The 461,373-nt window shown below is 64.9% G+C and carries 403 protein-coding genes, 5 tRNA genes, 3 rRNA genes, 1 other RNA gene, 8 pseudogenes and 1 riboswitch (2 of these 421 running past the window's edge); of the genes and pseudogenes, 270 read left to right on the forward strand and 150 right to left on the reverse strand.

The genetic code is table 11. From position 1 onward, the window contains the following. Together AABD04_RS09390 and AABD04_RS09395 are read left to right on the forward strand one after the other, a co-directional pair. On the forward strand, positions 1-224 hold the 3' portion of the coding sequence (locus AABD04_RS09390; RefSeq protein ID WP_341440997.1) for a shikimate dehydrogenase. It extends 664 nt beyond the left edge of the window; only the last 224 of its 888 coding nucleotides appear in the window; its start codon lies off the left edge, out of view; its stop codon occupies positions 222-224. Then, positions 221-2,110: a sugar phosphate isomerase/epimerase and 4-hydroxyphenylpyruvate domain-containing protein gene (locus AABD04_RS09395; RefSeq protein ID WP_341440998.1), complete on the forward strand. Its 1,890-nt coding sequence runs from the start codon at positions 221-223 to the stop codon at positions 2,108-2,110. Before AABD04_RS09390 ends, AABD04_RS09395 begins: the two co-directional genes overlap by 4 nt. 7 nt (positions 2,111-2,117) lie before the next feature. Here the strand turns inward: AABD04_RS09395 and AABD04_RS09400 are convergent, their stop codons facing one another. Genes AABD04_RS09400 through pcaH form a run of 6 tightly spaced genes read right to left on the reverse strand, consistent with a single transcriptional unit; the run spans position 2,118 to position 8,038 of the window. Continuing rightward, positions 2,118-3,329: an acetyl-CoA C-acetyltransferase gene (locus AABD04_RS09400; protein WP_341440999.1), complete on the reverse strand. Its 1,212-nt coding sequence runs from the start codon at positions 3,327-3,329 to the stop codon at positions 2,118-2,120. After that, positions 3,322-4,143: an IclR family transcriptional regulator gene (locus AABD04_RS09405; protein WP_341441000.1), complete on the reverse strand. Its 822-nt coding sequence runs from the start codon at positions 4,141-4,143 to the stop codon at positions 3,322-3,324. Before AABD04_RS09405 ends, AABD04_RS09400 begins: the two co-directional genes overlap by 8 nt. Further along, positions 4,140-5,321 carry a bifunctional 3-oxoadipate enol-lactonase/4-carboxymuconolactone decarboxylase PcaDC gene (pcaDC, locus tag AABD04_RS09410; protein ID WP_341441001.1) on the reverse strand — a complete coding sequence of 394 codons (1,182 nt, stop codon included), beginning with the start codon at positions 5,319-5,321 and terminating at the stop codon, positions 4,140-4,142. Before pcaDC ends, AABD04_RS09405 begins: the two co-directional genes overlap by 4 nt. Then, the gene (gene pcaB / locus AABD04_RS09415) at positions 5,318-6,667 is read right to left on the reverse strand and encodes a 3-carboxy-cis,cis-muconate cycloisomerase (RefSeq protein WP_341441002.1); all 1,350 of its coding nucleotides are present in this window, start codon (positions 6,665-6,667) and stop codon (positions 5,318-5,320) included. The genes pcaDC and pcaB overlap by 4 nt, the downstream gene beginning before the upstream one ends. Before the next feature lie 23 nt (positions 6,668-6,690). Next, on the reverse strand, positions 6,691-7,329 hold the full coding sequence (pcaG, locus tag AABD04_RS09420) for a protocatechuate 3,4-dioxygenase subunit alpha (protein WP_341441003.1): 639 nt from the start codon (positions 7,327-7,329) through the stop codon (positions 6,691-6,693). Next, positions 7,322-8,038: a protocatechuate 3,4-dioxygenase subunit beta gene (pcaH, locus tag AABD04_RS09425; protein ID WP_341441004.1), complete on the reverse strand. Its 717-nt coding sequence runs from the start codon at positions 8,036-8,038 to the stop codon at positions 7,322-7,324. Before pcaH ends, pcaG begins: the two co-directional genes overlap by 8 nt. A gap of 108 nt (positions 8,039-8,146) precedes the next feature. Between pcaH and AABD04_RS09430 the strand changes: the two genes are divergently transcribed. Continuing rightward, positions 8,147-8,896, forward strand: coding sequence for a CoA transferase subunit A (locus AABD04_RS09430; RefSeq protein ID WP_335741800.1), 750 nt, complete (start codon positions 8,147-8,149; stop codon positions 8,894-8,896). Next, the gene (locus AABD04_RS09435) at positions 8,893-9,540 is read left to right on the forward strand and encodes a CoA transferase subunit B (protein WP_341441005.1); all 648 of its coding nucleotides are present in this window, start codon (positions 8,893-8,895) and stop codon (positions 9,538-9,540) included. The genes AABD04_RS09430 and AABD04_RS09435 overlap by 4 nt, the downstream gene beginning before the upstream one ends. Here AABD04_RS09435 and fdhD read toward each other — a convergent pair. After that, complete coding sequence (fdhD, locus tag AABD04_RS09440; protein WP_341441006.1) at positions 9,517-10,362, reverse strand: formate dehydrogenase accessory sulfurtransferase FdhD; 846 nt, start codon at positions 10,360-10,362, stop codon at positions 9,517-9,519. The genes AABD04_RS09435 and fdhD overlap by 24 nt on opposite strands. 25 nt (positions 10,363-10,387) lie before the next feature. Next, complete coding sequence (gene malQ / locus AABD04_RS09445; protein ID WP_341442993.1) at positions 10,388-12,595, reverse strand: 4-alpha-glucanotransferase; 2,208 nt, start codon at positions 12,593-12,595, stop codon at positions 10,388-10,390. 149 nt (positions 12,596-12,744) lie between these two features. Here malQ and AABD04_RS09450 point away from each other — a divergent pair, with 149 nt between their 5' ends. From AABD04_RS09450 to proB, 12 genes are all read left to right on the forward strand, one after another. After that, complete coding sequence (locus tag AABD04_RS09450; protein WP_243594060.1) at positions 12,745-13,176, forward strand: ATP-binding protein; 432 nt, start codon at positions 12,745-12,747, stop codon at positions 13,174-13,176. Next, entirely contained in the window at positions 13,176-13,961 is a 786-nt protein-coding gene (locus AABD04_RS09455; protein WP_037193137.1) for a SigB/SigF/SigG family RNA polymerase sigma factor, read from the forward strand. The genes AABD04_RS09450 and AABD04_RS09455 overlap by 1 nt, the downstream gene beginning before the upstream one ends. Before the next feature lie 28 nt (positions 13,962-13,989). Next, positions 13,990-15,981 (forward strand): alpha/beta fold hydrolase, encoded by a 1,992-nt coding sequence (locus tag AABD04_RS09460; protein ID WP_341441007.1) that lies wholly within the window; start codon positions 13,990-13,992, stop codon positions 15,979-15,981. A gap of 9 nt (positions 15,982-15,990) precedes the next feature. Continuing rightward, complete coding sequence (locus tag AABD04_RS09465; protein ID WP_243594058.1) at positions 15,991-18,666, forward strand: valine--tRNA ligase; 2,676 nt, start codon at positions 15,991-15,993, stop codon at positions 18,664-18,666. Continuing rightward, positions 18,667-20,097, forward strand: a complete 1,431-nt coding sequence (folC, locus tag AABD04_RS09470; RefSeq protein WP_341441008.1) for a bifunctional tetrahydrofolate synthase/dihydrofolate synthase — start codon at positions 18,667-18,669, stop codon at positions 20,095-20,097. After that, positions 20,094-20,483, forward strand: a complete 390-nt coding sequence (locus AABD04_RS09475) for a DUF4233 domain-containing protein (RefSeq protein ID WP_243594056.1) — start codon at positions 20,094-20,096, stop codon at positions 20,481-20,483. The genes folC and AABD04_RS09475 overlap by 4 nt, the downstream gene beginning before the upstream one ends. 68 nt (positions 20,484-20,551) lie before the next feature. Then, complete coding sequence (ndk, locus tag AABD04_RS09480; protein ID WP_032379203.1) at positions 20,552-20,965, forward strand: nucleoside-diphosphate kinase; 414 nt, start codon at positions 20,552-20,554, stop codon at positions 20,963-20,965. 500 nt (positions 20,966-21,465) lie between these two features. Then, positions 21,466-24,918, forward strand: a complete 3,453-nt coding sequence (locus AABD04_RS09485; protein WP_341441009.1) for a translation initiation factor IF-2 N-terminal domain-containing protein — start codon at positions 21,466-21,468, stop codon at positions 24,916-24,918. A gap of 235 nt (positions 24,919-25,153) precedes the next feature. Beyond that, positions 25,154-25,465: a 50S ribosomal protein L21 gene (rplU, locus tag AABD04_RS09490; protein WP_032394581.1), complete on the forward strand. Its 312-nt coding sequence runs from the start codon at positions 25,154-25,156 to the stop codon at positions 25,463-25,465. Positions 25,466-25,524: 59 nt separating this feature from the next. Then, positions 25,525-25,788 carry a 50S ribosomal protein L27 gene (gene rpmA, locus AABD04_RS09495; protein ID WP_032379202.1) on the forward strand — a complete coding sequence of 88 codons (264 nt, stop codon included), beginning with the start codon at positions 25,525-25,527 and terminating at the stop codon, positions 25,786-25,788. A 170-nt stretch (positions 25,789-25,958) separates the two neighbouring features. Further along, a complete protein-coding gene (obgE, locus tag AABD04_RS09500; RefSeq protein ID WP_243594053.1) occupies positions 25,959-27,410 on the forward strand; it encodes a GTPase ObgE in 1,452 nt (483 codons plus the stop codon). A gap of 62 nt (positions 27,411-27,472) precedes the next feature. Continuing rightward, complete coding sequence (gene proB, locus AABD04_RS09505) at positions 27,473-28,552, forward strand: glutamate 5-kinase (RefSeq protein ID WP_423228221.1); 1,080 nt, start codon at positions 27,473-27,475, stop codon at positions 28,550-28,552. Here the strand turns inward: proB and AABD04_RS09510 are convergent. The 6 genes and pseudogenes from AABD04_RS09510 to AABD04_RS09535 form a co-directional block, all read right to left on the reverse strand. Further along, positions 28,525-29,391, reverse strand: coding sequence for a Sir2 family NAD-dependent protein deacetylase (locus AABD04_RS09510; RefSeq protein ID WP_423228127.1), 867 nt, complete (start codon positions 29,389-29,391; stop codon positions 28,525-28,527). The genes proB and AABD04_RS09510 overlap by 28 nt on opposite strands. Before the next feature lie 104 nt (positions 29,392-29,495). Next, positions 29,496-29,894 (reverse strand): ectoine synthase, encoded by a 399-nt coding sequence (locus AABD04_RS09515; protein ID WP_243594051.1) that lies wholly within the window; start codon positions 29,892-29,894, stop codon positions 29,496-29,498. A gap of 40 nt (positions 29,895-29,934) precedes the next feature. Beyond that, positions 29,935-31,212 carry a diaminobutyrate--2-oxoglutarate transaminase gene (gene ectB / locus AABD04_RS09520; RefSeq protein ID WP_341442995.1) on the reverse strand — a complete coding sequence of 426 codons (1,278 nt, stop codon included), beginning with the start codon at positions 31,210-31,212 and terminating at the stop codon, positions 29,935-29,937. A 48-nt stretch (positions 31,213-31,260) separates the two neighbouring features. Beyond that, positions 31,261-31,902: pseudogene (gene ectA / locus AABD04_RS09525) on the reverse strand (diaminobutyrate acetyltransferase); the annotation flags it as partial. Between the two features lie 35 nt (positions 31,903-31,937). Continuing rightward, the gene (locus AABD04_RS09530; protein ID WP_341441011.1) at positions 31,938-34,055 is read right to left on the reverse strand and encodes a RecQ family ATP-dependent DNA helicase; all 2,118 of its coding nucleotides are present in this window, start codon (positions 34,053-34,055) and stop codon (positions 31,938-31,940) included. A 207-nt stretch (positions 34,056-34,262) separates the two neighbouring features. Beyond that, positions 34,263-35,138: a ribokinase gene (locus AABD04_RS09535; RefSeq protein WP_341441012.1), complete on the reverse strand. Its 876-nt coding sequence runs from the start codon at positions 35,136-35,138 to the stop codon at positions 34,263-34,265. A gap of 93 nt (positions 35,139-35,231) precedes the next feature. Between AABD04_RS09535 and AABD04_RS09540 the strand changes: the two genes are divergently transcribed. The 9 genes from AABD04_RS09540 (at position 35,232) to AABD04_RS09580 (ending at position 48,100) form a co-directional block, all read left to right on the forward strand. Beyond that, entirely contained in the window at positions 35,232-36,497 is a 1,266-nt protein-coding gene (locus AABD04_RS09540) for an aspartate aminotransferase family protein (protein ID WP_341441013.1), read from the forward strand. After that, positions 36,494-39,406, forward strand: coding sequence for an FAD-binding and (Fe-S)-binding domain-containing protein (locus AABD04_RS09545; RefSeq protein ID WP_341441014.1), 2,913 nt, complete (start codon positions 36,494-36,496; stop codon positions 39,404-39,406). The genes AABD04_RS09540 and AABD04_RS09545 overlap by 4 nt, the downstream gene beginning before the upstream one ends. Then, positions 39,403-40,878, forward strand: a complete 1,476-nt coding sequence (locus AABD04_RS09550) for an NAD-dependent succinate-semialdehyde dehydrogenase (RefSeq protein WP_341441015.1) — start codon at positions 39,403-39,405, stop codon at positions 40,876-40,878. Before AABD04_RS09545 ends, AABD04_RS09550 begins: the two co-directional genes overlap by 4 nt. A 15-nt stretch (positions 40,879-40,893) precedes the next feature. Beyond that, positions 40,894-41,607: a GntR family transcriptional regulator gene (locus AABD04_RS09555; RefSeq protein ID WP_341441016.1), complete on the forward strand. Its 714-nt coding sequence runs from the start codon at positions 40,894-40,896 to the stop codon at positions 41,605-41,607. Positions 41,608-41,830: 223 nt separating this feature from the next. Next, entirely contained in the window at positions 41,831-43,009 is a 1,179-nt protein-coding gene (locus AABD04_RS09560; RefSeq protein ID WP_423228222.1) for a M24 family metallopeptidase, read from the forward strand. Between the two features lie 2 nt (positions 43,010-43,011). Further along, positions 43,012-44,337: an aminotransferase-like domain-containing protein gene (locus AABD04_RS09565; RefSeq protein ID WP_423228128.1), complete on the forward strand. Its 1,326-nt coding sequence runs from the start codon at positions 43,012-43,014 to the stop codon at positions 44,335-44,337. Continuing rightward, complete coding sequence (locus tag AABD04_RS09570; protein WP_341441018.1) at positions 44,334-45,596, forward strand: M20 family metallopeptidase; 1,263 nt, start codon at positions 44,334-44,336, stop codon at positions 45,594-45,596. Before AABD04_RS09565 ends, AABD04_RS09570 begins: the two co-directional genes overlap by 4 nt. A gap of 114 nt (positions 45,597-45,710) precedes the next feature. Then, positions 45,711-47,141, forward strand: coding sequence for an MFS transporter (locus tag AABD04_RS09575; RefSeq protein WP_341441019.1), 1,431 nt, complete (start codon positions 45,711-45,713; stop codon positions 47,139-47,141). A gap of 2 nt (positions 47,142-47,143) precedes the next feature. Continuing rightward, entirely contained in the window at positions 47,144-48,100 is a 957-nt protein-coding gene (locus tag AABD04_RS09580; RefSeq protein ID WP_341441020.1) for a D-2-hydroxyacid dehydrogenase, read from the forward strand. Positions 48,101-48,104: 4 nt separating this feature from the next. On the opposite strand, the gene AABD04_RS09585 is transcribed toward AABD04_RS09580, so the two are convergent. Further along, positions 48,105-49,232 (reverse strand): NADH:flavin oxidoreductase/NADH oxidase, encoded by a 1,128-nt coding sequence (locus AABD04_RS09585; protein WP_341442997.1) that lies wholly within the window; start codon positions 49,230-49,232, stop codon positions 48,105-48,107. Between the two features lie 113 nt (positions 49,233-49,345). On the opposite strand from AABD04_RS09585, the gene AABD04_RS09590 reads away from it, so the two are divergent. The 11 genes from AABD04_RS09590 (at position 49,346) to holA (ending at position 60,016) form a co-directional block, all read left to right on the forward strand. Continuing rightward, positions 49,346-50,623 carry a glutamate-5-semialdehyde dehydrogenase gene (locus AABD04_RS09590; RefSeq protein WP_341441021.1) on the forward strand — a complete coding sequence of 426 codons (1,278 nt, stop codon included), beginning with the start codon at positions 49,346-49,348 and terminating at the stop codon, positions 50,621-50,623. Between the two features lie 45 nt (positions 50,624-50,668). Continuing rightward, positions 50,669-51,550 (forward strand): AAA family ATPase, encoded by an 882-nt coding sequence (locus AABD04_RS09595; protein ID WP_037193103.1) that lies wholly within the window; start codon positions 50,669-50,671, stop codon positions 51,548-51,550. 1 nt (position 51,551) lies between these two features. Then, positions 51,552-52,967 (forward strand): vWA domain-containing protein, encoded by a 1,416-nt coding sequence (locus tag AABD04_RS09600; protein ID WP_341441022.1) that lies wholly within the window; start codon positions 51,552-51,554, stop codon positions 52,965-52,967. A 107-nt stretch (positions 52,968-53,074) separates the two neighbouring features. After that, positions 53,075-53,788: a nicotinate-nucleotide adenylyltransferase gene (gene nadD / locus AABD04_RS09605; protein ID WP_243594201.1), complete on the forward strand. Its 714-nt coding sequence runs from the start codon at positions 53,075-53,077 to the stop codon at positions 53,786-53,788. Next, positions 53,785-54,174 carry a ribosome silencing factor gene (gene rsfS / locus AABD04_RS09610; RefSeq protein WP_008715432.1) on the forward strand — a complete coding sequence of 130 codons (390 nt, stop codon included), beginning with the start codon at positions 53,785-53,787 and terminating at the stop codon, positions 54,172-54,174. The genes nadD and rsfS overlap by 4 nt, the downstream gene beginning before the upstream one ends. Next, complete coding sequence (locus AABD04_RS09615; RefSeq protein WP_341441023.1) at positions 54,171-54,824, forward strand: histidine phosphatase family protein; 654 nt, start codon at positions 54,171-54,173, stop codon at positions 54,822-54,824. The genes rsfS and AABD04_RS09615 overlap by 4 nt, the downstream gene beginning before the upstream one ends. Then, positions 54,811-55,563, forward strand: coding sequence for a diglucosylglycerate octanoyltransferase (gene octT, locus AABD04_RS09620; protein WP_341441024.1), 753 nt, complete (start codon positions 54,811-54,813; stop codon positions 55,561-55,563). The genes AABD04_RS09615 and octT overlap by 14 nt, the downstream gene beginning before the upstream one ends. Beyond that, complete coding sequence (locus AABD04_RS09625) at positions 55,560-56,408, forward strand: DegV family protein (RefSeq protein ID WP_341441025.1); 849 nt, start codon at positions 55,560-55,562, stop codon at positions 56,406-56,408. The genes octT and AABD04_RS09625 overlap by 4 nt, the downstream gene beginning before the upstream one ends. Positions 56,409-56,489: 81 nt before the next feature. Then, the gene (locus AABD04_RS09630; protein ID WP_341441026.1) at positions 56,490-57,401 is read left to right on the forward strand and encodes a ComEA family DNA-binding protein; all 912 of its coding nucleotides are present in this window, start codon (positions 56,490-56,492) and stop codon (positions 57,399-57,401) included. Next, positions 57,398-58,990, forward strand: coding sequence for a ComEC/Rec2 family competence protein (locus AABD04_RS09635; protein ID WP_341441027.1), 1,593 nt, complete (start codon positions 57,398-57,400; stop codon positions 58,988-58,990). Before AABD04_RS09630 ends, AABD04_RS09635 begins: the two co-directional genes overlap by 4 nt. A 57-nt stretch (positions 58,991-59,047) precedes the next feature. Next, complete coding sequence (holA, locus tag AABD04_RS09640; protein ID WP_423228129.1) at positions 59,048-60,016, forward strand: DNA polymerase III subunit delta; 969 nt, start codon at positions 59,048-59,050, stop codon at positions 60,014-60,016. Between the two features lie 81 nt (positions 60,017-60,097). Here holA and rpsT read toward each other — a convergent pair whose 3' ends face one another. Further along, the gene (rpsT, locus tag AABD04_RS09645; protein WP_027497522.1) at positions 60,098-60,358 is read right to left on the reverse strand and encodes a 30S ribosomal protein S20; all 261 of its coding nucleotides are present in this window, start codon (positions 60,356-60,358) and stop codon (positions 60,098-60,100) included. A 213-nt stretch (positions 60,359-60,571) separates the two neighbouring features. On the opposite strand from rpsT, the gene AABD04_RS09650 reads away from it, so the two are divergent. The 3 genes from AABD04_RS09650 to AABD04_RS09660 are packed head-to-tail and all read left to right on the forward strand — an operon-like array spanning position 60,572 to position 64,083. Continuing rightward, positions 60,572-62,269, forward strand: a complete 1,698-nt coding sequence (locus tag AABD04_RS09650; protein ID WP_374639538.1) for a circularly permuted type 2 ATP-grasp protein — start codon at positions 60,572-60,574, stop codon at positions 62,267-62,269. Then, the gene (locus AABD04_RS09655) at positions 62,270-63,244 is read left to right on the forward strand and encodes an alpha-E domain-containing protein (protein ID WP_032394562.1); all 975 of its coding nucleotides are present in this window, start codon (positions 62,270-62,272) and stop codon (positions 63,242-63,244) included. A gap of 8 nt (positions 63,245-63,252) precedes the next feature. Then, positions 63,253-64,083, forward strand: coding sequence for a transglutaminase family protein (locus AABD04_RS09660; protein ID WP_094635545.1), 831 nt, complete (start codon positions 63,253-63,255; stop codon positions 64,081-64,083). A 47-nt stretch (positions 64,084-64,130) separates the two neighbouring features. On the opposite strand, the gene AABD04_RS09665 is transcribed toward AABD04_RS09660, so the two are convergent. Continuing rightward, complete coding sequence (locus AABD04_RS09665) at positions 64,131-64,700, reverse strand: type II toxin-antitoxin system PemK/MazF family toxin (protein ID WP_341441029.1); 570 nt, start codon at positions 64,698-64,700, stop codon at positions 64,131-64,133. Positions 64,701-64,849: 149 nt separating this feature from the next. Between AABD04_RS09665 and lepA the strand changes: the two genes are divergently transcribed. Then, entirely contained in the window at positions 64,850-66,697 is a 1,848-nt protein-coding gene (gene lepA / locus AABD04_RS09670; protein ID WP_371829190.1) for a translation elongation factor 4, read from the forward strand. A 121-nt stretch (positions 66,698-66,818) separates the two neighbouring features. Next, positions 66,819-67,826 (forward strand): nitronate monooxygenase, encoded by a 1,008-nt coding sequence (locus AABD04_RS09675; RefSeq protein ID WP_341441030.1) that lies wholly within the window; start codon positions 66,819-66,821, stop codon positions 67,824-67,826. Between the two features lie 10 nt (positions 67,827-67,836). Here AABD04_RS09675 and AABD04_RS09680 read toward each other — a convergent pair whose 3' ends face one another. Next, positions 67,837-69,882 carry a glycoside hydrolase family 15 protein gene (locus AABD04_RS09680; protein ID WP_341441031.1) on the reverse strand — a complete coding sequence of 682 codons (2,046 nt, stop codon included), beginning with the start codon at positions 69,880-69,882 and terminating at the stop codon, positions 67,837-67,839. Positions 69,883-69,975: 93 nt separating this feature from the next. On the opposite strand from AABD04_RS09680, the gene AABD04_RS09685 reads away from it, so the two are divergent. The 6 genes from AABD04_RS09685 (at position 69,976) to AABD04_RS09710 (ending at position 74,385) form a co-directional block, all read left to right on the forward strand. Then, the gene (locus tag AABD04_RS09685) at positions 69,976-70,209 is read left to right on the forward strand and encodes a hypothetical protein (RefSeq protein ID WP_243609687.1); all 234 of its coding nucleotides are present in this window, start codon (positions 69,976-69,978) and stop codon (positions 70,207-70,209) included. Between the two features lie 118 nt (positions 70,210-70,327). After that, the gene (locus AABD04_RS09690) at positions 70,328-70,417 is read left to right on the forward strand and encodes an Ms4533A family Cys-rich leader peptide (protein ID WP_335741815.1); all 90 of its coding nucleotides are present in this window, start codon (positions 70,328-70,330) and stop codon (positions 70,415-70,417) included. A gap of 197 nt (positions 70,418-70,614) precedes the next feature. Continuing rightward, positions 70,615-71,637 carry a sulfate ABC transporter substrate-binding protein gene (locus AABD04_RS09695; RefSeq protein WP_341441032.1) on the forward strand — a complete coding sequence of 341 codons (1,023 nt, stop codon included), beginning with the start codon at positions 70,615-70,617 and terminating at the stop codon, positions 71,635-71,637. A 2-nt stretch (positions 71,638-71,639) separates the two neighbouring features. Next, positions 71,640-72,533 carry a sulfate ABC transporter permease subunit CysT gene (gene cysT, locus AABD04_RS09700; RefSeq protein ID WP_341441033.1) on the forward strand — a complete coding sequence of 298 codons (894 nt, stop codon included), beginning with the start codon at positions 71,640-71,642 and terminating at the stop codon, positions 72,531-72,533. After that, a complete protein-coding gene (cysW, locus tag AABD04_RS09705) occupies positions 72,530-73,330 on the forward strand; it encodes a sulfate ABC transporter permease subunit CysW (RefSeq protein WP_341441034.1) in 801 nt (266 codons plus the stop codon). The genes cysT and cysW overlap by 4 nt, the downstream gene beginning before the upstream one ends. Continuing rightward, on the forward strand, positions 73,330-74,385 hold the full coding sequence (locus tag AABD04_RS09710; protein WP_243594026.1) for a sulfate/molybdate ABC transporter ATP-binding protein: 1,056 nt from the start codon (positions 73,330-73,332) through the stop codon (positions 74,383-74,385). The genes cysW and AABD04_RS09710 overlap by 1 nt, the downstream gene beginning before the upstream one ends. On the opposite strand, the gene AABD04_RS09715 is transcribed toward AABD04_RS09710, so the two are convergent. From AABD04_RS09715 to AABD04_RS09735, 5 genes are read right to left on the reverse strand one after another with little or no spacing between them, the layout of a single operon-like run. Next, on the reverse strand, positions 74,345-75,181 hold the full coding sequence (locus AABD04_RS09715) for a sirohydrochlorin chelatase (RefSeq protein WP_341441035.1): 837 nt from the start codon (positions 75,179-75,181) through the stop codon (positions 74,345-74,347). The genes AABD04_RS09710 and AABD04_RS09715 overlap by 41 nt on opposite strands. After that, positions 75,178-76,482, reverse strand: coding sequence for a sulfate adenylyltransferase subunit 1 (locus tag AABD04_RS09720; RefSeq protein WP_243594024.1), 1,305 nt, complete (start codon positions 76,480-76,482; stop codon positions 75,178-75,180). Before AABD04_RS09720 ends, AABD04_RS09715 begins: the two co-directional genes overlap by 4 nt. Further along, positions 76,482-77,426 carry a sulfate adenylyltransferase subunit CysD gene (gene cysD, locus AABD04_RS09725; RefSeq protein ID WP_037193075.1) on the reverse strand — a complete coding sequence of 315 codons (945 nt, stop codon included), beginning with the start codon at positions 77,424-77,426 and terminating at the stop codon, positions 76,482-76,484. Before cysD ends, AABD04_RS09720 begins: the two co-directional genes overlap by 1 nt. Then, the gene (locus tag AABD04_RS09730) at positions 77,423-78,133 is read right to left on the reverse strand and encodes a phosphoadenylyl-sulfate reductase (protein ID WP_037193073.1); all 711 of its coding nucleotides are present in this window, start codon (positions 78,131-78,133) and stop codon (positions 77,423-77,425) included. The genes cysD and AABD04_RS09730 overlap by 4 nt, the downstream gene beginning before the upstream one ends. Beyond that, entirely contained in the window at positions 78,130-79,848 is a 1,719-nt protein-coding gene (locus AABD04_RS09735; RefSeq protein ID WP_341441036.1) for a nitrite/sulfite reductase, read from the reverse strand. Before AABD04_RS09735 ends, AABD04_RS09730 begins: the two co-directional genes overlap by 4 nt. Before the next feature lie 335 nt (positions 79,849-80,183). Here AABD04_RS09735 and hemW point away from each other — a divergent pair, with 335 nt between their 5' ends. Continuing rightward, positions 80,184-81,395: a radical SAM family heme chaperone HemW gene (hemW, locus tag AABD04_RS09740; RefSeq protein WP_341441037.1), complete on the forward strand. Its 1,212-nt coding sequence runs from the start codon at positions 80,184-80,186 to the stop codon at positions 81,393-81,395. Positions 81,396-81,438: 43 nt separating this feature from the next. On the opposite strand, the gene AABD04_RS09745 is transcribed toward hemW, so the two are convergent. Continuing rightward, the gene (locus tag AABD04_RS09745; protein ID WP_243594021.1) at positions 81,439-81,744 is read right to left on the reverse strand and encodes a type II toxin-antitoxin system VapB family antitoxin; all 306 of its coding nucleotides are present in this window, start codon (positions 81,742-81,744) and stop codon (positions 81,439-81,441) included. A 133-nt stretch (positions 81,745-81,877) separates the two neighbouring features. On the opposite strand from AABD04_RS09745, the gene hrcA reads away from it, so the two are divergent. The 8 genes from hrcA to era all read left to right on the forward strand — a co-directional run bounded on the left by hrcA (position 81,878) and on the right by era (position 89,731). Then, positions 81,878-82,921 carry a heat-inducible transcriptional repressor HrcA gene (gene hrcA / locus AABD04_RS09750; protein WP_243594020.1) on the forward strand — a complete coding sequence of 348 codons (1,044 nt, stop codon included), beginning with the start codon at positions 81,878-81,880 and terminating at the stop codon, positions 82,919-82,921. A 97-nt stretch (positions 82,922-83,018) separates the two neighbouring features. Further along, a complete protein-coding gene (gene dnaJ, locus AABD04_RS09755; protein ID WP_341441038.1) occupies positions 83,019-84,176 on the forward strand; it encodes a molecular chaperone DnaJ in 1,158 nt (385 codons plus the stop codon). Positions 84,177-84,179: 3 nt separating this feature from the next. Next, entirely contained in the window at positions 84,180-84,953 is a 774-nt protein-coding gene (locus tag AABD04_RS09760) for a 16S rRNA (uracil(1498)-N(3))-methyltransferase (protein WP_341441039.1), read from the forward strand. Then, positions 84,950-85,705, forward strand: coding sequence for an alpha/beta hydrolase family protein (locus AABD04_RS09765; protein WP_341441040.1), 756 nt, complete (start codon positions 84,950-84,952; stop codon positions 85,703-85,705). The genes AABD04_RS09760 and AABD04_RS09765 overlap by 4 nt, the downstream gene beginning before the upstream one ends. A 93-nt stretch (positions 85,706-85,798) precedes the next feature. After that, positions 85,799-86,842, forward strand: coding sequence for a PhoH family protein (locus AABD04_RS09770; RefSeq protein WP_317532762.1), 1,044 nt, complete (start codon positions 85,799-85,801; stop codon positions 86,840-86,842). Between the two features lie 53 nt (positions 86,843-86,895). After that, entirely contained in the window at positions 86,896-87,438 is a 543-nt protein-coding gene (ybeY, locus tag AABD04_RS09775; protein WP_341441041.1) for an rRNA maturation RNase YbeY, read from the forward strand. 40 nt (positions 87,439-87,478) lie between these two features. Beyond that, positions 87,479-88,801, forward strand: coding sequence for a hemolysin family protein (locus AABD04_RS09780; protein WP_341441042.1), 1,323 nt, complete (start codon positions 87,479-87,481; stop codon positions 88,799-88,801). A 15-nt stretch (positions 88,802-88,816) separates the two neighbouring features. After that, positions 88,817-89,731: a GTPase Era gene (gene era, locus AABD04_RS09785; RefSeq protein WP_317532761.1), complete on the forward strand. Its 915-nt coding sequence runs from the start codon at positions 88,817-88,819 to the stop codon at positions 89,729-89,731. A 42-nt stretch (positions 89,732-89,773) separates the two neighbouring features. Here the strand turns inward: era and AABD04_RS09790 are convergent, their stop codons facing one another. After that, on the reverse strand, positions 89,774-91,195 hold the full coding sequence (locus AABD04_RS09790) for an amidase (protein WP_341441043.1): 1,422 nt from the start codon (positions 91,193-91,195) through the stop codon (positions 89,774-89,776). Positions 91,196-91,267: 72 nt separating this feature from the next. Between AABD04_RS09790 and recO the strand changes: the two genes are divergently transcribed. Genes recO through AABD04_RS09810 form a run of 4 tightly spaced genes read left to right on the forward strand, consistent with a single transcriptional unit; the run spans position 91,268 to position 94,330 of the window. After that, positions 91,268-92,101: a DNA repair protein RecO gene (gene recO, locus AABD04_RS09795; RefSeq protein WP_341441044.1), complete on the forward strand. Its 834-nt coding sequence runs from the start codon at positions 91,268-91,270 to the stop codon at positions 92,099-92,101. Continuing rightward, positions 92,058-92,876, forward strand: a complete 819-nt coding sequence (locus tag AABD04_RS09800; protein ID WP_094635534.1) for an isoprenyl transferase — start codon at positions 92,058-92,060, stop codon at positions 92,874-92,876. Before recO ends, AABD04_RS09800 begins: the two co-directional genes overlap by 44 nt. Further along, entirely contained in the window at positions 92,869-93,288 is a 420-nt protein-coding gene (locus tag AABD04_RS09805; RefSeq protein WP_317802997.1) for a hypothetical protein, read from the forward strand. Before AABD04_RS09800 ends, AABD04_RS09805 begins: the two co-directional genes overlap by 8 nt. A 49-nt stretch (positions 93,289-93,337) precedes the next feature. After that, positions 93,338-94,330: an iron-siderophore ABC transporter substrate-binding protein gene (locus AABD04_RS09810; RefSeq protein WP_341441045.1), complete on the forward strand. Its 993-nt coding sequence runs from the start codon at positions 93,338-93,340 to the stop codon at positions 94,328-94,330. 6 nt (positions 94,331-94,336) lie between these two features. On the opposite strand, the gene AABD04_RS09815 is transcribed toward AABD04_RS09810, so the two are convergent. Together AABD04_RS09815 and AABD04_RS09820 are read right to left on the reverse strand one after the other, a co-directional pair. Continuing rightward, the gene (locus tag AABD04_RS09815; protein ID WP_341441046.1) at positions 94,337-94,777 is read right to left on the reverse strand and encodes a Fur family transcriptional regulator; all 441 of its coding nucleotides are present in this window, start codon (positions 94,775-94,777) and stop codon (positions 94,337-94,339) included. After that, a complete protein-coding gene (locus tag AABD04_RS09820; protein WP_243594008.1) occupies positions 94,774-95,235 on the reverse strand; it encodes an ArsR/SmtB family transcription factor in 462 nt (153 codons plus the stop codon). Before AABD04_RS09820 ends, AABD04_RS09815 begins: the two co-directional genes overlap by 4 nt. Before the next feature lie 185 nt (positions 95,236-95,420). On the opposite strand from AABD04_RS09820, the gene AABD04_RS09825 reads away from it, so the two are divergent. Continuing rightward, complete coding sequence (locus tag AABD04_RS09825; RefSeq protein ID WP_121869514.1) at positions 95,421-96,806, forward strand: glycine--tRNA ligase; 1,386 nt, start codon at positions 95,421-95,423, stop codon at positions 96,804-96,806. A gap of 70 nt (positions 96,807-96,876) precedes the next feature. Here AABD04_RS09825 and AABD04_RS09830 read toward each other — a convergent pair whose 3' ends face one another. Beyond that, entirely contained in the window at positions 96,877-98,910 is a 2,034-nt protein-coding gene (locus tag AABD04_RS09830; RefSeq protein WP_341441047.1) for a TPM domain-containing protein, read from the reverse strand. 128 nt (positions 98,911-99,038) lie between these two features. On the opposite strand from AABD04_RS09830, the gene AABD04_RS09835 reads away from it, so the two are divergent. Genes AABD04_RS09835 through dnaG form a run of 7 tightly spaced genes read left to right on the forward strand, consistent with a single transcriptional unit; the run spans position 99,039 to position 106,527 of the window. After that, complete coding sequence (locus AABD04_RS09835) at positions 99,039-99,953, forward strand: ABC transporter ATP-binding protein (RefSeq protein ID WP_341441048.1); 915 nt, start codon at positions 99,039-99,041, stop codon at positions 99,951-99,953. After that, the gene (locus AABD04_RS09840) at positions 99,950-100,753 is read left to right on the forward strand and encodes an ABC transporter permease (protein ID WP_341441049.1); all 804 of its coding nucleotides are present in this window, start codon (positions 99,950-99,952) and stop codon (positions 100,751-100,753) included. The genes AABD04_RS09835 and AABD04_RS09840 overlap by 4 nt, the downstream gene beginning before the upstream one ends. A gap of 46 nt (positions 100,754-100,799) precedes the next feature. Beyond that, positions 100,800-101,915: a sensor histidine kinase gene (locus tag AABD04_RS09845; RefSeq protein WP_341441050.1), complete on the forward strand. Its 1,116-nt coding sequence runs from the start codon at positions 100,800-100,802 to the stop codon at positions 101,913-101,915. Beyond that, on the forward strand, positions 101,912-102,520 hold the full coding sequence (locus AABD04_RS09850; RefSeq protein ID WP_317532753.1) for a response regulator transcription factor: 609 nt from the start codon (positions 101,912-101,914) through the stop codon (positions 102,518-102,520). The genes AABD04_RS09845 and AABD04_RS09850 overlap by 4 nt, the downstream gene beginning before the upstream one ends. Positions 102,521-102,576: 56 nt before the next feature. Beyond that, a complete protein-coding gene (locus tag AABD04_RS09855) occupies positions 102,577-103,293 on the forward strand; it encodes a YdcF family protein (protein ID WP_341441052.1) in 717 nt (238 codons plus the stop codon). Beyond that, positions 103,294-104,568, forward strand: coding sequence for a deoxyguanosinetriphosphate triphosphohydrolase (locus AABD04_RS09860; protein WP_341441053.1), 1,275 nt, complete (start codon positions 103,294-103,296; stop codon positions 104,566-104,568). A 42-nt stretch (positions 104,569-104,610) separates the two neighbouring features. Next, positions 104,611-106,527 carry a DNA primase gene (gene dnaG, locus AABD04_RS09865; RefSeq protein WP_243594001.1) on the forward strand — a complete coding sequence of 639 codons (1,917 nt, stop codon included), beginning with the start codon at positions 104,611-104,613 and terminating at the stop codon, positions 106,525-106,527. Here the strand turns inward: dnaG and AABD04_RS09870 are convergent. Beyond that, positions 106,524-106,769: a hypothetical protein gene (locus AABD04_RS09870; protein ID WP_341441054.1), complete on the reverse strand. Its 246-nt coding sequence runs from the start codon at positions 106,767-106,769 to the stop codon at positions 106,524-106,526. The genes dnaG and AABD04_RS09870 overlap by 4 nt on opposite strands. Before the next feature lie 138 nt (positions 106,770-106,907). Between AABD04_RS09870 and AABD04_RS09875 the strand changes: the two genes are divergently transcribed. Further along, positions 106,908-106,980 (forward strand) — tRNA-Asn (locus AABD04_RS09875). 268 nt (positions 106,981-107,248) lie between these two features. After that, a complete protein-coding gene (locus AABD04_RS09880; RefSeq protein WP_341441055.1) occupies positions 107,249-108,163 on the forward strand; it encodes an AfsA-related hotdog domain-containing protein in 915 nt (304 codons plus the stop codon). Here the strand turns inward: AABD04_RS09880 and AABD04_RS09885 are convergent. Continuing rightward, the gene (locus tag AABD04_RS09885; RefSeq protein ID WP_341441056.1) at positions 108,141-108,782 is read right to left on the reverse strand and encodes a ScbR family autoregulator-binding transcription factor; all 642 of its coding nucleotides are present in this window, start codon (positions 108,780-108,782) and stop codon (positions 108,141-108,143) included. The two genes, AABD04_RS09880 and AABD04_RS09885, sit on opposite strands and share 23 nt — an antisense overlap. 83 nt (positions 108,783-108,865) lie before the next feature. Between AABD04_RS09885 and AABD04_RS09890 the strand changes: the two genes are divergently transcribed. From AABD04_RS09890 to AABD04_RS09900, 3 genes are all read left to right on the forward strand, one after another. Beyond that, positions 108,866-109,333 carry an NUDIX domain-containing protein gene (locus AABD04_RS09890; protein WP_341441057.1) on the forward strand — a complete coding sequence of 156 codons (468 nt, stop codon included), beginning with the start codon at positions 108,866-108,868 and terminating at the stop codon, positions 109,331-109,333. Positions 109,334-109,407: 74 nt separating this feature from the next. Next, complete coding sequence (locus AABD04_RS09895) at positions 109,408-109,572, forward strand: hypothetical protein (protein WP_341441058.1); 165 nt, start codon at positions 109,408-109,410, stop codon at positions 109,570-109,572. Between the two features lie 55 nt (positions 109,573-109,627). Then, positions 109,628-111,082 carry a DHA2 family efflux MFS transporter permease subunit gene (locus tag AABD04_RS09900; RefSeq protein ID WP_341441059.1) on the forward strand — a complete coding sequence of 485 codons (1,455 nt, stop codon included), beginning with the start codon at positions 109,628-109,630 and terminating at the stop codon, positions 111,080-111,082. 12 nt (positions 111,083-111,094) lie between these two features. Here AABD04_RS09900 and AABD04_RS09905 read toward each other — a convergent pair whose 3' ends face one another. After that, complete coding sequence (locus AABD04_RS09905; RefSeq protein WP_341441060.1) at positions 111,095-111,817, reverse strand: GAF and ANTAR domain-containing protein; 723 nt, start codon at positions 111,815-111,817, stop codon at positions 111,095-111,097. Positions 111,818-111,930: 113 nt separating this feature from the next. Here AABD04_RS09905 and AABD04_RS09910 point away from each other — a divergent pair, with 113 nt between their 5' ends. From AABD04_RS09910 to AABD04_RS09925, 4 genes are all read left to right on the forward strand, one after another. Beyond that, complete coding sequence (locus AABD04_RS09910; protein ID WP_243593994.1) at positions 111,931-112,398, forward strand: universal stress protein; 468 nt, start codon at positions 111,931-111,933, stop codon at positions 112,396-112,398. 61 nt (positions 112,399-112,459) lie between these two features. After that, positions 112,460-114,295, forward strand: a complete 1,836-nt coding sequence (locus AABD04_RS09915) for a TIGR03767 family metallophosphoesterase (RefSeq protein WP_341441061.1) — start codon at positions 112,460-112,462, stop codon at positions 114,293-114,295. Continuing rightward, complete coding sequence (locus tag AABD04_RS09920) at positions 114,292-114,642, forward strand: hypothetical protein (protein WP_341441062.1); 351 nt, start codon at positions 114,292-114,294, stop codon at positions 114,640-114,642. The genes AABD04_RS09915 and AABD04_RS09920 overlap by 4 nt, the downstream gene beginning before the upstream one ends. Further along, positions 114,639-115,223, forward strand: a complete 585-nt coding sequence (locus AABD04_RS09925) for an EI24 domain-containing protein (protein ID WP_341441063.1) — start codon at positions 114,639-114,641, stop codon at positions 115,221-115,223. Before AABD04_RS09920 ends, AABD04_RS09925 begins: the two co-directional genes overlap by 4 nt. A gap of 15 nt (positions 115,224-115,238) precedes the next feature. On the opposite strand, the gene AABD04_RS09930 is transcribed toward AABD04_RS09925, so the two are convergent. The 3 genes from AABD04_RS09930 to AABD04_RS09940 all read right to left on the reverse strand — a co-directional run bounded on the left by AABD04_RS09930 (position 115,239) and on the right by AABD04_RS09940 (position 118,278). Beyond that, positions 115,239-115,859 carry a YdeI/OmpD-associated family protein gene (locus AABD04_RS09930; protein WP_341441064.1) on the reverse strand — a complete coding sequence of 207 codons (621 nt, stop codon included), beginning with the start codon at positions 115,857-115,859 and terminating at the stop codon, positions 115,239-115,241. A 120-nt stretch (positions 115,860-115,979) separates the two neighbouring features. After that, positions 115,980-116,056: transfer RNA gene (locus AABD04_RS09935), tRNA-Ile, on the reverse strand. A 68-nt stretch (positions 116,057-116,124) separates the two neighbouring features. Then, positions 116,125-118,278 carry a molybdopterin-dependent oxidoreductase gene (locus AABD04_RS09940; RefSeq protein WP_341441065.1) on the reverse strand — a complete coding sequence of 718 codons (2,154 nt, stop codon included), beginning with the start codon at positions 118,276-118,278 and terminating at the stop codon, positions 116,125-116,127. Positions 118,279-118,345: 67 nt separating this feature from the next. On the opposite strand from AABD04_RS09940, the gene AABD04_RS09945 reads away from it, so the two are divergent. The 3 genes from AABD04_RS09945 to AABD04_RS09955 all read left to right on the forward strand — a co-directional run bounded on the left by AABD04_RS09945 (position 118,346) and on the right by AABD04_RS09955 (position 120,344). After that, positions 118,346-119,149 carry a serine hydrolase domain-containing protein gene (locus tag AABD04_RS09945; protein ID WP_341441066.1) on the forward strand — a complete coding sequence of 268 codons (804 nt, stop codon included), beginning with the start codon at positions 118,346-118,348 and terminating at the stop codon, positions 119,147-119,149. A gap of 144 nt (positions 119,150-119,293) precedes the next feature. After that, complete coding sequence (locus AABD04_RS09950; protein WP_341441067.1) at positions 119,294-119,806, forward strand: DUF3145 domain-containing protein; 513 nt, start codon at positions 119,294-119,296, stop codon at positions 119,804-119,806. A gap of 91 nt (positions 119,807-119,897) precedes the next feature. Next, the gene (locus AABD04_RS09955) at positions 119,898-120,344 is read left to right on the forward strand and encodes a cold-shock protein (protein WP_341442998.1); all 447 of its coding nucleotides are present in this window, start codon (positions 119,898-119,900) and stop codon (positions 120,342-120,344) included. Positions 120,345-120,589: 245 nt separating this feature from the next. Here the strand turns inward: AABD04_RS09955 and AABD04_RS09960 are convergent, their stop codons facing one another. The 6 genes from AABD04_RS09960 to aceE all read right to left on the reverse strand — a co-directional run bounded on the left by AABD04_RS09960 (position 120,590) and on the right by aceE (position 129,167). Further along, complete coding sequence (locus AABD04_RS09960) at positions 120,590-122,023, reverse strand: acyl-CoA carboxylase subunit beta (RefSeq protein WP_341441068.1); 1,434 nt, start codon at positions 122,021-122,023, stop codon at positions 120,590-120,592. Between the two features lie 128 nt (positions 122,024-122,151). Beyond that, positions 122,152-123,402, reverse strand: a complete 1,251-nt coding sequence (locus AABD04_RS09965; protein ID WP_341441069.1) for a KasA/KasB family beta-ketoacyl-ACP synthase — start codon at positions 123,400-123,402, stop codon at positions 122,152-122,154. Between the two features lie 8 nt (positions 123,403-123,410). Then, entirely contained in the window at positions 123,411-123,755 is a 345-nt protein-coding gene (acpM, locus tag AABD04_RS09970) for a meromycolate extension acyl carrier protein AcpM (RefSeq protein WP_045199610.1), read from the reverse strand. Positions 123,756-123,843: 88 nt separating this feature from the next. Next, complete coding sequence (locus AABD04_RS09975) at positions 123,844-124,752, reverse strand: ACP S-malonyltransferase (RefSeq protein ID WP_341441070.1); 909 nt, start codon at positions 124,750-124,752, stop codon at positions 123,844-123,846. A gap of 128 nt (positions 124,753-124,880) precedes the next feature. Then, positions 124,881-126,260, reverse strand: coding sequence for a PucR family transcriptional regulator (locus AABD04_RS09980; RefSeq protein WP_243593984.1), 1,380 nt, complete (start codon positions 126,258-126,260; stop codon positions 124,881-124,883). An 87-nt stretch (positions 126,261-126,347) separates the two neighbouring features. Next, the gene (gene aceE, locus AABD04_RS09985; RefSeq protein ID WP_243593983.1) at positions 126,348-129,167 is read right to left on the reverse strand and encodes a pyruvate dehydrogenase (acetyl-transferring), homodimeric type; all 2,820 of its coding nucleotides are present in this window, start codon (positions 129,165-129,167) and stop codon (positions 126,348-126,350) included. A 258-nt stretch (positions 129,168-129,425) separates the two neighbouring features. Between aceE and AABD04_RS09990 the strand changes: the two genes are divergently transcribed. From AABD04_RS09990 to AABD04_RS10000, 3 genes are all read left to right on the forward strand, one after another. After that, positions 129,426-129,848, forward strand: coding sequence for a DUF3052 domain-containing protein (locus AABD04_RS09990; protein WP_032379129.1), 423 nt, complete (start codon positions 129,426-129,428; stop codon positions 129,846-129,848). A 31-nt stretch (positions 129,849-129,879) separates the two neighbouring features. Then, positions 129,880-130,341 carry a peroxiredoxin gene (locus AABD04_RS09995; RefSeq protein WP_243593982.1) on the forward strand — a complete coding sequence of 154 codons (462 nt, stop codon included), beginning with the start codon at positions 129,880-129,882 and terminating at the stop codon, positions 130,339-130,341. An 87-nt stretch (positions 130,342-130,428) separates the two neighbouring features. Further along, positions 130,429-130,500: transfer RNA gene (locus AABD04_RS10000), tRNA-Val, on the forward strand. Positions 130,501-130,553: 53 nt separating this feature from the next. On the opposite strand, the gene AABD04_RS10005 is transcribed toward AABD04_RS10000, so the two are convergent. Beyond that, entirely contained in the window at positions 130,554-131,513 is a 960-nt protein-coding gene (locus tag AABD04_RS10005; protein WP_341441071.1) for a hypothetical protein, read from the reverse strand. 591 nt (positions 131,514-132,104) lie between these two features. Here AABD04_RS10005 and AABD04_RS10010 point away from each other — a divergent pair. Next, a complete protein-coding gene (locus tag AABD04_RS10010; RefSeq protein WP_341441072.1) occupies positions 132,105-132,377 on the forward strand; it encodes a hypothetical protein in 273 nt (90 codons plus the stop codon). A gap of 1,324 nt (positions 132,378-133,701) precedes the next feature. Here the strand turns inward: AABD04_RS10010 and AABD04_RS10015 are convergent. Further along, positions 133,702-134,082, reverse strand: coding sequence for a hypothetical protein (locus AABD04_RS10015; protein ID WP_341441073.1), 381 nt, complete (start codon positions 134,080-134,082; stop codon positions 133,702-133,704). Between the two features lie 61 nt (positions 134,083-134,143). Here AABD04_RS10015 and AABD04_RS10020 point away from each other — a divergent pair, with 61 nt between their 5' ends. From AABD04_RS10020 to AABD04_RS10040, 5 genes and pseudogenes are all read left to right on the forward strand, one after another. Next, entirely contained in the window at positions 134,144-135,328 is a 1,185-nt protein-coding gene (locus tag AABD04_RS10020) for a hypothetical protein (RefSeq protein WP_341441074.1), read from the forward strand. A gap of 47 nt (positions 135,329-135,375) precedes the next feature. Beyond that, positions 135,376-135,534 carry a hypothetical protein gene (locus tag AABD04_RS10025; RefSeq protein WP_341441075.1) on the forward strand — a complete coding sequence of 53 codons (159 nt, stop codon included), beginning with the start codon at positions 135,376-135,378 and terminating at the stop codon, positions 135,532-135,534. Between the two features lie 83 nt (positions 135,535-135,617). Then, a pseudogene (locus AABD04_RS10030) lies at positions 135,618-136,223 on the forward strand (methionine ABC transporter permease). 25 nt (positions 136,224-136,248) lie between these two features. Next, a pseudogene (locus tag AABD04_RS10035) lies at positions 136,249-137,138 on the forward strand (MetQ/NlpA family ABC transporter substrate-binding protein). A 98-nt stretch (positions 137,139-137,236) separates the two neighbouring features. Then, positions 137,237-137,911, forward strand: coding sequence for a nitroreductase (locus AABD04_RS10040; RefSeq protein WP_341441076.1), 675 nt, complete (start codon positions 137,237-137,239; stop codon positions 137,909-137,911). Here the strand turns inward: AABD04_RS10040 and AABD04_RS10045 are convergent. Together AABD04_RS10045 and AABD04_RS10050 are read right to left on the reverse strand one after the other, a co-directional pair. Next, positions 137,908-138,336 carry a hypothetical protein gene (locus AABD04_RS10045; RefSeq protein WP_341441077.1) on the reverse strand — a complete coding sequence of 143 codons (429 nt, stop codon included), beginning with the start codon at positions 138,334-138,336 and terminating at the stop codon, positions 137,908-137,910. The genes AABD04_RS10040 and AABD04_RS10045 overlap by 4 nt on opposite strands. A gap of 44 nt (positions 138,337-138,380) precedes the next feature. Further along, on the reverse strand, positions 138,381-139,322 hold the full coding sequence (locus AABD04_RS10050) for an NAD(P)/FAD-dependent oxidoreductase (protein WP_341441078.1): 942 nt from the start codon (positions 139,320-139,322) through the stop codon (positions 138,381-138,383). A gap of 246 nt (positions 139,323-139,568) precedes the next feature. Here AABD04_RS10050 and AABD04_RS10055 point away from each other — a divergent pair, with 246 nt between their 5' ends. After that, complete coding sequence (locus AABD04_RS10055) at positions 139,569-140,969, forward strand: amino acid permease (protein ID WP_243609667.1); 1,401 nt, start codon at positions 139,569-139,571, stop codon at positions 140,967-140,969. Between the two features lie 6 nt (positions 140,970-140,975). On the opposite strand, the gene AABD04_RS10060 is transcribed toward AABD04_RS10055, so the two are convergent. Beyond that, positions 140,976-142,142, reverse strand: a complete 1,167-nt coding sequence (locus AABD04_RS10060; RefSeq protein ID WP_341441079.1) for an iron-containing alcohol dehydrogenase — start codon at positions 142,140-142,142, stop codon at positions 140,976-140,978. Positions 142,143-142,250: 108 nt separating this feature from the next. Beyond that, positions 142,251-143,744: a CoA-acylating methylmalonate-semialdehyde dehydrogenase gene (locus AABD04_RS10065; RefSeq protein WP_341441080.1), complete on the reverse strand. Its 1,494-nt coding sequence runs from the start codon at positions 143,742-143,744 to the stop codon at positions 142,251-142,253. 112 nt (positions 143,745-143,856) lie between these two features. On the opposite strand from AABD04_RS10065, the gene AABD04_RS10070 reads away from it, so the two are divergent. Together AABD04_RS10070 and AABD04_RS10075 are read left to right on the forward strand one after the other, a co-directional pair. Continuing rightward, positions 143,857-144,753, forward strand: coding sequence for a LysR family transcriptional regulator (locus AABD04_RS10070; protein ID WP_341441081.1), 897 nt, complete (start codon positions 143,857-143,859; stop codon positions 144,751-144,753). 362 nt (positions 144,754-145,115) lie between these two features. Continuing rightward, entirely contained in the window at positions 145,116-146,084 is a 969-nt protein-coding gene (locus AABD04_RS10075; RefSeq protein WP_341441082.1) for a cobalamin biosynthesis protein, read from the forward strand. On the opposite strand, the gene AABD04_RS10080 is transcribed toward AABD04_RS10075, so the two are convergent. The 3 genes from AABD04_RS10080 to AABD04_RS10090 are packed head-to-tail and all read right to left on the reverse strand — an operon-like array spanning position 146,025 to position 148,123. After that, positions 146,025-146,942, reverse strand: a complete 918-nt coding sequence (locus tag AABD04_RS10080) for an SURF1 family cytochrome oxidase biogenesis protein (RefSeq protein WP_341441083.1) — start codon at positions 146,940-146,942, stop codon at positions 146,025-146,027. The genes AABD04_RS10075 and AABD04_RS10080 overlap by 60 nt on opposite strands. Positions 146,943-146,960: 18 nt before the next feature. Further along, positions 146,961-147,434 carry a low molecular weight protein-tyrosine-phosphatase gene (locus AABD04_RS10085; protein WP_341441084.1) on the reverse strand — a complete coding sequence of 158 codons (474 nt, stop codon included), beginning with the start codon at positions 147,432-147,434 and terminating at the stop codon, positions 146,961-146,963. Next, a complete protein-coding gene (locus AABD04_RS10090) occupies positions 147,431-148,123 on the reverse strand; it encodes an HAD-IA family hydrolase (protein WP_341441085.1) in 693 nt (230 codons plus the stop codon). Before AABD04_RS10090 ends, AABD04_RS10085 begins: the two co-directional genes overlap by 4 nt. A 56-nt stretch (positions 148,124-148,179) precedes the next feature. Between AABD04_RS10090 and cobC the strand changes: the two genes are divergently transcribed. The 5 genes from cobC (at position 148,180) to AABD04_RS10115 (ending at position 152,936) form a co-directional block, all read left to right on the forward strand. Then, positions 148,180-149,217 carry an Rv2231c family pyridoxal phosphate-dependent protein CobC gene (cobC, locus tag AABD04_RS10095; protein WP_341441086.1) on the forward strand — a complete coding sequence of 346 codons (1,038 nt, stop codon included), beginning with the start codon at positions 148,180-148,182 and terminating at the stop codon, positions 149,215-149,217. Positions 149,218-149,231: 14 nt separating this feature from the next. Next, the gene (locus tag AABD04_RS10100; protein ID WP_341441087.1) at positions 149,232-150,353 is read left to right on the forward strand and encodes a Nif3-like dinuclear metal center hexameric protein; all 1,122 of its coding nucleotides are present in this window, start codon (positions 149,232-149,234) and stop codon (positions 150,351-150,353) included. 105 nt (positions 150,354-150,458) lie between these two features. Then, complete coding sequence (locus AABD04_RS10105) at positions 150,459-151,196, forward strand: zinc ribbon domain-containing protein (RefSeq protein WP_032394446.1); 738 nt, start codon at positions 150,459-150,461, stop codon at positions 151,194-151,196. After that, on the forward strand, positions 151,154-152,311 hold the full coding sequence (locus tag AABD04_RS10110) for a bifunctional RNase H/acid phosphatase (RefSeq protein ID WP_341441088.1): 1,158 nt from the start codon (positions 151,154-151,156) through the stop codon (positions 152,309-152,311). The genes AABD04_RS10105 and AABD04_RS10110 overlap by 43 nt, the downstream gene beginning before the upstream one ends. 34 nt (positions 152,312-152,345) lie before the next feature. Next, positions 152,346-152,936: a hypothetical protein gene (locus tag AABD04_RS10115; protein WP_341441089.1), complete on the forward strand. Its 591-nt coding sequence runs from the start codon at positions 152,346-152,348 to the stop codon at positions 152,934-152,936. A 91-nt stretch (positions 152,937-153,027) separates the two neighbouring features. On the opposite strand, the gene AABD04_RS10120 is transcribed toward AABD04_RS10115, so the two are convergent. Both AABD04_RS10120 and AABD04_RS10125 read right to left on the reverse strand, forming a co-directional pair. After that, entirely contained in the window at positions 153,028-154,278 is a 1,251-nt protein-coding gene (locus tag AABD04_RS10120; RefSeq protein ID WP_341441090.1) for an SLC13 family permease, read from the reverse strand. Continuing rightward, a complete protein-coding gene (locus AABD04_RS10125) occupies positions 154,275-154,799 on the reverse strand; it encodes a DUF1697 domain-containing protein (RefSeq protein ID WP_341441091.1) in 525 nt (174 codons plus the stop codon). The genes AABD04_RS10120 and AABD04_RS10125 overlap by 4 nt, the downstream gene beginning before the upstream one ends. Before the next feature lie 70 nt (positions 154,800-154,869). Between AABD04_RS10125 and AABD04_RS10130 the strand changes: the two genes are divergently transcribed. From AABD04_RS10130 to AABD04_RS10150, 5 genes are all read left to right on the forward strand, one after another. Further along, positions 154,870-155,448, forward strand: coding sequence for a TetR/AcrR family transcriptional regulator (locus AABD04_RS10130; protein ID WP_341441092.1), 579 nt, complete (start codon positions 154,870-154,872; stop codon positions 155,446-155,448). Further along, positions 155,445-156,857, forward strand: coding sequence for an MFS transporter (locus AABD04_RS10135; RefSeq protein ID WP_341441093.1), 1,413 nt, complete (start codon positions 155,445-155,447; stop codon positions 156,855-156,857). The genes AABD04_RS10130 and AABD04_RS10135 overlap by 4 nt, the downstream gene beginning before the upstream one ends. A gap of 16 nt (positions 156,858-156,873) precedes the next feature. Beyond that, an RNA gene (gene rnpB / locus AABD04_RS10140) (RNase P RNA component class A) lies at positions 156,874-157,314 on the forward strand. 60 nt (positions 157,315-157,374) lie between these two features. Then, the gene (locus AABD04_RS10145; RefSeq protein ID WP_045194843.1) at positions 157,375-157,557 is read left to right on the forward strand and encodes a hypothetical protein; all 183 of its coding nucleotides are present in this window, start codon (positions 157,375-157,377) and stop codon (positions 157,555-157,557) included. Positions 157,558-157,559: 2 nt separating this feature from the next. After that, positions 157,560-158,990, forward strand: a complete 1,431-nt coding sequence (locus tag AABD04_RS10150; protein WP_341441094.1) for an RNB domain-containing ribonuclease — start codon at positions 157,560-157,562, stop codon at positions 158,988-158,990. On the opposite strand, the gene pip is transcribed toward AABD04_RS10150, so the two are convergent. The 4 genes from pip to AABD04_RS10170 form a co-directional block, all read right to left on the reverse strand. Continuing rightward, entirely contained in the window at positions 158,980-159,936 is a 957-nt protein-coding gene (gene pip, locus AABD04_RS10155) for a prolyl aminopeptidase (protein ID WP_341441095.1), read from the reverse strand. The genes AABD04_RS10150 and pip overlap by 11 nt on opposite strands. A 1-nt stretch (position 159,937) precedes the next feature. Beyond that, complete coding sequence (locus AABD04_RS10160) at positions 159,938-160,384, reverse strand: hypothetical protein (RefSeq protein ID WP_243595056.1); 447 nt, start codon at positions 160,382-160,384, stop codon at positions 159,938-159,940. Positions 160,385-160,426: 42 nt separating this feature from the next. After that, positions 160,427-161,278 (reverse strand): 3-methyl-2-oxobutanoate hydroxymethyltransferase, encoded by an 852-nt coding sequence (gene panB / locus AABD04_RS10165; protein WP_243595055.1) that lies wholly within the window; start codon positions 161,276-161,278, stop codon positions 160,427-160,429. Between the two features lie 118 nt (positions 161,279-161,396). Continuing rightward, positions 161,397-163,127 (reverse strand): NAD+ synthase, encoded by a 1,731-nt coding sequence (locus AABD04_RS10170; protein ID WP_341441096.1) that lies wholly within the window; start codon positions 163,125-163,127, stop codon positions 161,397-161,399. An 82-nt stretch (positions 163,128-163,209) separates the two neighbouring features. On the opposite strand from AABD04_RS10170, the gene AABD04_RS10175 reads away from it, so the two are divergent. The 3 genes from AABD04_RS10175 (at position 163,210) to AABD04_RS10185 (ending at position 169,389) form a co-directional block, all read left to right on the forward strand. Then, positions 163,210-164,769 carry an alpha/beta hydrolase gene (locus AABD04_RS10175; protein ID WP_341441097.1) on the forward strand — a complete coding sequence of 520 codons (1,560 nt, stop codon included), beginning with the start codon at positions 163,210-163,212 and terminating at the stop codon, positions 164,767-164,769. Positions 164,770-164,871: 102 nt separating this feature from the next. Further along, on the forward strand, positions 164,872-166,212 hold the full coding sequence (gene glnA, locus AABD04_RS10180; protein ID WP_243595052.1) for a type I glutamate--ammonia ligase: 1,341 nt from the start codon (positions 164,872-164,874) through the stop codon (positions 166,210-166,212). A 129-nt stretch (positions 166,213-166,341) separates the two neighbouring features. Then, positions 166,342-169,389 (forward strand): bifunctional [glutamine synthetase] adenylyltransferase/[glutamine synthetase]-adenylyl-L-tyrosine phosphorylase, encoded by a 3,048-nt coding sequence (locus AABD04_RS10185; protein WP_243609931.1) that lies wholly within the window; start codon positions 166,342-166,344, stop codon positions 169,387-169,389. Here the strand turns inward: AABD04_RS10185 and AABD04_RS10190 are convergent. From AABD04_RS10190 to glnA (AABD04_RS10215), 6 genes are all read right to left on the reverse strand, one after another. Continuing rightward, positions 169,386-170,369 (reverse strand): glycine betaine ABC transporter substrate-binding protein, encoded by a 984-nt coding sequence (locus AABD04_RS10190; RefSeq protein WP_341441098.1) that lies wholly within the window; start codon positions 170,367-170,369, stop codon positions 169,386-169,388. The genes AABD04_RS10185 and AABD04_RS10190 overlap by 4 nt on opposite strands. Positions 170,370-170,403: 34 nt before the next feature. Continuing rightward, positions 170,404-171,387: a glycine betaine ABC transporter substrate-binding protein gene (locus tag AABD04_RS10195; protein ID WP_341441099.1), complete on the reverse strand. Its 984-nt coding sequence runs from the start codon at positions 171,385-171,387 to the stop codon at positions 170,404-170,406. Beyond that, positions 171,387-172,196, reverse strand: coding sequence for an ABC transporter permease (locus tag AABD04_RS10200; protein WP_423228130.1), 810 nt, complete (start codon positions 172,194-172,196; stop codon positions 171,387-171,389). Before AABD04_RS10200 ends, AABD04_RS10195 begins: the two co-directional genes overlap by 1 nt. Further along, positions 172,193-173,416, reverse strand: a complete 1,224-nt coding sequence (locus AABD04_RS10205) for an ABC transporter ATP-binding protein (RefSeq protein ID WP_243595048.1) — start codon at positions 173,414-173,416, stop codon at positions 172,193-172,195. Before AABD04_RS10205 ends, AABD04_RS10200 begins: the two co-directional genes overlap by 4 nt. Further along, positions 173,409-174,059, reverse strand: coding sequence for an ABC transporter permease (locus tag AABD04_RS10210; RefSeq protein ID WP_243595047.1), 651 nt, complete (start codon positions 174,057-174,059; stop codon positions 173,409-173,411). The genes AABD04_RS10205 and AABD04_RS10210 overlap by 8 nt, the downstream gene beginning before the upstream one ends. A 188-nt stretch (positions 174,060-174,247) precedes the next feature. After that, complete coding sequence (gene glnA / locus AABD04_RS10215; protein WP_032368128.1) at positions 174,248-175,684, reverse strand: type I glutamate--ammonia ligase; 1,437 nt, start codon at positions 175,682-175,684, stop codon at positions 174,248-174,250. Between the two features lie 167 nt (positions 175,685-175,851). Here glnA (AABD04_RS10215) and AABD04_RS10220 point away from each other — a divergent pair, with 167 nt between their 5' ends. Continuing rightward, entirely contained in the window at positions 175,852-176,316 is a 465-nt protein-coding gene (locus AABD04_RS10220; protein WP_341441100.1) for an RDD family protein, read from the forward strand. A 40-nt stretch (positions 176,317-176,356) separates the two neighbouring features. On the opposite strand, the gene AABD04_RS10225 is transcribed toward AABD04_RS10220, so the two are convergent. From AABD04_RS10225 to sucB, 5 genes are all read right to left on the reverse strand, one after another. Beyond that, positions 176,357-177,112 (reverse strand): DUF4191 domain-containing protein, encoded by a 756-nt coding sequence (locus AABD04_RS10225; RefSeq protein WP_341441101.1) that lies wholly within the window; start codon positions 177,110-177,112, stop codon positions 176,357-176,359. 62 nt (positions 177,113-177,174) lie between these two features. Then, a complete protein-coding gene (gene lipA / locus AABD04_RS10230) occupies positions 177,175-178,188 on the reverse strand; it encodes a lipoyl synthase (protein ID WP_176459221.1) in 1,014 nt (337 codons plus the stop codon). A 10-nt stretch (positions 178,189-178,198) separates the two neighbouring features. Then, positions 178,199-178,978: a lipoyl(octanoyl) transferase LipB gene (lipB, locus tag AABD04_RS10235; RefSeq protein ID WP_341441102.1), complete on the reverse strand. Its 780-nt coding sequence runs from the start codon at positions 178,976-178,978 to the stop codon at positions 178,199-178,201. Between the two features lie 21 nt (positions 178,979-178,999). Next, positions 179,000-179,890 (reverse strand): TIGR01777 family oxidoreductase, encoded by an 891-nt coding sequence (locus AABD04_RS10240; protein WP_243595043.1) that lies wholly within the window; start codon positions 179,888-179,890, stop codon positions 179,000-179,002. A 149-nt stretch (positions 179,891-180,039) separates the two neighbouring features. Continuing rightward, positions 180,040-181,839, reverse strand: coding sequence for a 2-oxoglutarate dehydrogenase, E2 component, dihydrolipoamide succinyltransferase (gene sucB, locus AABD04_RS10245; RefSeq protein WP_341441103.1), 1,800 nt, complete (start codon positions 181,837-181,839; stop codon positions 180,040-180,042). Between the two features lie 378 nt (positions 181,840-182,217). On the opposite strand from sucB, the gene AABD04_RS10250 reads away from it, so the two are divergent. Further along, the gene (locus AABD04_RS10250; protein ID WP_243609938.1) at positions 182,218-182,559 is read left to right on the forward strand and encodes an oxidoreductase; all 342 of its coding nucleotides are present in this window, start codon (positions 182,218-182,220) and stop codon (positions 182,557-182,559) included. Between the two features lie 49 nt (positions 182,560-182,608). Here the strand turns inward: AABD04_RS10250 and AABD04_RS10255 are convergent, their stop codons facing one another. Next, positions 182,609-184,132 (reverse strand): leucyl aminopeptidase, encoded by a 1,524-nt coding sequence (locus AABD04_RS10255; RefSeq protein ID WP_341441104.1) that lies wholly within the window; start codon positions 184,130-184,132, stop codon positions 182,609-182,611. A 117-nt stretch (positions 184,133-184,249) separates the two neighbouring features. Here AABD04_RS10255 and gcvT point away from each other — a divergent pair, with 117 nt between their 5' ends. After that, a complete protein-coding gene (gene gcvT / locus AABD04_RS10260) occupies positions 184,250-185,350 on the forward strand; it encodes a glycine cleavage system aminomethyltransferase GcvT (protein WP_341441105.1) in 1,101 nt (366 codons plus the stop codon). A 41-nt stretch (positions 185,351-185,391) separates the two neighbouring features. Next, a complete protein-coding gene (locus tag AABD04_RS10265) occupies positions 185,392-186,495 on the forward strand; it encodes a branched-chain amino acid aminotransferase (protein ID WP_341441106.1) in 1,104 nt (367 codons plus the stop codon). Here AABD04_RS10265 and AABD04_RS10270 read toward each other — a convergent pair. From AABD04_RS10270 to AABD04_RS10285, 4 genes are read right to left on the reverse strand one after another with little or no spacing between them, the layout of a single operon-like run. Next, positions 186,492-187,253, reverse strand: a complete 762-nt coding sequence (locus tag AABD04_RS10270) for an adenosylcobinamide-GDP ribazoletransferase (protein WP_341441107.1) — start codon at positions 187,251-187,253, stop codon at positions 186,492-186,494. The two genes, AABD04_RS10265 and AABD04_RS10270, sit on opposite strands and share 4 nt — an antisense overlap. 2 nt (positions 187,254-187,255) lie before the next feature. Beyond that, entirely contained in the window at positions 187,256-188,356 is a 1,101-nt protein-coding gene (gene cobT / locus AABD04_RS10275) for a nicotinate-nucleotide--dimethylbenzimidazole phosphoribosyltransferase (RefSeq protein ID WP_341441108.1), read from the reverse strand. Next, entirely contained in the window at positions 188,353-188,922 is a 570-nt protein-coding gene (gene cobU / locus AABD04_RS10280) for a bifunctional adenosylcobinamide kinase/adenosylcobinamide-phosphate guanylyltransferase (protein ID WP_341441109.1), read from the reverse strand. Before cobU ends, cobT begins: the two co-directional genes overlap by 4 nt. Positions 188,923-188,927: 5 nt before the next feature. Then, positions 188,928-189,587 carry a DUF3043 domain-containing protein gene (locus AABD04_RS10285; protein WP_341441110.1) on the reverse strand — a complete coding sequence of 220 codons (660 nt, stop codon included), beginning with the start codon at positions 189,585-189,587 and terminating at the stop codon, positions 188,928-188,930. A gap of 101 nt (positions 189,588-189,688) precedes the next feature. Here AABD04_RS10285 and AABD04_RS10290 point away from each other — a divergent pair, with 101 nt between their 5' ends. The 3 genes from AABD04_RS10290 (at position 189,689) to AABD04_RS10300 (ending at position 192,270) form a co-directional block, all read left to right on the forward strand. Beyond that, positions 189,689-190,768, forward strand: coding sequence for a glycerate kinase family protein (locus tag AABD04_RS10290; protein WP_341441111.1), 1,080 nt, complete (start codon positions 189,689-189,691; stop codon positions 190,766-190,768). A 57-nt stretch (positions 190,769-190,825) separates the two neighbouring features. Continuing rightward, entirely contained in the window at positions 190,826-191,191 is a 366-nt protein-coding gene (locus AABD04_RS10295; RefSeq protein ID WP_068052114.1) for a HesB/IscA family protein, read from the forward strand. Between the two features lie 104 nt (positions 191,192-191,295). Next, on the forward strand, positions 191,296-192,270 hold the full coding sequence (locus tag AABD04_RS10300; protein WP_243609946.1) for a carbohydrate kinase family protein: 975 nt from the start codon (positions 191,296-191,298) through the stop codon (positions 192,268-192,270). Between the two features lie 43 nt (positions 192,271-192,313). Here AABD04_RS10300 and asnB read toward each other — a convergent pair whose 3' ends face one another. Further along, positions 192,314-194,242 carry an asparagine synthase (glutamine-hydrolyzing) gene (gene asnB, locus AABD04_RS10305; protein WP_341441112.1) on the reverse strand — a complete coding sequence of 643 codons (1,929 nt, stop codon included), beginning with the start codon at positions 194,240-194,242 and terminating at the stop codon, positions 192,314-192,316. 221 nt (positions 194,243-194,463) lie between these two features. Between asnB and ctaC the strand changes: the two genes are divergently transcribed. Together ctaC and AABD04_RS10315 are read left to right on the forward strand one after the other, a co-directional pair. Next, complete coding sequence (gene ctaC / locus AABD04_RS10310) at positions 194,464-195,546, forward strand: aa3-type cytochrome oxidase subunit II (protein ID WP_243595109.1); 1,083 nt, start codon at positions 194,464-194,466, stop codon at positions 195,544-195,546. Between the two features lie 18 nt (positions 195,547-195,564). After that, on the forward strand, positions 195,565-195,981 hold the full coding sequence (locus tag AABD04_RS10315) for a cytochrome c oxidase subunit 4 (protein ID WP_243595031.1): 417 nt from the start codon (positions 195,565-195,567) through the stop codon (positions 195,979-195,981). A 120-nt stretch (positions 195,982-196,101) separates the two neighbouring features. Here the strand turns inward: AABD04_RS10315 and AABD04_RS10320 are convergent, their stop codons facing one another. The 5 genes from AABD04_RS10320 to ctaE form a co-directional block, all read right to left on the reverse strand. Further along, positions 196,102-196,377 (reverse strand): helix-turn-helix domain-containing protein, encoded by a 276-nt coding sequence (locus tag AABD04_RS10320; protein WP_243595030.1) that lies wholly within the window; start codon positions 196,375-196,377, stop codon positions 196,102-196,104. Positions 196,378-196,590: 213 nt separating this feature from the next. Next, entirely contained in the window at positions 196,591-198,384 is a 1,794-nt protein-coding gene (gene qcrB, locus AABD04_RS10325) for a cytochrome bc1 complex cytochrome b subunit (protein ID WP_341441113.1), read from the reverse strand. Beyond that, on the reverse strand, positions 198,381-199,592 hold the full coding sequence (gene qcrA, locus AABD04_RS10330; RefSeq protein ID WP_341441114.1) for a cytochrome bc1 complex Rieske iron-sulfur subunit: 1,212 nt from the start codon (positions 199,590-199,592) through the stop codon (positions 198,381-198,383). Before qcrA ends, qcrB begins: the two co-directional genes overlap by 4 nt. Continuing rightward, entirely contained in the window at positions 199,589-200,437 is an 849-nt protein-coding gene (qcrC, locus tag AABD04_RS10335) for a cytochrome bc1 complex diheme cytochrome c subunit (RefSeq protein WP_341441115.1), read from the reverse strand. Before qcrC ends, qcrA begins: the two co-directional genes overlap by 4 nt. An 83-nt stretch (positions 200,438-200,520) precedes the next feature. Next, positions 200,521-201,132: an aa3-type cytochrome oxidase subunit III gene (ctaE, locus tag AABD04_RS10340; RefSeq protein WP_341441116.1), complete on the reverse strand. Its 612-nt coding sequence runs from the start codon at positions 201,130-201,132 to the stop codon at positions 200,521-200,523. A 151-nt stretch (positions 201,133-201,283) separates the two neighbouring features. Here ctaE and AABD04_RS10345 point away from each other — a divergent pair, with 151 nt between their 5' ends. Further along, on the forward strand, positions 201,284-201,760 hold the full coding sequence (locus tag AABD04_RS10345; RefSeq protein WP_341441117.1) for a hypothetical protein: 477 nt from the start codon (positions 201,284-201,286) through the stop codon (positions 201,758-201,760). Positions 201,761-201,809: 49 nt separating this feature from the next. Further along, a complete protein-coding gene (trpD, locus tag AABD04_RS10350; RefSeq protein WP_341441118.1) occupies positions 201,810-202,871 on the forward strand; it encodes an anthranilate phosphoribosyltransferase in 1,062 nt (353 codons plus the stop codon). Between the two features lie 13 nt (positions 202,872-202,884). On the opposite strand, the gene AABD04_RS10355 is transcribed toward trpD, so the two are convergent. Continuing rightward, on the reverse strand, positions 202,885-203,160 hold the full coding sequence (locus tag AABD04_RS10355; RefSeq protein ID WP_027497377.1) for an Lrp/AsnC family transcriptional regulator: 276 nt from the start codon (positions 203,158-203,160) through the stop codon (positions 202,885-202,887). A gap of 101 nt (positions 203,161-203,261) precedes the next feature. After that, positions 203,262-205,013 carry a DEDD exonuclease domain-containing protein gene (locus tag AABD04_RS10360; RefSeq protein ID WP_341441119.1) on the reverse strand — a complete coding sequence of 584 codons (1,752 nt, stop codon included), beginning with the start codon at positions 205,011-205,013 and terminating at the stop codon, positions 203,262-203,264. Positions 205,014-205,216: 203 nt separating this feature from the next. Here AABD04_RS10360 and AABD04_RS10365 point away from each other — a divergent pair, with 203 nt between their 5' ends. The 5 genes from AABD04_RS10365 (at position 205,217) to AABD04_RS10385 (ending at position 210,211) form a co-directional block, all read left to right on the forward strand. Beyond that, positions 205,217-205,441, forward strand: a complete 225-nt coding sequence (locus AABD04_RS10365) for a hypothetical protein (protein ID WP_374639748.1) — start codon at positions 205,217-205,219, stop codon at positions 205,439-205,441. A gap of 115 nt (positions 205,442-205,556) precedes the next feature. Beyond that, positions 205,557-205,720, forward strand: a riboswitch (cyclic di-AMP (ydaO/yuaA leader). Positions 205,721-205,736: 16 nt separating this feature from the next. Then, positions 205,737-206,291, forward strand: coding sequence for a C40 family peptidase (locus AABD04_RS10370; RefSeq protein ID WP_243595022.1), 555 nt, complete (start codon positions 205,737-205,739; stop codon positions 206,289-206,291). A gap of 281 nt (positions 206,292-206,572) precedes the next feature. Then, on the forward strand, positions 206,573-207,661 hold the full coding sequence (locus tag AABD04_RS10375; RefSeq protein ID WP_423228131.1) for an NlpC/P60 family protein: 1,089 nt from the start codon (positions 206,573-206,575) through the stop codon (positions 207,659-207,661). A 31-nt stretch (positions 207,662-207,692) separates the two neighbouring features. Further along, positions 207,693-209,063: a hypothetical protein gene (locus AABD04_RS10380; RefSeq protein WP_341441121.1), complete on the forward strand. Its 1,371-nt coding sequence runs from the start codon at positions 207,693-207,695 to the stop codon at positions 209,061-209,063. A 23-nt stretch (positions 209,064-209,086) separates the two neighbouring features. After that, positions 209,087-210,211, forward strand: a complete 1,125-nt coding sequence (locus tag AABD04_RS10385) for a glycosyltransferase family 4 protein (RefSeq protein WP_341441122.1) — start codon at positions 209,087-209,089, stop codon at positions 210,209-210,211. 25 nt (positions 210,212-210,236) lie between these two features. Here AABD04_RS10385 and AABD04_RS10390 read toward each other — a convergent pair whose 3' ends face one another. Further along, on the reverse strand, positions 210,237-212,042 hold the full coding sequence (locus AABD04_RS10390) for an AMP-dependent synthetase/ligase (protein WP_341441123.1): 1,806 nt from the start codon (positions 212,040-212,042) through the stop codon (positions 210,237-210,239). A 135-nt stretch (positions 212,043-212,177) separates the two neighbouring features. On the opposite strand from AABD04_RS10390, the gene AABD04_RS10395 reads away from it, so the two are divergent. The 6 genes from AABD04_RS10395 (at position 212,178) to AABD04_RS10420 (ending at position 216,832) form a co-directional block, all read left to right on the forward strand. After that, on the forward strand, positions 212,178-212,570 hold the full coding sequence (locus AABD04_RS10395) for a polyketide cyclase / dehydrase and lipid transport (protein ID WP_243595018.1): 393 nt from the start codon (positions 212,178-212,180) through the stop codon (positions 212,568-212,570). A 135-nt stretch (positions 212,571-212,705) separates the two neighbouring features. Continuing rightward, positions 212,706-213,140 carry an SRPBCC family protein gene (locus tag AABD04_RS10400; RefSeq protein ID WP_243595017.1) on the forward strand — a complete coding sequence of 145 codons (435 nt, stop codon included), beginning with the start codon at positions 212,706-212,708 and terminating at the stop codon, positions 213,138-213,140. A 29-nt stretch (positions 213,141-213,169) separates the two neighbouring features. Beyond that, complete coding sequence (locus AABD04_RS10405) at positions 213,170-214,396, forward strand: ArsA family ATPase (RefSeq protein WP_341441124.1); 1,227 nt, start codon at positions 213,170-213,172, stop codon at positions 214,394-214,396. Between the two features lie 31 nt (positions 214,397-214,427). Then, positions 214,428-214,892, forward strand: a complete 465-nt coding sequence (locus AABD04_RS10410; protein ID WP_341441125.1) for a hypothetical protein — start codon at positions 214,428-214,430, stop codon at positions 214,890-214,892. A 58-nt stretch (positions 214,893-214,950) separates the two neighbouring features. After that, positions 214,951-215,925 (forward strand): ROK family protein, encoded by a 975-nt coding sequence (locus AABD04_RS10415; protein WP_243595014.1) that lies wholly within the window; start codon positions 214,951-214,953, stop codon positions 215,923-215,925. A gap of 178 nt (positions 215,926-216,103) precedes the next feature. Then, positions 216,104-216,832: a lysophospholipid acyltransferase family protein gene (locus AABD04_RS10420; protein WP_341442999.1), complete on the forward strand. Its 729-nt coding sequence runs from the start codon at positions 216,104-216,106 to the stop codon at positions 216,830-216,832. Positions 216,833-216,851: 19 nt separating this feature from the next. Here the strand turns inward: AABD04_RS10420 and AABD04_RS10425 are convergent, their stop codons facing one another. Continuing rightward, positions 216,852-218,144 carry a glycosyltransferase 87 family protein gene (locus tag AABD04_RS10425; RefSeq protein WP_423228132.1) on the reverse strand — a complete coding sequence of 431 codons (1,293 nt, stop codon included), beginning with the start codon at positions 218,142-218,144 and terminating at the stop codon, positions 216,852-216,854. Between the two features lie 80 nt (positions 218,145-218,224). Here AABD04_RS10425 and AABD04_RS10430 point away from each other — a divergent pair, with 80 nt between their 5' ends. Together AABD04_RS10430 and AABD04_RS10435 are read left to right on the forward strand one after the other, a co-directional pair. After that, positions 218,225-218,716: a polyadenylate-specific 3'-exoribonuclease AS gene (locus AABD04_RS10430; RefSeq protein ID WP_027497365.1), complete on the forward strand. Its 492-nt coding sequence runs from the start codon at positions 218,225-218,227 to the stop codon at positions 218,714-218,716. A 45-nt stretch (positions 218,717-218,761) separates the two neighbouring features. Next, positions 218,762-220,147 carry a class II 3-deoxy-7-phosphoheptulonate synthase gene (locus AABD04_RS10435; RefSeq protein ID WP_094679112.1) on the forward strand — a complete coding sequence of 462 codons (1,386 nt, stop codon included), beginning with the start codon at positions 218,762-218,764 and terminating at the stop codon, positions 220,145-220,147. Here the strand turns inward: AABD04_RS10435 and pknB are convergent, their stop codons facing one another. Next, positions 220,148-222,127: a Stk1 family PASTA domain-containing Ser/Thr kinase gene (gene pknB, locus AABD04_RS10440; RefSeq protein ID WP_341443002.1), complete on the reverse strand. Its 1,980-nt coding sequence runs from the start codon at positions 222,125-222,127 to the stop codon at positions 220,148-220,150. It abuts the gene before it with no gap. Between the two features lie 186 nt (positions 222,128-222,313). On the opposite strand from pknB, the gene AABD04_RS10445 reads away from it, so the two are divergent. Further along, a complete protein-coding gene (locus AABD04_RS10445; protein WP_243595012.1) occupies positions 222,314-222,685 on the forward strand; it encodes an Rv2175c family DNA-binding protein in 372 nt (123 codons plus the stop codon). On the opposite strand, the gene AABD04_RS10450 is transcribed toward AABD04_RS10445, so the two are convergent. From AABD04_RS10450 to AABD04_RS10465, 4 genes are all read right to left on the reverse strand, one after another. Beyond that, on the reverse strand, positions 222,682-223,647 hold the full coding sequence (locus tag AABD04_RS10450) for a phytoene/squalene synthase family protein (protein WP_341441126.1): 966 nt from the start codon (positions 223,645-223,647) through the stop codon (positions 222,682-222,684). The two genes, AABD04_RS10445 and AABD04_RS10450, sit on opposite strands and share 4 nt — an antisense overlap. A gap of 11 nt (positions 223,648-223,658) precedes the next feature. Next, positions 223,659-225,302: an alpha-(1->6)-mannopyranosyltransferase A gene (locus AABD04_RS10455; protein ID WP_341441127.1), complete on the reverse strand. Its 1,644-nt coding sequence runs from the start codon at positions 225,300-225,302 to the stop codon at positions 223,659-223,661. A gap of 158 nt (positions 225,303-225,460) precedes the next feature. Further along, positions 225,461-227,044: a phytoene desaturase family protein gene (gene crtI, locus AABD04_RS10460; RefSeq protein ID WP_341441128.1), complete on the reverse strand. Its 1,584-nt coding sequence runs from the start codon at positions 227,042-227,044 to the stop codon at positions 225,461-225,463. An 11-nt stretch (positions 227,045-227,055) separates the two neighbouring features. Beyond that, a complete protein-coding gene (locus AABD04_RS10465) occupies positions 227,056-228,165 on the reverse strand; it encodes a polyprenyl synthetase family protein (protein ID WP_423228133.1) in 1,110 nt (369 codons plus the stop codon). 198 nt (positions 228,166-228,363) lie between these two features. Between AABD04_RS10465 and AABD04_RS10470 the strand changes: the two genes are divergently transcribed. Further along, complete coding sequence (locus AABD04_RS10470; protein ID WP_341443004.1) at positions 228,364-229,290, forward strand: methylenetetrahydrofolate reductase; 927 nt, start codon at positions 228,364-228,366, stop codon at positions 229,288-229,290. A gap of 6 nt (positions 229,291-229,296) precedes the next feature. Here AABD04_RS10470 and AABD04_RS10475 read toward each other — a convergent pair whose 3' ends face one another. The 5 genes from AABD04_RS10475 to AABD04_RS10495 are packed head-to-tail and all read right to left on the reverse strand — an operon-like array spanning position 229,297 to position 234,314. Beyond that, positions 229,297-230,466 carry a glycosyltransferase family 2 protein gene (locus tag AABD04_RS10475; protein WP_341441129.1) on the reverse strand — a complete coding sequence of 390 codons (1,170 nt, stop codon included), beginning with the start codon at positions 230,464-230,466 and terminating at the stop codon, positions 229,297-229,299. Continuing rightward, complete coding sequence (locus AABD04_RS10480) at positions 230,463-231,218, reverse strand: LppM family (lipo)protein (RefSeq protein WP_341441130.1); 756 nt, start codon at positions 231,216-231,218, stop codon at positions 230,463-230,465. The genes AABD04_RS10475 and AABD04_RS10480 overlap by 4 nt, the downstream gene beginning before the upstream one ends. A gap of 27 nt (positions 231,219-231,245) precedes the next feature. Then, entirely contained in the window at positions 231,246-232,088 is an 843-nt protein-coding gene (locus AABD04_RS10485) for a carotenoid biosynthesis protein (RefSeq protein WP_341441131.1), read from the reverse strand. After that, positions 232,085-233,692, reverse strand: coding sequence for a phytoene desaturase family protein (locus AABD04_RS10490; RefSeq protein ID WP_341441132.1), 1,608 nt, complete (start codon positions 233,690-233,692; stop codon positions 232,085-232,087). The genes AABD04_RS10485 and AABD04_RS10490 overlap by 4 nt, the downstream gene beginning before the upstream one ends. A gap of 4 nt (positions 233,693-233,696) precedes the next feature. Continuing rightward, a complete protein-coding gene (locus tag AABD04_RS10495; RefSeq protein WP_341441133.1) occupies positions 233,697-234,314 on the reverse strand; it encodes a GNAT family N-acetyltransferase in 618 nt (205 codons plus the stop codon). Positions 234,315-234,509: 195 nt separating this feature from the next. Between AABD04_RS10495 and AABD04_RS10500 the strand changes: the two genes are divergently transcribed. The 25 genes from AABD04_RS10500 to AABD04_RS10620 all read left to right on the forward strand — a co-directional run bounded on the left by AABD04_RS10500 (position 234,510) and on the right by AABD04_RS10620 (position 262,889). Further along, entirely contained in the window at positions 234,510-234,965 is a 456-nt protein-coding gene (locus tag AABD04_RS10500; RefSeq protein ID WP_243595003.1) for an SAV_6107 family HEPN domain-containing protein, read from the forward strand. A 227-nt stretch (positions 234,966-235,192) separates the two neighbouring features. Further along, on the forward strand, positions 235,193-235,630 hold the full coding sequence (locus AABD04_RS10505) for a DUF3040 domain-containing protein (RefSeq protein ID WP_341441134.1): 438 nt from the start codon (positions 235,193-235,195) through the stop codon (positions 235,628-235,630). A 535-nt stretch (positions 235,631-236,165) separates the two neighbouring features. Beyond that, positions 236,166-236,597, forward strand: a complete 432-nt coding sequence (mraZ, locus tag AABD04_RS10510; protein WP_094679124.1) for a division/cell wall cluster transcriptional repressor MraZ — start codon at positions 236,166-236,168, stop codon at positions 236,595-236,597. A gap of 219 nt (positions 236,598-236,816) precedes the next feature. Then, complete coding sequence (gene rsmH, locus AABD04_RS10515; protein ID WP_341441135.1) at positions 236,817-237,848, forward strand: 16S rRNA (cytosine(1402)-N(4))-methyltransferase RsmH; 1,032 nt, start codon at positions 236,817-236,819, stop codon at positions 237,846-237,848. Beyond that, positions 237,845-238,639 (forward strand): hypothetical protein, encoded by a 795-nt coding sequence (locus AABD04_RS10520; RefSeq protein ID WP_423228134.1) that lies wholly within the window; start codon positions 237,845-237,847, stop codon positions 238,637-238,639. The genes rsmH and AABD04_RS10520 overlap by 4 nt, the downstream gene beginning before the upstream one ends. Then, complete coding sequence (locus AABD04_RS10525) at positions 238,636-240,492, forward strand: peptidoglycan D,D-transpeptidase FtsI family protein (protein ID WP_341441136.1); 1,857 nt, start codon at positions 238,636-238,638, stop codon at positions 240,490-240,492. Before AABD04_RS10520 ends, AABD04_RS10525 begins: the two co-directional genes overlap by 4 nt. A gap of 158 nt (positions 240,493-240,650) precedes the next feature. Beyond that, complete coding sequence (locus AABD04_RS10530) at positions 240,651-242,252, forward strand: UDP-N-acetylmuramoyl-L-alanyl-D-glutamate--2,6-diaminopimelate ligase (protein WP_341441137.1); 1,602 nt, start codon at positions 240,651-240,653, stop codon at positions 242,250-242,252. Beyond that, the gene (locus tag AABD04_RS10535; protein WP_335741552.1) at positions 242,249-243,757 is read left to right on the forward strand and encodes a UDP-N-acetylmuramoyl-tripeptide--D-alanyl-D-alanine ligase; all 1,509 of its coding nucleotides are present in this window, start codon (positions 242,249-242,251) and stop codon (positions 243,755-243,757) included. The genes AABD04_RS10530 and AABD04_RS10535 overlap by 4 nt, the downstream gene beginning before the upstream one ends. Further along, positions 243,754-244,839, forward strand: a complete 1,086-nt coding sequence (gene mraY, locus AABD04_RS10540) for a phospho-N-acetylmuramoyl-pentapeptide-transferase (RefSeq protein WP_341441138.1) — start codon at positions 243,754-243,756, stop codon at positions 244,837-244,839. Before AABD04_RS10535 ends, mraY begins: the two co-directional genes overlap by 4 nt. A gap of 3 nt (positions 244,840-244,842) precedes the next feature. Continuing rightward, complete coding sequence (gene murD / locus AABD04_RS10545) at positions 244,843-246,303, forward strand: UDP-N-acetylmuramoyl-L-alanine--D-glutamate ligase (RefSeq protein ID WP_341441139.1); 1,461 nt, start codon at positions 244,843-244,845, stop codon at positions 246,301-246,303. Continuing rightward, on the forward strand, positions 246,300-247,937 hold the full coding sequence (gene ftsW, locus AABD04_RS10550; RefSeq protein WP_341441140.1) for a putative lipid II flippase FtsW: 1,638 nt from the start codon (positions 246,300-246,302) through the stop codon (positions 247,935-247,937). Before murD ends, ftsW begins: the two co-directional genes overlap by 4 nt. Next, positions 247,934-249,076, forward strand: coding sequence for an undecaprenyldiphospho-muramoylpentapeptide beta-N-acetylglucosaminyltransferase (gene murG / locus AABD04_RS10555; protein ID WP_341441141.1), 1,143 nt, complete (start codon positions 247,934-247,936; stop codon positions 249,074-249,076). Before ftsW ends, murG begins: the two co-directional genes overlap by 4 nt. Positions 249,077-249,139: 63 nt before the next feature. Then, positions 249,140-250,630 (forward strand): UDP-N-acetylmuramate--L-alanine ligase, encoded by a 1,491-nt coding sequence (gene murC / locus AABD04_RS10560; protein WP_341443006.1) that lies wholly within the window; start codon positions 249,140-249,142, stop codon positions 250,628-250,630. Beyond that, a complete protein-coding gene (locus tag AABD04_RS10565; protein ID WP_341441142.1) occupies positions 250,627-251,421 on the forward strand; it encodes a cell division protein FtsQ/DivIB in 795 nt (264 codons plus the stop codon). The genes murC and AABD04_RS10565 overlap by 4 nt, the downstream gene beginning before the upstream one ends. 167 nt (positions 251,422-251,588) lie before the next feature. After that, the gene (ftsZ, locus tag AABD04_RS10570; RefSeq protein ID WP_341441143.1) at positions 251,589-252,857 is read left to right on the forward strand and encodes a cell division protein FtsZ; all 1,269 of its coding nucleotides are present in this window, start codon (positions 251,589-251,591) and stop codon (positions 252,855-252,857) included. Beyond that, positions 252,854-253,621: a peptidoglycan editing factor PgeF gene (pgeF, locus tag AABD04_RS10575; protein WP_341441144.1), complete on the forward strand. Its 768-nt coding sequence runs from the start codon at positions 252,854-252,856 to the stop codon at positions 253,619-253,621. Before ftsZ ends, pgeF begins: the two co-directional genes overlap by 4 nt. Positions 253,622-253,640: 19 nt before the next feature. Beyond that, positions 253,641-254,396: a YggS family pyridoxal phosphate-dependent enzyme gene (locus tag AABD04_RS10580; RefSeq protein ID WP_341441145.1), complete on the forward strand. Its 756-nt coding sequence runs from the start codon at positions 253,641-253,643 to the stop codon at positions 254,394-254,396. 83 nt (positions 254,397-254,479) lie between these two features. Then, complete coding sequence (locus AABD04_RS10585; protein WP_341441146.1) at positions 254,480-255,127, forward strand: cell division protein SepF; 648 nt, start codon at positions 254,480-254,482, stop codon at positions 255,125-255,127. A gap of 82 nt (positions 255,128-255,209) precedes the next feature. Beyond that, on the forward strand, positions 255,210-255,497 hold the full coding sequence (locus tag AABD04_RS10590; RefSeq protein ID WP_243594988.1) for a YggT family protein: 288 nt from the start codon (positions 255,210-255,212) through the stop codon (positions 255,495-255,497). A 158-nt stretch (positions 255,498-255,655) separates the two neighbouring features. Beyond that, positions 255,656-256,507 (forward strand): DivIVA-like cell division protein Wag31, encoded by an 852-nt coding sequence (gene wag31, locus AABD04_RS10595; RefSeq protein WP_243594987.1) that lies wholly within the window; start codon positions 255,656-255,658, stop codon positions 256,505-256,507. A 78-nt stretch (positions 256,508-256,585) separates the two neighbouring features. Continuing rightward, on the forward strand, positions 256,586-256,762 hold the full coding sequence (locus tag AABD04_RS10600; RefSeq protein ID WP_243594986.1) for a hypothetical protein: 177 nt from the start codon (positions 256,586-256,588) through the stop codon (positions 256,760-256,762). 293 nt (positions 256,763-257,055) lie between these two features. After that, entirely contained in the window at positions 257,056-260,187 is a 3,132-nt protein-coding gene (gene ileS / locus AABD04_RS10605) for an isoleucine--tRNA ligase (protein WP_341441147.1), read from the forward strand. Further along, positions 260,184-260,834: a peptide deformylase gene (locus AABD04_RS10610; protein ID WP_341441148.1), complete on the forward strand. Its 651-nt coding sequence runs from the start codon at positions 260,184-260,186 to the stop codon at positions 260,832-260,834. The genes ileS and AABD04_RS10610 overlap by 4 nt, the downstream gene beginning before the upstream one ends. 62 nt (positions 260,835-260,896) lie before the next feature. Next, entirely contained in the window at positions 260,897-262,204 is a 1,308-nt protein-coding gene (locus AABD04_RS10615) for a DNA polymerase IV (protein ID WP_459112823.1), read from the forward strand. Between the two features lie 199 nt (positions 262,205-262,403). After that, entirely contained in the window at positions 262,404-262,889 is a 486-nt protein-coding gene (locus tag AABD04_RS10620) for a hypothetical protein (RefSeq protein WP_423228224.1), read from the forward strand. A gap of 96 nt (positions 262,890-262,985) precedes the next feature. On the opposite strand, the gene AABD04_RS10625 is transcribed toward AABD04_RS10620, so the two are convergent. After that, positions 262,986-263,729 (reverse strand): hypothetical protein, encoded by a 744-nt coding sequence (locus AABD04_RS10625; RefSeq protein ID WP_341441150.1) that lies wholly within the window; start codon positions 263,727-263,729, stop codon positions 262,986-262,988. Continuing rightward, positions 263,726-264,703, reverse strand: coding sequence for a hypothetical protein (locus tag AABD04_RS10630; RefSeq protein WP_341441151.1), 978 nt, complete (start codon positions 264,701-264,703; stop codon positions 263,726-263,728). Before AABD04_RS10630 ends, AABD04_RS10625 begins: the two co-directional genes overlap by 4 nt. Positions 264,704-264,793: 90 nt before the next feature. Here AABD04_RS10630 and lspA point away from each other — a divergent pair, with 90 nt between their 5' ends. From lspA to dnaE, 4 genes are all read left to right on the forward strand, one after another. Continuing rightward, positions 264,794-265,426, forward strand: coding sequence for a signal peptidase II (gene lspA, locus AABD04_RS10635; protein WP_341441152.1), 633 nt, complete (start codon positions 264,794-264,796; stop codon positions 265,424-265,426). Then, positions 265,423-266,349, forward strand: a complete 927-nt coding sequence (locus AABD04_RS10640) for an RluA family pseudouridine synthase (protein WP_032394372.1) — start codon at positions 265,423-265,425, stop codon at positions 266,347-266,349. Before lspA ends, AABD04_RS10640 begins: the two co-directional genes overlap by 4 nt. Next, positions 266,349-267,014: a hypothetical protein gene (locus tag AABD04_RS10645; protein ID WP_341443008.1), complete on the forward strand. Its 666-nt coding sequence runs from the start codon at positions 266,349-266,351 to the stop codon at positions 267,012-267,014. The genes AABD04_RS10640 and AABD04_RS10645 overlap by 1 nt, the downstream gene beginning before the upstream one ends. Positions 267,015-267,156: 142 nt before the next feature. Then, positions 267,157-270,693 carry a DNA polymerase III subunit alpha gene (gene dnaE, locus AABD04_RS10650; RefSeq protein WP_335741559.1) on the forward strand — a complete coding sequence of 1,179 codons (3,537 nt, stop codon included), beginning with the start codon at positions 267,157-267,159 and terminating at the stop codon, positions 270,691-270,693. Here dnaE and AABD04_RS10655 read toward each other — a convergent pair. Continuing rightward, positions 270,664-270,933, reverse strand: a complete 270-nt coding sequence (locus AABD04_RS10655) for a hypothetical protein (RefSeq protein WP_243594978.1) — start codon at positions 270,931-270,933, stop codon at positions 270,664-270,666. The genes dnaE and AABD04_RS10655 overlap by 30 nt on opposite strands. 159 nt (positions 270,934-271,092) lie before the next feature. Here AABD04_RS10655 and AABD04_RS10660 point away from each other — a divergent pair, with 159 nt between their 5' ends. Together AABD04_RS10660 and ilvA are read left to right on the forward strand one after the other, a co-directional pair. Continuing rightward, entirely contained in the window at positions 271,093-271,527 is a 435-nt protein-coding gene (locus tag AABD04_RS10660; RefSeq protein ID WP_243594977.1) for a nitroreductase family deazaflavin-dependent oxidoreductase, read from the forward strand. Positions 271,528-271,633: 106 nt separating this feature from the next. Then, positions 271,634-272,989: a threonine ammonia-lyase IlvA gene (ilvA, locus tag AABD04_RS10665; RefSeq protein ID WP_341441153.1), complete on the forward strand. Its 1,356-nt coding sequence runs from the start codon at positions 271,634-271,636 to the stop codon at positions 272,987-272,989. A gap of 15 nt (positions 272,990-273,004) precedes the next feature. Here ilvA and AABD04_RS10670 read toward each other — a convergent pair whose 3' ends face one another. Next, positions 273,005-273,529, reverse strand: a complete 525-nt coding sequence (locus tag AABD04_RS10670) for a TetR/AcrR family transcriptional regulator (protein WP_243594975.1) — start codon at positions 273,527-273,529, stop codon at positions 273,005-273,007. A gap of 119 nt (positions 273,530-273,648) precedes the next feature. Between AABD04_RS10670 and AABD04_RS10675 the strand changes: the two genes are divergently transcribed. Beyond that, positions 273,649-275,211 carry an MFS transporter gene (locus tag AABD04_RS10675; RefSeq protein ID WP_341443009.1) on the forward strand — a complete coding sequence of 521 codons (1,563 nt, stop codon included), beginning with the start codon at positions 273,649-273,651 and terminating at the stop codon, positions 275,209-275,211. On the opposite strand, the gene treZ is transcribed toward AABD04_RS10675, so the two are convergent. The 6 genes from treZ to AABD04_RS10705 all read right to left on the reverse strand — a co-directional run bounded on the left by treZ (position 275,184) and on the right by AABD04_RS10705 (position 285,463). Beyond that, positions 275,184-276,932 carry a malto-oligosyltrehalose trehalohydrolase gene (treZ, locus tag AABD04_RS10680; RefSeq protein ID WP_341441154.1) on the reverse strand — a complete coding sequence of 583 codons (1,749 nt, stop codon included), beginning with the start codon at positions 276,930-276,932 and terminating at the stop codon, positions 275,184-275,186. The genes AABD04_RS10675 and treZ overlap by 28 nt on opposite strands. Continuing rightward, entirely contained in the window at positions 276,929-279,304 is a 2,376-nt protein-coding gene (treY, locus tag AABD04_RS10685) for a malto-oligosyltrehalose synthase (RefSeq protein WP_341441155.1), read from the reverse strand. The genes treZ and treY overlap by 4 nt, the downstream gene beginning before the upstream one ends. Positions 279,305-279,307: 3 nt before the next feature. Next, positions 279,308-281,605, reverse strand: a complete 2,298-nt coding sequence (gene glgX / locus AABD04_RS10690) for a glycogen debranching protein GlgX (protein WP_341441156.1) — start codon at positions 281,603-281,605, stop codon at positions 279,308-279,310. 56 nt (positions 281,606-281,661) lie between these two features. Further along, positions 281,662-283,809 carry an acyltransferase family protein gene (locus AABD04_RS10695; protein ID WP_341441157.1) on the reverse strand — a complete coding sequence of 716 codons (2,148 nt, stop codon included), beginning with the start codon at positions 283,807-283,809 and terminating at the stop codon, positions 281,662-281,664. A gap of 209 nt (positions 283,810-284,018) precedes the next feature. Further along, positions 284,019-284,675: a hypothetical protein gene (locus tag AABD04_RS10700; protein WP_341441158.1), complete on the reverse strand. Its 657-nt coding sequence runs from the start codon at positions 284,673-284,675 to the stop codon at positions 284,019-284,021. After that, positions 284,672-285,463: a helix-turn-helix domain-containing protein gene (locus tag AABD04_RS10705; protein WP_341441159.1), complete on the reverse strand. Its 792-nt coding sequence runs from the start codon at positions 285,461-285,463 to the stop codon at positions 284,672-284,674. Before AABD04_RS10705 ends, AABD04_RS10700 begins: the two co-directional genes overlap by 4 nt. Positions 285,464-285,609: 146 nt before the next feature. Here AABD04_RS10705 and AABD04_RS10710 point away from each other — a divergent pair, with 146 nt between their 5' ends. Beyond that, positions 285,610-286,479 carry a sensor domain-containing diguanylate cyclase gene (locus AABD04_RS10710; protein ID WP_341441160.1) on the forward strand — a complete coding sequence of 290 codons (870 nt, stop codon included), beginning with the start codon at positions 285,610-285,612 and terminating at the stop codon, positions 286,477-286,479. 2 nt (positions 286,480-286,481) lie between these two features. Here the strand turns inward: AABD04_RS10710 and AABD04_RS10715 are convergent, their stop codons facing one another. Beyond that, on the reverse strand, positions 286,482-287,078 hold the full coding sequence (locus AABD04_RS10715; RefSeq protein ID WP_341441161.1) for a CHAP domain-containing protein: 597 nt from the start codon (positions 287,076-287,078) through the stop codon (positions 286,482-286,484). A 47-nt stretch (positions 287,079-287,125) separates the two neighbouring features. On the opposite strand from AABD04_RS10715, the gene AABD04_RS10720 reads away from it, so the two are divergent. Further along, on the forward strand, positions 287,126-287,902 hold the full coding sequence (locus tag AABD04_RS10720) for an SIR2 family NAD-dependent protein deacylase (RefSeq protein ID WP_423228135.1): 777 nt from the start codon (positions 287,126-287,128) through the stop codon (positions 287,900-287,902). A gap of 43 nt (positions 287,903-287,945) precedes the next feature. On the opposite strand, the gene AABD04_RS10725 is transcribed toward AABD04_RS10720, so the two are convergent. Genes AABD04_RS10725 through AABD04_RS10735 form a run of 3 tightly spaced genes read right to left on the reverse strand, consistent with a single transcriptional unit; the run spans position 287,946 to position 290,262 of the window. Continuing rightward, positions 287,946-289,007, reverse strand: coding sequence for an ABC transporter permease (locus AABD04_RS10725; protein ID WP_341441162.1), 1,062 nt, complete (start codon positions 289,005-289,007; stop codon positions 287,946-287,948). Then, a complete protein-coding gene (locus tag AABD04_RS10730) occupies positions 289,004-289,864 on the reverse strand; it encodes an ABC transporter ATP-binding protein (protein WP_341441163.1) in 861 nt (286 codons plus the stop codon). Before AABD04_RS10730 ends, AABD04_RS10725 begins: the two co-directional genes overlap by 4 nt. Further along, complete coding sequence (locus tag AABD04_RS10735; protein ID WP_341443011.1) at positions 289,861-290,262, reverse strand: GntR family transcriptional regulator; 402 nt, start codon at positions 290,260-290,262, stop codon at positions 289,861-289,863. The genes AABD04_RS10730 and AABD04_RS10735 overlap by 4 nt, the downstream gene beginning before the upstream one ends. 195 nt (positions 290,263-290,457) lie before the next feature. Here AABD04_RS10735 and AABD04_RS10740 point away from each other — a divergent pair, with 195 nt between their 5' ends. The 3 genes from AABD04_RS10740 to AABD04_RS10750 all read left to right on the forward strand — a co-directional run bounded on the left by AABD04_RS10740 (position 290,458) and on the right by AABD04_RS10750 (position 293,618). Next, positions 290,458-290,847, forward strand: coding sequence for a hypothetical protein (locus tag AABD04_RS10740; protein ID WP_335741571.1), 390 nt, complete (start codon positions 290,458-290,460; stop codon positions 290,845-290,847). A 67-nt stretch (positions 290,848-290,914) separates the two neighbouring features. Continuing rightward, the gene (secA2, locus tag AABD04_RS10745) at positions 290,915-293,218 is read left to right on the forward strand and encodes an accessory Sec system translocase SecA2 (RefSeq protein ID WP_341441164.1); all 2,304 of its coding nucleotides are present in this window, start codon (positions 290,915-290,917) and stop codon (positions 293,216-293,218) included. After that, positions 293,211-293,618 (forward strand): META domain-containing protein, encoded by a 408-nt coding sequence (locus AABD04_RS10750; RefSeq protein WP_341441165.1) that lies wholly within the window; start codon positions 293,211-293,213, stop codon positions 293,616-293,618. The genes secA2 and AABD04_RS10750 overlap by 8 nt, the downstream gene beginning before the upstream one ends. A 4-nt stretch (positions 293,619-293,622) precedes the next feature. Here the strand turns inward: AABD04_RS10750 and AABD04_RS10755 are convergent, their stop codons facing one another. Next, entirely contained in the window at positions 293,623-294,210 is a 588-nt protein-coding gene (locus AABD04_RS10755) for a TetR/AcrR family transcriptional regulator C-terminal domain-containing protein (RefSeq protein WP_341441166.1), read from the reverse strand. 96 nt (positions 294,211-294,306) lie between these two features. Here AABD04_RS10755 and bioB point away from each other — a divergent pair, with 96 nt between their 5' ends. From bioB to AABD04_RS10770, 3 genes are read left to right on the forward strand one after another with little or no spacing between them, the layout of a single operon-like run. Next, on the forward strand, positions 294,307-295,326 hold the full coding sequence (bioB, locus tag AABD04_RS10760; protein ID WP_341443012.1) for a biotin synthase BioB: 1,020 nt from the start codon (positions 294,307-294,309) through the stop codon (positions 295,324-295,326). Positions 295,327-295,348: 22 nt separating this feature from the next. Further along, positions 295,349-295,573 (forward strand): biotin synthase auxiliary protein BsaP, encoded by a 225-nt coding sequence (bsaP, locus tag AABD04_RS10765; RefSeq protein ID WP_335741575.1) that lies wholly within the window; start codon positions 295,349-295,351, stop codon positions 295,571-295,573. A 6-nt stretch (positions 295,574-295,579) separates the two neighbouring features. Continuing rightward, positions 295,580-296,176 carry a DUF2567 domain-containing protein gene (locus AABD04_RS10770; RefSeq protein ID WP_341441167.1) on the forward strand — a complete coding sequence of 199 codons (597 nt, stop codon included), beginning with the start codon at positions 295,580-295,582 and terminating at the stop codon, positions 296,174-296,176. Between the two features lie 10 nt (positions 296,177-296,186). On the opposite strand, the gene AABD04_RS10775 is transcribed toward AABD04_RS10770, so the two are convergent. After that, the gene (locus tag AABD04_RS10775) at positions 296,187-296,885 is read right to left on the reverse strand and encodes an NUDIX hydrolase (protein ID WP_279393350.1); all 699 of its coding nucleotides are present in this window, start codon (positions 296,883-296,885) and stop codon (positions 296,187-296,189) included. Between the two features lie 79 nt (positions 296,886-296,964). Between AABD04_RS10775 and nadA the strand changes: the two genes are divergently transcribed. The 5 genes from nadA (at position 296,965) to AABD04_RS10800 (ending at position 301,122) form a co-directional block, all read left to right on the forward strand. Further along, a complete protein-coding gene (nadA, locus tag AABD04_RS10780; RefSeq protein ID WP_341441168.1) occupies positions 296,965-298,023 on the forward strand; it encodes a quinolinate synthase NadA in 1,059 nt (352 codons plus the stop codon). Continuing rightward, entirely contained in the window at positions 298,020-299,588 is a 1,569-nt protein-coding gene (locus AABD04_RS10785) for an L-aspartate oxidase (RefSeq protein WP_341441169.1), read from the forward strand. The genes nadA and AABD04_RS10785 overlap by 4 nt, the downstream gene beginning before the upstream one ends. 1 nt (position 299,589) lies before the next feature. Then, on the forward strand, positions 299,590-300,465 hold the full coding sequence (gene nadC / locus AABD04_RS10790) for a carboxylating nicotinate-nucleotide diphosphorylase (RefSeq protein WP_341441170.1): 876 nt from the start codon (positions 299,590-299,592) through the stop codon (positions 300,463-300,465). A 34-nt stretch (positions 300,466-300,499) separates the two neighbouring features. After that, positions 300,500-300,874, forward strand: coding sequence for an RNA-binding S4 domain-containing protein (locus tag AABD04_RS10795; protein ID WP_243594956.1), 375 nt, complete (start codon positions 300,500-300,502; stop codon positions 300,872-300,874). Between the two features lie 65 nt (positions 300,875-300,939). Next, complete coding sequence (locus tag AABD04_RS10800) at positions 300,940-301,122, forward strand: hypothetical protein (RefSeq protein WP_341441171.1); 183 nt, start codon at positions 300,940-300,942, stop codon at positions 301,120-301,122. A 53-nt stretch (positions 301,123-301,175) separates the two neighbouring features. Here the strand turns inward: AABD04_RS10800 and AABD04_RS10805 are convergent, their stop codons facing one another. The 3 genes from AABD04_RS10805 to AABD04_RS10815 all read right to left on the reverse strand — a co-directional run bounded on the left by AABD04_RS10805 (position 301,176) and on the right by AABD04_RS10815 (position 304,145). Further along, complete coding sequence (locus AABD04_RS10805; RefSeq protein ID WP_423228136.1) at positions 301,176-302,384, reverse strand: HNH endonuclease signature motif containing protein; 1,209 nt, start codon at positions 302,382-302,384, stop codon at positions 301,176-301,178. An 81-nt stretch (positions 302,385-302,465) separates the two neighbouring features. Continuing rightward, positions 302,466-303,083: a DUF222 domain-containing protein gene (locus AABD04_RS10810; protein WP_341441172.1), complete on the reverse strand. Its 618-nt coding sequence runs from the start codon at positions 303,081-303,083 to the stop codon at positions 302,466-302,468. A 78-nt stretch (positions 303,084-303,161) separates the two neighbouring features. Then, positions 303,162-304,145, reverse strand: a complete 984-nt coding sequence (locus AABD04_RS10815; protein ID WP_341441173.1) for a LysR family transcriptional regulator — start codon at positions 304,143-304,145, stop codon at positions 303,162-303,164. Positions 304,146-304,223: 78 nt separating this feature from the next. Between AABD04_RS10815 and AABD04_RS10820 the strand changes: the two genes are divergently transcribed. Beyond that, on the forward strand, positions 304,224-304,640 hold the full coding sequence (locus tag AABD04_RS10820) for a DUF5997 family protein (protein ID WP_423228137.1): 417 nt from the start codon (positions 304,224-304,226) through the stop codon (positions 304,638-304,640). Here the strand turns inward: AABD04_RS10820 and AABD04_RS10825 are convergent. From AABD04_RS10825 to rhtB, 3 genes are read right to left on the reverse strand one after another with little or no spacing between them, the layout of a single operon-like run. Then, a complete protein-coding gene (locus AABD04_RS10825; RefSeq protein ID WP_243594952.1) occupies positions 304,637-305,020 on the reverse strand; it encodes a YchJ family protein in 384 nt (127 codons plus the stop codon). The two genes, AABD04_RS10820 and AABD04_RS10825, sit on opposite strands and share 4 nt — an antisense overlap. Beyond that, a complete protein-coding gene (locus AABD04_RS10830) occupies positions 305,017-305,166 on the reverse strand; it encodes a hypothetical protein (RefSeq protein WP_155289322.1) in 150 nt (49 codons plus the stop codon). Before AABD04_RS10830 ends, AABD04_RS10825 begins: the two co-directional genes overlap by 4 nt. Positions 305,167-305,177: 11 nt before the next feature. Then, positions 305,178-305,804 (reverse strand): homoserine/homoserine lactone efflux protein, encoded by a 627-nt coding sequence (rhtB, locus tag AABD04_RS10835; protein WP_341441174.1) that lies wholly within the window; start codon positions 305,802-305,804, stop codon positions 305,178-305,180. An 82-nt stretch (positions 305,805-305,886) separates the two neighbouring features. Between rhtB and AABD04_RS10840 the strand changes: the two genes are divergently transcribed. The 12 genes from AABD04_RS10840 (at position 305,887) to hisI (ending at position 315,017) form a co-directional block, all read left to right on the forward strand. After that, positions 305,887-306,354 (forward strand): SRPBCC family protein, encoded by a 468-nt coding sequence (locus tag AABD04_RS10840; RefSeq protein ID WP_243594950.1) that lies wholly within the window; start codon positions 305,887-305,889, stop codon positions 306,352-306,354. Positions 306,355-306,467: 113 nt separating this feature from the next. Beyond that, complete coding sequence (locus tag AABD04_RS10845; RefSeq protein ID WP_341441175.1) at positions 306,468-306,986, forward strand: DinB family protein; 519 nt, start codon at positions 306,468-306,470, stop codon at positions 306,984-306,986. Between the two features lie 89 nt (positions 306,987-307,075). Further along, positions 307,076-308,428 carry a histidinol dehydrogenase gene (gene hisD / locus AABD04_RS10850; RefSeq protein ID WP_341441176.1) on the forward strand — a complete coding sequence of 451 codons (1,353 nt, stop codon included), beginning with the start codon at positions 307,076-307,078 and terminating at the stop codon, positions 308,426-308,428. Continuing rightward, positions 308,425-309,555 carry a histidinol-phosphate transaminase gene (locus tag AABD04_RS10855; protein ID WP_341441177.1) on the forward strand — a complete coding sequence of 377 codons (1,131 nt, stop codon included), beginning with the start codon at positions 308,425-308,427 and terminating at the stop codon, positions 309,553-309,555. The genes hisD and AABD04_RS10855 overlap by 4 nt, the downstream gene beginning before the upstream one ends. Beyond that, entirely contained in the window at positions 309,552-310,175 is a 624-nt protein-coding gene (gene hisB, locus AABD04_RS10860; protein WP_341441178.1) for an imidazoleglycerol-phosphate dehydratase HisB, read from the forward strand. The genes AABD04_RS10855 and hisB overlap by 4 nt, the downstream gene beginning before the upstream one ends. A 61-nt stretch (positions 310,176-310,236) precedes the next feature. Beyond that, positions 310,237-311,355, forward strand: a complete 1,119-nt coding sequence (locus AABD04_RS10865) for an MFS transporter (RefSeq protein WP_243595092.1) — start codon at positions 310,237-310,239, stop codon at positions 311,353-311,355. Continuing rightward, positions 311,352-311,981, forward strand: coding sequence for an imidazole glycerol phosphate synthase subunit HisH (hisH, locus tag AABD04_RS10870; RefSeq protein ID WP_037192708.1), 630 nt, complete (start codon positions 311,352-311,354; stop codon positions 311,979-311,981). The genes AABD04_RS10865 and hisH overlap by 4 nt, the downstream gene beginning before the upstream one ends. Then, a complete protein-coding gene (locus AABD04_RS10875) occupies positions 311,978-312,193 on the forward strand; it encodes a hypothetical protein (protein WP_341441179.1) in 216 nt (71 codons plus the stop codon). Before hisH ends, AABD04_RS10875 begins: the two co-directional genes overlap by 4 nt. Before the next feature lie 112 nt (positions 312,194-312,305). Further along, positions 312,306-313,040: a bifunctional 1-(5-phosphoribosyl)-5-((5-phosphoribosylamino)methylideneamino)imidazole-4-carboxamide isomerase/phosphoribosylanthranilate isomerase PriA gene (gene priA, locus AABD04_RS10880; RefSeq protein ID WP_008715867.1), complete on the forward strand. Its 735-nt coding sequence runs from the start codon at positions 312,306-312,308 to the stop codon at positions 313,038-313,040. 7 nt (positions 313,041-313,047) lie between these two features. Next, positions 313,048-313,878 carry an inositol monophosphatase family protein gene (locus AABD04_RS10885; RefSeq protein WP_341441180.1) on the forward strand — a complete coding sequence of 277 codons (831 nt, stop codon included), beginning with the start codon at positions 313,048-313,050 and terminating at the stop codon, positions 313,876-313,878. Then, positions 313,875-314,648 carry an imidazole glycerol phosphate synthase subunit HisF gene (hisF, locus tag AABD04_RS10890; protein WP_243594942.1) on the forward strand — a complete coding sequence of 258 codons (774 nt, stop codon included), beginning with the start codon at positions 313,875-313,877 and terminating at the stop codon, positions 314,646-314,648. The genes AABD04_RS10885 and hisF overlap by 4 nt, the downstream gene beginning before the upstream one ends. A 15-nt stretch (positions 314,649-314,663) precedes the next feature. Further along, positions 314,664-315,017, forward strand: a complete 354-nt coding sequence (gene hisI / locus AABD04_RS10895) for a phosphoribosyl-AMP cyclohydrolase (RefSeq protein WP_243594941.1) — start codon at positions 314,664-314,666, stop codon at positions 315,015-315,017. Here the strand turns inward: hisI and AABD04_RS10900 are convergent. Both AABD04_RS10900 and AABD04_RS10905 read right to left on the reverse strand, forming a co-directional pair. After that, on the reverse strand, positions 315,008-315,514 hold the full coding sequence (locus AABD04_RS10900; protein ID WP_341441181.1) for a MarR family winged helix-turn-helix transcriptional regulator: 507 nt from the start codon (positions 315,512-315,514) through the stop codon (positions 315,008-315,010). The genes hisI and AABD04_RS10900 overlap by 10 nt on opposite strands. A gap of 89 nt (positions 315,515-315,603) precedes the next feature. Beyond that, on the reverse strand, positions 315,604-316,065 hold the full coding sequence (locus AABD04_RS10905; RefSeq protein ID WP_243610006.1) for a peroxiredoxin: 462 nt from the start codon (positions 316,063-316,065) through the stop codon (positions 315,604-315,606). 88 nt (positions 316,066-316,153) lie between these two features. Between AABD04_RS10905 and AABD04_RS10910 the strand changes: the two genes are divergently transcribed. The 12 genes and pseudogenes from AABD04_RS10910 (at position 316,154) to AABD04_RS10965 (ending at position 332,838) form a co-directional block, all read left to right on the forward strand. Continuing rightward, on the forward strand, positions 316,154-317,722 hold the full coding sequence (locus AABD04_RS10910; protein ID WP_243610007.1) for an anthranilate synthase component I: 1,569 nt from the start codon (positions 316,154-316,156) through the stop codon (positions 317,720-317,722). Further along, positions 317,719-318,384: a TIGR02234 family membrane protein gene (locus AABD04_RS10915; protein WP_341441182.1), complete on the forward strand. Its 666-nt coding sequence runs from the start codon at positions 317,719-317,721 to the stop codon at positions 318,382-318,384. Before AABD04_RS10910 ends, AABD04_RS10915 begins: the two co-directional genes overlap by 4 nt. 79 nt (positions 318,385-318,463) lie before the next feature. Beyond that, positions 318,464-319,273: an indole-3-glycerol phosphate synthase TrpC gene (gene trpC, locus AABD04_RS10920; protein ID WP_341441183.1), complete on the forward strand. Its 810-nt coding sequence runs from the start codon at positions 318,464-318,466 to the stop codon at positions 319,271-319,273. A 120-nt stretch (positions 319,274-319,393) separates the two neighbouring features. Then, positions 319,394-320,665, forward strand: coding sequence for a tryptophan synthase subunit beta (gene trpB, locus AABD04_RS10925; RefSeq protein WP_279395849.1), 1,272 nt, complete (start codon positions 319,394-319,396; stop codon positions 320,663-320,665). Continuing rightward, a complete protein-coding gene (gene trpA / locus AABD04_RS10930; RefSeq protein WP_243594934.1) occupies positions 320,662-321,465 on the forward strand; it encodes a tryptophan synthase subunit alpha in 804 nt (267 codons plus the stop codon). The genes trpB and trpA overlap by 4 nt, the downstream gene beginning before the upstream one ends. Continuing rightward, positions 321,462-322,484 (forward strand): prolipoprotein diacylglyceryl transferase, encoded by a 1,023-nt coding sequence (gene lgt / locus AABD04_RS10935; protein WP_341441184.1) that lies wholly within the window; start codon positions 321,462-321,464, stop codon positions 322,482-322,484. Before trpA ends, lgt begins: the two co-directional genes overlap by 4 nt. Further along, a complete protein-coding gene (locus AABD04_RS10940; protein WP_341441185.1) occupies positions 322,477-323,385 on the forward strand; it encodes a TM2 domain-containing protein in 909 nt (302 codons plus the stop codon). Before lgt ends, AABD04_RS10940 begins: the two co-directional genes overlap by 8 nt. 43 nt (positions 323,386-323,428) lie before the next feature. Further along, positions 323,429-324,019, forward strand: a pseudogene (locus tag AABD04_RS25160) (TM2 domain-containing protein); the annotation flags it as partial. A gap of 266 nt (positions 324,020-324,285) precedes the next feature. Continuing rightward, the gene (gene gltB, locus AABD04_RS10950; protein WP_341443013.1) at positions 324,286-328,869 is read left to right on the forward strand and encodes a glutamate synthase large subunit; all 4,584 of its coding nucleotides are present in this window, start codon (positions 324,286-324,288) and stop codon (positions 328,867-328,869) included. Further along, a complete protein-coding gene (locus AABD04_RS10955; protein WP_341441186.1) occupies positions 328,862-330,367 on the forward strand; it encodes a glutamate synthase subunit beta in 1,506 nt (501 codons plus the stop codon). Before gltB ends, AABD04_RS10955 begins: the two co-directional genes overlap by 8 nt. A gap of 122 nt (positions 330,368-330,489) precedes the next feature. Next, positions 330,490-331,908: a pyruvate kinase gene (gene pyk / locus AABD04_RS10960; protein WP_243594930.1), complete on the forward strand. Its 1,419-nt coding sequence runs from the start codon at positions 330,490-330,492 to the stop codon at positions 331,906-331,908. Between the two features lie 105 nt (positions 331,909-332,013). Beyond that, positions 332,014-332,838 carry an acyl-CoA thioesterase gene (locus tag AABD04_RS10965; RefSeq protein ID WP_243595090.1) on the forward strand — a complete coding sequence of 275 codons (825 nt, stop codon included), beginning with the start codon at positions 332,014-332,016 and terminating at the stop codon, positions 332,836-332,838. Here the strand turns inward: AABD04_RS10965 and AABD04_RS10970 are convergent. Beyond that, the gene (locus AABD04_RS10970; protein WP_341443014.1) at positions 332,804-333,322 is read right to left on the reverse strand and encodes a DNA-deoxyinosine glycosylase; all 519 of its coding nucleotides are present in this window, start codon (positions 333,320-333,322) and stop codon (positions 332,804-332,806) included. The two genes, AABD04_RS10965 and AABD04_RS10970, sit on opposite strands and share 35 nt — an antisense overlap. A 58-nt stretch (positions 333,323-333,380) precedes the next feature. Between AABD04_RS10970 and AABD04_RS10975 the strand changes: the two genes are divergently transcribed. Beyond that, positions 333,381-333,584 carry a hypothetical protein gene (locus tag AABD04_RS10975; RefSeq protein ID WP_243594928.1) on the forward strand — a complete coding sequence of 68 codons (204 nt, stop codon included), beginning with the start codon at positions 333,381-333,383 and terminating at the stop codon, positions 333,582-333,584. Here AABD04_RS10975 and AABD04_RS10980 read toward each other — a convergent pair. Beyond that, complete coding sequence (locus tag AABD04_RS10980) at positions 333,560-334,048, reverse strand: anthrone oxygenase family protein (protein ID WP_341441187.1); 489 nt, start codon at positions 334,046-334,048, stop codon at positions 333,560-333,562. The genes AABD04_RS10975 and AABD04_RS10980 overlap by 25 nt on opposite strands. Before the next feature lie 122 nt (positions 334,049-334,170). Between AABD04_RS10980 and AABD04_RS10985 the strand changes: the two genes are divergently transcribed. After that, positions 334,171-335,160, forward strand: a complete 990-nt coding sequence (locus tag AABD04_RS10985; RefSeq protein WP_341441188.1) for an AraC family transcriptional regulator — start codon at positions 334,171-334,173, stop codon at positions 335,158-335,160. On the opposite strand, the gene AABD04_RS10990 is transcribed toward AABD04_RS10985, so the two are convergent. From AABD04_RS10990 to AABD04_RS11000, 3 genes are all read right to left on the reverse strand, one after another. Next, positions 335,145-335,876, reverse strand: coding sequence for an AAA family ATPase (locus AABD04_RS10990; RefSeq protein WP_341441189.1), 732 nt, complete (start codon positions 335,874-335,876; stop codon positions 335,145-335,147). The genes AABD04_RS10985 and AABD04_RS10990 overlap by 16 nt on opposite strands. 3 nt (positions 335,877-335,879) lie before the next feature. Next, positions 335,880-336,056: a hypothetical protein gene (locus tag AABD04_RS10995; RefSeq protein ID WP_170945993.1), complete on the reverse strand. Its 177-nt coding sequence runs from the start codon at positions 336,054-336,056 to the stop codon at positions 335,880-335,882. 64 nt (positions 336,057-336,120) lie between these two features. Further along, positions 336,121-336,197, reverse strand: a tRNA-Leu gene (locus AABD04_RS11000). A gap of 120 nt (positions 336,198-336,317) precedes the next feature. Here AABD04_RS11000 and AABD04_RS11005 point away from each other — a divergent pair. Both AABD04_RS11005 and AABD04_RS11010 read left to right on the forward strand, forming a co-directional pair. Continuing rightward, positions 336,318-336,950 (forward strand): ANTAR domain-containing response regulator, encoded by a 633-nt coding sequence (locus AABD04_RS11005; RefSeq protein ID WP_243610016.1) that lies wholly within the window; start codon positions 336,318-336,320, stop codon positions 336,948-336,950. A gap of 173 nt (positions 336,951-337,123) precedes the next feature. Further along, complete coding sequence (locus AABD04_RS11010; protein WP_341441190.1) at positions 337,124-338,458, forward strand: ABC transporter substrate-binding protein; 1,335 nt, start codon at positions 337,124-337,126, stop codon at positions 338,456-338,458. A gap of 139 nt (positions 338,459-338,597) precedes the next feature. Here AABD04_RS11010 and AABD04_RS11015 read toward each other — a convergent pair whose 3' ends face one another. Genes AABD04_RS11015 through AABD04_RS11030 form a run of 4 tightly spaced genes read right to left on the reverse strand, consistent with a single transcriptional unit; the run spans position 338,598 to position 342,807 of the window. Continuing rightward, positions 338,598-339,413 carry an ABC transporter ATP-binding protein gene (locus tag AABD04_RS11015; RefSeq protein WP_121869703.1) on the reverse strand — a complete coding sequence of 272 codons (816 nt, stop codon included), beginning with the start codon at positions 339,411-339,413 and terminating at the stop codon, positions 338,598-338,600. Next, the gene (locus AABD04_RS11020) at positions 339,413-340,480 is read right to left on the reverse strand and encodes an ABC transporter ATP-binding protein (RefSeq protein ID WP_341441191.1); all 1,068 of its coding nucleotides are present in this window, start codon (positions 340,478-340,480) and stop codon (positions 339,413-339,415) included. Before AABD04_RS11020 ends, AABD04_RS11015 begins: the two co-directional genes overlap by 1 nt. Then, the gene (locus AABD04_RS11025; RefSeq protein ID WP_121869704.1) at positions 340,473-341,462 is read right to left on the reverse strand and encodes a branched-chain amino acid ABC transporter permease; all 990 of its coding nucleotides are present in this window, start codon (positions 341,460-341,462) and stop codon (positions 340,473-340,475) included. The genes AABD04_RS11020 and AABD04_RS11025 overlap by 8 nt, the downstream gene beginning before the upstream one ends. A gap of 4 nt (positions 341,463-341,466) precedes the next feature. Next, the gene (locus AABD04_RS11030) at positions 341,467-342,807 is read right to left on the reverse strand and encodes a branched-chain amino acid ABC transporter permease (protein ID WP_341441192.1); all 1,341 of its coding nucleotides are present in this window, start codon (positions 342,805-342,807) and stop codon (positions 341,467-341,469) included. A gap of 261 nt (positions 342,808-343,068) precedes the next feature. Between AABD04_RS11030 and polA the strand changes: the two genes are divergently transcribed. Then, positions 343,069-345,810 (forward strand): DNA polymerase I, encoded by a 2,742-nt coding sequence (gene polA / locus AABD04_RS11035; protein WP_341441193.1) that lies wholly within the window; start codon positions 343,069-343,071, stop codon positions 345,808-345,810. Positions 345,811-345,895: 85 nt separating this feature from the next. Here polA and trxA read toward each other — a convergent pair whose 3' ends face one another. From trxA to AABD04_RS11050, 3 genes are all read right to left on the reverse strand, one after another. Beyond that, the gene (trxA, locus tag AABD04_RS11040; RefSeq protein WP_032394311.1) at positions 345,896-346,267 is read right to left on the reverse strand and encodes a thioredoxin; all 372 of its coding nucleotides are present in this window, start codon (positions 346,265-346,267) and stop codon (positions 345,896-345,898) included. An 87-nt stretch (positions 346,268-346,354) separates the two neighbouring features. Then, on the reverse strand, positions 346,355-347,353 hold the full coding sequence (locus AABD04_RS11045; RefSeq protein ID WP_341441194.1) for a helix-turn-helix domain-containing protein: 999 nt from the start codon (positions 347,351-347,353) through the stop codon (positions 346,355-346,357). A 210-nt stretch (positions 347,354-347,563) separates the two neighbouring features. Next, entirely contained in the window at positions 347,564-348,070 is a 507-nt protein-coding gene (locus tag AABD04_RS11050) for a 2'-5' RNA ligase family protein (RefSeq protein WP_341441195.1), read from the reverse strand. A 10-nt stretch (positions 348,071-348,080) separates the two neighbouring features. Between AABD04_RS11050 and AABD04_RS11055 the strand changes: the two genes are divergently transcribed. Next, positions 348,081-349,178: an isocitrate/isopropylmalate dehydrogenase family protein gene (locus AABD04_RS11055; protein WP_335741615.1), complete on the forward strand. Its 1,098-nt coding sequence runs from the start codon at positions 348,081-348,083 to the stop codon at positions 349,176-349,178. A 15-nt stretch (positions 349,179-349,193) separates the two neighbouring features. Here the strand turns inward: AABD04_RS11055 and AABD04_RS11060 are convergent, their stop codons facing one another. Next, complete coding sequence (locus AABD04_RS11060; protein WP_341441196.1) at positions 349,194-350,018, reverse strand: class I SAM-dependent methyltransferase; 825 nt, start codon at positions 350,016-350,018, stop codon at positions 349,194-349,196. A 214-nt stretch (positions 350,019-350,232) separates the two neighbouring features. Here AABD04_RS11060 and rpsA point away from each other — a divergent pair, with 214 nt between their 5' ends. Continuing rightward, positions 350,233-351,711, forward strand: a complete 1,479-nt coding sequence (rpsA, locus tag AABD04_RS11065; RefSeq protein ID WP_027497255.1) for a 30S ribosomal protein S1 — start codon at positions 350,233-350,235, stop codon at positions 351,709-351,711. A gap of 156 nt (positions 351,712-351,867) precedes the next feature. On the opposite strand, the gene AABD04_RS11070 is transcribed toward rpsA, so the two are convergent. After that, a complete protein-coding gene (locus AABD04_RS11070) occupies positions 351,868-352,077 on the reverse strand; it encodes a hypothetical protein (protein ID WP_121869710.1) in 210 nt (69 codons plus the stop codon). A gap of 129 nt (positions 352,078-352,206) precedes the next feature. Between AABD04_RS11070 and coaE the strand changes: the two genes are divergently transcribed. Both coaE and AABD04_RS11080 read left to right on the forward strand, forming a co-directional pair. Further along, on the forward strand, positions 352,207-353,424 hold the full coding sequence (coaE, locus tag AABD04_RS11075; RefSeq protein ID WP_341441197.1) for a dephospho-CoA kinase: 1,218 nt from the start codon (positions 352,207-352,209) through the stop codon (positions 353,422-353,424). Positions 353,425-353,521: 97 nt separating this feature from the next. Beyond that, entirely contained in the window at positions 353,522-354,952 is a 1,431-nt protein-coding gene (locus tag AABD04_RS11080; protein ID WP_341441198.1) for a DUF2252 domain-containing protein, read from the forward strand. Positions 354,953-354,959: 7 nt separating this feature from the next. On the opposite strand, the gene AABD04_RS11085 is transcribed toward AABD04_RS11080, so the two are convergent. Continuing rightward, entirely contained in the window at positions 354,960-355,505 is a 546-nt protein-coding gene (locus tag AABD04_RS11085) for a ribonuclease FAU-1 family protein (protein WP_341441199.1), read from the reverse strand. Between the two features lie 78 nt (positions 355,506-355,583). Here AABD04_RS11085 and uvrB point away from each other — a divergent pair, with 78 nt between their 5' ends. Together uvrB and AABD04_RS11095 are read left to right on the forward strand one after the other, a co-directional pair. Next, positions 355,584-357,746 carry an excinuclease ABC subunit UvrB gene (gene uvrB / locus AABD04_RS11090; protein WP_341441200.1) on the forward strand — a complete coding sequence of 721 codons (2,163 nt, stop codon included), beginning with the start codon at positions 355,584-355,586 and terminating at the stop codon, positions 357,744-357,746. Between the two features lie 30 nt (positions 357,747-357,776). Continuing rightward, a complete protein-coding gene (locus tag AABD04_RS11095) occupies positions 357,777-358,643 on the forward strand; it encodes an SCO6745 family protein (RefSeq protein WP_341441201.1) in 867 nt (288 codons plus the stop codon). A gap of 6 nt (positions 358,644-358,649) precedes the next feature. Here AABD04_RS11095 and AABD04_RS11100 read toward each other — a convergent pair whose 3' ends face one another. Together AABD04_RS11100 and AABD04_RS11105 are read right to left on the reverse strand one after the other, a co-directional pair. Further along, positions 358,650-359,507 (reverse strand): ABC transporter permease, encoded by an 858-nt coding sequence (locus AABD04_RS11100; RefSeq protein WP_243594912.1) that lies wholly within the window; start codon positions 359,505-359,507, stop codon positions 358,650-358,652. Continuing rightward, entirely contained in the window at positions 359,504-362,359 is a 2,856-nt protein-coding gene (locus tag AABD04_RS11105; RefSeq protein ID WP_341441202.1) for an alpha/beta fold hydrolase, read from the reverse strand. Before AABD04_RS11105 ends, AABD04_RS11100 begins: the two co-directional genes overlap by 4 nt. Positions 362,360-362,541: 182 nt before the next feature. Between AABD04_RS11105 and AABD04_RS11110 the strand changes: the two genes are divergently transcribed. Next, positions 362,542-362,994, forward strand: coding sequence for a universal stress protein (locus tag AABD04_RS11110; protein WP_243594910.1), 453 nt, complete (start codon positions 362,542-362,544; stop codon positions 362,992-362,994). 69 nt (positions 362,995-363,063) lie between these two features. On the opposite strand, the gene AABD04_RS11115 is transcribed toward AABD04_RS11110, so the two are convergent. From AABD04_RS11115 to AABD04_RS11125, 3 genes are all read right to left on the reverse strand, one after another. Further along, entirely contained in the window at positions 363,064-365,385 is a 2,322-nt protein-coding gene (locus AABD04_RS11115) for a HelD family protein (protein WP_341441203.1), read from the reverse strand. A gap of 139 nt (positions 365,386-365,524) precedes the next feature. Beyond that, positions 365,525-366,715, reverse strand: a complete 1,191-nt coding sequence (locus AABD04_RS11120) for a DoxX family protein (protein ID WP_341441204.1) — start codon at positions 366,713-366,715, stop codon at positions 365,525-365,527. Between the two features lie 136 nt (positions 366,716-366,851). Further along, the gene (locus AABD04_RS11125) at positions 366,852-367,541 is read right to left on the reverse strand and encodes an MBL fold metallo-hydrolase (protein ID WP_341443015.1); all 690 of its coding nucleotides are present in this window, start codon (positions 367,539-367,541) and stop codon (positions 366,852-366,854) included. A gap of 260 nt (positions 367,542-367,801) precedes the next feature. Here AABD04_RS11125 and uvrA point away from each other — a divergent pair, with 260 nt between their 5' ends. Continuing rightward, on the forward strand, positions 367,802-370,729 hold the full coding sequence (gene uvrA / locus AABD04_RS11130) for an excinuclease ABC subunit UvrA (protein WP_243595085.1): 2,928 nt from the start codon (positions 367,802-367,804) through the stop codon (positions 370,727-370,729). Between the two features lie 87 nt (positions 370,730-370,816). On the opposite strand, the gene AABD04_RS11135 is transcribed toward uvrA, so the two are convergent. After that, positions 370,817-371,197, reverse strand: a complete 381-nt coding sequence (locus AABD04_RS11135) for a DUF1844 domain-containing protein (protein ID WP_243594907.1) — start codon at positions 371,195-371,197, stop codon at positions 370,817-370,819. A 381-nt stretch (positions 371,198-371,578) separates the two neighbouring features. Between AABD04_RS11135 and infC the strand changes: the two genes are divergently transcribed. The 17 genes from infC (at position 371,579) to AABD04_RS11220 (ending at position 390,366) form a co-directional block, all read left to right on the forward strand. Beyond that, complete coding sequence (infC, locus tag AABD04_RS11140) at positions 371,579-372,319, forward strand: translation initiation factor IF-3 (RefSeq protein WP_279393398.1); 741 nt, start codon at positions 371,579-371,581, stop codon at positions 372,317-372,319. A gap of 116 nt (positions 372,320-372,435) precedes the next feature. Then, positions 372,436-372,630 (forward strand): 50S ribosomal protein L35, encoded by a 195-nt coding sequence (rpmI, locus tag AABD04_RS11145; protein ID WP_032394297.1) that lies wholly within the window; start codon positions 372,436-372,438, stop codon positions 372,628-372,630. An 87-nt stretch (positions 372,631-372,717) separates the two neighbouring features. Continuing rightward, positions 372,718-373,107 (forward strand): 50S ribosomal protein L20, encoded by a 390-nt coding sequence (gene rplT / locus AABD04_RS11150; protein WP_032378959.1) that lies wholly within the window; start codon positions 372,718-372,720, stop codon positions 373,105-373,107. A 38-nt stretch (positions 373,108-373,145) separates the two neighbouring features. Next, positions 373,146-373,952 carry a TrmH family RNA methyltransferase gene (locus AABD04_RS11155; protein ID WP_341441205.1) on the forward strand — a complete coding sequence of 269 codons (807 nt, stop codon included), beginning with the start codon at positions 373,146-373,148 and terminating at the stop codon, positions 373,950-373,952. A gap of 139 nt (positions 373,953-374,091) precedes the next feature. Further along, complete coding sequence (pheS, locus tag AABD04_RS11160) at positions 374,092-375,159, forward strand: phenylalanine--tRNA ligase subunit alpha (protein WP_243594905.1); 1,068 nt, start codon at positions 374,092-374,094, stop codon at positions 375,157-375,159. A gap of 55 nt (positions 375,160-375,214) precedes the next feature. Continuing rightward, the gene (gene pheT / locus AABD04_RS11165; RefSeq protein WP_341441206.1) at positions 375,215-377,701 is read left to right on the forward strand and encodes a phenylalanine--tRNA ligase subunit beta; all 2,487 of its coding nucleotides are present in this window, start codon (positions 375,215-375,217) and stop codon (positions 377,699-377,701) included. 92 nt (positions 377,702-377,793) lie between these two features. Continuing rightward, complete coding sequence (locus AABD04_RS11170) at positions 377,794-378,351, forward strand: hypothetical protein (RefSeq protein WP_341441207.1); 558 nt, start codon at positions 377,794-377,796, stop codon at positions 378,349-378,351. A 52-nt stretch (positions 378,352-378,403) separates the two neighbouring features. After that, positions 378,404-379,459, forward strand: coding sequence for an N-acetyl-gamma-glutamyl-phosphate reductase (gene argC / locus AABD04_RS11175; RefSeq protein WP_341441208.1), 1,056 nt, complete (start codon positions 378,404-378,406; stop codon positions 379,457-379,459). 32 nt (positions 379,460-379,491) lie between these two features. Continuing rightward, positions 379,492-380,694, forward strand: coding sequence for a bifunctional glutamate N-acetyltransferase/amino-acid acetyltransferase ArgJ (gene argJ / locus AABD04_RS11180; RefSeq protein ID WP_341443016.1), 1,203 nt, complete (start codon positions 379,492-379,494; stop codon positions 380,692-380,694). Further along, positions 380,691-381,605 (forward strand): acetylglutamate kinase, encoded by a 915-nt coding sequence (argB, locus tag AABD04_RS11185; RefSeq protein WP_243610029.1) that lies wholly within the window; start codon positions 380,691-380,693, stop codon positions 381,603-381,605. Before argJ ends, argB begins: the two co-directional genes overlap by 4 nt. Continuing rightward, entirely contained in the window at positions 381,602-382,807 is a 1,206-nt protein-coding gene (locus AABD04_RS11190; protein ID WP_243594900.1) for an acetylornithine transaminase, read from the forward strand. Before argB ends, AABD04_RS11190 begins: the two co-directional genes overlap by 4 nt. Next, positions 382,804-383,739, forward strand: a complete 936-nt coding sequence (gene argF / locus AABD04_RS11195; RefSeq protein ID WP_243594899.1) for an ornithine carbamoyltransferase — start codon at positions 382,804-382,806, stop codon at positions 383,737-383,739. Before AABD04_RS11190 ends, argF begins: the two co-directional genes overlap by 4 nt. After that, entirely contained in the window at positions 383,736-384,251 is a 516-nt protein-coding gene (locus AABD04_RS11200) for an arginine repressor (RefSeq protein ID WP_037192611.1), read from the forward strand. The genes argF and AABD04_RS11200 overlap by 4 nt, the downstream gene beginning before the upstream one ends. 51 nt (positions 384,252-384,302) lie before the next feature. Next, positions 384,303-385,502, forward strand: coding sequence for an argininosuccinate synthase (locus AABD04_RS11205; protein ID WP_094612580.1), 1,200 nt, complete (start codon positions 384,303-384,305; stop codon positions 385,500-385,502). Further along, positions 385,499-386,947 carry an argininosuccinate lyase gene (gene argH / locus AABD04_RS11210; protein WP_341441209.1) on the forward strand — a complete coding sequence of 483 codons (1,449 nt, stop codon included), beginning with the start codon at positions 385,499-385,501 and terminating at the stop codon, positions 386,945-386,947. Before AABD04_RS11205 ends, argH begins: the two co-directional genes overlap by 4 nt. Positions 386,948-387,055: 108 nt before the next feature. Further along, positions 387,056-390,073 carry an AMP-binding protein gene (locus tag AABD04_RS11215; RefSeq protein WP_341441210.1) on the forward strand — a complete coding sequence of 1,006 codons (3,018 nt, stop codon included), beginning with the start codon at positions 387,056-387,058 and terminating at the stop codon, positions 390,071-390,073. Between the two features lie 86 nt (positions 390,074-390,159). Continuing rightward, positions 390,160-390,366 carry a Trm112 family protein gene (locus tag AABD04_RS11220; RefSeq protein WP_243594896.1) on the forward strand — a complete coding sequence of 69 codons (207 nt, stop codon included), beginning with the start codon at positions 390,160-390,162 and terminating at the stop codon, positions 390,364-390,366. A gap of 5 nt (positions 390,367-390,371) precedes the next feature. Here the strand turns inward: AABD04_RS11220 and AABD04_RS11225 are convergent, their stop codons facing one another. After that, positions 390,372-391,127, reverse strand: a complete 756-nt coding sequence (locus tag AABD04_RS11225; protein WP_341441211.1) for an ABC transporter permease — start codon at positions 391,125-391,127, stop codon at positions 390,372-390,374. Continuing rightward, positions 391,124-391,854: pseudogene (locus AABD04_RS11230) on the reverse strand (ABC transporter ATP-binding protein). The gene AABD04_RS11225 and the pseudogene AABD04_RS11230 overlap by 4 nt, the downstream one beginning before the upstream one ends. Positions 391,855-391,934: 80 nt before the next feature. Between AABD04_RS11230 and AABD04_RS11235 the strand changes: the two are divergent. The 23 genes from AABD04_RS11235 (at position 391,935) to AABD04_RS11345 (ending at position 417,279) form a co-directional block, all read left to right on the forward strand. Continuing rightward, positions 391,935-392,579 carry a DNA-3-methyladenine glycosylase gene (locus AABD04_RS11235; protein ID WP_341441212.1) on the forward strand — a complete coding sequence of 215 codons (645 nt, stop codon included), beginning with the start codon at positions 391,935-391,937 and terminating at the stop codon, positions 392,577-392,579. Between the two features lie 38 nt (positions 392,580-392,617). Next, on the forward strand, positions 392,618-393,892 hold the full coding sequence (gene tyrS, locus AABD04_RS11240; protein WP_341441213.1) for a tyrosine--tRNA ligase: 1,275 nt from the start codon (positions 392,618-392,620) through the stop codon (positions 393,890-393,892). Positions 393,893-394,458: 566 nt separating this feature from the next. Further along, positions 394,459-395,976: ribosomal RNA gene (locus tag AABD04_RS11245) — 16S ribosomal RNA — on the forward strand. A gap of 353 nt (positions 395,977-396,329) precedes the next feature. Then, positions 396,330-399,485 (forward strand): 23S ribosomal RNA (locus AABD04_RS11250). 132 nt (positions 399,486-399,617) lie between these two features. After that, positions 399,618-399,734: ribosomal RNA gene (gene rrf / locus AABD04_RS11255) — 5S ribosomal RNA — on the forward strand. Together the 16S, 23S and 5S rRNA genes form the textbook arrangement of a ribosomal RNA operon. A gap of 72 nt (positions 399,735-399,806) precedes the next feature. Further along, positions 399,807-400,688, forward strand: a complete 882-nt coding sequence (locus tag AABD04_RS11260) for a hypothetical protein (protein WP_243610214.1) — start codon at positions 399,807-399,809, stop codon at positions 400,686-400,688. Next, complete coding sequence (locus AABD04_RS11265) at positions 400,685-401,674, forward strand: HAD-IIA family hydrolase (RefSeq protein WP_341441214.1); 990 nt, start codon at positions 400,685-400,687, stop codon at positions 401,672-401,674. Before AABD04_RS11260 ends, AABD04_RS11265 begins: the two co-directional genes overlap by 4 nt. Before the next feature lie 77 nt (positions 401,675-401,751). Continuing rightward, on the forward strand, positions 401,752-401,994 hold the full coding sequence (locus tag AABD04_RS11270) for a hypothetical protein (protein ID WP_341441215.1): 243 nt from the start codon (positions 401,752-401,754) through the stop codon (positions 401,992-401,994). Between the two features lies 1 nt (position 401,995). Then, on the forward strand, positions 401,996-402,817 hold the full coding sequence (locus AABD04_RS11275) for a TlyA family RNA methyltransferase (RefSeq protein WP_341441216.1): 822 nt from the start codon (positions 401,996-401,998) through the stop codon (positions 402,815-402,817). Then, complete coding sequence (locus AABD04_RS11280; protein WP_243596089.1) at positions 402,814-403,779, forward strand: NAD kinase; 966 nt, start codon at positions 402,814-402,816, stop codon at positions 403,777-403,779. Before AABD04_RS11275 ends, AABD04_RS11280 begins: the two co-directional genes overlap by 4 nt. Before the next feature lie 2 nt (positions 403,780-403,781). Then, on the forward strand, positions 403,782-405,551 hold the full coding sequence (recN, locus tag AABD04_RS11285; protein WP_341441217.1) for a DNA repair protein RecN: 1,770 nt from the start codon (positions 403,782-403,784) through the stop codon (positions 405,549-405,551). A gap of 84 nt (positions 405,552-405,635) precedes the next feature. Then, a complete protein-coding gene (gene steA / locus AABD04_RS11290) occupies positions 405,636-406,820 on the forward strand; it encodes a putative cytokinetic ring protein SteA (protein WP_121872378.1) in 1,185 nt (394 codons plus the stop codon). Continuing rightward, the gene (locus AABD04_RS11295; protein WP_341441218.1) at positions 406,817-407,764 is read left to right on the forward strand and encodes a copper transporter; all 948 of its coding nucleotides are present in this window, start codon (positions 406,817-406,819) and stop codon (positions 407,762-407,764) included. The genes steA and AABD04_RS11295 overlap by 4 nt, the downstream gene beginning before the upstream one ends. Before the next feature lie 150 nt (positions 407,765-407,914). Further along, on the forward strand, positions 407,915-409,648 hold the full coding sequence (locus AABD04_RS11300) for a CTP synthase (protein ID WP_243596093.1): 1,734 nt from the start codon (positions 407,915-407,917) through the stop codon (positions 409,646-409,648). After that, a complete protein-coding gene (locus AABD04_RS11305; protein WP_341441220.1) occupies positions 409,645-410,277 on the forward strand; it encodes an NUDIX hydrolase in 633 nt (210 codons plus the stop codon). Before AABD04_RS11300 ends, AABD04_RS11305 begins: the two co-directional genes overlap by 4 nt. Before the next feature lie 5 nt (positions 410,278-410,282). Continuing rightward, on the forward strand, positions 410,283-411,197 hold the full coding sequence (gene xerD / locus AABD04_RS11310; RefSeq protein ID WP_341441221.1) for a site-specific tyrosine recombinase XerD: 915 nt from the start codon (positions 410,283-410,285) through the stop codon (positions 411,195-411,197). Between the two features lie 146 nt (positions 411,198-411,343). Continuing rightward, positions 411,344-412,270, forward strand: a complete 927-nt coding sequence (locus AABD04_RS11315; protein ID WP_279393439.1) for a ParA family protein — start codon at positions 411,344-411,346, stop codon at positions 412,268-412,270. Further along, positions 412,267-413,103, forward strand: coding sequence for a segregation and condensation protein A (locus AABD04_RS11320; RefSeq protein WP_243610223.1), 837 nt, complete (start codon positions 412,267-412,269; stop codon positions 413,101-413,103). Before AABD04_RS11315 ends, AABD04_RS11320 begins: the two co-directional genes overlap by 4 nt. After that, entirely contained in the window at positions 413,100-413,783 is a 684-nt protein-coding gene (gene scpB, locus AABD04_RS11325) for an SMC-Scp complex subunit ScpB (protein ID WP_243596097.1), read from the forward strand. Before AABD04_RS11320 ends, scpB begins: the two co-directional genes overlap by 4 nt. 12 nt (positions 413,784-413,795) lie before the next feature. Then, positions 413,796-414,992 carry a pseudouridine synthase gene (locus AABD04_RS11330; protein WP_243596098.1) on the forward strand — a complete coding sequence of 399 codons (1,197 nt, stop codon included), beginning with the start codon at positions 413,796-413,798 and terminating at the stop codon, positions 414,990-414,992. Then, a complete protein-coding gene (cmk, locus tag AABD04_RS11335) occupies positions 414,992-415,675 on the forward strand; it encodes a (d)CMP kinase (protein WP_341441222.1) in 684 nt (227 codons plus the stop codon). The genes AABD04_RS11330 and cmk overlap by 1 nt, the downstream gene beginning before the upstream one ends. Then, on the forward strand, positions 415,672-417,120 hold the full coding sequence (gene der / locus AABD04_RS11340) for a ribosome biogenesis GTPase Der (protein ID WP_243596100.1): 1,449 nt from the start codon (positions 415,672-415,674) through the stop codon (positions 417,118-417,120). The genes cmk and der overlap by 4 nt, the downstream gene beginning before the upstream one ends. Before the next feature lie 85 nt (positions 417,121-417,205). After that, positions 417,206-417,279 (forward strand) — tRNA-Pro (locus AABD04_RS11345). 708 nt (positions 417,280-417,987) lie between these two features. On the opposite strand, the gene AABD04_RS11350 is transcribed toward AABD04_RS11345, so the two are convergent. Continuing rightward, positions 417,988-418,578 (reverse strand): acyl-CoA-like ligand-binding transcription factor, encoded by a 591-nt coding sequence (locus AABD04_RS11350; RefSeq protein WP_243596101.1) that lies wholly within the window; start codon positions 418,576-418,578, stop codon positions 417,988-417,990. Between the two features lie 91 nt (positions 418,579-418,669). Here AABD04_RS11350 and AABD04_RS11355 point away from each other — a divergent pair, with 91 nt between their 5' ends. The 7 genes and pseudogenes from AABD04_RS11355 to AABD04_RS11385 form a co-directional block, all read left to right on the forward strand. Next, positions 418,670-419,497: a mycofactocin-coupled SDR family oxidoreductase gene (locus tag AABD04_RS11355; RefSeq protein WP_341441223.1), complete on the forward strand. Its 828-nt coding sequence runs from the start codon at positions 418,670-418,672 to the stop codon at positions 419,495-419,497. Continuing rightward, positions 419,497-420,350, forward strand: a pseudogene (locus AABD04_RS11360) (mycofactocin-coupled SDR family oxidoreductase). Before AABD04_RS11355 ends, AABD04_RS11360 begins: the two are co-directional and overlap by 1 nt. Before the next feature lie 199 nt (positions 420,351-420,549). Next, positions 420,550-421,371 (forward strand): mycofactocin-coupled SDR family oxidoreductase, encoded by an 822-nt coding sequence (locus tag AABD04_RS11365; RefSeq protein ID WP_243596104.1) that lies wholly within the window; start codon positions 420,550-420,552, stop codon positions 421,369-421,371. A gap of 11 nt (positions 421,372-421,382) precedes the next feature. Beyond that, positions 421,383-422,216, forward strand: coding sequence for a mycofactocin-coupled SDR family oxidoreductase (locus AABD04_RS11370; protein WP_423228138.1), 834 nt, complete (start codon positions 421,383-421,385; stop codon positions 422,214-422,216). Further along, positions 422,213-423,148: an AAA family ATPase gene (locus AABD04_RS11375; protein WP_341441224.1), complete on the forward strand. Its 936-nt coding sequence runs from the start codon at positions 422,213-422,215 to the stop codon at positions 423,146-423,148. The genes AABD04_RS11370 and AABD04_RS11375 overlap by 4 nt, the downstream gene beginning before the upstream one ends. 69 nt (positions 423,149-423,217) lie before the next feature. Further along, positions 423,218-424,147, forward strand: a complete 930-nt coding sequence (locus AABD04_RS11380) for a vWA domain-containing protein (RefSeq protein WP_341441225.1) — start codon at positions 423,218-423,220, stop codon at positions 424,145-424,147. A 419-nt stretch (positions 424,148-424,566) separates the two neighbouring features. Continuing rightward, a pseudogene (locus tag AABD04_RS11385) lies at positions 424,567-424,867 on the forward strand (TIM barrel protein); the annotation flags it as partial. Between the two features lie 357 nt (positions 424,868-425,224). Here the strand turns inward: AABD04_RS11385 and catC are convergent. Genes catC through AABD04_RS11405 form a run of 4 tightly spaced genes read right to left on the reverse strand, consistent with a single transcriptional unit; the run spans position 425,225 to position 428,454 of the window. After that, the gene (gene catC / locus AABD04_RS11390) at positions 425,225-425,509 is read right to left on the reverse strand and encodes a muconolactone Delta-isomerase (RefSeq protein ID WP_243610230.1); all 285 of its coding nucleotides are present in this window, start codon (positions 425,507-425,509) and stop codon (positions 425,225-425,227) included. Positions 425,510-425,514: 5 nt separating this feature from the next. Further along, positions 425,515-426,381 (reverse strand): catechol 1,2-dioxygenase, encoded by an 867-nt coding sequence (catA, locus tag AABD04_RS11395; RefSeq protein WP_341441226.1) that lies wholly within the window; start codon positions 426,379-426,381, stop codon positions 425,515-425,517. Between the two features lie 43 nt (positions 426,382-426,424). Then, entirely contained in the window at positions 426,425-427,528 is a 1,104-nt protein-coding gene (locus AABD04_RS11400; RefSeq protein WP_341441227.1) for a mandelate racemase/muconate lactonizing enzyme family protein, read from the reverse strand. Beyond that, entirely contained in the window at positions 427,525-428,454 is a 930-nt protein-coding gene (locus AABD04_RS11405; RefSeq protein ID WP_341441228.1) for a LysR family transcriptional regulator, read from the reverse strand. The genes AABD04_RS11400 and AABD04_RS11405 overlap by 4 nt, the downstream gene beginning before the upstream one ends. 207 nt (positions 428,455-428,661) lie before the next feature. Between AABD04_RS11405 and benA the strand changes: the two genes are divergently transcribed. From benA to AABD04_RS11435, 6 genes are all read left to right on the forward strand, one after another. Then, complete coding sequence (gene benA / locus AABD04_RS11410) at positions 428,662-430,047, forward strand: benzoate 1,2-dioxygenase large subunit (RefSeq protein WP_243610234.1); 1,386 nt, start codon at positions 428,662-428,664, stop codon at positions 430,045-430,047. Between the two features lies 1 nt (position 430,048). Next, the gene (gene benB / locus AABD04_RS11415; RefSeq protein WP_341441229.1) at positions 430,049-430,588 is read left to right on the forward strand and encodes a benzoate 1,2-dioxygenase small subunit; all 540 of its coding nucleotides are present in this window, start codon (positions 430,049-430,051) and stop codon (positions 430,586-430,588) included. Between the two features lie 31 nt (positions 430,589-430,619). Further along, complete coding sequence (benC, locus tag AABD04_RS11420) at positions 430,620-433,334, forward strand: benzoate 1,2-dioxygenase electron transfer component BenC (RefSeq protein WP_341441230.1); 2,715 nt, start codon at positions 430,620-430,622, stop codon at positions 433,332-433,334. 60 nt (positions 433,335-433,394) lie between these two features. Beyond that, positions 433,395-436,097 (forward strand): helix-turn-helix transcriptional regulator, encoded by a 2,703-nt coding sequence (locus AABD04_RS11425; RefSeq protein ID WP_341441231.1) that lies wholly within the window; start codon positions 433,395-433,397, stop codon positions 436,095-436,097. A 152-nt stretch (positions 436,098-436,249) separates the two neighbouring features. Continuing rightward, a complete protein-coding gene (locus AABD04_RS11430) occupies positions 436,250-437,599 on the forward strand; it encodes an MFS transporter (protein ID WP_341441232.1) in 1,350 nt (449 codons plus the stop codon). Then, positions 437,596-438,843: a benzoate/H(+) symporter BenE family transporter gene (locus AABD04_RS11435; protein WP_341441233.1), complete on the forward strand. Its 1,248-nt coding sequence runs from the start codon at positions 437,596-437,598 to the stop codon at positions 438,841-438,843. Before AABD04_RS11430 ends, AABD04_RS11435 begins: the two co-directional genes overlap by 4 nt. Positions 438,844-439,145: 302 nt before the next feature. Here the strand turns inward: AABD04_RS11435 and AABD04_RS11440 are convergent, their stop codons facing one another. Beyond that, positions 439,146-439,394, reverse strand: a complete 249-nt coding sequence (locus tag AABD04_RS11440; RefSeq protein ID WP_335740314.1) for a hypothetical protein — start codon at positions 439,392-439,394, stop codon at positions 439,146-439,148. Between the two features lie 161 nt (positions 439,395-439,555). Between AABD04_RS11440 and AABD04_RS11445 the strand changes: the two genes are divergently transcribed. After that, positions 439,556-440,338, forward strand: coding sequence for a class II aldolase/adducin family protein (locus tag AABD04_RS11445; protein ID WP_243596117.1), 783 nt, complete (start codon positions 439,556-439,558; stop codon positions 440,336-440,338). 101 nt (positions 440,339-440,439) lie between these two features. On the opposite strand, the gene AABD04_RS11450 is transcribed toward AABD04_RS11445, so the two are convergent. Next, a complete protein-coding gene (locus AABD04_RS11450; RefSeq protein WP_341441234.1) occupies positions 440,440-441,192 on the reverse strand; it encodes a potassium channel family protein in 753 nt (250 codons plus the stop codon). A 183-nt stretch (positions 441,193-441,375) separates the two neighbouring features. Between AABD04_RS11450 and AABD04_RS11455 the strand changes: the two genes are divergently transcribed. Both AABD04_RS11455 and AABD04_RS11460 read left to right on the forward strand, forming a co-directional pair. After that, complete coding sequence (locus AABD04_RS11455; RefSeq protein ID WP_341441235.1) at positions 441,376-443,367, forward strand: TerD family protein; 1,992 nt, start codon at positions 441,376-441,378, stop codon at positions 443,365-443,367. Between the two features lie 123 nt (positions 443,368-443,490). After that, positions 443,491-444,510: an ABC transporter substrate-binding protein gene (locus tag AABD04_RS11460; protein ID WP_341441236.1), complete on the forward strand. Its 1,020-nt coding sequence runs from the start codon at positions 443,491-443,493 to the stop codon at positions 444,508-444,510. A 131-nt stretch (positions 444,511-444,641) separates the two neighbouring features. On the opposite strand, the pseudogene AABD04_RS11465 reads toward AABD04_RS11460, so the two are convergent. The 5 genes and pseudogenes from AABD04_RS11465 to AABD04_RS11485 all read right to left on the reverse strand — a co-directional run. Beyond that, a pseudogene (locus tag AABD04_RS11465) lies at positions 444,642-450,935 on the reverse strand (amino acid adenylation domain-containing protein); the annotation flags it as partial. Between the two features lie 35 nt (positions 450,936-450,970). After that, positions 450,971-457,789 (reverse strand): amino acid adenylation domain-containing protein, encoded by a 6,819-nt coding sequence (locus AABD04_RS11470; protein WP_341441238.1) that lies wholly within the window; start codon positions 457,787-457,789, stop codon positions 450,971-450,973. Positions 457,790-457,814: 25 nt separating this feature from the next. Beyond that, entirely contained in the window at positions 457,815-459,575 is a 1,761-nt protein-coding gene (locus tag AABD04_RS11475) for an ABC transporter ATP-binding protein (RefSeq protein ID WP_341441239.1), read from the reverse strand. After that, entirely contained in the window at positions 459,572-461,272 is a 1,701-nt protein-coding gene (locus AABD04_RS11480; protein ID WP_341441240.1) for an ABC transporter ATP-binding protein, read from the reverse strand. Before AABD04_RS11480 ends, AABD04_RS11475 begins: the two co-directional genes overlap by 4 nt. 20 nt (positions 461,273-461,292) lie before the next feature. Next, positions 461,293-461,373 carry the end of a methionyl-tRNA formyltransferase gene (locus AABD04_RS11485; RefSeq protein WP_341441241.1) on the reverse strand. The gene runs 864 nt beyond the window's last position, so 81 of the gene's 945 nt are visible here — the last part of the coding sequence; its start codon lies off the right edge, out of view; its stop codon occupies positions 461,293-461,295.

The raw sequence follows: 461,373 nt of genomic DNA on the forward strand, positions 1-461,373 counted from the left end.
TGTGGGTTGCCGAGGTGGTCTATCGACCGGCCGAGACCGAATTGCTCGCCGCCGCATCCCGCGCGGGGTGCCGAACACTCAGTGGAACCGGAATGGCAGTGTTCCAGGCCGCCGACGCCTTCGAGATCTTCACCGGACGCACCGCCGACGCCGATCGAATGATCGCGCACATGAGCTCGTTGATCGCGCAGGAGGATCGCGTCACCGCAGGTGCACTCGCATGAGCATCATTGCCACGTCGGTGGCCACCGTCTCTCTCAGTGGGTCTCTCGACGAGAAGATGCGCGCCATCGCAGACGCCGGGTTCGACGGTTTCGAGGTGTTCGAGCCGGACTTGATCAGCTCACCGGATCTTCCCGAGGACATCGCGAAGAAGGCAGCGGATCTCGGTTTGACCCTCGACCTCTATCAGCCCTTCCGCGATGCCGACTCGGCGGACCCGGAACAGTTCGCCCGCAATCTCGTTCGCGCCGAACGCAAATTCGACGTGATGGAACAGTTGGGGTGCGATCTGCTCTTGGTTTGCTCCTCGCCACTGGCCGGTGCCGTGCGTGAGGACGACCTGCTGGTCGAACAGATGGCGACGCTCGCCGAGCACGCGCATCGGCGCGGTATGCGATTGGCGTATGAGGCGTTGGCCTGGGGCTCCCACGTGAACACCTACCGCCACGCCTGGGACATCGTCCGACAGGTCGATCATCCAGCCCTCGGCACGTGCCTGGACAGCTTCCACATCCTCTCCCGCGGAGACGATTCCGCAGGCATTCGCGAGATCCCGGGCGAGAAGATCTTCTTCCTGCAGTTGGCGGATGCCCCACATCTGGTCATGGACGTGCTGCAGTGGAGCAGGCACCACCGATGCTTCCCCGGGCAGGGCAGCTTCGATTTGGCCCGCTTCGGAGCCGACGTCGTGGCCTCCGGGTACTCCGGCCCGTGGTCGCTCGAGATCTTCAACGACGTCTTCCGACACTCCGACACCGGCCGCACGGCATCCGATGCACATCGGTCGCTGCTGTACCTGCAGGAACAAGTTCGCGGCGTCGAGACGGCCTCTGTCGGTACCGATCTGTTCTCGCCGCCCACGCCCGGTCCGATCGAGAACGTCGTCTCGCTCCGGATCGCTGCGGGACCGGCGAGGGCGGCGCAGCTGGGCACAACACTGCGGCACCTGGGCTTCGATCTGACCGCGGCGCACAGCGAGCACGGACTCAGCTTGTTCACCCAGGGTCCGCTGGCCGTTGCCGTCGACACCACGGTGGACACGCTGTGGACCGCGCCCGGCGTCCCGGCACACCTACCCGCGCTGGCCCAGATCGGGATTCGGAGCGAGCGCCCGGATCTGTGGCTGACCAGGGCACGCGCGCTGGGAGTCACCGCGTCCACCGTCTCCATGCCCGGTGTCGCCGACGCGACCGACGCAGTGGTGCGCCTCGCCGTGACCGGCGCGACGTCGCTGGACCTACGCACCCGCGACAGCGCAGGTGCCTGGCAATCGGCATTCGATCTGGTGCCCCGAACGCCGGAACAGAACCGGCCATGCGTCTCCCACGTGGATCACATCGCACTCGCCGTGCCTGCCGAGAGCTGGGATTCGGTGATGCTGCTGCTGCGATCGGTGTTCGGCATGGTGCCACACGAGGGCCAGGATGTCGTCGACGCCATCGGCCTGGTTCGTAGCCGAGCCCTCACCCTCGCCACCGCCAACGGCACGATTCGACTCTCGCTCAACATGGTGCCCGGCCGCCCGTCCGATTCGGACCCACTGCCCGCCGCCCGGCGCGGAGGCGTCGGACATGTGGCGTTCGGGTGCGAAGACATCTACGCCGCTGCGAGAGCAACGACCGAACGCGGCCTCACCCCGCTGCGGATCTCGCCCAACTACTATCACGATCTCGACGCGCGATTCGGACTCGGCTCCGAGACCCTGGACGCGATGCAGCGTCTGGGGATCCTGTACGACGCGGACGCGACCGGCGGTGAGTTCTTCCACTTCTTCACCGAAACCGTGGGCGACGACCTGTTCTTCGAGGTGGTCCAGCGAGTGGGTGGCTACGAGGGTTATGGAGAGACCAATTCGGCTGTGCGACTGGCGGCGCAGCTGCAGTACTGACGTCTGATCAGCCGATTCGTTCGAACACCGCAGCAAGTCCCTGTCCGCCGCCGATGCACATCGTCTCGAGTCCGTAGCGGACCTCTCGGCGGTCCATTTCGCGCAACAGCGTTGCGAGAATGCGGGCTCCGGTGGCTCCGACCGGGTGGCCGAGCGAGATGCCGGAGCCGTGTGGGTTGAGGCGCGGATCCTCGGGGTCGATGCCCCAGGATCGGGTCACGGCGAGAGCCTGTGCGGCGAACGCTTCGTTGAGTTCGATGACGCCCATGTCGTCGAGACTCAGGCCCAGCCGTCCGAGCGCCTTCTCGCTCGCGGGGACCGGCCCGATCCCCATCGTGCGTGGGGCAACGCCTGCCACGCCCCAGCCGGCCAATCGCGCCAGAGGCCGAAGGCCGAGCGCGGCAGCCTTGTCCGGGGTGGTGACGATCGCGATCGCGGCACCGTCGTTCTGTCCGCTGGCGTTTCCTGCAGTGACGGTCGACTCGGGGTCGAGTGACGCACGGATGGCTTTCAGCTTCGCCAATGACTCCACGGTGGTGTCCGCCCGCGGATGCTCGTCGGTGGTGACGAGCAGCGGGTCCGATTTACGTTGGGGGACCGACACTCCCACGATCTCCTCGGCGAACACACCGCTGTTCTGCGCGGCGACTGCCCGCTGGTGGGACTGGACGGCGAGTGCGTCCTGATCGGAGCGGCTGATGGAAAATTCCGCGCGCAGGTTCTCTGCGGTTTCGATCATGCCGCCGGGCACCGGAAAGTTCTTGCCGCCCGCGGTCACTCGCGCCCGGGCGAGTCGGTCGGACAGCGCCACGGCCTCGGCCTTGACGCCCCAGCGCATGCCGGTGGCGTAGAACTCGGTCTGGCTCATGCTCTCGACTCCGCCGGCGAGAACCAGATCGTTGCCTCCGGACTGGACCTGCATGCACGCCTGCAGTACCGCTTGCAGACCGGAGCCGCAGCGACGATCGACCTGCATACCGGGGACGTCGATACCCAGATCCGCATCGAGCGCCGCAATGCGCCCGATGGCCGGTGCATCGCCGTTCGGGGACGCCTGACCGAGGATCACATCGTCGATGTCGGCACCGGAAATGCCTGTCCGAGCAACGAGTTCGGCAATCACCGTGGCGGCAAGAGCCTGGGCGGAAATATCTCGGAACTGGCCGCCGAAGCGTCCGACCGGGGTCCGAAGTGGTTCGCAGATCACGGCATCAGGCATGGGTGGTTCCTCGCTTGTCGTTGGGTCCGGTGCTGACCCGGAGCAGGTCGATCTCGATGGCGCGGGTGGCGTCGAGCAGCGCCGGCAGCAGTTCGGTGCGCACCGCATCGGCGGAGTGCCGAGCGGCCTGGGTCGAGACGTTCGCTGCCGCGACCACTGCTCCGTGTCCGTCGTGGATGGGAGCCGCTATGGAGCGCAACCCCTCTTCGAGTTCCTGATCCACCAGGCAGAAGCCGTCGGAGCGGACCCGGTCGAGTTCGCGGCCGAGCGCATCGGGTGTGGTGATCGTCTTCCCCGTCAGGGGAGTCAAGCGCACGCGGTCGAGGTAGGCCGCGAGTTCGTCGGCAGGCAGTCCGGCCAGCAGCACGCGGCCCATCGATGTGGCGAACGCGGGGAACCGAGTGCCGATGTTGATGCCGACGGTCATGATGCGGCTGACCGGAACTCGGGCGACATACACCACGTCGTCACCGTCGAGAATCGAAACCGAGGACGACTCGCGCACCCGTTCGGCGAGAGCCTCCAGATGGGGCCCCGAGACTTCCGGGAGCGACAGACTCGACAGATAGCTGTAGCCCAGCTCGAGCACCCGCGGAGTGAGCCAGAACATCGAGCCGTCGGTACGGACGTAGCCGAGTTCGACAAGGGTGAGCAGAAACCGCCGGGCGGTGGCTCGGGTGAGTTCGGTCGCTCGGGCGACATCGGAGAGTGTTCGACGCGGATGCTCGGCGTCGAAGGCCCGGATCACCGCAAGACCACGGCCGAGGGACTGGACGTAGTCCGAGGACGGCGGTGGCGATTCCGCAGAGTTCACGAGGTACCCGATTCGGTCTCGGCCGATGTTTCGGCGATGGCCGCGTTCGCGAGACCGAATGCGCTGTTGCTGTTCGGAACTCCCGCGTACACCGCGGTGTGCAGGAACACCTCGGCCAGGATGTCCGGGTCGGTGCCCGCTCGCAGCGCTGCTCGGATGTGCATGTCGAGTTCGTGCTGATTGCCCACGGCCGTCAGGATCGCCAGCGTCAGCAATCTGCGGGTGTGGTGATCGAGTCCCGGCCGATTCCAGATATCGCCCCATGCGGTGCGGGTGATGAAATCCTGGAACGGTGCGGTGAAGTCGGTGCGTGCGGCGATGCTGCGGTCGACGTGCGCATCGCCGAGGACGCTGCGCCGCACCGCCATACCGGCAGCGTGGGCCGCTGCGCGTCCGACGGCATACGCATCCGATCCGATGTGTGCGGCGATCGCCGCGGTGACGGGCCCGGCTTGCTCGACGTTGGCCAGGTGCGCGGCCGGGTCCAGAACTCGGAACGTCGATCCGGAGACGCCGTCGGCGATGATCCTCAGGTCCTCGGGGGTGGTCGAGGGATCCTGCCGGCCGGCGATCACCAGGGTCGGAGCGGTGATTCGGTGTAGGTCCGAGCGAGAATCCCAGTCGGACAACGCCTCACAGCATGCTGCGTAGCCCTCGTCCGAGGTATCGACGATCATCCGGCGATGCCGATCGACGAGATCGGCGTCGCGTGCCGACAGTTCGGGGGTGAACCATCGCTGGAGTACGGCGTCGGCCAGCGACGCGGTTCCCGCCGATCGGACCGCTGCGGCCCGGTCGAGCCAGTGCGCCGGCTCACCGAACTTGGCCGAGGTGCACAGCAATGTCAGAGTCCGCACTCGCTCCGGGCGATGGATGGCGATCCACTGCGAGACTGCGCCGCCGAGTGAGAGACCAACGAGGTGAACACGCCGAAGGTCGAGGGAATCGAGCAGTGCCAGAACATCTTCGGCCAGCTCCGCGACGGAGTACGGGCCCGATGGCACCGGTGATGCCCCGTGCCCACGAAGATCGACGGCGACCACATGGGCGGAACCGGAGAGTGGTCCGATCTGCGGGTTCCACATCGATCGATCGGAGCCGAGCGAACCGATCAGCACGACGGTCTCCGCGTCGGCGCGGGGTCCTTCGGTGCGTTCGTGGGCAAGTGCGACGGTCATCGTGAATCCTTCGATTCTGTGGTGTGTTCAATGTCGAGGGTGTGCTCGGCGAGGATCGCGTCGACCAGCTCGGGTGCGTGGCCGAGATACGCGGCCGGGTCGAGTAGTTCACGCACCGTCGACGGTGGGAGGAATGCCGTGATGGCAGGGTCGCTGTCAAGCGGGGCTCCCGCCGCGCATCGTGCAGCGACGATCTCGCGGGCCTGCTCGGTGTGCGCGGCCAATGCCGCGGTGACACGTTCGGCGAGCAGAGCTCCGCCCGTCACGTCGAGATTGCGGGCCATCTCGTCGGGATGAACATGCAACCCGCTCAGGCTCTGCGAGAGTCGATGGGCGGCACCACCGGTGAGGCGCAACAGATCGGTGATCGTCTCCCACTCGGCATGCCACGCTCCCGCGGCGCGCTGATGTTCGTGATCCATGTTCGACAGCACCGTGGCCACAGCACCGGGGACCCGCCGGGCGGCAGCGCGAGCCGTGACGGCGGCAACGGGATTGCGTTTGTGCGGCATCGCCGATGATCCACCCGGCGCGTCCTCCGAGACCTCGCCCAGTTCGGTGGCGGACATCGACACGATGTCCTGGGCGATCTTGCCGATCGTTCCTGCCGCGATGCCCAAGGAGCACGCGATATCGGCGATCGCGGTGCGGTCGGTGTGCCAGGGCGCGTCCTGTCGAACCAAGCGCAGTTCGTCGGCGAGTGCCGCGGCGATGGCCGGTCCGTGTGGATACACGGCGGCGAGAGTGCCTGCCGCTCCGCCGTACTGGACGGTGCATGCGCGTCGAATGTCGGCGACTCTTGTCCGCGCGCGGCGCAACCCCGAGAACCAGTTCGCAGCCACCAGGCCGAAGGTGGTGGGCAATGCCTGCTGGCCGAGAGTGCGGGCCGCCATCGGGGTGGTCCGGTGGGTCATGGCGAGACCTCGCGCGGCCTCGCCGGCAGCGTCGAGCGAGCCCTCGATCACACCGAGCGCATCGCGGGTGACGAGCATCAGCGCAGTGTCCATGATGTCCTGGCTGGTGGCCCCGGGATGCACTGCCGCGGCAGGAACCTCGGCCTCGGCCACTTCGTTCCGAAGGATCTTCACCAGTGGGATCACCGGATTGCCCCCGGCCGCCGCGTCCACTCCGAGCCTTGCGATGTCCAGGTGCGCTCCGAGTTCGGTCGCAGCAGCGGCAACGACCTCGGCGTGACCGGCCTCCACGAGACCGACCGAAGCCGCGGCCCGGGAGAGCGCCGCCTCGACGGCGAACATCGCTGTCACCCAGGCTCGGTCGCCCACGAGCGGCGCAATCTCGTCGCTACCGAACGTCGGATCGAACAGTGCCCCTCGTTCGGATTCCATCGTCCCCTCTCGCCAGTCGAGTGTCACAGCGCGAAGAACGGAGTCTCGTCGCCGTCCGGATCGGTGTTCTGCAGCACGATGTCGAGGTGATATCCACCGGGCACCGGTGCTGCGACGAGTCTGGCACGCTTGTGTTCCGGCAGGGCGGACAACACCGGATCGACGGCGTTGGCCTCGGTTTCGTCGGGAAAATACACCCGCGTCACGGCTCGGTCGAGCATCCCGCGAGCAAAGACACTGACGTCGATGTGCGGAGCCTCGATGGCGTTGTTCTCGGCTGGTAACGGTCCCGGCTTGATCGTGGTGATCGACATCGTTCCGGTCTCGTCCGCGAACGCTCGTCCGAACCCGCGAAAGCCGGTGGTGCGTGACGGCGCTGCGCCGCGCGGATCCTCGGGGTGATCGAACCGGCCGTCGGCATCGGCCTGCCAGGTCTCGATCATGGCGTCGGACATGGGGTTTCGGGCTCCGTCGATGACCGTGAACGAGACGGTGATCGCACCGTCGGTGCCCTGCGGTACCACGCTCTCACCGTCGGGCCACAGTAGTCCGATGTGGACGTAGGGGCCGACGGTCTGGGACGGGGTCTGTCCGAACGGTGCGGTGGTGAAGTCGGCACCGGCGGCCACCGGGTAGCGCGGGGCGAACTCTGATTCAGTCATCGTGATCGTCCTCCTCGAAGGGGGTGGCGTTCCGGCCGCGCAGCACGATGTCGAATCGAAATCCGAGGGCCCAGTTGTCCTGTGTCGCTTCGTAATCGAATGTGCTGATCATCCGAGCGCGCGAGTCCTCGGGGGCGGCGTTGAAGATCGGATCCTGGAAGAACATGGGATCGTCGGGAAAGTACATCTGGGTCACCAGCCGTTGGGTGAACGCCTGGCCGAACAAGGAGAAGTGAATATGGGCAGGTCGCCACGCGTTGTGGTGGTTGCCCCAGGGATATGCGCCCGGCTTGACCGTGGTGAAGCGATACCTGCCCTCGGTATCGGTGAGTACGCGACCGGTGCCGTTGAAGTGCGGGTCCAGCGGTGCGGGCCACCGGTCGCGGGTGTGCCGGTAGCGACCTCCCGCGTTGGCCTGCCACACCTCGACGAGGGTGTTCGGAATCGCCTTGCCGTCACTGTCGAGCACGCGTCCGTGTACGACGATCCGCTGCCCCTGTGCCTCACCGTTGTTGGCCAGCGTCAGATCGGCGTCGGCTGCGGTGACACGTCCCTCGCCCAGTACCGGTCCGGTGATCTCGGTGAGTCGCTGGGGGAGCAGGGTCAGCGGCTGCGCAGGATGACGAAGGGCAGTGGTCCGGTATTCGGGAAAGTCGAGCGGGGCATGGACCCCCGACTGATCCCGGTACTCGGGTGGGAGACGAAGCATCGACGGTTCCTCACGATTGTGGTGATCTACGCAATAGTCACAGTAGCGAAGCGTTCGTATGGTGGCAACCTGTTCACATAACGCACAGAATGGGGTAGCGTGCGTCTCATGTTGGACAAAGTCGTGGCCAGCGCCACCGAAGCCGTAGCGGACATGCCCGATGGTTCGTCGATCGCCGTCGGGGGATTCGGGTTGGTCGGAGTGCCGGAGATTCTGATCGATGCCGTACTCGCGCAGGGTGCGACCGATCTGGAAACCATCAGCAACAACTGTGGAACGGACGGCTTCGGCTTGGGAGTGCTGCTGGCGCAGCACCGCATTCGCCGGACCATCAGCTCGTACGTCGGCTCGAACAAGGAGTTCGCGCGGCAGTACCTCGCCGGCGAACTCGAAGTCGAACTCACCCCGCAGGGCACCCTCGCCGAGCGGCTACGAGCCGGCGGTGCCGGAATACCGGCCTTCTTCACGCCCGCAGGCGTCGGAACCCAGGTCGCGGACGGCGGATTGCCGTTGCGATACGACGGCAGCGGTGGCATCGCTCTGGCCAGTCCGCCGAAGGAGACCCGCGAGTTCGACGGTGTCACCTACGTGATGGAACGCGGGATCGTCGCCGACTACGCGCTCGTGCACGCCTGGAAGGGCGATCGCCACGGCAACCTGGTGTTCCACGCCAGCGCGCGAAACTTCAACCCGCCGGCCGCCGCCTCGGGGCGCATCACCGTCGCGCAGGTCGAGCACCTCGTCGAGCCGGGCGAGATCGGACCGGACGAGGTGCACACCCCGGGTATTCACGTGCAGCGGGTGGTCCACGTCGGACCGGTCGAGGTCGGCATCGAGCAGAGGACGGTACGAGCATGAGCGAGAAGATGACCCGCGAACAGATGGCGGCCCGGGTAGCGCAGGAACTCGGCGATGGCCAGTACGTCAATCTCGGCATCGGCATGCCGACCCTCGTTCCCAACTACATCCCCACCGACGTCTCGGTGATCCTGCACTCGGAGAACGGAGTGCTCGGCGTCGGACCGTATCCCACCGAGGACGAACTCGACGCCGAGATCATCAACGCGGGCAAGGAAACCATCACCGTCCTTCCCGGTGCCTCCTACTTCGACTCCGCGCAGTCGTTCGGAATGATCCGTGGCGGCCAGGTCGACGTCGCCGTGCTGGGTGCGATGCAGGTCAGTGCCACCGGTGATCTGGCGAACTGGATGATCCCCGGGCACATGGTCAAGGGCATGGGCGGCGCGATGGATCTGGTGCACGGAGCCCGACGCGTCATCGTGATGATGGAGCACGTCTCGCGCACGGGTGAGCCGAAGATCGTCGAGCGCTGCACCCTGCCGTTGACCGGCAAGGGGTGCGTGCACAGGATCATTTCCGACATGGCCGTGCTCGACGTCACCGCGAACGGCCTTCGTCTCGTCGAGACCGCGCCCGGTGTGTCGGTGGACGAGGTCAGGAACGCGACCGCAGCCGAACTACTGGTCGACGCTGCCGTCTGAGACGAGAACGCGGTTGGCGTGGGAGTAAAGGTTCATCGATCGACCGCGGAGAAACCCGATGACCGTCAGACCGGATTCGGTCGCGAGGTCGACCGCCAGCGACGACGGGGCCGAGACCGCCGCGAGAATCGGTATCCCGGACATCACCGCCTTCTGGGCCAACTCGAACGAGGCGCGCCCGCTGACCATCAGCACCGTCCCCTGCAAGGGAATTCGATCGTTGGTCACCGCCCAGCCGACGACCTTGTCGACGGCGTTGTGGCGTCCGACATCCTCACGCAGAACGAGCATCTCGCCGTCTGCGGTGAACAGGGCTGCGGCATGCAGGCCGCCGGTGGCATCGAAAACCTTCTGCGCAGCCCGCAACGTATCGGGTAGCCCGGAGAGAGTGTCCGACGTCACGACGACGGAATCGGCCACGGGGGAATGCTTGGTGCGCAATCGAATTGCGTCCAACGATCCCTTGCCGCACACCCCGCACGAGGACGTCGTGTAGAAGTTCCGTTCGACGCCGGTCTCCGGCGGGGCGACACCCTCGGCCAGGGTGACGTCGAGGACGTTGTAGGTGTTCGCGCCCTCGTCGTCGACCCCGTCGCAGTAGCGAGCCGCCGCGATGTCGGCTCCCGAGGCGATCACACCTTCGGTCAGCAGGAAGCCGTGTGCGAGCTCGACGTCGTGGCCGGGAGTTCGCATGGTGACGGCAAGTGCTGAGCCGTTCACCCGCAACTCGAGCGGCTCCTCCACCACGAGGGTGTCCGGGCGCTCGACGCGGTGCTCGCCCCGGAGTCGGACGACGGGTCTGCGGGTGGTGATGCGGCCCATCAGTATCGGCTGAATTCGCGGTGGCTCATTCTTCGATTGTGGACCCCGGCGTTCTCGGGCTCTCGACTCGGTCGGCCATTGCGCTGACCAACGAGACCATCCGGGGGTGATCGACGAGATCGTCGACGAGTACTCGCTTGCCTTTCGCGTCGGCCAACGGGATCTTCCAGTTCTCGTACTGGGTTTCGTCGGTACCGGGCTGGTTCTGAATGCGGTGTTCTCCGACGGCGTCGACCAGAGCGACACCGATCAGCAGGGATGGACTGCGCTGGACGAGGCGATGCAGAGCTTCCACCGTGTTGTGGTTGTCGGCGTCGGCGTCGAGCAATCCGCGTTCCCGTGCCATGTCGAGAACGGCCTCGCGTGCGCGTGCGTCGACCTCCTTCTCGGAGTCGATATCGCGTTCGAGCAGGCCGAGACGTGACCGCAGGTCGATGTGTTCGCCGTCGAGGTAACCGGCCGTCGGCGGCAGATCGTGGGTGGTCACCGACGTCAGGCAGAGGCTGCGGTAGTTCTCGGGCGGGATCGGCCCCGATTCGTCGGCCTCGAACCACAGGATCGAGGTGCCGAAGATGCCGCGTTCGGTGAGGTACTCCTGCACCATCGGCTCGAAGACGCCGAGATCCTCGCCGACCACCACCGCGCCTGCGCGCTCGGCCTCGAGGGCCAGGATGCCGATCAGGGCCTCGTGGTCGTACTCGACATACGTTCCGCCGCCGGCGTTCTCGGCCTCCTGCGGAATCCACCACAGACGGAACAGGCCCAGAATGTGGTCGACGCGGATACCGCCGGCATGACGCAGGATCGTGCGCAGCATGTCGCGGTAGGGGACGTACGCCAGTTCGCGGAGTCGGTCGGGATCCCACGGGGGTTGGTTCCAGTTCTGGCCCTGCTGGTTGAAGTTGTCCGGCGGCGCGCCCACCGTGACTCCCGACGCCAACACGTCACCGAGAGCCCAGGCGTCGGCTCCACCGCGTGCCACGCCAACGGCGAGGTCGTGCATGATTCCGATGTCCATCCCCGCGTCGAGTGCAGCGCGTTGCGCGGCGGCCAGCTGCTCGTCGCAGATCCACTGCAACCACATGTGGAAATCGATGCGTTGGGCCAGCTTTGCGCGTTGTTCGAGCACGAAGTCGGTACGCGGGTGTGCGGCTCTGTCGGTCCACGCCGAATTCCCCGGTCCGAATTTCTCCGCCAGGGCGCTCCACACCGCGAAATCGCGCAGTCCGGAACCCTCGCGTTCGACGAATGCACGGAATGCGGACTCGCGGGCCGGGCTCCGTTCCACCTTGTGAACACGTTCCAGGGCGCGCAGTTTCGCCGTGAAGGTCGAGTCGCGATCGAGCTTCCTGGTGCGCTTGTTGGCCTTGTCGAACCGTTTCGCTGCTTTCTGGACCTTGCCGAACTGTTCCGGCGACAGCAACGCGGTTTCGCGAATGTTCTCCACTCGGATGTAGAGCGAATTGAAGAAGCGCCGCGTGGTCGGCAAATACGGCGACGCTTCGACCGGTGTGGTGGGTCGGTCGGCGTGCAGCGGATTGACGAGGAGGTAGTCGAACCCGTGCTCACGGCCGGCGATGTCGGCCATGTCCTCCAGGTCGCCGAGATCGCCGATTCCCCACGATCGCTTCGAGCGCACCGAATACAGCTGGGTGAGCAGACCCGTCCGTTGCCGATCTGTCAGTTCTGCGTTGGGCGACAACGTCTTCGGGGTGACCACCACGACGGTGTCCGACGTTCGGACCGTATTGTCCTCGCTGATGGTCGTCGCGGTCAGGCTGTGCCAACCGAGCGGTGCACTGCCCGGAACGACGAACGTGGCGCGACCGATGAGGCGGCCGTCGACCTCGCGGGGATCGACCCAGACGTCGGCCTGGGTCACGTCGATGGTCTCGCCGTCCTCGGACACCATCGACACCTCGACCGGATTGCCGTGTGGCACATGCACCCACACCACGGCATCGGTGCCCTGGGTGGCCACCACGACCGGTGGCAGCAGGCGCCGCCACGGTGCGTTCTCGATGTCGGCCAGAGCGCGCTCGACGTCCTCGGTCGATTCGGTTGCGTAGCCGCGAGCGGCAAGCACCTGACGCAGGGTGTCGTCGCTCACGTCGTGTTCGGTGTCGTCCCAGCCTCGATACGAGGTCGAAGTGCCGAGGCGTCGGGCCAGAGAGCGAAGTGCCTGCGAGTAGTCCACATCGATGATCGTGCCAGTTCGCTGCGCCCGCGTCATGCCGGCCGGGCCATCGTTCACCTGCCATCGGTTCGAATCGAACGATCGGCGGACCCGGTTACCCGACCGCCAGGATTGAAACGCGCGTCGCTGGGTAGTCTGGCTCGGCGAACGGTAAGACGACTGCTCGGCGACGATGGGAAGTGCGGATGGCTGGGGTCAGCAAGGTCGAAGAACTGGAGCGCGGTTCCGGTGCACCGGTCGAGCTGAGAGTGCGGGCCGAGGCCGACCAACTTCCTGTGGTTCGCGCCGTCGCCGAAACTCTCGCGGTGCTGAGCGACTTCACGCTCGACGACATCGCCGATGTGAAGTTGGTCGTCGACGAGGTCTGCTCGCAGCTGATCAAGGGTTCGGTCACCGATGCAGAGCTGTCGTGCACGTTCTCGGTGAGCGACTCCGGAATCCGAATCGTCGTCACCTCCACGTTGGCACCGACATCGGTACCGAAGAAGGACAGCTTCGGCTGGCACGTGCTGCAGACGCTGACCGACACCATCGAGCTGCGCGCCGACGACGCGGTCGAGGGCGCGGCCGGTCGCGCGGTCGCGATCGACGTGGTCAAGCGGAGGAGCACGGTCTAGTGCCTGTGCCGCACGAACGAAGCACACGGCGAGAGTCCGACGATTACAGCGACGTTGTCGCGCTGATCCAGCAGATGCAGGCGCTCGACGAGAATTCACCGCAGCGTCGAGTGCTGCGCGATCGCATCATCACCCGCTGCCTCCCTCTCGCAGAACACATCGCACGACGCTTCGGCGGTCGCGGTGAAGCACACGAGGACCTCCTGCAGGTCTCCCGGCTCGGCCTGGTGAACGCCGTCGACAGGTTCGACATCGAACGCGGCTCCGACTTCGTGTCGTTCGCCGTGCCCACGATCATGGGCGAGGCCCGCCGCTACTTCCGCGACGCCGGATGGTCGGTGCGGGTGCCGCGTCGCATGAAAGAACTGAACTCGATGATCTCTCAGGCGGTGGGATCGTTGTCGCAGAAGCTCGGTCGAGCTCCGACCGCCAGCGAGATCGCCGCCGAGCTCGGCATCGACGTCAAAGAAGCCTCGCAGGCGCTGCTCGCTCGCAGTGCGTACCAGACCGTGTCCGTCGACTCGGTGGTCAGCGAGGATCGGTTGCCGCTGATGGACACCCTCGGTGCCGACGATCCGGAGCTCGAGAAGATGGAAAGCTACCTCGCCGTGCGCCCCGCACTCGAGAAGCTGCCGGAGCGGGAGCGTCGAATCGTCGTCCTTCGATTCTTCGGGTCGATGACTCAGACTCAGATCGCCGAGAAAGTGGGGATTTCGCAGATGCACGTCTCGCGAATTCTGGCTCGCACGCTCGCTCAGTTGCGTGAGGACCTCGGCGAGGACTGAAGGCGACCGATAAAGCTAGGCTCGGTGGATGAGCATGTACGACGATGTCGACGAGTACATCGGAGCCCGCCGAGTCACCGGCCTGGCGGCCACGCACGATTTCTCTCGCGCGGTGATCGTGATTGCCGCACTGGACGATTCACGGACCGAGTATCGAACGTCGTTGTGGGAGATCGACGTCGACGGTGGTTCGCCCGCCCGACGCCTCACCCACGGTGAACTGGGGGAGAGCGCTCCGGTGTTCACCCCGGCGGGCGATCTGTTGTTCTTCCGCCGATCGAGCAAGGACGATCCGGCCCGGCTGTGGATCCTGCCTGCCTCGGGCGGCGAGGCGCGAGTGCTCGAGACGCGGTCCGCCGGTCTGAGCGAGATCCGCAACGCCCGTTCCGGTCACGGTCTCGTCGGGTTCTCGCCGGTGTTCGGATCGTCGAGCACCGACGAGGAAGACGACGCTTTGCGCACAGAACGCAAGGCAAACAAGGTGGACGCGATTCTGCACACCGGTGTTCCGGTGCGGTTCTGGGATCACGATCTCGGTCCCGCCACCCCACATCTGTTCGCCGGATCGACCGACGGCACGACGGGGTTGCGTGATGTCACCCCGGATGCGGCCGGAGCCCTGCACGAGGCGTCGTTCGACGTCAGCGGGGACGGCTCGTTCGTCGTGTCCACCTGGGCCGTTCCCGGTGCACTCGCGACCGTGCGGACGGTGCTGGTACGCATCGACACCGAGACGGGGGAGCGTGCCACGATCGTCGACGACGTCGACGCCGACCTGGGTGCGCCGGCGATCTCGCCCGACGGCGCGTCCGTGATGTTCGTGCGAGAGTCGCTCTCCACTCCCGAGGATGCGCCTCGAATGACGCTGCAGCGCTTCGATTTCGGGACTTCTTCGGTGATCGATGTGGCGCCGGGCTGGGATCGCTGGCCGATCGATCCGGTGTGGCTGTCGGACGGGTCCGGGGTGCTGGTCACCGCGGACGACGACGGCCGGTCTCCCATCTTCGTTGTCCGCGAGGGCGCGGAACCGCGTCGACTGACGAACACGAACGATGCGTACACCCACGTTCACGTGTCCTCGGACGGAACCAGGGTGCTGGCACTCGCCGCGTCCTATCTGGCCGCCCCGCATCCGGTATCGATCGACCTGTCCGACGGCACCGTCGTCGACCTCGACACCGCCATCGAACACTGCCCGTTGCCCGGCACTCTCACCGAGATCGACACCGTCGTCGACGACGGCTCGCGCATACGCGGCTGGCTGGCACTACCCGATGCTTCCCCCGACGCGGCACCCGCGCCGCTGCTGCTGTGGGTGCACGGTGGTCCGCTCGGCTCGTGGAACACCTGGTCCTGGCGGTGGAATCCGTGGCTGATGGTCGCCCGCGGGTACGCGGTGCTGCTGCCCGATCCGGCTCTGTCCACCGGCTACGGCCAAGAGTTCGTGCAGCGCGGTTGGGGAGCGTGGGGTAAGGCACCGTTCACCGATCTGATGGCGTTGACCGATGTCGCGGCCGCGCGAGAGGACATCGACCAGACCCGCACTGCGGCGATGGGCGGATCCTTCGGCGGCTACATGGCCAACTGGATCGCCGGTCACACCGACCGGTTCGACGCCATCGTCACCCATGCGAGCCTGTGGGCGCTCGACCAGTTCGGACCGACAACCGATGCGCCGTATTACTGGGCTCGCGAGATGTCCCCGGAAATGGCGGTGGAGAACTCCCCGCACCTGTTCGTCGCGGACATCGCGACGCCGATGCTGGTCATCCACGGCGACAAGGACTATCGCGTACCGATCGGCGAGGGCCTACGGCTGTGGTACGAACTGCTCAGTGAGTCCGGCCTGCCCGCCGACGACGAGGGCAACACCGAGCATCGTTTCCTCTACTTCCCGGCGGAGAACCACTGGATTCTGAGTCCTCAGCACGCCAAGGTCTGGTACGAGGTGGTGCTGGCATTCCTGGCGGAGCACGTGCTGGGCGAGAGGGTGTCGATGCCACGAATCCTCGGCCACTAGAATCGACCGGTGACCAGTTCAGCGCCAGAGCACTCAGAGAACCCCGCCGATTCGATCGACCTGCCCAAGAGCTGGGATCCCAGTGCGGTCGAGGCGGAGCTGTACCGGTCCTGGGTCGACGCCGGATACTTCGAAGCCGACGCCACCAGCGGCAAGCCGCCGTACTCCATCGTGCTGCCACCGCCCAACGTCACGGGCAGCCTGCACATGGGCCATGCTCTCGATCACACGTTGATGGATGCGCTGAGCCGGCGCAAGCGGATGCTCGGGTACGAGGTGCTGTGGTTGCCGGGTATGGACCATGCCGGTATCGCCACGCAGACCGTCGTGGAGAAGCAGCTCGCCGCCGACGGCAAGACCAAGGAAGAGTTCGGCCGCGAGCTGTTCATCGACAAGGTCTGGGACTGGAAGCGTGAATCCGGTGGCACCATCGGTGGCCAGATGCGACGCATCGGCGACGGTGTCGACTGGAGCCGCGAGCGTTTCACCATGGACGACGGCTTGTCCGAGGCGGTGCAGACCATGTTCAAGCGGATGTTCGACGACGGTTTGATCTACCGCGCCGAGCGACTCGTCAACTGGTCGCCGGTACTGCAGACCGCCATCTCCGACATCGAGGTCAAGTTCGAGGACGTCGAGGGCGAACTCGTGTCCTTGCGCTACGGGTCGCTCGACGATTCCGAGCCACACGTCATCGTTGCCACCACTCGAGTCGAAACGATGCTCGGCGACACCGCGGTTGCCGTTCACCCCGACGACGAGCGGTACAAGGCGCTCGTCGGTACCACCCTCGAGCACCCGTTCACCGGACGACGGATCCCGATCATCGCCGACGACTACGTCGACCCCGAATTCGGTACCGGCGCAGTGAAGATCACCCCGGCTCACGATCCCAACGACTTCGAGATGGGCGTGCGGCACTCGTTGCCGATGCCCTCGATCATGGACAAGGCCGGGCGGATCGCCGATACCGGAACGCAATTCGACGGGATGGACCGTTTCGAGGCGCGCGTGAAGGTGCGTGAAGCACTGGCCGAGCAGGGCCGCGTCGTTGCCGAAAAGCGCCCCTACCTGCACAGTGTCGGCCACTCCGAGCGCAGCGGTGAGCCGATCGAGCCGCGCCTGTCGCTGCAGTGGTGGGTCAAGGTCGACACGCTGGCGAAGGCGGCCGGCGACGCAGTCCGCAACGGCGACACAGTGATTCACCCCAAGAGTCAGGAACCGCGTTGGTTCGCCTGGGTGGACAACATGCACGACTGGTGCATCTCGCGCCAGCTGTGGTGGGGCCATCGGATTCCGATCTGGTACGGGCCCGACGGCGAGACCGTCTGCCTCGGACCGGGGGAGACCGCACCCGAGGGCTGGGAGCAGGACCCCGACGTCCTCGACACCTGGTTCTCGTCCGGGCTGTGGCCCTTCTCGACGATGGGGTGGCCCGACGCCACCGCCGATCTCGAGAAGTTCTATCCCACCGGCGTTCTCGTCACCGGATACGACATCCTCTTCTTCTGGGTCGCACGGATGATGATGTTCGGCACCTACGTCGGAGCCGACGACGCGATCACCGCAGGCAAGCAGGGGCCGCAGGTTCCGTTCCGTGATGTGTTCCTGCACGGCCTGATTCGCGACCAGTTCGGCAAGAAGATGTCGAAGTCGCGGGGCAACGGAATCGATCCTCTCGACTGGGTCGATCGGTTCGGTGCCGATGCGCTGCGCTTCACGCTCGCGCGCGGTGCCAATCCGGGTGCCGACATGTCCGTCGGCGAGGATCACGCGCAGTCCTCGCGCAACTTCGCCAACAAATTGTTCAACGCCACCAAATTCGCTCTGATGAACGGAGCGGCACCGGCAGATCTGCCCTCGCGCGTCGAGCTGACCGACGCCGACCGTTGGATCCTCGACCGGCTCGACCAGGTTCGGGCAGAGGTGGACGCAGCGTTCGATCGTTACGAGTTCAGCAAAGCGTGCGAGGCGCTCTACCACTTCGCCTGGGACGAGGTCTGCGACTGGTACCTCGAGATCGCCAAGGTGCAGTTCGCCGACGACGCCGTCGCCGCCACCACGCGCGGAGTTCTCGGTAACGTCCTCGACGCCCTGCTTCGCCTGCTGCACCCGGTGATTCCGTTCGTCACCGAAACGCTGTGGAAGGTACTCACCGGTGGCGAGTCCCTGGTGATCGCGGAGTGGCCAACCCCTGCCTCGGAGTCTTCGGATCCTGTTGCGGCGCAACGTATCGAGGACATGCAGCGGCTCATCACCGAGGTTCGCCGGTTCCGCAGCGATCAAGGACTCAAGCCTTCCCAGAAGGTGGCGGCCCGCATCGTGGGAGTCTCCGAAGCCGATCTGGACGGGCAGATCTCAGCGGTGACCTCGCTTGCTCGACTGACCGAGCCCGCCGAGGACTTCGCTGCCACCGCCTCGGTGGAGGTACGCCTGAGCAAGGCCACCGTGGTCGTCGAACTCGACACCTCGGGCACCGTCGACCTCGTCGCCGAACGGGCACGACTGGTGAAGGATCTCGCCGCTGCGGAGAAAGAACTGGCGCAGACCAACGGCAAGCTCGGCAACGAAGCGTTTCTCGCGAAGGCACCGGATGCAGTGGTGGACAAGATCAGAACACGCCGGACGATCGCGACCGAAGAGATCGCACGCATCTCGGCGCGGCTCGAATCGATGGGAACCTAAGTGACAGAACCGGACGCCGCCCTGCCGGTACCGCCGCCGAGTCCGGTCGATCTGGCCGAGCTCGCACTCGTGGAGGCCGAGCTCGACAAGCGTTGGCCCGAAACGAAGATCGAGCCGTCGACGGCTCGGATCTCGGCGCTGATGGATCTGCTCGGCTCGCCGCAGAAGGCGTACCCGTCGATTCATGTCGCCGGCACCAACGGCAAGACCTCGGTGACCCGCATGATCGACGCACTCCTCACCGCTTTCCATCGCCGCACGGGCCGCACCACCAGCCCACACCTGCAGATGGCGACCGAGCGGATCAGCATCGACGGGCACCCCGTCTCGCCGCGGCTCTACGTCGACACCTACAACGAGATCGCACCGTTCGTGGACATGATCGACGCGCAGTCCGAGGCTGCCGGCGGACCCCGAATGAGCAAGTTCGAGGTGGTCACGGCCATGGCGTTCGCCGCGTTCGCCGAGGCCCCGGTCGAGGTTGCCGTCATCGAGGTCGGACTCGGCGGGCGTTGGGACGCCACCAACGTCGTCGACGGCGAGGTTGCCGTCATCACCCCGATCGGCCTCGATCACGTCGAGTTCCTCGGCGACGATCTCGCCGGAATCGCCGGGGAGAAGGCCGGGATCATCAAGAAGGCACCGGAATCGCTCGTGCCACGCGACACCGTCGCGATTCTGGCCGAGCAGAAGCCCGAGGTGTCGGAGGTACTGCTACGGGCAGCAGTACAGGCGGATGCTGCTGTGGCGCGGGCCGGATCGGAATTCGCCGTGCTCGGCAGGCAGATCGCCGTTGGCGGTCAGCAACTGGAGCTGCAGGGGCTCGGTGGGGTCTACACCGACGTCTTCCTTCCGCTGCACGGCGAGCATCAGGCGCGCAACGCCTCGCTCGCATTGGCGGCGGTCGAGGCGTTCTTCGGCGCCGGGCCGGATCGCCAACTCGATCAGGACACCGTGCGCGGTGCATTCGCCACGATCGTCAACCCCGGTCGGCTCGAGCGGGTCCGCAACGCTCCCACCGTGTTCCTCGATGCCGCGCACAACCCGCACGGGGCAGCGGCGCTTGCGGCCGCACTCACCGATGAGTTCGACTTCCGCAAACTCGTCGGCGTCGTCAGCGTCATGGCCGACAAGGACGTCGGAGCCATCCTCGACGCACTGGAACCGGTGTTCGACGACATCGTCGTCACCCACAACGGGTCGTCTCGGGCGATGGACGTGGACGCGTTGGCCGACATCGCGGTGGCCAAGTTCGGCGACGAACGCGTCGTCGTGGCGTCGACGCTGCCCGATGCACTGGAGACGGCGATCGGGTTGGCCGAGGAAGTCGCCGAGCCGGGCGAGGCCGTGTCCGGTGCCGGAGTCGTGGTCACCGGATCCGTGGTGACCGTCGGCGCGGCGCGCACCTTGTTCGGAAAGGATCCCGCGTGAGCGAGACAGAGTTCAGACCTCCGACCAACGATCCGTGGAAGGGGTTCCGCGGTGTCTGTGCAGGAACGTTGGTGCTCGAAGCCATCGTGGTTCTGCTCTCGCTGCCTGTGGTCGCCGTCGTGGGCGGCGGGGCAACGTGGTTTTCCACCATCTACATCGTCCTGCTCGCGGTTGCGATGATCGCAGGCGCGGGCAAGCAGGGTGAGCCCTGGGCGATGAAGTTCAATCTGATTCTGCAGGTGTTCGTTCTGCTCGGAACGGTGTTCCATCTGTCCATCGGCATCGTCGGCTTGATCTTCATTGCGGTCTGGCTGTATCTGCTGTACCTGCGGCGTGACATCACCGAACGGATCCGACGCGGAATGCTGCCGGGGCAGCGCGACTGACAGGACAACCTGTCGGTTTCGGAGATGCGGCGCGCGCCGCTGCGTGTTGTTCCATTACTGTCGTCGACGTGACCGACCGCACCCTTGTACTGATCAAGCCCGACGGAGTTGCCCGGCGATACGTAGGAGAGATCCTCGGCCGCGTGGAGAAGAAAGGTCTGAGCATCGTCGCACTCGAACTCAAGACCGTCTCCCGTGAATTGGCCTCGGCTCACTACGCAGAGCACGAGAGCAAGCCGTTCTTCCCCGATCTCCTCGAGTTCATCACCTCCGGACCGGTGGTGGCCGCAGTACTGGAAGGCCCCCGCGCCATCGCGGCCTTCCGCCAGATCGCCGGCGGCACCGACCCCGTGGCCAAGGCGGTTCCCGGAACCATTCGCGGTGACCTCGCCCTCGACGGTCAGCAGAACCTGGTGCACGGATCGGATTCCGTGGAATCGGCCGAGCGCGAGATCGCACTCTGGTTTCCCGGCCTGGCCTGACTGCTCCGCCTCAGACACGAAACAAATGTTCGCGCAGCCACGCCGCACCCGCTCGGAACCCGATCGGTGCGGCGTGGCGAGTACGCACCACAGCGTGTGGGATACTCGACGGAGATCGACTCCACTGCACCAGTAGGTAACAGTTCACGCTCCACCCGAAGCCCAGGCTTCACCGAAGTTCGCTAGGCCGGTGTCGTGGATTCGATCGGATGACTGTCGTCTATCCGCTGCCCGTCATCGCAGATGCTCGAACGAGAGACAGGCTCGTTCGGGTTCTTGCTTGATGATCAGGCGCTCGGATCGCCGGTACACCACCATCCAGCCAGGCACTGCACACGTTGTCGTCGACCACCGAAAACTACGAAACGGTCGTCGACTCGGGTGCGGAGCGAGACCGAACAGCTGACGTCCAACCCGACGTGAGTACACAAGGATTGCCCTCGCGTGGCCGCGTCACACCCGAAGTCGGATGGACGCGCCCGGGGGCCCGAGGAGACTACGTGGCCGATCAAAGCCCGCCCGAAGATGTACAGAACGCGAACGCAGGAGGTCCGGAGCCCGACGGCACCGTGTCGTCCGCGGACACGGACTCGGTGTCGTCGGCGCAACCCGACACCATCGAACTGCCGACCAGGCTGCGCGTGCATGCGCTGGCCAAAATTCTCGGCGTCACCAGCAAACAGTTGCTCGTCACCCTCGGTGAACTCGGCATCGAAGCGCGCAGTGCGCAGTCGAGCCTGAGCCGCGACGTCGCGGAGTCCGTGCGCGATTCGGTCAACGCGCCCGCGGCACCGACGGTCGATCCGTCGACTGCCGAGCAGCCGGAGCCGACCGCCACCCCGTCTGCAGAGGTGCCGCCGGTCGAGGCCCCGTGGTCCGAGCCGCAGCTGTTCACCAGCGCGTCCGCACCGGAGTCGGAGGTCGCTCCACCAGCGGCAACGACCGACCAGCCCACGGCGACCACGTTCGCCACCCCGCTCTTTCTCCAGCCCGCCGCAGCCGAAGCCCCCGCACCCGAGGCTGCGGAGTCACCGACCGAGCCCCCCGCTCGCCGCCGCCGTAGCCGGAAGGCAGCGCCCAAGGACGAGGTCGCGAACACCGACAGCACCACCGATACCGACACCGGTGAATCGACGTCCGCGCCTGCAGAGTCCGGTACGTCCGAGATCGCTGCCGTCCCCGTCGTCGAGTCCGCGCCGTCGGAGTCCGACGAGTCGGCTGCTTCCGAGAGCTCGGGCGACGGCGACGACGACCAGTCTCAGCCTCGGCGTCGTCGGCGTGGCCGTCGTGGTCGCGGTCGTGGTCGCGGCGAGCAGTCCTCGGACGAGAATTCGAACGACGAGAACTCCGACGACGACGGCGATACGGACACCGCAGGGTCGGCCGACGCGGAATCGACCGACGCGGACGCGAACGACAGCTCGGACGCCGACTCGGACGAGTCCTCGGCGGGCGACGAGCAGCAGTCGAACTCGGGACGACGCTCGCGTCGATCACGTACTCGCAGCCGTACCTCGGACCGGCAGAACTCCGACTCGGCAGATTCCTCCGACGACACCCGCACCGCTGACTCCTCGGCCGAGGACGGCGACGACGAGTCCGATTCGGGTGCCCAGGACAACTACGACGACTCCGACAACGGCGGTTCGGACGGGGACGGCTCCAGCCGTCGTCGTCGCCGCCGTCGTCGTCGCAAGACCGGAGCCGAGGCTGCTGCCGAGGGCGCGTCGTCCGAGGACGATCCGCCCAACACGGTCGTGCACGAGCGGGAGCCGCGCAACAAGAATCGGGCACCCCGGGACGAGGTTCAGGGAATCACCGGCTCCACGCGTCTCGAGGCCAAGCGTCAGCGCCGCCGCGACGGGCGCGACGCCGGCCGTCGTCGTCCGCCGATCCTCACCGAGTCCGAGTTCCTGGCGCGCCGCGAATCCGTCGACCGCGTCATGGTCGTCCGTGAGAAGGCGACACCGGACCATCCACTGACCACACAGGTTGCAGTGCTCGAAGACGGTGTGCTCGTCGAGCACTTCGTCACCAGCAGTGCCACCGCGTCGATGGTCGGCAACGTCTACCTGGGCCGCGTACAGAACGTGCTGCCCAGCATGGAAGCAGCGTTCATCGACATCGGCCGTGGCCGTAACGGTGTGCTGTACGCGGGCGAGGTCAACTGGGACGCTGCAGGGTTGGGCGGAAACTCGCGCAAGATCGAGCAGGCTCTCAAGCCCGGCGACCAAGTTCTCGTCCAGGTCAGCAAGGACCCGGTGGGGCACAAGGGTGCTCGCCTGACGACGCAACTGTCGCTCGCGGGCCGCTTCCTCGTCTACGTCCCCGGTGGCAGTTCCACCGGCATCAGCCGCAAGCTGCCCGATACCGAGCGCAAGCGGCTCAAGGAAATTCTCCGCGACATCGTGCCTGCCGAGGCGGGCGTCATCATCCGCACCGCGGCCGAGGGCGTCAGCGAGGAGGAACTCGCTCGCGACGTCACTCGCCTGCAGGCGCAGTGGGCCAGCATCGAGGAACGCTCGGCCAACGCCGAAACCGGCAAGGGCGTGCAACCACAAACGCTGTACGAAGAGCCCGACATGCTCGTCAAGGTCATCCGTGACCTCTTCAACGAGGATTTCTCCAAGCTCGTCATCGAGGGGGACAAGGCCTGGACGACGACGTCCACTTACGTCGAAACGGTCGCCCCGGACATGATGGAGCGACTGCACCGCTACGAGGCCGACGGCAGCTCGGTCGACGTCTTCGCCGCGCACCGCATCGACGAGCAGTTGGCCAAGGCCCTCGATCGCAAGGTCTGGTTGCCCTCCGGTGGAACGCTGGTGATCGATCGCACCGAGGCGATGACCGTCGTGGACGTCAACACCGGGAAGTTCACCGGCTCCGGCGGCAACCTGGAAGAGACTGTCACCCGCAACAACATCGAGGCGGCCGAGGAAGTCGTTCGCCAGATGCGTCTGCGAGACATCGGCGGCATGATCGTCGTCGACTTCATCGACATGGTGCTCGAGTCCAACCGCGATCTGGTCCTGCGGCGACTCACCGAGTCGCTCGGACGCGACCGGACACGCCACCAGGTCTCCGAGGTGACCTCGCTCGGACTGGTGCAGATGACCCGCAAGAAGCTCGGCACCGGGCTTGTCGAGGCGTTCTCCACCACGTGTGAGCACTGCCAGGGTCGCGGCATCATGGTGCATCCGTTCCCCATCGACGCCAAGCCGGACAACGACGGCGGTCGCTCCAACTCGTCACGTTCGGAGTCGAGCAACTCGGGAACGAGCAGCAGGCGTCGACGCGGCAAGGACAACAAGTCCGACGGCAACGATCGGCCCGACGGCAACGATCGGGCGGCGTCGCATTCTCAGGGCGGTACCTCGGACGGTCCCGAGCACCCCGTGGTCGATCCCTCCGTCAAGCGGGCGCATCCGGTGGCTCTGGCCATGGCGGCGCATCATGACGATGTGGTGGCCGACGTCAGCCCCGCCGATGTCGAGACATCGGCACCGACGGACGCTGCCGACGGCGATGCGGCGGTGACCGTGGTCTCCGCCGACGACGTGAACGTGGCGGCTGCCGCGGTAGCGGACGCAGAGACGAACGTCACGGCAGCCGACGAGGCCAGTGGGACGCAGGCCGACGAGGCTTCTGCCGAGTCGCCCGTCGCGGAACCGGTGGCACCGAAGGCCCGACGGGGACGGCGGGTGGCTCGCAAGGCTGCCGCACCGACCGGCTCGGCACCCGACGCGGGCATGGTCATCGTGGTTCCTGCCACGGAAGACACGGCGGACACCGCACCCGACCAGCCGGGGACGGCCTCCGACGAAGCGGCAGCACCGATCACCGCGGCGGCCGAGCAGCCTGTGGAGCCGGTGGAGGTGCCTGCGGCACGTCCTCGCAGACGGCGCGCAGCAGCGCGGCCTGCAGGTCCTCCGGTGGACATCGATGTGTAGCAGAACAGGGCAGTTTGACCCTGGCCGTCTCCCTGCCGTAACCTTGATAAGTCGCTCCCGGTGACACCGTTCTGCTGTGCCGTAGTGGCCCTGTAGGAAACAACGGTTCTCGAGCGGGCCGAGATGATTGACATCCCGGCCGGCCGATAGGGAGCAAGCAAACACGTTTTACCAGACCAGTCGTGTTGCCATGCGCAACGCGAGCAAGTTCGAAGAAGCAAGGGGTAGCCCTCCGATGGCAACGTACGCGATCGTCAAGACCGGCGGAAAGCAGTACAAGGTCGCTGTTGGTGACCTCGTCAAGGTCGAGAAGATCGAGGGAGCGCCCGGCACTGCTGTCTCGCTTGCTCCGGTCCTCGTCGTAGACGGATCCGACCTGACCACAGATGCAGACAAGCTGGCGAAGATCTCCGTCGCCGGTGAGATCGTCGAGCACACCAAGGGCCCGAAGATCCGCATCCACAAGTTCAAGAACAAGACCGGATACCACAAGCGTCAGGGACACAGGCAGAAGCTCACTGTCCTCAAGGTCACCGGAATCAAGTAACCAGGTCTCACCGGACCTGCGTTCTATCGAGCTGATTCACCCCGAGGAGGGTATGCAACATGGCACACAAGAAGGGCGCATCGAGCTCCCGTAACGGTCGCGACTCGAATGCTCAGCGCCTCGGCGTCAAGCGTTTCGGCGGCCAGACCGTAGGCGCAGGCGAGATCCTGGTTCGTCAGCGTGGCACGCACTTCCACCCCGGCGTCAACGTCGGCCGTGGCGGCGACGACACCCTGTTCGCACTGGCCCCGGGCGCAGTCGAATTCGGTGCCAAGCGCGGACGCAAGACCGTGAACATCGTTCCGGTCGCTGTAGAGGCCTAGTCCTTCTGCAGCTCGCGCTCACGATGGTCGGTACGGCAGACATCTGCTCGAGCCCACCATCGACTGCGTATGTTCATAGCTCCCGATAGGGGCGGACCAGGGTCACGAGACCGGTCCGCCCCTATCGCGTTTTTCTCCCGCTTTTTCTCCAGAAAGGATCGAAGACAGCTATGTCACGATTCATCGACCGCGTGGTGCTGCACGTCAGCGCCGGCAAAGGTGGCAACGGCTGCTCTTCGGTTCACCGCGAAAAGTTCAAGCCTCTCGGTGGCCCGGACGGTGGTAACGGCGGACAGGGCGGCGGAGTCGTCTTCGTCGTCGACAGCAACGTCCACACCCTGCTCGACTTCCACTTCTCCAGCCACGCCAAGGCAGGCAACGGAACGCAGGGCATGGGTGGCAACCGGGAGGGTGCCAACGGCGAGGACCTGATTCTCAAGGTTCCCGACGGTACCGTCGTGCTCGACAAGAAGGGCAACGTGCTCGCCGACATGATCGGCGAGGGAACACGTTTCGACGCCGCTCCCGGCGGCCGCGGTGGCCTCGGCAACGCAGCTCTCGCATCGAAGGCTCGGCGTGCGCCCGGATTCGCGCTGCTCGGCGAAGAGGGCATCGAACGCGAACTCGTCCTCGAGCTCAAGTCCGTCGCCGATGTGGGTCTCGTCGGTTTTCCGTCGGCCGGTAAGTCGTCGCTGGTCTCGGTGCTGTCCGCAGCGAAGCCGAAGATCGCCGATTACCCCTTCACGACACTGGTGCCCAACCTCGGAGTGGTCTCGAGCGGCGACACCACCTTCACCGTCGCCGACGTTCCCGGGTTGATCCCAGGAGCGAGTCAGGGCCGAGGTCTCGGTCTCGACTTCCTGCGTCACCTCGAACGGTGTGCCGTTCTCGCGCACGTCGTCGACTGCGCCACACTGGATCCCGGCCGTGATCCGATCTCCGACGTCGACGCCCTCGAAGCAGAACTGGCCGCATACAAGCCCGCACTGTCCGGTGATGCTAGCCTCGGCGATCTCGCCGACCGCCCCCGCATCGTGGTGTTGAACAAGGCCGACATTCCCGAGGGTGCCGAACTCGCCGAGATGGTCACCGCCGAATTCGAGTCGCGTGGCTGGCCCGTGTTCACCATCTCCGCGGTGACGCGCGCCGGTCTCAAGCCCTTGACGTTCGCACTCGCGAAGCTCGTCGAGGACTACCGCACTGCGCACCCGGCCCCCGAGCCGCGGCGTCAGGTGCTGCGTCCGGTTGCCAAGAACGACGACAGCTTCAAGGTCGTGAAGGATCCGGATATCCCGGACGGCTTCATCGTTCGCGGTACCCGACCGGAGCGGTGGGTACGCCAGACGCAGTTCACCAACGACGAGGCCGTTGGTTACCTCGCCGACCGTCTCGCGCGGCTCGGTGTCGAGGACGCACTCATCAAGGCCGGCGCTCAGCCCGGTGCTTCGGTCACCATCGGCGACGTGTCGTTCGATTGGGAGCCGCAGACTCCGGCCGGTGTCGAGATCACGATGACAGGACGTGGCACCGATGCTCGACTCGATCAGGTCGAGCGCATCGGTGCATCCGAACGCAAGCATGCCCGCCAGGTACGTCGCGGGCTCGATTCCGAACAGGAGTAGACGAGGTGTCGGTGCGTGAATCCGATTCGCCCGCAAAGGCTCTCACCGATACCCGTCGTACGATCGCCGATGCCAAGCGCATCGTGGTCAAGATCGGATCCTCGGCGCTCACCAGCCTCGACACCGGTCTGGATCTGGGTCGACTCGAGCTGCTCGCTGACGCCATCGAGACTCGGATGCGCAGCGGAACCGACGTGGTGGTCGTGTCGTCCGGTGCGATCGGTGCCGGAATGGCACCGCTCGGCCTGACCAAGCGCCCACGAGACCTGGCGACCAAGCAGGCCGCCGCGAGCGTCGGTCAACTCGCCCTCGTTCATGCGTGGAGTTCGTCGTTCGACCGGTACGGGCGCACTGTGGGGCAGGTACTGCTGACCGCCGAGGACATCGCACGCCGAACCAACCATCGCAACGCCCAACGCACGTTGGACCGTTTGCGCTCGCTCGGTGCGGTCGCCATCGTCAACGAGAACGACACCGTCGCCACCGCGGAGATCCGGTTCGGCGACAACGATCGCCTGGCTGCTCTGGTCGCCCACCTCGTCGGCGCGGACGCACTGTTCCTGCTCTCGGACGTGGACGGGCTGTACGACGGTGATCCCCGCAAGGGCAAGGCGACACTGATCCCGGAGGTGACCAGCCCCGAGGATCTCGACGGCGTCGTCGCGGGATCCGGGGGAGCGCTCGGCACCGGCGGAATGGCCTCCAAGCTGTCCGCTGCACGTCTCGCGGCGGATGCCGGCGTTCCCGTGCTGCTGGCTGCGGCATCCGATGCCGAACACGCACTGACGACCTCCGAGGTGGGCACTGCTTTCGCCGCGCGCCCGACGCGATTGTCGGCTCGCAAGTTCTGGGTTCGTCACGCTGCCGACGCTGCGGGGGAGCTGCACCTCGACGCGGGGGCCGTGCGTGCGGTGGTGGAGCGGCGCCGGTCGTTGTTGTCCGCTGGTATCACGTCGGTGACGGGGTCATTCCACGGTGGCGACGTCGTCTCGCTCGTGGACCACGTCGGCGCGCTGGTCGCCCGCGGGGTTGTCGCGTACGACTCGGGTGAGCTGGCCGGGATGCTCGGGCGGTCGACGGGGGAGTTGGCCGCGGAGCTACAGCGCCCGGTGGTTCACGCGGACGATCTGGTTCCTGCCTGATCGACGTCGTCGGCCAGTGCGGTTGCCACCTCCGAGCAGCCGGCATGCATTGTGAGAGAAGCGAATTCGTCACCGCGGGTGGTACCGCGATTGACGATGGCGATGGGCTTGGAAGTCTTGGACGCGTGCCTGACAAACCGTAGGCCCGACATCACGGTCAGCGAGGATCCGAGCACCAGTAGCGCGTCGCTTCGGTCGACGAGATCGTAGGCCTCGGCGACACGCGGCTTGGGAACGCTCTCACCGAAGTAGACGATGTCGGGTTTCAGTATGCCCGAACAGTGTTCGCAGTCGACCATCCGGAAATGCGCGGTCGACGAGATGATCGCGTCCGCGTCGGGCGCGATCTCGACGCCTTCCGCTGGTGCGACCGACTCGAGGAAACCGGGGTTGACGCTGTCGAGCCGTCGGGCAAGCTCGAAGCGCGAGATCAGTCGCTCGCAGTTCAGGCAGCGAACTCGGGCGTAGACGCCGTGCAGGTCGATGACGTTCCGGCTGCCCGCCTTGGTGTGCAGCATGTCGACGTTCTGGGTGATGATGCCGGTGACGACGCCTGCCCGTTCGAGTCGGGCGAGTGCTCGGTGGCCGTCGTTGGGCACCGCTGCGTCCATGTGTCGCCAGCCGACGTGATTTCTGGCCCAGTAGTGCCGACGAAATTCGGCGTCACCGACGAACTGTTGGAACGTCATCGGGTTCCGCGGTGGTGATTGTGGCCCGCGGTAATCGGGGATCCCCGAATCGGTGGACATCCCCGCACCGCTGATGACGGTGACCGTTCTGCCGTCGAGCACAGACGTCAGTTGCTCGTACAGGGCCGCGGACACAGTGGATGTATTCACTTCGTCCAGGATAGCGATCGAACACGGAACGAGCACCGTATCGACGACTCACGGCCCGTACCGACGCGGAGGCATCGGTACGGGCCGTGAGGGAAGTGCAACTGTTACGCGGGTACCTCTACGAGGGGGTACACGCCGTTCTCGTCGTGTGTCTCGTTGCCGACGACGGGAGGGTTGAACACGCAGAGCATACGCATTTTGGTACGCGGCTCGACGGTGTGGCGCTCGTGTCCGTTGAGCAGGTACATCGATCCCGCACCGAGCTCGTAGGTCTCTCCGGTCTCGCGGTCGGTGAGCGTTCCTTCGCCTTCGATCAGCCAGACGGCCTCGACGTGGTTGGCGTAGTGGAAGTTGTTCACCGTGCCGGCCTGGATCGTCGTCTCGTGGAACGAGAAGCCGACCTTGTCGCCGCCGAGAATGATTCTCTTGCTGCGCCAGTTACCGTCTTCGCTCTCGATGTCGCGATCGGTACCGGTGATCTCCTGTGTGGTGCGAACGATCATACGATGTCCTCCTTCGATGTCGGTTGGTGCGGACGGGCCGTCAGGAAAGCACCTTGGCGACGGCGCTCTCGATGACATTCAGACCGCGGTCGAGCTCGTCCATCGTCGTGGTCAACGGTGGGAGCAGCTTGACGACCTCGTCCTTCGGTCCTGCGGTCTCGACGAGCAGACGCTCGTCGTAGCACAGCTGAGACACCTTGCCTGCCAGCTCGGCGTCGTCGAACACCAGGGCCTGGACCATGCCGCGACCGCGGGTCGAGATGCCGTCGAACTTGGCGCAGAGCTTGATGAACCGGTCCTGGATGTGCTCGCCCTTGGCGAGAATTTCCTTCTCGAAGGCATCGTCGGACCAGTAGTGGTCGATGGCTGCCTTGGCCGTAACGAACGACGGGTTGAACCCGCGGAAGGTGCCGTTGTGCTCACCGGGCGACCAGACGTCGAGCTCGGGCTTGAACAGTGTCAGCGCGAACGGCATGCCGTAGCCACCGATGGACTTGGACAGCGTGACGATGTCCGGGGTGATGCCGGCTTCCTCGAACGAGAAGAACTGCCCGGTACGGCCGCAGCCCATCTGGACGTCGTCGACGATCAGCAGGATCTCGCGTCGCGAGCAGAGCTCGGCCAGCGCGCGCAGCCACTCGGGGCGCGCGACGTTGATGCCGCCCTCGCCCTGGATGGTCTCCACGATCACTGCAGCCGGGCGGTTGAAGCCGCTGCCGGAGTCGTCGAGAACTCGCTCGAACCACTGGAAATCCTCGGTGACGCCGCCGAAGTAGTTGTCGTACGGCATCGGGGTGGTGTGCACCAACGGGATTCCGGCGCCAGCTCGCTTCATCGAGTTGCCGGTGACCGACAGCGCGCCGAGTGTCATGCCATGGAATGCATTGGTGAAGTTGATGATTGCCTCGCGGCCGGTGACCTTGCGGGCCAACTTCAGTGCGGCCTCGACGGTGTTGGTGCCCGTCGGTCCCGGGAACTGAACCTTGTAGTCCAAGCCACGGGGGTCGAGGATGTTCTTCTTGAACGACTCGAGGAAATCACGCTTGGCAACGGTCGACATGTCGAGACCGTGCGTGATGCCGTCGCTGGTGATGTAGTCCACCAACGCGCTCTTGATCATGTCGTTGTTGTGGCCGTAGTTGAGTGCGCCTGCGCCACCGAAGAAGTCGAGGTAGTCGTTGCCGTCCTCGTCGGTGATCACCGAGTTCTTCGCGGTGGAGAACACGGCGGGCCACTGGCGGCTGTAGCTGCGTACGCCGGACTCGACGGTCTCGAATACATCGGGCTTCTCTGTTGTCACGGTGTTCTTTTCGGTCATGTTCTGCTTGTTCCTTTCGTAATTCCGCGACGCGTCGGGGCCTACTGTGTAGAGCTCCTCGGCTTCGTGGCTATCAGGGAAATCGTTGGGCGCGAACAAATCCGACCTGACGATGTCGGTGCCTCGCTTGCGAGCGAGGCTCGTGAAGGTTGCGATGGACGCTTCGTTGTCCGGGCTGATCGTCGTCTCCAGATGCGTGATGCCCTGTGGCTCGAGGCGGTCGAGCAGCTCCATCAGCATGCGACCGGCAAGTCCCTTGCCACGCTGGTCCGCATCCACGGCGACCTGCCACACGAACAATGTGCGGGGGGCGTCCTGGCGGATGTATCCGGTGACGAAACCGACTGCGCGGCCGTCTATGTCGGATACGACGGTGGTGGCCGCGAAATCGCGGCACCACAACACGTACGAGTAGCTGGAGTTGAGGTCCAGAACTCGCGAATCTCTTGCGATCTCCCAGAGCCGGACTCCGTCGGAGATCTGTGGCTTACGAAATTTCACTGCGTCCGGCGCAGTGACTGGGGTACTTCTCAGCAATGCGGGCTTCATGGGAAATACAAACGTAACAAGGTCGTCGTGGCATATCGAGCGTGCTCGGAAATCGACCTCCGAATCGGACATGCTTCCCCAGGTTAACCGCCAAATGTGATGCTGGTCACATTGTTGTTGCCCGGCTGGCTGTACCCGCATTCATGAAATTCAAACCACGTGCTTCTGGCGAGCCGCTATTTCGGTGACGCCAGGGCGAACGGCAGCACCGCCTGTGCACCGGCAGATCGCAGAGCCGAGTTGGCGCACGTGAACGTCCATCCCGTATCGGTGACCAGATCTATCAACAGAATCGGCCCTGTCACGGACGATACGTCCGGAACGTCCCAGGAATCCACCAGCCCGGCGACGCGAAACGCCGAATTCGCAGCCGAGACCGGCGGATGACCCGCCCTGACCTGCATCACACCGAGATTGCTCAATTTTCCGACCGACGCCAACCGCTCGGCGATCGACCGCACCAGCACAGGATGGGTGGGGGAGTCGAGAGCGAGAACGGCGGTGGGCCGTTCCTTCCAATCCCAGTTGGCAAGCACGGTGATGCACGCCTTCTCCAATGCCTCGGTGGCCGGAGCATCGGGAGCGTCGAGCAGGGCGCGCAGCCGGCTGCCCCAACCCAGGTCGGTGAGTCGGCCCAGCACGCGCCCGGGTTCGTGAGGGTCGGCGATCTTGCCCGAGAGTGAGACGCCGAGCTTCTTCATACCGCTGGGCCACTGCTTTCTCGGCTGCAGGTCGATGCCGGGCCGATCCAGTCGTGCCTTTGCCGAGTCGACGGAGGCCGCATTCACCGATGCGGACAAATGCTCACCCGTGCAGTTGTCGCACCGTCCGCACCGGTCGGACTCGCTGCCGGGTGCGCCCAGATCCGGGTCGTCGAGTTGCCTTCGCAAGAACTCCATCCGGCAGCCGTCGGTGCCCTGGTAGTCGATCATTGCCTGCTGTTCGCGGTCCCTGGCCTCTTCGAGACGCTCGTAGCGGGCCGCGTCGTACGTCCACTGCTCGCCGGTCGCCATCCAACCGCCACGAACGCGTCTGACAGCGCCGTCGACGTCGAGAACCTTCAGCACCATCTCGAGCCTGCTGCGACCCAGCTCGACGAGAGGTTCCAGCGCCTGGGTCGACTGGGCCTTGTCGGTGTTCAAAGCATCGATGACCTGCCGCACCAGATGTTCGCGAGGGAATGCGACGGAGGCGAAGTAGCTCCAGATCTGCCTGTCCTCGTGGCCGGGAAGCAGCACCACGTCGGCGCGTTCCGTCGCGCGCCCGGCACGGCCGACCTGCTGGTAGTACGAAATCGGAGACGATGGTGCTCCCATGTGCACCACGAATCCGAGATCGGGCTTGTCGAAGCCCATGCCCAGTGCGGAGGTGGCGACCAGGGCCTTGACCCGGTTGGCGAGCAGATCGCCCTCCAGCGACTCGCGTTCGGTCGGGTCCGTCTGACCGGTGTACGACGCCACGACGTGGCCTTGATCGGTCAGCAGCGCTGCGAGGTCCTTGGCTGCCGATACCGTCAGTGTGTAGATGATGCCCGACCCCGGCAGCGTCTTCAGATGGTCGCCGAGCCACGCCGCCCGTTCGGTGGCGTTGTCGATCTTCACCACAGCCATGCGCAGAGAGTCTCGTGCGAGCCCGCCGCGCAGGACCAGCGTGTCGCCGCCGCCGACGCCCAATTGTGCGGCGACGTCGTTCACCACGCGGTCGTTTGCCGTCGCAGTGGTCGCGAGCACGGGGATACCCTCACGCAACTCGGCGATCAGTGTTCGTATGCGTCGATAGTCGGGCCGGAAGTCGTGGCCCCAGTCCGAGACGCAATGTGCTTCGTCGACCACGACGAGACCCGCATCCCCGGCAAGGGACGGCAGCATTTGATCGCGAAAATCCGGATTGTTCAGCCGTTCGGGGCTGACCAGCAGGACATCGAGGTCGCCCGACGCGACCTGCTGATGGATGTCGTCCCATTCGGTCATGTTGCCGGAGTTGATGGTGGCCGCCCGGACGCCTGCCCGCTCGGCGGACGCAACCTGGTTGCGCATCAACGCCAACAGTGGGGACACGATCACCGTCGGACCCAGGCCCTGTGCGCGCAACAGCTTCGCTGCGATGAAGTAGACGGCCGATTTGCCCCAACCGGTCCGCTGCACCACCAGCGCTCGCCGCCGGTGCACGACGAGGGCCTCGATGGCCGTCCACTGGTCTTCCCGCAGCACAGCGTCGGGGCCGGCGAGTTCGCGCAGCAATTCCTCGGCGCTCTCGCGCAAGTTCCCGGTCGTAGGCTCCGTGGTCGTTGTCATGGGCTCCATCGTGCAGTAAGCGTCCGACATGGAACGCGGGCCGGTGGGAAACGGTCGTACTCTGCAGCCCGAGCGGATCGGCGAGAGTCGATCCGGATTCCGAATCGATGCCGGCCGACACGGGACCCGTGCACCCTGCACCTCGATTCCGAGGCCATCACGGTAGAAGCGTCCGTCTCGGGAATCGGGGTTCGTCGACGTTCGGGCCTATCGTCGGGCGGCCGCGTCCCGCACTGCGTCGATCTCGTCGCGAGTGCCCGAGGATGCGCTCGCGCCCGGTCTGGTCGTAGCGAAAGAGCCCGCGACGCAGGCCCATTCGACCGATGCGCGCGGTCCGGTGAACCAGGACGCGGCCAGGGCCCCGGCGAATGCGTCGCCGGCACCGGTGGTGTCGACGGCGTCGACGCGTGGCGCGGAGACCTCGAACGATTCCGTGCCGCGGTATCGGGCACCCCGTGCACCGAGTGTGGTGATCACATGGGGCACCTCGTTCACCCGGTGTCCGAGCCGAGCTTCCTCGGCTTCGTTGACCACCAGTACCTCGGTGGCTGCCACCAGTGCGTCGGGCAGATCCTGCACCGGCGACGGGTTCAGCATCGTCACCACGCCGCGAGAGCGTGCGTACTCGAATGCGGCGACCACGGTATCCAGGGGGATCTCCAACTGACACAGGAGGATATCGGCCTCGGCGATGACCGCGAGGTCGTCTTCGGTGAGGTCGCGCACGTGGTGGTTGGCCCCGGGAACGACGACGATGCTGTTCTCGGCCTGATCGTCGACGGTGATGGCGGCGATGCCGCTCGAACCCGCTGCCGTACGTAGTGCGCGGTCGTCGACGCCCGCGCTCGAGAGGGTGTGTCGCAGTGTCGCTCCGAATTCGTCGTCCCCGACCGCTCCGATGAACGCCACCGAAACGCCTGCCTTCGCGGCGGCGATGGCCTGGTTGGAGCCTTTGCCGCCGGGCGACGTGGTGAACGATGTGCCGAGCACGGTTTCGCCGGGATCGGGCAGGGACGGCGTCCGGGTGATCAGATCCATGTTGACGCTGCCGAGCACGACGATGCGGGGGTTCGAGGCGGGCATCGCCGAACTGTAGCGCTCCGCTGGTTGCTCCGATCCACAGCTGCCAATTGCAGATTGTTGACAATCCGATTCTGTTCGGTGACGATGGCAGACATGACAGCGTCGACTCGCACCCACCTCAGCCCGGCACTCAAGCAGGCGACTCCGATCGTCGTCGATCACGGAAAGGGCAGCTGGATCATCGGTACGGACGGGCGCAAGTACCTCGACTTCACCACCGGGATCGGCGTCACCAGTACCGGTCACTGCCACCCGCGCGTGGTCGAGGCTGCCCGAGAGCAGGTGGGCAAGATCATCCACGCGCAGTACACGACCGTCATGCACCAACCACTGCTCGCGTTGACCGACAAGCTGGGCGAGGTGTTGCCCGCCGGGCTGGACAGTGTCTTCTATGCGAACTCCGGCTCAGAGGCCGTCGAGGCATCGATTCGGTTGGCGCGCATGGCGACCGGACGGCCCAACATCATTGCGTTCCACGGGGGATTCCACGGACGCACGGTGGCGGCGGCGTCGCTGACCACCGCGGGCACCAAGTTCCGTTCCGGATTCTCGCCGATCATGGGCGGCGTACACATCGCGCCGTTCCCGTACGCCTTCCGGTACGGCTGGGACATGGACACCGCAGTCGCTTTCGCGCTGAAGGAACTCGACTACCTGCTCATGACGATGTCCAGTCCCGCCGATACCGCTGCGTTCATCATCGAACCGGTGCTCGGCGACGGCGGCTACCTGCCCACGCCTCCCGAATTTCTCGAGGGACTCCGCGAACGCGCGGACACCCATGGCATCGTCCTCATCGTCGACGAGGTGCAAGCAGGAGTCGGCCGCACCGGCAAGTTCTGGGGGCACCAGCATTCGACGATCACACCCGACATCGTCATCACCGCAAAAGGCCTGGCCAGCGGATTCCCCATCTCCGCTATCGCGGCATCGACCGAGTTGATGGGCAAGGCGTGGCCCGGATCGCAGGGCGGAACGTACGGCGGCAACGCCGTCGCCGCTGCGGCGGGTGTCGCGACGCTCGATGTCGTGCGCGAGGAGGGGTTGGTCGCCAACGCGGCAGCGCAGGGCGAAGTTCTGCTCGACGGCCTGCTCGCACTGAAGTCGGAGCACGCTGCCATCGGCGATGCACGTGGACTCGGCTTGATGCAGGCACTCGAATTCGTCGACGGCGCAGGAAATCCGGACGCTGCGGCCGCCCTGCGCGTACAACAGGGTGCGATCGACGAGGGGCTGTTGTTGCTCACCTGTGGTGCGCTCGGCAACGTGGTCCGGATCATCCCGGCGCTGATCGTGAGCGACGACGAGATGCGGCAGGGCCTCGACGCTTTGTCGCGCACGCTGAAGAACGTGCTGTGACGTCTGCTTCCGTTCGGTCTCCAGTTCCGGCACTCGTGCAGCGCGTGCTGGAGTTGGGCATCGAGATCGACGACTCGTCGCGGCGGCTCGCCGAGTACTCCTACGACGCGTCGAACTACCGAATTCCTCCTGCGGCTGTGGTCTTCCCACGCAGCGCCGAGGACGTCGTCGCAGTGATGGCGCTGTGCGGGGCCGCGGGAGTCGCCGTCATCGGCCGCGGCGGCGGAACGTCCATGGCAGGCAACGCGATCGGCCGCGGAATCGTGCTCGACTTCTCCCGCCACATGAATCGCGTGATCTCTGTCGACACCGACTCGCGGACGGCGGTGGTGGAACCGGGAATGGTGATCTCGGAGTTGCAGCGGGAGCTGGTTGCGCGTACGTCGGGGTCGTTCACGTTCGCGCCCGACCCGTCCAGCAAGACCAGGGCGACGGTCGGCGGAGCAGTCGGCAACGACGCATGCGGCAATCACTCGGTGCGCTACGGCCGGACGGCCGACCACACGGTGGCCATGGAGGTGGTCACCGCGGACGGGCACCTGCTTCGCGTGACCCGCAGCGGTGTGACGGCCGTGCAGTCGGCGGATCCTGCAGCAACCGGAGCGGCCGAACGTATTTCGCGCGAGCTGCACGAGCTGGCGGCGGACAACCTCGCTCTCTTCAGGGTGGAGTTGGGCCGCATACCGCGACAGGTCTCCGGATTTCATCTGTCGCATCTACTGCCCGAGAACGGCTTCGACGTCGCCCGTGCGCTCGTCGGCAGCGAGGGCACGTGCGCGGTCATCGTCTCGGTCACCGTCACCGTCGTACCCGTGCCTCCGGCCGCGCTGTTGCTCTGCCTCGGATACGACGATGTCGTGGCTGCTGCAGCCGACGTGACGGCCATTCTCGAGTTCTCGCCTGCCGCGGTGGAGGGTATCGACGACAACATCGCGCAGACGATGGAGTACCGGCGCGGACCGGATTCCATCCGCGGTCTGCCAGCGGGAAACGCCTGGCTCTACGTCGATCTCGACGGGGCCGACACCGCCGAGGTGGAGGACAAGGCCGCTCGACTGCTCGAGGAGCTCGGCCGGCTGGGACGGTTGAAGGAAGGCCGCATCGTCGCCGACCCGGCCGATCGAACAGCGCTGTGGCGGGTACGCGAGGACGGTGCCGGTTTGGCGACCCGCCTGTCCAGTGGGGTCGAGTCCTGGGGTGGCTGGGAGGACGCGGCCGTCGCACCCGAGAACCTGTCCGCTTATCTCGCCGATCTCAATTCGCTTCTGGCCGAGCATGATCTGACGGGCGTGATGTACGGACACTTCGGTGCCGGCTGCATGCACGTGCGCATCACGTTCGATCAGCGCACCGACGCCGGGCGTCGAGTGATGTACGACTTCCTGCGCGCCGCCGCGCGGGTGGTCGTCAAGCACGGCGGCAGCCTGTCCGGTGAGCACGGTGACGGCCGGGCCCGCTCGGAGCTGTTGCCGGTGATGTATTCCCCCCGCATGCTCGACGCGTTCGCGCGGTTCAAGCGCATCTGGGATCCACACGGGATTCTCAACCCGGGATCGATCACCGACCCCGAACCGATGATGGACAACCTCATGCTGCAGGGCATCCCGAAGCGGGAATGGAAGACGACCTTCGATCTGCACCAGATCGGCACGCGAGAGGATCTGGATCCCTTCGTTCACGCAACTCAGTCGTGTGTCGGTGTCGGTAAGTGCCGCACCACCTCCGGAGGCGTGATGTGCCCGAGCTTCCGCGCGACGGGCGACGAGAAGGATTCCACTCGCGGCCGCGCCCGAGTGCTGCAGGAGATGGTGCGCAGCTCGCCGACCGTCGCCGACGGGTGGGCCTCGAAGGACGTGGCAGAGTCGTTGGACCTGTGCCTGTCCTGCAAGGCCTGTTCCTCGGACTGCCCGGTCGGAGTCGACATGGCGACGTACAAATCGGAGTTTCTCGATCATCACTACGCGGGTCGATTGCGACCGCTCTCGCACTATTCGCTGGGCTGGTTGCCTCGCTGGCTGAAGGTGACGCAGCGAACGGCACCCCTGCTCAACCGTCTGCTCACCCCGCGCATCGCAGCGTTGGCCGCTCGACTCGGTGGGCTCACCACCGAGCGGCCGCTGCCCCGATTCGCGTCGGCGAAGGAACTGGCTCGCGAGGTCCGTATAGGAGGAGGCCGCGACGCCGATGTCGTGCTGATCGTCGACACGTTCACCCAGGGTTTTCGACCCGAGGTCGCGGGCGCGGCGCAGCGCGTGCTCGAGGATTCGGGTCGCAGCACCGACTGCCGGACCGACGTGTGCTGTGGGCTGACCTGGATTTCGATGGGTCAGCTGAAGGCCGCCCGCAAGCACCTCACGAAAGCCGTTGCCGCACTGGACGACGGCACCGACCGACCCATCGTCGTCACCGAACCGAGCTGTGCGGCGGCGTTCCGCAAGGACATGCCGGAGCTGGTTCCCACTGCGGCCGCGAGACGGGTCGCGGCGCGGGTGCAGAGTTTCGCGGGAGCGGTGATCGATCAGGCCGAGACCGGGTGGGCACCGTCGGGTGAGGTTCCCGCCTCGGTCACCGTGCAGACCCACTGCCACGAATACGCGGTGTTCGGCAACGCCACCCAGCGCTCGGCGTTGGCGGCCGTCGGTATCGAGGCGGTACGGGAAGCCACCGGGTGCTGCGGCGTGGCAGGCAATTTCGGCTTCGAGAAGCGTCACTACGAGCTCAGCATGGAGGTTGCCGAACAGGCCCTCGCGCCGGCACTGCGCGATGCCGAGCCGGACACGCCGATTCTGACCGACGGATTCAGCTGCCACATGCAGGTGCGTCAACTCACCGGTGATCCGACGAGCGATGCGTCCGTACACCTGGCGCAGATACTCGACCCACGCTCGACGAAAGGACCGCGGCCATGACCGCCAGTTCGACCTCCAGCCTCACTCGCCCCACCATCACTGCTCCGACCGAACTGTTCATCGGAGGCGAATGGACGGCCGCAGCATCGGATGCTCGGTTCGACGTGATCGACCCCGCCAGTGGTGAGGTCATCGCCAGCGTCGCCGACGGCAGCATCGACGATGCCGAGAAGGCCATGGCTGCGGCCGTCGCCGCAGCCTCCGACTGGGCCGCGACGCCGCCGCGGGCACGCAGCGAAATCCTCCGTACCGCATACGAATTGATCATGGCGCGGCAAGAGGAGCTCGCCGCCATTATCACGGCAGAAATGGGTAAGCCGCTGGCCGACGCCCGCGGTGAGGTGGCGTACGGTGCAGAGTTCTTCCGCTGGTTCTCCGAGGAAGGGGTGCGCATCTCGGGCGATCACACCCTCACCGGTGATGGCAAGAACCGCATCGTGGTCACCCGCGCACCGGTGGGGCCGTGCATCCTCGTCACTCCGTGGAACTTCCCTCTGGCCATGGGAACTCGCAAGATCGGCCCGGCCTTGGCGGCCGGCTGCACCGTCGTGTTCAAACCCGCCGAACAGACGCCGCTGACAGCGCTGGCGCTCGCCCGGATACTCGAGGATGCGGGTGTTCCGACAGGAGTGGTCAACGTCGTGACCACCACCGACGCGTCGGGCGTGGTGGGCTCGTGGATGAGGGGCGGTGCAGCCCGCAAGATCAGCTTCACCGGATCGACTGCCGTGGGCAAGATCCTGCTCGAGCAAGCTGCGTCGACGGTGATGCGCACGTCGATGGAGCTCGGCGGCAACGCACCCTTCATCGTCATGGACGACGCGGACGTCGGACGCGCTGTCGACGGTGCCATGGTCGCCAAGATGCGCAACATGGGGGAGGCATGCACCGCGGCCAACCGGTTCTTCGTACACCGCAGTGTCACAGCGCAGTTCGCGGAGCAGCTGGCCGAGCGCATGGGTGCGCTGACGGTGGGGGCCGGTAGTGCGCACGGTACCGAGGTGGGTCCGTTGATCGACGACGCGGGCCGCACCAAGGTTCAGACACTCGTCGACGACGCCCTCGGGCGTGGCGCGCGTGCCGTCGTCGGGGGAGCGGCTCCGGACGGACCGGGCTACTTCTATCCGCCGACGGTCCTCACCGACGTCGACGCGGCATCGGATCTGATGTCGCAGGAAATCTTCGGACCGGTGGCCGCCATCGTCCCGTTCGACACCGAGGACGAGGTGATCGCCCTGGCGAACGACACCGAGTGGGGACTCGTCGGGTATGTGTTCACCCAGGACATCGACCGAGCTCTACGGATGGGGGAGCGTCTGGAGGTGGGCATGGTCGGTCTCAACACCGGGTTGGTCTCGAATCCGGCTGCGCCGTTCGGTGGCGTCAAACAGTCCGGACTCGGCCGCGAGGGCGGAAAAGTCGGAATAGACGAGTTTCTGGAGTACAAATATTTCGCCATTCCCCGAGGCTGAGAGAGGTTTTCGATCATGCCCAGTTCGAGACGATTGACGCCCATCGACGCACGCAACACGTCGATGGTCATTGCCGACCAGATTCGCGACCGCATCATCGACGGGTCCTACGCTCCGGGGGAGCAGATCAACGAGGCCAACGTCGCCGCGGAACTCGAGATCTCGCGGGGACCGGTGCGGGAGGCGCTGCAACGCCTCAATCAGGAGGGGCTGCTCATCAGCTACCGGAATCGAGGCGTGTTCGTCGTCGAGCTGAGCAGTGAGGATGTCACCGAGATCTACGAATCCCGCGCGGCGATCGAGGTCGGTGCCGCATGGACTCTGGTGCACGGGAATCGCGCCCACTTGGTGTCGGTGGCCGACGAGCTCTCGGCCATCGTGATGCAGATGCAGCCGTTCATCGATCGCGCAGATTGGCGAGGTCTTGCCGAACGAGATCTGGCGTTTCACACCGCCCTGGTCGGTGCGACGCGTAACAGCCGGATGTCGCGAATGTACGCCACGCTCGCTGCGGAGGCGCGAATCTGCATGGCCAACCTCGAAACCGCGTACTACCGGCCCGAGGCGTTGGTGGAGGAACACCAGCTGATCGTCGACCTGTTGCTCGGTTCGGATTGGGACGCATTGGAAAAGGGCGTGCACGAGCACATGGACACCGCTATCCACGACCTGACCCGTGCCATGGTCGAGGAGCAGGCCGAACACTCGGCTTTGGCCACGCCGGGATAGTCACCGGCCCCGCAACACAGCATTTACATCCGGAGTCTTGCGCACCCCTCACATCAGCGCTTAGCCTGATTGTCAACAATCTACTAAATCGACCCCATCGAAGGGGGTGCCCGTGAACGACTCACCCGACGCCGCCTACGTCACCGCACTCGGACCCGACGAGACCACAGGACGGGCCGCTCCCGGCCTGGCTCGGTACCCCGATGTTCCGAACAGCACGCCGATCACGTTCACCGACGAGGAGTACGCCGCCCGGCTCGCTGCCGTCCGAGAGCGGATGGCAGCGCAGCACCTCACGGCGCTGATCGTCACCGATCCCGCCAATCTCTACTACCTGCTGGGGTACAACGCGCTCTCGTTCTACACCCCGCAGATGCTGTACGTGCCTCTCGACGGCGAGATGTACTTCTTCGCCCGTGAGATGGACGCCAACGGAGCGTTTCGCACGTCGTGGCTGCCGCAGGATCGGACGTTCGGCTACCCCGAAACGTTCGTGCAGCGCAAGGACACTCACCCGTTCGTCTGGGTAGCCGCGAAGCTGCGTGAACTGGGACTGGTGAACAACTTCGAGCACGGCCAGGTGGGTCTGGAGATGGACTCGTACTACTTCAGTCCCAAGGCATTCGAGGCCTTGGTGAAGTCGCTGCCCGAATACCGCTTCACCGACTCCTACGAGCTCATCAACTGGGTACGTGTGGTCAAGTCGCCCGCGGAGATCGCCCTGATGCGCGGTGCCGCGACGGTGTGCGAAGCAGCGATGTCGGTTGCGTACCAGTCGATCTCGGTCGGTGAACGGCAGTGCGACGCGGCCGCCGCCATCATGAACGCACAGGTCCGCGGTACCGCGGAGTTCGGCGGCGACCATCCGGCCATCGTGCCGATGCTGCCCACCGGAGCCGGAGCCGACACTCCGCATCTGACCTGGTCGCACCAACCGTTCGTGCGGGGCGAGACCACAGTCGTCGAACTGGCCGGGGTGTTCCGGCGCTATCACATCCCGATGGCGCGCACGATAGTTCTCGGAAAGCCAAGCCCACGTTTGGATTACCTCGCCAAGTCCACCGGAGAAGCATTGAACGACGTGCTCGCGACCGTGCGGGCCGGCGTTACCGCCACCGACCTGGCGCAGGTATGGAACACGAGCTTGGCCAAGCACGGACTGCACAAGCCGTCGCGCATCGGCTACTCGATCGGCATCGCCTACGCACCCGACTGGGGTGAGCGCACCGTGAGCCTGCGAACCGACGACGACACGGTACTCGCCGAGAACATGACCTTCCACATCATCGGCGGAATGTGGATGGACGACTACGGATACGAGGTATCCGAGGCCGTTCGCGTCACCGAGAACGGCCTCGAAACCTTCACCGCGTACCCCCGAGAACTACTGACGAAGGAGTGAGCATGACCGCATCAACGAAGGGTCGTTCCGCAGGCTCCACTCCTGCCCCGACCGGGCGTTCCGCAGGCTCCACTCCTGCCACCCAAGGTCGTTCCGCAGGCTCCACTCCTGCCATTCCCTGGGCCCTCCGAACCGACAAGCTGGTCGGGTCCGTGATCGACTCGTCGACATCGCTCCTCGCCGCACAGAAACACGACATCGTTCGATTCGCAATGGGATCGCCTGCGGCCGAGACGGTTCCGGCTGCGGCGTTCACCGAGATCGCCGGCACTGTGCTCACCGCGGACGCGTTCGACTACGGTGCCACCGAAGGCGACCCCGGCCTGCTCGATGCGTTGCTCTCCTATCTCGATTCGGTGGGCGAACCCACGTCCGAGGAGCGTGTGGTGATCACCTCCGGCGGAATGCAGGGGCTCGACATCGCATGCAAGTTGTTCATCGATCCGGGTGATCTGGTGATCGTCGAAAGTCCCACGTACACCAACGGAACCGCCACCGTGCTCAGCTACGGAGGCGACATTCTCGAAGCCCCGATGGACAGTGACGGCCTCATCGTCGAGGCGTTGCCCGAGCTCGTCGAGCGCGCAGGTCGACTACCGAAGATGATCTACGTCATCCCCAACTTCCAGAACCCGTCCGGGGTCACCCTGTCGCTCGAACGTCGACGGCTGCTCATCGAGCTTGCACACCAGTGGGGTTCGGTGATTCTGGACGACGATCCGTACGGCCTGCTCCGATTCTCGGGTGATCCGATTCCCAGTTTCGGCGCGCTCAGTCCGAACGATCCGTTGATCTTCTCGGTACGGACCTTTTCCAAGATGATCGCTCCTGGCCTGCGAGTGGGCTGGGTGGACGCCGCCCCCGAGGCTCGGCACATGATCATCAACGCCAAACAGGCCATGGACACGTGCACCAATCTGCCCGGTCAGCGAATGGTGGCCGAGTACATCCGGCGCGGCCTGCTCGACGAGCATCTTCGATCGTTGGCGTCGGTGTACCTGCCCCGCAAGGTCGCGATGCAGAACAGCATCGCCACGCACTTCGGCGAGTCGATGTCGACGACGGACCCCGAGGGAGGGTTCTTTCTCTGGGCGACGTTGCGCGGCAACGATGTCGACTTCTCGACGCAGGACCTGTTCGAGACGGCGCTGGCCGAGGGAGTGGCCTATATTCCCGGACCGGCGCTGTCGGTGGGCGGAAAGTTCCATGATTCGCTGCGGCTGTGCTTCGCCTCGTCCACTCCCGAACGCATCGACGAGGGAATCAGAAGGCTCGCTGCGGCGGTGGAGAAGTCCAAGCACCTGCTTGCCTCCGACCCCACTCGATGACGGTCACGAGTTCCGAACGGACCCTGCTCGATTCGATAGACGCGCAAGAAATCGTTTCTCTGACTACGTCATTGATCGACGCGGGCGGTGAGAATCCGGGTGACACGGAAGAGGCGACGGCGAAAGTTCTTGCCGAGCACTGTCGGGCACTGGGATTCGACGTTCGGACTGTCGAGGTAGCTCCAGGCAGGCCCAACGTCTTCGTGTCGATCGGATCGGCCGAGCGACCAGGTGTGCTGTTCGTCGGTCATTCCGATGTGGTTCCCGCAGGAACGGGCTGGACCACCGACCCCTTCTCTGCGGTGGTCAGGGATGGTCGCATCGTCGGTCGCGGGGCCTGCGATATGAAGGGCGGCCTGGCCGCGGTGGTGGCGGCGATGGCCGCAGTGCATCGTGCAGGGCTTGCGGACGAGCATCCGATGACTCTGGCCTGTCTGGTCGACGAGGAGGACACCGGCCTCGGTATCCGAGCATTCGTCGCCGAGTCGGAACAACGGAACTACACCTGCTGTGTGGTGGCAGAGCCGACGGACCTGGTCACGATCGTCGGGTGCCGAGGTGCGGCGAATATCGAGGTCGAAGTTCGGGGTCGTTCGGCACACGCGGGTCAGCCACGCAACGGAGCCAACGCCATCTCGGCCGCAGCGCGGATCATCGGGATCATCGAGGGCTCGCAGGCGGAGTTGGATGCCAACCCCGACCCCGATCTTGGCCCGGCCACCTGGAATGTGGGGACGATTGCGGGAGGCACGGGCACCTCGATGGTTGCCGACCGGTGCGTGCTCGCTGTCGATCGCCGGCTCCTGCCGGGTGAGAGCGCTGCCGGTGTGGTCGGCGACCTGCGGTCGCGCATCGAATCGGCGGAACTGACCGGCTCCGGAATCGATGTCGACATCACGATCTCGATGGAAATGCCGGGGTTTCTGACCAGCGTGAACCACGGATTGGTCACCACCGCAGTGCAATCGGTCATCGACGCCCGATTTATACCGAATGGTCGTTCCGCGGGCTCCACTCCTGCCCCGAATGGTCGTTTCGCGGGCTCCACTCCTGCCGAATTCACTGACATTTGGACCGCATCGTGCGATGGTGGTTTCGTGGCACAGCAGATGGGTATCGACACCGTCGTGCTCGGTCCGGGGGAGATCGAAAACCAGGCACATCGGCCGGACGAGTCGTTGGCCGTGCAGCAATTGACCGACAGCGCAAGGGCGTACGCGTTGATCGCCACCAGAATTGCTGCCCTACCAGGGCTTTAGCGTTGCCGGAGGGGGTTGGCCGAAAGACATGTTCCCTACCGTCGTAATGTCGAACGCTGCGAAGTACCACACCGACGCTCCACTTTGTCCACAAAAGCGAGAGGTATTTCGACCGTGACCGAAAAATCAGGGTCGGCAACATCGCCGACCGGATATCCCCCGAGCACCGACACTCTGAGCCCGGATGAGACCAAGATCCTGCACCGCGCCATCGGCGGATCCGCGCTCGGCAATGCCGTCGAGTGGTTCGACTACGCGGTGTACGGCTACCTGGCCGTTTACATCGCCGCCAACTTCTTCCCCTCCGACGACGGGGGAGCGAACCTGCTCTCCACGTTCGCCGTGTTGGCTGCATCGTTCATCATTCGGCCCATCGGCGGCATCGTGCTCGGCCCGCTCGGCGACCGCATCGGTCGTCAGAAGGTCCTCGTACTGACCGTCTCGATGATGACGCTGGCTACGGCGGCGATCGGTGTGCTGCCGACGTTCGACACCATCGGCATCGCCGCACCGTTGTTGCTGCTTGTTTGCCGATTGGTGCAGGGCTTCTCCACCGGTGGTGAGTACGGCGGCGCAGCAGTGTTCATGGCCGAATATGCGCCCGACAAGCGCCGCGGGTTCTTCGGGTCGTTCCTCGAATTCGGAACCCTCGCAGGCACGGTGGGCGGTGCCACCCTGTGCACCCTGCTCAACGTCGGGCTCGGTGACGAGACCATGGAGGCCTGGGGCTGGCGAATCCCGTTCCTGGTGACTCTCCCGTTGGGCATCGTTGCGCTGTGGCTGCGGACCAGGCTGGAGGATTCTCCGGTGTTCGCCGAAGCGAAGGAAGACGGCGGGACGGTGGAAGAGGGTGCAGGTGGAGCCGTCACCTCGCTCAAGGCCACCATGACGTACTGGCAGCGGATCCTGATCCTGATGGGATTCGTCCTGCTACTGAACATCGCCTACTACACGGTGCTGACGTTCTTGCCCTCGTACCTCAGCGACACATTGGGACACAGCACGACTCAGTCCAACTTCACCCTCGTGGCCATCATGATCATCATGATGGCGATCATCAACCCGATCGGCGCTCTGTCCGACCGGGTGGGCCGAAAGCCGTTGCTGCTGGTGGCCTGCGTCGGGTACTTCGTGTTCAGCGTTCCGCTGTTCCTGCTGATCATCAACACCGGACTGATCGGCCAGAGTATCGGCCTGCTCGGTCTCGGAGTGTTGTTGGTCATCATGTGCTCCTGTGTGTCGTCGACCCTGCCCGCGCTGTTCCCCACTCAGGTGCGCTACGGAGCGTTCGCCATCGGATACAACGTCTCGACGGCGCTCTTCGGCGGTACGGCTCCACTGATTCTGACGTTCCTGATCGACCGAACCGGGTCCAATCTGATTCCGGGTTGGTACATGATGATCGCGGCTGCCATCGCCTTCGTGCCGATTCTGTTGATGCCGGAAACCGCAGGCCGCTCGCTTCGCGGAACCCAGTGCCCCGGTGACAACGACGACGAGGTGGCCGCGTCGGGCGTCGAGCTCGTCGGATACAAAAAGAAGTAGCAGTGGCACCGGTCCTCGTCGTGCTGCACGCCGGCGACCTTCCTGACGGACTCGACTCCGTCGCGGAGGTCGCCGACATCCGGTACGCCACCGCCGAGACCCTCGATGACGCTGTCGACGGTGCCGATGCGTTGCTGCTGTGGGACTTCTTTTCTCCCGCAGTCCGATCAGCGTGGCCGCGCTGCGGCTCGTTGAAATGGATTCACATCGCGGCGGCAGGCGTCGACTCGTTGATGTTCGACGAGCTGGTCGATTCCGATGTGATCGTGACCAATTCGCGGGGAGTGTTCGACAGGCCGATCGCGGAGTTCGTGCTGGCGCAGATTCTGGCGTTCGCCAAGGACTCCGAACGTTCGCGCGCACTGCAGCAATCGAAGGTCTGGCAGCACCGCGAGACCGAGCGTATCGACGGTTCCCACGCCATGATCGTGGGCACCGGAGCGATCGGGCGCGCCATCGCGAGCTTGCTGACAGCGGTGGGAATGTCGGTCTCGGGACTGGGCCGCACGGCACGAGAGGGCGACCGAGATTTCGGCACCGTCCATGCCAGTGCCGATCTGGTGTCGGAGGTAGCTCGGGCCGACTACCTGGTGCTGGTCGCCCCGCTGACCGATCGGACGAGGGGAATGGTCGACGATTCGGTACTGGCTGCGATGAAGCCCGGCTCGCGCATAGTGAACGTGGGCCGCGGGGAGTTGCTCGACACCGACGCATTGCTGGCACACCTGGACAGCGGGCACATCGCAGGTGCCGCGCTCGATGTGTTCGAGACCGAGCCGCTCTCGGCCGACCATCCGCTGTGGACGGCCGAGAACGTGATCGTGACCCCGCACATGAGCGGCGATGCCTCCGGGTGGAAGCAGCGACTCGCAGAAGTGTTCGCCGACAACGCGCGTCGGTACTCGCGGGGAGAACCGTTGCTCAACGTCGTGGACAAGAAGCTCGGGTTCGTGGTCTGAACTCTCAGTAGGCCCGCTCGTACTGCGGCGCAACGGCCGGGAGTATCTCGACGCCGAGTTCACGCGCGGCGCGTCGCGGCCAGTACGGGTCACGAAGCAATTCGCGTGCCAATAGAACAGCCGTTGCCTCACCGAGCGAGACGATGTCCTCGGCCTGCTTCGGTTCGGTGATCATGCCGACCGCGGCGGCGGGCATCGTCGTCTCGTTCTGGATGCGCCGCGCGAACGTAACCTGATAGCCGGGACCGACCGGAATTTTGGCGTGTACGTTGCCGCCGGTGGAGGTATCGACCAGATCGACTCCGTGTTCGGTGAGGATCTGCGACAACGCCACCGTCTGATCCGACGTCCAGCTCGGGGCCTCCAATTCGGCTGTGTACCCGGCGTTCTCAGTGTTCTCGGGCTCGTCGAGCCAATCGGTTGCCGACAGGCGAACGAACACCGGAAGATTCTCCGGCCATACCTCACGCACCGCGTCGACCACCTCGAGCAGCAGCCGTGTGCGGCCTGCGAAATCGCCGCCGTACGAGTCGGTGCGGGTGTTGCTGGCAGGAGACAGGAACTGGTGCAGCAGGTAGCCGTGCGCACCGTGAATCTCGGCTACCTGGAATCCTGCCTTCAGTGCGCGCTGCGCGGCGGTTCGGAAGTCCTCAACGATTTTCGCGATGTCCTCGGCCGTCGCCTCCCGTGGGGTCGAGTAGTCACCGAATGCCACTGCGGACGGGCCGACGGTCTCCCAGCTCCGTGGATCCTCGGCCGGCAGAGATTTGCCCCCCAACCAGGGTGCCGCGGTCGAGGCCTTGCGGCCCGCGTGTGCCAGCTGGATGCCGGGAACGGTACCGAAAGACGAGATCTCGGCGACGATCTTCGCCAGTGCATCGGCCTGACGGTCGTTCCAGATGCCCAGGTCCGACGGGCTGATGCGGCCCTCGGGGCTGACCGCAGTCGCTTCGGTGATGATCAGGCCTGCACCGCCGATCGCCCGGCTCACCAGGTGGGTGCGATGCCAGTCGCCTGCGACACCGACATCGTCGCCCGCGTCGTCGGCCGAGTACTGGCACATCGGTGCCATCCACACCCGGTTGGGAAAGGTGACGTCGCGCAATGTCAGTGGCTCGAACAGGGCACTCACAGGTGGTTCCTCCGGTCTGTCGGTATCGACGTCGGCGACGTCGGCGATCTCCACGCTGTGCTGCAACGACGCGGCGATGCGGCTCATTCCCGGCCCCCATTAGTGTGTAGTTCATGACTGCTTCCGTCTCGGCCGCATCGGTGACCACGACCGTCGACGAGCGTGAGAACGTGCACTCGGCCGCTCGTCGGGCGCGGACCGCCTCGCGTACGTTGGCGCTGCTGACTACCGCGCAGAAGGACTCCCTGCTGCACGCCGCTGCCGATGCAGTGGTAGCCGCAGCCGAGTCCGTCCTGGCCGCGAATGCGGCCGACATCGAGATCGCACGGGCAGCGGGGACCGACGAGGGGCTGCTGGACCGGCTACGACTGACGGCATCGCGGATCGACGGCATCGCGGCGGGACTGCGACAGGTGGCCGGGCTACCCGATCCGATCGGCGAGATCATCCGCGGTTCGACGCTCCCCAACGGGCTGGAGATCCGGCAGATGCGGGTCCCACTGGGCGTGGTGGGCATGGTCTACGAGGCACGCCCCAATGTCACCGTCGACGCGTTCGGTCTCGCGTTCAAGTCCGGTAACGCGGTGCTGCTGCGGGGTTCGTCGTCGGCCGCACAGTCCAACACCGCGCTCGTCGATGCCCTGCAGGGTGCGTTGCGCAGTCATGACTTGCCCGAGGCCGCGGTGCAGTTGCTCGGCAGTGCAGACCGCGCAACAGTCACCCACCTGATCCAGGCACGCGGGTTGGTCGATGTCGTGATTCCCCGGGGTGGCGCAGGATTGATCGCCGCGGTGGTGCGCGATGCCACGGTCCCGACCATCGAGACCGGCGTCGGAAACTGCCACGTGTACATCCACTCCTCTGCCGACCCGGACACGGCCGAGAAGATCGTGCTCAACGCCAAGACTCGTCGAGTCAGTGTCTGCAACGCGGCCGAAACCGTGCTGGTCGACGCCGCGATCGCCGAGACCCTGGTGCCGCGGCTGCTGCAGGCATTCCAGATGCACAGCGTCACGGTGCACGGGGACCTGCCCGGGCTCGTTCCCGCAAATGACGAGGACTGGTCGCAGGAGTACCTCTCGCTCGACATCGCGCTGAAGGTCGTGAGCGGCATCGACGAGGCGATCGAGCACATCGACCGGTACGGCACCGGCCACACCGAGGCGATCGTTGCCACCGATATCGGTGCCGCGCGCGAGTTCAGTCAGCGGGTGGACGCGGCCGCGGTGATGGTCAACGCCTCCACCGCGTTCACCGACGGAGAGCAGTTCGGTTTCGGAGCCGAGATCGGTATCTCGACTCAGAAGCTGCACGCGCGCGGACCCATGGGATTGCCCGAATTGACCTCGACGAAATGGACCGTGTGGGGCGACGGGCACGTCCGAGACTGACGCCCATCGCCGCATCGCCCAGACCCGATCACCAGGAGCTGTGACATGGATCGTGCCCTACCGACGACACCCCCGCTGTTCGCCAGCGTGGACGACGTCCAGAGGCGTCTCGCCGAGACGGGCTATCTGGCCGACAAGGCCACCGCCACGTCGGTATTTCTCGCCGATCGCCTCGGCAAGCCGCTGCTGATCGAAGGTCCGGCGGGGGTGGGCAAGACCGAACTGGCCCGGGCCGTGGCACAGACGACCGGTGCAGAACTGGTGCGGCTGCAGTGCTACGAGGGTGTCGACGAGGCCCGTGCGCTGTACGAGTGGAATCACGCCAAGCAGATCCTGCGCATCCAGTCCGGTACCGCTGCCGATTGGGATTCGACCAAGCTGGATGTCTTCTCCGAGGAGTTCTTGCTGGCGCGGCCGCTACTGCAGGCGATTCGCCGTACCGATCCCACGGTTCTGCTCATCGACGAGACCGACAAGGCCGACGTCGAGATCGAAGGACTGCTGCTCGAGGTACTCAGCGACTTCGCGATCACCATTCCCGAGCTCGGCACGATCGTGGCCGAGCGGACGCCGTTCGTGGTGCTCACCTCCAACGCCACTCGTGAACTGTCCGAGGCCCTCAAGCGTCGCTGCCTGTTCCTGCACCTCGATTTTCCCGACGCCGACCTCGAGCGCCGGATCCTCGCCAGCCGGGTTCCCGAACTGCCCGAGGCCATCGCCGAGCAGATGATCAAGACCGTGCGGGTACTGCGAGCGATGCAGCTCAAGAAGTTGCCCTCGGTGGCCGAGACGATCGACTGGGGGCGCACCCTGTTGGCTCTCGGTATGGACACCCTCGACGACGACGCGGTTCGTTCCACCCTCGGTGTGGTCCTCAAGCATCAGTCGGACCAGGTGCGCGCGGCAGCCGAACTCCGGCTCAACTGACATGCAGGCCCCGCACGGAATTCCCGGTCACCTCGTCGGTTTCGTCGAGGCGCTGCGTCGGCGTGGAATTTCGGTGGGGCCGTCGGAGACGGTCGATGCCGGACGCGTCCTGTCGGTCCTCGACCTGCTCGATCGGGAGGCCGTGCGCGAGGGTCTGGCCTGCGCACTGCTGCGCCGTCCGACGCATCGCGGAGTGTTCGACGCCCTGTTCGACCTGTGGTTTCCGGTGGCATCGGGCACCAGGGACTCGGGCCAGATCGACACTGCGCTGCCCCGCACCGATGCGGGCGATGTGGACATCGATGCGCTTCGCGAGTTGTTGGTGGAACTGCTCTCGGACGATTCGGCCGAGGCCGCGGAGCTGACCCAGATGCTGGCGGCGCAGATGGTCGAGGAACTCGGGCAGTACAAGTCCTCCAACGGGCCCTCGTTCTCGGCATACCAGGCCTTGCGCGACGTCGCGCCCGACACGTTGCTGCGCAAGATTCTCGACGGCCTGCTCGGCCGTAGTGACGATGCACCCGATCGTCCCACCGACGACTACGAATCGGAAGTGGCCAAACGGACTGCAGCGCAACGTATCGCAGACCTTCGCACGATGGTCGAGAGCGAGACGAGGCGACGGTCGGCAGAAAAGCTGGGCCGGGAGCGGGTAGCGAGCTACGGGGTTCCCAAGCTCGCGGAGGAGGTCGATTTCCTGCGAGCCTCGGACATGGAGATGGCAGCGCTGCGACGCAACGTCACACCGCTGGCCCGGCTGTTGGCATCGCGACTTGCAGTGCGGCGCAGTCGAAGCAGGCACGGCTCCATCGATCTGCGTCGCACGCTGCGCAAGTCGATGTCCACCGGCGGCATCCCGATCGACCTGGTCGAGCGCAAGCCGCGTCGAGCCCGCCCCGAATTGGTTGTGCTGTGCGACGTCTCGGGCTCGGTGGCAGGTTTCAGCAACTTCACGCTGCTGTTGGTGCACGCGCTGCGAGAGCAGTTCTCGCGCGTGCGGATCTTCGCGTTCGTCGACTCCACCGACGAGGTGACGCGGTTCTTCGATTCCGGGTCCGATCTCGGTGCCGCGATGAGCCGCATCGTCCGCGAGTCCGATCTCGTGACGTACGACGGGCACTCGGACTACGGCCATGCCCTCACGACGTTCGACGAGAAGTACGCGCACGCGGTCACCAGTCGTAGTTCGGTGCTGATTCTCGGCGACGCACGCACCAACTACCGCGATCCGAAGCTGCCTGCGTTGGCGCACATCGTGTCGGTGGCCAAGCATGCGTACTGGCTCAATCCCGAACCGAAATCGCAGTGGGGTTCCGGCGATTCGGCCGCCAAGGTGTACGCCGACGTGATCGCCATGCACGAGTGCCGATCCGCTCAGCAACTCGCCACCGTGGTCTCGCGTCTGCTGCCGGTGTGAGGCGTGTGACGCCCGGTGGTGCCCCGGACGTAGAATCGGCGGTTGTGCAGCGTGAATCCGATCCCGGCGAGACCACCGGTGCGCAGTCCGTTCGTCGTTTGGGCGTGATGGGCGGCACCTTCGACCCGATTCACCACGGGCACCTCGTCGCAGCGAGCGAAGTGGCGAACGAATTCGGTCTGGACGAGGTCATCTTCGTCCCCACCGGAAACCCCTGGCAGAAGGAAGGGAAAACGGTCAGCCCGGCCGAGGACCGTTACCTGATGACCGTGATCGCGACGGCGTCGAATCCCCGATTCTCGGTGAGCCGAGTGGACGTCGACCGGGAGAAGTCGACCTATACCGTCGACACCCTGCGCGATCTGCGATCGCAGCATCCCAATGCCGAGCTGTACTTCATCACCGGCGCGGACGCGCTCGAATCGATCCTCACGTGGCAGAACTGGGAGGAGTTGTTCGAGCTCGCCAAGTTCGTCGGTGTCTCGCGTCCGGGGTTCGAGCTCGGCGTCGAACATCTCGCCAAGCACCTTCGGTCGCTGCCCGCGGACACTCTCACATTGATGGAAATACCTGCACTCGCGATATCGTCGACGGACTGTCGACGTCGAGCCGGTGAGAATCGGCCGGTCTGGTACCTCGTACCGGACGGCGTCGTGCAATACATCTCGAAGAGAAATCTCTACAGACCACGAGGCGCTCAGCGTCTCGACGGATCCGTCACCATGTCGGAACCAGCGCCCCAGAAGAAGCAACCGGCAGGGTCGGTCACCAGCGCAATGACCGCAAACCCGAGCCATACGAGTGGGAGTACACCGAAGTGACTGCAACAGCCGAAGCCGCCGAGATGGCGCGGATCGCCGCGCTCGCAGCCGACGACAAACTGGCGAGCGACGTGGTGATTCTCGACGTCTCCGATCAGCTCTACATCACCGATTGCTTCGTGATCGCCTCCGCGCCCAACGAGCGTCAGGTCAACTCGATCGTCGAGAACATCGAGGATCAGCTGCGTGAGGCCGGACACAAGCCGGTCCGTCGCGAGGGCACAAGGGAAGGCCGTTGGGCGCTGCTGGACTACTCCGACATCGTCGTGCACGTCCAGCACAACGAGGAGCGCAACTTCTACGCACTCGAGCGCCTGTGGAAGGACTGCCCGACCATCGAGGTTCCCGGTCTCGGACAGCACCCGGCTCCGGAATCGGAGCAATGATCCGACGCCTCATCCTGCTTCGGCACGGTCAGACGGAGTACAACGCCACCGACCGCATGCAGGGGCAGCTCGACACCGACCTGTCCGAGCTCGGCCGCAGCCAGGCGAAGACGGCCGCTGCCGAGCTGGCGACGCGTGAGCCGATCAAGATCGTCTCGTCGGATCTGCGGCGCGCCCTCGACACCGCAACGGCCCTCGGAGACGCGTCGGGTGTTGCAGTGTCGGTGGACGAGCGCCTACGCGAAACCCATCTCGGTCAGTGGCAGGGCTTGACCCACACCGAGGTCGACGACATCGCGCCCGGTGCACGGCCGGCCTGGCGCGCCGACGCCACCATTGCCCCACCCGGTGGGGAGAGCCGCATCGACGTCGCCCGACGCAGCGTGCCGCTGGTTCGTGAACTCGCGGCCGGCGTTCCCGAGTGGGGGGCCGACGGCAACCAGCGACCACTCGTCCTCGTCGCACACGGTGGTCTGATCGCGGCCCTGACTGCCGCGCTGCTCGATCTGCCCACCGAACGCTGGCCGGTGCTCGGTGGCCTCGCCAACACCAGCTGGGTGCAGCTCGGTGCGCACGGACCCGGCGAGAATCCGTCCTGGCGACTCGATGTGTGGAACGCCTCGGCGCAGGTGGCCAGTGACGTCCTCTGACGAGACGGCGGCGCGCCCCGCGCTGCTCGTGCTCGCGGACTCGTTGAGCTACTACGGACCCGAGGGTGGGCTACCGGTCGACGACCCGCGGTTGTGGCCCAATCTCGTTGCAGCGGAGCTGGGTTGGACGGTCGAGTTGGTCGCGCGCATCGGCTGGACGAGTCGCGACGCATGGTGGGCACTGACCCAGGATCCGCGAGTGTGGGCAGCGATTCCCCGTGCCGGTGCCGTCGTGCTCGGAATCGGCGGCATGGATTCACTCCCGTCTCCGTTGCCCACCGCCCTACGGGAGCAGATCCGGTACATCAGACCGCCTGCCCTGCGGCGCGTGGTTCGCGCGGGATATCAAGTGGTGCAACCTGTTCTGTCTCATCTCGGTTGGCCGGTGGCCCTGCCGCCGCGGCTGAGCGTCGAGTATCTCGAACAGACCCGCGCCGCACTGGCCTACGTGCGTCCGGAGCTCCCCGTCATCGGTACCTACCCGTCGGTGCACCGCTGCGACGCCTACGGCAGGGTGCACTCTGGTCGCGAACCCGCTGTGCGAGCGCTCCGCGCGTGGAGCGCCGAGACGAACGTTCCCATGGTCGATCTGGCCGACGCGGTACGGCCGAACATCGAATCCGAGAACGCGAATCCCGACGGTATCCATTGGGGTTGGGACGCCCATGTCGCGGTAGCGGAGGCGATGCTGACGGTGCTGCGACCCGTCGCCGCGGAGGCGGTCACTCGAACGCCATGACCGTCACCGTCGTCACCGACTCCTCGTCCTGCTTACCCGCCGCCCTCGCCGCCGAACGAGGCATCGCGGTGGTGCCACTGCACGTGTTGGTGGACGGAATCGACCACCGCGAGGGCGTCGACGAGATTCCCGATCAGTCCGCCTCGGGCAAGCAGGTGACCACTGCGGGGGCCTCTCCAGGGGAACTCACCGAGGTCTACGCCGCAGCTCTCGAACGTAGTCGAGGCGCGGGCGTGGTGGCCCTGCACATCTCTCGTGGTCTCTCGAGTACCTGGGAGGCAGCGCGCCAGGCCGCCGTGCAGGTGGGCTCCGCCGTCAGAGTCGTCGATTCCGCATCGGCAGGCATGGGGCTGGGCTTCGCGGTGCTGGCTGCCGCCGCCACGGCCGCCGGGGGAGCGGAACTGAACGAGGTCTATGACGACGCCGTCGCCGCGTCGACCACCTCGAGATGCTTCATCGTCGTGGATCGACTCGACCACCTACGACGCGGAGGTCGAATCGGTACTGCCGCCGCGCTGCTCGGGACGGCTCTGGCCATGAAGCCGGTCTTGCACATCAGCGACGGCACGCTCGTGTTGCGGGAGAAGACGCGGACCTCGTCCAAAGCGCTGAACAAGCTGGTCGACGCGGCAGTTGCGGCCGCCACCGAGGTCGGTGACGATTCGGGGGTTGTGCTCGCGGTGCACCACATGCTGTGCCCGGACCGCGCGGAGGACGTCGCCGCGATGCTGGCCTCCCGAATTCCGCAGTCGACCAGCATCGACGTGTATCCCTTCGGTGCCGTCCTCGGTGCCCACGTGGGTCCGGGCGCGGTCGGTGTCGTCGTGGCTCCTGGACGCCGATAGCCGCGTCTATCGCACGGTTCATCCACAGCATCCGGGTTGTGCACAGGGCAATTCCTGGCCTGCGTCCTTCCCGATCGGGCCATGTCGCGCGCAGTAGCGTCCTTCGGCATGGGCGGCAACGACGATCGGGCGCACACGGTGGCGCGATTGAACTCCGTGCGCAGGCAACATGATTCCGACCCCGCTCGCGTCGTGCCCGAGGACCGACGACCCGACGTCGGGTCCACGGAACCGGAGTGGCTGTTGCCGGAAGCACAGCGATCCAGCACCCCGTGGTCGTCCTTGCTGCCACAGCGGTGGAGAGCTGCCCGCGTCGACCCAGGGAAACCGGGGGCACTCGCACTCGCGGCGGCCGGGGTCTTCGTCGTGCTCGTCGCGGCATTCGCGGTGTTTCGAGATGCACCGACACCGGCACCTGCACCGCCGCTCGCCGTGGTCGCGACCGACACGGTGGGTACCGATGGCACGGTAGATCCGGGGGACGCGCTCGATCCTGTGCCGATCGCCGAGACCGAACTCGTGGTGAGCGTCGTCGGGCTCGTGACGCGTCCCGGATTGGTTCGGCTGCAACCGGGTTCGCGCGTCGCCGATGCGGTGGCGGCGGCAGGCGGCGCAGTCGAGGGTGCCGATCTGTTGGCGCTGAACATGGCTGCGCGGGTAGCCGACGGTGATCAGATCGTCGTCGGCGTCGTTCCGCCGGAGGCAGCTCCACCGGTCAGCAGTACGACGTCCGGGATCGGAACACCGATAGCCGGTAGCGGCGGTGCACCGGCCGGTGTCGGAGGTGCCACGCCGGGCGGGACGGTGGACCTCAACGCCGCAACCGTCGCAGAACTGGACGCATTGCCCGGAGTAGGTCCGGTGACCGCGACCTCGATCGTGAGTTGGCGAGAGACCAACGGCCGCTTCGCGTCTGTGGAACAGCTGTCCGAGGTGGACGGAATCGGGCCCGGCAGACTGGCCAGGATCCGCGACCTGGTGCACGTCGGATGACCGCCGCTGCCGCATCCACCGGTGCGGCGCAGACCGAGGATCGTCTGCCGTTCGACGTGCGGCTGGTTCCGGCCGCCGCCGTGTGCTGGTCGATCACCGCGATCGGAATTCTCGGTGGGCCCGGTGCTGCCCTGGCTGCTACCGCGTCCGCGGTTGCGGTGGTGCTGCTCGTCGGAGTTGCACTGCACCGGTTGTCGATTCGGCTCGCCTGGTCGGGGTCGAGTCGGTCCGGTGCGGCCGCGGTGATCGTGCTGGCATTGTGCTTCGGTGGAGCGATCTGGCTTCAGATGCGGTCGTTGGCCGATCATCCCGTGGCTGTCGCTGCCGAGAACCGAGCGTGGATCACCGCCTCGGTGCGATTGGAGGAGGACCCGCGAAAATTGTCGGCTCCCGGTCCGTCGATGGTGATGCTGAAGGCCGAGACGACGCGAGTCGACGTGGGCGGCGAGGCACTGTACGTCGGCGGCCGGGTGTCGATCGTGGCACCGGAGGCACAGTGGTCGGCATTGCTACCGGGCCAGGAGATCACCGTGCGGGGCAGGCTCGGTACGCCGATCCGGCCGGACATGAGCGTCGCTGTGATCCGTACTTCGGGTCCGCCCGTCACCGTGGACGAGCCAGGGGCGATCTCTGCTGCAGCCGGCACCTTCCGGTCGAACCTGGCTGCGGTGGCGCAGAATTCGATGCCACCGGATCGCGCAGGTCTGCTACCCGGTCTCGTGGTCGGGGACGTGTCGCGGTTGGACGAGACGGTCGCCGAGAACTTTCGGGCGGCCGGACTGACGCATCTGACGGCTGTATCGGGTGCGAATTTTTCCATCGTGATCGGCGCGGTTCTGTTGGTGTTGCGGGGTATCGGACTCGGCCCCCGCGCGACGGTCGTGGTGGCGTTCGTCGTACTCGTGGCGTTCGTGATCGTGGCCCGGCCGTCGCCGAGTGTGGTGCGGGCGGCGGTGATGGGGTCGATCGGATTGCTGGCGTTGGTCACCGGCCGACGCAGACAGGCGGTTCCGGCGCTGTGCGGCGCGGTGTTGGGTCTGCTCGCATGGTGGCCGAGGCTGGCGGTGGATGTGGGATTCGTGCTGTCGGTGTTCGCCACCGCCGGACTCGTGCTCGTCGCTCCGATCTGGGTCGACTGGCTTCGAGCCCGTGGCTGGCCGAGGGCGGCCGCGGAGGTGGTGGCGGTCGCCGCGGCGGCTCACGCGGTGACGGCTCCGGTGGTCGCGGCCATGGCCGGAACGCTCAGCGTGGTGGGCATCGCAGCGAACGTGCTGGTGGCACCGGTCGTCGCACCGATCACGGTGGTGGGCATCGTCACGGCGGTGATCGCCTGCTTCAGCGGTCCACTCGCGGAATGGGCGGCACAGCTGGCGTCCGCGCCGCTGTGGTGGTTGATCGCCGTGGCAGAGGAGGCTGCGTCGGTGCCGGTAGCGGGCGTCGTCGTCCCCGACGGCATCGGGGGTGCCGCACTGGCAGCATTCGGAACGGCCGCGCTGTTGGCGGCGTTACGTTTCACCGTGTTCAGGTGGCTGGCCGCGGCGGTGGCGATAGCGGCACTCGCGTCGTGGACGGCACACGTGCTGTGGTGATCGCTCGGCACGAAGCGGATGCCGGCAGTGTCGGCCGCTCATGGCACGATCATGGTCGTGACTTCGAGTGTGGCTCCACTGCATCTGGTTCTCGGCGACGAGGAACTTCTGATGGATCGCGCGGTTGCGGCGATCGTGGCTCAGGTCCGCGCGAACGCCGCGATTCCGGGGGAGGACCTACCGGTCACGCGGTTGCGCACCGGTGACGCCAGCGCCCCGGAACTCGCCGAACTACTCAGCCCGTCGCTGTTCGCCGAGGACCGAGTCGTGGTGCTCGAGGCCGCCGCAGAGGCGGGCAAGGATGCCTCGGCACTGGTGCTCGACGCTGCTACCGATCCGCCCGAGGGAGCGGTCGTGGTGGTCATGCACTCCGGCGGCGGTCGGGCCAAGGCGATGGTCGGTGCGCTGCAGAAGTGTGGCGCGCAGGTGCACGAGTGCGCCAAGCTGACCAAGCCTGCCGAGCGCATCGACTTCGTACGCGGTGAGTTCCGTGCGGCCGACGTGCGGGTCAGCGCCGAGGTGATCGAGGCGGTGGTCGAGTCCGTCGGCAACGAGCTCCGTGAACTGGCCTCGGCCTGCTCACAATTGGTATCCGATACCGGCGGCAAGGTCGACCTCCCGGCCGTGCGTCGGTACTACTCGGGCAAGGCCGAGGTCTCCGGGTTCGACGTCGCAGACAAAGCGGTGATCGGTGACCGGGCCGGCGCTCTCGAGGCCCTGCGCTGGGCGATGCACCGGGGCGTGGCGCACGTGCTGCTCGCCGATGCGTTGGCCGATGCCGTCCGGACCATTGCGCTCGTGGGTTCGGCCGGTCGCGGCGACCCGTTCCGGATGGCGGGGGAGCTGGGTATGCCGCCATGGAAGATCAAGAAGGCGCAGGGTCAGGCGCGTGGATGGAACGGTCGATCCATCGCACAGGCGCTGCGGGTGGTGGCGCAACTGAACGCCGACGTCAAAGGCCAAGCGGCGGACGCCGACTACGCGGTGGAAAAGGCGGTGGCGGCGGTCGCGTCACTCGGCAAGTAGCGTCGCCGGAGTGCACAGCGCACGAAAAAGCCCGCTGCATCGTTGTCGGATGCAGCGGGCTCGATCGAGCTCAGTGGTGTATCAGAGCTTGTTGACTGCGAGAGCCAGTGCCGACTTCTTGTTGGCTGCCTGGTTCTTGTGGATGACGCCCTTGCTGGCGGCCTTGTCGAGCTTGCGGCCTGCATCGAGAAGAATCTCGGAAGCCTTGTCCTTGTCGCCCGCAGCCTGTGCCTCGCGGAACGAGCGGATGACGGTACGAAGGGAGGACTTCACCGACTGGTTGCGCAGGCGTGCACGCTCGTTGGTGAGAATCCGCTTCTTCTGGGACTTGATATTGGCCACGCGTAAAATCCTTCTTGTCTTCGTCGGTATTCCGGTCAGGGCGATCCATGCTGGAATGCCCGAAGTCTGCTGCAGAGCATGGAGCCCTGCGCCGAAGATCGAGAATACCAGTACGGTCGGCCAGAACCCAATCCGGAGTGGGGCGACGATGCGTTTCAAGAAATTAACGCTTCTACCGCGCCTAACTCCTGTCTCTGTAGCAACATGGCCAGAATGAGTCCGCGATCGGCAACGCCTGCCAACACCAAGGCCAAAGCGACCAAGACCAAATCCGCGGATCGTGTCGAACCCGAAGTCGACGGAGTGTTCGGAGGATATTCCGACGTCGGAAAGTACAGTCTCGCCTTCGACGAGATGTTCGACGCGGACGGGCGCACCCGAAGTCCGTACAAGGGCATTCACACTGCGCTCGCCCCGGCGAACGCAGTGGACCTGGACGCGAGATCCGATGCGCTGGGACGAGCCTTCATCGACCAGGGCATCACGTTCTCCCTGTCCGGTCAGGAACGCCCGTTCCCGCTCGACCAGGTTCCCCGCGTCATCGCGGCAGGCGAATGGTCACGGCTCGAGCGCGGCATCAAGCAGCGAGTCAAGGCCCTCGAGATGTTCCTCGCCGACATCTACGGCGATCAGGAGATCCTGCGCGACGGTGTGGTACCCAAGCGGCTGGTGACCTCCTGCGAGCATTTCCATCGCGAAGCGGTCGGCATCACACCGCCCAACGGTGTGCGCATCCACGTCGCCGGCATCGACCTCGTCCGTGACGCCCAGGGCACCTTCCGAGTGCTGGAGGACAACCTGCGCTCGCCATCGGGCGTGTCCTACGTGATGGAGAACCGGCGCACCATGGCCCGGGTGTTCCCCGACCTCTTCGCGAGCCACCGCGTCCGCGCCGTCGGCGATTACGCCTCGCACCTACTGCGGGCACTGCGCGCATCGGCAGCCCTGAACGAGGCCGACCCGACTGTGGTGGTTCTCACTCCTGGTGTGGCCAACTCGGCGTACTTCGAGCATTCGTTGCTCGCACGACTGATGGGCGTCGAGCTGGTCGAAGGACGAGACCTGTTCTGCCGAGACAACATCGTCTACATGCGCACCACCGAGGGCGAGCGTCAGGTCGACGTCATCTACCGACGCATCGACGACGACTATCTCGACCCCATGCAGTTCCGCCCCGACTCGGTGCTGGGAGTGGCAGGTCTGGTCAACGCCGCCCGCGCAGGCAACGTCGTCATCTCGAGTGCCGTCGGAAACGGCGTCGGCGACGACAAGCTCGTCTACACCTACGTACCGACGATCATCGACTACTACATGGGCGAGAAGCCGTTGCTGGCCAACGTCGACACGTTCCGCTGCTGGCTGGAGGACGAGTGCGAGGAGGTGCTCGACCGCATCGACGAGCTGGTCATCAAGCCGGTGGAAGGCTCGGGCGGCTACGGCATCGTGTTCGGCCCCGACGCGTCGCCGAAGGAACTCGCGACCATCAGCAAGAAGGTCCGCGCAGATCCGCGCGGCTGGATCGCGCAACCCGTCGTGCAGCTCTCGACGGTGCCCACGAAGATCGGCGACCGATTGGTACCCCGCCACGTCGACCTGCGGCCGTTCGCCGTCAACGACGGTGACGACGTCTGGGTGTTGCCCGGCGGCCTGACCCGGGTGGCGCTGCCGGAGGGATCCCTGGTGGTCAACTCGAGCCAGGGCGGCGGCAGCAAGGACACCTGGGTGCTGGCCACCCGAACCTCTCAGGAGGAGCAGGAACTCGCGGGTGAGGAGATCGTCAGCGTTCCGCCGGAGTCGCCCATGGCCGAACAGGGCCCGGAGCTGACGATGGACCAGCAGATGAATCAGCAGCAGCAACAGCAACAACAGCAGCAGGCAACGAACTCGGACTCGAACGGCGGTGGACAGTAAATGCTCGCGCGCAACGCAGAGTCGCTCTACTGGATCGGGCGGTACGTCGAGAGGGCGGACGACACGGCCCGCATTCTCGACGTCACCGTCCACCAGCTTCTCGAAGACGCCACGGTCGATCCCGACCACACTTCGCGAGTGTTGTTGCGAGTGCTCGGGTTCAAGCACGAACCGGACGTCTCGCTCGACGTGTGGTCGCTCACCGAGGTCGTCGCCTTCAGCCGCGACGGATTGGGTTCGATCGTGGACTCACTGTCGAGTGCCCGTGAGAACGCCCGCGGTGCGCGTGAAGTCACGTCCAGTGAGATGTGGGAGTGCTTGAACACCACGTACAACGGGCTGAACGAACGCATCAGGGCGTCCAAGCGCACCGGCCCGGCCGAGTTCTTCAGCTACATCGAGGAGCGGGCCGCGATGTTCGCCGGTCTCGCGGACTCCACCCTCAGTCACGACGACGGCTATCGCTTCCTCCTGCTCGGTCGCTCGGTCGAGCGCATCGACATGATCGTTCGGTTGTTGCTCTCGCGAGCCGGTGACCGGCCGTCGTCGCCGGCGTGGGTCACCGTGCTTCGCTCCGCCGGTGCTCACGACACCTACCTGCGCACCTACCGCGGCGCGCTCGATGCACAGCGAGTACTGGAATTCATGTTGTTGGACAGGCTCTTTCCGCGATCGGTGTTCTACGCGCTCAACGAGGCGGAGCGTTCGCTGGATCAGCTCGACCATCAGCCCAACAGTCGAGTCGGTGCGCGCGCAGAGGCGCAGCGTCTACTCGGTCGCGCTCGCAGCGAACTCGAATTCCTCCGTCCCGGTGAAATTCTCGACGATCTGCAGGAGCGCCTGCTCTCCCTGCAGGAAACCTGCCGTGAGCTCGGTGATGCAATCTCCAAGCAGTATTTCCACGCCGCTCCGTGGGTGGCGTGGACCGACGCCGGTTCCGGAACATTCGAAGATCAATTGGAAGGTGAACTGTGAGCTGGCGTATGCGTGTCGTGCACACCACGGGCTATCAGTACGACGCACCGGTGACGTCGTCGTACAACGAGGCTCGGTTGACGCCGCGAAGTGACAATCGGCAGAACGTGATTCTGAACCGAGTCGAGACCAACCCGGTGACGCGTTCCTACCGCTACACCGACTACTGGGGCACCGCAGTGACGGCGTTCGATCTGCACGCACCGCACACCGAGCTCGAGGTCACCGGATCGTCGGTGGTCGAGACCGATCCCTTCGTCTACCCGGACGAGAACGCCTCCTGGGAGGAACTCGCGAGCGATCCGGTCATCGACCGCTTCAACGAGGTCCTCGACAATACCGAGTACGTGCCGAAGAACAGGCAACTCGCGTCGGTGGCGAAGAAGCTGTCCAAAGGCCTACCGCCGCAGGAATCGGTGGTGGAGATCGCCAACTGGGTCAACCAGGAGATGTCCTACGTGCCGGGAACCACCGGCGTGCACACCTCGGCCGTCGAAGCATGGTCCGAGAAGAAGGGCGTCTGCCAGGACTACGCCCACCTGACGTTGCTGATGCTGCGCAGCGTCGGCATCCCCAGCCGGTACGTCTCGGGCTACCTGCACCCGAAGAAGCAAGCGGCGATCGGTGCGACGGTGGAGGGTCAGAGCCACGCGTGGATCGAGGCCTGGACCGGTGCCTGGTGGGGCTACGACCCGACCAACGCCATCGCCGTCAACGAGCAGCACGTATCGGTCGGACTCGGCCGCGACTACGCCGACGTGCCACCGCTCAAGGGCATCTTCTCCGGCGGCGGTTCCACGGCTCTCGACGTGGTCGTGGAGATCACCCGCCTCGCCTGATGCCGTACGCGTTGTGCGTAGCTGTGGCTACGCACAACGCGCACGACTCAGTTCCAGCCGAAGTCTCGGCGCAATCTGTCTGCGACGGAATCGAATTGGGGCTTGCTCAGAATTGCGCCCTCGCGGCGAATGCCGTCCTCGGGCACGTCGAGAACTCGATCCAGGCGAATCCAGCTCGGTCGACCCTCGGCGTCCCAGGATCCGGACCCGATCGACTGCCAGTCCCGGTCTCCGTCGCGGCTGCTCTGGCTCGAGAGCATCAGGCCGAGCAGATCGTTGCCCTCGCGCCCGATGACCAACACCGGGCGATCCTTGCCCTGGCTGGCGTCTTCCTCGTAGGTCACCCAGGTCCAGACGATTTCGCCGGGATCGGCTTTGCCGTCCAGGTTGGGGGAGTACTCGATGGTGCGGGCGCGCTGGGCCGTCGGCCTTGTCCGTGACGCCACCGGACGGCCGGGACGAGGAGCCGGAGCGGACGTGCGAGTGGCCGTTCCGCTGATCGCGTCCTTGCCCTTCTGCAGGGCACCGGACTTCTGTAGCTGACGCAGCAGCCGAGGACCTTCGCGCATCGCGATCTTGCCCAGTTCCTTGCCGAATCTGCTCCAGTTGCCAGCCATGCGGCGAGTGTAGCGATCCGGACGCTGCTGCTCATCGCCCGAACCGCGGCGACATGAAGCCCGAGTCGGACAGCCGGGGACGGCGCACCGTTCTCGGCGTGGGACGATAGGGAGACCCGTTCGCTCATTTCGAACACGCCAGCCGAAGGATACGAGTGCCCAGCTTCGCCGACACGACGTTCACCGATCCGTCCAGGATCAGGAACTTCTGCATCATCGCCCACATCGACCACGGTAAGTCGACGCTGGCCGACCGGATGTTGCAGCTCACGGGCGTCGTCGACGACCGGTCGATGCGCGCTCAGTACCTGGACCGGATGGACATCGAGCGCGAACGCGGCATCACCATCAAGGCACAGAACGTGCGGCTCCCATGGGTCGTCGACGGTGAAGAATTCGTCCTGCACCTCATCGACACGCCCGGCCACGTCGACTTCACCTACGAGGTATCGCGTGCCCTCGAGGCCTGCGAGGGAGCGGTACTGCTCGTCGACGCCGCGCAAGGCATCGAGGCGCAGACCCTCGCGAACCTGTACCTCGCTCTCGACAAAGAGCTCACCATCATTCCGGTGCTCAACAAGATCGACCTGCCCGCCGCCGACCCGGATCGCTACGCCGCCGAGATCGCCCACATCATCGGCTGCGAGGCCGACGACGTGTTGCGCGTGTCCGGTAAGACCGGAGTGGGCGTCGAGGAATTGCTCAACGAGGTCGTCAAGCTGGTGCCTGCCCCGGTCGGCAACCCGGACGGCCCGGCCCGCGCGATGATCTTCGACTCGGTCTACGACACCTACCGCGGCGTCGTCACCTACGTCCGAGTCGTCGACGGTGCGCTGAATCCGCGCGAGAAGGTCACGATGATGTCGACCGGCTCGACGCACGAGCTACTCGAGGTCGGCATCGTCTCACCCGATCCGAAGGCGACCAAGGGTCTCGGCGTCGGCGAGGTGGGATACCTGATCACCGGGGTGAAGGACGTCCGCCAGTCCAAGGTCGGCGATACCGTCACCACCTTCCGGAAGGGCGCGACCGAGCCGCTGACCGGCTACCGCGAACCCCGTCCGATGGTGTACTCGGGCCTCTACCCGCTCGACGGTTCGGACTACCCCGACCTGCGCGACGCTCTCGAGAAGCTACAGCTCAACGATGCGGCACTGACCTACGAGCCGGAGACCTCGGTGGCGCTCGGCTTCGGCTTCCGCTGCGGCTTCCTCGGGCTGCTGCACATGGAGATCACCCGCGAGCGGCTCGAGCGAGAGTTCAACCTGGACCTGATCTCGACCTCGCCCAACGTTGTCTACCGCGTCGAGATGGAAGACGGTGCCGAGCACATCGTCACCAACCCGTCGTACTGGCCCGAGGGCAAAGCGCGGGAAGTGTTCGAGCCGATGGTCAAGTGCACCATCATCTCGCCCAGCGAGTTCATCGGTTCCATCATGGAACTGTGCCAGGGACGACGTGGCGAACTCGGCGGCATGGACTACCTGTCCGAGACCCGCGTGGAACTGCGCTACACGATCCCGATGGCCGAGATCATCTTCGACTTCTTCGACATCCTGAAGTCCCGGACGCGTGGCTACGCCAGCCTCGATTATGAGGAGATCGGCGAGCAGGCAGGTGCGCTGGTCAAAGTCGACATCTTGCTCCAAGGTGAGGCCGTCGATGCGTTCTCGGCGATCGTGCACAAGGACAATGCCGCGGCCTACGGCAACAAGATGACGACCAAGCTGAAGGAATTGATTCCGCGCCAGCAGTTCGAGGTGCCGATTCAGGCCGCCATCGGATCTCGCATCATCGCCCGCGAGAACATCCGCGCCATCCGCAAGGACGTGCTGGCCAAGTGCTACGGCGGAGACATCAGCCGTAAGCGCAAGCTGCTCGAGAAGCAGAAGGAAGGCAAGAAGCGGATGAAGACGATCGGTCGCGTCGAGGTGCCACAAGAAGCCTTCGTCGCTGCGTTGTCGTCGGAATCTTCGTCGGACAAGCCCAAGAAGTAACCTCACACCCTTTCTGTCGACCGCGCCCCCGCTCGCATCGGAACAGGGGCGCGCAGTTGTCAGGGGCGCGCGGTCCCCACCGGAACCTGTCGCACATGGCGGGCGAGTACATTTCGAAGCTGTGACGACGCCGATTCTGAAGCAGCTGCGTGTTCCCGTTGTCGGTGCGCCGATGGCAGGTGGCCCGAGTACTCCCGAACTCGCCCGCGCAGTGTCGGAGGCAGGTGGGCTCGGCATGATCGCCGGTGCGCTGTCGACTCCCGAAGCCTTTGCGACGCAGATCGATTCGGTGCGCGGTCTGCTGTTCGGCGTCAATCTCTTCCTGCCCGAGGAACCATCGGGGGCTGACGTGAAGGCCTATGCCGAGCACCTGGCGTCCTGGTTCGAGCGTTTCGACGCGGAGCCGGGAGAGTTGGTGCGACGGGACGACTTCTACGCCGAGAAGTTCGCCTGGCTGCTCGCGCACCCGGTACCGCTGGTGTCGAGTACTTTCGCGACGTTCGATGCGGACGAGGTCGTCCAGTTGCACGCAGTGGGAACCGAGGTGTGGGCCACCGTCGCCACTGCGTCGGACGCATCGGTGGCCACCGCCAACGGTGTGGACGCGCTCGTGGTGCAGGGCCCCGAAGCGGGCGGGCATCGAGGCACCTTCGACGGGTCGGCCCCCGACGAGCCGCTGACCGAACTGCTGATCGCAGTGCGAGAGGTTTCCGATCTACCCCGAATCGCCGCGGGCGGACTGATGGACGGACGCGACATTGCACCACTGCTGGATTCGGGTCTCGCGCATGCGGCGCAGCTCGGAACAGCGTTCCTGAACACTCCCGAGGCCGGTACCAAGCCCGTGCACCGGGAGCAACTGGGCATCGCTTCCGACACTGCGGTGACCAAAGCCTTCTCCGGCCGTCCGGCGCGTGGGCTGGTGAACGAATTCATGCGCGAGAACTCCGAAGCGGCACCGCTGGCGTATCCCGATCTGCACTACTTGACCGCGCCGATGCGCGCGAAGGCCGCGGCGGCAGGAGACCCCTCGGGACTGTCGATGTGGGCCGGCACCGGCTATCGCCGCGTGCAGGCGAAGCCTGCGGCCGAGCTGATCGCCGCATGGGCGAGGCAACTCGGCCGCTGAACCTGCCCTCTCAGGGGTTGGCGTGCGCAGGCTGGAAGTGCCCCGACACCTGAGCTTCCTCGGCGCGAATGACGTGCACCACGGCGTTGATGAGTGCGAGGTGGGTGAACGCCTGCGGGAAGTTGCCGAGGTGACGGCCGGTGCGGTGGTCGATCTCCTCCGCGTAGAGCTTGAGGGGGCTCGCATAGCCGAGAAGTCGTTCGCACAGGTGCTTGGCCCGCGGGAGTTCGCCGATCTCCACCAGCGCCGAGACGAGCCAGAACGAGCAGATCGTGAACGTTCCCTCCTCGCCTGCCAAACCGTCGTCCGTGGTGTCGGTTCGGTAGCGCAGAACCAATCCGTCCTCGGTCAACTCGTCGGCAATGGCGAGCACCGTCGCCCGGATGCGTTCGTCGTCGGCAGGCAGGAACCGCAGGAGAGGTGCCAGTAGCAGCGATGCGTCGAGCGACGGGTCACCGTAGCGCTGGGTGAGCACTCCGCGTTCGTCGGTGCCGTTCTCGAGGATGTCCGCCTTGATCTCGTCCGCGATCTTGTTCCACTTGATCGAGTACTCGTGCTCGCCGTGGATGTCGGCGAGCTTGGCACCGCGATCGAGCGCAACCCAACACATGAGCTTCGAGGACGTGAAGTGCTGCGGTTCGCCGCGCACCTCCCAGATGCCGCGGTCCGGTTTGCGCCAGTTGGCGATCGCTTCCTCGACCTGACGCTTGAGCAGCGGCCACAGAAATTCCGGAACATGCTCCCGCGACTTGACGTGCAGGTACACCGAGTCGAGCATCGTGCCCCAGATGTCGTGCTGTTCTTGGTCGTACGCGCCGTTGCCGATGCGAACGGGTTGCGCGCCGTCGTAGCCGGACAGGTGCGGCAGCTCGCTTTCGTCGAGGGTCTTCTCGCCGCCGATTCCGTACATCACCTGCAGCGGATTGACTTCACCGTTCGCCGTCGTCGCCACATCGGACATGAATGCGAAGAAGTCGTTGGCCTCACGGTCGAGTCCGAGTGTGTAGAGGCCCCACAGTGCGAACGTCGAATCACGTACCCACGTGTAGCGGTAGTCCCAGTTTCGTTCTCCGCCCGGCGTTTCCGGAAGGGAGGTGGTCGACGCCGCCAGTAGGGCTCCGGTGGGCGCGTAGGTCAGGCCTTTGAGGGTCAGGGCGCTGCGCTGCAGGTAGCCCCGCCACGGGTGATCGGGGAACCGGCCGATCGTGATCCACTGCCGCCAGCATTCGGACGTCCGCCACATCTTGTCCGCAGCCTCGTCGAACGTCTGCGGCGCAGGAAGGTCCGACCACGAGAGCGCGACGAACACGTTGTCGCCCTCTGTCATTCGGGTACGTGCACGGGCTTCGCGTCCCTCGATGCCGATCCGGAGGTTGGTGGTCAGCTTCAGGGTGGGCTGATCGCCGCCCGCACTCGCCTCACAGGTGGCGGTGGTTTCCTCGTAGACCTTGCCGGTGTACTCCCATTTCGCCGGTGCGCGGTGGTAGTCGAAGGCGGGCTCGCAGCTCATCTCCAGTTCGACTGTGCCGCTGACACACTTGATGGTGCGCAGCAGGATGTGCTCGGCGTCCCAGTCGCTTGGTGCGCGCTTGTGGGTGCGGGAGCGTTGATCGGTGTTGTGCCACGGCCCCATGACGAGTGCGTCGCGCACGATCAGCCAGCCGGTTTCGGTCTGCCAGGTCGTCTCGACGATCAGGCCGCCGGGCAGATAGCGCCGCGCGGCGGGCACGGATTGACCGTACGGGCCGACGCGAAAGTGCCCTGCGCTTCGGTCGAGAATCGCTCCGAAGATGCTCGGGGAGTCCGGCCGGGGCACGCACATCCACTCGACCGATCCGTTCCGGGCGATCAGGCAGGTCGTTTCGCAGTCCGAGAGGAACGCGTAGTCGTCGATCGGCGGAAAGGCGCTGCGGTAGGACGTCAGGGTGGACACCGGGGCGTCGGTGCTGCCCAACGCTCCCTGAACCTCGACCCCGCCCAAACCTGGGTGTCCCGACCCCATGGCGGGCTCGTCGGCCACCGGGGGCACTGGCGAAACATCTTCGTATGCCGTCATGGCGTAATCATCGACCGATCGATGGCACTCGTCCACTGCTGGTCCTCGCTCGGCGTGGCGTGAGGTCGTCACGGGCTGGTTTAAGCTGCGAGAGTGGATGCGATTGCACGCTGGTGGGACGGCGTCGAACTGTGGGTGACGGGTTTGCCGTTCGTGCCGCAGTCGGTTGTCGTGCTGCTCGTCCTCGTGCCGTCCGCATTCCTGCTGGCACGGGTGTTCGATCGCGTGCTCGCGGTGGTTCTGCACCTGCTCGGGCGCGATGCCCGTGCTGCTCGTGAGACGGAGCTCTCCGATGCGGCCACCACTACGACGAAGGATGGACAGTAATGCCACGGTCTCGGGTCACGTTGGCGCTCATCGCGCTGCTGGTGCTGGTTGTCATCGCCTGGTTGCTCACTCGATAGCCGATTAGAGTCGGTCCGGAACCTCTGCTAGATTTCTGACCGTGTCTTCTGCCGCCGAGTACTGCGTCCGCCACCAGTTGGCGTTGATTGCTGTCGGCATGCTGGCAGTCGCCGACATCGACTGTTGTTGATTCTTTCCTTCGTCGAATCGGTTCGTCGATCGTGGCCGTCGCGCACAACCGCGCTGCGACAGTTCACGACGTTCTTCTTGCCGCGCACGATGGTCCCGCGATGACGCGCGGCCACGGCAGTGGCCCGGTTCGACTCGGGAGTCTCGACTCTGCCCGGCTCGTACACAGTGCATACCGTCATGAAAGGCCTTCTCTCGATGAGGCACAGCTCTCGCTCCCTGCTGACCACGTTCGCGGCTGTGGGAGCCCTTGTCCTCACTGCTTGCAATGGTGGATCCAGTGACGTCGTCGGCGGTGAGCCGGACACCGCGAGCGGGCCCGCCCTGACCCTCGTGAGCTACGCGGTCCCGAAGAACGGTTGGGACGCAATCGGTTCGGCCTTCGCGGCAACCGAGGACGGCGATGGAACGGCGATCAACGCCGACTACGGCCCATCCGGCAACCAGTCGCGCAAGGTGGTCGACGGTGCACCCGCAGACATCGTCAACTTCTCGGTCGAACCGGATATCACGAGACTGGTCACCGCAGGCAAGGTCGACGAGGACTGGAACCGGAATGCCTACGGCGGAGTGCCGTTCGGCTCCGTCGTGACCATCGTCGTGCGCGAGGGCAATCCCAAGAACATTCGCACCTGGGACGACTTGCTCGCGCCGGGCGTACAGGTGATCAGCCCCAGCCCGCTCAGCTCCGGTTCGGCCAAATGGAATCTGCTCGCGCCCTACGCGGCGAAGAGCAACGGCGGGCAGGACAAGCAGGCAGGTCTCGACTTCGTTCGCGCACTCGTCGCCGATCACTTCCCGGTTCAGCCCGAATCCGGCCGCGCTGCAACCGAAGCCTTCCTGCAGGGGCAGGGTGACGCGTTGCTCAGCTACGAGAACGAAGCGCTCCTGATCGAGGAACAAGGACAGGATGTGGAGCACGTCGACGTTCCTGTCACGTTCCGCATCGACAATCCGGTGGCAGTGATCAACGACAGCGCCAATCTCGATCGCGCCAATGCTCTCAACGATTTCCTCTACTCCGACGAGGGGCAGAGGATCTGGGCCGAGTCCGGCTTCCGGCCGACGAACCCGGATATCGCGTCGGAGTACTCCGACACGTTCTTCACCCCCGAAAAGCTGTACACGATCGACGATCTCGGCGGTTGGACCCAGGTGGACGCGGACCTGTTCGGAGACAACGGTGCCATTGCCACGATCTACCAAGAGAGCACTCGGTAGAGATGTCCGTATCGAACAGTGAACCGGCACCGGCGCAGACGGGTGCCCTGCCCAGCACGACGCCTCGGTTTCGTGCTGGGCGGGAAGGCCGGAAGTTTCGCGGCCCGGGATCGGTGGGTCCGCTCGGCCTGGGTGTCGCCGTGTTGTGGCTCAGTGTCATCGTGCTGCTTCCCTTGGCCGCGTTGACGGTTCAGTCCTTCGACGACGGTTTCGTCGGCTTCTGGAACGCGGTCACCGATGAACGCGCCGTGGCCACGTTCAAGGTGACACTGCAGGTGTCGATCGCCGCAGCGGTGGTCAACCTGTTTCTCGGCACGCTGATCGCATGGGTCCTGGTGCGTGACGAGTTTCCGGGCAAGCGTTTCGTCAATGCGTTGATCGATCTACCGTTCGCATTGCCCACCATCGTGGCCAGCCTGGTGCTGCTGTCGCTCTACGGTCCGGCGAGTCCGATCGGGTTGGTGTTCAACGCAACCAAGCCTGCGGTGATAGTCGCATTGCTGTTCGTCACGCTGCCGTTCGTGGTGCGCGCGGTGCAGCCGGTGCTGATCGAACTCGACAAGGACGTCGAGGAGGCCGCGGCTTCGCTCGGCGCGAACAACTGGACCATCTTTCGTCGCATTGTCCTGCCCGTGCTGCTGCCGGCGATTCTCAGCGGTGGCGGCCTCGCCTTCGCTCGGGCCATCGGCGAATTCGGATCGGTGGTGCTCATCGGCGGCAACATCCCCAACGACACGCAGGTCGCGTCGCAGTACATCCGTGAGCTCATCGAATACGACCGAACCACCGATGCCGCGGCGATCTCCGTGGTGCTGCTCGCGATCGCGTTCGCGATGCTGTTCGTGCTTCGCGTGGCGGGCAATCGACTGGCCCGACGTGAGGAGCAGATCTCGTGAAAATCGGACTGCCGATCAAACTGACACTGCGTACCGTCGCTCTGCTGTACCTCGCCGTTCTGGTGCTCTTTCCGCTCGGCACCATCCTGTTCCGCACGTTCGAGGACGGGATCGTCACGTTCTGGGAACAGATCACCACCCCGGCCGCGCAGTCGGCACTGCAGCTGTCGTTGTTGATCGTCGCGATCGTGGTTCCGATCAACATCGTGTTCGGTGTGGTCACCGCCCTCGCGCTCGTGCGCGGACGGTTCCGTGGCAAGGGTGTGCTCGAAGCCATCGTGGATCTGCCCTTCGCGGTGTCGCCCATCATCACCGGCGTCGCGCTGATCCTTCTGTGGGGAGCCAACGGATGGTTCGGCGGGGTCGAAAGCCTCGGTTTCACGGTCATCTTCGCGCTCCCCGGTATGGTCATCGCGACGATTTTCGTCACCCTGCCGTTCGTCGTACGCGAGGTCGAACCCGTGCTGTACGAAATCGGAGAAGAGCAGGAAGAGGCCGCCTCGACGCTCGGTGCGTCGTCGTGGCAGACCTTCTGGCGCATCACCCTCCCGGCGATCCGATGGGGTCTGACCTACGGGGTGGTACTGACCGTCGCGCGATCGCTCGGCGAGTTCGGTGCCGTGATCATGGTCTCGACCAACCTGCCCGGCATCTCCCAGACACTCACGCTGCTGGTCAACACACGGTACGAGGACTTCAATCAACAGGGCGCGTACGCCGCGTCCACACTGCTGATGGGGATCGCCATCATCGTGCTGCTGTTGATGACTGCCCTCGACAAGAAGAGGACGAAGTAATGACCGAGACACCCCCCGAGATCGAGATCTCCGTCGTCGGTGCCAACAAGCACTACGGCGACTTCGCCGCCCTCGACGATGTCAGCATCGACATTCCCAAAGGATCGTTGACGGCGCTGTTGGGACCGAGTGGCTCGGGCAAGTCGACACTGCTGCGCTCCATCGCCGGGCTCGAGCAACTCGATTCCGGACGTGTGGTGCTCGCCGGCCAGGACGTGACGTGGGTCAGCCCGCAGCGCCGTGAGATCGGGTTCGTCTTCCAGCACTACGCTGCGTTCAAACACCTGACGGTGCGCGACAACGTCGCTTTCGGCCTGCAGATTCGGAAGCGTCCCAAGGCGGAGATCGCCAAGAAGGTCGACGAGTTGCTCGAGATCGTCGGGCTGGCCGGATTTCAGGGCCGCTACCCGGCGCAGCTGTCCGGTGGACAGCGTCAGCGCATGGCTTTGGCCCGTGCCCTCGCCGTCGACCCGCAGGTGCTGCTGCTCGACGAGCCCTTCGGTGCGCTCGACGCCAAGGTGCGTGCCGATCTGCGGACGTGGCTCCGCCGACTGCACGACGAGGTGCACGTCACGACCGTGCTGGTGACCCACGATCAGGAGGAAGCGCTCGACGTCGCGGACAGGATTGCGGTCCTCAACAAGGGCCGTATCGAGCAGGTCGGCAGCCCGGAAGATCTCTACGATCGCCCGGCCAACAACTTCGTGATGTCGTTCCTGGGCCAGGTTGCGAAACTGAACGGACTTCTCGTGCGCCCGCACGACATTCGCGTCGGACGCGACCCGTCGTTGGCGCAGGCTCAGGCCAGCGGGACGGCCGAATCGGCCGGGGTCACGCGTGCCGTCGTCGAGCGAGTGGTGCACCTCGGCTTCGAGGTGAAGGTCGAATTGAAGAACGCGGCCACCGGTGAATTGTTCGCGGCGCAGATCACCCGCGGTGACAGTGAGGCACTCGGTCTTCGCGAGGGCGAGACGGTCTACGTGCGAGCGACTCGAGTGCCGAAAATTGCAGACGCTAGCGATCCCGATGCGATTGCTGCCGCACCGGTTCGTTGAACCGGTGCGGCAGCGCGTTCGGCTCCTGCGTCGCCACGGCTCGTGCCGCAGGAGTGGAGCCTGCGGAACGACCCATTGAGACTGCGGACTCGTAGCGCCGCGACACCAGATCGGCCAGCGCCGGATGTGCTCCGATGACCTCCGCATGCACCACATTCGGTAGGCCTGCCACCGACGCCTCGATCCTGTCGGTGAGCAATCCCGGGGCCAAGAACCAAGGTGCAACGACGATGCGGTCGGCTCCCATCGAGCGCAGCTGTGCCACGGCATCGGTGGGGGATGGGGAGACCGATGTCGCAAAGCAGGTGACCGCCCCGGCCCAGCCTGTTCCGGCCTGTAACTTCTCCGCGATCACACGAGTGCGCTGGTTGGCCGGTGCCACCGAGGAGCCCACCGCCGCAAGAGCGATTCCGACCGTCGGATCGTTCAGCGCTGCACCGGTATCGGTGATGCGGTCGCGGACTGCGTCGATGAGGAGAGTGTCGTCTCCGAGGACGTCGGCCTGCACGATCGATACCCGTGGGTGCCTCGTTCGGGCTGAGTCCAGCAGCGCGGGCAGATCGACCTTCGCGTGAAAAGCTTTGCCCAGCAACATCGGGACTGCGACGACGCGTTCATGGCCGGCGGCGGTCAATTGTTCGACGACCTGCTCGACGCCCGGTTCGGTGAGATCCAGAAATGCGACGCGCACCTCCAGATCCGGACGCCGTCGACGCAGGACGTCGACGGCGCGGTGGATCATCGCACCCGAGCGCGGGTCACGGCTGCCGTGAGCAACCGCGATCAGTGCGCTCACGCCGGAACTGCCGACCCCAGTTCGACGGCAGCCAGGGCGTTGCCCACGAGCCCGGCAGCCAGCGTGTTGCCGCCGGCCGGATCGATCAGCAGGAAGCTGCCCGTGTGCCGGTTGACGGCGTAGTCGTCTGCCACGATGGGTTCTGCCACACGCACGGAGATTCGACCGATCTCGTTGAGCTCCAACGATTCCGGCCCTTCCTGTGCAGTGAGCTCCTGCTCGTCGAACCGCTCGATCAGTGTCCCGACGATGGCCTGGGTGGTTCGCGTGCCGTGCTTGAGCAGTAGGCGAGCGCCGGGACGAAGCGGCTTCTCGGCGAGCCAGCACACCGTGGCCTCGAAGTCGCCGATCGGTTCGGGTGCGTCCTGCGGCGAGGCGATGGTGTCGCCGCGCGAGACGTCGACGTCGTCGGCCAGCACGAGGGTGACGCTGCGTCCGGCATGGGCCGTGCGCAGTTCGCCGTCGGCGGTGTCGATGCGCTCGACGGTGGTCCGAGTGCCGGAAGGCAGGATGACGACCTCGTCGCCGACGTCGACGGTGCCTGCTGCTACCTGGCCGGCGTATCCGCGATAGTCCGGGAAGTCTGCTGTGCGCGGACGGATCACGTACTGCACGGGGAATCGAAGACCGACCCGATGCGGTTCGGCGTCCACCGGGACCGACTCGAGGTGCTCGATGAGGGTGGGGCCGTCGTAGTACGGAGTCTTGTCGGACTTCACCGCGACGTTGTCGCCGTGCAGTGCGGACACCGGGATTTCGATGACGTCCTCGCTGGACCAGCCGAGTGAGGTGGTCAGCGAGTTGAACTCGGCCGAGATCTCGGCGAACACCGTAGCGGGGTCCTCGACCAGATCGATCTTGTTGACCGCGAGCACCAGGCGTGGAACACCGAGCAGGGCGAGAACGGCTGCGTGCCTTCGAGTTTGGGTGATGACACCCTTGCGGGCATCGACCAGCAGGATGACGAGCTGAGCCGTCGACGCTCCGGAGACGGTGTTGCGGGTGTACTGCACGTGGCCGGGAGTATCGGCCAGCACGAACGAGCGGTGCGGCGTCGCGAAGTAGCGGTAGGCCACGTCGATGGTGATGCCCTGTTCACGCTCGGCGCGCAGGCCGTCGACCAGAAGCGACAGGTCCGGTGTGGCCAGTCCCTTGTCCACCGACGCGCGAGTGACTGCGTCGATCTGATCTGCCAGAACCGATTTGGTGTCGTACAACAGTCGTCCGACGAGGGTGGACTTACCGTCGTCGACGCTACCTGCGGTGGCGAGGCGGAGGAGTTGAGTTCCCGTGCTGCTCATCAGAAGTATCCTTCTCGTTTGCGATCTTCCATGGCAGCCTCGGAGACGCGGTCGTCGCCGCGGGTGGCTCCGCGTTCGGTCAGCCGTGACGCGGCCACCTCGGCAAGGATCGCCTGGTTGTCAGCGGCCTCGGACAGGACTGCGCCGGTGGTGGATCCGTCGCCGACGGTGCGGTAGCGCACCGACAAGGTCTGCAGCTCCTCGTTCTCGGCCGGTCCGCCCCACACTCCCGGCGTCATCCACATGCCGTCACGCTGGTAGACGGGACGCTGGTGTGCGTAGTAGATGCTCGCCAGTTCCACGTCGTCACGGGCGATGTAACGCCAGATGTCGAGTTCGGTGAAGTTGCTGAGCGGGAACACCCGCACCTGCTCACCGGGGGAATGCTTGCCGTTGTACAGGTTCCACAGCTCGGGGCGCTGCTTCTTGGGCTCCCACTGACCGAAGGCGTTGCGCAGCGAGAAGATCCGCTCCTTGGCGCGGGCGCGTTCCTCGTCGCGTCGGGCACCGCCGAAGACGGCGTCGAACCGATTCTCGGAGATCGCGTCGAGAAGCGGCACGGTCTGCAGCGGGTTGCGGATGCCGTCGGGGCGCTCGGTGAGGCGTCCGTCGGCGAGGTACTCCTCGACGCTGGCCACGTGCAGGCGCAGGTTGTACTTGGCGACCACGTGATCGCGGAAGTCCAGCACCTCCTGCAGGTTGTGGCCGGTGTCGACGTGGAGCAGCGCGAACGGCAGGGGAGCGGGCCAGAAGGCCTTGATCGCCAGGTGCAGCAGGACGGTCGAGTCCTTGCCGCCGGAGAACAGGATGACGGGGCGCTCGAACTCGCCCGCCACCTCGCGGAAGATGTGGATGGCCTCGGATTCGAGTGCGTCGAGGGTGTCGAACCGATCTGCGTCGAGATGGGTTCGACCGACGGTGGCCGAGGTGAGGTCGAGTGTCATGAGGCGTGCAACCCACATTCGGTCTTGGCCTTACCGGCCCAACGACCGCTACGCGGGTCGGCTCCGGGGGCAGGTTTGACGGTGCACGGTGCGCACCCGATGGACGGATAGCCCTCGTCGACGAGGGGATTGACCAGAATCGAATGTTCGTCGATGTAGGCCTGCATCTCCTCGTCCGACCACGGTGCGATCGGGTTGATCTTGACCAGGCCGAAGGCGTCGTCGAACGAGATGAGCGGGGCGTTGGCACGCGTGGGTGCTTCGACCCGCCGGATGCCGGTGACCCAGGCGCTGTAGTTCGCCAGTTCCTTCTTCAGAGGGGCGACCTTGCGCATCGCGCAGCACCGGTTGGGCTCGCGGGCGAACAGGTCCTTGCCCTCGATCGAATCCTGTTCCGCCACAGTCTTCTCGGCGCGGGCGTTGACCACGTGCACGCCGTAGACCGCCTCGACGGCGTCGCGCGTTCCGATGGTCTCGGCGAAGTGGTAGCCGGTGTCGAGGAACAACACGTCCACGCCGGGATGGACCTGTGCAGCGAGGTGAACGAGAACCCCGTCCTGCATGTTGGAGGCAACGATGAAGTCGTTACCGAAGTTGTCCTCGGTCCACTGCAACAGCTCCAGTGGGCTCGCCCCGTCGAGTTCGCGGGCACCGCGCTCGGCGATGTCCTTCAATTCCTCCACCGTCAAATTCAGCCTGGTACTCATCGCAAATCCGCCTCGTCTGCTCGCACGGCCCATTGAGCGAACCGTTCGCCGTCCTCGCGGTGCTTGTCGAAATTGCGCACCACTCTGTCGATGTAATCTCCCAGCTCGGAGCTGTTGACCTTGTGCTGGCGCAACTTTCGGCCGAAGGCACTGTCGAGTCCGAGGCTGCCTCCGAGATGAACCTGGAAACCCTCGATCTGATTCCCGGCCCCGTCGTCGACCAGCAGACCCTTGAACCCGATGTCGGCGATCTGCGACCGTGCGCACGAGTTGGGGCAGCCGTTGATGTTGATCGTGATCGGAACGTCGAGTCGACTGTTGATGTCGGACAGGCGCTCTTCGAGCTCCGGTACGAGAACCTGTGAACGCTTGCGGGTTTCGGCGAACGAGAGCTTGCAGAACTCGATGCCGCTGCATGCCATCAGGTTCTTGCGCCAGTGCGAGGGCCGGGCCGGTAGGCCCAGCGCATCGAGGTCGGAGATCAACTGCTCGAGCGTCTCGTCCGGAACGTCGAGGACGATCAGCTTCTGGTACGGCGTGAACCGCACGCGATCCGACCCGGCCTTCTCGGCGGCGTCGGCGACGGCGGCGAGGATGGTGCCGGAGACGCGACCCGCGATGGGAGCGACACCGACGGCGTTGAGCCCGTTCTTGAGCTTCTGGATCCCGACGTGATCGCGGGGCCGAGCGGGCTTCTCGGGAGCCGGGCCGTCGATGAGCTTGCGGTGCAGGTACTCGTCCTCGAGGACCTGGCGGAACTTCTCGATGCCCCAGTCCTTGATGAGGAACTTCAGGCGCGCCTTGGTGCGAAGCCGACGGTAGCCGTAGTCACGGAAGATCGAGACGACGCCTTCCCACACGTCCGGCACCTCGTCGAGCGGGATCCAGACACCGACCCGCTGCGCCAGCATGGGGTTGGTGGACAGTCCGCCGCCGACCCAGAGGTCGAGCCCCGGTCCGTGTTCGGGATGGTTCACACCGATGAATGCGCAATCGTTGACCTCGTGCACCACGTCCTGCAGGCCCGAGATGGCCGTCTTGAACTTGCGCGGCAGATTGGAGTACTCGGGCTTGCCGATGTAGCGCTCGACGATCTCGTCGATGGCGGAGGTGGGGTCGAGAATCTCGTCGACGGCCTCGCCTGCGAGCGGGGACCCGAGCACCACGCGGGGGCAATCGCCGCACGCCTCGGTGGTCTTCAGGCCGACCGCTTCGATACGACGCCAGATCTCGGGGACGTTCTCCACCTCGATCCAGTGGAACTGGACGTTCTCCCGATCGGAGAGGTCGGCGGTGTCGCGGCCGAAGTCCTGGGAAATGCCGGCGAGGACGCGCAGCTGCTTGAGGTTCAGTGCGCCCGCGTCGCAGCGGATGCGCATCATGAAGTACTTGGCTTCGAGCAGGTCGATGTTGTCGTCACCGGTGAAGGTGCCGTCGTAACCCTCTTCGCGCTGGGTGTAGAGCCCCCACCACCGGAAGCGGCCACGGAGGTCGCCCTTGTCGATGCTGTCGAACCCCTGCTTGGAGTAGATGTTCTCGATGCGGGCACGCACGTTGAGCGGGTTGTCGTCCTTCTTGGACTGCTCGTTGGCGTTCAGTGGCTCCCGGTATCCCAGTGCCCACTGTCCCTCGGCTCGACGCTTGGTCGGCCGTGGCGTGCGCTCCCGTGGTGTAACGGGGGCAGCATCGGTGGTCGCGTCGCTGGTCGACGACATGCATTGCTCCTGCATCTGTGTGCTGGCCGGCACCCGGGACGACAGCGCAGGCGATTGCGCTCTCGAGACAGTGGGGAACCGGTGGATCGAATGGACGTGCTCGAAGGAGGGCTGGTCAGCAGCCGGTCGTGTGTCGACACGACGCACTGCAGACACGGCCGAGATCGACATGGCGGCGCGCCACGAGTCGAATTCCTGAGTCGGTCACGGGAGCCATTGTGCCACGTCATCGGGGCGACAGACGACCGCGGCGGCTATTTACCCCGATTTTGCGGTGAATAGGCTGGCAGGGCGAGTGGGATCGGGCGGACCTGGACTCTGGGAGACTGGAGATCGTGAATACCGTCGTGCCCGTCCCGTCCACCTTCGAGCTGCCGGTCGAGGCATTCGACGGGGTGGGGGATCGGGCGTTCGGGATCTACGTGCACGTTCCGTTCTGCGCCACTCGGTGCGGGTACTGCGACTTCAACACCTACACGGCGGGTGAATTGGGAACGTCGGCGTCTCCGCAATCCTGGTTGGAGGGCCTGCGACGCGAACTCGACACCGCGGCGGGGCTGATCCAGGCCGGCACGGGTCGCGTGCCGACGGCGGACACCGTCTTCGTCGGCGGCGGCACACCGTCGCTGCTCGGGGGCGACGGTCTGGCCGACGTCCTGGGTGCGGTCCGGTCCAGTTTCGGTGTGACCGACGGCGGCGAGGTGACCACCGAATCCAACCCGGAATCGACGTCGCCGGAATTCTTCGACCGGCTCCGAGACTCGGGCTTCACTCGAATTTCGCTCGGAATGCAGTCCGCTGCACCACATGTGCTCGCCGTGCTCGATCGCACCCACACACCGGGTCGCGCGGTCGCTGCGGCCAAGGAGGCTCGCGCGGCCGGGTTCGAGCACGTCAACCTCGACCTCATCTACGGCACCCCGGGCGAGCGAGACAGCGACCTCGATCAGTCTCTCGCCGCGGTGCTCGAGGCAGGCGTCGACCACGTCTCGGCCTACGCACTGATCGTCGAGGACGGCACGGCCATGGCACGCAAGGTTCGACGCGGTGAGCTGCCGGCACCCGACGACGACGTACTGGCGACCCGATACGAACGCATCGACACGGCGTTGAACGCCGCGGGCCTGTCCTGGTACGAGGTATCGAACTGGGCCACCGACGCCGCGGCGCAGTGCCGTCACAACATCGGTTACTGGGACGGCGGCGACTGGTGGGGCGCGGGACCCGGTGCACACAGCCATATCGGTGGCACCCGGTTCTGGAACGTCAAGCACCCGGCCGCGTACGCCGATCGGCTCGCCGCAGGTCACCTACCGGTGCTGGGCAGCGAACTGCTCAGCGCCGAGGACAGACACCTCGAGGAGTTGATGCTGACCGTGCGACTCCGCTCGGGAGTACCGGTGGCTCTGCTGGGGCCGGCCGAGCGCGCTGCCGCCGAGCAGAGTGTGACGGACGGATTGATGGTGCGTCGCGGGGAACGGCTCGTGCTCACCGATCGCGGCCGATTGCTGGCCGACGCGGTGGTGCGCAGCATCGCAGCCGCCTGACCGATCTGTCCGGTACCGCAGTGTTCTCGCGGCCTTCGTACCCTCAGGCGCCGAGGGCGTCGTAGTCGAACACCCTGGCGTGCAAGACCGTTCGATTACGCAGAGCCGCACGCACTGCGCGGTGCAAGCCGTCCTCCAGATAGACGACACCACGGAACTGCACCGCGTGAGGGAACAGATCGCCGTAGAAGGTGGAGTCCTCGGACAGTAACCTGTCGAGCTCGAGCACCTTGGTGGTGGTGACGATCTCGTCCAGACGCAGCTGCCGTGGCGGGATTCTCGACCAGTCTCTGATGGACAGACCGTGCTCGGGGTACGGCTTTCCGTCACGCACACCTTTGAAGATCATCGCGAGCCCGTGGCCGCTGGGTCGAATCGAAAGACAGTTTCCACTCGGACCACAGTAAGGCCTTGCACGGGCATGCGTTCGCCGGCTACTAGACTCGAGCGACGATTGGAAACGAGAACGGAGGTGGGCACCGATGTCGAGCACCGACGACAGGCGGTTCGAGGTTCTACGAGCGATCGTGGCGGACTACGTGTCCACCCAGGAACCGGTCGGTTCGCGTGCCCTGGTCGAGCGTCACAGCCTGGGAGTGTCCAGTGCAACAGTGCGCAACGACATGGCCGTACTCGAGGCCGAGGGGTACATCGCCCAGCCGCACACCAGTTCCGGCCGGGTGCCGACCGACAAGGGCTACCGGCAGTTCGTCGATCGGATAGCCGACGTCAAGCCGCTCTCCGCGGCCGAGCGTCGCGCCATCCTGGAGTTTCTCGAGAACGGCGTCGACCTGGACGACGTGTTGCGACGCGGCGTCCGGTTGCTGGCTCAGTTGACCCGTCAGGTCGCCGTGGTCCAGTACCCCACGCTGTCGGCGTCATCGGTGCGTCACCTGGAAGTGGTGGCGCTCACCCCGGCTCGGCTGCTGCTGGTGCTGATCACCGACTCGGGTCGCGTCGATCAGCGCATCGTCGAACTCGGTGATGTGATCGACGACGAGAATCTGGCGCAGCTGCGGCGTCTGCTCGGCGGCGCGCTCGAGGGCAAGCGGCTGGCGGCAGCATCGGCCGCAGTGGCCGAACTCGCCGAGAACGCGCCACCCGCGCTACGAGACGCCATGATTCGCTCGGCAACGGTGCTGGTGGAATCGCTCGTCGAGCATCCCGAAGAACGTCTGGTTCTCGGCGGTACGGCGAACCTGACGCGCAACGCGGCGGACTTCGCCGGCGACGCGGGGTTTCCCGGATCGCTCAGGGCGGTACTCGAGGCGCTGGAAGAGCAAGTGGTCGTGCTCAAACTGCTCGCCGTGACGCAGGACACCCGCACCGTGACAGTGCGGATCGGCGAGGAAACGCAGGTCGAGGAAATGCGTGGGACGTCGGTGATTTCCACCGGATACGGGTCGGCTGGCATGGTCCTCGGAGGAATGGGTGTTCTCGGGCCGACCCGAATGGACTACCCAGGAACAATTGCGTCGGTCGCTGCGGTTGCCAGGTACATCGGCGAGGTCCTGGCCGAACGCTGAGACGAGCGAGAACCGAATCGATCGACGGCCGCGGGGCATGGGCGGCCGCACACAGCAGCAACGAACGAGATTCATCTTCTAGGACGAAAGAGACGACGTGGCACGGGATTATTACGGGAGTTTGGGCGTCGGCCAGCAGGCGACGGACCAGGAGATCAAGCGCGCCTACCGCAAACTGGCGCGAGAACTGCACCCGGACGTCAACCCGGACGAGGCCGCGCAGGCCCGGTTCAAGGAGATCTCCACCGCGTACGAGGTGCTGTCCGATCCGGAGAAGCGTCGTATCGTCGACCTGGGCGGCGACCCGCTGCAGCAGGGCGGCGGAGGCGGCGGCGGTGGATTCGGTGGAGCCGGATTCGGCGGCGGCCTGGGAGATGTGTTCGAGGCGTTCTTCGGCGGCGGCGCGGGCGGCTCCCAGCGCGGGCCGAAGGGCCGAGTACAGCCGGGAGCGGATTCACTGCTGCGGACCAAGCTCACCCTCGACGAGTGCGCCACCGGCGTGACCAAGCACATCACCGTCGACACCGCGATCCTGTGCGACCTGTGCACCGGCTCGGGTACCAACGGCGACTCCAAGCCGGTTCGCTGCGACACCTGCGGCGGTGCCGGAGAAGTGCAGTCGGTGCAGCGCTCGTTCCTCGGCCAGGTCATGACCAGCCGTCCTTGCCCCACCTGCCGCGGTGCAGGCGAGACCATCCCCGACCCCTGCCGCAAGTGCGGCGGCGACGGTCGCGTCCGGTCGCGTCGCGACATCTCGGTCAAGGTGCCGGTCGGCGTGAGCAACGGCATGCGGATCCGACTGGCATCGCAGGGCGAAGTCGGTCCCGGCGGCGGACCCGCGGGAGACCTGTACGTGGAGATCGTCGAACAGCAGCACGAGGTGTTCGTACGCGACGGTGACGATCTGCACTGCACCGTCCGCGTCCCGATGGTCGACGCCGCCCTCGGCACCTCGGTCAGCATCGATGCGATCATCGACGGACCCACCGAGATCTCGGTCGAACAAGGCACGCAACCGAATTCGACGACGGTACTGCGTGGTCACGGAATGCCCAAGCTGCGGTCGGGCATTCGCGGCGATCTGCACGCGCACCTCGAGGTCATCGTGCCGACCAAGCTCGACAGCAAGCAGACCCATCTGCTCGAACAGCTCAGGTCGATGCGCGACCGCGACTCGGCGGAGGTCGTCACCACCGGTTCCGCGCACAGCGGCGGCCTGTTCTCGCGGTTGCGGGAAGCATTCAGCGGTCGCTGATCGATGGCCCCCACGGTCTTCTACCTCTCGCCCCTGCCGAACGTCGGCGAGTTGGCGGTGCTCGACGGCAAGGAAGGGCACCATGCCGCGACCGTGCGACGCATCCGCGTCGGTGAGCGGGTGTTGCTCGGTGACGGAGCAGGTGGCTTGGCCGACGCGGTCGTCGTCGCCGCGGAGAAGAATCGACTGGAACTGACCGTGCACTCGCGCAGCGAGATGCCGCGTCCCACTCCGGCCGTGACCCTCGTGCAGGCATTGCCGAAGGCGGATCGGTCGGAGTTGGCGGTCGAGCTGGCCACCGAGGCGGGCGTCGATGCCGTCGTGCCCTGGCAGTCGGCTCGCTGCGTCGCACGGTGGGAGGGCCCGAAGGCAGCCAAGGGCGTCGCGAAGTGGCGCAGTACTGCGTCGGAGGCGGCCAAGCAATCGCGTCGGGCCTACATCCCCGAGGTCTCCGAGCTGCAGGATTCGCGAGAGATCTACGCCCTCGTGCGCGGCGTCGTGGAGCGCGGCGGAATCGTCGCCGTGCTGCACGAGGCGGCCACCACGTCGTTTCGGGACCTGCCGTTCGCCTCGGTGCCCGAGGTCGCGATCGTCGTCGGACCCGAAGGCGGGCTCGACGACAGGGAGGTCACCGCTCTGACCGAGGCGGGTGCAACCCCGGTGGTTCTCGGTCCGACGGTGCTGCGGACCTCGACGGCGGGAGCCGTGGCCCTCGGCGCGCTGGGCGTCCTGACCTCGCGGTGGACGCAACTTCCGCCGGACTTCGAGAACGCATGAGCGCGCGAATCAAGATCGCCTACGGCGATCACCCGGAGCAGTTCGGGCACCTCTACCTGCCGGCCGAGCCGATGAAGGACACGACACCGGTGGTCGTGGTGGTGCACGGCGGGTTCTGGAGCGGTCAGTACGGATCCAATCTGGGCACCCAGTTCGCCCGCGCCGTCGCGGGAGCCGGCGCGGTGGCGTGGAACATCGAGTATCGACGCGTCGGCGCAGGCGGGCACTGGCCGGAGATGCAGTCCGATGTGACCGCGGCACTCGACGTGGTCGCCGGGGAACTGCAGCAGCACGCCCCGGTCGGTGTCGACGACGTGCGCGTCATCGGGCACTCCGCAGGAGGCCACCTGGCAGTGTGGCTCGGCGGTGAGACCGGCACGAAGGTCCGCCCGTCGCGCATCGTCTCGCAGGCCGGCGTTCTCGATCTCGAACCGCGCGGTGCGTCGGGACGCACCAACCCGGCTGTCGAGGCGCTGTTGCAGGCCCGGTACGAGGACGATCCCGACCTGTACCGATCGGCCTCGCCGGCCGCGCGTGTACCCATCGGCATCCGGACGATCGCCCTGCACGGATCCGAGGACATCCAGGTTCCGGCGGCGCAGAGCGAACGGTACGTTGCGCTGGCGCGCGCCGCCGGGGACGACGCGGAGCTGGCGATCGTTCCGGGCGAGGACCACTTCGCCTTCCTCGATCCCGATTCCCGGTGTTGGGCGCTCTCGCTCGACGCCGTGCTCGGTGCCACCAGCAAGTAATGGGAATGCACATCGTCCCTGCGGCGTTAAACTCGATCCGTACCGAGTGCACGTCCGCGAAGCCGACACCAGAGAGCAGGCCATAGCCACCACGTGAGTGAACACAGCGATTTTCCCGCCGAGCGTGACGTTCGGTCCACTTTGGAACTCGCCCCCGAAGCAGTGATGCCACTGCTGGGACAGTCCGACGAGAACCTGCGGGCGCTCGAGCAGATGCTGACGGCAGATATCCACGTACGAGGAAACGCCGTGACGCTCACCGGAAAAGTGGCGGATGTGGCGCTGGCCGAACGGGTGATCTCCGAGTTGGCCGCGCTGGCCAAGCGCGCCCAGCCACTGACTCCCGATGCGGTGCGCCGATCGATCGCCATGCTCACCGAGGGCGTTGCCGATTCTCCGGCCGAGGTGCTGAGCCTGGACATCCTCTCGCGTCGCGGTAAGACGATTCGGCCGAAGACTCTGAATCAGAAGCGATATGTGGATGCGATCGACGCCAACACCATCGTGTTCGGTATCGGGCCCGCGGGTACCGGAAAGACGTACCTCGCGATGGCGAAGGCCGTCCAGGCATTGCAGACCAAACAGGTCAGTCGCATCATTCTGACGCGTCCGGCCGTGGAAGCGGGGGAGCGGCTCGGCTTCCTCCCCGGAACCCTGCACGAGAAGATCGACCCCTACCTGCGCCCCCTGCACGATGCGCTGCACGACATGATGGACGACGAAGCGATCCCGAAGCTGATGCAGGCCGGGGTCATCGAGGTCGCGCCCCTCGCGTACATGCGTGGTCGCACACTCAACGACGCGTTCATCATCCTCGACGAAGCGCAGAACACCACCGCCGAGCAGATGAAGATGTTCCTGACTCGACTCGGATTCGGATCGAAGATCGTCGTCACGGGTGACGTGACCCAGGTCGACCTTCCGGGAGGTGCGCGATCCGGACTGCGAGCGGCGTCCGAGATCCTGACCGACGTCGACGACATCCACTTCGCGCAGCTCACCAGCAGCGACGTGGTGCGGCACCGCTTGGTCTCGGAGATCGTCGACGCGTACGAGCGGTTCGAGTCGACGTCGGAAGGCGTCATTCCCAACCGCGCGCAACGCCGCACCGGTGGACCGCGTTCGGCGAGAAGATGATTCAGGCAGACGGACCGACAGATGCAGGCAACGAGAGCGTGGGTAGTGGCTAGATGAGTATCGAAGTGTCCAACGAGTCGGGGATGGACATCTCCGAACCCGAGCTGGTCTCGGTCGCACGGTTCGCGATCGCCGGCATGGACGTGCATCCCGCCGCGGAACTGTCGATGGTGCTGGTGGATTCGGCCACGATGGCCGATCTGCACATGCGGTGGATGGATCTGCCCGGCCCCACCGACGTGATGTCGTTTCCGATGGACGAGCTGGAGCCGGGCGGTCGTCCCGACGCCCCCGAGCCCGGACCGGCGATGCTCGGCGACATCGTGCTGTGCCCGTCGTTCGCCGCGGATCAGGCTGCTGAGGCAGGACATTCGCTCGAGCACGAGCTGGCGTTGTTGACCGTGCACGGTGTGCTGCACCTGCTGGGTTACGACCATGCCGAGCCGGACGAAGAGAAGGAAATGTTCGAGCTGCAGAACCGTCTGCTCGCCGAGTGGTACGAGGATGCCAGGCGAGCGGAGCAGGCCGCCGAACAGGCCGCCCGCGATGCCCGGCTCCTCGGCAAGGCCGGTTTCGTCGACGGACACGATCGATGATCTGCGTCGTCGAGCAGCTGGAAGTACGGGGTCGTAGCGCGTGAGCAGTGCTGTTGCGCTCATCGTCTTCGCCGTCCTTCTCGTCCCTCTCGGAGGCCTGTTCGCTGCGGTCGATTCTGCGCTGAACACGGTCTCGCGGGCGCGCATCGAGGACATGGTCAAGGACGAGCGGCCCGGTGCCACCGGCCTCGTCGTCGTGGTCGGCGACCGCCCGCGCTACGTCAATCTGATGGTGCTGCTGCGCATCCTGTGCGAGATCGGCGGCACTGTGTTGCTCGCGGGTGGTCTGACACAGCTGATCGACTCCACCACGGCCTTGCTGATCAGTGCGGTGGCCATGGTGCTGGTCAGTTACGTCGTGATCGGTGTCGGTCCGCGAACCCTCGGGCGGCAGAACGCGTACTCGATCGCGTTGGCGGCCGCGTTGCCGCTACGCGCGCTCGGGTGGCTCCTCGGCCCGATCAGCAGACTGCTCATCCTCATCGGTAACGCGATCACCCCAGGTAAGGGATTTCGCAACGGCCCCTTCGCCTCCGAGATCGAACTCCGAGAACTGGTGGACATGGCTCGCGAACGCGGCGTCGTGGCCGACGACGAACGGCGGATGATCCAGTCGGTGTTCGAGCTCGGTGACACCTCCGCCCGTGAGGTCATGGTCCCGCGCCCCGAGATGGTGTGGATCGAGTCGGACAAGTCGGCGGGCCAGGCCACGTCGTTGGCCGTGCGCAGCGGACACTCCCGCATCCCGGTGATCGGGGAGAACGTGGACGATGTGGTCGGCGTCGTGTATCTCAAAGACCTTGTGCAGCAGACGTACTACTCCACCGACGGTGGCCGCGGAGTGCAGGTGTCCGAGTTGATGCGTCCGGCCGTCTTCGTTCCCGATTCCAAGGCGCTGGACAGTCTGCTCGCCGAGATGCAGCGCGATCGCAACCACATGGCTCTGCTCGTCGACGAGTACGGAGGCATTGCGGGCCTGGTGACCATCGAGGACGTCATCGAGGAGATCGTCGGCGAGATCGCGGACGAATACGACTCCGACGAGGTTGCCCCCATCGAGGAACTCGACGACGGACGCTATCGATTGTCCTCCCGGGTGCCACTCGAGGACCTCGGCGAGATCTTCGGCATCGAGATCGAATCCGAGGAAGTCGACACCGTCGGCGGACTCCTCGGCTACGAACTCGGCCGAGTACCGTTGCCCGGATCGCAGGTGATCACCCACGGACTGCTGCTGCGCGGCGAAGGCGGAGCCGACCCCAAGGGGCGCGTCCGCATCACCACGGTGCTGGTCGAAAAGATCGAACCCGACGAAGAATCCACCGAGGACGACGACTCGTCCGACGCCACTCGTCAACACTGAAATCTGGAGGTGCTCTTGTCCGAGCAGAACAACGGTGAGTTCCGATCCGGATTCGTCTGTTTCGTAGGCCGACCCAACACCGGCAAGTCCACACTGACCAATGCACTGGTGGGATCGAAGATCGCCATCACGTCCTCGCGTCCCCAGACGACGCGGCACACCATTCGCGGCATCGTGCACCGCGAGCACGCCCAGCTGATCCTGGTCGACACCCCGGGCCTGCACCGACCGAGAACGCTGCTGGGGCAACGCCTCAACGATCTGGTGCAGGACACCTACTCCGAGGTCGACGTCATCGGACTCTGTATCCCCGCGGACGAGAAGATCGGGCCCGGCGACCGGTGGATTCTCGAACAGGTGCGGCACATCGCGCCCAAGACCACGCTCATCGGGATCGTGACCAAGATCGACAAGGTAAAGAAGGAACGCGTCGTCCAGCAGCTGATGTCGCTGTCGAAGCTGCTCGGCGAGAATTCGCACGTCATTCCGGTGTCGGCCGAATCGGGCGAGCAGATCGAGAAGCTCGTCGACCTGCTGGCCTCCGAACTCCCACCGGGACCGGCGTTCTACCCCGACGGTGAGCTGACGGACGAGCCCGAGGAGATCCTCATGGCCGAGCTCATCCGTGAAGCCGCGCTCGAAGGCGTCCGAGACGAGCTGCCCCACTCGTTGGCCGTCGTCATCGAGGAGGTCGTGCCCCGCGAGGGCCACGACAACATGCTCGACGTGCACGCGATCCTCTACGTCGAGCGATCGAGCCAGAAGGCGATCATCATCGGCAAGGGCGGCTCGCGGCTCAAGGAGGTCGGCACGGCCTCGCGACTGCAGATCGAGAAGCTGCTCGGCACCAGGATCTACCTGGACCTGCACGTCAAGATCGCGAAGGACTGGCAGACCGACCCCAAGCAGATGGGCAAGCTCGGCTTCTGACCGGAGCGGCTTCGCCGCACGTGCACGGCAATTCGTAGCAGACTACGAAGTTTCGCTCACGTCGGTCCACCAGGGATCGGGGCGCTTGCGGTGCCACTGCAGCACGTTCTCGAGTTGAGCAGCCACCGACACCAGTAGCGGCTCCGAGGATTCGTGCCCCATCAACTGCAGACCGATGGGTAGGCCGCCGGTGGTGAATCCCGCGGGCACGTTGACGCTCGGCCAGCCCAGAACGTTCCACGGCCAGGTGTACGGGCAGTGCTCGGTGATGACCCGATCGGTGTCTGCGTTGGAGATGCCGTCGATGGCCTCGATCCGCGGCGGCGGGGTAGCCGTGGTGGGTGCGAGCACGATGTCGTACTCGTCGAAGAACCGGCCGATCCGACGCCCGATGCGCGGTTCGGCGGCGCGTGCTGCTCGCAGCGGCGCTCCGGCGAGAGCCCGGCCGCTCCTGGCGTTGGCTCGGGTCCTCGGGTCGGCGAGAGATGGATCGGGGAGTCGATCGAGCCAGGTCGCCACGCCCGCCAGTGAGCGGGGTAGGAAATTGAGCCCCAACAGCATTCCGTAGGCGGGGTCGTCGACGACCACTCGGTGCCCGAGCAATCGCAGCACCGCGGCCATCTCGTACGCCGCCGCTGCGATCTCCGGATCCAGCGGTGCCGGCGTCGGGATGAAGGGCTTACGAAGGCTGAGCGCGATGCGCAGGGAGCCGGGGTTGCGTCCGACAGCATCGGAGACGGTCACCGGTGCCGGACGATGCAGATCTCCGTCATGGCCACCCGAGACCACATCGAGGAGCAGCGCCGCGTCGGCCACCGTACGGGCGAGCGGGCCGATGACGGTGATGCCGTTGAACGCCTCGGCGTCCGGCCACGTGGAGATCCTTCCTCGTTGCGGCTTGATCCCGACGAGATTCGTCCACGATGCCGGGATGCGCACCGAACCGGCACCGTCGGAACCCAGAGCGGCAGAGACCAATTCGGCAGCCACTGCTGCAGAGCTACCGCCGGATGAGCCGCCCGGCGTGCGCTCGCGGTGCCACGGATTGCGGGTGTGCCCGAAGGTGCCGCCGGTGAACGGCCACTGACCGAGTTCGGGACTGTTCGTCTTTCCCACGATGACGGCTCCGGCAGCACGCAATCTGCGCACCACCTCCGAGTCCGCAGTGGCCGGCGGAAAGTCACCCGCGCAGCCGAAGGCGGTCGGCTCTCCGGTGATGTCGACGTCGTCCTTGACGGCGATCGGAACGCCGAGCAGGGGAGCGGTGTGGCCGGTGGAACGCAGCCGATCCGCCTCGGCTGCCTCGGCGAGGGCGGCGCTGCGGCGCACGATGCGGAACGCGTTGAGCGCGGGCTGGCTCTTCTCGATCCGATCGAGCGACGCGGTTACCGCCTGCACCGACGTAATGCGGCCCGACACGAGATCGGCAGCCTGAGCAACGAGGGTCGACCGATGGAAATCCACGCCTGAACAGTATCGAGTACTCGTCAGCGCGGGAACGATCACCGCCGCTGCGCGCGTGGGACACTGGAGTACGTGAGGCCATACCGTGACAACGCAGTCGTCCTGCGCCAGCACAAGCTGGGTGAGGCCGATCGCATCGTCACGTTGTTGACCAGGGAAAACGGAATCGTGCGGGCCGTCGCCAAAGGGGTTCGTCGCACCAAATCCAAGTTCGGTGCGCGGCTCGAGCCGTTCGCGCACATCGACGTTCTGCTCTATCCGGGACGCAACCTCGACATCGTCACCCAGGTGCATACGGTCGACGCGTTCGGCGGAGACATCGTGGCCGACTACGGTCGCTACACCACCGGTTGCGCGGTTCTCGAAACTGCCGAACGGCTGGCAGGTGAGGAGCATGCGCCCGCGCAGCGGCTGCATCAGTTGACCGTCGGTGCCCTGCGCGCCCTCGCACAGCACATCCGGCCTCCCGAACTGGTGCTCGACGCGTACCTGCTGCGCGCGATGGGTTTCGCCGGATGGGCTCCCGCACTGACCGACTGCGCGCGGTGCGCAGCGGTGGGGCCGCACCGTGCGTTTCACGTCGCGGCCGGTGGGGCCGTGTGTGTGCATTGCCGGCCGCCGGGATCGGCGACGCCGTCGACCGGGGTTCTCGATCTGATGGTTGCGCTCGAGCGGGGAGAGTGGGACTACACCGTCACCACCTCCGAGGCCGTCCGCAAGCAGGCCAGTGGACTGGTGGCGGCGCATCTGCAATGGCATCTGGAACGACAGCTGCGCACGCTTCCGCTCATCGAACGCTCGCACCCGCATCAGGTGCCGCTGGCACAACCTGACTCCGTGTTCGCCGACACCGTCGGGCAGGATGGGGACCGTGATTCGACGACGAGAGCCGCAACCCCGGCCTGACGAACAGTCGGCAGTGCGCCCTCCCGATCCGCATCCGTCGGGCGCTCGGCCGCCGATCCTGCAGCCCGAATTGATTCCTCGCCATGTCGCGCTGGTGATGGACGGCAACGGCCGGTGGGCCCAGGATCGAGGATTGCCGCGGACCGCTGGGCACGAGCAGGGTGAAGCGGTGCTCATGGACACCGTGTGCGGATGCATCGAGATCGGGGTTCAGTGGTTGTCGGCGTACGCCTTCTCGACGGAGAACTGGAAGCGCAGTCCCGACGAGGTCAAGTTTCTGATGGGCTTCAATCGCGACGTCATCCGTCGTCGACGCGACGAAATGAACGAGATGGGCGTTCGGGTTCGCTGGGCCGGCCGTCGACCGAGGTTGTGGGGCAGTGTCATCAAAGAACTGGAAGTGGCCGAGGAGCTGACGAAGCACAACACCGTGATGACGCTGACGATGTGCGTCAACTACGGTGGCCGTGCCGAGATTGCCGATGCTACAAGGGAAATCGCTCGCCAGGTGGCCGCGGGCAAGCTGAACCCCGAGAAGATCACCGAGGCGACCGTCGCCAAGTACCTCGACGAATCGGACATGCCCGACGTTGATCTGTTTCTGCGTCCGTCGGGGGAGCAGCGAACGTCGAACTTCCTGCTCTGGCAATCCGCCTACGCGGAGTTCGTGTTCCAGAAGAAGCTCTTCCCGGACTTCGACCGTCGGGATCTGTGGGAGGCGTGTATCGAATACGCCTCGCGAGACCGACGATTCGGTGGAGTCAAGTATGAGTGACAACGCGAACGGGACTCCTGACGAGGGGCTTTCGTTGCAGGCCCGGGCCCAGTTGGCGCTCTCGCAGTTCGCGACGGTCACACTCGGCGACGAGGGGTCGCTCGGTTTCGACTACGCCGGCGCACTCTGCTCGTTGCGCGCCGTTCGACTCTCACCCGAACTCGAGGTGCTCTCGCTCACTGCGGTGTTGGCCTGGGATCGTCCGCTCAAGGCAGCTCTGCACAAGAAGGTCGCCGACCGCAATGCCGACTCGCAGTTCGGCGCGATCTCGGTCAACACCCATGACAAGCTCGCAGATGTGTTGCTGCGCTACACCTTTCCGGCGAACGGGCTGGACGACGAGGCCATGCTGACGATGCTGATCCTGGTGCTCGCCGGAGTCGAGAAAGCCCGCGAGGGTCTACTGCCCTGAGCTGTCCGCTAAGGTTTGCCTGTACTAACTTCCAGTAGAGGCGGATGCGATGACTGTGCGGTGGACCCGGATGCTGACGGCAACGGTGGCGGTGATCGTTCTCGGTGTGTCTCTGACGGCCTGTTCGACAGAGAGCTCGGAGGACTCGGCGGCACCATCTTCCGACGGTGCATTCCCGGTCGTCATCGATCACATCTACGGCAGCACGACCATCGCGGAGAAGCCGACCCGAATCGTCACGCTCGGGGTGTCCGACGCCGATGCCGTCATCGCGCTCGGCACCGTTCCCGTCGGCAACACCGGGTACACGTTCTACGAGACCGGACTGGGTCCATGGACCGACGAGTTGGTCGGTGACGCGCCGTTGACGCTGCTGGGGTCGGAGTCCGAGCCGAACTTCGAGCTGATCGCCTCTCTGGCGCCGGATCTCATCACCGGACTCAATGCGGGTTTCGACGAGGCGACGTACGCACAACTCAGTGACATCGCGCCGACGGTGGCCCGACCGGCCGGATCGGCTGCCTATGCCGTCGATCGTGAGGTGGCCACCGACACCATTGCTCGTGCCATGGGTGAACGCGACCGCGGCGAGGAGTTGAACACGCAGACCACCGCGGCGCTCGAGCAGGTTCGAAACGAACATCCCGAGTTCGCGGGTAAGACAGCAGCAGTGGTGCTTCCGTACGACGGCCAGTTCGGCGCTTATCTGCCCGGTGATGCGCGGGGGACGTTCGTCACCTCGCTGGGCTTCGAGGTCCCGGAATCGATCCGCGCCCAGGACGACGGCACCAACTTCTTCGTTCCGGTCTCGACCGAGAACATCTCGATGCTCGACGCGGATCTGGTGCTCTATCTCGGTACCGGTGAGGACATCGACGTGGTGGCGGAGAACCCGATCTTCGGAACGCTCGATGCCGCACGGGGCGACGCGATCGTTCCGTTGTCCACCGATCAGCGTGGCGCGATCACGTACAACTCGGTGCTGTCGATTCCGTTCGCCATCGACGCGGTGGTACCTCGCGTGGCAGAGGCCGTCGCCTGAGCCGATTCACCGAGCGGCAGCGCTGCACTGACTGCAGGTGCCGAAGATCTCGATCGTGTGGCTCACGTCGCTGAAGCCGTTGGACTCGGCGACACTCTGCGACCACTTCTCGACGGTGGGGCCTTCGACCTCGACGGTGAAACCACACGAACGGCACACCAGGTGATGGTGATGACCGGAGGAGCAGCGTCGGTAGACGGACTCCCCGTTGTCGGTGCGGAGCACGTCGACAGTGCCGGCATCGGCGAGGGTCTGGAGAGTGCGATACACGGTGGTGAGGCCGATGCCCTCACCGCGCTTGCGCAATTCGTCGTGCAGATCCTGTGCGGACTTGAACTCCTCGATGGTGTCGAGCAGATCCGAGATGGCACTGCGCTGCTTGGTGGCTCGCACTCCGACGACGACGGGTCGTCTGGGTGCGGCGGTATCGGTGGACTTGTCGGTCACGGGTGTCGGCCTTCCTCGGCGTGGGCCACGGCGTCGACGACGATGTGGGAGAGGTGATCGTCGACCAATCGGTACAGGACCTCGCGTCCGTTGCGTTCTCCGCGCACGACACCCGCTGCCTTGAGTACCCGCAGGTGCTGGCTGATCAACGGTTGCGTGACACCGAGGGCGACGACGAGTTCGTGAACGCACCGCTCGGACTCGCGCAACTGCAGCACGATGGCGATGCGTACCGGCGCCGCGAGGGCCCGCAGGATGTCGCCCGCCGCAGTCAGAGTCTCCTTCGGCGGGATGTGAGCCGGGGGAGCGACCGCGAACGGATCGCCCGAGTGCAACGGATGCTCGGGATCCTGCCTGTGGCTCGAACTTGCTTCCACTGTCGAGTCCGTGGACACGGTTGCGGCTCCTTCGGTAGCCGGTTCGTTGCCGGCGGACTCTCCCTGCACGATCGACGTCATGACTTCAGGTTAGTGCAGTTGTTGTTATTGCAAATCGTATTCATTGTGATATGCACAGGTGCGCATGTCAACTCCCGCACTCGACCGCTGTTCGGTTTCGCCCGCCGAGCCAGATAGTCTGATCAGGGCGAAAACCGCCCACGTCACCTCTTACACGATGTAACCGAAGATGGAGAGCTCCGCCAGTGGCACCCAAGTCCAAAGTCGAAACCGTCGCCAACCTCGCCAAGCGCAGAGGCCTCGTCTACCCGTGCGGCGAGATCTACGGCGGTACCAGGTCGGCCTGGGATTACGGTCCGTTGGGCGTCGAGCTCAAGGAGAACATCAAGAAGCAGTGGTGGCGCAACATGATCACCAGCCGCGACGACACCGTCGGGCTGGATTCCTCGGTGATTCTGCCTCGCGAGGTGTGGGAGGCGTCGGGCCACGTCGAGACGTTCTCCGACCCGCTGGTCGAGTCGCTGCACACGCACAAGCGGTACCGTGCGGATCACCTCATCGAAGCCTACGAGGAGAAGCACGGCCACCCGCCGGAGAACGGCCTGGCCGACATCCGCGATCCCGAGACCGGTGAGCCAGGTTCGTGGACCGAGCCGCGTGCGTTCTCGGGCCTGCTCAAGACATTCCTCGGCCCGGTCGACAACGAAGAGGGCCTGCACTACCTGCGTCCCGAGACCGCGCAGGGCATCTTCGTCAACTTCGCCAACGTGCTGACCACCTCGCGTAAGAAGCCGCCGTTCGGCATCGGCCAGATCGGCAAGAGCTTCCGCAACGAGATCACTCCCGGAAACTTCATCTTCCGTACCCGCGAGTTCGAGCAGATGGAGATGGAGTTCTTCGTCAAGCCGGGCGAGGACGACGAGTGGCATCAGTACTGGATCGATTACCGCATGAAGTGGTACACCGATCTCGGTATCGACCCTGAGAACCTGCGGCTCTACGAGCATGCCAAGGAGAAGCTGTCGCACTACTCCAAGCGCACCGTGGACATCGAGTACAAGTTCGGTTTCCAGGGCAGTGCGTGGGGTGAGCTCGAGGGCGTCGCGAACCGAACCGACTACGACCTCTCGGTGCACTCGAAGGCGTCGGGCCAGGACCTGAGCTACTACGAGCAGGCCACCGACACCCGGTACACCCCGTACGTCATCGAGCCGGCCGCAGGCCTGACGCGTTCGCTGATGGCGTTCCTCGTCGACGCGTACACCGAGGACGAAGCTCCCAACGCCAAGGGCGGCGTCGACAAGCGTGTCGTGCTCAAGCTGGACCGTCGTCTCGCCCCGGTGAAGGTTGCAGTGCTTCCGCTCTCGCGTAACGCCGACCTGACGCCCAAGGCGAAAGATCTTGCGCAGCAACTGCGTCAGTACTGGAACGTCGAATTCGACGACGCCGGAGCCATCGGTCGCCGCTACCGTCGTCAGGACGAGATCGGCACCCCGTTCTGCATCACCGTCGACTTCGACACCCTCGACGATCATGCCGTCACCATCCGTGAACGCGACACGATGGCACAGGAGCGCGTTGCTCTCGACCAGGTCGAGGGTTACATCGCCTCTCGACTGATCGGTGCGTAAGAGCCTCACATAACCGACAGGGCCCGATCTCTTCGTGAGATCGGGCCCTGTCGTACGTATGTCGAGAAGACTAGAAGCGGCCGCCGCCACCGCCGAATCCGCCGCCCCCACCACCTCCACCGAAGCCCCCGCCACCACCGAAGCCACCGCCGAATCCTCCGCCGCCACCGCCGCCGCGAAGGACGCTGTTGATCAGGATGCCGCCGAGCACTGCGCCGGCGATGTTGCCGCCGCTACTGCCACCGCGCGGACCGTGACGGTTCTCCCAGTTCTGTACATCGGACTGGGCGATCTGCGATGCGCGCGAGGCCAATTGGCTGGCGGCATGCGCATGCTTGAGGGCTTCGTCGGGGTTCTCCGGTTCGAGCTGCCGGGCCGCGCCGAGGTGGCGTTCGGCCTCGGACAGGCGAGTTCTGGCGTCGGCCCCGACGCCGCCACGACGGGTCGAGATGTAGTCCGCGGCTGCGGTGATCTGTGCCTGAGCGGCCGCGATATCGCGTTCGAGACGCGCACGCAGCTGGTCTTCGGCAGCCTTCTCTGCCGATGCCTCGTCCACGATCTTCTCGAGTTCGGCATCGGCTTCGGCGAGGGCGGTATAGCTACCCAGAGGATCCGAGGATTGGGCCTTCTCCGCGTTCTGCAACGCCGTCTGCGCCGCAGTCACCGCCGAGTGCAACTCGGCACCACCGTGTTCGGTCAATGTGCCGGCCTGCTCGATGTCGCGGCGGACGTCCGCGATGGCGTCGGGCAGGGTGGCGATGGCGTGCCGGATGTCGTCGCGGGCGTGGTCGACGCCGTCGAGCAGTGTCTTGGCCTGATCGACGGCTCGTTCGGCCGTCCGAATCGCAGTGACGGCCGGACCCTGCTTGCCGGGCGGCAGTGCTGCCGCCTTGCGGCCGGCCTCGATGTTGTCCTCGGCCAGCGCGAGTCGGTCCTTGGCCATCGTGACGTTGTCCGCTATCGATTTCAGTGCAGTCTCGGAGAAGTCCGAATGCAGTTGAGCGAGCAGGGTTTCGGATTGCGGAATCCGCACCGTCAACCCGATGATCGCCTGGGTGAGCTCGTCGAGATGCGACTCGGCATTCATCACCAGGTCGCGAAATCCGTCGAATTCCTCCACCCGCGAATCGAGTTCGCGATCGGCTTGCCCGCACGAGGAGATGATCTCGACGAGCATCGCGCGTCGTTGGTCGGGAGTTTCGGGTATGGCGTCGTCGAGGCGTTGACGTATTTCGAAGGCAGAGGCCAACGCTTTCTTGGCGTTGTCGTGGGCGGCGATGAACGGTGCAGCCGCGGAATCGCCGAATTCGCCTCGCGCGAGGTTCAATTCCTCTTCGCTGGCGCGCACGGCATTGTCGGTCTCGATCAGAATTTCCTTGGCGCGGGTATCGAGGACGTCGATCGGGAAGGCGGCCAGCGCGGCCGGGTCGCTCGGGTCGATGTTCGCCACGGCCTCGACCTCGGCGGCGACGCGGGCCTTCTTGCGACGCGAGGAGTAGACGACGGCTCCGCCGCCCGCCACCGCCAGCACGCCGACACCGATCAGCAACGGTGCCGACGATCCGCCGCTGCCGCTCGAGGCATACGCGTCGCCGAGTGCACCGGCTGCCGCAATAGCGGCACCGGACCAATCCTCCTCGCGCAGTGCGGGTTCCACGTCGTTGACACGGATGTCGTCTTGTTCGGACGAGGTGATCTGAGACAGTCCGGTATTCACGCCCAGGTAGTACGAACGGTCCACGGTCGCCACCGCGAGGAGGACGTCACGCTGCCCGAGGTCGCTTCTCGACGCGGTCTGCTCGGCCCAGTCGGCGGCCGACAGGTTGTCGAAATCCGCAACGTAGGTGACCCACAACCGAAGCTGGCTGCTGCCGTAGAGGTCGTCGACCGAGGTCTGCACCTCGGCCAGCGAATCAGGGTCCAGAGCCTGGACGTTGTCGGTGATCTGGGTGGCCAGCCGCGAGGGAGCCTCGGCGGATGCAACCCCCGGCGCGAGCAGAACCGCCGCGAACAGGGTCAGAGCACCCGTAGCGGCGAGACGACGAAATCGATGGACCGACCTGGGGACTGTGGCGCTGCTGTGCCGCCGGTGCTGGACTGCCATGGCCTGAAATCTACCGGCTGGGCGGTGCAGAGATCGAGCAGGTCGATGTGGATGCATGACAGTTGTCACCTCGCAATCGTGACGCTCGAACGAGGTCGAAGCCGCCCGGCCGCAGCAGAGTGAGTCCCATGACCACAACAACGGCAGTCGAACTACGAGACGTCACCAAGACCTACGGCTCGGTCCGGGCGGTCGACGGGCTCAGCCTGTCCATCGAACCGGGCGAGGTCGTCGCATTTCTCGGACCCAACGGAGCGGGAAAGACGACCACCATCGACATGATGCTCGGGCTGGCAACACCCACCACCGGGTCGGTGTCGGTGTTCGGGGGCACGCCCGCCGACGCCATCGCCCAGGGCCGCATCTCGGCCGTCATGCAGACCGGCGGTCTGCTCCGCGACCTGACCGTCCGCGAAACCGTCGAGCTGACCTCGGTGCTGTTCGCCCGAACCCGGTCGGTGCAGGAGGTTCTCACCCGGGCCGGTATCGCCGAGATCGGCGATCGCCGAGTGGCCAAATGCTCCGGCGGGCAGCAGCAGCGATTGCGGTTCGCGCTCGCATTGCTGCCCGACCCGGATCTGCTGGTGCTGGACGAGCCGACCACCGGCATGGACGTCGAGGGGCGTCGCGACTTCTGGAACGCCATTCGCCAGGACGCCAGTACCGGCCGAACGGTGCTGTTCGCTACGCACTATCTCGACGAAGCCGACGCCTATGCGGACCGCATCGTGCTGGTGCGACACGGCAAGATCGTCGCCGACGGCAGCGCCGCCGAGGTGAAGAACCTGGCTGCAGGACGCACCGTCACCGCCACGCTGCCCGGCGTCGACCAGTCGGTGTTGCTGGCTCTGCCGGGGGTGGACCGCGTCGAGACTCGCGGCGATCGGGTGATCGTGCACGGCCGCGACTCCGACTGCGTTGCCCGCTATCTGCTCAACGAAGCGCACGCGACCGATCTGGAAATCGTCTCGCGCAACCTCGAGGACGCCTTCCTCGCCCTGACCACCGATTCTGAAAACGACACAGCCGGGAGCATCCGATGACCACGACCACACCGTCCACGACCACCCGCACCTCTGCCAGAGCTGTTGCCTGGGGCGGCTTCTCGCCGACCTTTCTCGGACTCGAGATTCGCAGGCTCTTCCGAAACAAGCGAACTCTCATCTTCACCTTGGTGATGCCGCCGGTGTTCTTCGTCATCTTCGGCACGCAGTCCGACTACCGGACCAACTACCCTTTCGCGCACGGCAACGTCACCGGCTACATCGCCATCAGCATGGCCGTCTACGGAGCGATGCTCGCCACCACCAGTGGGGGAGCGATGGTCTCGGTCGAGCGGGCGCAAGGGTGGAGCCGACAGTTGCGGTTGACCCCGCTGAAGCCGGTCGCCTACATCGTCACCAAGGTCCTTGTGGCCATGACGATGGGTGCAGCCTCGATCGTCGTGGTGTTCGGCGTCGCGAAGTTCTTCGGGGCGGACATGCCGATCTGGGTGTGGATCGTCAGCGGTCTGATCGGCTGGATCGGCTCGGCGGTGTTCGCCGCGTTCGGATTGTTCATGGGCTACCTGCTGCCGTCGGAGAACGTGATGCAGATTCTCGGACCCGTGCTGGCTTTCCTGGCGTTGGCGGGCGGACTCTTCGTTCCCCTCGGTGACAGCGGCTGGTTTCCGATGCTGGCCCAGTTCACCCCGCTCTACGGGCTGGCTACCGTGTCCAGGGCCGCGTTCGCCGGGACCGAAACCGGAACGTTGCTGATCGCCGTGATCAATCTGGCGGTGTGGGCGACGGTGTTCGTCTCGGGAGCTGCGTTGCTGTTCCGAAGAGACACCACGCGTGCCTGAGACCGAAACCACTGATCATGTCGCCCACAGAGATACCGTGGGCGGCATGACCACGCTCACCGCCGACCTTCCCGAGGGACGGATCTGGCGGTTCGGCTGGATGTTCGGAGCCATCTGGCTGGTGTATCTGATCTATCCGTTGAACGACATCCTCGCTCTGGAACACATGCCGGCGAAGGTTGCCGGGGTCATGACGATCGTTGCCTTCGGAGTGGTGTTCACGTCCACCTTCTGGCGCTTCCGCACCGGACTCCGCCGAGGAAAGCCACTGCCTACCTCGCAGGCGTGGATCGCGCTCGGGGTCATGATCACCCTGACCGTGTTCATGAGCCTGTCGATCGACACCACTGCCTTCGGTGCCACCGTCTATATCGCAGTGCTGGCCATGATGACCCTGCCGGTCAGGCAAGCGTGGGCGTTGGTGGTGGTGATGGTCGCACTCGTCGAGGCGGTGCCACGCTTGGTCTCGTCCTGGGAGCCCGACACCTTCTTCGCGTTTCAGCTGCTGATCAGCGCGGCCGCGGCCTGGGGCATCACCCAGGTGTTCCAACGCAATCACGAATTGGCCGTGGCCAGGCAGCAATTGGCAGACCTGGCCATCGTGGCCGAGCGCGAGCGCATGAGCCGAGACGTGCACGATATCCTCGGCCATTCCCTGACCGTCATCACCGTCAAGAGCGAACTGGCCGGCAGGCTCATCGAGATCGACCCCGCCCGCGCGGCCGTGGAGATCGCCGAGCTGGAAACGCTTGCCCGGCAAGCGCTTGCGGACGTTCGCAGCACCGTCGGCGGAATGCGGCAGATCGATATAGGCACCGAACTGCCCAGTGCCCGTACGGCTTTGAACGCTGCGGGAATCGAGGCCGACCTTCCCGGCGATGCCGACGTGGTGCCGCTGCGACACCGAGAACTGTTCGGTTGGGTACTTCGGGAAGCGGTGACCAACGTGGTTCGACACTCGAGCGCACGGCACTGCCGGGTAACGCTGACGGCGTCCAGCATCTCGATCGTCGACGACGGAGTCGGACCTGCCGAGGGCGGCAGCGACAACGGGGGCAACGGCCTTCGCGGTCTCGGTGAACGAGTGAAGGCATCGGGTGGTTCACTGACGATTGCTCGGGTGTCGACCGGTGGGTTCGGAGTGGAGGTTTCGGCGGAATGAGCATCAGACTGCTGTTGGCCGACGATCAGGCGCTGGTGCGGGGCGCGCTCGCAGCACTGCTGGGTCTCGAGCACGATCTGGACGTTGTCGCCGAGGTGGGACGCGGGGACGAAGTGGTCGCTGCCGTGCTGGAACATCGACCCGACGTCGTGCTGCTCGACGTCGAGATGCCCGGCAAGAACGGTATCGATGTCGCCGCCGAACTGGCACTGGTCGCTCCCGAGTCGAGGGTGCTGATTGTCACCACGTTCGGCAGACCGGGTTACCTGCGCCGCGCGATCGATGCGGGTGCGTCGGGTTTCGTGGTCAAGGACACTCCAGCCAAGCAGCTGGCCGACGCTGTTCGGCGGGTGCACATGGGGCTCCGGGTCGTCGATCCGACGTTGGCGACCGAGACTCTGACGGACGGCATTTCTCCGCTCACGGCTCGTGAGCAGGAAGTTCTCCGCGCCGCAGCGCAGGGAGGGACGGCCGGCTCCATCGCTGCCACGGTGCACCTGTCGGAGGGGACGGTGCGCAATCATCTGTCGTCGGCGATCGGAAAGACCGGTACCAGCACCCGGGCCGAGGCGGTCCGCGTGGCCGAGGATCGAGGGTGGCTGTAGCTCGTTCGAGGCGCGCCGTGACCGCCGAAGCAGCGCGGGCCTGGCAAACTCGAGGGGTGAACTCAACTCTCGACCGAGATTCGTACGGCGATCCGTACGACGATCGGTATGCCCCGGACCCCGGTCCCGAGCGCCTCGGCTTCTTCGGAACGCTCGGACGCTGGACCGGTCGGCTGGTCGCGGGAGTGGTGCTGATGGCGTTGGTGCTGGTCGCCGGAACAGCGGTGCGGGTATGGCAGGTGGCGCGCATCGACGACTACTCCCAGGCGGACGCCATCGTGGTACTGGGTGCGGCGCAGTACAGCGGCACACCCTCGACCGTGTTCGAGGCCCGTCTGTCCCAGGCCGCGTCACTGTACGAGCAGGGAATCGCCCCCGAGATCGTCACCGTCGGTGGCAAGCAGGAGGGCGACCTGTTCACCGAGGCGGCGTCGGGCCGAAACTATCTGATCGAGCAGGGAGTGCCCGCCGACGCCATCACCGCCGTCGAGACGGGCTCGGACACCCTCCGGAGTATCGAGGCCGTGAGCAACACACTGCAAGAACAGGGCAAGTCGTCGGTGGTGCTGGTCAGCGACCCGTGGCATTCACTGCGCACCAGAACCATGGCGCGTGACGCAGGCCTCGACGCCTGGACCTCGCCCACCCGCACCGGTCCGGCCGTCTACACCAGAGAATCGCAGGCACACGGAATCGCCAGGGAGACAGGCGCTCTGCTCTGGTATCAGTTGACCCACTTCACGGCAGACTTCTCCTACACGGCGGGCCAGTAGATGACCGGCACCTACTCGGCGCACGACGTCGAACGATTCGTCACCGAAGCCCCGAAGACCGCGGGCTTGCGGGCCGGGGCGGACAACGCCTCGCATCGAAGCGCCTTTGCTCGCGATCGTGCGCGCGTGTTGCACTGCGCGGCTTTGCGCAGGCTCGCGGACAAGACGCAGGTCACCGGACCTCGAGACGGAGACACCCCGCGTACGCGGCTGACGCACTCGCTCGAAGTGGCGCAGATCGGCCGCAGCATCGCCGAAGGCCTGGGTAGCGACCCCGATCTGGTCGACCTCGCCGGTCTGGCGCACGACATCGGCCACCCGCCCTACGGTCACAACGGTGAACGCGCCCTCGACGAAGTGGCCCAGGACTGCGGCGGCTTCGAGGGCAACGCGCAGAACCTGCGCATTCTGACCGGTCTGGAGCCGAAGATCCTCGACGCGGACGGCCGCAGTGTGGGGCTCAACCTGACCCGAGCCTCGCTGGACGCCGCGACCAAGTACCCATGGATCAGGCCCGCACCCGGAGCGAAATTCGGTGCCTACGACGACGACTCGGCCCTTCTGGGCTGGGTGCGCGACGGCGCGCCCGAGAAGCACAAGTGCCTCGAAGCGCAGAGCATGGACTGGTCCGACGACGTGGCGTACTCGGTGCACGACGTCGAGGACGGTGTGATCGACGCCCGAATCGACTTGCGTGCGCTGTCCGATCCGATCGAGCAACGCGCCCTGGCCGAACTCGGCGTCTCGGAGTTTCGCGGTCTCGACGTCGACGAACTGATCGAGGCCGCGAACCGACTGTCGAGGATGCCCGTCGTCATCGCCGTCGGACGCTACGACGGCACGCTCGCCGCATCCGTCGCGCTCAAGCACATGACCAGTGAGCTCGTCGGCCGCTTCGCCACCGCCGCCATCGAGGGCACCCACGAGAAGTACGGCACCGCGCCACTGAGCCGATACGACGCCGATCTGGTGGTGCCGTCGATCGTCGGGTCGGAGGTGGCATTGCTCAAGACCATGGCACTGCGGTACGTGATGTCCGACGCCGGCCACAAGATCCGCCAGGAGCGTCAACGCGACCGAATCCACCGCGTCGCCGAGTGGCTGATGCGCTCGGCTCCGGGCGAACTGGACCCCATCCTGGTGCCGGCATGGCAACGGGCCGACAGCGACGCGGAACGGACCCGAGTGGTCGTCGACCAGATCGCGTCGTACACCGAGAGCAGGCTCGAACTGATCGACAAGCGGTCACTCGGTGCTCAGGCCAGCTGGGGTTGATCGATTCGAAACCCGTCTCGGATCGGGACTAGACTGCCCTTCGTGGCCGGCCGAATTCCTGAACGCGACATCGCCGCCATTCGCGAACGCACACGGATCGAAGACATCGTGGGTGACTACGTCTCGCTCAAGCGCGCGGGCGGCGACTCCATGAAGGGGTTGTGTCCCTTCCACGACGAGAAATCACCGTCGTTCCACGTTCGCCCCAACCACGGTCACTATCACTGCTTCGGCTGCGGGGAGGGCGGTGACGCCTACTCCTTCCTCCAGAAGATCGAGCACATCTCGTTCGTCGAGGCCGTCGAGCAACTGGCCGACCGGCTGAACTACTCGATCTCCTACGAGGGCGGCGGGCCATCGGTTCAACGTGATCGTGGCACCCGAGCGCGCTTGATCGCCGCCAACGCGGCAGCGCAGGAGTTCTACGCGGGCAGGCTCAGTGGTCCCGACGCCCAGGCTGCGCGGGACTACCTGACCGAACGCAACTTCGACGGCCATGCCGCGCTCGCCTACGGCTGCGGTTTCGCACCAGACGGCTGGGACACCCTCACCAAGCACCTGCTGGGCAAGGGCTTCGAAGCCAAGGAGATCGTCGACGCGGGGTTGGCGACACCCGGGAAACGCGGTACGCCGATCGACCGCTTCCGGCGCCGATTGGTGTGGCCCATCCGCAGTCAGAGCGGAGACGTCATCGGCTTCGGCGCACGCAAGCTGTTCGACGACGACACGATGCCGGGCAAGTACATCAACACCCCGGAAACCATGCTGTACAAGAAGTCTCAGGTGTTGTTCGGGCTGGATCTCGCGCGCAAGGAGATCGCGAAGTCACATCAGGCCGTCATCGTCGAGGGGTACACCGACGTGATGGCGATGCACCTGGCCGGCGTCAAGACAGCGGTCGCATCGTGCGGTACCGCATTCGGCGAGGACCACCTGGCGATGCTGCGCCGACTGATGATGGACGACAGCTACTTCCGCGGAGAGGTGATCTACACCTTCGACGGAGACGACGCAGGCCAGGCCGCAGCGATGAAGGCATTCGAGGGTGATCAGAAGATCGCCGGTCAGACGTTCGTGGCCGTCGCCCCCGACGGTATGGACCCGTGCGACCTGCGCCTGAAGTCCGGCGACAACGCCGTTCGCGATCTCGTCGCCAGACGTACTCCGATGTTTGCCTTCGTGGTCAAATCGCTTCTGCGAGAACATGATCTGGACACACCCGAGGGGCGCGTCGAAGCGTTGAAGCGAACGGTCCCCGTCGTTGCTCGCATCAAGGATGCGTCGCTTCGGGACGAGTACGCCCGGCAGCTCGCCGGGTGGACCGGCTGGGACGACACGGCGATGGTGCTCGCCCGCGTGCGCGACGAGGCGAAGAAAGGTGCCCGGGGCGACACCAGCGGTAAACGTGTCCCGTTCGAGAAGCGGCAGGCAGCTCCCGTGGAGGCTCCCACGGGACCCCCGCGTCCCAACCCAACCGATCCGTCGCTGTGGCCGCAGCGGGAGGCTCTCAAAGCTGTGCTGCAGATGCCCGCGATGGCCGGTACGGTGTTCGATTCACTGCCGCCGGAGAGCTTCCACCACCCGGCGTACTCGGCTGTGCGCGACGCAGTGGCCGCTGCCGGCGGTACGGCTGCAGGCTTGGGCGGAGGGGAGTGGGTCGACGCCGTGGCCAAACAGGCCAAGGACGCCGTAGTCGTGTCGTTGGTGACGGAGTTGGCCGTCGACCCGATGCGCGTGGCCGACGACGCTCTCACCCGCTACATCTCGGGCGTGCTCGCACGACTCCAGGAAGTGTGGGTCGGTCAGCAGGTGGCCGAACTCAAATCGAAACTGCAGCGCATGTCACCGGTGGAGAAGCCCGACGACTACAACGCGTTGTTCGGCGACCTCATCGCCCTCGAGCAGTATCGCCGCAGCCTGCTCGAGCTCGCTGTCGGAAGTGTGGCCGAGGTCGGTTAACGCCGCAGCTGATCGCGCGGAACGAAGACCTGGGTCTCGTCGTCGATCGGCTTCATCGGCTCCAGTCGAGGCTGAGTGTTCAGGGAATCGGACAGCTTCTGACGGCCGACCTCGATCGCCTTCTTGGTGGCCGGACTCGACGCGACGGCGTTCGCAGTCTTGCGAATCTGCTCGTACCGGCCACGTCCCGCCTTGGCGCCGAGCACATACGCAGCTCCAGCCGCCAGTACCAAACGAATCATCAGTAGGTCCTTCCATAGAACGTGCGGCTGTTCTTCCATCTTGCCCGACGAACCTCGAGCAGGGCGATTTGGTACTCGGCAGGGGGTGTGCGCTATTGTTTCCAACGGCTCGCACGAGAGTGTGACGCCGCGAAGTAATCCCCCATAGCTCAATTGGCAGAGCATTCGACTGTTAATCGAAGGGTTCCTGGTTCGAGTCCAGGTGGGGGAGCGCAATCCCCGTCCGGTTCCATCGGGCGGGGATTTTTTGCGTCCGGCTGCACCGACCGGAGCCACCCTCCGATCCGACGAAGCACCGAATATGTGGTACTGCGAGTTCGGATCGGTTATCAGATCGTGACGGCTACCGCTGTATACCGAATGAATGAATCCCTGTGACGGATGCGAGGTATGTCGGCGAGCCGCGACATACTGAACAGGCGATCCGGGCGGCTCGAGAGTGCTATAAAAAAACCGGGTCGGTCGGGTTAAGGGGCTTCATGAGTTTGAGTTACGCAGCGACCGTTCCGCGGCACCTCGTGCATCGGCGGTCACCGGGCGACGTTCTGTTGACCGACTACGAGACCGTCGACGGTACCCATCGGGCGGCGGTGCAGTTCCCTACGTCGCACCGCATGTTCGCGCCGGTACGTCGGACCCACGACTCCTTGATGGTGGCGGAGGCGCTACGCCAGGCGATCAGCCTCTTCTGTCACGTCAATCATGGCGTGCCTCTCGATCATGTGGTGTTCATCGAGCACTCCCGCTTCGAGATCCTCGATCCGCTGTCGGTCGACGACATCGACGATTCGCTCGTCGCCGAGTCGATCGCGACCGACGTCAGGTTCGACGACGAGTCGATGGACAGCATGAAGCTGTCGGCGCGGCTCCTGAACGGCACCCACCTCGTGGCCTCGGGGACGGCGTCCGTCCGGACCATCGGGCCTGAGGTGTACTCACAGCATCGCAAGTCGACCATGGCCGACCCACATTTCCGTTACCTGCCGGCCGGAACCGAGGTGGTCTCGCCCTCCGCCGTGGGACGCCTCGACCCGTCCGACGTGGTGCTGGCACGCCACACATCCGACGGCAGCATCGTCGTCGCCCCTGATCCCCGCAACTTGGCCATGTTCGACCATTCGGTCGAGTACCTGCCGGGAGTCACGATGCTCGAAGCGGCCCGGCAGGCTCTGCGTATGGCAACCGGAATCCCGACGCTGGACTTCACCACGTGCGAGGTGAGGTTCATGGGCTTTGCGGAGTGGAGCAATCCGTGTTCGGTGATCGTCGACACCGATCCCACCGACGGCGTCCATCGCATCCAATTCGAGAACGACGGAGAGGTGCTCTCGGCGATGTCCGTCACGGCGACATCCGAACCGTGGTTGGCCGCTATCGATCGCTCCAGTCGATAACGGGAGCCTCGGCCAGCGCAACCAGCCGAGGAAGGCGTCGACGCGGGACCATGCCGGGTAGCAGTATCTGCCACATTTCGGTCATCCGCTGCTGGAGATCGTCCCGTCCGGTGAGCATTTCCGAGACCGTGTGCACGCCGGTGAACAACGAGACGATGTACCGTCCCGCGGCCGTTGCGTCGACGCTGTCGACGACGTCGCCCTCCGTCTGGGCCCGCGCGACCAGACCACCGATCTTGGCAATCCACTCGCCGAACGCCCCCGCGTGGGGACCGTCGGCGATGGCCGACTCCAGCGTCAATCTCATGCCGCCTCGCGATATCGACTCGGTCTGCAGCTGACGGCCCAGCTCTTTTGTCACCAGAATCAACGCATCGAGCGCTTTCGGCGTCCGATCGACGATGACGGCGGTGGCAGTCGCAGCCATCGTGAGCTGCGCGTCGATGACAGCCTGGGCCAGCTCCTCCTTGGAGGAGAAATGAAAGTACATCGCGCCTTTGCTGACCCCGGCATACGCGATGATAGTGCTCAAACTGGCTGTGCCGTAACCGAATTTCTCGAAACTGGTCGCGGCACCTTCGAGTACGGCCTGCCTGGTGGACGCTGCACGCTCTTGCATCGGTCGACAATAACTGCTAGCCGGGTTCGAGGCACGGCGGCGCGGAGGACGTCAGCGCTGCACATTGGTGGCACGCTGAGGCCATGGTCGAAACGAGCGCAGGAATTCTGTTGTATCGCGTCGGTGTCGACGGCCCGGAGGTGTTGATCGCTCACCCGGGCGGACCTTTCTGGGCCCGCAAGGACGACGGAGCCTGGTCGATCGTCAAAGGGCTGATCACCGATGGTGAAGATCCCTGGACGGCAGCCCAGCGGGAATTTCGGGAGGAGGTCGGGGTCGAGGTTCCGGCCGGCGAGCCCGTCGACCTCGGCACCGTCAGACAACGCGGCGGGAAGATCGTCACTGCATTCGGCGTCGAGGCCGATCTCGATGTCTCGAATGCGGTGAGCAACACATTCGAGATCGAATGGCCGCCGAAATCCGGCGTCATGAAGTCGTTTCCCGAGGTCGACCGCGTCGAATGGTTTCCGCTGGCGCAGGCGAGAGCAAAGCTGCTCGCCTCTCAACACCCCTTTCTCGACGCCCTGGAGGTGGTTGTTGCCGCGAACTAGTTTCGGCATGGGTTCCCAGGGTATCCACCGGCCGGAAATGACCAGGGTCGCGGATGCAGGGTGGGAAGTGGATCATGACGCCGACGAATACGGCAGGTGCGAAAGCGCCCTCGGAGACGGCTCTGGCGGAGACTTCTCTCGTGGAGACGCAGTGGGGTGGCCGAATCGTCGCCTCGGCGTTCGTGGTCCTGGCCACAGGACTCTCGTGGGTGTTCGCCGCCACGGCAATGATCGGCTGACAACCCGACAGCGGCTGGTCGGCACTGCTCAGCGACTACGACGAAGGGCAGCACAGTGACCGACGGCATTGCCTCTGCAACTCCACCAGCGACAGAGGTACCCACACGTGCCTGGAAAGCGCTCGTGGTTCTGCTGCTGGGCATGTTCATGGCACTGCTGGACACCACCATCGTCAACGTGGCACTACCGACGATCAGCACCACGTTGGAGGCGTCGGAATCGGTTCTGTCGTGGATCATCTCGGGGTACGCACTCGCCTTCGGATTGGCACTCATACCGGCGGGCAAGGTGGGCGACCGGATCGGCCACAAATGGGTGTTCTTCACCGGCCTCGCTCTCTTCACCGTCGCGAGCTTCGCCTGCGGGCTGGCGCAGGACGATCTGCAACTGGTCGTTGCGCGAGTCGTTCAGGGCCTGGCAGGCGGAATGTTCGTGCCGGCAGTCACCGCCTTCATCCAGCTGTTGTTCCCGGGGCCGGTGCGCGGTAAGGCATTTGCCATCATGGGGGCGGTCATCGGAGTGTCGACCGCACTCGGACCCATCGTCGGCGGCCTGATCATCCAGGCCTTCGGTGAGGAGAACGGCTGGCGGCTCGTCTTCTGGGTCAACCTGCCGATCGGAATCGTCGGTCTCGTTGCGGCTGCAGTGCTGCTCCCGAGCAAGACCGATGCCGAGCCGGCGGCCCGCCCCGGAATCGACTGGCTCGGACTGGTACTCATCTCAGCAGGTCTCATCGCACTTCTCGTTCCGCTGATCGAGGGCCAGGAATTGGGCTGGCCCATGTGGACCTACCTGACGATCGCCGCAGGACTCGGCCTCATCGCGCTGTTCGGCTGGTGGGAAGTGATTCGGACCGGCCGCGGGCAGAATCCGTTGGTGCCACCTCGATTGTTCACCCGTCCGGCGTTCACCGGAGGTGTGATCCTCGCGCTGGTCTATTTCGCCGCCTTCACCAGTATTTTCTTCACCATCTCGCTGCTGTGGCAGACCGGGCTCGGTAACACGGCACTGGCGTCGGGACTGGTGTCGATACCGTTCGCGATCGGCAGCATCATCGCGGCCTCGCAGAGCAACAGGCTGACGATCCGACTCGGTCGCACCGTTCTGATACTCGGCGCGTCTCTCGTCTCGATCGGGCTGATCTGGCTGTGGATCATCCTCGCGACCAGCTCTGCCGACACGATCTCGCACTGGACGCTGTTGGTTCCACTGTTCATCGCAGGTCTCGGCAACGGAGCATTCATCGCACCCAACGCCCAGTTCATCGTCGCGACCGTCGATCGCGACGACGCGGGAGCCGCCAGCGGAGTCATCTCCACCATGCAGCGTGTCGGTTCGGCGATCGGTATCGCCGTCATCGGCAGCGTGCTGTTCGGATCTCTGAACATCACCGGTCCCGACACTGTCGGTTCCGGCTTTCTGCACGGCGCGGCGATGGCCATGGCCGTCAGTGCTGCGTTCAGTGTGGTGGCGCTGGCACTGGTGTTCGCGCTACCGAAGAAGGTGTAGGCAGCGCACCGATCAGGTGTTCAAGCCCTTGCTGTGCCGATCGACGACAGTTGCTGCGAGGTCGGAAATCTTGACGTTCAGGTCCTGAGAGGATTTACGCAGCAGAGCGAACGCCTCGTCGCCGGACACATCGTGCAGAGCCATGATCAGGCCGATCGCCTTGCCGATCTCCCGGTTGCTCTCGAGTCCGTCACGCAGGGTCGACGCTTCCTGCCCGTTCATGACCGCTGCGACAGTCACTGCGGTGAACGCCGTCAGAATGATCGCCTGGCTCGCGCTGTCCGCATCGAACACACCTGGCCTGTCGGTGAACAGGTTGAGCGCGCCCACCTTCTGATCGTCCACCTTGAGTCGAAATCCCATGGCACCGCGCACCGGCGTGCGATTCAACACACCGCGAGCCATGGCGGGCCACTGGGTGGGAGTTCGGAAGTCGGCCTCGAGCTGGGCTGCCTCGCTGGTGATCGCGTCCAGGCACGGGCCTTCGCCGGTGGCGCGCTCGATATCGTCGACGACACGAGCGATGTCGTCCGAGGCCGCGACGGTGACGGGCTTCCCGTGGCGCATCAGCATCAGGCTCGCGTGATCACAGTGCGGAACGATGAGTACGGCGGCATTGCAGATCGCGGTGTAGATCTCTTCGGCACTGCTGCCTCGGTACACGATGTCTGCCAGAGCGGCGAACACTGTAGCCGGATCCGTCGACGGGCCGTCGTGCTGCGAGACGTCGTTCACTTGCTACTCCCGTCCAATAAGTATGTTCGAGCGACCAGCACTCGAAGTGAACCAACCGTACCGCCACGGTATGGGGTGTTCGAATCGGCGGGTACCGGCAGTAGCCTCAGGTCGTGAGCGATGCGCAGGAGTCCACCGGGTTCGAGTACGGCCACGACGGACCGAAATCGATCGTGGTCGGCGTCGACGGGTCCGATTCGTCCTGGCGCGCCGCCGCCTACGCGGCAGGGCTCGCTCGTCGGCAGAGGTCACTGTTGGTGCTGGTGTACGTGCAGCCCATTGCGACCGCTTCCTGGGGCCAGGCCGGCATCTCACTCGTCGAAACCGGTCAGCAGATCGCCGACGAGCTTCTCGACTACGTTCGGACCTCTGCTGCTCGATTCGGGGACCGGGAGCACGTGCGGTGGGAGTTCCGCACCGCGCAGGGTGACCCGTACAACGGGCTGATCGCCGTGGCAGAACAACTGCGCACCGACGCCGTCGTGGTGGGCGCATCCGAGAATGCGGGCCACCGAATTGCCGGTTCGGTGGCGGTGCGGTTGGTCAAAGCCGGCCGCTGGCCGGTCACAGTGGTGCCCTGAACGATCCGAAATCGAGCCTGTCGGCCGTCTGCCCTGTAAAAATAGGCAGTCACCTCGTCGAATGCGAGGCGCACGTGGTGCCGTTCTCGAGGATCCGGGGAGTTCCATGGCTGGGCTGTCGCGTCGACAATTCATCGCTCGAGTAGGGGCCCTCGCCGCGGCGTGGGGAATCGCGCCCCACGTGCTGGGTCAGGCGCTCGTTGCGCACGCCCAGCCTGTGGAAGCGGGCGGGACCGGAACGCTGGCGCAGACGATTCTGCGAACCGCGAACGGGCCGGGGCAGTACCGGGTGCTCGCTGCCGGGCCGGGGGAGCCGTACGTCGCGCGCCTCGACGTTCTCGGACGAGCGCCCGATGCGTCGCGGGTGCAGTCACGGCGCTCGTTGCTCTACCTCGGCCACCTGTCGGACATGCATGTCATCGACGCACAATCGCCCGGCCGGATCGAGCCCATGATCGTCTCCGACCACGCCGCGTGGGGCTCGGCATTCCATCCGCAGGATCCGCTGACCGTGCACGTCACCGCGGCGATGGTGAAGGCATTCGCCGACGCGCGGATCAGCCCGGTCACCGGCGCGCCGATGGGAGCAGCGGTAGTCACCGGAGACAGTGCCGACATGCATTCTCATCTCGAACTGCGCTGGTACATCGATGTTCTCGACGGTGTTCCGGTTCGGCCGACGAGCGGCTCCGCGGACGTCTTCGAGGGTGTTCAGGCCTGGCCGGAGGCGCAGTGGGCCTATCGGCCGGGTGATCCGTCGGGAGGGTCGTTCGGCGACTACGGATTCCCGACGCTTCCCGACCTCCTCGACCAGGCGATGTCGGGCACCGTGGAATCTGTGGGGCTGCCGGTGCCGTGGTACTCGGTCTACGGCAATCACGACACCCTGTTGCTCGGCACGTTCGACCTGTCCTCGCAACTGCATGCGCTGGCCGTCGGGGGTCGCAAGGCGTACACGCTCGAAGCGACAGCCACCTCCGCTCTGGCCGGCTATGCGTCGACTGCCAGTCCGCTACAGCGAATGGCCGACGCGTTGGGCGTAGGAGCCGGTGCGCGACCGGGGTTTCGGGCGGTGTCGGCCGATCCGTCGCGCTACCTGTTCGAACAACGCGAGTTCATGCAGGAGCACTTCGAGACCACTCCGACGCCGGGTCCGATCGGTCACGGCTTCACCCAGCACAATCTCGACTCCGGCGAGACGTGGTGGGTGGCAGACCCCACCCCGAACATCCGCACGTTCGGTCTCGATACCTGCAACGCTGTCGCCGGGCCCGACGGTGCGGTGCCGGAGAATCAATTCGATTGGCTCATTGGGCAATTGGAGCGGGCGCAGGCCGAGAACAAGTTGGTGCTGATCTACACGCACCACAACAGCCTGACGTTGGAGAACCGAGCCCAGCGCCCCGGGCAATCGGTGAAGCTGTACGGCGCGGACGAGTTCATCGATCTGCTGTTGAAGTATCCGGTGGTGATCGGCTGGCTGAACGGCCACACGCATCAGAACCAGATCTTGGCGCACTCGCGAGACGGACGCGGATTCTGGGAGATCACGACTGCGTCGTGCATCGACTTTCCTCAACAGCAGCAGGTGGTCGAGATCGTCGACAACCGGGACGGAACCCTGTCGCTGTTCACCACGGTGCTCGATCATGCATCTCCGGTCACTCCCGGAAACAGCGGAGGGTACCTGGATCTGGCGTCGCGCAGCCGTGAACTGGCGGCCAACGACTGGGCCGAGAATCCACTGATGCGTCGAGGGTCGCGCCTGGACCGCAACACCGAATTGCTCCTTCCGGCACCGTTCGATCTGAGCAGCATCACCGACGCCGCCCTCGAACAACAACACCTGGACGAGCATGCGCGACTGATCGCCTACGAGACGAGGCAGGGCCGATGAACGGATTGCGCAGAAAGATTCTCGCCGTATTCGCGGTGATGGTCTGCGCGGGATGCTCGCAGACTGCAGCGCTCGCCCCGGTCGGCGGTGCCGAGCTCGGAAATCTGCGCTATGCCGTCAACGACGTGCTGTTGGAGAAGGGAATCGAGATACTGGTCGCGCCGGTGTGCTCGGGTACCGGAGCCGACATCGAATGTGCCGGGGAGACAACCGACAACGAGGCGATCACCGGTTCGGCGACGTCGGATGACGCGAGCACCGTCGAGGTGAAGGTCGGCACGGACGTTCTCTATTCGGGATCCGTACAGGACGTGCTCGACCGCAATTCGACGGTCGGTGCGCCGTGAGGGGGAGTGCGGTTCTGGCTCTCGTGGTGGTCGTGTCCGCTCTGATTCAGGCGCTGACTGTGGTGGGGGATCCCGTACCCACGTCCTCCCTGGGATTCGCGGGGTTGGTTGCGGCCTCCGCCGCGGCACTGGTACTCGCCCTGTGGATCACCGCATCGACGGCACTCGACGTGGTGGACGGGAACGCATCCGGCGCGCTGAGCCGGGCACGGCGACGGCCGCGCGTCTTGGTGTGGTGCGTGGTGCTGACCGGGGTGGCCGTTGCGCTGGCAGTAATTTTCCCGCTGCTTCCGGCCATCGTGATTCTGGTTGCGCTGCTGATACTTCCGGCTGCGGCCGACGGGCAACGACATCCGTTCCGCGCAGCGTCGGCTACGGTCCGGCAGTCCCCGGGGCGGTGCGCAGTGGCGGCTGTCGTCACGATTCTGGTCTATGTCCTCGCCTGGGTCGTGGCATTGGTACTGGGTTTCTTCGTCACCGGTGTCCTGGCGGCATTCGTGACGTGGCTGTGGTTCGGGGCGAATGCTGCTGTCCTGCTGGTGTATTGGTCGCGGCTGTACCGAAGGGCAGCGCTGACCTGACCGCTGTAGCCGCCCTCAGCCGCGGGCTCGTCGACCGGCGGCGGCCTCGGCGACGATGTGTGCAATTCGAGCTGCGCGAGTGTCGTCTCGCACGGCGCTGACGACCCACCACAGCATCTGCTTGCGGGCACTGGGCGGAAAGCCGTCCCAGGTGCTCCGAGCGTTCGGATCTCTGTCCAGCGCCGTTGTCAGCTCGAGTGGTTCCTGGAGGTCCTCGACCTGATCGGCAATCGTCCACCAGCCGTTGGATTTCGCGGCAGCGATGGCACTGCGACCTGCGTCGGTCATGAGGCCGCGGTCCTCCATATCGGCGGCGCGTTTCCGGTTCAGACGGGTCCACTGGCTCTTGGGCCTGCGCGGCGTGAAGAGTTGCAGGCTGCGCTCGTCGTCGAAGACGGTGTTCGTGGAGTCGATCCAACCGAAGCAGATGGCTTCCTCGACGGCTTCGGGGTAGGGGCAGCGTGGTCGATCGGTGGTGGTGCGCCACGAACACAGCCACACGCCTCGGGTCGAGGTGTGATTGTCCGCGAGCCAGGTTCGCCACTGTGCCCGAGTTTCGGCGTGCGTGATCGGGTAGTCGAACTTCCAGGTCGCTGGGTGGTCGGATGCCGACGAGGAAGACTTCTCGGCAGTCACTTGTGCGCTCCATCCACTCGTCGTGGTGTCGCACTCGAATATCGCATGCGGTCAGTCTGCCCACAATCGAGGACATCCCATGTCCGCAATGCGTCGTGCAATCTCGTAAGAACTACCGCGTGGTGGGGCGGGCGGGGCTCGAACCCGCGACCAATGGATTATGAGTCCACGGCTCTAACCGACTGAGCTACCGCCCCATGCCCGTACCAGGTACGAGCCTGCAGAATCGTACAGAATCCCGTCGCCTCGACGGTGCATCGGGGCGCTATTTCGCTCGGACCTGGACCGGAACCCCGTTGAGGATCGCATTGGCCGAGACAGCGTCGACGCGGTTGGGGTCGGTGATGTCGTTGACACTGGGACCCGTCACCGTCGTGGCAACCGACAACTCCACGCCGGGGCGCTGATGCCCGAAGCCGTGCGGCATGCTCACCACACCCGGCATCATCTTCTCCGACGCCGCCACCTCGATGTCCACGGTTCCGGCGGCAGAAGTCACCGACACCATCGCCCCGTCCTCGATGCCGCGATGCGCAAGATCGTCCGGGTGGGCCAGAAGGTGGTGTCGCGCTTTGCCTTTGGTGAGCCGGGCGGTGTTGTGCATCCACGAGTTGTTGCTGCGTAGGTGTCGTCGACCGATCATCAACAGTTCGTCGCCGCTCGGTACTGCACTGGAGCGCATCAGATCCACCAGCGCGGGAAGTTCGGTGACAACGATGTCCTGTATCAGCTGCACGCGCTTGTCCCGCGTCTTCAGCTTCTGCGGGAAGCCGGGGCGCAACGGTCCGAGATCGACACCATGTGGGTTGGCTCGAAGCTTTCTGAGCGACAACCCTTTTCGTTGACTGCGGAGCAGGATGTCCAGGGTGCGAGCGGGGGACAGTCGCAGGCGCGCTTCGCTGATCACGCTCTTCGGAGTCAATCGTGACTTCAGTCGACCGACCGTCGAGCCGGCCATCCGGCTCTTGTAGCGGAGCGACAGATCTCGGAAGATCTCCCAATCATGCTTCGCTCCAGCCTGCTTGGGCAGGATCGCCGGCATGTACTTGGCGGTGTTGTGGACCGCGAAGGAGTTGAAGATCAGATCGTAGTGGTCACGTTCGAGAGACATCGTCGGCGGCAGAATCACGTGTGCGTGACGCGAGGTCTCGTTGATGTAGAAGTCGAACGACACCATGAAGTCGAGACCGGCGAACGCGTCGTTCAGGGTGGTGCCGCCGGGCATCGACAACACCGGGTTACCGGACAGAACCGCCATCGCGCGGATCTGGTCCTTGCCCTCGGTGGTGATCTCGTCGACCAGCGTCGAACAGGGGTATTCGCCCGCGAACTCGGGCAGGTCGCGAACGCGACTGCGCCACTTGTCGAAATGGCCGCGGCCGACGATGCCCTGCTTGATCAGATCGATCGCGGGATCGGTCACCATGGCACCGCCGGGGCGGTCGAGATTGCCCGTGATGATGTTCAGTACCTGAATCGCCCACTGGCACACGGTGCCGAACTGCTGAGTCGAGACCCCCATTCGGCCGTATGCCACCGCGGACTTCGCCGAGGCGAAATCACGTGTCAGGGCGTAGATCTCTTCCGCAGCAATCCCGACGACCGGAGCGACGGATTCCGGTGTGAATTCGGCGACGAGATCGGCGAGCCGATCGGCACCGTCGATGTAGTCGGCCACGCGCACGGTGCCGTCGGCGACGATGATGTGGATCATCGCGAGCAGCAGCAGTGCGTCGGTGCCGGGGCGGACGAAGAAGTGTGTGTCCGCGATATCCGCGGTCTCGGTCTTTCGTGGATCGACCACGACCAGCCGTCCGCCCCGTTTGCGCAATGCCCGCGCTCTCTTGGCGAAATCGGGGACGGTCATCATGCTGCCGTTCGACGCCATCGGATTGCCGCCGAGGACCAGGAAGAAGTCGGTTCGGTCGATGTCCGGGATCGGCAGCAGCAATTGATGCCCGTACAGCAGGTGATCGACGAGCTGATGCGGGAGTTGATCCAGCGAGGTGGCGGAGTATCGATTGCGCGTCCGGAGCAGCGAAGTGAAGGGAATGCCGTGGGTCATCGCACCCATCGAATGCACGTTGGGGTTGCCCTGATAGATGCCGACGGCATTGCGGCCGTACTTCTCACGCGTCGAGATCAGACCGTCGATCACGAGGTCGTATGCCTCGTCCCAGCCGATCTTCTCCCACTTCTCACCCACACGTTTGACCGGCATGGTGAGTCGATCGGTATCGGCGTGCAGATCGATCAGCGACAGAGCCTTCGGGCAGATGTGGCCGCGCGAGAGAGGATCCTTCTCGTCACCGCGGATGGACGTCACCGCGTCGTTCTCCACCGTGAACTCGAGACCGCAGATCGCTTCGCACAAATTGCACGATCCATGCACAACCGACATCGCATTCCTCCCACTCATGTGCTGCGAGCGTAGCCCGACGGGGGACCGGGGCACCGTCATCGACCGACAATTAGGCTCGTGAATCGTGACCACCCTCGATCTCACGTCCTCCTGGCCCGTCGACCATGTCAGTGCCGCAGTCGTCACCGACTCCGGGGTTCGTGAGGAGGTCGGCGACACCGATCGCGTCTACGAGCTCGCCTCGGTCACCAAACTGCTCAGTGCATACGCGGTTCTCGTCGCCGTCGAGGAAGGTGCGGTCGAGCTCGATCAACCCGCAGGGCCGGAAGGGTCGACGGTTCGGCATCTGCTGGCGCACGCGTCGGGGTTGGCGTTCGGGGAACGCACAGTTCAGGCACCGGCCGGCACCAAGCGGATCTATTCGAGCGCCGGGTTCGAGGTGCTGGCCGAACTGATCGAAACCGAGGCGGGCATCGCCTTCCCCGACTACCTCGACGAGGCCGTGTGCCGACCATTGCAGATGACGAACACCGCGCTACCGGGATCGGCAGGCCACGGTGCCAGCTCCACCTTGGCGGACCTGAAGACATTTGCGGCGGAGCTGTTGCAGCCCACGCTCCTGGCGTCGCAGACACTGTCGTCCGCGATAGATGTGCAGTTTCCCGGTCTGAACGGGATCGTGCCCGGGTACGGATCGCACAAGCCCTGCGACTGGGGGCTCGGGTTCGAGCTGCGCGGTGAAAAGACCCCGCATTGGACCGGAAGCACCAACTCGTCGGCCACGTTCGGTCACTTCGGTCAGGCCGGAACGTTCCTGTGGGTGGACCCGGCCGTGCGGACCGCGTGCGTGGTGTTGACCGACCGGGCCTTCGGAGACTGGGCGAAACCCCTGTGGCCCGAACTGTCCGACGCCGTCCTGGCAGGCTGAATATCGACCGTTCACAGATTGCACTGGCGCAACAGGGGTAACTCGGGGCACACTAGTACACATACGTGTTGATTCACTGCAGCCAGCCGAAGCATGTCGAGGTCGTTGGGGAAGACGTCCCTCGTCGAAGCTGGAGGTAGTGCAATGCGTGGATCGAATCAATTCGCAGAAGCGACATCGGGTGTCGTGTACATCCACTCGTCGCCCGCTGCGTTGTGCCCGCATGTCGAATGGGCGTTGTCCGACGCCCTCGATTGCCGTGCGAATTTGAAGTGGTCTGCGCAGCCGGCCTCCGACGGGCAGCTGCGCGCTACCACCGATTGGATCGGCCCGGTCGGTACCGGGGCGACCCTCGCCGGCATCCTGCGCTCGTGGCAGATGCTTCGTTTCGAGGTGACCGAGGATCCCAGCGAGGGCGTCGACGGCGAACGGTTCTCGCACGTTCCAGGTCTGGGACTGTGGCGCGGATCGACGAGCGCGAACGGTGATGTGGTCCTCGGCGAAATGCGACTGCGCGCTCTCATGGAGAACAACCAGGGAAACTTCACCGCCGCCGTGGAGCACGCTCTCGGATCGGACTGGGACGCCGCTCTCGAGCCGTTCCGCACCGGTGGTGCCGGAGCCGAAGTGACGTGGTTGAGCCGCAACGTCGGCTAGATACGAGAGTTGCTGGGGATCCGCTGTCGCGGTAGTTTCGCGAACGTGCCTGGGGTAGGCATGTGGGAACGACCGTGGAGTGGTGAGTTCGATGTTGTCGACCGGAAAAGTTATTCGATTCGACGAGTTCAAGGGGTACGGATTCGTAGCGCCGGACGAGGGCGGCGAGGACGTGTTCATCCACGTCAACGATCTGGACTTCGACAAGCGACTGCTGGCACCGGGGGTTCGCGTCGAATACGTTGCCGTCGACGGTGATCGTGGCCTCAAGGCCACTCAGGTGCAGATCATCGACGGTCCGGCATCGACCGCCCTGGTCACCCGACGCAAGCCCGATGTGCCTTTCCACGACGTTCCGGCCAGCGAACACCAGCCACTCGAGGACGTCATCTGCGACGTGCTGTCCGAGGCGGACTTCACTGCCGAAGTGACCGAGGCACTCCTGACGGCCAACGGAACCGTGACGGCAGCGCAGATTCTCGACATCCGATCAGCGATGCTGCGACTGGCTCACGATCACAAGTGGATCGAGAACTGACCGACGCGTAGCCGCTTCATCCCGCCTTGGAGCCCGCTCGGCTCCGGATGAATGTGGCTTGTTGTCCACTCAGAGCGCCTGAAGGCCGCATTGAGCCACCGTGAATGGACCACTACATGCGTCTGGGCGCTGCAAGGGTCCATTCACGCGGCCGGGGGAGGACGGGGGAGGCCGGGGGAGGACGGGGGAGGCCGGGGGAGGACGGGGCTGGGTGCTGAGTCAGGGCCGCAAGCGAAGCCGGTTGATCAGAGCGGAATGTTCTTGTGGTTGCCGCGCGCAGCGGGGGCAGCGGCGAGTGCCTTGGCGACCGTGCTGCGAGTCTTGCTCGGCTCGATGACCTCGTCGACGACGCCGATGGCCACGGCACGCTCGACGCCACCGGCGATGCTCTCGTGCTCGACGGTGAGGCGATCGTGCAGTGCCTCACGCTCCTCCTCGGGAGCGGCGGCGAGTGCCTTCTTGTGCAGGATGCCCACGGCGGCTTTGGCACCCATCACGGCGACCTCGGAGCCGGGCCAGGCGTAGACCGCGGTGGCACCGAGTGCGCGTGCGTTCATCGCGATGTATGCGCCGCCGTAGATCTTGCGCGTCACCAGCGTGACGCGGGGGACCGTGGCTTCGGCGAAGGCGTGCAACAGCTTTGCTCCGCGGCGGACGACGCCTTCCCATTCCATGCTGACGCCGGGCAGGTATCCGGGAACGTCGACGACCACGATGAGCGGGATGCCGAAGGCGTCGCACAGGCGCACGAAACGGGCTGCCTTCTCGGCACTTTCGGAGTTGAGGCAACCGCCGAGGCGAATGGGGTTGTTGGCGATGACGCCGACGGTACGGCCGCTGACGCGTCCGAGGCCAATGACGATGCTGCGGGCCCAGCCGCCCTGGAACTCCTCGAAGGTCGATTCGCCTTCGACGTTGTCCAGCAGTTCGTGAATGATCGGGTGGACGTCGTATGCGCGACGGTTGGATTCGGGCATCAGCGCCCGAAGGTCGGTGTCGCCGTGCTCGGCGGCGGCGATGTCGAATTCGCCCTGCTCGCAGAACATGGACACCAGACGGCGGGCGCGGGTGAAGGCGTCCATCTCGCTGTCGGCGACGATGTGGCATACGCCGGACTTCTTGTGGTGTGTGTCGGGGCCGCCGAGCGAGGCCATGTCGACCTGCTCACCGGTGACGCTGCGGACGACGTCGGGTCCGGTGACGAACACGCGTCCCTCGGGAGCCATGATGACGACGTCGGTCAACGCAGGACCGTAGGCGGCGCCGCCGGCTGCGAAGCCGAGGACGACGGAAACTTGGGGGACGAGGCCGGACGCTCGGACCATGGCCTCGAAGACGAGACCGACGGCGTGGAGAGCTTCGACGCCCTCGGCGAGGCGAGCGCCTCCGGAGTGCCAGACGCCGACGATCGGAGCGCGCTGCTCGATGGCCGTGTCGATGGCGGCGACGATGTGCTTGCACCCGTCGACTCCCATGGCACCGCCCATGACGGTGGCGTCGGAGCAATAAGCGATGGTGTGGACGCCGTCGATCTCGCCGGACGCTGCGAGGATGCCGGATTTGTCTCGATTATGCAGCGGCACAGTGGTTCCGGCGTCGAACAGATTCTCGAGGCGGGCGAGTGGATCGCGGGGATCGGTGGAGGTACCGGATCGTGTGACAGGGGCCAGAATAGTCATCGCTTGTCCTTCTTCAGGGCCCCTGAGGGGGCGAGGCCCGAACCGGAACCGTTCCCTGGGAACGGCCCCGGTCCGGATCATGCACTGCGAGAGCGAGATTCGCTGAGTCGAGGAGACGACTCAGTGCATCACGCCTTTCCGAAGGCGAGCGCTACGTTGTGCCCACCGAATCCGAACGAGTTGTTGATCGCGTAGTCGATCTGTCCGACGCGGGGCTCGCCCTTGACGACGTCGAGATCGATTTCGGGATCCTGATTCTCCAAATTCAGTGTGGGAGGGATGATTCCCTCACGCACTGCCAGCACCGTCAGAACCGACTCGAGGGCGCCGACGGCACCGATCGAGTGGCCGAGAGCGGATTTCGGTGCGTACACCGCTGCGTGATTTCCGACGGCCTTGTTGATCGCCAGCGCTTCGGCGGTGTCTCCGATGGGAGTTGCCGTTGCGTGTGCGTTCACGTGGGTGATGTCGGACTTCTGCAGGCCTGCGGTCTCGATTGCGCGCTGCATCGCACGCGCGGCACCCGTGCCCTCCGGGTCGGGGGCCACGAGGTGGAACCCGTCGGAGGTGATTCCGGCACCGAGCAGGCGGGCGTGGATCGTTGCACCGCGTGCCTTGGCGTGCTCCTCGGTCTCGATGACCATGAGCGCACCCGCTTCACCGAAGACGAAGCCGTCACGATCCTTGTCGAACGGCCGTGACGCACCCTTCGGATTGTCGTTGTTGGTGCTCATCGCCCGCATCATGGAGAAGCTGGCGATCGGAACCGCATCGATGTATCCCTCGACGCCGCCGGTGACGACCATGTCCGCGTCACCCATCACGATCATCCGCCACGCGTGAGCGATGGCTTCCGATCCCGAGGAGCAGGCGGAGACGGGTGTGATGACACCGGCCTGTGCTTTGAGCTCGAGGCCGACGACCGCTGCGGGGCCGTTGGGCATGACCATCTGAACTGCGAGCGGAGACACCTTGCGGTAGCCGCCGGCCTTCATCTTGTCGTTGGCGTCGATCAGAGAATCGCCGCCACCGAGGCCGGTGCCGATCGACACGCCGAGGCGAAGGGGATCGACGTCGGGGGAGCCGGCGTTCTTCCAGACCTCACGACCGAGCACCGTGGACAACTGCTCCACGTAGCTCAGGCGACGGATCTCGACCCGCGAGAGCAGACTCTGCGGGTTCACCGCGAGGTGTCCGCCGATCCGCACGGGCAGGTCGTACTCGGCGACGAAATCGTCTTCCAGAATGCCGATTCCGCTGTCGCCGTTCAGCAGACCCTTCCACGTGGCATCGACGTCACCCGCGAGTGACGTGGTCGCAGCGAGGCTGGTGACGACGACACTGGGGAAGCGTCCGTTGGCGGTGGATGGGTTGGTCATGGGCCGTGTCACTCGCTCGCGGAGTCGTCGAGCTTGGCCTTGATAGCTTCTGCGGCTTCGGGGTTCTCCGCTTCGAGCTTCTGGATGTAGTTGACGGCGTCGCCGACGGTACGCAGACCTGCGAGGTCCTCGTCGGGGATCTTCACGCCGTACTTGTCCTCGGTCTGCACTGCGATCTCGACCATGGAGAGCGAGTCGATGTCGAGGTCGTCCACGAAGGACTTCTCGATGGTCACCTCGGACGGTTCGATGCCCGTGACCTCCTCGATGATCTCTGCAAGTCCGGCGATGAGGTCTTCCTGGCTGGCCACTGTTGTGGCTCCCTTCTCTTCTGTGTAGAACGCCGAAGTCATGTGCTTCGAGACGCGATTGTGCATTTCTGCCACTCGGGGAGTGGAAGTGCGATCCGCAGTGTCGTGACTGCGGAGTGTGTGGGCCGAGCTAACCGAGCTCGGCCATTGCGGAAATGTCCGCCGGTGTCTTCAGGCCGAGATTGGCAACGCCGCGCAGTTCGCGTTTGGCGATGCCGACCAGTGCGCCTGCCGGGGGCAGTTCCACAAGTCCGGTGACCTGCGCGGTACGCAGGTAGGCATTGCAGAGATCCCATCGCACGGGGCGAGTGACCTGAGCAGCAAGCTTGTTCAGTGCGTCGGCACCCGAGGCGACCGGCTGACCGTCCGAATTGGACAGCAGGGTCCGCGTCGGCTCCGACGGGGTGATGGCGGCAGCAGCAGCGGCAACGGTGTCGCCCGCCGACGCCATGTACTTGGTGTGAAATGCGCCCGCGACCGGCAGTGCACGAACCCTAGCCTTCTCGGGCGCGCTCTCCGCCAACTCGGCCAGCTTGGTGAGCAGTCCGGCTGCGACGATCTGACCTGCAGCATTGACGTTGGCCGGAGCGAGGTCCAGCTCGTCCAGGCGAGCCAGTACGGCAGCTTCGTCGCCGCCGAGCACGGCGGACATGCCGGTCGGTTCGAGTGCGCATGCCTTGGCCATTGCTGCGCCGCGGACCGCTGCGAGCGAGACTGCGTCGTCGGAGGAGATGACGCCTGCGATGGCGGCCGCAGCGAGTTCGCCCACCGAGTGTCCGGCGATGATGGTGTCTTCGGGGAACAGGCCGCGCGATGCGATCTCTTCGAATGCGAGCAAGGCGGACGCCACGACCAGGGGCTGGGTCACCGCGGTATCGGTGATCTCCTCGGCGGTGGCAGTGGTACCGAGACGGACGAGATCGAGACCGGAGGCCTTCGACCACAACGCGAGTCGGTCTGCTGCACCCGGCAATTCGAGCCAAGGCAACAGCATGCCGGGAGTCTGGGAGCCCTGACCGGGCGCAAGCAACGCAATCACAGGGTTAAGAGAACACCGTCTGGTGCCGAATGGGTGATGTCGCGCTCGATGAACTCTCGACAAGCAATTTGTGGGAACCCTACAAATTGCCTCGTGGGGAACCGCTATCGCCGGAGGGTGGTTCGGCGTTACGTGACTACTTCACCGAATGTGACCTGTGTGACATATGGGGCAGGATGTGCCGGTTCGTGATGCGTTCGAGCCAACCTACCTACCGTTGCCGCAACCCTGAGGACGTACGCATCCCGCGGGTGGGTGGGGTCGCGACCGGTGACCTCGGCGATGCGCTTGAGCCGATACCGGACGGTATTTGGATGAACAAACAGCTGCCGTGCGCAGGTTTCGACGGCTCCGCCACAGTCGAGATACGCATCGAGGGTGTCGGCCAATCCCGAACCTGCCGCCGCCAACGGGACGACCACGTGATCGTTCAGCGCCGATATCGCCGCGCCGTCGTTGAGCAGTGCGCGTTCGGGCAACAGCTCGCCGGCGTGCACCGGACGCGGCGCGCCCCGCCAGCCCGCCACGGCCTGCATCCCGGCGAATGCTTCCACCGCGCTCGAGTGCGCCGCGCCGAGGGTGCGGGTGGTCGGGCCGATGACGACCGGTCCGTCCGAGAAGTTCTGCAGCATGTCGTCGATGAACGTGCGGTGCGTGGCAGTGTCGTCGAGTTGACCGCTGACCACCATCACCAGCCGGGTCCCCTGCACGACGGCCAGTGCGGCGCGGCCGTGTTTCTGCGCCACGGCATGCACGGTTCCGACCACCGAGACGCCCCGATCGTCCGGGGGAGTGCCGACCAACACCGTCGCGGGCGCGGTGGCGTCCCAGTTCAACGTGGCGGCACGCGAGAGCATGTCCGAGCCGGTGTCTCCGCGAACCACGGCGTCGACCACGAGGGCTTCGAGGCGGGTGTCCCACGCTCCGCGTGATTCGGCGGCGCTGGCGTAGACCGACGCCGCAGCGAAACCGAGCTCGCGCCCGTATCGCAGCACGGCCTCGGTCAGGGCCACCAACTGCTGATCGTTGCGGGCCAGCGCCGGGAGCCACTGCTCGAAGAACTCCATCGCGACCCGCACCATGTCGACGGTCTGGCGCAGCGTGAGGCGTCGGGCAAGGTCCTGCGGAATGACCTGGAAGGCATCGAGCGAGAAGCGAATATCGCTGTTGGGGTTCTTCAGCCACTCGAGGAAGTTGTCGACGGCTGTCTGAATCAACAACTGCACGCTCGCGCGTTGGGCTGCGTCGAGATCACCGAAGAACGGCAGTTGGCCCTGCATCGTCGTCACGGCCTCGGTCGAGAGTCGGCCGGAGAACTGCTTGACGCGACGCAACAGGGCATCGGGCAGGGGATCGCGCTTCTGGCGCGAGGGTGCCAATGAGGCGACCGGAAGGTGCACTTCGTTGTCCGAGGTCAACGATTCACGCAACGCCTCACGGTAGGCGTCGCGTCGGGACACATCGCGTGCGGACGCACCGTCCGGTGAACCGGGCTTCGCATCGGACATAAGGAGAACCTACGCCCGACCCCCGCCCCTATCGCGATGGACGTACTTCGCGACTTGGGACGGGGGTCGGGCGATCAAGGCTGGAACCTACGCGGAACCGGTATCGGCGAACGATGTCGGAGCCGCGGTGACGTCGTCGATCTTGTACTTCTCCGCGGCCTCGACGGCCTTGGACTTGTCGATCTCACCGGATGCCGCAAGCGCGGACAACGTGGCGACGACGATCGACTCGGCGTCGACGTTGAACACCCGACGCGCGGCCGGACGGGTATCGGAGAACCCGAAGCCGTCGGTGCCGAGGGTGACGTAATCACCCGGAACCCACTGACGGATCTGGTCCGGAACCGCACGCATCCAATCCGAGGATGCGATGACGGGACCGTTGGCGTCGGCCAGGGCCGAGGTGACGAACGGAACGCGCTTGTCCGCACCGGGATTGCGCAGCGACTCCTTCTCGGCGTCGACGCCGTCACGGCGCAGTTCGCCCCACGAGGTGACGGACCAGACGGCCGAACGCACGCCCCACTCCTCGAACAGCAGCTCACGAGCCTTGCGGGCCGAGACCATGCCGACGCCCGACGCCAACAGCTGCGCCTCGGGTCCGTCGCCCTCCTGCGGCTCTGCGAACCGGTAGATGCCCTTGAGCAGACCCTCGACGTCGAGGTTCTCCGGCTCGGCCGGCTGCACGTACGGCTCGTTGTAGAGGGTGATGTAGTAGAAGATGTTCTCGCCGCCGAAGCCCTCGACACCTTCGGTGCCGCCGTACATCCGTCGCAGACCGTCCTTGACGATGTGCGCGATCTCGTACGAGAACGCCGGGTCGTAGGCCACAGCCGCCGGGTTGGTCGACGCCAAGAGCAGCGAATGACCGTCTGCGTGCTGCAGACCCTCACCGGTGAGGGTGGTACGACCCGCGGTCGCTCCGAGCACGAAGCCGCGAGCCATCTGGTCGGCCGCTGCCCAGAGACCGTCGCCGGTGCGCTGGAATCCGAACATCGAGTAGAAGATGTACAGCGGGATCATGACCTCGCCGTGCGTGGCGTACGAGGTGCCGACCGCGGTGAACGACGACGTCGAACCGGCCTCGTTGATGCCCTCGTGCAGGATCTGGCCGACCGAGCTCTCCTTGTAGGCGAGCATCAGCTCCGAGTCCACCGAGGTGTACAGCTGGCCGTTGCGGTTGTAGATCTTCAGCGACGGGAACCACGAGTCCATGCCGAACGTACGGGCCTCGTCGGGAATGATCGGCACGATTCGGTGGCCGATCTCCTTGTCTCGCAACAGCTCTTTCATGACGCGCACGAGCGCCATCGTGGTGGCGACTTCCTGCTTGCCGGAGCCCTTGCGCAGCGTCTTGTACGTGTCGTCGCCGGGCTGCGGCAGAGGCTTGACGTCGACGCGGCGCTCGGGAACGAATCCGCCGAGCTTGCTGCGACGATCGAGCATGTACTGGATCTCGGGAGCATCCGGGCCGGGGTGGTAGTACGGCGGCATGTACGGATCCTTCTCGAGCTCTTCGTCCGAGATCGGGATGTGCTGGAGATCGCGGAACGTCTTGAGATCGTCGAGCGTCAGCTTCTTCATCTGGTGCGTGGCGTTACGGCCCTCGAAGTGCTTGCCGAGGGTGTAGCCCTTGATGGTGTGCGCCAGGATGACCGTCGGCTGGCCCTTGTGCGACATCGCGGCGGCGTAGGCAGCGTGCACCTTGCGGTAGTCGTGGCCACCGCGCTTGAGGTTCCAGATCTCGTCGTCGGACAGATCCTTCACGAGCTCCTTGGTGCGCGGATCGCGGCCGAAGAAGTGATCGCGGACGTAGCTGCCGTCGTTGGCCTTGTAGGTCTGGAAGTCGCCGTCGGGCGTGGTGTTCATGAGGTTCACCAATGCGCCGTCGCGGTCCTTGTGCAGCAGCGAGTCCCACTCGCGGCCCCAGACGACCTTGATGACGTTCCAGCCGGCACCGCGGAAGAACGACTCCAGTTCCTGGATGATCTTGCCGTTGCCGCGGACCGGGCCGTCGAGGCGCTGCAGGTTGCAGTTCACGACGAACGTGAGGTTGTCGAGGCCCTCGGTGGCGGCCACGTGCGCGAGTCCACGCGATTCCGGCTCGTCCATCTCGCCGTCGCCGAGGTAGGCCCACACGTGCTGATCGGTGGTGTCCTTGATGCCGCGGTCGTTGAGGTAGTGATTGAAGCGGGCCTGGTAGATGGCGTTCATTGGGCCGAGACCCATCGACACCGTCGGGAACTCCCAGAAATCCTGCATGAGGCGTGGGTGCGGGTACGACGGCAGTCCGCCGCCCTCGTTCACGTGGCTGGCCTCCTGACGGAAGCCGTCCATGCGCTCGGCCGGAATGCGGCCTTCGAGGAATGCGCGGGCGTAGATGCCGGGGGAGGCGTGACCCTGGATGAAGATGTGGTCGCCGCCGCCCGGATGGTCCTTGCCGCGGAAGAAGTGGTTGAAGCCCACCTCGTAGAGCGCTGCGGAGGACGCGTAGGTCGAGATGTGTCCACCGACTCCGACGCCCGGACGCTGTGCGCGGTGCACCATGATCGCGGCGTTCCAGCGGATCCAGGCGCGGTAGCGGCGTTCCATCGACTCGTCGCCGGGGAACCACGGCTCGTTCTCGGTGGGAATGGTGTTGACGTAATCCGTCGACGTCAGCGACGGCAGCGCTACGCGGCGCTCACCGGCGCGCTCGAGCAACCTGAGCATCAGGTAGCGAGCGCGGTTGGGGCCGGACCTCTCCAACAAGCCGTCGAACGATTCGATCCATTCGTTCGTCTCGTCGTTGTCGATATCGGGCAGGTACGACGCGACACCCTCGCGGATGACGCGGACCCGGCCGTCCGAGCCCTTTTTTCCTGCAGACGATGTGTTCTGCCGTTCGCCGCTGTTCACTTCGGACAACGTGTGCACTCCTCAATGTGGCGGACGCTCGGTGTGGCGCCCGGTCCCGGTAGTCCCGCCCCTGTGACGGCGGTCTACTTTCCTCGTTCTCGTGATTCCTCCCCAATCCTGCCGCATCTTGCCGGTTCTGGTAGTACAGAGGTCCGATACCCACCAGTAGAAATTTATGTACGCAATTTCGGCGCGGTCAGCTTGCGCGAACGGCTTCAACACTGTTCGCTTTGACTACTGCACCCACAATTCAAGGAGGTCACCACCGTGGTCGCCGCGGCGGACGCTCAGAACTACGCTCAGAAACTTGGCATCACTCGCGACATGGTCGTACAGGAGCTGGGCTGGGACGAGGACACCGACGATGATCTACGCGCCGACGTAGAAGATGCGATCGGTGGCGAGACCCTCGACGAGGATTCCGACGAGGTGATCGACGTTGTACTGCTGTGGTGGCGCGACGGAGACGGTGACCTGGTCGACGCACTCATGGATGCGATCGGTCCGCTCTCGGACGATGGCATCGTGTGGGTCCTCAGCCCCAAGACCGGCATGTCCGGTCATGTCGAACCCAGTGAGATTGCCGAGTCCGCCCCGACCGCAGGATTGACGCAGACCTCTGCGGCAAACCTCGGTGACTGGATCGGAAGTCGATTGGTTCAGCCCAAGACCCCTGCCACCAAGCGGTAGGCCGATGCTCGACACAGGAAGACGGTTCTAGATGCCGATCGAGGTTGGCGCGGTTGCGCCCGACTTCACCCTCAAAGACCAGAACAACCAACTGGTCACGTTGTCGTCGTACAGGGACGTGAAAAACGTTCTGCTCGTGTTCTATCCACTGGCCTTCACCGGCACGTGCCAGGGCGAGCTGTGCAAAGTACGCGACGAGCTACCGACCTTCGAGAACGACGACACCGCGGTGTTGGCGATCTCGGTGGGTCCACCTCCGACCCATAAGATCTGGGCTGCAGAACAGGGTTACACCTTTCCGCTGCTGTCGGACTTCTGGCCGCACGGTGAGGTTGCTCAGGCCTACGGAGTCTTCAACGACGCAGCAGGATTCGCCAATCGTGGAACCTTCGTGGTCGACAAATCCGGAATCATCAGGTTCGCCGAAATGAACGGACCCGGCGAGGCTCGCGACAGTTCTTCGTGGGCCGAGGCACTCGCTCAGGTGAGCTGACCTGCGGAATTGTAGTTAGACAGCAGACACGATAAATTTCTCCAAGCGTTCCGGTGGCCCGGGGTTGTCCCCAGGCCGCCGGTACTCGGGCGTATAGCTCAGCGGTAGAGCTCTGGTTTTACACACCAGCGGTCGGGGGTTCGAACCCCTCTGCGCCCACAAGATTTTCCTGCGGCAAAGTTGTTCATCTGTGGTTAACTGGATGCGGAAAACTAAGCCTGTTCATCCTCGTCATCCTCGTCGTCTTGCTCATCAGCCTCGGGCAGAGGTGCGACCTTATCGGCAACCCCGCGTGAGATTGTGTCGAGGTTGACCTTCTTCAGGGTGTTAGGTGCCATGCCCATCGCACCGACTATGGCGGTCCCAAACACTGGATTGATCACCAATAAACCGAAGAAGCTGCCGATCATCGAAAGCAAGACCAACACACGAACGATGTGATGCGACTGCTCGCGAGTCAGTCCGTAGTAGACCTCGAAAACTGACTCAATCGTCTCGACTGCCGCTAGGCGTTCAGGGTTAGCCTCAATCGTCTCCTCAACGGCCTGGAGTTGTTCATCGTCTACATCTACGTCTGCAAGCGCTGTCAGACCTTCTTCATCCGGAATCTCATCGGTTTCCCAGCCGAGTCGGTCCAGCGCGTCTACCAAATCTGTACCGCGAGCGCGTGTCTGAGTCCAGTCGACGAGGCCAATCCCAGAGTTCTGAATAAGGGAGCTCATCGCGCTTGTCTGTCCGGCTGCCATGAGCTCACCGAACGTGCCCATGGCACTCACTTGGGAGATCGCTTCTGACAGTGCCGTCGACGCGGGTGATGTGATTGCCCCTGCTGCAATGGCGTCAACCAAACTGAGTCCCGCAGTGGATTTATACTGCCGTCCAAGACGTGAAGCAATCCCTTGAAGTTCACCACCGACCTTATTTGACCACAGTGCCTGGTAGTGCTCGGCAATGCCGATTGCGGGTCCACCCGCCCTGTGGGCCGCACCGACTGCTCCAAGAGAATTCGTGCCAGCTCCGAATGACGACAGCGCAGACATCATCGCAGGATTGTTTGCAGAGAACAGCGAGTTCACCGCACTAGCGCCCGCCACTGACTGGCTCCCGGCGATGATCCCTGCGATCGCACCGAGATCCATCGGATCAGACTTCTTTTTCCTTGACTTGGCCATGTCCCACCCCTCAGATACTCGTTGTCAAACAGAGTACGGAGCAACACCGACATGGGGCCGATACGCAAAATCTATGTCGGTTATTTGGTTTCCTCGGGCTGCCATGGGTCGGTTGGCTTCTTCACCCACACCTGCGACCGGTCATCAATCGGCCCATAAACCTGACGTGCTGCGCAGTGCTCAGTCAGAGCCTCGATACGGGCTCGCTTCTGTCGTTGGCAGCTAGCTTCATTTCGTAACCCAGCTCGTCGAAGAACTGCTCTCCTATGACCGCACCGGTCGTAACGAAGGTACGGATGCCCGGTGAGCCAGGGGAGTCGATCTGCGCTGCAGATGGTTCGTGCGGTTCCCGCGTCCAGACCCAACTCTTCGGCGGTTGTTTGTTCTAGCTGGCAATCGATCGAGTCTGTGTCACTCCATTTTTCATGTGCGTTGGTCCTTTTTCCATTTAGTGCGCGTCTCTTATTACTCTCTGCAATCATTTACGCAGAGTGGTACTGGTGTATCAATAATTAGATAAAAGCTGTTGTGGTCGGACGTAAGGCCTAGTATGGCGACACCATCCACTTTTCAAGTAGTCAGGGGAGTCAAATGAGCGTTGCCGAAGCTGTGGTGCTTACATTAGGGGCGGTCCTGGTGGTTGCCGGTCTATGGATGGTCCTCAAAAACGCGACATCTTCCGTAGTTGTCCACACAAACGGAACGACTACTAACGGCATGGCCAGTGACATATTTGAAATAATAAAAGAGCTTATAAAGAATGGGTTTGGATCAGGAAGTATTCGCGACAAAAATGTCGCGGTAGGACTTATTCTTATTCTCGTGGGTGTGCTCTTAGTCGCCGTTGTCTACCCAATCGTCTAGCGCATTCACCCCGGCACGAACGACGGGAAGCCAGTGCCGGGGTGAATGCGCTGATCTAGGACCAGCGGATGTGTACAAGTAGGAGGTAGGCGAGCGCTGCGGTAATGACCACGAAGATGACACCCAGGCTATGGCCTTGCCAAAGGTCATCAGCGCGTCGAGCAGGTACAACCAGTGACTACGGCGCTTAATTTTCATGCTCTACCTCGAACACTTCGACGAGCTCTATATCGTGGCCGGCGTTCTAGAGAGCTCGGTAGGCAAGTAGGAGGAACTGACGTACACGGGCTGAGTCCTGGACGTAATTTCCGGATTCACGGATGACAGCTTCGCGGAAGTTGACGGGCACGCGTTCACTCACGATTCATCCCTGCGCTGCTGCTCTGCCGTAATTTCCTCGCTCAACGTCGTAGGTGTGGCCATCATGGCGTCGGTCGAAGACAACGAGCTACGAGAGCGGCTCCGATCAGTGGTCGGCGTTGCAAGATATAATTTTAAGTGCTGGGATGCATTGATGCTTCGGAAATAACTTTGGGCGGTAGTACCCAAGCAAGCAGGCAGCTAAAGATCTGGACTCGATAATAGATACGCAGGTTATGCCGTTAGTAGACGCCCATACCGATCAAAAAAGACGGAGGTAGGGCTTGGTGGCAAACGTGCTGCACTTGATGCAGTTCCTTACCTAAGCTTCTCCAACCCCAACGTAAACTAATTGATCGAGAACTATCGTAATTCGGTAGTTGTAGAGCTAGAACAAAAGCTAAAAGAGTCATCACAAGAGGAGCCGCACTCGGCGGCTCTTTTAGGTCCACCTGAAGTATAGGTACGTCACACATACGCCCGTGATGAGTCCGAAGATCCCAACGAACCAAGCTGAAACCTTCATGGCATCACGCTTAGATACCTTCGTTGCGGATGTGGCGCTGAACTCGCTGAGCAGCTGGTAGAGAGCCACGAGGACCGTCATTCCTGCGAGGATTGCGCCGAAGAACGCAATGAATGTCACGAAACCCATTCGCAGACCATAGCGGTTGTAGTGACAGGGTTGAGAGCTTCCCGGCTGGGACTTGCATCCCGTCGACCTTGCCGAGGTCCACGGCATCAGCCTGATTCGTGCATACGTTCGATTGCGGTCAGGGAATGGCCGGTAGTGAGCAGTTCAGACCCCTCAAGCGTGTTGACCCGCCTGAACGTGCGCTCATCGACCTACTTGCTCTGTATCCAGCACTAGCGCATCACAAGGCGGACTTTATCAGTGGCGGTATCAAGGTGAACACGGTTGTCGAGGGGAGGGACTGCCCCGGCTTTGGATGCTCCATTGGTGTCAAGCGGTTTCCGTGAGTTGTCCCGTCGACCAGTCGTGGTAGCGCGCGGCGAATTCGTGGTTCGGTTTGATCGCTCGTTCCGTGCGCGAGATCGTGGTGAGAGAGACGGCGAAGTGGTCGGCGCGGCACTGCGTGGACATGCCGGCTCGGTGGCGGAGCGGCCCAAGGTCGTCGGTCCCTTGGACGGGTTTCGGGTCGGTCAGAAGCGAGTAGATCTCTTGGGCGATGTGCCGTTTGAGGCAACGCCGAACCTCCCTCGGCGATTTCCCCTCGACGGTTCTGCGCGCGACGTAGGCGCGGGTGCGTTCGTCGTTGGTTGAATCACCGCTATCGAGTTTAAGACAATCAACCAGACCGCACACGCGGCCTGAACCACTCAACCCCGACAGTCAACTGAACTCGGGGCAGTCCCCTGTCCTGACCGGGTGACATCATCACTCCATGATCAAGCAGACGCGAGCGTCCCGATGGTTGCAGGTTGTTGAAACAGCACACGCTTTATTGAACCTTACGCTGATGAGCGTCGCTGTCTACAGGGCCGCTGGTCGCGCTATTCCAGTCCATGGTCAAGTCTTGCTGATTGCTGCGGGGTGCGATCCGATCAAGCTGATGACTGAGTCGGACCCTCCTATCGCTGGGACGGATCTAGCCGGCAAGCTAAACAACATAATCTCCCAGGCACTCGCACTCACACCAGGCGAACAGTTTGATGCGGGTCTTACCAACCTGATTGCCGCGTTCAAGGACGTGATCCCGAAGCTAAAGGGCACCGCAGAGGATGAGGTCGAGTCTGCCAATGATCTAGTTGAAGAACTGGAGCGTGGATTTATGCTCTCGCTGATTATGTCGATGTCAGCACACGATGCAGTTGTTAGACGTGTAGGAGAGTGGGAGGAGCAGCACGGAAGGTTCGTGCAGGGATATGCACATAAAGATGTTGGTCATTACTTTTCTATGCACGCTACCAATGCCGATGAGATCCGATCGCAAAGTGAGCACGACTTCCCGGTGGAGTCTTCGTTCTATTCGAATAAGCCTGGGTCGGGCAAGATTCACATGCAACACATGATTCTTGCGATTAACTCGGGTGCCGACATTATGGTTGCCGGTGGAGGGGGCGCGAGCACGACCTACTACCCAGAAGTGCAAGGGATCGAGTACGCCCAGTGGTTCACCTACATGCACGCTCTGTGGGATGAGCAGTTCAGGCCGCGTCTCGCAGAGTTCCACAGCCGTGGCAAGGACGCGGAAGACCAGGTTCAGAAGAACGACATCAAGTCTGAGTACTTCAACGACATCAGGAAAATTCGGACAGACTTCGTTCACCACCAAGGCATAGTGGAGGACGCCGCAAACTTGGTGTTTTTTGACTGGCAGTTTGAAGTCGGATCGCGCCTAGAGATCAGCATGGAGCAGATGATCGAGGCGATGGACAAGTTTCCTCGTGAGCAGCTGTTGGAGGTGCCAACTCCACACAAGCAGAAGCGTCGGTCATTGCATGGATCGTTCGACGTCAATCTGCTAGATAAGTACATGAAGCATGTCAAGGCGTCACCAACGCTAGGAATCAATCAAGCCAACGACGAAATGATGCGCGACTGGCTGATAAAGAAAGGTCTTCTCTGATCTGACTAATCCAGCTGGGCCAGGATCTGGGCGCACCGGTCGCGCTGTTGGGGGCGTCCGTGCAGGTGGTGGCCGGAGCGACGGTCGGCAGCGCGTCGATCGGCATCGGTGGCCATCTGAGTACGCGAGTCCCCGGCGCACTGGAAGCGCTGGGCTTGTCCGGATCTGCGAACACCGAGCAGCCGATCCTGGAGGTCGCGTCGTGATCGCGGTACTCGCGGCAGGCAACAAGGTTCCGGTCGACGAACTGCTGGCTCTGCTGTTGCCCGCTTTGTGGGACACCCTCACCATGGTCGGGATCGTGGTGCTCGTCGGTGTGCCGCTCGGTGCGGTGCTGTTCAACCTCGGCCCGGGCGGACTGTTCGAGAACCCGGTGCTCCACACGCCGATCAGCTGGCTCGTCAGCATCGGCCGATCGCTGCCGTTCCTGATTCTGATGGCCGCGCTGGTTCCGGTGACCCGATGGATCACCGGAACCAACATCGGCATCGCAGCGGCAGTGGTACCGATGTCGTTGGCGGGCATCGCATTCTTCACCCGGATAGTCGAGAACTCTCTGCGCTCGGTTCCGACGTCGGTGGTCGACGTTGCCCGGGCGTCGGGTGGTTCCACACCGTAGGTCACTACCACGCAGCTGTCCGAGGCGGTTCCGTCGATCATCGGTGGATTGACCATCAACGTCATCGCCATGATCGAATACTCGGCCATCGCCGGAACGATCGGTGCAGGCGGAATCGGTTATGTCGCAGTCACATACGGATACCAAAGATTCGATCACACCGTCATGATCGCGACGATCGTCATCCTGATTCTCACCGTCGCCGCCGTCCAGCTCGTCGGCGATGCGCTCGTTCGCTACACCACACCTCATCAACGCGCTGTGCGCACTGTCTGAACCACATTCGAAAGGTCCATCCACCATGAGAACCTCCACCGAAGCACACGGCTTCGAGCTGAAGAACCGTCGAAAAGCGCCCTGGATCATCGCGGCCGTCGTACTGCTGATCGCCCTCGCCGTCGTTGTCCGCATCGCGTTCTTCGGCGGCACGGCCTCGGCAAACGAGACCGAGGGCGCAAACCTTGTTGTCGCCACGGCAGAGGGCAATGCATCCGAGCAGGCCCTGGTCGAATTCGTCGCTGACCAGGTTGCCCCCCAAGTACGGCATCACGGTTGCATTCCGCGGACTCGCAGACAGCAACACCATCAAACCGCGCCGTCAGCGAAGGTGAGGTAGCCGCTACCGTCTACCAGCACAAGCTGTGGCTCGGTCAGGTCCTCGAATCCAACCCGGACTTCCAGGAGGAAGCCGCAACCCCGGCGTTCCGATGGGGATTCGGCTTGTGGTCCGACAGGTACTCGGACCCAGCTCAATTGCCGGACGGCGCAACGGTATCGCTCTACTCCGACCCGGCCAACGAGGCCCAAGGCCTGTGGGTGCTCGAGCGAGCCGGTCTGATCACGCTCGATCCCGCCGTCGACAAATCGACGCCCACGCAGAAGGACATCGTCGATAACCCGAAGAACCTGAAGTTCACGCTGCTGGACTTCGCTGCGCAATCGAGAGCACTGCCGGATCTCGATGCAGCCGTGGGCTATACCGAGTACTACCTCGCGGCCGGCATCCCCGTCGAAAAGCAGATCTTCGCCCCGCCGGCACCGGACGAGTTCGCCGGGCAGCTGACCATCGGTAGCCGGTGGGCAGATACGGACAACATCAAGAATCTCGTCACCGCGTTCGAGGACCCCGCGGTCCAGGAATTCCTGGGCACCGACCCGCGAGTGAAAGACATCCTGCTACCTCTGCAGTAGCGGCATTCTGCACTCGACGGTCCAGCACCCGACCGTCGGTCGCGGCCGTGGTGTTACGTTCGACCCGCACCCGATGACACCGACACGAGGCGGACGATGTGACCCGGTACGAAGCACTGACAGAACTGCTCGACGAGAGGTATTCGTGCCGACAGTTTCTGCCGAAGCAGGTCTCGCGTGAGGTACTCGAACAGCTACTGTCAGCCGCCCGGAGGACGCCTTCCTGGTCCAACACCCAGTCGTGGCAGATCATCGTGACCGAGGGCGATGCTACCCGTAAGTTCTCCGAGGCACTCGTGGAGCATGTGGCGTCTGGTGTGCCGCAGCCGGACTTCCCGTTTCCGGCCAACTACAACGCCCTGCACCGAGCGCGCAGACGCGAATGCGGTGGTGCCCTGTACGAGAGCATCGGTGTGGTGAAGTCCGACACCGAGGCGACGACGCGTCAGTTCATTCGCAATTACGAGCTGTTCGACGCCCCGCACGCAGCCATCATCACCACCGACGCCGATCTCGGTGTGTACGGCGCTGTCGACTGTGGGTTGTATCTGCAGACTTTTCTGCTGGCCGCCCAGAGTCTCGGTCTTGCAGCGATCGCGCAAGCAGCCCTGGCCGCGTACTCACCGTTTCTACACGAATGGTTCGACATCCCCGACACTCGAAAAGTGGTGGCCGGCATCTCCTTCGGTTATCCCGACGAGACTCACCCGATCAACGGATTCCGTACCAGCCGAGCACCTCTGGACGAGACGGTGCGGTTCGTCAGCGATTAGGGAGCGAGCTGCGGCCCGAACTTGGCCTCGATCTCGGCGAAGTACGCGTCGGCCAATGCGACGAACTGCTTCTCGTCGAGTGCGATGGTGTCGCCGACGGCGTATCCGAGAATGCTCTTCTTCGGGTCGAGGTCGATCGTCGGATCGCTGGTCATCACGTCGTCTGCTGCTGTCATCGACGCGGCCAGTACCCGGACCTCGTTCAGCGGATTGCCGTTCTTCTTCTCTTGCCCACGCATCCGGTGCAGGAAGTACACCTCGAGCGTCAGCACGAGATTGTTGAAGAAAGCGACGTCGAATGCCTCGTCCACGCCGGTGGTCGTCGTTCGATTCGACGCGACCGCACGGTAGGCGGCCAGCTGAGAATCGAGGCGCGCACGGCAGGCGTCGATGTATTCGCGTGGGTACGACTTCACGGACAGCACGCGGGCGATCTTAATCCGGCTCGTGGGCTGACGCTGGGCAAACGTCAGTGCGAGAGGCGTCGAACCAGTTCTCGGCCCACATCGGTCCCCGAACGCCAGGCGCTCTCCACTCTGGGCACTCCGGCTTCGCACCACTGATCGCCCGCCAAACCGACGAAGCGTCCGTCCTGCTGGTCAAGCTCGAAGTTCGAATCGTGTTGCGCCGCAGGCTTGGCAAAGGTCCATCGGTGAGCGTGAGTCCATGCGGGCGGCGCCGAGACGACGGACAATTCGCGCAGGGCGTCGAGAACCGGGGCGATCGCGCCGTCGGGGTTCTCGAGGTGCTGCTGCGCCCGCTCGGACGTGGTGTGCACGACGAGAACCGGAGCGCTGTCACCCCGCCGGGCACCGTCGTCGACGACGAACGCGATATCGGGATGATCGTTGACGAAGGCCGCGTCGCGGAACGGCACATCCAACCCGTCGAATCCGCATGCCACCGCGATCACCGGTTCGTAATCGACCGCGTCGGGGACTGCGGTCAGTCGCGTTGCCTGCGGATCTGGCATGGCGACCACTACGTGGCCGTCGGGCAATTCGGTCAACTCGGTGGAATGTTCGATGTCGAAGCCGTCGAGCATGTTTCGTACCAACGATCGCAGCCCGCCCGGGGTGGCCCAGCGAACCGGTCCGGTCGTGGTGCACGGTGCCGTCTCGGGTTTGAGGATGCTGAACGTGTTGGCCCACTGCCGCGCCAACCCGGCCGACTCCCAGTCCGCGACCACCGTCGAAAATTCCTGATCACGAACGGTGAAGTATCCCGCTCCCAGATCGACGCGACGGCCGTGCATCTCAGGCGACGACATCCGCCCACCTGGGGCTCGGCCTCGGTCGATGATGCGGAACGGCACGTCTGCGTCGCGAAGAACCCGCGCACAGGCCGCGCCGGCTATGCCCGCACCGACGATGGTGACCGGATCGGTGATGGTGCCCGCTTCGGAGTTCATCGGTCCAGTATGCCGGGATCAGTCGGTCGCGTCGGTGAGCCTGAGGAATGCGGTGCCGTGGGACGAGGTCGGGTAGCCGGTCCGGCCTGTTCGCAAGGTCCGCGACGGTGAACATCACGAGCCCGCTTTGACGAATCGAGAGGTATCGATTGTGCTGCGATGTGTGTGGAAATGCCTGCCCCACAGACATTCTGGACATATCGGTCACTCTCTGCGTCGGCGTTCATTTTATGTTCAACTTCAGGGATGTCCATCACGGAGAAGCCGGACACCGGCGAGCAAGGACTCGGTACCAGCCTGAAACCACGGCACGTGACGATGATTTCGATAGCCGGGGTCATCGGCGCGGGATTGTTCGTGGGTTCGGCCAACGCCATCGCGACGGCAGGCCCGGCGGTGCTGCTGGCGTACCTGTTCGCGGGAACACTCGTGATCCTGGTGATGCGCATGCTGGGGGAGATGGCGACGGCCAATCCCGACACCGGCTCGTTCTCCACGTATGCCACTCGCGCGCTCGGTCACTGGGCCGGCTTCTCGGTCGGTTGGCTCTACTGGTGGTTCTGGGTGTTGGTGATCCCGGTCGAAGCCACCGCGGCTGCATCCATTCTCACCAACTGGCTCGGCGGAGCCCAATGGATGTGGGCACTGCTCATCGTCATTGCCCTCACCGCGACCAACCTGATCAGCGTCGGCAACTACGGCGAATTCGAGTTCTGGTTCGCGCTGGTCAAGGTCGTGGCGATCATCGCGTTCATCGGCCTCGGGATCGCGGCCATTCTGGGATGGCTACCCGATTCGGAAGTCAGTGGTGTGGACCAACTCTGGGCCTCGGGTGGATTCATGCCTCTCGGGTTCGGCGCGGTGATCGCGGCCATGCTGACGACGATGTTCTCGTTCATGGGCTCGGAAATTGTCACCATCGCCGCGGCCGAATCCAAGGACCCGGCAAAGGGAATCACCCGCGCCACCAACTCGGTCATCTGGCGAATTTCGATCTTCTACTTCGGTTCCATCTTCGTCATCGTCGCGCTGGTGCCCTGGAACGAACTGGACCCGAACACGGGCTCGTACCAGTACGTACTGTCCAAGATGGGAATCCCGCATGCCGACACCATCATGGACATCGTCATTCTGACCGCTGTTGCGTCGTGCCTGAATTCGGCGCTCTACACCGCGTCGCGCATGCTGTATTCGCTCGGCGATCGAGGCGACGCACCGAGGGCGGTCAAGAAGATCACCACGAACGGGGTGCCGTGGATTGCGGTGATCGCCTCGATGGTGCTGGGGTTCCTCGCCGTGGTCGGAAACTACATCCTGCCCGAGAAACTCTTCACCTACCTGCTGGCGACCACGGGTGCTGTCGCGCTCTTCGTCTACCTCGCCATCGCCAGCAGCCAGCTGGTGCTACGGCGTCACCTCGACCGCGACGGCGAACGCCCTGCCGTTCGGATGTGGCTGTATCCGTGGCTGACCTACCTGGCCATCGGATTCATCGTGTTCGTCCTGGTGATGATGGTGGTACGGCCGGAGCAGCGGTCGTCGATCCTGCTCTCGGCCGTCCTGGCCGCAGTGACCGTGATCGGGGGAATTGTGGTGCAACGCCGAAATGCGCGGCGCGACAGTGTCGCCGCCCGCGCATCGGAGTGAGTGCGATTAGATTCCCGCGTACACCTGGCGGTACAGATCGACGATCTGCTCCGCCGTCGGAACGACCGGATTGTTGCCCGGACTACCCGAGGCGAGAGCCTGCTCGGCCATGAGCGGCAATAGCTCGTCCCACTTCGCCCTGTCGATACCGAAGGTCTGCGGCGTTGGAACCTCCACCTCACGGCACAGTGTGACGATCGCATCCTGCAACTTGCCACCGGCGACCTGATCGGAGTCGCCTTCCGATGCCGCACCGAGCGCACGAGCGCAGTCGGCGTAACGCGCCTGCGCCCCGTCGATGGAGAATGCCGTGACGGCAGGCAACAGCATCGCGTTGGAAAGCCCATGTGCCACATGGAAATGCGCGCCGATCGGTCGACTCATACCGTGCACCAGACAGACACTCGAATTGGAGAACGCCATGCCCGCCTGCGTCGAGGCATGCATCATCGCCTCGCGCGCCTGCCGGTCTTCGCCGTCCCGATACGCCCGCAGCAACGACGTCCCGATCGTGCGAATCGCGCTGAGCGCCAAACCGTCGGAGATGGGGTTGGCCTTCTTGCTGACGTACGCCTCGATGGCGTGGGTCAGGGCATCGACCCCGGTGTCTGCGGTGAGGCGGGCCGGCATCGACATGGTCAACTCGAAGTCGATAATCGAGGCGATCGGGAGGAACGACAGCCCGGGGCACAACATCTTCTCGTCCGAGGCCACGTCGGTGATGATGGTGAACTGAGTTGCCTCCGAACCACTTCCGGCCGTGGTGGGAATGGCGATGATCGGAAGGGCCGGTCCGGTCGACAGCACCGGAGCCTTGAAGTCCCGCATCGTGCCACCCTGCACCGCGAGAATGGCCAACGCCTTGGCAGTGTCCATCGGACTGCCACCGCCGAACCCGATGATCGAATCGGCCGAATGTTGCTGCACCGCTTCGAGTCCCGCGACCAACGAATCCGTGGTCGGATCCGGAACGGTGCCCGAGAACAGTGCCGGTTTCTTCCCGGCCTCGGTCATGATCGTCATCAAACGATCCGCCGAGCCGTTTCCGGCCATGAACGCATCGGTGACGAGCAACGGCCGAGACACGTCGAGGTCGGTCAGAACCGTCCCAAGCTCGTCGACGGCACCCCCGCCCAGCTTGAGGAACCGAGGAAACGAAATATTGGCAACCATGGTGTGCTCCTTAGCGCTGTGGACCCATGTGCGCGGAAATTCGTAGTCTGCTACGAATTTCCGCGCACATGCGTCAGCTCTTTTTCGGGGGTCAGCTGTTCTCGGGGCTCAGCTGTTTTCAGGGAAGCCGAGGTTGATGCCGCCGTGGCTGGGGTCGAGCCAGCGACTGGTGACTGCTTTGCCACGGGTGAAGAAGTGGACGCCCTCGGTGCCGTGGGCGTGGCTGTCGCCGAAGAGGGAGTTCTTCCACCCACCGAAGCTGTAGTACGCCATGGGAACCGGGATGGGGACGTTGATGCCGACCATGCCGACTTCGACCTCGTTCTGGAAGCGTCGGGCGGCCCCACCGTCGTTGGTGAAGATGGCGGTGCCGTTGCCGTACGGGTTCTCGTTGATCAGCCGCAGGGCATCGTCATAGGTGTCGACGCGCACGACCGAGAGGACGGGGCCGAAGATCTCGTCGGTGTAGATGCTCATGTCGGGAGTCACGTTGTCGATGAGGGTGGGACCGAGCCAGAATCCGTCGGTCCCACCGTCGGGCCGGACGGTGCGGCCGTCGACGACGAGGGTGGCTCCGGCCGCTTCGCCTGCGTCGACGTACGAGGCGACCTTGTCACGGTGCGCCTTGGTGACCAGCGGTCCCATGTCTGCGCCGCGGGTTCCGTCGCCGGTGACCAGAGGCGTGGTGCGTTCGGCGATCTTGGCGACGAGTTCGTCGGCGATGTTCCCGACGGCGACGAGGGCCGAGATGGCCATGCACCGTTCGCCTGCGGATCCGAAGCCGGCGTTGACCATGGCGTCGGCGGCGAGGTCGAGATCCGCATCAGGGAGGACGACGGCGTGGTTCTTGGCCCCGCCGAGGGCTTGGACGCGCTTTCCGTTGGCGGTGCCGGTTGAGTAGACGTACTGGGCGATGGGGGTGGAGCCGACGAAGGATATCGACTTGATCTTCTTGTTCTCGAGGAGTTCGTCGACGGCCACCTTGTCGCCCTGCAGGACGTTGAACACGCCGTTGGGCAGGCCCGCCTCGGCCCAGAGCCGGGCGAGCCAGATGCTCGCGCTCGGGTCCTTTTCGGAGGGCTTGAGTACGACCGTGTTGCCGGCGGCGATGGCGATCGGGAAGAACCACATCGGGACCATGGCGGGAAAGTTGAAGGGAGAGATGATGCCGACCGGTCCGAGCGGCTGACGGATGGAGTAGACGTCGACCCCGGTCGACGCATTCTCGGTGTATCCGCCCTTGAGTAGATGTGCCATGCCGCAAGCGAATTCGACGACTTCCTGGCCACGTGAGATCTCACCGAGTGCATCGGAGAGGACCTTCCCGTGTTCGGCGGTGATGATCTCGGCGAGCTCGTTCTTCCTCGCGTTCAACAGCTCTCGGAACGAGAACAGGATGGAGGTTCGCTTGGCGAGGGAGGTATCGCGCCACGCCGGGAATGCGGCCGCGGCGGCGTCGATGACCGCGCGGGCGTCGCCGGTGTCGGCCAACGCGAGTGTGCCGGTGACCTCGCCGGTCGCGGGGTTGGTGACGGGGGAAGTCCGGTCGGAGGTGCCGGAGTAGGTCTTGCCATCGATCCAGTGCGCAATGACGTCGGTCAACGTTCGATCCTTCCATCGGTGTGTCCCGAGTCTCACTGGTACGGATGCACATGTCAAAGGCCAAAACCGCAGATCGCTGTGCAGAAATGCACACCGCAGATAGTCTCGGTGGGTGTTCAACGCAGACCATCTCCGATACTTCCTCGAAGTGTCGAGGACCGGGCGTCTGACCGACGCCTCGCACACTCTCGGCGTGGACCACACCACAGTCGGTCGGCGCATCACGGCGCTCGAGAAATCGGCCGGGCAGCGCCTGTTCGACAGAACCCCGTCGGGTTGGCGACTCACCGAGGCGGGTCGACGTCTCTTGGGATATGCAGAGACCGTCGAATCGACACTCATCGCCGCCTTCGAGGATCAGACCTCCGACACCGGCTCCCTACGGGGGACCGTGCGCATCGCGGCCCCGGACGGTTTCGGAGCGTTCGTCCTGACACCGAAGCTCGGTGTACTGCGAGACAAACATCCGGATCTCGACATCGAATTGGTCACCGCCACCGAGCACAACTCGTTGGCCACCAGGGAGTTCGACATCGCAATCACGTTGGAGCGGCCGTCCCCGAGATTCGTGGAGACTCGCAGGCTGGCGACGTACTCACTCGAGCTCTACGCCACCGAAACGTATCTCGCCACAGGGTCGCCGATCCGTACCGTTGACGACCTACAAGAGCACACGCTGATCTCGTACGTCGATGCGCTGCTCGATGTCGCACCGCTGCGAATTCTGGACTCGATCCTGCCCGAGGGCCGAGCGCAGATACAGACCAACAACATCACCGGGCAATGGATCGCGGCGAGGTCCGGGGTGGGAATTGCTCCTTTGCCCAGCTACATCGGCGAGCCGGACGAGGCCCTCGTGTCCGTGTTGCCCGGCGTCGTCTCGGTCGAGCGGACGTATTGGACGGTGGTGCCGCGAGAGCTGACCGGTCTGGCGCGGGTGAAGGCCGTGGACGAGTTTCTCCGGTCGGTTGTGATCGACGAGCAGCATCTCTTTCCTGTGCCGCAGTAACTACGGGAGAAGCGCACAGCCCGAGAGTGTCAGTGGCCGTTGATATTTGGACGTTCCGATGAGACGCGCGTCTCGTGATGACGGACACACGTGACGCCGACCTCAAAGAGGTGGAAACCACGAACTTAGGGGTAACAATCTGTTACAGACACATCCGCACAGCGGATCCACACGAGATTCTGGGGGAATCATGACAATGTTCGTAATGGCAGCCGTCGGCTTCGTGGGAATGGCAATTGCACTGCTCAACGACGGAAGCGACATCGACTTCCGTGGTCGCCAGTTGGCGGGCGCGTACCGCCAGCGCTGAGTCGGGCATACCGAATTCCTGCGCCCGGTGCGCAGTTGGCAAGATTCGTGGGATGTGGACACACCCGCGAGCGATCGGCCTACTGGTCGGCTACGGCCTCGATCGAGTGTTCGCAGATCCACGACGCTGGCACCCGGTTGCAGGATTCGGCACCACGGCATTGCGCGTCGAACACATCCTCTACCGCGACAACCGCGCCGTCGGCGTCGTCCATTCGGTCGCGCTGATCGGCTCGGCGACTGCGCTCGGCGTTGGGTCGAGTCGAGTGGCCGGCCGCCTGGGTGCACCTGCTGAGGCCGCACTGATCGCGGTTGCTACCTGGGCCGCCCTGGGTGGCACGTCCCTGTCCAGGGTCGGCCGACGGATGGCGGATCACCTCGACAACGACGACCTGGACAGTGCGCGCGCACTGCTGCCGTCGCTGTGTGGACGCGATCCGGATCTGCTCGACTCCGACGGCCTGGCACGCGCCGCGCTCGAATCCATCGCGGAGAACACGTCCGACGCGACGGTCGGTGTGTTGGTGTGGGGGGCTCTGGCCGGTGCTCCGGGGATCTTGGCCTACCGCGCAAGCAACACGCTCGACGCCATGATCGGCTACCGGTCTCCGAAGTATCTGCGCTTCGGTTGGGCCGCAGCGCGAATCGACGACGTTCTGAACTTGCTTCCGGCCCGCGTCACCGGCGTCGCGACGGTAGCGGCAGCGCACTCGGTGCATGGTTCGCCCGCCCGAGCCCTGAAGATGTGGCGACGCGACGCGGCGAAGCACCCCAGCCCCAACGCAGGTGTCGCGGAGGCATCGGCTGCCGGTGCCCTGGGGCTGCAGCTCGGCGGCAGAACGCAGTATCGACACGGCGTCGAGAACAGACCGACCCTCGGTGACGGACCGTCGCCGACAGCACCGGATCTTCGTCGGGCGGTCGCACTGTCGACCCGAGTGCAGGAACTGTCGGCGGTCGCGTCAGCGATTCTTGCCGTAGCGATCGGCCAAGCGAGGATCCGACGGCGTCGTCGGGCGTGACGCCGCGCGCGCTCTGGCTCGCTTCTCGCGGCGGGTGGGCAGCGTGAATTCTTCTTCCTCGTCGGGACCGGCATCGTCTTCGGGATCGGCGTCCGGCTCGCCGGACATCGCGTCCGCGAGTTCGGCCCGTGAATCGCGGCGTTCCCGTATCTCCGCCCGAGCGAAATACGCCAGGCCCAGCGGTGCCATGATGCCGAACGCCAACCACTGCAGACCGTAGGAGAGGTAGGGGCCTGCGTCGGTCTGCGGCAGTTCGATCAAGCCGAGACCGCCTGGCTGAGCGTCGTCGAGCTGGAGATATCCGTCGATGGCGTCGACTCCGACCGCCGCGCCGATCTGTTCGGGGTTGATGTTGTAGACCTGCAGTCGTCCGTCGTCCTCGATGGGCTCGCGAGAGGTGCCCTCGGCTTGGCGCACCCGTGCGTTCAATGTCACCTCACCGGCAGGTGCCGCCTCGAATTCGGGTGCTCTGGTTCCTTCTACCGGCAACACGTACCCGCGATTGACGAGCACGGTGGGCCCGCCGTCGATCACGAACGGGGTGATGACCTCGTAGGCGGGCTGATCACGGATGCTGCGCAGCCGCACCAGCACATCGGAATCGGCGACGTAGGACCCAGTGGCGATGACCCGACGCCACTCGTCCTCGGCCGGGAAACCGTCCGCGGTGAGAATGTCGGAGATCGGCACCGGATCCGCATCGACGGATCGGGTGATCAGATCGTTGCGCTCGGACGTCGAGGTGTTCTTTCCCAACTGCCACGGAGCGAGCACGCTGAAGCACAGGAACGCGAAGGCCAGCACCACCGCAGCCAGTACCAACCATTTGGGTCGCAGCAAGAACGCTAACTTTCGCACTCCACCACGGTAGCCGGGTCAGCGAGAGAGCCGAGACCGTGCCCAGTCCAGCATGCCGGGAACGGCGCTTTCGATCTGCTGACGCACCTCGGCGAACGCCGAATCGGACGAGTAGTACGGATCGGCCACCGAGGAGTCGTCGGCGTCGGGATCGAACGACCGCAGCAACGCGACACGATTTGCCGGTGCACCGAGCTGCAGCAGGGCGCGCGCGTGGCCGGTATCGAGCGCGACGATCAGATCCGCCGCCAGATGATCCGGCCCGACCTGCGCCGCCGCATGCTCGCTGTCGTATCCGTGGGCATCGAGCTCGGCGACGGTTCGCGGATCTGCGCCGTCGCCCACGTGCCAACCACCGGTCCCGGCGCTCGAGACACGTACCGCCTCGCCCAGACCGGCGTCGCGCAGATGCCCCGCGAAGACCTTCTCTGCCATCGGGGACCGGCAGATGTTGCCGGTGCACACGAATGTCACATGCAGCGGCTCGTTCATCGCACGCTCGCTGTGTTCTGCTCCAGCACGGTGGCCAGTTCGTCCATGCTCGATGCGGTGAACGCGGCGTCGTCGCTCTCGCCGTCGATGCCGTAGCCCCACTCCACGTACACCGTGGGGATGCCGAACCGAGCGGCACCGTGCACGTCGTGGTCGCGATCACCGATCATGATCACCCCGGCGGTGCCGCCGTCCGCGGACTCCACCGGGTCGATGCCGAGGTTGGTCAGCGAGTGCGCGATCACATCGGACTTCGCCCGTCGGGTGCCGTCGTTGCTGGCACCGCCGATGAACTCGAAGTACCGCGACAGACCGAAGTGGTCCAGAATCCGAACGGCGAATCGCTCCGACTTCGACGTCGCAACGCCGAGGCGGACGCCGCGATCCTGCAAACGCGTCAACACCGTCTCGATGCCGTCGAACGCGGTGTTCTCGGCCCAGCCCCGCTCGTCGTAGCGCTGGAAGTACGCCGCCAATGCACGCTGCGCCGCATCCTCGTCCAGGCCGAGCCCGCGCAACGTGTCGATCAGGGGTGGTCCGACGACCAGCGACAGCTGTTCCTCGGTCGGTTCGGGAGCCTGCACCGACGCCAATGCATGACGAAAACCGGCGTGAATTCCCGGTGCGGAATCGGTCAAGGTCCCATCGAGATCGAACAGGACAACGGACGCGGGTACATCGACAGACATGCGTCGAAGCCTATCGGTGCGGGCTGTTCGGTGACGGCGCGGCTACGCTCGTCGCGATGTCCGACTCAGCTGCCGATCCCGATGCGTTACTCCGTCACCACGGAGACGTGGAGGTCGATTCCGGATTCGTCGACTTCGCCGTCAACGTGCGGGGCGACGGTCCGCCGGCCTGGCTTCGCGAGCGGCTTTCTGCGGCACTGAGTTCGTTGGGTTCGTACCCGAGCGTGGCCGCGGACAGGGCCGCACGAGAGCAGGTGGCCGCACACCACGGCCGCTCAACGGACGAGGTACTGCTGCTCAGCGGTGGGGCCGAAGGTTTCTCGATGCTGCCGCGGCTGAGGCCCCAGCTCGTTGCGACGATCCACCCGTCGTTCACCGAGCCCGACTGGGTACTGGAGCAGGCTCGTGTCCCGGTCCACCGAGTGATCCTGCCGTCGCCTTTCGAACTCGATCCGACGCTCGTGCCCGACGCCGCCGACATGGTGATCATCGGCAACCCGACCAACCCCACGTCGGTCCTGCATCCCCGTCAGGCGGTCCTGAGTCTGCGTGAGTCGGGACGCACGCTGGTGGTCGACGAGGCCTTCGCCGACGCCGTTCTCGGGGCGGGGGAGTCCCTGGCGTCACAAAGCCTGGACGACGTGCTGGTTCTGCGCAGCCTGACGAAGACCTGGGCGCTCGCGGGGTTGCGATGCGGATACGCATTGGGCCACCCCGACGTCCTCGCGAGGCTGCAGTACGGCCGCGCCCACTGGCCACTGGGGAGTCTGCAGCTCGAAGCGATCCGCGCCTGCACCGAACCGTTCGCCGTCGAACAGGCACGCGCCGAGTCCGAGCGCATCGACCGCGAACGCACCGCGATGATTCCGCGACTCGAAGCTCTTGGTCTCGACATCACCGGCCCGGCCCGCGCGCCGTTTCTGCTGATGCGCGTCGACGGTGCCGATCTCGTTCGAGAACGACTGCGCACGATGGGTATCGCGGTGCGACGGGCAGATACGTTCCCAGGGCTCGACCGTCACCACCTGCGCGTCGCGGTACGGGACTCGAAGCAGGTCGACATACTGGTGGACGCGTTGAACACCGTTCTGTGAGGAGAGCAGCGAACATGGCAGTGACACTGGCGGACGTCATCGAGGTACTCGACGCCGCGTACCCACCGCGTCTGGCGGAGAGTTGGGACTCGGTGGGCCTGGTGTGCGGAGATCCCGAAGCTGTTGTGCAGCAGGTTGTCTACACGGTCGACGTCACCGATGCAGTGGTCGACGACGCCATCGCCCGGGGTGCTGATCTCATCGTGGCCCACCATCCCTTACTGCTCAAAGGGGTCGACACCGTCGCGGCCGACACCCCGAAGGGCTCGGTGATCCACCGCCTGATCAAGGCCGACTGCGCGCTGTTCACCGCCCACACCAACGCCGACTCCGCCGATCCCGGGGTGTCGGATGCACTCGCGTCCGCGCTCGGGGTGATCGACACCCGGCCACTCGATCCCATTCCTTCTCCCTCGCACGACAAGTGGGTGGTCTTCGTGCCGACCTCCGATTCGGCCGCGGTGCGACAGGCCATGTTCGACGCCGGAGCCGGGCAGATCGGCGATTACAGCGAAGCGAGCTGGCAGAGTGCGGGTCTCGGCCAATTCCGTCCGGGACCGAACGCGCACCCGACGCTCGGTGTTCTGGGAGAGGTGCACACCGAGGCGGAGGATCGCATCGAAGTTGTTGCCCCCAAAGGGGCACGTGCTCAATTGCTTTCGGCGATGCGTCGGGCACACCCGTACGAGGAGCCCGCGTTCGATGTGTTCGAGTCCGCGGCCTTACCGTCGTGTACCGGCCTGGGCCGCATCGGAAAGCTACCGAGTCCGATGACCCTCGCGGAGTTCACCGACGTCGTCCGCGACGCGTTACCTGCCACGACGTGGGGAGTACGCGCCGCCGGAAATCCGGAGGCCACGGTCTCTGTGGTTGCGATGTGCGGGGGAGCGGGTGACTCGTTCCTTTCCGCGGTGGCGGGTACCGATGCCGATGTGTACGTCACCTCGGATCTGCGGCACCACCCCGTCGACGAGCACCTGCGGGCGGGTGGCCCCGCGGTGATCGACACCGCGCACTGGGCCTCGGAATTCCCGTGGTGCGAACAGGCGCGGGGCATCGTCGACGCCGCATTCGGTGACACCGACGGGTGGAGCAGCCGGGTCTCCGACGTGCGTACGGACCCTTGGACGCTGTGACCGGTGAACCCGCGACAGGCGGTCGGAGCCGATCCGGCTTTCTCGGTTTCGAGCAGCCGGTAGGGTGATCGGAACCAACTTCCATAGTCGCAGGAGTCATCAAGCGTGAACGTCGATCCCAAAGTCCAGGCCTCGCTGCTCGAATTGGCCGGTGTGGATACCGAACTCTCGCAGATCGCCCACCGCCGCAAAAGCCTCCCCGAGCAGCAGGAGGTGGACAAGCTCGAGACCGAGCGCACCACCCGCAAGGACGCCGCGGTGACGGTGCAGATCTCGATGGACGACCTAGATCGGGACATTCGCAAACTGGAGGGCGAGGTCGACGCCGTTCGTCAGCGCGAGGCCCGCGACAAGAAAATGCTCGAGAGTGGCACCATCGCTCCGAAGCAGATGACCGAACTCCAGCATGAACTCGGCAGCCTCGAACGGCGCCAGGGGATCCTCGAAGAGGAACTGCTCGAGGTCATGGAACAGCGTGAGGCCAGTGAGCGGGACTACGAGCACGCCGGTGCGCAGCTGACGCAGATCGAAGACGAATTGGTCGACGCGGGCCGTCGCCGCGACGACGCCGTCGCGGACCTCGATGTCGCGGAGAAGCGCAGCGCCGAGCGCCGCGAGTCGTTGGCCTCGGGATTGCCCGCGGATCTGCTTGCGCTCTACGAGAAGCAGCGAGCGCTCACCGGCCGTGGTGCGGCACTGCTGCAGGCTCGCCGCTGTGGAGCGTGCCGAATCGAACTCGATCGCAACGAGATCGCGAGCATCGCCAACAAGCCCGCGGATGCTTTGATTCGTTGCTCCGAATGCAACGCAATTCTGGTGCGCACCAAGGAATCCGGAATTTGAGCCCGGTATCGAGGGTCGTCGCCGAGGCCGACGGAGGGTCGCGCGGTAACCCCGGCCCGGCAGGGTACGGCGCTGTGGTGTTCAGCGCCGATCGCTCGCAGGTGCTCGCCGAGCGTCGGGCATCGCTCGGCGTGGCCACCAACAACGTCGCCGAGTACAACGGACTGATCGCGGCATTGACTGCGGCTCGTGATGTCGGAGCTCGTGAGGTTGCCGTCCGTATGGACTCCAAGCTCGTCGTCGAACAGATGTCCGGACGCTGGAAAGTGAAGCACCCGGACATGATCCCGTTGCAGCGAACAGCGGCCGAACTGGCTCGCCACTTCGACTCCGTCACCTACGAGTGGATTCCGCGCTCGCAGAATTCACACGCCGATGCGCTGGCCAACGAGGCGATGGACGCAGCTGCCGAAGGTGTGGACCTGTCGGAATTGCCCGACGCCGAGCCGGTTGCGAAGAAGACCGAGTCGCCCGGGTGGACCGGCGCGATGGGGGAGCCGACTCGCCTGCTGTTGCTGCGTCACGGCCAGACCCCCATGTCGGTCGACCGGCGATACTCCGGTCGCGGAAATCCGGATCTGACCGAGCTGGGTCGACGTCAAGCCGATTCTGCGGCAACGGTTCTCGGTTCACGTACCGATATCGACGCCATCGTTGCCTCGCCGCTCGCACGCGCCCAGCAGACCGCCGCAGCGACGGCCGACCGCCTCGGATTGCCCGTGACCACCGTCGACGGTCTCATCGAGACCGATTTCGGCGACTGGGAGGGCTTGACGTTCGGCGAGGCGAAAGAGCGATACCCGGAGCAGCATCAGGACTGGCTCGGTAAGACGTCCGCAGCACCGCCGAATGGGGAGAGCTTCGACGCGGTGCGCACGCGCATCGAAGCAACCCGCGATCAGTTGCTCGCCGAGTACGCCGGAAAAACCCTTCTGGTGGTCACCCATGTCACCCCGATCAAGATGCTGCTGCAGCTTGCACTCGACGTCGGCCCGTCGCTGCTGTATCGACTGCACCTCGACCTCGCGTCGCTGAGCATCGCCGAGTTCTACCCCGACGGGGGGGCCTCGGTGCGATTGGTCAACGACACCTCGCACCTGACTCGACTGGCCTGATCCTTTCGGAGCATCGAAGGAGAACGCGGTTCGTATGTCCGAGAACGGTATCCGCGAGCCCGTGGCGGCCCACTGGATTGTCTTGGCATCGTTCGCATCGGCCGTTGCCGGTCTGGCAGTCGCGTTCGGGTGGCGGTACGGGGTGACGCGGAGTTGGCTCGATGCGGATGCGCCACCGCCTGTGAATCCGAGTGACACCGGGTACTTTCGCGTGTACGACTACGTGCAGTACGTGTCGGGACCGACATGGTGGCCGATCACGTGGGTCGCTCCGGTTGCCGCTCTTGTGGTCGGTGCTCTCGTGTCGATCGCTCTCGGTCGGTTTCTTCGCAGTCCCTTGCAGCTCATCGCGGCCACCCTGGTGTCGGGAGGCAGCGTCGGCGCGGGGGCAGCATGGTGGGCTCGGAGCGAACCTCCCGAGATCCGCGTCAGGATGGTCGCGGATCCCTATTTCGGCGACCTCGGGCCGACCGGCGCTGCGCGTCTGGACATCTACGGCGGTCCGCCGTTGTTCGACACCGTGCATGCGGGGCTGCTGTTGCCGGTGCTGGGAGCGGTGATCGGTGCCGCGGTGTTCGGTGTGGGGCTGGCGGTCTCGACACTCCGCACACGACGCTTGATCTGACTCCGCGCCGATTTTCGAGCAGGTTTGCCGACGGCCTTACCCGGCAGCTGTCGGGACTCGCCTGTTCGGTTCACGAGCCGTGTATCGAGGGTCAAATCTGCAGCGCGAGCCATAAGCCCGCCACGGCACCGACGATGGTCAGCGGTGTGGTGATGACGCCCAGCACGGTGAAGGTTCGCAGATCTGCCGGCTCGTCGTTGGCCGATGCGACGCGTCGCCACAGCATGATTGCCAGCGAGCCGACGTAGGTCAGGTTGGGGCCGAGGTTCACCCCGATCACCATGGCCAACAACAGCGCCGGGGGAGCGTCGGCCCCGAAGGCGGCCAGTAACAGCAGCGTCGCGGGCAGGTTGTTGACGATGTTCGACGCCACCGCCGCAATGGCCGCCGCGGCCAAGAGCGACATGAAGGTGGTGTCGGACGGCAGGATTCGCGCCAGCCAGTCACCGATCGGTCCCGTGGTGACGCCGAGCACGACGATGCCGAGCAAGAAGACGAAGCCGCAGAACGGCAGATCGGCACCGCGCAGAATGGCGCGAGGCGTGGTGCGCCGACCTCGAAGTGCCGGGATCGCGAGTGCCACCGACCCCACTGCCGCCACCCAGAACGGTTCGATGTCGAACAGGCCTGCCACTGCGAAGCCGATGAGTGTCGCGGCGAGGATGACGAGAGTGATCCGCGGTGCGGGTACGTCGTCGGCGCTCTGCTGGGTCAAGTTCTCTGGCGGTGTGGCGGTGCGGCTCAGATCCTTGCGGAAGAAGATCAGGAACACAGCCAACTCGATGACCACCGCGAATATCCAGGGCAGGACCATCAGAGCGGTGAAGTGCAGGAAGGTCAAACCGGTCGCTGCGAAGGCGAGCAGGTTGGTCAAGTTCGACACGGGCAGCAGCGTCGACGCCGAATTGGACAGGTGCGCAGTGGCGTAACTGTGGGGGCGAGCAGACATTCCGAGTAATCGAGCAGCGCCGATGATGGCCGGCGTCAGCAGAACCACGGTGGCGTCGAGACTGAGGACTGCCGTGGTCGATGCGGCTGCTGCAAACACCAGGGTCAGCAGTCTGCGTGGGCTGCCCTTCGCGCCTCGTCGTAGCTTCGCCGCGATCCAGGTGAATGCGCCGAGCGCGTCCGAGAGATGGGCCAGGATCAGGATGAACGCCAGGAACACGACGGTGGGAGCGAGTTCGAGTACTTGCTCGCGCGCAGCGTCGAGGCTGACGAGGCCGACGAGCAGAACGACCGCCGCGGCGGGCAGCGCGGCGACGATCTCGGGGAGACCGCGCGGGCGAACGATGGCGAACGCGAGCACAGCAGCGACCAATGCCGCGGCAAGAACGGTCACGCGAGAATCTTCACGAGCGTGCGCACGTTTCGCGTCGTGGTCGTGGCCTTGTACTTCGCTTTGGCCGTGGCTTTCCCGAACGTGCTGTCGGTGGTGTTGCCCTTGCGCACCTCCCAGTAGAGCACGCTGTTCCCCTCGTCGATCCTTTCGAGCTCGGGGTCGAGTTCGTCTGCAAGAGCGGACAATTCGGTCACATGGCTATCATCGCTACCGAACACGACATAAGGATGCCAGCCATCCCGTTCGGCGTCGAACGGGTAGGAATCCACTATTGCCCGAAGTGTCGGCACGTCCAGCACGACAACCCAGGCCTGGTAGCCGAACGTCTGGGCCAGCGCGCTCTCCACCTGTGCCTTCACCTCGGCGGCGGTCAGCGGGGAGCACAGCAGGACATTTCCGGTCGCCAGAACGGTCCGGACATCGGTGAAGCCGGCCGATGTCAGGGCGGCGCGGAGATCGGCCATCTTGATATTGATGCCGCCGACGTTGATGCCGCGCAGCAACACGACCCATTCGTTCATGGGAGGAACTGTAGTGAAGCGCTCGACAAAGACCTTGGGTAAGTAGTTAGTAACCAGTAACTTAGTGCTCATGGCACAGCGGGAACGGATGACCGGACCCGACCGTCGCGAGCAGATCCTGCGGATCGCAGCGGAAGAGTTCGCGACGGCCGGACTCCACGGCGGTTCGACCGAGGCGATCGCCCGCACAGCCGGGATCACCCAGGCCTACATCTTTCGGATATTCGGAACCAAGAAAGCGCTGTTCTCCGAATTGGTCGTCGCGTCCTTCGATCGGTTGGCGGACGGAATGCGCGAAGCGGCGGGTACGGACACCGGGCAACGGGCGTTGGCGTCGATGGGGGAGCGCTACTACACCATGCTCGAGGATCGAACCTCACTGTTGCTGCAACTACAAGGGATCGCAGCATGTGGCGACCCCGAGGTCCGGGACGCGGTGCGGGTGGGCTTCGGCCGGATGTGGAACACCGTTGCGGAGATCACCGGGCTCGATGCCGTGACCGTGAAAGCATTTCTCGCGTTCGGCATGCTGCTCAACAGTGGTGCGGCCCTGCAGATCGACGACGTCGACGCACCATGGGCGAACGGAGTGGGCACTCGCATCCAGGCCGGATTGTTCGACCACATCACGAGCGACACGAACCGATGACCGCCGAGGCCGAGTGCCACGACTCGCGACTGCTCGTGCGTTCGCTGGTGTTCGTCGGGGTCGTGGTGGCCGCCGTCGGCAGTCTCGGTGCTCCGTTGATCACCAGTGTTGCAACCACATTCGATGTATCGCTGTCGAGCGCGCAGTGGACGTTGACGGTGGCGCTGTTGACGGGTGCCGTCACGACACCGATTCTGGGCCGTCTCGGATCGGGCCCGCATCGAAGGGCAGCGATTCTCGGGACACTCGGCGTGGTGTCGGTCGGAGGAGTTCTGACCGCACTCCCACTGTCCTTCACCTGGTTGCTCCTCGGCCGAGCAGCACAGGGAGTGGGGCTCGCTCTGACCTCGATGCTGATGGGGGTTGCCCGAGATCATCTGTCCGACAGACGCTCTGGATCGACCATTGCGTTGTTGTCGGTTGCATCGACGGCGGGCGTCGGCGTGGGGTACCCGTTGTCGGGGCTGTTGACCGAGCACGGTGGAATCCGCGCCGCCTACGGATTCGGTGCTGTGATCACCGTCCTTGCGCTGCTTGTTGCGCTGAGAGTCATTCCTGTAGCTGCGCAGAAAGACTCGCTGCGGATCGACGTCCCCGGTGCACTGCTGCTCGCGCTCGCCCTCTCCCCGGTGCTGATTCTCGTCAGTGAGACTGCGCTGTGGACGAGCCACCCATGGGCGGTGGGGACACTGGCCACAGTCGCGGTCGTCAGTGCGGGCATGTGGGTCCGCGTCGAACTCAGGAGCTCGGCACCGCTCGTCGATCTCCGGTTGCTCCGCCATCGGGCCGTGGTCGGGGCGAACGGAGCGATGTTCCTGGGCGGCATAGGCATGTATCTCCTGCTCACCATAGTGACGCGATACGCGCAGACGCCGTCCGGTGCTGGATACGGCTTCGGGCTCGACGTCTTCACGGCAGGACTGGTCCTGGTTCCGTTCTCCGTGTTCGGGTTTCTCGCGGGCAAATTGGTGCCAAGTGCACTACGTCGGGTGGGGCCCGCCCACGCTCTGACGGTCAGCGCACTCGTCGTTCTAGGGGCCCTCGCGCTGTTCGCCGGAACCCGAACCAGCGTCCTGGAACTCTGCCTCGCGATGTCGATCCTGGGCTTCGGTGTCGGGAGTTTTTCGGCGGCGATGCCTGCCGTCGTTCTTTCGGTGGTTCCGTCGGGGGAGACCTCGAGCGCCATGAGCGTCAACCAGGTGGTGCGCAGTGTCGGGTTCGCGTTCGGTAGCGCGCTCGGTGGTCTCGTCCTGGCCGCTGGAACGAGCGCCGGTTCCACCTTTCCGATGGAAGGGTCGTACACGTCGGCTGCCTTGGTCGGCGCGGCCGTCACCGCTGCTGCGGTCGTCACGAGTGCGACCGTTCTTCGTGGTCGGGCAGGCACCGGGCCCCTCGAGCGAGCCGAGTAGAGTACGCAACTGCGAACGAGTTGGCCGGACGGCTGCGGCTCGGAGGACCGGCGACCGAGTGTCGTCGCGCTTCGAGCCGAGGAAAGTCCGGACTCCACAGAGCAGGGCGGTTGTTAACGGCAACCCGAGGTGACTCGCGGGACAGTGCCACAGAAAACAGACCGCCTGCGGGACGGTTCTTCGGAATCGAACTGCAGGTCAGGGTGAAACGGTGCGGTAAGAGCGCACCAGCATCCCAGGTGACTGGGATGGCTAGGTAAACCCCGCCCGGAGCAAGGTCGAAGGCTGCACCCCGAAAGTGGTGCAGCTGCGCAGGTGCTCGAGGGCTGCTCGCCCGAGCCTGCGGGTGGACTGCTCGAGGTACCCGGCAACGGTGTGCCCAGATGGATGGTCGTCCAGCCGAACCTGCGAAAGCAGGAACGGCAGACAGGATCCGGCTTACAGGCCGACTCGTTCGCACCCACTATTTCTCCCGCAGTTCTCCTGCGGCGTCGCTGCATGGGGCACACTGGAAGTCATGACCGACGACGACACCTCCTGGTACTACGACATCAGCACCAAGCAGGTCGTGCAGGGCAAGCAGACCAACGCCCTCGACCGCATGGGCCCGTATCCGGACAAGGCCACCGCTGAACAGGCGTTGAAGATCGCCGCGGCTCGCAACAAGGCTGCCGATTCCGACGACGACTGGAACAACTGACGGTGCTGCTCACCCGGCTGAGGGCCCCGGGCTTCGACTTCGAGGCCATCAGATCCGAGTTCGCACTCACCGAAGCATTCGACGCAGACGCGATGCGCGAGGCGGTCGACGCCCGAGACCTGCACGCCGACAGCAGAATCGACCGCACCGACATCCCGTTCGTGACCATCGACCCACCCGGCTCGAAGGACCTCGACCAAGCCGTACATATCGAGAAGACGTCCAACGGTTTGGTGGTGCACTATGCGATCGCCGACGTGGGCGCACTGGTGACGCCCGGGGGAGCGCTCGACACCGAGACCCGTCGACGCGGCCAGACGTTCTACCTTCCCGACGGGTCCGTGCCGCTGCATCCGCGAGAGCTGTCGGAGGGTTCGGGCAGTTTGCTGGAGGGGCGGACTCGCTGCGCCGCGCTGTGGACCATCGAACTCGACGACGTCGGCGAGGCTGCCGCGTGGACGGTCACCCGCGCGCTCGTTCGGTCGACCGCCCGGCTCGACTACGCCGCAGTGCAAGCCGATGTCGACGCGGGGGCACCGCATCCGTCCATCGCAGCGCTGGCCGAGTTCGGGGCCCAGCGCGCAGCTGCAGCCAGACGGCGCGGAGCCGTCGACATCACGCTTCCCGAACAGGAAGTGGTTCCCGACGGGCGGGGTTGGCGCACCGTCCTGCAGCCACGCACTGCAGTGGACGGGTGGAACGCCGAGGTGTCGCTGCTGACGGGAATGTGCGCCGCCAGAATCATGCTCGACGCCGGAATCGGCATCGTGCGCACCCTGCCGCCCGCCTCGTCCGAATCCGTGGACGCACTGAAGAATACCGCCGAAGCGCTCGGAATCGACTGGCCTGCAGGCGCATCCGCCGGTGCCGTACTGGCAGGCCTGCCCACCGACGAGCCGTCGACGCTGGCGATGATGACTCGGGCGACGGGATTGCTGCGAGGTGCGGACTATCTCGCGTTCGACCGTACGACCGACCCCGTCGACGGCGATGCGTCGGTGGAACATGCGGGGATCGGCGCGCCCTATGCCCATGTGACGGCACCGCTGCGGAGGCTGTCCGACCGCTTCGCCACCGAGGTGTGCCTGGCCGTGGTCGCCGGCGCATCGGTGCCGGACTGGGCGGCGCAGGCTCTGCCGGAGCTGCCCACGATCATGCGCGGATCGGATTCTGCGGCATCGAAAGTGGACCGCGCCTGCATCGATCTCACCGAAGCACACGTGCTGAAGAATCGAGTGGGCGACAATTTCTCGGCTGTCGTTCTGCGCGGTGCCGAGGGCAAACGTGACGCCGAGGTGTTGGTGTCGGAACCCATCGTCCTCGGAAAATGCGACGGCGAACCACCTGCGGGGGAGTCGGTGACGGTCCGGTTGGCCCGGGCCGACACCGACTCACGCACAGTTGCCTTCGATTACGTACCCGTCACGGCCTGAGACGGTCTGTGGCCTCCACGAGGTGATGCACGATGCCCGGTTCGGCGGCAGAGTGCCCTGCGTCGTCGACGATCACGAGATCCGCTGAGGGCCAAGCCTTGTGCAGTGCCCAGGCACTCGTTGTCGGGCACACGACGTCGTAACGGCCCTGCACGATGACTCCGGGAATGCCGTCGAGCAGGTGGGCGTCGCGGAGCAGTTGGTTCTCTTCGAGAAAGCAGTTGTTGCGGAAGTAGTGGTTCTCGATACCGGCGAATGCCAGGGCGAACCGTGGATCCGAGTTGTCCTGCACTGCATCCGATTTCGGCAGGAGGTAACTCGTCGCCGCCTCCCAGGTGGACCACGCCACCGCAGCGCGAGTTGCGGCTTCGCGGTCCTCGGACATCAACTGCCGGTGATACGCCTCGACGAGATCGCCGTCGCGTTCGTCCTGCGGAATCGGTTCGAGAAACTTCTCCCACAGATCGGGGAAGAGGTGGCCTGCCCCGCCGCCGTAGTACCAGTCGATCTCGGACGGCCGTACCAGAAATATCCCTCGCAGTACCAGCCCTCGCACGCGATCTCGGTGCGACTGTGCGTAGGCCAGCGACAACGTCGATCCCCATGATCCGCCGAACACCAACCACGTGTCGATGCTCAAGTGCTCCCGGAGCTTCTCCATGTCCGAGATCAACCGGTCGGTGGTGTTGACCGACAGATCGGCACCGTCGGCGATGTGGGGTGTCGACTGCCCGCAACCACGCTGATCGAACAACACGATTCGATAGGCCTGCGGGTCGAAGTACCGGCGCTGCAACGGATTGGTGGCACCGCCCGGACCGCCGTGCACGAACACCACCGGCGCACCGTCGGGGTTGCCCGAGACTTCCCAGTAGATCTGTTGGCCGTCACCCACATCGAGGTGTCCGGTCTCGAGAGGGGCGATCTCGGGGTAGAGGGTGCGCATACTAGAAGCCCACCAAACCGGAGGCGAGGTCCGGAATGTCGAGGGATCGGATGGCCTCGTCCCGCACCTCCGAGCACGTCTCCGTCGTGATCTCGTCGACGATCGCTCGGTTCTGCACCACCTGCAGGTTGATGACACCGCTCTGCGCCGCCCAGGTCTGCACCAGGATGTTCAGCCCGCCGCGGCCCAGAGTGGGCCCCTGGACACGCCAATTGGACAGCTGCGCCTCGAGATCGGTGCACAGCTGTTGCTTCTGCGCATCGGTGATCACTGCGTCCGCAGGCGGTGCCGTGACCGTGGTGGTCGGTGCGACCGTCGTGGTCGACGACGAACCGGTGTTGGTGGTGTCGGTGCTGCATGCAGTCGCTACGACGAGAAGCGCAGCCGCGCCTGCCACTGCGACTGCGCCTCTTCCTGCGATGGACGTCGTACCCCGTCTGAGTTTCATGGCACCGAGTGTGCCACCCGAACATGGACGAGGCGAGGACGATCAGTAGCTGTGTTCGGGCCCGGGGAAGACTCCCGATCGCACCTCGGACAGGTACGTGGTGGCAGCGGTGCGCAGTGAATCGCCGACATCGGCGAACTTCTTCACGAACTTCGCGGTCTTGCCGTTGGTGTAGCCGGCCATGTCCTGCCACACCAGAACCTGCGCGTCGCATTCGTTGCCCGCGCCGATACCGACCGTCGGAATGGTCAGCTTGCGGGTGACCTGACCGGCGATGTCGGCGGGAACCATCTCCATGACGACCGCGAACGCACCGGCCTCCTGGACTGCGATGGCGTCGGCGACAAGCTGCTCGGACGCGTCACCGCGTCCTTGGACGCGGAATCCGCCCAAGGTGTTGACGCTCTGCGGGGTGAAGCCGACGTGGGCCATCACGGGGATGCCCGCGGCAGTGATCGCGGCGATCTGAGCGGCCACGCGCTCGCCGCCTTCGAGTTTGACCGCGCCCGCGAGCCCTTCCTTCATGAACCGGACTGCGGTTTCGAGAGCCTGCTGCGGCGAGGCCTCGTAGGTGCCGAAGGGCAGATCTGCGACGACGAGAGCATGCGGTGCGCCGCGGACGACTCCACGGACCAGCGGAAGAAGTTCGTCGACGGTGATCGGCACGGTGGTGTCGTAGCCGTAGACGACGTTTGCCGCCGAGTCGCCGACGAGGAGAACAGGAACTCCGGCCTCTTCGAAGATGCGGGCGCTGGAGTAGTCGTATGCGGTGAGCATTCCCCAGCGCTCGCCGTCCGCCTTCATCTGGAGAAGGTGGTGCGTGCGGGTCTTACGGGTCAGTGCGGTGGAGGGTGCTTCCTGAGCAGATCCGCCGTACACAGCAGTGTCGGACATCTTTGTCCCTTTCTGGTCCTCGAGGCCCGCTCGGCGGGTCCCCGGGATGGGGTGTGATGACGTGCACGAGTCTGCCACTGCACGCGACCTGCCGGAGCGCTACCGGCAGTGCAATTCGTCACACCTCGTCGAGGGCCGCGTAGTCGCGCCAACCGTTGGTGATCGGCATGCGGCGGTCGCGCCCGAACGCACGAGAGGTGACCTTGGTACCGATCGGATACTGACGCCGCTTGTACTCGGACGCGTCGACCTTGCGCAGGATGTCCGCGACCACCGCCGCGTCGAAACCGGCCGCCACGATGTCCACGAAGCCTTGGTCGTGGTCCACGTACCGAAACAGTATGGCGTCGAGTTCGTCGTAATCGGGCAACGAGTCGGTGTCGAGTTGTCCGGGACGGAGCTCGGCGGACGGTGGTTTGTCGATGCTCGACTCGGGAATCGGTGGGATGTCCCCACGGTCGGCAGCGGACTTGTTCCGCCAGCGCGCCAGATCCCATACGAGCGACTTCGGTACATCCTTGATCGGTGCGAAGCCGCCGACGGCATCACCGTAGATCGTCGAATAGCCAACGGCCAGTTCGGATTTGTTTCCGGTCGCCAGCACCAGATGGCCGGAGGTGTTCGACAGTGCCATCAACACCATGCCCCGGCACCGTGCCTGAATGTTCTCCTCGGCCAGGCCGGTCAGGTGCAGCTGGTCGACGTAGCAGGCGACCATGTCTGCAATCGGCTCGACGCGGAAATGGATGCCGGTGCGCGACGCGAATTCCTCTGCGTCGGTGCGGGAGTGATCCGACGAGTAGGTAGAGGGCATCGACACTGCGTGTACCGCATCGCTACCGAGTGCGTCGACGGCGATGGCCGCGACCACCGCCGAGTCGATGCCGCCGGACAGTCCGAGGGCGACCGACCGAAAGCCGTTCTTGTGCACGTAGTCTCGTAGACCGGTGACCAGCGCGCCCCATACCTGTTCCTCGGTGCTCGCGATCTCTGCGAGATACGGTTCGGCTCGCTGCCAGCCGGTGACGGCCGCGTCGGGGAGCGTCACCCGGTCGATGGTCCAGCCGGGTACCTCGGCCGCGTCGGGATGTGGTGCAGCCGGGGCGTCGACGTCGACGATCAGGAGATGCTCGACGAATTGGGGGGAGCGGCCCCAGGTGGAACCGTCCGGCCCGACGACGAAGCTCGCCCCGTCGAACACCAGCTCGTCCTGTCCGCCGACGACGTTGACGTAGGCGATCGGCGCTCCGATCTCGGTGGCCCGGCGCCGGGCGATGGAGCGCCGCACCTCGTCCTTGCCCTGTTCGAAGGGACTGGCATTGAGGCAGAGCAGCATGTCCACCCCGGCTGTAGCATAGGCAGGCACGGAGCCGCCCGGTTGCCAGATGTCTTCGCAGACAACAACACCCAGTCTCACTCCGTTGACTGCGACGATGCTCAAGCACGATCCGGGAGCGAAGTAGCGGGCCTCGTCGAACACTCGGTAGGTGGGGAGCGAATGTTTGTCGTATCGAGTCGTCACCCGCCCGTCGACGATCACCGCCGCGCTGTTCCGCGAGCCCTCGGCGTCGCGATCGAGGTAGCCGACCACCACGATGCGGTCGCCGCATCCGGCCTTGTCCAGGGCTGTCGCCAACTCGGTGAGGGCACGAACCGATGCGGCGGCGAACGACGGTCGCAGTGCCAGATCCTCGACGGGGTATCCCGTGAGCGCCATTTCGGGAAACACCACCACGTTGGCCCCGTCGTGGGCCGCGCGGACCGTCCACTCGACGATCGCCGCGGAGTTCGCGGCGAGATCACCGACGACGGAATTGATCTGGGCGAGGGCGAGTCGAAGTGCCTGCACGGCGTCCACGCTAGTGCTCCGACGGCGTCCTCGCCGGGCAGCGAGGACGAGGCGCGCTCGCAGGACCTGGCACGATCGTGGCATGAGAACGCGCACCAGGAGCACGGTCGTGGCGCTGTCCGCCGTCGCCGTGGTGCTCGCGGGCTGCTCCGGCCCCGAGCCCACAGCCACACCGGAGAACTCCGAGGCGTCGTCGCCGGCATCCGTCGCCGGTCCCATCCCTGCGGGGCTCGAGAGTTTCTACACCCAGACCCTGCAGTGGGAATCCTGCGACCGGTACAACACCGACGGCAGCGAACTGGGCGGCTCCGTCGAGTGCGCGATGGTGACCGTGCCGCTCGACTACGCCGATCCCACCGGCACGACCATCGAGGTCGCCATCTCGCGGACGAAGGCGACGGGCGAGAAGATCGGTTCGATATTGATGAACCCGGGTGGGCCCGGCTCCTCGGGGCTCTACCTGGCCGAGCAGGCCGCGGGCACCGCCGTGGCCGATCGCTTCGACCGGATCGGCTTCGACCCACGCGGGATCGGCGCATCCGAGCCGGAAGTGCGGTGCCTGACGTCCGAGGAGGTCGACCAGGAACGTCGCGAACCGGATGTGGATGTCAGCCCCGAAGGCATCGCAGCGACCGAGGCCGAACACCGCGACTACGCCGAGAACTGCGTCAATCGGACCGGGGCGGAGGTGCTCGAGCACGTCGGTACCCGGGAAGTGGTGCGCGACATGGACGTCATTCGCGCGGTTCTGGGCGACGAGAAGCTGACCTACATCGGCTACTCCTACGGCACCCGGATCGGGACCGCGTACGCCGAGGAGTTCCCGTCGAACGTGCGCGCGATGGTGCTCGACGGCGCGCTCGATCCCGACCAGTCACCCGTCGACGAGGCCGTCGCCCAGGGTGCGGCGTTCCAGACCGCGTTCGACGAGTTCGCCACGGACTGCGCACAGACCGAGACCTGCCCGCTCGGCACCGACCCGGCGCAGGCAGTCGAGCAGTTCCGATCGCTGGTGGATCCCCTGATCGACCGGCCGGCCGAGACGACCGATCCCCGCGGGCTGAGCTACGACGATGCGATCACCGGTGTTCAGCAGGCGCTGTACTCGCAGCAGCTGTGGCGTCTGCTGCGGGCCGGCTTGAACGAATTGGGCGACGGCCGGGGCGACACCCTGCTCCGACTCGCCGACACCTACTCCGGACGGCTGGAGGACGGCAGCTACACCAACATCGACGACGCGTTCAACGCCGTTCGATGCGTCGACGGCCCGCCGACCACCGACCGCGCAGAGGCCGACGAGGCGGACGCCAGGTTCCGTGCGGCCGCGCCGTATCTGGACGACGGTCGGGCGACGGGCAACGCGCCGCTCGATCTGTGTGCCTTCTGGCCGGTGCCGAACACGAGTGATCCGCATGTCGTCGACGTGGAGGGACTGCCGACGCTGGTGGTCGTTTCGACGACCAACGATCCGGCCACGCCTTATCAGGCGGGGGTGGAGTTGGCTGCGCAGCTGCGCGCAGATCTGGTGACCTACGAGGGCACCCAGCACACGGTCGCCTTCTCGGGCGTCGAGTGCGTCGACGATCCGTTGGTGAACTATCTCGTCGATCTGGTTCCGCCGGAGGACGGATTACGGTGCTGACGTGCTACCTCACGCCGTGAAAAGTAGGCAGGGAGTTTCACGAAGTGAGACCGAATTCACGATGTAACACAGATTTAACTCCGTTTGCTTACTCTCGCGTTCATGGATCGTCAAAAGGAATTCGTGCTCCGGACCCTCGAAGAGCGCGACATTCGTTTCGTCCGCCTCTGGTTCACCGACGTTCTCGGGTACCTCAAGTCGGTGGCCATCGCCCCCGCCGAGCTCGAAGGGGCATTCGACGAGGGAATCGGTTTCGACGGTAGCGCCATCGAAGGATTCGCCCGTGTCTCCGAGGCCGACACCGTGGCCAAGCCCGATCCGTCGACGTTCCAGATTCTGCCCTGGTCCACCAGCAAGGGACACCAGCACTCCGCGCGGATGTTCTGCGACATCGCCATGCCCGACGGCTCGCCGTCCTGGGCCGACTCGCGCCACGTGCTGCGGCGCCAGTTGAGCAAGGCCGCAGACCTCGGGTTCAGCTGCTACGTGCACCCCGAGATCGAATTCTTCCTGCTCAAGGATGTCCCGCAGGACGGCTCACCGCCGACCCCCGCAGACAACGGCGGCTACTTCGATCAGGCCGTGCACGACTCGGCCCCGAACTTCCGCAGGCACGCCATCGACGCGCTGGAGTCGATGGGAATCTCGGTCGAGTTCAGCCACCACGAGGCCGCACCTGGCCAGCAGGAGATCGATCTCCGCTACGCCGATGCACTGTCGATGGCCGACAACATCATGACCTTCCGCTACGTGGTCAAGGAAGTTGCCATCGAGGAGGGTGTGCGCGCGACGTTCATGCCCAAGCCGTTCAGCGACCAGGCCGGCTCGGCGATGCACACCCACATGAGCCTGTTCGAGGGCGACGCCAACGCCTTCCACAACCCGGACGATCCGATGCAGCTGTCCGAGACCGGCAAGTCCTTCATCGCCGGCATCCTCGAGCACGCCAACGAGATCAGCGCCGTGACCAACCAGTGGGTCAACTCCTACAAGCGGCTGGTGCGCGGCGGCGAGGCACCGACCGCCGCGTCGTGGGGACCGGCGAATCGCTCGGCCCTGATCCGCGTGCCGATGTACACCCCGAACAAGGCGTCGTCGCGTCGCGTCGAGATCCGGAGCCCCGACTCCGCCTGCAACCCGTACCTGGCGTTCGCGGTGCTGCTCGCGGCCGGCCTTCGCGGAATCGAGAAGGGCTACACCCTTCCGCCCGAGGCCGAGGAAGACGTCTGGGCGTTGACCTCCGCCGAGCGTCGCGCCATGGGCTACAAGGAGCTGCCGGGCAACCTCGATCAGGCACTGAACGCGATGGAAGGCTCCGAACTGGTCGCCGAAGCATTGGGCGAGCACGTCTTCGACTTCTTCCTGCGCAACAAGCGTCGCGAGTGGGAGGAATACCGCAGCCACGTCACGCCGTACGAGCTGAAGGCCTACCTGGGTCTTTAACGGCACGGCGTCGTCATGGGCTACGTTCTAGTCGATCCTTCAATGGTAGTTCCGATGCCGACGCGAGCGCCTTCGCGTCGCTGTGCACTGACGACGAGGTAAACCTGTGGCACCCCGAGGTGGATTCTGATGGTGCGTCCTCCGACCTCCAGATCCGTCGTTCCCGGACCGGGCCGTCTCGGCCTCGTCGAAGAAACTGCGCCGTCCGACCTGCGCACCCTCGGCTGGACGGGGGAAGAAAGCCTCGAGCTGCTGTGGTCGCTCTCGCGCGCGCCCAACGCGGACCTCGCTCTACGCACCCTGGTGCGGATGTACGAGTTGCTCGGTGCCGCGTGGACGGAATTCGATACTGCACTGCGCACCGACAAGGGATTCCGTGGCCGCATCCTCGGTCTCGTCGGCGCTTCGAGTGCGCTCGCCGATCATCTCGTGGCCGACGACAGCACCTGGCGTCTGCTGTTGACCAAGGAAGGTCAGAGCAGCGGGGTGTCGGCGAAGATCGAGCTCCCCACCAAGGCCACCCTGGTCGCGGAACTGCTCGAGGCAGTGGGGGCCGAGCCCGAGACCGGGCCCAATGCCGCACCGGACCTGTACCGCGCGTCGCTCACCGGACCGCCCGCCGTGATCGCGCTGCGCAAGAAGTACCGCGACCAGATCATGGTGTTGGCCGCCTACGACCTCGCCGCGACGGTAGAGAACGAGCCCGTCCTGCCGTACACGGTGGTCGGGTCGCAGCTGTCCGATATGGCCGACGCCGCGCTCACCGCAGCACTGGCAGTCGCCGTGGCCACCGTGTGCCCGGACGCCCCGTGTCCGACGCGTCTGGCCGTTGTCGCGATGGGCAAATGCGGTGCGCGCGAACTCAATTACGTCTCCGACGTCGATGTCGTGTTCGTCGCCGAGCCCGCCGACGCGCAGGCCAGTCGCATCGCCGGTGAGATGATGCGCATCGGATCCTCGGCGTTCTTCGAAGTGGACGCGGCACTGCGTCCCGAGGGCAAGCGCGGCGAACTGGTCCGCACCCTGGATTCGCACGTCGCGTACTACAAGCGCTGGGCCAAGACCTGGGAGTTCCAGGCATTGCTCAAGGCCCGTCCCATGACGGGCGACATCGCGCTGGGCGACGACTACGTCGCTGCGGTCAACCCGATGGTGTGGTTGGCCAGCCAGCGCGAGGACTTCGTGCCCGAAGTGCGAGCGATGCGGCGTCGCGTCGAGGAGATGGTGCCGCCCGAACTCCGCGAGCGCGAGATCAAACTCGGACGCGGCAGCCTGCGGGACGTGGAATTCGCCGTTCAGCTCCTGCAATTGGTGCACGGTCGAACCGACGAGTCGCTGCGCGTTCTCGGCACCGTCGATGCGTTGTCGGCACTGACCGACGGTGGTTACATCGGCCGCGACGACGCTGCGAATCTGACGGCGTCCTACGAGTTTCTTCGGCTGATCGAGCACCGGTTGCAGATGCAGCGAATGCGTCGCACACACACCCTCCCTCCGCAGGACGACGAGGAAGCGCTGCGGTGGCTGGCTCGTTCGGCGCACATGCGACCGGACGGCAACCGCGATGCGCTCGGTGTGCTGAACGCCGAGATCAAGCGGAACGCGCAACGCATCAGACGGTTGCACGCGAAGCTCTTCTACCGGCCTCTGCTGGATTCGGTGGTCAAGTTCGACTCGGAGACAGTGCGATTGACTCCGGATGCCGCGACGCGTCAGCTCGCCGCACTCGGCTACGCGACCCCGCAGAACGCGTTGGGCCACCTTCGTGCGCTCGTCGGCTCGGGCACCCGTCGCGGTCAGATTCAAGCCGTGTTGCTTCCGACGCTGCTGGAATGGCTCGCCGACACACCCGATCCCGACGCCGGGCTGCTCAACTACCGCCGATTGTCGGAATCGGCGGGGGAGCAGACGTGGTTCCTGCGAGTGCTGCGCGACGAAGGAGCTGTGGCCCAGCGACTGATGATCGTGCTCGGCTCCTCGGCCTACGTACCGGACCTGCTGATCAAGGCCCCCGAGGTCATTCGGTTGTTCGCCGACGGCCCCACCGGCCCGCGTCTGCTCGACGTCGAGCCGGAAGAGACCTACCGCGCAATCCTGTCGTCCTCGGCCCGCTACGAGGATCCGGTACGAGCGATCAATGCTGCCAGGGCGCTGCGGCGTCACGAACTGGCACGGGTGGCCTCGGCGGACATCCTCGGCATGCTGGACGTACCTCAGGTGTGCCGTGCGTTGTCCTCGGTGTGGGCAGCGGTCATCAACGCCGCGCTTGCGGCTGCCGTCCGCGCCAGCGAGAAGGAGCGCGGTGAACCTGCTCCCGCAACTCTCGCCGTCATCGGCATGGGTCGCCTCGGCGGCGGGGAGCTCGGCTACGGCAGCGACGCGGACGTGCTGTTCGTCTGCGAACCGGTCGACGGCGTCGACGAGACCGTTGCGGTCAAGTGGGCCAACACCATTGCCGACCGCATCCGGAAGTTGCTCGGCGCGCCCAGCACCGACCCACCCCTCGAGGTCGACACCGGCCTTCGGCCCGAAGGCCGCAACGGGCCGGTGGTGCGCACCCTCGCGTCGTACGCCGCGTACTACGCGCAGTGGGCGCAGGCCTGGGAAGTCCAGGCCCTCCTGCGGGCACACCAGGTGGCCGGCGACCAGGATCTCGGCATCCGGTTCTTGCTGATGGCCGACAAGGTGCGATACCCCGAAGGCGGAGTGTCTTCCGACGCGGTTCGCGAAATCAGACGCATCAAGGCGCGCATCGATTCCGAACGGCTGCCCAAGGGAGCCGACCCCGCCACCCACACCAAGCTGGGACGCGGGGGACTGGCCGATATCGAGTGGACCGTCCAGCTCATTCAGCTCAGGTACGCACACAAGGTTCTGACGCTGCACAACACGTCGACCCTGCAGTCACTCGACGCCATCGGCGCAGCCGAGCTCATGAGCGAAACCGACGTCGAATTGCTCAGGGAAGCATGGATTCTCGCGACGAAGGCACGCAACGCGCTGGTGCTGGTGCGCGGCAAGCCCACCGATCAGCTGCCGCGGCCGGGAGCTGTGCTCTCCGCAGTCGCGCAGGTGGCGGGCTGGGAGAACGGCGACGCCGGAGCGTTCCTCGACAACTACCTGCGCGTGACACGTCGGGCAAAGGCAGTGGTGGAGAGGACCTTCGGCGGGAACTAGTCGCTTCCGACGGTGACGAACCCCTGCTGGACCATCCAGTCGCGTGCGACGTTTGCCGGCTCGCGGCCATCGATGTCCACCTGCCGATTGAGCCCGGTGATCTCGGCGTTGGTCAACGCCGCGGAGATCGGAGCGGTGACCTCGGCGATCTCCGGGTACTGCTCGGCAATCGGCGTGCGCAGCACGACCGTGGCGTTGTAGCGGGGAAAGAAGCTCTTGTCGTCTTCGATCACGACCAGATCGAGACCTTTGATCCGGCCGTCGGTGGTGAACACCTCACCGAATGTGCACTGCGAGCCGTCGGCGGTCGCTTGATAGATGATGCCGCCCTGCAACACCTGCCGCGGAACGACATCGGGGTCGAAGCCGTAGGCAGCGGCCATGCCCGGAAACCCGTCCTGTCGTGAATTGAACTCCGTCTCCACGCAGATCTGTGCCACGGAGGGATCGGTCTCGGCGAGCGCGGCGTAGTCCGAGAGCGTCTCGACGCCGGTCGCGTCCGCCGTTGCTCGATTCATCGCGAGCGCGTACGTGTTGTCCATCGGCGCGGGGTTGACCCAGGTGAGGCCGTTGGCCGCGTCCTGGTCGCGCAAGGCCTCGAACTGCCCGGTGGCATCCGGGATGGCGGTCTCGTTCCCCAAGAAGTTGATCCACGCTGTACCCGTGTATTCGTAGGTGACGTCCACCTGGCCGGAGACCATGGCTTGGCGGGTGCTGTTGGACCCCGAAATGTTGGTGAGGTCTCGGACGTCGGCTCCGGCCGCCACCAGCCCGAATTCGAGTATGTAACCCAGAATCACCTGCTCGGTGAATTCCTTCGAGCCGACTATCAATTGTGCGCCTTCGAGCCCCGGCAAGGGTTGGATACTGCCGGGTTCGACGGGCAGCGGCACTGCACTGCCCGACTGCAGACCGCAACTCGCCAGTACCGTCATCACGACGACGCACAGTGGAAGCAGCCATCGTGTCTTCGGCCGCATCAGCTGAATCCTTACGGTTCGATGCAAAAGTCAGCTAGTCCGCGCCGACGGTGACGAAGCCCTTGTCGACCATCCAGTCACGCGCGACGTCGGCAGGTTCGCGGCCGTCGACGTCGACCTGCTTGTTCAGTTCGGTTATCTCGGCGTTGGTCAGCTCGGCCGAGATCGGTGCGGTGATCTCGGCGATTTGCGGGTACTGCTCGGCGATCGACGAGCGGATCACGACGGTGGCGTTGTACCGCGGGAAGAAGCTCTTGTCGTCCTCGAGGACAACAAGATTCAAGCCTTTTATGCGGCCGTCGGTGGTGAATACTTCACCGAACTTGCACTGCGACCCCTCGGCAGTCGCCTGGTAGATGATTCCGGTCTGCAGAATCTGGCGGGGAACGGCATTGGGGTCGAAACCGTACGTTGCTGCGAGGCCGGGGAATCCGTCCTGTCGGGAGTTGAACTCCGTCTCCACGCACAACGCTGACGCGGCCGGATCGCGCGCCACGAGTGCGGCGTAATCCGAGAGTGTCCTCACACCGGTCTGTTCGGCGGTCGTCTGATTCATCGCCAGAGCGTAGGTATTGTCCATCGGCGCGGGATTGACCCACGTCAATCCGTTCGCGACGTCGGCGTCGCGTACCGCTTCGAACTGCTCGGTGGCGTCCGTGATGGGACTTTCGTTGCCCAGATAGTTGATCCATCCGGTGCCGGTGTACTCGTAGGTGACGTCGACCTGCCCGGCGACCATGGCTTGGCGGGTGCTGTTCGAGCCCGAGATGTTCGTGAGGTCGCGAACATCGGCACCGGCAGCGGAGAGCGCGAATTCGAGGATGTAGCCCAATACGATCTGCTCGGTGAAGTCCTTCGAGCCGACGGTCAGTTCGGCACCCTCGAGACCCGGCATGACTTCGATGCTCCCGGGTTCGACGGACAGTGGCACAGCACTACCCGACTGCAGACCACAGCCCGTCAGAGCGATCGTGGTGATCGCGCAGAGTGCAACGAATTGTCTCGTAGATCGCCGCATCAGCGGAGTCCTTTCGGTCCGAGATAGGCCTCCGCGAGTGCTCCGAGCCAGTCGACGAACAACGCGAGGGCGACGGCAAGAACGCCTCCCACGACGAGGATCAGCGGCTGATAGAGCTTGTATCCGGTATCGATCAGAACTCCGAGACCGCCCGCTCCCACGAGAAAGCTCAGTGTGGCCGTACCGACCGCGAGCACCAGCGACGTGCGTAGACCGGCCAACATGTACGGCACGGCCAGTGGAAACTCGATACGCCACAGGATGCCGCTACTCGACATGCCCTGTCCGCGTGCAGCATCGATGTAGCTCGGGTCGACCTGCTGGAAGCCCAACATCGTGTTTCGGAGAACGGGAAGCAGCGAGTAGAACGCGATGGGCAGTACGCCGATCCAGAAACCGGTTTTACCCGTTGCGAGGAAGAGCAACACCAACAGGCCGACCGCCGGGGCAGCTTGACCGATGTTGGCGATACCGATGAATACCGGTGCCAGTCTTCGGTAGCCGTTACGGGTCAACAGTATTCCCAGAGGAACAGCGATCGCGAGCACGAGCGCGGTGACGACGATCGTGATGACGACGTGCTCGGACAGCCGCTGGAAGAGGGTGCTCGCGTTCAGCGTCTCCTTCTGCGTGGCACTCAAGTCGCGGGTGAACGTGTAGGCAAGAAGAACGACGACGACCAACACGATGATCGCGGGTTGCACCAGCAAGCGAATACGCTCCGCGCGCTTGGCCGCCTGCTGTGCCGTTCGCGCGTTACCGTCGTCCGCTGACGCGTCGGCTGCGGAGGTCTCCGCGGCGGAAGTCACGACGCGCTTCCCGTGGCCACGTCGTCGCGAACAACGTTCGAGTCATGACCTTCAGCACTGTCGTCGTCATGGTCGTGAGCATGCTGCGAACGAATGGTTTTGATGGTGTCGATCAGTTGCTCGATGGTGATGGTTCCGGCGTACTCGCCACGTTTACCGGTGACCGTGGCGGTCGCGTTGCCCTCCGCGAGCAGCGCTTCCAGAGCATCTTGCAGAGTCGACTGAGTGGAGACCATTTCGCCCATCGGCACGCCGACGTCGCGCAAGCTCTTCGCGTCGGTGAGGTGGCGACGATCGGTCCACCTAATCGGTCGCCGACGAGCGTCGAGAATGATTCCCCACGCTTCTGGGTCTCTTCCGAGCGCCGTGTTCATCGACTCGACCGACTCGTCCTCGCCCATGACCGGTACATCCGACAATTCGATGTCTCGTACACGCATCAGCGTCAACTGCTTCAACGCTGCACCTGAGCCGACGAATCCGGCGACGGTCTCGTCGGCCGGATTTGCCAGAACTGCTTCGGGTGTATCGAATTGCAGAATCCGAGATTGGTTGCCCAGCACGGCAATCCGATCACCGAGCTTGACGGCTTCGTCGAAGTCGTGCGTGACGAATACGATCGTCTTGCCCAATTCGGCTTGTAGGCGCATCAATTCGTCCTGGAGCAAACCGCGGGTGATCGGATCGACGGCACCGAAAGGCTCGTCCATGAGCAGTACCGGGGGGTCGGCAGCGAGCGCGCGTGCGACACCGACGCGTTGCTGCTGGCCACCGGACAGCTGGCGCGGATAGCGCTCGCGGTACAACGATGGATCGAGACCGACGAGGTCCAGCATTTCGTCGATGCGATCCGATATCCTCGGCTTCTTCCAGCCGATCAGACCCGGAACCATGCCGACGTTCTCGGCAATTGTCATGTGTGGGAACAGACCTGCCTGCTGGATCGAGTAGCCGATGGTGCGGCGCAGCTCGTTCGGGTTGATCGACAGTGCATCCTCACCGCCGATGGTGATGCGGCCCGACGTCGGCTCTATCAGCCGGTTGATCATGCGCATGGTTGTCGTTTTGCCGCAACCTGAAGGCCCTACCAGCACGACGACTTCGCCCGCGGGGATGGTCATGGACACGTTGTCCACGGCGGCGTCCTTTTGGCCCGGGTAGCTCTTGGTCACGTTCTCCAAGACGATTTCTACGCCGGATACGGTGGTTTTCTCACTCACGGATACCCCTCGAGGTGGTCAGTTTGCCGATCACGACGTAGATCCCATCGAGGATCAACGCCAGCAGGACGATGAGGATGGTGCCGGTCAGTGCCTGTGGGACGGCGGTCGGGCTGCCCACTCGGGCCAGCCCGGAGAACAGCAGGTTGCCCAGGCCAGGGCCTTTGGCGTACGCAGCGATGGCCAGGATGCCCATGGCCAATTGCGTGCTGACGCGCATCCCGGTCAGAATCGAGGGCCATGCGAGAGGAATCTCGATGCGCCGCAACACAAGAATGCGGCTCATCCCGATTCCGCGGGCGGCATCGGTGACCGCCGGATTCACGGCATCGAGGCCGACCACCGTGTTTCGGATGATCGGGAGCAGTGAGTACAGGACCAGGGCGGTCACCGTCGGTCGAACGCCCAGTCCCAGTATGGGAATGAGCAGACCCAACAGAGCGAACGACGGAATCGTCAGCACGGTACTCGCCAGGGCTGTCGCGACGGCAGATCCGGCGGGACTGCGGTAGACGAGGATTCCGATGGCGACGCCGATAACGGTCGCGATGATCACGCATTGCACGACGGCCGAGACATGTAGATAAGAGTCGATCGCCAACTGCCTTCGTCGTCCGACGATGAATTCCCACAGTGCGTCCATGAAGTTCGTTGTCCTCTGTTCGCCCTCAGCAGATACAGGTCTTTACCCCACGTACCGACTATCAAACGCCGACCGGGTCGAATTCTGTTGCAATTTGCCGGAATCGGCACGGAACAGAAACAATCCAGAACACGAAAACGCCCGGCCGAAAGAATCGGCCGGGCGTTCTCAGTGTGAAGTCAGGTCGATCACACGTCGTAGTACAGGGAGAACTCGTACGGGTGCGGACGCAGGTTGACGGGAGCGATTTCCTGCTCACGCTTGAGCGAGATCCAGGTCTCGATCAGGTCGGTCGTGAACACGCCACCCTCGGTGAGGTAGTCGTGGTCGGCCTCGAGCCGGTCGATGACCGCGTTCAGCGAGGTCGGTGCCTGAGGAATGTTCTTGGCCTCCTCGGGCGGCAACTCGTAGAGATCCTTGTCGACCGGAGCCATCGGCTCGATCTTGTTCTTGATTCCGTCCAGACCGGCCATCATCTGAGCAGCGAAGTTCAGGTACGGGTTACCCGAGGAGTCCGGCGCACGGAACTCGAGGCGCTTTGCCTTCGGGTTGTTGCCGGTGATCGGGATACGGACCGCAGCGGAGCGGTTGCGCTGGCTGTAGACCAGGTTGATGGGGGCTTCGTAGCCCGGCACCAGACGGTGGTACGAGTTGATCGTGGGGTTGGTGAATGCCAACAGCGACGGCGCATGGTGCAGGATGCCGCCGATGTAGTGACGGGCGAGATCCGACAGCCCGGCGTATCCGGCCTCGTCGTGGAAGAGGGGCTTGCCGTCCTTCCACAGTGACTGGTGCACGTGCATGCCCGAGCCGTTGTCTCCGAACAGCGGCTTCGGCATGAATGTCGCCGACTTGCCGTTCTGCCATGCGGTGTTCTTGACGATGTACTTGAACAGCTGCAGATCGTCTGCCGCGCGGAGCAGCGTGTTGAACTTGTAGTTGATCTCCTGCTGTCCACCGGTGCCGACCTCGTGGTGCGCACGCTCGAGCTCGAAGCCTGCGTTCTGCAGGTTCGTCGAGATCTGGTCGCGCAGGTCCACGTAGTGGTCGTACGGAGCGACGGGGAAGTAGCCACCCTTGAAGCGAACCTTGTAACCGAGGTTCGGGCTGCCGTCGGCCTCGGTCTCGGCCCCGGTGTTCCACCAACCCGAGGACGAATCGACCTCGTAGAAAGCGCCGTTCGCCTGCGAATCGAAGCGCACGGAATCGAAGATGTAGAACTCGGCCTCGGCACCGAAGTACGCGGTGTCGGCGATGCCGGTGCTGGCCAAGTACTCCTCGGCCTTGCGTGCGACGTTGCGCGGGTCGCGGCTGTAGGCCTCACGCGTGAACGGATCGTGGACGAAGAAGTCGATGTTCAGCGTCTTCGCGTTGCGGAAGGGATCGACCTGAGCGGTGGCGTAGTCCGGAAGCAGAATCATGTCGGACTCGTGGATGGACTGGAAGCCGCGGACGGACGAACCGTCGAACGCGAGGCCGTCTTCCAGGGTGTCCGCCGTGAACGCCTTCGCGGCGATCGAAAAGTGCTGCTGTGCGCCCGGCAGATCCGTGAACCGGATGTCGACGTATTCGATTCCTTCATCCGCGATGAACTTGATGACCTCTTGGGCCGTGGAAAACGCCACGCTTTTGCTCCTTTGTTGAGTCCGTCAACCTGACGTTATGGACATGGTGTTGCCCGCCCGTCAAGCTCGTGTTTCGCCCGTGTTACGCGTCCTGGTTCACGAGTGGCACGAACAACAGTACGTCCGTGTGTTTTCCCGTGTACCCGACCGCGCCTATCCTGGAAATCATGGCACGAATGACAGGGTCCTGGTTGTCCGGACCGGCGGCTGCGAACCCGCGAGAACCCCAGAACTTCCGTGGTGAGGAGTTGGGCCTACCGAAGCAGGGGGTCGGCGCTCTGGCCGGTACCGGACGCCGAGTTCTCGCGCTGGTGCTGGACTGGACGATGGCAACCGGCGTTGCGTCGTTGATTCTCGGTGGCTACACCACGAGCGGACTGATCTCGACGATCGTGCTGGCCGTGTGGTTCGGCGTCGGTCTGGTGACCGTCTCGCTGTTCTCGTTCACCCCGGGGCAGTTCATCGTCGGTATTCAGGTGGGCCGCATCGACGCACACGCGCGAGTCGGCTTCGTCCGTGCACTGGTGCGGCAGTTGATCCTGCTGTTCGTCGTCCCGGCGATCGTCACCGACATGGACGGTCGCGGAATGCACGACCGGGCAACGGGAACAGCCCTGCTGCGGACCCGCTGAGGGGTCTGCGCACCAGGGCTGTCGGAGTGGTCGTGAGTGGCTAGCGGCGCTTCATGGTCCGCTGAACGCCCTTCATCTTGGCTCCGCCGGGAACGGGGCCCTTCGGCATCGCCGGCCCACCCTTGGTGCCTAGCGCGGAAAGCCGCGATTCGATGGTGTCCATACGCTTGCCGTCGATGTTCTTCGGCAACTTCGACAGGTACTTCTGCAGTCCCGAGAGCGGAATCTGGTTTTCTTCGTTTCCGACGATGATGTCGTAGATCGGTGTATCGCCCACCAGGCGGGCGGTCTTCTTCTTCTCCTGGGCCAGCAGTGTCTTCACGCGATGAGGTGCACCCTCGGCCACGAGAATGACACCCGGCTTACCGATGACGCGATGCACGGCGTCGAGATGGGTGGTTCCGGCGATCGCATTGGTCACCCGCCACGAGCCCTGCAGATTGTCGAGCGCCCAGGCGGCTGCGCCGGCCTGGCCGTCGGCCTTCTTGTACACGGATTTCTGTACCCGGCGGCCGAAGATGATGAAGGCGACGAGCACACCGAGAAGCAAGCCGATGGGGAGCAGGAACCACTGGAATCCGAACGCGAGACCGATCAGAAATCCGACGAGTCCCAGCCCGACGACCGCTCCGATCATCAGCGGAAGGAGAACCTTGTCGTCCTTGCGCTGCATCTGAAACGCCTGCCAGAGTTGCTTGCGTCGTTCCCTCGATGCCTGCTTGCGCGCCGCCTTGGCAGCTGCTTTTACTTCCTTGCTGGGCTTCGCTGCTTTGCCAGCCTTACTGCCGTTCGCCATGCTTCACAGGATACGTCCTGTGCCGGCGCTCACGTGCACCGCGCCGGGTTGGCCGACGACGATCAGCGAGCCGCCAGACGTGCCATCAGCGAACTGGCCTCCTGAGAAGCTTCGCCACCGTCGGTGAGGTGACTCATGCTCTCGGGCAGCTCTCGTCCGTGATGGGCCATGGCCTGTGCGTACAGGCGACCCGCGCGGTACGAGGAGCGGACCAACGGCCCGGCCAGCACACCGGCGAACCCGATCTCGGTGGCGTAATCGGAGTGCTCGACGAACTCCTCCGGCTTGACCCAACGCTCCACCGGGTGGTGGCGCGGTGACGGACGCAGATACTGGGTGATGGTCAGAATGTCGCACCCGGCCTCGTGCAGGTCGCGAATGGCTTCCTGAACTTCTTCGGGGGTTTCACCCATGCCGAGGATCAGATTGGACTTGGTGACCAGGCCGTCGTCGCGGGCCGCGGTGATGACGTCCATCGACCGCTGGTACCGGAAGGCCGGACGGATGCGCTTGAAGATCCGCGGCACCGTCTCGACGTTGTGAGCCAGCACCTCGGGGCGCGACGAGAAGACCTCGGCCAATTGATCGGGCTTGGCGTTGAAGTCGGGGATGAGCAGCTCGACGCCGGTGTTCGGATTCAGCTTCTTGATGTACCGAACCGTCTCGGCATACAGCCACGCGCCGCCGTCCTCCAGATCGTCCCGAGCGACGCCGGTGATCGTGGAGTAGCGCAGACCCATGGCCTGCACGGACTCCGCCACCCGGCGCGGCTCGTCCCGATCCAGATCCTCCGGCTTGCCGGTGTCGATCTGGCAGAAATCGCAACGGCGGGTGCATTGCTCACCGCCGATGAGGAAGGTCGCTTCGCGATCTTCCCAGCATTCGTAGATATTGGGGCAGCCGGCTTCCTCGCACACCGTGTGCAGACCTTCGCGCTTCACAAGACCTTTGAGCTCGGTGTACTCCGGGCCCATCTTCGCTTTGGTCTTGATCCAGTTGGGTTTGCGTTCGATGGGGGTCTCCGCGTTTCGGATCTCGAGGCGGAGCAGCTTGCGTCCTTCTGGGGCCACAGTCACAGGATCGATGCTACGCGCCGAAGCGGACCGTCGTGAACCGCGGGTTGATCGACGCCTCCGCGACCGGCGGATGCTCGATCTCGTGGTCCTGCACGGGCATCGACCCGTCCAAGGCGGCCAGCACAGCGCGGGTGACCGCCGGGGTGACGTCGTCGATCGAGACGTCTCGGCCCAGCTCCAGCGACAGCGACGTCACACCGGCATCGGCGATGCCACACGGCACGATGGCGTCGAACCCCGTCATGGCCGCATTGCAGTTCAGAGAGAAACCGTGCAGCGTCACTCCGCGCTGAACGCGGACCCCGATCGCAGCGATCTTGCGTTCGGGCAGCCACACGCCGTCTCGCATCTGCGCCGCGAGCCACACCCCGGATCTCCCGTCGACGCGCCCGCAGCCGATGCCGTAGGCGGACACGACCGAGATCAGCGCTTCTTCGATACGGCGCACGTACCTGACGACGTCGATGGGGTGCGCGAGTTCGACGATGGGGTAGCCCACCAATTGACCCGGACCGTGCCAGGTGATCTTGCCGCCACGATCGACCTCGACGACGGGGGTACCGTCCCGCGGCATGTCCTCCTCGGAGGTACGTCGGCCAGCGGTGTAGACGGACGGATGCTCGAGCAGCAGCAGCGTGTCGGAGCCGACGCCGTCCGCCCGGGCACCGGCGATCTCGCGCTGTAGTGCCCAGGCCTCGGTGTACTCGACGGTGCCCAACTCTCGCACCACGACCGGCTCGGAGCTCGCACGTGCCGACACTGCGACCGACGGAGAGTTCGCATCACTCATGAGTCGGAACGGTACGCCGCGTCATGAGCCGACGGCCACCCGCAGTGCTTCCCCGATCGTGTTGTGCTCGAAGGTGTAACCCGCGTCTTCGAGAGCCTTCGGAATTGCCCGTGGCCCGGTCAGGATGGCCTCCTCGGCGAACTCGCCGATCACGGCTTTCAATGCGAAGCCGGGCACCACCCACGGGGCAGGCCGATGTACCGCCCGCGACATCGCACTGTTGAACTGCGCATTGGTCACCGGAGTCGGGCCCACCATGTTCACCGGCCCGCGCAGTGAGTCGTTCTCGATGCCGTGCACGATGGCACCGATCTCGTCCTCCAGAGAGATCCACGGGAAGTACTGACGGCCGCTGCCCAACCGTCCGCCGAGTGCGAACAGGTACAGCGGACGGAGCTTGCCCAGCATGCCGCCGCGTTGCGACAACACCACACCGCTGCGCAGAAGTATCGTTCGGACACCGGCTTCCGACGCCCTCGAGGTGGCGTTCTCCCAGTCTCGACAGACCTCGGCCAGAAATCCCTCACCGACGGGGGCACTCTCGTCGACCACTCGGTCGCCGGTGTCGCCGTAGAAGTTGACGCCGCTGGCATTGATCAAGGTGGGTACTCCAGCGTCGGCGGCAGCCGCCGCGAGCACCTCGGTCGGCGCGATGCGACTGTCTCGTACCAACTGCTTGTAGGCCCCGGACCATCTCTTGTCGCCGATACCGACGCCGCAGAGGTTGACGATGGCGTCGGCACCGTCGAGCGTGGCGGTGTCGATGCTCCCGCGCGACGGATCCCACTGGGATTCGTCCGGTCCCGCCGGCGCGCGCCGAACGAGACGGGTGACGTCGTGGCTCCGGCCCCGCAGTGCTGCGACCAGAGCTGTGCCGATCAAACCTGATGAACCTGCAATGACTACGCGCATGTGAACGAAAGCCTCCTTGACGCAAACGGGGCATCATTCGCGAACGAATGATGCCCCGGATGCACGGTTCGTGCCCCTCTTTTCGAGACTCCGATGCGAATGTTTCGCGCTCTCACGAGAATACGTGAGAGACGCGATTCGCCGGTTGCCTACAGGCCGAGATCGGCCTCGAACGACGCTACTTCGAGACGCTGCTTGATCGTCGTGAGGAAGCGTCCCGCGTCGGCTCCGTCCACCAGGCGGTGGTCGTAGGTCAGCGGTAGGTAGCACATCGAGCGAACACCGATCGACTCGTTGCCCGAGTCGTCCTTGACGACGACCGGACGCTTGACGATCGCACCCGTGCCGAGCATGGCCGCCTGCGGCGGAACCAGGATCGGGGTGTCGAACAGCGCGCCCTGGCTGCCGATGTTGGTGATCGTGAACGTGCCACCGGACAGCTCGTCGGGCTTGAGTCCGCCCGAGCGTGCACGGGTGGCGATGTCGTTGATCGCCCGAGCGATTCCGGCGAGCGACAGATCGCCTGCATTGTGGATGACGGGGGAGAGCAGACCCTGCTCGGTGTCCACGGCGATACCGAGGTGGACATCGGCGTGGTACGTGATCTCCTTGGCGTCCTCGTTGATGCTCGCGTTGACGTTGGGGTGCGCCTTGAGAGCCTCGACGACGGCCTTCGCGAAGAACGGCAGGTACGTCAGGTTGACGCCCTCGCTCTCGGCGAACTTCGCCTTCGCCTTGGTGCGCAGGCCCGCGATCTTGGTGACGTCGACCTCGAAGGTCTGCGTGAGCTGTGCAGAGGTCTGCAGCGACTCACGCGTCTTCTTCGCGGTGATCTGTCGAATCCGGTTGATCTTCTGCGTGGTTCCGCGAAGGTGCGCGAGCTCCGGGCGAACACCAGCGGTGGCCGGGGCAGCGGGCTTCGATGCGGCGGCAGGCGCAGCATCGGCAGCCGGAGCGGCCGGAGCCTTCTTGGCCTCGGCTGCGGCGAGCACATCCTGCTTGCGGATGCGTCCACCGACTCCGGTGCCCTTCACCGTCGACAGGTCGACGTCGTTGTCCGACGCCAGCTTGCGCACCAGGGGAGTGACGTACGGGCTGGAATCACCCGACGGTGCCGATTCCTTGGCGGGAGCGGCCTTGGGAGCCTCCTGCTTGGGCTCGGGCTTCGGCTCGGCCTTGGGGGCTTCCTGCTTCGGAGCCTCCTGCTTCGGAGCCTCCTGCTTCGGCTCTTCCTTCTTCGGCTCTTCGGCCTTCGGGGCCTCGGGTTCCGGCGTGGCCTCGGGCTCGGGAGCCTTCTCGGCCGGCGATCCCGATCCGATGACGGCGAGCTGGCCTCCGACGGCGACCGTGTCGTCTTCCTCGGCGGAGATCTCGAGCAGAGTTCCGGCGACCGGAGACGGGATCTCGGTGTCGACCTTGTCGGTGGACACTTCGAGCAGCGGCTCGTCGACAGCGACCTCGTCGCCGACGGCCTTGAGCCACCGGGTCACTGTGCCTTCGGTGACGGACTCACCCAGCTCGGGCATCGTGACCGGCGTGCCGGATCCGGACGAGCTGGACGAGTCGGACGATGCACTCGCTGCGGGTGCCTCCTCCTCGGCCTGCGGCTCGGGCTCGGCTGCGGGAGTGGGCTCCTCGGCAGCCTCCTCGGGTGCCGACTCCTCGGCGGGCGCGGCGTCCTCGGACGGTGCGTCGGACGAGGATTCCTCGCCCGCGTCACCGATCTGGGCGAGCTCACCACCGATCTCGACGGTGTCGTCTTCCTGAGCGACGATCTTGGTGAGAACACCGGCAGCAGGCGACGGGATCTCGGTATCGACCTTGTCCGTGGAGACTTCGAGCAATGGCTCGTCGACTTCGACGGTGTCGCCTTCTTGTTTGAGCCACCTCGTGACAGTTCCCTCGGTGACGCTCTCACCAAGAGCTGGCATCTGGACGGAGAAGGCCATGTCTGTTGACTCCTCGACAGTTGTATGCGGGTGATGTAGTTCTTACGACTTGTGGTCGCAGACCATTGTGCTGGCGGAACAGGGTTCATGGACGAGAGTTGCGTGATTCGATTCGACGGAGGCACCGGTGCACACGGCACCGATCGAGCAGGTTCCGCTCGATACAGCGCCCACGTCGACACTCCCTCTCGGCAATTCACTTACTCACTTCACGAGCCTTGGTTCACTATCAAGAGAGCTGAACCCTCTAATGTCATCCTTCCATTGTTATCGCCTCGCCGTTCCCCTAGGGCGTGCAACACGCCTGGCAAACTGGCGGGTAACAACATTCCGGCACCAGAACCGGTGATCCATCGGCCGTACGAAAAGGATGTTCTCGTGGGATTGTTCGATCGACTCAAGCGAAGCGGCGGGGGCGCGAAACGAGCCCCGGAGGGGTCGGTCGCCCAGTACCTGGCCGATTGGAGCGCCGCGCGAATCGGTGTCGAGGCCTACGTCGAGCCGAAGACGACGGTCACCCCGCTGACCGTCGTGCTGATCGCGAACGACGGCGAATGGACTCGTCGGCCGTTGGATGAAAAATATGCACGAAAGATCGGACCCGACCTGAAGATCCCGGTGTACGACGTCCGCAAGACCGGCTATCCCCAGCGCATGCGCGACCACGACGCTCGCCAGAAGGTCATCAAGAGGCGCGAACAGCAGCAGCGCGACCTGTGACCGAAGTCCGTGCGTGCGGACACCGATCCGCACGCACGGACTTTCGCGATCAGCCGTTCTCTGCGATGTCCTCGAGTACGGCGAACATCGTCCGGACGGGTACCCCGGTGCCACCCTTGCCGGTGTACCCGAACGGTCCGCCGGTGTTGTACGCCGGACCCGCCACGTCGATGTGAGCCCATTCGACGCCGTCCGCGACGAATTCCTTCAAGAACAGAGCGGCAGCGAGCATTCCACCGGCCCGGCCGTTGGTGACGTTCGCCAGATCGGCCACCTTGGAGTCGAGTTCGCGCCGAATCTCTTTCGGCAGCGGCATCGCCCAGGCGTTCTCGCCGATGGCCTGAGAGATCTCGGCGACGCGGTCGCGGAAGTTCTCGGTACCCATGACCCCCGGCGTTCGATTGCCGAGCGCAACCACCTGAGCTCCGGTCAGTGTCGCGGTGTCGATGAGGTAATCCGGATCGTCCTCGCAGGCACGCACGATCGCGTCGGCCAACACCAAGCGGCCCTCGGCGTCGGTGTTGATGACCTCGACGGTGATGCCGCCGTACTGGGTCAGCACATCGCCCGGACGCTGCGCGGTGCCCGACGGCATGTTCTCGGCCATCGGCACCGTCGCGACGACATCGAGAGGCAGACCGACCTTCGCGGCCAGGATCACCGTCGCGATGACGGCAGCCGCACCGCCCATGTCCGAGGTCATGTTCTCCATGCCCGCAGCGGGTTTGATGGAGATGCCGCCGGTGTCGAACGTGATTCCCTTGCCGACCAGGGCGACCTTCTTCGCGCCCCGCTTACCGCCCGAGTGCGTCAGGCGAACCAGTCGCGGCAACCGCGAAGAACCCTTGCCGACGCCGTGGATGCCGCCGTAGCCGTCCTTCTCCAGAGTCTTGTCGTCGAGGATCTCGACCTTCAATCCGGCCGCGGTACCTAGAGCCTTGGCCTGCGCGGCGAACTCCTCCGGGTAGAGGTGGCTCGGCGGGGTGTTGACGAAATCGCGTGCCACAGCCACGGATTCGGCGATGGCGACCGATCGTGCCAGCTCGTTCTTGGCTTCCTTGGAGCGAGTGTCGGGAACGAGCAACTCGACGCGGGCGAGGGGAAGACCGTCGGCCTTCGGTGCCGACAGTGCGGACTTGAACTCGGTGAACTGATACGCGCCGAGGAAGAACCCCTCCGCGGCCGCGCCGAGGTCGAGTGCCGACAACGTCGTCGCGGCCGTATCCACGCCCTTCAGTGCGCGAGCCGCAGTTCCGGCCGACTGGCGGATGCGCTCGCTGTCGATGTCGGCTGCGCTGCCGAGGCCGACGGCCAACACGCTGTCCACGGACAGGCCCGACGGTGCGGGAATGCGTACCAGCTCGTCGGCCTTGCCGGTGGCTCCGACGGACTCGAAAGCGTCGAGTAGCGCTGCTGCGATGGCGTCGTCGGAAATGTCGTCGGTGATGGCGAGTTCGAGGCCGTCGTCACTCGTACTCAGCGCGACGACGAGAACGTCGACTTTCTTACCGAGCTTGCCCGCCAGGACCAGGTCGGGTCCGAGAGTGCGGAAAGGCGTCGAAGGGGAAGGCACGTGGCTGCTCCTGTAGGGGTTGACGTGTACGTACCTCGATCCTAGTGACGGACGATCGGCGAACGCAGTCGGTCTGCCGGGCCCGTGACCGCCACGAAGTGAGCTAGCGTGACCGCCATGACGGACACCGAGCTGATCGAGGGACCACTTCACGCCGCGCACACCGAATTGGGCGCGACATTCGCACCTTTCGGCGGCTGGACCATGCCGGTGTCCTATGCCGGGGTCGTTCTCGAGCACGCGGCGGTACGAGAGACCGTGGGACTCTTCGACGTCGGACACCTCGGTAAAGCGTCGGTCACCGGACCCGGAGCGGCCGCGTTCGTGAACTCCGTACTGACCAACGATCTGAACCGAATCGAACCCGGCAAGGCGCAGTACACCCTGTGCTGCACGGAAACGGGCGGTGTCGTCGACGACCTGATCGCGTATTACGTCTCCGACGACGATGTCTTTCTGGTGCCGAACGCAGCCAATACCGCCGCCGTCGTCGCGGCGATGGCCGAGCAGGCACCCGAGGGTGTGTCGGTGGTGAACCAGCACCGCGAGTTCGGAGTGCTGGCGGTGCAGGGGCCGCAATCGGCAGGGGTGCTGCAGGAACTGGGACTGCCGACCGACATGGACTACATGGCGTTCGAGGACGCCACGTGGAATTCGAGAGAGGTGCGCGTGTGCCGAACCGGATACACCGGCGAACACGGGTACGAGCTCGTTCCCGCGGCAGCAGATGTGGAACCTCTCTTCCGTGCCCTCCTGGCTGCGGTGAGAGCGCGCGGAGGGCAGGTGTGCGGGCTCGGCGCGCGTGACACGCTGCGCACCGAAATGGGGTACCCGCTGCACGGACACGAACTGGCACTGGATATTTCGCCCCTCGAGGCCCGTTGCGGCTGGGCGATCGGGTGGAAGAAGGACGCGTTCTGGGGCAAGGAGGCCCTGACCGCCGAGAAGGCGAGCGGACCGACACGAGTGCTGCGCGGACTGAAGGCACTCGATCGTGGTGTCCTTCGTCCCGGCCTGGCCGTTCGGGCATCCGGACAGCAGATCGGCACGACGACGTCCGGCACGTTCTCGCCGTCGCTCAAGATCGGAATCGCCCTCGCCCTGCTCGACGCGGGAGCCGCTCCGGAGGTGGGCACCGAGGTCGAGGTCGACGTTCGTGGCCGAGCGTTGCGCTGCGAAGTTGTCGCGCCGCCGTTCGTCGCAGCGAAGACCAGGTGACCGCGCGAGAGCGCAACGGCCTTGACGATAGGATCTCCGGCATGACAGGTGTTTCCGAGTTCGCGTACGTGCAGCATCCCTCTCCCGCCACTCCCGTGGAGCGCGCCGCTGTACTCGCTGCACCCGGTTTCGGAAAGCACTTCACCGATCACATGGTGTACATCGACTACACCCGTGACGGCGGATGGCACGATGCGACGATCGCGCCCTACGGGCCGATCGAACTCGACCCGGCCGCGATGGTGCTGCACTACGGCCAGGCCATCTTCGAAGGCCTCAAGATCTACCGTCAGCCGAACGGCGACCTCTCGACCTTCCGGGTGCACTCCAATGCCGAGCGTTTCCGCTCCTCGGCCCGCCGTCTGGCGATGCCGGAGTTGCCGGACGAGCTGTTCATCGGATCGATCGAGAAGCTTCTCGAACTCGACCACGACTGGGTCCCCGCAGCAGGCGGCGAAGACGCTCTGTACGTCCGGCCGTACATGTTCTCCACCGAGGCCGGGCTCGGTGTGCGCCCCGCCGACTCGTACCGCTACATGCTGATCGCCTCGCCCGCGGGCGCGTACTTCCCCCGAGGCGTCAAGCCGGTGAGCGTCTGGCTGTCCACCGAATACGTCCGGGCGGCACCGGGCGGCACGGGTGCCGCGAAGTTCGCGGGCAACTACGCTGCATCGCTGCTGGCGCAGGCGCAGGCCAGCGACGAGGGATGCGACCAGGTGGTGTGGCTCGACGCCACCGAGCGCCGTTACGTCGAGGAAATGGGCGGGATGAACCTGTTCTTCGTCTTCGGCTCGGGCTCCGATGCCCGCCTGGTGACGCCGTCGCTGTCCGGATCACTTCTCCCCGGTATCACCCGCGACTCGCTGCTGGCCCTGGCGACGGACGCAGGCATCCCCGTCGAAGAGCGGCGGATCTCCACCGAGGAATGGCGCAAGGGTGCGGACTCCGGCGAAATCACCGAGGTGTTCGCCTGTGGCACAGCAGCCGTCATCACTCCGGTGGGCAGCGTCAAGTCCACCGAGGGAACGTTCGAGATCGCGGGCGGGGAGCCGGGCGAGATCACGCTCGCACTGCGTGACACGCTCACCGGCATTCAGCGCGGCACGTTCGCCGACACCCACGGTTGGATGACCACGCTCCGCTAACTTCCGAGAAGCAGGCCGATCGCGGCCAGGGCAGTGGTGGTCTCGATTCCTGCTCCGAGCACGTCCCCGGAGAGTCCACCGAAGCGTCGGACACAGTGCCGAGTGGCCGCTGTTCCGATCGCCAGGACGGCAAGGACCACCAGCGGTCCCTGCCACGGGTGATCGCCCCGTGCGAACACGGAGATCGCCACTGTGACAACCACCCACAGCACCGGAGTCACGTTCGACTGCGTGCCAGCGACGAGCGCACCGAAACCGTTCGGCGACGACGCGTCGGTTCCGCGGCGGCACGCGAGCACCACCGACACTCGGCCGATCACCGGCAGGGCAGCGATGGCCCACCACAGCTGCTGCTCCGCGAGCTGGCCGACACTCGCGGCCTGAATCGCCAGGATCAGGGCGATGGCCGCCACCCCGAAGGGCCCAGCACTGCCGGACTTCATGACTTCTCGCGCTCGTTCGGGTGGGCCGTAACAGCCCAATCCGTCTGCGGTGTCGGCCAAGCCGTCGAGATGCATGCCCCGAGTCAGCAATGCCGCGGCAGCAACGGTGAGCAGGCCGCCGAGCAGTGGCGACAGTCCCGCCGTGACCGACACCCACAGGACTGCCGCCCAGATGCCGCCGAGGGCAAGACCGACGAGCGGAGCCAACGCTATCGCTCGGCCGGCGGAGTGCCTGTCGACCTCGTCCGGGCCGCGCACAGGCAACACCGTCAACCAGGAGAACGCGAGCACCAGTGCATCGGCTCGCCTGCACACCGTCAGTGGTCTTCGATACTGCTGTGGGCCTCGCTGTCGCCGGAACTGACACCGGAGTCGGCAAAGGTGGCCATCGAATTCAACGTACCGACGCCCGCACGAACCAGAGGCAGTGCTGCCAGTGCACCCGAACCTTCTCCGAGACGCATCTCCAACTCCACGATCGGTTCGAGACGCAAGTGCCGCAACGCAAGCGAATGGGCAGGCTCGGCCGATCGATGCCCGGCAACCCACCAGTCCCGTGCTCCGGCTGCCGCGTCCTCGGCCACCACCGCGGCCGCTGTCACCACGAGGCCGTCGAGGATCACCGGTGTTCGCCGATGCGCGGCCTGGGCGAGAAAGCCGGCGAGGGCCGCGATGTCGGCACCGCCCGCGACCCGCAGCAGGTCGGTGGGGTTCTTGGCGACCGGCCGTGCTCTGCGCATGGCATCCCGGATGGCTGCGGTCTTCCTGATCCACCCGGCATCGTCGATTCCAGTGCCGCGACCGACGGCGGCAACCGGTTCGGTGTCGGTCAGGGTGGCGATCAATACCGTTGCAGGAGTGGTGTTTCCGATGCCCATGTCGCCTGCGATGAGAAGATCCGCGCCGGCGTCCACTTCTTCGTCGGCGATGGCGGCTCCGGCAGCAATCGCGGCCCGAACCTCGTCCTCGGTGAGTGCATCCTCGCGGTCGATGGACCCGCTGGACCGTCGAATCTTGAACGCGGACACCGACGTATCGGTATCGGCGTCGACCGCGACATCGACAACCCGCACCGTGGCATCGGCGATGTGCGCGAGCACGTTGACCGCTGCGCCGCCGGCCCGGATGTTCTCGACCATCTGCGCCGTCACCTCGGGAGGATAGGCCGAGACCCCGTGCGCAGCGACGCCGTGATCGCCCGCGAAGACGACCACCCGCACTCGCTCGAAAGACCGCGGCGGGCAGGCGTCCTGGCAGGACGCGATCCACTCACCGAGCGCCTCGAGGCGGCCGAGGCTTCCGGCCGGTTTGGTCAATTCCCGTTGCCTGTCCGCGGCGGCCGATCGAGCCGAGTGGGACGGAGCGGATACCGGTCGAAACGGCGACGACGCCGATTCTTCTTCCGAAGGAGTTGTCACACTGTGCCTTTCGCGGTGATGAAGTCCGCCGGTGGTTCCTTGAGGGGCAGCGCGAGCCCAGCGACGACCAGCAGAACCCTGTCACATACTGCTGCGAGCCGAGAATTGAGCAGCCCCAGCTCGTCGCGAAAGAGGCGACCGGAACGGGATTCGGGCACCACGGACAGACCTACTTCGGGGCTGACGAGTACAAGGGAAGAGGTGGACTCGGCGACAGCATCGACCAGAGCGTCGACGGCCGGTGCGATGGTGCCACGGGGTAGCTCCCATGCCTCCGCGTCGTCGAGCATTCCCGTCAACCACGTTCCGAGATCGTCGACGAGGGTGGTGCCGTTCCACGGCTGCGAGACGACACCCGACAGGGATGCGACGGTTTCGACGGTGGACCACTGTTTCGGTCTCGACGCGCGATGCCGCTCGATACGGCACTGCCAATCGTCGTCGGTGGCATCGCGCCTGCCGGTGGCGACGTACCGAACCGGCTCGAGCACGGCAAGCGATTCAGCGTGCCCGGACTTGCCGGATCTGGCTCCACCGAGCACGAGGGTTCGAGTCGGTGCGTCCACAGACGTCAGACGGCCTCGCCGGCGCTGACTCGCGGCTTGGGAGCGCGCATCTTGCGGATCTGGGACGCGCGAACGAAGGCGTACCACCCGATCTTGAAACCGCCGTCGGTGGTCTCGGGGAACCGCACCCGGATCTTGTTGTTGATCATCTTGCCGAGGTAGATGCCTTCACCGACCATGAAGAGCATCATCACGAACATGCCGAGCGTGACGTACTGCTGCACCTGAGGCTGCAGGAACAACGCGAAGATCAGGATCAACGCGAGCGGCATGAACAGGCCCACGAGATTGCGACGCGCGTCGACGATGTCGCGCACGTATGCGCGAACCGGACCCTTGTCGCGGGGGAGCAGGTACTTGTCGTCGCCCGCGAGCATGCGTGCGCGTCGCTCGGCTGCGGCGGCGCGTCGCTCGTTGGAGGCGGCCTTGCGATCTTCCTTGCTGCCCTTGTTCGCCTTGCGACGCTCGCGTGCCTCTTTGCTCGTCAGGGGAGCAGGCGCAACCGGCCCACGACGCCGCGACTCGGCGTCACGGCGCTTGGGGGTCGGCCGGCCCTTGCCGAGAGACACCGAAGGGGTCGCGTCGCTCCCGGCCGTCGTCGACTCGGATTCGTTCGAGTCGTTTCCGTCCGAATTGTCAGAGTTTCCACGGCGTAGCAGCTTCACGCACTCAGAGTATGGGATGGCTCCTCGGTATCGAACACCGGCCAGGTCAGCGGGGAAACAGCGGATGGAAGTCCCGGCGCTGCAGCCCTAGACTTCCGACGATGCGAGTGATGATTGCGCCGGATTCGTTCGGAGACACCTTGACTGCTGCGGCCGCGGCCGACGCCATCGCCAAGGGATGGGCCTCGGTTCGTGAGACCGACGAACTCGAGCTCGCGCCCCAATCCGACGGCGGCCCGGGCTTCGTCGAGGTCTTGGCCTCGCGTATCGGGACCGTGCAGTTCGCAGACGTGGACGGGCCCCTCGGCAACCCGGTCCGGGCCTGCTGGCTGCTCGACGGTACGGCGGCGTACATCGAATCGGCTCAGGCGTGTGGACTGCATTTGCTCGACGGCCCGCCCACCGCGCTCTCTGCGCTGAAGGCGAGCAGCTACGGCGTCGGTCAGCTACTCGACGCCGCCCTGGACGCCGGGGCTCGAACGGTGTTCGTCGGACTCGGCGGAAGCAGCTGCACCGACGGCGGGCGCGCGATGATCCGTGCGCTGGGCGGTCTCGGATCGGCAGTCGCGAGGTTGTCGGACATCGACCTCGTTGCCGCCTCGGACGTGGAGAACCCGCTGCTGGGCGACGCCGGTGCAGCACGAGTGTTCGGCCCCCAGAAAGGTGCCGACGCAGACACCGTCGCTCGGCTGGAGGAGTTGAACACCGATTGGGCCGCAGTGCTCGCCGCCGCCGGCCACGAGGTGGCAGGACTGTCCGGTGCCGGAGCGGCGGGTGGTCTCGGTGCGGCTCTGTTCGCTCTCGGTGGCAGGCAACTCCCCGGTGCCGTCGTGGTAGCCGAACGAACCGGGCAGCAGGAACTGCTGAACTCCGTCGACCTGGTGCTGACCGGCGAGGGAAAATTCGACTCGCAGTCGCTGCGGGGGAAGCTGGTGACCAGAATTGCTGCCGCGGGAGGGGTAACGGGCATCGAGACGATCGTTCTGGCAGGCCAGGTCACGTTGTCCGCTGACGAGTTGGACTCGGCGGGTATCTCGGCAGCGCACTCCGTCACCGAGTTCGCGGGATCGGTGGAGCTGGCGATGTCCGACGCGGCGAACCAGCTCGAACAGCTGGCCGCGCGAGTCGCGGCCGACGTTGCCGAAACTGCGGTCGACCGAGGCGGCGAGCGTGAGGAATAGAGCTACCGGGAGTACGGTTGAGTAATTCACGGGTTGTACGACTGATAGGGAGAACCCATGACCGTTTCGAATGAGACCGCAACGACCGAAACCACGGCGCACAAGGTCACCATGACGGAGACCGCATCGACCAAGGCCAAGGCGTTGCTGGATCAAGAAGGCCGCGACGACCTCGCTCTGCGTATCGCCGTCCAGCCGGGTGGTTGCGCAGGACTGCGCTACCAGCTCTTCTTCGACGACCGAAGCCTCGACGGCGACCTCGCGGTCGACTTCAACGGCGTCACCCTCGCAGTGGACCGGATGAGCGCTCCGTACGTGGAGGGTGCATCCATCGACTTCGTGGACACGATCGAGAAGCAGGGCTTCACGATCGATAACCCGAACGCCACGGGATCGTGCGCGTGCGGCGACTCGTTCAACTGAGCTGACTCGTATTCGACTGTGACCGATACACGTAAGCGTGTATCGGTCACAGTTGTGTCTGCCTGTCACTTCCCCAGCATTTACGAACCGAAAGGCCCTCCTTCGTGACTCTCGCGGTATCCGGCTCGATAGCGACCGACCATTTGATGCGATTCTCCGGACGGTTCGCCGAGCAGATCGTTGCCGATCAGCTCTCGAACATATCGCTGAGCTTTCTGGTGGACGATCTGGTCATCCGCAAGGGCGGCGTCGGCGGAAACATTGCATACGCACTGGGAGTTCTCGGCGGTGCGCCACTGCTCGTCGGAGCTGTGGGACCGGACTTCGCCGAATATCGAACCTGGCTCGAAGAGCACGGAGTGGACTGCAGTGGCGTGAGCGTCTCCGCCACCGCGCACACCGCCCGCTTCGTCTGCACCACGGACGAGGACATGGCGCAGATCGCGTCGTTCTACCCCGGGGCGATGAGCGAGGCCCGTGATATTTCCATCGAGGCACTGGCGGCGGAGAACAAGATGGACCTGGTTCTCATCGGTGCCAACGACCCCGACGCCATGACCGCGCACACGGCACAGTGTCGTGCTGCCGGCATCCCGTTCGCGGCCGACCCGTCACAGCAGCTCGCCCGGCTCGACGCCGCGCAGGCAACCGACTTGATCGACGGTGCCGCGTACCTGTTCACCAACGAGTACGAGTGGGCGCTCCTCAAGCAGAAGACGGGCATGTCCGACGCAGACATCGCCGCGAAGGTGGATCTGCGTGTCACGACGCTGGGTAAGCGCGGCGTCGACATCGTCGCCAAAGGCGGCGAACACACTCACATCGGTGTCGTACCCGAGACGAGCAAGGTCGACCCGACCGGTGTCGGCGACGGCTTCCGGGCCGGTTTCCTCACCGCGCACATGGGCGGAGCCAGCATCGAACGTGCAGCGCAACTCGGTTCGCTGGTGGCCGTGCTGGTGCTCGAGACCACCGGCACTCAGGAATGGGAACTCAACCGCGACGACGCGATCAAGCGTCTGACCGCGGCGTACGGTGCCGAGGCGGGCGAGGAGATCGGCGCACTGCTTCCGGCGTGATGATGGTCGGTCTTCCCGCCCGGTGCGGGCGGGAAGACCGCGATCAGATGTTGACCGGGTACTCCGGTTCGGCGATCTGCGGCACGATGCGCTTCTCCACGAAGATGCCGTGCCACACCATGAAGATGAGCAGTGTCCACAGCCGACGGCTGTGATCGGACTTGCCGGCGCGGTGATCGTCGAGCATCGCGACGATGGCGGTCTTGTTCAGCAGATGGTCGGTCTGCGATTCGGCGATCTGCTGATGCGCCCAGTCGAAGAGTTCCGGGCCGCGCAGCCAATGGCGCAGCGGCACCGGGAATCCCAACTTGGCGCGATGCAGCACATGACCTGGAACGATTCCCTCGAGCGCCTGCCGCAGTGCGTACTTGGTGGTGGTCTTGGTGATCTTCTGCTCGAGCGGCAGCTTCTCGGCGACCTTGTAGACCTCGGAGTCGAGGAACGGAACTCGGAGCTCGAGCGAGTTCGCCATGGTGATCTTGTCGGCCTTGACCAGAATGTCGCCGCGTAGCCACGTGAACAGATCCAGGTGTTGCATGCGAGCCACCGGATCCCAGCCCTGCGATTGCGCGTAGATCGGAGCGGTCACGTCCTGGTGCGTCCACTCGGATCTGAATTCGCGCAACACCGATCGCAACTGCGCATCGTTGAAACTGCGAGCGTTGCCGTAGTACCGCTCTTCGAGGGTCATGGAGCCTCGGTTGAGCAGGCTCTTTCCGCGAGTGCCTTCCGGGATCCGCTCGCTCAGCGAACCCGCTGCGCGGCGCAGGAAGGCAGGAAGCGACTCGAACGGCTTCAACGACAGTGGTTCGCGGTAGATGGTGTAGCCGCCGAACAACTCGTCTGCACCTTCACCGGAGAGCACGACCTTCACATGCTTGCGGGCTTCCTTGGCGACGAAGTACAACGGTACGAGCGCTGGGTCGGCGACCGGGTCGTCGAGGTACCAGACGATTTCGGGAATGGACGCCGCGAACTCCTCCGGTCCGACGACCTTCACGATGTGGCGCGCACCGATGGCGGCCGCCGACTCCGCTGCGACATCGACCTCGGAGTAGCCATCGCGCTCGAATCCTGTGGTGAACGTGATCAGGTCGGGATTGTGGCGGATTGCCAGGGCCGCGATCGCCGTCGAATCGATGCCGCCCGACAGGAACGAGCCGACGGTGACGTCGGCGCGCATGTGCTTGGCCACCGAGTCCTCCAGGGCCTCGGCGATCTCCTGGTAGCGAGCCTTCTCGCTGCCGGGTGCGAAGGGCTGCACCGGAAACTTCGGCGTGAAGTAGCGAGTGACCTTCGGCGGCGTACCGGGGGAGAGGGTGGCGTAGCAGCCCGATTCGAGCCGCCGAACGCCGGCGTGCAGGGTCTCGGGCTCGGGGACGTACTGCAGCACGGTGTAGTGCTCGATGGCGCGCGGATCGAGATCGGTGTCGACGCCGACCGTGTCCAACAGTTCGAGCACACTCTTCTTCTCGCTGCCGAAGGCGGTGCCTCCCGGCCCGGTGGCGAGAAACAGCGGTTTGATGCCGAACGGATCCCGGGCGATGAACATCTCGCGGGTCTCGGTGTCCCAGACGGCGAACGCGAACATGCCCCTCAGCCGCTGCACTGCGGCGGCACCCCAGTAGTGGAACGCTGCGACGATCGATTCGCTGTCACCCTCGGTGACGAATTCCGCACCGTGGTCGCGGGCCAGTTCGGCCCGCAGTTCCAGGTAGTTGTAGATCTCTCCGTTGAACACGAGTGCGTACCGGTTCGGCGACTCGGGCGGTCCCCACCGCATCGGTTGATGGGAGTGCTCGATGTCGATGAAGGACAACCTGTTGAACCCGTAGACGACATCGTCGTCGTGCCAGGTGCCACCGGGCTCGTCCGGCCCGCGGTGTCGCATGCAATGGGTCGCCGAACTCACCAGTTCGACGCCTGCGGCGGTCGTTCCGTGAGATGTCAGTACTCCGAGCAGTCCACACACAGCGTCTGCTACCTCTTCTCGCAGTTGGGGACAATGCAGGGATGGGTCTCCGCGAGGTCGTCAGCGGGACCGTGGATCAGGATCCGAGTATGCCGCAGACACGCTGGGTCGTCGGTAACGACCCGAGAGTGGTTCGCCGCCGGCTTTGGTCTACGCTGCGTAGTACTCGGGCATCTGCATGTGGAAGCCCTTATTCTTCAGTGGTGGGCAATCAGGAAGGCGTGAACGTGGCGCAGAGTCGGATCCTTCGTCGAGCGGGGCTGACAGCATTTCTCGGTGTAGCCGCGTTGATGCTGTCGGGCTGTTCCATCAGCAGCGACAACGTACTCAATTTCGGTTTCGCCTCGGGCGTCACCCCTCAGGGGCGACGCATCGGCGATCTGTGGACGTGGTCGGTCATTGCTGCCCTGGTCATGGGCATCATCGTGTGGGTTCTGATCTTCTGGGTGGTGTTGTTCCACCGTAAGAAGAAGAGCTCACCGGAGTTCCCCCGCCAGACGGCATACAACGTTCCATTGGAGCTGTTCTACACAGCGGTCCCGTTCGTGATCATCGCCGTTCTCTTCTACTTCACCGTGGTGGTTCAGAACTACGTGGACGAGAAGCAGGCCGATCCGGACGTTCAGGTCGATGTCACGGCGTACCAGTGGAACTGGAAGTTCGGATACCGGACCATCGACCTCAAGGACGGTGCCGCCAAGTACGAGGGCACCGACGAGGAAGAGCAGGCTGCCGCCGAGGCTGCCGCAACGCCGGGCGAAGGTGCCGAGGGCAGCGAGGACGGCGAGTTCGTTCCAGGGCCGATCAACGGAGCATCCACTCAGGATCTGTCATACCTGCACTACAACAAGATCGAAACGGTCGGGTCCAGCGACGAGATCCCGGTGCTGGTTCTGCCGACCGGCAAGCGCATCGAATTCGTACTCGCGTCTTCGGACGTCATTCACGGATTCTGGGTTCCGGAGTTCCTGTTCAAGCGTGACGTTCTCCCGAACCCCGAGGAGAACCACTCCGACAACGTCTTCCAGATCAGCGAGATCGAACGCGAGGGCTCTTTCGTCGGGCGGTGCACCGAAATGTGCGGCACCTTCCACTCGATGATGAACTTCGAGGTTCGCGCTGTCTCTCCGGAGCGGTTCGAGCAGTACATCGAACTGCGCAAGCCCACGTCCGAGGGCGGAGAAGCGCTGACCAACGCACAGGCGCTCGAGGCCATCGGCGAAAGCCCCATCGCAACGAGCACCTCGCCGTTCGAGACCGACCGCACCGTCCGTACCGCCGCCACTGTCGCCGAAGGCAACTGACCAAGGAAGCATGCTGATATGAAAATCGAAGCCAAGATCTTCGAGATCCTCACGGTCTTCTTTCTGCTGGTCGGCATCGTGTACGCGTTGTTCACGGGCCTGAGCCGTACCGGTGTGGAGTGGGCCGGAGTCACCGCCATCTTCCTGTCGGTGGGTCTGACGCTCATCGTCGGTACCTACTTCCGTTTCGTCGCGCGCCGCCTCGATACCCGTCCCGAGGACTTCGACGATGCCGAGGTGAGCGACGGTGCAGGCGATCTGGGCTTCTTCAGCCCCGGGAGCTTCTGGCCGATCGTGCTCGCAGGTGCTGCATCCATCACCGCTCTCGGTTTCGCGTTCTTCCAGCCGTGGTTGATCGCTCTCGGCGTCGTCTGCGTCATCGCGTCTGCTGCAGGCCTGGTCTTCGAGTACCACGTGGGTGCCGAGAAGCACTGACGTCACCAGCTTCACCCGAAAAGGGCCCTGGTCGTTCTCACGAACGACCAGGGCCCTTTTCCGATGTATCTGTATGGGCACGAGGGTAGAGCCGAAATACGCCACCCTCAAGGGGATGTGTCAGGAGGCGTCGGCCTCGGTACGTGGGCGGACGGGAGTGCAGGTCGAGTCGGCAAGCGAGTCGAGCGAGACGTTCAGCGCACCACACAGAGCAGCAACGGTGAAGAACGCCGGAGTCGGGATGCGGCCGGTCTCGATCTTCCGCAGGGTCTCCACCGAGATGCCGGCTGCACCGGCCACGTCGGTCATGGTTCGGCCGCCACGGGCCTGACGGAGAGCGGTGCCGAGCCTGGCGCCGCGGGCGAGTTCGCCGGGGCTGAGGGGAATGCGGACCATGCACCGATAGTAATACCGGTGGCGTGAACGCCGGAGCTGCCGGGGACGTCACGGGTCGGTGACGTCCCGGGTGCGGGTCCGGGTGCGGGGGAGGGGAGTGGTCCGTTCGTATCGACCGAAAATACGTCCGGTCCGAGCGCGGGTGAGCGTTCTCGGACAAAGCAAAGAGGGCGACACCGTTGCCGGTGCCGCCCTCTTCAGCTTTCTCGTGTGTCAGCGCTCGCTGTCGGTGTCCTGTCGACCCGAGGAGATAGCAGGGTCCTCGTTCGAGTGGAGGCCGTTTCCGTTGCCGTTCGAGTGACCGTTGCCGTTCGAGTGACCATTGCCGTTGGCGTGGCCGTTCGAGTGACCGTGGCCGTTGGCGTGGCCGTTGCCGTTCGAGTGACCATTGCTGTGAATGCCCGCCTGGTAATTGCGGAGCATCGTGAGCTGCTCGTGTTCACCCTTGTGCAGCGCGTCTTCGAGAGCCTTGCTCTGGGCCACCGGATCAGGACTGAACAGCGATCCCGAGCCGGGCTTTCCAGCCGAGCCGAGCTTGTTCATCTTCTTGGGTACGGCTGCGCCCTGGTAATCGAGCGGAATCGGATGTCCGTGATCGTCCACCGGTCCGAGTGGCTGGTGGATTTCCACGTACTGACCGTGCGGCAGGCGCTTGATGATTCCCGTTTCGATGCCGTGCTCGAGCACTGCCCGGTCGCTGCGCTGTAGGCCGATGCAGAAGCGGTAGGCGACGAAGTACGCGATGGGCGGGAGAATCAGAACGCCGATGCGTCCGATCCACGTCATCGCATTGAGCGAGATGTCGAACTTGTATGCGATCAGGTCGTTGACGCACGAGAGTGTCAGAACGACGTAGAACGCGATGGACATCGCACCGATTGCGGTCCGGACCGGCACGTCGCGGGGACGCTGCAACAAGTTGTGGTGAGCAGTGTCGCCGGTCAGTCGCTTCTCGATCCACGGGTAGGCAATCATGACCGTGAACACCAGACCCATGATCACTGCCACCCAGAACACGGCCGGAATGGTGTAGCGACCGGCGATGTAGATGTCCCACGCAGGCCAGAGTCGGGCCAGGCCGTCTGTCCACATCATGTAGAAGTCGGGCTGCGAGCCAGCCGACACCTGGGACGGGTTGTACGGGCCCAGGTTCCAGATCGGGTTGATCTGCAGTAATCCGCCCATCGCGGCGAGCACACCGAAGGTCACGGCGAAGAAGGCACCGGACTTGACCGCGAACACCGGGAGGATGCGAACGCCGACGACGTTCTTCTCCGTGCGGCCGGGTCCGGGGAACTGCGTGTGCTTCTGGTACCAGACCAAGGCCAGGTGAGCTGCGATCAGAGCCAAAATGATGGCCGGTAGAAGTAGGACGTGAGCGACGTACAGGCGCGGAATGATGATGGTGCCCGGGAAGTCCCCGTCGAAGATCAGCCAGTGCATCCAGGTTCCGACGATCGGGATACTCATCGTGATGCCTGAGAAGGCCGCCCTCAGGCCCGTGCCCGACAGGAGGTCGTCGGGAAGCGAGTAGCCGAAGAAGCCCTCGAACATGGCGAGGATCAGCAGGAGGCAACCGATGACCCAGTTGGCCTCACGCGGGCGACGGAACGCACCGGTGAAGAAGATGCGCGCCATGTGCACGATGATCGACGCCGCGAACATCAATGCTGCCCAGTGGTGGATCTGCCGCATGAACAGACCACCGCGTACCTCGAACGAGATATCGAGGGCAGTGGCGTATGCACGCGACATCGTCACGCCGTTGAGTGGGGTGTACGCGCCGTCGTACACGACCTCGCTGAGTGATGGATCGAAGAACAGGGTGAGGAACACGCCCGAGATCAGCAGGATGACGAAGCTGTAGAGCGCGATTTCGCCGAGCAAGAACGACCAATGGGTAGGGAACACCTTGTTGATCTGACGGCGCAGCCCCGGTGCCAAGTGATACCGGCTGTCCACGTCGTCGGCCTGCTTGGCGGCGAGGGTTTGCAATGAAGGACTCATGAATCACGCTCCGGTCTACGTTCCCAGAAGGCGGGACCCAGTGCTTCGTTGAAATCTCCGCGTGCCACTAGGTATCCCTCCTCGTTGACTGTGATGGGAAGCTGAGGCAGCGCGCGCGCGGCCGGTCCGAAAACCGGCTTGGCGTACTCGAGCGCGTCGAACTGCGACTGATGGCAAGGGCAAAGAATGCGATTTGTCTGCTGCTCGTACAACGATGTCGGGCAACCCAGGTGCGTGCAGATCTTGGAGTAGGCGAAGTAATCGCCGTAGTTGAAGCTCTCTTGGCCCTTGCGCTTGACAACAGAGTTGGCGGCGTCGGGGCGCAGGCGAATGAGCATGACCGAGTTGCGAATTCCACGCAACGACACGAGCAGGTCGTGCTCGCTTTCGCGGTCCGCTTCGCGGAACGGGAAGACGGTCTCCATAGCACCAGCGTCCAAGTCCTCGGGCCGAACGAGAACGACATCTTCCGGTCGCCCGGTGTCTCGTCGGAGGTAGATGGTCTCTCCATCGTAGCGAGGAGTCCACCCGGATACCCACAACGGAGAATCTTCGCCCTTGGCCCACGGATTCTTGATCAGGCCACCGAGGGGTAGTAGTGCCATCACGCCGAGTGCCCCACCGCCGAAGAGCAGCGACCTCTTGATCACTTTGCGGCGACCGATCGTGGAAGTGTCGAGCGAGTCACCCAGTTCGGCCACCAAGGTCTTGCGGTCCGTCTCGGACGAACTGCCGTCGTGGCGGTCCTGGATGGAGACCTCTTCGGGGATGAACTTCTTGGTGAACTGAACCGCTCCGACGCCGACGGCAAGGATCGCCAGACCCATCGTGCCGCCGATCAGGGGCGTGTAGAGAGAGTAGAGGTTGTAGTTCTCGTCACCGATTCCGGCGTACTGCCACGGCCAGAAGAGGTAGATGCCGATGAAGGCGACTGCAGACAGACCGGCGATCGCGAACCAGATCGCCACGCTGCGCTCGGCTCGCTTCTCCGCACGAGTACCTTCCACAGCCCAACGGTTGCGGCGGAAGGCGACGTCGACACCGTCGAGGTTGGTGCCGAGTGCGACAAGTTCGTCGCGGCTCATCGCAGCAAGTTCTTCGTCGGTGTACTTCTTGTTCGCGTTCACGCCTTCGGCACCGGATGCATCCTTGCGTCCGGTTTCGTCGTCGTTGTTCGCGTCCTTACGGCCGGAATCGCCGTCGGTCATGATCTAGCTCCGATCCACAAAGTTGCGCCGACGACTGCGGCGATGCCGACAACCCACAGGGCGACCATCTCGGTACCCGGGCCGAAGCCTGCGAGGCCCCAACCGCCGGCGGCCTTGGTTTCCTGAGCCGACTTGACGTAAGCGATGATGTCCGACTTCTCCTCGATCGTCAGCTGACGATCGGAGAACTTCGGCATATTTTGCGGTCCGGTGACCATGGCGGTGTAGATCTGCTGCTCGTTGGCGGGCCCCAGATCCGGCGCGAACTTGCCCGAGGACAGCGCGCCGCCCTGACCGGTGAAGTTGTGGCAGGACGCGCAGTTCAACCGAAACAGCTCACTACCGCGTGCGATGTCGTCGCCGCGGAGAGACTCCTGGGCGATCTCGCCGTTGTCGTCGAGGATGACCGTGGGTCCGCCGCCGTTGGCCTGAACGTAGGCACCGAGGGCATCGATCTGCTTGTCGTTGAACTTCGGCGGCTTGCGTAGAGCCTGTGCCTCGTTGCGAACGGCGGGCATCCGGCCACTCGACACCTGGAAGTAGACAGCTGCTTCGCCGACACCGATGAGGCTCGGTCCGCGATCTTGAACGCCCTGCAGATTGACGCCGTGGCACGTGACGCAGGACGTGTCGTACAGCTGCTTGCCTTCACGGATCAGCGCTGCCGAATCGGTGTCGGCGGTGGCAACCTGCGGGGCAGGCGTCAACGCCGAAGCGAGGAATCCCGCGCTCAGAAGGCCCATCATCAGGACGAGGGCACCGGTGATACGTCGACGCGTCTTACGCTGCCGTCTCGTCTTGGAGGCGGCTTTGTCGACGGGTGCTGCTGGGGGAGATGTACTCATCTTCTATCCCTTGTCGTGTCGGGACTGACCGAACGTCGGGGGCTGAATCCGTTCGCTCGCTATCTTTGGCCTGCTGAACATCACTAGCGGATGAAGTAGATCGTTGCGAAGAGGGCAATCCAGACGATGTCGACGAAGTGCCAGTAGTAAGAAACGACGATTGCGGCGGTGGCCTGCGCGGGCGTGAACTTACTGACCAACGTTCTGGTGATCAGGAAGACGAAGGCGATGAGCCCGCCGATGACGTGCAGACCGTGAAAGCCGGTCGTGATGTAGAAGACCGAGCCGTACACGCTGCTCGACAGCGTCGTGCCCTCGTGCACCAGGTGGTAGTACTCGTACGCTTGGCCGGCCACGAAGAACGCGCCCATGGCCAAGGTGACGATGTACCACCTGCGGAGGCCGAAGACGTCTCCACGTTCAGCGGCGAAAACGCCCAGCTGACACGTGAACGACGATGCGATCAGCACAGCCGTCACCGGCACCGCGAGACCGAGGTTGAGTTCGGTCGGCTCCGGTGGCCAAATTCCGTTCGCCTGAGCGCGTGCGACGAAATACATCGCAAACAGCCCGGCGAAGAACATGAGTTCACTCGACAGCCACACGATCGTGCCGACGCTGACCATATTGGGACGGTTCAGCGAGTGCACGCGTTGGGTGATTGCCGATCCTTGAGTCCCTACAGCGCTCGTCACAAAGAGAAGTATGACCCGTCGTAGTACGGAAGGCATATCCGGGTCCACTCTTGGCGCGTCGCGTGTCAACGAATCCAATCGGGTCCTTGTTCCCGTGCAGGTCAAGGACCCAGTACGGGCCGGTAGGGTCCAGTCGTGCAAGGCTGGCCTCATGGCAAAGAGCACCGGCGGTGGATGGCTTCGGAGACTGTTCTCGCGATCGACGGCAGAACGTCTGGACCCCACTCGACACGATCTGGTGATAGTGGCGAGCTGCTTCGACGACGCACAGGCGTGTTCGGCGGTACTCGACGACGCGGCGCGAACCCGGCCGGAGTGGACGGACTCGGCGGACGTGGTGCTTCGGCATCACCTACTGCTGCCGTCCCAACACGTCGAGGACGCCGCAGCGGTTGCAGCTCAGGACGGCTACGAAGTGGGGCCCAGCGCCGACTTACCGGATACCGCCGGTTATCGCCCACAGGTCGACGACGGTGTCGCTCTGGTTCTGCAACGTGTGCAGGTGCTCGACGCCTTGCACTGCTCGCAGGAACGCTCCCGGATGGCGGGCCTCGCTCAGCGGCGCGGGGGAGTCGTGCTCGGCTGGGACGCGCTGCAGCCCGCGCAGTCCGACGCAGCGACTGGCTAAGCTTCCACGGCACCACGTCCGCCGCCATGGATCGACGAACGGAACAGTCTTGAACGCACCGACCACTGACGAGCAGCCGCGAACGTGGCGTCGAATCCTCGGCGCGTTGACGACGAACATCGACCTGTCCAGTGCCGACACCGCCTGGGCTATGGACGAGATCATGGCCGACAACGCCACGGCCGCGCAGATCGCTGCGTTCGGAGTTGCCCTGAGGATGAAGGGGCCCACTCCGGCGGAAGTGAGCGGACTCGCCGAATCGATGCTGGCACACGCCGTGCTCGTCGATACGGATCCCGATGCCGTCGACGTCGTGGGCACCGGAGGTGACGGGGCCGACACCGTCAACATCTCGACCATGGCCGCGATCGTCGTTGCCGCCAGCGGCACGAGAGTGGTCAAGCACGGCAACCGCGCAGCGTCGTCCAAGAGCGGCACCACCGACGTGCTCGAGGCGCTGGGGGTCCGCGTGACACTGGGAGCCGACGCGGTCGCGTCCAGTGTCGAGCAGGTCGGCATCGGGTTCTGCTTCGCGCCGATACACCACCCGGCACTGCGCTTCGCTGCCGCACCGCGCAAGGAAATCGGAATCCCGACGGTCTTCAATGTTCTTGGGCCACTGACGAATCCGGGGCGTCCGCGCGCCGGCCTGATCGGCTGCGCCTTCGAGAATCTCGCTCCGGTGGTCGCCGACGTGTTCGCCGCCCGTGGCAGCTCGGTGCTCGTCGTACGCGGCGACGACGGACTGGACGAGATCACCCTGTCCACCACCACCACCGTGCACGTGGTGTCCGGGGGCTCGGTCACGGTCGAGTCGATCGATCCGCTCGCCTACGGCATAGCCCGGGCACCGATCGAAGCACTCAGAGGCGGTGACGCAGAATTCAATGCGGCAGTGGCCCATCGCGTGTTCGCCGGCGAGCGCGGACCGATCCGCGACGCCGTCCTGCTCAATGCGGCCGCAGCATTGGCGGCGCACCATGGAGTGTCCGGCGACCTCCCCGCCCGCATCGAGGCCGGATTGGCCGCAGCCGCAGCCACTGTCGATTCCGGCGCAGCAGCGCGGCTCCTCGCCGACTGGGCTCGGTGCACCACAGAGCTCGCAGACTGACGTCGATCGGCGACTACTCGCCGATCGAGAACCCCGCATCCACGTCGGCGCTCGAATACGACTGGAACGCAATGTGAGTGGTGGTGCTGCGCACACCTCGCACGCGATTGATGTGCTTGGTGATGACCTCTGCGATCGAGGCATGATCGCGAACCTTGACGATGGCGATCAAATCGACATCTCCGGCACACGAGTAGACCTCCGACACACCGTCGACATCGGCAACGGCCTGCGCCGCCTCCGGAATCAAGTCGGCCTCGGCGTCGATCAAGACGATGGCATTGATCATCTGCGCTCCTCAAGAATCTCGAGCCCAACACATCGCGAGCTTCGAGCAAACCCTAGTTGCTGACGGTCCTCACCGGTCGTTCCGCGGGCTCCACTCGTGCTTCATAAGTCGTTCCGCGGGCTCCACTCCTGCCTCACCGATCGTTCCGCGGGCTCCATTCCTGCCTGCCTCGCTGCTTCTTTGGCCGTCCGACACCACGACTCCCACGAACCTGCCGACCTCGCGGGGCTGCAGTAGCCACTGCTCGTCCGCACGATCCGAACCCCGTCGGTGCGCAGCCAGGACGCGATCAGGGCCACTTCCTCCGGTGGTGCGCCTCTCAGGGGCGTCGTATCGGGAATCACGGTCTCGGCCGACGCGGCGATGGCATCGACCACCGGCATCGGGTGCACTCCGCGCGGCGCGACGGCAGCGCCGGCGAGGCGTCCGAATCGCACCACGATCAACTCCCACCCACCGTCGGGAGTGCGGCGCGCCGCAACGAGTTCGGCAATGGCGGCCACAGCTGCCGACCGATGCATCCTGCGTAGTGCGTCCACGGTGATCGCGATGCGGTCGCGCAGCCGAGCAGCCGTCTCGTACAGCTCCTTGTCCGCGAGGTCGTCGACGCGGCGCCGCATGGAATACAGAACGGCGTCGTCCTGACCGCACACGAGCGCGAGAAACTGCGTCGGAGCCTCCGAGTACTCGTCGGCCGTCAGCGGTCCGGACAGCGCCGCAGGGCAGCCGCCCACGTCGGTTGCCGGGCAGTTGTCACCGTGACGGACCGAGCGAGACAGACGGCGAGTGCACGTTCGTAGACGACAGAACTCCGCGACGAGGGCGGCGGCCTCCGCGGCATCACCGCGAACCGAGAACGGTCCGAGACCGTTCGGTGCCGGTGCGCGAACGATCGACAAGCGAGGGAAGGCCTCGTCGGTCAGGGTGATCCACCACCCCTTCTTGGGGAACTTCGAACGACGGTTGTACGGCGGGATGTGCGCCGAGAGCAGACGCAGTTCCCGGACTCCTGCTTCGAGGGCGTGCGCGCACTCGACGTGGTCGACGCGAGTGGCCAGCGCGACCATCTCCTTCATCCGGCCTCTCGTCTCCGAGCCGGTGAAGTAGTTGCGCACGCGCCGCTTGAGGTTGTTCGACGTACCGACGTACAGCACCTCGTCGGACGGGCCGCGGAACAGATAGACACCGGGCGTGCCGGGAAGATGGGCGGCCAGCCCGCGTTTGGCTCGTTGGCCGGCCGACACCGCTGGTAGGTAGTCGACCAACTCGGCGTAGCTGTGGACCCCCTGATTGCCCACACGCTCGATGAGGCCGTGCAGAACGTCGACTGTCGCTCGGGCGTCGTCGAGCGCGCGGTGCGTCGGTCGGGTGCCGGATCTGAACAGAGTCGACAGCGCAGACAGCTTCACCGACGGTGCCTCGTCGCGCGTGAGAACTCGACGAGCAAGTTTGACGGTGCAGAGCACCTGGAACCGAGGCCATGCGATGTCGAGGCGACTGGCGGCTGCTTTGAGGAATCCGGTGTCGAACCCGGCGTTGTGAGCAACGAGCACCGAACCCCGCGCGAATTCGAGGAAACCGGGCAGTACCCGCTCGATCCGAGGCGCACCGATGAGCATCGCCGACGTGATGCCGGTCAACTCCACGATGTACGGCGGGATCGACCTGCCAGGATCGATGAGGGTGGCGAACTCGCCGAGGATCTCGCCCCCGCGAACCTTCACAGCTCCGATTTCGGTGATGGCTTCGGTGTCAGCGCTGCCGCCGGTGGTCTCGAGGTCGACGACGACGAACGTGGTCTCGTGCAGCGGAGTGTCGAGTTCGTCGAACGTCAGCTGGATGGGCAGGCTCACCGGGACGAGATTAGGTCCGACCTCCGACAGGAATGCCCACCGTGTCGTCGAACGCAGTCGTGTCACGAAACCTGTCGGTGGCCGGCGCTATCTTTCGTTCGATCGGCTGATTCGACCGCCGGAAACCGAAAAGAGACAAGGATCACATGATCATCGACTGCAGTGACTGCCTGGTCCGTGACATCGCGTGTGCGGATTGCGTCGTGACGGTCCTTCTCGGGGCACCCGGGATGCCGGCGAGATCGGATGGGCGGTGGGTCGGACCACCCTCTCGTATCACCCTCGAGCAGGAGGAATTGGGCGCTATGGGGGTGCTTGCCGATGTCGGTCTGGTACCCACGCTCAAGCTCGTAGTGGACGACGACGACACTTCCGAGATTCCGTTGTTATCGACTCGTGACACACCGGGCGACCAACGCGCTGGATAGCTGGTTTCGGGCCGATTTCACTCGCTTCGGCGAGTTGGGGTCGACACGGAGGTATGCCATTTCGTAACCTTCCTGAGACCTTGCGGAGTCTCGCCAGTCCAAACCGGAGTGGCGTCGCAAGTCACCGCCTAATCGTTCACTCGCGAGAGTGTTCGTACCGGGAACCCGATATCTACTGGGGTGAATCCCGCTGAGCCACTGCACAGTGGCCGGTGGGTAGGGCTGCTCTTCCCAGCCCGAACCCGTCAGCTAACTCGGTCGGCGGACGATAGGAAGAAACGGAGCACCATCTTTCGTGGCGTCACAACTTTCCAACCGATCATTGCGGCGAGTCCTCGTAGCCGGAGCGCTCACGGCAGGCGTGGTCATCCTTCCCGCCGCACCCGCAATGGCGGCCCCCCTCACCATTCCCGGCGTCGGAACCTTCGAGATTCCTGACATCCCGGGCCTTCCTCCTCTCAACGTTCCGGGTATGCCTGCACCGGGAGCTCCGTTGGCTCCCCAGGTCACTCCTGCAGCGAAGGCCGTTCAGGCCGCAGAGTCCAAGATCGGCGCACCCTACGTGTACGGCGCTTCGGGTCCGGACTCGTTCGACTGCTCGGGCCTCGTCCAGTGGGCGTACAAGCAGGCCGGCGTCAGCCTGCCCCGCACGAGCTACGACCAGGCAGCCGCAGGCACTCCGGTGTCGCGAGACAGCCTGGCCCCCGGCGACGTCGTTTCGTTCTACGACGGCTCGCACTCGGGCATCTACGTCGGCAACGGCAATGTGGTGCACGCATCCACGTCCGGCGTGCCGGTCAAGGTTGCTCCGCTTGCCTCGATGCCGTTCGACGGCGCTCGCCGTTACTGATTCGAGCGAGCGACGTTCGTTGTGAACGACCGACAGGGTCGAACCGACTACCGGTTCGGCCCTGTTGTCGTATCCCGGGCGGGACGCCCGCGACACGCCGGTCCGGTGGACAGCGGGACGTCCAGTTCGTAATCTGATCGAGACCTGGTCGACGTTTACTTTGTGACCTGTCACCTGAAACCCCCATCGATTTCGGACCGTGATCGCGTCCGCGCCCGTAAGAGCATGGGTAGGGTTCGTTTTCGGTCTATTTTTCCAACCGTTGTCTCGATCGAGACAACATGTGTGAGGACGGAGAGTCGCTTTCCGTGGCGATATCGAGATCTACCCGAGTGGTGCGGCTGGTCCGTAACTCGGTGATTGCTGTCGCGTTGGCCGCGAGCATCACCGTGGTGCCGACAACAACGGCGATCGCACAGCCGGGATTCGACTCGGCGTCCGACGCACAGACCGAACTTGCCGAGCTGTCTCGCGAATCCGAGCAGACCACCGAATCCCTGCACAACGCTCAGATCGATCTCGATGCCAAGAATCAGCAGCAACTCGACGCGCAGGCCGTCGTCGAACAGAGCCGTGCTGCCGTCGACGCAGCGCAGGCACAATTGGCGCAGCTCAAGCCGGCCATGGACAAGGTTGCCAACGTCAACTACCAGGGTGCGCGGACCAATCGACTGTTCGCCGTCATGGTCAGCGACTCGCCACAGCAGTTGCTCGATCAGATGTCGGCACTCGATGTGATCTCGGCGGAGACCGCCGATCAGGTCGCGCGCTTCAAGCAGGCGAGTTCGGACGCCGTGACCGCCGAGCAGGCCGCGAATGCGGCTGCGGATCAGGCACGCGTTGCGGCCGAACAGGCCAAGGTCGTCAGCGACGACCTCCAGGCCAAGCAGAGCGAGTTGCAAGGTCAGATCGCCGAGGTGATGGCCGCCTACAGTGCTCTCACGTCCTCCGAGCAGCTGGCTCTCGCCGGATCGGCACTGCCCGACGGCTTCGATCCCGCAACGATTCTGCAGGGCCTGACGCCCGGATCCGGTGCGAGCGCGCTGCAGGCCGGGCTGACGCAGATCGGCAAGCCCTACGTCTGGGGCGGAACCGGCCCAGATGGCTTCGACTGTTCGGGGTTGGTCGTGTGGGCTTACAAGCAGGTGGGCAAGACGCTGCCGCGGTCGAGTCAGGCGCAGGCAGCAGGCGGAACCCCGGTGGATCAGAAAGATCTGCAGCCGGGAGATGTGGTGCTGTTCTATCCGGACATCTCACACGTGGGTATCTACGCCGGAAACGGCAACGTGCTCCATGCCTCCACCTTCGGTGTTCCCGTGAAGGTGCAGTCGATGGCATCGTTCCCGTACTACGGGGCGCGTCGATACTGACAGTGTGCCTCGACGATCGCCGAACGCCTGCATGAGTGGCTCCAGCGGGCACTCCGGAGTGCATGCTCTCGTGCGATCGGCACGGTTGCGCTGGTTGGCGGTCGTCCTCGTTGCGGCGGTGGCGGTCTCGGCCTTCCTGATTCATCGAGCCGGCACCTCCGACGGCATATCCGACACATCCTCGGCCGTCACCGATCCCCAGGCCTCACCGACCTACGATCAACAGCGCCGCGCCGACGTGACCGTTCTCCTGGATCGGTGGGCTCGCGCGGTTCGTTCCGGCGATGTCGATGCGCTGCGGGAGCTGATGGATCCGCGGGCCGATCCGGGTTTCGTGGAAGCGGAGGTGCGTCGGGCAGCAGTGGTGTCGGCCGTCCCGTTCGCCGATTTCGGCTACGACCTGGGACATGAGCCGGAGACCCCGGTTCCGCCGTCGATCGCAGAGGCGCTCGATGCCACCGACGTCTGGGCGCCCTCGGTGTATCTGCGATACGCGGTCACCGGACCGGACGCATCGCCGACGCGTCGGCCGGTCTCACTCGTCGTGGCCGAGCGAGACGGTCGGTGGCGGTTGGTCGACGACGCGGACCTGTCCGAGTATCGACGCCAGACCTGGCGCGGGCCATGGGATTTCGGACCACTGACCGTGCGTTCGGTGCCCACTGCAGCCGGGACCTCGGTGGTCGTGGGGCATCCGGATCGCGAGCAGTTCGTCGACAGCCTTGCCGCCGAACTCCCATCGGCAACGGCGGCGGTCACCGATTTCTGGGGAGACGACTGGGCGCGCGACGGGCTGGTTTTCGTTGCCTCCTCCGCGGAGGAGTTCGCCGAACTGACGGGGTCCGATCCGTCCACCGATGTGGCCGCGGTGACGGTGTCCGACGCGGTGGCGGGCGACGGCTCCCGTCCGACGGGTCAGCGGGTGGTGTTCGGCCCTGATGCCGCGTCGCGGTTGACGCCGTTCACCCTTCGCTCGGTTCTGCGACACGAATTGACCCATGTGGCAGCGCGTGCGCGGACGACGGACGGTACTCCGCTGTGGGTGTCCGAGGGGTTCGCCGACTATTCCGGGTATCGCAATTCCGGTGCCGACTTCGCGCAATTGGCTCCCACTCTGGCCGCCATCGTGGCGGCAGGGGGGCCGCCGACGGTCTTGCCGAAGAACGAGGATTTCGGTGCCGGTGGCACCCGGTCGAGCGTGGCATACGAGTCGGCGTGGTCGGTGTTCGCGTTCGTAGCCGATCGGTTCGGCGAGTCCACGCTGCGCAGACTGTACGAGGAGCTGGCGTCCGAACCAACGAACGAGGGCCCTGCCGATGCTCCTTTCGAGTCGGTACTGCGGTTGAACCGTGCCCAGTTCGTTGCTTCCTGGGGCGACTGGGTGGCTGCTCGGTCACGCTGAGCCGGGGCGCTACGGTTGTCGCCATGCGTCGTACTCTGCTCGTGACGAACGACTTTCCACCTCGCCCCGGTGGTATCCAGTCCTATCTGCACAGCTTTGCCACGCAGCTACCCGCGGACGAGCTCGTGGTCTACGCACCCCGGTGGCGCGGCGACTCGCACGAGAAGTTCGATGCCCAGCAGCCGTTCGAGGTGATCAGACATCCGACGACGCTGATGTTGCCGACTCCGCTCGTCGCCCGGCGCGCGGCTCGAATTCTGAAGTCGCGAGGGTGCGATTCGGTATGGTTCGGTGCGTCGGCTCCGTTGGCTGTGATGTCGTCGCATCTGCGCAAAGCCGGAGCGGATCGCATCGTGGCGAGTACTCACGGCCACGAGGTCGGCTGGTCGATGGTGCCCGGTGGCCGTGCAACGTTGCGCACGATCGGTGAGAACACCGACGTGGTGACCTATGTCAGCAAGTACACCAGGGGCCGCGTGAGCTCGGCCTTCGGCAGGACCGCCGCGCTCGAGCATCTACCGCCCGGTGTCGATACCGATCGTTTCGTGCCCGACGCCGCCGCGCGCGCGGAACTGCGCTCGCGGTACGGCCTCGGAGATCGCCCCACCGTTCTGTGCCTGTCTCGGCTCGTTCCGCGTAAGGGGCAGGATTTCCTGATCCGAGCGCTTCCCGGAATCCGTCGGGCCGTCGACGGAGCGGTTCTGGTGATCGTCGGCGGCGGGCCCTACGAGAAGACGCTGCGCGAGCTCGTTCGATCCACCGGCATGGAGGAACACGTGGTGTTCACCGGTACCGTGCCGTCCGCGGAGCTTGCCGCCCACCACACCATCGCGGACGTGTTCGCGATGCCGAGCCGCACCCGGGGTGCCGGTCTCGATGTCGAAGGACTCGGAATCGTCTATCTCGAGGCGTCTTCCTGTGGCGTCCCCGTCGTCGCCGGTATGTCCGGAGGTGCACCGGAAGCAGTGCAGCACAACAAGACCGGGCTCGTTGTCGACGGTACGTCGGTCTCGGGCATCACCGACGCGATCGTGCGAATCCTGTCCGATCGAACGCTTGCCACGCAGATGGGCAACGCCGGCCGCGCATGGGTGGACGAGGAATGGCGCTGGGACGTTCTGACCGAGAAGCTCCGGTCACTGATCTGATGCTCGTTGCCGCGAGTCGATGCGGCTACCGCGCGTAGATCGACTCGATGTCGTCGGCGTACGTCGACGTGATGACGTTGCGCTTGAGCTTCATCGTGGGCGTCAACTCGCCGTTCTCCTCCGAGAAGTCATGGGGGAGCAGTCGATACTTCTTGATGGATTCCGCATGCGAGACGGACCTGTTGGCGTCGGCTACGGCAGCGTCTATCTCCGCGATGAGATCGGGGTCGGTCCGTAGATCCGCGGCAGTGGCTTCGGAGTCCTTGCCGTGGGCGGACTTCCAGCGATCGAACGCCTCCGGGTCGAGGGTGATGAGTGCGCCGATGAAGGGCTTCTGATCGCCCACGACGACTGCTTGACTGATCAGTGCACCCGCCCGAAGCTGGTCTTCGAGGCCGGCCGGGGATACGTTCTTGCCTCCTGCGGTGACGATCAGTTCCTTCTTGCGACCGGAGATCGTGATGTAGCCGTCGTCGTCGACGGAACCGAGATCGCCGGTGCGGAACCAACCGTCGTCGAGCGACTCTGCCGTCGCGGACTCGTTGCGCCAGTAGCCGTCGAACACCACCGGTCCGCGGAGTTGGATCTCACCGTCCTCGGCAATGCGCACGGTGTTGCCGGGCAGTGGACGTCCGACGCTGCCGACTCGTTGGAATCCGATCGTGTTGACCGCGAAAGCCGCGGTGGTTTCGGTCAGCCCGTAGCCCTCGTAGATCGTCACGCCGATACCCCGATAGAAGTGGCCGAGACGGGCACCGAGCGGGGCTCCGCCGGAGATCGCCAGCTCGCACTTGCCACCGAGCGCTGCCCGAAGCTTGCCGTACACCAACTTGTCGAACACGGTGTGCTTGGCGCGCAACACGATTCCCGGTCCACCGGTGTCCTGGGCTTCACTCCACGCCACCGCACATTCGGTGGCGAGGTCGAAGATCTTGCCCTTACCGTCGGCGTGCGCCTTCTGCTTGGCGGTGTTGAAGACCTTCTCGAACACTCGCGGCACCGAAAGGATGAAGTCCGGTTGGAACGTGCCGAACGTCGCGACGAGATTCGGAATATCGTTGGTGTGGCCAAGGGTGACTCCCGCATCGAACGACGCGATGGACACCGCGCGTGCCAGGACGTGTGCGAGGGGTAGGAACATCAGGGTGCTTCGGCCCTGTGTCATCAGCGATTTCAGTGACGTTTCGCGAATGCCGAGCGATTCGGCGAGCAGATTGGCATGGGTCAGTTGAACGCCCTTGGGGCGACCGGTGGTGCCGGAGGTGTAGATCAACGTGGCCGGGTCCGACGAGCGGAGTGCCGAAACCCGCTGGTGCACGACCTCTTCGGAGATCGAGGCAGCGCCGTCGGTCAAAGCCTGGACAGCGTCGGCACCGGCGGAGTTCTCGATCACGAACGTCTGTCGTACCGACGGCGCAGCTGCCACAACGGATGTGGTCTCCTGCACGTGTGCGTCGTTCTCGAGTATGAGCAGCACCGGCTCGGCGTCCTCGAGGATCCACTCCACCTGCCCGGCCGAGGACGTCTCGTAGATCGGGACCGTCACGCCGCCCGCCGCCCAGATCGCGTAGTCGATCACCGACCACTCGAATCGCGTCGAGGACATCAGTGCCACCCGATCGCCTTGCTCGATGCCTGCGGCGATCAGCCCCTGGGCCACTCCGACCACCAGTCGCTCGAACTCGTTGGCAGTGACATCGACCCACTGCCGGTCGACCGAGCGGCGGAACACCACCGCGTCCGGTGCGGTGCGGGCACGATCGAACACGGTATCGACAGCCGAGTCGGTGTCCGCGATGGCGTACTTTGCGGCGGCGGTGAACTCGCGCACGGAAATTACCTCCGGATAGAACGGGGAGAACGAAAGTCGATAGCTCGGCTTCACAGATACTGTAGACCCGGCTTCGGGGCGCTCGAATACACCTCGACCCGCACAGCGTCGGACTCGATATGTGAAGCTCTGACGATGAGCAGTATTCAAGTTGCGGATCAGACATTCGTGGCCGCCCCAGGGGAGCAGGTGGCGCTGGCATTCGCCTCGCCCGAGCGGTGGCGTCGGTGGTGGCCGGATCTGAACCTGACCGTCACCGAGGACCGCGGTGCGAAAGGAATTCGCTGGGCGGTGCGCGGCGGCGTCGTCGGAACCATGGAGCTGTGGCTCGAGCCCGCACTCGACGGTGTGATCGTGCATTACTTCCTACATGCCGAGTCGACGGGAGACATCGAGTCGGCGGTGCTGCAGCACCGCCGTCGGGTTGCCGGCCGTGCGATGACGTTCGAGCTCAAGGGAGAGCTGGAGGCCGGCCGGTCTGCAGGTGAGGCCCCCCAACACACAGTGTCGAGTTCAGCTGGCGATTGAACCGCGCGGTACGGTCGGCGGGTTCGCATTGTGCGTCGGCTGATCGATCGTGTGAGATGGATCTGCCGCGAGTTCCAACGGCACCGAAGCGAACGAAGCGGATCGAAATACCCGAGAGGAAGCGGACGAGTAGTCATGGCGGAGAAAACCCAGAGGTCGATCGTCGTCGAAGCCCCACCGAGCCGGGTCATGGACGTCATCGCCGACTTCGACGCGTACCCCACGTGGGTGTCGGCCGCGAAATCCGTCGAGGTCCTCGAAGTGGGCAAGGACGGCCGCGGCAAGCGTGTCAAGTTCGTGCTGGACGCGGGCATGGTGAAGGACACCTACGAACTCGAATACGACTGGGCAGCCGACGGAACTGCGGTCTCGTGGAACCTCGTGTCGGGTGAAATGCAGAAGTCCCAGAACGGCTCGTACACGTTACGCGAGACCGGCAGCGGCACCGACGTCACGTACGAGCTCACCGTCGACCTGAACATTCCGATGATCGGTCTGTTCAAGCGCAAAGCAGAGAAGGTCATCACCGATACTGCACTCAAGGAATTGAAGAAGCGGGTCGAAGGCTGAGCGACGCTCGCACCGAGCCCCGCACCACGGTGTTGCTGTTTCTCGGCAAAGGTGGTGCGGGCAAGACGACGTTGGCGGCAGCGTCGGGGCTTCGCCTCGCGCAGGCCGGTGAACGGGTGCTGATCGCCTCCATCGATCAGGCGCACTCGCTGGTCGACGTCTTCGCGGGGGACGCGGGTACCGAAGATCCGTCCGGGATTCGTTCGATCGCACCCGGCCTCGACATTGTCGAGATCGACACACTGGCTCTGCTCGAGGCGCGATACCGCGGACTGGGAGCGTTGATGGCCGTGGCGTCCACGGGCCACGAGCACGGGGTTAGCTTCGGGGCTATCGAGCCGGAGGAGCTGCTCGGCCTGGCCGGAGTCGAAGAGTTGTTGGGGATGCACGAGATTCGCCGTCTGGCCGACGAGAATCGCTGGGACACAGTAATAGTCGATCTTCCTGCATCGGCGGATGCCCTACGCACGCTGCACTTGCCCGACACCGTTGCCGCGTATGTCGAGCGAATCTGGCCGCTGCACGCTCGGATGGTCGCAGGCACCGGTTCCGATGTGCGCCTCACCCTCGTGGTGGCGATGATCGAGCGGATCCTCGCTGAGGTCGATTCCGTCCGGTCCCTGATCACCGACTTCGATCGCACCGGGGCGACCGTGGTCGTCACCGCCGAACAGCTCTCGGTCGCCGATGCGGAAAGAACGCTGTCGGCCGCCGCTCTGCTCGGAATCGGAGTCGACCGCGTGCTGATCAACAAAGTGCTGCCGAGGCTCAACTCGACGTCGATCGGTCTGGTGGGCGCGCATCCGGCTGTGTTCTGGTTCGAGCGGTGGCGAGCCGCCCAGCTGGACGCGGTCGGCGAACTGCGCCGACGCATCGGAACGGTGCCCATCGTGGAGGTGGAGCACGCCGCCGGTGAACCGGTAGGGTTGCAGTCCTTGCAGGATGTGGCCGATCGCCTCGAACCGGACTCCCTCGAACGGCACGCGCCGGGCCGGGGTGAGCAGCCTTCGGTGGTGCTCGAGTCGGGTCGCGGACTCGAATCCGTCTATGCGATGAGAATGCTGCTGCCGGTTGCGGATTCGACGACCTTGGGCTTGGGGCGAGTGGAGGACGACTTGATAGTGAGTGCCGACGGGAGGCGACGGCGCATCAAATTGGCGTCGGTGCTGCGTCGGTGCGTCGCGGACTCCGCCGAACTCGACGGACCGTGCCTGGTGGTGCGTTTTCGTCCGAACCCCGACGTGTGGCCGCTGTGACCCGTCCTGCCCTGACAGTCGGGGGGTCTCGATGACCTCGGACCATTCCGAGCTGGGGGCGGACCTGCTGGCCCTGGCCGACACCGTACTGACCCGGCTCGAACCCATCCTCCGTCGCGTCGCCGAGACACAGCAGGATCGTGACCAACAGGGATGCAGTTGGTGCCCGGTCTGCGCACTCGCGGCGATGTTGCGTGGGGAGCGCCACGATCTCGTCGAGCTCGTGGCCTCGGAAGGGGCCGTGGTGATTGCGCTCCTGCGTCAACTGCTCGCCGATCACACCACCTCCGGGACGACGAACTCGGGAGCACACACTCCTCCCACCCCGCCGTCGACGGAGCCCGAGCCCGGCGCTCCCGGTACCACCGCCACCGATCCCGCCGAGGTCGCAGACGTGTCGATCGACACGAAATTGCAGGATGACCGCCAGGCCTCGTTCGTTCCGATTACCGTTCGAGTGAACAATTCGCGCTCGGACGAACAGGACCGTCCGTGATCGGCGCAGCGACTCGGGTGCAGGCCGCGTGAGGGACGGCCGAGGAAGGCATGAACGAATGAAGCGGCACCACCAGCGGCTGACGGTCGGTATCGACGTGGGCGGGACGAGCCTGCGCGCGTCTGTCGTCGACGAGGACGGCCAAGTGCTCGACTCGACGGCCGCACCCACGCCGCACACGGCTCGCGCGCTCGAACGCGGTCTCGACCGGGCCGTGCAGGAGCTGGCCGGGCGACACGACATCACGGCCGTCGGGCTCGCCGTCGCGGGGTTCATCGACTCCGACCGCACGACGGTTCTCTTCGCACCGCATCTGCCGTGGGTGAACACCCCGGTGGCGACCGAGATGAGCATGCGCATCGGTCTGCCGGTGTTGCTCGAGCACGACGCCAATTCTGCTGCCTGGGCCGAGTATCGCTTCGGTGCCGCATCCGGGGGCCGCAACGTGGTGATGGTGGCCATCGGCACCGGAATCGGTGCGGCGCTGTTGATCGACGGCAGGATCTATCGGGGTAGCCATGGCGTGGCACCGGAACTCGGTCACATCCAGGTCGTGCCGGACGGCCGGGCATGCCCCTGCGGCAAGCGCGGTTGTTGGGAGCGTTATTGCAGCGGCACCGCGCTGGTGGACACCGCAGTCGAGTTGCTCGCAGCGGACCCGTCGTCCTCGACGACTTTGGCACGTGAGGTGTTCCTCGATCCGGGTTCTCTGACCGGCCGCCGAATTGCCAGTGCAGCGCACGACGGTGACGAGATAGCCCGCCGCACCATGGAGGACTTCGCGCAGTGGCTCGGTGTCGGGCTCTCGATGGTCAGCGACGTGTACGACCCCGATCTGATCGTGTTGGCCGGTGGAGTGGCGACGTCGTCGAGCCAGTTCCTGGCCCGAGCGACCGACAAGTACGCGGAGTTGGTGACCGGTGCGGGGCATCGACCGCTGGCTCGTATTCGCAGCACTCAACTCGGCGAGGCAGCGGGCATGATCGGGGCCGCGGAGTTGGCCCGAGCGCAGTTCGTCACCGGGGTTCGCTGACTGCTCGGACGTGCTACCAGTGACGTCTGTCCCGGAGTCGGCGATGATGTGGCTGGTGTCATAAACCGTGGGTACAGTTCACTACGCGGCACGGTTCGAGGATGCACGGCCGCAGTCGATTCGCTGAGGAGCGACGCGGCACCAAACGATTTCCCGACCATCATCAGGGAGCATGTCAATGTGGTACTGGCTGGTTAAGTACATTTTCGTCGGCCCCCTTCTCATCGCCCTGGGTCGGCCGACGATCGAGGGTGCGGAGAACATCCCGACGGAGGGTCCGGTCATTCTGGCCAGCAACCACAAGGCCGTTCTCGATTCCTTCTACCTTCCGCTCAAGACGCCTCGACGCATCACCTTCCTCGCCAAGAGCGAGTACTTCACCGGATCGGGGCTCAAGGGCGCGTTCCAGAAGTGGTTCTTCACCGCCGTCGGGCAGGTGCCGATCGATCGCACCGGAGCCGACGCGGCGCAGGATGCGCTCAACGCAGGCGTGCGGGTGATCGAAGCGGGCAAGGTTCTCGGTATCTACCCCGAGGGCACGCGATCACCCGATGCGCGGCTGTACAAGGGCAAGACCGGGATGGCGCGTCTGGCACTGCAGACCGGCGTCCAGGTGATTCCGGTAGCGATGATGGGTACCGAGAAGATGAACCCGATCGGTTCGCGAGTCTGGCGTCCGGCAAAGGTCACCATCCGGATCGGGAAGCCCATCGATTTCTCGCGCTTCGAGGGCATGGCCGGAAACCGTTTCGTCGAGCGTGCCGTCACCGACGAGGTGATGTACGACCTGATGTTGCTTTCCGGTCAGGAGTACGTGGACGTGTATGCCGCATCGCTGAAGAAGGCTGCACCGAAAGAGGAGTCCGCTCCGGCCGCGCGGCGTATCCCGGATTCCAAGGCCAGCTAGCCCCGCAGGATAAGCGCGATCAGCGGGTGGCGTTCTCGCCGACGATCGCAGTGGCTCGATCGGACCAGCTGATCGAGGCGAGTGCGACGATCGAGGCCAGGGCCCACCACACGTAGCCCGATGCGGCGAACTGATCGAGCAGAGGCCAACCGAGCCCGCTCCATCGGCCCTCGCCGAGCTTCCAGTGCGGCGGGTAGAGCATCAACGCCAGCCCGACGGCCACGAGAGTGCCCAGCAGCGCACTGCGGCGGCGGTAGCCGAGGACGGCGAGCACCACGGTGAACGGAATGGCCCACACCCAGTGGTGTGACCAGGAGACCGGCGACACCAGCAGGCCGAACATTGCGTTGATCGTCAGCGCGAGCGCAGTCTCGCCTGCGGCGAACGCCTTGCGCATCGCCACCGCCGCGATGGCGAGCACCACCACCGACAACGCTATCCACAGGATCGAACGGGGCACTTCGTCCAACCCGAGCCGCGCGAGCACTCCGGTGATCGACTGGTTGGGCGGGTAGGCCGGGCCGCCGATCCGGTCGGAATCGATGATCGTCTCGGTCCAGTACTTCACCGAGTCCGACCACGTCAGTGCGAAACCTATGGCGGTGAACACCGCAAAACTCAGCACCGACACCACCGCAGCTCGAAAGTCCTTGCGCAGCAGGAAGTACAGCACGAACACCGCGGGCGTGAGTTTGATCGCGGCCACGAGACCGATCAGCAAGCCTCGGGGCCACGGCGTCTTCTTCGGTAGGCAGTCGAGTGCGACGAACGCCATCAACACGATGTTGATCTGCCCGTAGTTCAACGTCGAGGTGACCGGTTCGAGGAGCAGCACGGCCCCGGCGAACACCGCTCCGGCGGACCACCACACGAGCGTGCGGGGACGAACCCCGAGCGAGGTGAGGGTCACCACGACGGTCATCAGCAGCAAGAGCAGGGACAGCGTGGTCACCACGATCGAGGCGGCGTGCAGCGACACCGTCGACAGCGGGCTGAAAATCGCCGCGGAGATCGGGGGATAGGTGAAGGGCAGCGTCGTACCGGTCGCGATCGGTGGCAGTTGACCGTAGAGATCCCCACCCTCGGCGAACACCTGACCGCCGAGCCGATACACGTCCAGATCGAGTCGGTAGTGCTCACCGATCGTGCGCAGCCCCGGAAAGCCATTGAGGTGGAATGCAACGCCGACGGCAGCGGCGATCAGGACGAGGAGCCTGCTCGACGCGACCGCCCAACTCGGCCACCGGCGTCGCGTCGGCCCAGCCGGTTCCGAGGCCTCGGCGACCGGACGGTTGGTGTCGGGCGAAGTCACTGGCTTTCCCTTTCAGGGCTGTTCGGATCGGGGCTACCGGTACGTGGGGGACGTGTCGGGGACGCGCTAGGGTGAGCCGCGTGCGCTACTTCTACGACACAGAGTTCATCGAGGATGGTCGCACAATCGAGTTGGTCTCGATCGGTGTGGTGTCGGAGGACGGTCGCGAGTTCTATGCGGTGTCCTCCGAGTTCGACCCCGAGCGAGCGGGCCGATGGGTTCGACGCAACGTACTACCCAAGCTGCCACCGTACTCGTCGCCGCTGTGGATGAGCCGGTCCAGAATCCGAGACGAGCTGCTCGAATTCCTGGTCCCGCATTACGGTGCCGAGGTCGAACTGTGGGCGTGGGTGGCGGCGTACGACCACGTGGCGCTCTGTCAGCTGTGGGGCTCGATGACCGAGTTGCCGCGCTCGTTGCCGCGGTTCACCCGTGAGCTGCGCCAGCACTGGGAGGATCGCGGCAGTCCCGAGTTGCCGTCGGTGCCTGACGACGCTCACGACGCGCTGGCCGACGCGCGGCACAATCTGGCGAAGTTCCAGGCGATCGAGGAGTACTCGTACCGCGGGTGAACACCCGTTGTCCTGCGGCGTCGGCGGTACGAATATCCTGTAGAGGTGAACTGGACTGTCGACGTACCCATCGATCGCTTGCCCGACCTGCCGCCGTTGTCACCGACGCTGCGCACTCGATTGGACGATGCGTTGGCCAAGCCGGCTGCGCAGCAACCTCAGTGGGATCCGGAGCACGCTGCCGACATGCGCAAGGTGCTCGAGAGCGTTCCTCCGATCACCGTCGCCGGTGAGGTGGAGGCGTTGTCGGACAAGCTCGCTGCTGTCGCACGCGGCGAAGCGTTCCTGCTCCAGGGCGGCGACTGCGCAGAGACGTTCGTCGACAACACCGAACCGCACATCAAAGGCAACATCCGTACGTTGCTGCAGATGGCCGTGGTGCTCACCTACGGCGCGAGCATGCCGGTGGTCAAGGTCGCCCGTATCGCCGGGCAGTACGCCAAGCCGCGTTCGTCGAACATCGACGCGCTCGGTCTGCAGTCCTACCGCGGTGACATGATCAACTCGCTCGTCGCCGACGAGAGCGTTCGCGGCCACGATCCGTCGCGACTGGTGCGCGCCTACGCCAATGCAAGCGCAGCGATGAATCTGGTCCGTGCACTGACCGGTGCCGGCATGGCGGATCTGCACAAGGTGCACGACTGGAACCGCGAGTTCGTCGCCCAGTCGCCCGCCGGTGCCCGCTACGAGGCGCTCGCGGGGGAGATCGATCGCGGACTGCGCTTCATGGATGCCTGCGGCGTCTCGGACCCCAACCTGCACACCGCGCAGATCTTCGCCAGCCACGAAGCACTCGTCCTCGACTACGAGCGTGCGATGCTGCGGCTGGACAACACCGACGATCACCCCAAGCTGTACGACCTGTCCGCGCACTTCCTGTGGATCGGCGACCGCACCCGCCAGCTCGACGGGGCGCACATCGCGCTGGCCGAGCTGATCTCCAACCCGATCGGCCTCAAGATCGGGCCCACGACCACGCCCGAGATGGCCGTCGAGTACGTCGAGCGGCTCGACCCGACCAACAAGCCGGGACGTCTGACCCTGATCTCACGCATGGGCAACGGCAAGGTGCGCGACATCCTGCCCGCCATCATCGAGAAGGTGCAGGCCACCGGCCACCAGGTCATCTGGCAGTGCGATCCGATGCACGGCAACACCCACGAGGCCTCGACCGGCTACAAGACGCGGCACTTCGACCGCATCGTGGACGAGGTGCAGGGCTTCTTCGAGGTGCACAACGGCCTCGGAACGCATCCGGGCGGAATTCACGTCGAACTGACCGGCGACGACGTCACCGAGTGCCTCGGCGGCGCCCAGGACATCTCGGATCTCGACCTCGCCGGTCGCTACGAGACCGCCTGCGACCCGCGTCTGAACACACAGCAGAGCATCGAACTGGCGTTCCTCGTCGCCGAGATGCTCCGCGACTGATCAGGGCAGCGAGACGACCATGACCTCGGAGCCCGGTTCCACCCGAGAACCGGCTCCGGGGCTCTGGGTGATGACAAGAGACCCGTCGGTGTCCACCACCTGACGGACGTCGATGGTCAGACCCAACGCCGCGAGCGTGGTCCGGGCCGAGCCGACCGACCGACCCAGTAGCGAGGGCACGGTGACGGCGTTGGACACCTCCAGCACCGCGGTGGACCCGGATCGCACCGTCTGACCGGCTTCCGGCGTGGTTGCGATCGCCTTGCCGCCATCGGTGTCCTCGTCGAACGTCTCCTGCACCTCGCCGACGGTGATGCCCACCGACTCCAGCGTCGTTCGGGCCTGGTCGACGCTTTGGCCGCGTACGTCGGGCACCTCGACCGGCGGCGCTCCCTTGCTGCGCAGCACCGTGACCGCGGTTCCGGTGGACAGCACGGTGCCGGGCGGTGGGTCCAGTGCTGCGACCCCGCCGATCGGAGCGGACGTGCTGAAGGCCTCGCCGCCGTCGACGGGTGTGAACGTTCGGTCTCTCAGTTGCTGTTCCATGTCTGCGACGGATGCGTCCGCGTCGATGGAAGGAACGGTGGGGCGACCCAGAGACACCAGCAGATACACCGTGTCGCCCTTGGCGATTCGTGATCCGCCGGTGGGATCGGTGCCGATGAGAAGGTCGGTGTCCACCGAGTCGGAATAGGTTCCGCGCACCGCGGCCTCGAGTCCGGCGGCCTCGACGGCGCTGGTGGCACCGGTGGTGTCGAGCCCGTCGACCAACGGGACGGCGGTGTAACGACCGGACCCCATCCACCATCCGCCGAGCCCGACGAGTACCGCAAGCAGTGCGACGACGAGCAACCAGACGACGATCGCCCGGCGCGAGCGTCGGCGATCGGCGTCGAAGTCGGGGAACTCGTACTGCCGTCTGCCGGTCGGGGGAGGCCCGGCGGGCGGCGCATCGAAGTTGTCCGAGCCGTGGTCGACGTCTCGGGATGTGGGCGAGGTGACGACACGGGTGTGCTGCACCCCGTGTTGTGGGGGCGGCGGGGAATCCTGGGCCACTGGGGTGTGTGCGGTCGGCGGACGGTTGCCTGCGACCGTCGTCGGCGCTCCGGCCGCTGCCGAGCTGAGGTGTTCGGCAGAGCGCTTGGGCGCGGGCACTCGGTACTCGGGTAGCGCGAGCGCCGATGCGGCGGCGCGGACTGCACGGGCCATGTCGTCGGCGTTGCGGTATCGGTGTTCGGGGGCGCGGACGGTGGCGCGCTGGACCACCTCGTCGAACTGTGGGGGAACGCCGGCGATGAGGGTGGAGGGGAGCGGTACGTCGTTGTCGATGCGCTGGTAGGCGATGGACAGTGAGGTGTCGCCGGTGAACGGTGTGCGTCCGGTCAGCAGCTCGAACAACACGACGCCGACGCCGTAGACGTCGCTGCTCGCGGACGCGGAGCCGGTGGTGACCTGCTCGGGAGACAGGTACGCGGCGGTGCCCAGAATCACACTGCTCGACGTCACGGTGGAGGCCGCGATGGCTCGGACGAGTCCGAAGTCGGCGATCTTCACGTCGCCGTCGTCGCTGATCAGGATGTTCTCAGGCTTGATGTCGCGGTGCACCAGACCGGCTCGGTGGGCGACTGCGAGCGCGTCGAGAACCGGCCGGATGACGGCCGCTGCGGCGTGCGGCGGCATCGGTCCCCGCTCGCGCAGCAGCTCACGCAGAGTTCCGCCCTCGACGAGTTCCATGACCAGGAAGGCGTGTTCGCCGTCGCGGCCGTGATCGTGGACGGCGACGAGGCCGGGGTGGCTGAGTCTGGCCACGGCCCGAGCCTCGAACTCGAAGCGCTGGACGAACTGCGGGTCCTCGGCGAACTTCGGGTCCATGATCTTCACTGCAACGGGGCGGTCGAGCCTGGTGTCGAGTCCGCGGTAGACCGTCGACATACCACCGCGCGCGATCGGTGCGTCTATTCGGTATCGACGATCGAGCATCGAACCCGGTATCACCGAACCTCCCCTCGTCGTCCACTCGTGTTCCGGCTTTCGGTGCCGGATGCTGAAGTCGATCGTATCGGTGCCGGGGATGCCGACCGACGATCGTGGCTCGTGTCCACGGTCCTGCCAAGCCGGACGTGACGTTTTTGAAGTCTGGACGCCGGACCCGTTAACGTTACCTGCGTGAGTGCCATTCCCTACGCCGACGACGTGCTCGATCCGTCGGTGTCTTTGCTGCAGTTCGCCGATGTCGCGAAGATCCTCGACGTTCCCAAGACCCGCGTCGAACAGCTCATACGCGACCGCCAGTTGCTCGCTCTCAAGCGTTCGCGCGTGCCCGGTGTGCCGGAGCAGTTCCTCGACACGACCAAGGGCACCATCGTCAAGGGTCTGCCCGGTCTGCTGGCCGTGCTGCACGACGGCGGGTACGAGGACGAGGAAATCCTGCGGTGGCTGTTCACCGAGGACGAGAGCCTGCCCGGTGCGCCCGTCGCCGCTCTGCACGGTGACCTGATGCGCGAAGTGATCAGGCGCGCACAGGCGATGGCCTTCTAGCGAACCGTCGCGCGCTTGAAGCCGGTGACGGCGAACTGCGGAAGCGCGACGCGCGCTCGGGTCCACTGCGGCACCGTCGCACGTTGGGAGAGCACGCGGTAGCCCTGCGACTCGACCTCGGTGAGTATGCGGCCGTACAGGATCGACGCGGTGCGCATCGACGGTCGCACGCGCGGATCCAGCATCTCGATACCCGCGTCGGACGTCCGATAGATCGAGCGGGTGACGGCGATCAGGTGCGCGAGCGCTCTGGTGACCCTGGCGTCGACATTCCCGGTGGTGCGGCACCACCGCAGGAGATCTTCGTCGACGCCGAACGCCGCCAGTTCGTCGGTGGGGAGGTATATGCGGTCGCGATCGAGGTCCTCGCCCATGTCGCGGATGAAGTTGGTCAGCTGGAACGCCTCGCCCAACGCTGCGGCGGGGGGCTCGGCCTCCGCCCGCTCGACGACGGTTCCCAGGATCGGCAACATCTGCAGCCCGATGACCGCAGCGGAGCCGTACATGTATTCGCGCAACTGCTCCATCGTGCGGTAACGCGAGACGAACATCGGACTACCAGGAATGTCCATGCGCATCGAGTGCATGAACGCGAAGAAGTAGTCGTGTGGAATGTCGTAGCGCTTCACGGTGTCGCACAGTGCGCTCAATACCTGATCGGAGACGCTGTTGGACAACGGCTTTCCGGCCAAGGCGTCGCGCACCCGGGATTCGATCACGTCGAGTTCGACGATGCGACGGGCATTGAGTTCGTCGGAGCCCACCGCGATGTCGGTGCCCTCGAGGTCGACGATGTCGTCGACCATCCTGGCGAACCCGTAGAGCGCGTGGACGCCCGCGCGCTTGTCGGTAGGGAGCAGACGAGTGGCGAGGAAGTACGTCTTGCCGTGTTGGGCGTTGAGTTCGCGACAGACTCGATACGCCTCGTGCAGCGTCGGGTCTATACCGTCCAGTTCTCTCATCACGCGGGCCCTCATGACGTGGATTCGTCTCCGGTCGGTTCCGTAGCGGGTGTCTTGGGAGCGTTCGGCACGGCTCGGTGTTCCCTGGACCGGTCCGATCGTAAACGCAGCGGATCCACCCGTGTCAGTGCGAGCGCGGCCACGACTGCCGCGAAGACCGCCAGTGCGACGTGTCCGAATGTGTAGAGGCCGATCGAACCGTCGGGTTGAAAGACGAGCATGAGCCACGTCGACAGACCCGTCAGGATCATCAGGGTCGTGCGCGAGAGCGCAAATCCGGCAGCGATCGCGAGCGGCCACGAGTAATACCAGGGCAGGGCCGCGGGAGACAGGACGACGGTGGCGACCAGAGCGATGAGGATGCCCTTGACGGCATCGCGTTCGGACCTGCGGCCCAACCACCAGGCCGCGGCGAGAATGACCACCAGGGCGATGGCGCACAGCAGGCGGGTGACATCGAGAACCGGTCCGAGGCGCAGGTCGAGGAACCACGATGTGCTCACGGTCACCAGGTGCGCCAGAATCGTGGGAAGAGACAGCCAGTTGATGATCTTGGCCGAACCGGAAAGGGCGGTCAGCCAACCGATCCCGACCCCGGCGATGACCGATGCGACAGCGAACACAGCGACGAAGACGGCGGCTCCGATTCCCGCGGTCTTGGTGAACGCCAGGATCGGCGACATCGGTGTTCGGTTCTCCGCCCGCGCCTTCTCGCGCAGATGGAGCATCCAGATCCACACCAGGAAGGGCAGAGCCAGGCCTGCGGTGGCCTTGATCGCAACCGCGATCGCCACCAGTGCGATGCCGCCTACGTGGTGACGTTCGAGCGTCAGCACGATGCCCGCAGTCATCAGGCCCACCATGAGTAACTCGTTGTGCACGCCGCCGATCAGGTGAATCAACACCAGGGGGTTGAGGACGGCGAGCCAGACCGCGGTGGTTGCGCGACCGCCGAGGTGCTTCGCGAGTCGTGGGACCGCCCACATCATCAGCGCGAGACCGGGCAGCATGGTCAGGCGCAGCAACATCGTTCCGGCAATGACGTTGTCGTCGGTCAGGCTGGTGATGCCGCGAGCGAGCAACAGGAACAGCGGGCCGTACGGCGCTGTCGTGGTGGTCCACACGTTACTGACGTTGTCGAGCAGAACCCCCGGATTGGCAACGGGGCCAACTGCGTACGGATCGAATCCGTCCCGGAGCAGCGCGCCCTGCGCCAGGTAGGAGTAGGCATCGCGGCTGAACATCGGCACCGACAGCAGCAGCGGCGCGGTCCATGCCGGAACGATCCAGCGCAGTTCTCCGACGGTGGTGCGACCGTACAGAGTCGCTCGCCCCAACCGGACCCAGGCGGTGATCATGAGCAGTACGCCGACCCAGACGATGATGGTCGAGAGCACGAATCCGTGACCGAATCGCAGCCACGACAGGTGCATGTCCTCGAGGAGCGGATCGCGTCGGCGCACGCTGCCCGCACCGAAACCGCCGAACACGATGCAGACGGCCCCGACGACACCGAGAAGTGCCGCTTTGCCTTCGGGGCTGCGCAGGAAGTTTCCTGTTGCGGTCAGTCTCGACAGTCTCCGCGGAGGCGAGGATGCACTGCCGCCGTCCGACGATCGATCCTCGGAGGTGGAGTGCGACGAGATCGAAGGCATTGCCGCCTGCTCCTCCTCTGCAACGAGTTGTGGTTCGAGATGTACGCGCCGGCCGATGCGTTCTCGCCGGTCACCGAACGATCATGGTCGCAGCAATGAGCGCGACCGGCAAACGGTCGCGCTCAGCTTAGTTGGTCGACGCAGTGAATCGAGCGAACCTACCGCCCGCGGTGTCCCGTAACCCGCTCGGCGGCGAGTTTTCCCGACACCAGAACCGTGGGAACGCCCACACCCGGCGTCGTGCCCGAGCCGGCGAGCACCACGTTGTCGAGCCCGGCGACCATGTTTTTGCGTCGGAACGGCCCGGTCTGCCGAAACACGTGCGCCGACGAGAACGGCGAACCCGAGATCATGCCCTTCTGCGCCCATGTCTCGGGAGTGTCGATGTGGTCGAGCGTGAATCCGTCGAGGAGGCCCTTGTACCCCCGGCCTTCCATGGTCGTCAGGATCTCGCGGAGGTACGGCTGAGCCAACTCGCCCCATTTCAGCGGCGCGCTGTCGAGGTTGGGGCACGGTGCGAGGATCGACACCGGCTCGCAGCGGACGCCGTCGCGCTCCACCTCGAGATTCGGATCGCTCACCGACGGCCGGGTGACGAGCAGGGACGGATCGGCCATCAAGGATCCCTTGCCCGATCGTGCGGTGATCCGACGGAAGGTCTCCGCCCATTCGTCGCCGAAGTCGATGGTGTGGTGCGCGCGGGCGGGCCAGGTGGCCGTCTGCTCGACGGGAACGGTTCCGTGCGCGACGACCGCCGACGGCGATACCACGCCGTACCCGTTCCGTCGGCCCTTCTTCGACACCGAGGCCCGATCCAGGAGCCGATCGACCACGGGCAGGTCGGCGGTGAGGACGAGTGCGTCGCAGGCGATTCGCTTGCCTGCAGCGGTCACCACCGAGTCGGCCCGGCCCCGGTCGACAGTGATGTCGACGATCTCGGTACCGAGTTCGAGCGTTCCGCCTGCGGTGACGAACGCGTCGGCCATGGCCCGTGCGATGGTTGCCATGCCGCCTTCGGGAAAGAACACGCCGAGTGAAGTGTCCATGTGTGCGATGGCCCCGTAGACCGCCAGAGCTTTCTGCGGTGCCATGCCCGCATAGAGCGCCTGGAACGTGAACACGCGTCGCAGACGGGTGTCCTTCAGAAACTTGTCGACTCGTGGGCCGAGGCGGCCGAAGCCGCCCAGCTTCGTCAGCGTGGCCGTGTCGGAGATCGCGGCTTTCGATCCCACGAGATCGAGCGGCGAATCGAAGTTCGAGTCGATGAACCGATCGAACTCGGCGTCGAAGATATCGGCGAGCCAGCGCCGCAGATCGCGGTACCCCTGCGCCTCGGCGGGCCCGCAGGTGCGTTCGACCTCGGCTGCCATCGCCTCGGGATCGGCGTAGACGTCGATCGACGTGCCGTCGGCGTACCGCGTGTGGTACGACGGCGACAGTGGGGACAGCCGAATCGGCGGCGTCGTCGACTCGAAGTCGGCCCCGACGGCAGCCAAGGCCTCGAGTACCAGATTCGGCATCGTCAACACGCTCGCGCCGTTGTCGATGTCGTACAGGTGCGATCCGTCGCTGTCCGATACCGGGTATACCCCGACGCGGCCGCCCACGGTCTCGTCCCGCTCGACGATGGTGACTTTCTTTCCTGCGCCCAGCAGATGCAGGCCGGCTGCCAGGCCGGCCAATCCGGAGCCCACCACGACGACGATGTCGGTGGGGCCTGAGACCGTGCGAATGGATGACATGGCGCTCTCTTTCAGTACTGCCGCTGGATGGCGGCGGTTGCCATGGCGCGCAGATGCGCGGCCGCGACCGGTTCGATCGAACTGTTGTCGAGGGCCGCGACGGCCCGGGTGCCGAGCTCTTCTATCTGCTTCTCGACCGCCTCCACAGCGCCGAGTTCGACGAGAATCGAACGGATGTCGGCGACTTCGTCCGAGTCGAGCTCGGTACCGAGGCTGGCTCTGATCGTGGCCGCACGGTCGGGTCGAATCTCGTCGGCCTTCTGCAGCGCCAGCGCGATGAGCACGGTGCGCTTGCCCTCGGTGATGTCGTCGCCGGACGGTTTACCGGTCACCTCGGGATCGCCGAACACCCCGAGCAGGTCGTCGCGTAGCTGGAACGCGATACCGATATCTGCACCGAAGCTGCGGTAGGCAGCGATGAGCTTTTCGTCGGCGTCCGCGAGAGCTGCCCCGAGGTGCAGTGGTCGCTCTACGGTGTACGCGGCCGTCTTGTAGCGGTTGACGCGCATCGCCGCTGCCACACTCTCGTCGGTGCCTGCTTCGGCCTCGATATCGAGAAGCTGGCCGCCGAGCACCTCTGTGCGCATCGCCGACCACACCGGCTGGACTCGCCGAGCCGCGTCCGCGTCGACGCCCGACTCGCGCAGCAGATCGTCGGCCCAGCACAGGGCGAGATCGCCGACCAGTATCGCGGCCGATTCGCCGAAGTGGTTCGAGGAGCCGGACCAGCCGGCATCGCGGTGTCGCCGGGCGAAGTCGACGTGCACGGTCGGGAACCCGCGCCTCGTGCTGGACGAGTCGATGATGTCGTCGTGGATCAGGGCGCAGGCCTGGATCAGTTCGAGGGCCGAACATGCCCGCAGTACCGCGTCCGCGCGTGGACCGGTGCTGTCGCCACCGGCACCGAGCCACGCGGTCCACGCGAATGCAGGGCGCATGCGTTTTCCGCCGCGCAGGACGAACGCCTCGAGATCGGCCACCGCAGCGGGGTAACCACCGCCGACAGCGTCGACGACGGGTCGGCGAGTGGCGAAGAACTCGGCGAGCGTCGCGTCGACGGCCGTGCGCAGTCCTTTCGGATCCGTCGCGGCGGCGGGGGTGTCGACGGTGGGCGAGGACAAGTCTCCGGACAGGACGATCCTCCAAGGTTTGCTGTGGGTTACGTCGGTATCGATCCCCACAGTAATGGGCCTCGAAACCCGGCACCGATGTCCGGCGTGAGATCGACGTCGGGGAGGCCCGACGGGGCTGCGGCGGCGGCCACCTATGATCTTCGGGTGAGCGAAGAATCCGTCAGGGGGCGGTCGAGTCGAGGATTCGTGACGAGAACGCCGTCCATCGTCGATCGACTGCGAACGGAACCCGACGCCAGGATCCCGTTCTCGGTGGAGTTCTCGCCGCCGCGCGATGCCGACGCCGAGGCCAGATTGTGGCGAGCGGTTCGCGAGTTCGAACAACTCCAGCCCGCATTCGTGTCGATGACCTACGGCGCAGGTGGTTCCACTCGCGATCGGACGGTGCGAGTCACCGGTCAGATAGCCGAGGAGACCACTCTGCTTCCTGTGGCGCATCTCACTGCGGTGTCGCACAGTATCGACGAGCTGCGGTCGATGGTCGGGTCCTATGCGGACCGTGGCATCACCAACATCCTCGTCCTGCGCGGAGACCCGCCGGGAGACCCGCTCGGCGACTGGGAGAAGCATCCCCACGGAGTCGAGTACGCGGAGGAGCTCGTCCGGATGGTGCGCGATCTCGGCGACTTCCACGTCGGGGTCGCGTCGTTCCCCGAAGGACACCACCGCGCCGACGACCTGGAGCAGGACACCCGGTGCCTGGTCGGCAAGCTACGGGCGGGTGCGGAGTACTCCATCACGCAGATGTTCTTCGATGTGGACGACTATCTGCGACTGCGCGACCGAGTGTGTGCGTACGACGCCGAGCAGGGTGCCAAGCCGATCATTCCCGAGATCATGCCCATCACCTCGCTTCGGTCGGTTCGCCGGATGCTCGAGCTCTCGGGGACGACGCTGCCGACGTACCTGGACGAGAAGTTCACCCGCGCAGCCGGATCCGGCCCGGAGGAGGACCGTGCCGCCGTTCGTGAGGTGGGCATCGAACTCGCCACGAACATCGGTGAGCGCCTGATCTCCGAGGGTGCGCCCGGACTGCACTTCATCACGCTGAACTTCGCGCGCGCGACGCGCGAGGTGTTGAGCAACCTGGGGCTTGCGGCCGCCCGAGTCTGAGACGGGTCAGGGTTGTCGTGGGGGCATCGGGCGCGACTTCCACGTGAGGGAGCCGCGACGCCTGCGCACGTGGGATTCCGCGACGAGTCCGACGAACGCCAGGATCGAGACCGGATGCACCGCAGCGTCGAGTGCGTCGCCGACCCCGAATCGCGATCCCACCTCCCGACGCCGCGCGGCCATCCGAGACACAGCGCCCGCGAGGTAGCCGGCCGAACCGAGTCGACGCGCCGAACCCGAGGCGGTGATCGCCGCGATCGGCGGCAGCACGTACACGACGGACAGCGCCAGAGCCGCCGCAGTCGAACCCACCGGTCCACCGAACTCGTTCCACAACCACCTGCTGTAGCCGGACCGCAACTCCGCACCCGAGCGATACATCCGACACCGAACGAATTCCGCGCCCGACGCCACGGCCGTCGAGAAACCTCGCCGACGAAGAGCCCGTGCCAGGTCCAGGTCCTCGGTTGCGCTGGCCGCGACGCAACCGTGGCCTCCGATGGAGCGATACGCGGCGGCGTCGAAGGCCATGAACTGGCCGCAGGCTACCGCCATCGACGGGGCGAGCGTGGCATTGCTCAGTAGCACGGGAAGTGTGGACATCCACGACCATGCGAGCAGAGGCTGGACGAGCCGCTCGGCCGCGCTCTCTGCGAGCTGCTCGGGCCATGGGCACAGCAGGGCGGCACCGCGCCGCCGTAGCAGCCTGGTGGAGGCGGCGACGGCCTCGGGCTCCAGTCGAACATCGGCGTCGACGAACACGATCATCGACGCCAGCGGGTGGTCCTCGGCAGCCAGTCGCGCAAGCTCGGCGCACGCTGCAGCCTTGCCGGTCCAGCCGTTCGGGGGAGCTGCCGTCGAGGTCACGATGCGAACCCGTGGATCACCGTTCGCGGCCGCGCGAGCAGCGGATGCCGTTCCGTCGGTCGAGTCGTCGTCGAGGACGATGATCCGCAGATCGGTGCACGATCGTTGACGCGTGAGGTCGCCTATCAACGCAGGCAGAGTCTCGACTTCGTTGCGGGCGGGAATGCAGACGACGACGCGTTCGGTGACACGGTGATGCGGGGCGCGCAGACTCGGCATCGACCACGAGTTGAGCAGCGACAGCGCAGCCGACGCCGTGGCGAGCACGGTTGCGGTCGCCGTGGTTCGTGCGAGCAGGCGTTCTTTCACACAGACGTTCTGTCGGTCGAGTTCCCGGATTCGGTGCGCCGCGTTGCGCGGTTACGGAGCGGCGGGTTGCGAGACACCCACGCCATGGCACCGACGATGGCTGCAACGCCGACGGTGACTCCGCCCACGATACCGGCCCAACCGGCGAAGCTCCGAGTGTTGGGGTCGGGGTAGTTGACCTCGGCACGCATCGACGTGACCTCACCTGCCGGCAACTTCCACGAGATCGAATTGTCGCTCTCGCGGGTGCCGTTGGTGGTGCCGATTCGAGCAGGAAAGGCAATGGTGAACTGTACGTCCGAACCCTGCACCGGAACAGAGGAAAGATCGGCGTTGCCCGCCAGGGTGACTGTGTCACCCGAACGCTGCAGCGTCAGCTCGAACGATCCGGCCGCGTTCTGGAATATCGAGCCGAGCGTCTGCACATCGCCGAACGAGAGATCGTCGAACATGGCCTGTGATCCGACATACCCGTCCTGGTTGTACGGCTCGACGCGCACCTTGTCCTCGAGCGAGGAGGGAACCACCAGCTCCGGTCCGGTGTCGGAGTCCGACGTCGGCACGGCGGCCGCCACGATCTGACCTGCCACCCGGTCGTTCGCGGACACACCCATCGTGACCTGCACCCGCAGGCAACCGGCCAGCATCGGCGCGACGAGCAGCGCCAAGGCGACCACCGAGAGAACTCGGCGGCGGTGGGTTCGATGAGAGGTTCGCGATGTCGACTGCACAGCGACATCGTGCCAGGGCATCGAGTCGATGTCAGTCGGCAGGGGTTGTCAGTGAGGCGTGTCGGTACCGGAGTGATCGACGGCTGCGTTCGATCGGGGCGCACGCCATCTGTCACGACGGGCCATCCAGATCAACGGAATGCCGACGACGCCCATGACGACGAACCCGTACACCGCGGAGAATCGAAGTTCCGGACCGTCGAGGAACACTGCGTGCGCGAGTGCCGACCCCAGCCAGGTCCACAGGAACAGCCCGATGGGCACCGTGTCGTCGGACGACCGAGGGCGGCCGACGACACGGTCGATCAATTCCATGACGGCAGCCATCAGCGTGGCCACCACCAGCCAGCCGAGGTAGTTGGTCAGCGGAATCGACGGCACTCCTGGCAGCCCCACGGAACCGGCGGTCCAGGTCCACTGTCCGTCGGTGACCATCTGTGGATCGAGGTAGAGGTCCCAGCCGACCATCCCCACGGCCACCGCCACGATCCGTAGCGCCGTAGCGCGCGCGTGCGTCGTGTCGAGTCGGCGAACGACGAAGGTCACTGCGCACCAGATCGGGTAGAACCCGGCCGTCCAGGCCAGCGGAACGACGACGGGAACATCGAACAGACTCGGGCCGAGGCGATTCTGCGCGTAGTAGTACTCGCCGAACGGGATCCCGGTAGCCGTGCCGACGAGTTCGGACGCGAATCCCGTTCCGGCGGTCACGACGACGAGCAGGGCGGCCCACAGAGCACCGCGATGAAGTGCGGCGTGCGCGATCGAGGCGAGGGCGAGACACGCGACCACTGCCACGGTCACGGCGTCGCGCGTCGACCCGGACACCAGCGGGTAGACGATCTGAGCTCCGACCGCAACGACTGCGAAGACGACTGGAACTGTCCTCATTCCTGCCTCCTCCCGAAGAATGCACGACGGCGTCGTGCGCGCGCGTCGGCGACTGCGATTCTGGCCGCGGACCGACCGCTGGCCGCTGTGACACCGCCGCCCGGATGAGTCGATGCGCCGGTGAGATACAGCCCGTCGGCACCGGGGACCCGGTGACCGGCCAGTTGAGGGTGTGGGCGCCACATCATCATCTGGTCCAGCGACATGTCCAGGTGCATGATGTTGCCGCCGATCAGACCGAGCTCACGCTCGATGTCCGGCGGCGACTGAACATACCGATCCAACACCGATCCGGCGAAACCAGGTGCGTAGCGGTCCATCTCGGCCACGATTCGATCTGCTTCGTATTCGGCCAATGAACGCTCGCCCGGCACGTCCGATCGCCATCGTCGGCCGTCGGCGAGTGTGTGGGGATGCCATTGCGACCACAGGGAGATCTGGTGCTGGCCGGGCGGCGCGATGGTGGGGTCCAGGGCGCTGAACGACATGCCGAGGACAGCAGGTGTGGGCGGTAGGTCACCGGCAAGGGCGTGACCGTGGGCCAGACGTAATTGTGCGCGGTCGCGGACGAGCAGGGCGAGACCGTGGGTACCGTCCTCGATGCAGTCGGCGCTCGGATACTCCGGCAGCGCGTCCGTGGCCAACCGAACCGCTGTACCGATCCCCGGACCCACTCGTATCGTGCTGCGCCATCGAGCGATCTGTGCCGAGTCGTGTCCGCCTGCTGCGAGCAGGTCGAGGGTGGTCACGATGTGGCAGCCGGCCACGACGATGCGACTGTCGATCTCCCGTCCCGACGCGGTCCTGGTGGTCCAGCCGTGCGGGCGACGCACGAGGGTCGTGACGGCGTCTCCGAGTGTCAGTGCAGCACCGTCGCGCTGAAGGCGAGCGATCATCGCCTCGGTCAGTGCGCCGCTTCCGCCGACGGCGCGGCCGGGCGGAAGGGTGTGCATGAGAGCAGCGAAGCCGACCATCGGTGCAGTACCCGGCTCGGACATCGGCGGACCCGACTGCGCGCCGAACCACGCGAGCGCGGCCTTGAGTCGCTCGCTCGAGAACATCTCGTCCAGCAGGGAATCGCCGGTGGCGAGAAACTCACGCGAGAGCATGCTGCCGCCGTCGGGCGCGCCGAGGCCCCAGAAGGATCGGACCAGTTTCGGGCCGGTGGGTGGCCCACCGAACGCACGCATCGTGCGTTCGCTGCGGGGACCCCAGACGGAGACGAAGGTGCGGTAGGCGCGCGCGTCGGCTGCGCCGCAGGCAGCGGCGATCGAGTCGCAGGTTCGGTCGAGGTCGCGGTGGAAGACGATGCCGCGTTCGTCGGAGCCCACGGCTCCCGGCGCGAACGCCCAGGGATCGCAGTCGAGGTAGCGCAGTCCGAACTCGGCGAGTCCGAGCTCCTCGACGATGCCGGTGTGACGAATCATGATGTGCGCCGACGAACCACGGTCGACACGGTGGCCGGGAAAGCGTTCCACCGTCGACACCGCGCCACCCGCGACGGAGTCGCGCTCGAGAACCTCGACCGACATGCCGGCATCGGTCAGGTAACAGGCAGAGGTCAGGGCATTGTGGCCGGAACCCACCACCACAGCATCGATCACATCTTCAGGCTACTGGCCCGTCGAGCGGCAACCGGCGGCCCAGGACTGCGAAGGGGCGCCGGTCTCCGGCGAACGTGAAGTCCCGCAGCACGTCCTGGAAGCCGAGCCGCCGGTACAGCCGCCAGGCCCGGTTGTCCTCCTGCGCGACTTCCGGTGTGGACAACATCACGTTGGCGGCGGAGACGCCGTCGAGCAGTCGAGTGCACAGTCGGCCACCGAGGCCGTGTCCCTGAGCGCTCGGAAGGACGTGCAATTCGGTGAGCTCGAAGTAGTCCTCAAGGGTGGCCTCGACGCTGCGGGGAGAGTGCCCCGTGCGCCGCAATCCGTCGCGTACCTGCTGATGCCACCACTGATGCGCCGCGCCGTGGTAGCCGTATGCGACGGCGACCAGCGAATCCGGCTGCATCGGGTCGGCGTTCGGGAGCAATGCACCTACTGCACGCCAACCCGGCCGATGCAGATGTTCGCTCCACATCGGGGCCCTGCTCTGCTCGGTTCCACGTGGATAGCCCATGGCCTCGACGTAGATGGACAGTGCCTCGAACAGCCGCTGGCGGAATTCCGGGGGCGTCAGATCGACCAGGTACGGCGTTGTCTGCGCGTCGGTGGCGACTGTTCTCAACCTTTCTTCGGAAACTTGTCGGTGGGCACAGCTATATTGAATGTGTCGAACGGGTGTTCGATGATCGGGGCCGAGTGCGCCGGTGGCTTCGGCTCGATCGTCGAGTCGGATTCTCCGGAGTTCGACTGTAAGGCTTCGTCACGGTTCCGGCCGCGTCAGGTACGCGTCGGAGATTCGAACTGGAGGTGTTCGAGTATGACGATCACGAAGGCATTCGATGCCGAAGTGCGGTCGCCGGTGTCGCGTCAGGCGCGAGTCCTGCTCGGTCGAGCCGATGCACTGCTGTCCGAGTCCATCGGGGAGAGCGACGCCGGAGATCGGTTTCTGGGGAGCTATGCCGCGGCGCTGAAGGGTGCGGCAGCTGTGCTGGCGTCGCTGCCCAACTCGATCGGAGCGCGTCCGCGCTCGCGCAGCGCATGGGTGCTGATGGCAAAGGCGGCACCGGATCTCGCCGTCTGGGCCGATTATTTCGCGTCCTTCTCTGCCACCCGCGCTGCCGTGGAGGCCGGTGCGTCGAGCACGATCGCCGAGCTCGATGCCGATGATTTCTATCGACACGTCAGTCGTTTTCTGAACTCGGTCGAGGATCGACTCGGCGGGCAGCCGCGATTCGCGTCCGTCGACCCGATGACGGCACCCTTGTCTGCATAGCTGAAGAAGCAGGTCTTCGGTCGACAAATGCCACGTCATGGGGTGTTCACCCGAAGTTTTCGGGACGTGCGTCTCGAAAACTTCGGTGTTTCTCAGGAACACATCGACCGACTAGGTGGTAAGCGGCCGATTCAGCTCGTATCATCGACAGCAGGTAGCCGCCAAGGTCAGCTTCCCGTCGTTTCGCAACCGAAATGACCTTCAATATCTGTGCAGGGGGAGGTACCGTGCCACTCTCCGAGCACGAGCAGCGCATGCTCGATCAGATCGAGAGCGCTCTCTACGCCGAGGATCCCAAATTTGCCTCTCATGTGAGGGGCGGTCGCGTTCGCGCGGCGTCGAGCAGGAGGCGCTTTCAGGCTGCCGCACTGTTCGCTGTGGGACTCGTGTTGCTCGTCGCCGGTGTTGCATTGTCGACGAACAGTCTGGCTTTTCTCGTCGTCAGCCTCATCGGCTTTTTGTTCATGTTCGGTGCCGGGGCACTGTTCCTGTTCGGCGGCTCCAACAAGGGAGCCGCAGCGTCGCAGGACGAAGGCAGCTCGGTCAACGATGCTGCCGAAACGTCCGGGCGTAGTTCCGGGCAGAAGTCGAAGGGTGGCCGTAAAGGCGGCAGCTTCAGCTCTCGGATGGAAGATCGGTTCCGCAAGAGGTTCGAGCAGGACTGAGTCGACCAGGTTCCAGGCAACCGGCCTGTGCCGGCTCGTCTGCGTAGCTTCCCGCGCTCACCAAGAACAGCACCTCACCTTCGGGTGAGGTGCTGTTGTCGTTTCTGCCCTCCCATGGACTCCGTGGATCCGGCCCACTGCTGAACCGCCCGCGCTGTTCGACGTCGCGTGGAGCGCTGTTCGGGTAGCTCTGCGCGCCGGTGGCGCGGGCTGCCTCCCCATCGCTCCCCACTGTCGGCCACCCTCCCCACTTCTCCCCACCCGTGTGCCCTTTTGTGGTGCTGATTCGTCTTCGTTCACCACCGTCAGCGCTGAATGCCTGGTCGGACCGTCATTGTGCTGAAATTCTGCGCCATCACTCTCGTGCATTCGCACTCCTCTTCGGCCGGCGTAACACTGTCGCCACCATCGATCTTGTGCACATCGACCTGCGGATTTGCGTATGTTGCCAAAGTTTTCCGGCGGTGAATGGTTCGAAGTGGGGGAGAGTGGGGTAAAGTGGTCCGCAGCGGAGAGTCGAGGCTGGAGGTGGCGAGTGTTTCTCGGTACCTACACGCCGAAGCTCGACGACAAAGGTCGACTCACGTTGCCGGCCAAGTTTCGGGACGCGCTTGCAGGAGGTGTCATGGTGAGCAAGGGGCAGGATTTCAGCCTTGCTGTCTACACCGCGGCAGACTTCGCAGAGCGCTCACGGAAGTTGACGGCAGCTTCGCGTGCCAACCCCAAAGCCCGTGCCTACGTTCGCCAGTTCTTCTCTGGAACCGACGAACAGCGGCCGGACGGACAGGGTCGGATCACCATCAGTGCCGAGCATCGCCGTTACGCGGGGCTCGAACGCAACTGTGTGGTGATCGGTTCGATGGATTTCATCGAGATCTGGAACGACGAAGCGTGGGCCCGCTACTCCGCTGAGAACGAGCAGGATTTCTCCGACGCTTTCGACGAGTCCCTCGGAGGGATCTTGTAGCCCGCCCAGGTCGCCTGCGAGTGCAGCGAGGCCTCTGCCCGATCAGAACCCTGACGTTCTTCCCCAACGCCAGGTTTCGCAGATCAGGACCCTGACGTTCTTCCCCAACGCCAGGTTCCCTATCGGACAGGGACCTCGATGCATTCGCATCGGCTTCCGTGGGCGACCCGCACGGCCCGGACCCGGGCGAGAAGTACGTACGCACGACCGGGAGGAACCATGACGGAGGGCGCCGGACCGAACGAGAGCGAATCGTCCGCAGACCGAACCCACCGTCGATCCGCAGGCCCGGTTCACGTTCCGGTTCGTCTCGAGCGAGCCGACGAATTGCTCGGACCCGCACTCGATTCCGCCGACGGTCGACGCGTCATGATCGATGCCACCCTCGGACTCGGCGGTCATGCCGAGCACTTTCTTCGGACCTATCCGCACCTGCACCTCATCGGACTCGACCGGGATCCCGAAGCCCTGACGCTCGCAGGCACCCGGTTGGCTCCCTTTCGCGACCGAATCACGTTGGTGCACACCACCTACGACGGAATCGCAAACGCACTCGACGAGGCGGGCCTGTCGCCGGTCGACTCCGTTCACGCCATTCTCTTCGATCTCGGCGTGTCGTCCATGCAGTTGGACGAGTCCGAGCGCGGATTCGCGTACTCCGTCGATGCCCCACTGGACATGCGAATGAATCCGACGGTGGGAATCACTGCCGCCGACGTCCTCAACACGTACTCGCACGGTGAGATAGCCCGGGTACTCAGCACGTACGGCGAGGAACGATTCGCCGGCAAGATCGCCTCCGCTGTGCTGCGTCGACGTGAGCACACACCCTTCACCACGAGCGGCCCGCTCGTCGAATTGCTCTATGCCGCAATACCGGCTGCGACGCGACGTACCGGTGGACACCCGGCCAAGCGCACCTTTCAGGCCCTGCGCATCGAGGTCAACGGTGAACTGGACTCCCTGAAGGCAGCAGTACCTGCCGGGCTCGACGCCTTGGCGGTCGGCGGTCGGGTGGTCTTCATGTCGTATCAATCGCTGGAAGACCGAGTTGTCAAGCAAGAGTTGGCACCTCGGATCAAGTCGCGCAGTCCCGAGGGGCTGCCGGTCGAGCTTCCCGGAATGGGTCCGGAGTTCCGACTCCTGACCAGAGGTGCCGAGCGTGCCTCGGATGCAGAAATCGACGTCAACCCACGTTCGGCTCCGGTGAGATTGCGCGCCGCCGAACGGATTGCAAGGAGAGCGGAATGACGGTTCCAGGCACAACCGTTGGAACACAACGCAATCGGGTTCCGGTGCCGCGGCACGAACGTACCAGCAAGGGCGGTGGACGGTCCGGTGCCGCACTACGCGCGTACGAGCGCAGGCAACAGCGCGTGTCGGTCCACACCTCGGATTCTGCGCGTGGGTCCGGAACCGGTGCGCGGCCGACGCTGAACGGGAGCGCTATCGCTGCGCGAATTCCGTTCGTCGCCTTGATCATCGGTCTGCTCGCCATCGGTCTCGGTCTGACATTGCTGCTGACCACTCGGTCGGCGGGCGACTCCTACGATCTCAGCGCCGCCAAGGCCGTCAACACCGAACTGGCTCAGCAGCGGGCGTCGCTGCAGAAGGACGTCGAATTGGCAGAATCCGCCCCCGAGTTGGCGCGCAAGGCCGCCGAGCTCGGAATGGTCCCGGCGAAGAACCCCGCGCGTCTGATCGTCGCGCCGGACGGCGGCGTCCAGGTCGTCGGTACGCCGGCTCCGGCCGACGGTACACCGGTGGCACCGCTGGATCCGGTGTCGTCCGCAGCCGCAGGCGAGGGCACCGTCGCGAATCCGAGCACGCAGTCACCGCAGCAGCAGACGCCGAGAAGCGCATCGCAGCCCAATCGGACGTCGGGGACGATCGACACCCGCGCCGCCACGCCGAACTCGAGCAATGGAGCTGGAAACACCGCGCTTGCTGAACAATTGGTTCCCATGAGCATCCCCTCGCTCGAAACACCTGCGGTAGAGGCACCCGAGTCCACCGGCGAAGCATCGGGTGACGGGCAGTGACCAGGCCTACGCCTGCTCCACGCCGTCGGCCACCGAGCCGAAAGCGTCTCGACTCGTCCACCTTTCGGTTCCGTCACGGCACCGGCCGCGTTCTGATGTACCTGGCGCTCGCCGTCGCGGCGGCCCAGTTGCTGTGGATTCAGGGATTCGATGCTCCGAGGTTGTCGGCCGAGTCGGCGTCCCAACGCACCACCACGCTCGTGGATCCGGCGATGCGTGGATCCATCCTGGACCGGAACGGCAATCCGATCGCCTTCACGATGGAGGCCAAAGCGCTGACGTTCCAACCGGTTCGGGTTCGCAAGGAACTCGACGAGGCCCGGGCGAAGGACCCGACCGAGCCGGAGACGGAGCAGTACCTCGAGGACATCGCCGAACGTATCCACAACGACCTCGGTGATGTGATCAGCAAGAAGGATCTGCTCGCGAAGTTGAAGAGCAACGACGAGTTCACCTATCTCGCCCGCGGGGTGGACGCCACTGTGGCGTCGAAGATCAGCAAGGATTTCAAGCAGGTCGGACTCGAACGTCAGGACATCCGTGAGTACCCGGGTGGATCGCTGGCCGCCAACATCGTGGGTGCCACTGGATGGGACGGACACGGTCTGCTCGGTCTGGAGGATTCGCTCGACGCGACGTTGGCCGGAACCGACGGTTCGCAGACCTACGACCGCGGTTCCGACGGTGCCGTCATTCCCGGTAGTTGGCGAGACAAGCAGCCGGCCGTCAACGGTTCCAACGTCGAACTGACCATCGATGCAGATCTGCAGTACTACGTGCAGCAGCAGGTGCAGTTGGCGAAGGATCTGTCGGGAGCGAAGAACGCCTCGGCGTACGTGCAGGATTCGCACACCGGCGAGGTGCTCGCCATGTCGAACGACAACACCTTCAACCCCGGTATCGGAGTCGGCAACAACGAGCGCACCAAGGAAATGGGCAATCTGCCCGTCACCACGCCGTTCGAGCCCGGCTCGGTGAACAAGATCATCACCGCGGCCGCAGCCATCGAGTACGGACTCACCACACCCGACGAGGTGCTGCAGGTGCCGGGCAGCATCTTCATGTCCGGCGTGTCGGTCAAGGATGCGTGGGACCACGGAGTCGCGCCGTACACGACGACCGGCGTGTTCGGTAAGTCCTCCAACGTCGGCACCCTCATGCTGGCGCAGCGGGTCGGTGAGGATCGCTACGCGGACATGCTCACCAGGTTCGGTCTCGGCCAACGCAGCGACGTCGGTCTGCCCGGCGAGAGTGCGGGAAATGTGCCGAGCCGCGATCAGTGGTCGGGCGGTACGTTCGCCAACCTCCCCATCGGTCAGGGACTGTCCATGACGCTGCTGCAGATGACCGGGATGTACCAGGCCATCGCCAACGACGGGATCCGTATCCCGCCGCGAATCGTCGAAGCGACGGTGGACGCCAACGGGCAGCGAACCGAGACCCAGCAGCCCGACGGGGTGTACGTGGTCAGTCCCGATACTGCGAAGACCGTCCGGAACATGTTCCGATCCGTCACCCAGGACGACACCGGAAACCAGCGCGGTACCGGAGTTGCCGCGGGGGTCGAGGGTTACCAGATCAGTGGCAAGACAGGGACGGCTCAGCAGGTCGACCCCGAGTGCAAGTGCTACTCGAACTCGAACTACTGGATCACGTTCGCCGGTATCGCGCCCGCGGACGATCCCCGCTACGTGATCGGGATCATGCTCGACGCCCCGACTCGCAGCGCCGACGGTTCGGGCGGCCAGTCGGCAGCGCCGCTGTTCCACAACATCGCCAGCTGGATGCTTCAACGGGACAGCGTGCCGATGTCTGCCGACCCCGGACCCAAGCTGGTTCTGCAGGCGGACTGAGACCGGCGACCCGCCGGTCGAGAGTCGGGGTGGCGACACCACCATCCCGGACGCCGGTAATCTGACACATCGGCTCGGACGCGTTCGTTCGGCTGTCGCCGCGGCGTGATCGATCTGCGGCAGGCGCGCGGCCGGCAGTAGAGAGGAAGGGAGCAGGAGTGACTGTGTCATCGGATTCACACCCGGCTCCGGGTTCACGTCCGGCGCATCCACCACACACCGAGGTTCGGGAGGTGGCGTCCGCGGTCGGTGCAACGATCGGCGAGGGCGACCCCGCCGGTGTGAGTGTGACCGGTATCGATCTGAGAGCACAGTCCGTTGTTCCCGGCGATCTCTTCGCAGCGCTGCCCGGATCTTCTCGACACGGTGCCGAGTTCGTCGCCGACGCGGTCGAGCGTGGTGCGGTGGCGGTGCTCACCGACCCGGCCGGGCTGGAGATCGTGCGGGGAGCGCTCGTCGGCACGGATCGACAGGTTCCGGTACTCGTCCACGATCATCCGCGCCAGGTACTGGGGGCGGTCTCCGCGCTGGTGTACGGCAACCCGTCGACGAAGATGACCGTCATCGGTATCACCGGTACGTCGGGAAAGACGACGACGTCCTATCTACTCGAAGCCGGCCTGACCGCGGCCGGTCGTAGGTGCGGTCTGATCGGCACCATCGAGACACGTGTTCTGGGCCGGCATGTACCGAGCGCGCTCACCACGCCCGAGGCTCCGCAACTGCATGCTCTCTTCGCCGTCATGGTCGAGGAGGGTGTCGACACGGTGGTCATGGAAGTGTCCTCGCACGCATTGTCGCTCGGCCGGGTCGACGGCACCCGCTTCGCGATCGGTGCATTCACCAATCTTTCGCAGGATCACCTCGATTTTCACAATTCTCTCGAGGACTACTTCTCGGCCAAGAGTCGATTGTTCGCGGCCGACTCGGCGGTTCGTGCCGACACCGCCGTGGTCTGTGTCGACGACGCGTGGGGCGTTCGGATGGCAGACATCGCTCGGTCGGCCGGGTCGACCGTGGTGACCGCGTCGACCGGTGGCGATTCGCAGTGGACGGTGTCGGACTGGGCCAAGCACGACGACGGCACACAGTCGTTCACCGTCGCCGATCCGCAGGGTGCGTCGCTGCCGGTCTCGGTCCGGCTGCCGGGGCGCTACAACGTCGCCAACACCGTCCTCGCGTTGGCGACCTGCGCGACGGCCGGGGCCGATGTGCGCAGCGCCGTGGCCGGGGTCGCGACGGTCGACGTGCCCGGTCGCGTTCAGCGGATCGATCGTGGACAGAACTTCCTGGCGGTGGTCGACTACGCGCACAAGCCCGCTGCCGTCGAGGCCGTGTTGGCGACGCTGCGCGAATCCTCGCGCGGACGGATCGCGGTGGTGCTCGGAGCAGGTGGCGAGCGCGACACCGCGAAGCGTCCGCTGATGGGTGCCGCCGGAACGCGCGGTGCCGAGCTGCTGGTGGTGACCGACGACAACCCGCGCAGCGAGGACCCTGCCGCCATCCGGCAGGCCGTCGAGGACGGTGCGCTGTCGGTGCCCGAAGAGGCCCGCGGTGAAGTACGGAACGTGGCAGGCCGCGCAGCGGCGATCGAGCAGGCCGTGGCGTGGGCACGCGAAGGGGATGTTGTGTTGATCGCAGGTAAAGGGCACGAGACCGGCCAAGAGGTAGCGGGCGTGAAGCATCCGTTCGACGATCGAGTGGTCCTGGCCTCCGCCATCGATGCGCGTCGGGTCGGCACGAGCGCGGGCGCACGGTGATCCCACTCTCGATCGACCGCATCGCCGAGATCGTCGGAGGCACGGTGCACGACGTGCCGGATCCGACGGTCGTTGTGCCGGGGCCGGTGGAGTTCGACTCCCGCAAGGTGACCCCCGGCAGTGTTTTCCTCGCCCTTCCCGGCGCGAAGGTGGACGGTCACGACCACGCCGCCGACGCGGTGGCCGCAGGTGCGGCACTGGTGCTGGCCGCGCGTCCGGTGGGCGTACCGGCCGTGGTAGTCCGTCCGGTTCCGCACGACAGTCGCGCGATGGCGCTCGAGAACGACCCGGACGGCTCCGGTTCGGCGGTGTTGACTGCACTCGGCGCTCTGGCCCGGGCCTCGGTGCTCGAGTTGACCGCCGAGCACGGCCTGACCGTCGTCGGCGTGACAGGATCCTCGGGGAAGACCTCCACCAAGGATCTGATCTCTGCGGTTCTCGAGCCCCTGGGCTCGGTGGTGGCACCGCCCGGATCGTTCAACAACGAACTGGGACATCCGTGGACGGCGCTGCGGGCCGATGCCGAGACCGATTTCCTGTGTCTGGAGTTGTCCGCCCGAGGAATCGGCCACATCGCCGAACTCGCCACGCTCGCACCGCCCCGGATCGGGGTGGTCCTCAACGTCGGAACCGCGCACCTGGGCGAGTTCGGCTCGCGCGCAGCCATCGCACTGGCGAAAGGCGAACTGGTCGAAGCTCTGCCGAGTGCTGCCGACGGGGGAGTGGCGATTCTCAACATCGATGACCGTCTCGTCGCCGAGATGGCCACGCGCACAACGGCATCCGTCGTCACGGTGGGACGCAACGCAGATGCCGACATCAGAGCGACCGACGTGCAGGTCGACACCGACGCCCGGGCGTCGTTCACGCTCGAATGCGCAGCGGGCACGGCAGCGATCACCCTGGCGGTGCACGGTGAGCATCAGGTCGGCAACGCTCTCGCAGCAGCGGCCGTCGCACTCGAGTGCGGGGCAACGCTGGCGCAGGTCGCCGAGGCGCTCGGGGCAGCCGCGCCGACATCGATCAGGCGGATGGATGTGCGCACCCGTGCGGACGGCGTCACTGTCGTCAACGATTCGTACAACGCCAACCCCGATTCGATGCGCGCTGCGCTCAAGGCACTGGTGTCGATGTCGCGTCGCGACGACGGACCGAAACGCCGCAGCTGGGCGGTGCTGGGGGAGATGGGCGAACTGGGTGCCGACTCGGTGGTCGAGCACGACGCGATCGGTCGCCTCGCGGTGCGCCTGGACGTCGACCGTCTGATCATCGTCGACAGCGGTCGTCCCACTCGGGCGCTGCACCAGGGTGCCGTCATGGAGGGTTCGTGGGGCGAGGAGTCGATGCTGGTCCCCGATCGTGAGTCGGCGATCGAGGTACTGCTCGACGAGGTGCGTCCCGGCGACATCGTGCTGGTGAAGGCCTCTCAGTCCGGTGCCATGTGGACCGTCGCAGACGCTCTGTTGGCCGACGCATCGAGCGCCGCTGCGGAGGGTGAGCAGTGAGGCAGATCCTGTTCGCCGGCGGCATCGCGCTCGCGGTCGCGATTCTGCTGACCCCGGTGCTGATCAAGGCGTTCTCGAAACAGGGTTTCGGCCAGGAGATTCGCGTCGAAGGCCCGGCGAGTCACATGTCCAAGCGCGGCACTCCCACGATGGGCGGCGTCGCGATTCTGGTCGGTATCTGGGCAGGTTACTGGGGCTCGCATTTGATCGGCATCGGGTACGACGCCGACGGTCCGTCGGCCTCGGCCCTGCTGGTTCTCGGCCTGACCACGGTGCTCGGCCTGGTCGGCTTTCTCGACGACTTCATCAAGATCCGCAAGCAGCGCAACCTGGGTCTGAACGCGACCGGGAAGTACGTCGGTCAGATTACGGCTGCCGTGCTGTTCGCAATCCTGGTGTTGCAGTTTCGCAGCGACAGTGGTCTCACCCCGGGCAGCACCCAACTGTCGTACGTTCGCGACATCGCCACCTGGTCGATGTCCGCGGTCGTCTTCGTGTTCTTCGTCTGTCTGCTCGTGATCGCGTGGTCCAACTCGGTCAACCTCACCGACGGACTCGACGGCCTCGCCGCCGGGTCGATGACGCTCGTGCTCGGCGCATACACCGTCATCACCTTCTGGCAGTACCGCCAGGCGTGCGCAGGCCCCTCCGGGCCCGCCCCCGGTTGCTACGACGTTCGAGATCCCCTCGACCTGGCCCTGGTCTGTGCGTCCGCTGCCGGTGCGTGCATCGGCTTCCTGTGGTGGAACGCCGCGCCGGCGAAGATCTTCATGGGCGACACCGGCTCTCTTGCCCTCGGCGGTCTGATCGCCGGTCTGTCGGTGGTGACGAAGACCGAGCTGATCATGGTGGTCATCGGTGCGCTGTTCGTCGCGGAGGCCGCGTCGGTCGTCATCCAGGTCGCGGTGTTCCGATCCAGTCGCCGACGCGTGTTCCGGATGGCCCCGTTCCATCATCACTTCGAGCTGGCCGGTTGGGCCGAGACAACGGTGATCATTCGATTCTGGCTGCTGGCCGCCATTGCGTCGGCCGTCGGACTCGCTCTGTTCTACAGCGAATATCTCGCTGCTGTCGGCGGATAGCGCATGGACGACTCCTCGACCGACCTGACCTGGTTGCGCGGCAGTTCGGTGCTGGTGACCGGTGCCCGTGTCTCCGGACTCGCCGTCGTCCGACCGTTGCTCGATCTCGGTGCCGTCGTCACGGTTGCCGATTCGAGTCGTGCCGCGCTGGACGATGCGTCGAAACTGGGTGCGGCGGTGGTGCTGCAGGACGACCTGCTGGGCGATCCTGCGGCGCTCGCTGCGTTTTCGCTGGTCGTCACCAGCCCCGGCTTCCGGCCCGATTCGCCGGTGCTGGCGGCCGCCACGGACCGAGGCATTCCGGTGTGGGGCGATGTCGAGTTGTCCTGGCACGTGGACCGGGCGGAGCTGTACGGCCCCAGAACTCGCTGGCTGGTTGTCACCGGAACCAACGGAAAGACGACCACCACCTCGATGCTCGCCTCGATCCTCGACGCCGCCGGTATCGAGTCGGTGGCCTGCGGCAACATCGGACTCCCCATCGCCGACGCGTTGCGCGGTACCCCGCATCCGCGCGTGCTCGCCGTCGAGTTGTCGTCGTTCCAGTTGTTCTGGGCCCCGTCGGTGCGTCCGGCGGCGGGGGTGGTGCTCAACATCGCCGAGGATCATCTGGATTGGCACGGCGGGATGGACGGATACGTGCAGGCCAAGGCTCGTGCGTTGACCGGCGATGTGGCGGTGGTCGGTCTCGACGACTCGCGGGCGGCGAGTTTGTCGATCGGGTCTCCGGCGTCGACCGTTGTCGGTTTCCGGTTGGGTGAGCCGGCCTCGGGTGAGCTGGGGGTTCGGGCAGGGATGCTCGTGGACAACGCCTTCGCCGAGAACGTCGATCTCCTCCCCGCCGACGAAGTCGAGCCGAGCGGACCGTCCGGCATTCTCGATGCGCTTGCGGCAGGCGCTCTGGCACGTTCGATCGGAGTCGAGCCCGGCGCTGTTCGGGTGGGATTGCAGACCTACCGGGTCGGGCCGCATCGGGCGGCGGTGGTGCGCGAGGTCGGCGGGGTGACGTTCATCGACGATTCGAAGGCGACGAATCCGCATGCTGCTCGCTCGTCGATAGCCGCGCACGATCGTGTCGTGTGGATCGCGGGCGGGTTGCTCAAGGGTGCGGTGATCGACGATCTGGTGGTCGACATCGCCGATCGACTGGTTGCCGCGGTCGTCCTCGGGCGCGATGGGATGCAGATCGCAGAGGCTTTGGCGCGACACGCGCCCGATGTTCCGGTCGTCAGGCTCCCGTCGGGAGACGATGCTGGTGTGACTCATGGTGCTGAAGATGCTGATGCGGTGATGCGGGCCGTCGTGGCCCACGCGGCCGAACTCGCCGTGCCGGGGGATACGGTCCTACTGGCCCCGGCCGCCGCGTCGCTGGACATGTTCGCCGACTACGGCCACCGCGGCCGCAGCTTCGCCGATTCGGTCCAGCGCCTCGAGGTCGCCGACATCGGATCGCCGCGCTCGTGACCGCCGCCGGTCAGCAGCGTTCACCTCGTCCTACCGCCGCTCCGCGCACCCGAATCGGCCTGTGGTTCGGCAGGCCGCTCGCGTCCTTCCATCTGATCGTCACGATTGCAGTACTGCTCACGATCCTGGGCCTGGTGATGGTGCTGTCGGCGTCGTCCGCCGAGTCCTTCGCAGCCGACGAGTCCGGTTACGCGCTCTTCACCCAGCAGTTGATCGGTGTCGCGCTGGGATCCGTCGCGTTCTACGTCGCTCTCCGGCTGCCGGTTCGGTACCTCAGAAAGCTGTCGTTCCCGCTGTTCCTGGTCTCGATCACCATGTTGATGCTGGTACTGATTCCGGGCATCGGTGCCGAACGCCAGGGTGCACGCCGCTGGTTCGATTTCGGCGTCGTGTCGTTCCAGCCGTCCGAGCTGGCCAAAGTCGCACTGGTTCTGTGGGGTGCGCACCTGTTGGCTTCGCGTCGCAGCGAACACGGCAACATCAAGTCGTTGCTGGTGCCGCTCTTGCCTGCGGGTCTGCTGATGTGTCTGCTCGTCGTGCTGCAGCCGAACCTGAGTACCGCGATCGCCCTCGGCATCATCCTGGTGGCGCTGCTGTGGTTCGCGGGCCTCAATGCCAAGCTGTTCGGTGCGGTGCTGATGACCGGTTTGGCACTGGCAACGGTCCTCGCGTTCACTGCCGGCTATCGATCCAATCGCGTCAAGGCCTGGCTCAACCCGGGTGAGGACACCCAGGGCCTGTCGTATCAGTCGACTCAGGCCAAATATTCGCTCGCCGACGGCGGAATGTTCGGTCGTGGGCTCGGCCAGAGCCGCGCCAAGTGGAGTTACCTACCCAACGCCCACAACGACTTCATCTTCGCCATCATCGGCGAGGAACTCGGAATGATCGGCTGCCTCGCAGTCATCGGATTGTTCGGCCTCTTCGTCTACACCGGGCTGCGGATCGCCATGCGTTCGGTCGATCCGTTCCTGCGCCTACTGACCGCGGGTGCCACGTGCTGGGTGTTCGGTCAGGCCATGATCAACATCGGCTACGTCGTCGGGTTGCTGCCGGTGACCGGTCTGCAGCTGCCGCTGGTGTCCTACGGTGGTACCTCCACTGCGATCACGCTGCTGATGTTCGGCATCATCGCAAGCGCCGCCCGACACGAACCGGAGGCGATCGCAGCCCTGCACGCGGGGCAGGAGGGCCGTATTGCGCGGGCGCTGAAACTGCCGCTGCCCGCCGTGTTCTCGCCCAAGCGAGCCGCGATGGCGCGGTCGAAGTCCACTCGCCCCACGTTGGCGGCGCAGGATCGCAAGCGGCTCGAGTCCCGTAAGGGCCAGGGCAAGGACGGCCGTGCAGCGAGGGCAGCCGAGCCGGGCCGTGCAGCGAGGGCAGCCGAGCCGGGCCGTGCAGCGAGGGCAGCCGAGCCGGGCCGTACTCGCACACGAGCCTCCAGTTCCAGGACGAACACGATGTCTCCGAAATCGACCGGCTATCGGGGCGAGTCGTCCCGCGGGAATCCCCGGCGCAGTGAGCCCGTCCGGCGAGAACCCGCCGCGGGGTCGCGATCGGCCCAGCGTCCTCGGCCGGAACCACAACCCGGTCGCCCGCCCGTTCGCTCGGGTGAGCGAGGATATCGACGGTGAAGCAGACATCTCGACCTATTTCCGTAGTGGTGGCCGGCGGCGGAACGGCCGGGCATATCGAGCCTGCGCTCGCTGTGGCCGACGCGCTGCGTGTCCTCGACCCCACCGTCACCGTCACCGCTCTCGGCAGCAGCCGCGGGTTGGAGACGACGCTCGTCCCGGCTCGTGGGTACGCACTGGAACTCATTCCGCCTGTTCCGCTGCCCCGTAAGCCCACCGTCGACCTGCTCAAGCTGCCGCTGCGCGTCGTGCGATCGGTTCGCCGTACTCGGGAAATCTTCGCGGCCGTGGAGGCCGACGTGCTCGTCGGCTTCGGCGGCTATGTCGCGTTGCCGGCCTATCTCGCTGCCCGCGGTCGGCTGTTCGGCCGCGGCGGCCGAATTCCTGTGGTCATCCACGAGGCCAATGCGCGAGCGGGCATCGCCAACAAGGTCGGTGCCCGGTCCGCCCAGCGGGTGCTCGCAGCGGTCGCCGGGTCGGGCATCGCCGCGCACGGAGCTGCCGACGCGGACGTGATCGGAATTCCTGTGCGTCCCACCATCACCGGACTCGACCGGGCTGCCGTCCGGGCGGAGGCCCGCGGCCACTTCGGCCTGCCGGAGACCGGTCCGGTTCTCCTGGTGTTCGGCGGCTCGCAGGGGGCCCGGTCGCTCAACGACGCGGTGTCCGGAGCCTCGGCAGCCCTCGCCGGTGCCGGTATCTCGGTTCTACATGCGCACGGTCCGAAGAACTCGCTCGACGTCGGGCAGAGCAATCCGGACGCGCCGTACGTCGCGTTGCCGTACATCGACCGGATGGATCTCGCGTATGCGGCTGCGGACCTGGCGATATGCCGGTCCGGTGCCATGACCGTCGCCGAGGTCTCCGCGACCGGGCTGCCTGCGATCTACGTACCTCTGCCGCACGGCAACGGCGAGCAGGAGCTCAATGCCCGTCCCGTGGTCGACGCCGGAGGTGGCATCCTGGTATCCGATGCGACACTGACCGAGCAGTACGTGCGCGAGACGGTGGTGGCGCTGTTGGCCGATACCGACCGAATTGCCACCATGTCTCGTGCCGCGGCCGGTGCCGGGCACAAGGGCGCAGCAGCTGCCGTCGCGCAGATCGTGCTCGATACCGCGCACGCGGCGCGGCGCTGAGCTGGGCGGCGTCGAGCATGCGAAGAGAACGAGGGAGACGTCCGCGTGACAACTGAGGGTGCGATGTCGGATCTGCCGGCGGAGCTCGAACGAGTACACATGGTGGGCATCGGTGGTGCCGGAATGTCCGGCATCGCGCGGATCCTGCTGGCTCGCGGGGGACAGGTGTCGGGTTCGGATGCCAAGGAATCGCGCGGCGTGCTCGCACTGCGTGCACGCGGTGCCCAGGTCCGCATCGGTCACGACGCGAGCGCCCTGGACATGATCGACGGTGGACCCACCGTGGTGGTGACGACCCACGCCGCGATTCCCAAGACCAATCCCGAACTCGTCGAAGCGCGGGACCGCGGAATCCCGGTGGTGCTGCGTCCGGCAGTGCTGTCCTCGCTGATGCAGGGGTACCGCACGTTGTTGGTCTCCGGTACGCACGGAAAGACGTCGACCACATCGATGCTGGTCGTCGCGCTCCAGCACTGCGGGTTCGATCCGTCGTTCGCCGTCGGGGGAGAGCTCAACGAGGCCGGAACCAACGCCCATCACGGCAGCGGAGACGTGTTCGTGGCCGAGGCGGACGAGAGTGACGGCTCGCTGCTGCAGTACGCCGCCAACGTCATCATCGTGACCAACATCGAGGCCGATCACCTGGACCACTTCGGCACCACCGAGGCCTACGTGCAGGTGTTCGACGACTTCGCCGCGCTCCTCGGTCCAGGTGGTGTGCTCGTGGCGTGCATGGACGACCCCGGTTCGGCGGCGCTGGCCCGACGCGTGGTGGACAGGAACCTGCCAGGAGTGACAGTGCTCGGCTACGGGTCCTCGGACGTCGACGCGGGGCCGGTGGAGATGGCCGTGCGTCTGCTGGCGTGGGAGCCCGAGGACATCGGTGGCGTCGCGCAGTTGCAGATCGCCGGTGAGGATGCGGCGCGCACGGTGCGGCTCGGCGTTCCCGGACGGCACACTGCCCTCAATGCGCTGGCGGCGTTCGTCGCGGCGCGTCAGGTCGGTGCCGGTATCGAGGAACTGCTGGCCGGGCTCACCGGTTTCGGTGGCGTCCACCGGCGTTTCCAGTTCACCGGCCGCGAGCACGGTGTCCGCGTGTTCGACGATTACGCCCATCATCCGACCGAGGTACGCGCGGTGTTGACCGCAGCACGGGCGCTCGTCGACGGTCAGGACCACGGCCGGGTGGTCGTGGTGTTCCAGCCGCACCTGTACTCGCGGACTGCGACGTTCGCCGAGGAATTCGGTGCCGCGTTGTCCTTGGCCGACGAGATCGTGGTGCTCGACGTGTACGGCGCGCGCGAGGAACCACTGCCGGGTGTGACGGGTGCGTTGGTCGCCGCCTCGGTCACCAAGCCGGTCAACTACCAGCCGGATCTGTCGTTGGTGGCCAAGCAGGTGGCCCATCTCAGCGTCCCGGGCGACGTCGTCATCACCATGGGTGCGGGAGACGTGACGATGCTCGGCGGACCGATCCTGGATGCACTTCGCTCGAAGACCGATTTCGGTGCCGCGACCGGTCGCGGTGTACCGAAGGATCGGCCGTCGACGTGACTCGCCGCTCCGACCGGGTTCGTTCGTCGAGATCGGGAAACGCTGCAGGAGAAGACGAATCACCGCCCGTGCTCACCGACAAGCAGGCGCGCGCTTTGGCCAGAGAAGAAGAGCGCGCCCGGGTGAAGCGGTCGAGGCGCAAGGCGCTGCTCATCGCGGCGGCCGTGGTGGCTCTCGTGGTGGGATCGGCTGCGCTGGTGTATTTCACGCCGCTGTTGTCGGTCCGGACCATTTCGGTCGCGGGGCAGTCGTCGGTATCCGAGCAGGAGATTCTCGAGCGGCTCGACGTTCCCGCCGGGCTTCCGCTCGTGCGGGTCGATACTGCAGCGGCGGCGCAGCGGGTGGCGACGATCCCGGCCCTGGCGACCGTGCGTGTGCAGCGGAAGTACCCGTCGACCGTGCAGGTGACGGTCGAGGAACGAGTTCCGGTGGCGTTCTTCGATTCTCCCGACGGCACCCATCTGCTCGATTCCACCGGGGTCGATTTCGCGATTGCGCCGCCTCCGCCGGGGGCGGTGCGCCTGGTGACCGACAATCCGGTGTTCGGTGATCCGGTGACGAAAGACGCACTGGCGGTGCTCGATACGTTGCCACCGCTGCTGCGCGATCAGGTCGCAGAGCTGCGCGCGAGCACCTTGTCCGACATCTCGATTCTGCTGCTCGACGGTCGCACTGTCGTGTGGGGCAGCAAGGAGGACTCGGAACGCAAGGCTGCGGTGGCGATCGCGCTGCTGTCGCAACCCGGTCAGATCTTCGATGTCTCGAGTCCGGATCTGCCCACCACGAAATAGTTTCGTCCGGGACGGGAATTTCGGCGCGGCGTCGGCGCGCCTAATGGCGATAGTCGTCGGCGATGAATAGCGTTTCGACCAGTTCAGTACTTGACATAACTCTAAGCCTGTGGTTTAGGTTGAGGGTTTCCATTTTTCACGCAACACTCCACGGAAGGCGAGAGCCCATGACGCCCCCGCACAACTACCTCGCCGTAATCAAGGTCGTCGGCATCGGCGGCGGCGGCGTGAACGCGGTCAACCGCATGATCGAACAGGGACTCAAGGGAGTCGAGTTCATCGCGGTCAACACCGACGCTCAGGCCTTGCTGATGAGTGACGCAGACGTCAAGCTCGACGTCGGCCGCGAACTGACCCGAGGACTCGGTGCCGGAGCCGACCCCGAGGTCGGTCGCCGTGCCGCGGACGATCACAAAGACGAGATCGAAGAGGTACTCAAGGGTGCCGACATGGTCTTCGTCACTGCGGGCGAGGGTGGCGGCACCGGTACCGGCGGTGCCCCCGTCGTCGCCAACATCGCGCGCAAGCTCGGTGCGTTGACCGTCGGTGTCGTCACCCGTCCGTTCTCGTTCGAGGGCAAGCGACGCGGCGGCCAGGCCGACACCGGCATCCAGCAGCTCCGTGAGTCGTGCGACACGCTCATCGTCATTCCCAACGATCGACTGCTGCAGCTCGGCGACGCCGCCGTCAGCCTGATGGACGCATTCCGCAGCGCCGACGAGGTGTTGCTCAACGGCGTCCAGGGCATCACCGACCTGATCACCACCCCGGGTCTGATCAACGTCGACTTCGCCGACGTCAAGGGCGTCATGTCCGGCGCAGGCAGCGCATTGATGGGCATCGGTTCCTCCCGCGGTGAGGGACGCGCGATCAAGGCCGCCGAATCGGCGATCAATTCGCCGCTGCTCGAAGCCTCGATGGAAGGTGCACGCGGTGTGCTGCTGTCCATCGCCGGTGGATCCGACCTCGGTCTGTTCGAGATCAACGAGGCGGCGTCGCTGGTGCAGGAAGCCGCCCACATCGACGCCAACATCATTTTCGGAACCGTCATCGACGACTCGCTCGGCGACGAGGTGCGCGTCACCGTCATCGCCGCAGGCTTCGACGGCGGCACCCCGACGCGTCGCCCGGTCGAAGCGGCCGCCTCGACGCGCAGCCCGATCGGATCGGCTCGCTCGGGCGAGATGTCGTCGCGGTCGAGCGAGGGGTCCGACGGTGCCGTGTTCCGCGACCCGGTCGGTGCACCGAGCGGCAGCAGCCTGCCGCCGTTGAACTCGTCGAGCTCGTCCAACCGTGAATCGTCCAGTCGCGAATCGGCAGCCGGCCAGGGCCGTGACTCGGGTGGACGCGAGTCGGTCGGATCGGGACGTCGCGTGCCGATCGCCGAGGACGAGGGCGAAGACGATGTCGATGTGCCGTCCTTCATGCGGCGGTGAACGAGGCCGCATCCGCAGGTCCGTTTCGTGTCCGACGCGTCTCGACGACGCGAGCGGGCGGAGTGTCGGCACCGCCGTTCGATACGTTCAACCTCGGTGATCACGTCGGTGACGACCCGGCAGCGGTAGAGGCGAACCGTCGACGCCTCGGCGATCGGTTGGGTATGGGACTCGACCGGCTCGTGTTCATGGAGCAGGTCCACGGACGCACCGTCACCGTGGTCGACGGTCCGGTCGCCGAGCCGGTTCCGATGACCGACGCGTTGGTGACGACGCAGCGCGATCTGGGTCTGGTGGTGTTGAGTGCCGACTGTGTGCCGATTCTGCTGTCCGACGAAGAAGCCGGAGTGATAGCCGCTGTTCATGCGGGCCGGGTCGGTGCCCGTATCGGCATCGTTCCGCGAGTGCTGGCTGTCATGGTCGAACTCGGCGCGGTTCCCGAGCGGATCGGTGCGTTTCTCGGTCCGGCCGCGAGTGGTCGCCAGTACGAGGTGCCCGCGCAGATGAGAGCGGACGTCGACAAGCACCTTCCCGGCAGCGCGACGACAACCGTCCGCCATACGCCGGGCCTGGACATTCCCGCCGGTATCCGCGCGCAACTGCTCACAGCGGGAGTGTCCGGGGTGGCGCAGGATCCGCGATGCACCATCGAGGACAGAACTCTGTTCAGTCATCGCCGCGAAGGGTCGACCGGCCGAATTGCCAGTGTCGTGTGGATGGACAGCACATCCCCGAACGATCGTCCCGAAGCGGCCCATCGGTGAACCGGCAGGGAAGGTTGTCATGAGCGAACCCATCGACGGTGCCCCGGGCCTGGAGCGGGCGCGAGAGATCGAGACGGCGTTGACATCGGTGCGGGAGCGGTTGCACCGCGCTTGCGTCGACGCGGGCCGGTCGCCCGCCGAGGTGGCTCTGCTGCCGGTGACCAAGTTCTTTCCCGCCTCCGACGTGCGCATCCTGTACGCCCTCGGGTGCCGCGACTTCGGCGAGTCCCGGGAGCAGGACGCGTCGCCCAAGGTCGCCGAGACGGCCGAGGAGTTCGGCGGCGATCCGCCCCGGTGGCACATGATCGGTCATCTGCAGCGAAACAAGGCGAAGTCGGTTGCCGCGTGGGCGCACTCCATTCATTCCGTGGACAGTGCGCGGTTGGTGGCTGCACTGTCCAAAGCGACGACGACGGCCTTGGACGAGGGACGTCGGTCGGCCGAGCTGGATGTGATCGTTCAGGTCAGTCTCGACGGAGATGTGCACCGCGGCGGCGTCGAACGCGGCGAACTGCACGAGCTTGCGGACGTCGTGTCGAACGCAACCGGTGTGCGTCTCGCAGGGTTGATGGCGGTGCCACCCCTCGAGGCCGATCCGGACGCCGCGTTCGCAGACCTCGAGGGTCTGCACAGCGAGCTTCTGGCGAATCATCCCGGAGCGCTCGAGCTGTCCGCGGGCATGACCGGAGACCTGGAAGCTGCTGTGCGGCACGGATCGACGTGCGTGCGTGTCGGTACCGCAATACTCGGCGCGCGGCCGATAGCCTCGCAATAACAATCCACGGATCACATCAGTCACAACAGACACTTGCGAACCTGGGGATCGACAGTAGACACACCGCCACGGAAGGCAGAACGATGAGCACCCTGCACAAGTTCAAGGCGTACTTCGGCATGGTTCCGCTCGCCGACTACGAGGACGACTACCTCGATGATCCGGATACGCGGCGCAGCTCCCGTGGCGGTCGTGACAGCTACGACGACATCGACGAGCGTGACTTCGTGAAGCCGTCGTTCGGTGGATCCAGGCATGCACAGGTCGAGGACGACTACGACGACTACGAGGCACCGCGTCCGGCGGCCACATTGGCCCCGATCGGTGGACGTGGACGCGGAGCCGCCACGACCACGCGCGGCGCGGCAACCAGAGGAGCGTTGGCGATGGACACTCGCATGGATGTGCGTGCGGAGACCCGGCGCAGCCCGATCGTCGACGACGGCGGTCCCTTGTCGAAGATCACCACGCTGCGCCCGCGGGACTACAGCGAGGCCCGCACGATCGGCGAGCGCTTCCGAGACGGCACTCCGGTCATCATGGATCTGGTCGAGATGAGCAACGCCGACGCCAAGCGCCTGGTCGATTTTGCTGCCGGTCTGGCGTTCGCGCTTCGCGGTTCCTTCGACAAGGTGGCGACGAAGGTCTTCCTGCTGTCGCCCGCCGACGTCGACGTCTCGCCGCAGGAGCGCAGGCGTATCGCCGAGACCGGCTTCTACAGTCAGCAGTGAAAGATTCACTGTTCGGGGTGGTAGTTCAGGGCTGTGACCAGGGCGCTTTGCTCAGCCCGCCGAAGTCAGGCAGAGTATAGCCGTGATCGTGTTCACGGTGATCAACATCGTATTGTTTCTTTTTTGGCTCCTTCTCATCGGTCGAATCATCGTCGAGTTCATCAGGACTTTCGCGAGAGATTGGCAACCGACCGGGTTGGTCGTCATCCTGCTCGAGGCGATCTTCACGGTCACCGACCCGCCGGTCAAGTTCCTCCGCAAGATAATTCCGCCGCTCAACCTCGGTGGAGTTCGACTGGACCTGTCCATCATGGTCCTGCTGTTCGTCGTCTTCATCGCGTGGAACATAACCAGTGGTCTCGCGGCCTGAGATCGAAGATAGATGTTAGAACGCGGGACGCGCGCAAGCTGCGTGTCCCGTGTGACAGAATGGACGCCAGTTACAGTTTGATTGTTCTGCACTCGCGCGGAATGGCATATAACTGAATGCTTGCTCTACCGCCCCAAGACGCGTGAAGGGATCCTTCCATGCCGCTGACTCCAGCTGATGTGCACAATGTCGCGTTCAGCAAGCCGCCCATCGGTAAGCGCGGTTACAACGAAGATGAGGTCGACGCTTTTCTCGACCTCGTCGAGCAAGAGTTGTCGCGACTGATCGAAGAGAACGCCGACCTCCGCCAGCGGGTCGGTGAGCTCGATCAGGAGCTCGCGGATGCCAAGAGCGCCGGACGGCAGAGCCCGCAACCGGCTCAGACCGCCGCACCGAAAGCGGAGCCACAGCGCCCCGTGGATCCCCCCAAGCCGCAGCCGGTCGTGCAGCAGCCGGCCCCGGTCGCGCCCGTTGCAGCAGCTCCGCAGCAGTCCGGCGATTCCAACATGCAGGCCGCGAAAATTCTCGGTCTCGCACAGGAGATGGCCGACCGCCTCACCGGTGATGCCAAGTCGGAGTCCGAGCAGCTGCTCGGCAACGCTCGGACCAACGCCGAGCGCCTGGTGTCGGACGCACGTACGCGTTCGGAATCGATGATGTCCGAGGCTCGCCAGAAGTCCGAGTCGCTGTTGTCCGACGCGCAGACACGGTCCGAGACCCAGCTGCGTCAGGCCAAGGAGAAGGCCGATGCGCTGCAGGCCGACGCCGAGCGCAAGCACACCGAGATCATGGCGACGATCAACCAGCAGCGTTCCGTGCTGGAAGGTCGCATCGAGCAGCTCAAGACGTTCGAGCGCGAGTACCGTGTGCGGCTCAAGTCGTACCTCGAGTCTCAGCTCGAAGAGCTGGAGAACCGTTCCTCGGCTCTCCCGGTGGACAACGGTCAGGACAATTTCAACCAGGACACCCAGTCGTCCGGTTACAGCCAGTCGTACGCCAAGGGCAACTGACGCACTACCGTTCTCCGACGCTGCCGTGGGCGGCAGCGTCGGATCGGTTGTGGCGTCGAGTGGTGAGCGAGGAATCCCGTGTTGGTCCTGACTCTCGGCGCAGCAGCGATCGGCTTCGGCTTTCTTGTGATCGCCTTGATGACAGGGTCCGTCGTCTGGGCGTGGGCCTGCATCGTGGTGTGCATCGTGGGTGCAGGTCTGCTGTTGGTCGGAGCGCTCACGGGCCGACGGCCACCGCCCGAGCTCGACAGGTAGCATGACCATGTTCCATTCGATCGATTGTCACGCGTAGATCCGGCCATCACCGGGGAGCTTTCGGAAGAACGACGTTCGGTGCGACACCCTCGGGTGTTTCGGATCGACGTTCAGTAGAACCGAACGGGTGAGCCCGTCACAGCTCACGTGGAGTGGCTCACCCCGACGACACTGTCGTCGAGGGCTGAGCAAGCGGGGTGGTACCGCGGTATCGGGCGTGAGATTCGCCCGATGATCGTCCCCGTGCCAACTGACGTTGCGTCTCGTACGCGACCGGCACGGAGGAGAGAACCATGACAGAGTCGAGCGCCCGTCCGAACTCGGGGTCGTACCCGCTGGTGGACCTGGCCGAGGGCCGATCGGGCAGCGTTCCGTTTCCCGACCTCGAACGTATCGTTCTGCACGAGTGGGCCGAGGACGGCACTTTCCGTGCCAGCATCGACAATCGAGCCGATGCCGAGGAGTTCGTCTTCTACGACGGCCCACCCTTCGCCAACGGTCTGCCCCATTACGGTCACCTGCTCACCGGGTACGTCAAGGACCTCGTCCCGCGATTCCAGACCATGCGCGGCAAGAAGGTCGAGCGACGCTTCGGGTGGGATTGTCACGGTCTGCCCGCCGAGTTGGAAGCGGAGAAGCAGCTCGGCATCAAGGACAAGTCCGAGATCGACGAGATGGGCCTGGCGAAGTTCAACGCCTACTGCAAGCAGTCGGTGCTGCAGTACACCGACGAGTGGCGTGACTACGTCACGCGGCAGGCGCGGTGGGTCGACTTCGACAACGACTACAAGACGCTCGACGTGGACTTCATGGAGTCGGTCATGTGGGCGTTCAAGACACTGCACGACAAGGGCCTGATCTATCAGGGCTACCGGGTGTTGCCCTACAGCTGGTACGAGCAGACGCCGTTGTCCAATCAGGAAACACGGCTCGACGACGCGTACAAGATGCGTCAGGATCCGGCGGTCACCGTCACGATGCCGTTGACGGCTCCCGGTTCGCCGCTGGACGGGGCGAACGCGCTGATCTGGACCACCACCCCGTGGACCCTGCCGTCGAACCTGGCGATCGCGGTGCACCCCGAGGTGCACTACGTGCAGGTACGCGGAACCGACGGTGAACGGTATGTGCTTGCGGCGCTGCGACTCTCGCATTACGCGAAGGAACTGGGAGAGGACCCGGAGGTGCTCTCGGAGCACACCGGTGCCGAGTTGGTCGGACTCTCCTACGCACCGCCCTACGACTTCTTCCTCGGCCACGAGAACTCGCACCGGGTGCTCGAGGCCGACTACGTCACCACCGATTCGGGTACCGGAATCGTGCACCTCGCACCGGCTTTCGGTGAAGAGGACATGGACGTCGCCACGGCGAACGGAATCGAGGTCGTGCAGCCGCTCGATGCCGGCGGCAAATTCACGTCGCTGGTGCCGCCGTACGAGGGTCTGATGGTGTTCGACGCCAACCCGGTGATCATCAAGGACCTCAAGGCTTCCGGTCGGTTGCTGCGGCACGAGACCATCGAGCACTCGTACCCGCACAGCTGGCGCAGTGGTCAGCCTCTGATCTACATGGCAGTGCCGTCGTGGTTCGTCGCAGTCACCAAGTTCCGCGATCGGATGGTCGAGCTGAACCAGGAGATCACCTGGGTGCCCGAGCACATCAAGGACGGCCAGTTCGGCAAGTGGCTCGAAGGCGCACGCGACTGGAACATCAGCCGAAACCGTTACTGGGGCAGCCCGATTCCGGCGTGGACGTCCGACGACCCGGCCTACCCGCGCCTGGACGTCTACGGCAGCCTGGACGAGCTCGAGCGTGACTTCGGCGTGCGACCGACCGATCTGCATCGCCCCTACATCGACGATCTGACGCGACCCAACCCGGACGACCCGACCGGCAAGTCGACGATGCGGCGGGTGCCCGAGGTGCTGGACTGCTGGTTCGAGTCCGGCTCGATGCCGTACGCGCAGGTGCATTTCCCGTTCGAGAACGAGGAGTGGTTCCAGACACACAATCCGGGCGACTTCATCGTCGAGTACAACGGGCAGACGCGCGGCTGGTTCTACACCCTGCACGTGCTGGCCACTGCGTTGTTCGATCGACCGGCCTTCAAAACTGTTGCCGCCCATGGCATCGTGCTCGGCGAAGACGGCCTGAAGATGAGCAAGTCCAAGGGTAACTACCCGGATGTCAAGGAGGTCTTCGACCGCGACGGCTCCGATGCCATGCGGTGGTTCCTGATGTCCTCGCCGATCCTGCGCGGCGGCAACCTCATCGTCACCGAGCAGGGCATCCGTGAGGGTGTCCGCCAGGCTTTGCTGCCGATCTGGAATGCGTGGAGCTTCCTGCAGCTCTACGCGTCGACGCCGGGGCAGTGGCGTACCGACTCGCCGCACGTACTCGATCGCTATGTGCTGGCCAAGCTGTCGGCCACCCGGGATGCCATCACCGATGCGCTCGAGGGAAACGACATCGCCGGAGCGTGCGACGAGCTACGCACGTTCTGTGACGCACTCACCAATTGGTATGTCCGACGGTCTCGTTCGCGGTTCTGGAGCGAGGACGCCGACGCGATCGACACCCTGCACACCGTGCTGGAGGTGCTCACTCGCATCGCCGCTCCGCTGTTGCCGCTGATCAGTGAAGTGGTGTGGCGCGGATTGACCGGTGGCCGTTCGGTGCACCTGACCGACTGGCCCGAGGCACCGCCCTCGGATCCGGAACTGGTCGAGAGCATGGACGAGGTGCGCACCGTGTGCTCGACGGTTCTCGGTCTGCGGAAGGCGCAGAATCTGCGAGTGCGGCTGCCGCTGCCCGAGGTGACGGTCGCGGCCGCCGATGCGGAGCGACTCCGTCCGTTCCTCGACATCATCTCCGACGAGGTCAACGTCAAGAAGGTCGATCTGACCGACGACGTTGCGGTGCACGGAAAGTTCGAGCTCGTCGTCAATGCTCGTGCTGCCGGGCCACGGATCGGCAAGGACGTCCAGACGGTCATCAAGGCCGTCAAGGCAGGGGATTGGTCCGAGGATGCCGACGGAGTCGTGAGCGCCGCCGGTATCGCGTTGCTGCCGGAGGAATTCACCCGCAGACTCGTTGCAGCCGAGCCCGAGTCGACGGCACCGTTGCCCGGAAACGCCGGCCTGGTGGTGCTCGATTCGGCCGTCACCGAGGAACTGGAGGCCGAGGGTTGGGCCAAGGACCGCATCCGCGAGTTGCAGGATGCCCGTCGCAGTCACGGATTCGACGTCTCGGACCGAATCGATATCGTCATCGAGGTCCCCGAGCATCGGCAGGGCTGGCTCGACACCCATCGTGATCTGATCGCCGGCGAGGTGCTCGCACTCTCGCTGGTCGACGGCCGCGTCGGCGACGACGGCAGCGATCTCGGTGAGGGAGTGCGGGCAGCGATCACCAAGTCGTCATGATCGGCGGCGACGTATCGGTGGACGCCGTCCGTGAGCTTCTCGCCGACGCTCACGGCGGTGTCGTGCCGATCGTCGCCGCAGGCCACCCGGTGCTGCGGTCCAGGGCTACCCCGTACGTCGGGCAGCTCGACGCCGAGACGTTCGGCGAGTTGATCGAGGTGATGCGCGCGACGATGCACGACGCGCCCGGTGTCGGTCTGGCTGCGCCGCAGATCGGCATCCCGCTCCGGATCGCGGTGATCGAGGATCGCTGCGACGTAGGAGCGGATGTCGCCCGAGTCCGGGAGCGAACGCGGCTTCCGTTCCGCGTGTTGGTCAATCCCCGGTACACCCCGGTCGGGTCGCGGACGGCCGGGTTCTACGAGGGGTGCCTCAGTGTCCCCGGCTATCAGGCCGTCGTCACGCGCGCGGCCGAGGTCCGACTCCAGTGCGCAGATGAGACCGGCCGTGCTGTCGACGAGGTGGTTCGGGGTTGGCCGGCCAGGATCGTGGCGCACGAGACCGACCATCTCAATGGAACCCTGTACATCGACACCGCGCACACCAGATCGCTGACGACGAGTGGGATGTACGGCGAAATGTGGTCGGACCCGACCCCCGAACGCGCCGCGCGGGCTCTCGGATTCGCTACCGACGACCGTCGTTGACGACCGTGCCCGACATCGTCGACAACACCCTGCGCAGTCGTCGGTGGGTGCTGCACCTGGACATGGACGCGTTCTTCGCCTCCGCCGAACAACTCACCAGACCCACGTTGCGGGGCCGCCCGGTTCTCGTGGGCGGGGCAGGCGGGCGGGGAGTGGTGGCCGGGTGCAGCTACCAGGCCCGCGCGTTCGGAGCGCGTTCGGCCATGCCGATGCATCAGGCTCGCCGACTCGTCGGCGCAGGTGCCGTGGTGTTGCCGCCGCGGTTCGTTCTCTACTCGGAACTCAGCCGCCGGGCCTTCGAGGCACTACGCGGCCCCATGCCGGTCCTCGAACAACTCTCGATCGACGAGGCGTTCGGCGAGCCGCTCGAACTCGCCGGAGCGACGGTACGTGAGGTCGAGCTGTTCTGCGCGGACCTGCGCGCGCTGATACTCGCCGAGACCGGTCTGGTCGCCTCGATCGGTGCCGGATCGGGAAAACAGATCGCCAAGATCGCGTCGGGACTGGCCAAGCCCGACGGCATCACCGTCGTCGCTCCGGGAATCCAGGCCGAGCTGATGGCGGCTCTTCCGGTGCGGAAACTGTGGGGGATCGGACCCGTGGCGGGGGAGCGGCTGCGGCGCTTGGGAATCGACACCATAGGCAAGTTCGTGGCCACCCCCGAGTCCGAGGTTGCGTCGATCCTCGGGGCCACGATGGGGCCGAGTCTGCATCAGTTGGCACGCGGAATCGACAATCGAGTGGTGGCCGAGCGGGCCGAGGCCAAGCAGGTCAGCGCCGAGACGACGTTCGCTCAGGATCTGATCTCCCTCGCTCAGCTGCGGCCGGCCATCGAGTCCATCGTCGACTCGACGCATCGCCGGTTGCTGAAGGACGGTCGGGGTGCCAGGACGGTGGTGCTCAAGCTGCGCAAGTCCGACATGAGCATCATCACCAGGTCGGCAACGCTGCAGTATGCGACGGTGGACAAGCAGACCATCGTGGCCACGGCGCAGCGCCTTGCCGTCGATCCGGTCGATGTCGGTCCGATCCGTCTGGTCGGGGTCGGATTGGCCGGCCTGTCGGCGGTCAGACAGGGATCGCTCTTCCCCGAACTGGAACACGAACCGGTCCCGGGTGCGACAGACGCGACGGAGGAGTCGGCAGACCCGATAGAAGCGGCCTCCGACCCTGTCCCGGACGGCCCGCGGTGGCTGCCGGGCATGGACGTTCGGCATCCTGACTTCGGTCACGGTTGGGTGCAGGGTGCCGGACATGCGGTGGTGACCGTAAGGTTCGAGACCCGGACCACCGGGCCGGGAATCGCGCGTACCTTCGCCGAATCGGACGAGAACCTGGTAGTCGCCGATGTTCTCGACAGCCTGAAGTGAGTTGTGGCAGAGCTGAGGAAACTCTGTGAGGTTTCACAGGGAGGGCTTGCGGGTTGTGACTCGACCGATCCGAGCTGACATAGTGGACTCCGGTCCGAGACGACCCATCCCCGCAACGACCGACGAGTCACAGAACGATCGAGACGTGACTCAGAGTGAAAAGGACAAGCACTTGAAGCTTCGCAACACCCGACGGGCAATGGTTGCCGGCATCGCCATCTCCGCAGCGCTCACCATGACCGCCTGCAGCTCCGGAGGCGAGGAAGAGCCCACCACGACGACGACGGCTGCCACCACCTCTGCGGTTGCCGATCCCTCCGCCGGTGCGTACCCCCCGGCACCCACGGTCGAGGAGCTCAACACTCAGCTCATGCGCGGACTCGATCCCAACGTTCCGGTCGAGGAGAAGGCGACTCTGATCCAGGGCGCGTCCGAGGACCCGGATCTGATCAACCAGGTCGCTGCCGCTGCTGTGGCCAACAACGCTCAGATCGAGATCACCAGCATCGACGACCTCGGCACCGGGGTTCTCAATGCCGGCATCACGATCACGCTCAACGGCCAGGCCAACCCCGGTACGTTCCAGTTCGTCCCCGAGGACGGTGTGTGGAAGCTCTCCAAGGAGAACGCCTGCGGCATCGTCTCGCTCGCGCAGCTGACCAGCCCGGCGTGCCCCGCACCCTGAGTCCTGCCGATCGTCTCTGACCCACCCGGAACTGCCGGTGACATCTCCCCTCGGGGATGTGTCACCGGCAGTTCTTCGTCGGTGGATCGGTTCTGTTCAGGCGCTCGGTGCGGCCTTCCGGATGCGGTCCGCGGCGACCTCGGCGACGGCGGTCACGGTGTCGGGTTCGAGTCCGCTCTGATCCGAGACGGCGATCTGCACGACAGTCGAATCGACCACCGCCACCACGACGTCCGAGATCAACGTGAAGCCTTCGCTGCTGGTGGTCAGACGTATCGAGGCGGACGCGTCACCGATCTGCGACTGCTCGCGGCCCGTCAGCGCGTACTGCACGCTCACGCCGTCCGCGTCCGTGCCGCTGAACTCGGTGCACCCGGCCCAGGCCTGCTGCACCGATGAGAATGCCTCCGCGGCCCCGCTGTCCGCGTAGCTTGCCGCGTCCTCGTCGATCGACGAGAAGTTCGGCCCCGAGAAGCGAGCCACCGCCGACGCCGCCGCACCTTCCCGCTGCTCCGAGATCGGTGCCAGTACCGCCGCACACGCCGCCGGGTCGGTACCGGACTTGTCGGGTGAGTCGTATTCGGGAGCCGGGTCGAGCCCCAGATCCTGGACCGGGTCGGGGATCGAGGAGAACCCGTCAGGCAGGTCGTCCAGCCCCAACATCGACGCACTCAGAACGCCGGAGTCGGTGATGGGGGTTCCGAGCAGGGGATCGGGAGCGGCGACGACGGTGGGTGCGGGTGCCGGGGTGCCGGCCGGTTCGTCCGCGCTGCATCCGGCCGCGGCAACGCCGACGAATGACAGCGCGGCCAGCACCTGAGTCGTGGAGCGCGCCGTCATCGGGAACTCCAGGTGATCGAATCTCCGACGGTCTGGCGTAACACGGTCGTGCTGTCCGGGTCGGTGTACATCTGCTCGCCTCCTGCGGTGATCGATCCGCCGACGGGAAGCGGCTGTGTCAGATCGATCTCGAGGGTGCCCGCGCCGGTGAAGGTGTACGTCGCGATGTTCAGCGTGCCGGCATCGTCGGGCAGATTCCATGTCGTCGATTCGGGTGTCTGCGCGATCGCGACGTCCAGGGTTGCCCGGTCGCCGTCGAGTGCCCGGAGTGTGACCGTGGCGCGCTGATTCAGCGTGATTCCGCTGAGCACCTGCTGATCGACGGTCCAGACGGCTCCCACTCCCACTTCGGTCTCGGGTAGGTCGATGGATCGGTACACCGCGGCGTTCAACGAGCGTTCGATCGCTGCGCGAGCGGTATCGAGCGCGGCCTCGGCGGGCGTGATGTGCAGTGCGGTGATGGCTCCCGAGTCGGTGGTCGCCAGCCGCGCCGCGGAGCCCTCGGAGGCCGAGAGCGCGTCGGTCAGTCCTTCGTCGGGTGATGTCGCTGCGCCGATGGTCAGCTCGACCGAGCGAGTGGCACCGGTCGCGGCGTCGTCGTCCGTGACGGTGTCGGAGGTCGATGCGGACAGGGGCACCGTCAGTTCGGGACTGGAGAAATCCTGCGACGCATCGTTGTTGATCTGCTGCGAGACGGTGGAGGTGGTGGTGAGGTCGACGTTCTGCTCGTCCGAATCGGCGGTGTCGAAGGTCAGGATGCGGCGCGGCTCCGTGCCGGCGTCGATGACGGTGGTGGTCGTCGGCGTCACGGGGATCGTCACCTCGTTCGAGGACGTGGCCTGTTCGGGCGCGGGATCGGTGTCGGTGTCGGCGCTCGAACATCCCGCGACGAGAGCCACTGCAGAGCAAACAGCGAGAAAACCGGAGCGGACGGTGCGGGAGCGGACGGTGCGGGAGCGATCGGTCGACTTCACGGGCACCAGGCTACTGACACCGCCCGCAGTGATCGGTCGATGCGCGGCACGGATGCGGACCCGCCGCCGTCCATACGCCATGATGGACAGGTGAGTGAAGACCGCGCCGACGATCCGCCAGCCGAGACGAGTAGCGTTCCGGCACCGAACGAGACCGCGGACTCGCAGGTGACCGATACCGACAGCGCCGAGGGTCGGCTGCCGAAGCCGCTCAAGACCCGGCTGCTGATCGTGATCGCGGCCGTGATTCTCGTGTTCGATCTCGTGACCAAGATCGTGGTCGTGCATTACGTCAAACCCGGCAATCCGATCGAGGTGTTCGGAGACGTCGTGACGTTGCGGCTGGTGCGTAATCCCGGTGCGGCGTTCTCGATGGCCACCGGGATGACGTGGCTGCTCACCGTCGTCGCCGTCGCCGTGGTCATCGGAGTGATCAAGATCGGTCGGACGCTGCGCTCGCCGTGGTGGGCGCTGGGATTGGGCCTGGTACTCGGCGGAGCCCTCGGCAACCTGATCGACCGCTTCTTTCGTGCGCCGGGGCCGTTCCAGGGACACGTCGTCGACTTCGTGTCGGTGGGCTGGTGGCCGGTGTTCAACGTGGCCGACTCGTCCATCGTCTGTGGTGCGATTCTGCTCGTGGTCCTGAGCCTGTTCGGGTTCGAGCCGAACGGTGAACGAGTGACCAAGTCGAGTTCCGACGCCACCGGCGAGGCCGACAAGTGAGGGAATCGCGCTCGATGCCGGTGCCCGACGGTCTGGACGGGATGAGGGTCGACGCCGGTCTCGCTCGGCTGCTCGGACTCTCGCGTACCGTCGCCGCGACTCTGGCCGAGGAAGGCTCGGTTCTGGTCGATCACGGTGCCGTCGGCAAGTCGGATCGGCTGGCCGCAGGGTCATGGCTCGAAGTGACGCTGCCCGAGCCCGCCCGCGAATTGACGATCGAGGCGGAGCCGGTCGAGGGCATGGAGATCCTCTACGCCGACGACGACATCGTGGCCGTGGACAAGCCCGTCGGTGTCGCCGCGCACGCCAGTGTGGGCTGGACCGGCCCGACGGTCATCGGCGGTCTCGCGGCCGCCGGATTCCGCATCTCCACCTCCGGCGCGCACGAGCGTCAGGGCATCGTGCACCGACTCGACGTCGGCACGTCCGGGGTCATGGTGGTCGCGACGTCGGAGCGGGCGTACACCGTGCTCAAGCGAGCGTTCAAGGCGCGGACCATCGACAAGCGATACCACGCACTGGTGCAGGGCCACCCGGATCCGAGCAGTGGAACCATCGATGCCCCCATCGGTCGACACGGCAGCAACGACTGGAAGTTCGCCGTCCGTGCCGACGGTAAGCCCAGCGTCACCCACTACGACACGGTCGAGGCGTTCCAGGCCGCGAGTCTGCTGGACGTGCATTTGGAAACCGGTCGCACGCACCAGATCCGGGTGCACTTCTCGGCCCTGCGGCATCCGTGCTGCGGTGATCTGACCTACGGTGCCGATCCGCGGCTGGCCGAACGGCTCGGCCTGGAGCGACAGTGGCTCCATGCGAGGTCACTCGGTTTCGCGCATCCGTCCGACGGCCGTTGGGTGGAGATCGAGAGCAAGTATCCGGCCGACCTCGAGCACGCACTCGAGGTGCTTCGGAAGGCGTGATGCGCACCAGGGGAGTCTCCGGTGTGCTCGTCGGCGTCGTTGCCGCCGCCCTCGTTGTCGGGGCGCTCGCCGTGATCGGGCACCTGAATCCGGTACGACAGCTGGGTGTGGGCACCGACCGGCTCGGCCCGGACAGCGGCGAGCAGGTGATCGACTACCTGGCCCGTGCCGAGGCGAGTCTGCGCGCCGACGATGCCGCGCCTCGATGGGCCTCGGTGTCGTTCGACCGTGCACTCACCGCCGAGCAGGCCCATGCCATCGCCGGCGGGGTCCGCATCTCGCAGGTGCTGCTCCGTGTTCCGCTCGACCGCGTGCAGACTCCGATACTCACCGTCGGCGTGCCGGGCAGTGAACGGTCGGTACTGAATTCGACCGCGCGCGCAGCGAGCCTGGCGGGGGAATCGTTCGGGGCGGGGGACCGGCAGGCGCAGATCGCCGCGGTGTCGCAGCGACGTCTGCTCGACGGATGCGCGTGTGTGGTGACGCTGGTGGTGCGCGGAACCCTACCGGAGTTGACCGAGCTGGCCGGCCGTCCCGATGTGCGCGCGGTACAGGCGCTTCCGCCGGATGCAGTGTCCGGCAAGTTCGCCGTCGAGCCGTTGCTGCCGGAGTACGTCGACGTCGTCGGGCCGCTGCCGGACGACGGGCCGGTCCCTGCCGAATGAGGCAACTTCAGTCTCGTTCGTCACACCCGTCACGTCCTCCCAGGACACACCGTCGGCCTGAAAAATCTGTCGGTTTCACCGCCTAGAGTGAGTACATTCGCGGCTCGTATTTCGATAGCGCACGACCTTCAGGAGAACCTTCGTGGCCGATTCGTTCGTTCATCTGCACAACCACACCGAATATTCGATGCTCGACGGTGCCGCCAAGATCGGGGCCATGTTCGCCGAGGCGGCGCGGTTGGAGATGACGGCAGTCGGGATGACCGACCACGGCAACATGTACGGGGCCAGCGAGTTCTACAACGAGGCCAAGAAGGCCGGCATCAAACCGATCATCGGCATCGAGGCCTACATCGCCCCCGAGTCCCGGTTCAACAAGAAGCGCGTGCTGTGGGGCGATCGGAGCCAGAAGTCCGACGACGTCTCCGGTAGCGGTGCGTACACGCACATGACGATGGTTGCCGAGAATGCCACCGGCGTCCGGAACCTGTTCAAGTTGTCGTCGCTGGCGTCGATCGAGGGCCAGCTCGGCAAGTGGGCCCGCATGGACGAGGAGATCATCGCCTCGCACGCGGAAGGCATCATCGCCACCACCGGCTGCCCGTCCGGAGAGGTACAGACTCGCCTGCGACTCGGCCAGGATCGTGAGGCACTGGAGGCGGCCGCGAAGTGGCGTGAGATCTGGGGGCCGGACAACTTCTTCCTCGAGTTGATGGATCACGGCCTGTCCATCGAACGTCGCGTCCGAGAGGGCCTGCTGGACATCGGCAAGAAGCTGTCGATCCCGCCGCTGGCGACCAACGACTGCCACTACGTCACCAAGGACGCTGCCGAGAACCACGAGGCGCTGCTGTGCATTCAGACCGGTAAGACGCTCAGCGATCCCACCCGCTTCAAGTTCGACGGCGACGGCTACTACCTCAAGTCCGCCGCCGAGATGCGCGAGCTCTGGGATGATCAGGTGCCCGGTGCCTGCGACAGCACTCTGCTCATCGCCGAGCGAGTGCAGCCCTACGACGAGGTGTGGGCGCACCGCGACCGGATGCCGATCTTCCCCGTGCCCGAGGGTCACACCCAGGGCACGTGGTTGCGCCACGAGGTCATGACCGGGCTCGAGCGTCGGTTCCCCGACGGCCCGGCCGAGGACTACCTCGCTCGGGCCGAGTACGAGATCAAGGTCATCCTCGAGATGGGCTTTCCGGCCTACTTCCTCGTCGTCGGCGACCTGATCAACCACGCCAAGGCCGTCGGCATCCGGGTCGGCCCCGGCCGAGGATCCGCCGCCGGATCGTTGGTCGCCTACGCCATGGGTATCACCAACATCGACCCGTTGCCGCACGGTCTGCTGTTCGAGCGATTCCTCAACCCCGAGCGTGTGTCGATGCCCGATATCGATATCGACTTCGACGATCGCCGCCGCGGTGAGATGGTTCGCTACGCCACGGAGAAGTGGGGCAGCGACCGTGTGGCCCAGGTGATCACGTTCGGCACGATCAAGACCAAGGCTGCCATCAAGGACTCGGCCCGTGTGCAGTTCGGCCAGCCGGGCTTCGGCATCGCCGATCAGATCACCAAGGCTCTGCCGCCGCCCATCATGGCCAAGGACATCTCCGTGGCCGGCATCACCGATCCCGCGCACGAGCGATACAAGGAAGCCGTCGAGGTCAGAGCGCTGATCGACTCCAACCCCGACGTCGCGACCATCTACAAGACGGCCAAGGGCCTCGAAGGCCTGATCCGCAACGCGGGCGTGCACGCCTGCGCGGTCATCATGTCCTCCGAGCCGCTGACCGACGCCATTCCGGTGTGGAAGCGCGCGCAGGACGGTGCCATCATCACCGGCTGGGACTACCCGTCGTGCGAGGCCATCGGTCTGCTCAAGATGGACTTCCTCGGTCTGCGCAACCTCACCGTCATCGGTGACGCCATCGACAACATCAAGGCGAACCGCGGCATCGACATCGACCTCGACGCGTTGCCGCTCGACGACCCCGCGACGTTCGAACTGCTCTCTCGCGGAGACACTCTCGGCGTTTTCCAGCTCGACGGCAGTGCCATGCGAGATCTGCTCCGCCGCATGCAGCCCACCGGTTTCGAGGACATCGTCGCCGTCCTGGCCCTCTACCGGCCCGGTCCGATGGGAATGAACTCGCACAACGATTACGCCGACCGCAAGAACGGTAGGCAAGAGGTCAAGCCGATTCACCCGGAGCTGGAGGAGCCGCTGAAGGTGATTCTCGGTGAGACGTACGGCCTGGTGGTGTACCAGGAGCAGATCATGCAGCTCGCGCAGAAGGTTGCCGGCTACACGCTCGGTCAGGCCGACCTCCTGCGTCGCGCCATGGGTAAGAAGAAGCTCTCCGAGCTCGAGAAGGCCTACGCCGGATTCCGACAGGGCATGTTGGACAACAACTTCTCCGAAGCGGCCATCAAGGCGCTCTGGGATACCGTGCTGCCCTTCGCCGGCTACGCGTTCAACAAGTCCCACTCGGCGGGCTACGGCCTGGTCTCGTACTGGACGGCGTACCTCAAGGCCAACTATCCGGCCGAGTACATGGCCGGCCTGCTCACCAGCGTCGGTGACGACAAGGACAAGGCCGCCATCTATCTGGCCGACTGTCGCAAGCTCGGTATCACGGTGCTGCCACCGGATGTCAACGAATCCGAACTCAACTTCGCGTCGGTGGGCAAGGACATCCGGTTCGGCCTCGGCGCCGTTCGCAACGTCGGAACCAACGTGGTCGCCTCGATCATCAGGGCGCGATCGGAGAAGTCCAAGTACACCGACTTCTCGGACTACCTCGGCAAGATCGACGCGATCGCGTGCAGCAAGAAGGTCACCGAATCCCTCATCAAGGCAGGGGCTTTCGACTCGCTCGATCATCCGCGCAAGGGGCTGATGCTCATTCACGCCGATGCGATCGACGCGGTGATGGGTACCAAGAAGGCCGAGGCGATCGGTCAGTTCGACCTCTTCGGCGGTGAGGATGCCGATGAGTCCATCTCCGCGGTGTTCAACGTCCGGGTGCCGGACGAGGAGTGGGAATCCAAGCATCGGCTCGCTCTCGAGCGCGAGATGCTCGGCCTGTACGTCTCCGGCCACCCGCTCCTGGGCGTCGAGCACATGTTGGCCGCGAAGTCCGACTGCAATATCCCGACGATCCTCGAAGGGGATATCAAGGACGGTACCCAGGTCACGGTCGGCGGAATTCTGGCCTCGGTGAACCGGCGGATCAACAAGAACGGCCTGACGTGGGCGTCGGCTCAGCTCGAGGATCTCGCCGGCGGCATCGAAGTGCTGTTCTTCCCGCAGGCCTACTCGGTGTTCGGTGCCGACGTCACCGAGGACTCGGTGGTCCTGGTCAAGGGGCGGGTCTCGGTGCGCGACGACAGGGTGTCGTTGATAGCGAACGACCTTGCGGTGCCTGATCTCTCGGCGATCGGCATCGACAAGCCGCTCGCGGTCAGTCTGCCGACGCGCCTGTGCACCGCCGACAAGGTCGGCGCGCTCAAGCGGGTGCTGATCAGCCACCCGGGAACCTCGGATGTCCATCTGCGTTTGGTCAGTGGCGACAAGATCACCACGATGAAGCTCGACGACAGCCTGCGCGTCACGCCGACTTCGGCGTTGATGGGAGACCTGAAGGCGCTACTGGGGCCCGGCTGTCTGACGGGCTGATGCGGCCCCGGTGGCACCGAGCTCGGTCAGGCGGAGTGTCCACCAGGTCGCCACGGTGGCCGCTGCGCCGGCGAGCACTGCTGCGTGCAGGGACCCGGCGAAGGCGAGGGTGCCGACGAACACCAGAACTCCCAGTGCGAGAGCTTCGAGTTTGTAGACGGGCCACGCGATGCCGGCCACGTCCGCCGTGCGAAGGGCAGGAGCAGGTCGACGGCTCACCTGGGTGTTCGTGTAGGTCATTGCGTCCTCCTCCGGTGCCGCTCAGCAGGTTCGGCTGTCCGCTGCAGGAAGTTCAGACTATACCCAGTAAAAGATTCGGTCCACCGAACTTGGGGTTCGGGCCTGGCAATGTTGCCCATCTCGTGGCGTCGCAACGCCGGGAGGTGTTGACTGAAAGTCATGCCACTGACAGGAGAATACGAACCGAGTTCATCCGACTGGGCCCGCAAGCAGGCCGAGCTGTACGAGAATTCCGGCGGAACCGAAGGCACGATGATGAACGGGATGCCGGTCGTACTGCTGACCACGAAGGGCAACAAGAGCGGAAAGCTGCGCAAGTCGCCGTTGATGAGGGTGGAACACGACGGCGAGTACGCCATTGTCGCCTCGTTGGGCGGGGCACCCAAGCATCCCGTCTGGTATCACAACGTCAAGGCCGAGCCGCTGGTAGAGCTACAGGACGGTCCTGACAAGCACGACTACATCGCCCGCGAAGTGAGCGGTGACGAGAAGGCCGTGTGGTGGGAACGTTCGGTTGCCGCGTACCCCGATTACGCCGATTATCAGAAGAAGACCGATCGCGAGATACCAGTTCTCGTGCTCTCGCGCGCCTGAATCACCCGTTGTCCAGCCGTGGGAGCGGGGCCTGCGGACCGATCCGGTGTTCGGTCGTAACGGTCCCGGATGGGGACCCGTTCCGCGCTGGTGGCAGCATGTGCTGGTGTCTTCATCCCCGGAACTCGCTTCCCAGCACCCATCGTCGCTGAGCGTCACCGCTGCCGACATCGATGCCGCTGCGGTGCGAATTTCCGCCGTGGTGGCGGCGACGCCCCTGCAGCTGTGTGAACGACTGTCTGCGCAGACGGGTGCGAAGGTGTACCTCAAACGCGAGGACCTGCAGATCGTACGGTCGTACAAGATTCGCGGCGCGTACAACCTGATGGATCAACTGACGGACGCCGAGCGCGCCGTGGGTGTCGTGACCGCGAGCGCAGGAAACCACGCGCAGGGTGTCGCCTTCGCGTGCCGCACGATGCGCGTGCGGGGGCGGATCTACGTGCCGGCGAACACGCCCAAGCAGAAGCGTGACCGCATCCGAGTGCACGGCGGTGAGTTCGTCGATCTCATCGTCATCGGCGATACGTTCGACGCGGCGGCTGCCGCAGCCGCCGAGGATGTCGCTCGTACCGGTGCCACCATGGTGCCGCCGTTCGACGATCCACGCACCGTGGCGGGTCAGGGCACCATCGCCGCCGAGATAGTCGACCAACTCGGCGGCGCGCCCGACGTGGTCGTGATGCCCGTCGGCGGTGGCGGATGTATTGCCGGTATCTCGAGCTACCTACGCGAGCGCGCCCCGCAGACCTCGCTGGTGGGTGCGGAACCGACCGGAGCGGCATCGATGACCGCTGCGCTGATCGCCGGTGGTCCGGTGACGCTCTCCGACATCGATCCATTCGTCGATGGAGCCGCCGTCCGCCGCATCGGTGACGTTCCGTACGCCGCGCTGCAATCGCTCGGGGCGAGTGTCGTTTCTCACGCGTCGTTGCCGTTGCTCACTGCGCCGGTGTTCGACAGTTCCGGTCCCGGGGAGTTCCTCATCACGCAGATCGACGAGGGTGCGATCTGCACGGCGATGTTGGCGCTCTATCAGAACGAGGGTGTCATCGCGGAGCCCGCGGGCGCACTGGCGGTAGCCGCGCTCGAGCATCTCGATGTCGAACCCGGCAGCACCGTGGTGTGCCTGATCTCGGGTGGCAACAACGATGTTTCCCGCTACGGCGAGATCGTCGAGCGTTCGTTGGTTCACCTGGGGCTCAAGCACTACTTCCTGGTCGACTTTCCACAGGAACCCGGAGCGTTGCGCCGGTTCCTCGACGAGGTGCTCGGCCCCGAGGACGACATCACCTTGTTCGAGTACGTCAAGCGCAACAACCGCGAGACCGGTGCTGCCCTGGTCGGTATCGAACTCGGGTCGGCGAGCGGGCTCGATCCCTTGCTCGAACGAATGCGTGATTCGCACTTGCACGTCGAGCAGCTCGAACCCGATTCTCCGGTGTACCGCTACCTGACCTGAGTCACCGGCACGAACCTACCTGCCGAGCAAACGGTCGACGACTCGTTTGTGCAGCTCGGGGTCGACGGCGGGCAGGTCCAGGACGGCTCCGAGGTAGATCCCGTCGCCGACGAGTCGGACGATCTCGGCCTGGACCGGATCGTCGATCTCCGTCCGCAAGCCTTCGTCCCACTGCTGCATCATGTCGACTACGGCGTCCTGCACCTCACCGGAGTTGCCGTCCACGCTGCGCAGTGCCGCCAGCGTGGAGCGGTACAGCGCGAGCTCCTTCTCCGAGATGGAGTCGGGCGGCTGCAGATACCACTCGGCAACCGACGTGCCGCCTTCGGCAGCATCGGCACGCTGCTGATCGGCCTGAACGGCGAGCCGTCGCACCATGGCGGCGACCAGGGCGTCCTTGGTCTTGAAGTGATAGAGGAGTCCGCCCTTGGAGACTCCTGCGGCGGCGGCGACGCTGTCGAGGGTCACCTTGGTCATGCCGTGATCGAGCAGCATCGTTTCGAGTGCGTCCAGTATTCGGTCGCGGGTATCCGATGACATGAAAGTCACTTTACCGGCTGGACGGTTCGCGGTACTCTCGTTTACTGTACCGGCTGGACGGTCGGTAGCAGGAGGTGTTCGGATCGGCCTTCGGGCAACCGAGCACGGGAACGTAGGAGATTTCAGTGAGTGACGTGCGCACCGGTTCGGTGCACGAGGTCGATGGTGCCCACGGGCATCGGGCCACCCCACGAGACTGGCTCGGGTTGGTGGTGCTGGCGTTCGCCGTGCTGTTGATCGCTGTCGACGGCACGGTACTCGACCTGGCCCTGCCGTTCATCAGCTCGGATCTGGCACCCACCAGTAACCAGCTGCTGTGGATCATCGATGTCTACTCGTTCGTCCTGGCCGGCTTGCTCATCACCATGGGCACGCTCGGCGACCGGATCGGACGCCGTCGCCTGCTGCTGATCGGAGCTGCGGGCTTCGGGATCGCCTCGCTCGTCGCTGCCGTCTCGACCAGCGCCGAGATGCTGATCGCGGCCAGGGTGCTCCAGGGCATCTCCGGCGCAACGCTGATGCCCGCGACCTTGGGCCTCATTCGCACCATCTTCCTGAACCCACGCCAGCGCGTCGCCGCAATCGGCGTGTGGGGCGCAATGGCCGGTGGCGGTGCCGCGGCAGGGCCGCTCGTGGGCGGCTGGCTGCTCGAACACTTCTGGTGGGGGTCGGTGTTCCTCATCAACATCCCCGTGATGATCGCCCTGATCGCACTCGGTCCGCTGGTGATCCCCGAGTCCAAGGATCCGAATCCCGGCCGCTTCGACCTGACGAGCTCAGCGCTGTCGATGCTCGCCATCGTGCCGATGGTGTTCGCGGTGAAGGAGACCGCGGCACACGGATTCGACGTGGTCTACCTGCTGTCCGCCGTGATCGGCGTCATCGCCGGGTTCGTGTTCGTCCGGCGTCAGAGGACTCTGGCGGCCCCGATGATCGACCTGAGTTTGTTCGCCAACCGGGCGTTCTCCACGGGCGTGGCCACCAACTTCCTGTCGGTCTTCGCTCTCGCCGGGGTGTTGTTCTTCGGTTCGCAGTACCTACAGCTCGTGCTCGGCTACAGTCCGCTCGAGGCGGGGCTGTTGCTACTGCCCGGCACGGCCGCCAGTATCGTCACCGCACTGCTCGTTGCGGTCCTGGTCCGGTACTTCAGCGCAGGAACGGTTCTCGGTACAGCGATGTTCGTCGCCGCCGCGGGCGCAGGGCTGCTGGTCGGACTGGCCACGGACAGTGGACCGGCCTTGTTCATCGCTGGATTCGTCCTCGTGGGAGCAGGCGTCGGTGTGGCGCTCACGCTGACCTCCGAGTTGGTCGTCAGCGCTGTCGAACCCGAACGGGCGGGAGCCGCCTCGGCCGTGTCGGAAACCGCCTACGAGCTGGGTATCGCGCTGGGTGTTGCCATCCTCGGCACCGTTGTCATGGCCATCTTCCGTCGCGGTATCGACGTCACGCAGCTGACCCCCGAGCTGGGAGCCAGGGCAGGCGAGACACTCGGCGGCGCGGATGCGGTGGCTCGAGAGGTGCCCGACTCGGTGGCGACGGTTCTGTTGGATTCCGCGCATGCTGCGTTCGTGTCGGGTATGCATGTCGCGGCCGTCGCCACCGCGGTGGTGCTCGCCATCACCGCCGTGTTCGTCCCGGTCAACCTACGCAGGCGTCAGGACTCCAGCACGACGACGGAGTGACCGGGAACCGTGGTGACAGAACCGGTTTCGTTCGAGGTCGTCGGCTCCCACTCGAGCAGTGCGGAGCCGCCGACCGGAACCGTCACCGCGGATTCGGACAGGTTGCACACCACGCTGATGCGGCCTCGGCGAACGACGATCCACTTCGCGTCCTCGTCGTACTCCACCTTCACGTGGTCGAGCCACGGATCGGTGAGCTCGGTCCGGTCTCTACGCAGGCGCAGCAGATCGCGGTAGACGGCCAACAGTCGAGCATGGTCGCCGTCGCCCAGCTCCGACCAGTTCAGCTTCGATCGCGTGAACGTCTCGGGATCCTGCGGATCCGGGATATCGCTCTTGTCCCAACCGTGTTCGGCGAATTCCGCCTTGCGCCCCTCTGCGGTGGCCTTGCCCAACTCGGGTTCGGGGTGCGAAGTGAAGAATTGGAACGGTGTCGACGCGCCCCACTCCTCGCCCATGAACAGCATCGGGGTGTAGGGCGAGGTCAGCACCAGCGCGGCCTTGATCGCGAGCTGGCCGGGGGAGAGATAGAAGCCCGGTCGGTCGCCGATGGCGCGGTTGCCCACCTGGTCGTGCGTGGTCGTGTAGGTCACCAGAGAACTGGCCGGGATGCGCCTGGTGTCCAGTGGGCGACCGTGGATGCGACCGCGGAAACTCGAGTACGTTCCGGCGTGGAAGAACCCCTGCCTCAGCGTGTTCGCCAGCCCCCGCAGCGAACCGAAATCGCCGTAGTAACCCTGGCGCTCGCCGGAGACCGCGGCATGAATCGCGTGGTGGATGTCGTCGTCCCACTGAGCGTCGAGTCCGTAGCCGCCACCCGATCGTGCGGTGATCAGCATCGGATCGTTCAGGTCGCTCTCGGCGATCAGGGTCAGCGGCCGCCCCAGATGAGCCGAGAGGCTTCGGGTTTCGATCGACAGCTGTTCGAGCAGATGCACCGCGGTGTGGTCGACGATCGCATGCACCGCGTCGAGCCGGAGCGCGTCGATGTGGAACTCGGAGAACCAGCGCAACGCGTTGTCGAGGGCGTAGCGCCGCACCTCGCCCGAGTCGGCCTCGGCGTAGTTGATCGCTTGGCCCCAGCTGTTGGCGCCCTCGGTCATGTACGGGCCGAAGCGGTCGAGATAGTTGCCGGAGGGGCCGAGGTGGTTGTAGACCACGTCCAGAACGACGCCGATGCCGCGGCCGTGGCACGCATCGACCAAGCGCTGCAACCCTTCCGGGCCGCCGTACGTCTCCTGCACGGTGTACCAGAGAACGCCGTCGTAGCCCCAGTTGTGCACGCCGTTGAATCCGTTGACCGGCATGATCTCGATGAACGTCACACCCAGATCGACAAGGTGATCGAGCTTGGTGATAGCCGCGTCGAACGTGCCCTCGTCGGTGAACGTGCCGATGTGGAGCTCGTAGATCGACGAGCCCGGCAATTGTCGGCCGGTCCACGCCGCGTCGGTCCACAGCGTCGGATCGACGTCGTGGACCTGGGACAGCTCGTGAACGCCGTCGGGCTGCCGCGGCGACCGTGGGTCGGGGAGCGCCTTGTCTGCGTCGTCGAGCAGGAAGCCGTATCGACTGGTCGGGGTGCAGTCCACGTCGGCATGCCACCAGCCGCTCGAGGAGCGCTGCATCGGATGCACCGTGTCGTCGAGCTGGAGGCGGACCGTCTCCGGGGTCGGTGCCCAGACTTCGAACCGACGAGTCGCTGCTGCCGGGGATGTCACTGGTTCACCGTTCCTTCGCTGTCGCGCACCAGAAGTGCGACCGGTAGTGAGGCGAATATCTCGGCCACGGACACGGTGCCGGTATGTTCGACGTCGGTGATCCGATCGCGCCAACGGCCGTCGGGCAGGGTCACGGTTGTCTCGCCCCAGCCCTGTTCTGACACCGCGAGCGAAAACCTGGTGGCCAGTGCGATGACGTCGGAGTTGCCCGGCAGTGGGCCACGTGCGAATCCGACGAGGTGCTCGGCTGCGGTTCCGTCGGCCACGATCGGTGCGTAGGTTCCGCCGACGAAACTCTCCGGCCGCTCGCGCCGAACGTGGAGCGCGGACCGAACGACGGCCAGCTTGGCAGCACCCGTATCGACCGAGAGCGCAGCGGAGTTCGACGCGGCGAGCATCGATCGACGGACCGAGTAGTCGACGGGCCTTCTGTTGTCGGGGTCGACGAGCGAGTCCTCCCACAACTCGGTGCCCTGGTACACATCGGGGATACCGGGCCCGGCCAGGTTCAACAGTTTCTGACCCAGTGCGTCGGAATGGCCGTGCGGAGCGAGCTTCTCGACGAGCATCGACATCGATCGCGCGACGGCACCGTCGAAGATCGCGTCGAGCCAAGCGTGCACCGCGGACTCGAATTCCTCGTCCGGGTCGGTCCACGTAGTGCGAAGGGCCGCCTCGCGGATCGCCTTCTCCGCGTAGGCGTGGACGCGTTCACGCAACGAGGACGTGACCACTCCGTCCGCCGGCCAGACTCCGAACAGGTTCTGCCACAGGAACATTCCAGTGGTGCCGTCGGGGCTCGGGGCAATCTCTTCCCAGTCCGTGATGCAGCGGGCCCACAGATCGGGAGTTTGCGACAGCACGCCGATGCGCGCCCGCACGTCCTCGCCGCGCTTGGTGTCGTGAGTCGACAGCGTCGTCATCGCCGCCGGCCAACGCTTGGCGCGGTCCGCGTTGGTGAGATGGAAGAACTCTGTGCTGCAACCGAATCGGCCGGGATCGCCACCGACTTCCTGCAACGAGACGAGTCGGTTGGCGCGGTAGAACAGACAGTCCTCGACGCCCTTGGCGGTGACGGCACCGCACACCTGATCGAACCGCACCGGTGATTCGGCACCGCTGATGAGAGCGGTCGTGAGCGCGCCGAGGCCGGCCGTCAATTCGGGGCGGTCCTCGCCGATCTCCGCGACCACGCCGGGCAGTACGCGGGAGAGCGGCGCATAGTCGGTTCGATACACGGGGACCGCTGCGACGACGGCAACGATCGCATCGATGACGGACTCGAGTTCGACGGTGGTGCCGGACTCGCGCACGACGGCACGCGCGAGGCGTCGTACCTCCGGGGACAGATCGCCGCGGGCAACATCGGTCTTGAGGTCGAGTTCTGCTTCGTGGAGCGTCTCGCTGTCGTAGGCGATGCCCGAGCGCACCTGAGAGAGCGCAGTGAGGGCATGAACGCCCTCGGGGTCGACGAACACTCCGCCGACCGCGGCCAAGGCGTCGTATCCGGTCGTTCCGTCGACGGGGAGCGACTCGTCCAGCGGTTCGCCGTCGGCCAGGATCTTCTCGATGACCAGCCATCGGTCGGGGCCGAGCAGTCCACGCAGTTCGGTGAGATAGCCGGCGGGGTCGGCCAGGCCGTCGGGATGGTCGACGCGAAGTCCATCGATCAAGCCGTCCTCGATCCAACCGGCCACCTGACGATGGGAATCGGTGAAGACGTCGAGGTCTTCCTGCCGGATTCCCGCCAGGCCGTTCACCGAGAAGAACCGTCGGTACCCGATCAGCCCGTCGGACCAGCTCACCAGTCGGTACGACTGACTGTCGTGCACGGCCTGCGCGTCGCCGCTGTCGGTGCCGTCGGCGATGGGGAAGCGGTGCTCGTAGAACGCGAGCAGAGGCTCCTCCTCGGAGCGGTCCACGGTCAGCTCGCCGACATCGCTCGCGCTACCGAGGACGGGAATGGCGATCTTGCCGTCCACCCCGTTGTCGGCTCCGAAGTCGATGTCGAAGTACGTGGCGAACTCCGAGTCGCGACCACGCCGCAGCACATCCCACCACCACGCGTTCTGCCGCGGATCCTCCACCCCGACGTGGTTGGGAACGATATCGACGATGATCCCCATGCCCAGTTCGGCGGCACGAGAATGTAACTGCGTCAATGCGTCTCGGCCCCCCAGTGCGGCCGAGACCGTCGAGGTGTCGGTGACGTCGTACCCGTGCGTCGAGCCGTCCGTTGCCGTCAGGATGGGCGAGAGATACAGGTGCGTGACCCCGAGGTCGTGGAGGTAATCGACCACGTCGGTGGCGTCGGCCAGGGTGAAGGCATCGCCCCGCAGTTGTAACCGGTATGTACTGGTGGGCAGCGGCATGTGTCAGGCAGTCTTTCGTAGAACGAGTAGGGAACGAGCGGTGACTTCCACCGGTGTACCCGCTTCGATCGTTTTCTCACTTGTCCCGGTTCGCGACGCGGTGTTCAGCGCCACCGTCCACTCCTTGGCGTAACCCCCGTCCGGCGTCACGAACTCGAGGGCCTCGTGATGTGCGTTGAAGCACAGCAGGAACGAGTCGTCCACCACGCGCTCGCCGCGCTGATTCGGTTCCGGGATGCCGTCACCGTTGAGGAACACCGTGAGCGACTTACCGAATCCGCTGTCCCAGTCCTCGGGAGTCATTTCCTCGCCCGCGGGGGTGAGCCACGCGATGTCTCGTGCTTGCTCGCCGGTGCGGATGGGGCGGCCCTCGAAGAACCGTCGACGCCGGAAGACCGGATGTTCGGCGCGCAGCGCGATGGCGTTGCGAGTGAACTCGATCAGTTCCGCGTTCTTCTCGGCCAACGACCAGTCCATCCACGCCAATTCGGAGTCCTGGCAGTACACGTTGTTGTTGCCCTGCTGAGTGCGCGCCATCTCGTCGCCGTGCGCGATCATCGGCGTGCCCTGGCTGAGGAGCAAGGTCGCCATGATGTTGCGGATCTGACGGGCACGAAGATCCAGGATCTCCGGATCGTCGGTCGGCCCCTCGACGCCGCAGTTCCACGAGCGGTTGTGACTCTCGCCGTCGTTGTTGCCCTCGCCGTTGGCCTCGTTGTGCTTGTCGTTGTACGAGACGAGATCGTTCAGGGTGAATCCGTCGTGGGCAATGACGAAGTTGATGCTGGCACCCGGGCGACGACCGTTCGACTCGTACAGATCCGAGGATCCGGTCAGTCTCGACGCGAACTCGCCCAGCGTCGCGGGCTCCCCTCGCCAGTAGTCACGCACGGTGTCGCGGTACTTGCCGTTCCATTCCGTCCACAGCCCGGGGAAGTTGCCGACCTGGTAGCCGCCCTCACCGATGTCCCAGGGCTCGGCGATCAGCTTGACCTGGCTGACGACCGGATCCTGTTGAACCAGATCGAAGAATGCGCTGAGGCGATCGACATCGTGCAGTTCGCGAGCCAACGTCGATGCGAGGTCGAATCGGAACCCGTCCACGTGCATCTCGGTCACCCAGTAGCGCAACGAGTCCATGATGAGCTGCAGCGTGTGCGGATGTCGCGCGTTGAGACTGTTGCCGGTACCGGTGTAGTCCATGTAGTGCTCGAGGTCGCCGTCGACGAGCCGGTAATACGCCGCGTTGTCGATGCCGCGGAAGCTGATGGTCGGGCCCATGTGATTGCCCTCGGCGGTGTGGTTGTAGACCACGTCGAGTATCACCTCGATTCCCGCTGCGTGGAAAGCGCGAACCATGGCCTTGAACTCCGTGACCGCCGCGCCGGGGGACTGCAGTGAGGAGTATTCCGCGTGCGGGGCCAGGAAGCCGAAGGTGTTGTAGCCCCAGTAGTTTCGCAGTCCCTTGTCCAGCAGGACCTGATCCTGCATGAACTGGTGCACCGGCATCAACTCGATGGCCGTGACCCCGAGGTGGTTGAGGTGGTCGATGATCACCGGATGTGCCAGGCCCGCGTAGGTGCCGCGCTCGGCCTCGGGGATCTCTGGATGGTTGATCGTCATCCCCTTGACGTGGGCCTCGTAGATCACCGTCTCGTGATATGGGCGCTTGGGGGCGCGATCGGCCTGCCAGTCGAAGAACGGGTTGATCACGACGGTGGTCATCGTGTGACCGAGCGAATCATGCTGAGGGAAATCGTTGTTCGGCACGTCGTCGTGCGCGATGGGAGCTTCCTCGATGTTCTCGTCGTCGGGATCGGCGAGATCGGTGGCGTCCTCGAACGGGGCCTCGGTCTCGAGCGAGTCCGTCGGTTCCTCGTCGGTGGGGACCTCTGACTCGGCCTCTGCCTCGGGTGCCGGCGCGTCCATGTTGTAGGAGAACAGCGATCGGTCGCCGTCGAACGATCCCTCGAACGCCTTGCCGTACGGGTCCACGAGCAGCTTGCTCGGGTCGCAGCGATGCCCGGCTGCCGGATCCCACGGGCCATGAACGCGGTAGCCGTAGCGCTGACCGGGTACCACCGTGGGCAGATATGCGTGCCAGACGTAGCCGTCGGACTCCTCGAAACGAATGCGTGTCTCGGTGCCGTCCTCTGCGATCAGGCAGAGATCCACGGCCTCAGCGACCTCGGAAAACAGTGCGAAGTTGGTTCCTGCTCCGTCGTAGGTCGCGCCGAGCGGATAAGCGGATCCCGGCCATACTGCGATGGCAGGCGTGTCGTCGGAGGCTTCGTGCAGCATGGATCAACCCTACTGTGGCGGGTGGGCCCGGGCTTACCGAGCGCGAGCCGCTCGGCTCACGGTCCCGTCCACCAGCCGGTGGCCGTTCCGAGCTGCCGTCCCAGCTCGGTGGTCAGAGTTCGCACGTAGGTCGCGGTGAGATGATGCTCGTCACGGTAGACGAGCACGTTGCCTTGCTCGACGCGGCACACGGTGGTGTCGCAGACCGCATCGGACAGGTCGAGAGCGGAGAATCCGGGAAGCTGGAACGAGGCCGCGAGCGCCGGATTGACAGGGTCGAGTGCCTCGTCCCTCGATATGCCGCACGAGGTGGCATCGCCGCCGTCGGCCAGGCAATCGATCGCCCGGTACGCCAGCCACGGAGTGTCCCGAACGCCCAGTATTCCGACGCCGTCCGCAACGAGTTGTCGCCATACCTCGGTGTAGAAGGAGGGGGTGTAGTCGCCCGGGAACCCCTCCCGAGGTCGGGTGGCCGTGGTGAACACGTAGGCGGGTTTCATCGCCGCAACCTCGGCCAGTACGGTCTGCGTCCAGTCGAGGCAATCCGGGTATTCGTTGGCACCGAGCATCGGCATCGTGTCCACACTCAACGGGCAACCCATTTTGAAGAACGTGACGACCTTGAACCCGTGCCTGCTCCCGAGCGGGTCGAGGGCCGACAACCAGTGTTCGGCGTGTGAGCCGCCCGCCAGCACGATGGTGCGGTTCGCGTCGAGGTCGCCGTACGTACACGAGATCGCATCGCGAGTTTCGAAATCGGCGATGCACCCTTCGAGAGTGCTGGCGGGGAGATCCTCGGGAGCCGAGTACAGCGGGGGACTGAGGGTGGTCGACTCGGCGCGAATGCCGTCGGTCAGTTCGAGTGCCCCCGGGTGGGTCATCTCGTCGACCGATCCATCGGCCTGTACCGCGGTGATCGACCGGCTGATGAAGGCGTTCCATCCGATCGAACTCGCCGTGACGGCGATCGCGGCGAACACGGCGCAGGCGGTCACCGCGATACGTCCCGGGGTGAACGTCGTCGACTGCGTGGGTCTTTCGACCAGCCGGACGGTGAGGAACGCGAGTGCGATCGAGGCAACGACGATGCCGACGCCACCCGAGAGGTCGACCTGGGACCGACCGGTGGCCGAGAGGTAGAAGATCAGCAGCGGCCAATGCCACAGGTACAGCGGAAACGCGATCGATCCGAGCCAGGCGAAGAACCGATTGGAGAGCGTGGTCGCGACGGCGGTCTGTGAGCCGGCGACGATCAACGCGAGGGTGGCCAGCACCGGAATCAGGGCCAGGGGACCGGGAAAGGCAGCCACCCCGTCCACGAGAAATCCGCACACCACGATGACCGCCATCGCGACACCGGCAAGGGCCCCGCGTGCCGTCGGCCACGCTCGGGAGTCACGGGCCGACGACTCGCCCGCCGGGTTGTTGCTCCGCGCGGCGAAGACAGCGGCAACGGTGGCTCCGAGCATGATCTCCCACAGCCGCGCCCCGGTGTCGTAGTAGTTCCACGCCTGGTGGCGTCGCACACCGTCCGCTGCGTACACGAAGGACAGCACCGCCATGAGCGCGAAGATCACCGCGAAGGTACGCGGCCGAAGACTTCGTGGTCCCTCCGGACGCGCGATGCGTCGGACCCAGGCGAGACCGAACACGACGGCAATGGCAAGCAGATAGAACTGGAACTGCACGGCCACCGACCACAGGTGCTGAACGGGACTCACCGAGGGGTCGGCCGCCAGGTAGTCGTTCGCTGTCGTCGCCAGCTGCCAGTTCACGTAGTAGAAGACACCGGACACCAACTGATCGCCCAGATCGGCCCATCGGGTGCGTGGGAGCAGGAATACCGATGCGACGCCCACTGCCAGCAGGGTGATCAGCAGGGGCGGCCCGAGTCTGCGCAGCACCCGCGTGATGCGAGTGATCGGGTTCAGGCTCGCGCCGGACTCGGCCGATCGCAGCAGGGATGCGGTGAAGAAGAAGCCGGACAGGGTGAGGAAGACATCGACGCCGCCCGACACCCGACCCATCCAGATGTGGAAGACGACAACGAGTGCGATGGCGACGCCGCGCAGGCCGTTGAGATCGTGTCGCTGGGGTGGTCGACTCCGCCCGTCCGGCGGCGCAGTGATGTGCCCCTGAACCGGTACCGGGGCCGAGGTACCGGCGACCGACTCGGTATCGGTGCTGCTCTGGGGTGCGTGCATGGAGGAGAGGTGACTTCCCGGCTGTGTATCGACCACTCGGTCGGGGGTCGTGGACGGTGGTACCCGATTCCGGTGAGAACGGGATTCAGGGGCAAACAATACGTGTACGCGGGGTGAAGTACCCCTCGGAGTCTGCTTTGCAGTGATATGCCCAGTTCGGAGACGGTTTCGTGCGGGCGGCCGCAGCTACACCTGGGCCGGATCCGGCATCACCGTGCCGGCCGTGCTGGTGCTGTCGTTCGCGATCGGTGTACTGCGTCGCCCGAACCGGCGTCGGTGTCGGGGGTGGGCCGGGTGAGAGCTGCAACCAGTGCTGCGGGATCGTCCACGTGCAGGCAGAAGGTGTGGGCGTTGCCGTCCAGCCGCCATCGCTGCAGTGGTGCCGGTACGGTAACCGTTGTAGCGCAGAATAAATGGACGTCGACGGCGGTGCCGTCCTGATTCGGCAGCACGAGTCGGCCGCCGTCGAGACTCGGTGAGACGACGCCGAACCGGCGGTGGATTCGGGCGGAGGCGATGGCCGATCGGTCCACCGTTGCGACGACCTTCCCCGAGGTTCGCAGTGTGAGCGTCGTCGGCGAGAGGACGTGCGGATGGACGCGGGCCAGCGCGACCGACGATGTGAGCGCCACCAGTGACGCCACCGACAGGGCCGCAACCACTGCGCTGATCCACAGCACCGGAATCAGCAGATGCAGCACGACCATCTCGATGACGGTGACGACGCCGAACATCACGGGCATCGCGCGAGTCCCGCGGACCGTTGTGAACATCACCGAGTCTGCGCCGATCGGCGCGTGTCGTCCCCGCGCCCACAGCAGCAGCGCGTGGCATCTCCCGACCTGGACCGGGGTGTCGACCGTCATCGAGTATCACCCGATCGGCTCGATTCGGTGGTCCGTAGCCGTGCGGTGGCGCGGATGATCACTGCGCGCTGAGCGGGATCGGGCACGATGTCGTCGATACCGAACGGGCCGGAGCTCTCGGTATTCTGTCCGGCGGTGCCGAGCGAATCGACATCGAGCAACGACGTCAATTCTGCTGCGAGCGAGTCGATATCACGTTCGGCGACGTCCGGGTCTCGCCCTTCGAGCGCGCTGAATCTGCGCAGGATGCCCAGGTAGTTCTGCCGGCTGCCGGGATCGGCCAGCGTCGCTGTCATCGTCTCGAAGAACGACGTGGGGACTGTGCCCGAGATCGCCATCACCTCCAGCAGGTCACGCTCGCGGAGCAGCGTTTCTCGGTCGGTGTCGTCGGCTGCATCGATCACAGCGGCCAGCGTGTCCGCCGCACCGCGCGGTAGGGCCGTCAGTGCACGATGCTCGACGGCGTCGTCGAGCAGGGCCGACAGTCGGGCATGCTTGTGCGCCAACGCTTTCTGCTCCGACTCGATTCCGGCCAGCAGTGCTCGCAGATCGGCGACCACATCGCTGTCGTCCGTCGGGGACCGGTCGAGGGCGGCCGCTATCGCGCCGAGAGCCATTCCGGAGTCGGCGAGCCACCGGATTCTCATCAGTCGAATCACGTCGTCGATCGTGTACTCGCGATAGCCGTTGGACAGTCGGCGTGGCTCATCGAGCAGGCCGATCCGGTGGTAGTGACGCACGGTTCGACGTGTCGTTCCGGCGGCGTCGGCCAGAGATCCGATTCTCATGCGTTCAGTGTGAACCGTGACGCTACGTCAAGGTCAAGACCGGCTGCCCGTGCTCGGCCGAACTCCGGCACGAGGCACCGCGTATTCTCGGTGGTTCGTGCGAGCCGACGTGGCTCGTACTGTTCGAGGAAGAGACCTGGCTCAAGATGGTCGACACCGATCGTTGGTATCGGGAGATGTTCGAGGCCAGCACAGTCGGATTGGCGCTCGCCGACGAGAACGGACTGTTGGTTCTCGCGAACGAGGCGTACGCAGCCGTTGTCGGTTGTCCACGCCATCTGTTGCCCGGCCGGTCCTCCCGTGAATTCACCCACCCCGACGATCTGGCGCAGCACGCCGCCATGGAACAGATCATGAACGACGCCAGGGCACGTGGGGAAGCGGTCCACCTCGAGAAGCGGTACCTGCATCCGGACGGCACGGTCCGGTGGGGCTGGATCTCGGCCAGCGAGATTCCCGGCCCCGATGGCACTCGGTGGACGATGGCCGTCGTGCACGACGTCACCGACCGGCGGCGGGTCGAGGACGATCTCCGGCAGGCCGCGCAGACCGATGCTCTCACCGGGTTGCTCAACCGACGTGGATGGCGAGATCGGTTGCATCAGTTGACGACACCGCGAGGTGCCGATGTCGCGTTGGCTCTGGCGATGGTCGACTTCGATCGGTTCAAGTCGTACAACGACCAGTACGGACACGGAGGCGGGGATCGGCTGTTGGTTCAGTTCTCTGCTGCTGCCGTGGGCCTGCTCGGCGGGCGCGCGTCCATCGCGCGGTGGGGCGGCGAGGAGTTCGCCCTCGTGATGCCCGGTGTGGGGTCGACGACCATGTCGGCCGTACTGGCCGAGTTGTCGGCGGTCGTGCCCGACGACCAGACCTTCTCCGCGGGTTACACGACACTGCGTGCGGGGGAGTCCGTCGACGACTGCTTCGACCGTGCGGACATGTTGCTCTACCGAGCCAAACGCGACGGTGGTGCACGTTCGTACGGCGACGTGGACGCGATCTCGAGGTCGTGACCTCAGCTCTGAAGCCGACCGAATCCGACGACTCCGGAGTCGGAAGCGTAGTGCAGCGTGTGCACCCTGATCTTGCCTGCTTCGTTGCCGCCGACGGTGACGGCCTCGTCGCCGTCGACCGCGACGATCACGTTGGTGTGTTGGCCGGCCCAGCTGGTGTTGTCGTAGAGCACCACATCGCCCACCGATGGCGTGTAGTCGCCGACGGTCTCGAATCGTCCCTGCTCCTGGTAGTACTCCTGCAGGGTGTAGACGCCGGGTATGCGCCACGAACCCGAATGGGGGTTCGAGAGCGGCATGTCCGCTTCCTTCATGATCCAGCTGACGAAGTTGGCACACCAGGCCTCGTCGACGCCCTCGGCGTAGAACGTTCCCGGGCGTTGCTGCTCGTGTTCGGCTCGCAACAGTTCCACCACCCTGGCCTGACCGTCGGTCAGCTCGGATGCGTTCACCTCGGGGAACGCTTCGGTGTCCCACGGCAGATACCGGCTCGGTGCCAGCCACAGAACCCCGACGGCCACCACGACGACGACAGCGGTGCAGACCACTACCCACAGCGGCCACCGTCGTCGGGTTCGCGAGGTGGTGTCGATGCTCATGCGACCACGGTAGCGCGAGGTGGGACACCGCTCGGCACAATGACCGGGTGACCACTTCCGAGAATCCGTCGCCCGTTGTTGTTCCGAAGCCCGTCGTGGACTCCGCGCGAGAGGCATCGCGGATCACCGTACTCACCGGCGCAGGCATGTCTGCCGAGTCGGGGATCGCGACGTTCAGGGACGCGCAGAGCGGGTTGTGGAAGGACTTCGACCCCAAGGATCTCGCCAGCCCCGAGGGGTGGCTGGCCGACAGCGATCTGGTGTGGGGTTGGTATCGGTGGCGAGCCGAGTTGGTACGGCGCTCCGAGCCCAACGCCGGTCACATGGCACTGGCGAGGTGGCAGGCCCGCGCGCACGTCGACATCGCCACCCAGAATGTCGACGATCTCCACGAGAGGGCCGGAGCCGAGGTTCTCTCGCACGTGCACGGCAGTCTGTTCGAGCCGTACTGCAGCGACTGCGGGGCACGAGCGCAGTTCGACAGTGCCGCCGACGCCCCGACCCAGGCCGACCAGCGGGTTCCGCCGCCGGAGTGCCCGCTGTGCGGTGGGCTGATTCGGCCGGGGGCGGTGTGGTTCGGCGAATCGCTGCCCGAGGCTGCGTGGGAAGCGGCCGAGGGCGCGGTGCGCGCGGCCGACCTCGTTCTCGTCGTCGGCACGTCGGGCGTCGTGTACCCGTTCGCCGGGCTGCCGGCCATCGCCCGCAGCGCAGGAGCAACCGTGGTCGAGATCAATCCGGTCGAGACCGAGGTCTCGGACATGGCCGATCACCGGTGGCGCACCACGGCCGCAGTGGGATTGCCTGCGTTGGTTGCGCAACTGTGATCCCGGTGGCTACCCGTCGCTTCGCAGGGTGACGGACCTGCCATCACGGCCGCAGTCTGCGCACCAGTAACAGTGACAGCCCGCCGAACAGGGCGGCGATCACCAACGACAGACCGGTCTCGATCGCCTGGAATCGCCAGAACAATCGATCCTCGTGGTACTTCGTCTCGAAGGCCTCGGCACCCTGTCCGCGGACGCATTCGATCGCGATTCGGGCGTTGTCCGCGCTGCGGCGGTCCGAGTACTCCTCGTATTCTGCGACCGTCTCGAATTCGCTCATGTCCCGGTAGTCATCGGGCCAGGTGCACCGCTGCCAGTCGATGGCGACGACATCACCGTGTCGATCGACATAGCCGGACGAGACGTTCCATCGCGGATAGATGGTGATCGAATCCATCGGAAGATAGAAGTCCGGGGTGCCGCCGTACATCTCGCTGGTTTTCTGCTCCACCGTTTGCCGCTGGACCTCGGGGCTCGCGTAATGCTCACGGATCTGGGTCGGCAGCAGCGCCAGGAACGCAGTGGACACGACGACGGTCGTGATCATCGCGGCGATCGTGTTTCTCATGGCCAACGCGCACGCTGCGCCGAGCATCAGTCCCACGGCCGTGTACGCGCCTGCTACGAACCCTGTTGCGCCGAAGGTGGGGAAGTCCAAGCGCGATTCGCCAGTACTCATGAAAGCGAACGCCCCCGGAGAAGTTCGGTACTTCGCCCAGTAGAGCGCGCATCCGAGGAGGGCCACGGCGAGCATCGTCGGAACGAACACGACGAGCACGCGCACTCCGTACCACCGTCGTCTGCTCACCGACTGGGTCAGACCCAGCACATGGGAACGGCGTTCGAGGTCGCGAGAGAACACGGTGACCCCGACGAAGGCCCCGAGCACGACCGGTAGCGCGATCGTAAGAAGAATCGCAATGGTCTGCGCGGTCTCCGCCGTGCAGTAGTCGTCTCCGATCCCGAGGCACCCCTGGAGTACCGGAATCGGTGCCACACCACCGTCGAGCAGAGTGATGGCAATCGTGATGGCCGCCAACAGCAGTGGGGTCAGCACCCCGAACAGAATCGTTGTGCGGAACTGTCTCCACGTCACCCAGATCATGCCGCCACCGCCGCTCCGAGGTGGGCAAGCACGACGTCGTCCAGGGTGGCGTCTTCGACGGTCCAGCCCGGTCGCACGGTCTCCGGTCGGGTGCCGTGGACGACGAACACTGCTGCGCTGGAGCCGGATACGTCGGAGACGATGGTTCCGTCGTCGACGGTGAGTTCGGCGTCGGTGCTACCGATGAGGAGGTAGTGCTCGGCCGTGATGGTGTCGAGTTCGCCGTCGAGTCGAATTCTGCCGTCGCGCAACAGGAGTAGTCGATCGGCGACGTCGACCAGTTCGGACAGCACGTGCGAGGAGAGCACGATGGTGGTGCCGTTCTCTGCTGCGTCGCGCATCAGTGTTCGGGCCACGGCGCGTCGAGCGACCGGATCGAGGTCGGCGAGAGGCTCGTCGAGCAGAAGTACTTCCGGGCGTCGTCCCAATGCGAGTGCGAGGGCGACGCGGGTGCGGTGACCGGGAGAGAGCGATTTCACTCGGGCGGAGACAGAGATTCCGGCCGCATCGACGAGTTCCGCCGCATAGGAATCGTCCCAGTGTGCGTTGGTGTTTCGACCGAATCGCAGCATGTCGGAGACGGTGAAGTGTGGATACAGGGGCTTGTGCTGGGCGAGATAGGACAGGCCGGGAGCAATCCCGCCTCGGCCCACGACTTCGCCGAGCACTCGGACGGTTCCGGCGTCCGGTGCGAGCAGTCCGACGGCCAACGACATCAGAGTCGACTTGCCTGCACCGTTGGACCCGACCAACGCTGTGACGCTTCCTCTTTCGACGGTGAACGAGCATCGATCGAGTACGGTCCTGCGTCGGAACGACTTGACCACCTCGTCCATGGTGAGAACCGCGTCGGTCATGATTCGTCTCTTTCGGTTCGGTCGAATTGTGCGTCGAGAGCTGCGGTGACGATGGCCTCGAGGTCCGGTCTGTCCAATCCCGCTGCGAGGCAATGGCGAATCCAGCGGTCGAGTTCGGCCTCGAGTGCCGATCGTTCGGCCATGCCGGGTTTCGCGAGCGAGGCGACCACGAAGGTTCCCGATCCGGTCCGTGGTTCCACCAGTCCTTCTCGTTCGAGTTCGCGGTAGGCCTTGAGCACAGTGTTCGGGTTGATGGCGAGTGCCGTGACCACGTCCTTCGCCGTCGGGAGCTTGTCGCCGACAGTGAGTGATCCGAGGCGTAATGCCTGTTTGGTCTGCAGTATCAGTTGGACATAGGTGGGGATGCCGGACTGACGATCGATGCGGTACGCGATCATCAAGACCCTTTCACTAGTTGATTAGTGGAAGACGGTAATGCGGACTCCTCGGTTTGTCCAGACTCCGCGGTCGGTCGGTGGTCTCGGAGCTGCAGGGGCACGCTGTCGAGCGACTGGGGCGCGTTGTCCTCGGCACCATCCGAATTCGTCTCGATTCCCGCAGCCCTGACGGGATTGGGTCCTACCGTTGTCGATATGACACCAGACACCGAATCGATCGACAGCTTCTTTGCTCGCTACACGGGGTATTTGACCGCGGGTGATCTGGACGGCCTTGCCGAGATCTACAACTATCCGGCGCTGGCGGTCACGGCCCGGGGTTGTGCGGCGATTGCCGAGCCGCAGCAGACCCGAGAGTTCTTTCGGCAGGGGCAGACCTACTATCGGTCGCGCGGAATCCACGGTGTTCGGGCCCGCGACATCGTCACCGAGGTAGAGGTGCCGGGTGTCTGGGTCGGGCATCTACTTCTGGAGAACCTCGACTCCGACGGTTCGCCGGTGGGAACCGAGCGCAATGCCTATCAGGTGGTGACAGCCGAGGACGGCACTCGTCGGATCGCGGTGACGACGCCCCTCGACGCCTAGGCCTGGGCGGAGCCGCACTCGGTACTGTGGGACGGAACGGTTCTTCTTTCTCAGGTAGGGATAACAGATGGCTTTGGGCTCCGACCGATTCTGGCGTGTACTCGGCCGCTCTGCGCAGAAGGCGCAGAGCACCTCGCGTCAGCGCGTCGACCGAGCCCAGGAGCATGCGGAGTGGGCAGCTGCTCTGACCGAAAGCGAATTGGTGAACGAGGCGACCGCGCTGCGCGTCGAGAATGCTGCGCGCCTCGACGTTCCGCGGTATCTGGCGTTGACGCGTAAGGCGAGCGAGCGTGCCCTGAAGCTCCGGCCCTTCGATGTGCAGCTGCACGGTGCCGTGCGCTTGCTCGCGGGCGACGTGGTGGAAATGGCGACCGGCGAGGGCAAGACGTTGGCCGGTGCCATCGCTGCCGTCGGATACGTGTTGTCCGGGCGTGCGGTGCATGTCATCTCGGTCAACGACTTTCTCGCCCAACGTGACGCGACATGGATGCGGCCGCTGTTCGAGTCCCTCGGGATCTCCGTCGGTTCCATCGGCGAGTCGTCGACAGCACAGGAGCGTCGCGCCGCCTATGGCTGTGACATCACCTATGCCTCGGTCAACGAGATCGGTTTCGACGTTCTGCGTGATCATCTGGTGAACGACCGAGACGATCTGGTCGCTCCCGTGCCGGACGTCGCCCTGATCGACGAGGCCGATTCCGTGCTGGTCGACGAGGCGCTCGTTCCACTGGTGTTGGCCGGTTCGGTTTCCGGCGACGTCTCGACATCGACGGTCATGGACGCAGTCCGGTTGTTGGACAGGGGTGCTCATTTCGACACCGATGCCGAAGGGCGCAACGTGTTCCTCACCGACGAGGGAGCGCTGCGGATCGAGAAAGAGCTCGGCGGCATCGACCTGTACTCCGAGCATCACGTCGGGACGACGTTGGTGGCGGTCAACGTGGCACTGCACGCCCAGGTGCTGGTGCAGCGCGACGTCGACTACATCGTCCGTGACGGACGGGTGCAGTTGATCAACGCCTCGCGTGGCCGCGTGGCCGAACTACAGCGCTGGCCGGACGGGTTGCAGGCCGCGGTCGAGATCAAGGAAGGCCTCGCCCCCACCGAGACGGGGGAAATTCTCGACACGATCACCGTGCAGGCGTTGATCAATCGGTACGCCACGGTGTGCGGTATGACCGGTACGGCCATGGCGGCGGGGGAGCAGCTTCGCACGTTCTACGGTCTCGGGGTCTCGGTCATCGCGCCCAATGTGCCGACGGTGCGCGTCGATGAGCCGGACCGCGTGTACGACACGACCGAGCACAAGAATGCAGCAATTGCCCTGCAGGTGAAAGAGATTCACGAGACCGGTCAGCCTGTTCTCGTCGGGACCCACGATGTCGCCGAGTCCGAGGCGCTCGCCGAGACGCTCGTCGCGTCGGGCGTGGAGGTGGTGGTGCTCAACGCCAAGAACGACGCCGAGGAAGCGGCGGTCATCGCCGCGGCGGGTGTACACGGCGCGGTGACGGTATCGACGCAGATCGCCGGTCGCGGAACCGACATCAAGCTCGGCGGTCCCGACGGTGCCGATCGCGAACGAATCGCCGAGCTCGGTGGACTGTACGTTCTCGGCACCGGTCGCCACACCACCGAGCGACTCGACAACCAGCTTCGAGGACGAGCGGGTCGGCAGGGAGATCCCGGGCGCTCGCTGTTCTTCGGCAGCTGGGAGGACGACGTCGTCAAGAACAACATCGGCGACAAGGATGCCCCGAAGGGCATCGACGAGAGCGGAATGTTCACCTCGTCTGCTGCGGCCGACCGCGTCGACCATGCGCAACGCATCGCCGAGGGGCAGATGCTCGAAATACACTCGCGCACGTGGCGTTACAACCAGCTGACGGCTCAGCATCGTGAGATCCTGGATCGCCGCAGGGCCACCCTGCTCGACTCCGACGAGGCATTGACGTTGCTCGAGCAGCACGCACCGACGCGCTCGAAGGAGTTGCGCGAGACCGTATCCGAGGAGACTCTGGTCGAGGTCGCCCGTCAGATCGTCCTCTACCACCTCGATCGGTCGTGGTCGGACTACCTCGCGCACCTCGCCGATGTGCGCGAGAGCATTCACCTGCGCGCGCTGGGTCGCGAGAATCCGCTGGACGAGTATCACCGGATCGCGGTCGAGGCATTCAAGACGGTCGCCTCCAAGGCGATGGATCTCTCGCACGCTACGTTCGAGTCGGCCGAGATCACCTCGGACGGAATCGATCTGGACGAAGCCGGCTTGCGTCGACCGACATCGACCTGGACGTACATGGTGCACGACAACCCGTTCGCGTCCCGCGGAAATGCCGGTGCGGCCGGTCTGGGGCCGATCTTCGGTGGCTGACGCGCGGCGCGCTCTGATCGCTCTCGCATTCGGTGCAAGCGCGGTGGCGTCGGCGTGTGCCGACTCGTACGGCGAGTTCCCGGCCGACAAGACCTACTCGTCCATCGACGCACCCGACTCCTACACGCCGGTCGCCGGAACGACCGTCAGGCTCGAATTCGTCGACGACCGAATCTCGGCCGAGGCCGGGTGCAACAGATTGTTCGGCACCGTGGACACCTCGCAGGGCCGGATCACCATCGATTCTCTCGGGTCGACGCGGATGGCCTGCCCGGAGGCGCTGATGGAGCAGGACCGGTGGCTGTCGGCGTTCCTGACCTCCACACCAGAGTGGTCTCGGGACGACGGCACCATGACCCTGGACAACGGGAGCGAGCGCATCGTCTTCGAGGAATTCTGATCGACTAGTGGCGGATGCGGTCCGCGGCGGTGTGGCGTACTCCGTCGAGAAAGAGTTGCAGCCCGAATTCGAATCTGCTCGTCGGGTCGGGGCTCTCGAACAGCGGAGACGCGTCGGGGGTGAGGGCTCCCACGGAGTCCATGTGGAGCCGCGCCTGCTCGTCCACAGTCTGGCCGAGGATGTAATACAGCAACGTGTCGGCGGTGAGTTCCGCATCGCGACGCGGCAGTCCCGCTCGAATGCACACGGCAGCGATTCGTTCGCGAATGTGGTTGGTGGTCAGCCTCGATGCGTAGGTTGCGGCGACCAGTTCGGCACCGTCGCGTCGGGACAGGAGGGCGTCGCGCAGTCGGTGGGCGATCTGCCCGATCTGGGTGTCCCACGAGTCCTCGGTGGGCGGTGCATCGGCCCCGGAGAGTATGTGGTCGGCGATGGCACCGAGCAGTGTCTGCTTGTTGGGAAAGTGCCAGTACAACGCGCCCGGCTGTACGTGCAGGGATGTTGCCAGACGCCGCATCGTCAGGTCTGCCAGGCCGTACTCGTCGAGAATGGCGATCGCGCCGTCCAGGACGTCCTGCCTGTTCAGTTGCACTGCATCCCTCCTTCGTTCGACGCCTCGTCGCTTTGACAGTAGCCGAGCGTGGTGCCTAACGTGAACACCGTTCAACTTGAACGGTGTTCAATGACGATGCCGTTCGACTACGAGGGGACCGGAATGGACATTTTGCGCACGGCGCGTACACAGGTGCTCGACGACGGCATCGCGCTCGATCGATCTCAGGTTCTCGAGGTTCTCGAACTCGGCGACGACCGTCTCGAAGAGACGATGTTGTTGGCCCACGAGGTGCGGATGAAGTGGTGCGGGCCCGAGGTCGAGGTCGAGGGAATCGTCAGCCTCAAGACCGGCGGATGCCCCGAGGACTGCCACTTCTGTTCGCAGTCAGGGCTTTTCGCTTCCCCGGTTCGTGCTGCGTGGCTCGATATCCCGTCGCTGGTCGAGGCAGCGAAGCAGACCGCGAAGACCGGAGCGACGGAATTCTGCATCGTGGCGGCGGTGCGCGGACCCGACGCCCGGCTGCTCGCGCAGGTTGCCGCCGGAATCGACGCCATCCGGAACGAGGTGGAGATCGATATCGCCTGCTCGCTGGGCATGCTCGATCAGGATCAGGTCGATCAGCTCGCGGCGATGGGCGTGCATCGCTACAACCACAACCTCGAGACCTCCCGCTCGTATTTTCCGAACGTGGTGACCACCCATACGTGGGAGGAACGGTGGAACACGCTGCGGATGGTGCGCGAGGCAGGAATGGAGGTGTGCTGCGGCGGAATTCTCGGCATGGGGGAGACACTCGAACAACGGGCCGAGTTCGCAGCCGACCTCACCGCACTCGAGCCCGACGAGGTGCCTCTCAACTTTCTCAATCCCAGACCGGGAACCCCGTTCGGAGACCTCGATGTGCTGCCCGCATCCGATGCTCTGCGAGCCGTCGCCGCGTTTCGTCTCGCTCTGCCACGCACGATTCTGAGGTTCGCCGGCGGCCGCGAGATCACTCTCGGTGATCTGGGTGCCGAGAAGGGAATCCTCGGCGGTATCAACGCGGTCATCGTCGGCAACTACCTGACGACGCTCGGTCGTCCGGCAGAGCAGGATCTCGAGCTTCTCGGGGAGCTTCGGATGCCGATCAAAGCGCTCGGCTCGACTATCTGATGGGCGTATTAGGGTGGGTTGAATGACGAGCGAGATCCACTACGACCCGTACACCGGTCGGCCTGTCGACGCCCGAGCCGAGGTGGGTACGGATTCGTTGTCGGTAGCCGTCCGCCTCGGGTTGGAGCCGCCGCGGTTCTGCGCCGAGTGCGGTCGCCGCATGGTGGTGCAGATCGTTCCCGACGGGTGGACGTCGGTGTGCTCTCGTCACGGCCTCGTCGATTCGGCCGCGACGGGTAGGCGCTAGGGCGTCATGTCGGAAGTTGTGGACGTCCCACCGCGGAGCAGCACCGCCCGTGTCTTGTCGACGGTTGTCGGAATGTCGGTGGCAGCGTCGGCTCTGGGCGGGATGCTGTGGGGGTTCCTGGCACCGGCGCAGCAGCTGCTCGTGGTGGCGCAGGACCGCGGGGCGGCCCTGACCGGGGAAAGTCTGCACCGCTTCGACGGCCTCGCGTTGTTCTCGTTCGTGTCTTTGGCCCTGGGAATCCTCCTCCCGACCGGGTGGTGGCTGTGGCGGTCGGAGCGAGGACCGCGGCTGTTCGGTGCCGTCTTCCTCGGCGCTCTCGTCGGCTCGGTCGCTGCGATCCTGGTGGGGAACGGGATTGCCGCACTTCGATTTCCGAAGGCCACCGACCCTGCAGTCGGGTCCATCGTCACCGTTGCGCCCAGTATCGAGACTCCGCTGGTGTTGATCGTTCAGGCGCTGACGGCATCGCTGGTGATCTTGTTGCTGGCGGCGATGAACCCCAACGACAATCTGCAACACGCCGATCCCGACCCGGACGATCCGGAGGTCGAGTTCTTCCCACCGCCACCGCCACCGTCGTTCGACTCGAATCGAGCCGACTGACAGCAGTCGTTCACGCCTGTGGCGGGCGTAATGCGGCGAACTCGTCGGTGACTCGAATGCTGTTGTCGGCGAAGCGGAACAGAGCCGGCGGCCTGCCACCGGCCTTGCCCGACGGCGCTCGTCGTCCGGTGGGTTCGATGACGCCGCGTCGGCTCAGCACGCGCTGCAGGTTGGTGGCATCCACCTGATAACCCAGTGCGGCACCATAGATTTCGCGCAGCGACGAGATCGAGAACTCGACCGGTGCGAGTGCGAAGCCGATGTTGGTGTACGAGAGTTTCGCGACCAGTCGATGTCTCGCGTGAGCGACGACTGTTCCGTGATCGAACGACATGGGGGGCAGGGCCGAGACAGGGTGCCACGTGGTGTCCCCGGGCAATGTCGGCTCTGTCGAGATCGGCACCAGGCCGAGGAAGGTCGACGCGATGCGCCGGTCCCCGGGAACCCGGTCGGGTTCGCTGAAGATCGACAGCTGTTCGAGATGCGCCACCGAGCGCACGTCGACCTTCTCGGCGAGTTGGCGACGTGCGGATGTCGCGAGGTTCTCGTCGTCGCGCAGAGTGCCGCCGGGAAGCGACCACGTTCCGGCCTCGGGATCGAGTGCACGCTGCCACAGCAGCACCGCCAGTTCCGGTGAGTCGGGGTCGGAAAAGGCTCGAACTTGGAACACCGCAATGAGCACTTCGTGGACGGTGCTACGATGAATCATGTTTTCGATCATAGGTCGAAAACTCCCTCGGAGGAAATTCGGTCACGGACGACCGGATGATCGGTGAAGGAGAACCGTCATGACCAGCAGCGCTACCCGGGTGAACATCCTGGACTCGGCATTCGCCGGAGTTCGCGACATCGTCGACGGAGCCGGTGGCTACGGGGGAGTCGAGCCGACACCGGAATGGGCCGCCGAGGTTCGACGGCTCGCCGATCTGCGCGGTGCGACGCTGCTCGCACACAATTACCAACTACCTGCGATCCAGGACGTCGCCGATCATGTCGGTGACTCTCTCGCGCTCTCTCGCATCGCCGCCGAGGTGTCCGAGGACACCATCGTGTTCTGCGGAGTCCACTTCATGGCAGAGACGGCGAAGATCCTGAGCCCGCAGAAGACGGTGTTGATCCCGGATCAGCGCGCCGGCTGCTCGCTCGCAGATTCCATCACCGCGGATCAACTCCTCGAATGGAAGGCCGACTTCCCGGAGGCCGTCGTCGTCTCCTACGTCAACACCACCGCCGAGATCAAAGCGCTGACCGACATCTGCTGCACCTCGTCGAACGCCGTCGAGGTCGTCGAGTCGATCGATCCGGGCCGCGACATCCTGTTCCTGCCCGATCAGTTCCTCGGCGCGCACGTCAAGCGCGTCACCGGGCGCGGGAACCTGCACATCTGGGCCGGAGAATGCCACGTGCACGCCGGAATCAACGGCGACGAGTTGGCCGAGAAGTCTCGCACCCACCCCGATGCAGAGCTGTACGTTCATCCCGAATGCGGTTGCGCCACATCGGCTCTGTACCTCGCAGGCGAAGGATTCGTACCCGCCGACAAGGTCAAGATTCTCTCCACCGGCGGCATGCTCGACGCCGCCCGCACCACCGCGTCCAAGCAGGTCCTGGTCGCGACCGAGATCGGCATGCTGCACCAGCTGCGGATGGCGGCACCAGACGTCGACTTCCTCGCCGTCAACGACCGCGCATCGTGCGGCTATATGAAGATGATCACCCCTGCGGCCCTGCTGCGCTGCCTCGTCGAAGGGCGGGACGAAGTACACGTCGACCTCGAGACCGCGAACATCGCGAGCAAGTCGGTGCAGCGGATGATCGAGATCGGTACCCCCGGCGGCGGCGAGTGACCCCAACGGTCGCGTGGGAGACCGCGGCTGATCTCGTCGTAATCGGCGGCGGAATCGCCGGACTCACCGCGGCCCGCACCGCGACGGCCCGCGGCCTGCGGGTGCTGACCGTGAGCAAGGGACGTTCCGCCGATACGGCGACGCAGTACGCCCAGGGCGGGATCGCGGTCGTCGGTCCCGAACTCGAGGATTCGATCGAATCTCATGTGGCCGACACCTGCGTTGCCGGTGCCGGCTTGTGCGACGAGGACGCGGTTCGCTCGATCGTCTCCGGCGGCCGCGCGGCGATCACCTCGCTCGAAGCTGCGGGCGCACAGTTCGACCTGGCGGCGGACGGCGCGGTTGCGCGGACCCGCGAGGGCGGCCACAGCGTTCGACGCATCATTCACGCCGGCGGAGACGCCACCGGGGCCGAGGTACAGCGCACGTTGGACGCCTCCGTGCCCACGGTGCAGTTCGACACCACCGCGCTGCGGGTACTGACCACCGACGGCGAGGTCGTCGGTCTCCTCGTGCGCGGACCCCGCGGCATCGGCGTCGTTCATTGCCCGACGGTGCTGCTCGCCACCGGTGGACTGGGACAACTCTTCTCGTGCAGTACCAACCCGTCGGGCGCGACGGCCGACGGCATTGCGCTCGCACTCGACGCCGGTGCCCGGATCGCGGATCTGGAATTCGTGCAGTTCCATCCGACCGTGTTGTTCGCCGCCGGGTCCACGGGCCGCCGTCCGTTGATCAGTGAGGCAGTGCGGGGCGAGGGAGCCCGCCTGGTCGATCGCACCGGTCGTGCGTTCATGGAGGGCGTGCATGCACTCGGTGACCTCGCGCCACGTGACGTGGTCTCCCGCGCCATCGCCGAATTGCTGCATGCCAGTGGCGACGACCACGTGCTGCTGGACGCGCGTCGCGTCGAGCATGTGCGCGAGCGGTTTCCGACCGTGACGGCATCGTGCCTCGAGGCCGGAATCGACCCGGCGACGGACCTGATTCCGGTGGCACCCGCAGCGCATTATTCGTGTGGGGGCGTGGCAACGGATACATCCGGGCGCACGTCGGTTCCCGGCTTGCTCGCCGCAGGCGAAGTGGCGCGCACCGGCTTGCACGGTGCCAACAGGTTGGCATCGAACAGTCTGCTCGAGGGTCTCGTTGTCGGTGAGCGTGCGGCCCACGTGGCAGCCGAACGGGTCGGCCGAAACAGCAAGATTTCGCATGTCGCATTGCCCACGTATCGCCGTATCGACCGCGCGGTGCTGCAGCGCACCATGACCGCCGAGGTCGGCGTCGTGCGAGATGCAACGGGTCTTGATGCAGCGCAACGTATTCTGTCGCACGGCGTGGTATCGGAACCGCCCGTGGATGCGTCTGCAGTCGAGGACGCCGCGTTGACCGCTGCGGCGGAAGTGATCGTGCTGGCCGCGTCGGAGCGCCGTGAGAGCAGAGGGTGCCATACCCGACGCGATGTCCCGGGTAGCGTACCGGCGCAACGCCGAAGCCTGTTCATCGAACGAGATCTCGACGGACGGTTGGCGATCGTGAACGACGATGTGATGACGGGAGCACGCTGACATGACCGATACCCCGAACGAGGTGAACCCGGGCGTCGATCGCGCCGAGGTACTCGGTCTGATCCGGACCGCGCTCGACGAGGACCTGCGGTACGGACCCGACATCACCACGCTGGCAACGGTTCCCGAGTCTGCTGTTGCCACGGCCTCGGTGGTCTCGCGCCAGTTCGGCACGATCGCCGGGATCGATATCGGACTCCTGGTTCTCGACGAGGTGATCGGAACCGACGGGTACTCCGTCGTACATCGCCTCGAAGACGGATCCGATGTCGAGCCGGGACACGCTGTTCTGACGGTCGAGGCTCCGACTCGGGGTTTGCTCACCGCCGAACGCACCATGCTCAACATCGTCTGCCATCTCTCGGGGATCGCCACCGCAACCGCAGGCTGGGTCGCCGAGGTCGCCGACACCGAATGCAAGATCCGGGACAGCCGAAAGACGTTGCCGGGGATGCGTTCTCTGCAGAAGTACGCAGTGCGCGCAGGTGGCGGCGTCAATCATCGGATGGGTCTGGGCGATGCCGCGCTGATCAAGGACAATCACGTCGCAGCGGCGGGTTCGGTCGTTGCTGCCCTGAATGCGGTGCGCGCTGCTGCCCCCGACATCGCCTGCGAGGTCGAGGTCGACAGCCTCGAGCAACTCGACCAGGTGCTGGCGGAGAACGTCGAACTGGTTCTGCTGGACAACTTCGCGCTGTGGCAGACGCAGATGGCCGTGCAACGTCGCGATACGGCCGCACCGCAGACGAAGCTGGAATCCTCGGGCGGACTGACCGTCGATGTGGCACGGGACTACGCGCGCACGGGGGTCGACTTCCTCGCGGTGGGCGGTCTGACACACTCGGTGACAGTGCTCGATCTCGGCCTGGACATGTAGTCGAGCCTCGCAATGTGAGGAAATTCGTTCGAAAATGGAAGTTCAGAGTGTCCGTCTCGACAGTTGGATCTGGGCGGTCCGCTTGTTCAAGACGCGGTCTGCCGCTGCTGCTGCCTGCCGCGGCGGTCACGTCCGCGTCAACGGCACCCCTGCCAAGCCCGGCCATCGCATCGGTCCGGACGACGAAATCCGGCTTCGGGTCGAGGGTGTGGAGAAGATCGTCGTGGTGGTGCGAGCGATCACCAAGCGCGTCGGCGCATCCGTCGTGCCCGAGTGCATGATCGATCGCAGTCCACCGCCGCCACCGAAAGAAGTTCTGGCCTCCGTACCGAGGCGTGATCGAGGGGCAGGCAGACCGACCAAGCGCGATCGTCGTGAGATCGACAGGCTGCGGGGCCTGGGCCTCTAGTGCGCCCGGCTCCTTTCAGTTACCTTCGGTAACGACAGGCAGTTCGTACGCGCACGGAGGTGGGAATGGACTCCGTCCTGTGGACTCCACGTTTCGCAGGTGTGTATTTCCTGGCAGCAGCGTTGCTCCTCGTTCTGTTCTCGGCCATCGACGCTTCCCTTGCCATCGCCGCACCGCTTCCGTTGATGTCGGTGGGACTCGGAGTAGCTGTTCTGATTCACAATCGACAGCGTCACTCGGTTCGCTGAAGCATTCCGACGCGGGTGTAGGCAGGGCTGTGCCCTGACACTGGTGTAGGCCGTCAGGCGGGTTGTCGTGGTTCTTCGTCGCCGGGATCGTCGTGCTGGTCGGGTGGGTAGAGCACTTCCTCGGGGTGGTGTGCGTGATTGATGAGGCCGCGGCGTTTGGGGTCCATCCCCGCCGGTGGGTGCCAGAGGGTGCGGCCTGGGTAGCGATGTCCTGCTGTGGTTTTGGTGGTGGCCCATGTGTTCGGTCCGGTGCCGACGAGTGCGTGGTGCATGTCGCAGCCGAAGGTCAATCCGTCGATGTCGGTGTAACCGCCGTCGACCCAGTCGGTCACGTGGTGGGCTTGGCACCAGGTCGCGGGGCGGGTGCAGGAGGGGAAGCTGCAGCCACGGTCGCGGGCGATGAGCACGATGCGTTGGTCGGCGGAGGCGATGCGTTTGCTTCGGCCGAGGTAGAGGGCTCTGCCGTCGTCGTCGAAGATGGTCAGGTAGTGGTGGGCGTGGGAGGCCATGCGGATGGCGTCGCGGATCGACACTCGTGATCCGGTGGCGGTCTTCGCGTATCCGCAGCCGGCTTCGAGGTCTTTCAGGGTCATGGTGACGATGGCGGTGACGGGCAGGCCTCGGTGGGTGCCGAGTGTGCCGGAGGCGAGGGTGTGTCGGAGCGCCAGTTTCAGGGCGTCGTGACGGCGTTCGTTCTGGGTGCGGACATCACGTGCGGCGGCGGCATCCCGCGCTGCGGTATCCGGCACCGCGGTATCCGGCACCGCAGTATTCGGTTCGTCGCTACCGGGGGCAGTGGGGTCCGGTGCATCGTCGGGGTCGGTGTCGGTTGCGTCGGTGTCGTCGGTGTCGTCGGTGTCGTCGGAACGACCTGGCTCTGTGCCGCAACCACAGTCGCGACGGTTACGTTCGTCGCCACAGTTGCCCTCATCGCAGCAGTTGTCATCGCAGTCGCACTCACTGTCGCCGCAGTCGCCGTCGCAGCCACAGTTGTTGCTGTGCCACAGTCCGGCGTTACTGGAACCGGCATCACTGGGCTCGGGCTTGGGCTCGGGCATGGGCGCTGTGCCGCTACCATTCCCGCGACTCCTGCTCCCGCTCTTCTCGTCGCTGCCGCTGCGGGTCTCATCGCTGCTGGTCTCATCGTGGACGACCGATGTCGGGTCGGCCGGGTTGTACATGCCCGGTTTCGCGGCTTTGGAGAACAGGGCCTCGAGGTAAGCCCGCAACTCGGGGTCGACGCAGAATTTGCCTTCCGACATTCCGTCTGCACCTTGTTCGCCGAGGTAGAAGAAGGCATCGCGTCGCTTGCGTGGCTTGGGTTTACCGTCCTCGTCCTCGTCCTAGTCGTGATCGCCGTCGGGGTTGAGGATCGAGTCCAGGTTCGCCACCAACGGCGCAAAATCGTCGGGCCGTCTGGTCGACGCGTAACCCACCAACTGCTCCTCGGCGAGATCGCGGGTCTGCGGATCCACACTGGCAGGCAAGTGCTTGAAGAATTCGCGGATCATCTGCACGTGCTGGGCGTCGAGCAACCCGGCCCGTAATGCGTCGGCGGTATGCGGCAGCAACGGCGGCAGGACTTCACCCGAGAGTGCGGTGCGATCCCCCAATTCGGCAGCCAGGCGTACTCGTGCGCCTGCTGTTCGTGGGGTGATGCGCAGCATCCATGCCACCGACGACGGCACCGACCCCGGATACACATCAAGGCCGTGTTGAGCGATCAGCTCGTTGAGCCAGGTGTACGAGTACGCGGTCACCGATCGGGTGAGCGTTTCCATCCGCTGGATCACCGCACGCCGGTCGGCGTTCGTCCACGACACCGACGCCTGCCCGGCCAACTCCGCGACCGCGGACTCCACACGATCGACCAACACCGCCAACTCGGGATCGGACACAACAGGAGCGGGCGGCACCGTCTCGATGCCGTCCACCCCTGATCCGCCGTCCCCCGAAAGCATGAACAGAATCTACCGCGACCCACCGACACACTTTCGAACACACGTTCCCTGATGCTCAGGGGCCGCGTGGAGGCCGGCTCAGCGCCGTTTGCCGCTACGCCGCGCGTTCGTCTTCGTCTTGGCAACCGGGCGAGCAGGTTTCGAGGGGTGCGCTTTCTTCTTCTTGACCGGTGCCTCATCCGAGGGTCCGCGCGAGCTGCGGGTCGAGCGGCCACGGACGATGCCGATGAATTCCTCGATACGGTCGTCCTCGCGTTCGGCGACCCAGGCCAGTGCAATCTGTGACTGCTCGACGTCGGTCACCGGGCGGTAGACGAGGTCCTTACGGGCGTTGAACCGGGCGACCGAGTGGGGCACGATCGCCACTCCAAGCCCGGCGGCCACGTACTCGAACGTCTCCGCGACGGAATTCATCGGCGGAAGTTCCGGGCGATTGCCGACCACGAGTTCCGTTGCCACCGCTGCCCATTCGGGCACCGTCGCGGGATCGGCCAGCAGATGTTCGTCGGCGAGATCGGCTGCGGTGACCGAATCGAATGCTGCGACCGCGTGGTCCTTCGGTACCACCACGACTTGCACTTCCTGATAGAGACCGATGGCGTTGAGGCCCTCGCGATCGATCGGCGGACGAACGAAACTGACGTCGACCGTGCCGTCGTGCAGCGCAGACACCTGTGTCTGGGTCGTCGTCGCGACCACGGACAGCGCGGCGTCGGGGAACCGCTCCGCCCAGATGCGCGTCCACTTCGTCGTCGTCACTCCCTCGGCGTATCCGATGGTGAACGTCGTCGGCTCCGCTGCGGCAACCTGAGCGAGCTCCGACAGTCGATCGTGCTCGGCAATCTCCACCAGCGCCCGGTCGAGCAGGTCGCGACCGTCCTCGGTGAGCTCGGTGGGGGATGCCCCCGGTACGAACAGGTCGACGCCGAGCTGTTCTTCGAGTTCCACGACCGTCTTGCTCAGGCGGATCCGCGAGATCCCGAGCGACTGAGCGGCGCGCGCGAAATGCAGTTGCTGCGCCACCGCCGCGTACCAGCGCAGTGTCTGCACATCGATGTTCACGGTGTCGAGCCTATGGGACGACGTGGGCCGCGAGCGACCGTGGCGTCGAGAGCTCCCACAGCCGGATAAGCTGTTCCGGTGAGCCCGGAGAACAAGCAGCAGACCATGAAGCCATTGACCGCGGCGAACAAGCTCGGCATCTACCTTCCCGCAGCGCCCGAAGAGTTTCAGAACTCGATGGTCAGCAGGTCCGACCTGGACGCCTTGCGCAGCGATCCGCCGCAGTGGCTCACCGAACTGCAGACCAACGGCCCCTTCCCGCGCGACGTCATCGCGAAGAAGCTCGGCGTGTCCATCGCAGGCCTGGCTCGCGGCGGTGTCACTGAAGCGCTGACCACCGAAGCCATCGACGAGCTCATCGCGAGCCCGCCGCAGTGGCTCGTTCGCGAGCGTCGCACGCAGATCCAGGTGCGCAAGGACGCCGAGCGGATCAAGGAGAAGCAGGAAGCGCGTCGCACGGCGAGCAACCGGCCGACCAAGCTGCGCAACCTCTAGGCCGAGACGATCCCGTCGAGGTAGAGCCACCGGCCGTCCACTCGGACGAAGCGGCTCACCTCACTCATCGAGCCGGCCCCATCGGGATGCTTGTATCGAGCTCGGAACTCGACGGTTCCCGCGTCGTCGAACAATCCACCGGCGTCGGTTGCGAGAATGTCGAGTCGATACCACCGCTGATCGGAGTCCAACTCCAGCTCGGCCGGCGCGGTGTCGGGATGCCACGACGCGCGGAGATAGTCCACATCTGCAACGGCGAACGCGGTGAACCGAGATCGCATCAGCTTCTCCGCCGTCGGCGCGCTCGCATCCCCGCGCAGATACGGCTCACAGCATGCGTCGAACGTGTCGCCGCTCGAACACGGGCACCGTCCACTCACTCCGCTGCTTCCACTTCCACCGTGTAGGTACCGAGTTCGTGTTCATCCCGCTTGCCGACATCCTGGATCCAGGTGTTGGCCTCGAGCAGAGTGTCGAACAATCCCAGCGGAATCGGGTCGCCGCCGAGGGCATTCTTCATGATCACGCGGTACTTCCTCACGGCGTCACGCGCCGAACGGTCGCGAGAAACGTTGCCGCAGCGAAAAACATCCCGGCGAACGTGCGATTCATCGTCTTCTGTTGACGCTGCGATTTCATCAGCCGCAGAACCCGAGATGCCAGCGACGTGTATCCGGTCATCACCAGCATGTCGACCGCGACCATCGTGGCCGCGATCACGAGGTACTGAGTGAGCAGCGGTCGCGCTGGATCGAGGAACTGGGGAAGGACGGCGACCATGAACACGACGGCCTTCGGGTTGCTGGCGTTGACCAGGAATCCTCGGGCCAGCATCGTCGTTCCGCGATCGGCCACAGCCGGGGCGTCGGCGACATCGGTCGGGGCTGTACGCCACTGCCGGATGCCCAGGTAGACCAGGTACGCAACACCGAACCACTTGATGGCAGTGAATGCGAGGGCCGAGCTGGCCAGGACTGCACCCAGTCCGACGGCGACGATGCCGATCTGCAGGAGCAAACCGATCTGCAGACCGAAGATGTTCCAGTATCCGCGACGCAGGCCGTAGCGGAGCCCGGTGGACATCGACGCGATGGCACCGGCACCGGGGGAGAGACTGATGACGATGCTCGCACCGAGAAAGGCGAGCCACACTGACCAGGACATGCGTTCATTGAACTACGGCCGTCAACTCCGATTCGGCCCGGCCGTAGGTGTCGAACGTGCCGAGGCAGGGTAGGCCACCGAGATGGCAGACATCAGAAGTATCGACACCGGCCCTCAGCAGGTCACCCGCCAGACCGAAGTGCGGGCACCGGCGTCCGAACTGTTCGACATCGTGGCCGATCCCACCAGGCACGGCGAGCTCGACGGCTCAGGGACGGTCAAGGACACCGTCCGCGGTCCCGCTCGACTCAGCACCGGTGCGAAATTCTCTGTCGGCATGAAGCAATACGGCGTGCCCTACAAGATCACCAGCACCGTCACCGAGTTCGTCGACGCCGACAAGCACAAGGTCGTCGAGTGGCAGCACCCGATGGGACACAGCTGGCGTTGGGAGTTCGAGGAGAAGCAGCCGGGGCTGACCACGGTCACCGAGAGCTTCAAGTACGGCACCGCCAAGGTCCCGAAGGTGCTCGAGCTGTTCAAGATGCCGCAGAAGAACGCGCAGGGAATCAAGAGCACTCTGCACAACTTGGCCGCCCGCTACGCCTGACGGCCGAAGCGACAGCACTCGCTGTCCACAATTCGCGTTCGGACGCCGAATCGGATGTCTACGACGCGAATTGTGGACACACAGGTGAGTTGCCCTGATCTATTCTGACCGGCATGCCCATCGATCCCGACACCAAGAACTGGACCTGGGTACTCGAGCGAGCGTGCCCGGACTGCGGGTTCGACGCGAGTGCCGTCGATTACGACGACATCCCGGACCTGATCCGCGCCGACATCGAGCGATGGCATGCCGTCCTGCGGCGCGACGACGTTGCAGTCCGCCCCGACGACTCGACGTGGTCCGCGCTCGAATACGCCGCGCACGTACGTGACGCGCACCGCATCTTCCGCACCCGGCTGGCACTGGTGTCGACCGAGGACGATCCCGAGTTCGCGAACTGGGATCAGGACGCCACCGCGCTGGCCGAGAACTACAACGCACAGAATCCCGCGACAGTCGCATCGGAACTCGGTGACGCCGCACGCGCCCTCGCCGACGATTTCGCTGCCGTTCCGCCGGGGAATCGGCAGCGGACCGGTCGACGAAGCGACGGGTCGAACTTCTCGGTCGAATCACTCGCCGCCTACTACATTCACGACCCTGTCCATCATCTGTGGGACGTGCGGGGCTGAGCCGAATTCGGTGGAACTATCCTGGGTGTTCGGACAACACTGATTCGACCGAACCCCGGCACCGAACCGACTCCACGAAGGGGCCCATTATGCCTGCCCGCATCGAGCTCGCCCGCGTCGATCTACGCGGACGAACTCCATCCACCGCCGAACTACGCGGCGCACTTCCCCGAGGCGGAGTGGATGTCGATTCGGTGCTGCATCAGGTTCGACCCGTCGTCGAGGCCGTCAAGGAACGTGGCACCGACGCTGCGCTCGAGTTCAGTGAGACGTTCGACGGCGTCCGGCCGGACCGCATACGCGTCCCGCAGGAAGCGCTGGTCAAGGCCCTCGCCGAGCTCGACTCCGACGTCAGAGCAGCCCTCGAGGTCGCGATCGAACGAACCCGCCTCGTGCACTCGGACCAGCGCCGAACCGACCACACCACCCAGGTGGTACCCGGCGGCACCGTCACCGAACGCTGGATCCCGGTCGATCGCGTCGGCCTGTACGTGCCCGGCGGCAACGCCGTGTACCCATCGTCGGTGGTGATGAACGTCGTGCCCGCACAGATTGCAGGCGTCGGCTCCCTGGTGGTGGCGTCGCCGCCGCAGAAGAACTTCGGCGGACTGCCTCACCCCACCATCCTTGCTGCGGCGCAACTGCTCGGCGTCGACGAGGTCTGGGCGGTCGGCGGCGGCCAGGGTGTGGCACTCCTCACCTACGGCGGCGTCGACACCGACGGCGGCGAGCTGGCTCCGGTCGACCTGATCACCGGTCCCGGCAACATCTACGTCACGGCCGCGAAGCGTCTGTGTCGCTCGCTCGTCGGAATCGACTCCGAGGCTGGCCCCACCGAGATCGCGATTCTCGCCGACGCCACCGCGGACCCGGTTCACGTGGCGGCGGACCTCATCAGCCAGGCCGAACACGACGTGATGGCGGCCAGCGTGTTGGTCACCGACAGCATCGAACTCGCCGATGCCGTGGACCAGGCCGTCAACGCACAGATGGCATCGACGCGACACGCAGAGCGGGTGGCGACCGCGCTGAACGGGAGCCAGTCCGGCATCGTGCTGGTCGACGACGTCACGCAAGGCTTGGCTGTGGTCAACGCCTACGCCGCCGAGCACCTCGAGATCCAGACGAAGGACGCCTCCGACGTCGCAGCTCGGGTACGCAGCGCCGGTGCCGTGTTCGTCGGTGCGTGGTCACCGGTGAGCCTCGGTGACTACTGCGCTGGTTCCAACCACGTGCTCCCGACGGCCGGATGCGCACGGCACTCGTCCGGCCTGAGCGTGCAGACGTTCCTGCGCGGCATCCACGTGGTGGACTACAGCGAGTCCGCTCTGAAAGACGTTGCAGCGCATGTCATCGCGCTTGCCAACGCAGAGGATCTGCCGGCCCACGGCGAAGCGGTGCGGCTCCGGTTCGAGGGGCTGCGTACCGGTGATCCATCATGACCGATGCTCTGGGACAGTCGATCTCGCTCGACGACCTCCCGCTGCGCGAGGCGCTGATCGGCAAGTCGCCGTACGGAGCCCCGCAGCTCACCGTGCCGGTCCAGCTGAACACCAATGAAAATCCGCACCCGCCGACCCAGGCGTTGATCGACGATGTGGCGGACTCCGTTCGCGTCGCGGCCGGTCAGCTGCACCGCTACCCGGATCGCGATGCGGACGAGTTGCGAGCAGACCTCGCGCGCTATCTGACCGAGCAGACAGGTTTCGCGGTCGACACTGCCAACGTGTGGGCGGCCAACGGCTCCAACGAGATTCTGCAGCAGTTGCTGCAGGCGTTCGGGGGACCGGATCGCACCGCACTGGGCTTCGTGCCGTCTTACTCGATGCACCCGATCATTTCTTCGGGGACGCAGACCGAATGGATCCCGGCGAAGCGTCGGGCAGATTTCTCGCTCGACGTCGACTACGCGGTGCAGGCGATCGAGGAGCGTAAGCCCGACGTCGTGTTCGTCACCAGCCCGAACAATCCGACGGGCCACAGCATCGACGAGGCGGATCTGCGCCGGATCCTCGACGCCGCACCGGGAATCGTGGTGGTCGACGAGGCCTACGCGGAATTCTCTTCCGCGGCAAGCGCGATCGGGTTGATCGAGAGTTACCCCAGCAAGATCGTGGTCAGCCGAACCATGAGCAAGGCGTTCGCGTTCGCCGGCGGTCGGCTGGGATATCTGGTGGCCGCCCCGGCCGTCGTCGACGCAATGCTGTTGGTGCGCTTGCCCTATCACCTGTCGGTCGTCACGCAGGCCGCTGCGCGAGCAGCGTTGCGGCATGCCTCGGACACTCTCGGGAGCGTGGCCGAGCTCTCCGCCGAACGAGATCGGGTGGCAGCGTCTCTCGGCCGCCAGGGCTACGACGTGGTGCCGTCCGACGCCAACTTCCTGCTCTTCGGCCGGTTCTCCGATGCGGCCGCCACCTGGCAGCGATACCTGGACGACGGCGTGCTCATCCGGGACGTCGGAATTCCCGGATACCTACGCGTCACCATCGGACTGGCGCACGAGAACGACCGATTCCTCACCGTCAGCGCACAACTTGCATCGACCGAAACAGCAGAGGCACCGAAGTGACCACACCCGCTCCCCGTATCGCCAAGATCGAGCGCACCACCAAGGAATCCGACATCTCGGTCGAGCTGAACCTCGACGGCACCGGAATCGTCGACATCTCCACCGGCGTTCCGTTCTACGACCACATGCTCACCGCGCTCGGTACCCACGCTCGTTTCGATCTGACGGTGCGCGCAAAGGGCGACATCGAGATCGAGGCGCACCACACCGTCGAGGACACTGCGATCGTGCTTGGCCAGGCGCTCGGTCAGGCCCTCGGCGACAAGGCGGGCATCACCCGGTTCGGCGATTCGTTCATTCCGATGGACGAAACGCTCGTGCACGCCGCCGTCGACGTGTCCGGTCGTCCGTACTGCGTACACACCGGTGAACCCGACTACATGGTGCACTCCGTCATCGGCGGATACCCGGGCGTTCCGTACTCCACGGTGATCAACAAGCACGTGTTCGAGACGCTGGCGTCGAACGCTCGGATCGCACTGCACGTCCGGGTGATCTACGGCCGCGACCACCATCACATCACCGAAGCCGAGTTCAAGGCAGTCGCTCGGGCACTGCGTCAGGCCACCGAGTACGACCCTCGCGTAACCGGTGTGCTGTCCACCAAGGGAAGTCTGTGATCGATCGATCGGCGCTCGTGCGTTGAGTGGCCTGAGCTCCATCCGCGGCCTGCCGGCCGCGATGGCCATGGGCGCGGCCTCGTTCGGCGGTTGGGGTTTGCTGCTTCCGGTGGTTCCGCTCGCCGTGTCCCAGTCCGGGGCATCGGACGCGGTGGCGGCTGCCAGCACCGCGATCTTCATGACCACCACGGTGATCACGCAGCTGTTCGTACCACGCATGCTGATGCGAGTCGGGCACCGCGCAGTTCTCGGAGCGGGCTGTCTGCTCCTCGGAATGCCTGCGCTGTTGTTCATCGTCTCTGTCGAGGCCGTCCCGGCGTTGGCCGTGTCCGCCTTGCGGGGCACCGGTTTCGGAATGTTGACCGTCGCCGGTGCCGCGATCGTCGCCGAGCTCGCTCCGACAGCGTTGCTCGGCCGGGCGACGGGGGCGCAGGGTATCGCCGTCGCCTTGGCTCAGATGGTCACTCTGCCACTGGGTCTGGTGATCTTCGCGGCGAGTCCGACGGCCGTATTCGTACTCGGTGCACTGGTGCCCGCAGCAGGCCTGATCGGCGTCGCGCTGTTGCCACCCACCCGGCCCGCGCCGCAGCCGCCCAAGCTCGAGCGGGTTCGCCTCGACAAACGCCAATTTCTGGTGCCGTGTCTCGTCGTGGCCTCGGTGTCCGCTGCGTACGGCGGAATCACCAGTTTGCTGCCGATCGCCGAGTCGAACCGAGCCGCGATGATCGGCCTCGCACTGGCCGTCGTCAGCGCAGCGATGCTCGTCGGGCGTTACGCCGCGGGGTCGGTGGCGGATCGAGTAGGAATCGGGCGTTCTGTGGTTCCGGCACTGGTGTCGGCGGCCATCGGCATCGCTCTGTTCGCGCTCGCTGCGCTCGGCAACATGCCGGCGGCGCTGTTCTTCGTCGCAGCCGTCCTGTTCGGAGTCGGGTACGGAGCATGCCAGAACGACAGTCTCGTGATGGCGTTCGACGCAGCCGGACCCTCCCGCTACAGCAGCGCAAGCGCCGTCTGGAACATCAGTTTCGACGCCGGTACGGGGGCGGGCGCGCTTGCCCTCGGCGTGCTGGCAACAAGTGTGGGGTACACCGCGGGATTCACCGCAGCCGCAGCCACGGTTGTCGCCGTCGCGGCGGTGGCGCTCGTCGCGAGACCACGCCCCGATAGACTTCCCGCATGACTTCTGTGGTGTTGCTCGATTACGGCTCGGGCAATCTGCACTCGGCGAAGAGGGCACTCGCCCGGGTCGGTGCCGACGTGACCGTGACCTCGGACTTCGACGAGGCCCTGAACGCAGAAGCACTGGTCGTTCCCGGTGTCGGAGCGTTCGCCGCCTGCATGGAAGGTCTGCTGGCGGTGAAGGGCGACCGCATCATCGGTCGACGTCTGGCCGGCGGACGACCCGTGCTGGGCATCTGTGTCGGAATGCAGATCCTGTTCGATCGCGGGGTCGAGTTCGGTGTCGAGGCGAACGGGTGTGGGGAGTGGCCGGGAACGGTCGAGCGGCTGCAGGCCGAGGTGCTGCCGCACATGGGGTGGAACACCGTCGAGGCCCCGGAGAAGAGCGTGCTGTTCGACGGCATCGATCCCGAGACCCGGTTCTACTTCGTCCACTCCTACGCCGCACAACAGTGGGAACTCGAACCCAGCGACACCATCGCCGCCCCGTTGCTCACCTGGGCCGACCACGGCGGACGGTTCCTCGCCGCGGTCGAGAACGGTGCACTCTCGGCCACTCAGTTCCACCCGGAGAAGTCCGGTGACGCAGGTGCCGCACTTCTGGAGAACTGGGTTCGGTCGGTGTGAGCGACCGCGAGTTCTCGCTCGGCCGGTTGGCTTTCAAGTCGTTGGGCGCGGCCGTGGTCGTGCTGGCCCTCGCCACGGCTGCTATAGCACTTCTGCGCCCGAGCGCCGGGGTGGCCCTGATCATCGCGTTGGCCGGTGTGATCGGAGCGATCGCGGCAATGGGAGTGGTGTCCACTCGCATCACGCGCCGGGAACTCGGCCCGGAAGATTGACCCGCCGTTCCCGCAGGCTCCACTCCCGGACCAAGATGGGTCGTTCCCGCAGGCTCCACTCCCGGCGACCCGTTTTGAGTTCACGCCCGCTCGGCCCGTAGCATAACCGCACGTGAGCCTGGTCTTATTGCCTGCTGTCGATGTCGCAGGCGGCGAAGCTGTCCGTCTCGTTCAAGGAGAAGCAGGAAGCGAAACGAAGTACGGGTCGCCTCGCGATGCCGCCCTCGCGTGGCAGAACGACGGAGCCGAGTGGGTGCATCTCGTGGACCTCGACGCTGCGTTCGGACGCGGATCCAACCGCGAGCTTCTGGCGTCGGTCGTCGGCGAGCTCGATGTCAAGGTGGAGCTCTCGGGCGGAATTCGTGACGACGAGTCGCTGCGCGCTGCACTCGCGACCGGGTGCGCGCGAGTCAATCTCGGCACCGCAGCCCTCGAGGATCCGCAATGGTGCTCCCGCGCGATCGGCGAGTTCGGAGATCGCGTCGCCGTCGGTCTGGACGTGTTGATCGTGGACGGAGCACCGCGTTTGCGCGGACGCGGTTGGGTCAGTGACGGCGGCGACCTGTGGGAGGTTCTCGAGCGGCTCGAGCGCGACGGGTGTTCGCGCTACGTGGTCACCGATGTCACCAAGGACGGCACGTTGACCGGGCCCAACCTGGAACTGCTCGCCGACGTCTGTGCCAAGACCGACAAGCCGGTCATCGCGTCGGGCGGCGTGTCCACGATTGCGGATCTGGAAGCGATCGCCGGACTGGTCGACCGCGGTGTCGAAGGTTCCATTGTCGGAAAGGCCCTGTACGCCGGACGTTTCACGCTTCCGGACGCCCTCGCTGCGGTGTCTCGGTAGCCCAGGAATGACCCTTCCCGAGGAACCGACTCGTCTACTGGAGATCGCCGGTGGTCTGCTCGACGGCATCCACGATCGGTTCGTCGCGGGCGTCGGCGCACCGAGCGCAGTGCAGAAGGGCCCCGATGATTTTGCCACCGCTGTGGATCTCGAACTCGAGCGTCGGCTCGGTGCGGAATTGCACGAGGCCACCGGAATCGCCGTTCACGGTGAGGAGTTCGGAGGACCGGACCTGAACTCCGGACTCGTCTGGGTGCTCGACCCGATCGACGGCACCTTCAACTACTCGTCGGGATTGCCCTCGGCCGGAACGTTGTTGGCGCTGCTCGACGACGGTGAGCCGGTCCTCGGACTCACCTGGTTGCCCCTGGTGGATCAGCGTTTCGCCGCTGTGGCAGGCGGTCCGCTGTTGCTCAACGGCGTCGCGCTTCCGGCGCTGCAGCCGAAGATGTTGCGTGAATCCATGATCGGGTTCGGTGCGTTCAACGTCGCCAGTCGCGGTTCGCTGCCGGGTCGGTTCCGATTCCGTATTCTCGAAGAGTTGTCGATGCACTCCTCACGACTGCGGATGCACGGTGCCACCGGGGTCGATCTGGCCTACACGGCCAGCGGAGTTCTCGGCGGCGCGGTGGTGTTCGGTCACCGTGCCTGGGATAACGCGGCAGGCGCACTGCTGGTGCGTGCGGCGGGCGGAATCGTCACCGATCTGACGGGCGAACCGTGGACCGTCGATTCGTCGTCCGTGCTGGCAGCCGGGCCGGGAGTGCACGACGAGTTGCTGAAGGTGATCACCGAACTCGGTGATCCCGTCGACTACCTGGAAGGACCTGGGCGATGAGCGTCGCGGTCAGAGTGATTCCGTGCCTCGACGTCGACGCCGGGCGCGTCGTCAAGGGAGTGAACTTCGAAAACCTCCGCGACGCAGGCGATCCGGTGGAGCTTGCGGCCGCCTACGACGCGCAGGGAGCCGACGAGTTGACCTTCCTCGACGTCACCGCGTCGACGTCGGACCGAGGCACGATGCTCGACGTCGTCAGTCGCACCGCCGAGCAGGTGTTCATTCCGCTCACCGTCGGTGGGGGAGTACGCACCGTCGCCGACGTGGATCGACTGTTGCGGGCCGGGGCCGACAAAGTGAGTGTCAACACCGCTGCGATCGCCCGGCCGGAGTTGCTGCGCGAGCTCAGCGAACGATTCGGCTCGCAGTGCATCGTGCTCTCGGTCGACGCCAGAACAGTTCCCGACGGACAGCAGGACACCCCGTCGGGATGGGAGGTCACCACTCACGGTGGCAAACGTGGCACCGGCATCGACGCCGTCGAATGGGCGGTTCGTGGCGCAGAGCTGGGCGTCGGGGAGATCCTGCTCAATTCGATGGATGCCGACGGAACGAAAGCCGGATTCGATCTACCGATGATCGCTGCCGTGCGGTCTGCGGTGCACGTGCCGGTGATTGCCAGCGGTGGAGCAGGCGTCGTGGAACATTTTCCGCCTGCTGTTCAGGCGGGTGCCGACGCCGTCCTCGCCGCGAGCGTCTTCCATTTCGGAGATCTCACCATCGGCCAGGTCAAAGATGCGATGCGCGCCGAACGCATCGTCGTCCGATAGCGAAAAGGATCAGCGATGACACTCGACCCGACGCTGTCTGCGCGTCTCAAGCGCAACGAGGCCGGACTGTTCAGCGCCGTCGTGCAGGAACGGTCGACCGGTCAGGTGCTCATGGTCGCCTGGATGGACGATGAGGCGCTCTCCCGAACTCTCGAAACCCGCAAGGGCACATACTATTCCAGGTCCAGGCAGCAGTACTGGGTCAAGGGCGAGACGTCGGGTCACACGCAGTACGTGCACGAGGTTCGGCTCGACTGCGACGGTGACACCGTGCTTTTGGTCGTCGACCAGGTCGGCGCGGCCTGCCACACCGGCGCTCACACCTGCTTCGATACCGACGTCCTGTTGAGCCCAGACGCTCAGGCGTGACCGGTTCCGGCCGCGATTCCCTTGTCCAACTGGGCCAGTAGAGTCGAACTCAGGGTCCCGAGCTGCTCGACCTCCGCGTCGGACAGACCCTCGAACACCAGCGACTGCACCGTGCCGACGTGACCGGGTGCCGCTTCCACGACCTTGGCCATGCCTGCGTCGGTCAGCACAGCGTAGGAACCGCGGCTACCCGGGATCGACTCGCGCTTGACCCACCCGGCCTTCTCGAGCTTGGTCACCACGTGTGACAGGCGCGAGAGCGAGGCATTGGCGTACTCGGCCAGATCGCGGAGCTGGATCCGTCGCTGTGGATTCTCGCTGACCGTCGCGAGGACGAAGTAGTCGAAGTGAGTCAGCTGCGAATCGCGCTGCAGCTGAGCGTCCAACGCTGCCGGAAGTCGAGTGACCAGAGCGACGAGCGACCGCCATGCCTCCTGTTGACTCTCGGTGAGCCAACGGGGGTCCACCGTGTGCTGCGGTGTCGCCGACGTATCCATCGCGGGGAACCTCTCGATCAAGTTAGTTGTGAACTGCACATGATGCCTCGAGGGTCCCCCCACCCGAGGCATCGCGTCGGACAGTGCTCTTAGGTGCGATGTGCCCGCAGGTACTCCAGAGCCTTGTCCGCATGGGCTTCGAACCGTACTTCGCTGGAGAAGGTCTCGAGGACCTTCCGGTCGGTGCCGATGACGAACGTCGCGCGCTTGACCGGGGACAGCTTGGCCAGCAGCCCGCGCTTGACGCCGAATGCGGTGGCGACGGTGCCGTCCTCGTCGGAGAGCAGCGGGTAGTCGAAGGACTTGGAGGCGGCGAACTCGGCCTGCTTGGCGACGGCATCGGCGCTGATGCCTACTCGGGTGGCTCCGACCTCGGCGAACTCCGAGGCGAGGTCCCGAAAATGGCACGCCTCGGCGGTGCAACCGGGGGTGAAGGCGGCGGGGTAGAAGAACAGCACTATCGGACCGTTCGAAAGCAAGTCGGTCAGAGTTCGGGTCTCACCGGTCTGGTCCGGCAGGGAAAAATCGGGAACGAGCTCGCCTGGTTTCATGCTCGGCAGGTTACCGCGAGCGACGACCCTGCTGCCGGAGCGGAGCCTGCGGAGTGACCCGTTGTGTCGAACCTGGGAGGATGGAGCAATGCACGGCGAGACGACCACGGATCCCAGCCCCACTCCCGACACCGAGAACTCGGACTCGACCACCTCGCGTGAGGTGTTCCGGCATCTCGCCGCAGAGCACCGCGTGGTGCCGGTGACGCGAAAGGTGCTCGCCGACTCCGAGACTCCGCTGTCGGCGTACCGCAAGCTCGGTGCCGACCGACCCGGAACCTTCCTGCTCGAGTCCGCGCAGAACGGCAGTTCGTGGTCCAGGTGGTCGTTCATCGGTGCAGGCGCTCCGGCGTCGCTCACGGTCATCGACGGTGAGGCCGCATGGCGCGGCAACGTCCCCGCGGGGGTGCCGAGCGGGGGCGATCCTCTCGAAGTGCTGGCGCGGACGTTGGAGCTGCTGCACTCGGAGCGGCTGCCCGGTCTGCCCCCGTTGACCGGCGGCATGGTGGGTTACCTCGGATACGACTCGGTGCGGCGCATCGAGAAGCTGCCCGAGCACGCGCAGGACGACCTCGGTGTGCCCGAGATGGTCATGCTGCTCGCGACCGATCTCGCGGCCGTCGACCACCACGAGGGCGCGATCACCCTGATCGCGAACGCGGTGAACTGGAACGGAACCGACGAGCACGTCGACGAGGCGTACGACGACGCGGTGCGTCGTCTGGATCGGATGTGTGCGGACCTTTCGAAGCCCGCCGACTCCACCGTTTCCACCGTGTCCAAGCCTGCGCCGCAGTTCCGCAGGCAGCGCACGTCCGAGGGCTTCGGTGCCGACGTCGCTCGCCTGGTGGAGGAGATCGAAGCAGGTGAGGCGTTCCAGGTGGTGCTCTCACAGCGCTTCGAGATGGACACCGATGCATCACCCCTCGACGTCTACCGAATGCTGCGAGCGTCCAATCCCAGCCCGTACATGTATCTGATGCACGTACCGGGGGAGAACGACGAGACGGCTTTCTCCATCGTCGGATCGAGCCCGGAGGCATTGGTGACGGTGGTCGACGGTCTCGCCACCACGCATCCGATCGCGGGCACGCGTTGGCGCGGTACGTCCGAGGAAGAGGACGTGTTGCTCGAGAAGGATCTGCTCGCCGACGAGAAGGAGAACGCCGAGCACCTGATGCTCGTCGATCTGGGCCGCAACGATCTCGGACGCGTCTGCGCTCCCGGCACGGTGCGAGTGAGCGACTACCGCCACATCGAGCGCTACAGCCACGTCATGCATCTGGTGTCGACGGTCACCGGACGGTTGGCCGAGGGCAAGCGCGCCCTCGACGCGGTCAAGGCCTGTTTCCCGGCAGGCACCCTGTCCGGGGCACCCAAGGTGCGCGCGATGGAACTGATCGACGAGCTGGAGCCGACGCGACGCGGCATCTACGGCGGCATCGTCGGCTACCTCGATTTCGCGGGGGACGCCGACACTGCCATCTCGATTCGCACCGCTCTGATCAAGGACGGCACCGCATACGTTCAGGCCGGGGCAGGCGTCGTGGCCGACTCCGTTGCGGAATACGAGGACGACGAGGCACGGAACAAGGCGATGGCGGTGCTGGGAGCCGTCGCCGCTGCGGAGTCGCTCCGTGAGGTGGGCGGCCGATGACCGAGCGATCCGGTCGCCGCGGGTCGGCCGCTCTACCCGTCGCCCTCCTCGTCGTTGCTGCGGCGTGCCTGTGGGGCGCGTCGAGAATGACATGGGTTCGGGTGACATCCTTCGACGGTCTCGGAGAGAGCCGAACCGACGAGCTTCTCGGCAGCACCTGGGCTGCTGCTACGACGCCCCTGGCACTGGTGTTGGTAGCGGCGATCGCAGCGTCCTTCGCGGTGCGGGGGTGGGCTTCTCGGGTGCTCGCCCTGCTGATCGCCGTGGTGGCCGTGGCGGCGGCAATCCCGGCCGTTCGACTGCTCATTGCCGGGGCATCCGACGCGGAGTCCGCGGCGCTCGCAGAGCTTCCTGCACGCGCGCAGGTCTCGATGACGGACGTCTCGGTCCTGCCGGCGATCGTCACCCTCGTGGGTGCGGTCTGCGCCCTCGCTGCGGCAGTGGTGTCGATTCGGAAAACATTTGCCCCGCAGGTACTCTCGTCCAAGTACGACGCCCCGGCGGTGCGTCGCGACGAGGTCGCTCGGCGTGCGCGCACCACGGCATCCGGCACCGGCGCGCAGGACGAGGGGGAGGACCTCACCGAGCGCATGATGTGGGACGCGCTCGACGCCGGTGAAGACCCTACCGACGAGTCCGGTACCCGGCGTTCGTCGGATTGAAACGGACCTCTACGCTAGATCCGACCCCGATGAGATTCCTCACATCGGACGTCGACGCTCAGAAAGGACTGGGGGCACCATGACTGTTCTCGACTCGATTCTCGACGGTGTACGAGCCGACGTGGCCGCGCGTGAATCGGTGGTCGATTTCGCCGCCGTGAAAGCAGGAGCGAAGGCAGCCCCGGCCCCTCTCGATGCGGCGGCGGCGCTGCGCGAGGACGGCATCGGCGTCATCGCCGAAGTGAAGCGGGCCAGCCCGTCCAAGGGTGCGTTGGCCGACATCGGCGATCCGGCCGTTCTTGCCCGCGCGTACGAACAGGGCGGCGCTCGCATCATCAGCGTTCTCACCGAGGAGCGTCGGTTCCGCGGGTCTCTCGCAGACCTCGACGCCGTCCGGGCCGCCGTCTCGATTCCCGTGCTGCGCAAGGACTTCATCGTCGGTCCGTACCAGATTCACGAGGCTCGGGCGCACGGTGCCGACGTCATCCTGCTGATCGTCGCGGCGCTGGAGCAGGACGCGTTGACGTCGTTGCTCGACCGCACCGAGTCGCTGGGTATGACGGCGCTGGTCGAGGTGCACACCGAGGCCGAGGCGGATCGCGCCCTCGAGGCCGGTGCCAGCGTCATCGGCATCAACGCCCGCAATCTCAAGACACTCGAGATCGATCGTGACAGCTTCGGTCGTATCGCGCCCGGGTTGCCCAGCGAGATCATTCGTATCGCGGAGTCCGGAGTGCGGGGCACAGCAGATCTGCTCGCTTACGCCGGTGCCGGTGCCGACGCGGTACTCGTCGGCGAGGGCTTGGTCACCGCAGGCGATCCGCGCACGGCCGTCTCGGACCTGGTGACGGCGGGAACGCATCCTTCGTGCCCCAAGCCCGCGCGCTGACCCAGCACCAGACCCGAGCGCGGCGACGGTCCGCCGTTGGGGCACACTGGACCGGTGAGCACCAGCAATTCTTCTTCCATCACGGACGCCCCAGCGGCAGTCCGTTTCAAGGGCGCTGATCTGCCGCAGAGCAGCATCGGCCTCACCGATCGCAGCGCGCACGAGCCCGATGTCGGCGGCCATTTCGGTGTCTACGGCGGCAGATTCGTGCCCGAGGCATTGATGGGTGTGATCGAGGAAGTCACCGCCGAGTACGAGAAGGTGCGCAGCGACAACGAGTTCCTCGGCGAACTCGACCGACTGCAGCGCGATTACACCGGTCGCCCCTCGCCGGTGTTCGAGGCGACGCGGTTGTCCGAGCACGCCGGCGGCGCTCGAATTCTCCTCAAGCGAGAAGACCTGAATCACACCGGTTCTCACAAGATCAACAACGTGCTCGGGCAAGTTCTCCTCGCGAAGCGAATGGGCAAGACTCGTGTCATCGCGGAGACCGGTGCCGGTCAGCACGGCGTCGCGACCGCCACGGCCTGTGCCCTGATGGGTCTCGACTGCGTCGTCTACATGGGTGAGGTCGACACAGAGCGTCAGGCCCTCAACGTCGCCCGGATGCGTTTGCTCGGGTCGGAGGTCGTCGCAGTGAAGTCCGGTTCACGCACGCTCAAGGACGCCATCAACGAGGCGCTGCGCGACTGGGTCACCAACGCGGACAACACGTACTACTGCTTCGGCACCGTCGCCGGGCCCCACCCGTTCCCGGTCATGGTGCGCGATTTCCAGCGCATCATCGGCCTCGAAGCGCGGCAGCAGGTGCTGGCGTCCACGGGCAGGTTGCCCGACGCCATCGCTGCCTGCGTCGGTGGTGGCTCCAACGCAATCGGTATCTTCCATGCCTTCATCGACGACGCCGACGTGCGACTGATCGGTTTCGAGGCGGCAGGAGACGGCGTCGAGACCGGTCGCCATGCCGCGACCATCAGCGGTGGAACCCCGGGAGCGCTGCACGGCGCGTACTCCTACCTGCTGCAGGACGAGGACGGTCAGACCGTCGACTCCCACTCGATCTCAGCAGGATTGGACTACCCGGGCGTCGGTCCTGAGCACTCGTACCTGCACGACATCGGGCGGGCCGAGTATCGCGGAATCACCGATACCGAAGCGATGAACGCCTTCAAGCTGCTGTGCCGTACCGAGGGCATCATCCCGGCCATCGAGTCCTCGCATGCCATCGCCGGCGCTTTGACCCTCGGGAAGGAATTGGGTGAAGGCGCGATCATTCTGGTCAACCTGTCCGGCCGTGGCGACAAGGACGTGGACACCGCAGCCGAGTGGTTCGGTCTGATCGACGGAGCCGGCGAAGCGAACGTGGACGACGAAGCAGGTATCAAGCCATGAGCAACAACGACTCCCGCCTCTCGGGTACCTTCGCGCAGTGCCGTGCCGACGGCCGCGCAGCACTCGTCGGATACCTCCCCGCCGGCTTTCCCACGGTGCCGCGATCGGTCGAGGTGTTCAAGACGATGGTCGACGCCGGATGCGACATCGTCGAGGTGGGCATTCCGTATTCCGATCCGGTGATGGACGGTCCCACGATCCAAGCCGCAGCCGATGTGGCGCTGCGGGCCGGGGCCCGAGTCAAAGACGTCTTCGCCGTCACCGAGCAGGTCGCTGCAGCGGGCGGAAAAGCGGTCGTCATGACCTACTGGAACCTGGTGCTCAAGTACGGCATCGAGAACTTCGCTCGCGACCTCGCCAACGCGGGTGGGCTCGGAATCATCACCCCGGATCTCATTCCCGACGAGGCGAAGGAGTGGATCGAGGTTTCCAACCGCTACGAACTCGACCGAATCTTCCTCGTCGCCCCGTCGTCCACCGAGGAGCGGCTCGTCAGCACCGTCGAGGCCAGTAGCGGTTTCGTCTACGCGGCCTCGACCATGGGCGTCACCGGTGCCCGCGACGCGGTGTCCTCGATGGCACCCGCGTTGTCGGCGCGTATCCGCGAACACTCCGACATTCCGATCGGCGTGGGGCTCGGCGTTCGGTCGGGAGCCCAAGCTGCCGAGATCGCGAAGTATGCCGATGCGGTCATCGTCGGTTCGGCCCTGGTGACGGCCGTCGACAAGGGACTCGATGCAGTGCGCGACCTGACGACGGAACTCGCCGAGGGTGTCCGTTCCGCTAACGTAGCGTCGTGACTTCGACCGCGATCCTGGCCTACATTCCCAGCCCGCCGCAGGGGGTGTGGCACGTCGGACCGCTGGCTCTGCGGGCCTATGCCCTGTTCATCATCATCGGCATCGTCGTGGCGGTGGTGTGGGGTGATCGACGCTGGGTGGCCCGAGGTGGAACCAAGGGCACAGTGCTCGACGTCGCAGTCTGGGCCGTCCCGTTCGGCCTGCTGGGCGGGCGTCTTTACCACGTGGCAACCGACTGGAAGACGTACTTCGGTCCCGGCGGAAACCCGATCGAGGCGTTGTACGTCTGGAACGGCGGCCTGGGGATCTGGGGTGCGGTGTTCCTCGGCGGCGTCGGTGCCTGGATCGCCTGCCGTCGACGTGGAATCCCGTTGCCTGCCTTCGGTGACGCCGTCGGCCCACCGATTCTGCTGGCCCAGGCGATCGGGCGCATGGGCAATTACTTCAACCAGGAACTGTACGGACGCGCCACCACACAGCCGTGGGGTCTGGAGATCTACGAGCGGGTCGACGCCGACGGACGGCTGGATCCACTCAACGGTGTCTCGACCGGGTTCGTGGAACGAGTCGTGCACCCGACGTTCCTGTACGAGCTGTTGTGGAGTGTCGCGATCGTCGTCCTGCTGGTTCTCGTGGACCGCAAGTACAGGATCGGCCACGGTCGACTGTTCGCGCTGTACGTCGCCGGATACTGCGCCGGACGGTTCTGGGTGGAACTCATGCGCGACGATTTCGCCACCGAGATCGCCGGGATACGCATCAACAGCTTTACCTCCGCCATCATCTTCGTGCTGGCGCTGGCCTACGTCGTGATCGCAACCAAGGGCCGCGAAGAGCCTGCGACATTGAGGTCCAACGACGACGAGGATCGCACGAGCGAGGCGGCAGCCGAGGGCATCTCTGCGGATGGCTCGCCCCGGACATCGGTCCACGACACCACGGACGCAGACGCCGTCGATGCGCAGCCCGTTCAGGCGTCCGACAAGAAAGCCGAGGAAGAAGGCAGTACGCGTGGTTGATTTCGACAAGACCCCTCATTCCGAGCCGGAACCGAGTTCCAGCACTGCCGATTCGAGCGACAGCGAGTCCACGCCGACCGCGTCGTTCGGCACGCCGTTCGATTACGACGCCACCGCCGAAGCATCGCTGTCGGAACCGCCCGGCACCTCGGAGTCCGCACCGTCACACGGCCCCACCGGCCCCACCGGGCCTGGCTGGGACACGTACTCCGGCGTCGGAAACGGACCCGGTTGGTCCAGCACGCCGAGCTACCCGGCTCCGAGCCCGGACGGCAGTACCGACAATCCGCTCGGTGGCTTTCCGGCACCCCCCGGTTACCCACAGCAGGGATACGGCCAGCTGGGGTACGGGCAGCAGAGCTACGGCCAGCAGGGCTATTCGCAGCAAGGTTACGGCCAGCAGGGCTACCCGCAGCAGGGCTACGGCCAGCAAAGTTACGGGCAGCAGGGCTATTCGCAGCCGAACTACCCCCAGCAGGGCTACCCCCAGCAGGGCTACGGTCAGCAGGGCGGCCAGTATGGCTACGGCCCGCAGGCCTACGGCCCGCAGGGCTACGGCGTACCCTCTGGCTACCAGGGTGGATCCGCGTTCGGTGTAGGTCCCGATGCACCGTACGGGCGTGATCCGGTGACCGGCGAGCCGCTGTCGGACAAGTCCAAGATCGTCGGCGGCCTGTTGCAGATATTTCTCGGTTGGTTGGGTGTCGGTCGTTTCTACCTCGGCAGTATCGGCATCGGCGTCGCACAACTGCTGGTGTTCTTCTTCGGGGTGCTACTCACCGCAGTGTTCGGCCTCGGACTCATAGTGTTGTTCGGGCTGTTCGTCTGGCATCTCGTCGACGGCGTGCTGATACTGGTGGGCAATGTGACGGACCCTCAGGGGCGAAAGCTGAGAGACTGATCCCCCTGCTGGTACTGCATCGAAAGTAAGGGAGCTCGACGTGAGTGACTCCGGTACATCGTCTTCGGACGGCTCGTCGAGCGACGGAACCCCTCCGTCGGAGCCGACCATCTCGTTCGACAAAGGCTCCGCCTCAGGACCGGGTCCCGTGTACGGCGCACCCGACCCGAACTACACCACCCCGAATTACGGCAACGACCAGGGTGGGCAGTTCGGATCCACTCCCGGTGCCGGTTACCCACCGCCCGCCGATTCGAGCCAGTACGGTGCGCCACCGCCACCGCCATATGCGGGCGGACAGTACGCAGGTCCCCAGTACGGCGGTCCGCAGTACCCAGGTCCCCAGTACGCAGGTGGGCCCGGATACATGGACCCGATGGCTCCGTACGGTCGGCATCCGGTCACCGGTGAGCCGTTCTCGGACAAGCAGAAGCTGACGGCAGGTCTGCTCGGCATCCTCTTGGGCGCGTTCGGAGCCGGCCGCTTCTATCTCGATCAGCCGGGCATCGCGGTGGCGCAGATCGCGGTCACGTGGCTCACCTGCGGTATCGGCGGAATCTGGCCGTTGATCGACGGCATCATGATGCTCACCGGCAGCGTGCGTGATCAGCACGGTCGACCGTTGCGCGACTGACGATCGCATTCGTCACAGCCGACATTCGTGATTGCATCGATGCAGTTGCCAGCTGCTACGATTTCGCCATCCGGGAGCGTTCCCGGATTCTTTCGCGGGCCAGAGCTGTCCCGGTGAATTCCCGATAGGCCGTTCGATTCGGCTCGTCCGACCGCTCCGGTCGACTCGAGCCGACCCGCCGGCGGGGTTGCCGAGACTCTCGGTGCAGGGTCGACGACACTGCGCCGCATTCACGCACCCCACCGGCCTATGTGGAGGTGATCGTGGTGCTGTTTTCTCGGATGCCTGCGGAGCAAGGTCTGTACGACCCGAGCTCGGAGAAGGACTCCTGTGGCGTGGCGATGATCGCCGACATCGCGGGTCGCCGCTCCCACGCGATCGTCGCCGACGGGGTTCTGGCATTGGAGAACCTGGAGCATCGTGGAGCTGCCGGTGCCGAGCCCAACAGTGGTGACGGTGCGGGAATTCTGATTCAGCTGCCCGTCGAACTTCTCGACTCCCTCGCGCCGTTCGATCTGCCCGCGGCCGGTGCCGACGGTGACAACACGTTCGCAGCCGGAGTCTGTTTTCTCCCGCAGGGCATCCGTGAGCGGGCGATCGCGATCGAGCGCGTCGAATCCATTGCGGCGGAAGAGGGTCTGGACGTCCTGGGCTGGGTTCCCGTCGAGGTCGATCCCGATCGCGCCGACGTCGGCCTCACCGCCCTCGGCTGCATGCCGTACATGAGCTACCTCTACGTCACCGCCCCCGAGGTCGACGGTACGCGTCCGGCCGGTCTCGCCCTCGACCGTCTCGTGTACGGACTGCGCAAGCGTTCCGAGCGGGTCACCCCTGAGATCGAGGCCGAGGGGTCGGGGCTGTTCTTCCCGTCGTTGTCCTCGCGCACCATCGTCTACAAGGGCATGCTCACCACGATGCAGCTGCCGCTGTACTTCCCGGAACTGCGTAACCCATTGTGCAAGAGCGCCATTGCCATCGTGCACAGTCGCTTCTCGACCAACACGTTCCCGTCGTGGCCGCTGGCGCATCCGCATCGCTACGTTGCGCACAACGGCGAGATCAACACCGTCAAGGGCAACCGAAACCGGATGCGGGCTCGCGAAGCGCTGCTGTCGAGCGACCTGATCCCCGGGGACCTGGAACGTTTGTTCCCTATCTGCAATCCCGATGCCTCGGACTCGGTGTCCTTGGACGAGGTGCTCGAACTGCTGCACCTCGGTGGGCGCAGCGTGCCGCACGTGGTGATGATGATGGTGCCCGAGCCGTGGGAGAACCACCGCACGATGGATCCACGGGTACGGGCGTTCTATCAGTTCCATTCATCGATGATGGAGGCCTGGGACGGTCCGGCCTGCGTGACCTTCACCGACGGCAGCTATGTCGGAGCTGTGCTGGACCGCAACGGGCTTCGGCCCGGCCGCTGGTGGCAGACGGCGGACGGCCGCGTGATCCTCGCGAGTGAGGCAGGCGTGCTCGACGTGCCCCAATCCGAGGTCGTCGCCAAGGGGCGCCTCGAGCCCGGAAAGATGTTTCTGATCGACACCGTCGCCGGGCGTCTGGTGCCCGACGAGGAGATCAAACTCCAACTGGCAACCGAACATCCGTACCAGGAGTGGCTGCACGCCGGCCTGCTCGAGATCAAGAGCCTTCCAGAGCGTGCTCACATTCAGTACAACCACGACTCGGTGGTGCGCAGGCAGGTCGCCTTCGGATACACGGAAGAAGACCTGCGCGTCGTACTGACGCCGATGGCCGCATCCGGCGGCGAACCTCTGGGTTCGATGGGTACCGATACCCCTGCCGCGGTGATGTCGCAGCGGTCGCGTCAGCTCTACGACTACTTCATCGAACTGTTCGCCCAGGTCACCAACCCACCACTGGATTCGATCCGCGAGGAAATCGTGACCTCGCTCGCGCGGGTGATGGGTCCGGAGCAGAACCTGCTCGAGCCCACTGCGGCGTCGTGCAGGCAGATCGTGTTGCCGTGGCCGGTGCTCGACAACGACGAGCTCAACAAGATCATTCACATCAACGACGACGGAGACCATCCCGGACTGTCGGCGACGGTACTGCGGGGCCTGTACGAGGTCGAGCGCGGCGGCGAGGGTCTCGCCGAGGCCATCGAGGAGTTGCGCGCCCGGGCTTCGGAGGCGATCGCTGCGGGTTACACGACGCTCATCATCTCCGATCGCGATTCGGATCACACTCGGGCCCCGATCCCGTCGTTGCTGGCCACCTCGGCCGTGCATCACCACCTGGTTCGCACGAAGGAACGCACCAAGATCGCGCTCGTCGTCGAATCCGGTGACGCGCGCGAGGTGCACCACCTGGCGCTGCTGATCGGTTTCGGTGCCGCAGCCGTCAACCCGTATCTGGCGATGGAATCGATCGAGGATCTGGTCGGCGAGGGCGAATTGACCGGAGTCGAACCGACGATCGCCGTACGGAATTACCTGTACGGACTCGGTAAGGGCGTACTGAAGGTGATGTCGAAGATGGGCATCTCGACCGTCGGGTCCTACACCGGCGCACAGGTTTTCGAAGCCGTCGGTCTCGATCGCGAGGTCGTGCGCGAGTACTTCAAGGGCACGGTCAGCAAGCTCGGCGGCGTCGGTCTCGACGTGCTCGCCGAGGAGGTCAAACTGCGACACCGCAGGGCGTACCCCGAGAATCCGACCGACCGCGTCCATCGTCGGTTGGAGATCGGCGGCGAGTACCAGTTCCGCCGCGAAGGCGAGCTGCACCTGTTCACCCCCGAGACGGTGTTCCTGTTGCAGCATGCAACGCGTACCGGTCGATACGACGTGTTCCAGAAGTACACCGACGAGGTGGACCGGCTCGCTCGCGAAGGCGGTGCGCTGCGCGGTCTGTTCGAGTTCAAGGACGGTGTCAGGCCGCCGGTTCCGCTCGACGAGGTGGAATCGGTCGAGTCGATCGTCACGCGGTTCAACACCGGCGCGATGAGCTACGGATCCATCTCCGCCGAGGCGCACGAGACGATGGCCGTCGCGATGAACAACCTCGGCGGACGGTCCAACTCCGGCGAGGGCGGCGAGGATGTCGACCGGCTCTACGATCCGAGGCGGCGCAGTGCCGTCAAGCAGGTCGCCAGTGGTCGGTTCGGCGTCACCAGCGACTATCTGGTCAACGCCACGGACATTCAGATCAAGATGGCGCAGGGTGCCAAGCCCGGCGAGGGCGGTCAGCTGCCCGGATACAAGGTGTATCCGTGGGTGGCCAAGACCCGACATTCGACGCCGGGGGTCGGCCTGATCTCGCCGCCACCACACCACGACATCTACTCGATCGAGGATCTCGCACAGCTGATCCACGATCTCAAGAATGCCAACGAGAACGCACGCGTCCACGTCAAACTCGTCAGCTCCGTCGGCGTCGGCACGGTGGCGACGGGCGTCAGCAAGGCGCACGCCGACGTCGTCCTCATCTCGGGCTACGACGGCGGAACCGGTGCGGCACCGTTGACCTCGCTCAAGCATGCAGGAGCTCCGTGGGAGATCGGCCTGGCCGACGCGCAGCAGACGTTGGTACTCAACGGTCTTCGTGATCGCATCACCGTGCAGTGCGACGGCGGCATGCGCACCGGACGCGACGTCATCGTCGCGGCGCTGCTCGGCGCGGAGGAATTCGGATTCTCGACGGCCCCGCTGATCGTGGCGGGGTGCATCATGATGCGCGTCTGTCATCTCGATACCTGCCCGGTCGGTGTCGCGACCCAGAATCCTGAGCTGCGTAAGCGGTTCACCGGCAAGCCCGAGTTCCTCGAGGACTTCTTCAAGTTCATCGCCGAGGACGTGCGACAGTATCTCGCGCAGCTCGGCTTCCGAAGTATCGACGAGGCGGTCGGTCGCGCGGACGTGCTCGAGACCGCAGCGGGTGTGGCGCACTGGAAGAGCAAGGGCCTCGATCTCGCTCCCATCTTCGCGATGCCTGTCGACCGGCACGGTGCCCCGATGACGCAGCGTCGACGCCTCCGCGCGCAGGATCACGGTCTCGATCTCGCGCTGGATCGGACGCTGATCCAGTTGGCCGAGGGAGCGCTCGAGGACGCCCATCCGGTGAAGCTGGAACTGCCGGTACGCAACGTCAATCGCACTGTCGGAACACTTCTGGGCTCCGAGGTCACCCGGCGCTACGGCGCGGGCGGATTGCCGGACGACACCATTCGCATCGCGTTCACCGGATCTGCGGGTCAGTCGCTCGGGGCCTTCCTGCCGCCGGGGATCACCATCGACCTGGTCGGTGACGCGAACGACTATGTGGGCAAGGGATTGTCGGGTGGCCGAATCATCGTGCGTCCTGCCGAGGATGCGCCGTTCGTCGCCGAGGACAACGTGATCGCAGGCAACACGATTCTGTACGGTGCCACCTCGGGCGAGGTGTACCTGCGCGGTAAGGCGGGGGAGCGGTTCGCGGTCCGCAACTCGGGCGCGATCGCGGTCAACGAGGGCGTGGGCGATCACGCGTTCGAATACATGACCGGCGGTCGTGTCGTGGTTCTAGGCCCGACCGGTCGCAACATGGCGGCGGGGATGTCCGGTGGTATCGCGTTCGTCCTCGGTCTGGATCCGGCCGACGTCAACATGGCGATGGTCGAACTGCAGGTGCCCGACCCGGACGATCTCGCGTGGCTGCGCGAGACCGTCGAGAAGCACCTGCGCTGGACCGGTTCCACCGTCGCGACCTCGTTGCTGGCCGACTGGCCCCGCCGGTCCGCACTGTTCACCAAAGTCATGCCCGTCGACTACCAGCGGGTGTTGGAAGCGACAAGAATGGCACGCGCCGAAGGGCGCGACGTCGATGCTGCGATCATGGAGGCTGCACGTGGCTGATCCACAGGGGTTTCTGAAAGTCGTCAAACGGGAGGCCGCCAAGCGTCCGATCGGCGAGCGTGTCAAGGACTGGAACGAGGTGTACTCGCACCAGCCGACGAGCGAGCGGGCCGCCGAGGTCTCCGATCAGGCACGTCGCTGTATGGACTGTGGTATTCCGTTCTGTCACTCGGGAACTGCAGGCTGCCCGCTGGGAAATCTGATTCCCGAGTGGAACGACCTGGTGCGCCGCGACCGCTGGGATGCGGCCAGCGACCGACTGCATGCCACCAACAATTTTCCGGAGTTCACCGGGCGGGTGTGCCCGGCACCGTGCGAATCGGCCTGTGTCCTCTCGATTTCCGAGGCGGCCACCGGTGGCAGCGTCACGATCAAGCGCGTCGAGCAGACGATCGCGGATCTGGCCTGGGAGGGCGGCAGTGTCGTTCCGCAGCCACCGACGATCACCACCGGCAAGCGCGTCGCCGTCGTCGGATCGGGTCCTGCGGGATTGGCTGCGGCGCAACAGCTCACGCGCGCCGGGCATGACGTCACCGTGTACGAGCGAGACGATCGGCTCGGCGGATTGCTGCGCTACGGCATCCCCGAGTTCAAGCTCGAGAAGTCGGTGCTCGATCAGCGCCTCATGCAGATGCGGGCCGAAGGAACGCATTTCGTCACCGATTGCGAGGTCGGGATCGACTTCACCGTCGAGCAACTACGCGAATCGTTCGACGCGGTCGTCTTGGCGGTCGGAGCTCTACGGGCCCGCGACAATGCCGAGGTCATCGGTCGCGAACTCGAGGGCATCCACCTGGCCATGGAGCATCTGGTGCCGTCGAACAAAGAATGCGAGGGCGACGGCCCCACCTCCATCTCCGCTGCGGACAAGCACGTGGTCATCATCGGCGGCGGTGACACCGGAGCAGACTGCCTGGGAACGGCCCACCGACAGGGTGCTGCATCGGTCACGCAACTCGACTACAACCCCGCGCTGCCCGGGGCTCGCGACGACGGTCTCTCACCGTGGCCGTCGTGGCCCCTGGTGCTGCGCACCTCACCCGCGCACGCCGAGGGTGGCGTCGTGCGACATCAGGTCGCGGTCCAGCGATTCCTCGGTGACGAGCGCGGGCACGTTCGTGCCATGGTGCTCGCCGAGGTCGAGGTGCAGCGCGACGCCGACGGTCGACGCATCGTCACGCCCATCGGGGAGGAGGTCGAATTGCCCTGTGATCTGGCGTTGTTCGCCATCGGTTTCGAGGGCGTGGAGCTCGGTCCGTTGCTCGACGAGTACGGCCTGACACCGACCAAGCGGGGCGCGCTCTCGTGTGGTCCGGACTGGCAGACCACAGCACCCGGAGTATTCGTGTGCGGGGATGCGCACCGTGGTGCGTCGTTGGTCGTGTGGGCGATTGCGGAGGGTCGATCGGCGGCCCACGGAGTCGACGCTTTCCTCACCGGACACTCGGAATTGCCGTCGCCGGTACACCCGACCGCACTACCCCTGGCGGTCGTGTGACCCCCGTCTCTGAACCGGTACAGACCCTCTCAGCAGCAAGGTAGCGTGGCTACCGATCGGTAGTATTCCGGTGGAGTCGTCTGCGATAGAGAACGCGGCGTCCAGCGGCTAGGCTCGCTTTCGTGAGCCGACGTACGAAGATTGTCTGCACCCTTGGACCCGCAACCGCAACCACAGAGCGCATCCGTGAACTCGTCGAGAGTGGCATGGATGTCGCACGACTGAACTTCAGCCATGGTGATCACCCCGATCATCAGGCGAACTACGAGAGGGTTCGCGCAGCATCGGACGCCACCGGCAAAGCCGTGGGCATTCTGGCCGACCTGCAGGGACCGAAAATTCGTCTCGGGCGTTTCGCCGAGGGCTCGACCACCTGGGCGGCGGGCGAGCTGATCCGCATCACTGTCGAAGAGTGCGAGGGCACTCACGACCGGGTGTCGACCACGTACAAAGAGCTGGCCCAGGACGCCAGGGAAGGCGACCGCCTGCTCGTCGACGACGGCAAGGTCGGCCTCGTGGTCACCGGTGTCGAAGGAAACGACGTGTTGTGCCGTGTCACCGAAGGTGGACCGGTCAGCAACAACAAGGGCGTGTCCCTGCCGGGCATGGACGTCTCCGTTCCCGCCATGAGCGAGAAGGACATCGCGGACCTCGAATTCGCCCTCGCTCTGGGATGCGACTTCATCGCGCTGTCGTTCGTTCGCTCGCCCGCGGACGTCGAACTCGTGCACGCCGTCATGGATCGTGTCGGCCGCCGAGTTCCCGTCATCGCCAAGCTCGAGAAGCCCGAAGCCGTCGACAATCTCGAAGCCATCGTGCTCGCCTTCGACGCGATCATGGTTGCCCGCGGTGACCTCGGTGTCGAGTTGCCCCTCGAGCAGGTTCCGCTGGTGCAGAAGCGCGCCATCCAGATCGCCCGCGCCAACGCCAAGCCTGTCATCGTCGCGACCCAGATGCTCGAGTCGATGATCGAGAACTCCCGCCCGACGCGCGCCGAGGCGTCCGACGTCGCCAATGCCGTGCTCGACGGTACCGACGCGGTCATGCTGTCCGGTGAGACTTCGGTGGGCAAGTACGTGATGGAAACAGTGCGGACCATGGCCCGCATCGTCGAGACGGTCGAGACCGAGGGTGACAGCGTTCCTCCGCTGACCCACGTGCCGCGCACCAAGCGCGGCGTCATCTCCTACGCCGCCCGTGACATCGGCGAGCGTCTGGACGCGAAGGCTCTCGTTGCCTTCACGCAGTCGGGAGACACCGTTCGACGGTTGGCTCGCCTGCACACCAAGCTTCCTCTGCTCGCCTTCACCTCCATCTCCGAGGTTCGCAGTCAGCTGTCGCTGAGCTGGGGCACCGAGACGTTCCTGGTCCCCGATGTGGGCTCGACGGACGCGATGGTCAAAGAGGTCGACAAGGCGCTGCTCGAACTCGGTCGGTACAACAAGGGCGATCAGGTCGTGATCGTGGCCGGTGCCCCTCCCGGCACAGTAGGCTCGACCAACTTGATCCATGTGCACCGAATCGGAGAAGAGGACCGGTAAGTGGTCGAAGCGGGGGGAACCGGCGTCAGCGAAAGCGCGTCGAGCAGTACAGCTGTACGAAGGACCGATCTCGAGAAGCTCCTCGATCTCCTTGTACTCGAGGAGATCGAGGAGGACGTGTTCGTCGGTGTCCATCCCGAACAGGTGGGGAGCCGAACGTTCGGGGGGCAACTGGTTGCCCAGGGGCTGATCGCGGCCGGACGCACCGTCTCCGGTACCTCCCGCGACGTGCACGCGATCAACGCCCACTTCATCCGCGGCGGTGATGTCAAGAAGCCCATCGAGTACCGAGTCTCCAGGCAGCGCGACGGACGAGCATTCGCCAACCGCCAGGTCACCGCCGTGCAGGACGGTAACGAGCTGTTCGTCATGCTCGCTGCCTTCCAGGATTTCGGTAAGGGACTCGAGCACAGCGTCGAAGTGCCCGAGGTTCCGTACCCCGACGCACTGCCTCCGCTCGGCGATCACTTCGTCGGGTACGAGGACCGGCTGCAGATGTTCGTCGACGCCCTCAAACCGATCGACATGCGCTACGCGAACGACCCGGCGTGGATCATGCAGGGCACCGGCGAGAAGCTCAACCACAACCGGGTCTGGATGAAGGCCGACGGCGATCTGCCGGACGAGTCGATCTTTCATGCCGCGACCATGGGGTACGCGTCGGACACGACGGTGCTCGATTCGATCATCACCACCCATGGTCTCTCGTGGGGACTCGATCGCATCGTGGCGGCGACGGTCAATCACTCCATCTGGTTCCACCGCCCGTTCCGATTCGACGAGTGGGCTCTCTACGCCACCGAATCACCGGTCGCAGCCGGGTCCCGTGGCCTGGCCACCGGACGGTTCTTCTCGATGGACGGTCTGTTGCTGGCCACCGTCGTGCAGGAAGGTCTCATTCGACATTTCCCGAAGCGGGTCCGGGCCTGAGAGCTCTCGACCACGCGCGCGTCTTTGCATCCAGGTTCAGTGAGGCGTGCGCCGGACTGGTCGACGGTAGTCGAGTGAACTCGACGTGGGGCGTCACCGCCGTCGCGTGGCGACGGTAGCTCTCGTCGGCCTTGGCACCGTTGAAGAACACCCTGTCGATGCCGGGATTCTCGGCGAACAGTGTCTCGAAATCGTTTACCACGATGGAGGATTCGACGATCGCCGAGTCCAGGCTTCCCTTGCGCGTGCACAGCTTCAGTACATCCCACACCGCGACGCCATGGCTGCGCAGACGCTCGGTGCGTTCGTCGTAGAGAAGTTCGGGGCCCGCATCGAACAGCGCTTCCATGATCGGCCAGAACGCATTTCGCGGATGCGCGTAGTACTGCTGGGCGGCCAGCGACGCGACGCCGGGCATCGATCCCAGAATCAGGGTGGTTGCGCCTCGGCCGAGAATCGGCTCGAAGCTGTGCACGACGTTCATGAGAGCGATTACAGCAAATCCACCGCGCACGGCGGTGACGTAGGACCACAATGGAGTCATGTTGGATCCACGCGTACTCGACAACAACGAACTCGAAGCCGAACTCGCCGCACTGCGCCGGGGACGTGACGCCGCGATGGACGAAGGCGCGCGGGACGTCTCGACCGCGGACACCGACCACCTGATAGCGCGTTTCGAGGAAGAAATCCGTAAGCGACACCAGGATTCGGTGTCCGATCAGCCCAGCGTCGATCTACCCTGACCGACAATCAGGGCCGCGCAGGCCGCGGTTGCGGCAATCGTTCTGACGTTGTTCCACACGGCCCATCTGTCGGTGAAGTTCTGCCACATCTGCGCGCCTGCGGCGCTGCCGGGGTCGACTCCGGCCAACGCGTCGTTGAGCGGAACGTTGAGGGCCATCGTGATCGCGACGCAGCCGACCACGTAGAGAACGGTTCCGCTCACGACGAGCACGGGTGAACCCCGACCGGTCGACAGGGCGAGAATCGTTGCGAGAGTGCACGATACGGCTGTTCCGAAGAACAGGCCGAGAAACACCGGATCGATAATTGCCTTGTTGAATCGCTGCATCGCGGCGATCGCGTCGGGCACCGGCAGTGTCGACAGGCCGGGAAGCACGCTGATGGAGAAGGCGAGCAGCACTCCTGCAACGAGCCCACATCCGCTGGCGGCAACGGCGGTGGCGACTGCGAGCATTCGGTCCATCACGGTGGTTCCCTCCGGTTCGTAGCGTCCTGTGGTCCACTGTGGTCCCGGCGTGCTGGATGGACAATGCCCGAAAAGCCACGATGTATGTCCGATCGTCCATCGCATGAGACGATCGCTACATGCGTGGCGCGGATCCTTGGAAGTCGTCCGACCCCCTGGGTGAAGCGCTGCACTTTCTCCGGATGACCGGATCGTTCTACGTGCGCTCCGAGCTGAGCGGATCCTGGGGTCTCGCACTGCCCGCCATGGAGGACGCGCTGTGGTTTCACACGGTGGTGGACGGTCGGTGCCTGCTGTCGGTTCCCGGCGAGCCGACGCGGGAGTTGGTGCCCGGCGATTTCGCATTGGTCCCGCATGGTCGAGGTCATGTTCTCGCCGCCGACGAGGATGCGGCGACACGAGCGGCGAGTGTGTACGACCTCCCGCACGAGTACGTCAGCGACCGATACGCGGTGATCACTCACGGTGAGGGAGCAGGACCGGCCGCCACCCTGGTGTGCGGAGCGGTGCGTCTGGATCATCCTGCAGCGCACAAGCTCGTTCGCCTGTTGCCCGCGCTGGTGGTGGTCGACGCTGCTCCCGGCCCGAAGCAATCGCGGATGCAGAACGTGCTGGATATGGTCGCGGACGAAGCGCGCGTGCTCGAGCCCGGGGGAGAAGCGGTGATCACCCGGCTGTCCGACATTCTGGTGATCCATGCGTTGCGATCGTGGATCGTGAACACACCAGGCGCGCAGTCGGGTTGGCTCGGTGCATTGCAGGACGATCGGATCGGAACGGCGTTGGCGCTGATCCATCGACACCCTCATGAGCTGTGGACCGTTGCGGCTCTGGCATCGAGGGTGAACATGTCGCGTTCGGCGTTCTCGGCGCGTTTCACCGAACTGGTCGGCGAATCGGTGATGAGCTACCTGGCGGCGTGGCGAATGCAGGTCGCGTATCAGACCTTGCGTTCCGAGGACGTCGTGCTGGCCGAATTGGCCCGACGCAGTGGGTATCTCTCGGAGGCGGCATTCGGTAAGGCCTTCAAACGGGCGATGGGGGTTTCCCCGGGAAGTGTGCGTCGCCGTCGTGAGGTGTCGATGGCCGACGGTCAGTCGAGCAGATGACGGAGATAGCTGTTCGGGTCGTCGAGGTAGCGACGCCAGTGCTGTACCAATTCGAGTTCGTCCCAGGTACTTCGGCGTAGACCGTGTTCGCCTACTTCGACGATGTCCGCGCCGGGCGTCGAGGCGAGGATCGGAGAATGGGTGGCGCAGACGAGTTGTGCTCCCTCGTCACCCAGCTGGGACATCAGCGCAACCAGCTGCAGGCACGCGGTGAACGACAGGGCCGATTCCGGCTCGTCCAGAACGTAGAAACCGGGTTCGGCCAACATGGCGCCGAACATGGCCAGAAAGCCCTCACCATGACTCATCTCGGCGGTGTTCTCGTCCCAGAACCCCGGCATACCGCCGAGGTTCTCGGCCATGTCGAACGCGGTCTCGGCGCGGAGAAAGAACCCGCGCTTCTGCAGTCTCGGGCCACGAAGCATCCGAGAACCCCGCGGAGTGGTCTCGAGTTCGAGAACCTCGCCCAGCGCGCTGGTCACCTCGTCGAGTCGACGAGATTGCTGCGCTGCCCGTCCGCCACGGGCATCGATACCGAAACCCTCGGCGATCGCCTCGACGAGGGTCGACTTACCGGAACCGTTGTCGCCGACCAGAATTGTGACCGGTGCCAGGAACTCGAGTCCCTCGCGAGCGAGGTCGGCGACAGCGGGCACGGTGAAGGGCCAGTCCGATCCGACATCGTCGGCGTGGACGTAGGCGCGTTCTACGAACATGATTCAGGCAGTGACCAAGCGATCGACGTAACCGGTCTCGTGGGCGGTGTCGGCGCTGCAGGTGTAGTAGACCCACTCCGCCGATCGATCCGCCGAATCTCCGAACCGATGGTCGACCTTCGCTGCGCACAAACTGCCCGCACTGGTGTCATGGCAACGAAGACTGCTGGGTATGTACATGGCTCCACTGTAGGCGTGATCGGCGCAGACCATTACCGACGTCGCGAACGGGACTGCCTTCACGTGGTGCCCTCGGTGAGACTCGAACTCACACTGGACGGGTTTTGAATCCGTTTCCTCTGCCAATTGGGATACGAGGGCTGGCGTCTTTCAAGCAACGATTGACGAGTTTAGAAGATGCGCTTTCGGCCTCGCGCACCGGTACCCTTCAGATGCTCGACGGCCCTGATGGGCGATGACTGTCAAAGGAGACCGATACAGATGAATGCTCCTGGTGCGCACGGTACTGGCAAGCCCCCGCTTCGCGTGGTGGTGGCGGAGGACGAATCCCTGATCCGACTCGACCTCGTGGAGATGCTCCGGGAAGAGGGTTACGACGTCGTCGGTGAAGCGGCCGACGGTCAGCAGGCGGTGGAGCTGGCCGTCGAACTGCGTCCCGATCTGGTCATCATGGACGTCAAGATGCCGCGTCGGGACGGAATCGATGCGGCCTCGGAGATCGCCGAGAAGCGCATCGCGCCCGTGGTCATTCTCACCGCGTTCAGTCAACGCGAACTGGTGGAGAAGGCGCGTGATGCCGGGGCCATGGCCTACCTCGTCAAGCCGTTCACCAAAGCCGATCTGATGCCCGCGGTGGAGCTGGCGGCCAGTCGCTTCGGCGAGATTTCCGCCCTCGAATCCGAGATCGCCGATCTGCAGGATCGGCTGGAGACCCGCAAGCTGATCGAGAAGGCCAAGGGAATCCTGATGACCTCGCAGTCGCTCACAGAACCACAGGCGTTCAAGTGGATTCAACGCGCCGCGATGGACCGCAGGACCACGATGAAAGCCGTCGCCGAAGTAGTGATCGAGACACTCGGTACTCCTGCGAACAAGCCTGCGGCAGAGGGATGATCGGCCCGCGAAAGCTACGGCCACGTAAAACTTCGACTCCCTAGGTCACAGTCAGGTCACGAGCCTCGTTCTAGGCCTTGCGAATCGGTTCCGAGCGTTAGCGTCTGATCCACACGTGAGCCACATGCAACTCAGGTGCGCTTCAACGACGAGCAATTTCAAGGAGAACCTAGATGGCAATTCGGACCTATGTCCGCACGGCTGCGGTGCTGAGCGTCACCTCGCTCGCACTGTTCGGCTGTTCGTCGAGCGACGACTCGGGATCGACCGACTCCACCGCTGCCGGCGGCGGCACTGCAGCCGCGGAAACGACCGTCTCCACCGATTGCGAGCCCGAGCAGGCCACAGCAGGGGCCACGCCCGTCACCGATCCTCTGGTCGTTGGAACCTTGCTGCCCAACACCGGCAGCCTGGCCTTCCTCGGACCGCCCGAGGTCGCCGGTGTGCAGCTCGCCGTCAACGACATCAACGCGGCCGGTGGCGTCCTGGATCAGCCGGTCACGCTCATTCCCGGTGACTCCGGTGACACCACCACCGACACCGCCAACACCACCGTCGACCGACTGCTCGCAGGCGGTGCGGACGTCATCGTCGGTGCCGCGTCCTCAGCGGTCTCCCTGCAGGTCATCGACAAGATCACCAGCGCGGGCGTCGTGCAGATCTCGCCGGCCAACACGTCCGACCAGTTCGTCTGCTACCCGGACAGCGGCCTCTACTTCCGCACCGCGCCCACCGATGTGCTGCAGGCTCAGGCCCTCGCGGATCTCATCGCCCAGGACGGTGCGCAGCGGGTGTCCATCCTCGCCCTGAACGACCCGTACGGAACGGGCCTGGCCAACAACACGGTCGAGAACCTCGAAGCCGCCGGGATCGCGTCCGATCAGCTCCAGACGATCATCTACGACCCCAACGCTCAGTCGTACAACGCCGAGATCGACGACGTGAACAACTTCGCACCCGACGCCGTCGCGGTGATCGGATTCGACGAGTCCGCTCGCATCATCACCCGTATGCACGAGCTCGGAATCGGACCGTCCGACGGCACGTTGGTCTACGGCGTCGACGGCAACATGGGCAATGCACTCGGCGAGTCGATGGCTCCGGGTCTGCTCGACACGATGCGGGGCACCACGCCGTTGACCGACGTCGGCACCGCGTTCCAGGACCGACTCAAGACCGTCGATCCCGCGCTGGTCGACTTCAACTACGCGGGTGAGTCCTACGACGCCGTGGTCATTCCTGCCCTGGCCGCCGTTCAGGCCGGATCGACTGCGGGCGTGGATATCGCGGCCAACATCAACAGTGTCACCAAGGACGGCGAGAAGTGCACGACGTTCGAGCAATGCCTTCCGCTGCTGCAGGCCGGCACCGACATCGACTACGACGGTGTCACCGGTGCGCTCAACTTCAGTGACGCAGGCGAACCGGCAACCGGTTCGTACGGCAACCTGGTCTTTGGTCCGGACAACACCCTCACCACGGACGGATACATCGTCGTCGGTGAGTGATCGATAGACGTTCGTACACAAAGGCCCGAGTCCGGAACACGGACTCGGGCCTTCGTGTGTCCCGGACGATCGGCACCGGCACACGAAACAGCCCCGGTTCGGACCACACCGAACCGGGGCTGCGCGTGTCGAAGAGCTGCTACTTCTTCTCTTTGCTTCCCGCCAGAGTGCCGAGGTAGAGCTCGATCACCTTCGGGTCGTTCATCAACGCCGGACCGGTGTCGGTGTATGCGTTGCGGCCCTGATCGAGAACATAGCCGCGGTCGCAGATCTGCAGGCATCGACGGGCATTCTGCTCGACCATGATGATCGAGACACCGGCCGCGTTGATCTTCTTGCAGCGGATGAACACCTCGTCCTGAAACATCGGAGACAAACCGGCCGACGGCTCGTCGAGCAGCAGTACCGATGGTTCCATCATCAGCGCGCGGCCCATGGCCACCATCTGGCGCTCACCGCCCGAGAGCGCGCCCGCTTTGACCTTGCGGCGATCGCTCAGAAGCGGAAAGAGCTCGCTGACGAAGTCGAAGCGTTCGTTGAACTTCTTGGGACGCAAATAGATTCCCATTTCGAGGTTCTCTTCGATGGTGAGCGACGGGAACACATTCTGCGTCTGCGGGACGTAGCCGACGCCTTTCGTCACCAGTACGTGTGCTTCCGCGGACGTGATGGTGTCGCCGCGCAGTTTGACGCTGCCCTCCCGAACGGCAACGAGCCCGAACAGCGTTTTCAGCAGCGTCGACTTGCCTGCCCCGTTGGGTCCGATGATCCCGACGATCTCGCCGTCGTTGAGGAAGAAGTTGCACTCACTGAGGATGTTCACGCCGGGGATGTACCCGGCGACCAAGCCGTCGGCGCGGAGCAGAGCACCTTCGGCGAGGCGGGCGTGTTCCCCGGGGGTGGCCGCGAACTCCGCGGGTGTCAGTTGCTGCTTCTCGGTGGTCGGTTCGCTCATCAGTTGACCTCCTTGGCCCGGTGGGATCCACCGTCGGTGGTGTCGGGCTTCACGAACTCCGGTTCCGACAGATCGCCACCGGCCGCAAGCTCCTCGACCTCGGCTTTCTTCAGTGCCTCGGCCAGTTCCGCCGTCGCGCCGACGGGATTGCCGTCGGCGTCGAATTCCAGCGCCTGATCGTGATGGCTGCCGAGGTACGCATCGACGACGGCACCGTTGTTGGACAGTTCCTCCGGCGTCGACTCGGCGATCACGCTGCCCTGTGCCATCACCACTACCCAGTCGCTGATGTCTCGGATGACGTCCATGTCGTGTTCGACGAAAACCACCGTCATGCCGTCGTCGCGCAGTGACTTGATGTGCCCCAGAAGGGATTGCGTCAGCGCGGGATTGACCCCGGCCATCGGCTCGTCGAGCATCACCACGGACGGGTCCGTCATCAGCGCGCGGGCCATCTCGAGCAGTTTGCGCTGGCCACCGGACAGTGAGCCGGCGAGGTCGTCGGCCTTGGCGTCGAGTTTGAAGCGGGCGAGCAACTCGTTGGCGCGCTCGGTGACCTCGCGCTCCTGGGCTTTCCAGGTCCAGGGCAGAAATGTGTTCAGAATCTTCTCGCCGCGCTGCCCGGTGGCACCGAGGCGAACGTTGTCCAGCACGGTGAGTTTCGACAGTGCTTTGGTGAGCTGGAACGTTCTGACGACACCCTTGCGGGCCACCTGATGCGGATGCATCTTGCCGAGTTCCTGACCGTCCATCGACCAGGTGCCGGTGTCGGGGCGATCGAACCCGGTGAGCAGATTGAAGAGCGTCGTCTTGCCGGCACCGTTCGGCCCGATCAGACCGGTGATGCAGCCGCGTTGTATTTCCAGATGCGCGACATCGACGGCCTTGAGCCCGCCGAACGTGCGCGAGATGCCATCCACGACGAGAGTCGGATCGGGTTTCGGCGATCCGGGTTCGCCTGCTACTCCGGCGAACAGCGCGGCACGCTGATCGGCGTCGAGAGCCTTGGCAGCCCGAGATTCGAGGGTGCTGGAATTCTTGTTCGGCGAGTTCTTCGCGTCAGGCATTGAGCTGAACCTCTCGCTTGTTGCCGAGAATGCCCTGAGGCCTGAACACCATCAGTAGTGCGATCAGGATTCCCAGGAGGACGAAACGGGTGGCACCGACCTGCTGCTCGGTGAGATCGAGCAGCGGATCGGGTCCCGAGATGGCTTGACGCAGAATGGCGTCCGGGATCGACAGCAGGAACCAGAAGAGCATGGCTCCCACGACGGGGCCGAACACAGTGGCCGCGCCGCCGAGAATCAGCGCTCCGAAGGCGAAGAACGTCTGCGCCGTGGAGTAGAAGTCGGGGTTGATCGACTTGGTCTGCAGGGCGTTGAACACGCCGCCCATGCCGCCGATCACGCCACCGAGCACAAGCGCTTGCATCTTGTAGACGAAGACGTTCTTACCGAGCGAACGCGCAGCATCCTCGTCTTCGCGCACTGCCTTCAGGACGCGGCCCCACGGGCTGTGTGTCAGGAGATAGACGACGCCGCAGAGGATGAGGACCAGCGACCAGCCGACGACCATGGCCCACAGATCGTCACCGTAGAACTTCACCCCGACGAAGTCGTACTGCTTGCCCGAATCGAATGGGCTGAGCGAGGTGAACGGATCGGCAAATCCGAAGAGGCCGTTGGTCGATGCGGTCACCGAGTCGCTGGCGGTGGATCTGAACACGAGACGAAGAATTTCCGACGCGGCAATCGTCACGATGGCCAGATAGTCGGCGCGCAGTCGTAGCGTGGGGATGCCGAGCACCAGAGCCAACAGACCGGCCGCACCGAGGCCGACCAGAATGCCCAACCACAGCGGCTGCTCGTAGGTGATGGTCATGATGCCCACGCCGTAGCCGCCGAGCAGCGCGAAGCCGATCTGACCGAAGTTGAGCAGGCCGGCGTAGCCGAAGTGCAGGTTCAGGCCGATGGCGAGCAGCGCATAGAAGATCGCGGACGGCCCGACGAGCTGAGCGAGGGAAACCTGGAGTGCTCCGAGAATATCCATGAGGTCACCCGATCCTTTGCCGCGAGCCGAGTATGCCCTGCGGCCTGACGATGAGGATGAGTATCAAGACGAGCAGTCCTCCGATGTACTTGAGATCGGGATTTATTACCAGCGTCGACCACTGCACGAGCAGACCCACGATGACGCAGCCGAGGAATGCCCCGTATGCGGTTCCCAGTCCGCCCAACGTGATTCCGGCGAACATCAACAGCAGGAGCTTGAAGCCCATCTCCCATTGCACGCGACCGGCGAGTTCGGAGAGACCGAACAGAACACCGCCGAGGGCGGCGAGACCGCCGCCGAGGCACCATACGAACGTCACGACGCGCTCGACGTTGATGCCAGAGGACGCAGCGAGGTCGCGATTGTCGGCGACGGCACGCATGGCCTTGCCGATTCGAGTGCGCTGCAACATGAGTGCGACACCGACGAGAACGACGATGCTGATGATGATGCATGCCAGGTTGACGTTGGTGATGGCGAACGGACCCCATTCGTTCTGGGTCTGCGCCTGGTAGTCGGCGAAAGGCTCGGCGCGATCGGAGAAGAAGATGAGGATGAGGTAGCGCAAGGCGATCGCGAGGCCGATGGACACCACGAGCTGCGCGATGAGTCCGGTTCGACGTTTTCGCAGCGGTTTCCAGATCGCCGCGTTGTTGAGCCAGCCGATGGCGACGCCGACGATGATCGCGAGGATCGTGGCCGGGATGAGCTGGATGCCCATCGTCACGTTGAAGACCCAGGCCGCAACCGCGCCGAGCGTGACGAGCTCACCGTGCGCGAAGTTGGTCAGTCCGGTGGTTCCGAAGATCAGGCTCAGTCCGACGGCTGCGAGTGCGATGACGAGTCCGAACCGAAAGCCGTCCACCGTCGTTCGCAGGAACTGCTCCCAGACCGGGACGCTGGTGGCGGTTCTGGCCTCACCGAACGAGAAGATGACGGTGTTGGAACGCCCGGCCTCCACATCGCGCTGGACCTCGCCCTGGACGCTGACGCCGTCGGGGAGCGTTTCCTGAACTACCTGGAATGTGTATGTGCCGGGAGACAATTCGAGGGTCCACCGGCCGCCGGTTTCACTGGTGGTGCGGGCGACTTCGGCGCCGGACGCGTCGAGCGCCGCCACGTCGACGCCCACGAGGCGCTCGCCACCGTTGTTCAGGGATCCGGCGACGCTGACGGCGTCTGCGGGCGGTGCCTGTTCGGCGCTGGTCCCCGGTGCTGCCGGGGGAGTGGGGGTAGGTTCCTGGGCCAATGCCGGCGCACTGAACAGCAGCGCGGCGATGGAACTCAGTACGGCGAGTAGGAGTGTTCGCTGGAAGAGCCGAACGGCAGATCTTGCGCGCAACCTCGGCGGTTGCACCTTTCTGGTCCATCGAACATTTGGAGCCACGCACGTCCTCCGGACGGTTGTCGTTGTGCCACGGGTATGTGGGTTTCCTGCAATTGTCGGACTCTATCCGTTGAAACGACGCAAAATCGGCGACTGAGATTTCCGGAAAGTATCGGTTGTGTTTCGCGGTGCGCGACGGCCGCCGTGAGTGCGATCGCGTCGTGGCGCGTGCATCCGGCTACGAGTTGTCGGACCGGCTCCCTAGACTGGTCAACCGTGAGCCCAGTAACGGAGAAAAGTGCAGCGCCCGCAGCCGAGACCGATGCGAAAGCGGGCGGGGAGCGGCCCACGTTGCTGCTCATCGACGGCCACTCGATGGCGTTCCGGGCCTTCTTCGCTCTGCCCGCGGACAACTTCAAGACCACCAGCGGTCAGTCCACCAACGCCGTGTACGGGTTCACCTCGATGTTGATCAATCTGTTGCGAGACGAGAAACCGACGCACATCGCGGCCGCGTTCGACGTCTCGCGGCAGACCTTCCGCGCCGAGCGGTTCCCCGAGTACAAGGCCAACCGCAGCAAGACGCCGGACGAGTTCGCCGGCCAGGTCGACATCACCAAGGACGTGCTCGGTGCCATGGGTATCCCGGTGATGGCAGAGGCGGGTTTCGAGGCGGACGACATCATCGCCACTCTGGTGACCCAGGCAGAAGCGCTCGGTTACCGCGTCCTCGTGGTCACCGGTGACCGGGATGCACTGCAGCTCGTGACCGACAACGTCACGGTGCTCTATCCGCGTAAGGGCGTCTCGGACCTGACTCGGTTCACCCCCGACGAGGTCGCCACCAAGTACGGATTGACGCCGTCGCAGTATCCGGATTTCGCGGCCCTGCGCGGCGACCCGAGCGACAATCTTCCCGGCATTCCTGGGGTCGGCGAGAAGACGGCGACCAAGTGGATCATCGAGTACGGCTCCCTCACGGCTCTCGTGGACAACGTGGACAAGGTCAAGGGCAAGGTGGGGGAAGCGCTGCGCGCCAACCTGTCGAGTGTGGTGCTCAACCGGGAGCTCACCGAGATGGTGCGGGACGTGCCGTTGCCCTTCACTCCCGATCAGCTCGAACTGGCTCCGTGGGATCGCGAGAAGATCCACGCCTTGTTCGACGATCTGGAGTTCCGCATTCTGCGGGACCGGTTGTTCGAGACTCTCGCGTCGGTCGAACCCGAGGCGGAGGAAGGTTTCGATGTCCGCGGCGGCATCGTCGCGCCGGGCGAACTCGCCGCATGGTTGGCAGAACACGCATCCGACGGCCGACGCAGCGGGCTGTCGATCCTCGGCCCGCGCCGGCCCTTCGACAGCGACGCGACCTCGGTGGCGATCGCTGCGGCCGACGGTGAGGGGGCGTTCGTCACGACGACCGCTCTGGACGAATCCGACGAGCAGGCACTCGCCGCCTGGCTGGCCGATGCGACGAAACCCAAGGCGCTGCACGAGGCCAAGTGGGCACTGCATGCGGTGCGCGGACGGGGCTGGACCCTCGACGGTCTGACGACCGATACCGCCCTGGCGGCCTATCTGGTGCGGCCCGGACAGCGATCGTTCAATCTCGACGACCTCTCTCTGCGCTATCTCAAACGCGAACTCCGGGTGGAGGATACGGGTGAAGGTCAGATGTCGTTGCTCGATGCCGAGGACACCGCCGATGCGGCGTTCGCCGAGGGCGAGATCCTCAAGGCGCGGGCCGTCATCGACCTGGCCGATGCGCTGGACTCCGAGCTCGCCGCCATCGAGTCGACCACCCTGCTCTCCGAGATGGAGCTGCCTCTGCTGACAGTGTTGGCCGATGTCGAGGCAACGGGTATCGCCGTGAACGGTGATCACCTCCGCGCACTGCAGTCCGGATTCGCGGCACAGGTCGACGAGGCCGCAAACGCCGCCTACGGCGTGATCGACAAGCAGATCAACCTCGGGTCACCGAAGCAGCTGCAGGTGGTGCTGTTCGAGGAACTCGACATGCCCAAGACGAAGAAGACCAAGACCGGGTACACCACCGATGCCGATGCGCTGCAAGGGTTGTTCGAGAAGACCGAGCACCCGTTCCTGAAATTCCTGCTCGATCACCGCGACGCGACGCGGATGAAGGTCACTGTCGACGGCCTGCTGAAATCCGTTGCTGACGACGGACGCATTCACACCACGTTCAATCAGACGGTCGCAGCCACCGGACGGCTCTCGTCCACCGAGCCGAACCTGCAGAACATTCCGGTGCGCAACGAGGCGGGACGTCACATCCGTGACGGCTTTGTCGTCGGGGCCGGGTACGACACCCTGCTCACCGCCGACTACAGCCAGATCGAGATGCGCATCATGGCCCACGTCTCCGGCGACGAGGGTCTGATCGAGGCGTTCAACACCGGGGAGGATCTGCACAGTTTCGTCGGTTCTCGGGCGTTCGGTGTGCCGATCGAGGAGGTGACCCCCGAACTGCGTCGCCGGGTCAAGGCGATGTCGTACGGATTGGCATACGGACTGAGCGCATTCGGTCTCGCCGCACAGCTCAAGATCTCCACCGACGAGGCGAAACAGCAGATGGAGGCGTACTTCGCGCGGTTCGGTGGCGTTCGTGACTACCTGCGCAACGCCGTCGAGGAAGCGCGCAAGGTGGGGTACACCTCGACGCTGTACGGCAGGCGTCGCTACTTGCCCGATCTGAACAGCGACAATCGTCAGCGCCGCGAGGTCGCCGAGCGGGCCGCGCTCAACGCCCCGATCCAGGGCACCGCCGCAGACATCATCAAGGTTGCGATGATCGACGTGCATCGATCGCTGGCGGAGTCGACGCTGAAGTCACGAATGCTGTTGCAGGTGCACGACGAACTGGTACTCGAGGTCGTCGAATCCGAGCGTGAGGAAGTCGAGGCGCTGGTACGCGACAAGATGTCCTCGGCCATCGAACTGTCGGTGCCGCTGGAAGTGTCGGTCGGCACCGGGCGCAGCTGGGATGCCGCTGCGCACTGACTCGAGGCCGCGCAGGAAAGAACGACGAAGGGCCGCTCACCGAATTCGGTGAGCGGCCCTTCGCTTCGTGTGCAGGGGCGAGAAACTATTCCGCAGCGGGAGCCTGCTCGGCGATCTGCTGACGCACCACGTCCATGTCGAGTGCCTTGATCTGACCGACGAGGTCCTCGAGCGCCGGTGCAGGCAGTGCGCCTGGCTGTGCGTACACGAGAATGCCTTCGCGGAACGCCATGATCGTCGGAATCGACTGGATCTGCGCTGCGGCTGCCAGGCCCTGCTCGGCCTCGGTGTCCACCTTGGCGTGCACGACGTCGGGGTGTGCGTCGGACGACTTCTCGAAGGTGGGAGCGAACTGGCGGCACGGTCCGCACCAGGACGCCCAGAAATCGACCAACACCACGTCGTTGCTCGTCACGATCTCGTCGAAATTCTGCTGGGTCAAAGTCTGAGTGGCCACGCGGTCCCTTTCGTTTGATTGCGCTTCTGGTGTGTCTCAACGCGGGTACTTGCCGGAATCATCCCGGCTGCGTGGAAGCGCCGTGTGTCAGGCGGGCAAGGGTGCGGCGCGGAACGTCCGGCGGTACGAGTTCGGGGTGGTGCACCGCAACCGCACGAAGTGCTGCCGCAGAGCGGCGGCATTTCCGAAGCCGACCACTTCGGCGATCGAATCCATCGGCAGATCCGAGTTCTCCAGCAGCTGCTGCGCTGCCAGTACTCGTTGGTCGTTGAGCCAGCGTGCGGGTGTCGTTCCGGTCTCGGCGGCGAACTTGCGAGCGAATGTGCGCGCCGACATGTTCACTCGCGCGGCCAGTCGGCCGATGGTCAGTTCGGAGTCCAGATTCTGGGTCATCCAGTCCAGCAGCGGTGCCAATGTCTCGGTGTGCGTGGCGGGCAGGGGACTGGTGACGAATTGAGCCTGTCCGCCGTCACGATGAGGCGGAACCACCATCCTGCGGGCGATCCCGTTCGCCACGACGCTGCCCTGGTACTTGCGCACGATGTGCAGGCACAGATCGATACCGGCCGCCGTGCCTGCGCTGGTGAGTACGTTGCCTGCATCCACGTAGAGGACGTTCGGATCGACTTGCGCCAGGGGGTATTTCGCGGCCAGCGAGGCAGAGTGCCGCCAATGCGTCGTGCAGGGTCTGCCGTCGAGGAGTCCCGCCTTGCCGAGTACGAAGGCACCGTTGCAGAGGCTCGCGACCATCGCGCCCCGCTCCACTGCCGCTCGCAGTTTGGCCAACAGGGGTTCGATGGACGCGTCGTATTCGGTGCCGCACACGAAGCTGCCGTCGATCGCCGCCTCGGTACCTCCGGCCGGGATGATGATCAGGTCGGCACTGTCGAGGCTGTCGAGATCGTGGGGCACGTCGATGGTGTAGCCGACGCGGGTGCGGATCGGTTGGGGGACACCTGCGATCAGGGAGAAGTCGTAGGTGGGTAGGCCCTCGCCCGAGCGATCGAATCCGAACACCTCGCAGGCGACGCCCAGCTCGAACTGTTCGGTCAACGGCATCAGCGCGACTACCACTCGTTTCAGCATGCACAGAAGTATGGCAGAAATTCGTCGAAGTGTGGCGTTACTGCCACTCGTGCACTGTCTTCGCAAGTTGGAAGCTAACGGAATGACAATTGTATTGGTGGTTGTGCTGATGTTCCTGGCCCTCGACGCCATCGTGCTCGCTGGCTTCGCTCCCGATACTCATGCGGAGGTGACTCAGTTCGGTGATTTCCGGTTCTAGGGTGCCGGGGGTCAGCCGATTCGCCACTCGCGTTTGCCCTCGCCGTCCCATCGGCGCAGCGCAACCGCAGATCCGACCAGATCGTCGACGTCGGCCGAGAGCAGGCGCACCGCTGCTCCTGCCTCCTCGGGCGTCAATCGCCGGGCCAGCGTCACGTGGGGTGTCCATCGGCCGGGTTCGAGGTGCTCCAGCGAACGATCGACCACGGCCTCGAAGAGCCGGGCGTGCAGATCGAGCAACTCGCTCGACGGAACGACCAGTCGCGCCAACGTCATCGTTCGACCACCGAACACGACGAGCCCGCCGAGACGCACATCGAACGGATCGAAGCGGACAGCATCACCGTCGTCCACCGCGGCCGGCATCGACGACGCCACCGCGACGGTGACGTGCGGGCGGTTCGATTCACCGCGGTGCCGGTTCTGGCTCGGGAGGCCGGCGTCGGACAGTGCCGACCACTCGCGGCGAACCGCTGCGTCGAGGCCGGAGTCGAGGAGAAGCTCTGCGGACTGCACCATGGAGGCCATGATGTCGCAGACGGACGGTCGGAACGCAACGGCGCTACGGATCGGGGCCATGACCGGCGACGGGATCGGCCACGAGATCGTGCCCGCAACGATTCGGGTGGTCGACGCGGCCCTCGTGGCCGCCGATGGACCGGCAGTCGACTGGGTGCACCTGCCGCTGGGGCTCGGTGCCATCGACGAGCACGGGACGCCCATGCCCGATTCCACGCTCGCGACGCTGGGCGAGCTCGAAAGCTGGATTCTCGGACCGCACGACAGCGCGTCCTATCCGGACCCCTTCCGGTCACAGCTGACTCCGGGCGGACGGATTCGCAAGGAGTTCGACCTGTTCGCCAACATCCGGCCCGCGAGGGCGCTACCGGGTGTGCGGGCCGTGTCCCCGCGGATGGATCTGGTGGTCGTGCGGGAGAACACCGAGGGGTTCTACGCCGATCGCAACATGTTCGTCGGCAGCGGAGAGTTCATGCCCACCCCCGATGTCGCACTGGCGGTCGGAGTGTTCACGCGCGCGGCCTGCGAACGCATTGCCCGCGAGGCCTTCTCTCTGGCGGAGCGACGCAGCCGCAAGCTCACGATCGTGCACAAGACCAACGTGCTGGCCATGACCACGGGGCTGTTTCGCGATGCGTGCCGCGCAGTGGGCGAACAATTTCCGCACGTCGAGGTCGCCGAGGAACACGTCGACGCGCTCGCGGCGCACCTGGTTCGACGGGGCGAGGATTACGACGTCATCGTGGCCGAGAACATGTTCGGCGACATTCTGTCGGATCTGACGGGCGAGCTGTCCGGGTCGCTCGGCACCGCGCCGTCGCTCAATTCCTCGGAAACTCAGGCCATGGCGCAGGCCTCCCACGGTTCGGCTCCGGACATCGCGGGCAAGAACCGTGCCAACCCGACTGCCCTCTTCCTGTCCGCCGCGATGCTGCTCGAGTGGCTCGCCCCGCGGCATCGGGACGAGCGGCTCGCCGCAGCCGCACGCCGCATCCGACATGCCGTCGAGGCCACGGTCGAATCCGGGGTAGCGACCGCGGACCTCGGCGGACAGGCGTCGACCAGTGCCTTCACCGAAGCCGTCGAAGCCCGGGTGCACCGGCGCTGATCGAGGCGCTCTCGGTCAGTGCGGTTTGCGGCTGCTGAAGATCGCGGTGCCAGGGAAGAGCTGGCCGCGCAGTGGGCTCCACTGACCCCACTCGCGGTCGAGCCACTCCGGCCAGTCCGGCTCGACGATGTCGCGGACCTCCAGCCCTGCGGCGACCAGCTCGCGTACTCGGTCACCGATCGTGCGGTGATGCTCCACGTAGTTGGGGGTCCCGTCGGCGTCGTACTCGACATACGGGGTGCGGTCGAAGTACGGAATCGTCGCGGTCAAACCGCCCACGCCGGGATCGTCGGGGAAGATCCAGCGCATCGGATGATTGACCGCGAACACCCAGATCCCGCCCGGCCGCAGTACCCGCGCGACTTCCTTCATCACGTTGGCGGAGTCCGCGACGAACGGCACCGCGCCGAAGGCCGAGCAGACGATGTCGAACCGCTCGTCGGCGAACGGCAAGGACTCCGCACTGGCCTGCACCAGGGGAACCGTCGATCCGCCGGTGGTCATGGCGTCGACGCCTCGCTGCAGCATGGCCATCGAGATGTCGAGACCGATCGCACGCGCTCCCTGAGACCCGAGCCAGCGGGCGCACGGTGCGCTGCCGCAGCCCACCTCGAGGACGTCTTTGTCCGCGACGTCGCCCAGTAGATGCACGTCGCCCTCGTGCAGCCCCTCCGGGCACCAGACGAACTCTCCGGATTCGGTCGACACTCCCAGAAACGCGCCGTGGGTACGGTGGTAGTTCTCGGCGTCGGAATCCCACCAGAGACGACTCGCACGGTCACTCGCGACCGAGTCGATTCGGCCTCGGCCGGGTGTGGACGCTGCGGAAAGATCGGTCACCCGCCGACTCTAACCGGGTTTGTGCTGGTACTGCGGCATCGCGTACCCTGTTAAACGAGAGTGTGTTCATGCTGCGCTCGAGTCGGGTTCGCCCGGCGTCGACGCATGCGGACCCGGCAACGGATCGCCGAACATTCTCGTGCTGCACACGTTTCACCTGGTCCGACCGAACATCCATCAACCGATACCCAACCCGTCCGGAGCAACTCAACACATGCCCTCAACCACAACCTCACCGCAGGTAGCCGTCAACGATATCGGCTCCGCAGAGGATTTTCTCGCCGCCATCGACGCCACGATCAAGTACTTCAACGATGGTGACATCGTCGAGGGCACCATCGTCAAGGTCGATCGTGACGAGGTTCTACTCGACATCGGTTACAAGACCGAAGGCGTCATCCCTTCCCGCGAGCTCTCCATCAAGCACGATGTCGACCCCAACGAGGTCGTCTCCGTGGGAGATGAGATCGAAGCACTCGTCCTCACCAAGGAGGACAAGGAAGGCCGTCTGATCCTGTCCAAGAAGCGAGCTCAGTACGAGCGCGCTTGGGGCACGATCGAGGAGCTCAAGGAGAAGGACGAGGCCGTCAAGGGCACCGTCATCGAGGTCGTCAAGGGTGGACTCATCCTCGACATCGGTCTTCGTGGCTTCCTTCCCGCCTCGCTCGTCGAGATGCGTCGCGTCCGCGACCTCCAGCCGTACGTCGGCAAGGAGATCGAGGCCAAGATCATCGAGCTCGACAAGAACCGCAACAACGTGGTCCTGTCGCGCCGCGCATGGCTCGAGCAGACCCAGTCCGAGGTCCGCAGCGAGTTCCTGCACCAGCTCCAGAAGGGCCAGGTCCGCAAGGGCGTCGTGTCCTCCATCGTCAACTTCGGTGCCTTCGTGGACCTGGGTGGCGTCGACGGCCTGGTGCACGTCTCCGAGCTGTCCTGGAAGCACATCGATCACCCCTCCGAGGTTGTCGAGGTCGGCACCGAGGTCACCGTCGAGGTTCTCGACGTCGACCTGGACCGCGAGCGTGTTTCCCTCTCGCTCAAGGCAACTCAGGAAGATCCGTGGCGCCAGTTCGCTCGCACCCACGCGATCGGCCAGATCGTGCCCGGCAAGGTCACCAAGCTGGTTCCCTTCGGTGCATTCGTGCGCGTCGAAGAGGGCATCGAGGGCCTCGTGCACATCTCCGAGCTGGCCGAGCGCCACGTGGAGGTTCCGGACCAGGTCGTGGGTGTCGGCGACGACGCACTCGTCAAGGTCATCGACATCGACCTCGAGCGTCGCCGGATTTCGTTGAGCCTCAAGCAGGCCAACGAGGACTACGCAGAAGAGTTCGATCCGTCCAAGTACGGCATGGCCGACTCGTACGACGAGGGTGGCAACTACATCTTCCCCGAGGGCTTCGACTCCGAGACCAACGAATGGCTCGAAGGCTACGAGAAGCAGCGTGAAGAGTGGGAAGGTCGCTACGCCGAGGCAGAGCGTCGCCACAAGATGCACACCGCTCAGATGGAGAAGACGGCCAAGGACGAAGCTGCCGAAGCCGCCAACACCAACTACTCCTCCGAGTCGGGTCAGGCCCCCGCCGATGCAGAAGGCGACGCTCCCGCAGCGTCGGCTCCGGCCTCGACCGGTGGATCGCTGGCCAGCGATGCGCAGCTCGCTGCACTTCGCGAGAAGCTGTCGGGCAACGCCTGATAGAAGTGGTCCACCCGTGAGGGTGTGACACCGAGCCCCGGTTCTCCCTGTGAGAACCGGGGCTTTCTCATTCGAATCAGGTGAGCAGAGTACTTACGGACACGACAATGGACCCGGTTCGGATGAACCGGGCCCATGTATGAGGGGGAGTGCGAACTACGCGGCGGTGGCTGGACTCCACTGGCCGACGCTCGCCGTGCGCTTGCGCATGGTGGCGAAGCTGTGGCGGGCGGGGGTCAGAAGGTTGGTGAACCAGTTACGCCGATGGTCGGCCAACGCCGAGGCTACTTCAGGAATGAGAATGCAATGAACGCCTGCATCCATGCCAAGGCGGTGCCGACCCGGTTGGATCTGATTGCTTCGCATGGGTGTCCTTTTCAATAGCAGTGGGTCGGCACATCGAGGTCGCGCTCGTCGAAGATAACCGACCGACTCCCCAAACCGGTGCATTTGAGGCTGGTGTGCTTCGGCGTGTTCGAGTGTCAGACTGGGTGCATGCTGAGATTGGGACTGACCGGTGGAATAGGTGCCGGAAAATCGACCGTTGCCAAGGTGCTGACCGAACTCGGGGGAGTGCTCGTCGACTCCGATGTGCTTGCCCGTGAAGTCGTGGAGCCGGGAACACCTGGGCTGCAACGACTGACCGATACCTTCGGTGCCGACATTCTCGCACCCGACGGCTCGCTCGACCGGCCGGCATTGGCGGCCAAGGCATTCGGCGACGAGGAATCCCGCAAGAAACTCAACGCCATCGTTCATCCGTTGGTCGGCGAACGCACCGCCGAGATAATCGACGGAGCAGCGCCGGATGCGATAGTGGTGCAGGACATTCCGCTTCTCGTCGAAGGATCGATGGGGCCGTTCTTTCACCTCGTGGTCATCGTGTGGGTCGACGCCGAGGAACGGGTACGTCGTCTCACGGGACAGCGAGGCATGCCCGAGGCCGACGCTCGCGCGCGGATCGCAGCGCAGGCAACCGATGATGCGCGCCGAGCCGCGGCAGACGTGTGGATCGACAACACCGGCGCGCCGGGCAGCGTCGACGACGAAGTCCGAGCGTTGTGGAACGACCGTCTGATTCCCTTCGAGCGCAACATCAGGGAGGGGATCATCGCGCGTGTTCATCCGGAACAGGTGACAGCCGATCCCACGTGGGAATTGCAGGCGCGACGCATCATCTCGCGCCTGGCCCTTGCCTGCGCCGACAAGGCAGTCCGAATCGACCACATCGGCTCCACCGCAGTGCCCGGTCTCGACGCCAAGGATGTCATCGACATTCAGATCACGGTTCGCAGCCTCGACGACGCCGATTCGGTAGCCGAGCAGTTGCGCGCGTCAGGCTTCCCTCGGCGGGAGGCGAGCAACTTCGATCACCCGAAGCCTGCATATGGCATCGGCGGCGAAGCCGATCCGGCCTTGTGGTCCAAGCGTTTTCACGGCAGTGCGGATCCAGGCCGGCCGGCGAACGTACACATCCGGGTGGACGGCTGGCCCAATCAGACGTTCGCACTGTTGTTTCGTGACTGGTTGCGGGCGGACGACAGCGTCACCACCGAGTATTCCGGTATCAAGCGACGCGCCTCCGAGGCCGCTGCCGGAATCACGGACTTCCGATCGGCGATCGAGGCGTACGAGAACGCGAAAGCCCCATGGTTCGACGTGGCATACCGTCGGGCATGGCAGTGGGCGAGCGATACCGGGTGGTCATCCTGACGGCGCGTTCACGAGCGTTGTCGGCAGGCTCGAATCCTCCCCGGTTCGAATGCCGGACAGCGATTGAAGGCCACACCTTCGGGGGAAACACACAACCATGACGACACCTGAATCTCTGGCCGATGCCCAGCCACCCGCAACTGGCGAGGTGTCGGACGGACTCGGAGGGAAACCGACCGCGTCTCGGTTCGAGGCTTTTCGCGATTTGGCGCACGCCAGAGCCCGCGGTGAGATGGTGTTTCTTCCGCGACACCTCACCGGTCATGAGCGGCGCAGACACGTGCGTCAGACCATCCGCGAGGATCACGAGACTCGGATCGCAAACAGGGACGAAGAAGCCGTCGCCAAGTTCGAGAAACTACACAGGAGCGTCTTCTCCTTCTTTCGCGGAACGTGCCTGCTGTTCTACCGGGATATGGCGGGTGAGGATGCGTGGATGCCTACGGTCCTGACTCTGGGCGACGTCCACCCGGAGAACTTCGGGGTGATGCCGAGCGTGGACAACGTGCCCATTTTCGGTCCGAACGATTTCGACGAATCCTTTTACGCGCCGTTCACCTGGGATCTCAAGCGAGGGGCGACGGCGTTCATGATCGGTTCGGGGGCCGAGGGCCGGAAGGGCCGTAAGAAGCAGCGCAAGATCGCGGCGTGCTTCGTGGGTGGTTACATCGATGCCATGGAGCAGCTTGCCGCAGACTCCAGTGAGCAATACCAGCAGATGCGCCAGGACAACGCGCCGAAACTGATTCGAAAGCTGATCGAGGACTCGCTGGAGGACAGATCACACTGGTTGGCCAGGAAATACCACGACGAGTACAGCTGGGGTTTCAAAGCCGACGACGAGCATGTACCGATCACCCACCGCTTGCCCGAGTTCCAGCAGGCACTGGAGAAGTTCGTCGAGGACAAAGGCGTCGAGATCCCGGACCGCGCCGGCACACTCCGGGTCAAGGACGTATGTAAACGGCTGGGGCAAGGCACTGCGTCACTGGGCTTGCCTCGCTACTACCTCAAGGTCGAGGGTCCGCGGCAGGACGGCACCGACGACATCATCATCGAGTTCAAGCATGCGCGGAGATCTGCCCTGGATGGCCTGGCCCCGCCGGGTGACTACGTGATCGACGGCGACGCGGGACGCATCTCCCACGCTCAGGGTGTATTGCTTGTCGGTGGCGACCGCTTCTACGGTGCGGCCGAGGTCGACGGCATTGCCTTCATGGTTCGCGAGCGCGCACCGTTTCGCAACGACATCGACCTCGACGGCCTGTCCGGCAAACAGTGGAAGAAGTACGCGGAAATCTGTGGCCGATCCCTGGCGCAGGCACATGCGCTGTCCGACGAGGCAGGCTTGGTCGATCGTGACATCGAGCCCGACATCCTGGCGGCCATCGGCTCCCGTGAGTTGTTCGTCGAAGACATAGTTGCCTTTGCAGACGAATCAGCTCAGCGAGTACATGCCGATCATGAGCACTTCCGTGCGGACCATGAGATGGGAGCGTTCCGATCGATCGACAGAGTCTTCCGATGATGCGGATTCAGGACGGCTTGCCGTTCCACTCGGTCGGCATGCCGACGGACGCGAGCCACGCGTTCAGGTCGTAGTCGTGGCGCGACAGTCCTTCGATGGCCGTGATCGATCTGGTCAGCGCGAGTTCGGCTGTGGCGGTGTCCAGATGTTGCGCCACCCGTGCGTCGAACAACTCGTCGACGTCCAGCAGGTCGTAATCGCGGCCGGTACGGACGCTGAGGTCGAGGTAATGGTCGACGGAAGTCCATTGGGTTGTGCCTGCCGTGTACTCGCCGATGTCCACGTAGTAGTCCTGATCGCGGGCGTGAGCCGGCAGATAGTGGAACACCGAGGCCCGGAGCCCGAGAGCGGGCAGCAACCAGGACTCCAGGTAGTCGAAATGGGCGTGATCCGACGGGCGGGCCATGTACAGCCCCCACGGCTCGACGCGGTATTCGTCGACGACACGGACGAACCCCTTGGGATCCACGTTCGTCTTGGCGACGAGGTCGAACGTCTCGTGCTTGGGGGCATGAACGACGGCGTGCGCACCGGCTGACGTGTGAGCGACCATGCCTGTAGAAGCTACCGGGAACCGGCCTTCGGAGTCTGCCCGACGGAACTTGTCGGTGGTCGCGTCTAGGCTTGTGAAATGGCGTTTGCATCCGAACATCCCGTTGTCGCGCACTCCGAACACCGACCGGTGGGCGCAATCGAGCGCACCGGTCCGGCATTCGAGGTCGTCAGCGAACACACGCCGGCCGGTGATCAGCCGACCGCCATCGCCGAGCTCGAACGGCGGATCAAGGCGGACGAGAAAGACGTCGTACTGCTCGGTGCCACCGGTACCGGCAAATCGGCCACCACTGCCTGGCTCATCGAGAAGCTGCAGCGCCCCACTCTGGTGATGGCACCGAACAAGACGTTGGCGGCGCAGTTGGCGAACGAGCTGCGAGACATGTTGCCCAACAACGCAGTCGAGTACTTCGTCTCGTACTACGACTACTACCAGCCCGAGGCTTACATCGCCCAGACCGATACCTACATCGAGAAGGACTCGTCCATCAACGACGATGTCGAGCGTCTGCGGCACTCGGCGACGGCATCTCTGCTGTCGCGACGTGACGTGGTCGTGGTGGCGTCGGTGTCCTGCATCTACGGTCTCGGTACTCCTCAGTCGTACGTCGATCGGTCGATCGAGCTGGAGGTCAACGTCGAGGTGCAGCGTGACGCGCTGCTGCGGCTGCTGGTGGACGTGCAGTACACCCGCAACGACATGGCCTTCACCCGCGGATCGTTCCGCGTTCGCGGTGACACCGTCGAGATCATCCCGTCCTACGAGGAACTGGCGATTCGCATCGAGTTCTTCGGCGACGAGATCGAAGCGCTGTATTACCTCCATCCGCTCACCGGAGACATCGTTCGGCAGGTCGACTCGGTGCGCATCTTCCCGGCCACGCACTACGTTGCCGGTCCGGAGCGGATGGAACGAGCCGTCAAGGACATCGAGGCCGAACTCGAAGGAAGGCTCTCCGAGCTGGAGAGCAAGGGAAAGCTGCTGGAGGCACAGCGGCTACGGATGCGGACGCAATACGACCTGGAGATGATCAAGCAGGTCGGGTTCTGCTCGGGTATCGAGAACTACTCGCGGCACATCGACGGCCGCGGTGCAGGCACTGCGCCCGCCACGTTGATCGACTACTTTCCCGAGGACTTTCTGCTCGTCATCGACGAGTCCCATGTGACGGTGCCGCAGATCGGGGCCATGTACGAGGGCGACATGTCGCGTAAGCGCAACCTCGTCGACTTCGGCTTTCGTCTGCCGTCCGCGACCGACAACCGACCGTTGACGTGGGAGGAATTCACCCAGCGAATCGGTCAGACGGTCTACCTCTCGGCAACACCGGGAAAGTACGAGTTGGGCCAGACCGGGGGTGAGTTCGTCGAGCAGGTGATCCGCCCGACCGGATTGGTCGATCCGAAGGTCGTCATCAAACCGACGAAGGGCCAGATCGACGACCTGGTCCATCAGATCCGGGAGCGCGCGGAGAAGGACGAGCGTGTGCTGGTGACCACGCTGACGAAGAAGATGTCGGAGGATCTGACCGACTATCTGCTCGAACTGGGCATTCGTGTCCGCTACCTGCACTCCGACATCGACACGCTGCGCCGCGTCGAACTGCTTCGGCAACTTCGGCTGGGGGAGTACGACGTGCTGGTGGGCATCAACCTGCTCCGCGAGGGTCTCGACCTGCCCGAAGTCTCGTTGGTGGCGATTCTCGACGCCGACAAGGAAGGCTTCCTCCGTAGCGGTACCAGCCTCATCCAGACCATCGGCCGTGCCGCGCGAAACGTGTCCGGCGAGGTGCACATGTACGCCGACAAGATGACCGACTCCATGACCTACGCGATCGAGGAAACCGAGCGTCGGCGTGAGAAGCAGATCGCGTACAACAAGGAGCGAGGCGTCGATCCTCAGCCGCTGCGCAAGAAGATCGCCGACATCCTCGACCAGGTGTACCAGGAAGCCGATGACACCGAGTCCGTCGTCGAGATCGGTGGGTCCGGTCGAAACGCGAGCCGTGGGCGGCGAGCGCAGGGCGAGGCGGGCAGATCGGTCAGCACTGGGGTGTACGAGGGGCAGGACGTGTCGTCGATGCCGCGCGCCGAGCTGGCCGATCTGATCAAGAACATGACCGACCAGATGATGAACGCGGCACGCGAGTTGAAGTTCGAGCTCGCGGGCCGACTGCGCGACGAGATCCAGGATCTGAAGAAGGAACTGCGCGGAATGGACGCGGCCGGCCTCAAATAGGGCAGGTTGGAGACGCGATACGGTTCAACGATGGACGCAACCACCGCCGGCCGCACCTCTCGCGCTCTCGAACTGATTCACTCGATGACCTATTTCCTTCCGGAGACGCAGGACGCTCTGGTCGCGGCTGGGTTGCCGCCGCGGGCCTGCTATTTCGCGGGCCGGGCGGCACCTCTGGGGCGGGTCGGCGCAGGTGTCGTCACCGCCACGTTCTACAACTTCAACCGGGAATTGGTGGCACCGCTCGTACCCGCCGCCTGGGACATCGCCTCGCCCGACGAGATCATGGCCATCCGATACGCCACTCTCGATGCCGCCTTCGGTCGACTGCTCGGCCCCGAGGTTCTGGCGTCCGCGGATATGGCCGAGGCCGCCGACCTGGCGTCGATCGCGGCCCGGGGAATTCCCGGTGACGACGGTCGACCCCTGTACGCCGCGTATGCCGAGCTCGACTGGCCCACAGCTCCGCACCTCGTGCTGTGGCACGCCCTGACGCTGATTCGCGAATACCGCGGCGACGGTCACATTGCGGCGCTGCAAACGGCGGGCTTGAACGGTCTCGAAGCGCTCATCACCCACACTGCCACCGGCTACGGCTTCGAGAAGGAGTTCGCTCGCAAGCGTCGTGGATGGTCGACGGAGCAGTGGGACGCAGCGGTCGCATCTCTGGCCGACCGCGAGCTGCTCTCGTCCGACGAAGCGTTGACTCAGGATGGCAAAGATCTCCGCACGTTGGTCGAGGACATCACCAACGACCTCGCCGTTGCGCCGTGGGCCGCCCTCGGCGAGGACGGTGCCGCTCGGCTGGTCTCGCTAGCGACGCCGTGGCGCGAGTCGATCGTCGGCCAGGGCGTCATTCCCGAGGGCGTCTTCGGACCAGCGATCAAAAAGAAGTAGTCCGTCTCAGCTGGTGATGTCCTTGGTGCCGAAACGTCGCCACGCGATCAGCCCGAACAGAGCCGCGTATGCGATGGCCGAGAACGAGCCGACCACCATGTCGTTCCAGTCGATGCTCGTGCCGAATGCGTCGATCCACGAATTGGCGTAGTGCCCGGGTAGGTAGTTGCGCAGTGATCCTAGTGCGGTGATCTGATCGAGAATCTGCATCAGAATCGACGTCATCACCGCGCCGCCGACGGCCCCGAGAGGGGCGTCGGTGAGCACCGACAGCAGCATTGCCAGGCCGGCCACCCAGAGCAGGTTGATGCCGATGTACGCGACCGCGATCAGTAGCCGCACCAGCGAGGTTCCGTACGACAGTCCCTCACCCAGCGGGGTGATGAGCGACTCCGCGCCGTACATCACGGTGCCGATCAACAGCGACACCCCGACGAGCACCACGATCGCAGCACTGGACAGGGTGGCCGACACCAAGGCCTTCTGCGTCAGCAGTCGACTCCGGGGCACGGGAATGGCCAGCAGGTATCGCAGGCTCGACCACGAAGCTTCGCTTGCCACCGAGTCGCCGAAGAACAGGGCCACCACCACGATCAGCAGAAATCCCACGGACATGAACAGAGCGAAGACGGTGAAGTTCATGCCTCCGCGAGTGCCGAGCTCGATGAGCCCATCGGCATCGGAGTCCGCACTCGAGCTACCGACGGTGAAGGCGATGGCCAGGATCACCGGAAGCAGGGCCAGGAAGCCGATGGCCAGCTGAGTGCGGCGACGTCCCAGTTGCCTGCGCAACTCGGTACGGAACGGCAAGGTGCTGCCGCCGGTGTACCCGGCAGCGCGCCCGTCTGCGTGTGTGGTGCTCATGAGCGATCCTTGCTGGTGTCGGACCCTGGGTTGTCCCGGTGGACGAGGTCGAGGAACACGTCTTCGAGGCGCGTCGATTGCGAGAATCCGCGCACCGAAATCCCTGCGGTGACGAGCTCTCTGATCACGACGGCGGAGTCGGCGTCGGTCAGGTCGACGGTCACCGTGCCGTCGTCGACGATCACCGCGCCGTCGTGGCCGGAGGCACCGAGCACCGACTGCGCGCGCGTGGCGTCGTCGACCCTGATCTCCGTCTGTCCGCCGGCCGCGGTCAGTTCGCGGACCGTGCCGGAACTGATCACCGATCCGCGATTCATGACGACCACATGGGTGCAGGTCTGCTCCACTTCGGCGAGCAGATGGCTCGACACCAACACGGTTCGTCCGGTCTTCGCGTAGTTGATCAGCACGTCACGCATCGTCCTGATCTGGGGTGGGTCGAGTCCGTTGGTCGGTTCGTCGAGGACCATCAGATCCGGCAGCCCCAGCATGGCCTGGGCGATCGCCAGCCGCTGCCGCATCCCCTGGCTGTACGACTTGACCTTGCGTTCGATCGCGGTGCCGAGGTCGGCGATCTCGAGGGCTTCCTCGAGGTGGGCGTCCTCGATCGGACGACCGGTCGCTTCCCAGTACAGCCGCAGGTTCTGCGTTCCGGTCAGGTGCGGCAGGAAGCCGGATCCTTCGACGAACGAGCCCAACCTGGACAGCACCGGGGCGCCGGGCGTCACCTTGTGGCCGAAGACTCGAATGTCGCCGCCGGTGGGAGTGATCAGGCCCATCAACATCCGCAGGGTGGTGGTCTTTCCTGCGCCGTTGGGACCGAGGAGACCCAGAACCTGGCCCTGCTTCACCTCGAAGCTCACGCCGTCGACGGCGCGGAAGCCGTTCGAGTACGTCTTGGCCAGATCGGTGATCACCAGCGGAGTGTCGACGAGGTCCTCGTCCACTTCGGCGACTGCGCGACGTCTGGTCCGCACCACTCCCGCCACGATCGCACCCGCGACCGCGAGCAGGACGACTCCGATGCCGATCAGCGGTGCCACCGGGACCGTGCTGTTCGCACTCGCCACGGCGGCGACGGTCGGTAATGCGATGGTGTTGTCGGTCATGGCGACGCTGAACTGTGCGGGTTCGAGCGGAACGGCGTAGGCCTGATCGGTGGTGGAGATACTCAGCTCGAGACGATGACCCTGCTGGACGGTGTAGCTGATGCCAGGCAGCGCAACGGTGACGTCGACGGGGTCGATGCCCTCGGTGGCCGGCAGGCGGATCGCCGAGACCGCACCACCCGGAAGTGTTCTCGTGCCGTTCGGCGCGACGTCGTAGAGTTTCGCGAACAGAACGGCTTGATCGGGTGCGGCCAGAGACGCCACGCGCAGATTCACTCGCGGGGCACCGGTGATCGTCACGGACGTATCGACGGGGTCGCTGGTGAACGTTGCCGACTGGCCCGGCAGGTCCGCGGTCAGGGCTGCTCCGGCCCCGGTCGATCCGAGAGTCGAGAGCACCGAGCCCAAACCGGGTACCGACGAGATCGCCGACGGTGACGCTCCGGGTGGACGAATGATCGACTGGTTGTCCGCTGTGGGTGCGAACGTCACCGACCTGGTTGCCGTGGGGTCGGATGCAGGGGTCAGTCCTGGGTAGGCGGGAGCTGTCATTCGGCGGTCGCGGTCCCCGCCGCGCTCGTCGGCTGCCCGCTGAGTGGAGTACACGAACGGCTCGGTACCGGTATCGGTCTCTGTGTCCGTGTCACGCAACGTCCTGTCGAAGAAGTCTGCGATGGCTCGATCGCTCGTGTCGTCGGTTCCGCCTGCGTCGTGGCCGCCGTCGAACCACCGCACGGTGACGTTCCCACCGGCCGCCGCGATCTGACGCGCCGTCGCGTCGGCCTGATCCAGGCCGAAGAGAGTGTCCTGAGAGCCCTGGACCAGAAGAGTCGGTGCAGTGATGTTCGACGCCACCGCGACCGGCGAGTGGGCAGTCAGCAGATCGAGCAGCTGTTGGCTGGGGATTCCGGTCACGGCGGATTGGGCGTAGGCGTCGCAGAACTCGGGTGCGAACCTTCCGCACGCCGACGTGCCGACGTCGGCGCTGGACTCTCCGTCGCCGTCGCCCTCGCCGCCGGGCACTGCACTCGATGCGCCGACGCCGAAGAACACTCCGGCCCAGCCGCGCTTGAGTACGCCGGGGCCGCCGTACTCGGCGGCTGCAGGAGAAGCGATGTCGCCGAGGGCTTCTCGGCCCTCGGCGGAGGTCACCCCGAAGTTGGGGAACAGCGCCTGACCCAGGTCGTTCCAGGTGATCGCTGCGGCTATCGAATCAATCCTGGGGTCGGTACCACCGGCGCTCAATGCCAGTGCGCCGCCGTACGATCCGCCGGCGACGCCGATGTGGGGGTCGCCGGGAGTGTCGAGTTCCACCTCCGGTTGTTCGGCGAGCCAGTCGATGAGTCCGCGCGCGTCGGCGACCTCGCGATCGGGGTCGTTGATCGAGATCGAACCCGTGCTGTCGCCGAACCCGCGTGCGCTGTACGCGAGGACGGTGTATCCGCGTGCCGCGAGGTCGCGTGCCTCACCGTCGACCGAGTCCTTGCTGCCGCCGAAGCCGTGGGCGAGCAGCACAGTCGGCGCTGGTGTGACAGCAGGTGTGTAGAGCCGTGCGTCGATGTCGACGGTGCCCGTCGACCCGGGGCTGTCCGGTAGCGTGATGCGCGCATCACGCGTGGAAGTGTCGGCGCTCGAATCCTGGGGGAGGACTACGAATGCGAGAGCGGCTACCGCCAGAACTGCGATCACGGCGGCACCGACGGTCATGGCCCGTCTCGACAGTGGCGGGCGGGGAATCGGCATGGAAACCAATGTATGTGAGTGGCGCGGATCGTGTTGTTCCCCAAGTTCACGTGCCGATCGGCCGGTTCCGGCTAATGTCAGCGCATCAGTCCCCGGACCACGTCTTTCGGTCCTGTGACTTGCACCAATCGAGTTCGACCAGAAGTGTCACATCTGTGTGTGACCGACAAATGGAGGAATGAATGAGCGCCTACCGCACCGTCGTCGTCGGGACCGATGGCTCCGAATCGTCACTGCGGGCAGTGGAGAAGGCCGCGGCTCTGGCGGGAGACGCCGAAGCCACCCTGGTGATCGCTTGCGCGTACTACCCGGCCGATCCGAAGGACACGTCCGCTGCCGCCGATGCATTGCGCGAGGACGCCTACCAGATCACCGGATCGGCCCCGACGCGTGAGATTCTGCGCACTGCGCGTGAACACGCCACCAAGGCCGGTGCGAAGAACATCGAGGAGAAGGCGATCGTCGGTGCCCCCGTCGAGTCGCTGCTGGCACTCGTGGACGAGGTGAAGGGCGATCTGCTCGTCGTCGGCAACCGCGGTCTGAACTCGTTGACTGGTCGCCTGTTGGGTTCGGTTCCGTCGGACGCCGCTCGCAAGTCCACCTGCGATGTTCTGATCGTGCACACCGTCCGCTGATCCAACCCCCACTCGGCAACGGCCCGCTCCATGGAATCGACGGAGCGGGCCGTTGGCATGTGCGGTTCTCTAGACCTCCGGCTCGAACGGCTGCAGCGCCGAGAGTTCCCCCGGTAGTGCGTCGACGTGCACCACACCGAGGCGTTGCGTGGCTCGGGTGAGTGCCACGTACAGATCGTTCATGCCCTTGATGGACTCGGCCACGATTGCGGCCGGTTCGACGATCAGGACCGAGTCGAATTCGAGTCCCTTGGCATCCTTGACCGTCGATACGGTGACCGATTCCGTTGCCAGATGGCGGAATCGGTCGACGTGGCCCGCGGGAACCAGCACGGCGCTCAGGCCTGGGCGCGGGTGATCGGCAACTCGCTTCTCCACCGCGGTGACCAGATCCGCTGCTGCCACTCGTTGGGCCCACGGTCGTGTTCCGGTGCTGCGAATGGATCGTGGCTCGGACTGCTCGGGATCGATGGCAGCCAACACGTCGTGTGCAACGACCATGATCTCGGACGGTGTTCGGTAGTTCACCGTCAGTTCGGTTCGCTTCCACCGCTTGGCCACGTACGGTTCGAGAACCGAACCCCACGACGATGTTCCGGCGGGATCACCGGTCTGGGCAGTATCGCCCACCAGCGTCATCCACCGATTCGGTATGCGCCGCATCACCATTCGCCACGCCATCGCAGAGAGTTCCTGCGCCTCGTCGACGATCACGTGCCCGTAGGTCCACGTTCGGTCACCGGCGGCTCGTTCGGCCGTGGTGAGTCGTTGACCCGAATTCTGGCGTCGCGCAAGCTGATCGGCATCGATGAGGTCGTATGCCATCAGGATCTCCGGATCGAGTTCGTCCTCGAGGTCCTGTGGTGCCGAACCGGTCAGGATGTCCAGTGCGCCCTGGGCATCGGCGATCTGACCTCGCCATTGGCGTTGCGCCTGTTCACGTTCGGCCGCGTCGTCGACGCCGAGCAGCTCGGCGAGTTCGTCGAGCAGGGGAGCGTCGGCCGACGAGAAGCGGTGGCCCCGACGAACGAGAGCCTCCCGCTCCGCCTCGTTCAGTGCAGGCGCTGCCGCGGCGATCTTCTCGGGCGATGCGAAGAGGTCGCGGAGTACCTGCTGAGGAGACAGATCGGGCCACAGCTCGTCGACGGCGGCCATGACGTCCTGGTCCTCGCGCATCTCGTCGCGCATGTCCGCGATGTCGTCGGCGCTGAGCAGGCTGGACCCGTCGACGAGGTTCTGCCCGAGTTTCGCCGCCAATTGGTTCGCCAACTGGTCGATGACCGAGGACACGAACAGCGGCCGAGCCAGGTTGTGCGGTCGCCGGGACGAGCGGGCGCGTCCGCGAGCCCGAGTGACGATCTTGCGATCGAGCGTGATGTCGTAGGTGTCGAACTTCAGACGACGGGGTTGGGCGGGAACTTCCTGACGGTCGCGTACCGCCTGAGTCAGTACCTCGACCATCGACAGTCTGCCCTTGACCTCGGTCGCCAGAGCCGTGTCCTCGCGTTGCGCACGGACTCCCGGGTAGAGGTCGCCGATCGTGGACAGCAGCACACCCGTCTCGCCGAGTGACGGCAGTACCTGCCCGATGTAATCGAGGAACGTGGCGTTGGGTCCGATGATCAGCACACCGCTCTTACCGAGCTGCTGGCGGTAGGTGTAGAGCAGGTACGCGGCGCGGTGCAGTGCGACGGCTGTCTTGCCGGTACCCGGTCCGCCCTGAACCACCAGCACACTGCGGTGCTGCGATCGGATGATCGCGTCCTGTTCGCTCTGGATCGTCTCGACGATGTCGTTCATCTGACCGGTACGTGCGGCATCGAGTGCCGAGAGCAGCGCACCTTCGCTCGCCACTCCGCCTGCCACAGCGGCATCGCTCGACGATCGAGCGGACTTCAGGTCGAGGAATTCGTCGGCGATCGATGTCACTCGGCGGCCACGCGTGCGAATGTGCCTGCGTCGCAACACGTTCTCCGGGGCAGCCGGAGTCGCAAGGTAGAACGGTCGGGCCATCGGGGCGCGCCAGTCCAGCAGCAGCGTTTCGTAATCGTTCTTGTCGTCGAGAATTCCGACGCGGCCGATGTAGCGCTCGGGCCGGTCGTCGACCTTGGGGTCGAGGGACTCGGGGTCGAGGTCGATGCGCCCGAAACACAGTCCGTTCTCGGCGGCGTCGTACTTGGCGATGTCCTCGGTGTACATCTGGTTGAACGATTCGCGTTCACTGCGAGCCTGCGGGGTACCGCCGGTCTCCAACAGCACCGCGCGCAATCGGTTCGCGGCGTACTCGCGCAGTGCGTCGAGCTGGGTGTACAGCCGCGTCAGGTGCGCCTGCTCGATGTCTTCTTCGATCGGCACATCGGAGTTTCTCGATGTGTGGCCGTCGTCCGGCAAAGGGTCTCCTCGGGAGTTCGGCCGAGGCGAAGATATCGCCTCGAAATCAGCCAGAGCAGTCTACGTCGCACAACGGCCCTGCCGCAGAACCGCTGGTTCCGGGGCAGGGCCGCGTCTGTTGCTGTGTTCTCGGCGAGAACTACTTCGCGTACTGCTGCAGCTTCTTGTCCAAGTTCTTCTGAGCCTTGGCAACTCGCTTCTCGAGCTTGGCGCGAGCCTGCTCGGTCACCTTCTCGAGTTCCTTGCTCTGCTTCTCCGCACGCTTGCGGGCCCGCTTGCTCAGCGTCTCCACGCGATCGGACGCCAGATCGGCCCAGGTGACTCCGCGCTTCTGCGCTTCGTCGGCCAGGACCGAACCCCTCTCGGCAGCCAGATCGGCGAGCTTGGAGGCGCGCTTCTGGGCTACATCGGTCAATTCGTGGCGACGATCAGCGGCAACGTCGACGAGCTTGGATCCGCGCTTCTGCGCGATCTCTGCCAGGTCGGTTCCGCGGTGCGCAGCCTTGTCGGCGAGCTTGGAGCCGCGCTTCTGGGCCTCGTCGGCCAAGTCGCTACCGCGGTCGGCGGCGAGTTCGGCGAGCTTGGATCCACGCTTCTGTGCTTCGTCGGCGAGGACGGAACCCTTGTCGGCGGCCACGTGAGCCCAGCGGTTCAGTGCCGGCTGAGCGACCTCGGCCAGCTCCGAGCCCTTTTCTGTGGCGATGTCGGCGAGCTTGGCCAACTTGGGCTGGGCGGCGTCGGCGAACTTGGCCAGCTTCGGCTGTGCGGCCTCGGCGAGATCGGCGCTGCGGCTCGCGGCGACGGCTGCGATTTCCTTGACCCGCTCACCGGTCTCGTGGGTGGAGTGACCCGGCAGTGCCGAGACGACGGTCTCCTGCGCGCGGCGTGCTGCGCGCTTGCTACGCCATGCGACGGACGGCTTGCCCTCGGTGTCGACGGCTGCGATGAGCAGTCCACCGAGCAGGCTCAGGTTCTTGAAGAAGTGGATACGCTGCGCAGCCTTTGCCTCCGGGTCCGTCTCGTTCCAGAAGGCGTGCCCGGCGAGTGTCGTCGGTACGAGACTTCCGGCGAGAGCGATCGAGGCGATGCGCGGTGCCTTGCCGGTGGCCAACAGAATTCCTCCCGCGACCTGAATTCCACCGTTGATACGAACGAGAGTCTCCGGGTCGCTCGGCACGTTCGCGGTGACGTCGTTGGGAAGGGCGTCCTTGCCCTGCTCGATCAGCGGAGTGGCGACCTGCGCCTTGCCGGTGGGATTACGGAGTGCGTCGACGCCCCCTGCGATGAAAATCGTAGACATCAGCGGACGGGCGATACGGCGGACCAGCATTGACAGCCTCCTGCGTAGTTTCTCGTGTCATCGGCGGTGGAACCAGGACAGCACTGCGGTCGGAAAACCTACCGCTGCGCGTCCTTTTGTCACACTATTCATACCCCGGGATTCACGGTCTCAAGCGCGCCGACCGTCACCAACCCCGTTCGCGCCATTCGGCCAGGTGAGGGCGCTCGGCACCGAGTGTGGTGTCCTTTCCGTGGCCCGGGTAGACGACGGTGTCGTCTCCGTACCGGTCGAACAGTTTCTCTGTCACGTCGTCGAGCAGGCGGGCGAAATCCTCGGGGCTTCCCGTTTTGCCGACGCCACCGGGAAAGAGCGAATCCCCGGTGAAGAGGTGGGTGCGCGTGCCGTCGGTATCGGTCAGAGCGAGTGCGATGGAGCCGGGGGTGTGTCCGGTCAGGTGCACCACGTCCAACGTGAGCGCGCCCACCGATACGGTGTCCCGATCGGCGAGCAGGCGGTCAGGAGTCACCGGGAGGGGCTCGGCGTCGAGTTCGTGGGCCGCGGTCGGAGAGTCCGTACCGCCGGCGATGTCGGCCAGGGCCTGCCAGTGGTCGGCGTGCTGGTGAGTCGTCACGATGAGTGACAGGGTCGGCGCGTTCTCGTCGATGAGCAACGAGATGCGGTCGGCCTCGTTGGCGGCGTCGATCAGCACCGAGTGACCTGTTGCGGAACAGACGACAAGGTAGGTGTTGTTGTCCATGGGGCCGACCGACATCTTCGTGATCGTCGCTCCGGGAATCGTCCGCCGTTGCGGTTGCGAACCCTGGGCGACGACGCCGGTGTAATTGTCATCGATGGCCATGAGGTGCTCGTCCATTTCGAGGACGCTACCGTCGTCGGCGGCACGAGGGGCGGTGGGGTCGCGCACGTGGAAAAGTGTGTCGGTGCCTGGATCTACCATTGCTACTGCGTGAGGTTCGTCCCTCACCACAACAGGTTTTCGACGTGGGGTCCACGGTTACACGACGTGTGACCGGTGCGTCGGCATCACACGTCATCACGCGACTCGAACGTCGTGCACTGTTGCGTCGTGCAGCAACTCGACTGGACGTGCTCGTTCGGAAAGAAGGGAACACAGTGGCGGATCGCCTGATAGTGCGAGGTGCACGGGAGCACAATCTGCGGGGAGTCGACATCGATCTGCCTCGGGACGCGCTGATCGTGTTCACGGGTCTGTCCGGCTCGGGCAAGTCGTCCCTCGCCTTCGACACGATCTTCGCCGAAGGTCAGCGTCGCTATGTGGAGTCGCTGTCCGCGTACGCGCGTCAGTTCCTCGGCCAGATGGACAAGCCGGACGTCGATTTCATCGAGGGCCTCTCGCCTGCGGTCTCCATCGATCAGAAGTCGACCAACCGCAATCCGCGATCGACGGTGGGCACCATCACCGAGGTCTACGACTACCTCCGCCTGTTGTACGCGCGTGCAGGAACGGCTCATTGCCCGGTGTGCGGCGAACAGATCGCGAAGCAGACTCCGCAGCAGATCGTCGATCAGGTGCTGGACATGGAGGAGGGCCTGAAGTTCCAGGTGCTCGCCCCGGTGGTGCGCACCCGCAAGGGTGAGTTCGTCGACCTGTTCGACTCTCTCAACACTCAGGGCTACTCGCGTGTTCGGGTCGACGGCGTCGTCCATCAGCTCACGAGCCCGCCGGTGCTCAAGAAGCAGGAAAAGCACGACATCGAGGTCGTCGTAGACCGTCTGACCGTCAAGTCGAGCTCTAAGCAGCGTCTGACCGACTCGGTCGAAACCGCCCTTCGACTGGCCGACGGCATCGTTGTGCTCGATTTCGTCGACCGGGACGAGAATGCATCGGACCGTGAGCGCCGGTTCTCCGAGAAGCTCGCGTGCCCCAACGGCCACCCCTTGTCCATCGACGATCTCGAACCGCGGTCGTTCTCCTTCAACTCGCCGTACGGTGCGTGCCCGGATTGCGTCGGGCTCGGCGTGCGCAAGGAGGTCGACCCGGAGCTGGTCGTTCCCGACGGCGATCTCAGCCTCGCGGACGGTGCCATCGCACCGTGGTCGATGGGCCAGACGTCGGAGTATTTCGGTCGACTGTTGTCCGGGCTCGCCGACGCCATGGGGTTCGACCTGAACGCGCCGTGGAACAAGTTGCCCGCCAAGGTCAAGCGTGCGGTCCTCGAGGGCAGCGATCACCAAGTACACGTGAAGTACAAGAACCGCTACGGCCGCACGCGGTCGTACTACGCCGAGTTCGAGGGTGTGATGCCGTTCCTGCATCGTCGACTCGAGCAGACCGAGTCCGAGCAGATGAAGGAACGCTACGACGGCTACATGCGCGACGTGCCGTGTCCCACCTGCAACGGTGCCAGGCTGCGGCCCGAGATCCTGTCGGTGACGATCGCAGCGGGCGATTTCGGGCCGAAGTCGATCGCCGAGGTGTGCGAGTTGTCGATTGCCGACACCGCAAACTTCTTGAACAGTCTCACCCTCGGTCGCCGCGAGGAAGCGATCGCTGGGCAGGTCCTCAAGGAGGTTCAGGCTCGACTCGGCTTCCTCCTCGACGTCGGTCTGGAATACCTGTCACTGGCCAGGACTGCCGGCTCGCTGTCCGGCGGGGAGGCCCAGCGCATCCGGCTCGCCACCCAGATCGGGTCGGGACTCGTCGGCGTTCTCTACGTCCTCGACGAGCCGTCCATCGGACTGCACCAACGAGACAACCGCCGTCTGATCGACACGTTGACGCGGTTGCGCGATCTCGGAAACACACTGATCGTCGTCGAGCACGACGAGGACACCATCCGCACGTCCGATTGGATCGTCGACATCGGTCCGCTGGCGGGTGAGCACGGCGGACGCGTCGTGCACAGCGGTTCGTACGAGGACCTGCTGACCAACCAGGAATCACTGACCGGTGCGTATCTGTCCGGGCGGATGGAGATTCCGCTTCCCGACACCCGTCGTGTCGTGGACAAGAAGCGTCAGGTCACCGTGGTCGGTGCCCGCGAGCACAATCTCCGTGGCATCGACGTCAGCTTCCCGCTCGGCGTCCTGACCTCGGTCACCGGAGTGTCGGGTTCGGGTAAGTCCACGCTCGTCAACGACATCCTCGCGACGGTGATGGCCAACAAGCTCAACGGTGCCCGTCAGGTTCCCGGTCGGCACACGCGTATCAACGGACTCGATCAGCTCGACAAGCTCGTACGGGTGGATCAGTCGCCCATCGGACGCACCCCCCGCTCGAACGCTGCCACCTACACCGGGGTGTTCGACAAGATCCGGACGCTGTTCGCGGCGACCACCGAGGCCAAGGTGCGCGGCTATCAGCCCGGTCGATTCTCGTTCAACGTCAAGGGCGGCCGGTGCGAGGCCTGCTCAGGAGACGGCACACTCAAGATCGAGATGAACTTCCTGCCGGACGTCTACGTTCCGTGCGAGGTCTGTGAGGGCGCCCGGTACAACCGCGAGACACTCGAAGTCCACTACAAGGGCAAGACCATCGCCGAGGTCCTGGATATGCCGATCGAGGAGGCTGCCGACTTCTTCGAGGCCATCACCTCGATCCACCGCTACCTGAAGACGCTCGTCGAGGTCGGTCTCGGGTACGTGCGGCTCGGCCAACCGGCAACGACGTTGTCCGGCGGCGAGGCGCAACGCGTCAAGCTGGCAGCGGAACTGCAGAAGCGGTCCACCGGCCGCACGGTCTACATCCTCGACGAACCGACCACCGGCCTGCACTTCGAGGACATTCGCAAGCTGCTCGGCGTCGTGAACGGCCTCGTGGACAAGGGCAACACGGTGATCGTGATCGAGCACAATCTCGACGTCATCAAGGTCTCGGACTGGGTCATCGACATGGGCCCCGAAGGTGGCTCCGGCGGCGGAACGCTTGTGGCACAAGGTAATCCGGAAGCCGTAGCAGCGGTACCCGAAAGCTACACCGGAAAATTCCTGCAGGAGGCGCTCTCCCGCGAGTCCGTCGTGGCCCCGCCGGTGAAAGCGGCTCCGAAGAAGCGCAGGCCACGCAAGGTCGCTGCTGTCTGACTCATGTCCCGGTAACCACGAAGCCGCACTCGGTATCGACCGGGTGCGGCTTCGTGGGTATGCAGCTGTCGTCGTCGAAAGTCCTGCTCAGTGCACCGGACCGGTGTACTTCTCGCCTGGACCCTTTCCTGGCTCGTCCGGGTGGGCAGATGCTTCCCGAAATGCGCGCTGCAGTGCCTGCAACCCGTCGCGAATGGGTCCGGCATGGGGACCGAGGTATTCCACCGACGCGGTGACCAGGCCTGCCAGCGCGGTGATGACGCGTCGTGCCTCGTCGAGGTCGAGGTAGGGGCTCTCGGCGGGATCCGGCTCGGACAGTCCCAGCTTCTCGGCTGCGGAACTCATCAGCATGACCGCAGCGCGGCTGATGACCTCGACCGCGGGGACCTCGGCGAGTTCACGGACTTCGGGCTCGGCACCCAGGGGGTCGGCACCTGCGGCATCGTCGTGATTGGGGGAGCTGGTCATGCCTACGAGAATCCCACGCCGCCTACTGTCGGGAGAATCGGGTGCCGACGAGTTCGGGTGCGATCGGGCTCGATTGTCGGTTTCTCGAATCTGCTGGTAGTGTGACTCGACGACCGTCTTCGGCGTGCACTTCTCGATGGAGTGCACCGCACGGAGGCAGCAAGTGGAGCCCGACTCCCACCGGCACGTAGGCATCGACACGCTACTTCCGGTCCGGTCGCACGATGGTTCACCCTCTCGGGTGGCCAGCGTGCTTCCTCTCAGTGAGGAGACTGTACGACGATCATGTCGTGCGGGTCGACCGGTCGACATCGGGCCCTGCTATCGGTTCATACCGGGAGCAGGGTTTTTTCGTTGCAGCGAATTGCATCGCTGCGGGGAATGTCGAGGATCGACGGCGACGGGCTGTGCCAGTGGCAGGCGGTCGGGTTACACACCACACCGCACTACCTAGGAGGCCCCATCAGCACTGAGACCCGCATCAACGATCGCATCCGAGTTCCCGAGGTCCGGCTTGTCGGACCGGGCGGTGAACAGGTGGGGATCGTGCGTGTTGAAGATGCACTCCGCTTGGCTCTCGAAGCCGACCTCGATCTTGTCGAAGTAGCTCCCGACGCACGTCCGCCGGTCTGCAAGATCATGGACTACGGGAAGTTCAAGTACGAGGCTGCGCAGAAGGCGCGCGAATCGCGCAAGAACCAGACGCTCACCGTCATCAAGGAGCAGAAGCTCCGCCCCAAGATCGACGCGCACGACTACGAGACCAAGAAGCGCAACGTCGTTCGCTTCCTCGAAGCCGGCTCGAAGGTCAAGGTCACCATCATGTTCCGCGGTCGCGAGCAGTCGCGACCCGAACTCGGTTTCCGTCTGCTGCAGCGCCTGGGCGCGGACGTCGCGGAGCTCGGCTTCGTGGAGACCTCGGCCAAGCAGGACGGCCGCAACATGACGATGGTGTTGGCGCCGCACAAGGGTGCCAAGACTCGCGTCAAGGCACAGGAGAGCGCAGCGGCACCGCCCGCGCAACGCGCACCGGCTCCCGCGCCGGCACAGCCCGCCGATGCAGCCCCGGCTGCCGAGGCACCGGCCGCAGCAGCTCCGGCTACTCCGGCGCAGACCAACTGAGCCTCGTGCTCTACCAGTAAGACAGCCCTACACCCGCTTCGGTGCACAGTTTTTCCGTTGCGTCGTACGGCTGTGCCATGCAACACCGAAGAGCGATTACAGAAGAAGAGGATTTCATGCCCAAGCAGAAGACCCACAGTGGTGCCAAGAAGCGATTCAAGGTGTCCGGCAGCGGCAAGATCCTGCGCCAGAAGGCCGGCCGTCGCCACCTGCTCGAGCACAAGCCCACCAAGGTGACTCGTCGCCTCGATGGTGTTGCCGTCGTCAAGAAGCCCGACGTACCGCGGATCAAGCGCCTGCTCGGCATCTGATCTGGACCGGCCGCCGACTGATACCGGTCGGCTTCATCCCATTACCATTCGGGGTTTCACAAGCCCCCAGATCGACAGGATTTACCAGTGGCACGCGTAAAAAGGGCCGTCAATGCCCAGAAGAAGCGCCGTTCGATTCTCGAAGCGTCCAAGGGATACCGCGGACAGCGCTCACGTCTGTACACCAAGGCCAAGGAGCAGCAGCTCCACTCGCTGACCTACGCGTACCGGGACCGCCGCGCACGCAAGGGTGACTTCCGCAAGCTGTGGATCACGCGTATCAACGCTGCAGCCCGGGCCAACGACATCACGTACAACCGCTTTGTCCAGGGCCTCAAGGCCGCGGGCGTCGAGGTCGACCGCAAGATCCTTGCGGAGCTCGCGGTGTCGGATGCTGCGGCATTCGCAAGCCTGGTCGCCATCGCCAAGGCTGCACTGCCTGCCGATGTCAACGCTCCGGCCGGAGAAGCAGCCTGAGCGAGTCGACGTACGACGACTCAACACCGAAACGGCCCGTGGATTCGCTGACCGAGCGAACTCCGCGGGTCGTTTCGGCCGTCAAGCTCGCGCGAGCCGCGGAACGCAAGAAGTCCGGGCTCTTCCTCGCCGAAGGCTTCAACGCGGTGTCCGAGGCGGCGCAGTCCCGGTTGGTTCGTGAGCTGTTCTTCACCCCGGATGCTCTCGAGCGCCACCACGACCTCATTGCATCCGTCGAGGCCGGTGGCGCACGAGTTTTTCCGATCACAGACCGCGCTGCGAAGGCGTTGTCCGACACCGTGACGCCGCAGGGTCTCATCGCAGTCACCGAGTTGATCGACGTCCCGCTCGACCGTGCGTTGGCCGGAACACCGCGGCTGGTCGCCGTACCGGTGGAAACTGCCGAGCCGGGCAATGCCGGGACGGTCATTCGCGTCGCCGACGCGGCTGGAGCGGATTCGATTGTCTTGCTGGGTGACTCTGTGGACCCCCACAACGGAAAGTGCGTCCGCGCCTCGGCGGGCAGCGTGTTCCACCTGCCCATCGCTCGGGAGCGATCGATCGAGTCCGGAATCGACGCGTTGCGCAGGGCGGGTCTGACCATCGTCGCCACGGCCGCCGACGGCGAAGTGGACTTGGACGATGCCGACGAGTTGCTCACGCAACCGACCGCGTGGTTGTTCGGCAACGAGGCGCACGGGCTCCCCGAGTCGGTGACGCGCGATGCCGATCACCGTATTCGAATCCCGATCCACGGCCGCGCCGAGAGCCTCAACCTCGCGACTGCAGCGGCGATCTGCCTGTACGCGAGTGCTCGGGCACAGCGACGCTCCGGAACCTCGTGAGCGCGGTCGCCTAGGATCGATACCTGTCTGCTCCGCGCAGGAGTGAAGCCTGCGCAACGACCCTTGTTGCGCAGGAGTGAAGCCTGCGCAACGACCCTTCGTGGCAGACACCGACTATTACTCGAGGAGTGCAGCTGTCGTGGCGAAGAAAGATGTCGCAACCGAGCCGGTGGATCCGAGCGTTCTCGAGGAGTCTGCGCTCGGAACCGCAGTGGACTCGGCCGAGCAGGCGTTCGCCGACGCGTCGGACCTCGATGCTCTGACCAAGGTCAAGATCGATCACGTGGGCGGCAAGGCTCCGTTGGCGCTGGCGCAGCGCGCCCTCGGTGCGATCCCGGGGGACCAGAAGGCGGACGCGGGCAAACGCGTCAAGGCAGCGCGCGATCGAGTGCAGAAGGCCTTCGACGAACGACGCGCCGTGCTGTCGGCCGAGCGTGACGCCGCCATCCTGGTCGCCGAGACCATCGATGTGACACTGCCGACCGACCGAGCTCCCGCCGGCGCCCGGCACCCCATCACGATCATTTCCGAACAGGTCGCCGACGTGTTCGTCGCAATGGGCTGGGAAGTCGAAGAAGGCCCCGAGGTCGAGACCGAGCACTTCAACTTCGATGCGCTCAACTTCTTACCCGACCACCCTGCGCGCACGATGCAGGACACTTTTCACATCGCGCCCGAGGGTTCGCGGCAGGTCCTGCGCACACACACTTCGCCGGTTCAGGTCCGGTCGATGCTCTCGCGTGAGGTTCCGATCTACGTCGTCTGCCCAGGCCGGACGTTTCGCACGGACGAACTCGACACGACGCACACTCCGGTCTTCCATCAGGTCGAGGGTCTTGCCATCGACAAGGGCCTGACCATGGCGCACCTGCGCGGCACGCTGGATGCGTTCGCGAAGGCATTGTTCGGCAACGACACCCGTACTCGCATGCGCCCCAACTACTTCCCGTTCACCGAACCCTCGGCCGAGGTCGACGTGTGGTTCCCGAAGAAGAAGGGCGGGGCCGGTTGGGTCGAGTGGGGTGGTTGCGGAATGGTCAACCCGAAGGTGTTGCAGGCCAGCGGCATCGACCCCGAGGTCTACACCGGATTCGCGTTCGGAATGGGTCTCGAGCGGACGCTGCAGTTCCGCAATGACATCCCGGACATGCGCGACATCGTCGAGGGCGACATCAGGTTCACCTTGCCCTTCGGTGTTCAGGCCTGACGCCGCTTCTCACCCGACCCACTTCTTCTCGGATACAAGAAAGAGCTGAGCACACGTGCGAGTCCCACAATCCTGGCTGACCGAGGTCCTACACGCGGGGACTCCCGACTGGGCCGTGTCGCCCGAGGAGCTCGACGCCGGTTTCGTGCGGGTCGGGTTCGAGGTCGAGGAACTCGAGTCGCTGGACAACGTGACCGGCCCTCTGGTCGTCGGTCGGGTGAGTTCGATCGAAGAGCTGACCGAGTTCAAGAAGCCGATTCGCTTCTGCCTCGTGGACGTCGGAGCAGCCGAGCCTCAGGAAATCGTCTGCGGTGCCAGGAACTTCGCCGAGGGCGACCTCATCGTCGCCGCTCTACCTGGCAGCGTCCTGCCTGGGGGATTCGCCATCGCGTCGCGCAAGACCTACGGCCGCAACTCCAACGGCATGATCTGCTCGACGCTCGAACTCGGGTTGGGTAAGGATCACTCCGGAATTCTGGTGCTGCCCGAGGGCACGGCCGCTCCGGGCGACGACGCCAAAGCCGTTCTCGGTCTGCTGGACTCGGTCATCGAGCTCAACGTGACCCCGGATCGCGGCTACGCCTTCTCGGTCCGCGGCCTCGCCCGCGAACTGGCCTGCAGTTTCGACCTTCCGTTCGTGGATCCGGCGCGCACGGTCCCCACCGAGGTCACCGGTGACGCCTGGTCGGTCACCGTCGAACCGAACTCGGGCGCATCGCGATTCGCGTTGCGCAAGATCGTCGGAATCGATCCGAGCGCGACGACGCCTTGGTGGATGCAGCGTCGACTGCTGCTGGCCGGCGTACGCCCGATCTCGGCGGCCGTCGATGTCACCAACTACGTGCTGCACGAACTCGGCCAGCCGCTACACGCGTTCGATGCGGCCAAGCTCGACGGCGATCTCGTCGTCCGCCGCGCGAATGCTGGGGAGAAGCTGACCACTCTGGACGGCGTCGAGCGGTCACTCGATGCCGAGGACGTCGTCATCGCCGACGGGTCGGGAGCCATCTCGTTGGCCGGTGTAATGGGCGGCGCGTCCACCGAAGTGGACGACTCGACCACCGAGGTCGTACTCGAAGCGGCATCGTTCGATCCGCTCGCGGTGTTCCGCACCGGGCGTCGCCACAAGCTCTCCAGCGAGGCCAGCAAGCGTTTCGAGCGGACAGTCGATTCTGCTCTTCCGGTCGCAGCGCTGGATCGAGCAGCACAGTTGCTTGTCGAGATCGCCGGTGGCCGGATCGAGCCCGTGTTGACCGATATCGGCGAAGCCGCCGAATATCCGACGGTCACGATGGACTTCGACCTACCGGATCGAATCGCCGGAGTGCAGTATCCCAATGGAACCGCTGCCCGACGGTTGACGCAGATCGGCTGCGGCGTCGAGGTTTCTGTCGGCGACGGCGGACACGGCCAGCTAATCGTCACCCCGCCGTCCTGGCGACCGGACCTGGTGCAGCGCGCCGACCTGGTGGAAGAGGTGCTGCGGCTCGAAGGGCTCGAACAGATTCCGTCGGTGCTGCCGTCGGCCCCGGGAGGTCGCGGCCTCACCGCCGAACAGAAGCGCAGGCGCGCCGTCGGTAAGGCACTCGCGTTCTCCGGATACGTCGAGGTGTTGCCTCCGGTGTTCCTGCCCAAGGGTGTGTTCGATACATGGGGTCTCGACGCGGACGATCCGCGGCGCGCGACCACCTCGGTGCTCAATCCACTCGAGGCCGACCGTCCCGAGCTCGCGACCACAGTCCTTCCGGGTTTGCTCGAGATGCTGAGCAGGAACATCGCCCGCGGCCAGCGAGACGTCTCGTTGTTCGGCATTGCACAGGTGGTGCTGCGGCACGACGCCACCGCCGCCGTGGACGCGTTGCCGGTCGATCGTCGTCCCACCGACGACCAGATCGCGATGCTTCGCGGTTCGTTGCCGGCGCAGCCGGTGCACGTGGGCATGGTGCTCACCGGTCAGCGTGAGTTGTCGGGTCCGTGGGGTCCCGGCCGCGCCGCCGAGGCCGCCGATGCGTTCGCTGCGGTGCGCACTGTTGCCGAGGCGTCCGGAGTGCACGTCGATCTTCGGGCGGTACACCATCTTCCGTGGCATCCAGGTCGGTGCGCGGAGGTCCTGCTCGACGGCGAGGTCGTCGGACATGCGGGCGAGCTGCATCCGGCGGTGCTCGAGCGGGCGGGCTTGCCGCCGCGTACGTGCGCCGTGGAGTTGAGCCTGAGCGCTCTGCCCGTGGTCGAATCGCTGCCTGCCCCCGAGGTGTCGCCCTATCCGGCGGTGCTGCAGGACGTGGCCGTGGTGGTCGACGCCTCCGTCCCGGCGGCGTCGGTGGAAGCCGCTCTGACGATCGGTGGTGGCGATCTGCTCGAGTCGATTCGACTGTTCGACGTCTACGAGGGTGAACAGGTCGGCGAGGGGCGCAAGTCGCTGGCGTTCGCGTTGCGCTTCCGCGGTGCCGACGGCACCTTGACCGAGGATCAGGCTACGGCTGCCCGCGATGCTGCGGTCGACGCGGCATCGAAGGCCGTCGGCGCGCAGCTGCGCAGTTGAATCAGTGCAGCCGCGCAGTTGATCCGTCCACGGCCGGGCTCGCGTGTCCGTAGCGTGGAGTCACGAGTGACCACGGGTGACGGGAGCAGCGCATGAGTGAGTTCGAGAAAGACGGCACGCCGACGGATCTTCAGGTGGTCGAGGAGATTCTCGCCGCCGTGGCGGGTCGCCCGGCACTGGCCCCGGTGGCAGCTGCCGCGTCGGCTCTGGCGGCCGAGCTGAGCACTGCAGAACCGGAGCCGATCGGTCCCGATCGCGGAGCGCCACCCGGAACAGTTCCCGATGTCGACGTTCCGCAGGTGACCAAGCCGCGGATCGATCAGCCGCTCGGGGACCCACCGCCGGGGGCTCCGCTCGGCGGAACCGTGCCGGGGATCGTCGACGCGGAGCTGGTGGAGGACCTGCCCGCCGGCACCGGATACGGAGCGGGGTCGGTGAGCGCGCCGATCGGTGACTTCACCGATTCGGGGGTGCCCACCTGGGACGGTGTGCGCGACAAGGTCGAACAGCGATCGGGCACAGCCGTCGGTGCGGAGGAGTTGGACCGAGAGTCGGCGGCGGGCCGTGGCCTCGACGAGCAGTGGAACGAGCGGCAGGAAGCCGGCCGCAGGAAGCTCGACGAGATCCGCAAGTCCATGGGTGGACGCTGACACACCGGACCCATTCATGAATGAGCTTGCATGATGCTGCATAATAAACCGCATGACTATTTCGGAGGCCACGCCGAGGCGCATCGCGGTGGCGGGCGCAAGCGGATACGCCGGTGGTGAGATTCTTCGACTGCTCCTCGGGCACCCGGGGGTGCGCGACGGTTCGTTGGTCATCGGCTCTCTGACCGCGGGCGGCAATGCCGGTGCGACGCTGGGTGAATTCCATCCCCACCTGTTGCCACTTGCAGACCGCGTTCTCGCCCCGACCACCGTCGACGAACTCGCCGGGCACGACGTCGTGTTCCTGGGGCTCCCGCACGGCAAGTCTGCTGAGCTCGCGCTGCAGCTGCCCGAGTCCGTGGTGATCATCGACTGCGGGGCCGACTTCCGCCTCACCGATGGTGCGGCCTGGGAGAAGTACTACAAGAGTCCTCATGCGGGTAGTTGGCCGTACGGATTGCCAGAGTTACCGGGCTGCCGTGAGCGGTTGATCGGTGCCACTCGCATCGCGGTTCCCGGGTGCTACCCGACGGTGTCGTCGCTGGCACTCGCACCTGCCGTCGCCGCAGGCATCATCGAGCCCCGCGTCAATATCGTTGCCGTCACCGGTAGTTCGGGTGCCGGTCGCGCTCCCAAGGCCGATCTTCTCGGTTCTGAGGTGATGGGTTCGGTTCGGGCGTACGCGGTTGCGGGCGCACACCGTCACACTCCCGAGATCGTGCAGAACCTCTCGGCCGTCGCCGGTAGTGCTGTATCGGTGTCCTTCACGCCGGTTCTCGCACCGATGCCTCGCGGGATCCTGGCCACCTGCACCGCGGTCACCACCGCAACGCAGACGCAGGCCGTCGAGATCTACGAGAAGGCCTACGCCGCAGAGCCGTTCGTGCACGTGCTTCCGGCCGGTCGGCTTCCGCAGACCGGTTCGGTCATCGGGTCGAACGCCGTGCAGATGAGCGTGTCGGTCGACGCGGACGCCGGCTTGCTCGTCGTGATCGCGGCCATCGACAACCTGGCCAAGGGCACGGCGGGTGCCGCAGTCCAATCCATGAACCTTGCACTGGGAATCACCGAGACCGAGGGTCTCTCTACCGTAGGAGTAGCGCCATGAGCAGCGTCGGGAGCGAGGCGAAGGCCGTCGGCATGGTTGCGGGAAAGCTCGTGCGCACGCAGGGTGTCACCTGTCCCGCAGGGTTCCGCGCCGCCGGTATTCCGGCCGGTATCAAGGCGAGTGGCAAGTCCGATCTGGCCTTGGTGTTCAACGAGGGGCCCGATTTCGCTGCGGCGGGTGTGTTCACCCGCAACAAGGTCAAGGCTGCTCCGGTGTTGTGGTCGCAGCAGGTGCTCTCCACCGGACGGCTGCGCGCGGTGATTCTCAATTCCGGTGGTGCCAATGCCTGCACGGGTGCGCCTGGCTTCCAGGATTCACACCGTACGGCCGAGGAAGTGGCGTCCGCCCTGAGCAATTGGGGTTCCGAGACCGGGGCGATCGAGGTTGCCGTGTGCTCGACGGGTCTCATCGGTGATCGGCTCCCGATGGACAAGCTGCTGCCCGGCGTGACCGAGGTGGTACACGAACTCGCAGGCGGTATTTCGGGTGGCACGGATGCGGCGTACGCGATCATGACCACCGACACCGTGCCCAAGCAGGCGGCTGTTCATCATGCCGACAAGTGGAACGTCGGCGGCATGGCGAAGGGTGCGGGCATGTTGGCACCGTCGTTGGCCACGATGCTCAGCGTCCTCACCACCGATGCCGTTGCCACCGCAGAACAACTGGACAAGGCGCTGCGCGCGGCGACCCGGTTGTCCTACGACCGGCTCGACGTCGACGGCGCGTCCTCGACCAACGACACCGTGCTGCTGCTCTCCTCCGGGGCCAGCGGAGTGGCACCGTCACAGGAGGAACTCGACGCTGCGGTCCTGGCGGTGTGCGACGATCTGGCCGACCAGATGATGGCCGACGCCGAGGGCGTCACCAAGCGGGTGCGGATCACCGTGTCGGGTGCGATGAACGAGGACGACGCCCTGATCGGCGCGCGCACGGTCGCCAGGGACTCATTGGTGAAGACGGCCCTGTTCGGTTCGGATCCCAACTGGGGTCGAGTGCTCGCGGCAATCGGTATCGCCCCGATCGAGCTCGATCCGGATCGGATTGCGGTGTCCTTCAACGGTGATCCGGTGTGCATCGACGGCGTGGGTGCGCCCGGCGCTCGGGAGGTCGACCTGTCCGGTGTCGACATCGCGGTGACCATCGATCTCGGTCTCGGCGCAGGGTCGGCCACCATCCGCACCACCGATCTCTCGCATGCGTACGTCGAAGAGAATTCGGCGTACTCGTCATGACCTCGGCGGCACTGCAGTTGACGGCCGCGCAGAAGGCCTTCACTCTCGCCGAGGCTCTGCCCTGGCTGCAGCGATTCTCGGGCAAGATCGTCGTCGTGAAGTACGGCGGAAACGCCATGGTCGACGACGATCTGAAGCGGGCTTTCGCGGCCGACATGGTATTTCTGCGCACCGTCGGAATCCACCCGGTCGTCGTTCACGGCGGCGGGCCGCAGATCTCGGCCATGCTGACCAGACTCGGCCTGACAGGTGAATTCCGCGGCGGATTCCGCGTCACCACGCCGGAGGTCATGGACGTCGCGAGGATGGTGTTGTTCGGGCAGGTCGGGCGCGAGCTGGTCGGATTGATCAACGGTCACGGTCCGTACGCCGTGGGAATCTCCGGTGAGGACGCGCACCTGTTCACCGCGACGCGTCGTACCGTGCTGGTCGACGGCACCGAGACCGATATCGGCCTCGTCGGCGACGTCACCTCGGTGAACCCTGCAGCGGTCTTCGATCTCATTGCAGCAGGACGCATTCCGGTGGTGTCCACCATCGCTCCCGACCGCGACGGCGTCGTACACAACATCAACGCCGACACTGCGGCAGCGGCGCTTGCCAGTGCCATCGGTGCCGAGAAGATGGTGGTGCTCACCGATGTCGAAGGCCTGTACACCGATTGGCCCGATCGCAGCTCGTTGACCTCCGAGATCGACGCGTCCACGCTAGAGGCGTTGCTGCCCTCGCTCGACGCCGGGATGGTGCCGAAGATGGAAGCCTGCCTGCGTGCGGTTCGAGCGGGTGTTCCGTCGGCGCATGTCATCGACGGTCGCGTCGAACATTCCGTTCTGGTGGAGCTGTTCACCGGTGAGGGAATCGGCACCATGGTCACCCCCGATCATTCTTCTACGTCAGGAGTCACGCCATGACCGGCACCGAGTCCACCCTCGATCTGCAACAGCGGTGGTCGAATTCGTTGATGGACAACTACGGTGTTCCGCGTGTTGCGCTCGTCCGCGGCGAGGGCGCGGTGGTGACGGACGCCGACGGAAAGCAGTATCTGGACTTGCTGGCGGGCATTGCCGTCAACATTCTCGGACATGCCCATCCGGCGGTGATCGAGGCGGTCACCACTCAGCTGTCCACCCTCGGGCACACCTCGAATCTGTATGCGACAGAACCAGGTATCGCGTTGGCCGAGCAATTGCTCGCGCACCTCGGTGCCGGTGCCACCGGGCGGGTGTTCCTGTGTAATTCGGGAACAGAGGCCAACGAAGCGGCGTTCAAGATCGCTCGCCTGACCGGCCGCCCCAACATCGTGGCAGCCGAGAAGTCCTTTCACGGACGGACGATGGGTGCTCTCGCGCTGACCGGTCAGCCGGACAAGCGGATTCCGTTCGAGCCGATGCCTGCGGGCGTCCACCACGTGCCGTACGGCGATGTGGCCGCGCTGGAAGCCGTCGTCGATTCCGACACCGCCGCAGTCTTTCTCGAACCGATCATGGGCGAGGGCGGTGTTGTGGTTCCGCCCGAGGGATACCTCCTCGCTGCGCGCGAGATCACCGCGAAGCACGGTGCACTGCTGGTCCTGGACGAGGTGCAGACCGGTATCGGCCGAACGGGATGGTTCTACGCCCACCAGTCGGTCGGCATCGTGCCAGACGTCATCACGCTCGCCAAGGGTCTGGGCGGCGGACTGCCCATCGGCGCATGTATCGGCATCGGAGCGGCGGGGGAGTTGCTGCATCCGGGCAAGCACGGCACCACGTTCGGTGGTAATCCGGTCTGCGCAGCTGCCGCGCTGGCGGTGTTGCGGACCATTGCCGACGAGGATCTGCTCTCGCATGCAGACAGCATCGGCAAGACCATCGCGCACTCCATCGAGGGTCTCGATCACCCTCTGGTGAGCCATGTCAGGGGTTCGGGTCTGCTACTGGGCGTGGTGCTCACCGCGGCGGTCGCACCGGCGGCCGAAGCGGCTGCGCGCGAGGCAGGCTTCCTCCTGAACGCGGCACAGCCCGACGTGCTCCGACTCGCGCCACCGTTGATCATCACCGAAGAGCAAGCCGCGTCGTTCGTGACGGCGTTACCGGCAATTCTCGACGCAGCACAGGAGGCTCATCAGCCATGACCGTTCAGCACTTCCTCCGGGACGACGACATCACGCCACAGCAGCAGGGCGAAATCCTCGCTCTGGCAGCGGAGCTCAAGCGTGCACCGTTCTCTAAGCGTCCGCTCGAGGGCCCCAAGGGAATAGGTGTCATCTTCGAGAAGAACTCGACACGCACTCGCTTCTCGTTCGAGATGGGCATCGCGCAGTTGGGTGGTCATGCGGTGGTGGTGACCGGCCGCGACACCCAGCTGGGTCGCGAGGAGACGCTGCAGGACACGGGGCGGGTTCTTTCGCGCTATGTCGAGGCGGTCGTGTGGCGCACGTTCGGGCAGAAGCGACTCGAGCAGATGGCCACCGGCGCAACGATTCCGATCGTGAACGCCCTCTCCAACGAGTTCCACCCCTGCCAGGTTCTTGCGGATCTGCAGACCCTGATCGAGCACAAGGGAAATCTGCAGGGTCGCACCTTGGCCTACTTCGGTGACGGTGCCAACAACATGGCGCACTCGCTGCTCATCGGCGGAGTGACGGCCGGGCTGAACGTGCGGATCGCCGCGCCCAAGGATTTCGCGCCGCTCGGCTACGTTCTCGACGCGGCCCATGCACGCGCCGAGGAAACCGGGGCCACCATCACCATCACCGAGGACCCGGTCGAGGCCGCCACCGGTGCCGACGCGCTCGTCACCGACACCTGGACGTCGATGGGCCAGGAGAACGACGGTCTCGATCGCGTCGCTCCGTTCCGGCCGTATCGCATCGATTCCGATCTGCTCTCGAAGGCGCAGTCGGACGCTGTCGTGCTGCACTGCCTCCCCGCACATCGCGGCGAGGAGATCACCGACGAGGTGCTCGACGGTCCCCAGAGTGTGGTCTGGGACGAGGCCGAGAACCGTCTGCATGCGCAGAAGGCACTGCTGGTGTGGCTTCTCGAGCAGGCCCGCCGACCATGAGCGAGGACGTCACTGCGGTGCCGTTGACCGCGTCGACCCGCGCGGGCAGGCAGGCACGGATCATCGCGTTGCTGGCCACGCATCAGGTGCGCAGTCAACCGCAGCTGGCGTCGCTGCTCGCGGCCGAGGGAATCGACACCACTCAGGCCACGCTGTCGCGGGACCTCGAGGAATTGGGTGCCGTGAAACTCCGCGCACCCGACGGTGGAGTGGGGGTGTACGTCGTGCCCGAGGACGGCAGCCCGGTCCGCGGAGTGTCCGGCGGCACCGACCGCCTCCTGAAGTTGCTGGGGGAGTTGTTGGTGTCCACCGATCACAGCGGGAACCAGGCCGTACTCCGGACGCCACCCGGCGCGGCACACTACCTGGCCAGCGCTCTGGATCGTGCTGCGATGCCCGAGATCGTCGGGACCATCGCCGGCGACGACACGATTCTGTTGATCGCCCGCGAGCCACATACCGGTGGCGAGGTCGCGGACAAGATCGAAAAGCTTGCTCGACGCGGTAACTGAGATCCGGTTACCCATCATGCGCAACACGAACAACGAAGGAGCTTGAACACCATGGCCGAACGCGTCATCCTCGCCTACTCCGGCGGACTCGACACCTCCGTCGCCATCAGCTGGATCGGGAGGGAGACGGGCAAGGAGGTCGTTGCCGTCGCCATCGATCTGGGCCAGGGCGGCGAGGACATGGACGTCGTGCGTCAGCGCGCACTCGATTGCGGCGCAGTCGAATCCGTCGTCGTCGACGCCAGGGACGAGTTCGCCGACGAGTACTGCTTGCCGACGGTGCAGTCCAACGCGCTGTACATGGATCGATACCCGCTCGTGTCGGCCATCAGCCGTCCGTTGATCGTCAAGCACCTCGTGGAGAACGCCCGGGCGCACGGCGGAACCGTTGTCGCACACGGGTGCACGGGTAAGGGCAACGATCAGGTTCGGTTCGAGGTCGGCTTCAACACCCTCGCCCCCGAGCTCGAGGTGTTGGCACCGGTTCGCGACTACGCGTGGACGCGCGAGAAGGCGATCAAGTTCGCCGAGGAGAACGACATCCCGATCAACGTGACCACCAAGTCGCCGTTCTCGATCGACCAGAACGTCTGGGGGCGCGCGGTGGAGACCGGTTTCCTCGAAGACCTGTGGAACGCGCCGACCAAGGATGTCTACGACTACACCGAGGATCCGACGGTCAACTTCCAAGCTCCGGACGAGCTCGTCGTCTCGTTCGACAAGGGTCGTCCCGTCGCGATCGACGGCCGTCCGGTCTCGGTACTCGAAGCGATCCAGGAGCTCAACACTCGTGCGGGTGCTCAGGGTGTCGGGCGTTTGGACGTGGTGGAGGATCGGCTCGTCGGCATCAAGAGTCGCGAGATCTACGAGGCACCCGGTGCCATGGTGCTCATCCGCGCCCACGAGGAGCTCGAGCACGTGACCCTCGAGCGCGAGCTCGGTCGCTACAAGCGCCATACCGACCAGAAGTGGGCCGAGCTGGTGTACGACGGCCTCTGGTATTCCCCGCTCAAGGGTGCTCTCGACACGTTCGTGCAGCACACGCAGGAGCACGTCTCCGGCGATATCCGCCTGGTTCTGCACGCGGGCGGGATCATCGTCAACGGACGCCGCAGCGGCGAGTCGCTGTACGACTTCAATCTCGCCACCTACGACGAGGGCGACACGTTCGACCAGTCCGCGGCCAAGGGATTCGTTCAGCTGCACGGACTCTCGTCGAAGATCGCCGCGAAGAGGGACCTGGGCCTGTGACGAATTCGGAGACCTCGCACGGAACCAACGAAGGTTCGCTCTGGGGCGGCAGATTCGCATCCGGGCCGGCCGCCGCCATGGCGGCGTTGAGCAAGTCGACACACTTCGACTGGGTGCTCGCGCCGTACGACATCCGCGCATCCATGGCACACGCTCGCGTGCTGAACGGTGCCGGACTACTCACCCCGCAGGACCTCGAGACCATGCTCGACGGTTTGCAGCGCCTCGCCGACGACGTCTCCTCGGGAGCGTTCGTGGCAGCCGAGTCGGACGAGGACGTGCACGGAGCTCTCGAACGCGGGTTGATCGATCGGGTCGGACCCGAGGTCGGTGGTCGGTTGCGCGCGGGCCGATCCCGCAACGACCAGGTGGCCACGCTGTTCCGGATGTGGCTGCGCGACGCCGTCCGCCGGGTGTCGGTCGGCGTTCTCGACGTGGTCGACGCGTTGGCCACCCAGGCAGCGGCGCATCCGACGGCCGTCATGCCGGGCAAGACGCATTCGCAGGCCGCACAGCCGGTGTTGCTGGCGCATCATATGCTCGCGCACACCCATCCGCTGCTGCGCGATGTTCAGCGCTTCGCGGATTTCGACACGCGAGCAGCGGTGTCGCCGTACGGTTCCGGTGCTCTTGCCGGTTCGTCGCTCGGGCTCAGTCCGGAGAAGATCGCAGCCGAGCTCGGGTTCGACTCGTCGGCCGAGAACTCGATCGACGCCACCTCCTCGCGTGACTTCGCCGCCGAAGCGGCCTTCGTGTTGGCGATGACGGCGGTCGATCTGTCGCGATTCGCCGAGGAGGTCATCTCGTGGAGCACGCCCGAGTACGGCTACGTGACGCTGGCCGACGCGTGGTCCACCGGTAGTTCGATCATGCCGCAGAAGAAGAACCCGGACGTCGCGGAGTTGACCCGGGGAAAGACCGGCCGTTTGATCGGAAATCTGACCGGCCTGCTGGCCACGTTGAAGGCGCAACCGTTGGCCTACAACCGTGATCTTCAGGAAGACAAGGAGCCGGTGTTCGATTCGGTGGCGCAGCTCGAGCTGTTGCTACCTGCGCTCACGGGTTTGACGGCGACCCTGGAGTTCCACACCGAACGCATGGCCGAGCTGGCACCGGCCGGGTTCACACTCGCCACCGACATCGCCGAATGGATGGTGCGGCAGGGGATTGCGTTCCGTGTTGCTCACGAGGCTGCAGGAGCCTGCGTGCGGGCGGCCGAGGCGCGAGGCGTCGGGTTGGTGGATCTGACCGACGACGAGCTGGCCGCGATCGATCCGTCCCTCACTCCGGCCGTTCGTGAGGTGCTCACGGTGGAGGGTTCCATCTCGTCGCGGGATGCGCGCGGTGGCACGGCGGCCGTGCAGGTCGCGCATCAGCTGGGGGGCGTGCGGGCGATTGCCGGGACCCTGCGTGCATGGGCCGAGGAACCGGTGTTGCGGCACTGAGTGCGCAATCGATATCCATACCGGTTCCCCGAGTGTGATGTGAGAAGCTTTCGTCACGCGAAGATCGATGCCGGTCGTTCCGTCGGGGCCGAACGCAGGAGTGTATTTGTGGGACTGAATGCAGACGCCGTACGCGGTCCACTGCGCCGAGCCATCGCCACGGCGCAGAACGGTCTCGAGGTCATCCGTCTGGGTGGTCTCGAAACCGAGGTGGATCCGTCGCCGTTTCGGGTGATGGACCGCGAGCCGATGTATCGGCTTCGGCGTTACTTCCCCGACGATGTGCCCGCGGACAGTCCGCCGGTGGTGCTCATTCCGCCGATGATGGTCTCGGCCGATGTCTACGACGTCACCACCGACCAAGGCGCGGCCGGAATTCTGCACGGTATGGGTCTCGATCCGTGGGTTGTCGACTTCGGATCGCCCGATACCGAAGAAGGCGGGTGGGGCCGCACGCTCGCCGACCACGTCGTGGCGATCAGCGAGGTCGTCGACAAAGTGCACGAGTACACCGGACGCGACGTCCACCTGGGCGGCTACTCCCAGGGCGGAATGTTCTGCTACCAGGCAGCCGCGTACCGAGGCGGCCGCAATCTGGCCAGCCTCATCACATTCGGGGCCCCGGTAGACACCTTGGCCGGATTGCCTCTCGGAATCCCTGCCGGGGTGGCGACGCGGGGTGCCGAGTTTCTCGCGGACCACGTCTTCACCCGGCTCGCAGTGTCGGGTTGGATGGCCCGGACGGGATTTCAGCTGCTCGATCCGGCGAAGACTGTGCGGTCACGCCTGGATTTCCTTCGCCAGTTGCACGACCGCGAGGCACTGTTGCCGCGGGAGCCGCAGCGACGATTCCTGGCGATGGACGGGTGGGTGGCCTGGTCCGGCCCGGCCGTGGCGGAATTGTTGAAGCAGTTCGTCGTTCACAATCGCATGATGACCGGTGGGTTCGTCATCAAGGACAGGTTGCTGACGCTCGCCGAACTCACGGTTCCGGTCCTGGCTTTCGTCGGCGAGGTCGACGACATCGGTCAACCGTTGGCCGTGCGCGGCATTCAGCGCGCTGCACCGCGCGCCCAGGTCTTCGAGACGACGTTGCGCGCCGGCCACTTCGGGTTGGTCGTCGGCAGTACCGCTGCTGCGCAGACATGGCCGACGACCGGAAACTGGATCCGATGGCGAGAGGATCTAGGACCGAAGCCCGAGGCGGTCCGCGTGATGGAACGCGAGGACCACAGCGACTTCGACAGCGGGGTCTCCATCACCAATCGTCTGATCCATACCGCTGCCTCCATTGCCGAGGTGGGCGTCGGCGTCGGGCGCGGGCTGGCATCGGCGGCGACCGGTGCAGTGCGCGGTACGCGAGAGATCTCGTCCGAGGCCGTGCGTACCTTGCCGCGACTCGCGCGACTCGGTCAGATGCAGCCACACAGTCGCGTGTCTCTGGGTCGCTTGATCGCCGAGCAGGGCCGTAAGTCTCCGAACGGGGAGTGCTTCCTGTTCGACGACAGGGTGCACACCTACGATGCGGTCAACGTGCGCATCGACAATGTCGTGCGGGGCCTGATCAGCGTCGGAGTGCGACCGTCGTCGCGCGTCGGAGTGTTGATGGAGACTCGGCCCAGCGCGCTGGCCGCGATTGCCGCGCTGTCGCGGATCGGGGCAGTGCCGGTTCTGCTGCAACCGGGCAGCGACCTGACTGCAGCCCTACGGACCGTCGACGTCGACACGGTGATCGCCGATCCGGACAACGTGGCGTCCGCAGTTCCGGTGGCACCGAACGTCCTGGTGCTCGGCGGCGGAGACAGTCGGCGACTCGACATCCCGGCCGGCTACGAGGTCACCGACCTCGAGGCCATCGATCCCGATGCGGTGCGTCTGCCTCAGTGGTACGAGCCCGATCCGGGTCGTGCTCGCGAGCTTGCGATGATCCTGTTCACGACAACCGACCGTGGTCTCGAACCGCGGTACATCACCAATCATCGGTGGGCACTGTCTGCCTTCGGTACTGCCACGACGGCCGCGCTCGGTCCCGGCGACACCGTCTATTGCCTTGCCCCGCTTCATCATTCGGCCGGGATTCTCGTCACTATCGGTGGTGCACTCGCAGGCGGATCGCGAATTGCACTTTCGCGTGGTCTCGAGCCCGAGCGGTTCAGCGAAGAGGTCTACCGCTACGGCGTCACCGTCGTGAGCTACACGTGGACGATGATGCGGCAGATCCTCGACGACGGCCGGTTCCCGGTCGACTCCGGTCACCCGGTGCGTCTGTTCATCGGCTCCGGCATGCCGGTGGGGCTGTGGCGTCGCACGTTGGCGCGGTTCAGCCCGGCTCGGGTGCTCGAGTTCTACGCATCCACCGAGAACGATGTGATTCTGGCCAATGTGGCGGGCTCGAAGATCGGCTCCAAAGGTCGTCCGCTGCCTGGTAGTGCTCGGGTTGCGCTGGCGGCGTACGACCCGATCACCGGCCGCCTCGAAGAGGACGACGACGGCTTCGTACGGCAGTGCCGCGACGACGAGATCGGGCTGCTCCTCGGCCGACCGAGCGGAGACGGCGAAGCCACCAGTCCCGTCATGCGCGGAGTATTCGAGCCCACAGACGCCTGGATCCCGACCGAAAACCTGTTCCGTCGCGATTCCGATGGCGATTACTGGCTCGTCGACCGCAAGGACACAGTGGTGCGTTCGGCGTGCGGTCCCGTGTACACCCAGCCGATCGTCGACGCCGTGGGAGACCTCGATCAGGTCGATTCGGCCGTGGTCTACGGGGTGCGGGTGACTGCCGATCGTCCGCGGTCGGTGCGTGTCGAGGCGTCCGCCGTCGAGGTAGCGGTCTGTGCCATCTCGCTGCAGCCGGAAGCGGTCATCACGGCTCGTGCGTTGACAGACGCGCTCGGGGTTCTGCTTCCTGCCGAGCGTCCGGCGATCGTGCACGTGGTGCCCGAGATTCCGGTGGGGCGCGCGTACCGCCCGACCGCAACGGCATTGAAGAAGTCCGGAATTCCGACGCCGAGCGCGCGGTCGTGGTACTACGACTCGGAGTCGAACAGTTACCGCAGGCTAACGAAAGCCGTTGTGGCCGAACGATTTATCGGACGCGAGGCGGTTGCCGAGCAGTCGTCGTAGGAGTGGAGCCTGCTGGGAAATGGCAGGTTCGGTAGCGTAAGCGAATACACCACTTCGGTTCGACCGGAGCAGAGCGAAGGACACCCGTGGCAATCGATTCGACACTGCTTTCCATTCTCGCGTGCCCAGTGGACAAGGGTCCGCTGCTGTTGGTCGAAGGGGAATTGCTCTACAACCCGCGTCTGCGGCGTGCGTATCCGATCGAGAACGGTATTCCGGTGTTGCTCGCCGACGACGCCCGAGATGTCGACGACGCCGAGCACGAGTCGATCCTGGCTCGCGCCACCTCCTAGATCTGTCACGGGGTTCGGCGACGTAATGTCGCGGCCGCCCCGCTCAGTGCGGCAACGGTGAACCCCGCGACCACGGCGATGTCGGTCCATATGCCCCCGGTGACTCCGGGGTACCGGGATATCTCCTGGAGCGCGTCGACCAGGTAGCTCAACGGTAGAAGATTGCTGATCGTGCTCAGCCAATTCGGCATCTGGTCACGCGGCACCAGAAGTCCGCACAGAAACAGCTGTGGAATCACGACGACCGGCATGAACTGGACGGCTTGAAATTCGGTGCGAGCGAATGCGCTGCACAGCAGACCGATGGCGACGCCGAGCATCGCTCCCAGGACTGCGATCGCCAGAACCCAACCGACCGAGCCCTCGATGTCGAGCCCGAGAAGTCCGAACGCGACGGTGCATGCGAGTAGCGCCTGGGCGACAGCGGCGAGCGAGAAGGCGGACCCGTAGCTCGCGAGCAGGTCCAGTTTGGACATGGGAGTGGTCAGCAGGCGTTCGAGCGTTCCCGAGGTGCGTTCACGCTGCATCGAGATCGACGTGATCAGGAACATGACGACGAACGGCAGGATGCCGAGCATCGTGATGGCGATCCGATCGAACAACGGCTGCTGGTTCGGCTGGGTCGGCACGTCTTCGTACAGGAAGTACAGCAACACCATCAACAGGGACGGAACGAGCAGAACCATGGCCGCCGATCGGTGGTCTGCTCTGAGCTGTCGCAGGATGCGGACGGTGCTCGCGGCGTAGATTCGCGCGTTCACGGTGTCTGTTCCGTAGATCTGATGAGAGACAGGAATGCGCGATCGAGGGTCGTTTCGTTCGTGCGCGCGAGTAGCGCCTCCGGGCTCGATTGAGCCAGCACGGTGCCGTCGCGCATCAGAACGAGACGGCTGCAGCGCTCCGCCTCCTCCATCACATGGCTCGAGACCAGCACCGTTGTGCCGCGTGCCGCGATATCGGCGAAACGCGACCACAGCTCCGAGCGCAGTACGGGATCCAAGCCGACGGTCGGTTCGTCGAGGACGATCAGCTCGGGTTCGGCAACCAGCGCGCTGGCCAGGGAGACCCTCCCCAGTTGGCCACCCGAGAGTTCGCCGGCCCGTGACGACGCGTGGTCGGCCAGTCCGACCGACTCGATGGCGGACAGCACGTCCGCGCGTCGGCGACCGTACAGCGACCCGAAGTACTGCACGTTCTCGCGAACGGTGAGGTCTCGGTACACGCTCGGGGCCTGAGTCACGTACCCGACCGTGCGGCGCAACGGTGCCGAACCGGCCGGAGTTCCGAGAACGGTCACGGTTCCGCTGTGCACGATCTGAGTACCGACGATCGCACGCATCAGAGTCGTCTTGCCGCAGCCCGACGGACCGAGAAGTCCGGTGATGGCACACGAGGGATTGTCAGAGACAGAGTGCGCAGCACCGTTCGCTTGCCGCGGCGAACCGTCAGTCCCGTGATCTCGACGGCATGTTGCCCGGTGAACGCCATACTGGCCTCCAGACGCATCGGATGTCGAAGTCATAGCCCCGTCGGTGCCCGGTCGTCAAGGGCGAAGCATCATGGGATGAATGAATGTCGCTGACTTGGAGATCGGGGAGCCCGACGACGCAGCGCGACGCATCCTCGGTGGAACCGTCACCGTGGGCGACGTGTCCGTGCGCATCGTGGAGGTCGAGGCCTACGGTGGTCCGCTCGATGGTCCGTGGCCCGATCCGGCTGCACATTCTTTCCGGGGGCCGACTCCTCGCAACGTGGTGATGTTCGGTCCCGCAGGGCGTCTGTACGTCTACCTGAGTTACGGGATGCACCTCTGCATGAACGTCAGCTGCGGCCCGGACGGTACGGCCGCTGCGGTGTTGCTGCGAGCGGGTGAAGTGGTGGCGGGTCACGACGTCGTCGAGAGCAGGCGCGCCGGCCGCGGTCCACGATCGCCGCGGGTCGAGGCCGGTTGGGCCCGTGGACCGGGCAATCTCGGTCGAGCACTGGGAGTCGCGCTGGCGGACAACGGTACGGAGCTGTTCGACGCGTCGTCCGCTGTCACCCTGCAACTGCTCGACCGTCCGCTGCCGGGCACGGCTCTTGCGTCCGGACCACGGGTCGGGGTGAGTCTGGCACCGGATCGTCCGTGGCGCTTCTGGATCCGCGGATCGTCGGCGGTATCGAGCTACAAACGCAGTCCTCGCGCCGACGCTCCCGGTGGCTCGGAGGCCTGACCGCGGGCTGGATGCGTCCATGCGGGAGGATCGACGTCGTGAGCGAGAACATCATCGACGAAATGACCTGGCGTGGACTGATCGCGCAGTCCACCGACGTGGACGCGCTGAGGGAGGCGACTTCCGAGGGTCCGATCACGCTGTATTCCGGTTTCGATCCGACCGGTCCGTCGCTGCATGCAGGGCACTTGGTGCCGTTGCTCGCGCTCAAGCGGTTCCAGCGGGCCGGACATCGGCCGATCATTCTCGCCGGCGGTGCGACGGGGCTCATCGGTGACCCTCGCGACGTGGGGGAGCGCACCATGAATTCCCCTGAAGTTGTCACCGAGTGGGCGTCGCGCATCCGTGGTCAGCTCGAGCGGTTCGTCGACCTGGACGAGAGCCCGACGGGTGCAGTGGTGGTGAACAATCTGTCGTGGACGGGGGAGCTGTCCGCGATCGATTTTCTACGCGACATCGGCAAGCACTTCTCGATCAACGTGATGCTTGCTCGCGAGACTGTGAAGAACAGGCTCGAAAGCGACGGAATGTCGTACACCGAGTTCAGCTACATGCTGCTGCAGGCGAACGACTACGTGCAGCTTCGCAGGCAGTACGGCTGCAGTCTCCAGATCGGTGGCTCCGATCAGTGGGGAAACATCATCGCGGGGGTGGAGCTGAACCGGCGCCAGGACGCCGAGTCGGTCCACGCGATGACGGTTCCTCTGGTCACGTCCGCCGACGGCAAGAAGTTCGGCAAGTCCACCGGAGGCGGCAGCCTGTGGCTCGACCCGGAGATGACGAGCCCCTACGCCTGGTACCAGTACTTCGTGAATACCGGTGACGCGGACGTGGTGAAGTACCTGCGCTGGTTCACTTTCCTGTCCAAGGACGAGTTGGCAGAACTCGAGTCGGCGACCACCGAGCGTCCGCATGCGCGCGAAGCGCAGAAGCGCCTTGCCGCCGAGATGACCACGCTCGTCCACGGTGAAGCGGCGACGCGATCGGTCGAACTCGCCAGCCAGGCCCTGTTCGGGCGGGCGGAACTGACGGAGCTCGATGAAAAGACGCTCGCTGCCGCGCTGCAAGAAGCGTCGGTGGCGGACATCGAGGCCGGTGCACCGAACACCATCGTCGATTTGCTGGTCGCTACCGGATTGAGCGAAAGCAAGGGTGCTGCTCGGCGCGCGGTCAAGGAGGGCGGCGCATCGGTCAACAACGTCAAGATCTCCGACGAGGACTGGACGCCCGGCGCGGCCGATCTACTGCACGGCCGGTGGTTGGTGGTCCGACGCGGAAAGCGGAACTTCGCCGGCGCGCGAATCGCCGGTTAGTTCTCCTCGGTTGCCAGTGGGCGGAGTCACATCCATGTAATTTGGTTACGACGCCCGTCAGATGGGTAAGTGACCGGTTGCGACCAGGCTGTTCACACGAATCGCGTGTGAACGACCTGGGGATTTGACGCGTTGTTATCCGGGGCGTAACTTTGTCCAGGTCAGAGCGACACGGACGCCAGCCCAGACCGCAAGGCCTGAGTAACGCAAAGTTCGCTTACGACACATCGAAGGTGGTGAGCCGCGAGGCTCGACTCCTTCATGGATGAGAAGCGCAGTTTGACTGTGTTCGATCGTCTGATCTAAGCTGGAACGGTTGCCCCGGACATCTACGAGCTTCAGCTCGCTGGTGAATGGTGTGTGCGTGTTCTTTGAGAACTCAACAGTGTGTCGATGAATGTCAGTGCCGAATTTTATTTGGTGAAAGCATTCGATGTATCAGCCATCCGCTTGTGGTGGTTGTTGTCGGGTGTTGTTTTAAATATGCTAGTTGAGTTTTTTTGCTAGTGATTTGACTTGATGTCTTTGACTGATTCACGGTCTTCGGATCGTTGTTTCGCAGGTCTTTTACGGAGAGTTTGATCCTGGCTCAGGACGAACGCTGGCGGCGTGCTTAACACATGCAAGTCGAGCGGTAAGGCCTTTCGGGGTACACGAGCGGCGAACGGGTGAGTAACACGTGGGTGATCTGCCCTGCACTCTGGGATAAGCTTGGGAAACTGGGTCTAATACCGGATATGACCGCATGCCGCATGGTGTGTGGTGGAAAGATTTATCGGTGCAGGATGGGCCCGCGGCCTATCAGCTTGTTGGTGGGGTAATGGCCTACCAAGGCGACGACGGGTAGCCGACCTGAGAGGGTGACCGGCCACACTGGGACTGAGACACGGCCCAGACTCCTACGGGAGGCAGCAGTGGGGAATATTGCACAATGGGCGGAAGCCTGATGCAGCGACGCCGCGTGAGGGATGAAGGCCTTCGGGTTGTAAACCTCTTTCAGCAGGGACGAAGCGTGAGTGACGGTACCTGCAGAAGAAGCACCGGCTAACTACGTGCCAGCAGCCGCGGTAATACGTAGGGTGCGAGCGTTGTCCGGAATTACTGGGCGTAAAGAGTTCGTAGGCGGTTTGTCGCGTCGTTTGTGAAAACCCGGGGCTCAACTTCGGGCTTGCAGGCGATACGGGCAGACTTGAGTGTTTCAGGGGAGACTGGAATTCCTGGTGTAGCGGTGAAATGCGCAGATATCAGGAGGAACACCGGTGGCGAAGGCGGGTCTCTGGGAAACAACTGACGCTGAGGAACGAAAGCGTGGGTAGCAAACAGGATTAGATACCCTGGTAGTCCACGCCGTAAACGGTGGGCGCTAGGTGTGGGTTCCTTCCACGGGATCTGTGCCGTAGCTAACGCATTAAGCGCCCCGCCTGGGGAGTACGGCCGCAAGGCTAAAACTCAAAGGAATTGACGGGGGCCCGCACAAGCGGCGGAGCATGTGGATTAATTCGATGCAACGCGAAGAACCTTACCTGGGTTTGACATACACCGGAAAACCGTAGAGATACGGTCCCCCTTGTGGTCGGTGTACAGGTGGTGCATGGCTGTCGTCAGCTCGTGTCGTGAGATGTTGGGTTAAGTCCCGCAACGAGCGCAACCCTTGTCTTATGTTGCCAGCGCGTTATGGCGGGGACTCGTAAGAGACTGCCGGGGTCAACTCGGAGGAAGGTGGGGACGACGTCAAGTCATCATGCCCCTTATGTCCAGGGCTTCACACATGCTACAATGGCCAGTACAGAGGGCTGCGAGACCGTGAGGTGGAGCGAATCCCTTAAAGCTGGTCTCAGTTCGGATCGGGGTCTGCAACTCGACCCCGTGAAGTCGGAGTCGCTAGTAATCGCAGATCAGCAACGCTGCGGTGAATACGTTCCCGGGCCTTGTACACACCGCCCGTCACGTCATGAAAGTCGGTAACACCCGAAGCCGGTGGCCTAACCCCTCGTGGGAGGGAGCCGTCGAAGGTGGGATCGGCGATTGGGACGAAGTCGTAACAAGGTAGCCGTACCGGAAGGTGCGGCTGGATCACCTCCTTTCTAAGGAGCATTCTCCAGAACATGTACCAGCACACAGGTGCTCGGATGATGGTCTGGCAGAGCCCGTTTCGTTCCCACACGTGGAACGGCGGGAGCTCACGGGTGGAACACTGACAACCAGACATCGCGTATCGGTGGGTCTTCAACGACTCCGCCGGCGATGTCTATATCGATGCACTGTTGGGTCCTGAGAGAACACGCGTAAGCATGTTTCTTTCTAGGCAAGACATATGCAGGCTGTCATGGCTGGTTCTATCGGCTGAGGGATGAAAGTTTCTCGGTGTCTGAGGGTGGCGTGAACATGGTGGTGTGTGTGTTGTTTGAGAATTGCACAGTGGACGCGAGCATCTTTGTTGTAAGTAATGAAGAGCGTACGGTGGATGCCTTGGCACCAGGAGCCGATGAAGGACGTAGGAGGCTGCGATAAGCCTCGGGGAGCTGTCAACCGAGCTGTGATCCGAGGGTGTCCGAATGGGGAAACCCAGCACGAGTGATGTCGTGTTACCTGCACCTGAATATATAGGGTGTGTGGAGGGAACGTGGGGAAGTGAAACATCTCAGTACCCACAGGAAGAGAAAACAATAGTGATTCCGTGAGTAGTGGCGAGCGAAAGCGGATGAGGCCAAACTTTGTGCGTGTGATACCCGGCAGGGGTTGCGTATGGAGGGTTGTGGGGTTTGCATTGTCGATTCTGCCGGATCGGCCGACAGTGAGAAATTGTGGTGTTAGTCGAAGTGGTCTGGAACGGCCTGTCGTAGAGGGTGAGAGTCCCGTAGACGAAAACACTGCAACTGTTGTTGTGGATACCCAAGTAGCAGCGGGCCCGTGAAATCTGCTGTGAATCTGTCGGGACCACCCGATAAGCCTGAATACTCCCTGGTGACCGATAGCGGACTAGTACCGTGAGGGAAAGGTGAAAAGTACCCCGGGAGGGGAGTGAAATAGTACCTGAAACCGTGCGCTTACAATCCGTCAAAGCTGGTGAACAGTTTGTTCTGTTGCTGGTGATGGCGTGCCTTTTGAAGAATGAGCCTGCGAGTTAGTGGCATGTCGCGAGGTTAACCCGTGTGGGGTAGCCGTAGCGAAAGCGAGTCCGAATAGGGCGTATCCACGTTTGTGGTGTAGTGGCGTGTTCTAGACCCGAAGCGGAGTGATCTACCCATGGCCAGGTTGAAGCGACGGTAAGACGTCGTGGAGGACCGAACCCACTTAGGTTGAAAACTGAGGGGATGAGTTGTGGGTAGGGGTGAAAGGCCAATCAAACTCCGTGATAGCTGGTTCTCCCCGAAATGCATTTAGGTGCAGCGTCACGTGTTTCTCGCCGGAGGTAGAGCTACTGGATGGTCTAGGGGGCCTACAAGCTTACCGAAATCAGCCAAACTCCGAATGCCGGTGAGTGAGAGCGTGGCAGTGAGACTGCGGGCGATAAGGTTCGTAGTCGAGAGGGAAACAGCCCAGATCGCCAGCTAAGGTCCCTAAGCGTGTACTAAGTGGAAAAGGATGTGGGGTCGCGAAGACAACCAGGAGGTTGGCTTAGAAGCAGCCACCCTTGAAAGAGTGCGTAATAGCTCACTGGTCAAGTGATCCTGCGCCGACAATGTAGCGGGGCTCAAGTACACCACCGAAGCTGCGGCACTCACACAACAGCCCCATGCAAGTCTGCGGATTTGTGTGCAGGTGTGTGGGTGGGTAGGGGAGCGTCGTGCAGCCATGGAAGCATCGGAGTGATCCAGGTGTGGAGGCTGCGCGAGTGAGAATGCAGGCATGAGTAGCGAAAGACGAGTGAGAAACTCGTCCGCCGAATGACCAAGGGTTCCTGGGCCAGGTTAATCCGCCCAGGGTGAGTCGGGACCTAAGACGAGGCCGACAGGCGTAGCCGATGGACAACGGGTTGATATTCCCGTACCCGTGTAACCGCGCCCATGGTGAATCAGTGACACTAACCACCCTGAATCCATATGACTTGCCGCCTTCGGGTGGCCGGCGTGTGGTGGATGCGTGGGACCTGATCTGGTAGTAGCCAAGCGATGGGGTGACGCAGGAAGGTAGCTGGGCCAGTCAGTGGTTGTACTGGTGTAAGCCTGTAGGGCGAACGGTAGGCAAATCCGCCGTTCATGAAGCCTGAGAGGTGATGCGTAGCCGATTGAGGCGAATTCAGTGATCCTATGCTGCCGAGAAAAGCCTCTAGTGAGTTGTTACACGGCCCGTACCCCAAACCGACACAGGTGGTCAGGTAGAGAATACTAAGGCGATCGAGATAACTATGGTTAAGGAACTCGGCAAAATGCCCCCGTAACTTCGGGAGAAGGGGGGCCCTGTCCGGTGACGGAATTTACTTCCTGAGCTGGGTGGGGCCGCAGAGACCAGTGAGAAGCGACTGTTTACTAAAAACACAGGTCCGTGCGAAGTCGTAAGACGATGTATACGGACTGACGCCTGCCCGGTGCTGGAAGGTTAAGAGGACCGGTTAGCCAGTGATGGCGAAGCTGAGAATTTAAGCCCCAGTAAACGGCGGTGGTAACTATAACCATCCTAAGGTAGCGAAATTCCTTGTCGGGTAAGTTCCGACCTGCACGAATGGCGTAACGACTTCTCAGCTGTCTCAACCATAGACTCGGCGAAATTGCATTACGAGTAAAGATGCTCGTTACGCGCGGCAGGACGAAAAGACCCCGGGACCTTCACTACAGCTTGGTATTGGTGTTCGGTTCGGTTTGTGTAGGATAGGTGGGAGACTGTGAAGCGGTGACGCCAGTTACTGTGGAGTCGTTGTTGAAATACCACTCTGATCGTATTGGATACCTCAACCTCGGACCATGATCTGGTTCAGGGACAGTGCCTGGTGGGTAGTTTAACTGGGGCGGTTGCCTCCTAAAATGTAACGGAGGCGCCCAAAGGTTCCCTCAGCCTGGTTGGCAATCAGGTGTCGAGTGCAAGTGCACAAGGGAGCTTGACTGTGAGACTGACAAGTCGAGCAGGGACGAAAGTCGGGACTAGTGATCCGGCACCGGCAAGTGGAAGCGGTGTCGCTCAACGGATAAAAGGTACCCCGGGGATAACAGGCTGATCTTCCCCAAGAGTCCATATCGACGGGATGGTTTGGCACCTCGATGTCGGCTCGTCGCATCCTGGGGCTGGAGTAGGTCCCAAGGGTTGGGCTGTTCGCCCATTAAAGCGGCACGCGAGCTGGGTTTAGAACGTCGTGAGACAGTTCGGTCTCTATCCGCCGCGCGCGTAAGAAACTTGAGGAAGGCTGTCCCTAGTACGAGAGGACCGGGACGGACGAACCTCTGGTGTGCCAGTTGTTCCACCAGGAGCACCGCTGGTTGGCTACGTTCGGAAGGGATAACCGCTGAAAGCATCTAAGCGGGAAGCCTGTTCCAAGATGAGGTTTCTCACCCCCTCGAGGGGGTAAGGCCCCCGGCAGACCACCGGGTTGATAGGCCAGAACTGGAAGTCGGGTAACCGATGCAGGTGACTGGTACTAATAGGCCGAGGACTTACCACAAAGAAGCTACGCGTCCACTGTGCAATATCTGAAACAACACACGAGTTGTTCACTGAGCACAATCGAATACACGAATCCGCCACCCACACTCGCGTGGGTGACAGGTTCGCTCGTGACACTGTTTCACAGAGTTACGGCGGCCATAGCGGAGGGGAAACGCCCGGTCCCATTCCGAACCCGGAAGCTAAGCCCTCCAGCGCCGATGGTACTGCACTCGACAGGGTGTGGGAGAGTAGGACACCGCCGAACACCCGTTGTAAGAAGGGGACCCACTTGGTGGGTCCCCTTTTTGCGTTTGTACCGAAATCCGAAAGGACGCCCGTGTCGGAAGACAACAACGATCGTCGCCCCTCCCGAGGTGACGGCGGCAACCGCCCGAGCGAGTCCCGAGACCGCAACCCCCGCGCTCAGGACCGCCGCGGAGACTCGCGTCGCTCGGACGGTCCTCCCCGCAGGCGTGGCGGTGAAGGTGGGTTCTCCGGCGATCGCCGCGGAAACAGCGCGTCGTCGGACCGTCGACCGCCGCGTCCCGATGAGCCGGATCTACCCGACGAGGTCGAAGCCGGACAGCTCGAACCCGCAGTGCGTCGAGACCTGCTGAGCCTGGACAAGAACAACGCAACCGCCGTCGCACGTCACCTCGTGATGACCAGCAGGCTGCTCGACGACGATCCGCAGTTGGCGCTGCTGCACGCGCGCGCTGCTCGTCAGCGAGCCGGCCGCATCGCCGTAGTGCGCGAAACCGCAGGGATCGCGGCTTACCACGCCGGCGAGTGGGCCGAAGCATTGTCGGAGCTTCGCGCCGCTCGGCGGATGGCCGGCGGACCGGGTCTGATCGCTGTGATGGCCGACTGCGAGCGCGGACTCGGCCGACCCGAGCGCGCTATCGAACTCGGTCGCAGCGACGAAGCGCGTGAGTTGACCGGCGAGGAAGCGTCGGAGCTTCGGATCGTTGTGGCAGGTGCCCGAATGGATCTGAACCAGTACGACCAGGCTGTGGTCACTCTGCAGACTCCGGATCTCGACGCATCTCGCTCGGGAACCGCGGCTGCTCGCCTGTTCTACGTCTATGCAGATGCGCTCGTTGCGGCGGGTCGCGTCGACGAAGGTGTGAAGTGGTTCCTCAACGCTGCCGCAGCCGATGTCGATGGTGAGACCGACGCGGAAGAGCGAGTCGAGGAGCTGTCCGGAGGCAATCGGTGACGGTGCTGCGTGATCTCCACGACGTTCTCCTGCTCGACCTCGACGGCACCGTCTATGCCGGTAAGGACCCCATTGCAGGTGCAGTCGAAGCACTGTCGGGCGGTGCGGAGAAGCAGTACTTCGTCACCAACAATGCCAGCCGAGCCCCCGAGGACGTTGCCGAACATCTGCGTGGGCTCGGCTTCGACACCACGGCAGAGTTCGTCGTCACCAGTTCCGAGGCCGGTGCCCGTGTGTTGGCGGGCAAGTTGGACCCAGGTTCTCGCGTGCTCGTCGTCGGTACCGACGCGTTGGCGGACGAGATCACCAAAGTCGGTCTCCTACCGGTCAGGTCTGCCGACGACGACCCGGTCGCAGTGGTGCAGGGTCACTCGGTCGACACGGGCTGGAAGATGCTGGCCGAGGCCGTCCTCGCCATCCGTGCGGGTGCGTTGTGGGTGGCGACCAACATCGATGCCACCCTGCCGACCGAGAGAGGACTCGTTCTGGGGAACGGGTCGATGGTCGCAGCGGTTCGCAACGCCACCGAGATCGAGCCGATCGTGGCAGGCAAGCCCGCTGCCCCGATCATGCACGACGCCATCGAGCGCAGCGGAGCACGCTCAGCACTGGTCGTCGGAGACCGGCTCGACACCGACATCGCCGGTGCGAACGAAATCGGCCTGCCGTCGCTGCTGGTGTTGACCGGCGTCAGTACTGCTACCGAGTTGTTGCGTGCTCCCCGGCATCTGCGGCCCACACACATCGGCGCCGATCTCGGAGTCCTGAACGAGGACGAGACTGCGTCGACCGTCGGTAGCAAGACCGGTTGGACGGTCGGCATCGAGAACGAGGTGCTGTCGGTGCGGTACAGCGGAGACGGTGCGCCGAATGCGTTCGAGGGTGCGCTCGCGACACTGCACGTCGCCTGGTCCGGCTCGACCTTCTCGGACGTTCGCTTCGAGGGGGATCGACTCGACGATCTGCGTTCGCTGCTCGGGTGCTGACACGGCATTCGACCGCGGTGTTCGGAGAGCGGCGGCGATCGGGCGTTCGTCGGACCCATCCGATAGCGTGAGAGGCGATGAGCGCGTCTATTCCACTACCAGGACAGCACCGGCCGAGCAGTGTCGGCGATGAGTCGTCGGCAGATCCGGACACCGTTCGCACCGAAGTTTCCTCGCTGCTGAATCAGCTCACGATCGAGTCGACGGACCACGAGGGTTCAGAGGCCGTGGACGCCGACGCCCTCGCGCGCGACGCAAGTCTGCTGGACCGGGCGCACGAGGTACTCGTGCGTGCCCTGACCACCGTCGACAAGACCTGACGTGGCTCGTCGCGCACGTGTCGACGCCGAATTGGTCCGGCGTGGACTCGCCAGATCTCGTGAACACGCCTCGGAGTTGATCGAAGCAGGGCGAGTGAAGATCGCCGGGGCCGTGGCCTCCAAGCCTGCGACCGCGGTGGAACCGGGCACCCCGTTGCTGGTGGCCGAAGAAGACAACGAGGTCTCGTGGGCCTCACGCGGCGCACACAAGCTGCTCGGTGCACTCGACGCATTCGAGCCTCTCGGCTTGAGCGTCGAACAGGCTCGTTGTCTGGACGCCGGTGCATCCACCGGTGGGTTCACCGACGTTCTACTCAGTCGAGGCGTTCGTGAAGTCGTTGCTGTCGACGTGGGGTACGGGCAGCTGGTGTGGCGTCTGCAATCCGACGACCGAGTGCACGTCGTCGACCGCACCAACGTCCGGTCGATCGACGCCGACACGATCGGCGGACCGGTCGACGTCATCGTCGCAGATCTGTCGTTCATCTCGCTGAAGCTCGTTCTTCCCGCATTCGTTGCATGCTCGAAGCCGGGCACCAACATGGTGTTGATGGTCAAGCCGCAGTTCGAGGTCGGCAAGGATCGAGTGGGTTCCGGCGGTGTGGTCCGAGATCCCGCGCTGCGAGCCGAAGCCGTCGAGGACGTGGCCAAGGCGGCCGTCGGTTTGAACCTCACGGTGCAGGCGGTGGCAGCAAGCCCACTGCCGGGGCCGTCGGGCAATGTCGAGTACTTTCTGTGGCTGAGGGCAGGTGCAGGCGAGGAATCGCAACGCGCCGACATCACGGAACTCGTCCGGCTCGCGATCGAGGAAGGACCACAGTGACTCCGTCCCATGCGGCACCGGAACTGGAGTCGACCCGAGAAATACTTCTCGTCGCCCATCCCGGTCGACCGGATATCGCCGAGACGGCCCGCCGCGTAGGCAAGGTGTTCGACGAAGCAGGTATCTGCCTTCGCGTGTTGGTGGACGAGGTCGAGCCATCGAAGATCGAGGCTTCCGATACGGAGGAACACGACCACGTGTTCGTTGCGGACATGAAGCTCAACGTCGTCGAGTTCGGCCCCGACGCGGCCGCAGGCTGCGAGATGGTCCTCGTCCTGGGCGGTGACGGCACCTTCCTGCGCGCAGCCGAGCTCGCTCGAGCAGCCTCCATCCCGGTGCTCGGCATCAACCTCGGACACGTCGGGTTCCTGGCCGAGGCGGAGGCCGACCATCTCGAAGATGCGCTGGCTCGCGTCATCGCCGGTGACTACCGCATCGAGCAACGCATGACGCTGGACATCGCGGTTCGCGTCGGAGATCAGGTGGTCGATCGCGGCTGGGCGTTGAACGAGGCGAGCATCGAGAACGGGTCCCGGCTCGGAGTGCTCGAGGTGGTCCTCGAAGTCGACGGTCGACCGGTGTCCGCCTTCGGGTGTGACGGCGTGCTGATCTCCACGCCGACGGGTTCGACGGCCTACGCGTTCTCGGCCGGTGGACCTGTGGTGTGGCCGGAACTCGAAGCGATACTGGTCATTCCGAGCAACGCACATGCTTTGTTCGCGCGCCCGCTCGTCACCAGTCCCGAGTCGATCGTTGCGGTCGAGATCGATGCCGGCGGACACGCGGGATTCGTGTTCTGCGACGGCAGGCGCACATTGAGCCTGCCTGCCGGCGCTCGCGTCGAGGTGGTGCGGGGAGCGTCACCGATCAAATGGGTTCGACTCGATTCGGCACCGTTCGCGGATCGCATGGTCAAGAAATTCGAACTGCCCGTGACCGGGTGGCGGGGGAGAGCGAGGTAGGGATGCTCGAAGAGATTCGGATCGACAGCCTCGGAGTCATTTCCGGTGCCAGTGCGCAGTTTCACGAGGGGCTGACCGTCCTCACCGGCGAGACCGGTGCCGGTAAGACGATGGTGGTCACCAGTCTGCACCTGCTGTCGGGTGCCCGCGCCGACGCAGGCCGGGTTCGGCTCGGAGCGCAGCGCGCGGTGGTCGAGGGACGATTCAGTACCGACACCGCGTCGGAGCAGGTGATCGAGGACGTCGACAAGGTGCTCGAGTCCTCGGGAGGTCAACGCGACGAGGACAATTCGATCATCGCCGTACGTACCGTCAACTCCGACGGTCGTTCTCGTGCGCACCTCGGTGGGCGCAGTGTGCCCGCGTCGGTGCTGTCCAACTTCACCGACTCGTTGCTGACGGTGCACGGTCAGAACGATCAGCTGCGTCTGCTGCGTCCCGACCAGCAGCTCGGCGCACTGGACAGGTTCGCCGGCGACACAGTGGCGTCGCTGGTCTCGAAGTACCGCACCGCGCGCAAGACGTGGCTCGACGCGCGCAACGAGCTGATCGATCGCACCGAACGAAGCCGTGAGCTGGCACAGGAAGCGGACCGGCTGCAGTTCGGACTACAGGAGATCGACTCCTTGGCACCGGAGCCGGGCGAAGATCGCTCGGTGGCCGAGGACGTGCGCCGGCTGGGGGACCTCGATTCGTTGCGGGAGACCGCGGAAGGTGCTTCGGCGGCACTCGTCGGGAGCACCGAGGAGGCGTCGGACACGGCCTCGGCGTTGTATCTGCTGGGCGAGGCGCGCTCTCGCCTCGAACACGCCGAGGACGCCGCTCTGACCGAGCTGCTGCCGCGACTGAACGACGCGATGGCCATCGTCGGCGACATCGGGGCAGACCTCACCTCGTACTTGACGGATCTGCCGTCCGATCCAGGCGCGCTCGACTCGATCCTGAATCGGCAGGCCGAGCTGAAATCGCTGACGCGCAAGTACGCCGCCGATGTCGACGGTGTCATCGCCTGGGCGGAGGATGCCCGTGAGCGCCTCTCGCACATCGACACCTCGGCCGATGCTCTCGCCGAGCTGAGCTCCAAGGTCGACGCGGCTGCGGTCGACGTTGCGGCAGCTGCCGCCAAGCTCAGTGCGGCACGGGCGAAGGCGTCGGTGAAGCTCTCGAAGGCGGTCAGCGCCGAGCTGGCGGGCTTGGCGATGGGAAAAGCCAAGCTGCAGATCGATGTTCGCGCACTGCCTGCCGGGCCGTCGGACACGGCTCCGATCGTCGTCGACGGTGCCGAACTGCATGCGGGCAGCAATGGCGTCGACGAGGTCGAGTTTCGCCTGTCCGCGCACGACGGTGCCCAGGCTCTGCCGATCAGCAAGAGTGCGTCGGGCGGTGAGCTGTCGCGGGTGATGTTGGCGCTCGAAGTGGTGTTGGCGGGCTCGGACAAGGGCGCGACGATGGTCTTCGACGAGGTCGACGCCGGAGTGGGTGGCCGTGCGGCCGTCGAAGTCGGGCGTCGACTCGGCCGGTTGGCTCGCACGCACCAGGTCATCGTCGTCACCCACTTGCCGCAGGTCGCTGCGTTCGCCGATACGCACCTGGTGGTCGACAAGACCGATGCGAAGAAGGGTGCGGCGAACAGTGGGGTTCGGACGCTGTCGTCGTCGGAACGCGTCGTCGAGCTCGCGAGAATGCTCGCGGGTCTGGACGATACGGAGACCGGTCGCGCGCATGCCGAGGAGCTGCTGGCCACCGCAAACGCCGATCGAGCCGCGCTGTAACTTTTGGTGCTGATGTGATCAGTGTGGTAGTTGTTTCGGCGCGCCTCCATCGCCGGGCGTGTCGATCGGGTCATCATGGTCCTCATGAAGATGCCGGCTCTGCTGTCACGTAGTCAGGATTCGCTGCCCGGAATCACTGGGATCGCGCGAGTCGATCGCAACACGGCCAAGCTCCTCAAACGGGTCGGCCCCGGTGACATCGTCGTGCTCGACGAGCTCGACCTGGACCGGCTGACCGCCGATGCGCTCGTCGAGGCAGGGGTGCTCGCGGTCGTCAACGCGTCGCCCTCGATCTCCGGGCGCTACCCGAACCTGGGTCCCGAGGCCATCGTCGCCAACGGGATCACCTTGATCGACTCGGCCGGCACCGAGATCTTCAAGAAGATCAAGGACGGCACCAAGATTCGCCTCAACGACGGTGGTGTCTACACCGGCGATCGACGCCTCGCCAAGGGTGACGAGCAGAGCGAAGCCGAGATCTCGGACAAGATGATCGAGGCCAAGACGGGTCTGGTCGACCATCTGGAAGCGTTCTCGGGCAACACGATCGAGTTCATTCGAACCGAGAGTCCGCTGCTCATCGACGGCGTCGGCGTGCCGGACATCGACATCGACCTCAAGGGTCGCCACGTGGTGATCGTGGCCGACGGTCCCGGTCACGCCGAGGATCTGAAGAACCTCAAGCCGTTCATCAAGGAGTACTCGCCTGTCATCATCGGCGTCGGCGCAGGTGCCGACACCGCGATGAAGGCGGGTCATCGCCCTGATCTCATCGTCGGCGATCCCGAGGACGTCACGGCGCAGACGCTCAAATGTGGTGCCGAGGTGGTGCTTCCGGCAGATTCCGACGGACACGCGCAGGGCCTCGAACGCATTCAGGATCTCGGTATCGGTGCCATGACGTTCCCGGCCACCGGTGCCGCTGCCGATCTCGCACTGTTGTTGGCCGATCATCACGGGGCCTCGCTCATCGTGTCGGTCGGTAGCCCGGCCAGCCTGGACGAGTTCTTCGATCGCGGTCGACGCAACACCAACCCGGCCGCATTCATGACGCGTCTCAAGGTCGGTGCCAAGCTGGTCGACGCCAAAGCTGTGGCGACGCTGTATCGCAGCCGCGTGTCCGGCGGTGCGATCGCCCTGCTGATTCTGGCGGCGCTCGTTGCCGTGATCGTGGCGTTGGCCGTGTCCAACATCGGCGGTGAAGCGTTGGATTGGGCAATCGATCTGTGGAACCGGTTCGCTCTGTGGTTCCAGGGGTTGCTTTCGTGATTTCGCTTCGCCAACATGCCATTTCGCTGGCAGCGGTCTTCGTGGCACTGGCCATCGGCATAGTGCTCGGTTCGGGTCTGCTCTCGAGTGGACTGGTCTCTGGCCTCCGAGACGACAAGACCGGTCTCGAAACTCAGGTGGACGATCTGCAGGCGACCAACAATCAGCTCGGTGAGCAACTCAACTCGGCCGACGGCTTCGATGCCGCGGTATTGGGCCGGGTGTTGCGAGATGCGTTGGTCGATCGCAGTGTTGTGGTCATCACCACCCCCGATGCCGACCCCGGGGATGTCGACGGAGTCACGCGGTCGATCGGAGCGTCGGGTGCCACCGTCACCGGCCGGGTGTCACTGACCGATTCGTTCGTCTCCGCTGCGAACGGTGACGATCTTCGTACGCGCCTGACCAATGTCATTCCGGCCGGCGTGCAGTTGCGCACCGGCGCGGTGGATCAGGGCAGCCTCGCAGGAGACCTGCTGGGTTCGGTGCTGTTGCTCGACGCGGAGACCGCTCAGCCGCAGTCGACTCCCGAGGAGCTGTCACTGGCGCTGGAGACACTGCGTAGCGGCGGGTTCATCGCGTACGACAACGGTGCCGTCGCGCCCGCTCAATTGGCTGTGGTCGTCACCGGTTCCGGCACCTCGGACGTGGAGGACGGCAATCGCGGTGCCATCGTCGCGCGGTTCGCTGGTGCTCTCGACTCACGTGGCGCAGGCGCGGTACTGGCGGGCCGATCCGGCGCGGCGGAGGGCAATGGCTCCATCGCCGTCGTGCGGGCCGATTCGGCGCTGTCGTCCGCGCTCAGCACCGTCGACAACGTCGACCGTGAAGCAGGACGGATCACCACTGTTCTCGCCTTGGCGGAGCAGCTGGACGGGGCGTCGGGCCGCTACGGCACCGGGCCGAACGCGAACGCCGTGACCGTCGGAGCGCCTGCGAGCTGATCGCCGGCGGAACGAGCGTGTCGTTGGCGGTGAGGTAGGTACTGGTGTTACCGTGAAGTCCCGTGGGTAGCAGGCCCAATTTCCACGCTTCACCTCTCTTATCAGCCCCCTGATAGGAGCAAGCCCTGCAGACTCGTCACGGGAGCCTCATTGTCACGCCTTCAGTCGCGTTCCGACACCAAGCACATTTTCGTCAGTGGGGGCGTTGCGTCCTCACTCGGAAAAGGCCTGACGGCATCCAGCCTCGGCCAGCTACTGACCGCACGCGGACTGCGCGTGACCATGCAGAAGCTCGATCCCTACCTCAATGTCGATCCCGGCACGATGAACCCCTTCCAGCACGGTGAGGTCTTCGTTACCGAGGACGGCTCCGAGACCGACCTGGACGTCGGACATTACGAGCGGTTCCTCGACCGCGATCTGTCCGGGTTCGCCAATGTCACCACCGGCCAGGTCTACTCGACGGTCATCGCCAAGGAACGCCGCGGTGAGTACCTGGGCGACACCGTTCAGGTCATCCCGCACATCACCGACGAGATCAAGCGTCGCATTCTCGCGATGAACGGCCCGGACCTCCAGGGGCACCAGCCGGACGTCGTGATCACCGAAATCGGCGGCACCGTCGGCGATATCGAGTCGCAGCCGTTCCTCGAAGCAGCGCGTCAGGTGCGCCACGACGTCGGCCGCAACAACGTGTTCTTCCTGCACGTGTCGCTCGTTCCGTTCCTGGCTCCGTCCGGTGAACTCAAGACCAAGCCCACCCAGCACTCCGTCGCAGCACTGCGCAGCATCGGTATCCAGCCCGACGCGTTGATCCTGCGTTGCGATCGCGACGTGCCGCCGGGACTGAAGAACAAGATCGCGCTCATGTGCGACGTCGACGTCGACGGCTGCATCTCCACGCCCGACGCGCCGTCGATCTACGACATCCCCAAGGTGCTGCACAAGGAAGGCCTGGACGCGTACGTCGTCCGTCAGCTCGGATTGCCGTTCCGCGATGTCGACTGGACCATCTGGGGCGGACTGCTCGAGCGCGTCCACCAGCCACGCGAAACCGTGCGCGTCGGCCTGGTCGGTAAGTACGTGGACCTGCCCGACGCGTATCTCTCGGTCACCGAGGCGCTGCGTGCCGGTGGATTCGCTCATCGCGCCAAGGTCGAGATCAAGTGGGTTCCCTCCGACGAATGCTCGACGCCTGCGGGGGCGCAGGCCGCATTGGGCGACGTCGACGCCGTGCTCATTCCCGGTGGCTTCGGTATCCGCGGCATCGAGGGCAAGCTCGGGGCCATCGAGTTCGCACGCACACGCAAGATTCCGTTGCTGGGTTTGTGCCTCGGACTGCAGTGTGTGGTCATCGAGGCGGCTCGTTCGGTCGGTCTGACCGATGCCAATTCCGCCGAGTTCGATCCGGACACCAAGGATCCGGTGATCTCCACCATGGCCGATCAGGAAGACGCCGTCGCCGGTGACGCCGATCTCGGTGGCACGATGCGCCTCGGTGCCTACCCGGCAACCCTGCAGAAGGGCTCGGTCGTCGCGGCGTCGTACGGCACCGAGAGCGTCTCGGAGCGGCACCGTCATCGCTACGAGGTCAACAACGATTACCGGGATCGAATTGCCAAGAGCGGCTTGGTGTTCAGCGGTACCTCTCCGGACGGCCACCTGGTCGAGTTCGTCGAGTTGCCTGCCTCGGTGCACCCGTTCTTCGTCGCCACTCAGGCGCATCCGGAGCTCAAGAGCCGGCCGACCCGTCCACATCCGTTGTTCGCGTCGTTGATCAACGCTGCGCTGAAATACAAGGCCGCGGAACGTCTGCCCGTCGACGTGCACGGAGATGCCGTGCAGACGGAGGAATCGGACGCCGCCGCCGAGACCGTCGGATGACCGAGTCCCGGCACGAGTTCACCACCCTCGACTCGTCGGTGCCGTACTCCGGTGCCATCCTCGCGCTCCGGCTCGATCAGGTCGCGATGCCGAACGGTCGTCAGGCCGAGCGTGAGGTGATCGAGCATCACGGTGCGGTCGGGATTCTGGCCGTCGACGATCAGGACCGAGTGGCGATGATCGAGCAGTACCGGCACCCCGTCGGTCGTCGACTGTGGGAGTTGCCTGCCGGTCTGCTGGACGAGCCGGGGGAGCAGCCGGTCGTGGCGGCCCAGCGTGAGCTCGCCGAGGAAACCGGGCTCGCCGCCCAGACGTGGTCGGTGCTGGTGGACGTGCTCGCCTCACCCGGGTTCACCGACGAGGCCGTGCGGATTTTCCTCGCTCAGGATCTGACCGAGGTCGATCGGCCCGAGGCCCACGACGAGGAAGCAGACATCGAGCTTTCTTACGTGCCACTGGACGAGGCCGTCCGTCGCGCGCTGTCGGGCGAGATCGTCAACGCATCCGCCGTGGCCGGCGTGCTCGCTTTCGCTGCGGCGCGCGCTGCCGGTACCGAACTGCGCCCGGCCGATGCGCCGTGGGCGGATCTACCCACTGCGTTCGAAAGTCGGAAGAGTTCACGAAAGTAGCCACCGTGATCGGGCAGCAGATCGGCACGTACCTCGACCATCTGGTGGTCGAGCGCGGTTCGGCACCGAACACGGTGTCGTCCTACCGTCGCGATCTGGTGCGGTACGAGCGCTTTCTGAGTGGTTACGGCATCACCGATCTGGCGAAGGTCGCCGAGAACGACATCACCGAGTTCGTGCTCTATCTCCGGCGCGGCGACGACGAATATCCTGCTCTCGCAGCGAGTTCGGCTGCTCGGACGTTGATCGCAGTGCGGGGTCTGCACCGATTCGCGCTGGCCGAGGGCATGGTCGACCGCAACGTCGCGAGTGAGGTCAAGCCGCCCCAACCGGCCAAGCGACTACCGAAGTCGCTCCCCGTCGACCAGGTCGTGGCGTTGCTCGAATCGGCGTCGGTCGCCGGCCCCGACGCGCCACGAGGGCTGCGAGATCGAGCCTTGCTGGAACTGCTGTATTCCACCGGAGCTCGCATTTCCGAGGCCGTCGGGCTGGACGTCGACGACATCGACACCGAGGCCCGCTCGGTGCTACTGCGCGGCAAAGGCGGTAAGCATCGCATCGTCCCGGTCGGACGACCCGCGATCGAGGCCGTCGACGCCTACCTGGTGCGTGGGCGGCCGGGGCTGGTCTCGCGCTCGAACCCTGCGCTGTTCCTCAACGTCCGGGGCGGCAGGTTGTCTCGGCAGAGCGCGTGGCAGGTGTTGCAGGATTCCGCACACAGGGCGGGAATCACCGCAGGGGTCTCACCGCACGTTCTTCGACATTCCTTCGCGACTCATCTGCTCGACGGTGGTGCCGACGTCCGCGTCGTGCAGGAGCTGTTGGGGCATGCATCGGTGACGACGACGCAGATCTACACCCTCGTGACCGTCAACACGCTGCGCGAAGTGTGGGCCGGCGCGCACCCGCGGGCGAGATAGCACGAGGCCGGCGGTCGTGTGTCAGCGTGTCCGATGACATTGCCGGCGCACCAAGCGGTAGCGTTTGCCAGATCTACTCGAAGACGAACGGGACAGGGGAGCGCTGGAACGTGTCGACACCGCAGCCGCCAGCGGCGGAGTCAGCTTTGGATCATCCACATCTCGACGGCGCCCTGTTCCAGACGCGTCAACCGGAATCCAGTCGGGAGACACGCGACATCATTCCTGCTCCGAACGAGCTCGGGCCCACGGGTCGTATGACCCGGCCGGTCCCGGATCCGCAGCCGTTGTCCAGTCACGGCCCGGCCAAGATCATTGCGATGTGCAACCAGAAGGGTGGCGTCGGCAAGACGACGTCGACCATCAATCTCGGTGCCTCGCTGGCCGGCTACGGCCGCCGCGTACTGCTCGTCGACCTCGACCCGCAGGGCGCACTGTCCGCGGGATTGGGCGTCGCACATCACGAGCTCGATCTGACGGTCTACAACCTCCTCGTCGAAGCGAAGGTCTCGGCCGACGACGTGTTGATGCGCACCCGCGTCGAGAATCTCGATCTGCTGCCCAGCAACATCGATCTCTCCGCGGCCGAGATTCAGTTGGTCACCGAGGTCGGCCGAGAGCAGACGCTCGGGCGGGTGCTGCATCCGATTCTCGATCGTTACGACTACGTCCTCATCGATTGCCAGCCGTCCCTCGGTCTGTTGACGGTCAACGCGCTCACGTGTGCCGACGAGGTGCTGATCCCGATGGAGTGCGAATACTTCAGCCTCCGCGGGCTCGCGTTGCTCAACGACACCGTCGAGAAGGTGCGCGATCGTCTCAACCCACGTCTGAAGCTGGCCGGCATCGTGGTGACGATGTTCGACGCCCGCACGCTGCACTCGCGTGAGGTGATGACGCGAGTGGTCGAGGTGTTCGGCGACGTCGTCTACGACACGGTGATCACTCGTACCGTCCGATTCCCGGAAACCAGTGTCGCCGGAGAACCGATCACTACCTGGGCTCCCAAATCCGGCGGCGCACAGGCGTACCGCGCCCTTGCGCGCGAGGTGATCTACCGGTCGGGTCCGTGACCGTCGACGCTGCCGACGACGCCCCGATCGAGGTTCCCGCCGACGCGGATCCGTCGAAATTCAGGGTGCGGTTGCTCAACTTCGAGGGCCCGTTCGATCTGCTGCTGTCGCTGATCAGTCAGCACCGCATGGACGTCACCGAAGTGGCGTTGCACACCGTCACCGACGATTTCATCTCGTTCACCAAATCGCTCGGTGCCGATGTCGGTCTCGATCAGACGACGGAGTTCCTCGTCGTCGCCGCCACATTGCTCGATCTCAAGGCGGCACGGTTGCTGCCCTCGGGTGATGTGGAGGACGCCGAGGATCTGGCTCTGCTCGAAGTGCGGGATCTACTGTTCGCGCGGTTGCTGCAGTACCGCGCGTACAAGCAGGTAGCTCTGCTGTTCGGTGAGCTGGAAGCTGCTGCGTTGCGGCGTTATCCGCGATCGGTGTCGGTGGAGGACAGGTACGCAGACCTGATTCCGGAGGTGCTGCTCGGCGTCGACCCGGCCACGTTCGCTGACATCGCCGCTGCGGCCTTCAGACCCAAGCCGATTCCCCAGGTGGGACTCGATCACATCCATCAGCACGCGGTCTCGATTCCCGAGCAGGCGGCGTGGTTGCTGGAGAATCTGCAGGGCCGAGGCCTGAACGAGTGGGCGTCGTTCTCGGAGTTGGTGCAGGACTGCGAGGTGCAGGTGGAAATAATCGCTCGATTCCTGGCGTTGCTGGAGCTGTTCCGGCAACAGGTGATCGCATTCGAGCAGCCCGAGCCGCTCGGCGATCTTCGAGTGAGTTGGACCGGTAAGGACGAAGGACCCATCGTGGTCACGGAAGAGGACTACGCATGAGTGCCGATCCTGAACTCGAGCTCGAGGACGTCGAGGATTCCGAGGAGCTCGACGACACCACTCTCGCGTCGGCGCTGGAAGCTGTGTTGCTGATCGTCGACACTCCCGCCTCGGACGAGCAGCTCGCCTCGGCCGTGGGTGCATCGGTGGCCCGCGTGCGCGCGGCCTTGACGGCGATGGCCGCTGCACTGACCGAACGAACCAGCGGAATCGACCTTCGGTACGCCGGTGACGGATGGCGTTTCTACACCCGAACCGCCTATGCGCCGTACGTCGAACGGCTGCTTCTGGACGGCGCTCGGTCCAAGCTCACACGCGCGGCATTGGAAACCCTGGCCGTGATCGCATATCGTCAACCGTTGACCCGCGCGCGAGTCAGCGCCGTGCGAGGAGTCAATGTCGATGGAGTGATGCGTACGTTGCTCGCCCGTGGACTGATCTCCGAAGCAGGAACCGACCCGGAGACGACCGGCACGATGTACTGCACCACCGAGTTGTTCCTCGAACGGCTCGGGCTCGCATCGCTCGGTGATCTACCCGAGCTGGCACCGCTGTTACCGGGTGTGGACCTGATCGACGAGATCAGTGACAGCATGGACACCGACCCGAGAACGACACGCTCCACCAAGAACCGCGGATCGAAACCCGATCCGGCAGCCGAGCTCGACTCGGACGACTGATAGGTAAGACAAGTGAACAAGCCCGCTCGCCGTGATGGCACACCGGACCGTAACAAGAGACAAGACCCACGCAGGAAGCCGACCGCAGGTAGGTCGGACACTCCGCGTGACGCGCGCCGCGGAGATCGCACCCGCGACGCTGCACCCCGTGACGGGGCTCCCCGTACCGGAGCACCTCGCGCTGGAGCGCCGCGCACCGGGGGACCGCGCGCAGGCGCACCCCGTACCGGAGCTCCTCGCACAGGAGCCCGACCTGCCCCTCGCCGTGGCGTCGAGCAGGACGACTCGTTCGATCACAAGCCTGCCGAGACCGGCGTCAACGACCGCAGCAACGACGCTGTTCCTCGTAAGAAGCCCTCGCGTCCCAAGCCGCCGAAGCCGCAGAAGAAGCAGGTTCCGTCGACCACGATCAGCAACGCCAAGCCGGCGAAGCATCAGCACACCGATTCCTCACCGCGCAAGCACGTACCCGCCGGTGAAGGTGTTCGGTTGCAGAAGGTGCTCGCACAGGCCGGTGTCGCATCGCGTCGCGCCGCCGAGGAACTGATCGCCGACGGCCGCGTCGAGGTCGACGGACGCATTGTCACCGAACAGGGCATCCGCATCGATCCGAACATCGCTGTGGTCCGGGTCGACGGCACCCGTGTGGTCGTGAAGGAAGAACTGGTTCATCTTGCGATGAACAAGCCGCGTGGATGGCAGTGCACGATGTCCGACGATCTGGGACGCCCGTGCGTCGGCGACATCGTGTCCGAGCGGGTTCAGGCGGGGCAGCGACTGTTCCATGTCGGCCGACTCGACGCCGACACCGAAGGGCTGTTGTTGTTCACCAACGACGGTGATCTTGCTCACCGCCTGATGCACCCGTCGTTCGAGGTGTCGAAGACCTACCTCGCGACATTGTCGGGCACCATTCCCCGCACGCTCGGCAAGCAGCTGCGTGAGGGCGTCACCCTCGACGACGGCCCTGTGAAGGTCGACGGTTTCCAGCTGCTCGACATCTCCGACGGCAAGTCGCTCGTCAAGGTGACCCTGCACGAGGGCCGCAAGCACATCGTGCGTCGGTTGTTCGACAAGGTCGGCTTCCCGGTCGGACGACTCGTACGTACCGATGTCGGCAACATCGTGCTCGGCGATCAGCGTCCAGGGACACTGCGTGTTCTCGGTCGCGGCGAGATCGGCAAGCTCTACGAATCCGTAGGCCTGTGATGAGTGCGCTCGTCGTGGCGATGGACGGGCCCTCGGGCACCGGGAAGTCGTCAGTATCGCGCCGGCTCGCGTCGGCATTGGAAGCAAGCTACCTCGATACCGGTGCGATGTACCGCGTCGCGACGGTGTGGGTGCTGCGCTCGGGCGTCGAGCCCACCGATGCAGACGCAGTTGCGAAAGCTGTTGCGGCGCTTCCCCTCGAGATCGGCAAGGACCCGCTGTCTGAGACCGTTCTGCTCGACGGTGAGGACGTCAGCGGCGAAATCCGCGGCGATGCGGTCACCAAGGCCGTCTCGGCCGTCTCTGCTGTGCCTGCGGTGCGTGAACTGTTGGTGCAGCTTCAGCGCGACCTTGCGAGCTCCTCGACGCGAATCGTGGTGGAGGGCCGCGACATCGGCACCGTCGTTCTTCCCGACGCCGACGTGAAGGTGTTCCTGACTGCCTCACCGGAGGCGCGGGCAGAGCGTCGCAACAAGCAGAACATCGAACAGGGTCGCGGCGACGACTACGAATCCGTGCTCGCGGATGTGCAACGCCGCGATCATGCAGATTCGACGAGAGCAGTGTCACCGCTTCGTCCCGCCGAGGATTCGGTGATCGTCGATACCAGCGAGCTGGATCTCGACGGCGTGATCGAGCGTTTGCTGCTCGTGGTGAACGACAGAAGTGGAGCAGTCCAGTGAGTGAAGAATTCTTCTCCGGCGCAGCGGAAACCGCGGGCGACGGAACATGGAGCGACGAGGGCGAGTGGGAATACGTCGACCTCAACGAGGGCGAAGACGGCGAAGATGCCGTAGCCGTACCGACTCTCGCCGTGGTGGGCCGACCGAACGTCGGCAAGTCGACGCTCGTCAACCGCATCATCGGACGGCGTGAAGCAGTGGTCGAGGACGTTCCCGGCGTCACGCGCGACCGCGTGTCGTACGAGGCGAACTGGAGTGGTCGACGCTTCCTGGTGCAGGACACCGGCGGGTGGGAACCCGACGCCAAGGGTCTGCAGGCATCCGTTGCGCGCCAAGCCGAGTTGGCCATGCACACCGCCGACGCGATCCTGTTGGTCGTCGACGCGCGAGTCGGCTCGACGACGACGGACGAGGCTGTCGCACGAGTGCTGCGCCGGTCGAAGACGCCGGTTCTGTTGGTGGCCAACAAGGTCGACGACGGCCGGACCGAGTCCGAGGTCGCCGCACTGTGGTCGCTGGGGCTGGGGGAGCCGCTGTCGGTGTCGGCCACCCACGGCCGCGGTACCGGTGATCTGCTGGACCGTGTGCTCGAGGCCTTACCCGAGACCCCGCGTGAGGGAATCCCCGGTGGGGGACCCAGGCGCGTCGCTCTGGTCGGTAAGCCGAACGTGGGCAAGTCGTCGCTGATCAACAAGCTCTCGGGTGACGAACGCTCGGTGGTGCACGATGTTGCCGGCACCACTGTCGACCCCGTCGACTCGTTGGTCGAATTGGGCGGCAAGACATGGCGATTCGTCGATACCGCCGGACTGCGCAAGCGCGTCAGCCATGCCAGTGGTGCCGAGTTCTACGCGTCACTGCGGACGAAGTCTGCTATCGAGGCCGCCGAGGTCGCGATTCTGCTTCTCGATGCCTCCGAGGTGATCTCGGAGCAGGACATGCGTGTGCTCAGCATGGTCGCCGATGCCGGCCGCGCATTGGTGCTGGCGTTCAACAAGTGGGATCTGGTGGACGACGATCGTCGTCAGCAGCTCGAGAAGGAGATCGACCGCGATCTCGCTCGGGTGCCCTGGGCGCAGCGCGTGAACATCTCGGCGCAGACGGGCCGCGCGGTGCAGAAGCTCGTGCCTGCGCTCGAGACGGCTCTGGAGTCATGGGACAAGCGTGTGCCCACCGGCAGGTTGAACACGTGGCTCAAGGAAGTCGTGGCGGCCACTCCGCCGCCGATGCGTGGTGGACGTCTGCCGCGCATCATGTTCGCGACGCAGGCCAGTACACGGCCGCCGACGTTCGTGCTGTTCACCACCGGCTTCCTCGAGGCCGGCTACCGCCGATTCATCGAGCGGCGTCTGCGTGAGGAGTTCAACTTCGACGGCAGCCCCGTGCGCGTCTCGGTGCGTATCCGCGAGAAGCGGGAACGGCCGGGCAAGGGCAACAACCGCTGAAGTAGTCCGACCCCGCCCCTGAGCAGGCGATTTCCTCTCAGGGGTAGGGCTGGGGTAATCTCAGCAAGCGCCTTTCGGGGCGCGGCGGGCTGTGGCGCAGCTTGGTAGCGCACTTGACTGGGGGTCAAGTGGTCGCAGGTTCAAATCCTGTCAGCCCGACATAGATCGATGTACGTCAAAAGCGGTTCCGGAGCGGTCCGGGACCGCTTTCGTCGTTCGAATAATGGGCTCGCTGCCGCTCAGTGTCACTACTCGTTCCTTAGTTGCTTTTCGGTGTCCACAGACGTCCGCCTCGACCGCCCTGACTGAGCGGAGGGTTCGGACGCTTCGACCGCGTGAATCTCGAATCCAAAATGAACACTTGTGGGAACCGCTCGAGCCCTGACGGCGGTCGGCCACGTGCGTTCGCGCCGGGCGTCCTGGTTCCTTATGTCGGGTGATTCAGTTGACCTAGCAAGAGCCGGTGTCCACCTTGTAAATCGCAATTTCCGCACCGTCTGGCGTGAAACGCCAGTTCAGCATAGTTTCTCTCGTCATCCCTGACGGTCACCTGCGCTAGGCAGCAGACATGGACTACCGACCAGCCCGAGCAACCTCGGCAACCGCTTCCAAGGGCACTACGGGGTTCGTATCGTCGACAGTTGAGCCCTACACGCGGCGTACGTCGCCAACGCCTATGTCGGCGTGATCGAATCTGCGATCGCAAATCCCTCGGTGACAACCGAATTCGCACTGGATGTCGTTGTCGCGTCCCTGCCGCGGTGGATGTTGGAGGCCCCACTCGATCGTCGACGTAGTTCGCGCGCGTCGCCTTCCGGTGTCGGAAGTCGTCCGCCCGATTCCGAGATGTTTCATCGCGGTAGCGCGTCAGCGCGTCGGAAGGCCGGGCAGCAGCATCGAGAATGTCGATTCGAGTGCCTGTGGAAGGTCGCGCCCTGGTCCGCCGATCCAGTATTCGTGCGCCGTCAACATCGCCGCGAGCACGGCATGTCCGACGGCGATCGGGAACAGGTCCGTCTTGGAAGAGCCGCTCCGAATAGCGGCGAATTCGGCCGCCGCATCCTTCCACTCGGCAAATCGAAACGACGCATGCGTTTGGACGGACGGTACTTTCAGCACCAATTGTGCCCGCTGGTAGGCCCATTGGTGCTGCTCCGACGGGTAGGTCAATGCCGCGACAATGGACCGCGTCAACACCTGTTCATAGGGAGCAGAGCCGTCGTCGGCCGCCAAGTTCTCGCGTAGCCGGGCGAGTTCAGAGGGCGATTCCACCCACAGCACGTCTGCCTTGGTCGGGAAGTATCGAAAGAACGTGCGTCTGCTGACTCCGACTGCGGACGCGATGTCCTCGACGCTCGTTTCGTCGAAACCCTTCTCGAGGAACAGTTGCTGTGCCGCAGCGGCCAGTTCGTGCGGACTGGTCGCCGACGGACGCCCTCCGCTGTCACCGTGTGCCATTCGATCATCCTCGCATCTCGAAACGCGTACCTTCTGACACCGTGTGACATAAGCTGAGATCTACATCACACGTTCATGTCAGGAGCGCAGCATGGGTTCACTCGAGGGCAAAGTCGCCTTCATCACCGGAGCTGCGAGGGGGCAGGGCCGCAGCCACGCGATAGCGCTTGCAAAGGAAGGCGCGGACATCATTGCCGTCGACGTCTCGACCCAGGTCGACACCGTTCCGTACCGCACTGCAACCGTCGATGACCTGGCCGAAACCGTTCGGCTGGTCGAGGCCCTCGATCGTCGCATCATCGCCTCCGAGGCCGACGTTCGCGACCTGGCCGCACTGACCACAGCAGTCGACTCCGGTGCCGCTGAACTCGGTCGCGTCGACATCGTCATCGCGAATGCCGGCATCAACACGATGTCGCCGGCTCTCGAGATGGAGGAAGTCATGTGGCAGACGATGATCGACATCAACCTCGCCGGCGTCTGGAAGACCGTCCGTGCCGCGGCACCGCATATCGTCTCGGGCGGCCGCGGCGGATCCATCGTTATCACCTCGTCCTTGGCATCGATGGTCGCGAACGAAAACATCGCCCACTACACCGCCGCGAAGGCCGGCCTGGTGGGTTTGATGCAGGTACTTGCCAAGGAGTTGGGGCCACAGAGTATCCGCGTCAACACGATCCATCCGACGACCGTGGCCACCCCGATGATCCTCAACGACGCAACATTTCGCCTGTTTCGCCCCGACTTGGCCGAACCGACCCGAGCCGACTTCGAGGAAGCCGCACTGACGCTCAACACGCTCCCCGTTCCCATGATCGAGTCCGAGGACATCTCCAATGCTGTCCTCTACCTCGTCTCGGACGCCGGGCGATACATCACCGGAACCACACATGTGGTCGATGCAGGAGGACGACTCTGATGGGACTTCTCGACGGCAAGACAGTTCTGATCACCGGCGGCGCGCGTGGACAGGGTCGTGCTCACGCGCTGGTCTCGGCCCGCGAGGGTGCCGATGTCATTCTGGTCGATATCGCTGATCAGATTGCGACGGTTCCGTACGCGATGGCGAAGGAGAGCGACTTGGCCGAGACGGTGAAGCAGGTCGAAGCCTTGGACCGGCGGGCACTGAGTGTCGTTGCCGACGTTCGGGATCAGAGCCAGATGGACGCGGCGGTGGCGTCGGGGATCGCGGAGTTCGGCAAGATCGACGTACTCATCGCGAATGCCGGAATCTGGACCCAGGGCCCGTTCTGGGAACTTTCCGAGCAGTCGTGGGACGACATGATCGGCGTCAACCTCACCGGCGTCTGGAAGTCGGCGAAAGCTGTTGCCCCGCATATGATCGAGCGTCAGGCCGGTTCCATCGTCATCACCTCGTCCGTGAACGGACTCGAACCCGGTCAGAATTATGCGCACTACGTGTCGGCGAAGCACGGCGTCATCGGGTTGATGAAGAACATTGCGCTGGAACTGGCACCCCACGGAATTCGATGCAACTCGATCAACCCGGGCGCGATCAAGACCCCCATGACCGACCATCAGGGTGCCTGGGACATGTTCGCCGGTCACGAGGGCGGCACCGAAGAGGACATGATGGCGGGTGGTTACAGCTTCATGCGTTGAAGGGGCACACGTTCATGCCGCCCGAGGTGATCGCGAACACCGCTCTATATCTCAACTCGGACCTCGCCGCCGCCGTGACCGGTGTGACGATTCCAGTCGACGCCGGTCATATGATCTTGCCCGGTTTCAACCACGCGCCTGTCGAATAAGAGTGATTCACAAGGATATTGCGGGTGTTCGGCCGGGACAGAGCCGAGGATTCGACCATTTCGGTCACTTCTGCACTCGGTGTCGGATACGTTCGAGGTATGTCCTCCGCAACGGACATCCTGCCGTGAACGTACCCGGCCAGTTGCCGAACCGTTCTGTGCCCGAGATGTTTTCGACGATGAACAAGGAAGTTCGATCATGGGAAAGCTCGACGGAAAAGTAGCCTTCATCACCGGTGCCGCACGCGGCCAGGGGCGTAGTCACGCTCTGAGGCTGGCGCAGGACGGTGCCGACATCATTGCGATAGATATCTGCCGACAGATCGAGACGGTCGCGTATCCGATGAGCACATCCGAGGATCTGGCGCAGACCGTGAAGGAGGTGGAAGCGCTCGATCGCCGCATAGTGGCCAGAGAAGCCGACGTTCGCGACTACGACGCACTCAAAGCCGTTGTCGACGGTGCCGTCGCCGAACTCGGGCCGATCGACATCATCCTGGCGAATGCCGGTATAGCTCCGCAGGGCGCGAAAGCCGTAAGTGAGGCGACAACGTTCCGCGACGTTGTCGAGGTCAACCTGTTCGGGGTGTGGAACACGGTGCAGGTCGGCGTGCCGAGCATGATCGAGAAAGGGCAGGGAGGTGCGATCGTCCTGACGAGCTCGACCCAAGGATTGTCGGGCGCGGGCGGCAACGGCACCGGCGCAGGCGACGGCTACGCAGCCAGTAAGCACGCGGTCGTCGGGCTCATGCGCACCTTTGCGAACTGGCTGGCCCAGTACTCGATTCGCGTGAACACCGTGCATCCGACGGGCGTGAACACGCCGATGGTGATCAACGACGTGATGCAGACGTGGCTGACGGAGAACGCAGACGCTGCCTCGATGATCGGAAACCTGATGCCAGTCCCCATGCTCGAAGCACTCGACATCAGCAACGCGATCGCCTGGCTGGTTTCGGACGACGCCCGGTACGTCACCGGAGTCACCTTGCCGGTCGACGCGGGCTTCCTGGCGAAGTAGGCCGATCGATCATGGGAAAGCTCGACGGAAAAGTAGCCTTCATCACCGGTGCCGCGCGAAGTCAGGGCCGCAGCCACGCGCTGCGGCTCGCACAGGAAGGTGCCGACATCATCGCCGTCGATCTGTGCGATGTGGTCGACACCATCGAAATGTATCCGCCCGCAACGGAAGCCGACCTTGCCGAGACGGTGAGGCAGGTCGAGGCGCTCGACCGCCGCATCGTCGCCACCAAGGCCGACGTTCGGGACTCCGCAGCATTGCGCAGGGCCGTCGACGGCGGCGTCGCCGAACTCGGTCGTCTCGACATCGTCCTCGGCAACGCCGGCGTCTTCGAGATCGCACCGGCTCTCGATATCACCGACGATGCCTGGCAGAACATGATCGACGTCAATCTGACGGGTGTGTGGAACACATGCCGTGCCGCGCTACCGCATCTCATCTCCGGCGGTCGCGGCGGTTCGATCGTATTGACCAGTTCGACGGCAGGTCTCAAAGGAACGCCCAACACGGTGCACTACACCGCCACCAAGCACGGGGTCGTCGGCATCATGCGCGCGCTTGCGAACGAGTTCGGGCAGTACAGCATTCGCGTGAACACCGTCCATCCGACCGGCGTCGATACGGTCATGATTCAGAACCCCAAAACCTGGGGGCTGTTTCTGCCGGACGATCCGAATCCGACTCGCGAGAAGGCAGAAGCAATCTTCGCGACGACGAATGTCCTACCGATTCCGTGGGTGGAAGCGATCGACATATCCAACGCGATCGCCTTCCTCGTCTCGGACGACGCCCGCTACATCACCGGCGCGACACTTCCCGTGGATGCGGGGTACACGATCAAATGAGCGCAACATTGTCGATCGGTGAGGTGCGGCAGCGAATCGCGGCGCGCGTCGTCGGTCGTGATCGTGAACTCGACCTGCTTCTGGCGGCAGTCGCGGCCGGTCGAGACCTCCTCATCGAGGGCCCGCCCGGCACCAGCAAAAGCACTCTGCTCGGCGCGATCACGGCCGAATGGAATATCCCGCTGCTCTTCGTCGAGGGCAACGCGGATCTGACGCCTGCGCGAATTGTCGGACATCACAACCCCGCTCGCGTACTGCGCGAGGATTACAGTGAGGACAACTTCGTGCCGGGCCCGCTGATCGAGGCGATGCGGACCGGCGGATTTCTCTACATCGAAGAGTTCAACCGCGCACCCGAAGACACCCTCAACACGCTGCTCACCGCGATGGCGGAACGACGTATCGCGATCCCCCGAGTGGGGACGGTCCACGCACTCCCGACGTTCCGCGTCGTAGCGTCGATGAACCCGTACGACAACGTCGGCACAACTCGTCTTTCCACGAGCGTCCACGACCGGCTGTGTCGCCTTGCCATCGGGTACCAGGATGCCGAGGCCGAACGCGGAATTGTTGCTCTCCGAACAGAATCGGACTCGTTCCGCCTCGTCGCAGACGCGGTGGCGATAACGCGGATGACCCGGGAACATGAGGACATCATCCAGGGCAGCAGCGTACGCGGGGCGATCGATCTCACGCTCGTCGCCCAGCAGCTCGCTGATCTACGGGAGGTGACGATTCCCGTGGACTCCGATGTCGATCCGCCCCGCAACTTGCCCGAGGACTATCAGCAGTCGATGCTCGATGCGATGTACGTGGCACTGTCCGGGCGCATCCACGTCGACGAGACATCGGACGCCACACCGGAAATGATCCTGTTCACCATCTGGCAGGATCACTTCGTTCTCCGCCCCGCCGCGGCCGCCCCCGGTTGAAGAGCCGTCGACGCCGACTCGCCGGTAGGCAAGCCCGGAACGCGCATCACCTCGCGGACGCTGAAACCGTTGCGGCGCAGGCCAAAACAGCTGACCACGCCACCGTCGCTGTTTCGTCTCGGTGGTGGCAACGGGGCGGTCTTGACAGCACAGGGCAGCAGCAGGCCGGGTAAGGCGTCAGGCGAAAACAACCCGTCTGCCCCGGGAATCACCGAGGAGTCGGCCGAAACGATTCCGTTGAAGGACGCTACCGACGAGGAGTCTGCCGCCGACGCAGCGACACGAGCCCGCGCGCGCACGATCGCTGCCCGTCTGGCGGTTCGACGTCCGCGCCTCGACATTCGCGCGCGACGCGGCGTCGGCGAACTGACGTCGCTGCGCTACCGCGGCGGCAGCGACGAGGTCGATCTCGACCACACGCTCGACGTGTTGGCAGCCAATCCGATACCCGAGGACGACGACATCGTCGTCCGAGAACGCCTGCACACCAAGCGTTCCATCGTGCTGGTCGTCGATATTTCCGGGTCGATGAAAGGTGAACGGGTACGAACGGCGGCTGCAACCGTTGGCGCTCTTGCCGGCGAGATGACCCGGGACAACCTGGCCGTCGTCGCATTTTGGTCCGATGCGGCCGTACTCACCCGTTTCGGAGACCCGAAAACACCGCTCGGAATTCTCGACACCGTTCTCCGCATCCCGGCACAGGGGCTGACCAACGTCCAGTTCGCACTGGAAACCGCGGTCGGCTTGTTACGCACCGTCTCCGTCCCCGACTCGCGGGTACTACTCCTGTCGGATTGCGTGCACAACGCCGGCCCCGATCCGCGCCTCACCGCGTCCAGGATTCCGCGCCTCGACGTTCTCCTGGACACGTCTGGAGAGAACGACGTCGACCTCGGTCGCGATCTCGCGCGAATCGGACACGGTCGAATTCGAACGATCGACACCTACCGCGCCGTCGGACCCGCACTGAGCGCACTGCTGGGCGAGCGTCGCTGACACTGGACTCCAATCGGATTGGAACACCACCGAGGGCAACGGCTCGGAACTTCGGAATGAGTGATCGAGGCTGATATCAAACGTTCGACGCATACCTGCGTCCTTCATGGGTTTGTCGCACGCAAGCCAGGCGGGCAGATGTTCGACCACGATGACATCGCTCGTTCGGAATGTGTTCGAGGCCTGTGCCACGGGTCGGAGCATTCTCGCCGAACGGATCTTCATGCAACGAATCTCGAACTCTCGATGACCCTTCAGAACCATGTGCCGTCGGATAACGGTGCAATGCGGATTGCATTATCCGGCCCGGCTAATCGAAGACATCAGTTCAGCAACGTTCTGACGCTGCACGAATGTCTGTGAACTCCGGTCGGTTTTCGACCGCGCAGTACGCCCACCGAAGGCTCCGTCGCGGACATCTCGACGGCCGTGGCTGCCGGCCTCGTAGGTCCGGGGTGCTGCGCCCGGCGGAGGTCGTGACGCCCGACGATGTGGCTGACCGCAGTACAGACGCTGCGCTCGATCGCGGCACTGGGTGAACAAGCGGGACGTGTGTTCACGCTGGAGAATCTCAATGCTGCCGTCGACCATCCGGGGACGCCTGTCGCCAAGGCCGCGGACACTCTCGCGTTGGTGTGGGCTGTCGACAGCCCATTCCTGAAGATGAACCTCGATCTTTATCACGCCCAGATCGGCGAAGGGAATCTCATCGCACTACTTTAGGAATCGTTGCCATACATCGGACGATAACGCCTGCTCAGGGCTATGCGGTGGGTCCGGGTGGGGCCATCGAGAGTTGGTCGATCTAGCTGGGGATCAAGTGGTCGCAGGTTCAAATCCTGTCAGCCCGACAGATTGCATTTGGAAGGCGGCCCCGAAGAAATTCGGAGCCGCCTTTCTTGTCTGCGTTCCGCGAGCGTGCTTGTCGATAGCCCCTTTTTGCTGCGTCGAATTAGTGGCGACAGGGTCTGCGGGAGCGAGGACCTGCGGTGCCGAACTCGAAGTTGTGGACGGATACCGTCTGAATACCGTCCACAACTTCGAGTTCGGCGGATATTAGTCCTGCAACATCATGTGTCACACCGCGGAAATGTCCGACGGGTGCTGGGCCAGCGGGCTCACATCGATCCTCATGTACGGAAACAGCGGCAGATTCCAGAGAATCTCGTGGAGCCGCTCGTTGTCCCGCACGTCGAAGATGCTGAGGTTGGAGTACTGGCCGACGATGCGCCAGATACTCACCCATTCACCGTCGCGCTGCAGCTGCTGCGAGTACGCCTTCTCTCTGGCGAGAGTGTCGGTTCGTACGTCCGCATCGAGGTCCTGCGGCAGCGCGACGTCCATTTTCACTGCAAAGAGCATGTGTATCAGGCCTTGTCGAGTACGAAGTTGTACGTCACTTCTTGGCCGCCGTCGACCTCACGAGGATCGAGGATGAGTTCGGGCTTGACGGCGTTGGCCACGTCGTCGTCGTTGTGCGCGTCGCCGGGGAAGTAGAGCTGGGTGGTGATCTGCTGATGTCCGGCAGCCGCAACCTTGAGGTGCAGGTGTGCGGGACGCCACGGGTGCCAGCCGGCCGCGGAGATGAGATTGCCGCAGGCACCGTCCGTCGGGATCTGGTACGGCGCAGGCTTCATCGTGTGAATCCAGAACTGGCCCTGATCGTCCGCGGTGACCGTGCCGCGGAGGTTCCACTCGGGGATGCCAGGGGCGAACTGCGAGTAGAAACCGTCCGAATCGGCATGCCAGATCTCGATGACCGCGTGCGGCAACGGACTGCCGTCGACGCTCGTGACCTGACCCTGGAACAGCAGCGGTGTGCCCTGCTCTCCGTCGCGGGTGGGCAGGATTGCTGCGGATCCGAGCTCGGGTGCGTTCGGAACGTAGTAGGGGCCCTCAATGGTGCCCTTGCTGCCCTCGCGCGTTTCACCGGCGACTTCTTCGACGACGTGTTCTACCCAGACGTCGAGGAACAGTGGCCACTCACCGGTCTGACCGACGTTGATCAGCCACGCTTTGAGTGCGTTGTACTCGTCGTAGGTGACCTTGTGCTCACGGATGGTGTCGTGGACTGCCGAAATGACCTGACGAGCAAGCGCACTGACGCGCTCGGGCGGGGTGTTCGCGGCTGCCTGCTTGTCGGACGTGAAACGCTCGGTGGCGTTCGCGCCCGACGCGGCCGCGGTGGCCACTTCGGTGGCCGAGTCTGTCGAGGGGGCGTGGTCGATGCTCATGGAGAACTCCTTGGGTGAAAGTTGTGCTCTTCGGGGCTGAAGATCAGTGGTCGGTTCGGTACTTCGCGAGTTTGTCGGGGTCGATACGGACGCCGAGGCCGGAGCCGGGCAGTACGTGCAGTTCGCCGTCGCGGATGACGAGGCTCTCGGTCAGAAGGTCGTCGCTCATGTCGAGGAAGTTCGAGAGTTCCCCGGCGCGGCGTGAGGTGAGGTCGAAGGCAGCACCGAAGGCGACGGTGCAGGCCGTGCCGAGTTGGCCGTCGATCTGGTTTCCCATCACCACATCGACTCCGAGTCCCTCGCACAGATGGTGGGTCCGCTGCGACGTGGTGAATCCGGTGCGCGCAGTCTTGATGCTGACCGCGGTTGCGGAACCGCCGAGAATCTCGCGGGTGACCTCGGCCGGGGTGGTCGCGGATTCGTCTGCCACGAAGGGGATGTCGAGTTGCTGTACCAGCCAACGCCGGCCGAGTACGTCGTCGGCGGGGCACAATTCCTCGGCCAGCGTCAGCCCCAGGTCGGCCATGTCCTTCATGGCACGTGCAGACTCTGCTGCGGTCCACCCGCGGTTGCCGTCGACGTACAGTTCTGCGCTGTCGCCCAGTCCTTCTCGGAGAGCGCGTACGACGGCGGTGTCCAGATCGACGGGACGACGGCCGACCTTGACCTTGAAGACCTCGATTCCGTACGTCTCACGCATTCTGGTCGCTTCGTCCACCATTGCTGCGGGCGAATCGAATCCGAGCATGTGGCTTACCCTCATGCGGTCGGTGTAGCCGCCGAGAAGTTCGGTGACCGGTAGGTCCAGAGTCTGCCCGAGGGCATCCCAGATCGCCATGTCCACTGCCGACTTTGCCACCGGATTACCCACTGTACGAGCAAGTTTCGCGTTGACCATCTCACGGGACGTGAGCGGAAGGCCGATGACGGCCGGCGCGAACAGCGTCTCGATCACCGCCACCACCCCGCGCTGCGTCTCCCCGTAGGTGAACGGACGCGGTGGAGCGTCGGCGACACCGACGATGCCGTCGTCGGTATGTACCCGAACGAGTACGTGCTCGGCCGCGCTGACCTCGCCGCTGGCGAACTTCAGCGGCTTTCGGTACGGGATCGAGTAGGGGATCGCATCGACTGCGACGATCTTCATGACATGTCCTTCAGCTGAGCAGACGGTACGGATGGTTCGAGCCGAGGGAGCACTCCTGCGTCCTCGAGGGCACCGACGAGCGCATCGACGAGCGCCGACGGCCGATCTCGGCACCAGGCCAACGCCAGATCGATAGTGCTCGCGCCGGCGATGTCGCGGAACACGACGCCGGTCAACTGCAGGGCGCGGACGGATTCGGGAACCAACGCAACGCCCAACCCGGCCGCGACGAGCGCGAGCAGCACCGAGGTGTCCGGGGCCTCGTGTTCGCGCCTCGGGCTGAAGCCCGCGGCGCGACAGCTCGTCACCACAGCTTCGTTGACCACCGAATGCGTGTCGGCGTACATGACGAAGTCCTCGTACGCGAGGTCGGCGACGTCGAGCGCCGGTTCGGTGGAGAATCGGTGATCGACGGGCAGTGCGAGCACCAACGATTCGGTCGTGATCTTCCGCAGCACGAGATCGTCGCCCGCGACAGGTGGCCGCAGCACCGCAACGTCCAGGTGTTCCGAGCGAAGACCGTCGACCTGCGCGGGGGTGAGCAGGTCGCCGTGAATTTCCAAGGCGATGCCGGGCAGTCTTTGCTTGATCGCTCGCGCTATCGGCGGTAGCTGGTCGAACGCGGCCGTGCCGGTGAAGCCGATGCGTACCAACCCGTATCGGCCGTCGGCGATCCGTCGTACTCCCCGCGCGCTTTGCTCGAGATTGTCCAGGTTGCGAAGTGTCTCTCGATAGAAGAACTCGCCTGCCGGAGTCAGGCTCACCTGACGGGTCGTTCTGGCCAGCAGCGTCACACCCAGCTCGGCCTCCAACTGGCGAACCGATTGCGACAACGCCGGCTGAGCCAGATGCAGCCGCGCAGCGGCTTGGCCGAAGTGCCGAGTCTCGGCCACGGCCACGAAGTGGTACAGGTGCCGAAGTTCCATGACCGAACCTTTCTGTGCGTGGTGGGGTGACCCTGACCACAGTAGGGCTGCAATCCATCGTTGACAAAGACCTATTTTGCGCCGATTGATAAGTGGCAGCGATCAATGGTCACCCAGGTTGGGCCTAGGCAAAGCCCTGGTGTGACGACAGCCACTCCCTGACACAGTCGCTTGTAATCGAACTCGAAGCGCCTGGAGGAACCCGATATGACCGACATGCTGGATCACGTACAGAACACGATCGACGGAGCGGTGATCGACGACGTCGCTGCCGGCATCTACCGCGCCAATCGGAGCATCTTCACCGACGAGGAGGTCTTCGAGCTCGAGATGAAGCACATCTTCGAGGGCAACTGGATATACCTCGCCCACGAGAGTCAGCTCCCGAACAACGGCGACTACTTCACGGTGCACATGGGGCGACAGCCCGTTGTCATCACCCGTGACAAGGACGGCGAGCTGCACTGCCTCATCAACGCCTGCGCGCACCGCGGTGCGATGCTGTGCCGACGCAAAACCGACAACCGCACCACGCTCACCTGTCCGTTCCACGGTTGGACGTTCCGCAACGACGGCACGCTGCTCAAGGTCAAGGACCCCGACGGTGCCGGCTACCCCGACACATTCGACGTCGACGGATCGCACAACCTCACCAAGGTCCCCCGTTTCGAGAGCTACCGCGGCTTCCTCTTCGCGAGCCTGAACGACGACGTCTCGACCCTCGCCGAGCATCTCGGTGACACGACGAAGGTCATCGATATGCTCGTCGACCAGTCTCCCGACGGACTCGAAGTTCTGCGCGGATCCTCGTCGTACACCTTCGACGGAAACTGGAAAGTGCAGGCGGAGAACGGGGCCGACGGCTATCACGTCAGTGCCGTGCACTGGAACTACGCCGCGACCACCTCGCGCCGAAACAACGGCGAATCCAAGAACACCACCAAGGCGCTCGACGCCGGCGGCTGGGGCAAGTCGGGCGGCGGCTACTGGTCGTACCCCAACGGCCATCTGTGCCTGTGGACCTGGGCGGCAAACCCCCAGGACCGCCCGCTGTGGGACCAGATGGACGCACTGAAGGAGAAGTTCGGCGACGCCAAGGGCGAATTCATGGTGAAGGGTTCACGCAACCTGTGCCTGTACCCGAACGTCTACCTGATGGATCAGTTCAGCACGCAGATCCGGCACTTCCGGCCGATCGCGCCGAACAAGACCGAGGTCACCATCTACTGCATCGCACCCAAGGGTGAGAGCAAAGAGGCTCGGGCACATCGGATCCGGCAGTACGAGGACTTCTTCAACGCTTCCGGCATGGCGACACCCGATGACCTGGAAGAGTTCCGCTCGTGCCAGCTGACGTTCCAGGCAACCAATGCGCCGTGGAACGACATGAGCCGCGGCGCGGAGCACTGGCTCACCGGCCCCGACCCGGTCGCCGAGGCACTCGATATGCCCGGTGTCATATCTGCAGGCGTCAAGAACGAAGACGAGGGCCTGTTCCCCGTCCAACACGGCTACTGGCGCAAGACCCTGCTCGCTGCCCTCGACAAGCAGCGCGCAGCCGACTCCGCACCCGTTGCAGCACAGGGGGTCTGACATGCCTGCCACCGTCGACAACACCGACACCGCACAGGCTGCCTCGTCGCGCCTGATCACCCAGACGTCCATCGAGCAGTTCCTCTACCGCGAAGCGCGCTACCTCGACGATCGCGAGTTCGAGAAGTGGCTCACGTGCTACGCGGACGACGTCGAATACTGGATGCCCTGCTGGGACGACAACGACTTGCTCACCGAGGATCCCCAGACCGACATCTCGCTGATCTACTACGAGAACAAAGGTGGGCTGGAAGACCGCGTGTTCCGCATCCGGACCGAACGGTCCAGTGCCACATCGATACCGGAGCCTAGAACCAGTCACAACATCAGCAACGTCGAGGTGATCGAGCGTCGGGGAGATATCGTCGACGTGCGATTCAATTGGCACACGATGTACTTCCGCTACAAGACCATCGATCCGTACTACGGAACCTCGTTCTACACGATCGACTTCTCCGGCGACTCGCCACTCATCCGGCGCAAGACCGTGGTGCTGAAGAACGACTACATCCACCACGTCGTCGACATCTATCACTTCTGATCGACCGGCCGTAATCCCGAGGAGTTCCATCGTGAGTCATTCCGTCGCACTGTCCTTCGAGGACGGCGTCACCCGCTTCATCACCTGCGAGGACGAACAGACCGTCGCCGACGCCGCCTACCGATCGCGGATCAACATTCCTCTCGACTGCCGGGACGGTGCCTGCGGCACCTGCAAGGCGCTGTGCGAATCCGGTGAGTACGACGGCGGTACCTACCTCGACGACGCGCTCTCGCAGTCGGAATCGGACGAGGGCTACTGTCTGCCCTGCAGCATGAAGCCCACTTCCGATCTGGTGCTGCAGATTGCCAGCACCTCGGCGGTGGCCAAAACCCAAGCGGCGACGCATGACACGGTCGTGGCCGCCGTGGAGAAACTCTCTCCCACGACGGTCAGGCTCGCTGTCGAGGCACCGGCAGGTGGCACGCTCGCCTTCCTCCCCGGTCAGTACGTCAACATCACCGTCCCCGGCTCAGAGGAAACCCGGTCCTACTCCTTCAGTTGCGTCTCCGGATCGGAGGAGTTGGAGTTTCTGGTCAAGCTCACCCCGGGCGGACTGATGTCCACCTACCTGAGCGACACCGCGGCCGTGGGCGACAAGATCTCGTTCACCGGCCCACACGGCAGTTTCTTTCTGCGCGAGGCTCAGCGACCTGCGCTGCTGTTGGCCGGCGGCACCGGATTGGCTCCCATCCTGTCGATTCTGCGCACGATGGCGGCCGAATCGAGCACTCGTTCGGTGCATCTCGTGTACGGCGCCAGCACCGACGACGATGTCGTCCAGCTGGACGAGCTCGCTGGCCTGGCCTCGACATTGGATGGATTCACGTGGGATCACTGTGTTTCGGACCCCTCCACCACCGCTGCCAACAAGGGATACGTCACTGCTCTTTTGACCGAAGCACATCTCAACAGCGGCGATGTCGCGGTGTACCTGTGTGGGCCGCCTCCCATGGTGGAGGCCGTCCGAACGCACTTCACCGAGGCAGGCATCGAACCGACCGGCTTCTACTACGAGAAGTTCGCGCCGTCCTCGGCCGCTGCGAAGGAGAGTCTCGACGACGACACCGATTCTGTGACAGCGGTTCTGGCGAACGACGACCGGACATCGACCATCGACGCGGCAGTCGCCACAGCCGATGCCAACGTCGTACCTGCGGCATCGTCCGACCTCGAACCCGCTGTCGATGGCAGGAGCATCTTCGGACGAGCCGTGTTCGGCAGTCGGGTGGCTGAGCCTCTGCGCTCGCACGGCACCGGCATGTCGGCAACAGAGGAAGCAGACACCCTGCGCGCGATCGCCGGTCAGCGCATCGCCGTGGCCGGATCCACTGCCGGTCGGGTCGGATTGGACGAGAGCGCCGATCTGCTGCAGACACCGGAGGCACACTCCGTTGCAGCGCAGCGCATCTGGCCGTCACGAGATATCCAGCCGCTCGTCGTGCGCAGTCCCGAACCTGCCCCGGCCTCGAGTTCGGGGTACGAGATCGGCGAGGAGCATCCCTCGGTACACGAGTCGGACGCAGTGTTCGAGGCCAGGCGCGCCCTCGAACTCGGTGCCCTCGAACTCGTGATCGGCCGACTGTCCTCGCAACAGATCTCCGGATACCGGCTGTTGGCCGAGACCACCACTCGCTACGTCGACGGCGATCGGTTCGTCGATGCCGCCGCATACACCGAAACCAACGCTGCTTTTCACGACTACCTCTTCACACAAACAGGCAACGAGCATCTGCTGCAGGCCTATCGGGCTCTCGGCGTCAAGGCTGCCATGGAGGACGTGTTGCGCAACGCGACCTGGTGCGATCCGCTCTGCGCCCAGGACCACTTGGACATAGTCGACGCGTTCGAGGCCGGGGATCGCGAGCGCGCACGGACATTGATCGCCGATCACGCCGACCGTTCGAAGGCGACCATGAAACGCGCCATGCACGAATCCCGGACGAACAAGAGACCCAAGTTCGTCAGCCCAGGTCGATTCGCAGGCAAGGTCGTGCTGATCACCGGCGCGGCCCAGGGTATCGGGGAATTCGTGGCCCGACGGATCGGAGCCGAAGGCGGAGCACTGATTCTGGCCGACCGGTCCGAGTTGGTCGAATCTCTCACCGAGGAATTTCGGCAAGACGATGTCGAGTCCACCCCAGTGATCGCCGACCTCGAAACCTGGGAGGGTGCTTCGTCGGTGGTGGACGCTGCACTCACCGCGTACGGACGCCTCGATGTGTCCATTCACGTCGTCGGCGGCACCATCTGGGCCAAACCGTTCGCCGAGTACCCGCCGGAGCAGATCGAGAAGGAAATCTCCCGGTCGCTGTTCCCGACCCTGTGGTCCTGCCGCGCGGTGATCCCACACATGATCGAACGCGGTGCCGGCACCATCGTCAACGTCTCCTCGGTCGCCACCCGCGGGATCCACCGGGTCCCCTACGCAGCCGCGAAAGGGGGCGTCAACGCCATCACGGCGACTCTGGCCCTCGAGGCAGCACCCCACGGAGTTCGAGTGGTCGCCACAGCCCCCGGTGGTACCGACGCACCGCCGCGACGCGTCGCTCGTGGGCCCGCGCCGTCGACGGAACAGGAAAAGGATTGGTACCAGGCGATTGTCGACCAGACTGTGGAATCGTCACTGCTCAAGCGCTACGGAACTCTCGACGAGCAAGCCGCAGCGATCTGCTTCCTCGCCTCCGACGAGGCGTCGTACATCACCGGCACCGTGCTCCCGGTGGCCGGCGGCGACCCGGGCTGAGTCATGACCGTGTTGGTTCGATCGCCGGACGCACTCGCGCACCACGGATACGGTGACATCATGTCCCCTTCACCGTTGATCGGCCGCGGTGAACTGCTGGACGTCCTGATTCGGGCGGTCGAAGCCTCGGCGACGACGTCGGCTTTCGTAGTGCTGACCGGCCCGGCAGGCATCGGAGCATCGTCGATTCTGCGTGAAGTCGAACGGACGGTCGGCAGCGAGGGGGAGCACACGGTCGTGCGCCGTGCAGCTGCGGTGCCGTGGGAAACACAGGTGCCGTTCGGCCTCGTCATGCAACTGGTCCCGGGAGTCCGGATCGATGGGACGAACCCGGTCGAGTGGGGACACCGCATCGCCGACGCGTTGTCGACGGACGGCGTGACGATCCTGCTGATCGACGACGCGCACGACTGTGACCCGGACTCGCTCCGTGCCCTCGCCTCCGCCGTTCGGCACCATCGATCCGCGAGACTCGCGGTCGTATGTACTCGAAAGCCTTTGCCCGACGGCTGTGTCGAGTCGCACCGGGTTCTCGATCGCGCTGCCGACCTGTCCGTGGCGGTACCGTCGCTGACGGTGTCGGCCGTAGCCGAACTCGCAGCACTGCAGGGGATCATCCTGTCACCGTCCTCGGCTGCTCACCTGACACGTCACACCGGCGGACGTCCTCGGCACGCCGTTGCGCTGCTGGACGAGGTGCCGCGCGAGACATGGAAGGGCGTTCGCCCCGACCTACCTGCGCCCGCCTTCGTGGAAGCAGACGTTCGGACCGCTCTCGCTCTCTGCACCGACGATGCTCGGCGTCTGGTCTCGGCTGCCACCGTTCTCGAAGACGGCCGACCGCTGACCACGGTGTGCGACGTCGCCGGCATCGACGATCCCTGGCCTGCTGTCGATCTCGCCGAACAATGTGCCCTGGTGACCGTCCGACGCAGCTCCGCGGCGACCATCCTCGAGGTTCACGATCCAACGGTCCGCGCCGCGGTGCTCGCGACGATGGGCAGGGTCGAGCGCGCGCAGGTGCATCGAGCCGCTGCAGCAGCCGAGGCCGATCCGGCCGATCAGCTGGCGCACCTGGTCCACGCGTCGCCACTGCCCGATCCACTGGTCTCGGACCGCTTGGACGCACTCGCAGCGACACGTGCAGGAATCGGCGAATGGGCCACGGCGGCAAGGCTGTACCTTCTGTCGAGTCGATCGACCCAGGAACCGCATGCGCGCGAGGATCGGCTCGTTCGCGCGGTGGACGCCCTCATCGGCGCCGGTGACATGCGGACGGCGTCGGACTACATCGCCGAGATCGAAAGTCTCCGCGAAACCCCCACGCGCAATGCCGTACTCGGCTATCTGGCCATCCTGCGCGGGCGCCCCAACGAGGCCGAAGCTCGACTCACCCGGGCATGGCAACTGGTACGGACGCGGCACGACCCCGAGGTGGCCGCTGTGATCTGTCATCGGCAGGTACTGCACAATTTGGCGCGCTGCGACGGCGCCAACCTCGTGCTGTGGGCCGATCGCGCAGTCGAACTCGTCGGAGCCGACCACGCAACCGCGGTGGAGGCGCAGTCCATTCGAGGCCTCGGTCTGGCGGGCACGGGGCGTGTCGCGGAAGCGCTGAGCAGCTACCGAGACCTGTGGGGTCACGCCAGTACCGGGGCCGTCGGACAACGGGTGCAGATGGGTGCGGGCTGGCTCCACTTCGCAACGGACCACATCGATCTCGCACGCTCGGAACTCGAAGCCGCAGCACCCACCGACTTCCTCGGCGGTTCGACGCGAATCTCGTTGTGGGCTCACGGTTGGCTGGCGCGCATCTATTTCGTCACCGGCGAGTGGGATGCGGCGCTTCGGTTGGTGGGAGCTGGTTCCGACCTGGCCGACCGTTCCGGTGCCGCATTGATCGTTCCGCTGCTCCAGTGGACCGCGACTCAGATCCACGCGCTCCGCGGAGACTGGGTGGCCGCCGCAACCAGCGCACACCGCGGTGATTCCGGCGCACGTGACTACGAAATCATGAGGGTGCCATCGGCTCTCGGTCGTGCGGCCATCGCTGAGGCTCGAGCCGACTATGCCGGGGTTCTGCGCGCCCTTGCCCCGTTGACCGAGCAGTGGGCTCAGTTCGACGTATCCGAACCCGGTTTCTGGGCGTGGCCCGATGTGTACGCCAATGCGCTGATAGTCGAGGGCCGACTCGAGCAGGCCGACGAGTTCCTGATTCCACACGAGGCGAGAGTGCGCGAGCGTGGTCATCGCTCCGCACACGCCCGCCTTGCCTGTGCTCGTGGCCGACTGCACGGCGCAATGGGTGATCTCGATTCTGCCCGAGCATCATTCGAGGACGCCTTGGCCTCGTTGGCACCGCTGCCCCTGATGTACGACCGCGCCCGAGTCAACTATGCCTATGGGCAGACCCTGCGCAGAGCCGGGAAACGACGCGAGGCCGATGCCGTGGTCAGCGCGGCACGCGAGGGCTATCTGGCATTGGGTGCCACCACGTACGTACGACGGTGCGACCGTGAACTCAAAGCCGGTGGCGTACACGCCGTTCTGAAGGACAGAGCTCACGATGCATTGACCCCCCAGGAGGACGCCGTCTCGAGCCTGGTCGCCACCGGAATGACGAATCGCGAGGTCGCCGCCGAATTGTTCCTGTCGGTCAAGACTGTTCAGTTCCATCTCACCCGCGTGTACGCCAAGATGGGCATCCGTTCCAGGGCCGAATTGGCCGCTGCCCGTCCGACCGACGAATCCTCGACAACATGAGTGGAGCACAACAAGTTTCGCAATGTCGAGGTAAGCACTAGGCAAAGCCCTGGTGTGACACGGCGCACAGATTGGGACAGTTATCCCACCCGCTCGGCCATCAGCGCCGATTCAGCTTCCATGCGGTACTCCCTGACCGAAAAGGACACCCGATGACTGCACCGGACTCCACCGCCAACACCAGTTGGGCAAGCGAACGACACCGCCGAAGCGTGCTGTGGATCGTCGCACTGTCCACGGCGGCAATCGTTTTCGACGGCTACGACCTCGTCGTCTACGGCACCGTACTACCGACCCTGCTCGCCGATTCCGCCCAACTCGGAGCACTGGAACCGGAGACTGCAGGCGCGCTCGGTTCCTACGCTCTGATCGGAGTCATGGTCGGCGCGTTGACGGCCGGAGCCTTCGGAGATCGGATCGGCCGTCGCAGAACGATGTTGACGTGCATCGTCTGGTTCTCGCTCGGGATGGGGGCGACCGCACTCGCACAGAACATCACCATGTTCGGCATACTTCGGTTCCTGACGGGCATCGGAGTCGGCGGACTCGTCGCCACCGTCGGTGCCATGATCGCCGAATTCGCACCACCCGGACGGCGAAACCTGTTCAACGCCATCGTCTACAGCGGCATTCCGGCCGGCGGTGTGCTGGCGTCCCTGGCCGCGATCACCCTGCAGGATTCGATCGGCTGGCGCGGCCTGTTCTGGATCGGCGCACTCCCGCTGTTCGTGCTGTTGCCGCTGGCGCTGCTTCGGATGCCGGAGTCACCGCGGTGGCTGTTGGCGCATGGGCGGGTCGCCGATGCACAGGAGATCTGCGCTCGGACCGGCATTCCGACGCCCGAGGCCGAGCCCGTTGTCGCCGGCGATCGCGTCGGATTCGCAGCACTCGCCCGCAAGCCGCTGCTTCGCCCGACGGCTCTCCTCGGACTGATGAGCTTCTCCGGCCTACTGCTGACCTACGGCCTCAATACCTGGCTGCCGCAGATCATGTCCGAGGCGGGTTACAACGCCAAGGGCTCACTGTCATTCCTGTTGGTGCTCAACGGCGGTGCCATCATCGGCGGGCTGATCGCATCCTGTGTCGCCGACCGCACCGGACCCCAACGCGTCATCGCGGTCACCTTCTGCCTTGCGGCACTGTCGTTGGTTCTGCTGACCCTGAACTTCCCCCTCGGCGTCCTGCTCGTCGCCGTGGCCGGTGCCGGCATCGGTGCCATCGGTACTCAGGTGTTGATCTACGGATTCGTCTCGAACTACTATCCCACCACCGCCCGCGCGGCAGGTGTTGCGTGGTGCGCCGGATTCGGCCGGCTCGGCGGCATCCTCGGGCCACTGCTCGGCGGAATTCTGCTCGGGGCCGGCATCGCGTCGTCCACCGCGTTCTATATCTTTGCCGTCGTGGCGCTGCTCGGCGCTCTCGTCACCACCGCGGTTCCGGCCGTGCGGGCCCTGCGCCGATCCGATCCAGTACCCAGCGAGGCAGTGAAAGTGGCTGAATGACCAATACTTTCGAGCGTCTCACCTCGAGCGAGCGTCCGGAGCGTCGCCCGCCGAATCTGCGTGCTTTGCGCGCCGACTTCGGCGGGCAGTACGTGGGCGCGGGGGCCACCGGTCTGCTCTTCAGCGCGACCGGTCCCGTTGCGGTGATCATGGGCGCTTCGGCAGCCGGCTCACTCACCGCCGCACAGACTGCGTCGTGGGTGTTCGGAGTGTTCGTACTCAACGGCATCCTGACCGTCGTAGCAAGCTGGGTGTACCGGATGCCGCTCAGCTTTTTCTGGACCATTCCGGGCACCGTTCTGGTCGGTCAATCATTGGCCTCGCTGACCTGGCCGGAAGTCGTGGGGGCCTACCTCGCCACCGGAGTCCTCGTCATCGTTCTCGGAGCCACCGGGGTGGTCACGAAACTGATGGCATTCCTGCCGCACAGCGTCGTGATGGCGATGGTGGCCGGCGCGTTCCTGTCGTTCGGAACCGGGCTGGTGCAGTCTGTTTCGGCCGACGTACTCGTCGCCGGCACCATGGTCGTGGCGTGGTTGGCGTTGACCCGCTCCGAGACGTGGTCGAAACGGGTGCCTCCTGTCCTGGCGGCTCTGGTTGCCGGTCTCGGTGCTCTCGCGGTCACCGGCGGATTCACCCGAGCGAGCGGTCCTGCGGCAGACCTACCCTTGATCGGCTTACCGGAACTCGTCGCGCCGGCGTTCAGTGGTGCAGCAATGGCGCAGTTGGTGATACCGCTCGCCATCACCGTGGTCGCGGTTCAGAACGGTCAGGGTGCTGCAGTATTGAACGCTGCGGGCCATCGGCCCCCGATGACCGTCGTTACCATCGCCTGCGGGATCTGGTCGCTTCTCGTGGCGCCGCTCGGTGCGGTGTCGACGTGTCTTGCCGGCCCGACCAATGCCTTGCTCGTTGCTGTGGGTGACCGATCGCGGCAGTACACCGCCGGAATGACCTGCGGCGCATTGGCCATCGTCGTGGGTGTACTCGCGCCGCTGCTGGTGCGCGGTCTTGCTTTGGTACCCACAACGTTCATCGCCGCTCTCGCAGGTCTGGCCATGCTCGAGGCACTGCGCGGTGCATTCACTGCCGCGTTCTCGGACTCGACCGGCCGGCCGGTGCTCGCGCCCCTGATCACCTTGCTGGTCACCATTTCCGGTATCGATGTCGCAGGACTCGGCGCGCCGTTCTGGGGGCTGGTCGCAGGTGTTGCCGTGACTTACCTGCTCGATCGCCGTCAGTAGGGGATTGCACTGCGATCGTCGTCGTTCGATCGCTCTGGACTCCGAGCACGACAGACTGCATGGGTAGAACGGTCAGTGTCGATGATTCCTCTGGATCTCGATGGGTGTGAGCTTGCCGAGATGTCGAGAATGTCGAGCACGAGAAGCCTTTGCTGTCGGTGCCCTGTGCGACTCTGCACGGCATGGCGATCTGCATGGCGTGCGATCTGGAAATGCTCGATTCGGTGGGTTGCACTTGGCGGCCCAGCCGGATACCCAACGGGAGGAGAAAGTGTCACGACTGCGGCACCCCGCCGGGGGCGCTACACCACCCGGGGTGCGACGGCGAGCGCTGCCGGTGTGGCCAGATGCTCTCGTGCGGCAGCGGGTGCGCGGTGGATGAGTGCGAACGTGAAGACGGCCACGACTACGTCGACGCCCGCTGCAGGTGGTGCAACGAACCGTTCGGACAACTCCGCGTGGTGGACGGTCGATGACACTGCGACCGAGAAGCTACGAGTAGTCGCGAATGCCACCACTTCAGCGACAGCAACAAGCACATCGATTTGCATATGGGCTTTCGTGATTCGAGGTGCGACTCGCGGGTGTAGAACTGAAGCAGGACCGAGCAGTGATGTCCCGCTGCCAGGTCTGTCATGCGGATCGTCCGCTACGCGTAGACCATGCCCCCAGGTCGTGCGCGGAAACGACACCTGCGACTCGAAGGAACACGATGTCCGAATTGGCACAGACCCGCCCAGGAATCGACGTACCCGCTCCGCCGGTTTTCGAGTCGGTCGACGACGAACGGCAGCACCGAAAGCAACGACTGGCGGCCGCTTTCCGGCTCTTCAGTCAGTGCGGCTTCGACGAAGGCGTGGCGGGGCATATCACCGCTCGGGACCCAGAGAAGACAGACCACTTCTGGGTCAACCCCTTCGGTATGCATTTCAGCATGATCAAATCGAGCGATCTGATCCTGGTCGATCACGAGGGTCAGATCGTCGAAGGCAATCGTCCGGTCAACCGTGCCGCTTTCGTCATCCACTCCCAGGTGCATGCGGCTCGACCGGACGTGGTTGCGGCCGCTCACGCACATTCGTTGTACGGCAAGGCGCTGTCGAGTTTGCGGATGGGGCTGGCACCTCTGACTCAGGACGCCTGCGCGTTCTACGACGACCACGCCGTGTTCGACGACTACACGGGTGTCGTTGCAGAGTTGGAGGAGGGCAGGAGAATTGGTGCGGCGCTCGGTCAGCGCAAGGCGATTGTGCTGTCGAACCACGGTCTGCTGACGGTCGGTCGGACCGTGGACTCCGCGGCATGGTGGTTCATCACAATGGAGCGGTCCAGTCAGGCGCAGCTCATCGCCATGGCGGCGGGTGAACCGAAACCGTTGGATGACGTGACGGCGAAGCTGACGTACAACCAGGTGGGTCTCGAGTACGCGGGGTGGTTCCAGTTTCAGCCGATGTACGACCGAATCGTTGCGCAGCATCCGGAGCTGTTGGACTGAACGACGTCAGCGACGGGTCTCCGTCCGAGCAGCCGTAACCCGCTCAGTGGAGCGGCTCCCGGCATCCGAAAATGGTTCGAATTCGATCGGCGGTTTTCTGTCTACGCTGTGTCATCGGATGCCGAAGACACCGCCGAACATCGCCTGTCGGGTCGCAACGCTAGTTCGCTACGCAGCATTGCAATTTGGGACGTCAGCTCCGCAACCTGTTGCTGCGTCGCCGCCTGGTTCGCGTCGTCCTGTTCGGCCACCTTTTGGACGAGCCAGGACGCCAAGGTGGCTGTGACGACACCGAGCAAGGCGATGCCTGCCACCATCAGTCCGACGGCGATGAAGCGACCCGTCGCTGTGGTGGGCGAGTAGTCCCCGTAGCCGACTGTCGTGACCGTCGCGGTTGCCCACCACAAGGCGTCGGGGAACGTCTTGATACTGCCGGCTGGTGCGGCGCGTTCGGCGTCGAACATCGCGAGTGACGCGACAAAAACCAGCACTGCGGTTCCGGCGACGGCATAAGTGACTACCCGCCCACGGAGCGCGCCGCCGATGGAGCGTTGCAGCAAACTGACCAAGGTGAGAAGCCGAAGCAGTCTTAGTGGGCGCAGCATCGGCAGTGCCACAATTGCGAGTTCGTGCAGATGCCGAACGAACCAGCGCGCGCGTTGATCGGCAAGGGCCAGTCGTACCAGGTAGTCGATCCCGAACAAGGCCCAGATCGCGAGGATTGCGTACTCGGCGACGCGTGCGCCCGTGCCAGTCGGTTGACTCAGCACGGTCCAGGTGTAGATCGCCAGGAACGTCAGAGCCGATCCGGCGAGCGGCCATTCGGTTGTTCGCTCCCACTGCTGATAGTTCATGAGCGGGGACTGTACTGCGGGCACCGGGGGCCTGGCGTGACCCATTTCTATGCTCAGCCCAGATTGCGCCGAGCGGCCGGTAGGTCGAATGAATGAATTGTCGAGTGAGGAGGGCTTTCGCCGACGCGGTCTTGCATAGGCTGCACGGTTGAAGTCCGTTTTGTCCGACAGGAGCGTGTCAGCGTGAATTCACCCATTCTCGTCAAGGGACAGAACATTTCCCTGCCGGACGACGTGACCGAATTGGATGTCATCGTGTCCTGGGTGGACCCGGAACGAGATCTCGATGCGTCCGCTCTGCTGGTCAATTCGAGCGGACACGTTCGGTCCGATGCAGACTTCGTCTTCTACAACCAGCCGGAGTCCGCGGACGCGTCCGTACGCTACCGCGGGAGCAGCAGCACCGACGAAGGCAAACAGGAACGAGTGTCGATCCACCTCGATTCTCTCGCAGCCGAAGTCGACAAGGTCGTCATCGCGGGTAGCTCTGACGATGTTCCGTTGGGTGACTTCGGCAAACTGTCGATGCAGGTGCGGGATCAAACCGGTTCGGTGCTCGGGGAGTTCATCACCGCCGATGCGTCGTCGGAACGTGCATTGGTGTTCGGAGAGGTCTACCGGCGGAACGGAGCATGGAAACTACGCGCGGTCGGGCAAGGCTGGGAATCCGGGTTGGGAGGTTTGGCGCAGGACTTCGGCGTCGACGTCGACGACAGCGAGCCCGAAGTGTCGGCGAGCGACGTGGTCGTTGTCAAGGTCGCCGACTCTCATGTGCAGGCCGTCGACACGACCGGTGAGATCGTCGACGTCTCCGTTGTCGACGTCGCACCGCCGAAACGCGGTGTTCGCACCAAGAAGCCCGTTGCCAAGAAGGTCACGCCGCCTCAGTTCGCCCTGGCCGGGGGAGAAGGGTGGCAAACGGCCCGCCTGTTCTCCGTGTCCGGTGTTGGATCCGGTGAGGAGCAGGAGAAGAGGGCTACCTCGGCACTGATTGCGACGATGCAGGCGGTCCGTCCGTTCGCTCGCGCGATCTGCGCACATGCCGGGGCACCGTCCGGTCCCTTCGAGGGCTACCTCGAAATGCAGTTCGCCAAGGGCGAGGGCAAGGTCATTCCCGACGGTGTGTTCCGTGTGTCGCGCGCGGGCCAAGTGTGGACCGCCCTGCTGGAAGTCAAGACCGGCACCGGCAAGCTACAGAAGGAGCAGCTCGAGAACTACCTCGATGTCGCGAAGCGGCACAGGTACGAGACCGTTCTGAGCTTGTCCAACGACATACCGGCCTCAGCCGGTGAGCTCCCCGTCCAGGTGCACAAGACCAAGCTGAACAAAGTGTCGCTGCGGCATATCTCATGGGCCGAGGTCATTCACGAAGCCCGAATGTTGTTGTCGCACGGTGACCTTGCCGATTCTTTGCAGGTGTGGATTCTGAGCGAGCTGGTGCGGTATCTGACGCACCCGAAGTCCGGCGCGACGGAGTTCGTCGACATGGGTCGCCATTGGGTTGCCGTTCGTGATTCCGTCACCGCCGGTACCCTCCGCTCGAGTGATGTCAAAGCCTTGTCGGTGGCGAACACCTGGGCGTCGCTGTCCAGACATCTCGCGTTACGGATGACTGCCGATCTCGGCGTGCCGGTGAAGCACCACCTTCCGAGGAAGTTCAGCGGAGATCCCCAGGCGCGCAACGAGTACATCGTCGAGCAGCTCGCCACCTCCGGGTGTCTTTCGGCCACATTGCGGATCCCCGATGCCGCCGGAGATGTCACTGTCGAAGCGGACATGCGTACCAACAAGATTCAGTGCCGTACCGCTATCGATGCGCCCACCGACGGGACCGCGCTTAGGCGAGCGTCATGGCTGCTCAAGCAGTTGAAGAACGCTCCCGCCGACATCCTGGTCGAAGCCGTGTTCGCAGACCCGAGCGAAATATCGTGCGAGAACTTGGCGACCGTGCGAGCCGATACGAAGTCGTTGACTGCTGGTCGAATCAGCGAGTTGCAGTACTTCACGCTGACGTCACCGACCAAGATGGGCAGCAAGCGCTCGGGATCCGCGGCCAGCTTCATCGGCAGCGTGACCGACGGTCTCGACGCGTTCTATCGCGACGTTGTGCAACCTCTGAAGCCATGGGTTCCCTCGGCGCCAGAAGCATCGTCCGCCGAGACCCTCGCCGACTGACCGGACCGGCTGAGGCGAACGAACTACACCGAACCCTCGTCGCGTTGGTTAGTCTTCCAAGATAGGCAACGTTTGCCTAACTTCGACGATGGGGAAAGTATGCGGATCTTCAGAACTTCACCGATGCGAGCGCCCGCCTCTCGGCACACAGTGGCCACGGCTTTCGCAGTGCTCTCGTTGGTGGGTGTCACAGCATTGAGCGGATGCTCCTCGTCCGACGATGGGCCGGCGGAGTCGAACGGTGCCACCTCGGAGTCCGGTTTCAGCTTCGTGGACGGCCGCGGAGAAACCGTCGAGCTCGACGCGGTCCCGTCACGCATCGTGGCCAGCGAACAGGCCGCGGCAGCGTTGATCCCGCTGGGCATCAAGCCGGTCGGTATCTGGGGAGGGAGCTCCTTCGAGTCGTCGATTCCACTTCGTGGCCTCGATCTCGACGGCATCGAAAGCGTGGGACAGGCCTACGGCGACATCGACGTCGAACAGGTCGCAGCCCTCGATCCCGATGTCATCATCACCGGCTGGTACGCCGGGGACGCCTACGGTGGCCTCGGTCTGGAAAGCTCCGACCTGGCCGAGAACCTCGAGCAGGTTGCACCGTTCCTCGCGGTCTCCGCGCAGAAGCCGTCGTCCGAGACCCTGCAGGATTACGAGAGCTTGGCCACCGAACTCGGTGCCGACGTCGATACCGACGCAACACGGGCCGACCGCGAAGCCTACGACTCCGCTGTCGCGGACCTGAAGGAAGCAATCGCTGCCAAGCCGGGTTTGACCGCGATGGCAATCTCCCCATCGGACCAGTACTACGTCGCGATCAACGCCGAGTTCCCCGAATTGCGCGATTACCAGAACTGGGGTCTGAATCTTCTCGAGTCCGACGTCCCGCGCGCTGCCGACTCGGGATCCTTCACGCCGGTCAACTGGGAAAATGCCGGTGAATACCAGCCGAATCTCATTCTGCTGGACACGCGTTCGTACTCGACCCCGCTCGCCGAACTGGAGGCCGACCGGCCGACCTGGGCGCTGGTGAACGCTGCGAAGGCCGGCAACATTGCCGACTGGACCACCGACGCGACCAACAACTACGCGAGCTACACCGCGCAGATCATCGACCTGACCGCGGCAATCGACAAGACGACCGTCTAGATCCACCGAGTCGGATCGGAGACCGACCCGAATACCCCCACCTCGGCCCTCGAGGTGGGGGTATTTCATCGGATGCGGCTCCAGATGTAGTCCGCCACTCGTTTGCCGAATACCGACCAGTTGTGAGCCTGACCGAGCTGTGCATGCTCGAGGTCGACGGAGTGGGTATCGAGGGCCCCGGTGATTCTGTCCTGCCACTGACGGTCCCGACGACGCTGCATCTCTACGGGCGTTCCACGAGACGCTCCGATCAACAGGGCGTCGCCTACGTGGCGGCCGACCGTCGGCGGTATCGACAGCGCGAGGTGCCGACCGAGGGTGCGCGCCAACCGGTCCTGCACCTCGGAGGCAAAGCTCGACAGCAACGGATCCGTCTGCAGATGGCGACGGAAATTGTTCTGTGCTTCCGCGATTCCGTTCTGCGACAACATCTCACGTTCGGCGGTGTCTGCCTCCGCGACGTCGGCGTAGGAATCCAGCAGTACCAGCGACGCCACTACGTCGCCCTGTTCGTGCAGACGCGCAGCGATCGCATGTGCGAGTTGCCCTCCGAAAGACCACCCGAGCAGGTGATACGGACCGTGCGGTCGAACGGCTCGGATCCGCGCGACATGGTCGTCCACCAGTTCATCGATCGAAGTCAACTCGATCGCTTCGTCGCCGCTCTGCAACGCCGGGTCCTGAATGGCATACACCGATATCGACGGATCGAGGTACCGCAAGGCCCCGATGTAGGACCAACTGAGACCGCCGGCCGGCTGCAGACAGAACACGGCGGGCTCGCCTGCCCGGCGCAGCACCACCAACGGCGCAAGCATGCTGTCTCCGCCGCCGTCGATCACCGCCCGGGCCAGACCCGCGACCGTCGGGTGGGCGTAGATTTCGCGCACGCCGAGTTCGAGATCCACTGTGCGCATTCGGGATGCCAAACGGACGGCGGCCAAGGAATGCCCACCCAATGCGAAGAAGTCGTCGTCCCTGCCTATCTCGCTCACGCCCAGTACATCCTCGACTGCGTCGGCGATCAAGGATTCGACATCGCCGCGTGGACGGTCGACCGACTCGATGTTCTCCGACGGCGGCGGCAGCGCTCCGGCGTCGAGCTTCCCGTTGACCGTCAGTGGCAGGCTGTCGACCACCTGGACCGATGCCGGGACCATGTAGTTCGGAATCAGTTCCCGCAGGCCGTCTTTCACCGAGGATGCGGTGATGTCCGACGGTAATGCGTCGTCGAGAAGGACGTATGCAGCCAGTTCCGCAGTACCGGCCCGCTCGAACACGGTCACCGCAGCGCGCACGATGCCGGGTAGCCGCAGGAGCGCGTCCTGTATCTCCCCGGTCTCGACGCGATGTCCTCTGATCTTCACCTGGTTGTCCGCGCGGCCGTGATAGGTGATCAACCCGTCGGGGTCGCGCGATACCAGATCGCCGGTTCGATACATACGGGAACCGTTGTCGGTGAACGGGTTTGCCACGAATCGTTCCGCGGTCAACGCAGGTCGTCCGTCGTATCCGCGCGCGAGGCCCGCACCCGAGAGATAGAGCTCGCCGATGACTCCGGGTGCCGATTGCCGCAACGCGGTGTCGAGCACGTGCGCGGTCGTGTTCAGAATGGGACGTCCCAGCGTCGGCGTAGACCGGTCCTGTACGTCGGCACCGAGCGCGTTGATGGTGTACTCGGTCGGCCCGTAGAGGTTGTACCCACCGGTGCCCGGTGCTTCTCGCAGGTTCGACCACAGGCGGTCTCCCACCGCCTCGCCGCCGAGCGAAACGAACACCAGGCCCGGGGCATCGTCGTCGTTCGGCGTCGTTGCCCGGCATCGCGGACGGGCCAGGAGACCGGCGTCGACCAGATGCTCGCCGTACGTCGGTGTGACGTCGAAGGCATCGATCTTCTGCGCGTCGAAGTAGTCGAGGAGAACTGCCGGATCGCGCCGCGTCTGCTCGTCGATGACGTGCACGCTGTGCCCCTCCACAAGCCAGAACAACTGTTCCCACGACGCGTCGAACGAGAAGGAGGTGGTGTGTGCGATCGCCAACTGCCGATTCCCGGCCCGAGCGACGACGGGCTCGAAGATTTCGGTGCGATGGTTGACGAACATGTTCGTCAAGCCGCCGTAGGGGACCGCAACGCCTTTGGGGCGCCCGGTCGATCCCGACGTGTAGATGATGTAGGCAAGCTGGTCGAGTCGCCGCGGGACATCGCCGGGTGCCGGCAGTCCGTTTCCTACACCGTCGTTGTCGAGTTCGATCACGGCTGGCGACTGTTCTGCCGCGATGCTCTGCAGCCGTACGGCCAGCGAGCTCGTCGTCAGCACGACGTGCGGACGCGATTCGAGCACGATGTACTCGATGCGGTCGGCAGGCATCTCCGTATCGACCGGGACGTAGGCCGCGCCTGCGGCGAAGACACCGAACAGCGCTTCGACCACGAGCTCGGTGCGGGGGAGGAAGAGCATGACCCTCGATTCCCCGGCGACGCCATGCGATCGCAACAACGCAGCGAGGTTCAGCGCACGCGCATGAAGATCGGCAAAGCTCCACCGGACGTCGCCGGCCACCAACGCCACGTCGTTCGGTCGATCTGCAGCGCGTGCAGCGAACAGATCCCACACGGTGTGCTCGGGTACAGCCGAGTCCAGAGTGCCCGAGTGTTGCTGCGTCCACGCGAGCTCGTGCGGGGTGAGCAGAGAGATCCTCGCCGCTGCCTCGTCCGGCCCTGCCGTCAACGCAGCCAGCGCAGCCCGGTAAGTGTCGGCGATGGCTGCTGCCCGTGCATCGTCGAGGGCGTCCCGTCGATGCATCATTCGCACCCGGGCACCGGATTCCACCGGTGCGACCACCACCGTCATCGCGTAATGCGTTGCATCACTGAGCTTCTGGTCGACCACCCGAAGTGCACCATCGGGACCCAAGCGCTCGTCGGGCGGCACGACCGGAATGTTCTGGAAGACGAACAACGTATCGAACAGTCCACGATGCCCAGCGCACTGCTCGAGATCGGACAGCGCAAGATACGGATGGGTCAGCAGTGGTCGTCGTTCGTCCTGGATGCGGGCCAGGTGGTCACGAACAGCGAGAGCGGGTTCGATCCGCACCCGCAGCGGAACCGTGTTGAACAGCAGGCCCAGTAGCTCGTCGATGCCGGGGATCTCGGCCGGTCGCCCGGACACCACGGTTCCGAACACCACGTCGGCCTGGCCGGTGAACTTCTGCAGTGTCAGTGCCCACGCCAGTTCGTACACGATGCTCGTCGTGACGCTGGTCTGCGCAGCGAGTTCCTTCACCTCGCGGGTCAGTGAGCGATCGAGATGGAAGACGGTGTCCACCGACCGAGCCGGGTCGACCGATGCCGCCACGTTCCGAGGATCGAGCAGTGTCGGCCCGGGTGTACCGGCGAGCTGGCGTCGCCACATCTGCAGGCCCGCATCACGATCGCGAGTTCTCAGCCACATCATGTAGTCGTCGTACGACGCACGGTGGGTTGTGTCGACGTGACCGGGCCGGGTGTACTCGTCGAGGATGGCCCGCAGGAATCTCCAGATCGACCACCCGTCGAGAACGAGGTGCTCGATGGTGAACACCATCGCACTCTCGCCCGCGGGGAGCAACACCACGCCCAGTCGGACGAGCGGCGGCTGCAACGGGTCGAATCCCGTTGCAGCCTCGTGTTGTTCGAAGCGTGACAGCTCCGCCCGAGCCGAATCGGAGTCGAGATGCCGCAGATCCGTGGTGGTCCAGGGCATCCTGGCCGTCCTCGGTACTGCGGCAACGGTGCGGTCGCCGAGCTGGACATACCCCGCACCGACCTGCGGGTGTGCAGCGAGTACGGCGTCGGCGGCACTCCGCAACAGATCCGTGTCGAGTGAGCCGGAGAGCCGCATCACCGTCTGTGACACGTAGATGCCCTCGCCCTGTCCACCCAGCTGCTGATGGAAGAGCAGCCCGTCCTGCAACGACGTCGTCGGGTAGATCGCTCGGAGCGGGCCGAGGAGCGACTCCACGTATCGACGCTCCCGCGTGTCGAGTCCGGCCATGTCGGTACTGCGGTCGATACCGTCTGCGAAGACGTTGTCCATCACCGGATTGACTCCGGACCCCACTGCGTTCACCCTGGCCGCGATTGCCGTCGCCAGGCGTGCGGCACAGCGTGCGGCGTCGGTGACGGCAAGGCCGGACACAGAACATGCGCACGACCACGAACCGGTGTCCGCTCGAAGGAACCTGACGTCGATCCCGGGCTCGGCGAAACTCTGCACTTTCCCGTCGACACTCGAAATATGGATGCGGACGTGCAGATCCGCATCCGGTAGGTCGTCGAACACTCCAGGGGTGTGTTCGCTGAGGTGCGCGGCGACCCCGAAGGATGCGGCGTGCTCGGGGCCGGCGTCTGCGCCGAGCAGGGTGCCGCCATCGATCACGACAGGGAGACCACGACGCAGTGATCCCACTGTTCTGTAGCCCTGTTCTGTGCCTCGGTCTCGGTCGGACTCCTCGACCCACACCACCATCGACGCGAGTCCCACGACGTCCGCCATCACCTCGCGCACCGACTCGAGGACGGCTGTCCGGATTTCGACGGTGCCCGGAAGTCCGCTCGTCGACAGTGCTGCGACACTCTCGGCACCACCGTTCGCGGGCGATGCCTGCATCGGCGCGATGGACGCCGCGTTGTCTCGCCTGTCGAGCAAGTCCACAGCCACGTCCACGATGTCGAGCCACGACTCGGCGTGATCGACGATCGAGAGGTCCTCTGCCAGATCCTGATCGAGCGAGGCCCACCGTGCCGACGGAGCCACCGACACACCCACCACAGAACGATCACTCGTCAACGCAGCGAGGATGGACGGCCACGATTCTTCGTCGACCGCCGCGTGGGCCATGTCGACTCGCAGAGTATTCTCGCCGATCCAACCGGCTCGGAGAGCGGCGTCGGACGACGCCGCGAATGTCTTTCCTTCCGAGGCAATTCGAGACATCTCGAGGATCTCCGTCACCGACATCGAAGTGCGTCGAGGCGTCCCACCGTCGGTCTCGAGACCGGTGCAGAGCGCGTCGTGCCGAAGACAGAGCCCGATGAGAGACGCTCGCGCACGGCGGGCCTGCGACTGCGACAGGGTGAGCGTGCGTGACCACCTACCGGGGCGCGGTCGTACGCGTAGTGGAATATGTTGCGGGGCAAAGTCTTTCGGTCTGGTGACCAGTTCCGAGATGTGCCGGTTCGGATCGGCGACCGCCTGAGCCGCGATCAGCGTCAAGTCGTCGAGAAGCGTCTGAACGGTTCTGTCGTCGAACAGTTCTCGCCGGTAGACGATGTCGAGGCCGAGTCGCCCCGATTCACCTCGTGGACCGATTGCTGCGATCAGATCGAACTTGGCCGACGCGTCGTCCGGGGGGCGGAGGACTCCGTCGACGCGCCCCAGCGACACCGGCTGCGGCCGCGTGTCCACCTCGGCAATCATCACCTGGAACAGCGGATGCACACCCGGAGTTCTCGTGGGTCGGAGCCAGCCCACGACCTCGTGGAACGGGGTGGCGCGATTGTCGACGCAGTCGAGCGTCGAACTTCGTGTCCGCGCGGTCAACTCGGCCACGGTGGGATCGCCGGTGAGATCGGTCGGCAGAACAACGGTATTGACGTAGAGCCCCACCGCGTCCGTCACCGCGTCCGGAGGCCGGGTATCGACAGCGGTGCCCATCGGGATCCGATCGCCGCCGCCGTGGGCACGCAGCACGAGAGCAGTGACGATCTGGAGAAAGATCAGGCGGCTGATGCGATGCGTGGAGCAGAACTGCTCGATGTCGTCGGCGAGAAACGGGGGCAGTACCGTCTCGATGATCTGCCCCGAGGTCGACGGTACTTCGCTACGAGCATGGTCGAGCGGAAGATCGACGGGCTCGACGTACGGAGCGAGTGTCGTCGTCCAGAATGGCTGCGTTGCAGTGACATCGGCGACGCCTTCCTCCTCCGCGTACTGCGCATAGTCCACCGCCGGTGCTGCCCAGTCCGGTGCCTCGCCCCGTGCCCGCGCGTCGTACGCGATCCTGAGATCGTTCAACAGGATCGGCACCGAACCGCCGTCGGCGGCGATGTGGTGCACCGTCAGGACCAGTCGCGAGCTGTCGTACAGATCTGCGGCGAAGGGGATCTCGGCACCGAGGTCGAACGTGCGTGGACGGGAGGGCTCACCCCGACGGTCCGCTACCTCGACCGCGGCATCGGGCTGCAGGTGGCGCACCACCCGGCCGGCGTCGTTCGAATACACACTGCGCAGCGAGGCATGGCGTGTCGCCACATCCGCGAGGGCATCGGCGAGGACGTCCAGATCCGGATCCGACTTCAGATCGAGGTGGATCGGCATCGTGTAGGCATGGCGGTCCGTTTCCATCTGGTCGAGAAACAGCATCCGCTCCTGTGCGCTCGATGCCGGCCCGGTACGTGCGGACGCGTGGGTGTGAGTCATCGGTGTGCTCCTGATGCGAGAGTTCCGAGAAAGTGATCCGCCACTGTGGACGCGGTGAGGTCCTCCGAGAGAGCGAGGTGGTGAACGGACAGCTCTGCGGACCATCCGGCGTTGTCGTCTCGTGCCACGTGGATGCGAACCAAGGGGCCGGTGTCGACGTCGATCGTGGGCAGGACGTCCGCAGCTCTCTCTATCCCTGCCACGTGCACGACGGTCTCGAGGTCGACCGCGTCGAGATGTATCTCGAAGGCCTTCCACAATCTACGGCGTGACCGGTCGATGCGGGTGCGCAATGCCGGGAACGTCTCCATCAACGCTGTTGTCGCCCTGCGGACTTCCGCATCGAGGTCGGTCGCAGCCAGATCGTCGGGGGAGGGGATGTGGGCCCGCACCGTATCGATGCGGTCGTCGATGTCCAGTCCCGATTTCACCGCGGCCCTGGCCAGGTCAGGCAGGGGAACAGGGATGTCTGCGCGGGAAACATTCTCGCGTGGAGTCGTTGTCGTCTCCTGGTCGTGGAGAGAGGCCTCGGCGAGCGCTGCGACCGTGCGCAGATCGAAGATCTGCATCTCGGTGATCCGCCTGCCGCGTCTGCGTGCGAGGGTGACGGTGCGTATGGCACTGATGCTGTCGCCGCCGATTCGAAAGAAATCGTCGTCGATTCCGATGGCGGCGGCCTCGAGTCCGAGCGCTTCGGCGATGGCCCCACGAATTGCGACCTCGCCGTCGCTCGTCGGTACCCGATCCTTCGACGCGGAGTCACGAAAGTCGATGGGCGGAAGGCTGTTACGGTCGAGCTTCCCGCTCGACGTCAGAGGGATCTCGTCCAGGATCGCGGTACGGGCCGGAACCCATGACGCGGGGAGGATCCGGGTGACCGTGGCGCGAACATCGCTTTCGAGCAGAGTTCTTCCGGATTCCGGGACGACGTATCCGACGAGTCGTGGCCCGGCCGGCGTGACCTGTACGGCGGCGGCACCCGACCGGACACCGGGATGGGTGAGCAGAGCTGCCTCCACCTCGGCCAGTTCGATGCGTTGGCCGGCCAGCTTGATCTGGCCGTCGGTGCGGCCGAGATACTCGATACTGCCGTCGCGTCGTTGCCGCGCGCGGTCGCCGGAGTGGTAGAGACGGGCCCCGGGAACGTCGGCACGGGGGTCGGCCACGAATCTGCTCGCGGTCAGTGCGGGGTTGTGTCGGTAGCCGCGGGCCAGTTGTGCTCCACCGAGATAGAGGTCTCCTTCGGCGCCGGGTAATACCTCGGTGAGAGCGTGATCGAGTATGCGGCAGTGGGTGTTCCACACCGGCATGCCGATCGCGACGGCGGGGCCTGCGACCGGGCCGTGCGCCGAGACGTTCTCGGCGGTCACGTCGATGGCGGCTTCGGTTGGCCCGTACAGATTCAGCAGGGTGGCCCGCGGGAAGACCGTGGCCACCGACTGTGCGTGTTGCGATGTCAACGGCTCGCCGCTGCAGACGATCAGCCGCAGCGCTCTGGCGTCGAGGACTGGGTTCACACGTTCGGACGTTGCCGCGGTGAGGAATTCAGCGAGCATCGAGGGGACGAAGTGGACGATGCTCACGTCGTGAGTCGAGATGAGATGCGCCAGACGCCGTGGATCTCGGTGGCCACCTTCGTCCACCACGACGACCGACGTTCCGGTGACGAACGGGAGAAAGATCTCCCAGCCCGAGACGTCGAACGACGCAGGGGTCTTCTGCAGGAACACATCGGCAGCAGTGATCTCGTGATGCTCAGCGGCCCAGAGCAAGCGGTTCACGATGGCCGAATGGGAGACAGCGACGCCTTTCGGTCGTCCGGTCGACCCGGACGTGTAGAGGACGTACGCCGGGTGGTCGCCGTGCAGCGGGCGTCGACGCTCGGCGTCCACCACAGGATGGGTCGGTAGCGCAGCCAGCCGAGTCGCAATCGATGGGTCGGCGAGGTCGATCAACGGCACATCCGAGGTCGGAAGGCGTGCTGCGACATCGGCGGTGGTGAGGATCGTGGCGGCCCCGGAGTTGTCGAGCAGGTACCGAATCCGTGCTTCGGGAAGTTCGGGATCGAGGGGCACGTAGGCGGCTCCCGAGAAGGTCACGGCGAGAAGCGCGACGATCAGTTCGGGTGACCGATCGAGTGCGATGGCCACGACGTCCTCGGGTCCGTGACCGGAGTCGATGATCAGCCGTGCCAGTGCAGCTGCTTCGCCCAGGACGGAGCCGAGCTCGCGGCGACGATCGTCGAAGATCAGCGCGGCACCGTCCACCGGGGACGTGCGGGTGATGATCCTGTCGAGAGTCAGGTCCGGTTCGATGTCCCGTCGAGCACCGTCGAGTCGGGACAGTGTGGCGTGGTCCTGGGCGTCGAGCAGATCCAGTGCGTGGACCGGCACGTCCAGCGAGGCAGGCATGCGTCGCAACACCGTTTCGATTCGCCGCATCAGTGTGTCGGCGGCGTCGGCGTCGACAGCATCGGTTGCGTACTCGACGATGAGTCCGATCGCCGAATCATTCTCTTGCAGGGTGATACTGACGTCGTATTTCGCCGTCCCGGTGTCGACGGGCAACCGTTCGGTCTGCACGTCGCCGAGAGTCAACGACCCCCCGCCGTCGCGGTGCGGTTGATGGATCACCATCACCCGAACCGGTGGCTGCTCTCGCAGCGCAGGTAGTGCAGCCACGACCTCCTCGTACGGTGCCGTCGAGTGGGCGAGCGCGTGCAACGTCTGGTCGCGGGTACGCGCGAAGAGCTCCCGCAGTGTGGGGTTTCCCCGTAGGTCCGCGCGGAGCAGAACGGTGTTCAGGTAGAAACCCACCTCGTCGTCGGGGTCACCGTCGGTATCGTCGCGGCCCGTCTTCGGGGACCGGATCGACATCGGTGACGCCGTCAGGAATTGCTCACCCGATCCACACGCGCGGAGTGCGATCGAGGTGGCCACCTGAGTGGCCATGTACATGCTCGCCCCGCATGTACGCGCCGCCGCCCGTACCGTCGCGGCGATGTCGTCGGCGACCACTCGTCGGATCGTCCGTCCCGGCCGTGCGCCGGAGTGACGGGCAGCGCGCCAGCCCGGTACGTCCAGGACCGGCGGTAGCGGCGTCAGATGTGAGCGCCACGAGACGATCTCGGCATCGTGATCCTCTGCGACCACCGACGGATGGAGTGTTGCCGCGCCGAGGTCCATGGGTATCCGGCCGGCATGGCGCGCAGCGTAGGCGCGTGAGAGGGTCCGGAGCAAGGCCGGCTCGGACCATTCGTCCGTGGCGATGTGATGCACGGCGAGAACGAGCGTTGCGCAGTCCTTCTCGTCGTCGTGAGTGAACACGTGGGCGCGCAGTGCAATCGACTCCGACGGATCGAATCGTTCCTGCAGCGACTGTTGGATCGCCTGCGGCACATCGGACGACGACACCACGTGAGGCCGCAGGGTGGGTATCGCACGTTCGTCGTACGGGTCGAAGGTCTCGACCGTCAGTGCTCCGTCGTTCTCGACGTACAACGATCGCAGTGAACGATGACGTGCGGTGACATCGGCGAGCGCCTGCTCGAGGGCGGGTCGGTCGAGGGGACCGGTGACGCGGAACGCCAGCGGCACAGCGTATGTGCCACCATGACCACTGAGTCTGTCTGCCAACCACATTCGACGCTCGCCGGCGTTCATCGGCCGGGTGCGCTCATCGGTCTGCACTGCGCTGGCGTCGTTGTGCTTGTCGTCGGTGCACGGCGACGTGTCCGCTGCGTCGATGTAGGCGGACAGTGCCGCGACCGTCGGGTGATCGAACACTGCCCGCACCGATATCTGCACGTTCAGATCCCGGTTGATCCGAGTGACCAGACGCATTGCGGCCAACGAGTCTCCGCCGAGGGTGAAGAAGTCGCTGTCCGGGCCCATGGAGTCCACCAACTCCTGCGGGCCGGAATCGCGGGCGAGCAGGGCCGCGATGTGACCGGCCAACCGCAGCTGCTCATCGGGCAGCGGGCCCGAGAGTGCACCGATGACGCCCGGAGCGGGCAGGGCACGGCGGTCGACTTTACCGTTGACGGTGGTGGGGAAAGCATCGAGCACCATCAGGTGCGCGGGAATCATGTGCTGGGGGAGTACCGTCGCCAGATGCGCGCGAACACTACGAGAAAGGTTGTCCGAGTTCGTGTTCGCGACGTCCGTCGGGACCACGTAGCCGCAGAGAATCGATGATGTCGCTGTGTGCACGAGTACGACGGCAGCGCGAACCTGGGGATGTGTGGCTGCGGCCGCCTCGATCTCCTCCAGTTCGACGCGCATGCCGCGGATCTTGACCTGGTTGTCCGCTCGGCCGAGAAAATCGAGTGTTCCGCCGGCTGTCCAGCGAGCACGGTCACCCGTTCGATAGGCACGTCCGCCGACCTCGACGGCGAAGGGGTCCGCGACGAATCTCGCTGCAGACATACCCGAAGCACCCACGTAGCCGCGTCCGAGCAGGTCACCCGCCGCGTAGAGCTCGCCTCCCATCCCCATGGGGAGCGGCCGGAGGCGGTCGTCGAGCACGTACAACCGGCAACCCGGATTCGGCTGCCCGATCGAGGTGGATATTCGATCGGATCCGCTGCCGTCGTACACCACATGGGAGACCCCGATGGTCGCCTCGGCGGGACCGTACCCGTGATAGAGGGTCCCGTTCATGCGAGCCCGGAACCGGGAGAACAGTTCCGGGGTGAGCACTTCGCCGCCACACCAGACATGGCGTACCCCCGCCATCGCGTCGGTTCCGGCGCTGGTCTCGAGGAGCACGTCGAGCATGGAGGCGACGAGATACACGAACGTCACTCGTTCACGGGATATCAACTTCACCAGTCGCTGCGGGTCCCGGTCTTCTCCGGGGCCCGCGACGACCACGGTTCCTCCCGAGCAGAGCGGGAGCAGGAGCTCGTTGATCGAAATATCGAATGCGAGTGGAGCTTTGAAGAGACTGGCATCTCCCGGGCCCACTTTGAGAATGTGCTCGATCTGCCATCGCGTCCGGCTCGCGATGGCCTCGTGCCGAATCATCGCCCCTTTCGGCCGTCCCGTCGAACCCGAGGTGAAGATGACGTACGCCAGACCGGCTCCGTGACGGAGCACCCCCGACGGCGGGGTGGAAGGTCCGCTCTCGTGCTCCCATCGATCGAGAGCCACTGCTACCGACAGTACTTCCGTGTCCTCGTTCGACTCCGAGCTACCCGGTCCTCGCAGTGCCACAACGATGTTCGCATCGCGGACCACCGCACGTCTGCGGGCCTGCGGCCACTGCGGGTCGAACGGGACGAACGCCGCTCCTGCGGCGAGGACGGCCATGACGGAGACGACCATCTCGGCGGACCGAGTCATGTCGATCGCTACGCGTGCTTCCGGTCCGACTCCCGCCGCCACCAGCGAGTGCGCGAGTTGACTCGAGCGGTGCCGCAACTCGGAGTAGGTCAGTCGGGTCGGGCCGGCGACGACGGCGGTGGCGTCGCCCGTGCGGACCGCCCAGGATTCGAACATCTCCACGACGTCCTGGTCGGCGTGGCAGTGACCGGTCTCGTTGACGTCGGTGACGAGCATCTGCAGGTGTTGCGGAGAGGCGAGGGGCAGCGAGTCGATCGGAGCGTCCGGGGCGGTCGTCGCGGCGTCCAGAAAGACCGCCAACGCGTGCGCATGGGCTCGGATCTCGGTGCCCGCGCTCGCACCTCGCACCTCCATCGCCAGCCACGAGTACTGGGGATTCGCACAGTCGACAGTGCCTTCCACCACGAATTCGAGGTCCGTCACCGGACCGAGCCAGCACTGGCGCAGTCGCGCTCGATCGCCGCCGAAGGTCGTGTCGCGTTCTGCAACAAGCACATTGATGCCCGGTGCCACCAGCGAGGAGTCCCCTCGGCGCAGTCGAAGCAGTTCGGTCACCATGTCGGGTGCGACCGCGGTGTGCGGTCGTATCTGCGTCAGGGTCCGCTCGACGTCGGCAAGCACGTCGACGACAGTCCTGGTGCTCTTGTGCGCGAACACGAACGGCACGACGCTGGACGTCATCGCGATCGGAGACCCTGCCGGGGCATGACCGCCGATGGCCAGTCTGATGGACTGTCGCCCTGCTGGTCTGGTCGTTGCGGTGTACGCGCTGAGCAGACCCACGAGAGCACGACGCGGCGATGTATGCGCGCGATCGGCCAATGCGAGGACACGCTCGACGATGTTCTCCGGTAGGTCGATCGCCGCGTGGGATACCGACAGTCCGGTGTGCTCGAGCAGGCCCTGATCGTCGGGCAGGCTCGCGAGCACCGCATCCCAGTATTCTCGGGTCTCGCGCGGCGACGCGGTATCGGTTCGAGAACGGGCCGATCGGTCCCTGCGATCGTCGTTGTAGGCGTCGGCGACGCGTTCGGTGAGTGCAGCCACCGACTGCCCGTCGATCGCCACGTGATGGTAGGCCTGAATCCACCACAGTCGCCCGTCGTCCGCGGCGGCGACGATGTGATGATGCATCGGGCCCGTGTCCGGCGACCCGATCCTCGACCGCGCATCGGCCACCAGCGCATCGAGCTGCGCGTCCGATCCGGTTGTCGTACGGGTTTCGATGCGCCCGGGCACTGCGTCGACGATGTCGAGATCGCCGTCCGATGACTGTGTGAGCGCCTGATCGAGATGCGGTAGCGCGGCAAGGGTGGCGCGGACCGCACTGTGGAGACGCGCGGAGTCGGTCGTCGTGGGAAGTTCGAGCCGCCACGCCAGCGCGTAGGTGCCCTCGCCGTCGTCGATCTGGGCGGCGGTCCAGACTGCTCTCTGCGCGGGGGTGATTCGAGGTGCGTCGAGCATGGTCATCCGGGTCTCCTCGTCGTGGGTGCGTCTACTCGGCATCTGTTGTGCCTGCCCAGGCCGACCAGAGACGCGCATACCGGCCGTCTGCTGTCACGAGGTCGGAGTGGGTGCCGGACTCCACGACACGACCGTGTTCGAGCACCACGATCGTGTCGGCGGATGCGGCCTGCGTCAGTCGGTGTGCCACGATCACCGTGGTCCTGCCTTCGGTCGCTGCCGCTGCGGCTTCTTCGAGCATGCGAGCTCCACTGCTGCCGGCCTCCGCGGTGGCTTCGTCCAGAATCGCCACGGGAGGATCGGACAACACGAGTCTTGCCAGTGCGAGCTGCTGCCCCTGGGACGCGCTGAGCGGGTGACCGTTCTCCCCGATGCGGGTGTCGAGACCGTCCGGCAGAGCCCGGACCCAGTCGGCGGCACGGACCCGACCGAGGGCATCCCACAGATCGGTATCGTCTGCATCGGCGTTCGCCAACCGCAGATCGTCGGCGAGAGGGCCGGCGCTGACGTGGACGTCCTGCGACAGGATCGCGACGTGTCGCCGGAGGCGATCGGGTCCCAGGTCTCGTAACGGCATGCCGCCCAACGTGACCGAGCCGCTGTCCGGTTCGAGGGAACCGGCCGCCAGAAGCGCGGCCGTCGTCTTTCCGGCACCGGTCGAACCGACCACCGCCAGCGTCTGTCCCGCTGGAACGGTCATCGTGACTCCGTGCAGAACATCACCGCCGGTGGCGTACGCGAAGGTCACGTCGGACAGCTCCACTGTGGCATCGCGCGGCTGGGCATCGGTGCCTTCCGATCGCGTCGACGCCATGTCCGCCACGCCGACCAGACGGTTGAGACTGGCACCGGCGGACTGGATGTCGTCGAACAGGAACAGCATCGTGCCGAGCGGATTGAACAGGCGGTGGAACATCAGCGTTGCGGCGGTGACCGCGCCGAGAGATACCGAATCGCCTCGCACCAAAAAGAATCCGGTGCACAAGATGATGGTCAGGCCCACCAGTTCGGCGCGGTTCTCCTTACCGACGAAACGGGTCAGCAGCGTGAACGTCGCGATCGAGAAGTCTCTGGCTCGTTCGGACTCCGTCTCCACCGTCGCGATGGCGTCGTCCTCGCGCCTGTACGCACGCACAGTTCGAGCACCTTGGATGTTGCTGATCAGTGCCTGTGAGCGATCACCCATCGCGGCCCGTTCGGCGGCGTAGAGAGGACCGCTGCGCGGTAGATACCAGCGAAGTGCAGTGACGTACAACGGTAATGCCAAACAGCCGGCAATCCCGAGACGCCAGTCGATGCCGTACATCGTGACCACCGACACTGCAATCAGCAGCGCCGCGTTCACGACGGCGGGCAGGACCCCGGTGACGGCGCGAGTCACTTGGGAGACGTCATCGCTGATCCGCGAGAGCACATCTCCGCGACCTGCCCGTTCCACCGTACGGGTGGGGAGGGTGAGAACCCGACCGACCACGTGTTCGCGAAGATCCGCAACCACGCCCTCGCCCAGTTTCGCCACGAGGTAGGCCATCAGTCCGGCGAACACCCCGTTGACGATCGCAGCGATCATCACCAGAACCACGACCATCACGATCCGGCCGGCCGGCGCGCTCGCGACCACCTCGTCGACGAGGCGACCGAGAATCACAATCGGGGCCAGAGCCGATACGGCAGAGACGATGCCGACAAGGGGAGTGACCGTGACGAGTCCGGGCCGGGTCGCGAGTTGCCCTCGCAGCCACGACCACGATCGTCCGGCCTGTGCGATGGGCAGACGGGTGTCCTCGGTCATCGCAGCACAGCCTCGGCGTAGTCGTCGGCCCGTTCGAGAAGAACGGAATGGGGCGCGTCCGCCGCAATTCGGCCGTCGCGTAGCACCACGACCCGATGGGCGACGGACAGCAATGCAGGACTGCTGGTCACGATGATCGTCGTCTTCGGGGTCTGCACAGCGGGCCCGTGACGAAGCGTCGCGATGCCCCGAGCGACCGCGTGTTCGGTCACCGAGTCCACCGCCGTCGTCGGCTCGTGCAACACCAGCACGGGAGGCTCCGCGAACAGGGCCCTAGCCAGAGCGATTCGTTGTCGTTGCCCCCCGGACAGATTCGCGCCACGCTCGGTCAATCGCTGTTCGAGTCCGTCCGCATGGGTTGCGACTATCTGGTCTGCACCCGAGGCTCGGAGTGCTTCGGCGAGGTTGCGGTCCGTATGCCCACGTCCAGCGGTGATGTTGTTCTTCACGGTGTCTGCGAACAAGTCCGAGACGTGCGGCTCGACCACGATCGACCTCCGAACCTCGGACAGCTCGATCTCCCGGGTGGGGGTGCCGGCGAGCAGAACGTCGCCTGCGATGTCCGCGGGCGATACTTGGCCGGACAGGACGGCCACGATCGACTCCGCATCCTCGGGCCCGTACGCCAGAATTGCCACGATCTCCCCCGAAGCGATGTCGAGGTCGAGCCCCTGCAGGGACCGGTGCGCAACACCGCGAAAGGCGAGATCGAGCCGCTGTCCAGTGACGCGCTCGGTGCCGTGGTTCAGAATTCGCTCTGCTCCGAGTACCAGGGCAACGCGATCGGCGGACGCCCGTGCGCGGGCGATGATCGCGGGGGTCGAGGACAGCACACCCAGCGGCTCGATGAGGAACTGCGCCAGACCAACGACGGCAATCAATTCGCCCACGGAAATTCGTCCGGTGAGAGCGAAGTAGCCGGCAAGCCCGGCGACGGTCGCCGCAACCACCGCGCTGACACCGGTGGTGATCCCCAGTTGTGTCGCCAGCGATCGTGCCGTGAGCAGTGCTGCCCGAAGGGCTTTTGTGCTCGCACGCCGGTAGCGCGTCGCCGCTTCGGTTTCCGCACCGATACCTTCGATCGATCGATGCCCACTGACCAGGTCGGTGGCGAGTGCGGTCGCCTCGGCGACCGTCCGCTGTTGTTCGGCCGCGCGCCGCGTCACGCGCGGTGCCACGAGCTGAAGAACGGCGACGAAGACCGGGGTGCCGACGAAGATGGCCAGCCCCAGCGGGACGTCGATGACCATCAGCGCAACGGCGGTGGCGATGACCGCTGTCGCTGCGGCGGCAATGCGCGGGAACAGATCCAGGAACCACGCCGACTGTTCGGCATCGGTACTGGAGATGGTCAGTAACTCACCACCCCGCAGAGTGGTGTCCAGGCCCCTCGGGTCGAGAATTCGACCGGTGACCTCCATTCGGATGCGATGCGCCTCGTGTTGTAGAGCGACGTTCAGGAATCGCATTCCGAACTGGTAAGCCGTTGTCAGACAGAGAAACAACGCTGCCAGTCCGAGGATGGACACGACGAACCACGGGACGTCACCCGAGGTGATCGCCGAGTCGATGATCCAGCCCAGGGTGATCGGAACTGCAGTCTCGGCGAGCTGGTGGATGCAGATCAGTACCGTTCCGATGCTCACTCGGCGCACGTTGCGCGTCAGTGTTCGACGGACGATGCGTCCGCCGGTCATGGTGTCCTCCATGTCGGGTCTCATGCCGTGGGCGTGAGATAGCCACCGCCGGTCACGAAATGGTCCAGCGCATCGAGATCGTCCCCGCCGTCCGTGCGCAC

This window comes from Rhodococcoides navarretei, from assembly GCF_038069675.1.
Taxonomy (GTDB): domain Bacteria; phylum Actinomycetota; class Actinomycetes; order Mycobacteriales; family Mycobacteriaceae; genus Rhodococcoides; species Rhodococcoides navarretei.

What these genes read in the sequence shown, in the direction of transcription:
- AABD04_RS09630 (WP_341441026.1), top strand. Translation starts at nt 56,490, where the DNA reads ATGTCGCGCGCAGTAGCGTCCTTCGGCATGGGCGGCAACGACGATCGG.
- AABD04_RS11355 (WP_341441223.1), top strand. Translation starts at nt 418,670, where the DNA reads ATGGGTTCACTCGAGGGCAAAGTCGCCTTCATCACCGGAGCTGCGAGG.
- AABD04_RS10265 (WP_341441106.1), top strand. Translation starts at nt 185,392, where the DNA reads ATGACAGGTGTTTCCGAGTTCGCGTACGTGCAGCATCCCTCTCCCGCC.
- AABD04_RS10660 (WP_243594977.1), top strand. Translation starts at nt 271,093, where the DNA reads ATGCCACTGACAGGAGAATACGAACCGAGTTCATCCGACTGGGCCCGC.
- AABD04_RS11460 (WP_341441236.1), top strand. Translation starts at nt 443,491, where the DNA reads ATGCGAGCGCCCGCCTCTCGGCACACAGTGGCCACGGCTTTCGCAGTG.
- AABD04_RS09830 (WP_341441047.1), bottom strand. Translation starts at nt 98,910, where the DNA reads ATGGCAGTCCAGCACCGGCGGCACAGCAGCGCCACAGTCCCCAGGTCG.
- murD (WP_341441139.1), top strand. Translation starts at nt 244,843, where the DNA reads ATGGACGACTCCTCGACCGACCTGACCTGGTTGCGCGGCAGTTCGGTG.
- AABD04_RS10585 (WP_341441146.1), top strand. Translation starts at nt 254,480, where the DNA reads ATGAGCACCCTGCACAAGTTCAAGGCGTACTTCGGCATGGTTCCGCTC.
- AABD04_RS09590 (WP_341441021.1), top strand. Translation starts at nt 49,346, where the DNA reads ATGACTGCTTCCGTCTCGGCCGCATCGGTGACCACGACCGTCGACGAG.
- AABD04_RS10910 (WP_243610007.1), top strand. Translation starts at nt 316,154, where the DNA reads ATGCACGGCGAGACGACCACGGATCCCAGCCCCACTCCCGACACCGAG.
- AABD04_RS10915 (WP_341441182.1), top strand. Translation starts at nt 317,719, where the DNA reads ATGACCGAGCGATCCGGTCGCCGCGGGTCGGCCGCTCTACCCGTCGCC.
- AABD04_RS11005 (WP_243610016.1), top strand. Translation starts at nt 336,318, where the DNA reads ATGAATGCTCCTGGTGCGCACGGTACTGGCAAGCCCCCGCTTCGCGTG.
- AABD04_RS10060 (WP_341441079.1), bottom strand. Translation starts at nt 142,142, where the DNA reads ATGGTTGCCAATATTTCGTTTCCTCGGTTCCTCAAGCTGGGCGGGGGT.
- AABD04_RS10975 (WP_243594928.1), top strand. Translation starts at nt 333,381, where the DNA reads ATGTTGGATCCACGCGTACTCGACAACAACGAACTCGAAGCCGAACTC.
- AABD04_RS11135 (WP_243594907.1), bottom strand. Translation starts at nt 371,197, where the DNA reads ATGACCAGCTCCCCCAATCACGACGATGCCGCAGGTGCCGACCCCCTG.
- AABD04_RS11480 (WP_341441240.1), bottom strand. Translation starts at nt 461,272, where the DNA reads ATGACCGGCGGACGCATCGTCCGTCGAACACTGACGCGCAACGTGCGC.
- AABD04_RS10455 (WP_341441127.1), bottom strand. Translation starts at nt 225,302, where the DNA reads ATGCCTTCGATCTCGTCGCACTCCACCTCCGAGGATCGATCGTCGGAC.
- AABD04_RS10240 (WP_243595043.1), bottom strand. Translation starts at nt 179,890, where the DNA reads ATGCGCGTAGTCATTGCAGGTTCATCAGGTTTGATCGGCACAGCTCTG.
- hrcA (WP_243594020.1), top strand. Translation starts at nt 81,878, where the DNA reads ATGTCGAGCACCGACGACAGGCGGTTCGAGGTTCTACGAGCGATCGTG.
- AABD04_RS11025 (WP_121869704.1), bottom strand. Translation starts at nt 341,462, where the DNA reads ATGGATATTCTCGGAGCACTCCAGGTTTCCCTCGCTCAGCTCGTCGGG.
- catC (WP_243610230.1), bottom strand. Translation starts at nt 425,509, where the DNA reads ATGCTCTTTGCAGTGAAAATGGACGTCGCGCTGCCGCAGGACCTCGAT.
- AABD04_RS11205 (WP_094612580.1), top strand. Translation starts at nt 384,303, where the DNA reads ATGGCCGAACGCGTCATCCTCGCCTACTCCGGCGGACTCGACACCTCC.
- gcvT (WP_341441105.1), top strand. Translation starts at nt 184,250, where the DNA reads ATGACGGACACCGAGCTGATCGAGGGACCACTTCACGCCGCGCACACC.
- AABD04_RS09845 (WP_341441050.1), top strand. Translation starts at nt 100,800, where the DNA reads ATGACCACGCTCACCGCCGACCTTCCCGAGGGACGGATCTGGCGGTTC.
- AABD04_RS10770 (WP_341441167.1), top strand. Translation starts at nt 295,580, where the DNA reads ATGTCGGAAGTTGTGGACGTCCCACCGCGGAGCAGCACCGCCCGTGTC.
- AABD04_RS11010 (WP_341441190.1), top strand. Translation starts at nt 337,124, where the DNA reads ATGGCAATTCGGACCTATGTCCGCACGGCTGCGGTGCTGAGCGTCACC.
- AABD04_RS10610 (WP_341441148.1), top strand. Translation starts at nt 260,184, where the DNA reads ATGATCGGCGGCGACGTATCGGTGGACGCCGTCCGTGAGCTTCTCGCC.
- AABD04_RS10375 (WP_423228131.1), top strand. Translation starts at nt 206,573, where the DNA reads ATGTGTGAGGACGGAGAGTCGCTTTCCGTGGCGATATCGAGATCTACC.
- acpM (WP_045199610.1), bottom strand. Translation starts at nt 123,755, where the DNA reads ATGACTTCGGCGTTCTACACAGAAGAGAAGGGAGCCACAACAGTGGCC.
- AABD04_RS10700 (WP_341441158.1), bottom strand. Translation starts at nt 284,675, where the DNA reads ATGACGGTCGACACCCCGGTCCAGGTCGGGAGATGCCACGCGCTGCTG.
- AABD04_RS09530 (WP_341441011.1), bottom strand. Translation starts at nt 34,055, where the DNA reads ATGACAACGACCACGGAGCCTACGACCGGGAACTTGCGCGAGAGCGCC.
- AABD04_RS11080 (WP_341441198.1), top strand. Translation starts at nt 353,522, where the DNA reads ATGACGACACCTGAATCTCTGGCCGATGCCCAGCCACCCGCAACTGGC.
- AABD04_RS11400 (WP_341441227.1), bottom strand. Translation starts at nt 427,528, where the DNA reads ATGAAGATCGTCGCAGTCGATGCGATCCCCTACTCGATCCCGTACCGA.
- hisD (WP_341441176.1), top strand. Translation starts at nt 307,076, where the DNA reads ATGCCTGCCCGCATCGAGCTCGCCCGCGTCGATCTACGCGGACGAACT.
- AABD04_RS11475 (WP_341441239.1), bottom strand. Translation starts at nt 459,575, where the DNA reads ATGACCGAGGACACCCGTCTGCCCATCGCACAGGCCGGACGATCGTGG.
- AABD04_RS09550 (WP_341441015.1), top strand. Translation starts at nt 39,403, where the DNA reads ATGACCGCCAGTTCGACCTCCAGCCTCACTCGCCCCACCATCACTGCT.
- nadD (WP_243594201.1), top strand. Translation starts at nt 53,075, where the DNA reads ATGGGCGGCACCTTCGACCCGATTCACCACGGGCACCTCGTCGCAGCG.
- hisH (WP_037192708.1), top strand. Translation starts at nt 311,352, where the DNA reads ATGACTTCTGTGGTGTTGCTCGATTACGGCTCGGGCAATCTGCACTCG.
- AABD04_RS09895 (WP_341441058.1), top strand. Translation starts at nt 109,408, where the DNA reads ATGACGCCGACGAATACGGCAGGTGCGAAAGCGCCCTCGGAGACGGCT.
- AABD04_RS10985 (WP_341441188.1), top strand. Translation starts at nt 334,171, where the DNA reads ATGCGTGGCGCGGATCCTTGGAAGTCGTCCGACCCCCTGGGTGAAGCG.
- AABD04_RS11430 (WP_341441232.1), top strand. Translation starts at nt 436,250, where the DNA reads ATGACTGCACCGGACTCCACCGCCAACACCAGTTGGGCAAGCGAACGA.
- argB (WP_243610029.1), top strand. Translation starts at nt 380,691, where the DNA reads ATGACCTCGGCGGCACTGCAGTTGACGGCCGCGCAGAAGGCCTTCACT.
- AABD04_RS11370 (WP_423228138.1), top strand. Translation starts at nt 421,383, where the DNA reads ATGGGAAAGCTCGACGGAAAAGTAGCCTTCATCACCGGTGCCGCGCGA.
- AABD04_RS11200 (WP_037192611.1), top strand. Translation starts at nt 383,736, where the DNA reads ATGAGCGAGGACGTCACTGCGGTGCCGTTGACCGCGTCGACCCGCGCG.
- AABD04_RS09660 (WP_094635545.1), top strand. Translation starts at nt 63,253, where the DNA reads ATGCGTGTCGTGCACACCACGGGCTATCAGTACGACGCACCGGTGACG.
- AABD04_RS11070 (WP_121869710.1), bottom strand. Translation starts at nt 352,077, where the DNA reads ATGCGAAGCAATCAGATCCAACCGGGTCGGCACCGCCTTGGCATGGAT.
- AABD04_RS09695 (WP_341441032.1), top strand. Translation starts at nt 70,615, where the DNA reads ATGAGGCACAGCTCTCGCTCCCTGCTGACCACGTTCGCGGCTGTGGGA.
- AABD04_RS10290 (WP_341441111.1), top strand. Translation starts at nt 189,689, where the DNA reads ATGCGAGTGATGATTGCGCCGGATTCGTTCGGAGACACCTTGACTGCT.
- AABD04_RS10885 (WP_341441180.1), top strand. Translation starts at nt 313,048, where the DNA reads ATGACCCTTCCCGAGGAACCGACTCGTCTACTGGAGATCGCCGGTGGT.
- benA (WP_243610234.1), top strand. Translation starts at nt 428,662, where the DNA reads ATGACCGACATGCTGGATCACGTACAGAACACGATCGACGGAGCGGTG.
- rhtB (WP_341441174.1), bottom strand. Translation starts at nt 305,804, where the DNA reads ATGTCCTGGTCAGTGTGGCTCGCCTTTCTCGGTGCGAGCATCGTCATC.
- AABD04_RS11055 (WP_335741615.1), top strand. Translation starts at nt 348,081, where the DNA reads ATGTCGCAGACGGACGGTCGGAACGCAACGGCGCTACGGATCGGGGCC.
- pcaDC (WP_341441001.1), bottom strand. Translation starts at nt 5,321, where the DNA reads ATGACCGTCGCACTTGCCCACGAACGCACCGAAGGACCCCGCGCCGAC.
- nadC (WP_341441170.1), top strand. Translation starts at nt 299,590, where the DNA reads ATGACCGATACCCCGAACGAGGTGAACCCGGGCGTCGATCGCGCCGAG.
- pcaH (WP_341441004.1), bottom strand. Translation starts at nt 8,038, where the DNA reads ATGCTTCGTCTCCCACCCGAGTACCGGGATCAGTCGGGGGTCCATGCC.
- AABD04_RS09400 (WP_341440999.1), bottom strand. Translation starts at nt 3,329, where the DNA reads ATGCCTGATGCCGTGATCTGCGAACCACTTCGGACCCCGGTCGGACGC.
- AABD04_RS11425 (WP_341441231.1), top strand. Translation starts at nt 433,395, where the DNA reads ATGTCCCCTTCACCGTTGATCGGCCGCGGTGAACTGCTGGACGTCCTG.
- sucB (WP_341441103.1), bottom strand. Translation starts at nt 181,839, where the DNA reads ATGGCCTTCTCCGTCCAGATGCCAGCTCTTGGTGAGAGCGTCACCGAG.
- ileS (WP_341441147.1), top strand. Translation starts at nt 257,056, where the DNA reads ATGACAGAGTCGAGCGCCCGTCCGAACTCGGGGTCGTACCCGCTGGTG.
- AABD04_RS09885 (WP_341441056.1), bottom strand. Translation starts at nt 108,782, where the DNA reads ATGCAAGAGCGTGCAGCGTCCACCAGGCAGGCCGTACTCGAAGGTGCC.
- AABD04_RS10125 (WP_341441091.1), bottom strand. Translation starts at nt 154,799, where the DNA reads ATGAACGAATGGGTCGTGTTGCTGCGCGGCATCAACGTCGGCGGCATC.
- AABD04_RS10695 (WP_341441157.1), bottom strand. Translation starts at nt 283,809, where the DNA reads ATGCACGCACCCCAGAGCAGCACCGATACCGAGTCGGTCGCCGGTACC.
- AABD04_RS11235 (WP_341441212.1), top strand. Translation starts at nt 391,935, where the DNA reads ATGAATGTCGCTGACTTGGAGATCGGGGAGCCCGACGACGCAGCGCGA.
- AABD04_RS10865 (WP_243595092.1), top strand. Translation starts at nt 310,237, where the DNA reads ATGGCCATGGGCGCGGCCTCGTTCGGCGGTTGGGGTTTGCTGCTTCCG.
- AABD04_RS09540 (WP_341441013.1), top strand. Translation starts at nt 35,232, where the DNA reads ATGACAGCGTCGACTCGCACCCACCTCAGCCCGGCACTCAAGCAGGCG.
- lipB (WP_341441102.1), bottom strand. Translation starts at nt 178,978, where the DNA reads ATGAGTGATGCGAACTCTCCGTCGGTCGCAGTGTCGGCACGTGCGAGC.
- AABD04_RS10905 (WP_243610006.1), bottom strand. Translation starts at nt 316,065, where the DNA reads ATGAAACCAGGCGAGCTCGTTCCCGATTTTTCCCTGCCGGACCAGACC.
- trpA (WP_243594934.1), top strand. Translation starts at nt 320,662, where the DNA reads ATGAGCAACAACGACTCCCGCCTCTCGGGTACCTTCGCGCAGTGCCGT.
- AABD04_RS09635 (WP_341441027.1), top strand. Translation starts at nt 57,398, where the DNA reads ATGACCGCCGCTGCCGCATCCACCGGTGCGGCGCAGACCGAGGATCGT.
- AABD04_RS09960 (WP_341441068.1), bottom strand. Translation starts at nt 122,023, where the DNA reads ATGACTATTCTGGCCCCTGTCACACGATCCGGTACCTCCACCGATCCC.
- cobC (WP_341441086.1), top strand. Translation starts at nt 148,180, where the DNA reads ATGTCCGACTCAGCTGCCGATCCCGATGCGTTACTCCGTCACCACGGA.
- AABD04_RS09680 (WP_341441031.1), bottom strand. Translation starts at nt 69,882, where the DNA reads ATGACGGCATACGAAGATGTTTCGCCAGTGCCCCCGGTGGCCGACGAG.
- AABD04_RS10100 (WP_341441087.1), top strand. Translation starts at nt 149,232, where the DNA reads ATGGCAGTGACACTGGCGGACGTCATCGAGGTACTCGACGCCGCGTAC.
- AABD04_RS10315 (WP_243595031.1), top strand. Translation starts at nt 195,565, where the DNA reads ATGAAAATCGAAGCCAAGATCTTCGAGATCCTCACGGTCTTCTTTCTG.
- AABD04_RS10735 (WP_341443011.1), bottom strand. Translation starts at nt 290,262, where the DNA reads ATGATCGCGTACCGCATCGATCGTCAGTCCGGCATCCCCACCTATGTC.
- AABD04_RS10225 (WP_341441101.1), bottom strand. Translation starts at nt 177,112, where the DNA reads ATGGCGAACGGCAGTAAGGCTGGCAAAGCAGCGAAGCCCAGCAAGGAA.
- AABD04_RS10410 (WP_341441125.1), top strand. Translation starts at nt 214,428, where the DNA reads ATGACCTCGGACCATTCCGAGCTGGGGGCGGACCTGCTGGCCCTGGCC.
- AABD04_RS10520 (WP_423228134.1), top strand. Translation starts at nt 237,845, where the DNA reads ATGACGGTTCCAGGCACAACCGTTGGAACACAACGCAATCGGGTTCCG.
- AABD04_RS09850 (WP_317532753.1), top strand. Translation starts at nt 101,912, where the DNA reads ATGAGCATCAGACTGCTGTTGGCCGACGATCAGGCGCTGGTGCGGGGC.
- AABD04_RS09880 (WP_341441055.1), top strand. Translation starts at nt 107,249, where the DNA reads ATGAGTTTGAGTTACGCAGCGACCGTTCCGCGGCACCTCGTGCATCGG.
- AABD04_RS10210 (WP_243595047.1), bottom strand. Translation starts at nt 174,059, where the DNA reads ATGGACGCACTGTGGGAATTCATCGTCGGACGACGAAGGCAGTTGGCG.
- AABD04_RS10900 (WP_341441181.1), bottom strand. Translation starts at nt 315,514, where the DNA reads ATGGATACGTCGGCGACACCGCAGCACACGGTGGACCCCCGTTGGCTC.
- qcrC (WP_341441115.1), bottom strand. Translation starts at nt 200,437, where the DNA reads ATGAGTACATCTCCCCCAGCAGCACCCGTCGACAAAGCCGCCTCCAAG.
- AABD04_RS09860 (WP_341441053.1), top strand. Translation starts at nt 103,294, where the DNA reads ATGACCGGCACCTACTCGGCGCACGACGTCGAACGATTCGTCACCGAA.
- AABD04_RS11170 (WP_341441207.1), top strand. Translation starts at nt 377,794, where the DNA reads ATGAGTGAGTTCGAGAAAGACGGCACGCCGACGGATCTTCAGGTGGTC.
- AABD04_RS11350 (WP_243596101.1), bottom strand. Translation starts at nt 418,578, where the DNA reads ATGGCACACGGTGACAGCGGAGGGCGTCCGTCGGCGACCAGTCCGCAC.
- AABD04_RS11190 (WP_243594900.1), top strand. Translation starts at nt 381,602, where the DNA reads ATGACCGGCACCGAGTCCACCCTCGATCTGCAACAGCGGTGGTCGAAT.
- glgX (WP_341441156.1), bottom strand. Translation starts at nt 281,605, where the DNA reads ATGCTGCACGAAGCCTCCGACGACACGCCTGCCATCGCAGTATGGCCG.
- AABD04_RS10345 (WP_341441117.1), top strand. Translation starts at nt 201,284, where the DNA reads ATGGCAAAGAGCACCGGCGGTGGATGGCTTCGGAGACTGTTCTCGCGA.
- pknB (WP_341443002.1), bottom strand. Translation starts at nt 222,127, where the DNA reads ATGCTCGATCGTCGATACCGAATAGACGCACCGATCGCGCGCGGTGGT.
- pcaB (WP_341441002.1), bottom strand. Translation starts at nt 6,667, where the DNA reads ATGGAATCCGAACGAGGGGCACTGTTCGATCCGACGTTCGGTAGCGAC.
- AABD04_RS09565 (WP_423228128.1), top strand. Translation starts at nt 43,012, where the DNA reads ATGACCGCATCAACGAAGGGTCGTTCCGCAGGCTCCACTCCTGCCCCG.
- hisF (WP_243594942.1), top strand. Translation starts at nt 313,875, where the DNA reads ATGAGCGTCGCGGTCAGAGTGATTCCGTGCCTCGACGTCGACGCCGGG.
- AABD04_RS10810 (WP_341441172.1), bottom strand. Translation starts at nt 303,083, where the DNA reads ATGCTTTCGGGGGACGGCGGATCAGGGGTGGACGGCATCGAGACGGTG.
- AABD04_RS11450 (WP_341441234.1), bottom strand. Translation starts at nt 441,192, where the DNA reads ATGAACTATCAGCAGTGGGAGCGAACAACCGAATGGCCGCTCGCCGGA.
- AABD04_RS10085 (WP_341441084.1), bottom strand. Translation starts at nt 147,434, where the DNA reads ATGAACGAGCCGCTGCATGTGACATTCGTGTGCACCGGCAACATCTGC.
- AABD04_RS11095 (WP_341441201.1), top strand. Translation starts at nt 357,777, where the DNA reads ATGGACGCAACCACCGCCGGCCGCACCTCTCGCGCTCTCGAACTGATT.
- AABD04_RS09430 (WP_335741800.1), top strand. Translation starts at nt 8,147, where the DNA reads ATGTTGGACAAAGTCGTGGCCAGCGCCACCGAAGCCGTAGCGGACATG.
- AABD04_RS10715 (WP_341441161.1), bottom strand. Translation starts at nt 287,078, where the DNA reads ATGAGCATCGACACCACCTCGCGAACCCGACGACGGTGGCCGCTGTGG.
- pip (WP_341441095.1), bottom strand. Translation starts at nt 159,936, where the DNA reads ATGCGCACCCTCTACCCCGAGATCGCCCCTCTCGAGACCGGACACCTC.
- AABD04_RS10480 (WP_341441130.1), bottom strand. Translation starts at nt 231,218, where the DNA reads ATGCCCTGGCACGATGTCGCTGTGCAGTCGACATCGCGAACCTCTCAT.
- AABD04_RS09450 (WP_243594060.1), top strand. Translation starts at nt 12,745, where the DNA reads ATGGCTGGGGTCAGCAAGGTCGAAGAACTGGAGCGCGGTTCCGGTGCA.
- AABD04_RS11125 (WP_341443015.1), bottom strand. Translation starts at nt 367,541, where the DNA reads ATGGACGAGCACCTCATGGCCATCGATGACAATTACACCGGCGTCGTC.
- AABD04_RS10400 (WP_243595017.1), top strand. Translation starts at nt 212,706, where the DNA reads ATGGCGGAGAAAACCCAGAGGTCGATCGTCGTCGAAGCCCCACCGAGC.
- AABD04_RS09810 (WP_341441045.1), top strand. Translation starts at nt 93,338, where the DNA reads ATGACTGTGCGGTGGACCCGGATGCTGACGGCAACGGTGGCGGTGATC.
- AABD04_RS11375 (WP_341441224.1), top strand. Translation starts at nt 422,213, where the DNA reads ATGAGCGCAACATTGTCGATCGGTGAGGTGCGGCAGCGAATCGCGGCG.
- steA (WP_121872378.1), top strand. Translation starts at nt 405,636, where the DNA reads ATGAAGATGCCGGCTCTGCTGTCACGTAGTCAGGATTCGCTGCCCGGA.
- AABD04_RS09745 (WP_243594021.1), bottom strand. Translation starts at nt 81,744, where the DNA reads ATGATCTTCAAAGGTGTGCGTGACGGAAAGCCGTACCCCGAGCACGGT.
- argJ (WP_341443016.1), top strand. Translation starts at nt 379,492, where the DNA reads ATGGTTGCGGGAAAGCTCGTGCGCACGCAGGGTGTCACCTGTCCCGCA.
- cysT (WP_341441033.1), top strand. Translation starts at nt 71,640, where the DNA reads ATGTCCGTATCGAACAGTGAACCGGCACCGGCGCAGACGGGTGCCCTG.
- AABD04_RS10185 (WP_243609931.1), top strand. Translation starts at nt 166,342, where the DNA reads ATGGTGCGTCCTCCGACCTCCAGATCCGTCGTTCCCGGACCGGGCCGT.
- AABD04_RS11085 (WP_341441199.1), bottom strand. Translation starts at nt 355,505, where the DNA reads ATGGTCGCTCACACGTCAGCCGGTGCGCACGCCGTCGTTCATGCCCCC.
- AABD04_RS09980 (WP_243593984.1), bottom strand. Translation starts at nt 126,260, where the DNA reads ATGTCCGATGCGAAGCCCGGTTCACCGGACGGTGCGTCCGCACGCGAT.
- AABD04_RS10420 (WP_341442999.1), top strand. Translation starts at nt 216,104, where the DNA reads ATGTGGTACTGGCTGGTTAAGTACATTTTCGTCGGCCCCCTTCTCATC.
- AABD04_RS11105 (WP_341441202.1), bottom strand. Translation starts at nt 362,359, where the DNA reads ATGCCGATTCCCCGCCCGCCACTGTCGAGACGGGCCATGACCGTCGGT.
- AABD04_RS10395 (WP_243595018.1), top strand. Translation starts at nt 212,178, where the DNA reads ATGAGCAGTATTCAAGTTGCGGATCAGACATTCGTGGCCGCCCCAGGG.
- malQ (WP_341442993.1), bottom strand. Translation starts at nt 12,595, where the DNA reads ATGACGCGGGCGCAGCGAACTGGCACGATCATCGATGTGGACTACTCG.
- AABD04_RS10855 (WP_341441177.1), top strand. Translation starts at nt 308,425, where the DNA reads ATGACCGATGCTCTGGGACAGTCGATCTCGCTCGACGACCTCCCGCTG.
- AABD04_RS09950 (WP_341441067.1), top strand. Translation starts at nt 119,294, where the DNA reads ATGCGTGGATCGAATCAATTCGCAGAAGCGACATCGGGTGTCGTGTAC.
- AABD04_RS09965 (WP_341441069.1), bottom strand. Translation starts at nt 123,402, where the DNA reads ATGACCAACCCATCCACCGCCAACGGACGCTTCCCCAGTGTCGTCGTC.
- AABD04_RS10500 (WP_243595003.1), top strand. Translation starts at nt 234,510, where the DNA reads ATGACGATCACGAAGGCATTCGATGCCGAAGTGCGGTCGCCGGTGTCG.
- AABD04_RS10845 (WP_341441175.1), top strand. Translation starts at nt 306,468, where the DNA reads ATGCCCATCGATCCCGACACCAAGAACTGGACCTGGGTACTCGAGCGA.
- AABD04_RS09730 (WP_037193073.1), bottom strand. Translation starts at nt 78,133, where the DNA reads ATGAGTACCAGGCTGAATTTGACGGTGGAGGAATTGAAGGACATCGCC.
- AABD04_RS10020 (WP_341441074.1), top strand. Translation starts at nt 134,144, where the DNA reads ATGATCAAGCAGACGCGAGCGTCCCGATGGTTGCAGGTTGTTGAAACA.
- AABD04_RS11405 (WP_341441228.1), bottom strand. Translation starts at nt 428,454, where the DNA reads ATGGAACTTCGGCACCTGTACCACTTCGTGGCCGTGGCCGAGACTCGG.
- AABD04_RS09395 (WP_341440998.1), top strand. Translation starts at nt 221, where the DNA reads ATGAGCATCATTGCCACGTCGGTGGCCACCGTCTCTCTCAGTGGGTCT.
- AABD04_RS10450 (WP_341441126.1), bottom strand. Translation starts at nt 223,647, where the DNA reads ATGAGAGAACTGGACGGTATAGACCCGACGCTGCACGAGGCGTATCGA.
- wag31 (WP_243594987.1), top strand. Translation starts at nt 255,656, where the DNA reads ATGCCGCTGACTCCAGCTGATGTGCACAATGTCGCGTTCAGCAAGCCG.
- AABD04_RS10090 (WP_341441085.1), bottom strand. Translation starts at nt 148,123, where the DNA reads ATGTCTGTCGATGTACCCGCGTCCGTTGTCCTGTTCGATCTCGATGGG.
- murC (WP_341443006.1), top strand. Translation starts at nt 249,140, where the DNA reads ATGTCGGATCTGCCGGCGGAGCTCGAACGAGTACACATGGTGGGCATC.
- AABD04_RS10775 (WP_279393350.1), bottom strand. Translation starts at nt 296,885, where the DNA reads ATGATTCATCGTAGCACCGTCCACGAAGTGCTCATTGCGGTGTTCCAA.
- AABD04_RS09515 (WP_243594051.1), bottom strand. Translation starts at nt 29,894, where the DNA reads ATGATCGTTCGCACCACACAGGAGATCACCGGTACCGATCGCGACATC.
- rpsA (WP_027497255.1), top strand. Translation starts at nt 350,233, where the DNA reads ATGCCCTCAACCACAACCTCACCGCAGGTAGCCGTCAACGATATCGGC.
- AABD04_RS10625 (WP_341441150.1), bottom strand. Translation starts at nt 263,729, where the DNA reads ATGACGGCGCGCTCCACGACTCAGGTGCTGGCCGCGCTGTCATTCGTC.
- AABD04_RS10075 (WP_341441082.1), top strand. Translation starts at nt 145,116, where the DNA reads ATGTGGACACACCCGCGAGCGATCGGCCTACTGGTCGGCTACGGCCTC.
- secA2 (WP_341441164.1), top strand. Translation starts at nt 290,915, where the DNA reads ATGGCTTTGGGCTCCGACCGATTCTGGCGTGTACTCGGCCGCTCTGCG.
- AABD04_RS11270 (WP_341441215.1), top strand. Translation starts at nt 401,752, where the DNA reads ATGAGCGCGTCTATTCCACTACCAGGACAGCACCGGCCGAGCAGTGTC.
- AABD04_RS10005 (WP_341441071.1), bottom strand. Translation starts at nt 131,513, where the DNA reads ATGGCCAAGTCAAGGAAAAAGAAGTCTGATCCGATGGATCTCGGTGCG.
- AABD04_RS09665 (WP_341441029.1), bottom strand. Translation starts at nt 64,700, where the DNA reads ATGGCTGGCAACTGGAGCAGATTCGGCAAGGAACTGGGCAAGATCGCG.
- AABD04_RS09835 (WP_341441048.1), top strand. Translation starts at nt 99,039, where the DNA reads ATGACCACAACAACGGCAGTCGAACTACGAGACGTCACCAAGACCTAC.
- coaE (WP_341441197.1), top strand. Translation starts at nt 352,207, where the DNA reads ATGCTGAGATTGGGACTGACCGGTGGAATAGGTGCCGGAAAATCGACC.
- AABD04_RS09720 (WP_243594024.1), bottom strand. Translation starts at nt 76,482, where the DNA reads ATGAGCAGCACGGGAACTCAACTCCTCCGCCTCGCCACCGCAGGTAGC.
- bioB (WP_341443012.1), top strand. Translation starts at nt 294,307, where the DNA reads ATGCCGTTCGACTACGAGGGGACCGGAATGGACATTTTGCGCACGGCG.
- AABD04_RS10805 (WP_423228136.1), bottom strand. Translation starts at nt 302,384, where the DNA reads ATGTCGGAAGGCAAATTCTGCGTCGACCCCGAGTTGCGGGCTTACCTC.
- AABD04_RS10380 (WP_341441121.1), top strand. Translation starts at nt 207,693, where the DNA reads ATGAGTGGCTCCAGCGGGCACTCCGGAGTGCATGCTCTCGTGCGATCG.
- AABD04_RS10195 (WP_341441099.1), bottom strand. Translation starts at nt 171,387, where the DNA reads ATGCGGCGATCTACGAGACAATTCGTTGCACTCTGCGCGATCACCACG.
- recN (WP_341441217.1), top strand. Translation starts at nt 403,782, where the DNA reads ATGCTCGAAGAGATTCGGATCGACAGCCTCGGAGTCATTTCCGGTGCC.
- AABD04_RS09460 (WP_341441007.1), top strand. Translation starts at nt 13,990, where the DNA reads ATGAGCATGTACGACGATGTCGACGAGTACATCGGAGCCCGCCGAGTC.
- AABD04_RS10175 (WP_341441097.1), top strand. Translation starts at nt 163,210, where the DNA reads ATGAGAACGCGCACCAGGAGCACGGTCGTGGCGCTGTCCGCCGTCGCC.
- AABD04_RS10655 (WP_243594978.1), bottom strand. Translation starts at nt 270,933, where the DNA reads ATGACCTACACGAACACCCAGGTGAGCCGTCGACCTGCTCCTGCCCTT.
- AABD04_RS11435 (WP_341441233.1), top strand. Translation starts at nt 437,596, where the DNA reads ATGACCAATACTTTCGAGCGTCTCACCTCGAGCGAGCGTCCGGAGCGT.
- AABD04_RS11120 (WP_341441204.1), bottom strand. Translation starts at nt 366,715, where the DNA reads ATGCTGGTCCGCCGTATCGCCCGTCCGCTGATGTCTACGATTTTCATC.
- AABD04_RS11305 (WP_341441220.1), top strand. Translation starts at nt 409,645, where the DNA reads ATGACCGAGTCCCGGCACGAGTTCACCACCCTCGACTCGTCGGTGCCG.
- rpmI (WP_032394297.1), top strand. Translation starts at nt 372,436, where the DNA reads ATGCCCAAGCAGAAGACCCACAGTGGTGCCAAGAAGCGATTCAAGGTG.
- AABD04_RS10705 (WP_341441159.1), bottom strand. Translation starts at nt 285,463, where the DNA reads ATGAGAATCGGATCTCTGGCCGACGCCGCCGGAACGACACGTCGAACC.
- AABD04_RS10385 (WP_341441122.1), top strand. Translation starts at nt 209,087, where the DNA reads ATGCGTCGTACTCTGCTCGTGACGAACGACTTTCCACCTCGCCCCGGT.
- AABD04_RS11470 (WP_341441238.1), bottom strand. Translation starts at nt 457,789, where the DNA reads ATGACCATGCTCGACGCACCTCGAATCACCCCCGCGCAGAGAGCAGTC.
- AABD04_RS10840 (WP_243594950.1), top strand. Translation starts at nt 305,887, where the DNA reads ATGGCAGACATCAGAAGTATCGACACCGGCCCTCAGCAGGTCACCCGC.
- AABD04_RS10190 (WP_341441098.1), bottom strand. Translation starts at nt 170,369, where the DNA reads ATGCGGCCGAAGACACGATGGCTGCTTCCACTGTGCGTCGTCGTGATG.
- benB (WP_341441229.1), top strand. Translation starts at nt 430,049, where the DNA reads ATGCCTGCCACCGTCGACAACACCGACACCGCACAGGCTGCCTCGTCG.
- AABD04_RS10990 (WP_341441189.1), bottom strand. Translation starts at nt 335,876, where the DNA reads ATGTTCGTAGAACGCGCCTACGTCCACGCCGACGATGTCGGATCGGAC.
- AABD04_RS09820 (WP_243594008.1), bottom strand. Translation starts at nt 95,235, where the DNA reads ATGACGTCGATCGTGCAGGGAGAGTCCGCCGGCAACGAACCGGCTACC.
- AABD04_RS10320 (WP_243595030.1), bottom strand. Translation starts at nt 196,377, where the DNA reads ATGGTCCGCATTCCCCTCAGCCCCGGCGAACTCGCCCGCGGCGCCAGG.
- crtI (WP_341441128.1), bottom strand. Translation starts at nt 227,044, where the DNA reads ATGTCATCCATTCGCACGGTCTCAGGCCCCACCGACATCGTCGTCGTG.
- AABD04_RS10645 (WP_341443008.1), top strand. Translation starts at nt 266,349, where the DNA reads ATGCGCACCAGGGGAGTCTCCGGTGTGCTCGTCGGCGTCGTTGCCGCC.
- AABD04_RS10130 (WP_341441092.1), top strand. Translation starts at nt 154,870, where the DNA reads ATGGCACAGCGGGAACGGATGACCGGACCCGACCGTCGCGAGCAGATC.
- rpmA (WP_032379202.1), top strand. Translation starts at nt 25,525, where the DNA reads ATGGCACACAAGAAGGGCGCATCGAGCTCCCGTAACGGTCGCGACTCG.
- AABD04_RS09595 (WP_037193103.1), top strand. Translation starts at nt 50,669, where the DNA reads ATGGATCGTGCCCTACCGACGACACCCCCGCTGTTCGCCAGCGTGGAC.
- AABD04_RS09535 (WP_341441012.1), bottom strand. Translation starts at nt 35,138, where the DNA reads ATGCCCGCCTCGAACCCCCGCATCGTCGTGCTCGGCAGCGTCAACATG.
- AABD04_RS10580 (WP_341441145.1), top strand. Translation starts at nt 253,641, where the DNA reads ATGAGCGAACCCATCGACGGTGCCCCGGGCCTGGAGCGGGCGCGAGAG.
- uvrB (WP_341441200.1), top strand. Translation starts at nt 355,584, where the DNA reads ATGGCGTTTGCATCCGAACATCCCGTTGTCGCGCACTCCGAACACCGA.
- AABD04_RS10050 (WP_341441078.1), bottom strand. Translation starts at nt 139,322, where the DNA reads ATGAACTCCGAAGCGGGCACCATCACCGATCCGGTCACCATCGTCGGT.
- AABD04_RS10415 (WP_243595014.1), top strand. Translation starts at nt 214,951, where the DNA reads ATGAAGCGGCACCACCAGCGGCTGACGGTCGGTATCGACGTGGGCGGG.
- AABD04_RS11045 (WP_341441194.1), bottom strand. Translation starts at nt 347,353, where the DNA reads ATGCTGAAACGAGTGGTAGTCGCGCTGATGCCGTTGACCGAACAGTTC.
- argF (WP_243594899.1), top strand. Translation starts at nt 382,804, where the DNA reads ATGACCGTTCAGCACTTCCTCCGGGACGACGACATCACGCCACAGCAG.
- AABD04_RS10800 (WP_341441171.1), top strand. Translation starts at nt 300,940, where the DNA reads ATGGACTCCGTCCTGTGGACTCCACGTTTCGCAGGTGTGTATTTCCTG.
- AABD04_RS10110 (WP_341441088.1), top strand. Translation starts at nt 151,154, where the DNA reads ATGCAACGCAATTCTGGTGCGCACCAAGGAATCCGGAATTTGAGCCCG.
- AABD04_RS10160 (WP_243595056.1), bottom strand. Translation starts at nt 160,384, where the DNA reads ATGAAACTCAGACGGGGTACGACGTCCATCGCAGGAAGAGGCGCAGTC.
- nadA (WP_341441168.1), top strand. Translation starts at nt 296,965, where the DNA reads ATGACCAGCAGCGCTACCCGGGTGAACATCCTGGACTCGGCATTCGCC.
- AABD04_RS09840 (WP_341441049.1), top strand. Translation starts at nt 99,950, where the DNA reads ATGACCACGACCACACCGTCCACGACCACCCGCACCTCTGCCAGAGCT.
- infC (WP_279393398.1), top strand. Translation starts at nt 371,579, where the DNA reads ATGTCGAGGATCGACGGCGACGGGCTGTGCCAGTGGCAGGCGGTCGGG.
- AABD04_RS09600 (WP_341441022.1), top strand. Translation starts at nt 51,552, where the DNA reads ATGCAGGCCCCGCACGGAATTCCCGGTCACCTCGTCGGTTTCGTCGAG.
- AABD04_RS09735 (WP_341441036.1), bottom strand. Translation starts at nt 79,848, where the DNA reads ATGTCGTCGACCAGCGACGCGACCACCGATGCTGCCCCCGTTACACCA.
- pcaG (WP_341441003.1), bottom strand. Translation starts at nt 7,329, where the DNA reads ATGACTGAATCAGAGTTCGCCCCGCGCTACCCGGTGGCCGCCGGTGCC.
- AABD04_RS09765 (WP_341441040.1), top strand. Translation starts at nt 84,950, where the DNA reads ATGAGCGCGCGAATCAAGATCGCCTACGGCGATCACCCGGAGCAGTTC.
- AABD04_RS09955 (WP_341442998.1), top strand. Translation starts at nt 119,898, where the DNA reads ATGTTGTCGACCGGAAAAGTTATTCGATTCGACGAGTTCAAGGGGTAC.
- AABD04_RS11440 (WP_335740314.1), bottom strand. Translation starts at nt 439,394, where the DNA reads ATGCAAATCGATGTGCTTGTTGCTGTCGCTGAAGTGGTGGCATTCGCG.
- AABD04_RS10980 (WP_341441187.1), bottom strand. Translation starts at nt 334,048, where the DNA reads ATGGACCGAATGCTCGCAGTCGCCACCGCCGTTGCCGCCAGCGGATGT.
- AABD04_RS09570 (WP_341441018.1), top strand. Translation starts at nt 44,334, where the DNA reads ATGACGGTCACGAGTTCCGAACGGACCCTGCTCGATTCGATAGACGCG.
- AABD04_RS09940 (WP_341441065.1), bottom strand. Translation starts at nt 118,278, where the DNA reads ATGAGTGGGAGGAATGCGATGTCGGTTGTGCATGGATCGTGCAATTTG.
- AABD04_RS10795 (WP_243594956.1), top strand. Translation starts at nt 300,500, where the DNA reads ATGGAAGTTCAGAGTGTCCGTCTCGACAGTTGGATCTGGGCGGTCCGC.
- catA (WP_341441226.1), bottom strand. Translation starts at nt 426,381, where the DNA reads ATGAGCATCGACCACGCCCCCTCGACAGACTCGGCCACCGAAGTGGCC.
- AABD04_RS11100 (WP_243594912.1), bottom strand. Translation starts at nt 359,507, where the DNA reads ATGAGCACCACACACGCAGACGGGCGCGCTGCCGGGTACACCGGCGGC.
- AABD04_RS11015 (WP_121869703.1), bottom strand. Translation starts at nt 339,413, where the DNA reads ATGAGCGAACCGACCACCGAGAAGCAGCAACTGACACCCGCGGAGTTC.
- AABD04_RS09800 (WP_094635534.1), top strand. Translation starts at nt 92,058, where the DNA reads ATGGGGACCGTGATTCGACGACGAGAGCCGCAACCCCGGCCTGACGAA.
- rplU (WP_032394581.1), top strand. Translation starts at nt 25,154, where the DNA reads ATGGCAACGTACGCGATCGTCAAGACCGGCGGAAAGCAGTACAAGGTC.
- AABD04_RS10970 (WP_341443014.1), bottom strand. Translation starts at nt 333,322, where the DNA reads ATGAACGTCGTGCACAGCTTCGAGCCGATTCTCGGCCGAGGCGCAACC.
- AABD04_RS09915 (WP_341441061.1), top strand. Translation starts at nt 112,460, where the DNA reads ATGCGAGGCGCACGTGGTGCCGTTCTCGAGGATCCGGGGAGTTCCATG.
- AABD04_RS09435 (WP_341441005.1), top strand. Translation starts at nt 8,893, where the DNA reads ATGAGCGAGAAGATGACCCGCGAACAGATGGCGGCCCGGGTAGCGCAG.
- AABD04_RS10145 (WP_045194843.1), top strand. Translation starts at nt 157,375, where the DNA reads ATGACCGACGACGACACCTCCTGGTACTACGACATCAGCACCAAGCAG.
- AABD04_RS10220 (WP_341441100.1), top strand. Translation starts at nt 175,852, where the DNA reads ATGGCACGAATGACAGGGTCCTGGTTGTCCGGACCGGCGGCTGCGAAC.
- treY (WP_341441155.1), bottom strand. Translation starts at nt 279,304, where the DNA reads ATGCCGCTGCCCACCAGTACATACCGGTTACAACTGCGGGGCGATGCC.
- AABD04_RS09760 (WP_341441039.1), top strand. Translation starts at nt 84,180, where the DNA reads ATGGCCCCCACGGTCTTCTACCTCTCGCCCCTGCCGAACGTCGGCGAG.
- bsaP (WP_335741575.1), top strand. Translation starts at nt 295,349, where the DNA reads ATGACGAGCGAGATCCACTACGACCCGTACACCGGTCGGCCTGTCGAC.
- AABD04_RS09650 (WP_374639538.1), top strand. Translation starts at nt 60,572, where the DNA reads ATGAGTCCGCGATCGGCAACGCCTGCCAACACCAAGGCCAAAGCGACC.
- AABD04_RS10670 (WP_243594975.1), bottom strand. Translation starts at nt 273,529, where the DNA reads ATGTCATCGGATACCCGCGACCGAATACTGGACGCACTCGAAACGATG.
- hisI (WP_243594941.1), top strand. Translation starts at nt 314,664, where the DNA reads ATGACACTCGACCCGACGCTGTCTGCGCGTCTCAAGCGCAACGAGGCC.
- AABD04_RS09555 (WP_341441016.1), top strand. Translation starts at nt 40,894, where the DNA reads ATGCCCAGTTCGAGACGATTGACGCCCATCGACGCACGCAACACGTCG.
- AABD04_RS10620 (WP_423228224.1), top strand. Translation starts at nt 262,404, where the DNA reads ATGGTTGCCGGCATCGCCATCTCCGCAGCGCTCACCATGACCGCCTGC.
- rsmH (WP_341441135.1), top strand. Translation starts at nt 236,817, where the DNA reads ATGACGGAGGGCGCCGGACCGAACGAGAGCGAATCGTCCGCAGACCGA.
- glnA (WP_243595052.1), top strand. Translation starts at nt 164,872, where the DNA reads ATGGATCGTCAAAAGGAATTCGTGCTCCGGACCCTCGAAGAGCGCGAC.
- argC (WP_341441208.1), top strand. Translation starts at nt 378,404, where the DNA reads ATGACTATTTCGGAGGCCACGCCGAGGCGCATCGCGGTGGCGGGCGCA.
- panB (WP_243595055.1), bottom strand. Translation starts at nt 161,278, where the DNA reads ATGTCCGACACTGCTGTGTACGGCGGATCTGCTCAGGAAGCACCCTCC.
- AABD04_RS11365 (WP_243596104.1), top strand. Translation starts at nt 420,550, where the DNA reads ATGGGAAAGCTCGACGGAAAAGTAGCCTTCATCACCGGTGCCGCACGC.
- AABD04_RS10295 (WP_068052114.1), top strand. Translation starts at nt 190,826, where the DNA reads ATGACCGTTTCGAATGAGACCGCAACGACCGAAACCACGGCGCACAAG.
- AABD04_RS11020 (WP_341441191.1), bottom strand. Translation starts at nt 340,480, where the DNA reads ATGCCTGACGCGAAGAACTCGCCGAACAAGAATTCCAGCACCCTCGAA.
- AABD04_RS09655 (WP_032394562.1), top strand. Translation starts at nt 62,270, where the DNA reads ATGCTCGCGCGCAACGCAGAGTCGCTCTACTGGATCGGGCGGTACGTC.
- obgE (WP_243594053.1), top strand. Translation starts at nt 25,959, where the DNA reads ATGTCACGATTCATCGACCGCGTGGTGCTGCACGTCAGCGCCGGCAAA.
- AABD04_RS10730 (WP_341441163.1), bottom strand. Translation starts at nt 289,864, where the DNA reads ATGACCGACGCGGTTCTCACCATGGACGAGGTGGTCAAGTCGTTCCGA.
- trpC (WP_341441183.1), top strand. Translation starts at nt 318,464, where the DNA reads ATGACTGTTCTCGACTCGATTCTCGACGGTGTACGAGCCGACGTGGCC.
- AABD04_RS09625 (WP_341441025.1), top strand. Translation starts at nt 55,560, where the DNA reads ATGACCGTCACCGTCGTCACCGACTCCTCGTCCTGCTTACCCGCCGCC.
- AABD04_RS11110 (WP_243594910.1), top strand. Translation starts at nt 362,542, where the DNA reads ATGAGCGCCTACCGCACCGTCGTCGTCGGGACCGATGGCTCCGAATCG.
- AABD04_RS09805 (WP_317802997.1), top strand. Translation starts at nt 92,869, where the DNA reads ATGAGTGACAACGCGAACGGGACTCCTGACGAGGGGCTTTCGTTGCAG.
- AABD04_RS10055 (WP_243609667.1), top strand. Translation starts at nt 139,569, where the DNA reads ATGTCCATCACGGAGAAGCCGGACACCGGCGAGCAAGGACTCGGTACC.
- AABD04_RS11050 (WP_341441195.1), bottom strand. Translation starts at nt 348,070, where the DNA reads ATGGTGCAGTCCGCAGAGCTTCTCCTCGACTCCGGCCTCGACGCAGCG.
- ectB (WP_341442995.1), bottom strand. Translation starts at nt 31,212, where the DNA reads ATGACCGAAAAGAACACCGTGACAACAGAGAAGCCCGATGTATTCGAG.
- AABD04_RS10010 (WP_341441072.1), top strand. Translation starts at nt 132,105, where the DNA reads ATGAGCGTTGCCGAAGCTGTGGTGCTTACATTAGGGGCGGTCCTGGTG.
- ybeY (WP_341441041.1), top strand. Translation starts at nt 86,896, where the DNA reads ATGAGTATCGAAGTGTCCAACGAGTCGGGGATGGACATCTCCGAACCC.
- qcrA (WP_341441114.1), bottom strand. Translation starts at nt 199,592, where the DNA reads ATGACCGACGGCGATTCCGGCCGTAAGGACGCGAACAACGACGACGAA.
- cmk (WP_341441222.1), top strand. Translation starts at nt 414,992, where the DNA reads ATGAGTGCGCTCGTCGTGGCGATGGACGGGCCCTCGGGCACCGGGAAG.
- cysD (WP_037193075.1), bottom strand. Translation starts at nt 77,426, where the DNA reads ATGACACTCGACCTCACCTCGGCCACCGTCGGTCGAACCCATCTCGAC.
- AABD04_RS10740 (WP_335741571.1), top strand. Translation starts at nt 290,458, where the DNA reads ATGACACCAGACACCGAATCGATCGACAGCTTCTTTGCTCGCTACACG.
- AABD04_RS10615 (WP_459112823.1), top strand. Translation starts at nt 260,897, where the DNA reads ATGGACGCGTTCTTCGCCTCCGCCGAACAACTCACCAGACCCACGTTG.
- AABD04_RS10135 (WP_341441093.1), top strand. Translation starts at nt 155,445, where the DNA reads ATGACCGCCGAGGCCGAGTGCCACGACTCGCGACTGCTCGTGCGTTCG.
- AABD04_RS09710 (WP_243594026.1), top strand. Translation starts at nt 73,330, where the DNA reads ATGACCGAGACACCCCCCGAGATCGAGATCTCCGTCGTCGGTGCCAAC.
- AABD04_RS10995 (WP_170945993.1), bottom strand. Translation starts at nt 336,056, where the DNA reads ATGTACATACCCAGCAGTCTTCGTTGCCATGACACCAGTGCGGGCAGT.
- AABD04_RS09870 (WP_341441054.1), bottom strand. Translation starts at nt 106,769, where the DNA reads ATGATTCGTTTGGTACTGGCGGCTGGAGCTGCGTATGTGCTCGGCGCC.
- ftsZ (WP_341441143.1), top strand. Translation starts at nt 251,589, where the DNA reads ATGACGCCCCCGCACAACTACCTCGCCGTAATCAAGGTCGTCGGCATC.
- AABD04_RS10485 (WP_341441131.1), bottom strand. Translation starts at nt 232,088, where the DNA reads ATGAGGACAGTTCCAGTCGTCTTCGCAGTCGTTGCGGTCGGAGCTCAG.
- AABD04_RS10355 (WP_027497377.1), bottom strand. Translation starts at nt 203,160, where the DNA reads ATGATCAATGCCATCGTCTTGATCGACGCCGAGGCCGACTTGATTCCG.
- AABD04_RS09995 (WP_243593982.1), top strand. Translation starts at nt 129,880, where the DNA reads ATGCCGATCGAGGTTGGCGCGGTTGCGCCCGACTTCACCCTCAAAGAC.
- AABD04_RS09615 (WP_341441023.1), top strand. Translation starts at nt 54,171, where the DNA reads ATGATCCGACGCCTCATCCTGCTTCGGCACGGTCAGACGGAGTACAAC.
- AABD04_RS10115 (WP_341441089.1), top strand. Translation starts at nt 152,346, where the DNA reads ATGTCCGAGAACGGTATCCGCGAGCCCGTGGCGGCCCACTGGATTGTC.
- qcrB (WP_341441113.1), bottom strand. Translation starts at nt 198,384, where the DNA reads ATGAGTCCTTCATTGCAAACCCTCGCCGCCAAGCAGGCCGACGACGTG.
- AABD04_RS09890 (WP_341441057.1), top strand. Translation starts at nt 108,866, where the DNA reads ATGGTCGAAACGAGCGCAGGAATTCTGTTGTATCGCGTCGGTGTCGAC.
- AABD04_RS09920 (WP_341441062.1), top strand. Translation starts at nt 114,292, where the DNA reads ATGAACGGATTGCGCAGAAAGATTCTCGCCGTATTCGCGGTGATGGTC.
- AABD04_RS11445 (WP_243596117.1), top strand. Translation starts at nt 439,556, where the DNA reads ATGTCCGAATTGGCACAGACCCGCCCAGGAATCGACGTACCCGCTCCG.
- AABD04_RS10725 (WP_341441162.1), bottom strand. Translation starts at nt 289,007, where the DNA reads ATGATCTGGGTGACGTGGAGACAGTTCCGCACAACGATTCTGTTCGGG.
- fdhD (WP_341441006.1), bottom strand. Translation starts at nt 10,362, where the DNA reads ATGGGCCGCATCACCACCCGCAGACCCGTCGTCCGACTCCGGGGCGAG.
- AABD04_RS10710 (WP_341441160.1), top strand. Translation starts at nt 285,610, where the DNA reads ATGGTCGACACCGATCGTTGGTATCGGGAGATGTTCGAGGCCAGCACA.
- scpB (WP_243596097.1), top strand. Translation starts at nt 413,100, where the DNA reads ATGAGTGCCGATCCTGAACTCGAGCTCGAGGACGTCGAGGATTCCGAG.